Origin of the sequence: Pseudomonas shirazica (assembly GCF_015168335.1) — a bacterium.
In the GTDB taxonomy this organism is placed as follows: domain Bacteria; phylum Pseudomonadota; class Gammaproteobacteria; order Pseudomonadales; family Pseudomonadaceae; genus Aquipseudomonas; species Aquipseudomonas asiatica.
The window spans coordinates 2157388-2618760 of sequence record NZ_CP063456.1; the positions used below are offsets into that span (position 1 = coordinate 2157388).

The following is a 461373-nucleotide window of genomic DNA, read 5'->3' on the forward strand; positions in this document are numbered from 1 at the left end:
TTGCTGGATGGGGTGGAGAGACAGCAACTGGTTGGGCGGAAGACGGTACCGGGTGTCTGACGGGCGCTTGGGCTTTGTTGGACTCTAGCGGTAGCCGTGATTGACCTCGAGGGCCTCTTCGCGGGTGAACCTGCTCTCATACAACACGTGACTCATTGGTTCGGCGAGGTTCTGTAGGAGCAGCCTTGTGATCGCCGACAAGCCACACAAGGATTGCGCTAATTTTATGGAATATAACCCAGCCTTACCCCAATCCATACACTACTAGATGCCGTTCAGCCAATTCTATCGCGCGACTCGACCTCCTATCCTGATCAACTTGCCTCAGCCCAAGAGATGTACGGCTTCCGCGACCAGACCGGGCAATACAAGCCGACCCCGGCCAGTTCGTTCTCCACCACCGTCACCCAGGGTGCAGCAAGCATGCTGATCGGTTGGGCGCAGTGCGGGGGTGTTCAAGTTCATCGAGTTCAAGAAGCTGCTCGAGGCCGAGGTGGGGTACACCACTAACGAACCGGCGCAGCTGTGCGTGCTGTCGGCAATCGAGGCGTCAGCATGCAACCTGGTATTTTTGCTAGTGGTGGATTTAGTCTTGTTTGTGATATTCAAATAACGCACAAATTCAGCGGAATCCAATAATGGCACTCATTTCGGCAAACAGTTTTGACGGCCTTTCATCAGGTTCCGAAGTTCACTCAGTTGAGCGGAAGGCTCATAGGATTTACAGGTTCTACTGTAAAGAACGTATGGTTAATGAAGTGCAAGGCTTGTTGTATACTTCCCTCATGCAGAATGCGGATCAATTATTAGCTCAGCAGCAGCGTAAAGGTGATGCATGCGTTAACACATTGCTAGCAGTGGATCAGCATCGAACGGTGGTCAATACCGAACGTGTACGGCAGGCCTTGAACTATTCACCTTATGGATTTTGTTCGGAAATTCTGGTGGCGCTTGGCTTCAATGGTGAGCGACCAGATCAAATTACGCGAAATTATCCGTTGGGTAATGGCTATCGAGAGTTTAGTCCGGTTTTGATGCGTTTCAATACTCCTGATAGCATGAGTCCGTTTATGCTTGGTGGTTTAAATCCATATGCGTATTGCCTAGGGGACCCTATAAATTCGGAAGATTCAAGTGGGCATTTCTCAGTGCGAGGATTTTTTGGGAGGTTGTACGGGATATATGCGAGAAATGCCACAGGCGTTTATGGGTTTATGCAAAGGGGGCGAAAGGTGCTCGAAACGATCGTGCCTCTTGGGAGAGTATCCCGTAAGAATATACCAGAAGGTCATATGCTCGTAGGGTATCACGGCAGTAATGAAATCTATACCGGTAGCTTGGAGGCAGGAGTCACGAGTCAAATAGGGGGGCACGACAGGTGTGGGGTAGGATTTTACATCTCACAAAATTATAATGTCGCCTCAGGGTATGCGGAAATCCCCTCAAATCGTCGCCGCGGACATGTCTTTGGAGTGTATTCAAAAAATATAAACGAATTAAGAAAGGGCATTGATTTTGACTATATAGATTCCGGGGATGAAAGTATGGTAATTCGTCCGGGTGCATTTGATAAAATAGTTGTTCGTGCAGAGGTAAGAGGCCCGCTCGTTCGTAGGGATTCATATTATGAAAAAAGTCCGAATGCGCATTTTTATCGCTGAACTGGTTTTGGCGCCCAGAAACTGTTGATACGACTTTGATCATGGCTAACTCGCCACCGATATCTCGCTGCGGCGCACGAGCCCAGTACCGCGTCGACCAGGTGACCGTGAACCTGCGCGCGGTGGACGTGCGCACCGGGCAGGTGCTGGCCAACGTGATGACCAGCAAGACCATCTATTCGGTTGGGCGCAGTGCGGGGGTGTTCAAGTTCATCGAGTTCAAGAAGCTACTCGAGGCCGAGGTGGGGTACACCACCAACGAACCGGCGCAGCTGTGCGTGCTGTCGGCGATCGAGGCGGCGGTGGGGCACTTGCTGGCGCAAGGGATCGAACGGCGGCTGTGGCAGGTGGCGGGGGATGCGGGGGAAGGGCAGGCTACGGTGGACAAGTACCTGAGCCAGAATCAGCAGCCGTGATTGGCTACGAGGGCCTCTTCGCGGGTGAACCCGCTCTCATACAACACGTGACTCATTGGTTCGGCGAGGTTCTGTAGGAGCAGCCTTGTGCTGCGAAGAGGCCAGTACTGACAAAGCCTGTCTGTTGCTTGTACCGGCCTCTTCGCAGCACAAGGCTGCTCCTACAAAGGACGCGTCAGACGAGCGATATTTGTTCTTTGCAATTTCCCACATATACAGCGCCAACTCGAAGCCAGCGCAGTACCTGTCAAAGCGGGCGCGCCCGCGAAACAGACAACGCGTGCGCTGTTCAAATCGTGCAAGCCTGCGAAGAGGTCGATGCATGAAACCACGATCTTCAGGTCGTTCAGCCCTCTTTGGCATAAGGTCCCGAACAGGTAGATGAAACCTTGCACCCACAAGCAAGCTCTGCCGGCTCGAACACCAACGAAATACCGTTGAACAAGACACTACCGTCACCGCCAGAGACCAACGCAAATGTCCCTCCATGAAGCGCGCATGGCGCACGATCTCCGAGGACGCATTGCTGCCGCCCGTTGACAAGAACTCCGCTTCCTTCCCCCATCCGACCACCCCCGCTGTGGGGATCGCCTTTTCGAATCGCACCTTGTCGGGACATCGCTCAATCCTTTGCGCTGTTTTGCAAGATTGCTTCGTAAAGGCCGGCCGGCACGGCATCAGGATCGTGTTTGCAGGCGGCAGCCAGGAAGCGCATCAGCAGTTCATCCGGCTCGAAGCGCATGCCAGGCGGGCAGGTCAGGCTGGCGTAGGGTGTTTTCATCAATGGGTGGTCAATGGAAGGATTCGGCAGGCCCAGCGAACGGCGCAGGTTGAGAATGGCCAGGATCTCGGCGGGGTAGACGGCCTCGAAGGGGGAGCCGAATTCGAAATTGCCGGAGTCAATTTCGCGGGATGTCAGGGCGATGCGTTGGACATGGGTATCGCAGGCCGCCACCAGAATAGGCGCCAGTTTATCGGGATCAGGTTCGCGCCAATGGGCGACCAATTGACCCCAGGCAGGGTCGCGAGGCAGGGCGTGCTTGTCGAGGTCAAGCGGTTTGCCGAGCCAGTCGCCGATGATGGTCAGACCGAAGGCGGCGTAGCGAAGGGTGGTGCCTATCGGCAGGTTGTGGCCATCGCTGACACCGTAACCATTGGTAAAACCCGACAACACAGCACTGTGGCAAGGCGTTATTAGGGCAAATTGTCCGGTGGCCAGGGCACACAGCATTACGTGAGTGATGCCATCCAGATCATCAAGGCCAAACCGTGTGGTGCCCTTTAAATTTTCGACGATTACGCTGTTGGCTACGAGGAGTTTCAATATGCCTATGGCAATTGTACGAGGTGCTTCCAAGTAAGGGTTCTCAGAGGCTTGGAGCAGACTTTTTCCTATGTCATTTATGCCAAGTCTGAATATTTCGTCGGCGGCAATAGCGATGCTGTCGTTTCCGTTTATGTAATCAATGATTCTATGTTTTTCTAGCGAAGCATCAGCTGACGCCCAGTTTTTAATGCTTTTGAGGCTACGGGTTAGCCGAGAACTATTGGTAGATATCATGTCGTCACCACGTGTTTATCTGAATTCCGGTTGAGCTGCCTGCGAGCGTACTTAACTGTCCATCAGATGAAAAAACACTTGAGCGTGCAGGTGTGAGATCTTTCCACTACTCATTGCATTGCGCAGGTGTGCTGCTTTGGCGGCTATATCAGGGGTTACTGTTTTTAGGTCGTCGATATTCCAGCCGCCCTTTTTTCGCGCAATCAGTTTCTGTATTCGCTCGACATTCGCATTGCCGCCAGCCATTTGTGTCTTCAAAAAACCAGGCGTCTTGCTCTTCCCCAACGTCGTCTTCACTTCAATCACCAACAACGTCCCAGCCTCGAACTTCAACTCTTCCACGGGTGCCGTCCCTTTCAGCCCGTCGATGTGATGCCGCATTTCCAGCGTCGTCGGGTTACGCACCGTCATCGAGGGCGGTGGTGGCACGTACACCAGCATGTCGATCCCCTGGTCGCTCTTGTTTTTCAAACCGAACTGGCTGGGCCGGGAAGGGTGGGTGCTCAGGCCGAGGATGTTCTCCGGCTTGACCTTCCAGTGGCTGACCAGGGCCGCCGCCAGGGCTTCTTCGCCGGCATCGGCGACGACCCGGGTCAGGCTGCCGCCCATGCGCACCGGCCCGATGCTGTGCTGAATCATGGCCACCAGCCTGTCGCGCAGGGTGGTGGCCATGTAGGCATAGTCGGCCTTGCCGCCAGCCACATCGAGCGCGACCAGGCTGGCATTGCGCTCCACCGAGTGCAGTTCACGGGCAGTGACCGGCAGCTCACCCTCACGGGGGCGTCGCTGGATGCGGGTTTCCAGTACGGTGACTTCGCCGGCGCTGCGGTTGCCAAGGCGCCGGACTTCCTCTTGCGACAGCGCGGCGTTGTCGAGGCGTACGGTGGTCATGCTGCCGGGCTGCAACTTGTGCATCAGCCAACGGGCGCCGCCGATGGCGGCCGGCAGCAGCAGGGCCAGGTTGATGGCCATGAATACCTGCTTGCCACGTGCCTCGGCAGTGTCGGGATTGGCCAGGCGCGCCAGGTCGGTGAAGAACTGCTCGCCGATACTCAGGCCTTCGCCAGTGATCATGCGGCTGCTGCCGTCGACCATGGCATCGGCGGCCAGCGCGGCTTCCAGGGCGACGAAGGCATAGCGGCCGAGCGATACGGTGCCCTTGATGCCGCGCACCACCGGTATGAATGCCAGCACTCCGAGGGCGAATTCGCCCGCGCCAATGACGCCTTGCCAGAAGCGAGCCCGGGCCTTGGCTTCGGCGTAGTGCCGGGCCAGCTGTTCACAGGCCTGTTCGACCGGGTACAGGCCACTGGGCGTGTGCCAGGTGTAGGGCGGGCTGATACGCTGGGTGCCGTGCTCGTCGACGTACTCTTCCCGTTGCGCCTCGGCCCACTGCACATGGGTGAAGGTGGCGAAATAGATCTTGTGGTCGGTGAACAAGAAATTGCTGTGCAGGGCAAAGGCATAACCGTGCTGGCTGCGCTCGCCCATGTGGTCGAGTACGGGTGGGGGCAGTTCGTCGAGGCGGATCTCGTCGTCGATGCAAACCAACTGCAGCTTTTCGCTGGCGGCAAAGGCATGAAACTCAGCCAGCCAGGCATTGCCCAGCGTGTCGCCGGCATGCTCCAGCACCTGCTGGAGGAAGGTATCGCGGTGGTTGCGCGCCTGGTCGCGGATCCAGGGGTTGTTGCGAAACCAGGCAGGGCCGACGCCGTTCTGGGAGGGGATGCCCAGCAACTGGTCGCAACCGTCGCCGCCGTCGAGGGAGAACAGCGCGCCGGGAAGGGAGCAGGGTACGCAAATGTCGGGTGGAACAGGCAGCGCCCCGTTGAGTGCGGCTTGCCCCAGCGTTTGTAAAGCAGATGCTTCAACCATGCGGGCTCGGCTCCTTGAGTGCTTGTTGGTGGGCTGCCAATTGACTTGCCAACACCCGGCAGCGCTCTCGGGGAGAGTCGGTGGCTTCAAGCAACTTCACCCAAGGGGTGAACAATGGGTTGAGGTAAAAGTGTCGACCGAACGCGATCGCCAGGAGCACATGCATCAGCACTTGGCTGCGGGGCAACGGGGGCAGCTTGTACAGGTCATCGGACGGCTGAGGTAGCCGTTTTCCGTAATAGCGGTGGGCGAGGATCTCGTTCCCGTTCAGCTCCTTGTGAGTGATGGCGGGCAGCGCATAGCGGCGGCTGGCATCCGACTCATAGCAGCAGTAACAAGACTGCTGCGCGTCAGCCGGTATGCCGCGCAGGGTCATCAGTTGCTCCAGTGATCGCCACTGCCGGTCGTGGTCGCAATCGTCATCGGGCAAGCGCAAAATCTGCCGTGTAACGTCATGCATAAGGGTGAGTTGACCCTCCCACTGCATACGGTGGGCTACTGCCCGCACGGTCAGCATGTCGAGTCGCTCATCCTGGGTAAGGCCGGGAACCTGGTGGATTGACCACACCGATACGCTTGCGGGGTCGTTCCACCAGCCCAGACCCAGCAAGAAATGGCTCAGCACCAGCAAGCTGTATTCCTTGCCGCAGGTGTAGCCCCTGTTGCTGACCAGAGCCCCCGCATTGGCTACCAGCAGGGGAACATCCTCGGGACGGGTATGAAAGCGCGCAATCGAACCGTCCAACGTCCCCAGCAGGAAGCGGGACAGTCGACGGTTGGTGGTCCGTAGCGAGGCAGCTTGCAGCGCACCCAGATTCAGTTTCGGCAGGCTCATGCAGGGACCTCGTGGCGCAATGGCAGCCAGGCCAGGCAGCCTTCCCGTTCGATGCTGCTTTCTGTTTGCTCGAACAGCGGCTGTGCGCCAAGTGCAAGCCCGGTTCGTGAATCGTGAAAGTAGAGTCTGCGTATGCGTCCGTGATCGAACAGCCGGGCCAGGGTGTCTGGCTGGTGCGTCAGTGAGCCGACATAGAAGCTTAGCGACCGAGGATCACCAAGCCTCATGAAGTACCGACGTCGGCCTTCCTGGACTTTGCCAAAGCGGCGCAGGTGCCTCGCGAGGGCTTCGAGGGGCAGAGTGGTCTCGGCGACAGTACAGGCGAAGGCCCCGTCCAGGCCGCCAAGCCAGGCATCCAGTTCGCTGCCTGCTGTCAGCTGGAACAGTAATGGCGCATGCTTCTCCAGCCCGGTGTGATGGTCCAGGTGCCATAGGCATTGGTGTCGGGTGGAATGAAACTCGAGCCTGCCCAGCAGGCCCGGATTGGCCGACGCTTCGGCAAGCACGAACAGGCTTGCACTGACGACACCCGTGTACAGGCTGCCTTCGCTTAATTGCTGGTGCAGGCTCATGCGTCGTCCTTCCCGGCAAAGGGGCATTCTTCAATCAGCGGTGAGCCTTCTCGAATGGCGGCCTCGATGGCTTCGACCTGGGCCTGCACAGGTGTCTGGTAGGTGACATTGCCTTTGAAGTGGATGTTGGGAGCCTCGATAGTGATGCCGTTGGTATCGAGGATGATCTTGCCGCTCGGGCCACGGATGTGGATGCGTTCCGTGCCCTGAAGCATGTAATACCGGGTCAGCAGGCGTTGTGCAGTACGGGCTTCAATGGCGCGCGTACCTTCGATGACGAGCGACTGATTGCCGCCGATACTCAGGCTGTGGTCGGCGGCAATGGTGATGCGGCTTGTGTTGCCAATGGTGTGGATATCGTTGCGGTCGATGCTGGTGAATCGGTCCTGGTGAACATGATCGCGGCGATCACGTCCGGTATCGATAGTCTCGTCACGCGCAATGCTGGTGTTTTGGTCCCGGCCTGTCGCAGTGGCGCGATCATTGCCGACGTTCAGGGTCTGGTCGTGTTTGACCTTGGTATTCATGTTCCTTTCGGCATGCACGTACACTTCCTGCCGACCCAGTTCATCTTCGAAACGCAGTTCGTTGAAGCCATTACCCTTGTGGGTCTGACTCTTGATGGTCATGCGCGTCTTGTGTTCCGGCAGCTCGTAGGGCGGCAGTTGATCGCCGCAGTAGGTGCGCCCGGTGATCATTGGCTGGTCGGGGTCGGCGTTGACGTACTGGATGATCACGTCCTGGCCGATGCGTGGGATAGCCATCGAGCCCCAGCTGCCGCCTGCCCAACCTTGTGATACGCGCACCCAGCAGGAGCTGAACTCGTTGTTTCTGCTCTCGCGATCCCAGGGGAAGCTGACCTTGACCCGTCCCCATTCGTCACAATAGATCTCCTCGCCGGGTGGACCGACGACGGTGGCCATGTGCGGGCCATCGATGCGCGGTTTGTCCAGCGGCGCAGGTCGCCATTCGATCCGGCCGGGCACCAGCACGGCTTCCTGCGAGTAGCGCGTTCCCTGTTCGGCTCCGGCAGCTTCTTCTTGCAGGCTGGTGAATTGGCTCCCCTCGTGATGCACGCGCATCACGCGCCAGTGTGTGTTGAGGTCTTTGCGGGGGTGTTCGATGAGGGTGAAGCTCAGGCCTGGTTGCAGCCGCACATCGTCGCCCTCTACCTCGGCAATACGGGCGTCATGGCGCAGGGCCGTGAGTCGCGTGGCGGTGAAGGGGACGCCGACCACATCGCGCTTGTAACGGCCGGGGTAGTCGAAGCGCTCATAATCCCGGGACTGATGGGCGATGCCACTGTCATCTGCGCGGTGTTCCTGCCGGTACTGCGGGTTGGTGAAGGTGTAGTCCCGCTGTACCTGTCGTGCGGTGCGTACCTGCTCGCTGTAGCGCAGGCGGCGCAGGCAAGGCCTGGCCTGATCACCACCGCTGTTGGCGCGGTACAGCACCTGGTCGGGGCCGACGTCGTCCTCTTCAGGAAGCCCTTCATCGTCGTCTTCGGTCTTGATCGCGCCTCGGCTGATCTGCCCCAGCGCCAGCAGTCGGTCGGTGATGACCAGAAGGTGTTGTTTTGGCGTGTGCTCGAAGCGATAGATGAAACCCTCTTCACCCGCCAGGCGGGCGATGAAGTCGAGGTCTGTTTCACCGGCCTGTACGCAGAACTCGCGCACCTGATGGTCGCCAAAAGTGTGCAACTCGAAATGAAGGATGCACTGGCGCTTGAGCATGATTTCGAGAATCTGCGGCACGGTTTTCTGCTGGAAGATTCGCCAGTTCGAACGCAACCCGCCGCGGGCCAGGAGGGGTTCGACCAAGGCATGGTAACGGGTGCGATAAAAGCCCGTTTCACCTTGGCTGAAGCTGCTTGTCACGCCGTGCACGTAGCGCAGTGGGCGTTCGTGCTGCCAGATCGTGAACAGTACCGGCTTGTCGAGCAACTGACCGAAGTCGACTTCATCTTCGTGACTGATCAGCTCCAGCTTCAACTGGAATGGTGCGCTGATGGCTTCGTCGAGTTCGAATGAAATCACCTCGAATTGAATGTCGCCAGCCAAGGGTTGAAAGCTGAAGCGCAGATCAGATTGTCGGTACATGGCGTGTTTTCCCTTGTTAGGAATTGCTCCGGTATCAGCCGTAGGCCCGGTGAAGATTGGGCCTGGGGTAAGGTTGATGGCGAGGGCGGACTTGCAGGGTAGGCGGGCTGCGGCGGGATTTAAATAAACAGGGTGTTGTTGTTTTGGGTTATAAGTAGGGACTTTCTGAAACTTGTAACTTAGTGTTTTTTTCTTGGTTGTTGGGTTGGCTTTAAGTTGTCTTCGCGGCCATTAGTTGAGAACAAGTTGTGCGCTGTTTCTGCAGGAGCGGCTTTGTGCCCGGTTGTTTCGTTTTATGGTGGCTAAGCCAGCGCAGTACCTGTGGGATCTCAAGTGCGACGCCGTCCCTGTGGAAGTGGATTTACCCGCGAATGGGGCGGTGCCGGGTGACTGATGGGCGCCAGGGCTTCGTTGAAATCAAGCGGTAGCCGTGATTGAGCTTGAGGGCCTCTTCGCGGGTGAACCCGCTCCCACAGGTTCAGCGCCAACTCGAAGCCAGCGCAGTACCTGTGGGAGCGGGCGCGCCCGCGAAGCAGGCAACGCGGTGGATGGCACCGGCTTTGCCGGTGTTCGCGGGCATGCCCGCTCCCACAAGTACCGCGTGATCTCAAGTGCGACGCCGTCCCTGTGTGCGGGTTTACCCGCGAATGGGCCGGTGCCAGGTGTCTGGCGGGCACCTGGGCTTTGTTGAAATCAAGCGGCAGCCGTGATCGACCTCGAGGAACCCGCTCCCACAAAGCTTGCGCAAGCTTTCAGATCTTGAGCAAGGCGGTGCTCCTGCCTGTCCCTTTACGTAAACGTCACCATATGCCACCTTCTACCTCAGCCTGATGACGGCCAGGGATTTCTCCCGCACACTGCGGAAAATTCCCAAGCCCGTTCCCCGCCACCTTGCGGGGCACAGCCGGAGTAGAAAATGGCGCGACAACTAATAACAAACGCCCACGACCCGCTGCACGAATCCCGCCAGGCCCGCCTGAAGCTGGCCAGCGAAGGCGAGCTGCCACTGGGCATGCTGCGCGACGAGATCGATGCCTCCTGGCGGCGTAGCCTTGGCCATGGGCTGGACTGCCTGCAGGGCGAGCAGGTCGGCCTGGGCCTGGAGCAGGGCCACGACCTGCGCATGCTGCTGGAGCGCAACCGCCTGCTGGTTGACGCCGTTACCCCGGAACTGGACTATCTGGTCGCGCGTCAGGGCAAGGCCGGCATCGTCATCCTCGGCGACGCCCAGGCCAATGTGCTGGCCATCGAAGGGCAGAAGCACGTGCTGCAACGCGAGGGCCTGCGCGACCTGCACCCGGGCAGTTGCTGGAGCGAGTCGCTGCGTGGCACCAATGCGATCGGCACGGCAGTGGTGGAAGGCCGGCCGACGCTGATCAACTGCGGCGAACATTACCTCGACCGCCTCAGCCCGTTCTCCTGCACTTCGGTACCCCTGCGCGACCCGCGCGGCGAGGTGATCGGCGTGCTCGACATCACCCGTGAAGGGGTGATGGCGCAACCACAGGACAGCCTGTCGACGCTGATGCTGGCGGCTGGCAACATCGAAAGCCGCATGTTCGGCCTGTGCCACCCCGAGCAATTGGTGCTGGCCTTCCACAGCCGCCCGCAATACCTCAACAGCGCCTGGCATGGCCTGCTGGCGCTGAGCCTGGACGGTGAAGTGCTGGCTGCCAACGACAGTGCCTGCCAGCTGTTGCAGGTGCCGCGCCATGAGCTGTTGGGCCGGCGCAGCAGCGACCTGCTGGGTGAACGGTCACCGGCCTTCATCGCCCGCCTGTGGCAGGGCGGGGTGAGCAGTGTGCAAACGGCCAAGGGCGAGTTCTACTTCCGCGCCCTGCAGCTGCCGCGCCATGGCCGGGTCAACGGCAGCACGCCGGTGAGCAAGCCGGCGCCGGGCAAGCAGTCACCCGCCCTCGACGCCCTGGCCGGTGGCGACCTGCGCCTGGCGCGCAACCTGCGCATGGCCCGCCAGGGGCTGGGCAATGGCCTGCCGGTGCTGTTGCTGGGCGAGACCGGTACCGGCAAGGAAGTCGTCGCCCGGGCCCTGCACCAGGCCAGCCCGCGTGCCGACAAACCGTTCGTGGCCGTCAACTGCGCGGCCATCCCCGAAGGGCTGATCGAGTCCGAACTGTTCGGCTACCGTGAAGGCGCGTTCACCGGCTCGCGCCGGGGCGGCATGGTCGGCCGGCTGATGCAGGCCCACGGCGGCACGCTGTTCCTCGACGAAATCGGCGACATGCCGCTAGCGCTGCAGGCGCGCTTGTTGCGGGTACTGCAGGAACGGCGAGTGGCACCGCTGGGGGCGGGCGACGAGCAGGAGATCGACGTGGCATTGATCTGTGCCACGCACCGCGACCTCAAGCGCCTGGTGCAGGAGCAGCACTTCCGCGAAGACCTTTACTACCGGGTCAACGGCGTGTCGCTGCGCCTGCCGGCACTGCGCGAGCGTGATGACCTGGCGGCGATCATTCAGGGGCTGCTGGACAAGTCCGATGCCCGGGGCGTGACCTTGGACCCGGCCCTGATCGCGTTGCTCGAAGGCTTCGACTGGCCGGGCAACATCCGCCAGCTGGAAATGGTCGTGCGCACCGCGCTGGCGATGCGCGAGGACGGCGAGCAGGTGCTGACCCTGGACCACCTCACCGACTGCCTGCTGGACGAACTGGCCAGTGGCACGGCGCCTTCCGGCAGCCTCAAGGACAACGAGCTGGAGCTGATCCGTGGCGCCTTGGCGCGCCATCAGGGCAACGTGTCCGCGGCGGCCGAGGCGCTGGGTATCAGCCGGGCGACGCTGTACCGCAAGCTCAAACAGTTGCGCGGCTGACGTGGGCGGCCTGTTCGCCCGGCTGGTGGAGTCCAGCGACCCTGTGCTCATGCGCCAGGCGTTGGCCTGGCTGTATGGTTTCGTGCGCCCCCATCGACGCGCCATCGGCCTGTTGCTCGGCTTGTCGCTGGGTGCCTCATTGCTGGCGCTGGCGCAACCCTGGCTGGTCAAGACGCTGATCGACGAGGGGCTGCTGGCCAAGGACTATCAGACCCTCTGGCACATGGCCGCGATCATGATCGGCGCGGGCCTGCTGGGTACCGTGCTGGCCGGGGTCAACCGCTACCTGCACACGCGCTTGTCGGGGCGCATTCTGTTTGCCCTGCGCGATGACCTTTACCGCCACCTGCAGCAGCTGTCGCCGACGTTCTACGGGCGGCGGCGCATCGGCGACATCCTTTCGCGGCTGGATGGCGATGTGGCGGAAATCCAGCGTTTTGCCGTGGACTCGCTGTTTTCGGCGGTGTCGGCGGTGATCGGCCTGGTGGGCGCGGTGGTGTTGATGCTGATGCTGTCGTGGCAACTGTCGCTGCTGCTGGCGTTGCTGGTACCGATAGAAGTGCTGTGGCTGCGCTGGATGCGGCGCAAGGTGGAGCGCGAGGTACGCAACCTGCGCGAACGCTCGGCAGATGTGTCGTCGTTCCTGGTCGAAACCCTGCCGGCAATGAAGTTCATCCAGGCCGCCGGCCAGCAAGGCCGTGAGGCGGGGCGCCTGGACCAGCTGGGCCAGGGCTACATGCGCCAGCTGCTCAAGGTGCAGGTGACCGAATTCTTCACCCAGGCCATCCCCGGCACGCTGACCTCCTGGTGCCGCGCCTGCGCGTTCCTGGTCGGCGGTTGGTGGGTGATTCAGGGGACCTGGCAGTTGGGTGCGCTGATCGCCTTTTCCACCTACATGGGCATGGCGGTAGGGCCGGTGCAGAGCCTGCTGGGCCTGTACGTGGCGGTGCAGCGCATGGCGGTGAGCCTGGGGCGGGTGATGGAACTGAAGCAGGAGGCCGTGGCCGTGCGCCCGGCAGCCAACCCGCAGCCGGTGCCCGACGGGCCGGGCGAATTGCGCCTCGAGGGGGTGAGTTTTGCCCATGAAGGGCGCCAGGGCGCGGTGCTGAACGACGTGCAGGTGTGCGTGCCGGGTGGCCTGAAGGTCGCCATTAGCGGTGCATCGGGGGTGGGCAAGTCGACCTTGATCGACCTGCTGCAGCGCTTCTACGACCCGGACGCCGGGCGCATCCTGCTGGATGGCATCGACTTGCGCGAGCTGGACCTGGCCGCGCTGCGCCGGCGTATTGCGGTGGTCAGCCAGGATATCGTGCTGTTCCGCGGCACCCTTGCACAGAACCTGGCCTACGGCGTGCCCGAGGCCAGCCGTGAGGAACTGGAGCGGGTGGTGCGCCTGGCGCGGCTGGACAGCCTGGTCGACAGCCTGCCGCTGGGCCTGGACGGCCTGCTCGGTGAGCGTGGCCAGCAGTTGTCCGGCGGGCAGAAACAACGCATTGCCATCGCCCGCGCGGTGCTGCAGGCGCCGGCGATCCTGGTACTGGACGAGGCCACCTCGGCGGTGGACGAAGCCACCGAGCGCGAAGTGATAGCGGCCATCGACCAGCTGTTCGCCGGCCGCACGCGCATCCTGATCAGCCACCGTGCTTCGACCCTGGCCGATGCCGACCTGCACCTGCAGCTGCACGCTGGCCAGTTGCAGGTGCTGCCCGAGGAGGTGATCAAGCATGGGCACTGACGTGCGTGTTGGCGTGATCGACAGTGGTTGCACGCCAGAGCAGGCCAGCGCCTTGCTGGGCGCGCGCCGCTTCTGGCTGGAGGACGGCCAGTTGCGCGAAGGTGACATGCTGCCCGACCAGCTTGGGCACGGTAGCGCGGTGCTCGCCGGCTTGCAGCGGGAGGCCGGGCCGGTGCCCGTGCTGCTGGCCCAGGTTTTCGGCGCCCAGGCCAGCACCAGTGCCTTGCAGGTGGCGGCCGCGCTGCTGTGGCTGGTGGAGGCGGGGGTTACGCTGGTCAACCTCAGCCTTGGCCTGCAGCAGGACCGGCCTGTGCTGCACCAGGCTTGCGCCGAGGCTTTGGCCGCGGGTGTGCTGTTGTGCGCCTCCAGCCCGGCCCAGGGCGGGCCGGTGTATCCGGCCAGCTACCCCGGAGTGATCCGGGTTACCGGCGATGCCCGCTGTGCACCGGGCCAGTGGTCCTGGCTGGGTACCCGGCAGGCGGACTTCGGCGGTTATGTGGGCGCGGGCGGCAGGGCGGGCGCGAGCCTGGGCTGTGCGGCCCTGAGTGGCAGGATTGCTGCGTTGCTGCGTGATGAGCCGGGCATGGGCCACCAGCAGGTTCATGACTGGTTGCGCCACCACGCGGCGTTTACCGGCCCCGAGCGACGAGGTGCCGGCCATGGCTGAACCGCGCATTGTGGTGCTGGGGGCAGGCCCTGCGGGTGCGGCCACGGCCATTGGCTTGCGGCGGCTGGGTTATGCGGTGACGGTGGTGTCCGAGTGGCGCCGGTTCGCCGCGGTCGAAGGGGTTTCGCAGCGGGTGCTGGACGGTCTGCGCCACGCCGGCCTTGGCGGGGCGTTGCGCCAGGCGGCGATGCCGGCGACTCGGCAAGTGCACTGGAACGGCCAGCAGCTGCACCTGAACCAGGAGTTTCTGCTGGATCGGCAAAGGTTTGACCGGGCGCTGCGCGACGACCTTCAGCGTGCGGGTGTGAGCGTGGTCGAGGGGCGGGTGCGTGAGGTGGTTCGCGAAGTCGGTCATGGCATTCGCCTGGACGACGGGCAGGTACTGCAGGCCGATTTCCTGGTCGAAGCCCGAGGCCGCCAGGCCCCGCTGGCTGCCGACCGCCTGCGCGGGCCGGAAACGGTCAGCTTGCTCAATGTCTGGCAGGCCGCTCCCGGGGCGCCCGCGTCGGCGGTGGAGAGCCTGGCGGATGGCTGGGCGTGGATGGCGCGCCTGGAAGACGGCCGTTGCTACTGGCAAGTCACCCTGGACGCCGCAGGGCTGCCGGGCAAGGCCGGATTGGCGGATTACTGTGCGGCGCGGCGAGCTGGCAGCGTGCTGGTGGCCGAGCTGTTCGATGCCAGGGCATTGGCGCCGGCAGAGGTGCATGCGCGCAGCAGCACCGCGATTCTGGCCGGTGAGTGCGTCGGGCAGGACTGGATACGCGTGGGCGATGCCGCGATGGCCGTTGACCCACTGTCGGGCAACGGGATCTTCCAGTCGCTGTCTTCGGCGCTGCAGGCGCCGGTGGTGATCAATACCTTGCTGCGCAGGCCCGAGCGGGCCGGGTTGGCGCGGCAGTTTCACCAGCAGCGGATCGAACAGCTGTTTTTGCGTTTTGCCCGGATCGGGCGGGATTTCTATGGGCAAGAGCAGGGTCGGGTGGGGCAGCCATTCTGGACGCGGCGGCAGGGGTGGCCGGACATGCAGGCATTGCACGTGGCGGCGGACTGGAGCGCGGTGAGGGTCGAGCGGCGGCCAGTGTTGCGTGACGGGCTGGTGGATGAGGCCGAGGTGGTGGTGACGGCGGATCAGCCGTTGGGGGTGTGGCATTTGCAGGGGGTGGAGTTGGCGCCGGTGGTGCGTGGGCTGCGTAGCGGCCGACCTCTCGAGGCAGTGTTGTCAGGCCTGCCAGGGGAGCAGCAGAGGATGGTGCGGCGGTGGTTGTTGGAGCAGGGCTTGGCTTGAGATCGCCGGGGCCGCTTTGCGGCCCTTTCGCGACACAAGGCCGCTCCTACAGGTCCGGCACAGACCTTGAGGGCAGCGCGGTACCTGTAGGAGCGGCCTTGTGTCGCGATGGGCTGCGCAGCAGCCCCGGGATCTCGAATCAGAAGAAAGTCCCGACGATCAGCTGCATATAGGTCCCGGTATCCCGCCCACCCAGCTGCGTCCCGCCATTGGCCGCGCTGCGTTCCGGCTTGTAGAACCCTACCAGCGGGCTGATCAGCAGGTGGTCGTTGACCATCCATTCCACGTACAGGTCCAGCTCCCGTCCGCCCAGGTTGCCTTGGTCGGTGTCCAGCGTATCGAAGTCGAAGTACAGCGCGCCGACGGTCAGGTTGTCCCGTGGTTTGCCCTTCAGCGCCACGTGGTGCACCTGGCTGTTGCTGTTGAACGGCCCGGCATAGTTCGCCGCCACCTCACCCTGGAACCAGGTGCCATAGCCACGGCTCAGGCCATAGAACAGCGGGTCGAAGTCTTCGGAAAAGCGGCTGTAGCGGTAGGTGGCGGTGGGGGACCAGGGCAGTTCGGAAAAGGTCCAGTTGCCTTCCAGGTACCAGGCGTTCTCCCGCCCGCCGGTTTTGTCCTGGGTCACGTACTCGGCGGCCAGCTCCAGGTCTTTCACCCCCAGGTTGCCACGCCCGCGCAGGCTGGCGGTGTCCATGCCGTCGCGGTGTTCCAGGCCCATGATCTGCGCGTAGCGCTGGTCCACATCGAGGCCGTGGATCCAGCTCAGGCCCACGGTGCCGGCGTCGGCGACGTGTTCCAGGTTGGCCACCGCCAGCGAGGTGTCGGCCTGGTAGTGGTTGTCGGACTTCAGCCACATCAGGTCGCTGCGCCAGCCTTGCTTGCCGCCAAGGCGCAGCACGGCGGTGCTGTCGAAGGCCTTGCGTGCGGCCAGGTAGTAGGCGCCACCGCGGTCGAAGTTGGCGCCCAGGTCGACCTTGCCCAGGTTCACTGGGTCGCCCTGGATCAGGAAGCCGTCGCCCAGGGTCACCACCTGGCGGCCGCCGGAAATGTTCACGCCGTCTTCGCCCAGGGCCGGGAACAGGTTGGCCGAGCGCCAGCCCAGGTACAGGTCTTCGATGGCGGTGCGGCGCTCGTCCCCCAGGGTCAGGCCGGCGGCATCGCCGTCGCCCCAGGTGGCGGAGCTGAGCAGGTTGAAGGCACCGTAGAGCGCGCCGCTGTCGGCCAGGGCCTGGCTGCCGCTGAGGCCATACTTGACGTAGCCTTCCTGCCAGGCGGTACTACCAGGCTTGCGGTTGCCGGCGAGGTTGAAGCTTTCGTCGCTGTGGAAAGCGCCGAACAGGGCTTCGATGTCGGCGTTGAGGGTGGTGCCGTCGTGGTTGTACAGCTCGTAGGCCTGGGTGACCGGGGCGGCGAACAGCAGGGCCAATGTGCAGGCGAGTTTGTGCCTCATGGTGTGCTCCATGTTTTTGTTGTTGTTCTCGGGTTGCCTGTGCCGGCGTCTTCGCAGCACAAGGCTGCTCCTACAAGGACCGCGCTACCTTTGTAGGAGCAGCCTTGTGCTGCGAAGAGGCCGGTACAGGAAAATGATCAGAGCTTGATCAACACCGATTTCAGCTCGGTGTAGTGGTCGATGGCAGCCGCCCCCATCTCACGGCCGACGCCGGACATCTTGTAGCCGCCAAAGGGCAAGGCAGGGTCGAGGGCGCTGTGGCAGTTGACCCACACCGACCCCGACTTGATGCGTGGGATCATCCGGTGCACGGCGGCCAGGTCGTTGGACCAGATGCTCGCACCCAGGCCATAGGGGTTGTCGTTGGCCATGCCGATCACTTCGTCGATGTCATCGAACGGCATCGCCACCAGCACCGGGCCGAAGATTTCTTCCTGCACCAGGCGGTGGCGCTGGTCGACATCGACGATCACTGTCGGCTTTACGAAATAGCCCGGCCCGAAGCCTTCGCCACCGCAGGCAATGGTCGCGCCCAGCTCGCGGCCAAGCTCGATGTAGCCGGTGACGCGGTCCTGCTGCTTGGCCGAGATCAGCGGACCCATCTGCACTGCCGGGTCCAGACCGCTGCCCAGCTTCATGCCGTTGGCGATGCCGGCGATGTCGGCCACCACGTTGTCGAAGTGCTTGCGGTGCACGTACAGGCGGGACCCGGCACAGCACACCTGGCCCTGGTTGAAGAAGATCGCCGTGGCCGCGCCGGCCGCGGCTTCCTGCAGGTTGGCGTCGGGCATGACGATGGTCGGCGACTTGCCGCCGAGTTCCAGGGTGACACGGGTCATGTTGTCCATGGCTGCCTTGCCGATCAGCTTGCCGACCTCGGTGGAGCCAGTGAAGGTCAGCTTGTCCACGCCGGGGTGGCGGCTGAGTGCGGCGCCGGCGTTCAGGCCGGTGCCGGTGACCACGTTGAACACACCTGCCGGGTAGCCGGCTTCGTCCACCAGCTCAGCCAGCTTGAGCACGCTCAGCGGTGTTTCGTCCGCGGGCTTGAGCACGACGGTGCAACCGGTAGCCAGGGCCGGGCCGAGCTTCCAGCAGGCCAGCAGCAACGGGAAGTTCCAGGCGACGATGGCGCCGACCACGCCCACTGCCTCGCGCCGCACGAAACCATGGAACTGGTCGTTGGGCATCAACGGCATCGAGGCTTCGACGGTGCTACCCTCGATCTTGGTGGCCCAGCCGGCCATGTAGCGCAGGAAGTCGATGGCCAGTTGCACGTCCATCACCTGGGCAACGGCGGCGCTCTTGCCGTTGTTCAGGCATTCCAGTTCGGCCAGCTGGCGGGCGTCGCGCTCCATCAGGTCGGCCAGGCGCCACAGCAGGTTCTGCCGTTCGCGTGGGCGCAGGCGGCTCCACGGCGAATCATCGAAGGCCTGGCGAGCGGCGCGCACGGCGCGGTCGACATCTTCGGCCTCGGCGGCGGGCACTTCACCCAGTACCTCGCCAGTGGCCGGGTTGCGGAACGACAGGGTGCGACCGCTGGCGGCGTCCTGCCAGTCGGCGCCGATGCGCATCTTCAGCTTGCGTTCGAGAAAGGCGCGGGTGGCGGGCAGGATGGGCAGTTCGGAAAGCATGGGACGGTGCCTCTTGTCATTGGATGTGACAGGCATAGGCGCAATGGGCGTGCCAAGGTCGGTAGATGGCCGCAAGCCGTTGAACGGGTTGGGTTTTGTCCTGGTGCAAGGTTGGGATTGCAGGGTTGCGCTGTTGCACATTGAGACGGTGTGAGACGGTGGTGAAACAGTGGCTGTTCCGGCCTCTTCGCGGGCACGCCCGCTCCCACAGGGAATGCACAATGCCTGGAGCCGGTGCGATACCTGTAGGAGCGGGCATGCCCGCGAAGGCCTGCGCAGCAGGCCCTTGTCTCAGGATGAAACACCCTGTCGCGAAATGGCACGCTGCAATTGGCCATACCTGCTGCTGGCCAAGGCCGGAAAACCGGCTAAAAGGTTGAAAGAAAACACTTTTACATCACCTGGCACAGTTCCTGTATCACAACCGTCACATGCACACCTGCTGTACCAAAGCGTGCGAAAACGATAAGAACAACAACCGTGGAGGTCTGACCTTGAAGACGACTCGACTCCGGCGGCATGCGGGCAAACTGGCGCTGGTCGCCGCCGCGCTGCTGAGCACCCAGGCCATGGCGGCCGAGCAGGGCCCGAGCCTGTTGCAGAACAAGTGCATGGGGTGCCATATCCCCGAAGGCAACGACACCTACAGCCGCATCAGCCACCAGCGCAAGACGCCGGAAGGCTGGCTGATGAGCATCGCCCGCATGCAGGTGATGCACGGCCTGCAGATCAGCGACGACGACCGCCGCACCCTGGTCAAGTACCTGGCCGACAAGCAGGGCCTGGCGCCCAGCGAAACCGATGGCGTGCGGTATGCCATGGAGCGCCGGCTGAACACCGTCGAGCAGTTCGACACCCAGCTCAGCGAAACCTGTGGCCGTTGCCACTCCGGTGCCCGTGTCGCCTTGCAGCGGCGCCCGGCCAAGGAGTGGGAGCACCTGGTCAACTTCCATCTCGGCCAGTGGCCGTCCCTCGAATACCAGGCCCAGGCGCGTGACCGCGACTGGCTGCCGATCGCCCTGCAACAAGTGGTGCCGGACCTGGCCAAGCGCTACCCGCTGGAAAGCGCGGCGTGGGCCGAATGGCAGAAAGCCAGGCCCAAGGCCGATGCGCTGCCGGGCCAGTGGGCATTCAGCGGCCACATGCTGGCCAAGGGCGATGTGCGCGGGGTGATGAGCGTCACGCCTGACCAGGGTGACACCTTCAAGGTCGAGGTCAAGGGCGCTTATGCCGACGGCACGCCGTTCAATGGCAGCGGTTCGGCGATCCTCTACAACGGCTATGAATGGCGTGGCAACGTCAAGGTCGGCGATGCCAACCTGCGCCAGGTGTTCGCCGCGCTGGATGGCGAAATGAAGGGCCGCATGTTCGAGGCCGAGCACGATGAGCGTGGCCTGGACTTCACTGCAGTGAAGGAGGGCAAGGCGCGCCTGCTGGCGGTACAACCGGCATTCATCAAGGCCGGTGGCGAAAGCGAGATCACCCTGGTCGGCAGCGGCCTGGCCGGCAAACCGGACCTGGGCGCTGGCGTGGAAGTGACCGAGGTGCTGGAGCAGACCCCAACCCTGGTACGGGTGAAGGCCCGCGCCGCGGCCGATGCCAAGCCTGGCCAGCGCGAAGTCGCCGTAGGGGCGCTCAAGGGCGTCAACCTGGCGGTGTACGACAAGGTCGAGGAAGTGAAAGTGGTGCCGGCGTTCTCCATCGCCCGCATCGGCGAAAACGGCGCCTCGGTGCCCAAGGTGCAGGGCCGCTTCGAGGCCGAAGCCTGGGGCAAGGACGCCAATGGCCAGCCGCTGCGCATCGGCTACCTGCCGGCCAGCTGGAAGGTCGAGCCGTTCAACGAGCGTGCGGTCGAGGACGAAGACGTCAAGTTCGCCGGGAAGATGCAGGCCGATGGCGTGTTCGTGCCAGGCGGCGCTGGCCCCAACCCGGAGCGCAAGATGATGACCAACAACGCCGGCAACCTGAAGGTCATCGCCACCCTGGCCGACGGTGGCCAGACTGGCGAGGGGCACATGATCGTCACCGTACAGCGCTGGAACAACCCGCCGCTGCCGTAACGGCAGGGGGCTTACGGTTTTCCAACGGATCGATTATCGGGAGGTCGCCATGGGCGCGCTACTGAATCTGGTCGAACGCAACCTGCATGAAGTGCAGGTCGACGCCGACCGCATGCTGTTCCATATCCCCAGCAGTTCGCTGTTCACCGCCGACGCGGTGACCGGCGGCATCATCGACACCCTGCGCCAGCAAGGCTGCTCGGCCGAGGAGCTGATGCAGCGCCTTGGCCAGCGGTTTGCCGGCAGCGATATCCAGGACACCCTGCGCGAGCTGATCGCGCTGGAACTGGTCAGCGACGGCTCGCCGCTGACCCCGGAAATCGCCCTCAAGCAGGTCGAGCGCACGGCGCTGAACACCGTGGTGCTCAACGTCAACACCGGCTGCAACCTCAGCTGCACCTACTGCTACAAGGAAGACCTGGACAAACCGTCCGCGGGCAAGAAGATGAGTACTGCCACCGCCGAGGCTTCGGTGGAGATGCTGCTCAAGGAGTCGCCCGACGAGCAGCGCTACAGCGTGGTGTTCTTCGGTGGCGAGCCGCTGTCCAACCGGCCACTGATCGAGCACATGGTCGCCTACTGCGAGCGGCGCTTCGCCGAGGCGGGCAAGCAGGTGGAGTTCATCATGACCACCAATGCCACCTTGCTCAACGAAGAGATCGTCGACTGGCTCAATGCCCATCGCTTCGGCCTGTCGATCAGCATCGACGGCCCCAAGACCGTGCACGACCGCAACCGCATCACCGTGGGCGGGCAGGGCACCTATGACGTGGTGCGGCGCAAGGTCGACATGCTGCTGTCGCGCTACCACAGCCGCCCGGTGGGCGCGCGGGTCACGCTGACCCGTGGCATCACCGATGTCGAGACCATCTGGAACCACCTGTTCAACGAACTGGGCTTCGCTGAAGTCGGCTTTGCCCCGGTCACCTCCGGCGACATGGCCAACTTCAACCTCACGGGCGAAGAGCTGGTGCAGGTGTTCGCCAACATGAAGGCGCTGGGCCGGCGTTACCTGGAGGCTGCGCTGGAGCACCGCAACATCGGCTTCTCCAACCTGCACCAGCTGATCACCGACATCCACGAAGGCCACAAGAAGGCCCTGCCGTGCGGCGCCGGGCTGAAGATGCTGGCCGTGGACCATGAGGGCGAGTTGAACCTGTGCCACCGCTTCACCGGCTCCAGCCTGCCGACCTTCGGCAATGTGCACCAGGGCGTGAAGCAGGCGCAGCTCAACGACTTCCTGTCGCAGCGCCTGGACCGCAGCAACACCGGCTGCGACAGCTGCCGCATCCGCAACCTGTGCTCCGGCGGCTGCTACCACGAAAGCTATGCCCGCTATGGCGACCCGCAGCACCCGACCTACCACTATTGCGAACTGATGCGCGACTGGGTCGACTTCGGCATCGAAGTCTACAGCCGCATCATGGCCGCCAACCCGGCCTTCATCGATCGCTACATCACCCCGCGGAAGGCGCACTGACATGAAGCACTTGAAGCCCCTGAACAACAAGGCGCGCATCCTCGAGCAGGCCGCCGCCGAAGACCGCGTCGAAGAAGTCATGGCCATGAGCGCAGTGGCGGGCTGCACCGCCACCACCGACCCGGGCTGGGAAGTGGACGCCTTTGGTGGCGTGAGCTCGCTGTGCCAGCCGATGGAGGCCGACCTGTATGGCTGCTCCGACCCTTGCTGGTGGCCGGCCCAGGTGCCGGACATGATGAGCACCTACCAGGACTGGAACGCCCAGGCGAGCAACTCGGCGGAAGACTGGCGCAACCTCGGCACCGTGTTCCCGAAAGACAAGTGACCGGCCCAACAAGAATGACAAGGGGAAACCGCATGAAAGCTGGACGCTGCGCGTCACTCGCGCTCACCATCGCCGCCACGGCCTGTGCCGGGCTGGTACAGGCCGCCGACACCGGGCCGGCGCTGAAGGCTGGCCACGAATACATGATCGTGACCAACTACCCGAACAACCTGCACGTGGTCGATGTGGCCAGTGACACGGTGTACAAGAGCTGCGTGATGCCCGACAAGTTCGGCCCCGGCACCGCGATGATGGCGCCGGACAACCGCACCGCCTACGTGCTCAACAACCACTACGGCGACATCTACGGCATCGACCTGGACACCTGCAAGAACACCTTCCACGCCAACCTGTCCAGTGTGCCGGGTGAGGTGGGCCGGTCGATGTACTCGTTCGCCATCAGCCCGGACGGCAAGGAAGTGTACGCCACGGTCAACCCGACCCAGCGCCTGAACGACCACTACGTGGTCAAGCCACCGCGGCTGGAGGTGTTCAGCACCGCCGATGGCCTGGAGGCCAAGCCGGTGCGCACCTTCCCGATGCCGCGCCAGGTGTACCTGATGCGTGCGGCGGACGATGGCAGCCTGTACGTCGCCGGGCCGGACATCTACAAGATGGACGTGAAGACCGGCAAGTACACGGTGGCCTTGCCGCTACGCAACTGGAACCGCAAAGGCTACAGCGCCCCGGACGTGCTGTACTTCTGGCCGCACCAGAGCCCGCGCCACGAGTTTTCGATGCTGTACACCATTGCCAGGTTCAAGGATGACAAGCAGGACCCGGCCACCGCCGATCTGCTGTATGGCTACCTGAGCGTCGACCTGAAGACCGGCAAGACCCACACCCAGGAATTTGCCGACCTGACCGAGCTGTACTTCACCGGGCTGCGTTCGCCAAAAGACCCGAACCAGATCTACGGCGTGCTCAACCGCCTGGCCAAGTACGACCTCAAACAGCGCAAGCTGATCAAGGCGGCGAATCTGGACCACACTTACTACTGCGTGGCCTTCGACAAGAAAGGCGACAAGTTGTACCTGGGCGGCACCTTCAATGACCTGGCGGTGTTCAACCCGGATACGCTGGAGAAAGTGAAGAACATCAAGTTGCCGGGTGGGGACATGTCCACCACCACGCCGCAGGTGTTCATCCGTTAGCTCCAGGATGGCTTCACTGGCCTCTTCGCAGCACAAGGCTGCTCCTACAGGCTACTGCGCTCCAATGTAGGAGCAGCCTTGTGCTGCGAAGAGGCCCGCTCAATCAACACAAGAACAACAAGAGACCGCCCATGCCCCAGCCAAGCTACTCCCAGGGCAACCAGGACAAACCCCTGCTTACCCAGTGCATCGGCGACGCCTTCGACACCACCGTCGCCCGCTTCCCCGACCGTGACGCCCTGGTCGTCCGCCACCAGGCCCTGCGCTACACCTGGCAGCAGCTGGCCGACGCGGTCGACCAGCACGCCCGTGCGCTGATGGCCCTGGGCGTGCAGCCCGGTGACCGCCTCGGTATCTGGGCACCCAACTGCGCAGAGTGGTGCATCACCCAGTTCGCCAGCGCCAAGGTGGGCGCGATCCTGGTCAACATCAACCCGGCCTACCGCTCCAGCGAACTGGACTACGCCCTCGGCCAGTCCGGCTGCCGCTGGGTGATCTGCGCCGACGCGTTCAAGACATCCGACTACCACGCCATGTTGCTGGGCCTGGTTCCGGGCCTGGCCAGCAGCCAGCCGGGCGCCCTGATCTGCGAACGCTTCCCCGAACTGCGCGGTGTGGTCAGCCTGGCCGCTGCGCCACCGGCGGGCTTTCTCGCCTGGCACGACCTGCAGGCCCGTGCCGCGGCCGTCAGCCGCGAAGCCCTTGCCGAGCGCCAGGCGCAGCTGCGCTGCGACGACCCGATCAATATCCAGTACACCTCGGGCACCACCGGTTTCCCGAAAGGCGCCACCCTCAGCCACAGCAACATCCTCAACAACGGCTACATGGTCGGTGAAAGCCTGGGCCTGACCGAGCATGACCGGCTGGTGGTGCCGGTGCCGCTGTACCACTGCTTTGGCATGGTCATGGCCAACCTCGGCTGCATGACCCACGGCAGCACCCTGATCTACCCCAACGACGCCTTCGACCCATTGGCCACCCTGCGTGCGGTGGCGGAAGAAAAGGCCACTGCCTTGTACGGTGTGCCGACCATGTTCATTGCCGAACTGGACCACCCGCAGCGTGACGAGTTCGACCTGTCCAGCCTGCGCACCGGGATCATGGCCGGCGCCACCTGCCCGATCGAAGTGATGCGCCGGGTTATCGGCGAGATGCACATGGCCGAGGTGCAGATTGCCTACGGTATGACCGAAACCAGCCCGGTGTCGCTGCAGACCGGCGCCAGCGACGACCTGGAGCGCCGCGTGACCAGCGTCGGGCGCACCCAGCCAAGGCTGGAGAACAAGGTGATTGATGCCGATGGCAACACGCTGCCGCGGGGCGAGATCGGCGAATTGTGCACGCGGGGTTACAGCGTGATGCTGGGCTATTGGAACAACCCCAAGGCCACGGCCGAAAGCATCGATGAGGAAGGCTGGATGCACACCGGCGACCTGGCGGTGATGGACGAGCAGGGCTATGTGCGTATTGTCGGGCGCAGCAAGGACATGATCATTCGCGGCGGCGAGAACATCTACCCGCGCGAGCTGGAGGAGTTCTTCTTCACCCACCCGGCGGTGGCCGATGTGCAGGTGATTGGCGTGCCGTGCAGCAAGTACGGTGAAGAGATCGTGGCCTGGGTGCGGCTTCATCCGGGGCATACGGCCAGCGCGGAGGAACTGCGCGATTGGGCGAAGGCGCGGATCGCACACTTCAAGGTGCCCCGGTACTTCCGCTTTGTCGATGAGTTCCCGATGACGGTGACCGGCAAGGTGCAGAAGTTCCGCATGCGCGAGATCAGTGTCGAGGAGCTGTTTGCCGGGTAAATCACCCATTGAAAAGGAAGTGGGCCCCTGTAGGAGCGGCCTTGTGTCGCGAAAGGGCTGCAGAGCAGCCCCGGCAATTTGTGCATCTGCGCCGAAATCCCGGGGCCGCTTTGCGGCCCTTTCGCGACACAAGGCCGCTCCTACAAGGACCGCGCAGGCCTGATGGTCAGGCAGCAGATGACCTCAGCCCTGCAGCAACTCCGGGCTGTTGAAGTTGCTCAACCTGCGATCATCGTCGGCACATTCCAGCCCCTGCACCGCTTCACGCAGCAAGGCCTTCTGCAAACTCCGCTCGCCCGTCGCCCAGGCCTGCTCCAGCACCGGCAACACCCGGCGTGGCAGCACGCTGAACATCGGCTGCCAGTACCCACCCTGGCGCACCATGGCCGCACTGTCACCCGCCACCGCCAGGTGCAGCAGGTCCTCGATCAACCCCCGGTCAACCAGCGGTGCATCACAGGCCAGCAGCACCACCCATTCATGCCGCGCCACCTTGAGCCCGGCAATCACCCCCGCCAACGGCCCGGGGTAGTCCGCCTCGGCATCGCCGACCAACTGGTCGGCATACGCCCGGTAGGCCTGCTGGTTACGGTTGCAGGAAATCACCAGGTCATCGCTGAGCGGCCGTACCACGCGCTGCACATGCGCCACCAGCGGTTCGCCCTGCCAGTCGACTAGGCCCTTGTCGCGGCCGCCCATGCGCTGGCCGCGGCCACCGGCGAGAATGAGGATGGAGCAGGGGGGCAGGGCATCAGGCATGAAAAAGGGTTCCGGGCAGTCAATGCCGGGAACCCTCCCATTTCACGCGGGGCTTGTCCAGTCAGCTGTCGCTGGTCACGGCCTGCGTGTCGGCATTACCCGCCTGGCGTCGCCCGGCAAGGCGCATCACCACCACGAAGAACACCGGCACGAACACCACGGCCAGGGTGGCGCTGAGCATGCCGCCGATCACCCCGGTACCGATCGCCTTCTGGCTGGCCGAGCTGGCGCCGCTGGCAATGGCCAGTGGCACCACGCCCAGGATGAACGCCAGCGAGGTCATCACGATCGGGCGCAGGCGCAGGCGCGCGGCCTGCACGGCGGCGTCGGCAGCATCCACGCCCTGGTCGACCAGGCTCTTGGCAAACTCGATGATCAGGATGGCGTTCTTCGCCGACAGGCCGATCAGCGTGATCAGGCCGACCTTGAAGAACACGTCGTTGGGCATGCCGCGCAGGGTCACCGCCAGCACCGCACCGAGCACGCCCAGCGGTACTACCAGCAGAACTGCGGTGGGGATCGACCAGCTTTCGTACAGCGCTGCCAGGCACAGGAACACCACCAGCAACGACAGCGCCATCAGCATCGGTGCCTGGCTGCCGGACAGCCGCTCCTGCAGCGACAGGCCAGTCCATTCCAGGCCGGCACCGGCCGGCAGCTGGGCCACCAGGCGCTCGATCTCGGCCATGGCTTCGCCCGAACTGTAGCCGGCTGCCGGTTCGCCGGAAATCGACACCGCCGGGTAGCCGTTGTAGCGGGTCAGCTGCACCGGGCCGCTGACCCACCTGGCCTGGACGAAGGCGCCCAGTGGCACCATCTTGCCGCTGTCGTTGCGCACGTGGATCTTCAGCAGGTCTTCGACCTGGCTGCGCTGGTCGCCTTCGGCCTGCACCACCACCCGCTGCATGCGGCCCTGGTTGGGGAAGTCGTTGACGTAGCTGGAACCCACGGCCACGTCCAGCACCGAACCGATATCGGCAAACGATACGCCCAGGGCGTTGGCCTGGCGGCGGTCGATTTCCAGTTGTACCTGCGGGCTTTCCGCCAGCGAGGCTTCGCGCACGTTGGTCAGCACCTTGCTTTTGCCGGCATTTGCCAGCAGTTCGTCGCGGGCGGCCATCAGCTCGGCGTGGCCCATGCCGCCGCGGTCCTGCAGGCGGAACTCGAAGCCGGTCGACTCGCCAAGGCCGTCGATTGGCGGTGGCAGCACGGAATAGGCCACGGCGTCCTTGAGCTGGGTAAAGGCCATGGTCGCGCGGTCGGCGATCGACTGGGCGCTGTCGTCGGCACCGCGCTCGGACCAGTCCTTGAGCGTGGTGAAGGCCAGCGCTGCGTTCTGCCCGCTGCCCGAGAAGCTGAAACCCAGGATCAAGGTGGTGTTACCCACGCCGGGCTCTTCGGCGTTGTGCGCCTCGATCTGTGCCGCCACCTGCTCGGTGCGCATGCGGCTGGCGCCCGGCGGCAGCTGGATATCGGTGATGGTGTAGCCCTGGTCTTCGGTGGGCAGGAACGCCGTGGGCAGCTGGCTGAAGCCATAACCCAGCACCGCCAGCAGCAACGCGTATACCAGCAGGTAGCGGCCGCTGCGCTTGAGCGCCTGCACCACCCAGCGCTGGTAACCGTTGCTCATGCCCTCGAAGCGCCGGTTGAACCAGCCGAAGAAGCCCTTGCGTTCGTGGTGCTCGCCCTTGGCCACCGGCTTGAGCAGGGTGGCACACAGCGCCGGGGTCAGGCTGAGGGCGAGGAACGCCGAGAACAGGATCGACACTGCCATCGACAGCGAGAACTGCTGGTAGATCACCCCCACAGAGCCTTGCATGAAGGCCATCGGCAGGAACACCGCCACCAGCACCAGGGTAATGCCGACGATCGCGCCGCTGATCTGGCCCATCGCCTTGCGCGTAGCCTCCTTGGGCGGCAGGCCTTCCTCGGCCATGATCCGCTCGACGTTTTCCACCACCACGATGGCATCGTCGACCAGGATGCCGATGGCCAGCACCATGCCGAACAGGGTCAGCACGTTGACCGAGAAGCCCATGGCCAGCATCACGGCGAAGGTGCCCATCAGGGCCACCGGCACCACCAGGGTCGGGATCAGGGTGTAGCGCAGGTTCTGCAGGAACAGGAACATCACCGCGAACACCAGCAGCATGGCTTCGAACAGGGTGTTGATGACCTGCTCGATCGACACCTTGACGAATGGCGAGGTGTCGTAGGGGATGTCGTACTTGACGCCTTCCGGGAAGTAGCGCGCCAGGTCCTGCATCTTCGCCCGCACCAGGGTGGCGGTTTCCATGGCGTTGGCGCCCGGCGACAGCTGCACGCTGAAGGCGGTGGCCGGCTTGCCGTTCAGGCGCGTGCCGTACTGGTATTCCTGGGCACCGATCTCGACCCGGGCGACATCGCCGATGGTCACCGTGGAACCGTCCGGGTTGGCACGCAGGACAATCCCGGCGAACTCCTCGGGGGTGCTCAGCTGGCCCTTGACCACCACGTTGGCGGTGATTTCCTGAGTGCCACGGGTGGGCAGGTCACCAATGCTGCCGGGGGCCACCTGGGCGTTCTGCGCGGCGATGGCCTCGGCCACGTCGTTGGGCGTGAGGTTGAAGCCGATCAGCTTGCGTGGGTCGATCCAGATGCGCATGGCGCGTTCCGAACCGTACAGCTGGGCCTTGCCGACGCCCTTGAGGCGGCGGATCTCGTCCATCACGTTGCGCGCAAGGATATCCGACAGGGCGGTTTCGTCGAGCTTGCCGTCTTCGGAGGTGAGGGTGGCCAGCAGCAGGAAGCCGGTGGAGACCTTTTCCACCTGCAGGCCTTGCTGGGTCACCGGGCGCGGCAGGCGCGACTCGACCACCTTCAGGCGGTTCTGCACGTCGACCTGGGCCAGGTCCGGGTTGGTGCCCGGGGCGAAGGTGGCGGTGATGGTGGCGCTGCCCAGGCTGCTCTGCGACTCGAAGTACAGCAGGTTGTCGGCGCCGTTAAGCTCCTGCTCGATCAGGCTGACCACGCTCTCGTCCATGGTCGCCGCCGAGGCGCCCGGGTACACGGCGTAGATTTCCACCTGCGGCGGGGCCACGTTGGGGTACTGGGCCACCGGCAGCTGCGGGATGGCCAGGGCACCGGCCAGCAGGATGAACAGGGCGACCACCCAGGCGAATACCGGGCGGTCGATGAAGAATTGCGGCATGAATCAGGCCCTCACTGGCCAGTGTGCTGTGCGATGGGCGATGCCCCTGATGCATTGTCGACCTGCACCTGGTCACCGGCCTTGACGTGTTGCAGGCCCTCCACCACCACCCGTTCGCCGGGGGCCAGGCCTTCGCTGACGATCCAGCGGTCGCCCTGGGCGCTGCCCAGTACTACCTGGCGGTCGCTGACCCGGGCCTGCGGGTCGACCACCAGCACCTTGGGCACGCCAGCGCTGTCGCGCAGGATGGCGCGCTGCGGCACGCTCAGGCCCTTGGGCTGCACGGCCTGCTCCAGGCGCACGCGCACGTAGCTGCCGGGCAGCAGGTCGAGGTCCGGGTTGGGGAACTCGCTGCGCAGGGTGATCTGGTTGGTGCTGGGGTCGACGCTGATGTCGGAGAACAGCAGTTTGCCCGGCAGCGGGTAGGTGCTGCCATCGTCCTGGATCAGCGTGGCCCGGGCCTGGCCGTCGCCCACCTGCTGCAGCTCGCCGGCACGCATGGCGCGGCGCAGGGCGTTGAGCTCGCGGGTCGACTGGGTGACATCGGCGTGGATCGGGTCCAGCTGCTGGATGGTCGCCAGGGGCGTGGTCTCGTTCTGCCCGACCAGCGCACCTTCGGTGACCTGTGCGCGCCCGATACGGCCGGAAATCGGAGCCGTCACGGTGGCGTAGCCGAGGTTCAGGCGGGCGCGTTCCAGGGCGGCCCTGGCCTCGGCCACTGCGGCATCGGCCTGCAGGTAGCTGGCCTTGGCGTTGTCGTATTCCTGGCGGCTGACGGCCTTGTCGTCGACCAGTTCGCGGTAGCGCTGTTCCTGCAGGCGTGCCTGGTACAGGGTGGCCTCGGCCTTGGCCAGGGTGGCGCGGGCGCTGTCGTGGTCGGCCTTGAACGGTGCCGGGTCGATCAGGAACAGCACATCGCCCTGCTTGACGTCGCTGCCTTCGCGATACACCCGCTTGAGCACAACGCCCGCGACACGTGCTCGCACTTCGGCGGTGCGCGGCGCGAGGATGCGGCCGCTGAGCTCACTGCTGATGGCCAGTGGCTGCAGTTGCAGGGTTTCCACCCGCACTTGCGGGGTGGGAGCCTGTTCTTCCTGTTCGGGGCTGTCGTCGCAGCCGGCCAGGGACAGGCTCAGGAGCGCCAGAAGCGCCAACGGGCGCAAGCGTGGGGGGAGGGTAGTAGACATACGGATCTTCCGATGATGACCGCCGGTATGCTACGGCAGGCGTTCCTTGCGTGGCTGTTAATACCTGTAGGACGAGTGTGAAAAAGTGTGAAGAACAATCCTGTCTGCCTGTAGTGTTCTATATCCTGAGTATTCCTGTACCGGCCTCTTCGCGGGCTTGCCCGCTCCCACAGGGACTGCACAGCTTTCAAGTGCTGTTGGGTCCCTGTGGGAGCGGGCAAGCCCGCGAAGAGGCCGGTGAGGTCTTACCCCAACCCAGATTCCCAAGCGCCTATGCCGAATATTTTCCTGGTCGAAGACGACAGCGCCCTGTCCGAACTGATCGCCAGCTACCTGCAACGCAACGACTTCCATGTCCAGGTGATCGCCCGTGGCGATCATGTGCTTGACGAGTACCGCCGGCAAAAGCCCGACCTGGTCATCCTCGACCTGATGCTGCCGGGGATCGACGGCCTGCAGCTGTGTCGCCTGCTGCGCCAGGAGTCGCAGGGCCTGCCGATCCTGATGCTGACCGCCCGCGACGACAGCCACGACCAGGTCCTGGGCCTGGAAATGGGCGCCGACGACTACGTGACCAAACCCTGCGAGCCGCGTGTACTGCTGGCCCGCGTGCGTACCCTGCTGCGTCGCAGCAGCGTCAACGAGCCGCGCCTGGACAACGACCTGATCCTGATCGGTGGCCTGCGCATCGACCTGGCCGAGCGCACCGTGAGCTGGCGTGGCGAAGAGGTGGAGCTGTCCAGCGGCGAGTACAACCTGCTGGTGGTACTGGCGCGCAATGCCGGCGAAGTGCTGAACCGCGACCGCATCCTGCAGCAACTGCGGGGTATCGAGTTCAACGGCACCGACCGCTCGGTGGACGTGGCCATCTCCAAGCTGCGGCGCAAGTTCGACGATAACGCCGGCGAAGCGCGCAAGATCAAGACCGTGTGGGGCAAGGGCTATCTGTTCAGCCGTGTCGAGTGGGAGTGCTGACCGCCCATGCTGAAGATTCTGGTGCGGCTGTACCTGGTGATCATCGTTGCCTATGCCGGTGCACTGTTGTTCATCCCCGACACCATCGTCGGCCTGTTCCAGGACCGCTTCATGGCCTACAACCTGGACCAGGCCAAGGGCGTGCAGTCGCTGATCGTGCGCCAGTTCCGCCAGGCCCCGCGCGAGCAGTGGCCGGCGGTGGAGCAAGAGCTGGCCAGTGATTTCGCGCCGCTGGAACTGCAACTGCTGCGCATGGACCAGGCTGACCTGAGCGAGGACGAGCAGGCGCGCCTGGAGCACGGCCTGTACGCCGTGCGCATTGCCGAATGGGGCTACTACGAGACGGTGCTGGCGCCGCTGGACAAGGAATGGCTGGTGCGTCTGCACTCACCGCCAGACCCGCTGGATATCAACGTGCTGTCGTGGGGTGTGACCGTCCTGATCGGTGCAGCGATGCTCGGTTGCCTGTTGCTGTGGGTATGGCCGCACTGGCGCGACCTGGAGCGCCTCAAGGAAACCGCCCGGCGCCTGGGTCAGGGGCAGATGGCCGAGCGTACGCACATCTCGCCGCACTCCAACATCGGTGAACTGGCCGGGGTGTTCGACACCATGGCCAGTGACCTGGAACGCCACGTGAACCAGCAGCGCGAGCTGCTCAATGCGGTGTCGCACGAGTTGCGCACGCCGTTGACCCGGCTGGATTTCGGCCTGGTGCTGCTGTTCGACGAAGTGCCGCCGGCCAGCCGCAAGCGCCTGCTGGAGCTGGTGGGGCATGTGCGTGAGCTGGATGAGCTGGTGCTGGAGCTGTTGTCCTACAGCCGGCTGTACAACGCCGACCAGGCCCGCGAGCGGGTCGAGGTGTCGTTGCTGGAACTGGTCGACAGTGTACTCGGCGGCTTTGCCGAGGAACTCGATGGCCGGGGTATCCAGTGGGAGGTGCGGGCCGAGGGGGATCTGCCGCGTTTTGTGCTGGACCCACGGCTGACGGCACGGGCGGTGCAGAACCTGGTGCGCAATGCCATGCGTTACTGCGACGAGAGCCTGTTGCTGCGCTTGCGCCTGGAAGACGATGGCGCCTGCCTGGTGACGGTGGAGGATGACGGGATCGGTATTCCGGTGGAGGAGCGCGAGCGGATTTTCCAGCCGTTCTACCGCCTGGACCGTAGCCGTGACCGCAATACCGGCGGGTTTGGCCTGGGCTTGGCGATCAGCCGGCGGGCGATCGAGGGGCAAGGTGGCACCTTGACCGTGGCGCAGTCGGCGCTGGGTGGTGCACAGTTCCGGATTCGCCTGCCTGCCGGGTGATGGGCTGCCTGTACCGGCCCTTTCGCGGGCTTGCCCGCTCCCACAGGGCATTCACAGGGTTCGAAGCCGGTGCGGTCCCTGTGGGAGCGGGCGAGCCCGCGAAGAGGCCGGGCCTGCTAATCACTTTCTGCCAGCCGGGCAGACCACAGCACAAACCGGTCCTTGCCACTGTGCTTGGCCTCGTATAGCGCCTGGTCGGCGCGCACCAGCGCCGTGGTCAGGCTGTCGCCCTGGTCCACCCGGGCCAGGCCGATGCTGACAGTCACCGGATGCTCGCCAACGTCTTCGCGCACCCGTTGGCACAGCGCCGCCACCCGTTGCTCGGCGCCTTGCTGGTCCAGCCCCTGGAAAAAGATCGCGAACTCCTCGCCGCCCAGTCGGGCAAACTCGTAACCGGCCATGCTCGCCTTGATATGCAGGGCCACGCGCTTGAGCACTTCATCGCCCACGTCATGGCCGAAACGGTCATTCACCCGTTTGAAGTTGTCGATGTCGATCATCGCCAGGTACTGCTCGGCCGTGGCCAGGCGCAGCTGGCGGTCGGCCTGGGCCATGAACGAACGGCGGTTGGGGATTTCGGTCAGGGCATCGACATAGGCCTGGTCCAGCAGCACCTTGGACAGGTAGAAGTTGTGCAGCTTGGCCTTGCGCATCTGCAGGTAGCTGTAGATGACCAGGCCGCTGAGGAACACCGCGTAGCTGATCAGCATGGCGCCTTCGAGTTCGTCCGGCCCGATGCGGGTGTGGTAGAACGGGTTAAGCACCACCCAGGTGATGGCCATGGCGCAGAAGAACGACCAGCGCCGCACCGGTAGCACCGACACGGCATACAGCACGGTGGAGACCCCGAGCACCAGCCACACCGGGCGCAGGGCCACCGGGATGCCTTCAATCACCAGGCGCATGCCCAGGGTGATGGAGGCGATGAACAGCAGGTTGAGTACATCGAAGTGATGGCTGCGACGGGTGAACCGCAGTACCACGGTGAGGCTGCCGAGCAGGGTGATGAACAGATAGGACAGCCAGGTGAAACCCTGGCCGCCGAGGAAGCTGACGATCAGGTCGAAAACCAGCCAGATCAGAATGCTGACGCAGAATACCAGCAGGCAGAACGGGCGCATGAGCTCGAATTCGTGCTGGCGGAATTCGGCGCGCAGGGCGGCGGGGGCGACCTGTTTGCGAACGTGGGCTTCGATGGTCTTGAACATTCGGGCTCCTGAGAGTACTACCATGCCGGTCCCGGCCCTTTCGCAGCACAAGGCTGCTCCTACAGGTGACGCATTTCTCCTGTAGGAGCAGCCTTGTGCTGCGAAGAGGCCAGGCCTGGGGACTCAATTGGTGGGCAGAACACCCCGGGCCCATGGCCGGTAACGCAGGTCGAACACCGCCTCGGCATGGCACCCGGCGCCCAGCTTCGGCTGGGCAGGCTCAGCCCGAAACGCCTGGCCTGGCGCGCTCACCTGGCGGAACGCCTCGCGCACCACGCCAACCCGGCACGGCAAAGCCTGCTCGTAGCCCTGGCGCACCAACGCGGGCAAGCGCCCGGTCCCGGCGCCATCCTGCCACCACACAGTCAAGCCCAACCCGGCCAGTTGATCCAGCCATGCGGCATTGACTCGCGGTGAGAGTTTGCCGGCGCTGAAAGCACTGATGTGCAAAGGCTTGTCCAGTTGCCGGTTGAAGGCCTGCAACTGGCTGTGCAGGGCATCCCGGCGCTCGGCCCCGCGAAAGTGATGGTCGTCCAGCTCCATGGGCAGGTACCAGCCGTCCACCGGCAACTGCCACGCCTGGCGCAGTTGCCGGTACTGGCTGAGCGAGCGCCCCAGCTGCGCCTTCCAGTAACTGTTCAGGCCTTCACCGTCCAGTTCGTCGAGGCGCTGGTAATAGGCCGGGTCCATGTACAGCCCCAGCACCAGTTGCAGGCCCTGGGCACGCGCGCTGCGCAGGCTGTCGGCCAGCCAGCCCCGGGCACCGCCGAAATCGCTGTCGCCATAGGCGCTCCACTGCACGATCAGGGTTTTGCCGCCCTGGGCCACGGTGGCATGCCACAGTTGCTGCCACTGGGCGGGGGTGACATTGGCGTCGCGGTTGAGGGGTTGGTAGAACAGGCGCTGGTCGGCGCTGGCTGGCAGGCACAGGGCAACCAGGCAGAGGGCCAGGAACGTACGCATCAGAAGGTCATCTCCGCACCGACCAGCACGCCATTGGCGCGCTCGTATAGATTGCCGCCCAGCGATTGCTGGTATTCGGCACGCACTTTCAGCGAACCGCGGTAGGCATTGTAGCGGTCGTCATCGAACCACCATTGCCAGCGCACGCCCACCCCGGCCCGAGCGTCCTGGCGCCAGTCGTTGCTCGGGTCCTGGCTGGAAAACTCGACAAAACCATAGGGCATGATGGTTTGCGGTGAGCTGCCCGGCAGCTTCCAGGCGTGGCCTTGCTGGTAGCGCGACAGCCAGGCGTGGTCGCCGGCACGGGTCCACCAGGCGGCGTCGAGGTAGAGGAAGCGTTCGTTCCAGTCGTCTTCATCGACCCGCCAGTCGTTGCGCCAGTCGCCCTGGTCGAGGAAAGAAGCGGTGGCCCGCAACAGCAGGTCGTTGCTCGATTCGGCGTGGTGACGCAGGTCGCCCCAGTTGCCGCCGACCTTGGCGGGGCTAAGCAGTTGGCCCAGGCTCAGCCCGCGGTAGTGTTCCTCGTCGATCTGACGCTGGTGGTACAGCTCGGCATACAGGTTGAGGTTGGCCTGGCCGAATGGTTTGTAGCGCAGGCCGACACCGGTACCCATGCTTTGCGCGTAGTCGGTGCGGCTTTGCCCACCGAACAGCACGCGGCCATACACAGACAGGGTGCTGCCGTTGCGGCTGGGCTCTTCGCCCAGGGCGTGGTCCCACATGGCCAGTTGCACGTTCTGCGATTGCGCGCGGCGCGAAGTGCCGCTGCGCTGGCCATTGTCGAGGAACTTGTCGTTGGTCGAGGTGCCGGCCGGCGACCAGGTGCTGGCCAGGGTGATGGTGTCGCGCCGTGACAGGCTTTCGTGGGCGCGGCGCTGGCGGTACTTGCGCGCTTCCAGGCTGCCGTATTCGTCGTCGCCGTCGACCAGGTCCTGCTCCACATCGAGGCTGCGGCGCAGTTCGCGGCGCGCCGAAGCGCTGTCTTCGGCTTCGTCGTAGCGCAAGGCCAGCGTCTCGCCAAGGCGGTAGTCCTCGGGGAAGTCGTGGGTGGCGCGTTCCAGGTAGGGGATCGACTGGCGGCGCTGGGCCTTGTCCGTCGAGCCGGCCAGGCGCATGCCGTAGTCGGCGCGGTAGCGTGGCTGGTCGGGAGCCAGGCGCACGGCTTCTGCCAGCCAGGCGCTGCTCTGGGCACTGTCGCCAGCCAGTTGCGCGGTGCTGGAGGCCGCGTAGTAGTGGTCGGCCCGCGGGTTGTGTGCCAGGGCCTGGCGCTGGAAGCCCAGCGCCGCCTGGTAATCGCCTTGGCGCTGGGCGATGGCGGCACCCAGGGCCCAATCGTCGGCGCTATCGTGTGCGGCGGCGTCCCAATAGCGCCGGGCCGCTTGTGCGTCGCCGGCGTTCAACGCGCCGCGAGCGGCAGTGAGGCGGGCGTTGTCGGTCCAGGCGCTGTCCGGCTGGGTGCGCCAGATGGGCAGGGCCGCTTCGGAGTCGCCAGCGGCTTCCAGGGCATAGGCCAGGGGCAGGCGGCTCCCGCTGTCGCCCAGGCGCTCGGCGGCCTGGTAGTAGACCACCGCTTCGCCTGGCTGGTCGGGCATGGCGCAGCGGCCCAGGGCGCGGTACTGGCCAGGTTCGCTCGGGGTGGCCGGTACTGCCTGGCGCACGGCATCGCACTGGCCAGCCTCGGCAAGGCGGCCGAGCAACTGGGCCCGGGTACTGGCGTCGACCCGAGGGACCAGGCCGAGCATGCGGCGGGTGTCCAGCGGCCCGTCGTTACGTGCATACAGGTTGCCAAGGCGTTGCAGCAGCGACGGTGCAAGGCGGCCTTGGTGGCGGTCGTAGGCCTGCTCCAGCAATTGCCGGGCGTGTTCGTCATGGCCTTGCTGCATCAGCAGGAAGGTAGCTTGCTCCAGTGCGGCCATATCGCCGCTCTGCCGATAGCGTTGCTCCCACTCGGCGGCGGTACGTGGTTGCGGGGGCTGGGGCGGGTCGCCGTACAGGCGTTGCTTGAGCACGGCGTAGGCCTTTGGGTCAGTGCTGGCTGTGCAGCCCTTGAACTGCTCGCGCGCCAGCTGCGGGTCGCGGCGCGACAGCCAGTCGACGGTTTCCAGGCAGGGGCGTTGCAGTTCGTTGCTCAGGCGCTGCACCAGCGGCGCGTCGTCGCCTGCGCGGGCCAGCTCCCACAGTTGCTGGCGCTGCTCGGGCTGGTTCAACTGCTCGGCGGGCAGTGCCTGCAGCCAATGCCGGGCCTGCTGGTTCTGGCCGACGGCGATGGCGCGGTTGGCCATGGCCAGGCGGGCCTGGTTGGCTGCTTCGGGGGAAGGGGCGCTGGGCAACAGCGCGTTCAACCCTTTTTCATCCACCTGCTGGATATACGCATTGGCCAGGCGCTGCCAGTCCTGCGCAGGCAATTGGCCTTGCTCGGCCAGCGGCTGTAACTGCTCGATGGTTTCCTTCCAGTTGCGCAGTTGTTCGGCGAAGTTGGCTCGGGCCAGGCGCAGCACTTGGCCGTCGCCCTGTGGCGGCAGATGGTTGAGCCAGTCCAGCGCCCTGGCAGCACCCCCGAATCTGGCCAGGCTCAGGCTGTAGGCCTGCCACAGGCGAACCCGTTGAGCGCCGTCGCTGCTGGCCAGCCATTGTTCCACCTGGCTGGCCGGCGGTGGGTCCTGTTCGATCCAGGTCAAGCGTAGTTCCAGCAGGGCGTTGGCGTGTTCGGGGCTGTCACCCAGTTGTTCGGCAAGGGCTTCGGCCTCCTTGTAGCGGCGCTGATGAGCCAGTGCCTCCACCAGCAGTGCACGCGCTTCGTCGTTGTTCGGCACCCGGCCCAGCACGTGGCGGGTCAGGCGTTCGACCTCGGCCCAGTTGTCCTTCTTCGCTTCGCGGTAGCTGCGCTCCATGAACGGGTAACTGGTGAACCGCTGAAAGTCGGTCATCGGCGCCGAAGCGGCGCAGGGCAGGGCGGCGGAACACAGCAACAAGCCAGTGAAGGTGAGGGAAAAGCGCGGCTTCATGCCACCTCCCGGGTCAGGTCAAAGGCGGCCTGCTGTTCGCTGGCCTGTTCGATCAGCGCCTGCTGCAGCACCTGCTCGGTGATGATGCCGCGGGCGATCAGGTGCTCGCCGAGGCTCTGGTGTTCCGGGTCGAAGTCGATCAGCGCCTGGTTGAACAAAGTGACCGGGACCATGCCGCGCACCTGCAGCAGGGCGCCGAGCATTACCTGGTGATGGCTGACCTGTTCCAGCAGCACTTCGTCGTCCTGGTGGCGCTCGAGGATGGCCAGCATGTCGCGGGTTTCCGGCTTCTGCCAGGGGCTTGGGTAGTGGTAGCGCAGGCCCAGGGTCACCCGGCCCTGGGGCGCCAGGCGGGCGCTGACCGGGCGCTTCAGGTGGCGGCTGATTACCCCCAGCGACACCTGGCTGACCGGGCTTTCGCTGGCCAGTACCAGCGTGTCGCCGTCTTCGGCCACCGGCAGCACGCCATAGTGCGTCGCCAGCTTGCGCGGCAGTTTGGCGATCAGCTGCGGGTCGAGCTTGAACGGGTTGAGCGGTGCCCAGGGCAGCTCCATCTGCTCGGCCAGGGTGGCGACCAGCTGTTCGCTGTTCAGCCATCCGCGCAGCAGCAGCTCGCGGCCCAGGCGCCGGCGTACCGGGCTGGTGATCGCCTGTTGCAGCTGTTCGTCGCTGATCAGGCCCTTGGCTACCAGGCGCTGGCCCAGCGGCGTGCGGGCGGGGGCGGCGATGGCGGGGAATTCGTGAGTGGTCTTGTCCCAGGCCACGCGCCGCGAGTCACCCATTTCCATCACCTGGCGCAGGGCACGCAGGTTGGCGAAGAAGTTGACGAAGTTGCTCCACATCATCCGCGGTGCCGACAGCAGCCCTTCGCCGATGCCATAGAAGCGGGTGACGAACCAGGCGCGCTGGAACAAGCGGTTGAACAGCATCAGCCCGTTCAGCCACAGCAAGGTGGTCAGCAGCCAGCTGTCGCTGAGGATCGACATGAAGCGCCACGACTCCGGCGCAATCACCGTGACCAGCCACATGGCCAGCAACACCAGCAGCAACAGGTTGACCAGGAAACTCAGCAGGTAGGCGAACAGGCCGCGGCGGTCACGCCAGAGGAAGTAGTTGAGCGCGCCCTTGCGGCTCCAGCCTAGGTTGCTGGTGCCCTGGAACACGATGCCGACGATCCACCGCGACTTCTGCCGGATGGCATGCTGCCAGTCGCGCGGGAAGTGCTCGCGCACGCAGATCACCTGGGAAAATTCGCGGCTCATGCCCGGGCGCCATTCCTGCTTCAGGGTCAGCGCCGGGTCGGTGATGGAGTAGCGGGCGAAAATGCACTTCATGCCCTTCTGTTTCAGGCGGAAGCCGATGTCGTAGTCTTCGGTGAGGCTCTGCACGTCGAAGGCGATGCCGTCACCGTCCTCGAGCAGCGCGCTGATGGCGCGGCGGCTGAAGCAGGTGCCGACCCCGGCGCTGGGCACCTGGCCGGTCAGGGCCTCGCGCACGATCACGTCCTTGCCGTGGTTTTCGGCGAACTCGTCGACATAGTGGCCGGCGGTGAAGCCTTTCCATTCCGGTGCGTAGGGGTACACCGGGATCTGGATCATGTCCTTGTTCGGCAGCAGGTAGTTGAACAGGCGCAGCTCCATGGGCGAGATCACGTCCTCGGCGTCGTGCAGGATGAAACCGGCAAACTCGATGCCGGCGTCCTGCTGGAAGCGCAGCAGCGCGTCGATGATGTTGTTCAGGCAGTCGGCCTTGCTGGTGGGGCCGGGGCGGGCGCAGACCACCTTGTGCACGTTGGGGTAGTGCAGGCACACCGCGTCGACGTCCGCCTGGGTTTGCGGGTCGTTGGGGTAGGTGCCGACGAAGATCTGGTAGTTCTCGTAGTCGATGGTCGAGGCTGCCAGGCGCGCCATCTCGCCCACCACGCCCACTTCGTTCCAGGCCGGGACCATGATGGCCAGCGGTTTCTCCGGCACCTCGAACAGGCGTTTTTCGTCGGCTTTCTCGTACTTGTCGTAGATGCGAAAGCGCCGGATCAGCTTGCGGCCCCAGTAGCACAGGTCGATGAACAGATCATCCAGACCCAGCAGGAACATCAGCGAGGCCAGGATGATCGCGAGGATCTTCAGGCCGAACAGCACGTAGGTGAGGAAGTCGATGAATACCAGGCTCATTTGCCGGTCACCGACAGGAAGGGGTGGGCCATCGTCTTTATCCTCGTTCGATTCCCTGGACGAAGTTGTACGACTTGCTGCCGTTTGTACTGGATAGATACAAGCAGCCGAACGCGGGGTTGTCCAAGTTTCAGGCTTTTTCTTGTGGGCCACTTCTTGTAGTTTTACAGGTCGTTTACCCAGGGAGCTGAACATGCAAGGCAAGGCACGCAAGATCGTCCAGGCCATCCTTTACGAGGCCATCGCCGTCGCCTGCGTGGCGCCCGCGCTGGAGCTGGCGTTCGGTGCCGGCATGGCGCAGTCGACCGTGCTGTCGGTGCTGATGTCGGGCATCGCGATGAGCTGGAACATGGCCTACAACTGGGTGTTCGAACGCTGGGAAGCGCGCCAGCACCGGCGTGAGCGCACTTTCCTGCGGCGCCTGCTGCATGCGCTGGGCTTCGAGGGCGGGCTGGTGCTGATCCTGCTGCCGCTGGTGGCGTACTGGCTGGATGTCAGCCTGTGGGCGGCGTTGCTGACCAACCTGGCGTTGTTCGTGTTTTTCTTCGTTTATGCGTTTGTCTTCCAGTGGGGCTTCGACAAGGTATTCGATGTGCCGCTTTCGGCGCAGCAGGCCAAGTGTTGACTTTGTGCTGCGCTACCGGCTAAGTTCCTACCCCATGAAAACTTTCCAGCACGTCAACGCCATTATTATTACCGCCATTATCAGTTTGGCGGGCTAGCGCGTACGTGCACCGAACCCGCCCTGGAGGCGGGTTTCTTCTCTCTGACTCCTGGGCAACGTGAACACAGCCAAGGAGTCATCGATGACCAGCTTCGTCAGCCCTCGTTCTACCGTCACCCCCCAGCAACTGCTGTCGGAGCAGGTGCGGCGCATTCTTGCCGCCCCGGTGTACGACCTGGCCATCGAAACACCTTTGCAAGCTGCGCCTGCGTTGTCTGCCAGCCTGGGCAACCAGGTATTGCTGAAGCGGGAAGACCTGCAACCTACCTTTTCGTTCAAGATCCGCGGTGCTTATACCCGCCTGTCACGGCTGAGTACCGTGCAGCGCGAGCGCGGGGTGATCACCGCCTCTGCGGGCAACCATGCCCAGGGCGTGGCCCTGGCGGCATCGCACCTGGGCATGAAGGCCACCATCGTCATGCCTACCACCACGCCGTCGCTGAAGGTGGAAGGGGTACGTTCGCGAGGTGGCCATGTTGTGCTGCACGGCGAGAGCTTCCCCCATGCCTTGGCCCATGCGCTGAAACTGGCCGACAGCGAAGGCGCCACCTTCGTGCCACCGTTCGACGACCCGGATGTGATCGCCGGGCAGGGCACCGTGGCCATGGAAATCCTGCGCCAGCGCCCGGGTGCGCTGGACGCCATCTTCGTGCCAGTGGGCGGTGGTGGTCTGATCGCGGGTATTGCCGCTTATGTGAAGTACCTGCGCCCGGAGGTGAAGGTGATCGGCGTCGAGCCGGAGGACTCCAACTGCCTGCAGGCTGCCATGGCGGCCGGTGAGCGGGTGATCCTGCCGCAGGTCGGCACCTTCGCAGATGGCGTGGCGGTAGCGCAGATCGGCGCCCATTGCTTCGAGTTGTGCCGGCACTTCGTTGATGAAGTGGTGACCGTGAGCAGCGACGAGCTGTGCGCGGCGATCAAGGACATCTACGACGATACCCGCTCGATCACCGAGCCGTCAGGCGCCCTGGCCGTGGCGGGGATCAAGAAATATGTGGCGCGCGACGGCGTGCAGGGGCAGACCCTGGTGGCCATCGACTCCGGGGCCAACGTCAATTTCGACCGCCTGCGCCATGTGGCCGAGCGTGCCGAACTGGGCGAGCAGCGCGAGGCGATCATCGCTGTCACCATTCCGGAGCAGCCCGGCAGCTTCCGCGCCTTCTGCCAGGCCCTGGGCAAGCGGCAGATCACCGAGTTCAACTACCGCTATTACCCTGGCAAGGAGGCGCGGCTGTTCGTTGGGGTGCAGACACACCCACTGCACGACCCGCGTGAGCAGTTGCTGGCCAGCCTGCGTGAGCAGGGCTACAGCGTGCTGGACCTGACCGACAACGAACTGGCCAAGCTGCATGTGCGCCATACCGTTGGCGGCCATGCCGCGCCCGGGGCTGACGAGCGGGTGCTGCGCTTCGAATTCCCCGAGCGCCCGGGGGCCTTGCTGGGCTTTCTGGAGCGGCTTGGCAAGCGCTGGAATATCAGCCTGTTCCATTACCGCAACCATGGCGCGGCAGAAGCACGGGTATTTGCGGCGCTGGAAGTACCGGGGGATGAGTTGGCGGGGTTGCCGCTGGCGCTGGATGAGATGGGGTACCGGTACTGGGATGAGACCGACAACCCGGCGTACAAGCTGTTCCTGGGTTGATACGCAAACCTCATGCAGCCTGTATGGGCCTCTTCGCGGGCACGCCCGCTCCCACAGGGACGGCGCATGGCTTGAGGTTGGTGCGGTCCAGGTGGGAGCTGGCTTGCCGGCGATGGGCCGCGAAGCGGCCCCTGGGTTTCAGCACTAGTGCATGAATGGCAGGGGCTGCTTTGCAGCCCATCGCGACACAAGGCCGCTCCTACAAGGTTTTGTGTGTGCCGGTAGAGGGGGCTCAGCGCTCACGCATGAAGAAGCCGGCGACGAATTTGCGGAAGGTTTCCAGGCTCTTGAAATCGGCGTAGCGCTTGAAGTTCTCGGTATCCGGTTCGGGGCCGATTGGCTGCTCCAGCAACGATACCGACAACACCCGGTCCTGGTCCGAGGTCATTACCAGTTCGTCCATCACCTGGCCGCCGATCACCGGCCGGCGCATCTGCACTTTCACGCCTTTGCCGGCCATCCAGTCGACCAGCGACACCAGGGCCTTGAGCGGCTCGCGTTCTTCATCGCGGTAAACCGGGAACAGATGAGCACGCGATAGCACCGGCACGCTGGCCACATGGATCAGTTCGTAGTAATGGCTGCCGGCACTGGTCGGTGAATAGAGCATCAGCGCCAGCAATGGCCCGCTGGTGCGGTTGCCGCCCCAGTAGAGGTGGTGCCCCTGGAAGTCGAAGCCGTCTTCACTTCGGTTATTGAACAGCTTGCGTCCCTTGATCTGGTCCACGCAATCCAGCAGCAGGCCGTGGCGGCGGTGGTTGCCGAACACCGTGGCTTCACGCAGGCGGGACTTGAGCATCATCATGTGCTTCATGTCCAGGCGGGTTTCCAGGTAGTTGCTTGCGGGCACCCGTTCCAGCAGCGGATAGCGGCTGGCAACGCTGCGCAACTCGGCAAACTGCCCGGTCAGGTCCTTTTTCAGGTGCGTGGCATACAGGTTCAGGCCGCTGGTCTCGATCCAGGTCAGCAACAGTGACAGCAGGCGCTGTTGTTCACGCCGTTCGCTGCCGTCGCCACCACTGCTGGTGGTGCTGCTGCGGAAATCACCAATCAGGCGCAACGGTGTGTCGGGCGGTAGCCAGGCAGCAGGTGGCGCGGGGTCGTTCTCGCGCTCGGTCGCTTCGCGCTCGTCCTTGGTGAACGGGCAGCCAGGCGCGTGTTCGGCAGTTCCCGGGTTGTTCTTGAGAAACAGCGTACCGGTGCTGCCGTTGAGGGTGACATTCAGCACCGGCAAGGCATCGTTGCGGCAATCGCAGGCCAGCCACTGGTTGGCGTTGCGCACCTTCATCAGCAACTGGTTGGCCTGCAGCAGGCGCGGGCCGGTGAGGCTGCCGGTGGCAAAGCCGACCAGCAGCTCTTCTTCTGCAGGGGTCAGGCTACGGACCTGTGCGGCGGTTTTGTCGATGATTCGCATGAAGCAGCTCCCAGCTACGAGCCCCAAGCTTCAAGCAAAGTGGCGCCGCTTTCAACTTACTGCGCAGTGCCAGCGAACATCTTCGCAGCACGGGCGCGAATTTCATCGGGGGTCAGGTCCTCCTTGTGGGTGGAAACGAACCAGATGTTGCCGAAGGGGTCTTTCAGGGTGCCGCTGCGGTCGCCGTAGAACTGGTCCGTCACTGCACGCAGCTGGGTGGCGCCGGCCGTCAGGGCCTGGGCATAGACCTTGTCGCAGTCCTCGACATACAGGTGCAGGCCTACGCTGGCGCCGCTGAGCTTCTGGCTGGCGGTGAGGCCGCCTTCCATGTCGCAGGGGTCGCCCAGCATCAGCGACGAATCGCCGATTTTCAGCTCGGCATGGCCAACGCGGCCGCCAGGGGCATCGAGGCGGAACATTTCCACCGCGCCAAAGGCCTTCTTGTAGAACTCGATGGCCTGGGCGGCGTCGTTGATGGCCAGGTAGGGCGTAATGCTGTGCTGGCCTTCGGGAATGGGTTTGGCTGCCATGTTCGACTCTCCTTGGAAGTGGGCGCCGGTTGGCGCCCTTTTGCTTAGAGTCGTTTGCGCAGATGGAAAATCGACAGGGGTGATAGATCGATTCTCTATAAGCGTGGCGGTCAGAAGATGTAGTCGGTGGTCAGGAAGGTCGACTGCCGGTTGCGAATGATCTCGCTGATCAGTTCCTTGTTGGCCTCCTGGAAGCGCGTCGCGACCAGCGTGCGGATAGAGAACACTCGCAGGGCGTCGTGTACCGACAGGGTGCCTTCGGCGCTGTTCTTGCGGCCGTTGAACGGGTAGGTGTCGGGGCCGCGCTGACATTGCGCATTGATGTTGATGCGCCCGACCTGGTTGGCAAAGATGTCGACCAGGCTGCCGATGGTCGCCGGGTCATTGCCGAACAGGCTCAGTTGCTGGCCGTAGTCGGAGTCCAGCACATAGTCGATCACCGTCTGCAGGTCGCGGTAGGGCACTACCGGCACCAGCGGGCCGAACTGCTCCTCGTGGTACACGCGCATGTCGCTCTTCACCGGGTACAGCACGGCGGGGTAGAAGAACGAGCCACGGCTGTGCCCGCCGCGTTCGTTGAGCACGCGGGCGCCCTTGGCGGTGGCATCGGCGACCAGGCCATCGAGGTAGTCGACCTTGCCGGGCTCGGGCAGCGGTGTCAGCGCCACGCCAGGCTCCCAAGGCATGCCAGGCTTGAGCGCGGCCAGCTTGCGCTGGAACTTGTCGAGGAACGCATCGACCACATCCTCGTGCACGAACAGGATCTTCAGCGCCGTGCAGCGTTGGCCATTGAACGACAGCGCACCAGTGACGGCCTCTTCGACGGCGTTGTCGAGGTCCACCTGGGGCAGCACGATGCCCGGGTTCTTGGCATCCAGCCCCAGCGCGGCGCGCAACCGGTGCGGGCGCGGGTGCAGTTTCTTCAGGTCGCTGGCGGCCTTGTGCGTGCCGATGAAGGCGAACACATCGACCTTGCCGCTGGCCATCAGCGCGCTCACCGTTTCCCGGCCACGGCCGTAGATGACGTTGATCACCCCCGGCGGGAAGCTGTCGCGGAAGGCTTCGAGCAACGGCCGAATCAGCAGCACGCCGAACTTGGCCGGCTTGAACACCACGGTGTTGCCCATGATCAGCGCCGGGATCAGCGTGGTGAAGGTCTCGTTCAGCGGGTAGTTGTATGGGCCCATGCACAGGGCCACGCCCAGCGGTGCTCGGCGGATCTGGCCGAGCGTGCCCTGTTCCAGCTCGAAGCGGCTGGAACGGCGGTCGAGGTCCTTGAGGGCGTTGATGGTATCGACGATGTAGTCGCAGGTGCGGTCGAATTCCTTTTCCGAGTCCTTGAGGTTCTTGCCGATTTCCCACATCAGCAGCTTGACCACGGCCTGGCGCTGCTCGCGCATGCGCGCCAGGAAGGTTTCGACATGCTGGATTCGCTCGGCCACGCGCATGTTCGGCCAGGCGCCACGGCCTTTGTCGTACGCCTGCACGGCGGCATCGAGGGCGGTGAGCGCGGTGTCGGCATCGAGCAGTGGAGCGCTGCCCAACACCACCTGGTGCTCATCGTCGCCTTCCTTGAGCCAGACCGGGCTGCGCACTGTGGCCAGTGGGCCGTCCCACCGCCTGAGCTCACCGTTCACCAGGTAGTCGCGTTGTTCCAGGGGGGCTTCCAGGCGCCAGGTTTCTGGGATGTCCTCGGCGCTGGGGAAGAGTGAATCGAGCAGACGGTCCATGGGTACTGCACCTCACATTGCTGGGTGGGTTTCGAGCTGGGTGAAACGCTTCAGCAGCGAGCATGCACTGCTCGCCGGAAAAACACCAGTCTGGCCTAACATGACCACCCGCGCCTGCCTGTTGGACAGGCAGGCATCGGTATCCCTGTCAAAGCGGGAGGTTGAACAGGTCATAGGGTGGGTGCGTCAACCATTGCTGGCGCAGGGCCGGGTCTGCGTCGATCAGGGCCAGGCGCCGCCAGAACTCTGCACGGGCTTGCCGTGGGCGGGACACGAACGGTTCAAGTTCAAGCAAGGGCCTGAGGTCGCGCCGATACTGCAGCGGCAATCGCTGCCACAGGGCCATTTCGGCCGGGCCGGTCTGTTCGAAGAATTCCAGGTAGTCGCCTTCGCACACCAGCAGGTCCACTTGGTGCATCGCGTTGTAGGCCTCGATCTGCGCAAGCACTGGTGAACCCAGCCATTCGCTTTCCAGGCGCAGGGCGTTTGCGACAGGCCGTGGTACGTTGAAACCGTCAGGCAGCCGCAGCAGCTGGTTGTCGCCAATGTCCAGGATGATGGGCTCGATCATCTGGTCCAGGCCTTGCGGCAATTCGCTGAGCGCACAGTCGTTCAGGAACAGTGTCCTCAGGTAGCCCAGCCCGCGCAGGTCCGGGGCCTGCAGCAGTGGGTTGCCCGAAAGGTCCAGTACTACAAGCCCGGAGCAGCGGTTCAGTGCCTGCTGGGCTTGGCTACTCCAGGTAATGCGGTTGCCTTCCAGATCCAGCCAGGCGAGGTGCTCAGTGTTACCCAGGCGGGGCACGGTGTCGAACCGGCAGTCGGCCAGCAGCAGGCGATTGAGGTTGGGGAAGCGCTCGTAGAACCCGGTTGGCAACTGGTTGAGCGAACGATTGTAGCTGAGTGACAGGTGCTGCACATGGGTGAAGTCGTCTGGCAAGGCCAGGCTGGCCAAGTCCTGGTTGTCCAGCTCCAGGCCGGACAGGTCCAGGCTGTGCAGGCTGCCACCCCCTTCAAGCGCTACGGTCGACAGCCGCCGCCAGGCGTTGAGGATGGGTCGGATGGCCAGGTGCCGCTGGTGAGGGCGCTGCGGATCGGGCCGGGCCCATTCATGCAGGTCGCGGCGCAAAGTATCCAGACGCTGCTGCAGGTCATGCAGGCGCTGTGTGGTTGAGCGAATGTCATCGACGTACAGGTTGTCCTCGTCGTTGCCTAGCCAGTTTTCGAATTCCCAGTCGGTGGCGTCAGGGAACAAGCGGCGATAAGCCCCGGCCAGGGAGCTTGCCAGGCGCGGCTGAGGCGGTTCGGGGTCAAGCGGCCGACCGCCGCGCAAGCTGCCCATGGGCTTGCGCAACAGCGCGCGATGCCCCCAGAGCCGTTGGGCGAGTGCCTCCCTGTGCTGGTCGACCCAACCCAGTACGCGCTGGCGTAGCGAGCTGCCATCGGCCGTCGTGATGCCCAGCGTATCGCGATGCGGGCGCGGCAGTGCCTGCTCGATGGCGCGGCAGAGGTCTGGATCAAGCGGTGCAGGTGCAGGGCGCTCGCCCCGGTCGACCTCATAGCCTTCGACCGATTTGATCACGCGGCGCAGGGTGCCGGCCTGTTCGTGGCCGACATGCTCCAGCAAAGGGCCTATGGGGCTTGCACCGTGCAGCTCCAGGCGCAGGTCCGCGGGCCAGTCGGGCATGGCATCCAGGGCGCTGAACAGCAAGCGTTCGCTGTCGCTGCTGGCCCGGGCTGGCTGAAGCACACCTTCCAGTGCACGTACCAGCGGCAGCTCGCTGTGCACCTGCTCCAGCAACTGGCGAACCTGTGTGGGCAACTGACCGTGCTCTTGCCAGGCGAACGTTTCGGCCTCGCTCAGCGGCGCCAGCAAGCGTCTGGCCAAGGCTGGGGACAGCCGCGCATAGGCGTCGAGCAGCTTCTGCATTGCCGGGGTGGCGGGCGCGCTGCCATTGTAGAGCCGCTCGAACAGGCCTGGCGGGGCTTTGTCGGCCAACGCCTCTACCTCGGCCTGTGCCGTCATGCGTTGCAGGGTATCGAGCAACAGCGGGGGCGTTGGTTGGCCTTCCAGGTGCACCCGGCGCAAGCGCGCGGTGTCGATGCCGCAGAGGCGCCCTGCCTTGGCCAGCTGTTCTGGTGTGAACGCGGCATACGCCTCGCCAAGACGGCGCGCCAGCTTCGCGAATGGCCACTGGCCGGGTTGTTCATGCTGGCCGCGCCAGGCACCTTGGGCATTGTGCGCCAGCGGTGGCTGCCAGGCATCGGGCGTGTCGGGGTGAATGGCCCGCCATTGCTGCAGGTTGTGGTCAAAGCGTTGTTCGAAGAGCTGGCCGTCCATGCGGATGAAATACCGGCCCTGGTACAGGTACTGGCCAAGTGCATTGGGCTGCAGGGTTTGCGGCAGTGTCACGGCACTGCGGTAGGGGGTGAGGTCTTCATTCCAGAGCCGGTAGCGCCCGTCGCTGCCGCGTACCTGCTGCAGGCTTTCCATCAACGGGCTGTTGAACAGCTTGGGTACCACCTTGCCCGCCGCCACGAAGCCGCCGATCAGGGCCAGGTTCAGGCCAACCGCCTCCAGGTGGCGCAGCGCCAGGTGACGGTCGCCTTCATGCCAGGCCTGGTAGCCTTCGAAGGCCTCGCCGAGCAGTTGGCAGGCCGTGACGGCCAGCATCAGGGTGCCTGCACCTGGGATGAAGAACGCGGCAATATTCAGTGCATCCAGGCCAAGGTTTTCCCACTCATCCAGGCGCCTGGCCCGCGCGTTGGCATCGGCCATCGCGGTGGGGACCGCCAGCAGGCTGGCTTCGTGCTTGAGGCGGGCCAGGTGCAGGTCCTGGTAGTGGCCGAAAGGCTCGGCCGTGATGGCCACGCGTGTGGGACGCAGGTCCGCTTGCGCTGCGCGCTGCCAAGGGCGGTCATAGGCAGTATTGCCTGTGGCGTCGAGGTTCTGCTGCAACAGGTCGAGAAAGTGCGTGCGCTGGTCCTGCCTGATGTAGGCCGTGAAGGCTTGGCGGGCATCGGGCTCCAGCAGCAAGGTCGCCAGCGTGTCGTGTACCGCGTCCAGGTTGCTGCATTGGCGCAGGGCCGGGTCATGGCCGGGCAGATACAGCGCCAGCCCCGCACCGCCGGCATCGATCAGCATGACCTCGTGCAGGGGCGTGCCGAACAGCGCCAGTTGCCAGCACGGTACGGTGCCACCCTGCAACAGCCGTTCGATCTGGTCAAGGGTGCTGCCATCAAGCAGGTGCCGCATATAGGCAAGGTCGGCCGCCAGGCGCAGGCGGTCTTTCTGCACCCTGATGGCCAAGCCCCGTGTGGCGGGTTGGGCGAGGTGCTGTTCCAGGTGGGCCTGGTAAGCCTTGCCCAGGTCCAGGTCACGGCACAGGGTGGCGAAAGCGGCCGGTGCGAGTGGCAGCCGTTCCACCTGGTAGTGCTCCGACTGCAATGGAAAGTGGGCGATGGGCACTTGCATGCCAACGGGGACGGCGCCTTGTATCTGAATCGGCGTGACGTGAATGTTATCGCCCAGGGCAATGGCACTTTCAGCAGTGAACACCTCGTCGCTGGCGAAGTTCTGCAGCGCGGCCTGCAGCAGGTTGTCGCGTCGATGGCTTAATAGATAGCGCAGGGCGGCCCAGTGCCAGTTGCGCTCGACCCGCAATAGCTGGCTATTGCGCAGCTGCGCGTGAAAGCCGTGTTCGGCAAGACGCCGTTGCAGCAATGGCTCGGCGAATTCTGTGATTTGTTTCAGGCCTTTGAGTGAGTTGGCCAAGGCTGCTTGCGCCTGCATCAGGCGCGCCTGGCTGGCACACGCTGCTTCACGCAGGTCGGGGGCAGCATTGGCGAACCAGTCCTGCCTCTTCCACGGGGCGACCTGGGTTCGCTTCAACGCGGCCCACTGATTGGGCGTTACCTGGCGAGCCCAGTGCGGCAGCTGCGCCTGAAGCAGGGGTTGATGGGGATTGATGGCTGGCATGTCGACGCTCCTTTCAGGCAAAGGGGGCATCAAACGTCAATTCCAGACAGGCGAGTGGTAATGGGATAACGCGGCTTGGATATATCGATGGAAATTCGCTGTCTGAATCGGCCATTCATGCAGGAAATTTGACGTCATGAAACTTTACATGGCGTGAGGAAGCTTTAAGGAAATGCAATCAAAGTGCCACTTGATAAAGTGTTTGGGCGCACCTTAAATTGTTAATTGATATGGGGGTTTCTGGATAATTTCCGAATATCAACATGATACGTGCTTTTTACTGAATTGCTGTCCTTTTCCGATTGACCATGCTGTGTCTCAAAGGACGTCGAAGAAGAAATGAAAGCGACCTTGACGGCAGCGGCGAGGAAACTCGTCTCGCCCTCCATACGCTACGAAATCAGACACCTGGCCAGCAAGGTGTCTGAAGCGATGGCGCGTGCCTGTTTCTGGCGCTGGGAAATCGCCAGGTTCAGGTTGCAGCAGGAAAGCCCCTACGAAATCATCTATATCGGCCGGAAGCAGCAACGGGAAATGGCCAAGCTGCTGATTGCCGGCAAGGGTTCGGGCAATGCTGCAATTGTTGACAGCGCAAGCGCGACGGTAGCAGCCAACCACGTGGTGGTGGTCAGCGAAATGCCGACGTCGGGGGCATTGTCGGTACCGCATTACCTGAGCGCCGTGGTGCCGCTGGGGCGCTCGCTGGAGGATATCACCGCGCGCTACGACAGCGAGTTGCGGCGCAGCATCCGCAAGAACCGGCCGCTGTACCAGATGCGCCAGGCCCGGTCGGATGACGAGATCGCCATGGCCGACCGCTACCTGCTGCGCCCTTATGCCAGCGCCAGGCAAGGTATCCATGCCGCGCAGTTTCCCACTGAAGAAGTGTTCCGCATTGCCAGGGGCGTCGGTCGGCTCGACTTGATCACCTTGGGCGATGAAGTGATCGGCTGCCACCTGGGCTGTGAAGTGGTGCGTGGTGGCAAGCGTTATTGGAGCACCCTGCGTTTCGGCTATTGCGAGGCGGTGTTCACCGATGCACGGAAGTTGCGCGAGGTAAATTCGATCACCACCTTCATGGCCCTGGAGTGGGCACTGGAGCAGGGCTTCGACTATTACGATATCGGCCTTTGCCTGGCGCGCCCGGATGACGGTTTGTTGAAGTGGAAGCGCCGCCGCGGTGGCGATATCGACTCGCTGGGTAACCATGCCTACCTGTTTGTCCGCTTGCCCAGAACCGGCACGGCGAAGTTCCTCTGGGACACACCGATGTTCGCGGTCGAAGGCGACAAGCTCACGCTGCACCTGGGGTTGCCCGAGGGCGCGAGTGACGAGGAAGTTGCCAGCCGCTATCAGGAAATGGTGTTTGGCGGCCTGCACAAGATCTACTTCTATGGGGGCAACGGTACGGGCGAAACGTTCGTGGAAAGCCTGCGTCACCGTTACGCCAACCTGCGGTCACCACCCACCATGGAAAGGGTCACGTGCAGCTGAGCGGTTGCCAGGAGGCGTTGATCTGGCGCCTTGCGCCAGGCTTTTGACCTTGTCATCAAGGGAGGACGCTTCATGGGAAGCGACATCTCGAAGTTCAGTGCATCGCCTGCGGCCAGGCAGCACACCTGGACCCTGGCCGCCTACCGCTACATGGCGCGCAAACGGCTAGGCAGGAACAGCGGCATCGACCTCAAGAGCGTGGCGGACAAAAGTTGGGACATTGCCCCGGGGGAAGTCACGGTTTCGCCCCCGGCCGTTTTCCTGCCAGGCCAGCTGGAGCGAGTAACGGGGTGGGAAGGCAAGCGTTTCTATCCCTACGTGCACCCTGCGCGTACCATGGAAGGCGGCATCAGCACACTGCAAGGGCCAACCCGCGGCTACCTGATCAAGGACGTATGGCTGGTCGACGGGGCGTTGTACAAGGGCAAGGCCAGCCATTGGCTGTCGTTGAAGCCGGGCCCCTTTCCGAGCATCGTCGTGGAAAACGAAATCGACCGCGCGGCCATCTATTGCACGCAAAACGGCAACACGTGGTTCGGTACCTGGCTGATGGAGGATTGTCCGACCTATGCGCTGGCCTGTAACGAAGGCATACCGGTAACCACCGCGCCCTCGGCCAGATACCCGCTGTTTGCCCAGGCCCCGGCCTATGAAGACTGGCTGGAAATGAACCCGCTGCGCCTGCGCAGTGCGTTTTTCCGTAAGCTGGTGCTGTTCGATGACCAGGCCAACAACCGCAGCCGGCATGCCCGCTACCGGGCCATGGGCGACAAGTTGCTGTCGCATGTGCCGCATGCGCCACATCCGGGGGTGTTCCTGCTGCGTGGTGGCGATGGTGACCTGCGCCTGCTGCGCAATGAGCTGGCGCTGGCGGAGCATTTGCGCGCCACCCGCGGTTTTCGCATCGTTAACCCGCTGAAGTCCGATGTGCCGAGTATCGTCGCGGCCTGCGCCGGGGCGAGGGTGGTAATCGGTGTGGAAGGTAGCCAGTTGGTGCATGGGGTCAACGTACTGCAGGCCGGTGGTTGCCTGCTGACGTTGCAGCCGCCCAATCGGTTTGTCAGCTACTACAAGTACCTGACGGACCGAGACCACCAGCATTTCGGCTTTGTGGTCGGGATACCGGACGGCGATGGTTTCACGATCGATGTCGGCGAAGTTGAGCGGACGCTGGACCTGTTTCCGCGATAGGCGTGTAGTATTCAGGCGCATGGCAGCGGCGAGCGGGGTGAGGGATGATCGAGGTATCACGGTTCTGGCGCGACCCGGCGTTGCCCTTCGTCGAGGCCCGGCGGGTAGGGGACGGGCGCCAGGTGTGCTACGCCGCGCATTCCCATGAGAGCTTTTCCATCGGAGTGATAACGGGGGGGCGCAGCTCCTATCTGTACGGTGACCAGTGCATAGAGGTGGCTGCTGGTACCACGGTGCTGATGAACCCAGGTGTGGTGCATGCCTGCAACCCCATCGACGGGGAACACTGGTCCTACCTGATGATGTTCGTCGATATGCCTTGGTTGCAGGCACTGGGGTTCACCTTGCCGGCCCGGCCCTGGAGTAGCTCGCCGGTGTTGTACCGGAGCCTGTTGCAGGCCTTTGCCGACCTGTTCGACGCCGGCGTGCCAGACCGGGAAGGGCGCCTGGCGGCGCTGTTTGGCGCACTTCCAGGTTTGCTTGGCGGCGATGCCAGCGTCAACGACGAGGGCAACCCACGACTGGACACGGCGGCAGCGTTCATTCGCGCCCATCGTGGCGACCCGCTGAGCCTGGACGACATCTGCGCGGCGTGCGGCCTGTCGCGTTCCTACCTGATTCGCGCGTTCCGCCAACGCTTCGGCCTGACGCCGCATGGTTACCTGCTCGACCAGCGCGTGCAGCTGGCCAGGGCGCAATTGCGTCAGGGCCGGGCTATTGCCGAGGTTGCGCAGGAGGCCGGGTTTGCCGACCAGGCGCACCTGCAGCGGGCCTTCAAGCAGCACCTGGCGGCGACACCGGGGCATTACCGCAATGCATTCGGCTGAATTGCCATTTTTGGCGGTGGTGGCCCTATCGCCGGCAACCCAGCTCCCACAGGTACTGCGCAGGTCTTGAGGGCAGCGATAGGGTCGGTGCAGCCAGGCTCAAATGACCAGGTAGACCGCACTGCCCACGAGCAGCAGCGCCAAGCCCCGATTCAGCAGGCGCATGTGCCGTGGGTTGCCCAGATACTGGCGAACCACGCTCCCGGCCCACGCCCAGCTGGCCACTGAAATGAAGCAGATCGGCCCGTAGATCCAGGCAAACAGCCACAGCAGCTGCTGCTCACCGGCGGTATAGGCACCAACCCCGGCCACCGCTGCCAGCCATGCCTTGGGATTGAGCCATTGCATCGCCGCGCCGTGCCAGGCCGAGGGAGCCTGGGTGGGATGGGCACTGCCCAGTTGCCCATCGTCGCTGGCCAGCTTCCATGCCATGTACAGCAGGAACGCCACGCCGCCCCAGTGCAAAAGCAGGCCCAGCAAAGGCCAGCGCAGCAACAATTGATGCAGGCCCAGCCCGACCAGCACCAGCAGCAGGCAGAAGCCCAGCGTGGCGCCAGCCACATGTGCCAGGCTGGCACGCAGGCCATGGCGGGCACCGCTGCCCAGCGCAACGATGTTGACCGGGCCGGGGGAGATCGAGGCCGCCAGTGCGAAAGCGGCCATGGACAGGGACAGGCTCATGAGGGGGATCCGTTTGGTTGAGGTTGGCCTTCATGCTCGGGCATCGACAGCCTGCGGTATTGAAGAAAAGTACCCCACGCCCGGCCAGCGCATTTTTGTGTAGGAGCGGCCTTGTGTCGCGATCGGGCCGCAGAGCGGCCCGTTCGCGACACAAGGCCGCTCCTACAAGGTTGTTACAGGTTTTGTAATAGTTTTGCGCTATTACGGAAAGCTGCTGAGCTTGTAGGATCATTTTCCCAATTTGCTAACAAGGTCTATATGAGCACCTTCGCGGAGCCCCCCAGTCCCCGGTCTTCCCGGCCTTCTTTCTCCCGTCCTCGTGACGCTGCCCTCGTGAGTACCCGCTAATGGAATGGCTAGCCGACCCCACGGCCTGGCTGGGCCTGTTGACGCTTATCGTCCTCGAGCTGGTGCTGGGTATCGACAACCTGGTGTTCATCGCCATCCTCGCCGACAAACTGCCGCCGCATCAGCGCGACCGCGCACGGGTCATTGGCCTGAGCCTGGCGTTGATCATGCGCCTTGGCCTGTTGGCCAGTATCTCGTGGATGGTCACCCTGACCGCGCCGTTGTTCGAGTTGTTCGAAAAGAGCTTCTCGGGCCGCGACCTGATCATGCTGTTCGGTGGCGTGTTCCTGCTGTTCAAGGCCACCATGGAGCTGCACGAACGCCTGGAAGGCCACGTGGCCCAGGCCAGCGGCACGGTACGCCACGCTGCGTTCTGGCCGATCGTCGCGCAGATCGTGGTGCTTGATGCGGTGTTCTCGCTGGACGCGGTGATCACCGCGGTTGGCATGGTCGAGCAGTTGTCGGTGATGATGATCGCGGTGATCTTCTCGATCGGCATCATGATCGTTGCCAGCAAGCCGCTGACCCGCTTCGTCAACGCCCACCCCACGGTGATCATGCTGTGCCTGGGCTTCCTGATGATGATCGGCTTCAGCCTCACCGCTGAAGGCCTGGGCTTCCATATCCCCAAAGGCTACCTGTACGCGGCCATCGGCTTCTCGATTCTGATCGAGCTGTTCAACCAGCTGGCCCGTGCCCGCCGCAAGCGCAGCCTGCAGCAGCACCGGCCGCTGCGTGAGCGCACCGCGCATGCCGTGCTGCGCCTGCTGGGTGGCCGCCGGGTCGAGGCTGACGAGGTGGGCGAGGAAATCGCTGACCTGGTCGAAGGCGGTGAGGAGCAGGTGCTGTTCGACCGCCGTGAACGGGTGATGATCAGTGGCGTGCTGAACCTGGCCGAGCGGCCTATCCGCACGGTGATGACCGCCCGCGCCGAGGTCGATGTGATCGACCTGGCGCAGCCGGCCGACGCCATTGCCCAGGCCCTGGCCAATTCGCCGTACTCGCGCCTGCCGCTGATCCGCGATGGCCGCGTGGACGAGCCACTGGGCTTCGTGCACAAGAAGGAACTGCTCAAGGAGCTGCTGTCGGGCAACCAGCCCGATCTGGAAGGCATGGCCCGAGTACCGCTGAACCTGCTGGAGAGCTTCAGCATCCTCAATGCCCTGGAGCAGATGCGAGGCCAGTCGACGCACATTGCTTTCGTCGTCAACGAGTTCGGTGACTTTACCGGCCTGCTGACCATGACCGATATTCTGGAGTCGATTGCCGGCGAGTTGCCGGATGCCAGCGAGGTCGAAGGCCCGGGCATCGTTCAGGAAGGTGAAGGCTTTGTGGTCAGCGGCGCGTTGAACCTGGGCCAGGTGCAGGCACGTACCGGCTTCTGCGCCCGAGCCACCGAGGACTACCAGACCCTCGCGGGCCTGGTGATGAGCCTGCTCGACCGCCTGCCTATGGTTGGTGACCGCCTGGCCTGGAATGGCTGGACGCTGACCGTGGAGGCGGTCGAGGAGCGGCGGGTGCGTCAGGTTCGGCTTACACCGAACGGCGACGTTGACGCAGCAGGTGCTTGAAACCCTCGATCACCAGTACCAGCACCGCGGCCCAGATCGGAAGGTAGGTCAGCCACTGATCCGGGCCGATGGTTTCGCCCAGCAACAGCGCAACGCCTACCAGCAGCACTGGCTCGACGTAGCTGAGCAGGCCGAACAGGCTGAAAGGCAGCAGGCGGCTGGCCAGCACGTAGGCGATCAGGGCCGAGGCGCTGATCGCCCCGAGGATCGGGATCAACGCATACAGCCCAGGGTGTGCCTGCAGATCCGCAGGGGAAAGCGGGCCCTGGATCACGAAATACAGCGCCCAGGGCAACAGCAGGCACATGTCGCACCACAAACCTCCCAAATGGTCGGTGCGGCAGCGCTTGCGCAACACGAAATAGATCGGGTAGCCGATCGTCACCACCAGGGTTTCCCAGGCGAAACTGCCATGCTGATACAGCTCGTGGCCCACGCCCAGAGCAGCGCAGGCCACGGCCACCTTCTGCAGGCGTGACAGGCGCTCGCCATACACCAGCCGCCCGGTCAGGACCATGGCCAGCGGCAGCAGGAAATAGCCCATCGACACTTCCAGGCTGCGCCCGTGCAGGGGCGCCCAGAGGAACAGCCACAGCTGCACGCCCATCAGCCACGAGGTGCCGACCATGCCCAGCAACAGCAGCGGCGTGTGTTTTACCCGGGCGAGCAGTTCGCCCACCCGTTTCCAGTCTTTCGAGACAAGCATGAACAGGGTCAGGCAGGGCAGCGTCAACAGGGTGCGCCAGCCAAAGATCTCCTCGCCATCGAGCGGCGTGAGCAGAGAGGTATAGAAGTACATCACGGCGAACAGACAGGACGCCATGACCGACGAAAGAATGCCTTTTGACACGAATGCCTCGAATAGGGAATTGAGCAGGTGGATCAGCCGCGCATGATCTCAGGGGGCGCGGCTTGCGGCAACCGCGACGCAGCCGGGCGTGCGGCCAGCGCTTCGAGGAACTGGGCAGCCGGCATGGGCCTGGCGAACAGGTAGCCCTGCTGGAAGTCCACCTCATGACGGGCCAGGTAGTCGCGCTGGGCTTCTGTTTCCACGCCCTCGGCAACGATGCCCAGGCCCAGCTTGGCCGATAGCTCGATGATGGTCTCGAGGATGTGCACCGACAGCGCATCGCCACCGATCATGGCGACGAAGCTCTGGTCTATCTTCAGGTAATCGACCTTGAACTGGCGCAGGTAGTTGAGGCTTGACTGGCCGGTGCCGAAGTCGTCCAGGGCGATCTTCACACCCATGACGTCGAGCTTCTCGAACAGCTCCAGGGCCACCGGCGTGGGCTCGATCAGCTTGCGCTCGGTCAGCTCCAGGGTCAGCACCACCCGGCCTGGCGGGAAGTGCTGGAGGAAGGTCCGGCAATCGTCCAGCAGGCTGAAGTCGCGGCAGTGGTCGGCGGTGATGTTGATGCCGATATGGAAACCGTCCTCCAGCAGCCCGGCAAAGGGAGCCAGGCTCTGCGCGGTGTGCATCATCAGCGCACGGGTCATGGCGACGATCTGCCCGCTGTGTTCGGCGTAGGGGATGAACAGGTCGGGGCGCACCAGGCCTTCGCGCGGGTGGTTCCAGCGCATCAGCACTTCGGCGCCGGCCCAGCGGTAGTCGCCCTTGCGCACTACCGGCTGGAAGTACGGCAGGAACTCGTCGGCCTCCAGGGCCCGGCGCAGTTCGGCACGGGGCGAGGTGGCGCGGCGAACCTGCCAGCGGCACACCAGGCCGGCCACCGCGCCCAGTATCAGCAGCAGACCGAACAGGGCGGGATAGTGGCTGAGCCACAGCTGGCCCTGCTTGTCGGCGCCGTAGCCGCCATGCACGCTGAACGGGTAACGGGTCGAGCCCAGCTGCACATTCGCGCTGGCCGCGGCAGGGGGCACGCCCTTGTGCACGATGCCATCCTTGCCCAGCCAGGCATCGCCCACGCGGATCTGCAGCTCTTCATCGGGGCCGATCAGGCGCAGCGCCGTCAGCAGGTGTTCACCATCGACCGTACTGATCGCGCCGCGGTCGCCATCGCTGGCCCGATACACCAGCAGCGGGTGGCCAGGGGTGACCGAGTTGCCGTCCATCAGCCACAGCTTGCCGTCGATGTAGTCGCCGGGGTTGACCGGCTCGTCGAATGCGCCGAACAGCGAGGTGCAATAAAGGGCGTTGTGCCGGAACAGGTTGGTCGAGCGCACGAAGGCGTTGCGCGTGACCTGGGCGCGCAGCATGAGCTGGACCTCGTCGCACGGGCTGTCGACAAGCGGCAGCAGAGCATGGGCAGCGCTGGACAGATTGTCGAGAATGCGCTCGACGTGCTCCACCACCTGGCGGGTGGTAGCCTGGCTGCTGGCGTGCATTTCACGCTCGATCTGCCAGTTCATCACGGTTAGGCCGCATGCCACGGGCAGCACGCCGACGACCCAGGGCAACAGGGTGCGCCAGCCGAGGCCGGCGCGGCGTTTGACGGTAAGGGGCATGCTGACCCTGATCTGTATAAAGGATTACGAGAGGATAGCCGCTTGTCGGGACCGGTGAGCAACTAAAGGGCGACAAACCATTTTACGCAATGTAGAATCCATTTACGAATACAACAATAAGGTCCTTCGATGCCGAAGGATCAAGCCCGCCGAGAATGGGTCCATATGACATACCATGGGTTCAAGCTGATAATAGGTGATTTCCTCGCCCGCAGCGTGCGGGGTATCCCGTGCTCCCCGCCGTTTCCGTTCCACATCCCACGCAATCAATAATCTTTCGCTGCAGATGAGGACACGAACATGGCTGATATCTTCGACAATCCGATGGGCCTGATGGGCTTTGAATTCATCGAACTGGCTTCGCCGACCCCTGGCGTGCTCGAGCCGGTATTCCAGATGCTGGGCTTCACCAAGGTCGCTACCCACCGTTCCAAGGATGTGCACCTGTATCGCCAGGGTGACATCAACCTGATCCTGAACAACGAACCCAAGAGCATCGCCTCGTACTTCGCTGCCGAACACGGCCCGTCGGTATGCGGCATGGCGTTCCGCGTGCGCAATGCCCATGAGGCCTATGCCCGCGCCCTGGAACTGGGCGCCCAGCCGGTGGAAATCGAAACCGGCCCGATGGAACTGCGCCTGCCGGCGATCAAGGGCATCGGCGGTGCGCCGTTGTATCTGATCGACCGTTTCGAGGAAGGCAGCTCGATCTACGATATCGACTTCAAGTTCATCGAGGGTGTGGACCGCAACCCGGTGGGTGCCGGCCTGAAGATCATCGACCACCTCACCCACAACGTTTATCGCGGGCGCATGTCGTACTGGGCTGGCTTCTACGAGAAGCTGTTCAACTTCCGCGAAATCCGCTATTTCGACATCAAGGGTGAGTACACCGGCCTGACTTCGCGTGCCATGACTGCACCGGATGGCATGATCCGCATCCCGCTGAACGAAGAATCGTCCAAGGGCTCCGGGCAGATCGAAGAGTTCCTGATGCAGTTCAACGGCGAAGGCATCCAGCACGTCGCCTTCCTGACCGATGACCTGCTCAAGACCTGGGACGCCCTCAAGGGCTTCGGCATGCGCTTCATGACTGCACCGCCGCAAACCTACTACGAGATGCTCGAAGAGCGCCTGCCAGGTCACGGCGAGCCGGTCGACCAGTTGAAAGCACGCGGTATCCTCCTCGATGGTGCCTCCCAGCCTGACGACAAGCGCCTGCTGCTGCAGATCTTCTCCGAGACCCTGCTCGGCCCGGTGTTCTTCGAGTTCATCCAGCGCAAGGGGGATGACGGCTTTGGCGAAGGCAACTTCAAGGCACTGTTCGAATCCATCGAGCGCGACCAGGTACGTCGTGGTGTGCTGAGCACCGAGTAACCCCAGGGTACCGCCGTCACGATTCGATGGCGGCGGTATCAACCCTTCTCTTGCCCGAAATGGTCAGGCCCAGGTACATGATGAACATGCTGGCGACCCCGACCAGTACCAGCGAGGGCAGTACCTGATGCAGGGATAGGCGAAACTCCTGGGTGGCGTATCCTTTGGGGTAACCGCCGATCACCACGTAACCATATTTCTGGGAAACCGATCGCTCGGTGAATTCGACCTGGGAGGGCCGTTGTGCGTCGCGGCTGTCTCCCTCGCTCCAGATATACAGGTCGCTAAATTCCAGAAGCAATGTCAGGCCGTCCTGGAAAGCACGCAGTTCGTCACGCAGCTGCCGACCGTACGCTGTTGCGATTATCCCAGGGTCGCTGTTCGGTCTCTGGACTTTGATGATCGCCGCGTTAGGCGACGATGGAGCGTCGAATGCCAGCTCTGTCTGCCGTCCGGACAGGGCAAAAGCCGAGTTATACGCCAAAGGGTCCATGTCCGTCGCACAATACGCTTGTTGGTCGCGGGTGAGTATCAGTGAACGAAGGTGCGGGCTGTTGGCGACTCTCTGCTCCAGCGTACCAAGTACTTCGTCACAGGGCTTGCCTGCCAATGGCAGGATCAGGTCCAGATCGCCTTCCATGCGGCCCAGTGCCTGGTCGATGCTGAAAATCGCCTCTTGAACAGAAACCTTGGCATTCTCCTCAAGTTTTCTATCCAGTTGATAGTTCATCATCAGTAACCCGGACAGTACCGGTATTGCGCCGATGGACAATATCAATAGTAACTTCCGCCAGTTGATGCCGAGACTCGGTATTGCTGCCATAGGACCGCCGCTCCGTTGAACCTTGCTGTTCGGGTTGAACAGGTCAGCGCTGATCCTATGTGCTTGATGATGCTCCGGCTGTAGGCCAAAAGTGTTGCGGTTTTACAGAAAAGCAGAACTTCGTTGTCAGCCTCGCTTCAGCCTGGCGAGCACTTTTTCGGCCAACTGGGCCGTGGAGGCCGGGTTCTGCCCGGTGATCAGCCGATCATCGGCCACCACGAACGGCTGCCACGGGTCTTCATGCTTGCTGTAGGTACCACCGCGGGCACCCAGCTCGGTTTCCGTCAGGAAGGGGACCACCTTGTCCAGTTCGACGAGCTTCTCCTCGGTATTGGAGAAGCCGGTCACCTGACGGTCCTTGAGCAACAGGCTGTTGTCGCTGAGCTTGATGTTCAGCAGGCCGACAACGCCATGGCAAACCGCCGCGACAATGCCCTTGTGCTCGTACACCCGGCGGGCCAGCTCTTGCAGCGGCTGGTTGTCGGGAAAGTCATACATCACTCCGTGCCCGCCGGTGTAGTAGATGACGCTGTACTCTTCTGCCTTCACCTGGCCAGGGCTCAAGGTGTTGCCCAGGCGGGTCATGAAGCGCTTGTCGTCATACCACAGCCAGTCCAGGTCGGGGGCCATCTGCAGGCTATGCGGGTCGACAGGGACGTAGCCGCCCAGCGGGCTGACATAATCGACCTCGTAACCGGCTTTTTCGACTTTTTCGACAAAGTGCACCGCTTCCCCCAGCCACAAGCCGGTCGCCCGCTTGAGGGTCGGATACTTGGCTGTATTGGTCAGCACCACCAGCATTTTCTTGCTCATGACCACGCTCCCGTCGGCAACCTGAATGGGCCGTTGCTCCCCCGGCCCGAGGGAAAACCTAATGAGCATAGCTCTCAGGTGCCAGTACGCCATATTGGGTGGCGTGTGTTGTGCTAACGTGAACCACATTCACGCAGCGCCTGTACTTTTTCTGAATCATGCTGGAGTCACGACAGTGGTCACAAATGGTACGCCGCGCGAGCCTGCGTCGATGGTCATCCTGCAGCCGTCTGTGCTGGCACCGGTTGACCTCATGGGCGAACGGATTGCACGGTTCGACTGGGGGCGTACACCGCTCGGGCCGCTGCCGCGCTGGCCGGCTTCGTTGCGCATTGCCGTCGACATGATGCAATTGTCACCGTTTCCGTGTGCCGTGGTCTGGGGACCAGACCTCAGCGTGGTCCACAATGAAGGCTATCGGGCATTGCGGCGGGTTGCCCCGAATGCATTGGGCATGCCCTTCGACGCGCTGTGGAGCGATGAATGGCCGGCGATGGGGCCGTGGGTGTTCAAGGCGCTCGAGGGGCGCTCGAGCTTTGTCGAGGACCCACCACTGCATATTGGCCGCGGCCAAGGCGGGGAGCCGTTGTGGTGTGCGTTCGGCTACACACCGTTGCACGATGAACTGGGCAACGTGGCAGGGTTTCTGCACGCGGTGATCGAAACCACGGCCAGCGTCGAGGCGCATCGCCACTGGCGGGAGCAGGCGCAAGAATTCCAGCGGCAGGTCGAGCGACACCTGGTGGAGCGCGAGCAGTTCTGGCAGCTGTCGCGTGATGCGATGATGACGGTCACTCCCGAGATGAAGGTGTGTGCCGCCAACCCCGCCTGGTATCGCATCCTGGGCTGGTCCGAAGAGCAGGTACTGGGCACTCCGGTGCTGGACCTGGTACATCCGGCAGATCGCGCTGAGGTTGAGGTGGCCGTTTCCGGGTGCCTGCAGTACCGGGATACCGAGCAGATAGAGACGCGCCTGCGCCACCGCGATGGCCATTACCACTGTTTTCGCTGGAGTGCACGGTTCGATGGCAGCCTGCTGACTGCCGTTGGCCGGGATATCACCGGGGAACGTGAGGAGGCTGCTCGTCAATCCGAAGCGCTGATGCGCAACAACGAGCGTCTGGAGGTGGTCGGGCAGTTGGCCGGGGGCATGGGCCATGAACTGAACAACTTGTTGTCCGGCATCGGTGGCAGCCTCGAACTGCTTCAGCGGCGCCTGCAGGAAGGACGGCTGGAGCGGGTGGAGGCGTATGTCGAGGTCGCGCGAGATTCGGTGCAGCGTGCCATGGAGCTGACCCATCGCCTGCTGGCGTTTTCCCGTCATCAACCTTTGGCGCCCAGGCCGCTGGATTTCAACCGGCAATTGCGCTTGAGCGAACCACTGCTGCGGAGCACGCTGGGCGCCGAGATGCGCTTGCACTGGCAGCTGGATGTCACGCCGTGGGCGGTGAACCTTGATATTTCCCAGCTGGAAAATGCCTTGATCAATCTTTGCACCAACGCCCGCGAAGCGTGCCTTGATCGCGGCAATGTCACGCTGCGCAGCATCAACCAGCGGCTGACAAGGTGTTTCCCGGATGAGAGCGGCCTGCCACCAGGCGACTACGTTGCGTTGTATGTGGAGGATGATGGCCATGGCATGCCGGCCGTGGACATTGCCAGGGCCTTTGAACCGTTCTTCACCACCAAGCCGGTCGGGCGTGGCTCAGGCCTTGGTTTGTCGATGGTGTATGGGTTTGTCGGCCAGTCGGGGGGCTACGCCTGGATCGAGTCGGCGCCGAACCAGGGCACCAAGGTCTGCATGCTTTTTCCAAGGTGGCATGACCCGGTACCCGAGGCGCCTGCGGTTGTGCACCGGACGCAGCGCATGGCCGGGAGGCAGCGCCTGTTGCTGGTCGATGACGAGCTCGGTTTGCGTGCTGTGATGTGCGAGTACCTGACCGAACGTGGTTTCGAAGTCATTGATGTGGGCGACGCCAATAGCGCACTGGAGCGCTTCCGCCATGACGGCCCGTTCGACCTGGTGATCACCGACATCGGCTTGCCGGGTGGTTTCAGTGGCCGCCAGGTGGCCAAGGCCATGCGCATGCAGCTGCCGTTGCAGAAGATCCTGTTCATTACCGGCTATGCAGGTCAGCCGATCGAAGCGCAGTTGCTCGAGCAGCCGGGCACGGCATTGATGAACAAGCCGTTCCCGCTGGCGGACCTGGTGGATGAGGCGCTACGCATGCTCGAGGAATGAAGCGGTTCAGGGCTTGCCCAGTATCTGGGTCACCTGGGCCTGCAGCTGCTTCAGCTCGAAGGGCTTGCTGATCAGGTGCATCCCCGCCTCCAGGAAGCCCTCGCGGGCCATGGCGGTTTCTGCATAGCCGGTGATGAACAGTACTGGCAAGCGTGGGCGCAGGTTGCGGGCAATCTCGGCCAACTGGCGGCCATTCATGCCGGGCAAGCCGACATCGCTGATCAGCAGATCCACCGGTTGTGTCGAACGCAGTACCTTAAGGCCCTCATTGGCGTCGGCGGCACTGTGGCAGGCGAAGCCATCCTCGCGCAGGACCTGGCAGAGCAATTGGCGTACATGGGGGTCGTCCTCGACTACCAGCACGTGATGGCCCTGGTAACCTCGCACGGGTTGTACGGGTTTGACCGGTGCCTGGCCCTGGTCGACGTGGCGCGGCAGATAAAGGTCCACCCGGGTCCCTTGGCCGATCTGGCTGTGCAGGGTGACATGTCCTTGGGATTGCTTGCTGAAGCCGTAAACCATCGACAGGCCAAGGCCGATGCCCTGGCCGATCGCCTTGGTGCTGAAGAACGGCTCGAAGGCATGCTCCAGCGTGCTTTGCGCCATGCCCTGGCCGTCATCGATGACTCGCAGGCGTACATAGTCGCCGGCGCACAGGGCACCGCCAGCGAATTGCCCGGCGCCGATGTGCTGGTTACTTGCCTCGATGCGCAGCTGACCGCCATTGGGCATGGCTTCGCAGGCATTGATCAACAGGTTGTCGAGGGCCTCCTGCAACTGTTGGTCATCGGCTTCGACCGACCACAGGTTCTTGGCGATTTGCACCTGCAGGGTCACGGTCGGGGTCACGCAAGCCTTCAGGCGTTTTGCCTGGAGCAGGTCGTGCAGGTCGACCTGCTGGGTGTGCAGCGATTGCCGAGAAGAGAAGGCCAGCAGGCGGTGGGTCAGGCGCGCGGCGCGTGACACCGCCTCGCGGCCCATGCGCAGCACGTTGTCCAGGCCATCGCTGCGACCCTGGCGCAAGCGCCGGTCAATCAGCTCGAAGCTGCCACCAATGCTGGTGAGCAGGTTGTTGAAGTCGTGGGCGACCCCCCCGGCCAGTTGGCCGATGGCCTCCATCTTGCGCGTCTGGTGGCGTACGAACTCGCTGCGTTGCTGCTCTTCGCCGGGAGGTGCGGCCTTGGCGTCAAGGCGTTGCTGCAGGTCTTGCAACTGGTCGCGTGCCAGATACTGCCGACGCCGGTTGCGCAGGGCGGACTGGGTCATGCGCAGCAGCTGGGCGTTTTCGAATGGTGCGACCAGCAGGACCAGGTTGCCCACCGGGAGGTTGGTCGAGCCCTTGGCCGCTTGGCTCCCTTGACCGAGCAGCACGATGGGCAGGTCCGACCAGCACGGTTGCTGGTCGATGAATTCTTGCAGCAATGCACTTGGGCCCTGTTTGAACGCTTGCTCGGCAATGATCGCCAGGCCTGCGCCTTCGGCCAGGCAGGCTTGCAGGTTGGCCAGGTCGACCGCGCACAGGCTGTCGATGCCCGCAGAAGCGAGCAGGCGAGCAGTATCTGCGGCTATTGGCGGGGGCGCCAGGATCAATGCACGTTCGTCCAGCGCCAACGAACTGGCCAAAACGACTCTCCTGCAGGGTGGTCTGATATCCACTGGACCTTGGGCACAGCCCCAGGGTTCAACAAATTTTCGGACGTTGCCTACAGGCCCTGTTGCAGCACGGGGTCGTCCGGGTTCTGCCGCTCCAGTTCTGCCAGCAGTACCTGCACGTTCTGCAACTGGCCGGTTTCCTTCCAATACTTAATCAGCAACACCCGTGCCCGGCGATTGGCCGGCTGGCGGCTGAGCACGGTTTCCAGTTGCTTTTGTGCGGCGTCGAGTTGTTCCAGTTCATGCAGGGTGACTGCCAGTGTATAGCGGTAGTCGGCGTTGTCCGGGTCCAGCTCGACCGCGCGGGACAAGGCCAGCAAGGCGTATTCGCGCTGCTCGTGGCGGTTCAGCCAGAGCCCCAGTTCGTACTGTAGAAAGGCCGAATCGGGGCTTAGCGCCAGGGCTTTGCCCAGTATCTGACGCGAGGCGTCGTGATGGCCCTGGCGCTCCAGCAGGCGTACCTGGGTCGCCAGTGCGTCGAGGTTGCCTGGCGCTACCGCCAGGGCTCGCTGCAGGGCGGTGTCGGCCAGGGTGTAGTCGTTTTCGTGCAGGTAGAGGCGCGCCAGGTGGACCTGGGCGTCGGCGTCTTCGGGTTGTTGCTCGAGTGCCTGCTGGTATTGCTCCAGGGCGACCTGTAGCGGGCCGAAATAAAGGCCGATGTCATCCGGAGCAAGGCCGAGCAGGGCATCTACCGCGGCAAAGCGCACGCTTTGCTCGTCGTCGTCCAGCAGTGGGCCGAGTACCAGGCTGCGCTGCGCCGCCGGCAGCAGGCGGCGAATACCGGCAATGGCTGCACGGCGCACCTGCGGGTCGGCATGCTCGAGGTCCTGACGGGCGAGTTTCAATGCCTGGGGCGAAGGATAGTTTGGCAGTTCGGCATACAAGGCCGCACGGCGAATGGGCGGGAGGTCGGTGCGCTGCAGTTGCTGGTACAGCACCCGTGCTGCGCCGGGTTGGCCCTCATGGGCCTGGCGCAGGGCCTTGGTGTAGCTGTGCGCAGGCAGGGTAGGCGGGGCTGGCGGAGCGTCGCGCCACAGGTAGCCGAACAGGGCCGATACCAGGATCAACAGCAGCAGGGCGATCAGGTAGCGGTTGCGTCTGGGCATCGGACGATCCGGGGCGACGGGAAGGGCAGAGCTTGGGCTAGCCGGGGGGTAAATGCAACCGAGTGAGGGTTGCGTGGTGCCTGCCTCGGGTTCTGCGGTGGGGCATAAATCGAGCGCCGCCCGCGCGGCGCTTCGCAGCACAAGGCTGCTCCTACATCTGTCTCAGGCCAGTAACGCCTGCGCCAGCGCGCGCGACCGCCTTGTTTGTCCGACACGATATCGACGTGGACGCCAAGGGGCCGCGCGCCTCTACCTCAGGAATAACTGGCCCGAAACAGATGTAGGAGCAGCCTTGTGCTGCGAAGCGCCGCGCGGGCGGCGCTCGATCTCGACGACAACGATGATGTCGTGGCGAGCCCCCCAAAAACACCCCCAAAAAACATAAAAAAGCCCCGCGGACCAAGGCCTGCGGGGCAAACGGTTGGGGGAGGGGCCAACCAAAGGAGTCGTTGAAACGGGTGTATCAGCGCGCGCTGGCTACGGTCTCCGGTTGCCAACCGCCGCCCAGGGCCTTGTAGATGGAGACGATGCCCCGGTACAGCTCGACTTCACCCTGGGCCTGCGCATCTTCAGCGCTCAGCCGCTCACGCTCGGCATCGAGCAGCACCAGGTAGTCCACCGTACCCTCGCGATAACGAATCGAGGCCAGTTCCGCCGCCTTGCGGCTGGCGTCGCTCTGGCGCATCAGCGACAGCAGCCGCTGCTGGGTCTTGTCGTAGTCGCTGAAGGCGTTGGCCGATTCTTCCAGGGCCAGCAACACCTGCTGTTCATAGTTGGCCAGTGCCCCTTCGGCATCGGCCTTGGCACCGCGCAGTCGGGCGCGCACGCTGCCCAGGTCGAAGGCGGCCCACGTTATGCTCGGGCCCAGCGCCCAGGCATTGGCTGCCGAGGAGCCTATCTGCGAACCACGTGCAGCAGTAAAGCCGAGGAAGCCACTGAGGCTGACGCGTGGGAACAAATCGGCCGTGGCCACGCCAACGTTGGCGGTGGCAGCCGCCAGCTGGCGTTCGGCGCTGCGGATGTCCGGGCGGCGGCGCAGCAGTTCTCCCGGGTCACCCACCGGTAGCGCCTTGGCGATGGCCGGCAGGGCCTTGGGCGACAGGTCGACGCTGAGCGCCTCGGGGCGCTGACCGAGCAGGGTGGCGATGCGATGCCGGGCCCGTGCCTGTTCCGCCTGCAGTTGCGGCACGGTGGCTTCGACCCCGGCCAGGCGCGCGTCGGCCCGCACCACATCAAGGTCGTTGCCCACGCCGGCATCGCGCAGGGTTTCGGTGATGGCCCGCGATTCCTGCTGGGTCTTGAGGTTGGCCAGGGCGATCTTCTCGCGCAACTGCGCGCCACGCAGCTGGCCGTAAGCATCCACCAGTTCGGCGATCAGGCTGACCTGCAGCTGCTGCAGGTCGGCCGCGGCTACTGCTTCCTGGGCTTCGCTGGCTTCGATCTGGCGCTGGATGCGGCCGAACAGGTCAAGCTCCCAGGCCATGTCCAGGCCCAGGTCGTAGCGCTCACTGTTTACCCGCTGCGTGGTCTGGCCGGGGATCTGGCCCTTGCCGATGTCGCTGCTGGCGCGGCTGGTGACCACCGGAAACTGATCGTTTTCCGCGTCTTCACGGATCGAACGGGCCGACTTCAGGCGGGCGAAGGCCACGCGCAGGTCACGGTTGCCATCCAGCGAAGCCTGCACCAGCTGGTTCAGCACCGGGTCGTCGAACTGCTTCCACCACAGGCTTTCGAAACGGCTACGGTCGTAGGCCTTGGCCTGTATGTCGCTGGCCAGCTGCGCGGGCTCGGTGGCCGGTGCCTGGTAGTCCGGGCCTACTGCACAGGCCGCCAGGGCGAGCGCCAGCAAGCTCGGGGTCAAGGGTTTGAGCAGGTTCATGCATGGCTCTCCAGCGATTGGGCGCGTTCGGCCTTGCGGGCCTGGCGACGCTCGACGAAACGGCGAATCAGGAAGAAGAACACCGGGGTCAGGAACAGGCCGAACACGGTAACCCCGATCATTCCCGAGAACACCGCCACACCCATGGCATGGCGCATTTCAGAACCTGCACCGGAGCTGAACACCAGTGGAACCACACCCATGATGAAGGCGATCGAGGTCATCAGGATCGGCCGCAGGCGCAGGCGGCAGGCTTCCAGTACCGCAGCCAGCGGGTCGAGCCCCTTGGCCTGTTCGTCCTTGGCGAACTCGACGATCAGGATCGCGTTCTTGCACGCCAGGCCCACCAGTACGATCAGGCCGATCTGGGTGAAGATGTTGTTGTCACCCCCCGACACGATCACCCCGGTGATGGCCGACAACAGGGTCATCGGCACGATCAGGATCACTGCCAGCGGCAGGCTCCAGCTTTCGTACTGGGCGGCAAGCACCAGGAAGGCCAGCAGCACGCACAGCGGGAACACGAACAGCGCGGTATTGCCCGAAAGGATCTGCTGGTAGGTCAGGTCGGTCCACTCGAAGGTCATGCCGTTGGGCAGTTCCTCCTTCAGCAGCTTCTCGATGGCAGCTTCAGCCTGGCCGGAGCTGTAGCCCGGTGCCGCGGCGCCGTTGATCTCGGCGGTGATGAAACCGTTGTAGTGCATCACCCGGTCAGGCCCGGAGGTGTCGCTGACCTTGAGGAAGGTCGCCAGCGGGATCATCTCGCCGAGGTTGTTGCGCACCTTCAGCTGGCCGATCTGCTCGGCATCGAGGCGGAACTGCTGCTCGGCCTGGACGTTGACCTGATAGGTACGGCCAAAGCGGTTGAAGTCGTTGGTGTACAGCGAGCCCAGGTAGACCTGCAGGGTGTCGAAGATGTCGGTGATCGCCACGCCGTGGGTCTTGGCCTTTTCCCGGTCGATGGCGGCATCGACCTGCGGCACGTTGACCTGGTAGCTGGTGAACAGGCCCGCCAGTTCCGGAACGTTGTGGCTCTTGGCGATGATGTTCTGGGTTTCCTTGTACAGCGCCTCGTAGCCCAGGTTGCCACGGTCTTCGATCTGCAGACGGAAGCCGCCGATGGTGCCCAGGCCTTGTACCGGCGGTGGCGGGAAGATCGCGATGTAGGCGTCCTGGATGTCGGCGAACTGGGCATTCAGCGCAGCCGCGATGGCCGCCGCCGACTGGCTCGGGTCCTTGCGCTCGTCGAACGGCTTGAGCGGGGTGAACACGATGCCGCTGTTCGGGCTATTGGTGAAGCCGTTGATCGACAGGCCTGGGAAGGCTACCGAGTCGGCCACGCCTGGCTGCTTCAGGGCGATTTCGCTCATGCGCTTGATCACCGCTTCGGTGCGATCGAGGCTGGCCGCGTCAGGCAGCTGGGCGAACGCCACCAGGTACTGCTTGTCCTGGGCCGGCACGAAACCGGTCGGGGTGGACGAGAAGCCGAGGTAGGTCAGGCCCATAAGGCCGGCATAGACGAACAGGGCGATGCCGCTGGAGCGGATGACCCGACGCACGCCGCCGACGTAGCGGCTGGAAGCGCGGTCGAAGAAGCGGTTGAACGGGGCGAACAGCCAGCTGCCCAACAGTTTTTCCAGGAACCGCGAGAAACGGTCCTTGGGCGCATGGTGGTCCTTCAGCAGCACGGCAGCCAGGGCCGGCGACAGGGTCAGCGAGTTGAACGCCGAGATCACGGTCGAGATCGCGATGGTCAGGGCGAACTGCTTGTAGAACTGCCCGGTCAGGCCGGAAATGAACGCAGCAGGTACGAACACGGCGCACAGCACCAGGGCGGTGGCGATGATCGGCCCGGTCACTTCGCCCATGGCCTTTTGCGTGGCTTCCAGCGGTTTCAGGCCCAGGCCGATGTTGCGCTCGACGTTTTCCACCACGACGATGGCGTCGTCCACCACGATACCGATGGCCAGGACCAGGCCGAACAATGACAGCGCGTTGAGCGAGAAGCCGAACAGGTGCATCACGGCGAAGGTACCGATCAGCGATACCGGCACGGCCATCAGCGGGATGATCGAGGCACGCCAGGTCTGCAGGAACAGGATGACGACCAGCACCACCAGCACCAGCGCTTCGAAAAGGGTATGCACCACGGCCTCGATGGAGCCGCGAACGAACACGGTCGGGTCATAGACGATGCTGTAGTCCATGCCCTCGGGGAAGTCCTTCTTCAGCTCGGCCATCTTCGCCCGCACTTCGTCGGAGATCTCGATGGCGTTGGAGCCTGGGCGCTGGAAGATCGGGATGGCCACCGCCGGCTGGTTGTTCAGCAGCGAACGCAGGGCGTACTGGCTGGAGCCGAGTTCGACCCGGGCGATGTCCTTCAGGCGGGTGATTTCGCCATCGGCACCGGCGCGGATGATGATGTTCTCGAACTCTTCCTCATTGACCAGGCGACCCTGGGTGTTGATCGACAGCTGGAAGCTGGTCGAACCGGGGGCGGGTGGGGCGCCCAGCTGGCCGGCGGCCACCTGGCGGTTCTGCTCGCGGATTGCAGCCACCACATCACTGGCGGTGAGGTTGCGCGAAGCGGTCTTGTTCGGGTCCAGCCACACGCGCAGCGAGTAGTCGCCCATGCCGAACAGCTGCACATCGCCCACGCCGCCCAGGCGCGCCAGCTCGTCCTTGATGTTGAGGATGGCGTAGTTGGACAGGTAGAGCATGTCGTAGCGGTTGTCCGGCGAGGTCAGGTGCACGACCATGGTCAGGTCGGGCGAGGCCTTGTCGACCGTGATACCAATGCGGGTCACTTCCTCGGGCAGCTTGGGCTGGGTACGGGTGACGCGGTTCTGCACCTGCACCTGGGCGTTGTCCAGGTCGGTGCCCAGAGCGAAGGTGATGGTCAGCGTCAGCTTGCCGTCAGCGGTGGACTGGGAAGACATGTACAGCATGTTCTCCACGCCGGTAATCGCCTGCTCCAGTGGCGCGGCGACGGTTTCGCCGATGACCTTGGGGTTGGCGCCTGGGAAGTTGGCGCGCACCACCACGGTGGGCGGCACCACTTCGGGGTATTCGCTGATCGGCAGCTGGAACAGCGAGATCGAACCCGCGATCAGCAGCACCAGCGACAGCACCGCGGCGAAGATTGGCCGGGTAATGAAGAATTTCGAGAAGTTCATCGGTGTGGTCCCTTAACCGCGTGGCGCCTGGGCGCTGGCGACTTTCACGTTGTTGCCCGCCACCTTCGGCGCCGGGTTGCTGGCCTCCAGGGCCTGGCGCTGCTGGGCGAGGGCGGCGAGGGTCTGTTCGCTGGCCATCGGTGTCTCTTCCGGGGTGACCGGTGAGCCAGGGCGCACACGCTGCAGGCCCTTGACCACGATGCGGTCGTCCTTGCCCAGGCCGCTGCGCACGATGCGCAGGCCTTCCAGCTTCGGCCCCAGCTCCACGGCGCGGTAGGCGGCCTTGTTGTCCTTGTCCATGACCAGCACGAACTTCTTGCCAAGGTCGGTGCCCACGGCTTCGTCGTTGATCAGCACGGCCTGGTACTGGGCGCTGCCCACCAGCTTCAGGCGTGCATACAGGCCTGGGGTGAACTGGCCGTCGCTGTTGTCGAACACCGCACGGCCACGGATGGTGCCGGTGCGCGGGTTGACCTGGTTGTCGACGAAGTTCATCTGGCCCAGGTGCGGGTTGCCGGTTTCGTTGGTCAGGCCCAGGTACACCGGGGTGCTCTGGCCGCGCTGGCCTTCGCGGGCCAGCTGGGTGTACTTGAGGTACACGCGCTCGTCGGCGTCGAAGTAGGCGTAGACCTTGTCGGTGGAGACCACGCTGGTCAGCGGGGTGACATCGGCGGTGACGATGTTGCCGGCGGTGAACTGGGCGCGGCTGACACGGCCGCTGATGGGCGCGGTGACACGGGTGAAGCTGAGGTTCAGGCGTGCCAGGTCGAGCTGGGCCTGGATCGCGTCGACCCCGGCGCGGGCTTCGGCGGCGGCGCTGCTACGCGATTCGGCCAGTTCTGCGGAAATGGCGTTGCTGTCACGCAGGCGTTCGCCACGGCGGGCTTCGTTGGCGCTGCGAATGGCGGTGGCCTTGGCCTGCTGCAGTTGGGCTTCGAGGCGGCGGACCTCTGCCTGGAACGGGCGTGGGTCGATCTGGAACAGCAGGTCGCCTTTCTTGACCTGGGCGCCTTCGGTGAAGGCCACCAGGTCGATCTGGCCGGACACCCGTGGGCGTACCTCGACGGTTTCCGGGGCTTCGAGGCGGCCGGTGAACTCGTCCCATTCATTGATCGGTTGCTCGATCACCTTGGCCACGCTGACCTTCGGCGCGGTGGGAGCCTGCACTGCGTCTGGGGTTCGGCCACAAGCGCTGATCACCACCACTGCCAGGGCAGCGAGGGGGAAGCGCAAGGGTTTGAATGATTGTTCCATGGAGAACTCCGCCAATGTATTAGTAGTGGGCGGAGTGTGAGTGTCTTGCGCGTGAGGCACGAATCGAACGGGACGAAGGTTATTATCACGATGAATGATATGAGCAGATCATTCATCGATTGCAGACATGGCCAGCTCGGTCGTGGGCTTTCATCCTGGGCCTGAGATTTCAGTGAATGCTCGAGGCCAGTTCGAAGATCGGCATGTACATCAGGATCACGATCAGGCCGATCAGCAGGCCGATGAAGGTCATCAGCAGCGGTTCGAACAGCTTGACGAACCATTCCACCCAGCGGCCGATTTCCTGGTCATGGAAGTCGGCGCAGCGCTCCAGCATCTCGCCCAGGTTGCCGGACTGCTCGCCGGCGCGCAGCAGGCGCAACGATACCGGCGTCACCAGTTGCCCGGCCTCCAGTGCATCGGACAGCGGCAACCCTTCGGCGACCCGCTGGCTGGCGTGCTCCAGGCCCTCGGCCGCCGCGCTGCCGAGCAGGCCGCGGGCCATGCCCATGGCGGTGAGGATGGGGATACCGCCTTGCAGCAGGATTCCCAACGAGCGATAGAAGCGCGCCAGTTCGTACATCATCAGGCGTTGGTGAAGTGCCGGCAGGCGCCGCAGCTGGCAGGCTGCCCAGCGCCGTACCCATGGCTGGCGGCGCAGCAGCCACAGCGCAGTGGCCGCACCGAGGGCGCCCAATGCCAGCGGTAGTTGCTGGGCATGCAGGAACAGCCCGATCTGCATCAGCAGCCGAGACAGCCAGGGCAACTCGGTGCCCATGCCCTCGAACACCTGGCTGAAACGCGGCACCACGTAGCCAAGCAGGAACAGCACCACGCCACCGCCCACCAGCAATAGCAGCATCGGGTAGACCGAGGCACCCACCAGCTTCTGCCGGACCAGGTCCAGGCGCTGGCGGTAGCTTATGTAGCGGGCGAGGGCGTCGCCGAGCGCGCCGGTACGCTCGCTGGACTGCACCAGCGCCACGTATAACGGCGGGAACACCCGTGGCTGTTGGCCCAGGGCCTGGGACAGCGAGCGGCCTTCGTACAGTTGGCGGACCAGTTCGGCGAGCACTTTGCGCGCTGCGGCTGCGGGGGCCTTTTCCGCCAGGCTTTCCAGCGCGTCGATCAGCGGCAGGCCGGCGTTGAGCAGGGTCGAAAGTTCCTGGCTGAACAGCACCAGGTCAAAGCTTGCTTCGCGGCGCCAGGCCATGCCGCGCAAGGCGCTGCCGTGGCCACGCAGGCTGAGCACGCGCAAGCCCTGGTCCTCGACCTGGCGGCGGGCCTGGTCGGCGTCCTCGGCGTCGATCTGCAACTGCACCACACCCTGCCTGCCCAGGGCCTTGAGGCTGTAGCGCATGGCCGTTCTCCCTACTGCCAACTGGTGATTTCGGCGTTTTCCCCGTCGCCACCGGGCTGGCCGTCCTTGCCCATCGACAGCAGGTCGTACTCGCCGCCGTTCTCGCCGGGTTGCCGGTAGATGTATGCGCGGCCCCACGGGTCTTGCGGCACGGCCTTCTGCAGGTACGGGCCGGTCCAGCGCGCTTCGCCATTGGGGGCGACCACCAGGGCCTGCAGGCCCTGCTCACTGCTGGGGTAGTGGCCGACTTCCAGGCGGTACAGGTCCAGGGCCTTGCTCAGCCCCTCTATCTGCGCCCGGGCCACCTTGGCTTCGGAGCGGCCGAGCTGGCTGAAGTACTTGGGCGCGACGATACCGGCCAACAGGCCCAGCACCACCAGCACCACCAAAAGTTCGAGCAGGGTGAAGCCACGTTGAGGGTTGGATCTGCGCTGCATGGTGAAGCCCTCCGCTGCATGGGGACAAGCTTTTGCAGGCTCCATGCAACAGCCGTGCACGCCTGCGCTGGCGCCTTGCACCATGCGGCACGCGAAGCGGCACAGTGCTTGCGTCGTGGTCATCGACCCCGGGTTTTCCGGGGTATATCCCCCAACATCGGGGGAGACCACGAAGAGGCGACCGACATGCGTGGACTCATTCTCGGTTTGATCTGGCTGGTGGCAGGTGCTGCCCAGGCCGATGTGTACATTTCCATCGACGCCAAAGGCAGCTACATACTGACCAACGTCCATCGACCCGGGCGCCTCTATGAAACGGTGATCAGCGAGCCTAAGGCCCAGGCCGGCCCGGCCAACGCGCAGCTCATCACCGGCCGCCCCTACGCCAAGCTGGTCGCCGCCGCGGCGCGCACCCACGACGTACCCCCGGCGTTGCTGCATGCGGTGATCAAGGCCGAGTCCGGTTACAACCCCAAGGCGCGTTCGCCAGCGGGCGCGGTGGGGCTGATGCAATTGATGCCGGATACTGCCCGCGAGATGGGCGTGGAAAACCGCCTGGACCCGGAAGACAACGTGCAGGGAGGGGCCCGCTACCTCAAGCGCATGCTCAATTTGTTCGACAATGACATCACCCTGGCCGTGGCGGCGTACAACGCCGGCCCCGAAGCAGTGTTGCGCCGTGGTGCGGTACCGCCGTTCGCCGAGACCCGACGCTATGTGCCCAACGTACTGCGGGAGTACCGCCGCTTGCAGGGGTTGACGGGTGAATAGCCTTTGCAACTTTCATTGTGGGAGATTGCCCATCCCTTTTGGGCTGCGCTGTAGCGCAGAGAACAAATATCGCTCGTCTGACGCGTCCTTTGTAGGAGCAGCCTTGTGCTGCGAAGAGGCCGGTACAAGCAATAGACAGGCTTTGTCAGTACCGGCCTCTTCGCAGCACAAGGCTGCTCCTACAGAACCTCGCCGAACCAATGAGTCATGTATTGTTCTATGAGAGCCGGCATCTGCAGGCGCCCCTCGGCAAGGACAGAAACAATACCCTTCGGCGGATGCCACCAAGCTGACCCGATTGTTTCCCCAACTCTGGGCTATAACCTTCTGAAGGTGCCCAGTTGTGGAGTCCGCCATGGACATCGCCCCTTGTTCCGACGTTATTGAAGGACCCGCCGGTAACGAACTGGCCACCCGACGCAAGCCGTTCAATCTGCTGCGCTGGTACGCCTGGGTCAGCCTGGCCATCATCCTCTCGGTAGCGGTCGGGCTGGGGTTGATTTCCAGCCGCTTCATCGTCGACGAGAGCATCGAGCGCGATGCCTTGCTCACCGCGCAGTTCATCACCTCCATCGCCGATGCCGAAGTGCGCCATGTGTCGATCCCTAATGTGCGCACCATGGGTGAACTGCTTGACCCGCGCATCGACCGCGCCAACCTGCTCGATGTCGACCCGGACGCCCGGCGCAGGGCGCGTGGCGAGTTCCTGGACCACATTGCGCACCTGCCCGACATGCTGCTGGCCAACATCTATGCCCCGGACCGTACGGTGATCTGGTCCAGCAACCCGGCCCTGGTCGGCAAGCTGATCGAAGGCGACGAGGACCTGGAGCAGGCTTTCGAGTACAAGATGCGAGTCTCGGCCAGTTACCACAACTTCGACCAGGCCCGCGTCGAGCAGAAGTTCGTCATCCCACCCGAGCAGTTGTTCATCGAAAACTATATTCCGCTGTTCGATGCCGATGGCGAGCAGGTCACGGCGATGGTCGAGATCTACAAGGAGCCCCATGACCTGATCGTGCGCATCGAGCATGGGCTGATCCTGATCTGGCTGGCGATCACCATCGGTGCCGCGCTGGTCTACGTAGGCCTGTACGGCATCATGCACCGCGCCGCGCGCCTGCTGGCGGTGCAGCAGAAGCGGCTGATCAGCAACGAAACCTACGTGGCGCTGGGCGAGGTGTCCTCGGCGGTGGCCCATAGTCTGCGCAACCCGCTGGCCAGCATCCGTTCCAGTGCCGAGTTGGCCCAGGCGTTCGACGATGGCCCGGCGCAGCGCAACGTCAACGACATCATCAGCCAGGTCGACCGCATGTCGCAGTGGATCCGCCAGATGTTGCAGTCCTTGCGCCCGCTCAACGATGAGGCCGTGGCGGTGGATTTGCCGCTGGCATTGCAGGAAAGCCTGCAGACCTACGCAGTGCCGCTGGCGCGCGGCGGAGTGAGCCTTGACCTGCAACCGATACCGGCAGTGCAGGTGCTGGGGCATCCGGTGTTACTGCGGCAGATCTTCAGCAGCCTGATCGCCAACGCGCTGGAGTCGATGGAGCAGGGTGGGCGGTTGCGTGTCGAGGTGGTGCGTCATGACCGGCGTAACCTGACCCTGCGCCTGTCCGACAACGGCAAAGGCATGACCGAACAGCAGCAGCGCATGGCCTTCCGGCCTTTCTTCACCACCAAGCAGGGTGGGTTGGGCGTGGGCCTGGTGTTGGTGAAACGCATCATGGAACGCTTCGGGGGCAGTGTCCGCCTCAGCAGCAGTGAAGGCCATGGCACCCGGGTTTCGCTGAGTTTCCGACTGGTCAAGGGCTCCTGACTTACATTAATAAATGCTCGTATCTCATTGTTTATAAAGGATTTAAAGTTTTTTGGGTGAATACCCCCAAACGTGGGGGATAGACCTCCAAGTTAATTTAAGATGTGTATGCAAGCTATTGATAATCAAGGATAAATTTAATCGGCATGGTGGCTGGCTGGGTTCTTGCAATGTGACAGGCAGAGCGCAACACACGACAAATGGCGGCTGCGGCTGCACGGGTGGAGTGCTATCAATTGGCTACTATTTGTCGCCTTGATGCATTTCTGAATGGACGCCCTGGGCGGGAAGCACGCGATGCAGATGCTGGATAAAGAAGTTCCTGACAAGGCCAGTACTACCGCCAACGGTGTGGCCGTGCCATTGCGCGAATTCAACCTGCTGCGCTGGTTTTCGGTCATAAGCCTGCTGATCATCGCCTCGGTGGCGGGCGGGCTGGGTTATGTGTCGACGCGTTTCGTGGTGCGCGACAGCGTCGAGCGCGATGCCATGCTCACCGCCCAGTTCATCCAGGCCATGGCCCAGGCCGAAGTACGTCATTCGCAGTTGCCGCCGGGCACCACCATGGGCGAGTTGCTTGACCCGCGCCTGGACCAGCAGCACTTGCAGTTCAACCCGGAGCTGGCCGAATCGACCCGGGTCGAGTTCCTCGACCATGTGGAGCACCTGCCGGACACCTTGCTGGCCAACGTCTATGCCCGCGACCGCACCATTGTCTGGTCGACCAACCGGGAGCTGATCGGCAAGCGAATCGAGGCCGATGGTGACCTGGACCGCGCCTTCCGCTCGCGCAAGACGGTATCGGCCAGCTACCACCAGGCCGAGGATGACCGCGAAGAGCAGAAGTTCCAGCGTGAACCGCGCTTCCTGTTCATCGAGAACTACATCCCGCTGTTCGACAGCCAGGGCGAACAGGTGCTGGCCATGGTGGAAGTCTACAAGGAGCCGCAGGACCTGGTGTGGCGCATCCAGCGCGGTTATGTGCTGATCTGGGCTTCTACCCTGGTGGGCGGGGCGCTGGTCTACTTCGGCCTGTTCTGGATCGTGCGCCGCGCCGCGCAGCTGCTGCACCTGCAGCAGGACCGGCTGGTGGCCAGTGAAACCTATGTGGCCCTGGGCGAGATGTCCTCGGCCGTGGCGCATAGCTTGCGCAACCCGCTGGCCAACATTCGCTCCAGCGCCGAACTGGCTCAGGAAATCGCCAACCCCGCGGCGCAGAAGAACATCACCGACATCATCAGCCAGGTCGACCGCATGTCGCGCTGGGTGCGTGACCTGCTGGTGTCGCTGCGCCCGACCAGTGACGATGCCGAGGCCGTGGACCTGGTGACGGCCATCGAGGACACCCACCTGGCCTTCGCCCAGCAGATCGAACGCAACGGTGTGCACTTCTGCTACGAAGGCCCCCGGTCACAATGGGTGGCCAGCCAGCCGCTACAGCTAACGCAGATTCTCAACACCCTGTTCTCCAATGCCCTGGAAGCCATGCCTGAAGGTGGCATGCTGTGCGCCCAGGTCAATGTGCAGGATGGGCAGCGTGCAGAGTTCGTCCTTAGCGACACCGGCAAGGGCATGAGCCAACAGCAGGAACGGATGGTGTTCAAGCCGTTCTACACCACCAAGCAGGGCGGCCTGGGTGTAGGCCTGGCCCTGGTCAAACGCATCATGGAGCGTTTTGGCGGCTCGGTCAGCCTGAGCAGCCGCGAAGAGGAAGGAACCCGCGTCAGCCTCACATTCAATATCGCAGCGGGAGGGGACCATGGAGCACAGCATCCTGGTAGTCGAGGATGATGAAATTCTCGCCGACAATATTCGCACCTACCTCGGCCTCAAGGGCTTCGAGGTCACCGTGTGCCACAGCGCGGAGCTGGCGCTGGAGCAGATAAAACGGGGCCAGCCCGATGCGGTGCTGACCGATAACTCGCTGCCGGGCATGAGCGGGCACGACCTGCTGCGTACCTTGGTGGCGCAGGTGCCGGACCTGAAAGTGATCATGATGACCGGCTATGGCAACGTGGAAGATGCCGTGCAGGCAATGAAGGAGGGCGCCTTCCATTACCTGACCAAGCCCGTGGTGCTGGCCGAGCTCAAGCTGACCCTGGACAAGGCGCTGGCCGCCGAGCGCATGGAGCGAACGTTGTCGTTCTACCAGGAGCGCGAGGCGCAGAAGTCCGGGTTGCAGGCATTGATCGGCGAATCACCGGCGATGCTCACCCTCAAGCACACCCTGCGCCAAGTGCTGGATGCAGAACGGCGCATGGCCAGCGACGACCTGCCACCGGTGCTGATCGAAGGCGAGACCGGTACCGGCAAGGAGCTGGTGGCCCGCGCCCTGCATTTTGATGGTTCGCGCAGCAAGGGACCGTTCATCGAGTTCAACTGCGCCTCGATCCCGGCCAACCTGCTGGAGGCCGAGCTGTTTGGCCACGAGAAGGGCGCCTTTACCGATGCCAAGGAGCGCAGGGTGGGCCTGGTGGAGGCTGCCGATGGGGGCACCTTGTTCCTCGACGAGATTGGCGAGATGGACCTGGTGCTCCAGGCCAAGCTGCTGAAGTTGCTGGAAGACCGCAGTATCCGCCGGATCGGCGCGGTGAAGGAGCGCAAGGTCGACCTGCGGGTGATCAGCGCTACCAACTGCAACCTGGAGCAGATGGTGCAGCAGGGCAAGTTCCGCCGCGACCTGTTCTTCCGCCTGCGTATCATTGCCCTGAAGGTACCGCGCCTGTATGCCCGCGGGCAGGACGTGCTGCTGCTGGCGCGGCATTTCCTGGCCCATCATGGCCGGCGTTATGGCAAGCCGAACCTGCGCTTTTCCGCCGAGGCGGAAAGCCTGATGCTCGGTTACAGCTGGCCAGGCAACGTGCGCGAACTGCGCAACATGCTGGAGCAGACCGTGCTGCTGGCGCCGAACGAGGTGGTGCAGGCGCACCAGCTCAACCTGTGCATGACCTTGATCGACGAGCCGCTGGTGCAGCAGGCGGCGCCTGCGGTGTTCGAAATGCCTCGGCACGAACCGGAGCCCGGCACCAGCCTGCCGGACATGGAACGTGACCTGGTATGCAAGACCCTGGACCGCACCGACTGGAACGTGACCAAGTCGGCGCGCATGCTCGGGCTGTCGCGGGACATGCTGCGTTACCGGATCGAGAAGCTTGGGCTGACCAGGCCGGACAAGCGCCAGTGGTGAGCAAGGGGTTTGCGGGAGCGGTATTGCCTCGAGGTTGTCGCTGTACCTGTAGGAGCGGCCTTGTGTCGCGAAAGGGCTGCAAAGCAGCCCCAGCAATTTCAACTGTTGCGCATCAATCCTGGGGCCGCGTTGCGGCCCTTTCGCGACACAAGGCCGCTCCTACAGGGATTGCGGCAACTTTTGGAATTTGAGCAAAACAGTTGCATTCAGGGGCATTGATCAACGCTGATTATCGGCTGCTCCCTGCCGCCCGGTACCTTCCGAGCCACTGCCATCCATCCCTGGCAAATCCCGGTTGTCATTCTGTTCAGCAGGCGGGCTGTCCGGGTCGTTGCCCTTTATGCGTGGGTCTGTGTCCCGCGGCAAGGGCTTTTCGATCGGGTTGAGGGTGCTGTCCGCGCCCGGCTTGGGCGCCGGGTTGTGCGGGTCGTCGGGGTAGGTGGGGCCGGTGCCGGCAGCAATGGCCAACGGCGCGGCGAGCAGGGCAATCAGCAGGATGCTTGAGCGGGGCATGGCAGGCTCCTTTGCTTCTGGTAGGGCTGATACTTCCCTTCGGCCCTACCCGAAGCTTCAAGGTGCCATTACCCCGATCAACGGTTACACCACCAGCGACAGCAACATGATGAAGATGATGCCGACGATCGACAGGATGGTCTCCATCATGCTCCAGGTCTTGAAGGTTTCCGCCACGGTCATGTTGAAGTACTGCTTCACCAGCCAGAAGCCGGCGTCGTTGACGTGGGACAAGATCAACGAGCCAGCGCCGGTGGCCAGCACCAGCAGCTCACGGTTGACCCCCGGCACCAGGTCGATCACCGGTGCAACGATGCCCGCACCGGTAATGGTGGCGACCGTGGCGGAACCGGTGGCGATACGGATTACCGCTGCTACCAGCCAGGCCAGCATGATGGGCGAAATCTCCGCCTGTACGGCCATCTGCCCGATCACGTTGCCCACGCCGGTGTCTACCAGCATCTGCTTGAAGCCACCACCTGCACCCACGATCAGCACGATCGCCGCAGTCGGTGCCAGGCTCTGGTCGAGCATCTTCATGATCTGCTGGCGGTTGAAGCCACGGGCCGAGCCAAAGGTATAGAAGGCCAGCAGCAGGGCAGCGAGCAGGGCGGTGATGGGGTGGCCGATCAGGTCCATCCACTGGCGCACGATGTGCTCGGCAGGCAGCACCACGTCGGCGAAGGTCTTCAGCAGCATCAGCACCACCGGCAGCAGCACGGTGACCAGGGTGATGGTGAAGCTCGGCAGATTGCCCTGGTCGGACTCCTTGGCGATCTGGTCCATCAGCTCCTGGGACGGGGTGCCCGGGATGTAGCGGGAAATGAAATTACCGAACAGCGGGCCGGCGATGATGGCGGTAGGCAGCGCCACGATCAGGCCATAGAAAATGGTCTTGCCGATGTCGGCATGGAAGATGCCGATCGCCAGCAGCGGGCCCGGGTGCGGGGGCACCAGGCCGTGCACCACCGACAGGCCGGCCAGCAGCGGAATGCCGATCTTGATCAGCGATACACCGGAGCGCCGGGCAACGATGAACACCAGCGGGATCAGCAGCACGAAGCCGATCTCGAAGAACAGCGGGATACCCACCAGGAAGGCGGCGAACATCATCGCCCAGTGCACGTTCTTCTTGCCGAAGGCGCGGATGAGGGTTTGCGCGATCTGATCGGCCCCCCCGGAGTCGGCCATCAGCTTGCCAAGCATGGTGCCCAGGGCGAGCACGATGCCGACGAAGCCCAGAACACCGCCAAAACCGTCCTGGAACGATTTCATGACCTTGGCCACAGGCATGCCGGAGGTGAGGCCAAGGAAGCCGGCCGCGATGGTCAGTGCGACGAAGGGATGGACTTTGAAGTGGGTGATCAGCAGGATCAGCCCGACGATGGTAACCAGCGCGTCGAGCAGCAGGAAGGTATCAGTAGCCAGTCCGAACATGGTTTGAAGGCCTCGGTCTTATCGTTGTTTTGGCGTAGCTTTTTTGCAAATTTGCTTGCGCTTGAGGGGCAGGGTAGCGCTGTCTTGGGTGAGCCGGGAAAACCGCCAGGGTCAGGCGGTTTGTGCCAGGCCCGGCTCACTGCGGCCCTTTAGCCAGCTGTCCACCGCTTCGGCAAGCGCTTCGATGGGCTGGGTGGCGTCGAGCGCAAGGGTCAGGGGTTCGCCATGTGGCGGCTCCAGGGCAGCGAATTGGCTATCGATGAGGCTCGCCGGCATGAAATGCCCGGGGCGGGCCAGCACGCGTTTCTCCGCCTCGGCGGGTGACAGCTCGAGGAACACGAACACCAGCCCGGGCATGGCGTCGCGCAGGGAGTCGCGATAGCGGCGCTTGAGGGCCGAACAGGTCAGGATCGGACGTTCCCCGGCCTGGGTCGTGGCTTGCAGCTCCTGACCAAGACGCACCAGCCAACCGGCACGGTCGCTGTCGTCCAGGGGGATGCCAGCGCTCATCTTGCGGATGTTTTCGGCAGGGTGGAAAGCGTCACCTTCGATCAGGCGGCCGCCGCTTCTGGCAGCGATGGCTGCGCCGATGCAGCTTTTGCCGCAACCGGCCACGCCCATCACCACGATGGCGGACAGGGGAGAATTCATCAGTACCTCCTGCGGGTGAGATAGCGCTGTCTCGTTGTCGACGAACAGCCACCTCCCCGGTGTTATTGGTCTTGTCCCTACGCAGTATGGACGCTTGGCGGCGGGCGCGCGTTGGCCGCTACCAAAGATTACATTGCCTGCGTCCTGAGACAGCGCTACCTTAGTGGCCGTTCCCTTTCCTTGCAAGTAGTAAAATTACAACATCCATGTCCCGCACCGGCTCCCGTACCACAGGTCGTCCCACCCTGGCAGAAGTTGCCAGGCTTTCCGGGGTTTCCCCGATTACCGCGTCGCGCGCCCTGCGCGGGGTCAGCACGGTTGCGCCGGAGCTGGTGGAAAAGGTCGTTGCTGCCGCGGCGAGCCTCGGTTATGTCGCCAACCCGGCGGCCCGTGCCCTGGCATCGGCGCGCAGCCAGTCAGTGGTGGTGTTGATCCCGTCGCTGTCCAACCAGCTGTTCATCGACACGCTGGAAGCCATTCATGAGGTCATGCGCCCGCGCGGGCTCGAGGTGCTGATCGGCAACTATCACTACGATCTTGCCGAAGAGGAGAACCTCATCCGCAACTACCTGGCCTATCAGCCCTGCGGCATGCTGCTGACCGGTTTCGAGCGCAGCGAGGCATCGCGGCAGATGCTGGCGGCCAGTGGCGTGCCCTGTGTGCACATGATGGAACTGAATGGCGAGGCCGGGGCATTGTCGGTCGGCTTCTCGCAGCAGCAGGCCGGGCGCGCCGCGGCCCGCCACCTGATCGAGCGCGGGCGCAAGCGCCTGGGGTTCATTGCCGCACAGCTGGACCCACGAGTGATGCAGCGTGCCGAAGGGTTCCGCCAGGCGTTGGCCGAGGCCGGCTTACAGGCGGCCGAGTTGGAAGTGCTGACGCCGGAGCCTTCTTCCATTGCCTTGGGCAGCGAGTTGTTCAGCCAACTGATGCGGCAGGCGCCGGATGTCGACGGTATCTTCTTCTGCAACGACGACCTGGCCCAGGGCGCGGTGCTGCAGGCATTGCGCCAAGGGGTGGAGGTGCCGCGGCAGGTGGCGATGGTCGGTTTCAACGACCTGCCGGCTTCGGCGCACATGGTGCCGCGGCTGACCTCGATTCGCACGCCTCGCGCCGCCGTGGGGCGCGGTGCTGCGCAGGCGCTGCTGGCGCTGCTCGATGGCAAGCGGGTGCCGAATGCGCAGCAGGACCTGGGCTTCGAGTTGATGGTGCGGGAGAGTTCCTGAGTTTGTCTTGAGTGGTGTGGTGGGTTCGAGACCGAGCGCCGCCCGCGCGGCGCTTCGCAGCACAAGGCTGCTCCTACATCTGTTTCAGGCCAGTAACGCCTGTGCCAGAGCGTTCGCGCACAAACCTCACAGGAATAATTGGCCCGAAACAGATGTAGGAGCAGCCTTGTGCTGCGAAGCTCCGCGCGGGCGGCGCCGATCTCACAGGCGCCACAAAAGCCACGACCTACGCCAGGCGATCTATGCTCAGGACACCGCGCATACAGGAGCCCGGCGTCATGTTCGATTTCCACCGCAAGTCCGATCTGGTCGAAATCCAGCGCAGTCATCAGGCATTGGCCAGCTTGCAGGCCAAGCTGGCGGCGATCAGCCGCTCCATGGCAATGATCGAGTTCACCCCCGACGGCACGATCCTCGATGCCAATGAGCGCTTCTGCCAAGCCATGGGCTACAGCGCCGAGGAGTTGCGCGGCAAGCATCATCGGCTGTTCTGCGACCCTGGCTACGCGAAAAGCGCCGAATACCAGCAACTGTGGCGTGAACTGGGGCAGGGCAAGGCCATCAGCGGTACCTTCGAGCGCATCGACAAGGCCGGACGCGAAGTCTGGCTGGAAGCCAGCTACATGCCGGTACTGGACGAGCAGCGCCAGGTCACCAGCGTTATCAAGGTGGCATCCGACATCAGCCAGCGAGTGATGGAGGAGCACGAGAGCGAAAGCCTGCTCAAGGCCATCAGCCGCTCCATGGCGGTAATCGAATTCACCCCGCAAGGCCGGGTGATCAAGGCCAACCAGAACTTCCTCGACACCATGGGCTATCGCCTGGACGAGGTGGTCGGTCGCCATCACGGGCTGTTCTGCCTGGCGCACGAGCGCGAATCGGCCGAGTACCGCGAGTTCTGGGCATCGCTCAACCGCGGCGAGTACCACTCGCACCGTTTCGAGCGTGTCAACAAACATGGCCAGACGGTCTACCTGGAGGCCTCCTACAACCCGATTTTCGACAGCAAGGGCCGCTTGTACAAGGTGGTGAAGTTCGCCAGCGACATCACCCGCCAGGTCAGCACTCAGCAAAGCGCGGCCGATGCTGCCCATGCCAGTTCGGTACAGACCGATGCCTGCGCGCGCAAGGGCACCGAGGTAGTACAGCAGGCGGTACAGGTGATCGAGCAGATTTCCCATGAACTCAACGACGCGGCACGCAGTATCGATGCGGTGAGCAAGCAGTCGGATGTGATCGGGCAGATAGTGCTGACCATCCGTGGCATTGCCGACCAGACCAACTTGTTGGCTTTGAACGCAGCCATCGAGGCGGCCCGCGCCGGCGAGCACGGGCGCGGTTTTGCCGTGGTGGCCGACGAGGTGCGCAGCCTGGCGGCGCGCACCAGCAAGGCTACCCTGGAAATCGTCGACGTGGTGCGGCAGAACCACGACCTGTCGCTGTTGGCCGTGGCCAGCATGCAGTCGAGCCTGAAGCGTACCGGCCATGGTGTGGCGCTGGCCAACGAAGCCGGTACGGTGATCATGGAAATCCAGCAGGGTTCACGGCACGTGGTAAACGCTATCAGCCAGATCAGTTCGACGCTGCAATTGCACTGAGCACATCGCCCAGCTCGTCCAGCAGGGTCTCCAGGCTGGCCTGTAATTGCAGGCGAAGGTCAATCGTCGGCAGGCCTTGGTCGTGGGCCTGCTCGATGGCTTCGCAATCCTTGACCAGCGTGCGTACCTTGAGCATCTTCGCCCCACCTTTGATCCGGTGAGCCAAGGCGCGCAAAGTTTCGCCGGGGGCGTCTGCTGGCAACGCCCGCAAGGTGGCCAGGTCTTCGCTGACGCTTTGTGACAACTGCTGCAGCAAGTTCCGCGTCAGTTGTTCGTCGTCCTGGGTCAGGTGGCGCAGTTCGCCAAGGTTGAACCCGCTGGCGCGCCGTGCTGTCGGCTGCTGCCGGGGGTGGGCGTGGGGCAGGTGGGTCTTGAGCGTACGCAGGCCGATGGGTTTGAACAGGCATTCGTCCATGCCGCTGGCCAGGCAGCGGGCACGCTCCTCGGCCTGGGCGTTGGCGGTGACGCCGAGAATGCGGCATGCCGCCAGGCCGCGTTCGCCCTCGAGGCTGCGGATACGGCGGGTCAGTTCGTGGCCGTCCATGACCGGCATGCTGCAGTCGGTGATTACCAGGTCGAAGCGCGCAGCCTGCCAGCGTGCCAGCGCGATTTCCCCGTTTTCTGCCAGCGTGACCCGATGCCCCAGGGTATGCAGTTGCCGCTCCAGCAGCAGCAGGTTGGCGGGGTAGTCGTCGACCACCAGTATGTTCAAAGGGCCGCTGCTTGTTTCCAGCACAGGGTCGTGCTGGTCGGCCTGCACCGGTGCAGCGCAGGCGGGCAACTGCAGGCTGACCTGCACCTTGGTGCCAAGGCCTTCGACGCTCTGCAAGTTCAAGGTACCGCCCATCAACTCGGCCAGCGTGCGGCTGATGACCAGTCCCAGGCCGGCGCCCTGGCGTGCCCGGGGGCCGTCGGCCTGGACGAAGGTATTGAACAGCCGGGCCTGGTCGGCAGGGCTGATGCCGATGCCGGTGTCTCGCACACTCAGCTCTACTGCCAGGCTGTCAGTGTCGGTGGGCGGGGGCAGTAGCAGGCTGGCCTGGACTTCACCGCTGTCGGTGAACTTGATGGCGTTGCTGATAAGGTTGGACAAGACCTGCTTGAGGCGCAGTGGATCAGCCAGCACCCACACCGGCGCAGCGGGCAGTTCGCTGTGCAGGTGCAGGCCTTTGGCCCTTGCATTGCCTTCGAACACCCGCACGGTGGCGCGTACCAGTTCTACCAGGTTGGTGGGCACTGGCTGCAGGGTGACATGCCCGGATTCGATACGGGAAATGTCGAGAATATCGCCGATCAGCTCAAGCAGGCCAATGGCCGAATCGTGGGCGGTCTGCAGGGTCTGGGTGTCGCAGCGGCCGCCGCGGCTGTCTTCCAGGGCCAACTCCAGCAGGCCGATCACGGCATTCATCGGGGTACGGATTTCATGGCTCATGGTGGCCAGGAAGGTGCTTTTGGTCTGGCTGGCCTGTTCGGCGTCGTCCTTGGCCTGGCGCAGCTGTTCAAGCAGGCCGCGGCTAAGCGCCAGTTGCGCTTGCAGGGCATGCTGGGCCTCGGTGCGCTGGTTGATCAGCTTGCGCAGGTAGCTGTTCCAGAACACCACCCCGGCCAGCAGCAAGGCCGACAGCACCAGCACTTGCAAGGCCAGCGTGCGGTAGTCGCGCCAAGGGCTGTCACTGACCAGGGTGGTGGTGCGCCAGCGGTTGATCAGCTGGTCCAGCTCTTCGGGTGGAATGCTCAGCAGCGCCTTGTCGAGGATTGCCTGCAGCTGTGGCTGGTCCGCGGCCACGGCGAAGGCGGCGATGGCCGGGTCATCGTCGAGCACGCTGGCAATGCGCAGGCGGTCCTTGAACACATGGCTGATGTAGTAGGCGGCATTGATATGGCTGCTCAGGGCGACGTCGGCGGCACCGTTGACCACGGCCTCCATCAGGCCGAGCGGGTTGTCCACCTCGACCATCCTGGCCTGCGGATAGCGTTGTTGCAGCACGGCCCGTTGCGGCGAACCGCGTACCAGGGCGATGCGCATGCCATCCAGCGCCATGGCCTGCGGCGGTAATGCATTGTCGCCACGGGTGACCAGCACCCGTGGGCTGACCAGGTAGGGACGGGTATAACGCAGTTGTTTCGAACGGTCTGTGCTGTAACCCAATGCGCCGATCATCTGCGCATCCCCGCGCGCCAGGCGCTCGATCATTGCTTGCGCCGACGGGCTTTCGACCGGCTTGAAATGCAGCCCCGTGCGCAGCGAGATCTGCTTGAGCAGCTCGAGGGTGATGCCGCTGGGGCGATGCTTGGTGTCGTTGAAGGTCAGTGGCGCCAGCGAAGTGTTGACCAGCACGCTGACGTTGGGGTTGGCAGCTATCCAGGCTTCTTCTTCGGCGGTCAAGGCGGTGAGGTGGCGCTGCAGCAGCAGGCTGGTGTTGCCACTGCTCCAGCGGCGCAGGATATTCAGGCGTTCGCTTTCGCTGATACGCGCCAGCGCCTTGTTGACCAACTGTTGCAGGCGCGGGTTGTCACTGGCCATGGCAAAGGCAAACGCGCCAGGGGCAACCTGACAGAAGTGGTCGATCTTCAGTGTGCCCTGGTAACTCTTGCCAATCGCGAAGTCGGTACTGATGGCGTCGCCCAGGTAGGCGTCGGCCTCGCCCAGTTCGACGGCGGCCAACCCGGCCAGGGTGGAGCGATACAGGCTCAATTGCGCCTTGGGGTACAGGCGGCGGACGCTGCTGGCCGGCAGGTAATGATCGACCATGGCCAGGCGCAGGCCGGCGAGGTCGGGGGTGTTCTTCAGGCTGCGCCCCTCGCGTGTGACGATGACTGGCAGATCGTCGGCGTAGCTTGAACTGAGGCTGAGCTGGGCATCCGCTGCCTCGAAGGCGTTGGAGCTGCCCAGCAGGTCGATACGGCCGTCGCGCAGCGCAGCGATGGCTTCGTGGCGGCTGTCGAAGCGTCGTACTTCGATGGTTGTACCCAGCTGTTCTGCGATGATGCCAGCGTAATCGGCGCTGAGGCCTTCGTAGTCGTGCAGGCTGACATTGATCTCCAGCGGTGGGTAGTCGGGGCGCGAACTGCCAAGTACCAGGTGCTGGCGTTGCTGTAGCCAATGCCGCTCTTCGCTGGACAGCGCAAGCGGGGACGCGGCGCTGACCGAGCGTGCCAGCAACTGGCGAGGTTCGCTGTTTGCCAGCAGCGCGCCGGAACCGGCCAGGCCGATGACCAGTAGGGCGCTTGCCAGCAGGCGCTTCATTGTCATCGAGCGCTCAGTAGACGCTGTTGCGCTTGGCCAGGTCGACCATTTCAACCAGTGATTCGGTCTTGAGCTTTTCCATGATGCGGCCCCGGTAGGTGCTTATGGTCTTGGCGCTGAGGTTCATGCAGGTGCCGATATTCTTGTTGTTCTCGCCGCGCGCCAGGCGCCGCAGCACCTCCATTTCCCGGTTGGACAGGCTGGACAGGCGCACTGGCTCGCTTTCCAGCGAGTTGCTGTTGACCGACATCTGCGGGAAGGTCGAGTAGCCCTTGACCAGCGCTTTCAGGGCAAACAGCAACGCCTCGTGGTCTTCTTCCTTGGTGACAAAAGCGCCGATGCCAGCATCCAGGCAGCGCCGCACATACAGGTCGGTGGCCTGGCCGGTCAGCACCATGATCTTGGGCGCCGGCTCCAGGCATTGCAGGCGCTTTATCACTTCCATGCCATCCAGGCCGGGCAGGCCGATGTCGAGAATTACCACATCCGGTCGCAGGTCGCGGGCCACCTGCGCCACCTCGCTGCCATTGCCGACCTCGCCGACAACACGGAAGCGCTCGCGTTCGAGCAACATGCGCAAGGACAGCCGGACGATGGGGTGGTCGTCGACGATCAGCACGGTAGTCATGAAGAAAACTCCTGTCAGGATGTGGTCCGCTTCCTGGATCACTCAGGAATACGTCTGCAAGTGGGGTTATCGGAAGCGCTGCACGATACGACCATTCCCGAAATTTGGTAATGCCGAGTATAGAAGTGTTGAAAGTCCACGTGCTTGTTGTTGAAAAGTCCTACAAAAAGTGGGAAAGACATCACCCTGGCAAAGCGGCGATGCCTGTTTTTGTAGTCGTCATGCGCAGGCGGAGTGTGATTTGCTCACGCGCTGGGTTGAGGCGGGGTTGTTGGCCAGTGCCTGGCCGACCCGTGTCGGGCGTGCCACCAGCTGGCCGGTGCAGTTCGGGCAGCGGCCCTGGAAACGGGTTTCGGCGCAGGTGCGGCAGAAGGTGCATTCGAAGGAGCAGATCAGCGCATCGGGGCTGTCACCCGGCAGATCGGTATCGCAGCACTCGCAGTTTGGGCGTAGGTCCAGCATGGGCATGACTCCTGTTTGCAGGCGGGAAACCGGAGTCTGCTACGCCTGCGGCGAACCTGGCAATGCTCAGTCGCCAGGGCGATACAGGTGGGCGTGCCCGGCGCGATACAAGGCCGATTCGGCAAACGGTGTGTCGCCCAGCACGTGGCCCACAAGGATCAGCGCCGTGCGCCGGAAATCCTTGGCCGCGACGCGTTCCACGATATCGCCGAGGGTACCGCGCACCCAGTCCTGGTCCGGCCAGGTGGCACGATGCACCACCGCCACCGGGCAGTGCGTGCCGTAGTGCGGCAGCAGTTCTTCGACGATACGCGACAGGTGCTTGACCCCCAGGTGAATCGCCAGGGTGCTGCCATGGCGCGCCAGCTCGCCCAGCTGCTCGCCGGGCGGCATCGGCGAGCTGTCACCATAGCGGGTGAGGATAACGGTCTGCGCTACCTGGGGCAGGGTCAGTTCGCAGCCGAGCAGGGCGGCGCTGGCCGCTGTAGCGGTGACCCCGGGGATGATCTGGTAATCGATGCCCAGCGTTTGCAGATGGCGGATCTGCTCGCCGATGGCGCCGTACAGGCTGGGGTCGCCACTGTGTACCCGAGCCACATCCTGGCCTTGCTCATGCGCACTGCGCATGGCGGCGATGATCTGTTCCAAATGCAGTTCGGCACTGTTGATCACGGTCTCGGCCTGGTGGCCCTCGAGCACGGCGGCCGGCACCAGCGAGCCGGCATAGATGATCACCGGGCACTGGCGGATCAGCCGTTGGCCCTTGACCGTGATCAGTTCCGGGTCGCCGGGGCCGGCGCCGATGAAGTAGACCGTCATGGTAAGTCCTTGCAGGAAAGAGGGGTGAAACGTTCAACAGGCCAGGGCGAGAGTAGCCGGGCCCAGTACCTGGCGCGTCAGCAGCAACCTGGCCGTGCCGAGCCGCTGGCTGGCCAGGGCCAGTGCCGCACTCTCCGCCACGCCCCAGCAGCCACAGTGGGCATGGGCAGCGGCGGAGCGGTGGCTGAGCTGGAGTTCGTAGGGTTGCAACTGCGCGGTATCGTACAACACCAAAGGCAGGCCGAGGCGTTCGGACAGTTGCTGCAAGCCGGGCTCGTCGGCCTTCAGGCTGATGCTGGCGATGCCTTGCAGGTCGGCCAACGCCAGGCCCTGGGTGGCCAGGGCCTGGCGCAGCAAGATTTCCAGCGTATCCGCCGGGCAACCCCGACGACAGCCGAAGCCGGCGTAGAAGGCAGGCATCAGGCCTGGCTGGAGCGCCGGAACAGCCAGGCGCTGATCAGGCCCAGGGCCAGCCAGAATGCGGCGTTGGTCAGCCAGGAGGCCACTTTGAACTGGGTTTCCAAGGCGGCGGGGGCCAGGCTCTCGTGCACCTCGGGTTGCGGCGCACCGATCACATGGGGAATGACCAGCAGCACAGCGCCCAGCGCCTTCAGCAACCAGTGGCGAGCGAACACCAACAGGGCCAGGCCCAGCGCGGTGGCACTGGCGGTGCCGATCCACCAGGCCTGGCGTTGCCCCAGGTCGGCTGCGGCAGTACCTGGCAGTTCCGGCGGCAGGCCCAGGGTCGGGGCCAGGCAGAACACGGCGAAGCCGGCCAGGCCCCAGAGTGCGCCGGTGCCGGCTCGCTTGGGTTCACGCAGGCTGTACAGGGCGGTGAGAATCAGGGCGAAGCCGACCGCGACCACCAGGTTGCCGCCGGTGGTGGACAGCACTCGCTGCCAGCCGTCTTCAGGTGCCCAGGCCTCGGCGCTGTGTTCATGCGCTGCCACTTCGCCGGCATGCTCGTGCTCGGCGACGGGGGCCGAGGATTCGTAGGTTTCTGCCTCGAGAATCAGCGGGGCGACCCAAAAGCTCTGCAGCAAGGTCAGCAGCAAGGCCGCCAGCAACCCGCTGAAGCCCGCGGTGCGGGCAATGCGTGTGATCATCGGGTTGTACTCAGTGGCAGGGGAATGCGGCGCTGTGGCGGGTGTCGTGGGCGGCGTTGTGCACGGCCTCGATGTGCGAAAAGCCGGCGAAGTACACCAGGCACAGGCCCAGCAGGCTGGCGCCGATGGCGATGACGACACGCTGGCTGAGGGTGACGGGGGTGGTAATGCTGTGTTGCTTGGCGCTGGTGACGGGCATGACGCGTTCCTCTGCTTTTTGTGGGCAACGGGCAAGCGCGGCAGCCCCGAGCGTGGCAGCCCAGGGGAATGCAACAGCGCCCGCCCACCGCGGGGTGTTCATGAACGCCAGGCCGGTCTCCGGGCTTGCGAGGAGGAGCCAGGCTCCTGGAAAGCGTCACCTTCCCATGCCGGGGATCAGGCACAGTGGTACAGACGCTTCGCTCGCTTACCGTTGCGGGGGCAGCACCGGCCTTGTCCGGCCCTGCTGGAGGGCCTGTGACGCACCGGTTTCCCGTTTCACCCCCATCGGGGGCACCTGAACGCGAGGCATAAGGAGACCATGGGGCGGGGCTGGCGTCAATTGCCCTGATGATAGGGCTTTGGTTTTGCAGTGCCTGGGAGATCGAGCGCCGCCCGCGCGGCGCTTCGCGGCACAAGGCCGCTCCTACATCTGTTTCCGGCCAATTACTCCCGTGCCAGGTGGGTTGCAGCCTTGGTGCTTGGCTGAAGATTGATGAGGAGCAGTCGTGCGCCCCTCGATATCGAATGGAACAAACAAGACGGACAGAGGTGAACTCACAGGAGTAACTGGCCCGAAACAGATGTAGGAGCGGCCTTGTGCCGCGAAGCGCCGCGCGGGCGGCGCTCGATCTCCCAGGCGCTGAAAAGCTCAAGGCATGCGCACTCAAGCCCTCATGTAAGCCGGTTCGGCCTGTAGTGGTCTATGCCGTGAGCATCCACCCGGTCAGCCCCGGGCAAACGCCGCAAGCTTGTCCCCGTCCAGCCGGTAGCGCACCCACTCATCCTGCGCTTCGGCCCCCAGCTTCTGATAGAAGCCGATAGCCGGCTTGTTCCAGTCCAGAACGCTCCATTCCAGCCGTCCGCAATTCTTCGCCACCGCCTCGCGGGCGATGTGCCGCAGCAATTGCCGCCCGGCACCGTCGCCGCGCTGCTCGGGCGTTATGTACAGGTCTTCCAGGTAGATGCCGTTGCGCCCGAGCCAGGTCGAGTAGCTATAGAAATACACGGCAAAGCCGATTGCCCGGCCATCGCGCTCGCACATCAGGCTATGCACGGTGCTGCCCTCGCCAAAAAGGCTGTGCTCGATATCGGCAACGCTCGCGATCACCTCGTGGCGGGCGCGTTCGTACTCTGCCAGCTCGGTGATGAAGGCAAGTATCTGCTCGGCGTCGGCGCGAACGGCAGGACGGATGGTGAGGCTCATGGGACGGCTTCCTTGATCTGATGGTAGCGGTACAGCGATGTGTATCTACACAATTTCGTTAAACTGTACCGGTCGCAGAGGAGGGCGACTCCGTTAGTGTGACAGCACCCATAAAAAAAGTGGATTGCCTGCCATGCTTGCCTCTGCCGACCTGCTGACCGCCTTCGTGCTGTTCGCCTTCGTGTCTTCCATCACTCCCGGCCCCAACAACACCATGCTGCTTGCCTCCGGGGTGAATTTCGGTGTGCGTCGCTCGATCCCGCACGCCCTGGGCATCAGTGTCGGTTTCATGGTGATGGTGCTGGCTGTCGGCCTGGGCCTGGGCGAGGTGTTCAAGGCCTGGCCGGCGCTGTATACGGTATTGCGTTACACCGGTGCCGCCTACCTGCTGTACCTGGCCTGGAAGATCGCCACCTCCGGGCCGGTCGGCACAGCTTCGTCCAGTGCCCGCAAACCGCTGGGCTTCTGGGGAGCGGCGGCATTCCAGTGGGTCAACCCCAAGGCCTGGGTGATGGCAGTCGGGGCAATCACCACCTACACGCCGGCGCAGGGCTATGTGACCAACGTCATTGTCATTGCTGCCTTGTTCGCCCTGGTCAACCTGCCGAGCGTCGGGGTGTGGGTGATGTTCGGCAGCGCCCTGCGCAACTTGTTGCAGAACCCGCGCTGGCTGATGCTGTTCAATGTCCTGATGGCCTTGTTGCTGGTGATTTCACTGTACCCGCTGCTGTTTGTAGAATCAGCGTTTTCCTGACCCCGCGAGTACGGTAAGCCGATGCAGTTGATCCCCTGGTCTCACGAATGCGCCGAAGGCTTCACCCTGCGGGGCTGGCGAACCCCGGCCAGTGGCAAGCCGTTGCTGCATTTTCTGCACGGCAACGGCTTCTGCTGCCTGGCCTACCAGCCATTGCTGATGCGCCTGGGCGAACATTTCGACCTGTGGCTCAGCGATGTGCAGGGCCATGGTGACAGCGACCATGGCGGGGTGTTCCGTGGCTGGAACCGGACCGCTGCGCTGGCGGTGGAGACTTTTGCCGCCGGGCGAGGCGAGTATGGTGACGTACCGCGCTTTGCCGTCGGGCACAGTTTCGGTGGCGTGCTCACCGGCCTGATCCTGGCCAGTGAACCGCAACTGTTCACGCGTGCCGTGCTGCTCGACCCGGTACTGTTCAGCCGGCGCATGCTGGGTGTGATGGGGATGGCAGCCCTGGTCGGCTTGCACCAGCGCCATGCCCTGGCGCGCAAGGCTGCCAGCCGTCGCAGCCATTGGCCCGACCGCGAGGCAGCCCTGGCTTCGCTGCATGGGCGGGGTATCTTCAAGGGGTGGACCGATGCGGCGCTGCGGGCCTACGTGGAGCATGCCATTGGCGACTGTGGCGAAGCGGTGGTGCTCAAGTGCCGGCCCAGCCGCGAAGTGGAAATATTCAGTTCGTTCCCCAAGCGCATGTGGGCGAGCCTGGCGGCAATCCGTACGCCCACGCGGGTGCTGTACGGCGAGCACACCTACCCCTTCGTACCGCATTCGGTAAATCGCCTGGTGGCGCTCAACCCTAAGGTCAGCGGCAGGCAGGTTGCAGGTGGGCACTGCTTCATGCAGGAGCATCCTGAGGCGTGTGCCGAAGAAGTGCAGGCCTTCCTGCTTCAGGGACCGGCGGGATAGTTTTTCCAGGCAGCTGGCTGTGGATTGTCCTTTAAATGAGACGATGCATGCCATTTTAGCCGGCTATTGCCTGATTGGTCTCACTGGTAAGGTTATCTCAACCAAGAGAGGAGCCTTCTCATGAAAACGATTCTGGGTATTCACCGCAGCCCCCACGCCCACTGGGTAGGTGATGGTTTCCCGGTGCGCAGCCTGTTCACCTACGACAACCTGGCCAGCAAGATCAGCCCGTTCCTGCTGCTGGACTATGCCGGCCCTCATGACTTCACCCCGACCAGTGCGCGGCGTGGCGTTGGCCAGCACCCGCACCGCGGCTTCGAGACCGTGACCATCGTCTACCAGGGCGAACTGGAACACCGTGACTCCACCGGCGCTGGCGGCTTGATCGGCCCTGGCGACGTGCAGTGGATGACTGCTGCCAATGGCATCATCCACGAAGAGTTCCATTCCCCAGGTTTCGCCCGTTCTGGCGGTACGCTGGAGATGGTACAGCTGTGGGTCAACCTGCCGGCGCGGGACAAGCGCGCAGCGGCCGGCTACCAGACGCTGCTGGCCAAGGACATCCCGGTGGTGACGCTGGACGGCGAGGGCGGCAGCCTGCGAGTGATTGCCGGTGACTATCGTGGGCATTCGGGGCCGGCGCGGACCTTTACTGCGATGGATGTCTGGGACCTGCGCCTGAATGCCGGTGCAGCCTTGCAACTGCCGGTCGCCGCTGGGCGCAATGCGGCGCTGGTGGTGTTGCGCGGCAACGTGCGGATTAACGGCGAGCGAGAAGCCGGCCCATCCAGCCTGGTGCTGTTTGACCGGGGCGGCGAGGATGTCGCTATCGAAGCGCTGGAAGGTGCCAGCTTGCTGCTGCTAAGCGGTGAACCGATCGATGAGCCGATCGTGGGCTATGGCCCGTTCGTGATGAACAGCCAGGCGGAAATTGCCGAGTCGTTCGACGACTTCCATGCCGGGCGGTTCGGGCAGATGCAGGATGCACGGGACGGTGCGGCGCATTGATCCTGGTTGATTGAATGGCTTGTCCGGCCCTATCGCCGGCAAGCCAGCTCCCACAGGTACAGCGACAATCTCGAGAGCAACGCTGTACCTGTGGGAGCTGGCTTGCCGGCGATAGGGCCGGTACAGGTTTTACTTTTGCTGGCATGATGCAGCCATGCCAAAGCTCACCCCCCTGCACGCCGTACGCCGATCATTGCCCACCCCCGGCCACCACACCTTGTGGCTGCGCTACCGTGCTCCTTACCACTGGCCCTCGACCCTGGCCTTCCTCGCTGCCCGCTGCATCCCCGGCATCGAGACCTGCCTCGACGGCACCTACCGCCGCACCCTGGTAATTGCCGGCCGACACGCCGTCTTGCACGCCACACCTTCGGGCAGCCAGTACCTGCGGGTCCGCCTTGAAGGCGTCCCGGCCCACGCGCTACCCGGCCTGACCGCCAGACTGAGGCGATTTTTCGACCTCGACGCCGATCCCGTGCGCATCAATGCCGAACTGTCCCGCGATCCACTGATGGCGCGCCTGCTACGGGAGCGTCCAGGCTTGCGGGTGCCACAAGGCTGGGACGCCTGCGAACAGGCAATGCGCACTGTGCTGGGCCAGCAAGTCAGTGTGGCCGGGGCCATGACTTTGGCCGGCCGCCTGGTGCAACGCCACGGCGTGCCCTTGCGCTGGCCCGCACCCGGCCTGAGCCACGTATTCCCGGCGTTGCCGGTATTGGCAGCTGCGAAATTCGATGGCATGGGCATGCCGCGAGCGCGCGCCGCCACCCTGGGCACGCTGGCCAATGCATTGCTCGCCGAGCCCAGGTTGCTGCGCCGCGGGCAGGTGCTGGATGAACTGCTGCGCAACCTGTGCCAGCTCAAGGGTATCGGCCCCTGGAGTGCGCACTACCTGGCATTGCGCCAGGCCGGCGCGGCCGATGCCTTGCCGCTGGGCGATGTGGCGCTGATCAAGGCGTTGCGCCTGCTCGAAGGCGAGGATGCCCAACTTGCGCAACGAGCCCTGGCGTGGCGACCGTGGCGAGCCTATGCGGCACAGCATCTTTGGGCATCGCTGGGGCCTGCCGGGACCGCTCGTCGCTAAGTCTGCCATTGCGTTCGAACGCCCAGCCCGCGCAGGCAATCTTCCACTAAGGTGCTAGAGGATTCCCTGCATGATCATTGCCCAGGCGCATGAGCGCCTGCCCCGGCATGCGCAATATCAATTGGCACCTCGCCCGACAAAGGCGTACTCACACAACAGGCCATCCCAAAGAGAGGGTCGTACCATGTCGTTGATAGGAGTTTCGATGCTAGAAATGCGGCAGATGATCGAGCAGGCCTGCCTGCCCGACCGTTGCGAAGTCAGCTGCACGGATGGCGCCAACCTGACCATACGCCTGGGTCAGGGCCAGAGCCTTGACGAGGGCGTGACCCTGAGCGGGGTCCCCCTGCAAAGCCTCAACAGTTGCCGTGACCTGGTCAACCTGGTGGGGCAGCTGCACGCGCTGCGTGCCAGCCACCCGGCGACACTCAAGGCGATTGCCTGAGGCGCCTGCCGCGCCCCGGTCAGCCCACGCTGGCCGGGCGCACATATTCCGGCATCAGGCCGTTGAACCAGAACAGGATCATCGCCACCAGGATGGTGACCAGCAGCAGTAACCCCACCCCCCACACGCAGGTCGCGAACAGCATGGCCTGTTCCTTCTTCAGCCGCAGGAAGGTCTGCAATCCGCCATACAGCAACACGCTGGCATACGCCGAGGCAGCCAGCAGTGCCGCCAGCGCCAGCCAGCGGATCGGTAGCAGGCCGACCACCCCGGCAAAGAACCATGGTGTTGCGCAGTAGGCGGCAAAGCCGATGCACTGGTTGAGGCTGGGCTGTGCATCGAAACCGCGCGACATCCAGCGGATCATCGTGCCCATCAACATTACTCCGACGACCGTAGTGGCGTAGAGCAAGCCCGCCAGTTGGGCGGCGCTGGTCATGCTCAGGCGCACCCGTTCCTCGGCCGCCAGGCTCCAGCCGAAGGTGGTCGTGCCGACGAACAGGCACACAGCGGGGATCAGTGCCAGGGCCAACAGGCGCGGCAGATATTGCTGCGGGTGGTCTTCCTCGGCCCGGCGGATTTCCAGCCAGGCGTCGGCGGGGTGAGTGAAGAGCTTGAGCAACGGACTGTTCATTGACGTTCTCCGCGTTCTTCGGCAGGCATGGGCCCTTTTGCTATGGAGACGTGACGCGCCCGGTGGGTTCAGCCGGGTTGATCGCCGTTGATCGTCTTACAGCAGCTCCAGCAGCAGGTTCAGGCCGCCATCACCGCACTTGCCCTGGTCGCGGACCACTCCGTGGTAACTGCGCCCGTCCCAGACGAAGGCCACGCTGTGGGCGCGGTCGACCTTGTCGGGCAGGGGCGGGCAGATGTGCAGGCGCAGGCCGGGGCGGCCTTGCAGGTCGAGGGCGGCGAGTTGGCACTGGCACTCCACGCTTTGCGCCACCGGGCCGAACAGGGTGTCGCGTACGTAATCGAGCTGTAGTGAGGCATTGGGCGCGCGGCAGGGCATTTTCATGGGCGCGCGGCTCCGCTTTGAGAGGGCGGGGAACAGGGCTGGTAGGGCATGGCGGGCTCCAGGCTGAACAGGGCATGGCATATCGTTTGAAGCTTGCCAGGCCAAGATGTTCAACCTGTTTCATGCGCGTTTATCCTGTTTGCGCCGGTTACGGGCCGTTGGCCGCTTCAGCCACCGGCCTTGCGCAAGGTCAGGTTGATCCGCCGTTCACCCAGGCGCGGATGCACGCCGGGCTTGATCGGGAGCACGCCGTGAAAGCGCAGCCGGTCCTCGCCACCCCAGACCAGCACATCGCCATGGCTCAGCGGGATGCGCTGGGTCTTGTCGGTGCGCTGCAGGCCACCGAACAGGAACACCGCCGGCAAGCCCAGCGACACCGACACGATCGGCTGGCCGAAGTCCTGCTCGTCGCGGTCCTGGTGCAGGCTCAGGCGGGTGCCCGGCAGGTAATGGTTGACCAGGCAGGCATCCGGCACGAAACCGTCGAACCCGGCCATGGTCGCAGCGCGGGCGGCCAGTTCGAGCAACACGGGGGGCAGGGCGGGCCAAGGTTTGCCGCTGAGCGGGTCGCAGGGGGTGTAGCGGTAGCCGTGTTCGTCACTGACCCAACCCAGCGTGCCGCAGTTGGTCAGCCCTACCGCCATGCGCAGGCCGCCCGGGGTGTGCATGTGCCGGTACGGCGCGGCACGCAGCACCGGGCGCAGGGCATCGAGCAGGGCCTCGATCTCGGCCAGGGCGAAGCCGGGCAGCAGCACGGTATGGCTGGCCAGGCGTTGCGGCTGGGGGCCGAACAGGTCGAGGTCGGACTGGATCATGGGGCAGGCATCGGTTGGGGTGTGGACCATTGTAATGCGCTTGGCAGGCTTGGCCTATTCGCGGACATGCCCGGGAACAGGCCGGCAAGAAAAGAAGTTCTGACAGTAATAAAAAGGAACCGCGGCACCAGGGAGAGGAGCACCGCGGTTCAAGGGGGGAGCGATCTACTGCTGGGTCACAGTGGCCACGTTCGCACTGCCCAGTTGGCTGATGGTCGCGGTCTGCGTCACACCGCTCTGGTCGACATACGCCTTGTTGCCCTGGCCTCCCTGGGTCACGTAGGCAATGTTGTAGCTGTCAACCTGCTTGATGTTGGCTTCGTTGCCGCTACCGTACAGCTGGTTGGTGTAGCTCTGGTTGCTGTAGCCGGACTGGTCCAGGTTGATGACGTTGCCGTTGCCCTGGCTGTTGCCGTAGGCATAGTTGTCGGTGCCACGCTGGTCGGCGATCAGGATGTTGTCGGTGCCGTTCTGTTCGAAGTACAGCTCGTTGTTCATGTCGGCCTGCTTGGTCTCCATTTGGTTGCCGGTGCCTTTCTGGGTCAGCGTAGCCAGCTGGTTGTCACCGTTCTGGGTCAGGTTGACGCCGTTGCCATTGCCATTCTGGTTGATGGTGGCAGTCTGGTTGGTACCGAACTGGCCGCCCATCTTGGCGCCTTTCCAGTTGCTGGCGGTGACGCTGTTGCCAGTGCCCTTGGTGTTGATGGTCAGGTTGAGGTTTTCACCGTTCTGGTAGGTGAAATGCACGTTGTTGCTACCAGTCTGGGTGATGGTGGTGGTCGAGTTGCTGGTCTCGAACTGGTCCGACCAGCTGGCGTTGGCCGTGCCCTGTTGCGACAGGCTGACCTTGTTGTTCATGCCGAAGCTCTGGTCGATATAGCCTTCGTTCATCTGGCCGGACTGGGTCACTGATGCCTGGCTGGCGGTCTGGTTGTCCTGCCACACTTCCACCGAGTTGCCGCCACCGTACTGGCCAATGCCGATGGTGCCGCCGGTGCCGTCGCGCTGGTCGCCATACGCCCAGTTGCCCGTGCCATCCTGGTAGACCTGGATATCACCATCGACGTGGCTCAGGTGCTCGGCGGCGGCGTAGTTTTCCTGGCCGGTCTGGTTGATGCTGCTGCGGTTGTTGCTGCCACCAAAGATCTGCTCGATGAAAGCTTCGTTGCGCTGGCCGGATTGCCAGGAGGTGGCCTTGCTGCCTTCCTGGCTTTCCTGCCATACGGTCGAGGCGTTTTGCGCGCCTTGCTGGGTTTGCAGCGACTGGTTGTCCAAGCCCAGTGACTGGCTGGCGAAGGCATCGTTGTAGCTGCCGCTTGCGTGCTGGGTGACCTGGCTGCCGTTCTCGAACAGCTGGTCGGCGTAGCCTGCGTTGTATTGGCCGTTGGCGCTCTGCTGGATATCGCTGGTGCTATCCGATTGCACCGCCAGGTGGTTGTTGCCCTTGCCGGTCTGGGTCTGGGTAGCCGAAGCGAATGGCGCCAGGGACTGGCTGACTTCAGCGATGTTTTCCTTGCCATCCTGGGTCTGGGACGAGGTGCTGTCAGCAGCCATGGCCTGACCTGCGAGGGCCAGGACGATAGCGGCACTTAACGGAGCGAGCTTGTACATGGGGGTGCCTCCAGGTCTATCGGTATTGGGTTATCTGCACGTGCTGGCCATTGCCGGCCTGGGTCACGGAGCTGTTCAGGCCTGTGCCGGACTGCACGATGCTGGCGCTGTTGTCGTTGCCGATCTGCTCGATGGCCGCACTGTTGCTGCTGCCGGTCTGGCGGATCGACGCGCTGTTGCCATTCCCCTGTTGGCTGATGAGGGCCATCAGGTCACTGCCTTCCTGCAAGATGTACGCTTCCTGCGCGCCACCGGCCTGGACGATGCGGCCCAGCAGGGCCTGGCCGTTCTGGTCGAGGGCGGCGCGGTTGCCCGCGCCTTGCTGCTCGATCACCGCAGCCTGGCCGGCGCTGGCCGGCAGCAGGCGGATGATCACCGGTTCGCCGAGGTCGTTGCCGGGTGCGAGGTCGGCATTGTCCAGCAGGTCCTCGGCCCAGCAGGCCTGGCCCACCACGGCCAGGCCGAGCAGCAGGGAGTACAGGCGTCTCATTGCAACCTCCGGCCTTTACTGCACGGTTACGTTGACGGTGCGTGTGGTGCCCTGGCTGGTGGTGATCGTCGCCGTCGGTGCCGCAGTCGGGATGATCGTGGTGCTATTGCTCACCGCCAGGCGCCAGCGGCCGGTCAGCGCCACCGTGGCGGTGCCAAGGGTCTGCACGCCGGTAGTGGTGGTTACCCGCACGGTGACGGTATTGCCGGTGGTGACCGACGAGGTACCGCTGAGGTCCCAGTTGTAACGGTTGTTGGAGCGTGCCGTGACCGTGGCGGTCGTGACCGTGAAGGTTTCGGCGGCGGGCCGTGGCGATACGTTGACGGTGACGGTGCCGGCGTTGGACAGGGCCCCCAGCGAGTCACGAGCCTGGTAGGTGAAGGTAGTGGTGAAGGCCGTGGTCACCGTGGCCGGTGGGGTGTAGGTCACCGTGGTGCCGTCGGTACTGACGGTGCCCCGGCCGGCAGCCGGCTGGGTGACGGCAGCAACGCTCAGCGGTACGTTGCCTTCCGGATCGGTGTCGTTGGCCAGCACGTTGATGGTCAAAGGCACGCCCAGGGTGGCGACCGTTTCCGGGTTGGCGGTCGGGGCCTGGTTGGGCGCCACATTGATGGTGACCGTGGCCGGTTCCGACTTCAGGCCCTTGGCGTCCACTGCCCGGTAGCTGAAAGTGGCCACCACGGGTTGCGTGGCCCCGGCTGGCGGGGTGTAGGTGACCGAGGTGGTGCCGTTCATCACCACGCCGCCAAGACCGGTACCGGGCTGGGTGAGGTCGCTGATGGTAAGCGGTACGTTGCCATCCGGGTCGCTGTCGTTCTGCAGCAGGTTGAGGGTGATCGGGATGCCCACGCTGGTACTGCCGGTATCGGCCTGGGCCAGCGGCGGCTGGTTGGCCGCCTCGACCGGCGCGTTGCCGACCACGACTACCGGTTCGACATCGCTGCCGCCGCGTGCCGACTTCACCGTGATGGTGGCTGGTGGCTGCGGCACGTCGTTGACGGTCAGGCTCTGCAGCGTGCCCGCCTTGGACAGGCGACCGTAGCCTTGGGCGATCAGGTCCGGGACCGCCACTTCGTCACTGGAACTGGCCTCGATCAACAGGCGCTTGTTGGCCCAGTCGTAGCGTGCGGTGCCGACCTTGACCACGTCGGTGAGCTTGCTCGACAGCGCGGTTGGCTGGGTACCGCCGGCGCTGTCGCTGGCGGTGACCACCACCACTGCAGGCGGTGCTTCCTGGCCGAACTGCTGGTGGAAGAACAGCCCGTTGTTGTCGGCGGTGAGGGTGTACTGGCACGGCGAGGGCGGGGTGCCGACCAGGGCAATGCCATTGCGCATGCACAGGCTGGCTGCGCTGGGCGCCTTGGCGAACACTTCCGTACGAGTGCCGGTGGCATTGCGCGAATAGGTGGCGCGTTCCAGGCTGACCGGGGTCTGGGCCCGTTGGTCGAGTACCTTGCCTGAAACAGTGAAGGTGTTGGTCTGGATGGTGCCAGCGGGGCCTTGAATGCGCACGAAATTGGTATTGAAGGGGCTGCCGGTCACCGCCTCGGTGATATTGGGGTCGCCGATGTAGGTTTCGATGGCGCCGGTATCGGGGTTGACCTCGGTGTAAGGCCCGCCAACACCCTTCAGCCAAGGGCCGATCGCCCCCGCCAGCGCTCCCCGGAAGTTGCCTGGTGCGCCAATGCCAATGTCCCGGGTGATGTTGATCGCCCGACGCCCCGCCGTGGTGACGTTGACCGTCTCCACCCCGTAGGGATGGGTGATTGTGTAGGTACCGGTACTTGGGACCGAAGCACGGATGCGGATCCGCGCGAAGCTTTGCTGGTCACCATCGACAGGGTTTTCGGCGGCGAAGGCAGCCTCCACCCCGGCTACATAAACCTCCAGTTCATAGCCGCTGTTGCCGACCTGCGGAATGGCGGTTTCCGCCAGGAACCAGAACATCTCGGGCGGCCAGTTGTCCGGGAACACCAGCGGCAGGGCATCGTCATAGATGCCAGGCTCGGGCAACAAGGTACACATGTAGGCCGGTGCCCCCGGCGCGCCTGGCGCACGCGTACTGGTAGCACGGGACTGGCACAGCTCCAGGGACTGGTCGAGGCTGTCCTTGTACCACATCGGATAGCCACCGGTGGCGAAGGTGTAGGGCCCCGGGTCGACATCGGACAGCGCGGCAAACGCGGCGCTGGTAACGGTAAGGGAGAAACCGGCGGCCAACAGCGCACGGCGCGACCAAGTGTTCATGCTGCCTCCTTGAAGGCTGAGCCTTTGTCTGTTCATGGCACCAGCACCACGTCTTCGGTGTCGCTACCGCCGTTGGTACTGGTGACCTGCACCTTGGCCGGCGGGATCGGCGACAGGCTGGTGCTCAGCGTCTTCACGGCACCTGTGCCGCTCAGGTTGCCGATCAGCGCGCCGTTGCCGGTGTGTGCGGTGAGCACTGGCGGCGTGGTTTCGTCGCTGGTGCTGGCCACCAAGGTCAGCTCGCCGGTGGACAGACGGAACTGGGCCTGGGTGATAACGACCAGGTCGGTCAGCGGTACATTGGCGGTGGTCGGGCTGCTGGCAGGGATCGCCACGCTGTTGTCGGCGGTCAGCGTCAGGATCGTCCCGGCGGCCGGGTCGAGCACCGACTGGGCGTACCAGGCACCGGTACCGTTGGCCTCGGTGAGGTTCAGGTTGGGTGTCTGGCTGGTCAGGGTGACGCTGGCCGGTGGCGGCGGGGCCATCGCGAAGATGTCCTGCTGGGCGCGCAGGTCGCCGTTCTCGGTATGCCGCGAGTAGGTACTGCGTTGCGGCATCAGCGGGGTTGGCAGGGTCACTTCGGAAAGCTTGCCCGAAACCGCGAACAGCTCGGTGCGCAGGTCGATGCCGCCGGGGCCTTCGATGCGCACGTAGTTGGTATTGAAGGGGCTGCCGGTCACCCGTTCTTCCAGGTTCGGGTCGCCGATGAAGCGCTCGCTGCCTTCGGTGTAGGGGCCGTTGACACTGCGCAGGAACGGCCCGACATCGCCTTTCAGGGCGCCGGTGAAGTCGCCTGCGCCGGCAATGCCGATGTCGCGGGTCATGTTGATCGCCCGGCGCCCGGGCGCAGGTACGTCGAACACTTCGACGCCATAGGGGTGAGTGACCACGTAGGTGCCGGCGGTTGGCACGTCGACCCGGATACGCACCCGGGCGAAGCTGACCTGGTCGCCGTCGACCGGTTCTTCGGCGGCAAATGCCGCTTCGATCGCGGTGCCGTAGCTGAGGTCGATGCCGCGAGTGGCGTCTACGATGGCGGCGTCGGCGGTGAACCAGAACGCCTCGTCAGGGAAGTTGGTGGGGAAGACGATGGGTTGGGTATCGTCGAACACGCCGGGGGTGGGCAGCAGCGTGCACATGTACGAAGGTGCGCCGGGTGCGCCAGGCACACGCGAGCTGACCGCCTTCGTCAGGCACAGGTCGAGGGTACGACCGTGACTGTCCTGGTACCAGGCTGGGAAGCCACCGTTGGCGGGAACATAGGCGCCTGGATCGACAGCGTTCAAGGCAGCCTGCGCCGGGAGCTGGAGCATGCCGGCGAAAATCGCCACTGCCAGCGGGTGGGGTATCGGTCGGTGCATGAGTCATTTCCTCCTGCAAACGGGCCCATGGACTTGGGGCGTCTGGCAGGAGATCGGCAATAGGCGTGCCAAGCCGGAAAAAATGTGCTGCAGCCCTTGCAGGGCAAGGGATCCATTTCTCTTGCAAGGGCGATTGCAGGGGGTTGCCGTTGGGCACCGTGTCCCCAAGGTTGGGGACTGGGGCAGGTGGTACCGACCCATTCGTAGCATCAGCTACCCGGTCGGTGCACCTTCGATCTCGACGTACGTAATTTGCGTGGCTTTTTCTCTGAGCGCTTGCCGGGTTTGAGTTGCCAGCGATCGGCATTGGCGAGCAGGCGTTTCTGGATCTCTGGTGGGTAGTCGCTCAGCGCTGTCACCGCTGGGACGGGCTTACCGGGCATGCCAGCTTCGCGGATAACCTTCGGCCAGCGCGGTCGCCAGCACAACAGCAAGCTCAGCCAATGGCCGGTGCCGATAATGACGAAGGCGGGCCAAACCAAGAGCAGGACGACTTTGAACAGCCAACTGCTTTTCCGGTAGAAACGACCCAATCCTTCGAACTGGGCGCTGAATGCCTGGACGGGCGAGGGGAGTTGGGTGCTCAGACGGGGGCGGGGGACGGCATGTGGGCCATCTTCCATATAGCGGCGAATGAACTCCCACTCGTCCCGAAGTTCGCTACCACCTTGGCCTTGCTTGCCGAGTAGGGCCATTTCCATGTGAGGGAGGCCAGTGCGGCTGGGGTGCCAGACCAAGCACAGCCTCATGCCCGCGCTGAGGGAGTCGTCTTCAGGGTTGACGCCGGTGCTTCCGGTTGTTCTCCAGGGGAATGTTGCTATACCGCCGCAGTAGCTTGGTCTATGGAGGTGAACTTGCTGGGTTTTTCGATTGAAGCGAATGAGCAAATGGCGGCTGGTAAGCATTTCAAGTCGAGTAAAACGAAATCCGTATTTGGCATATAAGTAATAAATGGCTCCGCCAATTGATAGCATGTACGCGCTGAATAGGACCGAGAACGCAGAAAAGAAATCGGGTTGAGTCGCATTGATATAGATGGAGCCAAACGTTATGTGCAGCCATGCGTAAGTCATTGGGCCTAAACTGCCAAGCGTCATCATCGTGATGATGCCGCGTTTTTCTTCTGACCCGCCGCAGCGCATTTCCATATATGTATCGTTGAAAGAAAATATGGGGCCGCGTGCATTTGGTTTTTCGCTGACACTGTTGAAGTGTATGTCTTTATTCAAGTCATCTTCATGGAAATCCTTGTCAGCGCGCTCTACAGTCGAGCTCCTTTGCACGTCGAATTTCTTGCGCTTAGCCTCGGATTCAATCGCCATCTGCCACAGCCCCCGCTCGATAAGATACATTAAAGGACCTCGCTGAAAGCTGAATGCAGGGCTGCTAACTCTTCTCGTTCATCGTAAGGTTTAGAGTTCTTTTCCAAGCGAAAGCTGCTCCGCTTGCACCACTTTTCTAGCGCATCGTCCTCAAGCAAGAAAATAATGGCGGTTAGTAGCAGGCCTACCCAGAACGCTCCTAAAATTAATTTGGTTAACAGCAAACGAGCCGCCTGCGTACCCAGTCTGGTAGCCAGGCTACCTAATGATCGCCCTACAAGACGTATGAGTTTGCTCTGATTGTTGATCGTAAGGCGATCGAAGAAGGGCTTAGCTATTCCTATAGCAGTTCCCAATTCTCCGATAGATAAAGCAAGTGTAGCCAGTGCGCGCGTAAAGTAGGCCCCACTCAATGTCCAAGATTTCGTTGAGACATTATGTTGAGTGTGATTTTTTACCCCGTCGGCGAAGTCCCACCAAGCCAGTACGAACCCTCCCGTCCCCGCTAATCCGGCTCCCCAGAGTTTCAACCTCCCCAAGGTCGCAACCGCACCTCTGCCGGACACGCTATTTGCGCCGTAACGCGTCACCACCTGCTCCACATAGCTGGCCCCAATCTCGAAACCCGCCGCAGCCGTGGTCATGGCGGCTGCCATGAGTTCGGTCTTAATCCGTACATCACTGTCGGGCAGTTCGCGGGCCTTGAACGCCATCAGCATCCCTTCCAGCAGGCATACAAGACCGGAGACACGCACTTTGTAAAAGTCGCTCTTATTGGCTTGCATCAATCCTTCGGCCCAGGCCTGGTCCAAGTATCGTTTTGCCTGGCCAGCGCTGCGCTGCGGATTCAATGGCTGCCCGCTACGAGCCGCTTCACTCAGGCGAATGTCGACAGCTGTCTCATGTACCGAAGCAAACAGAGTCAGGCGCAGGCCATGGTGCAGGGCACGGTCCACACTGTTGGGGGCTCCGGTACGAAGCACTTGTCGGCCCAGCGCCACGTACCAGGCGTATAGGCCGATGCTGGCGTGGCTGTTTCTGTTCTGCAGTTCTTCATATAAAGCGTTGGCGCGCCCGAAAGCATTCGCCGCAATGTGCGCTTGTCGGACAAGTGACTCACGCAGCACGAACCATGATTCCGACGGAGGTTTGGCCATGGCCGCTTCCCGTAGCGCCGCGAGCGCATCACGAATGTCATCCTGGTTGTACGTGATACCCCGTATCGCCAGGTTGCTCCGATCTGCAAAGTTCGAGGGTTTCGGTGACCGAGTCCATGGCTGTGTACCTCAATTCTTGGCGCGCAGGCATCGCTGCACGTTGTCCATCAGGGATGTTTGCTGTTCGCGTGTTGCGACAATCGCGTCCTGCCAGGCTTGCGAGCTACTGAGTTGTTCGCCGTGGCGAGCTAGTATGAGCACATAGCTGATGAGGTCTTCCTCACGGTCCAAGCCTTGCTCGCGCGCCTGATCCAGGTAGTGTTGGATCAAACCAACCCTTGTTCCGTGGCAAGCAGTGGCCAAAGCCGCACAGGACGGCTCGTCCTTGATCAATTCGGCAAGTTGATAGCTCAGCGGGTCTCCCGCCAATTCAGCCCAACAGTCTTCGTTTAGCGTGATTTGTGGGAGGTGCAGGGGCGGAGGCTGATCAGCACCGGATACTTGTAGCCACAACCGCTTGTTCGGGTGCGCTACAGGCGACCACCAGTGATGGATGGGAGCTAGCCATTCGCTTATCCCTGGCAGCTCACGATATGTATCCAGCACTCGCAAAGCTGCAGCGTTGTGGAAACGCAGGAGGTACAAATGGCCGTCTGCTCCCGTCACGATGTTGGCGTGGCTAAGATGCCGGGCAAGTTGGGCAGTTGGTAACGCACTGACGATCCAGCCGCAAACCGCGCCCGAAGCAAGCTGTTCGAGTTGCCATTGAAAATCGTACTGGGCCGACACATCGGCGCCTAGCCGCGACCCGAACAGCCAAGGGCCTGCTGTTCGCAGATTGTGGAATTGGGTTTGTTGCAATAGTGGCCAGCAGCGATCCTCATAGTGCCGGGTCAACTTTTCCTGCACGCTGGGTGTCAGCTTGGCCATTTCCACGATCGCGCTCAGACGATAGCGGTCGGAGGTACGCAGCACCTCCACCATAGTTCTGATAAATGGGCTTGGCATCAGCTTGCTCCTTCCATGCGAATCATGTTGTGGCCATCCGCGATCGCTTTCAGCAAGCAGCTGAGGCAAATGGGCTCGCCGGGCTCTGGTACGCCGAAGGTCGATGTCATGTGCTGGCTGCATTTGGCCTGCTGACTCACAGGACCTTTGAAGGCCAGTGCCAGTCCGTCCAACGTGATACCGGCACGATCTATGCGCAGCAACCCGGCCGGACTCCTGATAGTCAGGCTTTCGCTGACCTGGATGTCATAGACCTTGGTTGTGTGGCGGATGGCTTCCCCGGTCTGCAAGGTGTTGTGACCGGCCACGCTCTGTTCCAGGTGACCGCCAATTTCTACCGTGTGATTGGCTGTGGTGACGTCCTGGCGGTGGTTGCCGACCTGTTCGATCCGGTCCAGGCCGGTGATGATGGTATAAGTCCGGCCAATGGTCAGGGTGTCGTCGTTGCCTATTTGGTGGGTCCGGTCCTGGCCGATATTGACGGACTCGTCCCGGGCAATCTCTTCCCGGCGGTCCTGGCCAATCGAAAGGGTCTCATCCCTTTCGACACGCTCGGTGCGGTCGTTCCCGACTTGCGTGGTTTCATCATGTTTGACGATGTTGTTCTGGTCTCTTTCTGCGTGGATGAAGACTTCCTGTCGTCCCAGTTCGTCCTCGAAGCGCAGCTCGTTGAAACCATCGCCTTTGTGGGTCTGGCTCTTGATGGTCATCCGGGTCTTGTGTTCGGGCAGGTCATACGGCGGCAGTTGGTCGCCGCAATAGGTACGCCCCGTGATCATCGGCTGGTCGGGGTCGGCGTTGACGTACTGGACGATCACGTCCTGGCCGATGCGCGGGATAGCCATCGAACCCCAGCTACCGCCGGCCCAGCCTTGCGACACGCGCACCCAGCAGGAGCTGAACTCGTTGTTCTCGCTCTCCCGGTCCCAGGGGAAGCTCACCTTGACCCGGCCCCACTCGTCACAGTAGATCTCTTCCCCGGGCGGCCCGACGACCGTGGCCATGTGCGGGCCGTCGATGCGGGGCTTGGGCAAAGGCGCCGGGCGCCATTCGATTCGGCCGGGCACCAGCACGGCTTCCTGCGAGTAGCGCGTTCCTTGTTCGGCCCCGGCAGCTTCTTCTTGCAGGCTGGTGAACTGGCTGCCCTCGTGATGTACACGCATCACACGCCAATGGGCGTTGAGGTCTTTGCGCGGGTGTTCGATGAGGGTAAAGCTCAGCCCCGGTTGCAGGCGTACATCGTCACCCTCGACTTCGGCAATACGGGCGTCATGGCGCAGGGCCGTCAAGCGCGTGGCGGTAAAGGGCACTCCGACCGCATCGCGCTTGTAGCGGCCGGGGTAGTCGAAGCGCTCATAGTCCCGGGACTGATGGGTGATGCCACTGTCACCTGCGCGGTGTTCCTGCCGGTACTGCGGGTTGGTGAAGGTGTAGTCCCGCTGCACCTGACGTGCAGTGCGTACCTGTTCGCTGTAACGCAGGCGGCGCAGGCAAGGCCTGGCCTGGTCGCCACCGCTGTTGGCACGGTACAGCACCTGGTCGGGGCCGATGTCGTCTTCGTCGAAGAAGTCTTCATCCTCGTCGTCGGCCTTGAGCGCGCTTCGGCTGATCTGCCCCAGCGCCAGCAGTCGGTCGGTGATGACCAGCTGATGGTGTTTCGGTGTGTGCTCGAAGCGATAGACGAAACCCTCTTCCCCCGCCAGGCGGGCGATGAAGTCGAGGTCCGTTTCACCGGCCTGTACGCAGAACTCGCGCACCTGATGCTCGCCCATGCTGTTGATTTCGAAACGGGCAATGCCCTGGCGCTTGAGCATCAATTCGAGAATCTGCGGCACGGTTTTCTGCTGGAAGATGCGCCAGTTCGAACGTAAGCCGGCACGGGCCAGCACGGGCTCGACCAATGCGCGGTAACGGGTGCGATAGAACCCCGTCTCACCCTGGCTGAAACTGCTGACCAGGCCGTGCACATAGCGCAGGGGGGCGCTCACCGCGCCAGATCGTGAACAGCACTGGTTGGTCGAGCAACTGGCCGAAGTCGACCTCGTCTTCAAAACTGATCAATTCCAGCTTCAGCTGGAACGGTGAGCTGATCATTTCGTCGAGTTCGAACGAAACCACCTCGAAGTCAATCTGGCCAGCGAGCGGCTGGAAGGTGAAGCGCAAGTCGGATTGGCTAGGCATGCGGATCCCCTTTGCTACTGCTGCAAAATGCCGTTGAGCGACTCCAGCACCTCGGCGGTGATCAAGCTCAGGCGGTAGCTGTAGTAGCAGTAGGCGCAGACCATGGCGATGGCGGAGATCACCAACGGGCTCCACCAGGGCCATTCCCGACGACGCATGCGGTGGGGGCGATGGACCACGTTGGTATAGGGGTCGCCCGGGAATTCCGGCGTGGGGCCGCGCAGTGCACGAATGACCTTGTGCATCCGCGAAATCAGGGCGTTGATGATTTCATCGCACTTCGGGTCCAGGGCGTACTTGCCCTTCAGGCCCAGGCAAAAGCAGAAGTACAGGAACTCCAGCACATCCTGGAACTCCTCCGGAGACTGCATCAACCGCTCCAGCAACACGAAGATCTTCTCGCCACCCTGGGTTTCGCCATGGAAGATGCTGAGCAGCGGTTCGTGGCTCCAGCACGAATTGTTCCCCCAGGGGCGACTCATCACGGCCTCGTCCAGGTAAAGGCACAAGGCATAGGAATAGGCTTCGAGGTGCACAGAGGAATAACCGTGCTGCTGTATTTCCTCGCGGATTGTGCTGACCTGAATCTGCAGGGTCTTGTGCACATGTTCGATGTTGGGCAGGTCATCCAGCGTACGCAGGCGTATGACCAGGCCGAACAGCGGGTTGGCCGCGTCGAGCATCAGGTTGGCGAAGCCGCCGCGTAGCTGGAAGTCCGGGTCGGCTGAGTAGCCAGGAAGATCCATGGCTTGCCCAGATTCGGTGCTGGAGCGAGGTAGCGGGTTCCCTTGGATATCCTCCAGCAGGACCGGCTTTTTCTTCCTGTGTAGTGTTTTCACAGTTACATCGGGCTCATCGGACATCCTTAATCCTCGTTTGTCGGCGCGCCATCGCTGCATGGTGGCATGGAGTATCCACGCGGCTAGTCGCAGGCATTTGGCTGAAGCCCGAACGTAAACCAGGAATCAATCTATCGGGAATCCCGAAACGTCCGATGCGATCGTAGGAAGATTCTTCCTTTGTGCATTTCAGAATCTGAAGATGCAGCTCAAAGCGTCCTTAGTGTGAAAAATACCCTTGGCTGGATGCATAGGCTTAGGAGCATCTTTCATGGCAGGCAAGCACGGCATGAAACCGGTTTCAAAACATTTCTGAACGCGCTAGATTATCCGGCTGTTTTCTTGATGGCCCATCAAGACCACCCCCCATATTGAAAATCAGATGGCGCTTTTCAAGGCCGCACACAGCCGATGAGGATTCGCAATGCCTGAGCATGCCCCCGACAACCCGCGCAGGGACTTTCTGCGCAAGACCTTGACCTTGATCCCCGTGGTCACCGTGGCCAGCACGGGGCTTGGCGTGGGTGCCAGTCAGCTGCTTGCGGCCCCGCAACACGAGCCCAAAGTGCCGGCCACGCCGCCAGCGGGCAACTACCAGCCGACGTTCTTCACTGCCGAGGAGTGGGCCTTCGTGCAGGCGGCCGTCTCGCGCATCATCCCGGCCGACGAGCTTGGTCCCGGTGCACTTGAAGCAGGCGCTGCCGAATTCATCGACCGGCAGATGAACACCCCCTACGCAACCGGCGCGCAGTGGTACATGCAGGGCCCGTTCAAGGCCGACGCCGCGCCCGAACTGGGTTACCAGCTGCAACTCAGCCCGCAACAGATCTACCGCCTGGGCATCGCCGCCGTGGACGGCTGGTGCAAGGCCAATTCAGGGCAAGTTTTTGCTGCGCAAGATAGCGCTACCCGAGACCGCATTCTCAGCAAGATCGAGGCTGGAGAGCTGGTTTTCGACGCCGTGCCAGCCAAGGTGTTCTTCAGCCTGCTGGTGCAGAACACCCGTGAAGGGTTCTTCTGCGACCCGATCCATGGCGGCAACAAAGGCATGGTCGGCTGGACCCAGATCGGCTTCCCCGGCGCCCGCGCCGATTTCATGGATTGGGTCGAGCGCAACGAGCCTTACCCGTTCCCCGCTGTTTCGATCCGTGGCGAGAGGGCCTGAGGCATGACGACCGTGATGAAAAAAGTGGACGCGGTGATCGTGGGCTTCGGCTGGGCCGGCGCGATCATGGCCAAGGAACTGACCGAGGCGGGGCTGCAAGTGCTGGCCCTGGAGCGGGGGCCGATGCAGGACACCTACCCGGAAGGCAGCTACCCGCAGGTGATCGACGAGCTGACCTACAGCGTGCGCAAGAAGCTGTTCGTCGATGTGTCGAAAGAGACCGTCACCATCCGCCACGGCATGAACGACGTGGCGCTGCCCAATCGCCAGCTCGGTGCCTTCCTGCCGGGCAAAGGTGTAGGTGGCGCAGGCCTGCACTGGTCTGGCGTGCACTTCCGGGTAGACCCGATGGAGCTGCGCATGCGCAGCCACTACGAAGAACGCTACGGGCGCAAGTTCATCCCCGAAGACATGACGATCCAGGACTTCGGGGTCAGCTACGAAGAACTGGAACCGCACTTCGACTTTGCCGAAAAGGTATTCGGTACCTCTGGCCAGGCCTGGACCGTCAACGGCCAGGTCGTTGGCGAAGGGAAGGGCGGCAACCCCTATGCGCCAGACCGTTCCAGCCCGTTCCCGCTGCCTTCGCAGAAAAACGTGGTGTCGGCCAGGCTGTTCGAAAAGGCGGCGGCCAGCCTGGGCTACAAGCCCTACAACCTGCCCTCGGCCAACACCTCTGGCTCGTACACCAACCCGTACGGGGCGCAGATGGGGCCATGCAACTTCTGCGGTTTCTGCAGCGGCTACGTGTGCTACATGTACTCCAAGGCCTCGCCCAACGTGAACATCCTGCCGGCGCTGCGCCAGGTGCCGAACTTCGAATTGCGGCCCAACGCCCATGTGCTGCGGGTGAACCTGGACGACAGCAAGCGCAAGGCCACCGGCGTCACCTACATCGACGCCCAGGGGCGGGAAGTGGAGCAGCCGGCGGACCTGGTGATCCTGGCGGCGTTCCAGTTCAACAACGTACGCCTGATGCTGCTGTCCGGCATCGGCAAACCGTACGACCCCATCAGGAACGAAGGCGTGGTCGGGCGTAACTTCGCCTACCAGAACATGGGCACGGTCAAGGCGTTCTTCGACAAGGACACCTACACCAACAACTTCATCGGCGCCGGTGGCAACGGCATCGCCATCGATGACTTCAACGCCGACAACTTCGACCATGGCCCGCACGGCTTCGTCGGTGGCTCGCCGATGTGGGTGAACCAGGCCGGCACACGGCCGATTGCCGGCGGCGCCACCCCGCCTGGCACACCGGCCTGGGGCAGCGCCTGGAAGAAGGCCACCGCCGATTACTACACCCACCAGGTGTCGATGGACGCCCACGGCGCCCACCAGTCCTACCGTGGCAACTACCTGGACCTCGACCCGACCTACCGCGACGCCTATGGCCAGCCGCTGCTGCGCATGACCTTCGACTGGCAGGAAAACGACATCAGGATGAACCAGTTCATGGTCGACAAGCTGAGCAAGATCGCCCAGGCGATGAACCCCAAGACCATTGCCGTGCTGGGCAAGAAGGTCAAGGACCACTTCAACACCGCCAGCTACCAGACCACCCATCTGAACGGCGGCGCGATCATGGGCACCGACCCGAAGACCAGTGCGTTGAACCGCTATCTGCAAAGCTGGGACGTGCACAACGTGTTCGTTCCAGGGGCTTCGGCGTTCCCCCAAGGGCTGGGCTACAACCCGACCGGGCTGGTGGCTGCGCTGACCTACTGGTCGGCCCGCGCCATCCGCGAGCAGTACCTGAAAAACCCTGGCCCGCTGGTTCAGGCTTGAGGAGCGATGCGCATGAAGACAATGTTGATCGCAACCCTGCTGGGTGCCAGCGTGGCCGCTCAGGCTGCGCCGAATGACGATTCGCAGGTGCGCCAGGGCGAGTACCTGGCCCGCGCCGGCGACTGCGTCGCCTGCCATACCGCCAAGGGCGGCAAGCCGTTCGCCGGTGGGCTGCCGATGGAGACACCGATCGGCACGGTGTACTCCACCAACATCACCCCGGCGGCCAGTGGTATCGGCCAGTACAGCTTCGAAGACTTCGACCGGGCGGTGCGCAAGGGTATCGGCAAGGACGGCAGCACCCTGTATCCCGCCATGCCATATCCGTCTTATGCACGCGTCAGCGAGCAGGACATGCAAGCGCTGTATGCCTACTTCATGAAGGGCGTGGAACCGGTCGAGCAGCCGAACAAGGCCACCGATATCCCTTGGCCGCTGAGCATGCGCTGGCCGCTGGCGGTCTGGCGTGGGTTGTTCGCGCCAGAGGCCAAGCCCTGGCAGGCATCGGCGGCAGCCGACCCGGTGGTCAACCGCGGTGCCTACCTGGTCGAGGGCCTGGGGCACTGTGGTGCGTGCCATACACCGCGGGCGCTGACCATGCAGGAAAAGGCACTGAGCCCACAGGATGGCGAGCAGTTCCTGGCCGGTAGTGCACCGCTGGAAGGCTGGATTGCCAAGAACCTGCGTGGCGACCACAAGGACGGCCTGGGTAGCTGGAGCGAAGAGCAGCTGGTGCAGTTTCTCAAGACTGGCCGTAGCGACCGCAGCGCCGTGTTCGGTGGCATGAGCGACGTGGTCGAGCACAGCATGCAACACATGAGCGACGCCGACCTGACCGCCATCGCCCGCTACCTGAAGACGCTGCCACCGAGCAACCCTGACGACCAGCCGCACGTGTACGACAAACAGGTGGCGGATGCGCTATGGAAGGGTGACGACAGCAAGCCCGGAGCGGCGGTGTACATCGACAATTGCGCGGCCTGCCACCGTACCGATGGCCAGGGCTATACCCGCGTGTTCCCGGCCCTGGCCGGCAACCCGGTGGTGCAGACGGCGGATGCCACATCGCTGATCCACGTGGTATTGGCGGGGGGCACGGTGCCGGCGACGCACGCGGCACCGTCGAACTTCACCATGCCGGCGTTCGGCTGGCGCCTGAGTGACCAGGAGGTTGCCGAGGTGGTGAACTTCATTCGCACCAGTTGGGGTAACCAGGGCAGTGCCGTCACTGCCAGTGACGTGAAATCCCTCCGTTAACTGCATCCCTCTGTCTGCACCCCCAATCCACTGTGGGAGCGGGTTTACCCGCGAATGCGTCGGCACATTCAAAATCGCATTCGCGGGTGAACCCGCTCCCACAGGGTTTTGCATTTACTTTTCTATATTTATCAGTTAGTTAAAGAGCATTCTTATTGCATTTACTATGCATGGATATCGCACTCCCGACCAACGGCATGTTGACGAGCGCGTGCGATTTTGCTGTATTGAAACCGGTTTCATCGCTATCACAACAATCATAAGGACAGCCCATGACCGACGCGCCTGCCCATGCCCGCGAACGGGTCACCATCAGCGAAGTAGCGCGTGTCGCTGGCGTTTCCAAGGCCACCGTCTCCCGTTACATCGGCGGTGACCGCCAGTTGCTCGCCGAAGCCACCGCCAAGCGCCTGGAAGAGGTCATCGAGCGCCTCGGTTACCGCCCCAACCAGATGGCCCGTGGCCTGAAGCGCGGCCAGACGCGCCTGATCGGCATGCTGGTGGCCGATATCCTCAACCCCTATTCAGTGGCCGTGATGCATGGCGTGGAAACTGCCTGCCGCCAGCACGGCTACAGCCTGGTGGTGTGCAACACCAACCGCGACGACGAGCAGGAGCGTCACCATCTTGTGGCCCTGCAGTCCTACAACGTCGAAGGGCTGATCGTGAACACGCTTGGCCATCACCCCGGCGAATTGCTCAACCTGCAGCGCGACATTCCCATGGTGCTGGTCGACCGCCAGTTGCCCGAACTGAATGTCGACCTGGTGGGCCTGGACAATGCCGATGCGGTCGAGCAGGCCCTCGACCACCTGCAAGCTCAAGGCTACCGCGATATCCTGGCGGTAACCGAACCCCTCGATGGCACCAGCTCGCGCCTGGAGCGAGTACAGGCGTTCGGATCCTCGGTCAGCCGTCGGCCCGGCATGCGCCAACAGGTGCTGGAGACCGGCACCGGGCTTGATGAGCAGTTGGCTGCGTTCCTCGCCGGCAACGGCCATGGCCCGCAGGCCATCTTCACCTTCAACGGTGTCGCCACCCTGGCCGTGACCCGGGCCCTGCACGAAGCAGGGCGCAATCTGTTCGTGGACGTCGGGCTGATCGCCCTCGACGACCTCGACTGGTACCCCTTGGTCGGCAGCGGCATCACTGCACTGGCCCAGCCCACCGAGCGAATCGGCGTGGCGGCATTCGAGAGCCTGCTTGGCCGCCTGCGCGGCGACAGCGGGGCAGCCCGGCGCATCGACTTCAAGGCCGAGCTGATCATCCGAGGTTCAACCCAGCCACAGTAATCACAGGCAGGCACCTGCGCGCCTGCTGTCATCAAAAAATGAAACCGGTTTCATAAGGACAAAAACAATGCACTCGAACCCCGTTTCCATCAGCCTCTCCAGCTACGGTGCCGACTTTGTCCGGCAACGTGGCCAGCAGCAGTTCCTTGACCTGCTGGCTGCCGCCGGCGTTACCCGCGTGGAGCTGCGCGAAGAACTGTTCACTCGTGCGCCGGACACTGCAGCGCTGGCTGCAGCCATTGCCGCGCTACGCCTGGAGTGCCTGTACTCCACACCCCTGGAACTGTGGACCGCACAAGGCGAACTTGACCCGCAATTGGCGCAAAAGCTGGAAACTGCCCGCGCCCTTGGCGCGGTCGCGCTCAAGGTTTCCCTGGGCCACTACCATGCGGGCTGTGACGTCGCGGCCTTGACGACGCTGTTGCCGGCGCACGGGCCATTGCTGCTGGTGGAGAACGACCAGACCGCGCAAGGTGGACGGATCGAACCCCTGCAGCAGTTTTTCCAGCGCGCCGACGAGCTCGGGCTGACCCTGGGCATGACCTTCGACATCGGTAACTGGCAGTGGCAGGGCGAGCCTGCCCGGCACGCCGCACGGCAGCTTGGCCGCTGGGTGCGCTATGTGCACTGCAAGGCCGTGCAGCGCCGGGCCGATGGCCGCCTGGTAGCCGTCCCGCCAGAGACTGCGGACCTGCAGGAGTGGGCCGAGCTGATGGCCGAGTTCACCCCCGGCGTGGTGCGTGCTGTCGAGTACCCGCTGGTGAGCGACGATCTGCTGGCGCTGACCCGTGCCCAGGTGCGCGACCTGGCGGCGCTGGGGCAGGGCGTATCGAGTGAGGAGCTGAGCCATGCATGAGCATGACGTGTTGTGTTTCGGCGAGACCATGGCCATGTTCGTCGCCGAGCAGGCCGGCGACCTGGCCAGTGTCGGCCAGTTCGGCAAGCGCATTGCCGGCGCCGACAGCAACGTGGCCATCGGCCTGGCGCGGCTGGGCTTCAAGGTCCGCTGGCTGAGCCGGGTGGGTGACGATTCGCTGGGCCGTTTCGTGCTCGACAGCCTGCGCCGCGAAGGGCTGGACTGCTCCGGCGTCGAGGTGGATGCCAGCTACCCCACCGGCTTCCAGCTCAAGGCCCGCTGCGATGACGGCAGCGATCCGGCGGTGGAGTACTTCCGCCGTGGTTCGGCAGCCAGCCGGCTGTCGCCGGCGCTGCTGCGCCCGGGTTCTCTGCAGGCCCGCCACTTGCACGCCACCGGCATCCCGCCGGCGCTGTCGGACGGCTGCCGGGCGCTGTCGCATGCGTTGATGGACGCCATGCGTGCCGCCGGGCGCAGCATCTCGTTCGACCCCAACCTGCGCCCCTCGCTGTGGCCTGACCAAAGCAGCATGGTGCGCGAAGTCAATGCCCTGGCGGCCAAGGCCGACTGGGTGCTGCCAGGCCTGGAAGAGGGCCGCCTGCTGACCGGGCAGCACACCCCGGCAGACATCGCCGCTTTCTACCTCGACCAAGGGGTGGAACTGGTGGTGATCAAGCTGGGCGACGCCGGTGCCTACTTCCGCAGCGCCAAGGGCGAAGGCCAGGTGGCGCCAGTGCCGGTCAGCCAGGTGGTAGACACCGTTGGCGCCGGCGATGCCTTTGCCGTCGGCGTGCTCAGTGCGCTGCTGGACGGCCACCCGGTAGCCGAGGCAGTGGCGCGTGGCAACTGGTGCGGCAGCCGCGCCGTGCAGTCGCGTGGCGACATGGAAGGGCTGCCGCTGCGCCATGAGCTGCAAGCCCACGACCTGCGCAGAAGCGCCTGAACACTTGACCCGAAACACCTGTTGCAACAAAAACAAAAAGCTCAGGAGAAACGAACCATGCAAAGCCAAAGCCTGGCACCTCGCCGCTGGTGGTACATCATCCCGATCGTGTTCTTCACCTATAGCCTGGCGTACCTGGACCGCGCCAACTACGGGTTCGCCGCCGCTTCCGGCATGGCTGAAGACCTGCATATCACCCCCGCACTGTCTTCGCTGCTGGGGGCACTGTTCTTCCTTGGTTACTTCTTCTTCCAGGTGCCCGGTGCCATCTATGCCGAAAAGCGCAGTGTGAAGAAGCTGATCTTTGTCTGCCTGATACTCTGGGGCGGCCTTGCCACGCTCACCGGCGTGGTCAGCAACGTCTACATGCTGATCGGCATCCGCTTCCTGCTCGGGGTGGTGGAGGCGGCGGTGATGCCGGCCATGCTGGTGTACCTGTGCCACTGGTTCACCCGCGCCGAGCGTTCGCGCGCCAATACCTTCCTGATCCTCGGCAACCCGGTGACCATCCTGTGGATGTCGGTGGTGTCGGGCTACCTGGTCAAGCATTACGACTGGCGCTGGATGTTCATCATCGAAGGCCTGCCCGCCGTCGTCTGGGCGTTCTTCTGGTGGCGCCTGGTGGATGACCGCCCGGCCCAGGTGAACTGGCTGAGCGCGCAGGAAAAGGCCGCCCTTGAGCAGGCGCTGGCTGCCGAGCAGCAAGGTATCAAGCCGGTGAAGAACTACCGCGAGGCGTTCCGCTCGCCGCAGGTGATCATCCTTTCGCTGCAGTACTTCTGCTGGAGCATCGGTGTGTATGGCTTCGTGCTGTGGTTGCCGTCGATCCTCAAGCAGGCGGCCAACCTCGACATCGTGCAGGCCGGCTGGCTGTCGTCGGTACCTTACCTGGCGGCGGTGCTGGGCATGGTGGGTGTGTCGTGGGCGTCCGACCGCTTGCAGAAGCGCAAGCGCTTCGTTTGGCCGCCACTGCTGATCGCCGCCGTTGCGTTCTATGGCTCGTACGCCCTGGGCAGCGAGCACTTCTGGCTGTCGTACGCGTTGCTGGTGGTCGCCGGCGCCTGCATGTACGCACCCTATGGCCCGTTCTTCGCAATCGTGCCCGAGATCCTGCCGGCCAACGTCGCCGGTGGTGCCATGGCACTGATCAACAGCATGGGCGCGCTGGGCTCGTTCGGTGGCTCGTGGCTGGTGGGTTACCTCAATGGCGTCACCGGCGGGCCTGGTGCCTCCTACCTGTTCATGTGCGGTGCGCTGCTGGCCGCAGTGGCGCTTACCGCCGCACTCAATACTTCCCAGACATCCGGCCGGGCCAAGCGCGGCAACTCGCGTCTGGCCATGAACCATTAGGAACCTGTGCAATGAAGAAGCGAATCGTCCTGTACAAACGCCTGTCCGACGACTTGATGGCACGCCTGCAAGAGCGCGTCGAGGTGACCTGGGTGGATACCTCCCAGCCCGATGGCCTGGCCCGTCTGCGCGATGCCTTGCCGGCTGCGCACGGGCTGCTGGGGGCCAGCCTGCGCCTGGACGCCAGCTTGCTCGACCTGGCGCCACAGCTTGAAGTGGTGTCCAGCGTTTCGGTCGGTGTCGACAACTACGACATCGCCGAACTCAGCCGGCGTGGCGTGATGTTGACCAACACGCCCGACGTGCTGACCGAAACCACCGCCGACACGGGCTTCGCCTTGATCCTGGCCACCGCCAGGCGGGTGGTGGAGCTGGCGAACTGGGTGCGAGACGGGAACTGGCAGGCCAACCTCGGCCCGGCGCATTTCGGCAGTGATGTGCACGGCAAGACGCTGGGCATCGTCGGCATGGGCCGCATCGGCGAGGCCCTGGCCCGGCGCGCCGCGGCCGGCTTTGGCATGCGTGTGCTGTATCACAGTCAGCGTGCAAAGCCAGAGGTGGAGGCGCGCCATGCTGCGCGTCAATGCAGCCTGGACGAGCTGTTGCAGCAGGCGGATTTCGTTTGCCTGACCGTGCCGCTGAGTGCCAGCACCGAAGGCCTGATCGGCGCGCGGGAGCTGGCGCTGATGAAGCCCCAGGCAATCCTGGTGAACATTTCCCGCGGGCGCGTGGTGGATGAGCAAGCGCTTATCGAAGCGTTGCGTGCCCGGCGCATACGCGGCGCCGGCCTGGACGTGTTCGTGCAGGAGCCGCTGTCGGCGCAGTCGCCGTTGTTGCAGCTGGACAACGTGGTGGCGACCCCGCATATCGGCTCGGCGACCGAGGAAACCCGCCAGGCCATGGCGCGCTGTGCGGTGGACAACCTGCTCAGTGCCCTGGCTGGTGAGCGCCCGGCCAACCTGGTGAATGGCTAAAGCCAGATCCACAAACCTGCGCGGCCCCTGTGGGAGCGGCCTTGTGTTGCGAAAGGGCTGCAAGGCAGCCCCGGAGTCAATGCGATTCTGAACGCTGCGCCTGCGCTGGCGCAGCACTCTCCACCGGCTCCAGCGGTGGGTGCTCCTGCGCCGCGTGCATCAGATCTTCGGTCACCCGCAGCTCGGCACCGGTCGGCGAGAAGGTGGTCGAAGCTGTAAACGGAGCCGGGTGTTCTGCCGCCGGGCGCTTGCCTCGGCGCCACATGAAGAAGCACACCATGGCCAGGTTGACCACGGCAAAGGCCCAGAACAATCCGGCCTCGCCAAACTCGGTCATCATCGGCGAAATCGCCACCGGCGCCATGGCCGAACCCAGCGAGTTGATCAGCAGCAGGCCCTGGATCATCGGCACCAGTGCATCCGATGGCGCGCGGTCGGCCGCATGGCTGACCGCCACCGGGTACAGGGTGAACACGCCACCACCCAGCAGGAACAGCATCGCCGGCAGCAGGATCGAGTCAGGCGGCAGGAACACCGTCACCAGCGACAGCAGCACGCACAGCCCGGCCAGGGCGATCAGCACATCCTGGCGGTCCTTGCGGTCAGACCAGCGCCCGACCGGGTATTGCAGCAGCATGGCACCCAGAATTACCCAGGCCATCATGTTGCCGACCTCGCCCACATCCAGGCCGATGCGCTGCAGGTACAGCGGCAGCAGGGCATAGATGCCGGCAATGGCCACACCCGAACCGAAGCAGCCGACCAGGCCCGACGGCGCAACGCCCAGCAACTGGCGCGGCTTGAGCGGTTCGACCTGGTCCAGCAGTGGCGACACCCGCGGCAGGATCACGATGGGCAGTACCGACAGGGCGGCGAGCACGCCGGCCAGCATGAACGGTGCGGTGTCACCCATCTGGGTGATTTCGCCAAGGCCGGCCTGGGCGATGACCCCGGCGCCGTAGAAGGCGATCATGTACAGCGCCAGCAGGCGGCCGCGGATCTTGGCGTCACCGGCCAGCAGCAGCCAGCTTTCGATCACCAGGAACACGCCCACTGCCGCCCAGCCGTTGATCAGGCGCAGCACCGACCACCAGGTGACGTCGTAGAACAGGCCTTGCAGCAGGATGGTTACGGCGATCAGCGAGGCGAAGCTGGTATAGGCGCGGATATGGCCGATGCGCAGGATCAGCCGGTCGTTGAAGATGGCACCCAGGGTCAGGCCGATGAAGTAGGTCGAGGAGACCACACCGATGGTGGTGGCTGATTCGCCGGCAGCGCCCAGGCGCAGGGTGGTAAGGGAAGACATGAAGCCGTTGCCCAGGGCAATGATGAACAGCCCGAGCAGGGGCGCCAGCGCCATGGCCAGCAAACGCGGAGACATAGGTACCTCTAGTTGGATGAGCGGAATGAGCGCCTTTTCGGACGCGCACACCGGCTCGACCCGAACGGGGCCGAGTGGCTGCACGGATGTGCCTGGGCTGGATGCGACGTTGCCGGTTGCCACCGTTCAAGGCGACGGGCGAAAAGGAAGCGCGATTCTACGGGCTTGCACGGTTTTGCCCAAGGGGCTTGGGTGTGCGACGAGACGCCGCAGTCTGTGGGCGACACGAATGCGTCTTGGGCGGACATCCCGGGGCCGCTTTGCGGCCCAATCGCCGGCAAGCCAGCTCCCACCTCGACTGCATCGCCCTCAAGCATTGTGCAGTACCTATGGGGGCCGGCTTGCCGGCGATGAGGCCAGAACAGGCAACACAAGACAGCTACTCCCGCATGGTGGTGATACCTCAAGGCTTGGCGCTGTACCTGTGGGAGCCGGCTTGCCGGCGATTGGGCTGCAAAGCAGCACCGGCAATCCCGAAGACTGCGGCATAATGCGGGGCCCACCCCCAAGGAAGGCCCCCATGTTCGCTTCGCTGTTCGCCGTCCTGGCCCCGGTTTTCATCGTCGCCGGCATCGGCTATGCCTGGGCCCGCAAGGGCCTGGACTACCCCACCGAATTCATCGCCCGGGTGGTGATGACCGTCGGCACCCCGTCGCTGGTGCTGTCCACGCTCAGCCGCACCGAGCTGGACCCGAACGCCTTCACCAGCATGGCCATGGCCTGCCTGCTGTGCACCTTGGGCATGGCCCTGGCCGGCTTGCTGGTGTGCCGCGCTTCGGGCATGCACTGGCGTGTGCTGTTGCCGGCGTTCATGTTCCCCAACACCGGCAACATGGGCCTGCCGATCAGCCTTTATGCCTTTGGCGAACACGGGCTGGCCCTGGCCGTGGCGTTCTTCCTGACCCTGTCGATCGTGCAGTTCACCCTCGGCATGGCCATTTCCGGTACTGCGGCTTCGTTCAAGGCACTGCTGCGCAACCCTATCGTGATCAGCCTGGCCGGCGCCATGCCGATCATCTTTCTCGATTTCGAGTTGCCGCGCTGGCTGGCCAATACCGCAGACCTGCTGGGCGGCATGACCATCCCGCTGATGTTGCTGACACTGGGCGTGTCGCTGGCCAGCATTCGCCTGCGCCATGTGGGCAGCGGCATGCTGCTGGGCGGCTTGCGCATTGGCCTGGGGGCTGCCGTGGGCTGGGCGGTAGGTGCGGCGCTGGGCATGGGCAACCTGGAGCGTGCGGTGCTGGTGGTGCAGTCGGCGATGCCGGTGGCGGTGTTCAATTACCTGATGGCGGTGCGCGCCAACCGCGAGCCGGAGCAGGTAGCGAACCTGGTGATGTGTTCCACGGTGCTGTCGTTTGCCTGGTTGCCGGTGGTGCTGGCCTGGTGGATGTAAGCCGCTTGTACCGGCCTCTTCGCGGGCATGCCCGCACACAGGTACAGCGCAGCTCTCAAAACCAGTGGTGCACCTGTGGGAGCGGGCGAGCCCGCGAAGAGGCCGGTAAAGCACACGGCTATTTCTCCTGCAACCGCCACCCCTGGCTGGTCAGCACCATCGCCCGGGTTTCCTTGAGCGGTGCGTCATTGCTGGCCACCGCCTTGCCCAGTTCGGCAATGCTGGCCTTGACCCCGTCATCCCCGGCCCAAGCCGGTAACCCGGTGATCTTGTAGGCATAGGTCACATTCGACATCTTCTGCCCAGTCACCTCGCTCGGCTCACTGAACTGCTCGATCGCGGTGACCTGAGCCTTGCCGAAGCACAGCCCGTTATCCGCCTTGTAATACTTGCGGCCTTCGTCGGTGAGGTCATAGGCGTAGTAGATGTCCGTGCGTGCCGCTTGCCACAGGCGGGCGGGCACCTCGGTGCGCGAGATCTCCTTTTCGCTGACCACACCTACCTGGGCCAGGGCATGCAACGCCTTGTTGGTGCCATGGAGGTCGAAGTCCTGGGTCTTGGTCGGGAATGAACTGATGACGAAGCAGTGTGGGTACTGGGTATCGAGGTAGGCCTGGGCGGCCTTCTGGAAACTGGCCTCGCTGGTTTCCTCGCTGTTCGAGCAACCGGCCAGCGTTGCCAACAGCGCCAGCGGCACGATCTTCCTGTACATGGTGACACTTCCTTGAGTGACAAAGGCAAACGGGTCGTTCGCGATTAGAACCTACGAGCTAGAGCGGCGCAATCATGGCAAGACGGCATCTCTGTGTGGGCTGCTGTGGCCCAATCGCCGGCAAGCCAGCTCTCATAGAACAACACATGACTCATTGGTTCGGCGAGGTTCTATAGGAGCAGCCTTGTGCTGCGAAGAGGCCGGTACTGACAAAGCCTGTCTATTGGCTGTACCGGCCTCTTCGCAGCACAAGGCTGCTCCTACAAAGGACGCGTCAGACGAGCGATATTGGTTCTGTGCGCGAAAGCGCAGCCCAAAGGGCTGGGCAATCTCCCACAGGTACACCACAGGCCTTGAGAGCTGCACCGTAACTGTGGGAGCTGGCTTGCCGGCGATTGGGCCGGTAAAGGCAACATCACTGTTCGCCACGGGTATCGATACTGACCACCACCGACATCCCCGGCCGCAAGCGCCGAGCCTCCGGCTGGTCGGCATCCACGGTAATCCGCACCGGTATGCGCTGGGCAATCTTGACGAAGTTGCCGGTGGCATTGTCCGCCTGCAGCAAGGCGAACTCCGAGCCAGTGGCCGGTGAGATCTGCTGCACATGCCCATGCAGCTTCAGATGGTTCAGCGCATCCACGGTGAAACTCACCGGCTGGCCAATGTGCACATTGGCCATCTGGGTTTCCTTCATGTTTGCGATCACCCACAAGGTGTCGGGCACCAGCGCCATCAACTGCGCTCCGGAATTGACATAGGCCCCCAGTCGCGTGCCGATCTGCCCCAGCTGGCCGTCGCGCGGGGCGGTGACGCGGGTGTTGTCGAGGTCGATGCGGGCCAGCTCCACGGCGGCCTTGGCGTTTTCCACCGAGGCCTCCAGCGCGGCCCGGTTGACCACCACCGTTTCGCGGTCCTGGCGGGCGATTTCCAGTGCTGCCTTTGACCTGGGCAAGGCTGGCGACCGCTGCAGCTTCGCTGGCTCGGGCCAGGTCCAGGTCGCGCCGCGACACCGAGCCATCGCTGACCAACGCCTGGTTGCGGCCGAGGTCGGCCCTGGCTTTGGTTGCCTGGGCGGCGGCATCGCCGATGGCGGCCTGGCGCTGGGCAATGGTGGCTTCGGCACTGTTACGTTGCTGCAGGTTGTTGGCCAGGGCCGCCTGTTGTTGCTGCAGCTGGGCGATGGCCTGGGCCAGGCGTTGCTTGTAGATGCGGTCGTCCAGTTGCACCAGCAGGTCGCCGGCCTTGACGAACTGGAAGTCATGCACCGGCACATCGACGATATAGCCGCTCAACTGCGGCCCGATGATGGTTACCTGGCCGCGCACCAGGGCGTTCTCGGTGCTTTCGATGGCGCTGCTGAATGGCGGCAGGCGCCAGGCATACAGCACCAGCAGAATGCCGGCCAGGGCCACACAGGCGAAGCTGATCGACGAGAGGATACGCACCCGCCGCGAACGCACCGGGCTGGTCGGCTCGCTGGGCGGCGTGGCGCCTTCCGGGGTTTCGGCGATGGCGGTGGTGGTCGTGGTGCGGGTGTTGTCGGTCATCGGGTGGGCGCGCCGGGGGTGGAGTCAGGGGAAAGGGCCCGGCGTTTGGTGTGCCAGAGCCAGGTGCTACGGATACAGATCCAGATCATGGTCAGGATAGCGATGCTGCCGATCAGCACGAACACATCGTTGTAGGCCATGATGTTCGCCTCGCGGGTGGCGGCACTGGCCAGCAGGCGCATGCCGGCTTCGCTGCGCAGGGCCGGGTCGGCAATGATGCCGCCGTAGCCGGCACCGCCACTTTGCACGCGGGCCGTAACCAACGGTTCCAGGTAGCTGAGGCGGTCCATCAGGTGGCTGGAATGGAATTTCTCCCGCCAGGTCTGGAAGGTTCCCAGCAGCGCCGCGCCAATCAGGCCGCCGAGGTTGTTGCAGATGCCGAACAGCACCGAGAAACTCACCAGGTTGCGCGGGTTGGCGCGCACATGGCTGATGCCAAGGGCCATGGATGGGCCGAGGAAGAAGGTGCTGCCGAATGCCAGCAGGAACTGGCTGAGGTACATCTGTGCCGGGCGGGTGAGGTTGCTCGAGCTGCTGTCCATGAAGGCGCCGGTGGCCATGGCCAGCAGCGAGATGAACAGCGGGATCACCAGGTGGTTGGGGTTGATGGTGAGGGCACTGCTGACCAGGCCTGCCACCGCGCCCAGCAGCATGACCGCGTATAGCGTGCGCATCTGCTCGCTGCCCAGGTTCAGCGCCTGCAGGAAGCCGACCGCCCCGGTGGACTGCTCCGAGGTGACCATGCGGATCAGCACCACGCACAGGGCCAGGCGAATGATTGCGCCGCTGCCCAGCCAGCGGGTCATCAGCAGCGGGTTCTGGCGGTTGTGCTCGATGGCCAGGCCGCTGAAGATCAGCGCGATCGAGGCCGCCAGGGCCATGCCGATCCAGGGAGCCTCCAGCCACCAGTCGATACGCCCGAGTGACAGTACGGCGCAAAGCAGGGCGGTGCCGCTGGCCATCAGCGAGAAGGTGAGAAAGTCCAGCGGCTCGAAGGTCTTGAAGCGGTCACCGGGGGGCAGCTTGAGCATCAGCACGCAGCCCAGCGCGGCCAGCGCCAGGCCCAGCTCGAACAGGTACAGGCCGCGCCATTCGGCGATCTGCAGCAGGTCTTCGGAAAATATCCGCGCCAGCGGCAACGCCAGCTGCGAGGCGCCCAGGCCCAGCACCATAGCCTTCAACCGCCATTGCGCCGGGAACGCCTGGATCATGTAGTACAGCCCCAGCGAGCTGAGCGCGGCACCGACCATGCCATGGGCCGCCCGCACGGCGATGGCCGAGTTGAGGTCGTTGACCAGCAGATGGGCGAAGGTGACCAAGGCATAGAGCACCAGGAACACCTCGGTGAACGCGCGCAGGCCGAACTGCTGGCGAAACTTCACCAGCAGCAGGTTGATGGACACGTTGGTCATTACGTAGGCGGCCGGCAGCCAGGCCATCTCCGCTGTGGTTGCTCCCAGCGCACCCTGCAGGAATACCAGGTTGGCGGTGACCAGCGCGTTGCCCAGGCCACCAGTGATCGCCACCAGCAGCCCGACCACGCCGTAGGCCAGGCGTTTGGCGGGTGTGTGCAGGGGCGTGGAGGGGGAGCCCGGCAGGCTGGGTTTTTCGTGGGGGAGCCACTGGCGTGGGGCGTATTTGTCCATGGGGCAGACTGTACTGGAGCGGTCGTTGCAAAAAAACAGTCTACAGCCTGCACCGGCCTCTTCGCGGGTAAACCCGCTCCCACAGGGTCACCACAGATCTTGCAAGCTGTGTAGTACCTGTAGGAGCGGGTTTACCCGCGAAGAGGCCGGTGCAGGCGCTACAAGGCCTTGGCCAGAAACGCCGCAGTGCGGCTTTCAGCACACCCGGCCACCACCTGTGGCGTGCCGCTGACCACCACCTGGCCCCCGGCATCCCCGGCCCCAGGCCCGATGTCGATCACCCAGTCGCTCTGCGCGACCACCCGCATGTCATGCTCGACCACCACCACGCTGTGCCCGCCATCGACCAGGCGGTTGAGCTGCACCAGCAGCCGGTCGATGTCCTGCGGGTGCAAACCGTTGGTAGGTTCGTCCAGTACATACAGCGTCGCCCCGCGGGCCATGCGCTGCAGCTCGGTGGCCAGCTTGATGCGCTGCGCCTCGCCGCCGGACAGTTCGGTGGCCGGCTGCCCCAGGCGCAAATAGCCCAGGCCGATGTCCTGCAGCACCTGCAGGCAGCGGCGCGCCGCTGGCTGCTCGGCGAACACTTGCAGGGCCTGGTCGACGGTCAATTGCAGCACCTGCGCGATGTTCATGCCTTGCCAGCTCACCGCCAGGGTTTCCGGGTTGTAGCGAGCGCCATGGCAGGTCGGGCAGGGCGCGTAGACGCTGGGCATGAACAGCAACTCGACACTGACGAAGCCTTCGCCCTCGCAGTTCTCGCAGCGCCCCTTGGCAACGTTGAAGGAGAAACGCCCGGCATCGAAGCCTTGTGCCTTGGCCTGTTCGGTGGCAGCGAACAGCTTGCGTACATGGTCGAACAGGCCGGTGTAGGTGGCCAGGTTGGAACGAGGCGTGCGGCCGATCGGTTTCTGGTCGACCTGCACCAGGCGCTTGATGCTGCCAAGGCCGGCGCTGACAAACCCGCCGCTGGCCTGTTCGGGTTCATCTTCCAGGCTCTGCTCCTCAGGCTCGCTGCGCAGGTCGGCATGGCCCAGGTGCGCCCCCACCAGCTCCAGCAGAGCCTGGCTGACCAGGCTCGACTTGCCCGAGCCGGAAATACCGGTGACGGCGGTAAAGCAACCCAGCGGGAATGCGGCACTGAGGTCGTGCAGGTTGTTGCGGCTGATGCCTTCGAGCTTCAGCCAGTCGCGGGCCTGGCGAGGTGTGCGCGTGGCCTGGGCCAATGTACTGAACAGGTAGGCCCGGGTGCATGACTGCTCGACCCGGGCCAGGCCGGCGGGCGGCCCGCTGTAGAGAATGGTGCCGCCATGCTCGCCAGCGGCAGGCCCTACATCCACCAGCCAGTCGGCACGACGCATGGTATCCAGGTCGTGCTCCACCACATATACCGAATTGCCAGCCTGCTTCAGGCGCTGCAGCGCTTCAAACAGGGCTTCGCTGTCGGCCGGGTGCAAGCCGGCCGACGGCTCGTCCAGCACGTAGATCACGCCGAACAATTGCGAGTTCAGCTGGGTGGCCAGGCGCAGGCGTTGCAGCTCCCCAGAGGACAGGGTAGGGGTGCTGCGTTCCAGGGCCAGGTAGCCCAGGCCCAGGTCGAGCAGGGGGCCGATGCGTTCGAGCAGTTCGTTGGCGATGCGTTGCGCGGCGAGGCGTTTTTCCAGGGTCAGGTTGCCGTCGTGCTGCTCCAGATAGCCTGGCGCAGCAACCTGACGGAACACCTCGGCCAGCGCCTGCAACGACAACCGCGACAGCTCGCCTATGTCGCAGCCGGCGAAGGTTACGTCCAGCGCCTCACGCTTGAGGCGCTTGCCCTGGCACTGCGGGCATGGGCTGGGGCGCATGTACTGCGACACACGCTTGCGCATCTGCGCGCTCTGCGAGTGCATGAAGGTGTGCAGCACGTAGCGCCGGGCACCGCTGAAGGTGCCCTGGTAACTCGGCTCGAGCTTGCGCTTGAGCGCAGCGCGGGTCTGCGCCGGGGTCAGGCCGGCATACACCGGCACCGTGGGTGTTTCTTCGGTGTAGAGAATCCAGTCGCGTTGCTGCTGGGGCAGGTCGCGCCAGGGGGTATCGACGTCATAGCCCAGCGTCACCAGAATGTCCCGCAGGTTCTGCCCCTGCCAGGCCATCGGCCAGGCCGCTACGGCCCGTTCGCGGATGGTCAGCGACGGGTCGGGGACCATGGTCGCTTCACTCACTTCATAGACCCGCCCCAGCCCATGGCACTCCGGGCAGGCACCTTGCGGGGTGTTGGGCGAGAAGTCCTCGGCATGCAACATCGGTTGCCCGGCCGGGTAGCTGCCGGCGCGGGAGTAGAGCATGCGGATCGAATTGGACAGTGTAGTCACGCTGCCCACCGAGGAACGTGCACTCGGCGTGCCGCGTTGCTGCTGCAGGGCCACGGCCGGCGGCAGGCCTTCGATGGCGTCGACGTCCGGCACGCCGACCTGATCGATCAGGCGCCGGGCATAGGGCGCCACCGATTCGAAGTAGCGGCGCTGGGCTTCGGCGTAGAGGGTGGAGAAGGCCAGCGAGGACTTGCCCGAGCCGGACACCCCCGTGAATACCACCAGCGCGTCGCGAGGGATATCCACATCGATGTTCTTCAGGTTGTGCTCGCGGGCGCCACGAACGCGAATGAAGCCGGTGGGGGCGGGTGAACGTGGCGGCATCTGAGCGGTCCTTGGCGGTTGAGAGCACTCACGTTAGCAGTATTTGTGGTGCCTGTACCGGCCTCTTCGCGGGTAGCCGATACAGCATCAGGATCTTGGCTCGCGGGTGCCCAGCACGTCGCGAATGTTGTCCACCACGTTGCTGTCCTTGATCACATCGCTCAGCCAGCCTTCCAGCGGCATGTTGCCCCACTTGATGGCGCGTTCGATCAGGTAAGGCACCGGGCTCTGCGGTTCGCTCTGCTTGAAGAACTGGGCGATACCCGCAAGCATGGTGAAGGCTTCGTCGCGGGTCAGGGGCGTCGTGCGCATCGGCGCAGGCGTGGTGGCCTGGACGGGTGTGTTCATCGGTTCACCTGCTTCGCTGGTGGGGGCAACAGTGGCTTCGGGTTCTGCCGCTGCCACAGTGGCGGGGTGCAGTTCGACACCGCGGTCCTTGAGCAGTTTTTCAGCCAGCTGGCTGGCGCGCGACAGCATGTCGGCAAGGCTGGCAAAGCTGGGCGCCTCATGGCCGAACAGGCGGTCGGCACTGGCTTGCAGGGCTTTGCAGGCCTCCAGGCTGGCGGCGATCTGCAGGGCCTTGGTGCGCAGGTGTTCGGTGTCGCTAAGCGCCACCGAGCGCTGGAAGATTTCGGCGTTGATCTTGCCTTCGTTCAGCGCGGTCTGCATTGCCTTGGGGTTCTGCAAGGCAAGGTTTTCTACGTAGCGTGATTCGTCATAGCGCAACACGCCAAAATTCTGCCCTTGGGTAATGGGCAAGCCACCGGCAATGTCGGTGAGCGTGGTCTTCAGCCAGGACAGCCGCGCAGCGCGTTCGTCCAGGCCATCTTCGAGTGTTGGGTACAGCGTGTCCCAGAATGCTTCCAGTACCTGTTCGGTCAGCCGAAGGCCAAAGGTGATGCCTTCGAAATGTTCACGCTGGGCCAACCCTTCGCTGAGCCAGGCTACCAGCATCAGGTCCTTGCTTTGCTGCGCCAGCCCTTGGGCCGACAGGTTGACCACCTGCTCCCAGTCGGCGGTCTTCAGGTCGGTTTGCCAGTCGCCCTGGGTCAGGTAGTCAGGGTCTGCCCGGCGCGCCTCCTTGATCTGGTCGAACAAGGCAGAGAAGCTCAAGTCTTCGCCACTGCCACCCTCGATGGGTGCGGTCAGCGTTGCCAGCGAAAGGTCATTGAGGATTTCAGGCATAAAACACTCTGGTCATGGCAGATGAACAGCGTGCCAGGTCACCTGGCACGCTGTGGGATGTGGGCCGCCGTAGCGGCCCCCGGGTACGCAGGTTATCAGGCAAACACTTTGTTCGCGGTGCGGTCCCAGCCGCCGACGATGTTGCCGCCAGCCTGGCCGTCGGTGCGGTTCTGCTGGGTGTAGGTAGTTTTGATGCGGGCGAAGTTGAAGCTGATTTCTTCGACCGGCAGGTCGCTCACAGCCTTGTCTTCACCGTTCTGGTTGCCACCGGCGATGAAGCGCACCGAGGAGACCACGACTTCTTCCATGTCGATGGTCAGGTAGGTGACCTTGTCACCACCGGCGCGGTTCACGTTCAGCTTCAGCTTGGCGATGTGCTTGCCGGTGCAGCAGTGTTCGAACAGCTTGGCCGAAGCCTTGTCGACCGCCTTGCGGATCTTGAAGTCGCTCAGGGCAACACGCTCGGACGACGCACCGCCCGAGGAGCTGGCGGTAGCCGAGGTGGCCTGGGTGGCGCCGTACTCGTAGCCCAGCACTTCGATCCAGTCCTTGTGCTTTGCATCCAGTACTTCGCCCGGGATGCCGTCGATTTGGATATACGCGTCAAATGCCATTGTGAAACTCTCCATTAACAACATTTAAAGGGTTGCTCATGCGCCCCTTGGTTTTGACCTCGCCGAACCTGTCGGCAGAGGTAGCTTTCCGCTACCCGGGCCTCCTCCTGTGAGGCCCGGGTAGCCGGTTCTTGCAGCGGGCTTCAGTTGAGCCCGCGTACTTCGATTTCCACCCGGCGGTTGGGCTCCAGGCACTTGATCAGTTGCGCCCGCGGTTGCTGCAGGTCGCAGTTGACCAGCGGCTTGCGGCTGCCTTCGCCCTGGGCGACCACCAGTTCGGCAGGTACGCCCTTGCCGACCAGGTAGGTGCGAATGGTCTGCGCCCGCTGTTTCGAAACCTGCAGGTTGCCTTGGCTGTCGCCGAGCTGGTCGGCGTGGCCGGAAATGATAATCTTGCCGATGTTGGGCGTGTTCAGCAGTTTGCTGGCGATCGCGCTCAGCTGGCTCTGGCCTTCGCTCTTCAGGCTCTGGAAGTCTGCGCGGCCGAAGGCGAACAGGGTGTCGGACTCCAGCGTGATGGTCTCGATCGAACGCAGCGACTGGGCGCGCAGGCTGTCGATGTAATTGCGCGAACTGGACATCAGGAAGGCGTTGTCGAGGATACGCGGCACATCCGGCTCACGAATCTGGTCGCTGTAGAAGGTGATCTGGCGGCTGGCGTACAGGTAGTCCTGGTTGCCGCCGGCCTCGCTGGCGGCCGCGGCCATGCTCTTGCCGGTATGGCGAGCGATGGCCGGGTACCAGTAGTCGGGCAGGTGCGCCTTGAGAAACGCCGGGTCGGCGTTTTCGCGTCGGGCCGGCGAGAGCATCACGTAGGTATCCAGCGCCGCCTTGCCGAAGTCGGCGATCGACTGCGCGCGGTTGTCATGTGGCAGCGCCTCGGCCTCGACGCTGTCCACGCCGCTCACAGGCTGCAGTTCGCGGGTGTTGCGCTGGTACACCTTGATCGTGGTCAGCAGGTACAGGGTGCGGGTCAGGTTGTCTGCCGTGGGCTTGAGCATCACGTTCTGCAGCGTGGCGAAGTAACGGCTGCGCAGCAGCGGCTCGACCTCATGGCCCTGGTACAGGCCTAGGCGCATGCCCAGCGGCACGCCCTGTTCGCGGTGCTGCTGATAGTAGTGCTCGGCCCAGAAGCGCAAGCGGTCAAGGCTATGCCAGGCGGCGTACTGGCCGCGGGCAGCCTGGTCGTCGGCCTTGGCCTGGGCCAGTTCGTCGGCGATGCTGGCCAGGGTGGCGCGGTTGTTCAGGTACGACCAGCCCCACAGGCTGCACAGCACCAGGGCTGCCAGGCCGGTGGCGGCAACCCAGCCCGCCTTGCGCCGGCGCTCCCGCGTGTTGCTGGTGTACAGCGCCACCAGGTGCTGGTCAGGGATGATCACCTTGCGGAACAGGCTGTTGATGAACAGCGGCGCCGGCTGGCTGACGGCAGTGGCGGTGCCTTCGGCATGTTCGAGGGCGAAGCGTTCGGCCACATGCTGGCCGTGGCTGCCCCACAGGGCTTCGTCGGCCTGCAGTGCGGCAGTGAAATAGAACCCGCGCAGCATTTCGGCATTCTGGTACGGGTTGGCACGCAACAGGCTGTCGACGAACTGCTGCAGGCGCGGCTTGAGCGCGGCCAGCTCCAGCGGGAAGCGGTAGGCAGCGTTGTTCTGCCGGGTGACCTGAATGTCCTGCTGCACCAGGTGCTGGCTCGCCACCTGCTGCCAGTAACCGGTCAGTTCGTCCATCGCCTTGCCGAAGCGCTGGCCCCAGTCGGCCTGCGCGTAACCCTTGTGCGAGAAGGTCTTGCCCATCACTTCACCACGCGCAGCGTCATCCAGCTGGCGGTAGAACGGGGTGAAGCCGGGGATCAGGTCACACTTGGTAAACACCAGGTAGATCGGCAGGCGCACTTCCAGCAGCGCGCAGCTTTCCTGGATCCGTTCACGCAGGCGCTTGGCCACGCGGTCCTGGTCCTCGGCCGAGCCATGCAGGATGTCGGCGATGCTGACGCTGACGATCAAGCCGTTGAGAGGGCGGCGTTGGCGATGCTGGCGCAACAGCTGCAGGAAGCCGCGCCACTTGCCGGCTTCTTCGGGGCTGTTCATGTAGCGCCCGGCGGTATCCAGCAGCACGGCTTCGGAGCTGAAGAACCAGTCGCAGTTGCGCGTGCCGCCAAGCCCCGCAACCCGTGCGCCTTCGCGTTCGGCATAGGGGAAGTTCAGGCCCGACTGCAGGATCATCGTGCTCTTGCCGGCGGCCGGCTGGCCGATCACCAGGTACCAGGGCAGGGCGTACAGCGCGTCCTTGGCCGAGGTGCCGCGAGGTGTGTTGCTGCGCAGGCGCTCGATGCTCTGCAGCAGGCGTTCGCGCAGCAGGCTTACTTCTTCGCGGTCGGCGGGGGTGGCGTTGAGTACCGCCTGGTCGGCATCGTCGCGCAGCAACCCTTCGAGGTTGTGGTGCTGGCCGGCGCCGCGGTACAGCAGCAGTACATAGCCCGCCGACAGCAGCAGAAACACGCCGATACCGGCCAGCAGGCTATGCAGCGAGGCGAAGCCCAGGGCGCAACCGATGGCCCAGACCAGGAAGATCGCCAGGAAGAACGCCACTCCCAGCAGGTAGGGTTGGTAGCGCAGGCAGTAGTACTTGATCTTGTTCATACAGGTGTCGCATCCAGCGCATCGACGAACTGGTCGATGACATGTTCAAGAGATCGGTCGTAATCGTGCAGCCGTGGCGGTACCGTCAGCGGGTCGAGCGGCTCCAGATGCTGACCTGCTTCGGCGCAACCACTGAGCAGGCGGTAGGCACAGTTGGCGTGGCGCGTCGGCAGGCAGTACAGCCGTGGTTTCATGAAGTCGTCGGCCAGCAGGCTCACCGCCGGCACGCCGGGCTGCCGGCTCATGCGGGTCAGCCAGGTCAGCCAGAGGTCGGCGGTAGGGTTTTTCAGGCCGCGTTCGGCCGGCAAGGGCAGCTCGATGCCACCGGCGAAATCGTTGTGCAGCACGGCTCGGCTTGCCTGCAGCAGCGCAAGCGCCTTGTCACTTTTGAAGTCCGGCCAGGAGCGCAGCAGGGCGCGGGCGACATCGGCCAAGCTGAAATCCTTGAGGAATTTGGCGTGCACCTGGCGAAACAGGTCGAGGTCCTGGGCCTGCAGCGGCCGCAGGGCCTTGATGCGTTCGAACAGGCTGGCGCAGTCAGCGCCCTGCACCGCCTGGTGCAGCATCGGCTTGATCTGCGCGCTGAACAGCTCGCCGAGGGTGAACGGGTTCACCAGCATCGTGGCTCCCTCGCCCTTGAGCAACTGGAAGATGAAGAACGGGTAGCGTCGCTGGCTGGCATCCCGCGAGCTGAGCAGGCCACCCAGCAGCCAGTTGCCGTTGCTCGCGCGGTAATTGAAGAAGCACATCGGCAGTGCGTCGAACAATGCCTGCCAGTCTTCGCGGTGGCGCATGGCCGCCAGCGCAGACTGCAGCCAGGCGTCGAACTCGCAGACTTCTTCCGCCGCGCCATGCAGGCTGACGAAGTCTGCGCTCGACGGCAGCTTGCCGAAGCAACCGATCATTGGGCGCCCCTGTCGTTGAGGGCGCTCAGCGCCTTGACATCACCCAGGTCGGTCAGTTTCACCCCACCGAAGTTGCGCACTACAAGGCTCACGCGGCCGCTGGCGGTGTTCCAGCTGAAGCGTTGCTGAATGCCGTCCAGGTCTTCGACCCGGGCGCTTTCGTTCATGCGCAGCAGGCCCCAGCGCCCGGGGAAGTCGAACACGGTGACCCGCGCGCCACTGAGGGTGACCACATCCAGGCGGGCACCCGGAGCGTTGCTGGTGCCCGGCCAGGCGAAGCGGTTCCAGCTACTGCGGCCGTTGCGGTAGTGCTGTTCCTGGCCATCGAGGGTGAACACGATGTCGGTGAAGTTGGCAGAAGGTTCCAGCATGATTTCGAAGCCGTTGTCACGGTCCGACAGGCTGGCGATCACCTGGCCCACGGAGCTGGCCTTGTCGATGCTGTTGAGCATGCCTGGGTTGACCAGCGCCGGTGCCTTGCCGTCGCCCACACCCAGGCCTTCACCCCCGGCCAGGTTGCCGATTTCGTTGCGCTTGAAGGCCGGCAGCAGGCCGCTGTCGGGGTCGACGAAGCGCTGCAGGTCCTTTACCGACGCCTCGTTGCGGCTGCTGCCGGCAATCGGGTAGCGGTGCGCCATGACCTGTTCCCAAGGCTTGGCGATCTGCTGCGCCCAGGCCTTGGCGATCTGCTGGCCGGCCGGGTCGCGCAGGGTCGCCCAGGCATACTGGATAGGCAGGCTGAACAGCCCCTGCAGCGAGCGCGACAGGCCGTCCTGGCTGGTGTCGACGCTGCTTTCCACATAGTTGCGCACGTTGGTGACTTCGCTCGGCTGGCCTTCCAGGGTCTCGCTGATCAGCTGCTTGCTGCTCTTGCCCACATCCTGCGAACGCTGGATGTTGTTCATGCGCACCTTGAGCTTGCGCAAGGCGGCCAGGTAGCGGTCCATGATGGTGCTGTCGGCGCCTTCGGCGTTGTTTTCGGCAAATACCCGCGCCACCGGTTCGAAGCGCTTGGCCAGGCTGCCGTCGTCCACCGCCGGCAGGGCCGGGGCGACGTTGGCGGGCAGGGCGTCCTTGGTGTCGAGCAGGCCGGAGACCTTGCTCCAGAAGCCGTCTTCGCGGGTACTACCGGGGGCCGGGATGGCGTGCTTGACCGGCAGGTCCCACTGGGTGTTGTCATTGACCGCCGCCAGCAGGTTCTTTACCGGCGAGTTCTGCACATCGCTGAGCAGCCCCAGCTGCTGGGTGGCCGAGGCCAGGTCGGCGAAGTGGCGTACCCCCACGCTGCTGACCATCTTGTACCAGGCCTGGGTGTAGTCGCGCTTGTAGCGGGTCATGAACTCGCGCACGAAGTTGGCCTTCTGCACGATGGCATCGCCGCCTTCACCGTCCAGCACCCAGTCAGACTCGTTGCGCAGGTTGCCCGACACCAGCTTGATCAGTTCGGGCTTGACGAAGGTGTCCCAGCCCTGGCGGGTATAGATTGCCGGTACGCCAGCAGAGCCATACAGCAACGCGCGGCCCGGTTGCGGCACCAGGTCGTTCAGGCTCAGGGCCGGGAACTGGCGGCTCGACTCGAGTTGCAGGCGCAGGTACTCGCGATCGACCAGCGAGCTGGAGATCATGAACGACTTGAGGTTTTGCCGGGTTTCGTTGATCAGCTGTTCGTTACGCGGCAACGACGGCGCCTGGCCTTGTTCCAGCAACTGTACGTAAAGCGGGGCATTTTCTGCGATCACGGCTGCGTCGGCCGGAGTGCCTTCGGTGGCGGCGCTGGCCCAGGCCTGGGGCAGGTTGGCAGCGACGAAGGCCGGGTCCGGATGGCCTTGGGGCTCGGTCAGCAACAGGTACAGCTTGAGGGTGTTGTAGGCATCGATGATCGAGGCCACCTGCTGTTCGTCGAGGCGCCCGAGCATTTCTTCGGACAGTGACAGGCCACCGGTGGTGGCAGACAGCTCGGCGGCATCGCTGGCGGTGGCCAGGTTGACCTTGGCGGCATAGGCACCGGCGCGGCTGTTGCCCAGCGCAGCCTGGGCCTTGGCTGCAATGGCCGGGGCCAGCGGCTTGCCATTGCGTTTTTTCGGTGTCGGGGCCGGGGTGAATTCCAGCTCCTGGTTGATACCGTTGGCGAAGGTGTTGAAGGCCCGCATCTGCACTTGCAGGCTGCGTGCGATCGGCTCCAGCGCCTGGCTGCGCAGTTGCGCCAGGTAGGCGGTGCGAGTCACCTGGTGGATGGCTTCGCCATGGTACAGGCCACCCCCCAACTGCAGTGGTACACCCTGCAGGCGATGGTTTTCGACGCGGGCCATCTGTTCGCGCAGCACTTCCAGGCCCTTGCCAGCGGCCAGCTGCTGCTCGCGGTCTTCTGCCTGTTCGATCTGCGCCAGCTGCCCGCGCAGGCTGTCCAGCCATTGGCGGTTATTGGTGAACGACAGTGCCTGCCAACCGATGAACAGCAACCCGGTGGCGGCGGCCAGGCCCAGCAGCAGCGGGCTGAACGCGGCCTGGCGGCCCAGGCGCGACTGGTACAGGGTCAGGTCGCGATCGGGGAAGATCACCTGGCGGAAGGTGTCGGTGATGAAGTAGCTGCGGTTGCCCGCGGCCTTGCCGACGTTCTCGGTGTGCTCATCGTAGGCGGCTTGCAGGGCGAATTCGTCGGCGATGACGTCTTCGTATACCTGCCCCAGCTGCTGCCCGGTCTGCAGGGCGCTGGTGAAGTACAGGCCGCGCAGCAGCAGCGGGGCACCGCCGCGATGGCCGCGGGTGAAGTGCTCCAGGAACTGCTCGAGGACACCGCTGAGTGCGGCGAAGTATTGCGGGAAGTTCAGCAGGGTGCTGTCGGCTTCGGCACCGAGGGCGATCACCTGCGCGTCGACATGCTGGCGAATGTGGTTCTGCAGGTTGCCCAGGCGCGTCTGCAGCACGGCGTGCAGGCCGTTGTTGCGGATTTCCGACAGGCCGAAGGTCATGCCCAGCGGTTGCTGGCGTTCATGCAGGTCAAGGCCGTCGAACGCCTGGCTGAAGCCCGGCAACTGGTCGGTCTTGCTCAGCATCAGGTAGACCGGCGGGTTGGCGTCGAGGCACTCGGCGTATTCTTCCACCCGCGCCACCAGCTGGGCCGCCAGGGCATTGCGTTCGTCGCTGTTGGCCGCCAGCAGCTCGGGCAGGCTGACCACCATTACCAGGCCATTGATCGCCGCCTTGCCGCGCTGCTTGCGCAGCATGCGCAGGAAGGCCGAGAACTCGCTGGCCGACTGGTCATCACGCAAATAGCGGCCGGCGGTGTCGATCATTACCGCGTCGGGGCTGAAGTACCAGTCGCAGTGCTGGGTGCCGCTTTCGCTGTCGTTGGCCGTGGCAATGCTGGCCGACAGGCCGGAATGGGTCAGCAGCGAGGTCTTGCCGGCTGCCGACATGCCAACCACCAGGTACCAGGGCAAGTCGGACAGTGCCGCCTTGCCACCGCCTCCAGCGGAGCGGTCGGTGCGCAACATGGCAATGGCATGCTTGAGGCGTTCGCGCAGCACCTGCTGGTCACGGAACTCGCCAGTGGCATTCCACGAGCGATCAACCTCGATCTGCAGCAGGTTCTCCAGGTTGTGCTCGGCGCGAATGCGCTGGTATTGGCGCAGCACGATCACCAGCAGGAAGCAGGCGCTGATGATTGCCAGTGCTTCGGGCAGGTGCTGTTGCAGCCATGGCAGCAACGGGGCGACCAACCAGCAGGTCAACAGGCTTGCCAGCCACAGCAGCAGCAGGAGAAACCAGAAATTCTTCAAAAGGCGCAGTAATGTTTTCATGTCTTCCTGACTCGGCTACCTGACGTTTGCTCAGGCACTGAACAGCTGGCGGATTTGTTCGGAAAGGGCGGCGACGTCCTTGTCCAGCAACCAGTCCAGCGTCAGGTACACGGCGACGCAGACCAGCGCGATCAGCGCCAGGTAAACCCACAGCGGCACCTCGTGGCGCAGCATCTGCGACACCTGGTCGGGCAGTGCCCAGTCCGGTGACAGTGCTTTGGGCGCCTTGCGGTAGCGGGCAATATCCTGGCCCAGGGTATTGGCCAGGTAGCGCAGCTGGTCTTTCTGGCCGAGGCTGAACTTGCCCTCGAAGCCCAAGGCCAGGCACAGGTGGTAGACCTCGAGCACATCGATGTTCTGCTTGACGTCGGCACGCAGCGCATCGACCTTCTCGAAGAAGCCTTCACCCGCCAGGTGCACGCCGAAGTAGCGGAACTGCAGCGGCTGCAGCTCGAAGTGCTGGCGCAGCTGGTTGTCGCTCGCGCGCAGCACGCTCTCGTCGAGGAAGGCACACAGCGCGTACTGGGTGTCCTTGACCTGTTCGGCGCTGTAGTTGGCAGCGCGGGCTTCGCGTTCCAGGTTGGCGAAGAAGCGTTCCACGCTGGCTTCGAAGGCCGGCACCGAGGTGACCTGACGACCACGCCGCACGATCAGGGCCATGCTGATGAAGTCCTGGACCAGGTCCTTGAGCGTCGGTTTGTCGTTGGCGGCCGCGACGGCGCCCTGTTGCAATACGGCTTCGGTCATTTGAGCACCGCCATCAGTTCAAGCTTGAGGTTGGTAAAGGCGCTGGGCGCGTAGAAGCAGATGGTCTGGGCATTCATCATTCGCTCGTAGACATGGCCATGCGGCTCGATGGCGAAGTACTGGTTGTCCAGGCGCACCGGTATTGCGTTGGGCAGCCGTGCGGCATGGTTGAGCGTGACGCCGGGCATCGCGCTGTTGACCACCACCTCGATGTCTTCCGGCGAGCCGACCTTGAATGCCCGCGGTACCAGCTCCAGCAGGCTGGCACCAGGCATGTCGGCATGGACCGAGATATAGAAGTCGGCCTCGGTCAGGCGTGGATCGTGCAACTGGCCCTGCCAGTACGACGGCTTGGTCTGGTTGAGGTTGATGACGATGCACTGGTTGGGCACCACGTTGTCGAGCATCACCCGGATCATCTCGTCGAGCTTGACCAGCGACGCGGCCGGGTCGTGATGGTCGTATTCGGGGATGTCGCTGAGCTGGGTGTCCAGGGTGAACGTCAGCAGGCCACCCGCCAGGTCGGCGAGGAACAGGTACAGGCGCTCGGGGTGCAGGCGCGGGTGCGCCAGCAGATGGGCCAGCTGCGGGTGGGCGCGGTTGACGGTGTTCAGCAGCCAGAACAGGGTTACGTCGCTGGAGCCGAACTCGGCGATCTGGTCGGCGCGTTCGCGGCGTCGGCCGGACAGAGCCTTGCTCTTGGCCTGCAGGGCGCCGAGCAGGCGCTTGCCGATGCCGGCCAGGGTCTCGTGGCTGCCCAGATGCAGAGTGGGGTGGACGAAATGCGGGTCGAGATTGAAACCGCCCATGCTGTTGCGGGTCAGCCTGGCCAGCGGGCAGTGGCTGTAGCCGTCCAGGCTGTCACCGTCCACCAGCAGCACCACGTTCAGGCGCAGGCTGGTGATTTCGTTTTCCAGCTCGCCTTCATTGAGGTCGGGCAGGGTATCGAACTGCTTGCGGAAACGCCGCGCGGCCTTGTGTTCCTGGCCGTCCTCGACATAGTTCAGGCCGAATGGCTCGGGCAGTTTCAAGGCAGCATGGACCTTGAGGTCGTTGGCCTTGAGCAGGTCCTTGAGGTCGCGGGCAGCCGGCAGCGGGTCATGCTGCGGCGCGTCGTACAGGCTGCCATCGGGGAACACCAGCTTGAGGCGCTTGAGCTGCAGCGAACCGTTGGCCAGGGCGTCCTCATCCACCTGCAGTACCTGCACACCCCAATGGAATGGGGTGGTGCGCAGGGTCGCCTCGGCCAGCTGGTGCTGGTGGAACTCATCCTGGTACTGGAAGTGCTGGGGCAGCAGGAACATGCCTTCCGACCACATCACCCGGCTCTGCTTGCTCATTTGACGCTATCCACTAAAGAGTTGAAGGTTGAATCCATGGTGTTCTGTGCCGATTTGCTGGCGGCATCGCTGGCCTTGTCGAGCACGGCGTCCTGCACCTTGTCGGTGAGCGTCGGTGCGTTGTCCCGGGCCTTCTGCGCGGCTGCCAGCTGGTCGGCAGTCGGCGGTTTGTTCAGTACGTCGACGCCACGCATGGCGCTGATTTCGGTGTTGTCCACCAGCACCCGCAGGCCGTCGGAAGAGAACCAGATACCGTCCTTGCGCAGCGAGTTGGCGTCGAAGGCGACCTTCCAGCGCGCGTCCTGTTCGTTGCGGAAGAAAGCTGCCACGCCGACGTAGCGAGCGCTTTTGGCCAGTGGCCATTGGTCGATCTGGCCGATGCCCGGCAGCAGGGTGATTTCGCGGGCTTCCACCAGGGTGTTGCCCAAGGCCTTTTCCGGGGTGTCCCACAGGGTCTCGGCATCGGTCGCGGCGAAGCGTTCGAGGTCGGTCAGCTGGTACACGCGCATCACCACCGACAGCGGCTTGCCCTCGGCATCGGGGTTGAGCTGGTTGCCGCCGTCGGAGGTCAGGATGACCTTTTCGCTGTCGGCCAGCATGTCGGCCGCCCAGCTGTCTTCCATGCGCTTGCCGATACGGTCGGTGACCCCGCAGCCGGCCAGCGCCACCAGCAAGGCAGCTGTGGTCAGGCGTTTGAGGGCGGTGTGCTTGTGTTGCATGACGGCAAAACCTCCGTGTACTGGTCAGGCCACGCGATAGGCGAAATCGCCATCGCTGCCCAGCTCGATCGCAAGACGCTGGATCGGCGTGTCCTGGGCCATGCGCTCGAGCACGCGCTGGGCGAGCTCGGGCATCAGGGTCTGGGACAGGATGTTGTCGATGTTGCGGGCACCGCTGTCGACCTCGGTGCAGCGCGCGGCGATGGCCTTGACCAACGCCTGGTCGTAGCTGAGCTCGGCCTGGTGGTTGCGGGCGAAGCGCTTGGCGATGCGTTCGAGCTTGAGGGCGACGATGCGCTCGAGGATCTGGTCCTGCACCGGGTAGAACGGCACGATGCTCAGGCGGCCGAGGAAGGCCGGCTTGAACACATGGTTGAGCTGGTCACGCAGGTCTTCGACGATCGCTGCGGGCGTCGGTAGCTCGGTGGCGTTCAGGCAGGTCTGCATGATGCGCTCGGTACCGGTATTGGAAGTGAGGATGATCACCGTGTTGCGGAAATTGATCTCGCGGCCTTCGCCATCGTCCAGCACGCCCTTGTCGAATACCTGGAAGAACAGTTCGAGCACGTCGGGGTGGGCTTTTTCCACCTCGTCGAGCAACACCACGCTGTACGGCTTGCGACGCACCGCCTCGGTCAGCACGCCGCCTTCGCCATAGCCGACATAGCCGGGAGGCGAGCCCTTGAGGCTCGAAACGGTGTGGGCTTCCTGGTACTCGGACATGTTGATGGTGATGAGGTTGCGTTCACCGCCGTACAGGGTATCGGCCAGGGCCAGCGCGGTTTCGGTCTTGCCGACGCCGCTGGGGCCAAGCAGCAGGAACACCCCGATCGGTTTGTTCGGGTCTTCCATGCGTGCGCGGGAAATCTTGATGCGCTTGCCGATTTCGTGCAGGGCGTGGTCCTGGCCCAGCACGCGCTCACCAAGCAGGGCCGGCAGGCGCTGCACGGTGTCGATCTCGTCACGCAGCATCTTGCCCAGCGGGATACCGGTCCAGCCGCTGATGACCTGGGCGATGGCGCCGCTGTCGACCAGAGCATGGACCAGGGGCTGGTCGCCTTGCACGCGGGCCAGTTCGGCACGCAGGGCGTTGAGCTGCTTGGCATCGGCCTCGCTGGCGGCGTCCAGCGCCTTGAGCTGTTCGACCAGTTCCAGCTCCTGTTGCCACTGCGTGTTCAACTGCTGCTCCCGCTGCTGCTCGGCCTGCAGGGCAGCCTGCAGCTCGCCCAGGCGGCGAGTGTGGTCGTGGCCTTTGCCGGCTTCGTGGCCGAGCACGGCGATTTCGGCCTGCAGGTTGTCGATCTGGCGGCGGCAGTCTTCCAGGGCGCCAGGTTGCGACGATTGCGCCAGGGCAATGCGCGCGCAGGCGGTGTCGAGCACGCTGACCGCCTTGTCGGGCAGCTGGCGGCCGGTGATGTAGCGGTTGGACAGGCGCACGGCCTGCACCAGCGCTTCGTCCATCACCGCTACCTTGTGGTGTTCGCGCATCTTGCCGAGCAGGCCGCGCAGCATGTGGATGGCTTTGTCTTCGTCGGGTTCTTCCACCTTGACCACCTGGAAGCGGCGGGCGAGGGCGGCGTCCTTCTCGAAGTACTTCTTGTATTCGGCCCAGGTAGTGGCGGCGATGGTGCGCAGCTCGCCACGGGCAAGGGCCGGCTTGAGCAGGTTGGCGGCATCGTTCTGCCCGGCCTGGCCACCGGAACCGATCAAAGTGTGGGCTTCGTCGATGAACAGGATGATCGGGTGCAGGCTGCGTTTGACCTCTTCGATCACTGCCTTGAGGCGGTTCTCGAACTCGCCCTTGACCCCGGCGCCGGCCTGCAGCAGGCCCAGGTCGAGGGTGTGCAGGGCCACATCCTTGAGCACCGCCGGCACGTCACCTTGGGCGATGCGCAGGGCCAGGCCTTCGACCACGGCGGTTTTGCCGACCCCGGCTTCGCCGGTGAGGATCGGGTTGTTCTGCCGACGGCGGGTAAGGATATCGACCATCTGCCTTACTTCGAACTCGCGGCCCAGCACCGGGTCGATGCGGCCTTCGCGGGCGCTCTGGGTGAGGTTGACCGTGTACTGGTCCAGCGCCGGGGTCTTGCCGCCTGCCTTGCTCGTACTGTTCACTGGCGCTGCCGGGCTGGCCAGCGGGCTGGCATGCCTGGACTCGGCGCTGCCTTCCACCAGCGCGGCAAGGTTCAGGCGCAGGTCATCGGCGTTGATTTTCTCCAGCTCCGGCGCCGAGGCGATCACCACGCGACGCAGTTCGGCATCATCGAGCAGGGCCTGCAGCAGGTGAGCGCTGCGCACCTGGCCGACGCCGTATTCGATCGATGCCAGCAACCAGGCCTGTTCGATCATGCGGGTGATGTGCGGCGACAGCGCCGGGGTGCGGGTATTACCTTTCTTGAAGGTGCCCAGGGCCGTGACCAGCTGCGCCTGCAGGCGCTCGGCGACTACTTCGTAGTGGCGCAGGATCGGCGCCAGGTCGCTGTCGATGTTGTCGAGCAACTGCAGCAGCAGGTGCTCCACCTCCACGTCGTAATGGTGCTCCGACAGGCACAGGGCCGCCGCGCTTTCCGTGGCCGTGCGGCTGGTTTCGTTGAGCTTGGCGAACAGAGACTTCAGGTTCACAAGGCGACCCCATCGTAAGGAATGTGGAAGACGGCGCAACGCGAAGGCTCCGCGTCACGACCAGGGCGTTTGAGCCAGCCCAGCCAGCCCAGGGCGACATTGCCACTGCGGCCCAGCTGGGCGCGTGGCACCGCCTCGCGCTTGAGGCGCGGGGCAATTTCGAAATCCAGTTCGGCGCCTATATAGAAGCGCACCAGCTCGACCAGCTTGCGGTAGCACGCGGTGCCCGGCTGGAAGCGCTGGTAATCGGCCAGGCTCAGCGGCCCCAGCTCGATGCGGATGCACGACTGGTAGTCCCAGACCCGGTTGCCGGCTACGGCGCTGTGGCCGAGCTGGGCATTGCGGCGGCCAAGCTGGGTGCATTGTTCGGGCTGCAGGTGCAGCCAGCGCCCGGCGAACTGGCGGACCTTGATCGGCAGCGAGAAATAGAAGCCGAGCATGCGTTCGAGGTTCAACGCGTTGCGCGGCTTCTGGCTGAGCAGGCCGGCAAAGTAGCTGAACAGCTCGCGGCGCAGCGCGGTTGGTTGCTGCTCGAACTTGAGTTGCTGCGCGCGCGGGCCGAGGCCGACCAGGTTGAGCAGGTAGCCATCGAAGCCCGAAGTGCCATTGCGCTCGTGCTCGATATGAAATTTGTACTTCTGCCAGGCCTCGTAGAACAGCGTGGTCATGCGGTGCGAGAAGATGTCGAGAAACGCGTGGGCGGCATCGTCGCGATACTGCACGTGGCGCTCCAGCAGCAGCTCGGTATACGGGCGCGGCAGTACGCCCGACGGCCCGACCAGGCCCATGAAGGTGACCTGCACTTCCGACAGCGGCAAGCCGGCCGGCGACACCTTGCCTTCGCGCTCGAAGTGCAGGTCGCTGACCTCGCTGGCCGGGAACGCCAGCGACAGCTGGGTACGAAAACGCAGCGGGTCTTCGTGCGGCCGGGTTGCCAGGTCCATGCGCCCGGTACGGCTGTAGTGCAGGCGGAGCAGGCGCACCAATTGAAAGAATTCGAATCGGTGCGGCTCGGCTCGGGCCTGATCGATCAGACCAGGGGCTGATCGCCGGTGCGTGCTGGCCATTGGACGACTCTCTTTTCTCGTTGTTGGGTGCGCAGGGTCAGTTGGGTGAAGCTGTTCATCGAGCAGTACTGGCCGAAGAAGTGGTCCAGCACCATGCCGAACAGGTACACGCCACTGCCGATGAACTGGCTTTCATCCAGGGTCAGCGTGATGCCGACGCCACGTACGAAGTTCGGCCGCGGGTGGCCGATGCGTGCGACCACCGGCTCGCTGCTGATCGCCTTGATGCCGTTGATCTGTTTGCGAATGGCGGAAACATTGCGGTAGTTGTACAGCGACAACAGCTCCAGCAGCACTTCGCGGCCCTGGCTGACCAGCGACATATGGTTCAGCGACAGGTGGGCGATCAACCGCCAGATCAGGCCCTTGCCCAGGGGCACACGCACCGTGGCGGTGGGCTTGCGCAGGCAGCGGATATCCTTGATCACCGAGTTGGCGGGAATGTTGAAGTCACCACGTTCGCCCCCGAACGGCAGCATCAGCGGTACATCGCGGTTGCTGCAGGTAAGGCCGATGCTGAGGGTGTCGCTGCTGGCGTCGATCAGCTCCAGGTCGCGGTCGACCACGCGGATGCTCATGGCGGTGGCGTCACCCTGGATGCGCCGGCGCGCCACCCAGAAGCTGCTGTGCGGGTCCTGCTCGCCACGGGGTTCGAAAAACGGGTGGCAGGTGGCGACCTGGTCGATGCCGCCGAGTTTGCGCACCCGCCGTACGCGGTCGATCGAGACGACTTCGGCAGCGTTGTGCAGCCGTGTATCGGGTGTGACCGGGTATTCGTGCTGGGTGTGGGTCAGCTTGATCGGCTCGGCTTGCTGGCGGAACAGGTTGATGATCGGTGTGCAGTTGAGCTTGAAGTTGTTGCGCCCGATGTTCTGGGTCAGCCGCGCCAGGCGCTCGCTGAGGTCGTAGTCGGAAAAATAGAAGTTGATCTCGACCTGCTCGATGGCCTTGCCCTGCAGAATGCGGGCAAAGCCGTTCAGGTCGAAGAACATGAACTTGTCGGGGAAGGTGAAGTACTCGTGCAGCAGGCGGTAGCCCAGGAACGAGCGCTCGGAGTAGTCCACCAGGCCTTCGTCACGGGCGTAGCCCACGGCTTTCAGGGCATCGGCCGGCAAGGCCACTTCGCGGCTGCGGCCCTGGTCCTGGAAGCTCAGGGTGGCCTTGGCCAGGTTGTTGAACAGCAGCTCGTACAGCTGCAGCATCAGGGTCGCCTCGCCGTCGAGGAAGAACCGCAGGCGGTCCAGTTCCATCTGCCCGAACAGGGCATCGCCGGTGGCTGCCAGGCGGATGCGCAGGCGTGCGACCAGGTCGGCGCTGTGGCCGTTGAAGGCCGAACGCTCCAGTTCGGCGAACGAGGCCTGCTGCACGGCAATCGGCCACAGCTCTACCGGGTAGCAGGTGCGGAACTTGCACACCACACCTTCCACGGCATTGGCATGCATCTCGGTATGGCGCGCCACCCGGTAGGCTTCGGTGACTTTCTCGTGCTTGCCCAGGCTTAGCTCGGCAATCGACATCGATGGGGTAGGGCGCAGGTAGTGTGGGTACAGCACCTCGAGGAAGGATTCGACGATTTCCGGAAACTCGTCATCGAGCTTCTTGTGCACCCGCGCAGACAGGAACGAGAACGCTTCGATCAAGCGCTCGGTGTGCGGGTCTTCGCAGTTGTCACCCTCGATCAACAGCCGCGAAGCGATTTTCGGGTACTGCGCGGCAAACTCCTGGCCGAGGAAGCGCAGGTGCGACAGTTCCTTTTCGTAGTAGGGCAGCAGTTCGTCGAGCATCAGTTGAGGTTCTGCACTTTGTATTCCTGGGTGTTGACCTGCAGCACGGCGTCGAATGACACTTGGCGGCTGATGTCCTGCAGACGCAACACGGCGTCCACGCGGAAGGTCAACATGCGGTGGCCGTTCTGCTGGGCCAGCAGCTGCACGCGGACACGGCGAAAGCGCCGGTCCCCTGTGCTGATCGCCCGCTCCAGTTGCTGCTGGATCAGGCGCCGATCATGCGGGTCGAGCACGCTGCGGCTGATGAAGTCGGGCATGCCGTATTCGAGGATGGAGCCACCGAGCTGGCTGTAGCCCTCCAGCTCTTCGGCGACCAGGCTCTGGCGAGTGTTCACCAGTACCTCCAGGTCACGGACGATGCTGGCCTTGTACTCGCTCAACGAGCAGGTGCGTTGCACGGCTGGCTCGGCCGACTGGTACGGACGGTCGTCCAGCAGTCGGTCGAGCAGCGAGGGCAGCAGGCGGGCCTGGTTACTCATGTGTCATCCCTGTACACACCGGCCTGTCAGCCGCGCGCGCCCTGTGGCAGCTCGGCAACCAGGCGCAGCGAAGCGGTCAGCTCATCCAGCTGGTAGTGCGGGCGCAGGTAGGTCACGGCCTTGTACACACCTGGCTTGCCCGGCACTTCGAACACTTCGGCGCGGGCTTCGCGCAGCGGGAACTTGGCCTTGGCTTCCTGGCTGGCGGTGTCGTCGAGCAGCACGTAGCTGGCCAGCCACTGGTTGAGGAAGCGCTCGACATCCATGCGCGAGGCGAAGCTACCGATCTTGTCGCGCATGATCGCCTTCATGTAGTGGGCGATGCGCGAAGTGGCGAAGATGTACTGCAGTTGGGCCGACAGGCGCGCGTTGGCGTTGGCGATGTCGGTGTTGTACTGCTTCTGCTTCTGCGCCGACTGGGTGCCGAAGAACGCGGCATAGTCGGTGCCCTTGCAGTGCACCAGGGGAATGAAGCCCAGGTCCGACAGCTCTTTTTCGCGGCGGTCGGTGATGGCGATTTCGGTCGGGCACTTGAGGGCGATTTCGCCGTCGTCGGTCTTGAAGGTGTGGGTTGGCAAACCTTCGACCAGGCCGCCACCTTCCACGCCGCGGATGGCCACGCACCAGCCGTAGCGGGCGAAGGCATCGGTAACGCGGGTGCCGAGGGCATAGGCAGCGTTCATCCACAGGTACTTGTTGTGGTCGCGGCCATCGACGCTTTCGACGAAGTTGAATTCCTCCACCGGGGTGGTGTCCGGGCCATACGGCAGGCGACCGAGCACGTGCGGCAGGGTAAGGCCGACGTAGCGCGAGTCTTCCGAAGCGCGGAACGACTTCCACTTGGCGTATTCCACGGTGTCGAAGATCTTCGCCAGGTCACGCGGGCCGGACATCTCGGTGAACGAGTCCCAGCCGAACAGCTCGGGGGAGGCGGCCGAAATGAACGGGGCATGGGCTGCTGCGGCGACGTGCGAGATCTCCTCCAGCAGGTACATGTCTTCGGGGTTGCGGTTGAACTCGTAATCACCGATCAGCATGCCGAAAGGCGCGCCGCCGAAGGTGCCGTACTCTTCTTCGTAGACCTTCTTGAACAGCGCGCTCTGGTCGAATTCGCTGGCGGCCTTCAGGTCGCGTACCAGGTCTTTCTTCGAGGCATTGAGCAGGTGGATCTTCAGCGTGGTGCTGGTCTCGGTCTGGTCTACCTGGTATTTCAGGCCGCGCCAGGAGGCTTCCAGCTGTTGAAACTCACGGGCGTGCATGATTTCGTTCATCTGCTCGGAAAGCATCGAATCGATCTCGGCGATACGCGAATCGAGCACGGCGATCAGGTCCTTGCTCGGGGTCATCTCGCCCTCGAGCACCTGGTTCACCAGTTCGCCAATCAGGTCGCGGGTGCGGTTGCGCTCGGTGTCGGAGCGGGCCACGCGGCTTTGCGAAATGATGCTGTCGAGCAACGATGCCTGTGGCGCGAAGTTTTCCACTTCGACCAGGTCGCCGGCCTGTTGCGGTGCGGTTTGCTTGTCGGTCATGTTCGGGCTCCTGCTCAGGCGCGATCGCTGCTGGATGGGTCTTTCACTTCGGCTTCACGGCCGAATTCCTTGCCCAGGGTCTTGAGCTTCTCGGTGTTCTGCAGCACGTCCATCAGCAGCTCTTCGAGCTTGTCGTTGCCGCCCATCTTGTTGCGCAGGTCGGCCAGCTTGTTGCGCACTTCCAGCAGCTTGCGCAGCGGCTCCACCTGCTTGACCACGTTCTGTGGCTCGAAGTCTTCGAGGCTGTTGAAGTTCAGCTCCACGCCCAGCTGGGTGCCGTTCTTGGCCAGGGTGTTGTCGACGCGGTAGGTCAGGCGTGGCTTGATGCCCTTGAGCACGCCGTTGAAGTTGTCGCGGTCGATGAACACGAACTTGCGGTCCTTGAGCTTGGGCAGGGGCTCCAGCGGGTTGCCGGAGAAGTCGCCCAGTACGCCGACGACGAAGGGCAGCTCCTTTTTCTCGATGGCATCGCCGATGTCCACGTCGTAGGTGATATGGACCCGAGGCGCGCGAACGCGGTCGAGTTTGTGCTGAGTGCTTTCCTTCTTCGCCATCGTGTTCTCCAGTGCGAGCAATTCGCTGCGAATCATTGCGCGGCCCGTTGCCGGGCGCTGCGCGTTACAGTCCTTCGATCGTCAGCAGCAGGCGCTGACGGATTTCGTCGTTCATTTCCAGGATGTTGTCGCGGCCCACCAGCTCTTCGAAGCTGGTGTTGCCGGCAATCTGCGTGCTGCTGCGGATGACCGAGTCGTCGGGCAGTTCAGAGCGCACCGGCGAGCTGATGACGCAGAACGGCAGGTCGCCAAAGCCCTTGAGGCGCTCGAAGCTCAGGCTGTAGCGCAGGCCCTCGAACAGCCGGCCAAGGCCAGGCGACTTGCTCAGGCAGTAGAACAGCACCAGGTAGTGCACCACGAAGCGGTACAGCTCGGCGCTGCTGCGGTTGGGGTCTTTGATGACGTTGCGAAACCGCGCCAGGTCGAAGGCTTGGAAGCCCACCACCCAGCGGGTCGGGCTGGTGATGCGGATGACCTGGCCGCTGTGTTCCAGGGCCTTGTCGTATTCCAGCGGGAACAGTTCGGGGGTGGTGCTGATCAGGTTCAGCGGTACTTCCAGCTCGGTGACCAGCTGGAACGGCGCGGCCGAGCCGATACGTTCGTAGAGTTCGACCAGGGCCTGGAAGTGGCCCTGGGTTTCGCGCCCGCTGCTGCGCTGGGCGCCTTGCAGGTATTCGCCAAACAGGGTTTGCGGACGGATCAGCGGTGCCACGGTGGCGAGGTAATCCGCCGCCTGCGCCTTCAGCGCATCGGAGATCGCCCGCGTCTGGCTACGCAGCTTGATCAGTGCTTCGACATCGAATGTCTGTGTCATCGGTGCATCGTCCATGTGCCTGCTTGATCGTCCTGAAACGCCAATGGCGTGGACCTGAAATTGCGCCTCTCGACGGCGGCAAACGTGAGTGCTGGCACATGAATATCGTGTTGCCAGCAATGCCGAGTAGGGCACCTCGCTGCGGAAGAAGTTCCCGCGAGGGGGGCGATTTTTTCCCTGTTTTGTGATGTGACGCAATGATGGCGCCATGCCATTGGTGAAGGGTTTCGAGTACGGGAAATGGGACTTTGGCCCCTAAAGTCAGGGGGCGGAAGTACTAAAAGGTCGGTAAAAATTGGCGTAAAAAGTTTTTTTCAAAAAGTGAAGCGGGTCTCATTTTTTGGCGTCGAGGTGATGGCATTCGACTGTCATCGCGACAAGTTTCAATGATGGCAATGCGACGGAATATGCCGCGCCAAAGCGGTTTGGCATGGGTTGCTACAGCGGCTTTGCAGCGGCCATGCGACCCTCGATTCCCCACTCCCACAACCACCCGAGCAAGGCGTGTAATTCATCGGTGGCCTCGATCAAAAGCGAGCCGTTTTCATACAGGACGGCATCGCTGAGCGTGCCCATGCCGTAGGGCATTTCGAAAACGCTCAAACGAACCTGCTCGGGGTCGCAGTGCACCCGTGAGTGGTAGCCTAGGAGCGTGTTGGCCCAGCTTGAGTAACCACCATCGCGCAGCAGCAAGGTTGCTGCTCGTGCCAGTACCGCCGAGATTTCGGTCAGATCCCAGGTGCAGGGGGCAGCCGTGCCTCGCTGGGTGCCAGGTTGCATCATCAAGAGGTGGTCCAGTTCGCGGCGGCGGCATCGGACGACCATGGGCAGTCCAGCCGATGGATCCTGTAGCCATGCCGTGTATCGGGCCTTGTCGATACAGTAATACTCTTCGTAATCGGCCAGTGCGTTGCTGACCGGGATCGACAGGTAGCACTGCTGTGAAGTCAGTTCTATCCCTAGCGAAAAGCGGTGCTCGCGGCTGGTGTAGGTGTCGTTGAATTTCATGCTGGGAAGCGCCTTCGAGGTAAGCAGCTAGCGGCCATCCACCTGGACGCAGATGTTCTGCTTGCCCACGATCTTGCATGGCCAGTTATCGTTGATGTAGCTGTCTGGCGTGAAGCACACGCGCTCATCGTTAACCCAGAACATTTGCCATCCAGAACCCGAGATGCGCAGCTTGGGGCACGACCAGTAGCCTTTGGCGGAGAGTGTGGCAGTGGTCAGCGCGATCATGACAGGCGCTACGACCATGAGTGCAACCGTCAATTGCATCGAGCGTAGTTGGAACGCGTAGAGCCAGGACTTTTTGGGCGGGTCGAATTTCTGACCGGTCCAGGCGGCGATCAAGCATCCCGCCACCATTATCGGCGTGAACGGCAATGCCGCGATCGAGAAGAATGACATCAGGGGCGTTTCCACGACCGGTGCATGCCTCCAGATACGACCGTAAAGCGGGACGATTTCAGTCCAGAGCACGTAGACGCCAAGTGCCCCTACGGCCAGTAGGCAAAGGGCCAGGCCAATGCCCGCCAGTTTGAAAAGGAACGGGGATCGTACATGGAGTTCGGCATGATTCTTCACGGTAGCCTCTGCGTTCCTTTCTGCATCGGTCTAGTCTCTGCTGCTGCCTGCACGGGGCGTTGTCAGTGAGCAACCGGTTCAGCAGAATGTTCGCATGGATGAGCGCAACCTACAGCAAGGAATGAGCATGATCGACCTGAGAAGCCCGGATGCAACCCTGAGCGAGTACGCCCGGCGTTATGTCGACCTGCTACCCGAGTGGTCGCCGCAGTTGCAGCAGCGCATGGACTACACGTTGGCGCCCGATGCCCCCAGGCTGCGGCGTATCAAGCCCGCCTGGTTGAGCGACAGGCCCTGCACGTTGTCACCGGAGCAAGCGTTGGACCGTGCGCAAGGCGCACTGTTGGGACTGGCGATTGGCGATGCGGTAGGCACCACTCTGGAGTTCCAGCGCCGCGATCAGGGGCAGGTCAGCGACATGGTCGGCGGCGGTCCTTTCCGCCTGGCGCCGGGTGAGTGGAGCGACGATACCAGCGGCTTTGAGGGCCCTGAAGGCACGTGAGGCAAAAAAGAACTGTCGATACACCTTCAGGGATGTAGAAGCTATTAGCGCCCTGCGCGCCGCTTCGTGGCTGGGCAGGCTTTTTGCTGTCAGAGCGAACGGCGAGTGAGGAGTATTAGCGCTGCGCTGATGGATTGAGAAAAGCACGAAGCCTGAATGCTTTTGGCGGTCCGCGTCCCCTCGGTAGTTATTTTTCTCCAGGCAGGCGAATCTTCAGGCCGTTGGCGGATTGCTCTGCAATGTAATAAACATGAAGCAATGCCTCGGCGAGGGCTTCGTCCGTGGGTTCAAATTCTTTAGCCGCGATAGCACCAATCGTCAGTCTGTGCAGCTTCGATTTATCCTTCTCCGTACCGTCGAACACGGCCCTGATGTACTTCAGCTGATCGATGACGGTGGCATAGATAGTAAAGCCAGGGGTGCGATTTTGGCGGTCAATGGCGAGTGCGAGCGCTTTGTCTACATACTCGAGTGGTGTAGTAGGTTTCATGTTAATCACCTGGGCTTACCAACTTGAATGTAGTGATCCGGCTTGAAGCACACCCGGTCATCATTGACCGCGTCCCGCAAGTGCCATTACGGCCGCGTTCGCGATGGCCATTTGCCGGAATTGGCCAGTGGCGAAAAATTTGAACCAATCCACGTTATGAAACATTTTTCTCCGCCAGTGGAGCTGATGCGTCAGGTAGCGAGACAGTTCGAGTTGGAGCTGTCAGGCATGGGCTCTGATCGACACCTCAAGGACCTTCTGCGACGGGCCGTTCGGCGATAGCCGGGGCGCTTCCGGGCGCCAGTGAGGAATATCAAAGATGGCGATATGACATTGCCTTGCAGGGCGGTATTGCCCGGTTTTCTAGGCCTGTAGTGAGTTGACAGGGCAGCTTTTGCCGGTGTTTCCTTTGGGCCTTTCTGCCTGCCTGGCATTCGGGAATGTGAACCATGTCGCATTAATTTCAATGCATGATGGCACTTTCCTTTCTGCAGGCAGTCGCATGATTCCGCAGAGCACGCGCGTTATGCGCGCATGCAGAATACGCCCGCAAGATCAGGGTTGCAGCTGAGCATCGCAAGCGCGTGCTGGCCGTGTTTTCAAGGAGATTTCGCATGATCATGGACCTGGCCTCCGCGCTGCTGTCGCCGCAGAACCGCCGCCTGTTCAAGTTTCACAACCTGGCCAACCCCGAGCAGGAACTGCTGCTGGAAACCTTCAAGGGCACCGAAGCCCTGTCGCGGGCGTTCAACTACGAACTGCTGCTGGTCTGCGAAGACTCCGGCGTGCCGCTCAAATCCATGATGGGCCAGCATGTCAGCATCGAGATCGAACTGGCCGAAGGCGGCCCGCGCTACATAACCGGCTACCTCACGCGCTTTGCCAGCATCGGCAGCGACGGCGGCATGGCGCGCTATACCGCAACCCTCAACCCGTGGTTCTCGATGCTGAAGAACCGCTTCGACACGCGGATCTTCCAGGGCAACACGGTCGAGGAAGTGGTTACCGAAGTGTTCGCCCTGTGCCCGGCGTTCTCTCGTCACGAGTTCCGCCTGACCCGTCCGCAGAAGCGCTACACCTACATCACCCAGTACCGTGAAACCGACTTCAACTTCGTCCAGCGCCTGCTGGAGGAAGAGGGGATGTTCTACTACTTCGAGCACACCGCCGAAGGCCACACCATGATCATCTGCGATGACTCCAGCACGCTGGTGGACATCCCCGAGCAACCGCAAATCCGCTTCCACAGCGCCTCGGTCACCGAGACTGCCGACTCCATCACCCAGTGGAGCGGCAACCGCCAGTTGCAGTCCGGCAAGATGGCCACGCAGACCTTCGACTACCGCCAGCCCAACAACCGCCTGCCGGTGGCGCTGAACAGCGTGAACAAGCAGGGCGATGTCGAGAACTTCGAGATCTACGACTTCCCCGGCCAGTACACCCACGGCACCTACGACGAGGGCGAAACCCTGCTGCGCCTGCGCATCGAGGCGCTGGAGCTGCGCGGCAAGAAGTTCGAAGGTGCCAGTAACTGTCGGGCCATGAAGCCGGGCTACACCTTCGAGCTGCTGCAGCACTACATCCACGACCAGGGCCCGGTAGAAGACCGCCAGTTCCTGCTGATGAGCGTGGAAAGCGAAGGCCACAACAACTACCTTACCGGCCAGCAGGCCAGCTACTTCAACACCTTCAGTTGCGTGCGCAAGAAGATCCCGTTCCGCCCGCAGCTGAGCACGCCCAAGCCGACCATCGCCGGCCCGCAGACCGCGATCATCGTCGGCCCACCGGGTGAGGAGATCTTCACCGACGAACTGGGCCGGGTGAAGATCCAGTTCCACTGGGACCGCAATGGCAAGTACAACGACCACAGCTCGTGCTGGGTACGCGTCGCCCAGTCCGGTGCCAGCGGTGGCTTCGGCAGCATCCAGATCCCACGTGTAGGCGACGAAGTGGTGGTGGTGTTCCTCGACGGCAACCCCGACCGCCCGCTGATCATGGGCAGCCTGTACAACAGCACCAACACCCCGCCATGGTCGCTGCCGGCAAACAAGACCCAGAGTGGCTTCCTGACCCGGTCGATGAAGGGCGACGGCGGTACCGCCAACTTCTTCCGCTTCGAGGACAAGGCCGGCGCCGAGCAGATCATCATGCATGCCGAGCGCAACATGGATACCGAGATCGAGCTGGATGAGACCCATGATGTGGGGAACAACCGCACGATTACGGTGGGTGGGGCGCACAAGGAAATTATCAAGAAAGATACGGTGGTGAATGTCACGGAAGGTAGTTACACGCTGAAGGTGGACAACAACCTCATTCAGGTCAGCGCCATGGAGAGCATTCTGCTCGAGGTCGGCACCAGCAAGATCACGATCAAGCCAAACAAAATCACCATCGAAGCAGACAGCATCGACATTCTTGGCAAGAACACCTTTGTCAAAGGTGACCGGGTCGATATCAACGAGTAGGGCGCACAGTGATGGTCAGAGCAAATATCTACGACAGGCTCTCGCAGAGGCGGGAGGCCGCTGAGGCGCTCGCCCGTCAGCAAGCGGACGAGGCACGCATCGCAGCGGAGTCTGCGATCGAGGTTTCGCAGCAGCCACCCGCGCTGTTTATGAATGCGGAAAACAATGCCCTGCGCATTGCGGGTTTGAATCTGCTCATGCCGCAAGGTTTCGCTTTTCGCGATATCGACACCACGCTGGAGTTTGCAGGTTGTCATGTGCAATTTGGCGCTCGCCGCCGGCGAGCCTCTGAAGGCCTTGAACTAGACAAGGCAGCAGAAATATTTACCAGGAAACTGCGCGAGAGCCATTCGGATATTGACCTGGTGCGCCAGGCATCTACGGTGCTGGCGGGCCACCCTGCCGTCAGCCTCGACTATCAGTTCAACGTTGGCCAGGAGCGCCGTCACGGCCGTTCCGTTTGCACGCTTATCGTTTCTGCGGACGGCAACGAACGGCAGTGGCTGACTGTGTTTACTGTGATCGACCCGAGTAAATCGCAATTGGCCGACTGGCTAATCGCATTCGACGCGATGCTCGCCGGCATGACAGCGCAGTAACGCTCAAATTTTTTCACGTTTTCATGGAATATACAGTCAATGGATTATCAACTGCAGGAAGGATCTATCACGTTGCCGGAAGGCTTCCAGGATCGCACAGTCAACATGTTCGTTCTGGGGAACAGCATTCCCGCACCACTGAATATCACACTTTCGCGCGACAACCTGCTCCCGGCAGAAGACATGACTGCGTATATCGATCGCCAGATCAAGTTGATTGCCGCCAAGCTTCGCGGCTACACCCTGTTGGGCAAAAAAACGGCACAACTTTCAGCCAGTAAGCCGCTGGCAGGTGTTCAGATCGATGCGTATTACCTGAACGATGGTCGGCCGCTGTATCAGCGCCAGGCTGCTTTCGAGATTGCCCCGGGGCGTATTCTGGTGTTTTCCACCACCAGCCAGGCCGACTTTAGCAGCAAGCAGGACGAGAGTTGGCTGCAGTTGTTGAACAGCTTTGAGCCGCGCCAGAGCACCGCGGAAACCTCCGAAAACGCCGATCAGGAATGATCTCATGTTCGAAGCTGCGCGTTGGGGTGATGAGATTGAACACACCGGTGCCCTGGCTGGGTTCCTTGCTGGTGCGGTGATCGGATTGGCGATAGCGGCCGCTGCCGCTTTCATGATCTGCACGGGTGGTTTGGGTGGTGTTCTGCTGGGTGCGGTCATCGGTTTGGGCGCAAGCATGATCCCGATGCTTGGCGAAAAGTTCGGGTCATCATTTAGTTCACCTGCGGGGCAGATTGAGCTCGCAGGGTGCTCTACGAATGTTTTCATCAACAACCGCAACGCAGCGCATGCCGAACTGAGTACCGCCAAATGTGACAAGCATCCTCCACCTGTTCGGGTCGCGGAAGGGTCGTCCAATGTATTCATCAACGGTGTTGCAGCTTCACGCAAAGGTGACAAGCTGACCTGCGGTGCCAAGATTTCCGGTGGGTCAAACAACGTCTTCATTGGTGGTGGCACAAGTCGCTACTTGCCCGTTGATGAGGAAGTGCCGGAATGGCTGCGAGTGACGGTTGACGTCTTGATGATTGTGGCGTCCATGGGGCGGTCGATAGCTTCGGTCTACCGTCTGGGCTTGCAGGCGGGTCTCAAGGCCGCCGGCCCGTGTGCATTGCGCGTAGGTGCGTCGATTGCAGGGAGCTATCTTGCCGGTCGATTCATTATCGGGCCCGCAATTGAACGTGCCATCGGAGGCTTCGTTGGTAACCCTGTTGATCTGACCAACGGGCGCAAGCTGCTCGGTGATGAAACAGACTTCGTTCTGCCAGGCCTGATGCCTATCGAATGGTCGCGTTTCTATGCCAGTGACCTCACCGTAGAGAGTGTTCTGGGGCAAGGCTGGATATTGCCTTGGGAGCAGAGCCTGCGCCGTAGTGGCGGCTTTGTCTATCACACCGACAATCAAGGCCGCAGCGTTCCGTTCATCGACCTGGAACCGGGCGAAAGCATCTACAACCCTCATGAGCACATACACCTCGTGCGCACCGAGGGCGGGCATTACATCCTGCAGACGCTCGACAACGTCTTTTTCTACTTTGGCGAAGTGCCGAATGACAATACGGGCGTGCCTTTGCAGCGCCTGGAAAACGCATTGGGCCACTATCTTCACTTCACCCGCAGTGCTGACGGTCGCCTGACGGACATCACTGCACCAGGGGCCGTTCGCGTTCACCTGCACTACGACAATCCGCTCGGTCGCCTTACCGACGTCAAGCGGGTGGTCGGTGAAAGCGCCGTCGAAACGCTGGTGCGTTACCGGTACGACGATAACGGCCAGCTTACTGAAGTAATCAACCGCAACGGCGATTCGGTACGCCATTTCGGCTATGCCGAAAACCTCATGACCCGCCACAGCAATGCCCTGGGCCTGATCTGCGAATACCGCTGGGAATCCGAAGGCGGTAAACCGCGCGTAGTCGAGCACTGGACCAGCGACGGCGAGCACTATCACTTCCGTTACGACTTCGCCCAGCGCACCAGTTGGGCAACTGACGTGCTGGGCCGTGAACTGGAGATCCAGTACAACGAGGACAATCGCGTCATCGCCAGCCGTGACTTTGGCGGTGAACGCTATGGCATGGACTTGGACGCCTCCGGCAATCTCGTTGGCATCAAGTTGCCCGACGGCAATCGCCTGGCGCTCAAATACGATGAATTCTCTCGGCTGGTCGAGGAAACCGACCCGCTGGGCCGCAAGATCAGCTACAAACATCACCTCGCCACGCCACTGGTCACCGAAACCCGATTCCCCGACGGCAGCGTGTGGCAGTCGCGCTACGACGACAAAGGCAACCTGATCACCGAGATCGACCCGCTGGGCAACAAGACTCAGTACCTCAACAGCGATGACGGCCTGCCGCACACGATCATCGATGCCAACTTCAAGTCCAAGTACCTGTGGTGGAACGCCTACGCCCAGGTCGAACGCTTCGAGGACTGCTCGGGCAAGAGCACCTGGTACCGCTACGACGAACGCCAGCACCTGATCGCGGTGACCGATGCGCTGAACCAGACCACTTCGCTGGAACGCAAACCCGACGGTGAAGTGCTGCGCATCCATCACCCGGATGGCACTGCCGAACGCTTCACCTACAACACCCTCGGCCAGGTGCTGACGCACACTGATGGCAAAGGCCAGACCACCTGCCTGCAGCGCACCTCGCGCGGCTTGCCGAGCAGCCGCCAGGACGCCAAGGGCGAGTGGGTCCGTTACGAGTACGACAAGGCCCTGCGCCTGACCGCACTGGTCAACGAGAACGGTGCAGCCTACCGCTTTGCCTACGACGCTTCGGACCGCCTGAGCGAAGAAGTGCGGGTGGATAACCTGACCCGGCGCTTCGGCTACGACGCTGGCGGCCATCTGGTGCGCATGGACGAGATTGGCTACGGCGACAACGGCGAGCGGCCAGAGCGCAACACGCTGTTCGAACGTGATGCCATTGGCCGGCTGATGGCCAAGGTCAACCGCGATGCCCGACAGGATTTCGAATACGACGATGCCGATCGGCTGCTGAGCATTCAGCGCCAGCCGAGCAGTGCGGGCAAGCAGTTGGGCATCACCGAAGAGACATTGAGCTACAGCTACGACCTGCTCGGACGACTGACGCAGGAGCTGACCCCGGGTGGTGCACTGAACTATGAATACGACCCGCTCAGCAACCTGACCACATTGACCCTGCCGGATGGTCGCAAGGTCAACCACCTGTACTACGGCAGCGGGCACCTGCACCAACTGAACCTGGACGGCCAGGTGATCAGCGACATGGAGCGTGATGACCTGCACCGCGAGGTGTACCGGACCCAGGGCAAGCTCACCAGTTGCTTTGGCTATGACGCCATGGGGCGCAAGGCTTGGCAGTTTGCCTCGAACTTGCCGGCCGACAAGCTCTCGCAGGTGCACAATACCGGTATCAATACCTCGTTGCTGGTCGAGCATGCCTACAACCCGATTCACCGCCGTTACCAGTACGACCCGGCGGGTGAGCTGGTGCGCACGCTGGACAAGCTGCGTGGCGAGATCAAGTACGAGTACGAAGCCAACGGGCAGTTGCGCAGCCGCGATACCGGTTCACTGGTGGGCAGCGAGGAATTCCGCTACGACGCGGCGGCCAACCGGCTGGACTTTAATGCGCGACAGTTCGCCAAGGTCAAGGACAACCGGATCAGGCAGTGGCGGGATCAGGAGTACCGTTACGACCCGTGGGGCAACCTGATCGAGAAGCGCTCGGGGCACAGCAAGGTGCAGCACTTTAGCTATGACTGCGAGAACCGGCTGGTGCGGGCGGAGACGCTGGTCAATGGCAAGCTGGAGAGTACCGGGCACTACCGTTACGACAGCCTGGGGCGACGGGTTGCCAAGCAAGCGGAAATCAACGGCGAAGTCGAACAGAAGCGCTTCCTCTGGCAAGGCTTGCGGATGCTGCGCGAAGAGACGCCGGGGCAGAGCATCCTGTACCTGTATGAGCCGGGTAGCTATGCGCCATTGGCGCGGGTCGATCAGACGGAAGGGGAAGAGCAGAAGGTCTATTACTTCCATACTGACCAGATCGGCACGCCGCTAGAACTGACGAACAGCGATGGCAAGATCGTTTGGCAGGCGACGTATCGCTCGTGGGGGGCGGTTGAGCATCTAACCGTTAATGAGGTCAAGCAGAATCTTCGTTTCCAAGGCCAATACTTTGATGACGAAACTGGACTTCATTACAACACATTTAGATTCTATGATTGTGAGATCGGGCGATTCCTCTCGCAGGATCCAATAGGACTAGCAGGCGGTATAAATATCTACTCGTACACTATTAATCCTGTTCAGGAAATTGACCCGCTGGGATGGTGTTCGACGAAACTGGGTAATAATATGGGGGCGAGGAAAGGAGATGGAATGGCGAACCATCATCTTATTCCAGAGGAGGTTCTTAGTAATCCACAATATGCTAGGATGTTTGACAGGCTTAAGTCTATGGGTTTCAATGGGGACGGGGCATCGAATGGGATCTTTTTGCCTGGTAGCAAAAATCTAACTCAGCGTATAGATCTTCCTGGTCATTGGTCAAACCATGGGCAGTATACCGCAGCGATTGAGTCTAAAGTTTCTAGATTGAATGATTTCTTTGAGGCCGGAGTTCTGTCCGATACTCAGTTGGCTCTAGGCATTGGGAAGATACAAAATTTTGCCAGAGAAGGGCTTGAAGCTAATAAGTTCGTTGTGGATGCGGTTACGGGGCGATTGCTATGAGTCTGAATGAAAAAAAATATTATGTAATGCACTATGACTCGTCAGATGACGGATGTCCAATTAGTTTGGCTGGCTTCTTTAATTGCGAAAGGTTTGAGTGGTCTCCGTACGAACTAGATCCTGAAAGGCTGGAGATAAGAAATAAATATCGCCTTAGCCTTTCAGGATTGGAAATGGACGTCGATTCATTGGATTTCGATTTCTATCAGGTCGGTGCGACGTATGTTTCACGCAAGTTTTTAGATGTTTGCGACTTGTTTGGTTCCAAGTATAGAGCCATTCCGCTTGAGATCTCGCTTGGCGATAAAATTAGAAAGGACGATTTTTTTATATTTCTTCCCGGGGAAAGTTTGCCGGCTCTCGATAAGTATTGCTCCGTATATGAATTGGCGAAGGATCTAGAGACAGGGGAAGTTGTCAATAGTCCATTGTTCCCGGGCGAGGTGAGTGTTAGCAGGATTGATTCATTTGTAATTTCCGCTGGTGTTAAAAGTGATGTTTTTCGCTGTCAGGAAACGCTGCAGCTGTTTTGTAGTGACCGATTTAAAGCAGCAGCGACCCTTCTTAAAGGGATCTCATTTGCTCCGGTGGATGAAACCTATAGGTATGATCCTTGGGCGGAATTTGATGACCTTTAGTAAGTTTGAGGGATAAGTAGGCTCCGATTGCTTACGGATTCCGGTGCTCAGCGACATGGAATGTGACGACCTGCACCGTGAGGTCTACCGCACCTAGGGCAAGCTCACCAGCTGCTTCGGTTATGACGCGATGGAGCGCAAGGCCTGGCAGTTTGCCTCGAATTTGCCGGCCGACAAGCTCTCGTAGGTGCACAACACCGGTATCAATACCTCGTTGCTGGTGAAGCATGCCTACAACCCGATTCACCGCCGTTACCAGTACGACCCGGCGGGTGAACTGATATCGCACACCAGCGCGCTGGGGGGCTTCCTGATCGGGGCCGCCCTGGGCATCGCGCTGGTGGCCACGGTGGCCATCGCCACCTTCACCTGTGGGTTCGGCGTGGCTTTGCTGGCCGGCCTCGCAGCCGGCATCGGGGGCAGCTTGCTGACCGCCGCCGGAGAGGCGATAGGCAGTATGTTCTCGTCCCCCTCAGGGACGATAACCACTGCCTCACCCAACGTTTTCATCAACAGCCGCAAGGCCGCCCGCGTCGAAAAAAGCATCGGTGCCTGCGACAAGCACCCAGGGCCGGTGCAGATTGCCGAAGGCTCGACCAACGTCTTCATCAACAGCGTCGCGGCTGCACGCAAGGGCGACAAGCTGACCTGCGGCGCGACCATTTCCGGTGGGTCGGACAACGTCATCATCGGCGGTGGCACCTACCGCTATCTGCCAGTGGATGACGAGATCCCGGAGTGGCTGCGCACCACCGTGGATGTGCTGATGGCCATTGCCGGTGCCGCTGGCGGTATTGCGCAGCTGATCAAGGCGGGTACCCAGGCCGGCATGAAAGCCGTCATGCCTCGCGCCTTGAAGTTCACCGCCGGCTTCGTCGCTGGCGAGGTAGCCAGCCGCTACGTGGTCGAACCCGTCGCCCGCAGGGCCATCGGCGGCCTGGTCGGCAACCCGGTCGACCTCACCACCGGCCGCAAACTGATCCCCGACGAAATCGACTTCAGCCTGCCTGGCCTGATGCCGATCGAGTGGTCACGCTTCTACGCCAGCGACCTGACTGTCGATAGCGTGCTCGGTCGCGGCTGGGTGCTGCCTTGGGAGCAGAGCCTGCGCCGCCAGGGCTCGTTCATCTACCTCACCGACAACCAGGGCCGCGAAATCCCGTTCGTGACCTTGCAACCGGGCCAGCGCATCTACAACCCGCACGAACAGGTGTACCTGGTATGCACCGAGGGCGGCCACTACATCCTGCAAACGCTGGACAACCTGTTTTTCTATTTCGGCGAAGTGCCAGACACCAACAGCGAAGTGCCGCTGCAACGCATCGAGAACGCCCTCGGCCACTTCCTGCATTTCACCCGCACGCCAGACGGCACGCTGACCGACATCAGCGCCACCGGCGGTACCCGCGTGCACCTGCACTACGACAACCCGCTGGGTCGCCTGACCGACATCAAGCGCGTGGTGAACAACGAAGCGGTGGAAACGCTCACCCAGTACCGCTACGACGAACACGGCCAACTGAGCGCGGTGATCAACCGCAACGGCGACACGGTGCGCAGCTTCAGCTACGCCGAAGGCCTGATGGTGACCCACAGCAACGCGCTGGGCCTGGGCTGCCACTACCGTTGGGAAACCCTCGGCGACAAGCCGCGCGTGGTCGAGCACTGGACCAGCGATGGCGAGCACTACCACTTCCGCTACGACCTAGACGCCCGCACCAGCTGGGCCACCGACGTGCTCGGCCGCGAGCTGGAAGTGCAGTACAACGCCGACCACCGCGTGGTCGCCAGCCATGACTACGGTGGCGAACGCTACGCCATCGAGCTGGACGAGCAGGGCAACATGGTTGGCCTGGATTTGCCGGACGGCAACCGGCTCGCCTTCAAGTACGATGAATACGCCCGCCTGCTGGAAGAAACCGACCCGCTGGGCCGCAAGACCACCTACGAATATCACCACCTGACCACGCTGGTGACCCAGGTCAGCTATCCGGACGGCAGCACCTGGCGAGCGCGCTACGACGACAAGGGCAACCTGCTCGCCGAATACGATGCCCTCGGCCAGATGACCGAGTACCTGAACAGCGATGACGGCCTGCCGCATACGATCATCGACGCGACCTACAAGTCCAAGTACCTGTGGTGGAACACCCTGGCCCAGGTCGAGCGTTATCAGGACTGCTCGGGCAAGAGCACCTGGTACCGCTACGACGAGCGTCAGCACCTGGTGGCGGTGACCGATGCGCTGAACCAGACCACCACGCTGGAGCGCAAGCCCGACGGTGAGGTGCTGCGCATCAGCCATCCGGACGGTACTGCGGAAACCTTCACCTACAACGTCTACGGCCAGGTGCTCAGCCACACCGACGGCAAGGGCCAGACCACACGCCTGATGCGTACGGCGCGTGGCCTGCCGAGCAGCCGCCAGGATGCCAAGGGCCAGCGGGTACGCTACGAGTACGACAAGGCCGTGCGCCTGATCGCGCTGGTCAATGAGAACAATGCCACGTACAGCTTTGCCTACGACGCTTCGGACCGGCTGACTGAAGAAGTGCGGGTGGATAACCTGACCCGGCGTTTCAGCTACAACGTCGGAGGCCATCTCACGCGACTGGATGAGATTGGCTACGGTGAAAACGCCGAACGCCCGGAACGTCATACGCTGTTCGAGCGCGATGCCATTGGCCGGTTGGTCGCCAAGATCAATCGCGATGCGAGCCAGACCTTTGCGTACGACGACGGCGACCGGTTGCTGAGCATCGAGCGGCAACCGACCGGGATCGGCAAGCAGCTTGGGATCACGGAAGAGAAGCTGGAGTACGCCTACGATCTGCTGGGGCGGCTGACCAAAGAAATCACCCCCGACGGCACGCTCGGCTACGAGTACGATCCGCTCGGCAACCTGACCACATTGACCCTGCCGGATGGTCGCAAGGTCAACCACCTGTACTACGGCAGCGGGCACCTGCACCAGCTGAACCTGGACGGTCAGGTGATCAGCGACATGGAGCGCGACGACCTGCACCGCGAGGTGTACCGGACTCAGGGCAAGCTCACCAGCTGCTTCGGTTATGACGCGATGGGGCGCAAGGCCTGGCAGTTTGCCTCGACCTTGCCGGCCGACAAGCTCTCGCAGGTGCACAACACCGGTATCAATACCTCGTTGCTGGTGGAGCATGCGTATAACCCGATCCACCGTCGCTATCAGTACGACCCGGCGGGTGAACTGGTGCGCACGCTGGACAAGCTACGGGGTGAGATCAAATACGAGTACGAAGCCAACGGGCAGTTGCGCAGCCGCGATACCGGCTCGCTGGTGGGCAGCGAGGAGTTCCGCTACGACGCGGCGGCCAACCGGCTGGACTTCAATGCGCGGCAGTTCGACAAGGTCAAGGACAACCGGATCAAACAGTGGCGGGATCAGGAGTACCGTTACGACCCGTGGGGCAACCTGATCGAGAAGCGCTCGGGGCACAGCAAGCTGCAGAGCTTTAGCTATGACAGCGAGAACCGGCTGGTGCGGGCGGAAACGTTGGTCAATGGCAAGCTGGAGAGTACCGGGCACTACCGTTACGACAGCCTGGGGCGGCGGGTTGCCAAGCAAGCGGAAATCAACGGCGAAGTCGAACAGAAGCGCTTCCTCTGGCAAGGGTTGAGAATGCTGCGGGAGGAGACGCCCGGGCAGAGCATCCTGTACCTGTATGAGCCGGGTAGCTATGCGCCGTTGGCGCGGGTCGATCAGGCGGAAGGAGAGGAGCAGAAGGTTTATTACTTCCATACTGACCAGATTGGTACGCCGCTGGAGCTGACGGACAGTGATGGCGAGATCGTTTGGCAGGCGACGTATCGTTCTTGGGGTGCAATAGATTCTGCCGGTCAAGGATGTCGAGCAAAACCTACGGTTCCAAGGTCAGTATTTTGATTGCGAAACGGCGCTGCATTACAATACTTTTAGGTACTATGACACAGAGAATGGTCGTTTCACTACTCAAGATCCAATAGGATTGTTAGGTGGTACAAATCTTTATCGTTATGCGCCAAATCCATGTGCCTGGATTGATCCATGGGGGTGGGCATATAAGGGGGTCGATTTTACAGGCTCACCTGACTTGTTTCCCGTAACTGGGAACCAGAAAAAAATTGTAACGATAACGATGCAAGGTTCCAGAGGTCGAGACTTCACTCAAGCTTTCAAAGAAGCTGGCATTAAAGCTACTGATCCTGCAGTAGATGACTATACATGGCACCATGTAGACGACTTTGATCCTAAAACTGGTAAATCAACTATGCAGCTCGTTAAGACCTCAGCGCATGAAGCGACTTTCCCTCACGGTGGTTCTGTTTCGCAATTTGAGAAACATTTTGGGTTGCGCTCGGGGGATTATGGTAAGGCAGAGGCAATTGCGATTTCTCATGACAAAGGTTGGCTTAAAGGTCGGGCACCAAAAAATCATCTGTAACATGCTAATTTAAGGAGTGGACTGTCGTGCTCATAAATCTATCAAGATCTGAACCTCAGATAAATAAAATGGATGTAGAATTTCTTGAAGGTCAGCTATCCGTTCAACTGCCTGATTTTTTCAAGCAGTTTTTCTTAAAAAATAATGGCGGAGTGCCAGACAAAGATTGGTGGGATAGTGGGGATGATTATGAGCCTATTAGAGTAAAAAGATTCAAGGCTATAGCCCGAGCTGCCGCTACGGATTCACTAGATACGAAGTATATTTGGTCGTGTTACCAAGCCATGACGGCGCGAAACGTCATTCCTGCGACAATTCTCCCGTTCGCTACTGATGATGGCGGAAATTTCTTCTGCCTTGACTTGGTGGAGGGCGGCGTATGTTATTTTGCGACAGACTCTTATGATGCTGATTTGACAGTTGCTGAAAATCATTTAAATTCGTATCGTTGGTTGGCTGGATCATTTGATGATTTCGTGTCTGGTCTCAAAGATGAGACGGAAATCGATTTGTGAAAGTTGTGCGGTGGTTTTATTTAGTATCAGTCATATTGTGTTAGTTCTTTGAGCTGATCTTTAAAAATTAATATGGAGGGCTGAGGCATCGGCCTCAGCCTACCGAGTATCTCAACAGCGATGACGGCCTGCCGCACACGATCATCGATGCCAACTTCAAGTCCAAGTATCTGTGGTGGAATGCCTATGCCCAGGTCGAACGTTTCCAGGACTGCTCCGGCAAAAGCACTTACTACCGTTATGACGAGCGTCAGCACCTCATTGCAGTGACCGATGCACTGAACCAGACCACCACGCTGGAACGTAAACCGGATGGCGAAGTGCTACGCATCGACCACCCAGACGGCACTGCGGAGACCTTTACTTACAATACCCTCGGCCAGGTGTTGACCCACACCGATGGCAAAGGCCAGACCACACGCCTGCAACGCACTTCACGTGGCCTGCCGAGCAGCCGTCAGGATGCCAAGGGCGAGTGGGTTCGCTATGAATACGACAAGGCGCTGCGTCTGACTGCACTGGTCAACGAGAACAGCGCGGCGTACCGCTTCGCCTACGACGCATCGGACCGCTTGAGCGAAGAAGTGAGGGTCGACAATTTGACCCGACGCTTCAGCTACGACGCGGGCGGGCATCTGGTCCGGCTGGACGAAATCGGCTACGGCGAAAGCGGTGAGCGCCCCGAGCGCAGCACGCTGTTCGAGCGCGACGCAATTGGCCGTTTACTGGCCAAGGTCAACCGCGATGCGCGGCAAGACTTCGCCTACGACGATGCTGACCGCTTGCTGAGCATTCAGCGCCAGCCGACAGCTACTGGCAAACAGTTGGGCATCACCGATGAAAAGCTCTGCTACAGCTATGACCTGCTGGGTCGACTGACACAGGAACTGAGTCCGAGCGGCGCACTGGACTACAAGTATGATGCTCTCAGCAACCTGACCACGCTGACCCTGCCGGATGGCCGCAAGCTCAACCACCTGTACTACGGCAGCGGCCACCTGCATCAGCTGAACCTGGATGGCCAGGTGATCAGCGACATGGAGCGTGACGACCTGCACCGCGAGGTGTACCGGACCCAGGGCAAGCTCACCAGCTGCTTTGGCTATGACGCCATGGGGCGCAAGGCCTGGCAGTTTGCCTCGAACTTGCCGGCCGACAAGCTCTCGCAGGTGCACAACACCGGGATCAATACCTCGTTGCTGGTGGAGCATGCGTATAACCCGATCCACCGTCGCTATCAGTACGACCCGGCGGGTGAACTGGTGCGCACGCTGGACAAGCTACGGGGTGAGATCAAATACGAGTACGAAGCCAACGGGCAGTTGCGCAGCCGCGATACCGGCTCGCTGGTGGGCAGCGAGGAGTTCCGCTACGACGCGGCGGCCAACCGGCTGGACTTCAATGCGCGGCAGTTCGCCAAGGTCAAGGACAACCGGATCAGGCAGTGGCGGGATCAGGAGTACCGTTACGATCCGTGGGGTAACCTGATCGAGAAGCGCTCGGGGCACAGCAAGGTGCAGAACTTTAGCTATGACTGCGAGAACCGGCTGGTGCGGGCTGAGACATTGGTCAATGGCAAGCTCGAGAGTACCGGGCACTACCGTTACGACAGCCGGGGGCGACGGGTTGCCAAGCAGTCGGAAATCAACGGCGAAGTCGAGCAGAAGCGCTTCCTCTGGCAAGGGTTGAGGATGCTACGGGAGGAGACGCCGAGGCAGAGCATTCTGTACCTGTATGAGCCGGGTAGCTATGCGCCGTTGGCGCGGGTCGATCAGGTGGAAGGGGAGGAGCAGAAGCTTTATTACTTCCATACTGACCAGATTGGTACGCCGCTGGAGCTGACAGACAGTGATGGCAAGATCGTTTGGCAGGCGACGTATCGTTCTTGGGGTGCGATAGATAGTCTGCCGGTCAAGAATGTCGAGCAAAACCTACGGTTCCAAGGTCAGTATTTTGATAGTGAGACGGGGCTGCACTACAACACCTTCAGATATTACGATCCCGAAGTCGGAAGATTTACTATTCAAGACCCAGTAGGCTTGAGTGGTGGTACTAATCTTTATGGCTATGTGCTGAATCCAACCAATTGGATAGACCCCGCTGGATTGACGCCTTGTATGGGGAAACCGTCTCAGCGTAGCGCTGGGGGCATTGGGGCTAAATACGACCCTGTAAATGGGCAAGGCCTTTACGTATCAACAGATAACGGAGTTATCAAGTATGTCGGGCGTGGTGATGCGACCGCCCGCTTAGGTGTGCATGCTGCGACTCCAGGGAAGTCTCACTTGCAGCAGCATGTAATTTTTGATAATAATTTGACCAAGGCTGAGGCCAAATTCTTAGAGCAAAAAATTATGAATCTTAATGGAGGCGCGTTGTCGACCAATGAGTTTACAAACTTATTGAATAGAATCAGGTCGTATAGCCCCTCCAATCCTAATGCTTCAATTTATGATGTGGCTGGACATAGCCCTAGTTGGGGGAGTGATGTATTATCTGATGCTTTGGCCAAGATGAAGGGGCTAGGCTTATGACAAGAGTGAAATGTATGCAAGCGGGTGACTATTTTTCCATTCCGATGGAAGATGGTAGATTTGCAATCAGCCAAATAATTTGGCTTGGATCAGAAAGCAAGGAACAAAAATTTAAAAAGGTATTTGCTTTCGCTGTGTTGTCTATCAGCAGTAACGAGGAGGTGTCTGAGGATACCAAGTATTTGGTGTTCAAAGATCACAGAGGAAGCTTTACGGTAATGTTTACGGCTGTGGATAAACTGAAGGCGGGTGAGTGGCCTATTCTACAGCGCGGTGTGGTTTCTGATGTGGCGCTGATAGATTTTGAATTTAATATGGCGGGCACTCTTTATCGACGAGGAAGTCCAGTTAGGGTTTTGGCTATTGAAGAATACCAAAATTATATATTGATGGGCGTTTCGGGATTTGCTTTAATCGAAAAATTCCTGCAGCAACATTGAGAATTGAATAGCGTGCTTACTGTTTTTGCTCTTTAAAAATATTATAATTAAGGGCGCAACTTTTGATGTTAGAGTTGCGCTTTTTATTTTTCCAATAAATCGTCGGTTTGCGCATGTGCTGAGGTGTTTTGGAAGTGACCTGGGCCATACGCTAAGATTGTGGACAATGAGACAGACTTCGTTCTGCCAGGCTTGATGCCTATCGAATGGTCGCGTTTCTATGCCAGTGACCTCACCGGAGAGAGTGCTCTGGGGCAGGGCTGGATATTGCCTTGGGAGCAGAGCCTGCGCCGTAGTGGCGGCTTTGTCTATCACACCGACAATCAAGGCCGCAGTGTTCCGTTCATCGACCTGGAACCGGGCGAAAGCATCTACAACCCTCATGAGCATATACACCTCGTGCGCACCGAGGGCGGGCATTATATCCTGCAGACGCTCGACAACGTCTTTTTCTACTTTGGCGAAGTGCCGAATGACAATACGGGCGTCCCTTTGCAGCGCCTGGAAAATGCATTGAGCCACTATCTTCACTTCACCCGCAGTGCTGACGGTCGCCTGACGGACATCACTGCACCAGGGGCCGTTCGCGTTCACCTGCACTACGACAATCCGCTCGGTCGCCTTACCGACGTCAAGCGGGTGGTCGGTGAAAGCGCCGTCGAAACGTTGGTGCGTTACCGGTACGACGATAACGGCCAGCTCACTGAAGTAATCAACCGCAACGGCGATTCGGTACGCCATTTCGGCTATGCCGAAAACCTCATGACCCGCCACAGCAATGCCCTGGGCCTGATCTGCGAATACCGCTGGGAATCCGAGGGCGGTAAACCGCGCGTAGTCGAGCACTGGACCAGCGACGGCGAGCACTATAACTTCCGTTACGACTTCGCCCAGCGAACCAGCTGGGCAACTGACGTGCTGGGCCGTGAACTGGAGATCCAGTACAACGAGGACAATCGCGTCATCGCCAGCCGTGACTTTGGCGGTGAACGCTATGGCATGGACTTGGACGCCTCCGGCAATCTCGTTGGCATCAAGTTGCCCGACGGCAATCGCCTGGCGCTCAAATACGATGAATTCTCTCGGCTGGTCGAGGAAACCGACCCGCTGGGCCGCAAGATCAGCTACAAACATCACCTCGCCACGCCACTGGTCACCGAAACCCGATTCCCCGACGGCAGCGTGTGGCAGTCGCGCTACGACGACAAAGGCAACCTGATCACCGAGATCGACCCGCTGGGCAACAAGACTCAGTACCTCAACAGCGATGACGGCCTGCCGCACACGATCATCGATGCCAACTTCAAGTCCAAGTACCTGTGGTGGAACGCCTACGCCCAGGTCGAGCGCTTCGAGGACTGCTCGGGCAAGAGCACCTGGTACCGCTACGACGAACGCCAGCACCTGATCGCGGTGACCGATGCGCTGAACCAGACCACTTCGCTGGAACGCAAACCCGACGGTGAAGTGCTGCGCATCCATCACCCGGATGGCACTGCCGAACGCTTCACCTACAACACCCTCGGCCAGGTGCTGACGCATACCGATGGCAAAGGCCAGACCACCTGCCTGCAGCGCACCTCGCGCGGCTTGCCGAGCAGCCGCCAGGACGCCAAGGGCGAGTGGGTCCGTTACGAGTACGACAAGGCCTTGCGCCTGACCGCACTGGTCAACGAGAACGGTGCAGCCTACCGCTTTGCCTACGACGCTTCGGACCGGCTGAGCGAAGAAGTGCGGGTGGATAACCTGACCCGGCGCTTTGGCTACGACGCTGGCGGCCATCTGGTGCGCATGGACGAGATTGGCTACGGCGACAACGGCGAGCGGCCAGAGCGCAACACGCTGTTCGAACGTGATGCCATTGGCCGGCTGATGGCCAAGGTCAACCGCGATGCCCGACAGGATTTCGAATACGACGATGCCGATCGGCTGCTGAGCATTCAGCGCCAGCCGAGCAGTGCGGGCAAGCAGTTGGGCATCACCGAAGAGACATTGAGCTACAGCTACGACCTGCTCGGACGACGGGTTGCCAAGCAGGCGGAGATCAACGGCGAAGTCGAACAGAAGCGCTTCCTCTGGCAAGGCTTGCGGATGCTGCGGGAGGAGACGCCGAGGCAGAGCATTCTGTACCTGTATGAGCCGGGTAGCTATGCGCCGTTGGCGCGGGTTGATCAGGCAGAAGGGGAAGAGCAGCAGGTCTACTACTTCCATACTGACCAGATTGGTACGCCGCTGGAGCTGACGGACAGTGATGGCACGATTGTTTGGCAGGCGACGTATCGCTCGTGGGGGACAATTGAAAGGCTGGTAATCGATCAGGTCGAGCAGAATCTGCGCTTCCAGGGGCAGTACTTCGATTCTGAAACAGGGCTGCACTACAATACGTTCCGTTTCTACGACGCAGAGGTAGCACGGTTCCTGTCGCAAGATCCGATAGGACTTGCAGGTGGAATTAATATTTATTTGTACGCTGCAAACCCTACCTTAGAAATTGATCCGCTGGGTTGGTGTTCTACTAAGCTAGGTCAAAATATGGGGCATAGAACAGGTGATGGGATGGCTAATCACCATCTCATACCTGAGCAATTGATGAATAAGCCTATATTTGGATCTATGTTTAAGCGTTTAAAGGGTTTGGGTTTTGATGGTGACGGCGCATCAAACGGAATTTTTTTGCCGGACAAGAAGAACGTTCAGTATATTGATTTGCCTGGGCATTGGACGAATCATGATGCGTATACAACGGCAGTGGGTAAAAAGCTACTTGAGCTTAACAAACTGGCTCCTCAATTGAGCGATACGCAACTAATTTTGGGTATAAAAAATATTCAGGATTGGGCAAGGTCAGGTCTTCAGAATGGTCTATTTAAAGTCGATCCTGTTTCGGGTAGGTTGTTGTGAGGTGTTATGAAAGATTTTTATATGATTAATGCTGATGAAGGTCATGGGGTTCCGCTTTTTTTTGATATTGAATGGACTCCTAAACTGCCGGAGTTTAATCAGGTTTTAGAGAATCCCAGTAGAGATATGTTTGGAGATGCATATCAAGCTAAAATTGATCTGGATGTATTTTATGGCGATGCATTCTTTGAACAATACATCGTGTCTTTAGATTTTGTGAATCTTTGTGATTTGTATAATTGCAAATATTTTAGTGTGCCTTTGGCGATTAAGTTGCGCAAAGGGCGTGAGGCAAGTAAGGGTTATAGTCTGTTTTTTGTCCAGAGCAGATGTTCAATTCTAGATGTGGAAAAATCCAAATTTGCTCTCATGGATGAGGGGCTGTTGAGGCCTGAGAGCGAGCGCCAAGGCATGCCTGTGGTTTATGATAGGATCGAGAAGTTCGTTATAAGGGGGGGTATTGATGAGGATCTTTTTTATTGTGAGGAGATAAAACAAATGGTCTGCTCTTCAGAATTCAAGCGCGGTTACTTGGAGAGAAATCTTGCAGGGCTAGAGTTCACGAAAATTGATGGCGATTTCATTTATGCCCCTTGGGGCTGATTCTTGGTTGGGTTGTATTTTGCTTCTTGCGGTTTTTAGTGCTTGGCCAAAAAACAATTCAATAGCATAAGGTTCTTTAACATTTCGGTTTGTGATGGCTGCCTGCTGTACCTCAGTCGTCTCATTTCCAATTGATCGAACTGGGCAATCGTAAGCAGCCGTCAGGATGCCAAGGGCGAGTGGAGCTGTACAAGAAGGGGAATATATCTGTTGATCCGGCGTTTCGTTCCGCCATGATGGATAAGGCCGCTAAATTGGAGCCGGAATTACAGCAATATATCAATGGTTTGCTTTTGGGGTATTGAGGTGATATGAAAATGGATTGGTCTGATTCATTAAAGCTGCGTATTGCAAGCGAGCTAAAGGGTTATGATGTGTATTTTTCAGCTGACGATGTTCCTCTTGAAGTCGACTTTCCCGAGCAGTGGCTTGGGTTTGGTTTTTTAGATAGTGGAAAAAATCATATTCCTGTGGAATGGGCTGATTTTTCTGAGTTTTTGCCTTGGGTAAGCGTGGCTCGACAAATGTGTGTTAGGAACTGTTTTGGCAGTGAGTGATAGGCCGTATCTCATGTATGTATATGGCGAGGGTGGTGATTTGTATTTCTATATGGGGGGGGCTCCGCTAGGCGTTGAAGGGTCAGATCTCGATGGTTATCCCAGCCTTCCTGCGAGCTTCAGGCAGTTCTATTCAAGATTGCATAATGGCTTTGGGTTTTATATTGGTTGTACTATGGGGCCATCAAGGTTGCAAGATTTTGTTCCAATCAAGGATTTGTGCGATGAAGATTATCCGGCGCTTCCTGATATGCTAGGAGTTTTTTCTAGCGGGGCTGGTGATTATTTGGCTTTGGGTGATGGCTCATTCAAAGGCGAGGCTTTTATCTGGTGGCATGAAAAGCCAGAAAGTCCCACAGAAGGAATCGATTTATGGAATGTGATGGACTCATGGATGTCAATTTTTTTGGAGAACTCTGACTCTAACGAGTATTGTCAGGTATGAATTTTTGCGAGAAGATTGAATACAGGCAGTGCATGCCGTAAGCCAGCGAGCCCAGGGGAAGTGGCTTTGCGCGAAGCTTTCAGGCTAGATGATGATTCGAAGACTATTTCTCGGCTAGCAATTTTCGGTCGATTTCGCTTTCGCGACCTGATCGCCATAGGGCATGAGGGCGAGACGATGAATGAGGTTGGTATGTTCTCTAAAGATGACTTATTGCAGTCCTTTGCTTGCGTGGATGAATACGCTGGTTGCTATTTTTTTCAGCACAAGCTTCCAAAAGTGGTTTATGAATATTGTTTGAAAAGTACAGATAGGAAAGATTTGCTGGTTATATCTGAGGGCGTAAGTGACAGGGCGTTTTCTGTGGAGGTTGTTGAGCGGGCGCCTGACTCTTTGAGCCAAGATAAGACTACAATATTCGATATTGCTCCGAATAAGTATGGCTTTACTCATGTGTTGGTTGTGCCCAATACTTATCACGGAAGCTTGAAAGGACGACTGGACGGTAAGCGAGAGAACTTGTATCTTTGTATTCCTATACATCGGTGTGAGTTTTCGGGAAGCGAATCTGAGGGTGAATTTAAAGAAATTATTCAGCGTATGATTCCTATCTTTCATTGGAGTAGGAGCGTTTGTCCTAAAATTAAAGTGTATTTTGATAATCCGGGGACTGAAGCCGGCACTGATGAGGCTGGCGTGTTGATGAAGTACCCTACACTCCTATCGGAGATAGAGAATCTCAATGGTGTAGTTAGTGGGTTTGTTGAGGTTACAAACTATAAGGGCCAGGTGGTAGAAGTCCTTTCTCCAAAAAAAGATGTGTTTACTCTAGTTCGCAACCGGAAAGATGAAGAAGTGCTCACGCATTCTAAATTGGTCGAGGCTTTGAATGGTTTTGTTCTTGCTGGATGATGGAGTTTACTAGGCAGAAGGTTCTGAGCTTGGCGGTCATTAAAATGAAAATTCTAGGTGACGACCGCTGGCTTTGAGGCGGTCGTATGTATTGCTTTCTATTTTGACACTGGCCCTGGCGAGATTGCCGATACGATTACGAAATACAGATCTTAGGCCAAAAGGCACCCGCTTGACATGCTAGGAAGAAAGATGAACTATTATTCAATGTGTCATGAAGTGGTGAAAGGTGGGTATACAGATGGAGATGTAGTGTTCTACCCAACCCTATCTGATTATTATCAGGTAGGGATGAGTCTCTCCTTGATTGGCGTGTCGGTTTCTGTGATTTTGGATAAAACGGTTCGTGCTCTTAAGTCTGATTTTTTCTTGACAACTTCCGGTGCTTTTTTTGTGTCCCAAGATTTTAAGGGTGTTCTTGGGGGTCTAAATACTAGCCTGCAATTTTCCCCTGCGGATGTAAAACACTTTAATGGAAGGTCTGCGGTCAAAAAGTATTATTTTATTCACGTTAATGACAGGTGCGCATGCTTTGACTACGGGCTTTCGGAGTACTCTGGTAAGTCTTTGGTTATGAGTAAGATTCAGGCCGGTGAGCTGACTGCTGATTACAAGGTCCGAGGCGTAAAGAAGATGTGTATTGATGAGGCAAAAACTGGTTCGCTGGACCTTTTCTTTGTGGCAGGTGTGATCTGGATCGACCCTATTGTCTCAGAGGTATTGGTGCGCAAGGTTGAAAGCAATAAATTGCTGGTCAGGTTCAGTTCTATTGGGTGATTGAAAGCTGATAGGTTACTTGTGCGTGATTTTTTATATGAGTCGTTTTTAGTTGGGTGGGATAACATACAACTCGGGGTGACTGAGTAGAAGCCGGAGTACGCCTGCGACCTGCTGGGGCGGCTGGCCAAGATCGTCTGGCAGGCGAGGTATCGCTCATGGGGCGATTCAGCCGGCTGCGCGGCTGCCAGGATGAAGGGGTATCGATTGAAGGACCTGATAACATTCACACATCTGATTTATGGCAAGGGTTTTTTTGAAACCCTTGCTGCGAGCGTCGAAAATTGGGAGGAGCTCCTCGATAGCCGAGAGCAACCATCTTTTGACAATGCTTGGATAAGCAATTTTAAAACGCTGCAAGGGATTAGCTATCAGGAACCAAATAACGAAGCTAATGTAACCGTGCTTAGAGAGTTTGCCTTCAAGGAGATGTTTCGTCTCACTGCGGATGCCGAAATTGCAGGTTACATCTCTGACGATATCGGCTTGCTTGCTGAGGCGCTGGCAAAAGGTCACCTGACGACATGGTGTGAAAAGTTGCTTGCCAGTTACCAATCTGGGCATTTCCCGTGCTAGCCGAGGTTTTCTGAAGCGATATTCGGCTTATCGAGTAGAGCTCAAGCGTGCGTGCTGAATGGTAAGTACCGTGGTGGATGGCACAGGCTTCGCCTGTGTTCGCGGGTAAACCCGCTCCTACAGGGATTGCCCATGCCTTGGGGGTTCAAAAGTGGCGCGGCGCTTCAGCTGGAACACTGGCGGCCTTCTCGTGCGTCTGGATGAGATGGTTACGGCCAGCAGGTAGGGCCGCCCAAGTGACTGCCTCCCCGGCAACCCACGTTTCGGTTCCACCGTGCGAAACCAGATTCGATTGTGCTTCATCGCTCCTCGCGCTTATCTGTCAGCCAAGCACGACCTGCCTCACCCGTCGTGACCTCAAGGCGAACAACAAGAACGGGAAACCACCCGCGCGAGGAGACTCTACATGTCCCGACATCAGCACATCCTGGCCTGGCTGAACGATGTGGCCAGCGACCTGCACGCAATCCGTCACGATATCCACGCTCACCCGGAACTGGGTTTCGAAGAAAGCCGCACTTCGGCGCTGGTCGCCCGTCTGCTCGAAGAATGGGGCTATGAAGTGCACACCGGTATCGGCAAGACCGGCGTGGTCGGCGTACTGCGCAATGGCAGCAGCCCACGCCGCCTGGGCCTGCGCGCCGACATGGACGCGTTGCCCATCCACGAGGCCACCGGCGCCGCGTACAGCAGCCAGCACCAGGGCTGCATGCACGCCTGCGGCCATGACGGGCATACCACCATGCTGCTTGGCGCCGCACGCTACCTGGCGGCGACCCGGCAGTTCGACGGGACGCTGACGCTGATCTTCCAGCCGGCCGAGGAGGGCCAGGGTGGCGCCGAGGCGATGCTTGCCGACGGCCTGCTGGAGCGCTTCCCTTGCGATGCACTGTTCGGCATGCACAACATGCCCGGGCTGCCGGCCGGGCACCTGGGCTTTCGCGAGGGGCCGATGATGGCCTCGCAAGACCTGCTCACGGTGACCCTCGACGGGGTTGGCGGCCATGGCTCGATGCCGCACCTGACCGTCGACCCGCTGGTGGCGGCGGCCAGTGTGGTGATGGCCCTGCAAACCGTGGTGGCGCGCAATATCGATGCACAGGAGGCGGCGGTGGTTACCGTCGGCGCCTTGCAGGCCGGCGAAGCGGCCAACGTGATCCCGCAGCAGGCACTGCTGCGCCTGAGCCTGCGCGCGCTGAACGCCGAGGTGCGGGCGCAGACCCTGGAGCGGGTGCGGGCGATAATTGTCAGCCAGGCCGAGAGCTTCGGCTGCCGCGCCACCATCGAACACCGCCCGGCCTACCCGGTGTTGGTCAACCACGCCGCGGAAAACGCCTTCGCCCGGCAGGTGGGGGTAGAACTGCTCGGTGCCGAGGCTGTGGATGGCAACACCCGCAAGCTGATGGGCAGCGAAGACTTCGCCTGGATGCTGCAACGCTGCCCGGGCGCCTACCTGTTCATCGGCAATGGCGTATCGCGGCCGATGGTGCACAACCCGGCCTACGACTTCAACGACGAGATCCTGCTGACCGGTGCCGCCTACTGGGGCGCGCTGGCAGAGCGCTGGCTCGCGCCCGCCTGACCTGTCCTTTTGACGACTGCCGCTGGAACCCGGGCGCGACCGCGCCTGGGCGTTCACCCAATCATTGTGTGGAGTGTTTCCTATGCAGACTTCGAGCACCGGCGTGTCGCGTACCCGGCAAGTGGTCGCCGCCGTCATCGGCAACGCCCTGGAGTGGTATGACTTTATCGTGTACGGCTTTCTGGCCAGCATCATCGCCCGGCAGTTCTTCCCCTCCGACGACGAATACGCCTCGCTGCTGATGGCCCTGGCCACCTTCGGCGTCGGCTTTTTCATGCGCCCGGTGGGCGGTGTGCTGCTGGGCATGTATTCCGACCGCAAGGGCCGCAAGGCGGCGATGCAGATGATCATCCGGTTGATGACCGTGTCCATTGCCATGATCGCCTTTGCCCCCGACTACCTGGCCATCGGCATGGCCGCGCCGATGCTGATCGTGGTGGCGCGCATGCTGCAGGGTTTTGCCACCGGCGGCGAGTACGCCAGCGCCACGGCCTTTCTGGTGGAGCGCGCGCCGGCCCACCGCAAGGGCCTGTATGGCTCGTGGCAGCTGGTGGGGCAGTGCCTGGCGGTGTTCTCCGGGGCGGCGATGGTGGCCTTGGTCACCCACCTGTGCACGCCAGCGGCGCTGGACAGCTGGGGCTGGCGTATCCCGTTCGTGCTTGGCCTGCTGATCGGCCCGGTGGGGCTGTGGATTCGCAAGCACATGGAAGAGCCCGAGGAATTCATCGAGGCGCGCCGCCAGGCCAAGGGCCAGTCTCCCAGCCTGTGGCAGGTGCTGCGTGAGCATCGGCGCAGCCTGTTGGTATCGATGGGCCTGGCCTGTGGCGCGATGGTGTCGTTCTACGTGGTGCTGGTGAACATGCCGACCTTCGCCCACAAGAACCTCGGCCTGCCGCTGGACCAGGTGCTGCTGGTGCAGATGCTTGCGGTTGGGCTGATGACCGTGGTGATCCCGCTGTCCGGGGCGTTGTCTGACCGGCTGGGGCGGCGCCCGGTGCTGATGGCCTTCACCCTGGCGTTCTTCGTCATGGTCTACCCGTTGTATGTGTGGGTGGCTGCCGCGCCGTCGCTGGAGCGCCTGCTGGTGATGCAACTGCTGCTGTGCACCGCCATCGGTGGCTTCTTCGGGCCGGCGCCCACGGCCCTGGCCGAGCAGTTCCCGGTCGAGGTGCGTTCTACCGGTGTGTCGGTGGCCTATAACGTGGCGGTGATGGTGTTCGGCGGCTTCGCCCCGTTGATCGTCACCTGGCTGAGCAAGGTGCTCGGTACCCCGGTGGCGCCGTCGTTCTACGTGCTGTTCGCCTGCCTGCTGACACTGCTGGGCACCTATTGCCTGAAAGAAGCCCCACGCGCGGGCAAGCCTGCCGCTTTCAACCTTGGAGTGAAACCGTGATGCCGCTAGCCATCGACCCCATTGTTGCCCTCGATGCCGAGGCATTGTCCCGGGCCATCCATGCCCGCCAGATGTCGTGCCGGGAGGTGATGCAGGCTTATCTGGCGCATATCGAACGCTTCAACCCGCAGGTCAATGCGCTGGTGTCGCTGCGCCCGGCCGAGGCACTGCTGGCCGAGGCCGATGAGCGTGACCGCGAGCTGGGCCGTGGCCATTCGCGCGGCTGGATGCATGGCATGCCCCAGGCGATCAAGGACCTGGCCGCCACAGCCGGGCTGCGCACCACCCTGGGCTCGCCGCTGTTCGCCGAGCAGGTGCCCGAGCAGGACGCGATCAGCGTGGCGCGGGTGCGAGCCAGTGGTGCGCTGATCGTGGGCAAGAGCAATGTGCCGGAATTCGGCCTTGGTTCGCAGACCTACAACACCCTGTTCGGCACCACCACCAACGCCTACGACCCGGGCAAGGTGGCCGGGGGCAGCAGCGGCGGGGCGGCGGCGGCGCTGGCCATGCGCCTGCTGCCGGTCGCCGACGGCAGCGACATGATGGGCTCGCTGCGCAACCCGGCGGCGTTCAACAACGTGTATGGCCTGCGCCCGTCGCAGGGCCGCGTACCCCACGGGCCGGCGCCGGAACTGTTCGTGCAGCAGCTGGCCACCGAGGGGCCGATGGGCCGCAGCGTGGTGGATGTGGCGCGGCTGTTGTCGACCCAGGCGGGCTTCGATGTGCGGGCGCCGTTGTCGCTGGGCGATGGCCGGCACGATTTTGCCGCCGGGTTGCAGCGCGATTTCCGCGGCGTGCGGGTCGGCTGGCTGGGCGACTACGACGGCTACCTGGCGATGGATGACGGGGTGCTGAGCCTGTGCGAAGCGGCCCTGGCAGACTTCGCCGAACTGGGCTGCCGGGTCGAGGCCTGCCAGCCGGCGTTCGACATGGCGCGTTTGTGGCAGTGCTGGCTGACCCATCGCCACTTCCTGGTGCACGGCAACCTCGCTGCGGCCTATGCCGACCCGGGCAAGCGCGCGCTGCTCAAGCCCGAGGCGCAGTGGGAGGTGGAGGGTGGCCTGCAACTGAGCGCGGCGGCGGTGTACCAGGCTTCGGTGGCCCGCAGCGACTGGTACCGCGTGCTGGGCAAGCTGTTCGAGCGTTACGATTACCTGCTGTTGCCATCGGCCCAGGTGTTCCCATTCGATGCACGGCAACCGTGGCCAACGGTGGTCGGAGGGCGGGCGATGGACACCTATCACCGCTGGATGGAAGTGGTGATTGGGCCGACCCTGGCCGGCTTGCCGAGCATCAGCGTACCGGTCGGTTTCAACGCTGCCGGGTTGCCCATGGGCCTGCAGATCATCGGCCCGGCCCAGGCCGACCATGCGGTGTTGCAGCTGGCCCATGCCCATGAACAGCTCACCCGTTGGGTAGCGCGGCGCCCACCCCGGGGCCTGCAAGCGCCATGAAACCGCTGGGCAGGCGCGGATCTTGCTGGCTATCCTGACCATCCAGTTACAGGGAGGTCACACTCATGGGCATCACGGCAGACAGTGGCGGCGTGCGTTCGGTGGAACGGGCGCTGGCCATCGTCGACCTGCTTGGCGAACACCAGGCGCTGGGCCTGGAAGAACTGCATTACCTGACGGCGCTGCCCAAGGCCACGGTATCGCGCATGCTCGCCACCTTGCAGGAGCAAGGCTGGGTTTACCGCGGCCTCAGCGACAGGCGTTACCGGCTGTGCGCGCGGCGCCTGTTCGGTGACCGCCAGCTGCGTTTCAAGCGGCGCCTGGTGGAACACGCCGCGCCCATGCTGCTGGAATTGAGCGAACGCACCGGGCTGGTGGCCGACCTGTCGTGTTTCGACGGCGAGCGGCTGGAGGTGATGGAAAGCGCTGTGCCCCAGGTATTGCGCAAGCGTTACCCGCACACCTGCCAGATCGTCGGCCATCATGCCAGCCTGTTTCACTCGGCGATGGGGCGGGCATGCCTGGGTGAGTTGGCGGTCGATGAAGTGCAGCGCCTGGCGGCCCATGAGCGGGTGGGCGACGAGACGGTGCTGCGCGACATCGAGGAGGAAGCGAACAAGGGGTTCGGCCAGCGCACCGAAGGGCACTGGGAGTACCCGGTGCGCTTGCCGTTCCTGATCCGCGCCATTGCCCTGCCGGTGCATGCCGAAGGGCGCCTGGCCGGGAGCATTGCCTTGCACTGGCCGCTGGACCAGGCGCCGGTGGAGCGGGTGTTGAACCTGCACCTGAACAGCCTGGCTACAACGGTGGGGGAGGTGCAGCGGGCCTTGGTGGTTTAGCGGGGACCTGTACTGGCCTCTTCGCGGGCTTGCCCGCTCCCACAGGTACCGAGCAGGTCTCAGGCAATGCACCATCCCTGTGGGAGCGGGCGAGCCCGCGAAGAGGCCAGTGCAGCAAACAACAAAAGAAGCTGTGTCCGCAGCCCTTCAACGTTCCAGGCTGTACATCCGGCACTCCGCCAGCAACGCCAGCAGGTTCGGCTCCCGCTCCCGCGCCTTGAGGAACACCACGCCAATATGCTGCTGCAAGCGATATTGCGGCTTCAGGGCAATCAGCCTGACCCGGTTTTCGTACACCGCTGCGATCCGCCCAGGCAGCAAGGCAAAGCCCACGCCCGAGCTGACCATGCTCAGCAGGGTGAAGATATCGTTCACCTGCATGGCCACCTTGGGTTCGAAGCCAGCCTGCTGGAACACCCGGGCACCATCGCGGTGGGTGGCAAAGCCCTGGGTCAGGGTGATGAAGGTGGAGTCGGCCAGGTCGGCCAGGTCCACCTCGGCCTGCTCGGCGAAGGGTGAATCGATGGGCACGGCAAGGAAGATGTCGTCGGAGAACAGCGGCAACTGCTCGCAGGCCGGGTCGCTGACGCTTTCGTCGAGCGACACGAGGATGGCCTCCAGCTCGTGGTTCTTCAGGCGCTGCAGCAGGTCGACGTTGGAGCCCAGGGTCAGGTCGATGTTGAGTTCGCTGCGGCGCAGCTTCAGGCCCATGACCAGCTTGGGCACGGTTTTCACCGTCAGCGAGTACAGCGCGCCCAGGCGGAAGCGCTCGGCGTAGAAGCCGGCGGCCTCGCGGGTAAGGCGGACCATCTGCTCGGCGTCCTGGATCAGCTGGCGGGCTTTCTTTTCCAGCACGTAGGCGCTTTCCAGCGGGATCAGCTGGCGGCCTTCGTGCTTGAACAGCGGGCAGCGCAGTGCGCTTTCCAGCGAGTGGATGGCGCGGTGCACGCTGACGGCACTGGTGGCCAGCTCCGCGGCGGCGCGGCCGAGGTTGCCAGTGCGCATGAAGGCGAGGAAGGTTTCCAGCTTCTTGAGGGTCAGTTCTTCGTCGATCAGCATGGGTTGACCTGGGTGTGCACAATGGCTGGGGCATGCATATTGCCTTGAAATTTTGGGGCCGCTTCGCAGCCCATCGCCGGCAAGCCAGCTCCCACAGGGACAGCGCACGGCTTGAGGCCGATGCGGTCGAGGTGGGAGCTGGCTTGCCGGCGATGGGGCGCGAAGCGGCCCCGTATGCTCATTGCATGGATCCGATCAAGGTCCACAACGCTGGGTCGTTGAAGTCACGGACAACCAGCTTCGCCCCCGCCGCCAGCAACCGCTCCGGCGTCTGCGTAGTGGCCACGCCCACGGTAAAGATCCCCGCGCCACTCGCGGCCGCCACCCCCGGCAGCGAATCCTCGAAGGCCAGTGCCTGCCCGGCCTCGGCACCCAGCCGCTGCAACCCGGTCAGGTAAGGCAGCGGGTCCGGCTTGGGCCGTGCCAGTTCCTCGGCCACCAGCACGTGCGCGAAGCGCTGGCCCAGGCCCATGGCGTTCAACATGTGTTCGGCGTTCAGCCGCGGTGCATTGGTCACCACGCACATGCCGATGTCACGAGCCTGGGCATGTTCCAGCAGGCGCACTAGGCCCGGCATCGGCTCAAGAGCCGGCGACATGTCGCGGAACAGCGCCTCCTTGCGGTCGGCCAGCACCTGGCACTGCTCGGCACTGGCGCCGGCAAACAGCTCGGCGAACAGCTCGCCGTTGGCGCGGCCGCTGACCTGGGCATCGAACTGCGCCTGGCTCAGCTCGCGGCCGTCATGCTCGCGCAACAGTTGGCGAAAGGCCTGCAGATGCAAGGTGTCAGTGTCGGTGAGGGTTCCGTCGAGGTCGAACAGCAGGGCAGTCAGCATTGGGTATCCAGGTGCAAAATCATGGGCGGGCCAGAAGGGAGATTCTTTGCCTTTGGAGTCACGTCAACTACGCGACTTCCTGAGTGTACTGGAGTACGGCAGCCTTGGCAGAGCTGTGCTCGAACGCGAGGTTGACGCCTGCGCGTCGAGTCAGCAACTGCCAAGGCTGGAAAGCCAACCCGAGAAACCGGCCGTTGGCACGCTCCGGCTTTCGAAGCTTTGTCATCAGTTCTGGTTGGCGGAGGTGGCTGGGCGCAGGTAGCTGATCTTCTGCACCTTGCCGTCGCTGTCACGGTAGGTGAGGGTGGCGGTGTCGGCGTGGTCGGTGGCGTGGCCCGAGGCCTCCACCGCGATCACTTGGGCGATGTCCAGGTTCATGCCGTACTGGTACGGGGAGGCGGTCTGGGCGAAGGCGCCGACGCTGCTGCCGAAGGTCAGGGTGGTGATGGCGATTGCTTTGATGAAGGTCATGATCATGCTCCGTTAGCTTGGGTAGTGGGATCAGCGACTGCTTGCTGTCTGGGCTGAATATTGCGCGATAATATTTAGTGCGCAAAATATATTTCCACTATCTGGTCTATTGGAGCGCTGCATCGCCGGAAAGATTGTGTGGGTCGCGGCGAGGGCTGATATGTTTCCCGCGTACCGGTTTGCATCTGATCGACGCTGACCTATCAAGGAAGAAAAACAATGAAAACAGTGCTCGGCTTGTTGTTTTTTATCTGTCTGGACATACCTGCATTCGCTGGCTACAAGACCATTGGCTTCAAGACCTCGACATTATCGGACAGGCAAACTGACCGTCCGCTGGAGCTGGTCGTCTGGTACCCGAGTACGACCACTGCGCCACCACAGTTGATCGCTGATACCCCGGTTTTCAGTGGTGACCTCGCTGTGCGCGATGCACCTCCAACTGCAGGCACATATCCATTGGTGGTGTTTTCCCACGGCTTTCGCGGCAATTGGGGAAACCAGTCGTGGCTGGCCAGTGCACTGGCTCACCAAGGCTACATCGTGGCGGCGGTCAACCACCCCGGCACTACTACCCGCGATCGCAACCCTGAAGCCGCGGCACAGTTGTGGCGGCGTCCCATTGACTTGCAGCGGGCCATCAATGCGGTCATGGCCCAGGCGGATCAGTTCGGGCGGGTGGCGAAGGGCCAAGTTGCAGTGGTCGGCCACTCACTGGGCGGCTGGACCGCGCTGGAAATTGCCGGCGCCCGCTTTGATCCCAAGCGTTTTGCCCAGGACTGTTCCATCCATCCGCAGCTGTCGAGTTGCAGCGTCTACAAGCAGATCAATGCCGACAGCGCCCCGGCATCGAAAGCTCGACTGGGTGGCGATTTGCGCGACAGTCGTGTCACCGCCATCGTTACCCTGGATCTTGGCCTGTCACGTGGCCTGACCGATGAAAGCCTTGCGGCTTTGCCAGTGCCGACGTTGGTGATTGCGGCCGGCGCGCCTTCTGAAGACCTTCCCGCGCAGCTGGAATCTGCTGACCTTGCCAAGCGTCTGCCTTCGGCGACGAGTCGTTATGTCGAGATCGAGGACGCCAGCCATTTCAGCTTCTTGTCGACGTGCAAACCAGGCGCGATGGCGTTGCTCGAAGACGATGCTCCAGGGGATGGTGTCATTTGCCGGGACGGCGATAACGCCCGGTCTCGGGGGGCGATCCAGTTGCAGATCGCCTCGCTGGTGACTGAGTTCCTGGAGCAGCATTTTGGTCGTTGGTCTATGTAACGACGCAGCGATGGGGCGGGAACGGTCTGCTGCGACTGGCTGTTACCGACCCACAGCGGGCATCTGTAACCGGGGCCGCTTCGCGCCCCATCGCCGGCAAGCGCGGCTCCCACAGTGTCCCTGCTGATTCAATTCGCCATGTGCAGTCAGGTTTGGGACCAGCCATATAGCCTTCAGCATCATTGCGGTAGTTTCGCGGATCGCAGCCGCCAAGCCGTCGACGAAGGGGGCTGTTCAGCGTGCTCCGAAAAGAGTACAAATGTGCTCCATGGACAATCTTACCCCAAAACGCCGCGCCATCTTCGAGTTCATCCGTGAGCGCATCGCCGACCACGGCCAGCCGCCGAGCCTGGCCGATATCGCCACGCGCTTCGGTTTTGCCTCGCGCAGCGTGGCGCGCAAGCACATCACCGCCCTGTGCCAGGCCGGCTACATCGACGTCACGCCGAACCAGGCGCGGGGCATACGCCTGGCCGAACGGCTGCGCCGCCCGGAAATCCTCGAAGTGCCGGTGCTGGGCCAGGTGGCGGCAGGCGCCCCCATCGGCCCGGACCTCGACATTCACGAGCAACTGCTGCTCGACCCCAGCCTGTTCCGCCGTACCCCCGACTACCTGCTGAAGGTGCGTGGCGATTCGATGATCGACGACGGCATTTTCGACGGCGACCTGGTCGGCATCCTCCAGCAGGCCGACGCCCGCGATGGCCAGATCGTGGTCGCGCGCCTGGACGGCGAGGTGACCATCAAGCGCCTGCAGCGCCAGGGTGGCAATTACCGGCTGTTGCCACGCAACCCGGCCTATGCGCCCATCGATGTGCGGCCTGAACAGGAGTTCTTCATCGAAGGCGTGTTCTGCGGCTTGCTGAGGCGTGACTGATGGGCGCGGTGGTCGACCTCGACAGGTTGCTCGACCAGCGCCGGGTATGGCGCGGCCGGCAGGCCCAGGCGCGGCCGCTCGGCCTGCAGCCCACGGGCCATGTCGCCCTTGACCAATGCCTGCCGGAAGGTGGCTGGCCGGCGGCTGCGCTCAGTGAACTGTTGCTGGCCAGCCCCGGCTGCGGCGAATTGCAGCTGCTGTGGCCGACCCTGGCCCGCTTGAGCGCTGAAGCCAGCCGAATCGTGCTGGTGGCTCCGCCATTCATTCCTTACGCCCCGGCCTGGCAGGCCGCGGGAGTGGACCTGCGCTGGCTGGTACAGGTGGACGCCGAACCTGCCGATGCCCTGTGGGCCGCCGAGCAGTGCCTGCGCTCCGGCAGTTGCGCGGCGGTGCTGTGCTGGCCGGAACGTGCCGATGACCGCGCCCTGCGGCGCTTGCAGGTGGCTGCCGAAACCGGCCAGGCGCTGGCCTTCGCCTGCCGGCCGCAACAGGCGGCGCACAACCCTTCGCCCGCAGCGCTGCGCATTGCCGTCGACACCCGCCCGGCACAATGGCGCGTGCTGAAAAGCCGTGGCGGCATGCCCCCGGCGCTGCCCATCGCCTGCCCGGGGCGGGGCTGATGCAACATGCTCTGGGCCTGCATCCTGCTTCCGCAGCTGGCGCTGGACACGGTCCTGCGTGAGCGTGACGACCCCGATACCCCCCTGGTGCTGCTTGGCGGGCCGACCCAGCGACGTGTGCTGCAGGCGGTCAACCCGGCGGCGGCGGCGCTCGGCCTGCGGGCCGGGCAAACCCTGACGGCGGCGCGTGCGCTGGCCGATGGCTTCAGCTGCGTCGAGGCCGACCCCAAGCGCATCGACCAGGTGCAGCAGTTGCTGGCAGCCTGGGCCTACCGCTTCAGTGCCCAGGTCAGCCTGCACTACCCACGGGCGCTGTTGCTGGAGGTCGGCTCCAGCCTGCAGCTGTTCGGCCCCTGGCCGCTGTTCGAGGCCCGCCTGCGCCAGGAGCTGGCGGAACTGGGCTTGCGCCAACGCATCGTCCTGGCCAGCAACCCGGTGGCGGCGCGCATGCTCGCCAATGCTCACGATGGCCTGGCCGTGATGGATGCAGATGCCACCCGTGCGGCGCTGCTGGGCATGCCCATCGAGCGTATCGGCCTGCCTGCGCAGGCTGCCGAGGCCTTTGCCCGCATGGGCCTGCGCCAGTTGAGCCAGGTGCTGGCCTTGCCCCGCGACAGCCTGGCCAGGCGCTTTCCGGCCCAGGTGCAGCTGCACCTTGATCAGCTGCTCGGCCTGCGCAACCTGGGGCTGGGCTTCTACCAGCCCCCGGACCGTTTCGAGACCCGGCTGGAGCTGAACTTCGACGTCGAATCGCACCAGGCCCTGCTGTTTCCGCTGCGGCGCATGCTCAACGACCTTGCCGCGTTCCTCGCCGGGCGTGACTGTGGCGTGCAGCGTTTCTGCCTGCACCTGGAGCATGCCGAAGGGCCGGATACCTTGCTGAAGGTAGGCCTGCTGGCCGCCGAACGCGATGCCGCGATGCTGTTCGAACTGGCGCGCGGGCGCCTGGAGCCGCTACGCATTCCCGCACCGGTGCGCAACCTGCGGCTGGTTGCCGAGGACCTGCCACCCTTCGTGCCGCAACACCAGGCATTGTTCGACCCGCGTGCGCAGCAGGCGCAACCTTGGGAACAATTGCGCGAACGGCTACGCGCCCGCCTGGGGGATGAGGCGGTCAAGGGCCTGAGCGCGGCAGCCGATCATCGCCCCGAATGCGCCTGGCAAGCGGTAGAGCAGGGTGCCCAGGGCAGCATGCCGGTCGTTCCTGGCAGCCGCCCTGGCTGGCTGCTGTCGGCCCCCATGGCGCTGGACGAAGGCGGCTATCGCCTGCAAGGCCATGCCGAGCGCATCGAATCGGGCTGGTGGGATGGCGGCGATGTGCGCCGCGACTATTACCGTATCGAAACCCGCGACGGCCTGCGCGGCTGGGCCTACCGCGACCTGGGCAAGGCCGGCCCGTTGTGGCTGCAGGGCTGGTTCGCATGAACACCCCGGGTTATGCCGAGCTGCACTGCCTGTCCAACTTCAGCTTCCAGCGCGGCGCGTCGAGCGCCGACGAACTGTTCCGGCGCGCGCGTGAACAGGGCTACCAGGCGCTGGCGATCACCGACGAATGCACCCTGGCCGGCATCGTCCGTGCCTGGCAGGCGGCCAAGGAACACCAGCTGCGGCTGATCGTGGGCAGTGAAGTGCAGTTGCAGGACGGCCCCAGGCTGGTGCTGCTGGTGCAGGACCTGGCCGGCTACCAGAACCTGTGCGCGCTGATCACCCGGGCCCGGCGGCGGGCGCAGAAGGGCGAGTACCAACTGTTTCGCGATGACCTGCAGCAGCACCATCAGGGCCTGCTGGCATTATGGGTAGCCGATGACAGCGGCGATGCCACCCCCGGGCAGTGGCTGCACGGCGTGTTCGGTGAGCGCCTGTGGCTGGCCGTGCACCTGCACCGCGGCAGTGACGATACCTTGCGCCTTGAACGCTTGCGCGGCCTGGCGGCCAGGGTCGGCATCCGCGCCGTGGCCTGTGGCGACGTGCACATGCACGTGCGCGGTCGCCGCGCCCTGCAAGATTGCATGACCGCCATTCGCCAGCATTGCCTGGTGGCCGAGGCCGGGCGCTTCCTGTTTGCCAATGGCGAGCGGCACCTGCGCAGCCAGGCGCAACTGGGCGAGCTCTATCCCGCCGACTTGCTGGCCGAGACCCTGGCCATCGCTGCGCGCTGCCAGTTCGAGCTGAGCGAATTGAAATACCAGTACCCACGCGAACTGGTGCCCCAGGGGCATAGCCCGGCGAGCTGGTTGCGCGAATTGTGCCAGCAGGGTTTGCCGTCGCGCTGGCCAAACGGGCCGAGCAGCAAAGTGAGGGATGTGCTGGCCAAGGAGCTGGCGCTGATCGAGGAGCTGGGCTACGAAAGCTACTTCCTGACTGTGCACGACATCGTCGCCTTCGCCCGCAGCCAGCGCATTCTGTGCCAGGGGCGGGGCTCGGCTGCCAACTCGGTGGTGTGCTTCGTGCTGGGCATCACCGAGCTCGACCCCATGCAACACCACCTGTTGTTCGAGCGCTTCCTGTCGCGCGAGCGCAACGAACCGCCGGACATCGACGTGGACTTCGAGCACGACCGGCGCGAGGAGGTGATCCAGTATGTTTTCCGTCGCTACGGCCGGCACCGGGCGGCGCTCACTGCGGTGGTCAACACCTACCATGCCGCCGGTGCGGTGCGGGATGTGGCGCGGGTGCTGGGGCTGCCCGCCGACCAGGTGGACGCCCTGGCCAAATGCTGTGGCCGCTGGAGCGATCGCATACCCGACGACCAGCGCCTGGCCGAGGCCGGCTTCGAGGCGGGCAGCCCTTCGCTGCGCCGGGTACTGGTGCTGGCCGGCGAACTGATCGGCTTCCCTCGGCACCTGTCACAGCACCCGGGCGGCTTCGTCATCTCGCAGCAACCCTTGGACGAACTGGTGCCGGTGGAGAATGCCGCGATGCCGGAGCGCACGGTGATCCAGTGGGACAAGGACGACCTGGACATGGTCGGCCTGCTCAAGGTCGACGTGCTGGCGCTGGGCATGCTCAGCGCCTTGCGCCGTTGCTTCGACCTGCTGCAACGCCACCGTGGCCGGCACCTGACCCTGGCGTCCATCCCCGCCGAAGACCCGGCCACCTACGCGATGATCAGCCGTGCCGAGACCATGGGCGTGTTCCAGATCGAATCGCGCGCGCAAATGGCCATGTTGCCGCGGCTTCGGCCGGAAAAGTTCTACGACCTGGTCATCGAGGTGGCCATCGTCCGCCCCGGGCCGATCCAGGGCGACATGGTCCACCCTTACCTGCGCCGGCGCCTGAAGCAGGAACCGGTGACCTATCCCTCGCCGCAACTGAAGGCAGTGTTCGAGCGCACCCTGGGTGTGCCGCTGTTCCAGGAGCAGGTGATGGAGCTGGCGATGGTCGCGGCCGACTACACCCCGGGCGAGGCCGACCAGTTGCGCCGCAGCATGGCCGCCTGGAAGCGTCACGGCGGCCTGGAACCGCACCGCGAGCGGCTGGTGCAGGGCATGTTGCGCAATGGTTATGACCTGGCGTTTGCCGAGCGCATCTTCGAGCAGATCAAGGGCTTTGGCAGCTATGGCTTTCCGGAATCGCACGCGGCCAGTTTTGCCTTGTTATGCTATGCCAGCAGCTGGCTCAAGTGCCATGAACCGGCGATTTTCACCTGCGCGCTGGTCAACAGCTGGCCCATGGGTTTCTACAGCCCCGACCAGTTGCTGCAAGAGGCCCGGCGCCAGGGGATCGAGGTCAGGCCGGTCGATGTATGCCACAGTGACTGGGACTGCACGCTCGAGCCTGAGCCTGGCGAGGTGCTGGCCATTCGCATGGGCTTGCGCCTGGTACGCGGCCTTGCCGAGGCTGATGCCAGGCGCCTGGAGCAGGCGAGGGCACAGCGGCCATGGCGCGATGTCGAAGACCTGTGCCTGCGTGCCGGGCTCGATTCGCGAGCCCGGGCCCAGTTGGCCGATGCCGGCGCGCTGCGCGCCTTGGCCAGGGACCGGCACCAGGCGCGCTGGCAGGTGGCGGCGGTGCAGCCGCAACTGCCTTTGTTCGCCGATATCGAAGCCTTGCCGGAACGTACCGTCGAACTGCCCGTCCCCAGTGTGGCAGAGGACCTGATGGCCGATTACCAGACCCTGGGTACCACGCTTGGGCCGCATCCCCTGACCTTGTTGCGCTCACGCCTGCGGGCCCTGGGCTGTCGCAGTTCGCGCGAGCTGCAAGATGTCGGGCATGGTGACAACATTGCCGTGGCAGGGCTGGTGGTGGGCCGCCAGCGGCCACAGACCGCCAGCGGCGTGACCTTCGTCACCCTGGAGGACGAGCACGGCATGGTCAATGTGGTGGTGTGGCGGGATCTTGCCGAGCGGCAGCGGCGGGCACTGGTGGGGGCGCAGTTGCTCAAGGTCAGCGGGCGGCTGGAGCAGGAGAATGGCGTGCGCCACCTGATAGCACGGCGGCTGGAGGATGTGAGCCCGCTGTTGCAAGGGCTGGATGTACGCAGCCGGGATTTCCATTGATCCCCGGCACCTCACGCAAAATCCTGATTTTTGCGCGGTCCCTGTGGGAGCGGCTTTAGCCGCGAACACCGGCGCAGCCGGTGCCATGCACCGCGCTGGATTCTTCGCGGCTAAAGCCGCTCCCACAGGGTACGAGGATTGCTTGCGAATTCAGTTATCTTCGTGCCAGTCGCTACACCATCGCCAACCGCTGCTTGCGCGTCGGTGCCGGCAACGCCCGGTCGATCGCCCGCAGGTCTTCGCCGGTCAGGGTCAGCGCACCCGCAGCGGCATTCAGCCGCACATGCTCGGGCGTCACGGCCTTGGGGATGGCTATCACCCCGTCATTGCGTGTCACCCACGCCAGGCTGACCTGGGCCACCGTGGCCCCATGGCGCTCGGCGATTTCCGCCAGCACCGGGTGCTGCAGCAGGCGCCCGGCCTGGGCCAGCGGGCAGTAGGCCATGGTCGGCAGCGCACGCTTTTCGCACCACGGCAACAGGTCGAACTCGATGCCACGCTGGGCCGGGTTGTACAGCACCTGGTTGGTGGCGCAATCGGGGTTGTGCAGTTCGCGCAGGTCGTCGACATCGAAATTGGAAACACCCCAGCGCTTGATCTTGCCTTGCTCGCGCAAGCGCTCGAACGCTTCGACGGTTTCCTCCAGTGGGTGCTGGCCGCGCCAGTGCAGCAGGTACAGGTCGATGCAGTCGGTGCCCAGGCGGGTGAGGCTGCGCTCGCAGGCGGCGGCCATGGCGCGCAGGCTGGCATTGTGCGGATACACCTTGCTGACCAGGAACACCTGGTCGCGGCGGCCGGCAATGGCCTGGCCAACCACTTCTTCCGCGCCACCTTCGGCATACATCTCGGCGGTATCGATCAGGCTCAGCCCAAGTTCGATACCCTGTTGCAGGGCCGCCACCTCGGCCGCCTTGCGAGCCGGATCTTCACCCATGTACCAGGTGCCTTGGCCGATGGCCGGAACGCTCGAACCTGCCAGTTTCACGTAACGCATGTCACCTCCGGGATGCGGGTATTGGAAAGCAGTACCTCGAGCAGCGCTTGCGCTGCCGTGGAAAGCTTGTGTTCGCTAAGAGCAATCACACCGATGCGGCGCTCGACCGTGGGCTCGACCAAGGGCACGCAGCGGGCGCCAAGCTCCTGCATCTGATTGATGCAAAGTGCCGGCACGGCACTGACCCCCAGCCCACTGGCGACCATGCGCCCGACGGTAGACAACTGATGGCTCTCGAAAGCCACCGCCAGTTTGCCGTGGCGGGCGGCCACGTTCTGCTCCATCAGCAGGCGCACCGCCGAAGGGCGTTGCAGGGCCACGAAGTCTTCGGCCAGCAATTGTGCCCAGCTGACCTGGGGCAGCTGCGCCAAGGGCGAATCGGCGGGCACCACGGCGACGAAACGGTCCATGTACAACGGGTGGAAATCCAGGCCATCGTTGTTGTCCGGTTCGAAGCCGATGCCCAGTTCGACGCGGCGATGGCGCACCAGTTCCTGCACCTGTTCGTTGATCACATCGTGCACCGTGACGTTGACCTTCGGGTAACGCTGGCGAAATACCTTCAGCGAGTGGGGCAGCAGGTTGCCGGCAAAGGCCGGCATGGCCGCCACCGAAACCCGGCCCAGTTGCAGGGTGAAACGCTGGCGCAGCATTTCTTCGGTGTCGTCCCAGTCGGCCAGCAGGCGCCGTGCCAGCGGCAGCAGCACCTCGCCCTCGGCAGTCAGGCTGACGCTGCGCGTGGTGCGGCTGAGCAGGGCGCCGCCAAGGTTTTCTTCCAGGGCCTTGATGGTCAGGCTCAGTGCCGGTTGCGAGACATGCAGGTGTTCACCGGCCTGGGCGAAGCTCTGGTATTTGGCCACAGCGACAAAGGCGCGCAGTTGCTTGACGTTCATGACAGGCCTGTTGGTTGTTTTGCAAAAGTTATCAATCGATGATGAAAACAAAATTAACAAATCAGTCGCTTGCGGTGAAGATGTCCCCACACGCTCACCGACAGCCTCGTCGGTTCAACAACTACAAAAGGCGGATCAGCATGGCCGGACTGGACAAGCGCGTTGCAACCTATGAACAGGCCCTCGAAGGCCTGACCGACAACATGACGCTACTGGCTGGTGGTTTCGGCCTGTGCGGTATCCCTGAAAACCTTATCAGCGAAATCAAGCGCCGTGGCGTCAAGGGCCTGACCGTGGTCTCCAACAACTGCGGTGTCGACGGCTTTGGCCTGGGCGTGCTGCTGGAAGACCGGCAGATCCGCAAGATGGTCGCTTCCTACGTGGGCGAGAACGCCGAGTTCGAACGCCAGCTGCTGAGCGGCGAGCTGGAAGTGGAACTGACCCCGCAAGGCACCCTCGCCGAGAAAATGCGCGCCGGTGGCGCCGGCATCCCGGCCTTCTACACGGCCACCGGCTACGGCACCCCGGTTGCCGACGGCAAGGAAGTGCGCGAATTCAACGGCCGCAAGTACATCCTCGAAGAATCCATCACCGGCGACTTCGCCATCGTCAAGGGCTGGAAGGCCGACCACTACGGCAACGTGGTGTACCGCAACACCGCGCAAAACTTCAACCCGCTGGCGGCCACCGCCGGCAAGATCACCGTGGTCGAAGTGGAAGAGATCGTCGAACCTGGCGTGCTGCTGCCCAGCGAGATCCACACCCCGGGCATCTACGTGGACCGCGTCATCGTCGGCACCTTCGAAAAGCGTATCGAAAAGCGCACCGTCAAGGCCTGAGCGCCATCCACCAGAACAACAAAGAGATCCTGACCATGGCACTGACCCGCGAACAGATGGCGCAACGCGTCGCCCGTGAACTGAAGGACGGCTACTACGTAAACCTGGGCATCGGCATTCCGACCCTGGTGGCCAACTACGTACCCGCCGACATGGATGTGATGCTGCAATCGGAAAACGGCCTGCTCGGCATGGGCGAATTCCCCACCGAAGGCACCATCGATGCCGACATGATCAACGCCGGCAAGCAGACCGTCACCGCCCGCCGCGGTGCCTCGATCTTCGATTCGGCGCAGTCGTTCGCCATGATCCGTGGCGGCCACGTCGACCTGACCGTGCTCGGCGCTTTCGAAGTGGATGTGCAAGGCAACATCGCTTCGTGGATGATCCCGGGCAAGCTGGTGAAGGGCATGGGCGGCGCCATGGACCTGGTGGCCGGTGCCGAGAACATCATCGTCACCATGACCCACGCTTCCAAGGACGGCGAGTCCAAGCTGCTGCCGCAGTGCAGCCTGCCATTGACCGGTGCTGGCTGCATTCGCAAGGTGCTGACCGACCTGGCCTACCTGGAAATCGAAGACGGCGCCTTCATCCTGCGCGAGACCGCGCCTGGGGTGAGCATCGAGGAAATCATCGAGAAAACCGCCGGCAAGCTGATCGTGCCGGATGATGTGAAGGAAATGACCTTCTAAGATCGCTAGCGTCACGCCCCTGTAGGAGCAGCCTTGTGCTGCGAAGCGGCCAGCGCAGGCATGCACGAGATGTGTTGTCTGTACTGGCCGCTTCGCAGCACAAGGCTGCTCCTACAGGGGTTTTGCGTTTTTGCTGATGTATCCGATAAAACCAATAAAAGGAATTGAACTGTGGCCGCTGAAATCCAAGACAGCCGTTCCGCGCGCTTTGCCTTGCGCTGCTCCAACTGGGCCGAACGCTGGTTCCCCGATTCCTGGGTGTTTGCCGCCCTGGCAGTACTGCTGGTGTGCATCGGCGCCCTGGCCATGGGCGCCAAGCCGACCGACACTGCCAAGGCCTTTGGCGATGGCTTCTGGAGCCTGATCCCCTTCACCATGCAGATGGCCTTCGTGGTCATCGGCGGCTATGTGGTGGCCAGCTCGCCGCCCGCCGCGCGCCTGATCGACCGCCTGGCGCGCATCCCCGGCAATGGCCGTTCGGCAGTGTGCTGGGTGGCGCTGATCTCGATGCTGGCATCGCTGCTCAACTGGGGCCTGTCGCTGGTGTTCGGCGGCCTGCTGGTGCGCGCCCTGGCGCGGCGCACCGAACTGAAGATGGACTACCGCGCCGCCGGTGCCGCCGCCTACCTGGGCCTGGGCGCCGTATGGGCGCTGGGCCTGTCTTCGTCGGCGGCGCAATTGCAGGCCAACCCGGCCAGCCTGCCACCGTCGATCCTGTCGATTACCGGGGTGATCCCGTTCACCGAAACCATCTTCCTTTGGCAGTCCGGCGTGATGCTGGCGGCATTGGTGGTGGTCTCGCTGGTGATCGCCTACGCCACGGCGCCGGGCCCGAACAGCGCGCGCAGCGCCCAGGACTGCGGGGTCGACCCCAGCTTCACCGCGCCACCGGCACCCCAGCGCACCCGCCCGGGCGAGTGGCTGGAACACAGCCCCATCCTGATCCTGTTGCTGGTGGCCCTGGCCGCCGGCTGGCTGTACCAGGAGTTCGCCACCAAACCGGCGATTACCGCCATTTCCGGGCTTAACACCTACAACCTGTTGTTCATCATGCTCGGTGCCTTGCTGCACTGGCGCCCGCGCAGCTTCCTCGATGCGGTGGCGCGCGCGGTGCCGACCACCACCGGGGTGCTGATCCAGTTCCCGCTGTATGGTTCGATCGCTGCCATTCTCACCCAGGTGAAGGGCGTCGACGAGCAGACTTTGGCCCACCACATTTCACTGTTCTTCACCCAGATCGCCACTCATGACACCTATGCCGTGCTGATGGGCGTGTATTCGGCGGTGCTGGGCTTCTTCATCCCATCGGGTGGTGGCAAGTGGATCATCGAGGCCCCGTACGTGATGCTGGTGGCCAATGACCTGCAGTACCACCTGGGCTGGGCAGTGCAGATCTACAACGCCGCAGAAGCCTTGCCGAACCTGATCAACCCGTTCTACATGCTGCCGCTGCTGGGGGTACTGGGGCTCAAGGCACGCGACCTGATCGGCTTCTCGTTCGTGCAGTTGCTGGTGCACGTGCCGCTGGTGCTGGTGTTGCTGTGGGCATTGGGTACGACGTTGCAGTACCTGCCGCCGGTGATGCCGTAACCCTGGGCCTGCGCTGGCTTTTTGTAGGAGCGGCCTTGTGTCGCGATAGGGCCGCAAAGCGGCCCCAGGGTTTCAGCAATAGTGCACAAATTGCCGGGGCTGCTCTGCAGCCCTATCGCGACACAAGGCCGCTCCTACAAGACTCAGCGCAGCAGCCCCAGCATTTCCTGAGCAGTCCACGTATCATTACCAGGCTGCCTTCGCCTGGGAAATCCGCGTCACATGTCTATCCGATTGAAACTGCTGCGAAAGAAACTGGGGATGACCCTGGAGCTGCTGGCTGACAAGACCGGCATGACCAAGAGCTACCTGTCCAAGGTCGAACGTGGCCTGAACACCCCCTCGATCGCCGCCGCGCTGAAGCTGGCGCGGGCACTGAATGTCAATGTCGAAGAACTGTTCGCCGAAGAGCAGACCGGCCAGAACCGCTACAGCCTGGTACGCCATGGCGAGCGCCAGGCATTGGTGGGTGACGGGGCAGGGCCGGGGTACTCGGCCCTCACCAGCCAGATCGGGCAGCGCAGCCTGCTGCCGTTCCTGATCCAGCCGCCGACCGAGTTCAGCGACCCTACGTTCAAGGAGCACCTGGGCGAAGAATTCCTGTTCGTCCACGCCGGCCAGGTGGAAGTGGACTTCATGAGCGAGCGGGTACTGCTGGAGCAAGGCGATGCCCTGCATTTCAATGCCCAGACACCACACCGGCTAAGGTCGGTCGGGCCGCTGCCGGCGCAGTTGCTGGTCGTGGTGCATCATGCAGACGAATAACATGCCAAACCGCCCCACGGCCTTGCCTTTCTCAGCGATGAAACTATGGCGCCACCCATGCAGCGCCCTATGCTCAATTTGCGCGTCGATATTTTGACTGTATTGTCCCGCGCCCATTGAATTTTATTATAGTGTCGAATCGTTGACGCAATGTCATTGTGTTCATAAGCTCATCTCAACGGTGAAACAACTCCCGAACACCTCGCCAACAAACAGTTGATTTTCCTCTTCAGGAGGGGCGTATGCGCACGGCTCTGATTATCAAATCGATGTCTTTGCTGGCGCTGTTAAGTGGCGCAGCGCGTGCGGCGGATATGTATATCAATCAGAACAGTATCGTCCCTGTTTCAACGGCAGGGTGGTTCTTTGCATTTGCTGTCGTTGGCTTTGTAGCTGTCGCCAACAGGAGAAAGATCTGAATCCGCCAGCCTGGGTTCTACCCTTGACGCCAGCGGCCCGGGGCCTCGCTTGTCAATTCCCCAGCCGTTGCTATATTGCCAGTAGCCCGTGCAGGTCCACGGTTGCAGGCAGCAAAGCCCAGGCTGCACAGCGTCAAGGCAAGGCCTCGTAAAGATCGAGGTCATCGCGGTTGGCGTATGCCGCGAAGCGGAGCGAGAGTTGGTGTGCTGTTCTCATTCAGTGCTCTTTGTCGGGCCTTTTCGGCCGGAGGGACCCTCATGGTGCGTTCAATGTTTGCCGCGTTCTGCATGCTGATGGTGTGGTCTGGTGCCGGTAAGGCCGACCCGAGCAGTGCTACCTACCTGCTCAGCCCCGGCGATGTGGTGATGGTTTCGGTGTGGCAGGAAGATAGCCTGCGCCAGGAAGCCACCGTACTTCCCGATGGCAGTATCACGTTCCCCCTGGCAGGTCGCATCGATGTTGCCGGGCTGGATGTGACGACCGTTGAAAAACAAGTGGCTGCCAAACTCGAGAAATTCCTCCCCGACCCGAACGTCAGCGTTGTCGTCAAGAGCATCGCCGGCAACCTGGTCTATGTACAAGGCAAAGTGATCAAGCCCGGGCCGGTACAGATGGCGGGCCCTACCGCAGTGTTGCAGGCCCTGAGCATGTCCGGCGGCCTGGACAAGTTTGCAGATGAAAGCGAAATCAAAGTGGTGCGCGGCACTGGCGCTTCCCAAAAAATCCTGCCCGTGCGATATAGAGACCTGGTGTCTGGCCGGGATATGTCCACCAACATCCAACTTCAGGCTGGCGATACGCTGGTCGTCCCTTGATCTTGCCTTTAATAAGAACACTTAATGCCTCTTCTCAGAACAACTAGTATTGCAACGGCAATCTTGGTGTTGCCGTTTACGAACACGGTCTTGGCAGCAAATTGGCAGTCTACGGTAGTGGTACCGACATCCGTCGAACATGACAGCAACCCCTTGCTGCTGTCGTCGGGTGAAAAGGGAATAACGCGCACGATCATCGCGCCGGATTACACCCTGATCGGTACCTTCGACCGTGACGAACTGAGGTTGGGGCTTGGCTTGAATGTATTGCGCTCGTCCGACACGGCGGTGGTCGACAACCGTGAGGACCCTGATGTGAGCCTGGGCTGGCAGCGTCAGACCGAGCGCGGGCGGTTTGGCCTGCTGGCGCGTTACAACGAAAGTTCGACGCTGTCGGGAACGGTGCTGGATACCGGTGTGGTCACCACCGATGGCACGCAAAAGCTGTATACGCTGACCGGCAACTGGAGCCAGGCGGTTACCGAGCGTAGCACCTTGAGCAACGAAACCACGTACAACCGTGCCCGTTATGACATCAGTACGCTGACGGGTTACGAAGAACTGGGCAACGTGTTCACCTGGACCTACGCCTGGAGCGAGCGGGCTGATCTGTACAGCCGCTTTGGTGCCCGGCGTTATGAGCCCGAGGAGGACCAGACGGCGACGGCGTCCAACAGCTACAGCCCCGCGGTCGGGGTCAAGTACCAGTTTTCCGAAAGCCTCAGCGCCGATGCGCATGTGGGTGTCACCGAGGTTTCCGGTGACGAAGGTGGCCGACGCGGGGAGGGTGGGGTTGCGCTGCTGTACACCGGTGCGCGCGCCGTCGCCAGCTTCACCGCCGAACGCAGCACGGTAGCCAGCGCCGAAGGCGGCTTCGCCGAGCTGGACCAGGTGCGCGGTGTGTGGAGTTACGCCGTCACCGAACTGACACGGGTGGGCGCGGACGCTGCCTGGCAAGACAGCAAAGGGCAGACCCCCAACACCCTGCAGACTTACAGCGTGTGGGCCAGCCGCGAGTTTTCGCCGTACTGGGACCTGCGCCTGTCGCTGATGTACAAGGAACGGCAGCAGGATAACGAAGCTGATGCGAACGCTACGATCGTGGGTTTGACGTTGACGTACAGGTACCCCGACATCTGAACTTCAGGCAGGTGGCCCCATGAAGTCTGACTACGAGCTCTCCCTCAGAGATTACATTGCCATAATCAAGGACAGGGCCCTGTTATTGGGGGTGAGCATCGTAGTCATCCTGGCCACGACCGTCGCAGTCGCGGTGATGGTGCCGCCGATCTACCAATCGACCGGCACCATCCTGGTGGAATCGCAGCAAATTTCCCCTGAGCTGGTGTCGACCAACAACACCAGCTTTGCCGATGAACGCATCGAAGTGATTCGCCAGCGGGTGATGACCCGCGAGAACCTGCTGCGCATCATCTACAAGTACAACCTGTTTCCCGACAAGCGTTTCAGCGATAGCGACAAGATCGACCACATGCGCAGCGCCATCGTCGTCGAAACCCTTACCACATACGTGCGCGGGCGGGGTGAAGCGACCGTGGCGTTCAATGTGTCCTTCGAGCACAAGCAGCCCGAGGTGGCCAAGGAAGTCGCCGACGAGTTGGTGACGCTGTTCCTCAACGAGAACCTCAAGCAGCGTACCGAGCGGGCCAACGAAACCACCGAGTTCCTCACCCAGGAGGCGAACAAGCTGGGTGCCGAGCTGGCCAACCTGGAAAACCAGCTGGCGGATTTCAAGCAGGCCCACGCCAACGCCTTGCCCGAGCACCAGACCTTGCGCATGAACATGCTGTCACGGTCGGAGCTGGAGTTCCGCGAGGTCGACCGTGATTACAAGGCCGCCCAGGAAGAACTGCGTTACCTTGAGCTGGAACTGTCCGCGGCCAATGCCGGGCTGGCAACCAAGGCCGGCGAAGGCCCCAGGGCGGCCGGTGCCGAGCAGCCCCAGGACCTGCCCAGCCTGAAGGCCGAATATGCCCGGCTGCTGAGCCGCTACAAGGAAGCCCACCCCGATGTGGTGGCGGTCAAGCGCAGGATCCAGGCGCTCGAAGCCAGTGGCAATCGCACGGCGGCGGCCTCCACGGTCGGCCTCGATGTCGCCCGCGTGCGCGCCAAGATGAGCGCGGCACAGGAACGCATTGCTTCGCTGGCCGAGCAGAAGCGCGAGTTGACCCGCAAGATGGAAGGCTACGAGGCCGAGATCCTCGAGGCGCCGCAGGTCGAGCGTGGCCTGGTGACCTTGATGCGTGACCACGACAACGCGCGCAAGAAGTACGAGGAAATCCGCGCCAAGGAAATGGGCGCGAAGATTACCGAAAGCCTGGAGCAGGAGAACAAGGCCGAGCGCTTTGTACTGCTTGAGCCACCACTGATGCCCGAGAAACCGATCAAGCCCAACCGCAAGAAGATCGCTGCGCTGGGCCTGGTGCTGGCACCGGCAGGTGGCGGTGCGCTGGTGATGCTGCTGGAGATGTTCAACCAGCGCATTCGCGGCGTCGGTGCACTGGAGAACCTGCTGGGCAGGCGGGTGCTGGTGGCGCTGCCATACATCGATACCAAGGCCGATGTGGCCAGGCGCAAGCGTTGGCGAAACTGGCTGATCGTGGCGGCACTGGCGCTGGCGGCTATCATGGTAGTGCTGGTGCACGTGTTCTACATGCCACTGGATGTGCTGTTGTTCAAAGTCATGTCTCGGTTTGCATAGGGAAGCAGTGATGGACAGGACCAAGCAGGCTGTTGGCAATAATCTTCACCAGGTTACCCCGGGTACCCCGCAGGCCTTGTCACCCGCCCCTGGTACGGCACTGGCGGAAGTGCCTGGCCAGTTCGATTACGTGAACACCAAGGTGGTGCCGCTGCGCGCGGAGCACCTGGAGCGTCACCGTATCGTCGCCTACAACAAGAACTCCAACATGAACGGGCCGATCGACCTGCTGCGCACGCAGGTGCTCAGGACCATGGACGAGAATGGCTGGCGAACCCTGGCCATCACCTCGCCAACCCCTGAAGCGGGCAAGACGGTACTGGCGATCAACCTGGCCATGAGCATCGCCCACCACACCACCAAGACCGCTTTGCTGGTGGACTTCGACCTGCGTCGACCCAAGGTCGGCAGCAGCCTGGGCCTGCCCATGGACCAGGCGTTGAACGAGTTTCTGACGGACAAGGCCGAGTTGCAGGACTGTCTGGTCAACCCGACCTTGCCTCGGTTCGTGGTGCTGCCCACGCGGGTGCCGGTGCCGTTGTCCACCGAAATGCTGTCGTCGCCCAAAGTGAGCAACCTGATCAGCGAACTACGCAACCGATACGAGTCGCGCATCTGCATTTTCGATTTGCCGCCATTGCTCAGTTCTGACGATGCGATCACCGTGATACCCAAGTTCGACTGTGTGCTGCTGGTGGTGGCCAACGGTATGAACAACAGGAAGGAGATCGAGGATTGCCTGCATCACCTGGCAAGGGTGAACCTGGTGGGAACGGTATTGAACAAAGCTGACGAGCAGCCTCGAACCTATTATTGAGTCTCGGTATTGTTGGGCTGCTTCGCAGCCCATCGCGACACAAGGCCGCTCCTACAGGTACAGCGCATTCCTTCAGCTGGTGGGGTCTCTGTGGGAGCGGGCATGCCCGCGAAGCAGGCGACGCGGTGGATGGCACCGGCTGCGCCGGTGTTCGCGGGCGCGCCCGCTCCCACAGGTATGGCGCACTCTTTTCAGCTTGTGGGGTAGCGAGCCCAGGGGTACTGCAACTCCCACTGCCACGCATGCCGCACAATCGACTCCAGCGTGGCAAACTCCGGCCGCCAGCCCAGCATGTGCATGGCCTTGCCAGCATCCGCCACCAATCGGGGCGGGTCGCCGGGGCGGCGGGGGGCGTCGAGGGTGCGGATCTGCCGGCCAGTCACCGCCCGGGCCGTATCGATCACCTGCTGCACCGAAAAGCCCAGCCCGTTGCCCAGGTTGAACGCAGTTCGCTCGCCACCCGCCAGCAGGTAATCCACCGCCAGTGCATGAGCCGCCGCCAGGTCGGCCACATGCACATAGTCGCGTATGCAGGTGCCATCCGGCGTGTCGTAGTCGCGGCCAAACACCGTTACTGCATCACGCCGGCCCGAAGCGGCCTGCAGGATCAGCGGGATCAGGTGGGTTTCGGGTTCATGACGCTCTCCCAGCTGGCCCTCCGGGTCTGCGCCCGCTGCGTTGAAGTAACGCAGGCATACCGACTTCAAGCCATAGGCCCGGTCGAAGTCCTCGAGAATCTGCTCGACCATCCATTTGCTCAACCCATACGGGTTGATCGGCCCCTTGGCATGCGCTTCGTCGATCGGCACGTACTGCGGGTTGCCGTAGACGGCTGCGCTGGAAGAAAACACCAGGTGCCTGATACCGGCATTCACCATGGCCTGCAGGAGGGAAAGGGTGGCCGCGACATTGTTCTGGTAGTACTTGCCGGGCACGCTGACCGACTCGCCCACCTGGATGAACGAGGCAAAGTGGAACACGGCATCGAAGCGGCAAACACCGAACAGCACATCCAGGGCGGGTTCGTCGGCGATGTCCAGTTTCGCCCACTGGACGCCGGGGCCGGGCGAGACGAGGTCCGCCACCACCACCTCATGGCCTGTACCGAGCAGGTGCTTGACCATGTGCGAGCCAATGTAGCCTGCGCCACCGACAACCAGAAACTTCATCCATGCCTCCTGGACTCTGCTGTTGTACAGCTGCGCTTTTCAGCTACAGGACTGTTGTGAGGGTAGATGGCCATATGCCCTATTTCAAGAACAGCCAGTTGTACATGTACTTGCCGTCGAACGTGATGCTGTAGCGTCCATCCTGGTAAGCCATCGGCAAGGGTTTCAACTGGGCCTGTGCATCCCGGGCGAACAGCTTCAGGCCAGCAGGCGCCTTGATGCTCAAGGTGCCGGCAAGCGGCTCTACGTTGAACGGTGTCTTGTCATCGGCCTTGGGCACGGCCCGGGTACCCAGCGACAGCAGCAGTTCGCGCGACTGGCCCAGGGGGTTGCCGTCCAGGCTTTGAACCACGACGCTGGCGTACGGCGTTCGTGCTTGCACCTGGATGGCGCCCAGGCTGATCAAGCGACCTCCCAGCCATCCGGTGGCGGCCTGGGTCAGCGGTGTATCGATGGTATAGATGCCCTGTTGCCAGTTGCGCTTGAGTTCGCCCGTATCGCTGACCGCTTCCGTGGCGTCGGCCGGTAGCAAGGACTGCTCCGGGTCCTGCAGTACCTGCGCACCGGCAGGGATGGCGGCGGGTTTCAGCCAGGGCAACTCCGGCGTCTGTGGCAGGGCGATCTGCAGTTGGCCCTTTTCCATGGCCGTGCGCAGCAGTGGCGAGTTGCGCGGAGTGATCTCCTGGTTGTACAGGGTGGCGGGCGTCGGCGCGAACACGTATCGGGTAGTGGCCGGCTTCACATCCGCACGGCGATAGAGCAGGGCGGCAGCGGGCAGGGTGGCGATCATCGCCGGGTCGTTGTACGCGTGCCAGTTATCCGCCGTGCGCCAGCCAGGGTTGAAGGCCTGCTGGCTGTAAGCGTACTGCATCATGGCGTCCCAGCCCTGGTGGGCAGCGGTGCCGGCCACGTACAGCGGCAGCGAGTGGCGGTCGGGCAGCGGGAAGGGTTCGGCGTTCCACTCGGTGACGGTCAGCGGCTTGCCGACTACCTGGGCGGCAGCGAGCCAGTCGATCACGCCGTCGCTGGTCAACGGGTTCTTCTCCAATTGGCCATTGGCACCGTAGCCATGGGCATCGATGACATCGCCTGTGGTCAGTGCCGGCAGCGCGCTCAGGCCATTGCCGCCCCAGGTACTGGTGGTGGCGATCGGCACTTTCACGCCGAGGCCGCGCAGGTGAGTGATCATGTCGGTGTTGAAGCGCTGTTCCAGGTCGTTGAGAAACAGCTTCGAAGGGCCATGCTCCCAGGCGCGCCAGGTGAGGTCGGTGGGCAGGTCATATTGTTTGGCGAAGGCTTTGGCCGCTTCCATGTAGCGCTCGCTATGGCGCGGCACGTCCTTGTTCGGCATCAGGGCGTTACCATAATGCTGGGTGAGGTCGTTCTCATTGGTGAGCAGCACGGCAGCGATGGCGGGGTCGTCCTTGTAAGCCAGGCCGGTGTATTCATTCACATGAGTCAGGTACTGCTCGGCAAAGCGTTTCATCGCCTGTTGGATGCTTCGGTTCACATAGGCGTAACCCTTCAGGTCGACCTGGCTCTCACCCTTGGCCAGTTCCTTGAAGTCATCGATATTGTCATTGGCAGTAAGCGCCCGCTGCACGTGCAGGTCCAGCCAGATATAGATGCCCTCGTCCTTGAGCGCCTTGATCCACAAATCGAGCTTGCGCAGCGATTCGGCACTGAGCTGCTGGGTATCGCGCACCAGGGTGCCGTCGCCGAACACGTTCGGGCTGACCCAGGGCGAGTCGTGGTGATGCAAACGCACCAGGTTGAACCCCAGTGCCGACAGGCGCTTGGCCTGTTGGCGGATTTCTTCGTCGGGGCTCTTGAACAGCGAATAGGCGGACAGGTTGGTGCCCCAGAAGCGCACTGGGGTGTTGTTTTCGAACATCAGCTGCTCGCCGACGGCCTTGACGAAGCCATGCTTGCCGGCAGGCTTTTCCGGGGCGTTGAGGAATGACAGGTCCACGGGCGAGGTGCGCCAGTCCAGTTGGTCGTCGGGCCAACCGGCGGGGTCGGCCAGGCCGAAGCGTTCGCTGGGCGTGGGACCCAGGTCGATGTCGCCGGTGATGTTCAGCACCGCCTTGATCTGCTGCCGACCAGCGTTGATCGGGTCGCTGTAAATGAACGCACGCAGTTCGGACGGGTTGCCGCGCTCGAAATACACCTTGGCCAGCGGCGGGTCGAAGCGCATTTCGATGCGTCGGCCCTGGTCAGCCTTGCCCCATGACCAGCCACGGTTGCCGGGCAGCAGCTGCGGTGCACCCATGCCCCCGGCAATTTGCCCAGGGTCGAACTCGAACACCATGCCACCGCCCATTACTCCGGCCTGGCGGCTGTGGGCCTCGAGGTCGAAGGCCCAGCCCAGGGTTTGCGCCTGCTCCTTGCGGATATCCGCCGCCAGATCGAAGTCCAGTTCCTTGTTCTTGCCCAGCAGCGTGTAGTGGCCGGGGCCAACTACCTTGAACGTGGTGGAAAAACCGGTCCAGCTCCAGTTGGCCGCCCAGAAGTCGAACTTGGCTTTCATCACTGGCCCACCACCGCGGGTCACCAAGGGCAGGCCGTTCTGTTCATCGACACTGACTTGCCACGCTGAGGCCCAGCCGGTGAGCGGCAGTGAGGTCAGGCCGGCGATGGCCGAAACCCGCAGCAGGGTTTGAAAACCCCAGCGGCGCAGGGGGAACAGGTTCATAGGCGTCACCTGGGTTGAAGGGCGGGGTCGGCCAGCGCGATGGCCTGGCTGTTGTGCAGCTTGCGAACCATCTGGACATAGGCCACGCCCAGTCCGGCGACAGTCCAGTACACCACCGGGATGAAGGTGATGCTGCTGACGGTGAAGATGATCACCAGGATGCCGATCAGTGTCGCCAGCAATGCCCGGCCGAGCTGGCGTCGCTCGTCGTCCTTGTCGGGGAAACTGCGCATGGCCTTGCGGATACCGTGCAGTACGGCAGCGAAGAACGCCACGAACAGGCCCAGCCCGACCAGCCCGACCCGCAGTGCCAGGTTTATATAGGTGTTGACGATGTCGATGATGCCGTCACCCTGGATCATCGATTGCATTTCCGGGGTGTTGCGGAAGTCGAACGAGCCGAACAACGGGTTGCGCTGGATGACGATCCACGAGTTGTCCATCAGCCGTTCGCGGTAAGTGATGTTCTCTTTCTCGAGGTTGCCGATGAACGGCAGCATGTCCAGTACCTTGTCGCCACCGGGCACGATGGTCAGCAAGGGCAGGGCCAGCATGCCGGCCGCAGCGAGCAGCGCCAGGCGCCTGACCGCACCTTTGCCCAGGGCGATGAACACCACCACGATGACCACGGCACCGATCCACGGGCCGCGTGACAGTGGCGCGAACAGCCCTGCGGCCAGCAGCAGGGCGCCCAGGGCCCGCTGCAGGGGGCGGCGCACGTAACCCTGGACGAAAAGGAACAGGCCGATGGCCACGCTCATCACATAACCCAGGGCAATCGCCTGCCCGGTGGTAACGCTGGCGCGCAGCGAACCGCCACGGCTCAGGTAGCCGGACATGCTCCACGGCACGCCCATGGCGTCGACCAGGGCACTGTACAGCAGCCAGTGGCGCACGTACTCGGCCACGCCGATCAGGGCCAGAACGAATGAGGCAAGCACGAAGGCCAGCAGGGTGTCCTTGAAGTCGCTGATCTGGCGCAGGCCACGGCTGGCCACGTAATACGGCAGTAACACGTCGACAAACAGGTACAGCGTCTGGCGCAGGGTGTCGGTCAGGGTGGTCTCGCGCAGGTACAGCACGCTCATCAGCAGCAGGCCGGCCGCCAACAACCTGTCGGGCCAGGTGCGGCCGAAGCGCAGGGTGTCGCCTTGCCGGCGCAGGGCCAGCGCCGCCGGCAACAGCACGCACAAGGCCAGCAGGCGGATATGGTTGAGGTCGACCAGGTAATTGACCACGCCAAACCCGGGCACCTGCACCGAAGCCGGCGGGATCAGGAACAGCAGCATGTAGAACAGCGCCATGGGGTTGTGTTCGCGGCGCCCGGCGATGTACAGGATGACGGCGCCAGCACCCAGGTACAGCCAGAAGCTGTGCGAGAAGAAGGCCAGCAGGGTAAGCAGGAACCACAGGTTGCGTCGGCGCTTGAAGTCGCTCAGCGGAATCAGGTCGGTGGCAGGCCGCCGCGCCAGCAGGAAGACCACGCTCGCCAGAAAAAGGATGACGATCAACGCACGAAAATGTTCAGGCATTGGCTATGTGCACCTTTGCATCGGTGGGCAACGGCTAGCGTCGTGGCTGATTGAAACTATAGTGACCTTTTAGCCAGTCAGTCAGAGATTGCTCTCATGCCGTCGATTGATGTGTCTGCCACCGCGAGCCTGCGCAAGCGGGCCCTGAGGGCCGGGTCATGGAACCTGGTTGCACAAGTGGCGTCACAGGTGATGCGCCTTGGCGGCAACCTGATCATGGCCCGCTTGCTGCTGCCGGAAATGTTCGGGGTGATGGTCATCGCCACCACCGTTTCGGTACTCCTGCATCTACTGTCCGATGTCGGCCTGCGGCAGAACATCATCCAGAGCCATCGCGGTGACGACCCGGATTTTCTCAATACTGCATGGACCGTGCAGATCATCCGCGGCTTCGTACTGTTCGCCCTGACCTTGCTGCTGGCCTTGGGGGCCTGGTTCGCCCAGCTCGCCGAGCTGTGGCCGGCGGACTCCACCTATGCCGCACCGGTGTTGCCGATGGTGCTGGCGGCAACCGGGCTGTCGGCGGTGATCTGGGGCTTCCAGTCCACCAAGATAGATGTCGCGGTACGGACTTTCCAACAGAAGCGCGTGGTGCTGGTGGACCTGGCCTCGCAGGCGGTCGGCCTGGTGGTGATGCTGGTGCTGGGCTACCTGACCCATTCGGTGTGGGCACTGGTGATCGCTGGCCTGGTGTCTGCCGTGGCCTGGACCCTGCTCGGTCACACCGCCCTGGAGGGGCATGACAACCGCCTGCAGTGGGACCGCAGCGCGCTGACCGAACTGATCGTGTTCGGCCGCTGGATCTTGCTGTCGTCGATGGTTGGCGTGTTGGCCATGTACGGTGACCGCATGTGGTTTGGCGCCAGCATGACGGCGGCACAACTGGGTGTGTATTCGATTGCCGTGTTGATCCTGGGTGCCGTGCAGACCGCGCTGATGAAGGTTTTCGGCGCGGTGGCGCTGCCCGCCTTCAGCGAAGCGGCACGGGCCGATGACAAGGAGCGCCTCAAGGCCCTGTATTACCGCTTCCGCCTGCTGGTCGACCTGCTGGTGCTGTTCATCTGTGGTGGCTTCCTGACCGCCAGCCCGTTGCTGATCGGTTGGCTGTACGACGATCGCTACCGTGAAGCTGGCCCGATGATGGCCATTCTTTCGCTGTCGTTCCTCACATTGCGCTATACCTTGGCTCATCAGGTGTGGATTGCCCTGGGCCTGACCAAGTACCAGGCCATGGATAACATCATCCGCCTGGTCTCGTTGTGGGGGTTGTTGCCACTGTTGCTGGCGATCGGTGGCGTTGACTGGGCGATCTGGGGGGTTGCCCTGCATACCGTGCCAACCCTTGTGTTGATCGTGTACGTGAATCGCAAGCTGGATATGTTCAGCCTGAGGCGTGAGCTGGTGGTACTGCCGATGCTGCTGGTCGGGGCGCTTTGCGGGGCGCTGCTGACAGCCTTTTTCAACTGGCTGTAATTCGGCTTGTCGGGTGAAACTTTCTAAGGTGCAGGTCATTGGATCATGGGGAAACTTACGTTTTGTACTGCGCAATTGGGTCGTAGGGGGTTTCTCCAAAGTTGTGTCTTGCTTGGTGTAGGTGGTGTGGTGTTCGCTGCTACGCCAGCCGTCGCCAGCCAACCTGCTGGCAGGCCTGGGTTCGTGGTGATCAACGGCTGGGTACTGCCGTCCCGTTACTTCCGGAACGAGCACGCATGATCAGGGACTATCAGCAGCAGAAGGCGCTGCGCGACAGTTACGATGTCTGCATCATCGGCGCCGGCCCGGCCGGTATCACCCTGGGCCTGCGCCTGGCCGCCGCCGGCTGGAGCGTCCTGCTTGCCGAAGGTGGCGGGCGCGAGTACTCGGCGAACTCGCAAGCCTTGTACGCCTGTGCATCCACTGGCCTGGAACTGTATGCCGGGGAAGCTCGCCTGCGTTACCTGGGCGGCACATCCAACCATTGGGCCGGCCGTTGCCGGCCGTTCAGCCCCTCGGACTTCGCAGTCCCTCCCATTGGCGACTTGCCTGGCTGGCCCATTCCTTATTCGGAGATCGCAGGCTACCTGCCTGCTGCCATGGATATCGTCGACCTGCCGCCAGGGGCGGACTTTCGCGCGTTGAATGATGGCCTCGACGGCGGTGACTTCGAACCGGACCGCTTTCTGCTCAGCCCGCCAACGCGCTTTGCGCAGAAGTACGCCACGGCCCTGGAGCAGACCCAGGGCCTGGACGTATTCATCAACTGCAATTGCGTGAACCTGGAGTTCGACCAGGCTTCCGGTCACTTGGCTGCAGTCGTGCTTTCCGATTACGAGTGCAATCGCCAGCGCCTGGTTGCAAGAAACTTCGTACTCGCTACAGGTGCCATCGAGAATGCCCGGCAACTGCTCAACAGCGAGTCGTTGGCGGCGGCGGGGATCGTGAGCAAGGACGGGCTGGTCGGCGGGTGCTTCATGGAGCATCTGAACATTGATCTTGGCACCTTTATCCTCAATTCGAGGCTGGCCCCTGAGCCGCGCGAGTACTACACCACCGATGCTTTCGTTGAGGAGTACAAGGCAGGCAAGGGCAACGTCAGGGCCGCCTTGCTGGCTGATGTGCAAACCTATGGTCGTACTGCCGAGGTGAAGCATTTTCTGGAGAACCTGGCCTGCGACATGGGAGTAGCCAGCAAGATCGCCTTCGTGGCCAAGTTCAACTGCCCCGGTGATGGCGTCATCAGCACCATGATCGAGCAGTTTCCCAACCTGCACAGCCGTATTTCGCTGCTGGAGGAGAAGGACGCACTGGGCGTGGCCAAGGTCAATGTCAACTGGGCCCTGACCGCTGATGACCGGCACACCATCAAGTGCATCGGAAGCGAGCTGGCCAAGCAGTGGGCTGCCATGGACCTGGGCTACATCAGGCTCAATGACTTCGTTTACGACACCTCGATACCGTTGAAGTTGTCGCCACATGCCCATCACATGGGTACCACGCGCATGGCGTCTTCGGCGCAGTTTGGTGTTGTCGATACCAACTGCAAGGTGTTCGGTACCGAAAATCTTTATGTCGCCGGCAGCAGCATCTTTGCCACGGGCGGCGCTTGCAATCCGACCATGCCGCTGCTGCAGTTTGCGGTACGCCTGGCCGACCACCTCGATGCCAGGCTGAGCGCGGCCAGCGACGCCGTGGGGTGATGCATGTTGTAAACGGGTTGAGTGCGCGACGGTCAGCACCCACAAGAACGAGACCGGATGCGCCTCAGGGACAGTCCAGATGGCTTTGATTGCGAGGCTGGCAGAATGAAGGGATGGATACGCAAGGCAGTGGCGCACTATGTCCATGCAACGGGGCGAGGAAGCTCCTTCTACAGGAGGTTCTGCAAGCCGTCAGGGCTTGAGTGGGGGGCCTACCTTGCCCGCTGGGGCAACTTCCACTCGGTAGGCAGCAACTTCTATGTCAATACAGGCTGCAAGTTCCTCGACCCTTCGCTGGTTCGCATCGGCAACAGTGTGGGGCTGTCCGATTGCACCCTGATCGGTCATGACGGGGTGGTATTGCTGATCGAACATCGCTTCGGCAAGCACCTGGATTCGGTCGGTTTCATCGACATCAAGGACAACTGCTTCATCGGCCACGGTGCAATCGTCATGCCCCGCGTCACCATCGGGCCTGAGTCGATCGTGGCCGCCGGTGCCGTGGTGACCAAGGATGTGCCGCCGGGCACGGTGTTCGGTGGCAACCCTGCAGAGTTCATATGCACCACCGAGGCGTTGATCAAGCGGGTTGAGGCACGTTGCGAGGCCTACCCATGGATCGACCTGGTCAAGCAGCGCAATGGTGCCTACGACCCGCAACTGGAGCCGCAGCTGATGGCGCAAAGGCGCCAGTATTTCTTCGGGGACGGCAACAATGGCTAGCAAACCTGTGGACGTCATGGTGGTCAACTTCAACACGGCCGGGCTGCTGCAGCCGATGTTCGATGCACTGCGTCGGGCCGACAGCGAACGGCTGGCCAGCTACCTGGTGGTGGACAATGCCTCCGCCGATGACTCGCTGCAGCGCATGGCCGAGGTATGCCCGCAGGCGCTGCTGCTGAGCAACAAGCAGAACGTGGGGTTCGGCCGGGCTAACAACCAGTTGCTGGCGCACCTGAAGGGCAAGTACGCCTTGCTGCTGAACACCGACGCCTTTGTCGCCACCGATTCACTGCAGAAAACCCTCGACTACATGGAAGCCCACCCGGAGTGCGGTGTGCTGGGGGTCCGCCTGGAGGGACGCGACGGCGCCCTGCAGCCCAGTTGCCGCTACTTCCCCACACCGTTCAACGTGTTCGTCGGGCGTACCGGGCTGGGGCGCTTTTTCCCGGGCTTGAAAATGGTCGACGAAATGGATTGGGACCACGCTTCGGTCCGCGAGTGCGACTGGCTGCCTGGCTGCTTCTACCTGGTGCGCCGCGAAGTGCTCGACCAGGTGGGCCTGTTCGACCCGCGCTACTTTCTTTATTACGAGGAGGTCGACCACTGCAAGCGGGTGAAGGCTGCAGGCTGGAAGGTGGTGTTCTACCCGCATACCACGGTGGTGCACATCGGAGGGGAAAGCTCCAGATCGGTGGCCGAACTGGAGGCGGCCAGCCGACAGATCTCGTCATACCAGATCGAAAGCGAGCTGCTGTACTTCCGCAAGCATCACGGGCTGGCGGGCCTTGCCCTGCACATGCTGCTGGTCACCTTGGGCGACCTGGTACTGGCACTCAAGGCGCTGTTGAAACGACGCGGTCTGGGCGCAATACAGGCCTGCTGGCGTCACTGCCGGGCGACCTGGTCTCTGTTGTTCAAGACCCGGTACGCCAGCCAACCGACAAGGTAGGTGGAGCCATGTTCGAGAATATACGTGCCGACCTGCGTGCCCATGGGGGCGACTGGGGCGCCCAGGGCTTCTGGGTATTGCTGGTGTACCGCTTCGGCCGCTGGCGCTATGGGGTGCGCCCGGCACTGCTGCGAAAACTGTTTTCGCTCATCTACAAGGTCCTGTTCAAGTTCGTGCAGATCATCACAGGTGTGGAGCTGCCGTGCGAGGTGGTGATCGGCCGCAACTTCGTCATCGACCATTTTGGCGGCATCGTAGTCAGCGGCTATGCCCGGTTTGGCGATGACTGCCGCATCCGCAACGGGGTAGTGGTGGGCCTGAAGAACGTCGATGAGCCGATTGCACCAGTGTTCGGCAACAACGTCGATATCGGCACCGGGGCCAAGGTGCTGGGTAGCATCCGTATCGGCAACGACGTGATCATCGGTGCCAACGCCGTGGTGCTGGTGGATGTGCCGGACAATTCGCTGGCGGTGGGGGTGCCGGCCATCATCAAGGCCAGGCAACCGGCCGCCACGGCGCCCGTCGAGTGAGGCCCATGGCGAGCGGCATCGGAGTGGTGGTGATTGGCCGCAACGAAGGCCTGCGCCTGGAGCGTTGCCTGCGTTCGCTGCTACAGGGTACGGACAAGATCATGTACGTCGACTCCGGCTCTACCGATGGTTCACCGCACCTGGCCCGCAGCCTGGGGGTAGAGGTATTGGCGCTGGACATGGACACCCCGTTCACTGCCGCACGCGCGCGCAACGAAGGCTTTTTCGCCTTGCAACGGCGGTTGCCGTCGCTGCAACGGGTGCAGTTCGTCGATGGCGATTGCGAGGTGGATGGCGGCTGGCTGGCCGCGGCGCAGGCGTTTCTCGACGACCACCCCGACGTGGCCGTGGTGTGTGGCCGCCGACGCGAGCGCTTCCCCCAGCGGTCGGTGTACAACCTGTTGTGTGACCTGGAGTGGGACACCCCCATTGGCGAGGCCAAGGCGTGTGGTGGCGATGCCCTGATGCGAGCAGATGCCTTTGCCGCCGTCGGCGGCTTTCGCCCCGAGCTGATTGCCGGAGAGGAGCCCGAGCTGTGCGTGCGCCTGCGGGCAAAGGGCTGGAAAGTCTGGCGCCTGGACGCCGAGATGACCCTGCACGACGCCGCCATGACCCGTTTCAGCCAGTGGTGGCGGCGTAGCCTGCGCGCTGGCCACGCCTATGCCGAAGGGGCTTACCTGCATGGTCAGCCACCCGAGCGGCACTGGTTGCGCGAATCGCGCCGGGCTTGGCTGTGGGGTCTGGGCATCCCCGTGGTAATCGTGCTGGCCTGCCTGCTGCTGGGCGGCTGGGGCCTGCTGTTGCTGGCGGTCTACCCGCTGCAGGCCGTACGCCTGGCACGCCGTGGTGGCAAGTCGGTGCGGGAGAACTGGCTACAGGCAGTGTTTCTGGTATTGGGCAAGTTCCCGGAAATGCTCGGGCAACTGAAGTTCCTGCGCCACCGCATCGCGGCCGGCAAATCGACGTTGATCGAGTACAAGTGAGAGAGGCCCATGATGCTCGGCACGATCGTCAAAAGCGTGTTTACCTTGCAACCGGGCTACTCGTTGCGGGCGCTGAACAACAAGTGCAGGTTGGCGCTGCAGATTGCCAGGCAATGGCCTGAACTGAACGCCTTCCTGCAGCGCATGACGGCGGCGCTGGGCCAGCAAGGCTTGCAGCGGCTAGGGGTGGATTGCATCGGTGTCGTGCAGTGGCCTTACCTCAGCAAATGCTGGGAAGCCCCGCAGCGCCTGGAGGTGGTGGCTTCGCACTTCGAAGTGCTGGCCGGGCAGTTTCCGGCGCTGTTGCTGCTGGGGCGGGACGAAAGCCTGACGCTGTGCGAGCTGTCCAGCCATTCGCCGGGTTGTCGTCTGGTTTTGGACCGGCCGATCTGGTTCAAGCGCGAAGGCGAGTTGGTATTGAACCTGTTTCAGAGCGACCTGCGCGTGGCATCCCTGGCATTCAGCCTGTGCCGCAGCCAGGGCGAACTGTGCCTGTTCATTGGTGCCGTGCAGGGCATCCACAAGGGTATCGACAGCGAAACCTCACTGGCCATCTACCGCGACCTGACCAAGGACTTCGAAGGGCTGCGCCCGCGCAGCCTGTTGCTCGAGGCATTGAAGTGCCTGGCCAGGACCCTTGGCGTGGCGCACCTGTATGCCGTCCGTGATGCCTGCCGCCACCATCGGCACGCGTATTTTGGCAGCGACAAAGGCCACGACCTGGCGGCCAATTATGATGTGATCTGGCTGGAACACGGTGCTACTGCATCGAGCCATGCTGACTTCTTCGCCCTTCCGCTGGCTGCGGTACAGCGGGCGGAACAGGATATTCCGGCGAAGAAACGGGCAATGTACCGCCGCCGCCAGGTGCTGCTCGACGATGTTTTCGCCCGCTTGCAGGCCGTGTTGCCAGGCAGCGGTCACAACCTTGGACTACAAGGGGAACAGGGGGATGTATCTGACGAGATGGCATCGGCGGGGCCCCGGCCGCCGGTAGTCGACAGCCTGAAGTAATCGCCAGCCCTGCCGCGGCAGGTCTGAATGTTCACTACGCGGGTCTTGATCTGGATTTCTATGCGCATTGCTTACTTCATAAACCAGTACCCGAAGGTCAGCCACAGTTTCATCCGCCGCGAGATCCTGGCGCTGGAGCGCCAGGGGGTAGAGGTGCAGCGTATTGCCCTGCGCGGGTGGGACGCCGAGTTGCAGGATGCCGACGACGCGAGCGAACGGGCCAAGACCCGCTATGTGCTGCAGCGTGGCATCAAGGGGTTGCTGGCACCGGCCTGGCAAGTGCTGCGGGCACAGCCGCGCCGGTTCTTCCGGGCACTGCAGTTGGCCATGCGCGTTGGCTTGCGGGCCGACCGCGCCTGGCCCTACCACCTGGTCTACCTGGCCGAGGCCTGCCAGGTACTGCAATGGTTGCAGGCTGGCGAGGCAAGACATGTGCATGCACATTTCGGCACCAATTCCACCGAGGTGGTGATGCTGGCCAATGTGCTGGGCGGGCCGGCCTACAGCTTTACCGTGCACGGGCCGGAGGAGTTCGACAAGCCGCAGTTTCTGCACATGGGCGAGAAGGTGCGGCGTGCCGCATTTGTTGCGGCGGTCAGCTCGTACGGGCGCAGCCAGTTGTTTCGCTGGGTGGCACACGAACACTGGGCCAAGGTGAAGGTGGTGCATTGCGGGCTCGAGCGCAGTTTCCATGAGGTGGCGCCAGTTGGCGTGCCCACGGCGCCGCGCCTGGTGTGCGTCGGCCGCCTGTGCGAACAGAAAGGCCAGCTGCTGCTGCTCGAGGCCGCGCGAGTACTGGCCGCCCGGTCGATCGCCTTCGAACTGGTGCTGGCCGGCGACGGTGAAATGCGTGGCCAGGTCGAGGCGTTGATCACCCGGCATGGCTTGCAGCAGCAGGTGCGCATCACCGGCTGGATCAGCAGCGCACAGGTGCGCGAGGAAATCCTGGCGGCGCGTGCGTTGGTGCTGCCCAGCTTTGCCGAGGGTTTGCCGGTGGTGATCATGGAGGCGATGGCCTTGCGCAGGCCAGTGCTGACCACCTATGTGGCAGGCATTCCCGAGCTGGTGCGGCCGGGCGAAAACGGCTGGTTGTTCCCTGCCGGCGCCGTGGACGAGCTGGCAGCGGCCATTGCCGATTGCCTGGCACAACCTGCCGAAGTGCTGCAGCGCATGGGCGACGCGGCACGCCAGCGTGTCCTGCAACGGCATGACATCGATACCGAGGCGGCCAGGCTGGCCAGCTATTTCAAGGCATCCGCATGATGAGTGTATTGGCTTGGCTACTGGGTATGCTGGCGGCCATCGTCCTGTTGCCGGTGCTGCTGCTGGTGGTGCAGGTGCTGATGGCCTGCCTGCCTGCACGCGCGCAGCCGATGGGCAACACCGCCCGTCCGCAGGTGGCAGTGCTGGTGCCAGCTCACGACGAGGCTTCGATAATTGGTGCCACGCTGGCGAGCATTGCTCCGCAGTTGCGGCCTGGCGACCGCTTGCTGGTGGTGGCGGACAACTGCACTGACGACACCGCGCAACTGGCGCGTGAGGCGGGTGCCGAAGTGGTGGAGCGCCACGATGCACGGTTGCGCGGCAAGGGCTACGCCTTGGACTTCGGCGTGCGCCACCTGACCAACCAGCCGCCCGAGGTGGTGATCGTGGTGGATGCCGACTGCCAGGTGGGCGAGGGGGCAATCGAGCGCCTGGCGCGGCGCTACCGAGAAGTCGCTCGCCCGGTGCAGGCGCTGTACCTGATGTACGCACCGGCAGGGGCTGGGCTGACAGTGCAGGTTGCCGAGTTCGCCTGGCGGGTCAAGAACCTGGTGCGCCCGCGTGGTTGGGCGCGGCTGGGCCTGCCATGCCAGTTGATGGGCGCCGGCATGGCATTCGGCTGGCGTGACCTGGCCTTGATCGACCTGGCCAACGGGCACCTGGTAGAGGATGTGAAGCTGGGCCTGGACCTGTGCCAGCAGGGCAAGCCGCCAGTGTTCTGCCCCGAGGCCGTGGTCAGCAGCCGGTTCCCTGCCAGCCAGCAAGGCCTGGGCAGCCAGCGCACCCGCTGGGAACATGGGCACCTGAGCCTGATGCTGGCCGATGTGCCCAAGCGTGCGCTGGCGGCAATCACCCAGCGTAACGGCAGCTTGCTGGCCATGACCCTGGACCTGCTGGTGCCGCCGCTGGCGTTGCTGGTGCTGGCCTTGCTCGGCCTTAACCTGGTGGCCTGGCTGGCGTACCTGCTGTTCGGCCTGGCGGCACCTGCGTGGATCGCCCTTTGCGCGCTGGCCTTGCTCGGCCTTGCTGTCGCAGTGGCCTGGGCGAGTTTCTGTCGCGAACTGATCCCGTTCTCCGTGCTGCTGTACGCGCCGTTCTACGCTGTAAGGAAGCTCCCCTTGTATCTGCGGTTCCTGATCAAGCGACAGGTTGAATGGGTACGTTCGAAACGGGATGAAGACTGATGGCTCATTGGCAGGAACGCTGGAACACCCTTGTCGGCAAGCTCGAAGTGGTGCCGGATGCCACTGCCGCGCAGCGCCTGCTGGACAGGCTCAGCGCCCCGAAAGCCGCGACCGTGCTGGGCTTCGTCAATGCCCATGCAATGAACCTGGTGGTTCGTGATGGCGCCTGCCACCAGGCATTGTCAGCGGCCGACGTACTGCTGCGCGACGGTTCCGGCCTGGCGATCCTGTATCGCCGGCTGGGGCTTGAGCCAGGGCTCAACATGAATGGCACCGACTTCATTCCAAGGCTTCTGGCTGCCTACCGTGGGCGGCGGGTTGCGTTCTGGGGCACCCGACAGCCGTACCTGGACCAGGCCGTGCAACGAAGCACAGCCACGTTCGGGGTGGTACCGGTGTCGGTCCACGATGGCTTTGCCAGCGTCGATACCTACCTGCAACTGGCCAGGGATTTGCAACCTGAGCTGATCGTGCTGGGCATGGGAATGCCCAGGCAGGAGATTGTGGCCGCAAGGCTGGCGGCAGCTGGGGGGCCGTGCCTGATCGTGTGTGGCGGCGCGATCCTGGATTTTCTCGGCGGCAAGGTCAGCCGGGCGCCCGAGTGGTTGCGGCGGTTGGGTGGGGAGTGGCTATACCGGCTGTTGCGCGAGCCGAAGCGTTTGTTCATTCGCTATGTTGTGGGCAACCCGTTGTTCCTCGTGCGTACCCTGCTGTTCCGCCGCGACGGTGGGCGGCCAGGCACACCGTATGAGCGTCAGAATCCGCACGAACGGTGATTCCGGGCACGCTGATGGCGGATGGCTGCTACAGTTTGATCAATGGCTTGCGGCTGCAGGATTTTGCTCCACGGGCTTTGCATGAGCCGTTGTCAAGCCTTGCTGGTTGGTGGAAGGCATTTGCTGCGCGCAAATTGATGAGGTCTGAAATGGTCTTAGAGCCGAGAAGCAGTCGTTCCTTACTGCAGAGAAGAAGCAGCGTAAGTAACGCCATTCAGGCCGGCCTCGATGGAATTGCAGTCATCGGTATTGCCTGGTACCTGATCTACGACCAGTTCGGCTACATCACTTCCGATTACGTGATCATGCTGCTGTTGCTGGTTGGCGCACTGGCAGTCATCTACGATCACTATGCGATCTACCGTACCAACGTCGGGCTTTCCATCAAGGCTTTCCGGCTGTTCAAGGCCTGGTCGGCAACCTTTTGCTTCCTGGTGGTCATGGCCTTCCTGGCCAAACAGAGCGAAACCTATTCGCGACTGCTGGTCGTGCAGTTGTTCATCATTGGCTACATCGCCCAGTTGTTCCTGCACTTTGCCGTGCGCGAATTGCAAAAGCGCTTTAGCGCCCATGCACGCCTGGACAACGCCCTGATCATTGGCGCCGGTGACTTGGCCAACTTCCTGTATCAGAAAATCAGCAACAACCCCTGGTTCGGCGAACGCGTGCTGGGTTGCGTGCTGATCGACAATGCCGATGAGTCGGGGCGCGAAAGTGCCGAAGGAAAGCAGCGCATGCCGGTGCTCGGGCTTATTGCCGACCTCGACGATATCGTGGCCCGCCATGGCATTCGCACGGTGTACCTGGTGACCCCGCTGGGCGGTTCCGAGGTCATCAACGATGTGTATCTCAAGTTGCTCGACAAGTGCATTGCGGTGAACTGGGTACCGGATATCTTCTCGTTGCGCCTGATCAATCACAGCGTGCGGGAAATTGCCGGCATACCTGTGCTGACCTTGTCGGAAACACCGCTGACGGGCATGAGCCTGTTCTTGAAGAACCTCGAGGACAGGGTGTTGGCGGCGCTGATCCTGCTGCTGGCATCGCCGGTGTTGCTGGCCGTTGCGCTGGCCATCAAGCTCGATAGCCGCGGCCCGGTGTTCTTCCGTCAGGAGCGCACCGGCTGGACGGGGGAAGCGTTCCGTATCTGGAAGTTCAGGAGCATGCATGTCCACCAGCCGGAAGATGGCGTGGTGAAGCAGGCGCAGAGGGATGACCCACGGCTGACCCGGGTCGGCGCCTTTATCCGCCGCACCAGCCTCGATGAACTGCCGCAGTTGTTCAATGTGCTGACCGGGGAGATGTCGCTGGTAGGGCCGCGGCCGCATGCGTTGCAGCATGACACGCTGTATTCGCAGGACATCGTCGACTACTTCGCTCGCCACAATATCAAGCCTGGCATGACCGGCCTGGCGCAGGTGCGTGGGTTCAGGGGCGAAACCAGGGATATCGAACAGATGATCCAGCGGGTGGACTCGGACATCGAGTACATCAACAACTGGTCGCTGTGGCTGGATTTCGTGATTCTGGTGCGCACACTTAGCGCCTTTACCGGCAAGCAGGCTTATTGAGACCTCCCCAGGTGTGGCTGCGCTGTCGCCGGAGAACAAATATCGCTCGCTTGGCGCGTCCTTTGTAGGAGCAGCCTTGTGCTGCGAAGAGGCCGATACAGTCAATAGACAGGCTTTGTCAGCCCCGGCCTCTTCGCAGCACAAGGCTGCTCCTACAGAACCCCGCCGAACCAATGAGTCATGTGTTGTTCTATGAGAGCGATTTCGTGCAGCCGCAATTGGTTGGCCTAGTCCTTGTTCAGCGGGTGCAACTCCCTGAAACCCCGCGCTTCCTCCACTAGCCAGTCATGCACCGCCCGCGCCCCCGGCTGGTTCAGCCCGCCCGGTGGGTAATGCACTACATAGCGCTTGTGATTGGCGATAGGCACCCCGAACGGCACGATCAGTGCGCCGCGCTCCAGTTCGTCGTTGAGCAGCGTGCGTCGGGCGATCGCCACGCCAATGCCGGCAATCGCCGCCTCGATGGTCAGGTGGTTGCGGTTGAAGGTATGCCCGCGCCGCACATCCAGGCCGGCGGCGCCGATGCCCTCCAGGTAGAACTCCCATTCGGCATATTCCGAACTGCCGCGCCAGGCCGTAATGTCGTGCAGCAGCGGGTAGTGCACAAGATCCGCCGGCCCGTGCAGCGGCGGGCGCCCGCGCAGCAAGGTGGGGGAGCATACGGGGAAGATCTGCTCGTCCAGCAGTGGTGTCGAGAGCATGCCGGGGTAGCTGCCATCGTTCAGGTCGATGGCCAGGTCGAAATCGCCCGGGGTCAACGCCTGGGCACTGTCTTCGGCCACCAGACGCAACTCGATGTCCGGGTAGCGTTGTTGAAAACGCGGAAGACGAGGCGTGAGCCATTTGGCCAGGAACGACGGGATCGAGCGCAGGCGCAAGGTGCCGCGGATCTCACCTGCATCCAGGCGCAGCAGTTCGGCTTCGATGCTGCCGTAGGCTTCGGTCACCGTCTGTGCCAAGCGTTGCCCTTCGGCGCTCAGTTCCACACCACGTGCCCGACGCAGGAACAGCTGGTAGCCCAGGCGTTCCTCCAACTGGCGCATCTGTTGGCTGACGGCGCCCGGGGTAATGTGCAGCTCTTCGGCACAGCGGGTGAAGGACAAGTGCCGGGCCGCACAGGCGAACACGTGTAGCCAGACGAACGTCTGGCCATTGAGTTGTCGTCGCATCGTTTAGTACCACTAAAGCCTTGCTTAGGAAGTTTCGTTGGTCATCCGTGAACCAGCGCGGCAGTATCGCGCAAAATCGCAATATCGCTCAATTTCTCCAGATAACCGCGCTGCGGCTTCATACCCGGGCACGGTCAGGCATTAGCATGGCTATCAGTGTTTTCGACCTTTTCAAAATCGGCATCGGGCCGTCCAGTTCCCACACCGTCGGCCCGATGCGGGCGGCGGCTACCTTTGCCCAGGCCCTGCGCGAACAGGGGCTGCTGGCCCGGGCAAGCCGTGTCGAGGTGCGGTTGTACGGGTCGCTGTCGGCCACCGGGGTTGGCCATGCCACCGATCGCGCCTGCCTGCTCGGCCTGATGGGCCAGTGGCCGGACCGCATCGATCCGGCCACCATCGAGTCGCGCATCGGCCAGGTGATGCAGGAGCACTGCCTGATGCTCGATGGCAGCCACCCACTGGCGTTCGAGTACAGCCGCGACATGCTGCTGCTTGACGAGAACCTGCCGTATCACCCCAATGCCATGAGCCTGGAAGCCATGGACGGGCAGGGCAGCCTGTTGCGCCAGACCTACTATTCGGTAGGCGGAGGCTTTATCGTCGAGCAAGCCGAGATCGATGCGCCAGCGGTCGAAGCGAACGCGGTGGTGCTGCCGTACGAGTTCGACAGCGCTGCGCAATTGCTGGCTTTGTGCAAGGGCCATGGCTTGAGTGTGGCGCAGCTGATGATGGCCAACGAATGCGCCTGGCGCTCGGAGGCCGAGGTACGCGAGGGCCTGCTGCGGATCTGGGGTGCCATGCGTGAATGCGTCGACAATGGCCTGCGCAATGAAGGCATCCTGCCGGGCGGGTTGCACGTCAAGCGCCGTGCGGCGCGGCTGCATCGCAGCCTGCAGGAGCTGGGCAAGCCCAACGTGATCGGCTCCACCCTCAGCGCCATGGAATGGGTCAACCTGTTCGCCCTTGCGGTGAATGAAGAGAATGCCGCCGGCGGGCGCATGGTCACAGCACCTACCAATGGTGCTGCCGGCATCATCCCGGCGGTGCTGCATTACTACATGAAGTTCAACCCGGGGGCGTGTGACGCGGACGTGGTGGACTTCCTGCTGGCGGCAGCGGCGGTTGGCATCCTGTGCAAGAAGAACGCATCGATTTCCGGGGCCGAGGTTGGTTGCCAGGGCGAGGTAGGTTCGGCCTGTTCGATGGCCGCTGCCGGCCTTGCCCAGGTGCTGGGCGCTACGCCGCCGCAATTGGAAAATGCCGCCGAGATTGCCCTGGAACACAACCTTGGGCTGACCTGCGACCCTGTCGGCGGCCTGGTGCAGGTGCCGTGTATCGAGCGCAACGCGATTGCTGCGGTGAAAGCGATCAACGCCGTGCAGATGGCGTTGCGAGGGGATGGCGAGCACTTCATCTCGCTCGACCGGGTGATCCGCACCATGCGTGATACCGGGGCGGACATGCATGCCAACTACAAGGAGACCTCGCGTGGCGGCCTTGCCGTTGCCTTCGTAGAGTGCTGACGCGGTCAACTGTAGGAGCGGCCTTGTGTCGCGAAAGGGCTGCGAAGCAGCCCCAGCGATTTCAGCTTGAATATGTGGATCTGGGGCCGCTCCGCGCCCCATCGCGACACAAGGCCGCTCCTACATGGACCAGTGAGGCTTTAGCGGGCTTTCTGCTTCGCTTCCAGGAAACTCGCACGCATGTCCTTGGCCCAGCCATCCAGCACCGGCTTGACGTCATTCAGGGTCAGCTGCGTGGTCTTGTTCTCCAGATCCTGCCCCGTGCCCTTGCGCACGACCTGGGCCAGCACTTTCTGACTGGCACCATCGAGGAACGCAGCTTCCACGCCGACATCCACCTCTTGGTCACGGCCGCCCATGGCGGTGTTCACACCGGCTGAAATCAGCGCGATAGGGATGACCTCATAGGGCTTGAGGCCCTCGTTGCTGGTGGACACCGCAGTGATGGCCGGGCGCACCACGATCACGCCCGGGCCGGGGCCCTTGGCCAGTGGTACCACGCTGCCCATTTCACGGCGCAGCGCTTCGTTGAAGTAGCGGGTGATTTCCTGCAGCGTCTGCGCCGAGATGACCGGCGTCGGCTGCGGCTTGGGGTAGAACTGGCTGGGCTCGATGAACACCTGGCTGTACTGGTTGACGTTGACCTTGGGGTCGATCCAGCGCATCACCGGGTCACCCGACGGGCTCTTGGTTTCCTGCAGACGGCTGTAATCCTTGAGGAAGCCGGAGTAGTCCTTTGGGTCCACGCGATTGCTGGAGCAGGCGGCCATGGTAAGCAGTGCGGCGCACAACAGGGTAATGCGGGGCAATGATTTCATGATGAAGATGCATCCATGATAGGTCGGCCAGAACAACGCTAGCAGGTGCGGGGCAGTTGGCCAGTGGGCTGGTTCAATCTGTAGTGGGAAGTGGCTACGGTCACGTTCCCAAGCGCGCAAATTCCAACGGTGTCTTGGGACTTCGCTGGCTTTTCAGTTTCTGCCGCCCTTGGAAAACTATGCCCGTTAAGGAGCAGAAGTGCTGCGATTCGCGGGCAAAGTCTTTCTGGGTTTGCTCTGCCGGGCGTTGCAGGCGGGTGGAGGTATGTTGTGAGCAGCAAACTGATTGAATCGTTACGCGAGGACCTTGTCGCCCTGCACGAGGCCGGAGCGATCGGCAAGGTCACGCTTCGGGATTACGAAGCGCTATGCCCTGCACCGGTACGAGATTTCAGCGCACTGGACATACGCCGTTTGCGTGAGGCACTCAACTTCAGCCAGCCGGTCTTTGCGATGCATTTGCACACGAGCGCATCGACAGTGCGCAAATGGGAGCAGGGCGAGACGCGTCCATCGGGACCGGCTTTGAAGCTGCTGAATATCATTAAAAACAAATGGTTACAGGCTCTTCTTTGAGTCCTTTATCTTTGTTCTTTGAAAGCCCTTTAAAATCAGTGAATTACGGAATTTTTTGAAAAATTTCCTTTAACTTCCGATTCGCAGGCAAGCCTGCTGCCACGTCAACCCAGCACCTCCCGCAGTCGATACCACAACATCCCCAGCGCCAGCAGCGGTGAGCGTAGTGCCTTGCCACCGGGGAAGGTCAGGTGCGGCACGGCGCTGAACACGTCCAGCCCCTGGCTGTGGCCGAGGGCGATGCTTTCGGCCAGCAGTTTCGCCGTCCAGTGCGTCACGTTCAGCCCATGCCCGGAATAGCCCTGGGCGTAGTAAACATTGGGGTGCTGGCTGAGGCGCCCGACTTGGGGGAAGCGGTTGGCGGTGATGCCGATCATGCCTCCCCACTGGTATTCGATACGCACGTTGGCCAGTTGCGGAAACACCTTCAGCACCTTGGGCCGCATGTAGGCGCCGATGTCCTTGGGGTCGCGGCCGGAATAGTGGCAGGCGCCGCCGAACAGCAGGCGCCGGTCTGCCGTGAGGCGGTAGTAGTCCAGGCCGACTTTCTGGTCGCACAGCGCCATGTTCTGCGGGATCAGGCTGTTGGCCAGCGCTTCGGGCAATGGCTCGGTGGCCACCACGTAGCTGCCGGCCGGCAGCACCTTGCCGCTCAGGCGTGGTTCCAGTTCATCGAGGTGGGCGTTGCAGCCCAGCACCAGGCTGCTTGCCCGCACCTTGCCACGGGCTGTGTGCAGTGTCACGCGGGGGCCGTGCTCGATGCGCAGCACCGGGCTCTGCTCGAAGATGCGTACGCCCAGGCCGTGGGCGGCGCGGGCTTCGCCCTGAACCAGGTCAAGCGGGTGCAGGTGGCCCGAGCCCATGTCTACCAGGCCGCCGGCGTATTGGTCGCTGGCGACGATTTCATGCAGTTGGTCGGCACTGACCAAGCGGGTTTCAGGGCGATAACCGAGTGCGGCCAGGTCGTCCTGTTCGTCCTTGAAGGCGGCGAACTGCGCAGGGGTGTTGGCCAGTTCGCAGAAGCCCCAGCGCAGGTCGCAGGCAATGCCGTACCGGGCGATACGGCTGGCCACCAGCGCTACCGAATCGATGCCGGCCTGTTTCAGGTAGTGCACACCGTCCTGGCCGACATGCCGGGCAAAGCCGCTGACGTCATGGCCGATGCCGCGAATCAGCTGGCCGCCATTGCGGCCGCTGGCACCCCAGCCGATGCGTCGGCCCTCCAGCAGCACCACCGAGAGGCCGCGCTCGGCCAGTTCCAGGGCGGTATTGACCCCGGTCAGCCCGCCGCCGACCACGCACACATCGGCGCTCAGCTCGCCGTCCAGGCTGGGGTAGGGCGCCGCATCGCGTGCCGTGGCGGCATAGTACGAAGCGGTGTGTTGGGTAGTGAAAGACATGGGCGTTCTCGGCTCAGCGGTTGGACTTGATCTTGCTCCAGGAGCGAGTCATGACACGCATGATTTTCGGGCTCGGCGTGCTGGAGATGTACAGCTTGTCCAGCACGTCCTGGGGTGGGTAGATCTCAGGGTTGTTTACCAGCGATGCGTCCATGTAGGCCTGGGCATCGGGGTTTGCATTGGCATATCCGACCGTGGCGCTGACCTTGGCGATCACCTTGGGGTCGAGCAGGTAGTTGATGAACGCCAAGGCTTGTTCGGGGTTGTTGGCGTCCTTGGGGATGGCCAGCAGGTCGAACCACAGGTTGCTGCCTTCCTTGGGAATGCTGTAGGCGATCTTTACCCCGTTCTTCGCTTCCACGGCGCGGTTGGCGGCCTGGAACACGTCGCCGGAGTAGCCGAAGGCCACGCAGACATCGCCATTGGCCAGGTCGGAAACGTACTTGGAGGAGTGGAAGTAGGTGATGTAGGGGCGCAGTTCGAGCAGGCGGGCTTCCGCCTTGGCGTAGTCGGCCGGTTTCTCGCTGCGCGGGTCCATGCCCAGGTAGTTGAGCACGGCCGGGAACAGTTCGTCGGGCGAGTCCATGAACGCCACGCCGCATTGCTTGAGCTTTTTCAGGTTCTCGGGCTCGAACAGCACCGCCCATGAATCGATATGGTCGACGCCCAGGGCCGCCTTGACCTTGTCGATGTTGTAGCCGATGCCGTTGGTACCCCACAGGTAGGGTACGGCGTACTGGTTGCCTGGGTCGTTCTGTTCAAGTTGCTTGAGCAGCTTGGGGTCCAGGTGCTGCCAGTTCGGCAGCTTGCTGCGGTCCAGCGGCAGGAAGGCACCCGCCTGTGCCTGGCGTGCGAGGAAGTGGTTGGATGGCACCACTACGTCATAGCCGGTGCGCCCGGCCAGCAGCTTGCCTTCCAGTGTTTCGTTGGAGTCGAACACGTCATAGACCACCTTGATCCCGCTGCTTGCCTGGAAGTCGGCCACGGTGGTGTCACCGATGTAGTCGGTCCAGTTGTACACGCTGACCGAGGGAGTGGCCTGGGTAGTGGTGGCGAACAGCAGGGTGAATGCGGCGGGGATCAGGGCTTGCAGATGACGCATTGGGACACCTCGTTGGTATTGTTCTTGGCGTTCGGTTTATGGCGGCCGCTCCCACAGGTGAGTCATCACCTTGTAGGAGCAGCCTTGTGCTGCGAACAGGCCGGTAGGGCAAAAGATCTGCTGTGGCGGTACTGGCCCCTTCGCAGCACAAGGCTGCTCCTACAGGTCCAGTGCATGCCCTGGAAGGTGATTACACGCTCAGCATCAGGAATTCACGCTCCCAGGAGCTGATCACGCGCTTGTAGTTCTCGTGCTCGGCACGCTTGACCGCCACGTAACCCTGGACGAATTGCTTGCCCAGGTACTGCTGCACGGTCTCGCAGTCTTCCATGTGCTGCAGCGCGTCCTCGATGGTGATCGGCAGGCGCAGGTTGCGCCGCTCGTAGGCACGGCCCTGCACAGGTGCGCTGGGCTCGATGCGCTCGACCATGCCCAGGTAGCCGCACAGAAGGCTGGCGGCGATGGCCAGGTACGGGTTGGCGTCGGCGCCCGGCAGGCGGTTTTCCACGCGCATTGCCTCGGGGCTTGAGGTGGGTACGCGCAGCCCGGCGGTACGGTTTTCCTCACCCCACTCGACGTTCACCGGTGCCGAGGTGTCCGGCAGGAAGCGGCGGAACGAGTTGACGTTGGGCGCGAACATCGGCAGCAGCTTGGGGATGTACTTCTGCAAACCGCCGATGTGGTACAGGAACAGCTGGCTCATGCTGCCGTCTTCATTGGCGAAGATCGGCTTGCCGGTGGCGATGTCGACCACGCTCTGGTGCAGGTGCATGGCACTGCCGGGCTCATCGGTGATCGGCTTGGCCATGAAGGTAGCGGCCACGTTGTGCTTGAGCGCGGCTTCACGCATGGTGCGCTTGAACACGGTGATCTGGTCGGCCAGGTCCAGGGCGTCGCCATGGCGGAAGTTGATCTCCATCTGCGCCGGGCCGTCTTCATGGATCAGCGTGTCCAGGTCCAGGCCCTGGATCTCGCACCAGTCGTAGACGTCTTCGAACAGCGGATCGAACTCGTTGGCGGCATCGATCGAGAACGACTGGCGGCCGCTTTCGGCACGGCCGGAACGCCCCAGCGGCACCTGCAGCGGCAAGTCCGGGTCTTCGCAGCGCTGGGTCAGGTAGAACTCCATCTCCGGTGCCACGATCGGCTGCCAGCCTTTGTCGGCATAAAGCTTGAGCACTTTCTTCAGCACGTTGCGCGGTGACAGTTCGATGGGGTTGCCTTGCTTGTCGAAGGTGTCGTGGATAACGATCGCGGTCGGCTCGATCGCCCACGGGATCTGGTACACGGCGCTCGGGTCTGGGCGGCAGACCATGTCGATGTCGGCGGCATCGAGCAGGTTGTAGTAGATGTCATCGTCGACATAGTCGCCGGTGACCGTCTGCAGCAACACGCTCTCGGGCAGGCGCATGCCACGCTCGTGGAGAAACTTGGCGGTGGGTGCGATCTTGCCGCGGGCGATGCCGGTCAGGTCGCTGATCACGCATTCGACTTCGGTGATACGGTGTTCTTTCAGCCAGGCGGACAGCTGATCGAAGGGGGCGTTCATACAGACCTCTTGGTTGGGTTTTGGTGTGGGAGCAAGCGTGCCAGCGTAAACCGTTCCAGGGTTTCGAAGGCGTCCCGCTTCCCAGGTGACGCGCTGGAGACTATCTTGGTCGCAGCCCGCAAGGCTGATCTATCCACTTTCTCCGGCAATGAATGCACCAAAAGAGTGCAACTAGGACCGAGCGTGACAACCGCCAATGCCCTGCAAGTCCAGGCTTACCACACCACCGACGTAACCGAACAAGTACGTGCCACCCCTGGCTGGCAGCAGCAGTACCGGCAGATGTCGCCCGGGCATTTCAGCGGTGAGCTGCGTTGCCTGGGGCTGGACGGGGTGGAGGTGTACGAGGAGCGGCTGAACACCCGGGTGGAGCAGTTTTTCCGCGCGCCGAGCGGTTCGCTGGCGTTCTGCTTCGACCGCAGCGAGAACAGCCTGTACCTGCTGAACGAGCAGAGCCGGAACATCTGGATCACGCCAGAGAACTACCAGGAAGTGGCGGTCGTGTTCGACCAGGCCTTCCTGGCGCGCCATGGGCTTGACCCGCAGCGCCTGGAAGGGTTGTTCATGGTGCCGCTGGGCAGCGGGCAGAATGCGCTGTTCGGCAGTTGGCTGAGTGCGACACTGACCCGCCTGGGCCAGGCGGATTGCCCTCTGCAGGGGCAGGCCCTGGCGGAGCAATTGCTGGAGGACTGCCTGTTCATCCTCGACAACGCCTGCCAACGCCTGCAGGGCGTGGCGTTGGGCCGGCGTGACGAGGAACGGGCGATCATGCGGCGGGTGAGCGAGTGGGCGGCCGACTGCCCGGAGGAAACGCTGAATCTGGTGGAGCTGGCGGATGTTGCCGGGGTTTCCTTGCGTCAGTTGCAGCAAGCCTTCAAGGCGTTTACCGGGATGCCGCCGGCGCACTGGTTGCGCCTGCGCCGGCTGAACGGTGCGCGGCGCGATCTGCTGCATGGCGGTGAAGTGACCGTGGCCGAGGTGGCGATGCGTTGGTCGTTCTGGCATTTGGGAAGGTTTTCAGAGAGTTACCGGCAGTTGTTCAAGGAGTTTCCCAGCGAGACCTTGAAGCGGGGCAGGGGCTGAGTTTGGTGGTGTAGCTTGGTGGTATAGCTGCTCTTACAGGATTACCTCAGTGCCAGGCATTGTGAGGTCCCTGTGGGAGCGGGTTCACCCGCGAAGAGGCCGGGCCAGGCAATACACAACCCAGCATTCCACAGCAAAAATTGCTATCGTGCCGCCCTGATTTCACCCGAGGTGCCGATGTTCTACCTGCCTTTGCCCAGCGACCAGGCCGACCGCCTCGCCAGCGAGCCCACCACCGACTTCTTCACCACCGCCAGCGTGCTCGCCGCCGCCGCCGTGCTGTTCGTGCAGAACCTGCCGCGCCAGCCCGCCACCGCCTCGGCGGATGCGCAGGAACGCCGCTTTGCCGAAATCGTGCGCATTGCCAACGAGGTCGAAAGCGCCGCACCGGGGCGCTTTCAGGGGCAGGTAGCACAGCACTTCGATCGCGAAGCCTTCGCCATGGGCCTGGGCATGCTGGGCGAAAACGGGATCGCGCTGCCGTCGACCGAGGTGGAGTACCTGGCCGACGAGCTGCTGGACGCCGAGGGCCAGTGGAATTTCCAGTTCGCCGACAGCTACCGCCAGCGGGCAACCCCGCTGCACCCGGTGTACCTGCCTTCCCTGGCCAGCGACCTGATGCTCAGCGACCAACAGAACCGCCTGCTGCGCGAATTCCTCAGTGGTATCGATGAGTCGGTGGCGGTGCAGGGCTTTGCCGGCACCGGCAAGACCTTCCTGATTCACCAGTTCGCCCGCCTGCTCGAGCCCCAGCGCACGCTGTTGCTGGCCTTGACCGAAGGCCAGCTGCGCGCCCTGCAGGCGCGGGTCAAGGACGCCGCCGCCTACACCGCGCTGACCTTCGGCCAGCTGGCCGACGAGCTGCTCAACCGCGACCTCACCAGCAATGGCTGGCGCCTGCGCGACCCGTATCGCACCAAGCTTTCGTGGCGCCCGCAGGATGCGCAGGTGGTACGTTGGCTGGCCATCCCCGACATCGGCCCGCTCGCCGCGCGCGATGTGGTTGCCTTGTGCATCCGCGCGGTACGCACGTTTTGCCACAGCGCCGACACCCAGCTGCAGTTGCACCACCTGCCCTGGGCCGGGCCGGGGACCACGCCACTGGACCAGGAAGTCTTGCTGGAAAAGGCACGCCTGTACTGGCAGGAGCTGATTCGCCCGTCGGCACGGGAAATCCAGTTGCCGGTGCGCGACTACCACCGGGTCAAACTGCTGTCGCTGACCGGTCATGTGATCGATAGCCGCTACACCCATGTCATCGTCGACGAGGCCCACGAGCTGTCGGCACCGATGCTTGCCGTGCTCGACCGCAGCCCGCAGTCGATCATTGCCCTGGGTGACGAGCTGCAGAACCTCAACGGCCTCAGCGCGCACCATGGCGGCTTTATCCGCCAGCGTTACATCGACCACTCGCTGCGGGCCGGGCCGGCGATGGACAACGTGCTCAACCCGCTGATCCAGGCCCACCCGGCGGCGATCCAGGCAGCCTTCAGCGGCAGCGCCGAGCATTACACCCGGGTCAGCTTCTTCGATGCGGTAACGGTGCCGGAACAGCCAACGGCGCTGATCGTCGACGATGAATGGGGCCTGTTTGGCTGGTTCCAGCGCCTGACCCACCAAGGCGTGCCGTTCGTGCTGCTGAAAAGCGCGCGCAAGGACTTCGAGCTGTTCGTCGAAGACTGCATCGAGTTGTATCGCCATGGCACCCGGCCGCGTCACCCGATGCTGTTCCGCTATGCCAGCTGGCAGGCGCTGGAGCAGGACAAGGGTGATGACAAGGCGTTCGTCGCCGTGGCCAACATGCTGCGCAAGGGCTACACGCCAGAGCACTTTGCCAGGGCCAAGAGCCGTTACCGTTGGGACAAGGCGCCCAAGCTGTTTCTGGGGCGGGTGCGCGATGTGAAGAACATGGAGTTCGCCCGGGTGATGGTGTCGCCGGAGCTGATGGTAGCGCCGCAGGTAGCGGGGAACCGCAATGAACGGGCGCGGATGCTGGCGGGGTTGTATACCGCCTGTTCGCGGGCGCGGCATGAACTGATCGTGCCGGGGGGGATGCTGGACTGGGTCAAGGACCAGGTTCGGGATTGAGATTGTTGGGGCTGCTTTGCAGCCCATCGCGACACAAGGCCGCTCCTACAAGGGACCGCGATACAGGCCGACCCCACAGGATCGCGCCGTGATCGTCTGTAGGAGCGGCCTTGTGTCGCGATGGGCCGCAAAGCGGCCCCTGTTACGCTGGATCAGTTACGGTCCAGCCACACAGTCTGGGCATTGGTGAACTCACGCACACCAAAGTGCGACAGTTCACGCCCGAAGCCGCTCTTCTTCACCCCGCCAAACGCTACGCGGGGGTCGGAAGCGCAATAGCCGTTGATGAACACGCCGCCGGTATCCAGCGCCGCGGTCATGCGTTCGGCCAGCGCGTAGTCGGCGGTGTAGATGGTCGAGGCCAGGCCGAATTCGCTGTCGTTGGCCAGCTCCACCGCATGCTCCGCATCACGTGCGCTGATGATCGCAGCCACCGGCCCGAACAGTTCCTGCTTGAACGCAGTCATCTGCGGGGTGACGTTGGCGAACACGGTCGGCGCGTAGAAGTTGGCCACGCCATCGACCTTGTGGCCGCCCAGCAGCAGGGTGGCGCCTTCGGCGATGGTCGCCTGGACCTGGCCATCCAGCTCGTCGCGCAGGTCGTAACGGGCCATCGGGCCGATGTAGGTACTTTCTTCCAGCGGGTTGCCGACCTTCAGCTCGCGAGTAGCCTCGACGAACTTGCGGGTGAATTGGTCAACGATGCTTTCCTCGACGATCAGGCGCTTGGCCGCAGCGCAGACCTGGCCGGTGTTCTGATAACGGCCGATCACGGCAGCTTTCACGGCGGCATCCAGGTCGGCGTCGGCCAGCACGATGAACGGGTCGGAACCGCCCAGCTCCAGCACGCACTTCTTCAGCGCAGCGCCGGCTTGTGCACCAATCGCCATGCCGGCACGCACGCTGCCGGTCAGGGTCACGGCGGCGATGCGCGGGTCGTTGATGGCGCGGGTGACGCCGTCCGGGGTCACGTTCAGCACTTCGAACACGCCTTCCGGCAGGCCGGCATCCTTGAACAGTTCGCCCAGCAGGTAGGCGCTGCCCATCACGTTCGGCGCGTGCTTGAGTACGTAGGTGTTGCCGGCCAGGATCGCCGGCACGGCGCCGCGCAGAACTTGCCAGACCGGGAAGTTCCATGGCATCACGGCCAGGATCGGGCCCAGCGGGCGGTATTCGATGCGGGCTTTCTCGACCTGGGTCGGCTCGGGGGCGAGCATGGCCGGGCCATGTTCGGCGTACCAGCGGCACAGGCCGACGCACTTGCTGACTTCACCACGGGCCTGGGCGACAGGCTTGCCGATTTCGCGGCTGATCATTTGCGCGAAGGCTTCGGCCTTGGTTTCGAGGGTGCTGGCCAGGGCAAGCAGGTACTCGCTGCGCTGACCCAGCGACACCTGGCGCCACTGGCGGTAGCCAACCTTGGCGCGTTGCAGCGCCGCTTCCAGTGCGGCGTCGGTGTCGAACGGGTAGGCGCCGATCTGCTCGCCGCTGTACGGGTCGAGGGAGATGGCGTGGGTCAGGCTGCTGATCGCGCTCATGGCGGGACACTCTCGTTGTTGTTGAACCGTGACGCCAGACTAGTGGGCTATGGCTTTAATGAAAACTGAATAATAATGAGCGAAACATTCACGTTTGGAGAATGGCTGTGGACCTGGTGCAACTCGAGATCTTCAAGGCCGTGGCTGAGCAGGGCAGCATCAGTGCCGCTGCGCAGCATATCCACCGGGTGCCGTCGAACCTGACCACGCGTATCAAGCAACTGGAGGAGGACCTGGGCGTGGAGCTTTTCATACGTGAAAAGAGCCGCCTGCGCCTTTCCCCCGCAGGCTGGAACTTCCTTGAGTACACCCGGCGCATCCTTGACCTGGTGCATGAGGCGCGGTTGACCGTGGCCGGTGAAGACCCGCAGGGCACCTTCGCCCTGGGGTCGCTGGAAAGCACGGCCGCGGTGCGCATCCCGGCCTTGCTGGCGGCCTACAACCAGCGCTACCCCAAGGTCGACCTGGACCTGTCCACCGGGCCGTCCGGGACCATGCTCGAAGGCGTGTTGTCTGGCCGCCTGGTGGCAGCGTTCGTCGACGGGCCGGTGCTGCACCCGACGCTGGAAGGCATGCCGGTGTTCGAGGAAGAAATGATGGTCATCGCGCCGCTCAACCACGCCCCGGTAACCCGCGCCCAGGACGTCAACGGCGAAAGCATATACGCCTTCCGCGCCAACTGTTCGTACCGCCACCACTTCGAGAACTGGTTCGTGCAGGACCAGGCGGTGCCGGGCAAGATCCACGAAATGGAGTCGTACCACGGCATGCTGGCCTGCGTCAGCGCCGGCGCCGGCCTGGCCATGATGCCGCGCAGCATGCTCGACAACATGCCCGGTTGCAGCACCGTCAGTGCCTGGCCGATGTCGGAGGATTTCCGTTACCTGAAGACCTGGCTGGTGTGGCGCCGGGGCACGGTATCGCGCAGTTTGAGCATGTTCGTGAAACTGCTTGAGGAGGGGCGCGCAACCTGATGTTCCAGCGCAATATTCACACCATCGATGCGAATTTCATCAAGACGACCATGCATCAGCACGAACGCCGTTACGCCCGAAGGATCAGATAATAGGTAAGCCATCCTCGAAAGGAGGGTCGTACCATGCGTAACCATCACTATGCCCTCGGCGCGGCGCTGCTGATCACCCTGGCGCTGCCATGGACCCTGGCGGCCGCCGCCGACCTCAATGCCCCCATCGACATGCAGGCCGTGCAACTGCAACAGCAGGAGCAGAACGGCGTCCGCTACCTGCAAGGCGGCATCGGCCAGGATGAAGCCAACGCCCTGCGCAAGACCCCGGGCTATGACCTGCACGTGGAACTCTCCACCGGCCCGGAAGGCAAGTTCCAGAGCGGTGCCACCGTCGACATCCAGAATGCACAGGGCCAGCCCGTGCTCAGTCTTACGGATGCCGGGCCGCTGCTGTATGTGCAGTTGCCTCCCGGTAAATACAAAGTGACTGGCAACGCCCAGGGTGAGACGGTGCAGCAATTGGTGACCGTGAATGGCAAGACCCCCACCACCGTGAACCTGAACTGGCGTTGATGGAAAAACGGGCAGGAGTACGGATGTGCTCCTGCCTGAAAGGAGCACATCGCCATGAGCCTGGATCTTCAGCTGGAGATGTTGGACGAGCGGGGCTATGTGTTGCTCCCCGGTGTGCTCGAGCCCTTGCGTATCGCCTTGCTGCGCTGCGCCATCGATGACCTGCAGCCCATCCACTGGGATTACCAGGGGCTGCTGGAACACTACAAGTGCGTATTCAACCGCAACCCGTTGTGGTTACCCTTTCTCGACCTGCCGCCGCTGATTGCCCTGGCCGAAGCGGCACTGGGCGCCGACTGCCATGTGATCGGCCAGACCGCCTGGCGCAGCCACCCGGGCTACCCCGGCATGGCCCTGCACCTGGACCATCTGCCCATGCAGTTGCCCGACTGGCTCAGCGAGCGTGGCGACTTCACCCAGCCCCCGCAAATCCTGACTGCGCAGCTGTACCTCAGCGATATCGACCATCACATCGGGCCGACCTGGATTGTGCCCGGCAGCCACCGCGCGGCACGGCCACCGCAGGCTGGCGAGCAACACTGGCAGGGCCGTGAGGCCCAGCCGGTGCTGTGCAATGCCGGGGACGCGCTGGTGTTTCGCAGCGATGTCTGGCATAGCGGCGGGGCCAACTGCACCCAATCAAGCCAGCGCGACATGCTGCAAGTGCACTATGGCCGGCGCATGGTCGCGCAGAAGTTTTCGCCGTACCTGAACTGGCGTTTCAACCCGCAGGTGCTGGAGGAAGCCACACCCAGGCAAAGGCGCCTGCTGGGCGAACACGAAGAGGCGGAATACGACTGACTGCTGCTGTTCGGCATGGCAGATGCTGGCGCAGGGTATTAGCCAATGGTGGCAATTCACTTTCAACTTTCTGTTTATCTGGTCGATAATCAGAAAACTATTACTTCGTGTGACCGGTCGGGATGCATCCGGTCACCACATAAGATCGAGGGGCCCAAGCCCCCACTTGTCGTATAGACCATCAGGAGAAGTCATTGATGAAAACCCGTCTAGCAGCTTCGCTGGCTGCTGCAGTGCTGGCCTTTGCCGGGGCGAATCTGGCCCAGGCAGCGCAGGTGAGCGGTGCCGTTGGCGCCACTGGCCAAGGTGACATGACCTACCGTATCGGCCTGTCGTTCGACTGGGACAAGAAATGGCTGGAAAGCAGCACCGGTCATCTGACCGGGTACTGGGATGCGGCCTACACCTATTGGGAAGGCGGTGAGGCCAGTGGCGCGCACTCGCTGTCGTTCAGCCCGGTGTTCACCTACGAGTTCAGCGGTTTCACCTATACCCCGTACATCGAGGCCGGCATTGGCCTGGCGGCGTTTTCCAAGACCGACGTGGGCGACCAGCGCCTGGGCTCGTCGGTCAACTTCGAAGACCGCATCGGCTTTGGTCTGAAACTGCCGGGGGAGCAGAAGGTGGGGATCCGCGCGATGCACTACTCCAACGCGGGGCTCAAGCAGCCTAACGACGGCATCGAGTCGTACTCGCTGTTCTATAGCAAAGGGTTCTGAGACCTGGGCCGCTATGCGGCCCATCGCGACACAAGGCCGCTCCTACAGGAGATCGCGGTTTCCTTGTAGGAGCGGCCTTGTGTCGCGATGGGCTGCAAAGCAGCCCCAGGAACTGTCAGAAGGTATACGAAACCCCAGCTTGCACTGTCCTTGGCGCACCCGGGTAGACGTAGTTGTTGAACGCGCCCTCGTCATAGCCCTTGTTGAACACGTTCTTCACATCCAGGTTCAACCGCACGTGTTCGTTGACCTTGTAGAAGCTCAGCAGGTCCACCACGCTGTAGCGCTCCATGGTGTAGGTCGTGGCTGCCGTCTGGCCGGCGCGATCATCCACGTACTTCACCCCAACCCCCAACCCCAGCCCCTTGGCCAGGCCATCCTGGAACTCGTAGGTGTTCAGCAGGCTGAAACTGTTGCGCGGGATGTTGGCCAGGCGCGTGCCCTTGGGCAGGGTCGTATCCTGGGTGACTTCGGCGTCCACGTAGGCATAGCCACCGATCACGCGCCACTCTGGCGTCAGGTTGCCGGCGATGTTGATGTCCAGGCCACGGCTGCGCACTTCGCCGGCCGCAATACTGTAGGTACCGGTTGAGTCGTTCGGGTCGCGCGCCAGGACGTTCTCTTTGACGATGTGATAGATCGCCGCGTCGATGCTCAGCTGGCGGTCGAGTGCCTCCCATTTCACACCCAGTTCGTAGGACTTGCCTTTCTCCGGGTCGAAGCCTCCGCCTCCGCTTGGCGTGCCGGTGTTGGGCTTGAACGAGCGCGCGGTGTTGGCATAGACCGCAACCGTATCGGTCAGGTCGTAGATCAGGCCGAAGCGTGGGGTGACGCCGTTTTCGCCCTTGCTGAAGTCGCGGTTGGTCGGCAGCTTGTCATCGTAATCGTGCTCGAAGCGCTCGAAGCGCACACCCGCCAGCGCCTTCAGTCGCTCGGTCAGGGCCACCTGGTCCTGGATGAATGCCGCCCAGGTCTTCAGGTTTTCCTTGTCATGGGTGGTGGTGCGGGTCAGGGCAGGGCGTGGCTGGCCCAGTACCGGGTCGAAGATGTCAATCGTGTACTTATCGGCACCGCTGGCCGAGCGCTGGATGATCGAGTTGTAGTCGTAGTCTTCGTACTCGATGCCCGTCAGCAGTGTATGAGCGTAGCCGCCGGTGTCGAAGTGGCCGGTGAGGTTGAGCTGGTAGTCGCGGTCGGTCCACTCCAGTTTGCGGTAGTTGAAGTTGCGCCCCAGCGTGCGACCGTCAGCCTGCAATGCGTTGGCTTCCACGGCATTGCCCTTGAGCGAGCCGTCGAGCCACTGCATGCCACCGCCCAGCGTCCAGTTGTCGTTGAGCAGGTGCTCGAAACGCAACTGGGCCATGTTGTTGTCGTTGTGCAGCAGGTTGTCGCTGCCTTTTTCCCAGATGTTGGTGTCGCGCGAAGCTGTGCCGAGCTGGCCGGGCAGGCGGGTCAGGCCACGGTCCAGCGGATGGTTGTTGCGCATGAAGTCGCCCTCGAAGACGATCTTCGTACTATCGTTGACCTGCCAGCTGAGCACCGGCGCCACGTCATAGCGCTCGCTTTCCACATCGTCACGGAAGCTTTCGCCGCCTTCACCCAGCAGGTTCAGGCGGTAGGCCAGCGAGCCGTCCTGGTTCAGCGGCCCGGTGGCGTCCAGGGTAGCGCGGTGCATGCCCTGGTCATCGAACTGGCTGCCCAGGGTGACTTTCGACTCTGGCAGCGGCTGCTTGCTGACCACGTTGAAGGTGCCGCCTGGGTCGCCACGGCCGTACAGGCTGCTGGCCGGGCCACGGATCACTTCCAGGCGTTCGACGGTGTTGGCGTCGGGGGCGTTGGGGTAGCCGCGGTTGATCGGGAAACCGTTGCGGTAGAACTCGCCGGTGGTGAAGCCACGCACGGTGAAGGTGGTCAGGCCCTGGCCGCCGAAGTTGTTGGCGCGGCCGACGCCGCCGGCGTAGTCCAGGCCGTCCTGCAGACGCGTGGCGCCGGTGTCTTCCAGTACATCCTTGGGCACCACGCTGACCGATTGCGGGGTTTCGTGCAGGGCAGTGTCGGTGCGAGTGGCGCTGGCCGAGCGGGTAGCCTTGTAACCCTCGACCGGGCCATCGGCACGTTCGCTGTCGGCGCTGCTGGTGATGTTCAGGGCCTGGAGTTCGATCTGGGTGGGTTCGCTGAGCGGTTCAGGCTCGGCAAAGGCCAGCGGAGAGACAGCATGAAGCACACAAAGCGAAACGAACGTGCGACGCATCGACGGTACGATCCTGGAGTGGGGCGCTGAGGGTAGGGTGGGCAAGCGCCGAGAAACTACTACGAATCATTATCAAATGCATTATTTTTATGTGGCACTGGTGTACCAGATGCCAAGGGTAGAATCCGTGTTGGCTTCTTCGCGGGTAAACCCACTCCCACAGGGGGTTCACCAAGCCTGAGGTCAGTGGAATTCCTGTGGGAGATTGCCCAGCCCTTTGGGCTGCGCTTTCGCGCAGAGAACCAATATCGCTCGTCTGACGCGTCCTTTGTAGGAGCAGCCTTGTGCTGCGAAGAGGCCGGTACAGCCAATAGACAGGCTTTGTCAGCCCCGGCCTCTTCGCAGCACAAGGCTGCTCCTACAGAACCTCGCCGAACCAATGAGTCATGTGTTGTTCTATGAGAGCGGGTTCACCCGCGAAGAGGCCGGTGCAGGTATACCAGCACTCACCGAACCGCCTTGATCGCCAACACATTGCACAGCGGATGCTCCAGCACATGCGCTGTCGTCCCGCCCAGGAACGTCTGCATGGCATCATGCCGGTGGCTGCCCATCACGATCACATCCGCCCGGCTGTGGCCGACGAACTGGGCAATCGCCTTGATCGCGGCCCCTTCCAGAAAGTGCCTGCGCTCCAGCGGGATCTGGTGGTGGTCGCCCAGCCGGTTGAACGCCGCCCGCTGCGCGGTGCGCACGCTGACATCGAAGCCGGGCATGGTCACCGTGCCAGCGCCGAAGTCGGCAATGTGTGTCTTGGCCGCGTCGCACACATGCAGCAGGTGCAACTCGGCATTGCACTGCAGGGCCAGGGCATGGGCGCAGCGGATCACCTGCTCATCCAGATGCTCGCCTGCGCCATGGCTGTTCAGGTCCACCGCGGCGGCAATCTGCCGGGGCAGGGGAAGGCGGATATCGCTGACCAGGTGCACGGCGACCGGGCTGTCCTTCAGCAACTGCCAGTCCAGTGGCGTTACCAGCAGGCGCTTGAGCACCGGTTCGTGCTGCACATCCTTGATCAGCAGGTCGCAACCCAGTCGCTCGACCCGTTCCAGCACACTGTTCAGCGGGTCGCGGGTCAGCAGCAGTTCGGTAGATACATCCAGGCCGGCGTTGGCCAGTTGCTCGGCTTCGTCCGCCAGCCATTGGCGGTTGTCACTGAGCAGCCGTTCCCGCTCGCGGCTATCGCTCATCAAACCGAAGGTGTCGACATCGTCGACGAACACGTTGATATCCAGCAAGGCACCGCTGGATTCCGCCAGCGCCGCAGCGCGTTGCAGCGCCGGCGTGTGGCGCATCTGCGGGCCGAGCATGACGAACAGACGCTTGAACTGGCTCATCTCACACCTCCACGTGTGGCAGCCCCCCGGTGATCTGGTCTTGTTCAGTCTAGACCGCGCAGGGCGCATGAGCAGCCTGGCGGAGGCTGGCGCGGAACGGCGTGTCGGGTATGATGCGGGCCCCATCATTTTCACGAGGCCCGCCCCATGTCCCTGAGTGCTGAACAGATCGGCGAATTCCGCGCCTTTGCCGAGCAGCTGGCCGATGCCGCTGCCGTGGCGATCAAGCCATACTTTCGCGCCAGCCTGGACGTCGAGGACAAGGGTGGGCGCCTGTACGACCCGGTGACCGTGGCCGACAAGGCAGCCGAGGACGCCATGCGCGAGCTGATCCAGGCCCGCTATCCCGACCACGGCATCCTCGGTGAAGAAGCCGGCGTGGCAGTCGGCAGCAGCCCGCTGACCTGGGTGCTCGACCCGATCGACGGCACCCGCGCCTTCATCACCGGCCTGCCGCTGTGGGGCACGCTGATTGCCCTGAACGACGGCACGCACCCGGTGGTCGGGGTGATGAACCAGCCGTTCACCGGCGAACGCTTTGTCGGAACGCCGGAAGGCGCCTGGCGCAGCGGTGCGCCGTTGAAGACCCGCGCCTGTGCCGACCTGGCCTCGGCCACGTTGATGTGCACCACGCCGGACATGTTCGATACCGCCGCGCGCAAGGCTGCGTTCGAGGCCGTTGCCGGCAAGGCGCGCCTGATGCGTTACGGTGGCGATTGCTATGCCTATTGCATGCTGGCTTCCGGGTTCGTCGACGTGATCGTCGAGGCGAGCCTGCAGCCATATGACGTGCAGGCGCTGATGCCGATCATCGAAGGGGCGGGCGGGGTGATCACGGCGTGGGATGGTAGCAGTGCGCAGAATGGCGGGTGCGTGGTGGCCTGTGGTGACCCGGCGCTGCATGCGCAGGTGGTGGAGATGTTGCGTCACGCCATGTAATTCATGTAATGCCTGCGCCGGCCTCTTCGCGGGTAAACCCGCTCCTACAGGTTCTGCGCAGTTTTCAAGATTTGTGGTGATCCTGTGGGCGCGGGTTTACCCGCGAAGCGGCCGGCACAGGTATGCAAAACCCCCGATCACCGCACTTTTTCCAATTTCCGGGCTCTATGCATGGCCAGGCCACACTGATCCACGGTGCGGCCGCCGAATATCGACCCGGTGCCGATGGTTGCAAGCAAGCCAAAATTCTTCCCCCGCCTGCTAATGGCAGGCGCCCTCACATGCCTGTGCGCCTGCACCCAGCAGCAGGGCCGCGACGTGCTCGACCAGTTCGGCAACGGCAAACCCAGCGAGCTGTTCCAGACCAGCGTCGATCGCCTGGCCACGCTGTCCATGCGCGATAACCTGCAGAGCTTGTACCTGCTGATGAACAAGCTGTACCTGCGCAACCCCAATCAGTGGAAGCTGTCCGGCTACGTGGATGCTGCAACTGCCGAGGGGCAGATCCGTATCGCCATCGAGCAACGCCAGCCCTTGCCACAACTAGGCAACCGTCGCGACCTGGCAGCCTTGAGCTACGCCCTGAGCCCCGAGTTTCGCGGTGACCGGGTCGGTGCGTTCATCTACGCCATCGGCAGCATGCTGATTACCGCGCACGGCGGCCGTACAGAGTTCTACATGACCGATACCATCGACCCGCTGTTCGTCAACAACGCGGCACGCAATATCGAGAAGGCCACCTGGATGTTGAGCCAGCGGCAGGATGCCAATGGTGTGCTGCTGTTGTTCTCCAACGAAATCTCGGAAGAGGGCAGCAACCTGAGTTTTGCCGTGGAGTTCGGCAAGATCGTGGCACGGCTGGATTTGCTGGCGGAGTTGCTGGATGAGCGGTATAGGAGGATTGGGTTGAATTATGCGCAAAGCCTGTTGTTGATGAACTTCCTGCCGGTGCAGTGAAGTGAGCGTTGCCGGGTTGCCTGAGCCGTTCGATAAACGAACACTGACCTGTCCTTACTGTTCGCTATCCGCCCATCCATTCCCAAGGTCGCATTGCCCAACCCCCGCCTTTTTGCTTAAGTGTGCCCATCCACCGGTTGTCGCCTGCCCCCGCGACCCGCAACCGGCTCGGTAGAATGACCGTGACGACCGCAACCACAGCCCGCCGGGCCGTAGGATGCGGCAACCAGAACAATAACGATCCGGGTAACCTTGCCTATGGAAAGCCGCCTGCTGAGCGAGCGCAGTAGCGTGTTTCATCACGCCGACCCTTATGCTGTGTCCGATTATGTCAACCAGCACGTAGGCCAGCATTGCATCGGTTTGTCTCGCACCACTCATCCGCAAGCCAGCCTCAGCCACCGCAAGTTCGCTGAGCTGGACCTTTGCCGCATCAGCTACGGCGGCAGCGTGCGCGTTACCTCGCCGGCACTGGAAACCATCTACCACCTGCAGGTGCTGCTCAATGGCAACTGCCTGTGGCGCGGGCACAAGCGCGAGCACCACCTGGTGCCGGGCGAACTATTGTTGATCAACCCCGACGACCCGGTTGACCTGACCTACTCGGAAGACTGCGAGAAGTTCATCCTCAAGGTGCCGACCCGGCTACTGGATTCGATCTGCGACGAACAGCGCTGGCACCGCCCTGATGGCGGGGTGCGGTTCTTGCGCAACCATTACCGGCTGGACGAGCTGGACGGGTTCGTCAACCTGCTGGGCATGGTCTGCCAGGAAGCAGAGGTGAGCGATTCGCTGCCCAGGGTGCAGGGCCACTACAGCCAGATCGTCGCCAGCAAGCTGCTGACCTTGATGAGCACCAATATCCGTCGCGAATGCCTGAGCGCACCGCAAGCGGGGCTTGAGCGCATTCTTGAGTACATTGAGCGCAACCTGAAGCTGGAGCTGTCGGCTGAAGTTCTGGCGGAGCAGGCATGCATGAGTTTACGTTCGTTGTATGCGCTGTTTGACCAGCATTTGGGTACCACACCCAAGCATTACGTACGCCAGCGCAAGCTGGAGCGGGTGCATGCGTGCCTGAGCGACTCGACTTGTGGGGTTCGCAGCGTGACAGAGCTTGCTCTGGATTACGGATTTCTGCATTTGGGGCGGTTTTCCGAGGTGTATCGGCAGCAGTTTGGTGAGCTGCCTTCGCAGACGTTCAAGCGACGAGGATGAGGCCAGCTAGCTCGGCCACCTGATATTTTTGCTAGTTGTTCGCATTTAATGCTCGACCCACCATTTGCTTTATTTCGGGTAAAAGGTGGCAACCATGTCGACGTTACAGAAGGATCTCTATTTCTATTCCCCCGAAGGCCTCGCGCTGGTCAAACATACCGGCGCAGGGGCTTCGGCTTTGCTGCGGGGCGCTGGCCGGGCACTGGCACAGCGCAATGGTGGGCAGGCGGCGTTCTACGCCATGGACGAGCATGGATCTATCTTGCAGTTTCCCCCTTGTTCGCTGCAGTACACAGTTTATGGATTTGATGGAAACGAGCAATGCGCAACTGTACTTCGCTACAGCGGGCAGAAAAAAGAGTCTGTAACAGGGCACTACTTGTTGGGGGAGGGATATCGTGCGCTCAACCCGGGTTTGATGCGGTTCAACAGCCCGGACAGCTTGAGCCCAATGGGTGCTGGAGGAATAAACTGTTACGCCTATTGTGGTGGTGATCCAGTTAATAATACTGACCCCAGCGGTCATATAGTTGTTCCAAAAGTAAAACTCCCAAGCATCCGGCCTAAGGCTGGAAGCACCAAAAGCGGGTATAGCATCAATCCAGATTTCAACGGAGGCAAGTCTGCCCCCCGTGTAGTAGGCCAGCATGTTGTAAAGGCGGTTGATGCACTGGGTCGTGGTTATGGGAATCAAATAGAACCAATCATGAACGCGGCTATATGGTCTGATGGGCAGAAGTTGCTGGTGGAGGGTAGCGTCTTAACGTTGTCAACTCGTATTGCGAAAAAAGGGTGGCTGATTGATAGAACGCCAGTTAACTGGAGCAGTGGCCGCAATTGGCTTATAGCGGAGCGGGAACAGAATCTTGAAGCATTCGTGGTTCTTGACGCGCTCCATAGTCGCATGAAAGCAGCTGAGGAGATACCTCAAGTAAACAGCTGGCTCCATGACCCCAAACGGCTGAGTCAACAAGTGCGAGACCCCGGCAAAGCTGGATAACACTCTGCACAATCCGGATAGTCCCCCGCCAGCCGTCTCCCTAACCTGACCAGGTCTAAACAATAACAAGGGAGACCCTGGCCATGTCCCTGGGATTCGACTACCTCAATGCCTTGCTCGAGGACGACCGTGAAAAGGGCATCTACCGCTGCAAGCGCGAGATGTTCACCGACCCACGCCTGTTCGACCTGGAGATGAAACACATCTTCGAGGGCAACTGGATCTACCTGGCCCATGAAAGCCAGATCCCCGAGAAAAACGACTTCCTCACCCTGACCATGGGGCGCCAGCCGATCTTCATCGCGCGCAACAAGGACGGTGAGCTCAACGCCTTCCTCAATGCCTGCAGCCACCGCGGCGCCATGCTCTGCCGGCACAAGCGCGGCAACCGCGCCAGCTACACCTGCCCGTTCCACGGCTGGACCTTCAACAACAGCGGCAAGCTGCTCAAGGTCAAAGACCCAAGCAACGCCGGCTACCCCGACAGCTTCAACTGCCACGGCTCCCACGACCTGACCAAGGTGGCACGCTTCGAGTCGTACCGTGGCTTCCTGTTCGGCAGCCTGAAGGCCGACGTCAAGCCGTTGGTCGAGCACCTGGGCGAGTCGGCCAAGATCATCGACATGATCGTCGACCAGTCGCCGGAAGGCCTGGAAGTGCTGCGTGGCGCCAGTTCGTACATCTACGAAGGCAACTGGAAGCTAACCGCCGAGAACGGCGCCGACGGCTACCACGTCAGCTCCGTGCACTGGAACTATGCCGCCACCCAGAACCAGCGCAAGCAGCGCGAGGCGGGTGACGAGATCAAGACCATGAGCGCCGGTGCCTGGGCCAAGCAGGGCGGTGGCTTCTACTCCTTCGACCACGGCCACCTGCTGCTGTGGACCCGCTGGGCCAACCCCGAGGACCGCCCGGCCTACGAGCGCCGCAACCAACTGGCCGCCGACTTCGGCCAGGCCCGTGCCGACTGGATGATCGAGAACTCGCGCAACCTGTGCCTGTACCCGAACGTGTACCTGATGGACCAGTTCAGCTCGCAGATCCGCATCGCCCGGCCGATTTCGGTGAACAAGACCGAAATCACCATCTACTGCATCGCGCCGAAAGGCGAGAGCGCCGATGCCCGCGCCAAGCGCATTCGCCAGTACGAAGACTTCTTCAACGTCAGCGGCATGGCCACCCCCGACGACCTGGAAGAGTTTCGCTCGTGCCAGACCGGCTACGGCGGCGGTACCGGCTGGAACGACATGTCCCGCGGCGCTGAACACTGGGTGGAAGGCGCCGACGAGGCGGCCCGGGAAATCGAGCTCAAGCCGCTGCTGTCGGGCGTACGCACCGAGGACGAAGGCCTGTTCGTGCTGCAGCACAAGTACTGGCAGGAAACCATGATCCAGGCCTTGAAGGATGAACAGCAACTGATCCCCGTGGAGGCCGTGCAATGAGCCTGTATGCAACCGTGCGCGACTTCCTTTTCCGCGAAGCGCGTTACCTGGATGACGCCCAGTGGGATCAGTGGCTGGAAATGTACGCCAGTGATTGCACCTTCTGGATGCCGAGCTGGGACGATGACGACACCCTTACCGAAGACCCACAAAGCGAAATCTCGCTGATCTGGTACGGCAACCGAGGCGGCCTGGAAGACCGGGTGTTCCGCATCAAGACCGAGCGCTCCAGTGCAACCGTGCCCGACACCCGCACCTCGCACAACATCAGCAACATCGAGATCGTCGAGCAGGGCGAGGGCAGCTGCCAGGTGCGCTTCAACTGGCACACCCTGAGCTTCCGCTACAAGACCACCGACAGTTACTTCGGCACCAGCTTCTACAACCTCGACCTGCGCGGCGAGCAGCCGCTGATCAAGGCCAAGAAGGTGGTGCTGAAGAACGACTACGTTCGCCAGGTCATCGACATCTACCACATCTGATCCAGGGTTTTTGCGAGCGCTGCCCGGAGCGTCCTGCGACGTGCCGTGGCCAGGCTCGCCCGCGAGGTGCAACATGAGCTACCAGATCGCACTGAATTTCGAAGACGGGGTTACCCGCTTCATCGAGGCCGCCGGCCATGAAACCGTGGCCGACGCCGCCTACCGCCAGGGCATCAACATCCCGCTGGACTGCCGCGACGGCGCCTGCGGTACCTGCAAGTGCAAGGCCGAGTCCGGCCGCTACGACCTGGGCGACAACTTCATCGAAGATGCCCTGAGCGAAGATGAAATCTCCGAAGGTTACGTACTGACCTGCCAGATGCGCGCCGAGAGCGACTGCGTCATCCGCATCCCGGCCTCGTCGCAGCTGTGCAAGACCGAACAGGCCAGTTTCGAGGCCGCCATCAGTGATGTCCGCCAATTGTCGGCCAGCACCATTGCCCTGTCGATCAAGGGTGAATCCCTCAGCCGCCTGGCCTTCCTGCCGGGGCAATATGTCAACCTCAAGGTGCCGGGCAGCGAGCAGAGCCGAGCCTATTCGTTCAGCTCGCTGCAGAAGGACGGCGAGGTCAGCTTCCTGATCCGCAACGTGCCGGGTGGGTTGATGAGCAGTTTCCTGACCAACCTGGCCAAGGCCGGCGACAGCATGACCCTGGCCGGGCCGCTGGGCAGCTTCTACCTGCGGCCGATCCAGCGCCCGCTGTTGCTGCTGGCCGGTGGTACGGGCCTGGCGCCGTTCACGGCGATGCTGGAGAAGATCGCCGAGCAGGGTAGCGAGCACCCGCTGCACCTGATCTACGGCGTGACCAACGACTTCGACCTGGTCGAACTCGACCGCCTGCAGGCGCTGGCGGCGCGCATCCCCAACTTCACCTTCAGTGCCTGCGTGGCCAACCCGGACAGCCAGTACCCGCAGAAGGGCTACGTGACCCAGCACATCGAACCGCGCCACCTCAACGATGGTGATGTGGATGTGTACCTGTGCGGCCCGCCACCGATGGTCGAGGCGGTCAGCCAGTACGTGCGCGAGCAGGGCATTACCCCGGCGAACTTCTACTACGAGAAGTTCGCGGCGGCGGCCTGATTCCTTTTATTCCAAGTAATACGCCGACCCTGTGGGAGCGGGCGTGCCCGCGAAGAGGCCAGCAGGTTCAACAACTTTGTCTGGTCGGACGCATTCGCGGGCATGCCCGCTCCCACAGGAACCGTGGCGAACCGGAGAGATGGATATGAACAACCGATTCCAAGGCAAGGTCGCCCTGGTCACCGGTGCCGCCCAGGGCATCGGCCGTGGCGTGTGCTGGCGGCTTAAGGCCGAAGGCGCGCAAGTGATAGCGGTAGACCGCTCCGAACTGGTTCACGAACTGGCCAGCGAGGGCATGCTCACCCTCACCGCCGACCTGGAACAATATGGTGACTGCGCCAGGGTAATGGCCAACGCGGTTGAAGCGTTCGGCCGCCTCGACATCCTGGTCAACAACGTTGGCGGCACCATCTGGGCCAAGCCCTTCGAACACTACGAAGTGGACCAGATCGAAGCCGAAGTACGCCGTTCGCTGTTCCCCACCCTGTGGTGCTGCCATGCCGCACTGCCATACATGCTCGAGCGTGGCAGCGGCGCCATCGTCAACGTCTCGTCCATCGCCACCCGTGGCGTCAACCGCGTGCCCTACGGCGCAGCCAAGGGTGGCGTCAACGCGCTGACTGCGTGCCTGGCCTTTGAAACCGCCGGCCGTGGCATCCGGGTCAACGCCACTGCTCCCGGCGGCACCGAAGCGCCACCCCGGCGCGTACCGCGCAACAGTGCCGAGCAGACCGAACAGGAAAAGCACTGGTACCAGCAGATCGTCGACCAGACCCTCGACAGCAGCCTGATGCACCGCTACGGCAGCATCGACGAGCAGGTCGGCGCGATCCTGTTCCTCGCTTCCGACGAAGCCTCGTACATCACCGGCGTGACCTTGCCGGTAGGGGGCGGCGACCTCGGCTGAGCGACACCCCTAGGCAAAAAGCTTTCTTTCACAACAAAAACAAGAGCGACAGATGCCATGCGAACCCTTGACGTACACCCGATCATCGATAATGCGCGCTTTACCCCCTTCCACTGGATGGTCATGGCCTGGTGCGGCCTGCTGCTGATCTTCGACGGCTATGACTTGTTCATCTACGGCGTGGTACTGCCGGTCATCATGAAAGAGTGGGGCCTGACCCCGTTGCAGGCCGGTGCACTGGGCAGCTATGCGCTGTTCGGCATGATGTTCGGCGCCCTGGCGTTCGGCAGCCTGGCCGATCGCATCGGGCGCAAGAAGGGCATCGCCATCTGTTTTGCCTTGTTCTCCGGGGCGACCATCCTCAACGGGTTTGCCAGCAGCCCGAGCGAGTTCGGCATCTACCGCTTCATTGCCGGCCTGGGCTGTGGCGGCCTGATGCCCAACGCCGTGGCACTGATGAACGAGTACGCGCCCAAGCGACTGCGCAGTACGTTGGTAGCGATCATGTTCAGTGGCTACTCGCTGGGCGGCATGCTCTCGGCGGGTGTCGGCATCTTCATGCTGCCGCGTTTCGGCTGGGAATCGATGTTCTTCGCCGCAGCGGTGCCACTGCTGTTGTTGCCGGTAATCCTGTACTACCTCCCTGAATCGATCGGTTTCCTGGTACGCCAGGGCCGTACCGACGAGGCCCGCAAGCTGCTCAAGCGGCTGGACCCGGATTGCGACGTGAAGGCGGACGATGCGCTGCAGGCGGCCGACCGCAAAGGCAGCGGGGCGTCGGTGCTGGAACTGTTTCGCAACGGCCTGGCCATTCGCACCCTGGCGCTGTGGCTGGCGTTCTTCTGCTGCCTGCTGATGGTCTACGCGCTCAGCTCCTGGCTGCCGAAGCTGATGGCCAACGCCGGCTACAGCCTGGGCTCGAGCCTGTCGTTCCTGCTGGCGCTGAACTTCGGTGGCATGGCCGGGGCGATTCTCGGTGGCTGGCTGGGCGACCGTTACAGCCTGGTCAAAGTCAAAGTGGCGTTCTTCATCGCCGCCGCGCTGTCGATCAGCCTGCTGGGCGTCAACAGCCCGATGCCGGTGCTGTACCTGCTGATCTTCATTGCCGGCGCCACCACCATCGGCACGCAGATCCTGCTGTATGCCGGCGCCGCTCAACTCTACGGGCTATCGGTGCGCTCCACCGGGCTGGGCTGGGCCTCGGGCATCGGCCGCAACGGTGCCATCGTCGGCCCGCTGCTGGGTGGTGCGCTGATGGGCATCAACCTGCCCCTGCAGCTCAATTTCATTGCTTTCGCCATCCCTGGCGCAATTGCCGCGCTGGCCATGGCCGTGCACCTGGCCAGCGGCCGTCGGCACGCCCAGGCGGTTGCGGCACAGGCGTAACTCCAGAAAAACAACATGAGGTAAACCACCATGACCGTGAAAATTTCCCACACTGCCGAGGTACAGCAGTTCTTCGAAGAGGCCGCAGGCTTTGGCAACGATGCCGGCAGCCCGCGCCTTAAGCGCATCGTGCAACGCGTGCTGCAGGACACCGCGCGGCTGATCGAAGACCTGGACATCAGCGAAGACGAGTTCTGGCATGCCGTCGACTACCTCAACCGCCTTGGTGGCCGCGGGGAGGCCGGGTTGCTGGTGGCTGGGTTGGGCATCGAGCACTTCCTCGACCTGCTGCAGGATGCCAAGGACCAGCAAGCAGGCCTTGTCGGCGGCACTCCACGCACCATCGAAGGCCCGCTGTACGTGGCCGGCGCGCCGATCGCCGAAGGTGAAGTACGCATGGATGACGGTAGCGAGGAGGGCGTGGCCACGCCGATGTACCTCGAGGGCCAGGTGCTCGACCCACAAGGGCGGCCGTTGCCTGGGGCCACGGTCGACCTGTGGCATGCCAATACCCGTGGCACCTATTCGTTCTTCGACCAGAGCCAGTCCGAGTACAACCTGCGCCGACGCATCATCACCGATGGCGAAGGCCGCTACCGCGCGCGCTCCATCGTGCCGTCCGGGTATGGCTGCGATCCACAGGGGCCGACCCAGGAGTGCCTGGACCTGCTCGGCCGTCACGGCCAGCGTCCGGCGCATGTGCACTTCTTTATCTCGGCACCGGGGTACCGACACCTGACCACGCAGATCAACCTGGCCGGAGACAAGTACCTGTGGGATGACTTTGCCTATGCCACGCGGGATGGGCTGGTGGGCGAGGTGGTGTTCGTCGAGGGCGAGGCGGGGCGACATGCCGAGTTGAAATTCGACTTCCAGTTGCAGCAGGCCCGGGGCGGTGCCAATGAGCAGCGCAGTGGGCGGCCGCGGGCTTTGCAAGAGGCCTGAGGCCTTATCGCCGGCAAGCCAGCTCCCACAGGATCACCACAGGGCTGAAACCAGTGGGATCCCTGTGGGAGCTGGCTTGCCGGCGATCAAGGGCGCAGCCCTTGCCATACATCACCGATGCGAGAGGTGCCATGAAAACCCTGATCAAGGACAGTTCACTGTCCGCCATCGTCGCCGGCTGCATCGCCACGATGATCTCCTACGCAGGCCCCTTGGTGATCATCTTCCACGCCGCAGAAGCTGCCGGCCTGTCCCATCGGCAACTGTCCTCCTGGGTCTGGGCAGTGTCCATGGGCAGTGCCGTACTCGGCGCGCTGCTCAGCCTGCGCTACCGGGTGCCGGTGGTGATCGCCTGGTCGATCCCTGGCTCGGCGCTGCTGGTCACCGCCTTGCCGCAACTGGGCCTGGAACAGGCCGTTGGCGCCTACCTGGTAGCCAACCTGTTCCTGCTGCTGATCGGCATCAGCGGGGCCTTCGACCGCATCATCGCGCGCCTGCCGGGCTCCATCGCCGCCGGCATGCAGGCCGGCATCCTGTTCAGCTTCGGCATCGAGGTGTTCCGCGCCTTGCCGGTGCAACCGCTGCTGGTACTGGCGATGTTCGTCACCTACGTGCTGATGCGCCGGGTGCAGCCGCGCTACGCCGTGGCGGCGGTGCTGTGCGTGGGCACGCTGGTGACCGTGGCCAGCGGTGCGTTTCGCAGCGAGGCATTGGTGCTGGAGCTGGCGTCGCCGCAGTGGGTCACCCCGCAGTTCAGCCTGGCAGCGGTATTCAGCCTGGCACTGCCGCTGGTGCTGGTGGCCCTTACCGGGCAGTTCATGCCGGGCATGGCAGTACTGCGCAACGCCGGCTACCCCACGCCGGCCAGCCCGATCATTAGTGCCAGCGCGCTGGCCGGTGCCGCGCTGGCGCCGTTCGGTTGCCACGGGCTGAACCTGGCGGCGGTCACTGCCAGCCTGTGCACTGGCCATGAAGCCCATGAAAACCCACGGCGGCGCTATGTCGCGGCGGTGGCTGGCAGTGCGCTGTACCTGCTGCTGGGGATCGCCGGGGCCACGCTGATGTCGCTGTTTGCAGCATTCCCCGCCGCCCTGATCGCCGCCCTGGCCGGGCTGGCCCTGTATGGCGCCATCAGCGAAGCCCTGGCCCGCAGCCTGGCGGAACCAACCGAGCGCGATGCCGGGCTGTTCACCTTCCTGGTCACCGCTTCGGGGGTGGCCTTCCTGGGCCTGTCGGCAGCGTTCTGGGGCTTGCTGTTCGGCCTGCTGAGCCATGGGTTGCTCAGGCTGCGCCAGCCACGTGCCCGGGAGGTGCTGCGCCGTACCCCATGAACCGCCGTGCTTCCAACGCTTTACCCATAAAAACAAGATCAAGAGAGCTTCGGAATGAACCACACCCCTTGCGTCGCCCTGGGCCTGACTTTGCTCAGCCAACCGTTGCTGGCCGCCGAAGGCGGCTTCTTCGAAGATTCGAAGGCCACCCTGAGTGCCCGTAACTACTACTTCAGCCGCGACTTCTCCGACATCGTCGGGGCAAACCGGCAATCCAAGGCCGAGGAGTGGGCCCAGGGCTTCATCCTCGACTTCAAGTCGGGCTACACCCCGGGCACGGTCGGCTTTGGCATTGATGCCCTGGGCCTGCTGGGCATCAAGCTCGACAGCAGCCCAGACCGCACCAATACCGGGTTGCTGCCGGTGCACGGCGACGGCCGCGCCGCCGACGAATACAGCCGCCTGGCGCCCACCTTCAAGGCCCGGCTGTCCAAAACCGAATTGCGCGTCGGCGAACTGCAACCCAACCTGCCGGTGCTGACCTTTAGCGACATCCGCCTGTTGCCACCGACCTACCAGGGCGCCAGCCTGAGCTCGGCGGAAATCGACGGCCTGACCGTGCAGGCCGGGCACCTGAAAAGCACCCACCTGCGCAACGAAGGCGGCGACGGCAAGATGAACGCCATGCTCGGCCATGTGCCGATCCGCCAGGTAGAAAGCGACGCCTTCAACTACCTGGGCGGTGACTATGCGTTCAATGCCAACCAGAGCAGCGTCAGCCTGTGGTATGGGCAGCTTGAGGACATTTACGAACAGGGCTTTGTCGGCCTCAAGCACAGCAAGCCCCTGGGCAACTGGGTGCTCAGTGCCAACCTGGGGTATTTCACCGCACGCGAGGACGGCGATGCGTTGCTCGGCAACATCGACAACCAGGCGTTCTTCTCGATGTTCACTGCCCGGCATGGCGGGCACAGCTTCCATGCCGGCTACCAGGGCATTTATGGCGACAGCCCGTTCCCACGGGTGTTCGCCAACATCTCGCCGCTGGGTAACGAAGTACCGACCTATGAGTTCGCCTACACCGACGAACGCTCGTACCAGGTGCGCTACGACTACAACTTCGCGGCTATGGGCGTGCCGGGGCTGACCGCGACCGTGCGCTACATAACCGGTAACAATGTCGATACCGGGCTGGGTTACGAAGGGCGCGACCGCGAGCGCGACCTGGACATCGGTTATGCGGTGCAGGGCGGTGTGCTGAAGGGGCTGGGGATCCGGGTGCGCAATGCCATGGCCCGGTCCAACTACCGCAGCGACATCGACGAGAACCGCTTGACGCTGGTGTACACCTGGCAGTTGTTCTGAATCATCCATAGAGGCATGTGCAAACCCGGTGGGAGCAGCTGTCTTATGTTGCCTGCACTGACCTCATCGCCGGCAAGCCAGCTCCCACAGGGATAGCGCATACCTTGAGCTCAACGCGGTCGGGGTGGGAGCTGGCTTGCCGGCGATGAGGCCAGTGCAGGCAGCCCGTTACAGATGCACCTTCAAGAGGAATTGCGCATTGGGCCCGGATGAAGTTAGCTTCCGGAAACCTCCCTTTCAGGAATGCCACCCTTGGACTCCATCACCCAGGCCGTACTCGGCGCGGCCTTGCAAGGTACCGTGCTCGGCCGCATCCAGGGCCGCCGCTCACTGTTGTATGGTGCGGCGCTGGGCACGCTTCCCGACCTGGACGTGATCATCCGCTACGCCGACCCGGTGTCGCAGATGACCTACCACCGCGGCTTTTCTCATTCCTTGTTCGTGCTCACCGGGCTGGCCTTGCTGCTGGCCTGGCTGGTCAACAAATGCTGGCCAGGCAAAGGCTATACCTTGCCCAGGCTGTTCCTGGCGTTCTGGCTGGTGCTGGTCACCCACCCGTTGCTCGACGCCTTCACGGTCTACGGCACGCAGTTGTTCTGGCCCTTGCAGGCCACCCCGGAAAGCTGGGCGGCGGTGTTCATCATCGACCCGGTCTACACCGTGCCGCTGCTGGCCGCGGTGATCTACGCAAGCATCAAGGGGCTGACAAGCAAGGCGGTGCAGATAATTACCTTGGCCTTGCTCTTCAGCGCAGCCTACCTGGGGTTCGGCCTGGCCGGACGCATGGCGGCCGAGCAGCGGTTCCAGGCTGCCCTCGACCGTCAAGGCATCGCCGTCAGCCAGGTGCGTGCCGTGCCGATAGCGTTCAACAGCCTGGTCTGGCGGGTGCTGGCCAAGACCCCGGATGGCGATTACTACGAGGGCATCAGCAGCGGGTTCGACCAGCACCCGCCAGAAATGCAACGTTTGCCGCGTAATCTTCAACTGGCGCAAGCGCTGGCCGGGCACCCGTTGCACCAGCGCCTGCGCTGGTTCACCGACGACTGGCTGCGCTACGACCAGATCGGCGATGCGCTGGTGGTCAGCGACCTGCGCATGGGTATCCCGGGTAACTACACGTTCCGCTTCAACATGGCCCACCGAGACAGCCAGGGGCACTGGATTGCCGATGTGCCGTCGCTGTGGGAGGGTGCCGGGCCAGGGGCGACGTTCAATGGCGACGACCTGGTGCTGATCTGGCGACGGATCGTCGAGCAGCAGCCACCTTTGCCGCTGGCCGCGTGGACCGATCGCTACCTGGGGCCTGCCACAGTCGAGCGCGGGCGCTGAGGCGTGCGTTCAGCCGGGCTGGACCTGGTCAAGTGGACGGCGATGCTGACCATGGTCGCCGACCACCTGCGTTTTCTGTGGCCTGATGCCGATGGCTTGTTCGTGGTTGGCCGGTTGGCGTTTCCACTGTTTTGCCTGGCGATTGCGGTGAATGTGGCGCGCACCAGGTGCGGTGCGCTCTATACCCGCGGCAACCTGCGTTATCTGGGGCTGATGCTGGTGTTCGCGGTGCTGTCGGAACCTGCGTACCGTTGGCTGGACAGTGGTTCGTCAACGTTCAGTGTGATGCCGACCCTGGTGTTGGGGTTGCTGGTTGCCTGGGGTGTGCATCATCCGTTGATTTCGGCGCGCGTGCTTGGCTTTGCCGGTCTGCTTGCAGGGTGGCTGTTCAGCGAACAGCTGATGTACGGGCTGCCGGGGGTGATGCTGCCGGGCGCCTGGTTGATGGCTCGGCGCAAGGAAGGGGCAGCCTGGTTGTTGCCCTGCCTGTTGGCCATGGGGGGGAACCTGACCAACAGCTGGTTGCAGGAGCATCTGTTGGCGCCGTTTACCGTGCTGACGCTGATGGCCGCGGCCTTGGCGATTCCGCTCGGGTGGTCGTTGCTGCGTCAGGAGGGTTGGCGGGTGCCTGCGGTGGGGCGTTGGGGTTACCTGTTCTATCCGGTGCATTTAGTGGTGATCAAGGTCTTCGCTTGATCGCTCTCGACAGTCCTGCTTGCATTTCACAAATCCATACCTATCTAAACCAGCCGCACCAGACTCAGGAACCACCCATGGAACCCAACCGCTTCGGCGACATCACCGCCTTCGTCAGCGCCGCGAAGGCTGGCAGTTTTACCGCCGCCGCCGCCACCTTGGGCCTGACGCGCTCGGCGGTGGGCAAGAGCATCGCTCGCCTGGAGGCGCGCATGGCCGTGCGCTTGCTCAACCGCACCACGCGCAAGCTGAGCCTGACCGACGAGGGCCTGGTGGCCTATGAACGCTGGCGGCAGATTCTGGATGACCTGGACGAGGTGGAAAGCACTATGGCCCAGCGCCGTGGCAAGCCCACCGGCACCCTGCGCCTGACAGCACCCCTGTCGTTCGGTCAGCGCCATGTGCTGCCGATTCTCGACCGCTACCTGAAGCAGTGGCCCGAGCTGCGCGCGGATATACGCTTCACCGACCGTTTCGTCGACCTGGTCGAGGAGGGTATCGACGTTGCGGTGCGTATCGGTGTGCCGAAGGAAGACTCGCAACTCTTGACCCGTACGGTGGCCTGGCAGCAGTTCGTCACCTGCGCCTCGCCCGCATACCTGGACGCACGCGGCGTACCACAGGTGCCCGGCGACCTCTACGGCCATGACAAGATCGCCTTCCTGGCCGGCGAAAAGGTCATGCCGTGGCGCTTTCATACCGAAGCGGGGCTGCACCTGTGCGAAGACCCCGGGCGGCTGAACATCGACAGCTCCGAGGCGATGCTCGCCGGCGCCCGGGCGGGTTTCGGGCTGATTCACCTGCCCACCTACATCACCGGCGACGACCTGCGCGCCGGCACCCTGGTGGAGGTGCTGCAAGCCTATCGGCCGCCAGCGGACCCGATTCGCATCGTCTACCCAAGCAAGCGCCACCTGTCGCCACGGGTACGCGGCTTCATCGACCTGCTGGTAGCCAGCTGGGAACCGGGCGTGCCCTGGGAGGACTGATTGGGGAATGGCAGGCCCCTATGCCGGGCCTGAAACCGGGTTTATCACTGGCTGCGCAGCAGGGAAACTGGCAGTCACTGATAATCCCTGTGGAGACCCCATGACTGCACTGTCCGTACTGGACCTGGTCATGATCGGCGAAGGCAAGACCTTCGCCGACGCGATCGAAGAGTCCCGCCAACTGGCGCGCCATGTCGAGCAACAGCACTACAGCCGCTACTGGATCGCCGAGCACCACGACATGCCGGGCATCGGCTCGGCCGCCACGTCACTGGTCATCAACGAAATCGCCAACGCCACCCGGCATATCCGCGTCGGCGCCGGTGGCATCATGCTGCCCAACCACGCGCCGCTGGTGGTGGCCGAGCAGTTCGGTACGCTCGACACCCTGCACCCTGGCCGCATCGATCTGGGCCTCGGCCGTGCGCCGGGCAGTTCCGGGCCTACCGTGCGCGCCTTGCGTGGTGCTGCGCCAGAGCGCGACTTCAGCCAGGACATCGCCGAGCTGCGTGACTACCTGGCCGACAACGGCCAGCGCCGCGTGCGCGGCGTGCCGGGCAAGCATGACATCCCGGTGTGGATCCTCGGCTCCAGCCTGTTCGGCGCCGACCTGGCAGCGAAACTGGGCCTGCCCTATGCCTTCGCCTCGCACTTTGCCCCGCGCTACCTGCTGCAGGCCATTGCCCATTACCGGGCCAACTTCCAGCCTTCGGCACAACTGGCCAAGCCGTATGTGATGGTGGGCATGAACCTGTTCGCCGCCGACAGCGATGCCGAGGCGGATTATCTGGCCAGCTCCCATCGCAAGTGGATGCTGGACTTGCACGTCGGGCGCGTCGGCCTGTTGCCCAAGCCGCAGGAGGGCTATGTCGAGAGCCTGCCGGACCATGAACGCGAGGTACTTGAGCAGGTGATGGCCTGCACCGTGGCCGGCGGGCCGGACCGGGTAAGGGAAGGGTTGCGCACGCTGATCGAGCAGACCGGTGCGGATGAACTGATGATCGACTGCCGCATCCACGACCCGCTGGCGCGGCAGCGTTCGCATGCCTATGCCGCGCAGGCCCTGGCGCAGCTGGGTTAAAGCTACCGGCCTCTTCGCGGGTGAACCCGCTCCCACAGCGGTTGCACAGGCCCTGGAGTCATGGGCAATCCTGTTGGAGCGGGTTTACCCGCGAAGAGGCCAGAACAGGAGAGCGATCAGCTACGGGCCAACCGCCCACTCACATAATGCGCCACATCATTGAACCCCGGCGTCGAGGCATGCCCCGGCGTGACCAGCGAATCAATGAACGCTTCATCCTCCGCGGTAATCTTCACCGCCAGCGCCCCGCCATAGGTATCCCACTGTTCTTCGGTCCGCGGCCCGACAATCGCCGAACTGACCAGCCGATTGTTCAGTACCCAGGCAATCGCGAATTCGACGATACCCACGCCCTTGGCTTGCACATAGGCCTGGATCTGCCGGGCAATGGCCAACGACTCCTGCCGCCATTCCACCTCCATGATGCGCTTGTCCTGGCGCCCGGCACGGCTACCGGCATCCGGTACCGCCCCCGGCGCATACTTGCCGCTGAGCACGCCCCGCGCGAGCGGGCTGAATGGCACCACGCCCAGACCATGGGCGGCCGCAGCGGTGAGCTGCTCCGGTTCGGCCTGGCGATTGACGATGTTGTACAGCGGCTGGCTCACCACCGGCCTGGGCACGCCCAGGCGCTCAGCAATGTGGCAGGCCTCGGCGATGCGCCAGCCGCGGAAGTTGGACACGCCCCAGTAGCGGATCTTGCCTTGGCGCAGCAGGTCGCCGATGGCCTGCACGGTTTCCTCCAGCGGCACCTTGTGGTCTTCGCGGTGCAGGTAGTAGATGTCCAGGTAGTCCATGTCCATGCGCGTCAGCGTGGCATCGAGGGCATTGAAGATGTGCTTGCGCGACAGGCCGCTGCGGTTGGGAAGGCCATCGGCCGGGCCAAAGCCGACCTTGCTGGCCACGATCCAGTCATGGCGATGACGGGCCACCGCTTCGCCGACGATTTCCTCCGCACGCCCGGCGTTGTAAACGTCTGCGGTGTCGATGAAGTTGATGCCCTGGTCCCAGGCCTTGTCGATGATGCGCAGGGCGTCTTCGGTGCTGGTTTGCTCGCCGAACATCATGCTGCCCAGGGTAAGGGCGGAAACCTGCAGGCCACTGTGGCCGAGGGGGCGGTAGATCATGCGCTTGGGTCCTTGTGCAGTCGGCAGATCTACCCGTTTTACACACAACCGGGGCGCAATGAAAGGCAGCTTCAGCCGATCAGCGCCAAGGCCTCCTGCAAGGTCAACGGGCGCTTCAGGCGTTGCGACAGCGTCGCCATGGCATCGGAATAGCCCTTGGCGATAACTGCCTCGACCCGCTCATCCACGCATTGCAAGGCAATGAAGTCGCCTTTTTCCGGCTCGCCGACGAACTCGATACGGTTCCAGTCCCGCGCGTGGCCCAGTACTTCGTAGGTGCGGCCGTGCTGGTAGGTCCAGAAGAACGGTACGTCGGCGTAGCGGCGCTGCTCGCCGAGCATGTTGGCCGCGGCGATCACCCCATGTTGCTGGGCCAGCCGCCAGTGTTCGATACGCACCGGGCGCCCGCTGAGGGGGAAGGTGGCGATATCCCCCGCGGCCCACAGGCCATCTGCAGCGCGCATTTCAGCGTCCACTTGCACCGACTTGTCCTCGGTCAGCAGCACGCCCTGAATGAACGCGGTCGCAGGTCTTACCCCGGTACCCAGCAGCACCAATGGCGTCTGTAGCCGCTCACCGTTGGCCAGCAGCACGGCCTCGACCTTGCCCTGGCCCTCGATCCGCACGACCTCGGTAGGGCCGTGGAAGGTGACCCCCTTGCGTTCGTGCAACTCGCGGATGCTACGGCCAATGCGCTCGCCCAGTTGCCGGGCCAGGGGGACCTCATGGCGGGTGATCAGGTGCACCTGCACGCCGTACTTGCGCAAGGCCGACGCGGCTTCCAGGCCGATGAAGCCATCGCCGACGATCACTGCCGGCTGGCCGGGCTCGGCAGCATCCAGCAGGTGCGCGGCATCCTCCCGTGAACGCAGGGTAAATACCCCAGGCAGGTCGACGCCCGGGATATCGGGCCGCAGCGCCTTGCCGCCGGTGGCCAGCAGGCAGGCGTCATAGTCGATCTGCTGGCCGTCGGCCAGGATGACCTGGCGTTTCTGGGTGTTCAGTGTGCGCACCTTGCCATGCTTGCGCTCCAGCTGGCCCTTGCGCAGGGCGTCGGGCTCGAGCAGGGCCGGCACTTCATCGGGCGGCATCTGCCCGGCGATCACGAATTTGCTCAGGGAAGTACGATCGTAGGCTGGTTGGCGCTCCTGATCGATCCAGACCAGGCGGCCGGCAAAGCCATGGGCCAACAGGGTGGACACTGCGGCACTGCCCGCGGCACCAGCGCCGACTACCACGAAACAGCGGGCGTCGCTGTGGCGGGGCGGCTCGGTTCTGGGCAGGGGTTGGTCGTCGACCCAGACCTCGTCGCCCTTGAGCCAGGTTTTGTAGCGACGCAGGTCGGCCAGGGCCGGCGGCTCGCAGACCGCGCCCTCGTCCACGGCGAACGCGGCCTTGTGCCAGGGGCACACCAGCAGGCCGCCGCACACCACGCCTTCATTGAGTGGCGCGCCTTCGTGGGGGCAGTTGCCCTGGTAGGCGTGCACCTGGTCGCCCTGGCGGATGAGGATGATCTCCTCGCTGCCGGCCTGGACGCGCAGGGGGCGGTGTTCGTCGAGTTGGGCCAGGCGAGCTACGGCGTGCTGGGTCATGGGGGTTCTCCAAAGGGACCTTTGGAACCATTTGACGCCTGGGCTGGGGAGGGGATGCGTTGAGCTGACGATCGGTGGAGGGTGTGGATTTTATGTGGCCTGGGCTGGCCTCTTCGCGGGCTTGCCCGCTCCCACAGGGATACCACAGCGTTCGAGCTTGTGGTGATCCTGTGGGAGCGGGCGAGCCCGCGAATGGGTTCAACTGGCGCTTGCAGTACTCAGCGCACCAGCCCGGGTAACCCGCAAGGCCACCAGGCTACCCAGCACGATCAACGCCGCCAGCGAATATAGCGCAGCATCGGTCGAGCCGGTCTGGTCCTTGATGAAACCGACCAGGTACGGGCTGAGGAAGCCGGCCATCTGGCCCACCGAGTTGATGATCGCCAGGCCCGCGACAGCCGCGCCGGCGCTGAGCAGCGCCGTGGGCATCGGCCAGAACATCGGCAGGCCGGTGAGCGCGCCCATGGTGGCGATCGACAGGCCGAGGATGGCGATGGCCGGGTTGCCGGCGAAGTTCACCGCGATCAGCAGGCCGATGGCGCCCATCAGCATCGGCACCACAAGATGCCAGCGGCGCTCGTTGCGCAGGTCGGCCGAACGCCCGCAGAGGATCATGAACACGCCGGCCAGCAGGTACGGGATGGCGCTGAGCCAGCCGATCAGCAGCGGGTTGTCGAAGCCCATGTTCTTGATGATCGACGGCAGCCAGAAGTTGATCGCATACACACCGCTCTGGATGCAGAAGTAGACAAAGCCGAAGGTCCAGATCAGCGGGTTGGTCAGCACGGCGAGCACGCCGTCGCCGGTGGTGCTCGGCTTGCTGGCGGCATCGGCGTCCAGGTCGGCGGCGATCAGCTGACGTTCGGCCGGGCTCAGCCAGGCGGCTTTCTGGTAGCCGTCACTGAGCAGGAACACCGCCAGTACACCCAGGGCAACAGTCGGCAGGCCCTGGATCAGGAACATCCATTGCCAGCCGGCCAGGCCGTGCTGGCCGGCGGCGAAGTGTTGGAGGATCCAGCCGGAGAACGGCCCGCCGAGCAGGCCCGATACCGGGATCGCCGACATGAACAGCGCCATGATGCGGCCGCGGCGGGCCGCCGGGAACCAGCGCGAAAGGTACAGCACCACGCCCGGGAAGAAGCCGGCTTCGGCGGCGCCGGTCAACAGGCGCAAGGCGTAGAACTCGGTGGGCGTGGTGACGAACAGCAGGCAGGTGGAGAGGCTGCCCCAGGCGATCATCATCAGCGCGATCCAGCGCCGCGGGCCGAAGCGGTTGAGCGCCAGGTTGCTCGGCAGGCCGCAGAGCACATAGCCGATGAAGAAGATGCCGGCACCAAGGCCGTACACCGTTTCGCTGAACTTCAGGGCGTCGAGCATCTGCAGCTTGGCAAAGCCGACGTTGACGCGGTCCAGGTAGTTGAACAGGTAGCAGATGAAAATGAACGGAATCAGCCGCAGGGTGATGCGCCGGTACAGCGCGTTGCGGGTGGTGTCCGTGCCTTGGTCAGGGGCGGGGCTGTATGCCATGATCGGGTTCTCTGTTGTTATGGTTGTCGCCGCGTCGCCTGTTCCGGCGCTCGCCCTGACGAGTCTCGGGGACTGCGGCGTGCCTGTCTTTGTGCTTTTGCACAGCACTTGCACCGGGCTGCTGTGCCCGAGCCCAAATCCCTGACACCCAAAGGACCGCTCAATGTTCGAACTCGACCATGACCTGGCGCAGGATATCGTTGACCGCGCGATGGCCATTCTGCCATGCAACGTCAATGTCATGGACAGCCAGGGGTTGATCCTCGGCAGTGGCGAACCTGAGCGTATCAACACCCGCCACGAGGGTGCGCAACTGGTGCTGGCCAACGGCCGCATCGTCGAACTGGATACGGACGCTGCCAAGTGCCTCAAGGGCGTGCAGCCTGGGGTGAACCTGCCGCTGATGCTGGATGGCCGATTGATGGGCGTACTCGGCTTGACCGGTGACCCGCAACAAGTGCGCACCTATGGCGAGCTGGTGCGCATGACCGCCGAAATGCTGCTGGCCCAGCGCCATTTGCAGGCCGACCAGCAATGGCGACGGCAGCGCTGTGACGATTTGCTGGCCCTGCTGCTGGGCGGCAGCGGCGATTCCCCCCGGTTGCTCGACGAGGCCCGGCAACTGGGCCTCAAGCCCCAGCTGCCGCGGGTACCGTGCCTGTTCGAGCTGGCCTCGGGGCCAGCCGCCGAAACCCTGGCGGCATGGTTGATGAGCCGCTACCCGGACAGTTGGTGCGTAAGCCCGGCCCGCCAGTCGTTGTTGTGGTGTCGCCCGGCAGGTGTGGCGCTGGACGAACCTCGCCTGCTGGAACGCCTGCAGCGCCATGGCTGGGACGTGGAGCGGCTGGCCCTGGGCAGTGTCGCGCAAAGCCTGGAGCAACTGCGCCGGGGTTATCGCCGGGTGCGCGATCTGTTGGCCTATGGGCGCGAGGTACTGCCCGGCGAGCGCTTGCTCAGCCTGCAGCGCTACCGGTTGCCGGCATTGTTGTGGCGGCATCGCAACGATGATGCGCTGGATGAATTGCTGGAGCCGTTGCAACGTATTCGCAGCAAGGACAGCAGCGGGCAATTGCTCACCACCCTGCGCGCCTGGTGTGCCCATGACGGCCAGAGCCAGGCCTGTGCCGATGCCCTGGGCATCCACCGCAACAGCTTGCGCTACCGCCTGGAGCGGATTGCCGAGCTGGGCGAGGTCGACCCGCTGCGCATGGAAGGGATGCTTAGCCTGTACCTGGGGTTGCAGCTGCTGCCTGCCGACTGAAGGGCCGCCTGCCCCGGCCCTATCGCCGGCAAGCCAGCTCCCACTGGATGCATGCTGCTCTCAGGCCTGTGTTGAACCTGTGGGAGCTGGCTTGCCGGCGATAGGGCCGGGGCAGGTGAAAGGCATCTGCCCAAACAACCCGCCCGGCATTTTGTGCATTTGACCGAGGCCACCTTTGCAGCCACCTGTCAGCATGCCGCTCATCAGGACAGGAGAAACCCCATGAAGATCGTCATTGCCCCCGACTCGTTCAAGGACAGCCTCGACGCCGCCGGTGTCGCTCGCGCCATCGCGGCGGGCCTGGCCGAGGCCTGGCCGGAGGCCGAGCTGGTCGAGTGCCCGATGGCCGACGGTGGCGAAGGCACCATGGATGCGATTCTTGCCGCCAGCCACGGCGAGCTGCGTCGTCAGACGGTACGCGGGCCGTTGGGGCAAAGCGTGGAGGCGGGCTGGGGCTGGCTGCCGCAAAGCCGCACGGCGATCATCGAAATGGCCCAGGCCAGTGGCCTGCAACTGGTGCCCACTGGCCGCCGCGATGCCTGCCGCAGCAGCACCTGGGGTACCGGCGAGCTGATTGCCGCCGCCCTGGCCGCGGGCGCGCAAAGGGTAGTGCTGGCTATCGGTGGCAGTGCCACCAACGACGCGGGTAGCGGCATGTTGCGGGCGCTGGGCCTGCGCCTGCTGGACGCCGACGGGCAAGCACTGGAACAGGGCGGCCTGGCCTTGGCCAAGCTGGCCCGCATCGATGCCAGCGGCCTCGACCCGCGCCTGGCCGAGGTGCAGTTCGAAGTCGCGGCAGACGTCGACAACCCGCTGTGTGGCGCCAACGGCGCATCGGCAATCTTCGGCCCGCAGAAGGGCGCCAACCCACAGCAGGTGCAGGCGCTGGACCAGGCCCTGGGGCATTTTGCCGACCATTGTGCGCAACTGCTGGGTGAGGATGTGCGGGACTACCCAGGCTGTGGCGCTGCTGGTGGCATGGGGTTCGCAGCCCGGGCCTTCATGGGCGCGCAGTTCCGCCCTGGGGTGGAAGTGGTGGCCGAACTGGCCGGCCTGGATGCCATGGTGCAAGGTGCAGACCTGGTAGTGACCGGCGAAGGGCGCTTCGACGCCCAGACCTTGCGTGGCAAGACGCCGATGGGGGTGGCTCGGGTTGCCAAGCGCCATGGGGTGCCGGTGGTGGTGCTGGCCGGCACCTTGGGTGAAGGCTACCAGCAGCTGTATGCCCATGGCGTCGACGCTGCCTTTGCCTTGGCCAGCGGGCCGATGAGCCTGGAGCAGGCTTGTGCCAATGCTGCTGAGCTGCTGCGGGCGCGGGCTTGTGATATCGGGCGGCTGTGGCGCTGCGCAACGCGAACTTGATCGACCGCTGCAGTCTGCCGCACCCCGCGCTTGGTCATTGATTTTTTTGTTGTTATCGTAGAAAGGAGAATCGAAGGTAGCCAGCAAATGCCCGTCACAGAGCCTTTCCACGATAACGTTGCGGTCTTTACCGATGCCGCACAGGGCCTGGGACTGGCCTGTTCCATGACGCTGGCGGAGGTGGGCGAGTTGCGCAACCGCCTCAAGGCATGCCGCTACGTGCCAGTCAACGTCGCCAGCACCCGCGCCGACCTGGGCGAAAGCCTGGTCTGGGATGAAGGCAGCGGCGCGTTGTACTTTGTCGATATCTCCGGCGGGCGAATCAACCGCCTGACGCCTGATGGCCAGGCCGAGTGCCTGTACGAATCCGCGGCACGCATTGGTGCGCTGGCGCTGACCGACCAGGGCAACCTGATTTTCACCGAAGACGCCAGCGTGGCCATCTTCGACGTGTCGCTGCGCAAGGTGCGCCGGCATTCGGTGTCGGTTCACCCGCGGTCGACCTACCGTTTCAACGACGGCGCCTGCGACCCGCAGGGCCGATTCGTGACCGGGCTGATGGACGATGCCCTGAGCGGCAACACCGGGGCACTGTTCCGCTTTGACGGGCAGTTGAATGATCAGGTGATCCACGACGACATGGCGTTGCCCACCGGCCTGGCCTGGTCGCGGGACGGCCATACGGTGTACTTCGTGGACTCGGCGGCGCGCTCGATCTACCGCGCCAGTTACCTGGCCGAAGGCCGGCTTGGCGCGGTCACTCTGTTTGCCGAAACCCCTGCCGAACTGGGGCGGCCGGACGGCCTTGCGCTGGACCGTGACGGCGGCCTGTGGGTGTGCCAGTACCATGGCAGTTGCCTGTTACGCTATGACCGCCATGGCCACCTCACCGACCAGGTGCTGATGCCAGTGCCGTGCCCCACCAGTTGCTGCTTCGGTGGGGAGGGGATGAATACCTTGTTCATCAGCACCGCGCGCTTGGGCATGAGTGCTGAAGACTTGCACCATTACCCCGACGCTGGTGACCTGTATGCCATCAACCCGGAAATTGGCGGCATCGCCCGTCACACCTTCAAGGAATAAGCTTTTGCGCCTGGCTGGCCGGTAGCACGGCCAGTTCGCCAAAGCGCTGCGCTGCGTCGATGTATCGCAACGCCGACTTTGCGTCTTTCCAGCCCACATAGCTCATCAGCGCCTTCAACTCCCAACCGTTGGCCGTGGCCCAGGTGGCAAAGCCACGGCGCAGCGAGTGGCCGGTATACAGCGCCGCCGGTACCCCGGCGCGCTCCAGCATGCGCCGCAGCAGGCCGACCAGGCTGTTGCTGTTGAGCGCGGTGTCGCCGAGGTTGCCCCAGCGGTCGAGCTTGCGGAACACCGGCCCATGGGCGATGCCGGCGACTTCCAGCCATTGCAGGTAGGCCGTGACCGGGCACAAGGCCTTGAGGGCCGGGGTGCGATGCTGTACGCCCAGGGCTTCGCGGTCGCCCTTGCTGCGTGGCAGGAACAGGGTGATGCCGACGCCGGCCTCGGCCTGGATGTGCTCCACGCGCAGGCGTGCCAGCTCATCACCCCGAAAACCGCGCCAGAAGCCCAGCAATAGCAGCGCAGCGTCGCGACGCGCCCGGCGCAGGGAGGCCAGGTCATGCTGTTCGCGGGCCTGACGGGCTTCTTCTTCGAAGCATTGCACTGCGCTTTGCAGGTGCTGCAGCAACAGCGGCGCCGCCTGCCTGGGCGGTGTCGGGTGCAAGGTGCGGATGCCGCGCAGCACCTGGCGCACCAGCGGCGCCTTGGTCGGGTCGGGGAAACCTTGGGCGACGTGCCATTGGCTGAGCGCCGCCAGGCGCTGGCGCAGGGTGCTGACGGCATGTTGGTCGGCGTGGTCGGCCAGGTAGCGGGCGATGCTCTCGGCCGTGGCCGGGAGAAAACCGCCCCAGTGGGTTTCGAAATGCTCGATGGCGGCCTGGTAGCTGCGCCGGGTGTTGTCACGGGTGGCGGCGCGGAGGTAGCGCTCGATGTCGGTCATGGTGCGGGTGCAAGTGGATGATGGGCACACGATAAACCGAAATGGGTTCCTAATACATGCTCGGTCCCTGTAGGAGCGGCCTTGTGTCGCGATCGGGCCGTGAAGCGGCCCCTCTGATTTTAGTGTTTACGCGAATACTGCTGGGGCCGCTTTGCGGCCCGATCGCGACACAAGGCCGCTCCTACAGACGTGGCGCGTCAGGTATGATCGATTCATCCTGGCGGATTCGCCAGGGCCTCCATTACACGCAGGCCTTGTCCTCGACACCGTTGAAGAGCGGGTAGTCACGCAGCTGCGCCGGTGACAGCGGCCGGCTGAAGTGGTAGCCCTGGGCGATATCGCAGCCGGCAAGCTTCAGGCACACCACTTGTTCGCGGGTTTCCACGCCTTCGGCCACCACTTCCAGGCCCAGGCGTTTGGCAAGGATGATGGTGGACGACACGATCGGGCTGTCGTCGTGGCTGTTGGACAGCGGCGCAATCAGCGAGCGGTCGATCTTCAGCTTGCTCAGCGGCAGCGAATGCAGGTGGGCAAAACCGGCGTAGCCGCGGCCGAAATCGTCCAGGCTGATGCCCAGGCCGGCGTCGCGAAGGGTGTGCAGGTGCGCCACCGCCGTGCCTTCGGGGTCGAGGATGGTGGTTTCGGTGATTTCCAGCTCCAGCCGCTGCGGGGCGATGGCGTACTGCTGCAGTTCGCTCAGTAGCCGTGCAGCGAAGTCTGCCTGGCGTAGCTGCAGCGCAGATACATTGACCGCCAGCCGCGTCTTCCGGCCTTGGGCGTCCCAACCCGACAGGGCCTCGCAGGCCAGGCGCAACACCTCCCAGCCCAGCTCGACAATGAAGCCGCTGCGCTCGGCAAGGTCAATGAACCGGTCCGGGTACAGCAGGCCGAACTCGGGGTGGTCCCAGCGCACCAGCGCTTCGTAGCCCAGCACCTGCTGGGTGTCGAGGCGGATCTGTGGCTGGTAGTGCAGCACGAACTGGCGCTCGGCCAGGGCGCTGCCGAAGGCCTGTTCGAGGGTGAAGGCGTGGATGTCGGCCAGGTTCAGCGACGGGTCGAAGAAACGGTACTGCGCGCGCCCGGCCTGCTTGGCCGAGTACATCGCGGCATCGGCACTGCGGATCAGGCTGTCGATGTCCTGGCCGTCGCGCGGGCAGATACTCACGCCCACGCTGGGGCTGGTGTTGACCTCCTGGCCGTCCAGCGCATAGGTGGCCGACAGCTTCTGCACCAGTACGCGGACCCAGGCATTGATCTGCTCCTCGCTGCGCTCGCCGGCCAGCAGCACCACGAACTCGTCGCCACCAAAGCGCGAAGCCTCGTCGCCGGGCTCCAGCAGGCGCTGGATACGCCCGGCAACGGCCTGCAGCAGTAGGTCGCCGATCTTGTGCCCGAGCGAGTCGTTGATCGACTTGAAGCGGTCCATGTCGATGAACAGGATCGCCATCAGCCGGCGCTTGCCGCGTTGCCGGGTCAGCACCTGGCCGGCCACCTCGACGAACTGGCGGCGGTTGTGCAGGCCGCTGAGGTGGTCGGTGGCCGCGGCATGGCTGCTGCGCCGATGTTCGTCCTCGAGGCGGTCGATCAACTGCTGGTTGACCTGCTGCGCCTGTTCCAGCGCGCTGAAGGCCTCCTGGCGCTTGCGCAACAGGCGCAAGGTCCACAGCAGGCTGGCGAGGATCATCAGGGTCATGCTCAGGTTCAACCAGAACTGCCGGGAATAGGCCAGCGTCGAAGGCGCGAGGATTTCGTCCTGGCGCTGGCTGACCACCACGCTGAAACCCCGCTCGGGCAGGCGCCGGTACAGGCTCTGGTAGGGGGCGCCGGCCGCGTACTGGGTCAGCATGCCTGCTTCACTGCCGCTGTCCGGCAGCCCGGGCAGCAGTGCGTCACCGGCCACCACGCCGCTGCTATCGATGCGCACCCGCTCCAGGCCGTCATCCTGCAGCAGGCGCACCAGCCCGCTGCCGCCCAGGTCGATGTGCTGCAGCAGCACCGCCAGGTAGCCGATGTCCAGCTGCACCACCAGGATATTGTCGATTTCGCGACCCGGCAGGTTGGTCAGCGGTAGCAGGAAGGGCAGGTGCCGGTTGGGCACGGTGGTCGCTTGCCCGGGGGGCTGCACGCTGGGCAGGAACGGTTTGAAACCGTAGCGGGCAACGTGCCGCTGCAGCTGGCGCAGCCAGTCTTCGGGTAGCTCGGCGGCCTCGTCGGCATGGCTGGCCGACAACAGCCGGCCTTGCCGGTCGTACAGGCTCATGCGCTTGAATACCGGGTCTTCGGCAAGCATGCGCGCCAGGCTGACGCTGCCCTGGCTCAGCATCTTCATGTCGTCCTGGGCGACCCGGCCCACGGCCTGGGCGCGATCCACCAACTGGCGCAGGCTTTCGCCAACGATACTGGCCAGGTTCAGGTGCTCGGCGGCCTTGGCCGACAGCGCGTCCTGGCGGGCGGCAACCTTCTGCGAAACATGCAGTCCCCAGACAAAGGCCAGGGTGGCTGCACAGAGCATCAGGATCAGCAGCCGCAGAAGGCTGGCGGATGAAAGCGAACGGCGAATCACTGCTGATAGTTCCCGACCCTGGGTGATGGTCGAAAAATACGACAGTAAGATGACAGCCTAATGACTGGTGGCCAATTGCCTTTAAGGATTTCCCTTATCGGCCAGCGGCGTCTGCAGGCGCGCAGTTTCTTCCTCCATGTAACTCATCAGCGCGCTGACTTCGGTATCGCCCAGGCGCATGTTGGGCATGGCCACGCGGTTGTATTGTTCGTACAGCAGCATGGCCAGGGGGTCTTTCTGGGCCAGCATCTGGTCGGGCTCCTTCAGCCAGCGGGTCAGCCAGTTGGCATCACGCTGGCGGGTCACGCCGAGCAGGTCGGGGCCGATGCCGGGTTGTCCTGGCTCGGCATTGCCCAGGGTGTGGCAGGACGAGCAGCGGGTACGGAAGAGTTGCTCGCCACTGCTGGGTGCGCGCACCTCGGGAGCCTGGGCGTAGTCATTGGCCATGGCACTGGCCTGTTTCCAGTTGTGCAGGCTGTTGCCCAGGCGGTCGGCGAGAATGTACGGGTTTTCGAAGGGCGAGGCCTTCATCCAGCGGCCGGTGGCCTGGTTGCCGATGATCAGGCTCAGGTTGTGGTCCTTGGAGCGGCCGTTTTCCAGGCCATCGATGTACAGGCCCAGGCTGCGGCGCAATTGTTCGATATCGGCCGGCTCGCCGGTGAGCAGCGTCCAGCCGGGGCCGATACCAAACTTTTCGGCGTAACGCTTGAGGGTGGCGGGGGTGTCGTTGTAGGGGTCGATGCTGATGGAGTAAAGGAAGATGTCCGTGCCGACCCGGTCACCAAGGATTTTCTGCACCTGGCGCAGGCGCGCGGTTTCCACCGGGCAGGAGTCGGAGCAGCCGGTGAAGATGAAGTTGATGGCGACCACCTTGTCCTTGATCAGGTCGTCGAAGAAATGCACCTTCTCACCGTCCTGGGTGAGCAGCGGGATGTTGGGGAAGTAATCGGCGCCCCAGGGAGTTTCAGCTTCCTCGGCCACGGGTTGCTGTGGTTGCAACGGCCAGAACGGGATACTGGCTGCGAACAGCGAGAGCACCAGCAGGAAACGCCATGAACCGGACATGATGCGGTCCTCGTTGATAACGGTATTGGGGCTGCCCTGCAGCCCTATCGCCGGCAAGCCAGCTCCCACAGGTACTGCACAAGGCTTGGAGCCGACGCGGTCGAGGTGGGAGCTGGCTTGCCAGCGATGGGCCGCACAGCGGCCCCCGCTTTTCGGTTACCTGATGCTGACCGGCGCCGTCACGCTCTGCCCCAGCGCCGATTTCACGGTCACGGTCGCCGGTGTGGCCGGGCCGCTGCCGGTGGTTGTGGTCGACAAGCGCCAACGGGCGCCGCTGGTAGTGGTACTCAGCGTGGCCGTACCCAGCAGTAGCGGGCCACTGGTGGTTGCCGCAGTCACGGTGATGCTGTTGCCGGTGGCCACCGTGGTGGTGCCCGAAATATCCCAGGTAAAGCGGTTGCCGCTGCGCACCTGCACCGTGGCACTGGTGACCTGGATCTGGTCGACCGCCGCTGCCGGGCTCACCGCAATGCTGACCGTGGCCGGGGCCACCGATTCGGCGCCCTTGGCGTCACGAGCCGTGTAGTTGAAGCTGGCGGTGAACGCTGTGGTTACCGTGGCCGGTGGGACGTAGGTGACCGTGCTGCCGTCGGTACTGGTAGTGCCCTGGCCGGAGTCCGGCTGGCTGAGGCCGACTACGGTCAACGGCAGGTTGTTTTCCGGGTCGGTGTCGTTGGCCAGCACGTTCAAGGTGATCTGCTTGCCGGCCGTGGTAGCCGCGCTGTCGTTGGCCGCAACCGGCGGTTTGTTGGTCGGGTCGTCGTTATCATGGCCTTCGGTGCGGAAGGTCGGCAGCCCAACCGAAGCCACGTACTCCACGCCATCCCAACCCGGTAGTGGGGTCGGCATCACCTGGAACTGGCCTGGGTGCTCCAGGTCCCAGCGCAGCAGCATCGACGAGTCTTCATGCTGGGTGTTGTGGCAATGTTCCATGTAGGTACCGGCAAACTCGCGGAAGCGCAGGGCTACCTCCACTTCTTCCGACGAATCGATATCCGGCCCGATGCGATACACGTCCTTGCGCGCCCATTTTTCCCATTCCGGCGGGGCCTTGCCGTCGCGACTGAGGATCACGCCTTCCTCGAAGTGCACATGCACCGGGTGGCTCCAGCCATTGCCGCCGTTGATGATCTTCCACACTTCCAATGTGCCGTCGCCGCTGAAACCGCCGTCGGTAGACTGCTGGGCCAACTGTGGCGCCGCGTTGATGCGACGTGGGTCCATGGAGTAGCCAAAGCCGCCATCGGTCTTGATGGTCCAGGGTTGGGTGTCGGTACCGTCCGAGCGGCCGAAGATGAACTCGCGATGGCGGGCATCCTTGAGCTTGGCCTGGTCGGTGGCCGAATTACGGTCTATCGGCAGCGGCAGCATTTTCAGGCCTTCGGCCTTGCCCGGTTTGGCCGGTTCATAGGCAACCGGGTCCATGCTCAGGTCCTGGCCGCTGTAGGGCTGAACCACGAACTGCATGAACTTGCCGATTGCCGGGTCGCCGTTGTCCCACTCAGGCCCGTTGCTGGTCTGCTTGATCACCGCCTTGTATTTTTCCGACAGCACATCGGCCAGGGCAATGGCACCCTCCGGGCCCTTGCCGCTCTGATGTTCCTCCAGGTTGACCAGGTACAGCTTGTCGCCGACCTTGATGCCGTGTTTGGCGAAGTTGATGATGATGTCGTAGCGCTCGGCGATGCCTTGCAGCGGCAGGATGCCGTTGTTGTCCTGCAGGTTGCCGTCACCGTTGAGGTCCAGGGTGCCGTCGAACGGCACGGTGTGTTCCATGATGTTGCCGTCGTTGGCGATCATGTGGAACGGTACCCGCGCATACGACAGGTTGGAGCCGGTGGGGCCTTTGAACTCGCCGCTGTTACCGGCAATTTCCCGGACCACTGCGAACTTGAAGTAGCGCGACACCGAGCCGTTGAGGATACGGAAGCGGTAGCTGCGCGCGCGTACCTTGAGCGTTGGCCGGTACTGCCAGTTGACCAGGATCTGGTCGCCGAGGAAGCCATCGGTGTTGAACGGGTTGAACCACAGCTGGCCGTTGGCATCCCAGGCCTTGTCGGCGATCACCAGGTTGACGTCGTAGTCGCGGTTACCCCACGGCATGCCCGAGCCACTGGGGAAACGCAGGTTGACGCCATCCTGCAGGGCCTCGTTGCCGCGGTCCAGGGCGCTGTAGTAGTTCATCATCACGGCGTTGCCCTTGTAGACGTTCTGCGCCGTGAAATCCATCATGTGGTCGTGGAACCAGTGGGTGCTCATGGTTTCGCGCCAGTCACCACGAATCTTGATGCTGCCGTTCTGGCAGGTTTTCAGGCCGGGGTTGGCATCGTTGACGAACAAGGTTTCGCCCGCCGAGCAAGGGAACGCAGCGCGTGGGTCTTCGGCACGGGTGTTGATGGTGTCATAGCCTGCCAGTTGCAGCGGCCAGCGGTAATCGTAGTACTGCCCCGGGAAGAAGTAGGCGTTTGCATAGCCATCGCTCTCGGCCGGGGAGTGGCCGTTGTGCTCATGGGTCGAAAGGGTGTGCAGGCCAAACCCGGCGTTGGCCGAGGGGTCGATCGGCAGCGCGTTGTAATGGCGCATCAGGATCGGTTGGCCATAGCGCACCATCAGCAGCTTGGGCGGGAAGGTGCCGTCGAAGGTCCATAGCGACTTGTGGTTCTGTAGTGGCATCTTCGGGTGGAAGCGGGTGTCGATGCCCTTGGTGGTGCCCAGTGTGTTCGGGATATCGGAAGTCTGGTAGTACAGGCCGCCCGGGGCGAACTCGCCAACTGCATAGTTGTGCAGTTGCTTGCGGTCACGCAGGCCGAGGTTGATGCGCGCACCGGCCTGGGCGGTCTTGAACCCCGCCTGCGGGTAGAACTCGTTCCAGCGCTGGTGCGACCAGCCTTTTCCTGGTGGCCGGCCTTCCGCAGGCGAACCGACCGGTTGGCGGTTGAGGAACATCTCGATCTGCGCCTTCCATGGGTTGCGGTCGAGCACGTTGGAATACTGGGTCGGGAAGGGGTACAGGCCCGGCTGTTTGAGGAAGGCTTCCAGGGCTGTACCGCTGGGGCCGCTGCGGGCCACCACGTTGGGGTCCTGCGCCGGTGCCGCGCCCAGGGTCGGCACCGGGAAGGTCAGAGTGGGCGGCGGCAACGTGGGGTCGAGCCTTTCCGTGCCGAATTCCTCGAACAGCAGTAATTGCTGGGTAAACGGCAACGCGCCGAACAGCGGGCTTGGCTTGCCGTTGGTGGGGTACTTTTTCCCGGTTTGCAGGGCCGGCGGTAGCACGTTGTTTGCGCTTACCGTGTTGCGGTCACCGTACACGCCATCGGTCAGTTCGAGTGAGCCCCGATTCGCCTCTGGCATGCTGTACAGGTCCAGCAACGCCTGGGTCGGGTCAGCCGGCTGATCAGTGTAGGCCGACGGGTCGGTCGGCGGGGGCATGCTGTTGTCGTCCATGGGCGCCGCTGTTGCCGTGACCAGCCCAAGGCCGAGCATCAGCGTAGCGACGGTGGACAGCTGGAATGCATGCCTGGCAGGGTGGATCACGGCAGGTGTTTTCATTGCCTTGCGCCTCGTTTGCGACATCATGGCTTTTTGCCCGTTTCCGGGGCTGGAGCAACGGGTGTGCCAACCCAAATACGAGGAATATGTTTCTAAATAAATCCTTGTGGCGCCTGATGCGCGCTAAATGCCATGGCGTCAAAAATGGGTGAGGGCCCCCACTAGTGGGTCACCCATTGCCCACAGATTGGGTGGTGACAGCTGCGGCGCCCTGGGGTATACCTGAGCGCCACCAAGGGGAGCCCGGCAACGGGCTGAGAAACCGCTGGATGCTGCAGCGCGGTGACCCTTCGAACCTGATCCGGATCATGCCGGCGAAGGGATGGGACTTTGAAACCTGCCTTTTTGCCGGCCTCACTGCGAGGCCCGTCCATGCCAACCACCGCGGTCTCGCTGTCACCCCCCATCAAGGACAGCAACATGACCGAACGCTTCAGCCAGTCCCTGCGCCGCCGCAGCGAGCCGACCTGGTCGGCGGCCGTTGGCCACCGCTTCGTCACCCAATTGTGCGACGGCAGCCTGCCGGACCCGATCATGGTCGACTACCTGGTGCAGGACCACCGCTTCCTCGACAGCTTCCTGACCCTGCTGGGCGCGGCCATCGCCACCGCCGACACCTTCGAGGCGCGCCTGCGCTTCGGGCGCTTTGCCGGGATGATCTCCAGTGACGAGAACACGTACTTCCTGCGCGCCTTCGAGGCCTTGGGGGTAAGCCCCGCACAACGCAGCGAACCAGCCGACACCGTCCCGACCGCAGGCTTCAAGGCGATCATGCGCGAAGCGGCGGCCACCCGGTCCTATGCGGCCGCGCTGGCGGTGCTCAATGTCGCCGAAGGCCTGTACCTGGACTGGGCGTTGAAGGCGCCAAAGCCGATGCCGGACAACTTCGTCCACGCTGAATGGATCACCCTGCACGACAACCCGGCATTCCAGGACTTCGTTGCCTTCCTGCAAGCCGAACTCGACCGCGTCGGCCCGCAGGACGCCGTGCTGGCGGGTGACTTCTACCAGCGCACCGTGGCGCTGGAGCTGGCCTTCTTCGATGCTGTCTACCCGGAGGACAAATGAGCATGGATATCTTCGACCGCCTCAAGGCTGCCGCCACGCCGCAGTGGAGCAGCTACGTCGACCACGAATTCGTGCGCCAGATGGGCGAGGGTACGTTGAGCGAAGCCGCCTTCCGCACCTACCTGGTACAGGATTACCTGTTCCTCATCCAGTTCGCCCGCGCCTGGGCACTGGCTGCCTACAAGAGCCGTCGACCGGCCGACATCCGCGCCGCGCAGGCCGGGCTGGCGGCGATTCTGGATGAAACCGAGCTGCACTTGCGCCTGTGCGCGCGCTGGGGCCTGACCCAGGCTGATATCGAGGCCGCGCCCGAACACCAGGCCACGGTTGCCTATACCCGCTATGTGCTGGACTGCGGTGCCGCGGGTGACCTGCTGGAGTTGCATGTGGCGCTGGCGCCTTGCGTGATCGGTTATGCCGAGATTGGCCGGGCGTTGTCCGAGCGGATTGGCGATCTGAGCAATCACCCGTACCGCGAGTGGATCGCCGAGTATGCCGGCGAGGGCTACCAGGGTGTCGCCACAGCGGCGCGCAAGCATCTGGACGAGCTGGCAGCGCGGAGCATGACCGAGCAACGGTTTGCCGAGCTGGTGGAGATCTTCGGCCAGGCGTCCAGCCTGGAGGCGGACTTCTGGCAGATGGGGTTGGACGGAGCCTGATTTGCTGCCTGCGCCGGCCCTATCGCCGGCAAGCCAGCTCCCACAGGTAAACCACAGCCCTGAAGTCTGTGCAGTACCTGTGGGAGCTGGCTTGCCGGCGATAGGGCCAGTAGCAAATACCACAAGGCTTGAGCCACTATGCTGGTAGGGCCACCCGCAAAGCCCAGGGAGAAGCATCATGAACATCATCAACGCACGCCTGCGCGGCAAGCCTGGCCTGTTCCGCATCGAAATCAGCGGCGAACGCATCGCCGCCATCGTGCCCCAGGCCGAAGGGGTGGCGGCGCGCGCTGCCGATGACCTGGATGCCGGGCAGAACCTGGTGGTGGCGCCCTTTATCGAACCGCACATCCACCTGGACGCCACGCTGACCGCCGGCGAACCGCAGTGGAACATGAGCGGGACCCTGTTCGAAGGCATCGAGCGCTGGGCCGAGCGCAAGGCAATCACCACCCACGACGACATCAAGAACCGCGCGAAGAAGACCATCGGCATGCTGGTGGATCATGGCATCCACCATGTGCGTACCCATGTCGATGTCACCGACCCCACCCTGACTGCGCTAAAGGCCATGGTCGAAGTGCGTGACGAAGTGCGCCACCTGCTCGACCTGCAGATCGTCGCCTTCCCCCAGGAGGGTATCGAGTCGTACGCCAACGGCCGGGCGCTGATGACCGAAGCGGTGGCCATCGGTGCCGACGTGGTCGGCGGCATTCCACACTTCGAGAACACCCGCGACCAGGGCGTGTCGTCGGTCAAGTTCCTGATGGACCTGGCCGAACGTACCGGCTGCCTGGTGGATGTGCATTGCGACGAGACCGACGACCCGCAGTCGCGCTTTCTCGAAGTGCTGGCCGAAGAGGCGCGGGTACGCGACATGGGCGCCCGGGTGACAGCCAGCCATACCGTGGCCATGGGCTCGTACGACAATGCCTACTGCTACAAGCTGTTCCGCCTGCTCAAGCAGTCGGGTATCAATTTTGTATCTTGCCCGACCGAGAGCATTCACCTGCAAGGGCGTTTCGACAACTACCCGAAACGCCGCGGCGTCACCCGCGTGGCCGAACTCGACCGGGCCGGGATGAACGTGTGCTTTGGCCAGGATTCCATCGTCGACCCTTGGTACCCGCTGGGCAATGGCAACATCCTGCGTATTCTCGAGGCCGGCCTGCACATCTGCCACATGCTTGGCTACGAAGACCTGCAGCGTTGCCTGGACCTGATCACCGACAACAGCGCCCGCACCCTGAACCTGGGCGAGCGTTACGGCATCGAAGTGGGGCGACCGGCCAACCTGTTGCTGCTGTCTGCGCCGGACGATTACGAAATGGTGCGCAGCCAGGGGCATGCGCTGGTGTCGGTACGCAACGGCAAGGTGCTCATGCGTAGAACACCTGCCAGGGTTGAACACTACAGCTGACGCTCCCTGCTTCAGCATTCTGCAGCGCCCCGCCGGCTTGAAGCCGAGCGGGGCGCTTTGCTGTCTGGCGTACTGTTTTATCCCCGCGCACAGCTCCCAAGAACCATTCACATGCGATAAGCCGTGATTATTCCACCATAGGAAATGTTTGCACGGGCAATGGCTTGTCTCCATAATCGGTATGTAATTACATGGTACATAACACGGTACAAAATCGTAGGAGCAAGCATGGCCCGGGGCGGTATAAACAAGGTTGTAGTGCAGCAGGCACGTCAGGCGCTGATTGCCCGGGGCGAGAACCCCAGCATCGATGCGATACGTATCGAGCTGGGCAACACCGGCTCCAAGACCACGATTCACCGCTACCTGAAAGAGTTGAACGGCCAGCAACCCGTGGCTTCCGAGGGCGGCATTGCGCTGAGTGACGTGCTGAGCCGAATGGTCGGGCAACTGGCAACCCAGCTGCAGGACGAGGCCGACCTGAAGATCGAGCAGGCCGAAAGCGCCTTCACTCGACAGCGCGAACAGCTGGAGGCACAACTGGCCATTGCCCAGCAGGCACTGGCTGCGGCGCACCAACAGCATCAGATCGATGTGGCCGCACTGGCCGCCGAATCGGAAAAACTGCTTTCCACCCAAAGCACCCTGCAGGCCGAACAGCTGCGCAGTGCCAGCCTTAACCAGTCGCTGGGCGAGCTGCAGGTGCGCCTGGCCGACAAGGAGGAGCAGGTAAAATCACTGGAAGACAAGCACCGTCATGCACGCGATGCGCTGGAACACTATCGCAACGCCAGCCGCGAACAGCGTGAACAGGAGCAGCGCCGCCACGAAGCGCAGCTGCAACAGTTGCAGGTGGAGGTGCGACAACTGCAGCAAGGCATGATCGTCAAGCAGGACGAGTTGACCCGCCTGCACCGCGACAACGAGCGCTTGCTGGGTGAGCATCGCCAGGCCGCCAGCGCCTGCAGGGCGCAGGACGAATTGCTGGAGCAGCGCGATGCGCAGATCCAGGGCTTGCGCACGATCCTGGCCCAGGCGCAGGGTGCAAGCGAGGAAATGCGTCGGCAGCTGGATGTGCAGGCACAGAACCTGGAGGCCAGGCGCGACTTGTGCACGGAACAGGCTCGCCAGTTGCGGCAGCTTGAAGAGCAACTCAAGGCACGAGACGAAGCGCTGCACCAGTGTCAGTCGCAGTTGTCTGCCGCCAACGCGGCGCAGTAACTGCGAAAAGGCCCTGTGGGAGCGGGCGTTTCGAGGCGTCGAACCGCCGCGCGTTGGGCCCTTCGCGGGCACGCCCGCTCCCACAGGGAATGTGACACGCTTTCGAACCTTGTTCCCTGTGCGACAAGGTTGGGCGGGAGGGCGCGCTCAGCCTTCGGCTTGTCTGGCTGCCTCCACACCTGCCGCCGATAGCTTGATGGGGTAGTTCACGCTGATCTGGTGGTCGCTGCTCACCGCCACGCTGCCATCCTGGATCAAACCGGCCTCCTGCAGCGTCTTGAGCATGCCGGCCACGGCTTTCTCGCCCCGGTAGTTGTCCAGCACTTCCTTGCCCAACCCTTGGGGGTGAGCGTGCAACAGGCGAGTCAGCACTTCGGCTTTCAATGCATCGTTACTCATGGCGGGCCTCACTTGCCGTGTTTGGCCTGAAGCGCCTTGGCATGCTCCAGATGCTGTTCGAGCTTGGGCAGGGTTTCGCTGGCAAAGGCCTTCAATTCAGCCTTGTCGGACGATGCAGCTTCCTTCTTGAACAACTCCACCGCCCTTTCGTGAGCGTCGACCTGGTTGTTGACGTAAGACTTGTCAAACGACTCCTCTCGCCATTCCAGGATCATTTTCTTGACCTTGTCGGTTATTGCCGCCTCATCGGGTACGGAGATGTCGAGCTTGCGAGCGATGTCGCCGAGTTTCTGATTGGCCTTCGTGTGGTCGCTGACCATCTGCTGGGCAAAGGTCTTGATTTCGGCATTCTGAGTTTTTTCCAGGGCCAGCTTGCCGGTGACCACTTCGGCAATACCGGCCTCGGTAGCCGCTTCGACGAAGTCATCGGAACTCGCCGCCATTGCCTGCACCGATGCCAAGCCTAATACCATGGAAAAACCGACACGCTTGATGAAGAGACTGCTCATGCTTCACTCCTTAAACCGTGGCGCGACCTCAGTGTCGCGTACGGTTGAGGGTGAATGGGGAGCAAAGGTTTAATCTTTTTCCTGGCCGGCTGCGCCCAGATGGTGCTGAACTATAGTGAAACGCGGCGAACGCGGTAAGGCTAGGGATTTCAATGTGCGCAGCCAGGAAGCAGGATGAGGACGGGCTCTTCGCGATAACCGGCGAGGGCCGGGCCGTGGCGCTGTTCCGCCTGGTACTCGCGTTCATGCTGGTGGTGATGCTCGCCTTTGTCGTGGTGGAAGGTTGGCGCATCTGGCGCGACTACCGGCACGCCTTCACCAATGCCGAGAACATGGTCTCCAACCTGGCCCGGGCCACGGCGCAGCATGCCGAAGATGCCATCCGCCAGGTCGACGCAATTACCGCGGCGCTGGCCGAGCGCCTGGAAGGCGACGGCTTCGAGCACATCGACCGGCCGCGCCTGCATACCTTGCTGGTCCAGCAGAAAAGCATCATGCCGCAGTTGCACGGGTTGTTCGTGTATGGCCCGGATGGTGGCTGGATCGTTACCGACCAGGCGGTAGTCCCGCCCAATGCCAACAATGCCGACCGCGACTACTTCATCTACCACCGCGAGCATACCGACCGCGGGGTTCACATTGGCTCGGTGGTGCGCAGCCGTTCTACTGGCGACCTGATCATCCCCATTTCACGGCGCCTGCAATACGCCGATGGCAGCTTCGCCGGGGTGTTGCTGGGCACCATCAAGGTGGACTGGTTCGTACGCTACTACGGCGACTTCAAGATCGACGAACGCGGTGCGCTGGTACTGGCCAAGCGCGACGGCACTATCCTGGTACGGCGGCCGTTCGCCGAACAGGTGATTGGCCGCAGCCTTAGCAGCAGCGAGATCTTCCGCAAGCACCTGCCGCATGCAAGCGAAGGGGTGGCTGAGGCGGTCGCCGTGGTGGACGGTACGCCACGGCTGTATGGCTATCGGGCGCTGGCCAGCTACCCGTTGGTGGTGGAGGCCGGCTTGTCGCGGGAATCGATCGTCGCGCCCTGGCGGCACGATGCGATCAAGTCGGTGGCAGTGTTGCTGCTGTTGCTGGTGGGGCTGGCAGCGTTTGGTGGTGTGGTGTTGCGCCAGTTACGCGAGCGTATTGTCATCGAGCGGGCGCTGCACCAGGCACACCAGACCCTCAAGGCCCTGGCACTGACCGACAGCCTGACCGGCCTGGGTAACCGCAGGCGGCTGGACGCAGTGTTCGAGCCGGAGCTGCGTCGGGCACGACGCCAGGGCTACTCGCTGGCGCTGGTGATGCTCGACCTGGATTACTTCAAGGCCTACAACGACCGTTACGGGCACCCAGCGGGCGACCAGTGCCTGCGGCGCTTTGCCGAGGTGCTGCAGCAGGCACTGAAGCGGCCGGCCGACCTGGCTGTGCGCTATGGGGGCGAGGAGTTCACACTGCTGCTGCCTGATACCGATGTTCGCGGGGCGGAGCTGCTGGTGCAGGAAGTGCAACAGCTGTTGCGGCGTCAGATGCTGGAGCATGCAGGTAGCCCACTGGGCCGGGTGTCGTGCAGTGCGGGGATTGCCGTGGGTGACCTGGCGCGGGAGGGGTGTACGGCCGAGCGCCTGATGGCGGCAGCGGATGCGGCGCTGTACCAGGCCAAGCGCCGGGGGCGGGACGGGTATTGCCTGGCAGAACGTGCAGTGGTGGGCGTAGATGAATAAACGCCCTTGGTTGCCTGTACCGGCCTCATCGCCGGCAAGCCAGCTCCCACGGGAACAGCGTTGATCTCTAGGCTGTCGCTGTACCTGTGGGAGCTGGCTTGCCGGCGATGGGCTGCAAAGCAGCCCCGGGGTCTAGTTATCCACGCCAAGGCGCATCGCACAGCGGCCCTCAAGCCCATGGGCAAGCTCATCGGCCAGAATCTGCTGCAAGCGTGCATCCAGCAGCCCCTCACCGATCACCTCGAACCCCAACTGCGCATAGAACGGCGCATTCCATGGCACATCGGCAAAGGTGGTCAAGGTCAGCTCCCGCGCCCCCGTATGGCGCGCCGCATCGACCACCTGCTGCAACAGCTTGCGCCCGACACCTTGCCCCTGGGCCTCCCGGCGCACCGAAATTTCATGAAGATGCAGCGCCTGATCCTCGAGCCGGGCACAGGCAAACCCCAGAATCCGTCCATCCAGGTCCTCGACCACCCAGCTACCGCCTGCGTCGACGAATTCCCGATGTGCCTCGCAATCCATCACATCCCCTTGCGCCAGCCATGCCAGCGCCGGCCGGGCGGCAAAAGCCTGGGCCGCCGAGCGCTCGACGTCCGGGAGCCATTGAATATCGCGCTCAAGGGTAGGGCGGATGCGCATCAATCAGTCCTTTTCAAGTTGTACGTCCTGGTCTGCCACCAGCACCTGCGGCTGCAATGGCAGCGCACCGAGCTTACACCTTTCGTCAACCGGTCACGCCTGCATGGAAAAAAACGCGGCCAATCGGTACCCTTGCGCCTTCCCTTGCCATCCCCCGGACCGTTCCATGCTGTTCAATCTCGCCGTACTGTTCGGCACCCTGGTGGCCATGGAGGGCGTTGGCACGCTGGCTCACAAGTACATCATGCATGGCTGGGGCTGGTGGCTGCACCGCTCGCACCATGAGCCGCAACTGGGCATGCTCGAAACCAATGACCTGTACCTGGTGGCCCTGGGGCTGATCGCCACGCTGCTGGTGGCCCTGGGCAAGGGTGGTTTTGCGCCCTTGCAGTGGGTGGGTGGCGGCGTGGCGGGGTACGGCGTGCTGTATGTCGTGGCCCACGACGGGTTCTTTCATCGGCATTGGCCACGCAAGCCACGGCCGGTCAACCGCTACCTCAAGCGCCTGCACCGCGCACACCGGTTGCATCATGCGGTGAAGGGGAGAACGGGGAGTGTGTCGTTCGGGTTCTTCTATGCACCGCCGTTGAAGGTGTTGAAGCAGCAGTTGCGGCACAAGCGCAGCCAGTTGTGACAGGGACTGGCGCCCGCTCCCACAGGGAACTTGCCTCAGTTCACTGTTTCACCCTTGGGCTGCGCCGCCACATGCCCGCGGCTCACCCACCAGCCAAACGCCGCCGCGGTGAAGAACATGATCAGGCTGTAAAGCGCCGCCGGCACTGCCATGGTGGCGTTGTTCAGCAGCGAAGGGCTCAATGCCAGGGCAATCGCCAAGGTGCCGTTATGGATGCCGATCTCCATGCCGATCGCAATCGCCTGGCGCTTGGGAATGTTCAGCAGGCGCGGTACCCAGTAGCCCACGCTCAGGCTCAGCAGGTTGAACAGCAGCGCGGCCAGGCCCACCACCGGCGCGTAGGCAACCACGGTCTGCCAGTCCTTGGCCAGCGCCAGGACGATGGTGAACGCCAGGAACAACGCAGCCACCAGCTTCATCGGCTTCTCCATGCGCGCGGCGAAGGCGGGTGCAAAGCGGCGAACCAGCATGCCCAGCGCCACCGGCAGCAGGACGATGGCAAACACCTGCATCACCTTGGCAAACTGCAGCGGTATGGCCTGGTCCGATGCCATGAACCAGCTCAGCGACAGGTTCACCAGCAGTGGCATGGTCAGGATCGCGATCAGCGAGTTGACTGCCGTCAGGGTGATATTCAATGCCACATCGCCATGGGCCAGGTGGCTGAACAGGTTGGCCGTGGTGCCGCCCGGCGAGGCGGCCAGCAACATCAGCCCCACCGCCAGCGCCGACTCCAGGCCAAACCCGTTGGCGATCAGGAAGCACACCAGCGGCAGCAGCAGGATCTGGCAAACCAGGCCTACCACCACCGGCTTGGGGTACTTCACTATGCGGGCAAAGTCGGCCAGGGTCAGCGATAACCCGAGACCGAGCATGATGATGCCCAGGGCCAGCGGCAGAAAAGCGGTGAGCAAAGGTGAGGCGGTCATGGGCGGTCTCTCGGGCGAAGGATCCGGTGGAGTGTAGGTCGGCCCTGATTGATAGCTAATCGCAAAACGCCAGCCCTTGGTAACCGTTTGTTACCGAGCGCAGCGCCCAGCGAGGCTGTATGCCGCGTTGCAGCAGGCCTGCAGGCGCAGTAGCATTCCCGTTTTTACCGAGGATTATCCTGTCATGCCGTTCCAGCAAGGTCTGCTTGCCACCCCGGTGCCGGCCCACGCCCGTCACCTGTTCTTCTCCCTGCAGTCGCCCGAGGCCCTGCCTGCCGCCCTGGATGCCTTGCTGCCGCAGGTCGATGGCGAACAGTTGATCCTGGGTGTCGGCGCCCCGCTGGCCAAGGCCCTGGGCCGTGACGTACCTGGCTTGCGCGCCTTCCCCCAGCTGGATGCTGCCGTGGAGAACCCCAGCACCCAACACGCACTGTGGCTGTGGCTGCGTGGCGACGAGCGCGGTGACCTGCTGCTGCGGGCCCAGGCCCTTGAGCTGGCATTGGCTCCGGCCCTGCGCCTGGCCGACAGCGTCGATGGCTTCCTGCACCGTGGCGGCCATGACCTGACCGGCTATGAGGACGGCACCGAAAACCCGGTGGACGAAGAGGCCGTGCAGGCGGCAATTGGCGCTGATGGCTCCAGCTTTGCCGCGTTCCAGCTGTGGAAGCACGACCTGGAGTACTTCAAGTCGCTGCCCCAGGCTGACCAGGACAACATCATCGGCCGGCGCCTTAGCGACAACGAAGAGCTCGACGACGCCCCCGAGTCCGCCCACGTCAAGCGCACGGCCCAGGAAAGCTTCGAACCAGAAGCGTTCATGGTCCGTCGTTCGGTGGCCTGGGCAGACCAACGGGGCGCTGGCCTGGCCTTCGTGGCCCTGGGCCACAGCTTCGATGCGTTCGAGGTGCAGCTGCGGCGCATGAGCGGTCTGGAGGACGGCATCATCGACGGCCTGTACCGCTTCAGCCGGCCACTGACCGGTGGATACTACTGGTGTCCGCCGATGTGCGAGACGGGTGTCGACCTGAGCCTGTTGCTGCAAGCCTGATCGCTAAACATCCAGATACAGAAACACCGGACGCAGCCGGGGGCAGCGGCTAGCCTTGAAAGTTTCCGCTTCATGACGGGAGCTTTTCCATGTACGCACGTCGTGATGTCCTACGTGCGGGTGCCACCTTGGGCTTGCTGGCCGCCAGCCCCTGGTTGCACGCCGCTGCCCCGGCGGGTTTGCTGACCCGCCAAGTGCCGAGCACCGGTGAAGCGCTGCCGGTGATCGGTGCTGGTACCTCCGGCAGTTTCGAAGTGCAAGCCGGTTCTGCCCAGTACCAGCAGCTGAAAGTTGTACTGCAGGCCTTCTTCGAAGGCGGTGGCCGGGTTATCGACACCTCGCCCAACTACGGCGGCGCCGACAGCATTCTCGGCCAGCTGCTGGAAGAGGGCGGCTGGCACCGGCAATGCTTCATTGCCACCAAGATCGCCGCCGACAGCCGGGCAGACGCCGAAGCGCAATGGGCCGGCAGCCTCGCGAGCCTGCGCACCGACAAGGTCGACTTGCTGCAGATCCACAACCTGCGCGACTGGCAGACCCAGCTGCCTTATGCCCGCGAATTGAAGCAGCAGGGCAAGACCCGCTATGTCGGCATCACCCATTACCTGAACAGTGGCCAGGACGAGGTAGCCCGCATCGTGCGCAGCGAGCCGCTGGATTTCATCCAGATCAACTACTCGGTCAATGCCCCCGACGCCGCCCGCGAACTGCTGCCGCTGTGCCAGGACAAGGGCGTCGCCGTGCTGGTCAACCGGGCGTTCGACGATGGCCGCCTGTTCGCCCGGGTGAAGGACCAGGCCTTGCCCGGCTGGGCCGCAGAGGCGGGTGTCGGCAGCTGGGCGCAGCTGTTTCTCAAGTTCGCCATCAGTCACCCGGCGGTGACCACGGTCATCCCCGCGACCAGCCGACCCGAGCGCCAACTCGACCAGCTCAAGGCCGGGCACGGGCCGTTGCTGACCCAGGCGCAGCAACAGGCGCTGATCAAGCAGTTTGCCTGACACCATGGCAGCCTGGCGGCGGCGCCTGGACCAGGGGCTGAACATCCAGCCCGGCGAAGGGCCAGCGGTGATCGCCGGTTTGCTGCTGTTCTACCTGTTGTTCACTGGCTATTTCATGCTGCGCCCGGTACGCGAAACCATGGGCGTCGCCGGTGGCGTGGACAACCTGCAATGGCTGTTCACCGGCACTTTCATCGCCACCCTGGCGTGCCTGCCGCTGTTTGGCTGGCTGGCCTCCAAGGTGCAGCGCCGACACATCCTGCCCTGGACCTACGGCTTTTTCGCCAGCAACCTGCTGCTGTTCGCCGTGCTGTTTGCCCGCAATCCGGAAGCTTCATGGGCGGCGCGGGCCTTTTACATCTGGCTGTCGGTGTTCAACCTGCTGAGCATATCGCTGGCCTGGAGCGTGCTCGCCGACCTGTTTTCCATCGCACAAGGCAAGCGCCTGTTCGGCCTGCTGGCGGCCGGGGCCAGCCTGGGTGGGCTCAGCGGCCCCATCCTGGGCACGCTGCTGGTAGCGCCGCTGGGCCATGCCGGCTTGCTGGTGCTGGCTGCAGCGCTTCTTCTGGGCAGCATTGGCGCTACGTTGTACTTGCAACGCTGGCGAAAGCTCAACCCTCTACCGGCGCAAGCCGAGCGGGCGGATTCCCGGCCAGTGGGCGGCAACCCGTTTGCCGGCGCCACTGCCGTACTGCGCTCGCCCTACCTGTTGGGCATTGCCCTGTTCGTGGTGTTGCTCGCCAGTGTCAGCACCTTCCTGTATTTCGAGCAGGCACGCATCGTCAGCGAAACCTTCACCGACCGTACCCGGCAAACCCAGGTGTTCGGGCTGATCGACAGCGTGGTACAGGCCCTGGCCATCCTCACCCAGGTGTTCCTCACCGGTCGCCTGGCCCGCCGGCTGGGGGTGGGTGTGCTGCTGGTGGCGGTGCCGCTGGTGATGGCTGCGGGCTTCCTGTGGCTGGCACTGGCCCCGGTGTTCGCCGTGTTCGTGGTGGTGATGGTGGTGCGCCGGGCCGGTGAGTACGCGCTGGTGCGGCCGGGGCGGGAGATGCTGTTCACCGTGCTGCCCGCCGAGGACAAGTACAAGGCCAAGAACTTCATCGACACCGTGGTCTACCGCGGCGGTGACGCGCTCAGTGGCTGGGTCAAGCGGGGGCTGGATGTGATGGGCGAGTACCCGCAACTGGCGATGTTGATCGGTACGCTGATGGCTTTGGGCTGGGCGATGACCGGAGGTTTGCTGGGAAAGCGACAGGCACGCCTGGATAGCACATCGCGCGACTGACAGGCGCGCCAAATATGCTGATGCCGCTTATTTAATGCCGCTGGTCAGAACGCTTCGCATTAAACCGAATCCACCGAAATGACCGAACTCCCAACAGGTGTACGGCGGGTAATGCCGTGCATTCCCAAGTCATACGAGGTTTAAGACCATGGCCAACAAAGAGAACAGCCGCACCGGCAACCAGCAAGGCAGCCAGGGTGGCAACAAGAACCCGGGCAACTTTGCCAATGACCGCGAAAAAGCCTCCGAAGCTGGGCGCAAGGGCGGCCAGCAATCCGGTGGTGGCCGTACCAGCGAATCGGACCGCAAGGGCGGCCGTTCGTAAGTGAGCCTGCGCAGTGCCCGGGTGATCGGGCACTGCGATTCTGCACATGAGGAGAACCCCATGCGATTGATCCCTCTGATAGCGCTGGTGGGCACGCTTGGCTTGCTGGGTGGTTGTTTCGACCGGGATGACGACCACCCGGCAAAGGATGCCGACCAAAGCAAACCTTCACTGCAGATGCAGCAACCCGGCGACAAACCCGCTACCCAGCCGGCGCCGGCCCCTGAACCGATGCCCGGGCAGAAACCCAGCCAATAAAACGCGGACAAGGACTACGGCATGACGGTAATGACCCGCAAGACCAGCGCGGTGATACCGGCTTCGGCAAATGGGCCAAGCCTGAAGGAGCGTTACCACAAGCTGCTCGTGAGCCACGACACCACGAGTACAGCCTGGCTGAGCGAACAATTGGCACGCGCGCAGCGTTTGCCGGATGACCTGCCTGCCGATCCTGCTCAGCTGGAAGCCTGGAGCGCTGGCCATGCAAGCCAGGTGGCCGAAGCCTATGCCAGTTACCTCGAACAACGCCGCCAAGGCGCACCTCGGCGCTACTTTGCCAACCGCGCCCAGGCGTTGTGGTTCCTGCAACAAGTGGCGCCCACGAAGGCAGTGGACGGGGCATGGCTGCACAGCACCTTGCGCCACTGGGGCGATCCGCGCTATCACGGCCTGATTCGCACCTACCTGGAAGAACTGGGTGGCGGTGATCCGCGCTGCAACCATGTGCTGATCTACCAACGGCTGTTGAGCCGGCTGGGTTGCCTGGGCCTGACTGAACTGGACGACCAGCGTTACCTGCAAGGTGCCTTGCAGTTGGCGTTGGGGCGCCATGGCGATGATTTTCTTCCCGAGCTGATCGGCTACAACCTGGGCTATGAACAACCACCGTTGCATTTGCTGATTACCACTTACGAACTGGCGGAAGTGGGCATCGATGGCCATTATTTCCAGCTTCATGTGACCATCGACAACGCGGCCAGCGGGCATGCGCATCTGTCCATCCAGGCGCTACGCCAACTCTGCCCGGTCGACGACGCTGGCCAGTTCTACCAGCGGGTGCGCAGCGGGTACCGCTTGAATGACCTGGGGCTTGATACACCCAGCCTGATCAGCAGCTTCGATCTTGAATCCGAGCTGCTGTCGGCACTGGAGCGCAAGCGCAATTTTGGCCAATTCATGCATTCCGACCATTGCCGCTTGCAAAAACGCACCGTCAACCAATGGCTGGCCGAGCCCGGTGCCATGCCCGCGTTTCTGCAAGCCTTGCAGGCACAGGGCTGGATCCGCCGTGGTGAAGCACCCGCCAACAGCCGCTGGTGGGGACTCATCGATGGCCCCTCGGCACCGATGTATGGCGTGTTCACGACGTATGAAAAACAGCTATGGCACGACTGGATCGCTGCAGGCTTGCAAGCCCGCGGGCGTCGCGTGCTGCCTGGCAGCTGGGAGGTGCAGGTGGAATCGGATGATACGCTCGCGACTCCTGCCCCGGACGCCGATATCCAGACGTTGATCGACACGATGTCCGGTAACCGTCATGCGACACCGGAAGGGTTGCTGGCCACCCGGCGCTACTTGCGTGCTACCGGCCTGAATCAGGAGGTAACCCGCTGATGCTGCTCGATCCACAACAAATCCAGGCTGATCAGGCAATGCTGCAATTGGGCAGGCGCCTGCGCGCCGACGGCTACCGCTTCACCTGCGTCACCCCGGCAACCCATGCTCGCGTGAATGCGCGCCCGCAAGCCGGGCAAGCCAGGACACTGCGCGATGTGTTCGGCTGGAACCGTCCGTTCCGTTCGTCATTGGTTTCTGCCGATGAGCTGGACCAGATGCGGCGGGCTCAGGTGCTCAAGCAGCACGGAGAACTGCTGATCAGCACCGTGCGCTGGTCCACGATCGACGACCTGCTGCTGCTGCACTCTGCTTACCCCACCGAGGAAACCGACGCAGTGTTTCTCGGCCCCGACAGTTACCGTTTCGCCCAAGTGATTCACGATCACCTGCAACGCACCCCCAAGCGCGTCGAGCATGCCGTGGATATCGGGTGCGGCACGGGTGTCGGCGCCTTGCTGATCGCCCGCGCGGCGCCCCATGCCCATGTCAGCGCCGTGGATATCAACCCGCTCGCGCTGCGTTACACCGCGATCAACGCGGCATTGGCGGGCTTGAGCAATGTTTCCGTGGAACCCAGTGACCTGCTCGACGGCATTACCGGGCTGTTCGACCTTATCGTTGCCAACCCGCCGTACATGCTGGATGCCTGCCAACGTACCTATCGGCATGGCGGAGGTTCGCTCGGCGCGCAGCTTTCGCTGCGTATCGTCGAGCAAGCTTGCGAGCGGCTCGGCTCAGGGGGCTCGCTACTGTTGTATACCGGCGTGGCGATAGTCGAAGGCCGTGATGCCTTGCTCGAAGCCATTCGCCTGCGCCTGGCGGGCCCGGAATGGTCCTGGGTATATCGGGAAATCGACCCGGACGTGTTTGGCGAGCAACTGAACGAACCCGGTTACGAGCAGGTCGAGCGCATCGCCGCGGTGGTGCTCACAGTCACCCGCAACAGCTGAGGCAGCATGGCCCGACCCTGCACGTTCGGCATCGAGGAAGAATACCTGCTGGTGAACCTGGACACGGGGCAGGTGCCAGCCACACCTTTGCCAGCTGTGCTCGGGCGTTGTCGCAAGGCGCTGGGCCAGCATTTTGCCCAGGAAATGTTCCGCAGCCAGATCGAGGTGGCCTCGCCGGTGTTCGCCAACCTGTTCGAGGCACGCGAGTTCTTCCAGCACAGCCGCCAGCGGCTGAACACAGCGCTGGCCGAAGAGGGCATGGGCCTGTACGGCGCGGCAAGCCACCCCAATGCCGCCTGGCTGCGTCAGAAACCTGCTACCCCTGCGCATTACCAGCAACTGTTCGCTGACTACCGGCATGTGGCGCGGCGTAGCCTGCTCAACGGCCTGCATGTTCACGTGGGCGTACCGCCAGGTTGCGACCGCATCCAATTGATCAACCGTGTACTGGGCTGGCTGCCTCTGTTGCTGGTGCTGAGCACGTCATCCCCGCTGTGGGCAGGCCAGTGCACCGGCTACATGAGCTACCGGCGGGTAATTTGCGGGGAGTGGCCGCACATGGGTTTGCCCGAGCCTTTGCCGGACTGGGCAGCCTACGAGCGCTACCGTGCATTGCTGCAACGCACAGGGTCGCTGGCCGCGGATGGCGACTTCTGGTGGGCGATCCGGCCTTCACGGCGCTTCCCGACGGTCGAACTGCGCATCTGCGATGGCTGCCCGCGGCTGGAGGACGCGCTGTGCATCGCCGCGCTATTTCGTCACCTGGTCGAGCACAGCATCGTGTACCGGCACGACTCGTCCGCCTGCAGCCGCGAGCAGCGCTGGATCACCCAGGAAAACTACTGGCGCGCCATGCGCCATGGGCGCCAGGGCGAGTTCATTGGCCTGCATGAGCAGCAGCCGGTCACGTCCGCAGGTTGGTTGGCCCAGTTGCAGGAACAGTTGCCGATCGACACTGTAGACGCCGAACGCGCCTTCCTGCATGCACAACGCCTGCTGCGCGATGGCACCCATGCCGACCAGCAGCTGCAATGCCTGGCCCAGGCCAGCGCTGCAGGCTTGGGCAGGGCGCAGGCATTACGAGCCGTGGTGGCCGCCGGGGCTTGCAATTAGCCGGGGTTGACCGAAAATGGCCGCGCCTTTCGCAGCCACCCGGAACCACCTGCGCCATGATGCTGATCAAGCAATTCCCCGACATCTCCCTGGACGACACGTTGTTTGTCTTCGCCCTCGAAGCCGAGGCCGGCGATGTATTCGCTGACGTCAATACCGTGTTCACCGGCATCGGCAAGGTCAATGCCGCCATCGCCCTGACCAAGGCCATTGCCGCGCGCCGGCCCAGGCTGATCGTCAACCTCGGCTCGGCCGGCAGCCAGCGCCATGGCAAGGGCGAGGTGGTGTGCTGCACCCGCTTCGTGCAGCGCGACATGGATGTGACCCCACTGGGCTTCGCCCGCTACCAGACGCCTCTGTCGGATATCCCGGTGGTGCTGGAACATGGGGCGCAAATCCCCGGCCTGGCCCTGGAAACCTGCGGCAGTGGCGACAGCTTCGAGATCAACCATGGCGATGCACCCTATGACGTGGTCGACATGGAAGCCTACGTGCTGGCGCTGATCGCACGCAGCGAAGGCATCCCGTTCGTGTGCCTGAAGTACATTTCCGATGATGCCGGCAGTGATGCGGCGCAGGACTGGGCGGTACAGGTGCACCTGGCTGCCGAGGCCTTCAGGCGGGTGCTGTTTAGCCCGGTGTGACCGCTGGTCGGTGTTTGGGCCAGTCGAAAAAAACCATCGATGAAGGCTCTCCTCGAAAACGGTAGGACGGCCTTCGCGGGCAAGCCCGCGAATGGGCCAACACCGGTACACCAGAGGAGAGGCCCCCATGCCTAACAAACCCCACGACCAGTTCAGCATGCAGAACCCGCTGACCCAGTACCCGCATCCACCATTCCCGGCCCAAGGCCAACCAGCACCGGGGCTGGATGCCAACATGCAGCCCGAGCCAGACCACGGCGAAACCACCTACAAGGGTTTTGGCCGCCTGGCAGGGCGCAAGGCGCTGATCACCGGTGCGGATTCGGGCATCGGCCGTGCAGTGGCCATCGCCTTTGCCCGTGAGGGTGCCGACATTGCCCTCAACTACATGCCCATCGAGCAACCCGATGCCCGCGAAGTCATCAAGCTGATTGAAGCCGAAGGCCGCAAGGCGTTGGCAATAGCCGGTGACCTGAAGGATGAGCAGTTCTGCAAGGAGCTGGTCGACCAGGCCCATGAGCAACTTGGCGGGCTGGACATCCTGGTCAACGTCGCCGGCAAGCAGGAGGCGCGCAAGGACATCAGCCAGATCAGCCACGAGCAGTTCGACCACACCCTGAAAACCAACGTCTACGCGCTGTTCTGGCTGTGCCAGGCGGCCGTGCCGCTGATGCCGGCGGGGGCGACCATCATCAATACCGCCTCGATCCAGTCCTACCAGCCTTCGGCCACCTTGCTCGACTATGCCACCACCAAGGCCGCGATCGTCGCCTTCACCAAGGCCTTGGCCAAGCAGGTGATCGAGCGCGGCATCAGGGTCAATGCCGTGGCCCCGGGGCCCATCTGGACCGTGTTGCAGCCCAGTGGCGGCCAACCGCCGGAGAAAATCCCCGACTTCGGCGCACAAACGCCGATGAAGCGACCGGGGCAACCCGCCGAGTGTGCGCCGGTGTATGTGTTGCTGGCCAGCCAGGAGTCCAGCTACATCACCGGTGAGGTGTTCGGCGTGACCGGCGGCAACCCGTTGCCGTAGGGCGGGGCGTTTAAACCTTCGCCGCCCGTTGCAGTCGATTCAGGTATTGGCAGGCAACCCTGGGAGCACCTTCAATGGCTAGGGCAATCTGGAAAGGCGCCATCAGTTTCGGCCTCGTGCATATCCCCGTGGCCCTCAATACCGCGGTGCGCACCGAGCGGGTCGATTTCGACTGGCTCGACAAGCGCAGCATGGAGCCGGTCGGCTACAAGCGGGTGAACAAGGTCACTGGCAAGGAAATCGACAAGGACAACATCGTCAAGGGCGTGGAGCTCGAGAAGGGCCGCTACGTGGTGATCAGCGAGGAGGAAATCCGCAAGGCCCGGCCCGAGGCGACCCAGACGATCGATATCTTTTCCTTCGTGGAGGCTGGCGAGATCCCGCTGCAGCACTTCGACACGCCGTATTACCTTACCCCCGACCGCCGTGGCGGCAAGGTATACGCCTTGCTGCGCGAAACCCTGGCGAAGACCGGCAAGGTGGCGCTGGCCACGGTAGTGCTGCACACCCGCCAGCACCTGGCGTTGTTGCGGCCGCTGGATGATGCGCTGGTGATGATCACCTTGCGCTGGCCCGAAGAAGTGCGCGGGCTGGAAACGCTGGAGCTGGACAGCAGCGTCACCGAGGCCAAGGTGGACAAGCGCGAACTGGACATGGCCAAGCGGTTGGTCGAAGACATGAGCGGGCAGTGGAAGCCTGCGGATTACCACGATGCCTTCCGCCAGACCATCATGGACCTGGTGGAAGAAAAGGCCAGCAAGGGCAAGATCGAGACTGTGGAGAAGGGCGAGGCGACGGAAGCAGGGAAAGGCGCGGACATCCTCGACCTCACCGAACTGCTCAAGCGCAGCCTCGGTGGCAAGAAGCCGGCGAAGAAGACACGCAAGGCGTCGTGATTCCGTTGCGCTTGCACTGGGTGGGAAATTGCCCAGCCCTTTGGGGCCGCGCTGTCGCGCGGAGAACAAATATCGCTCGTTTGAAGCGTCCTTTGTAGGAGCAGCCTTGTGCTGCGAAGAGGCCGGTACAAGCGATAGACAGGCTTTGTCAGTACCGGCCTCTTCGCAGCACAAGGCTGCTCCTACAGAAACTGCTGAACCAGGAGTCAAACACAAGCCTCATCAAACCAGTGTCTGCAACGCCGCCAGATAATCACCAAACCCTTCGCGGGCGCGGCTGTCGCGCCGGCTGCTGGTGGCCACGCTGTGCCTGGCGGTCCATACGATCTGCGCACCACTGGCCTGCAGGTCGCTGACCAGTTGCACATCCTCATGCGCCGCCAGTGGCTGGAAGCCGCCCACACGATCATAGGCGTCGGCACACACACCCAGATTGGCCCCATGCACATGCCGATGCCCCTCATGTGCCTGGTAACGGCTGTGGTACAGCTTGCGCAAGGCCGCTGTCTGCCAGGGTTGCCAGTACTCGACGTGCACCGTGCCGCAAACTACCTCGGCCCTGCAGGCCAGTTGCGACAGCAGCCAGTGCGCCGGCACCCGGCTGTCGGCATCGGTGCACGCCAGCCACTGCGCGCCGCGCTCGAGCATGTATGCCGCGCCCACCCGGCGGGCCATACCGACGTTGCCGGCATCCACGGTCAGCACCTGTACACCGAAACGCCTTGCCACGGCGGCGCTGCCATCGCTGCAGCGGTCCAGCACCACCAGCACCTCCACCTGGTGCCCCGCCTGCTGCGCCTGCAGGGCGGCAGCCAGTACTGCCCGCAGGCAGCGCCCAAGGCGCCGGGCCTCGTTGTGGGCCGGGATCACCACGGCAATCATGGGCAGGTCTCATCGAGGTCGACCACGCTGGGCTGAGAGGACCAGTACTCCAGCAAGAAGTCCGCCTCGTCATGCTGGAACTGCAGATACAGCGGAAGGTGCCGGGCCAGCATGCGGTGCACTTCACGCCCGTCCTGCGGGCAGCCGGCGATGGGATGCTTCCAGTGGCAGGCCAGCAGCCCGCCGTCGTAGGTCAGGCTGGCCACCGACTGTTCGATCACCTGCAACCAGTCGGTCGGGTCGAGGTAGTAACCCACCTCGCTCAGCACGATCAGGTCGAAACGCCCACCTGGCCAGTCCGCCGGCAGCCGCGCCAGTTCCACCGAGACATTGCGCAGCCCAGCCAGGCGTTCACCGGCCAGCGCTACCGCAGTAGGGTTCAGGTCCTGGCACACCAGGTTGGCACAACGCTCGGCCAGCAAGGCGCTGAGCTCGCCATTGGCGCAAGCGGGCTCGAACACGCGCTGGTAGCACTGGCGCGGCAGGCAGGCCATGACCAGCTCGCGCTTGCGCTTTTCGTACCAGCGGGTGCGAAAGGCCCAAGGGTCTTCACTGGTGGCGTACAGGTCGGCGAAATACTGTGGGTCGAGGCTCATGACAACTCCATTTACAGGAACACCAGTTCGAAAGGTTGCAGCAGACAATCCAGCAAGTTCGGCGGCAGTACGGGCGGGCGCTGGCCGTCCGGTTCGAGTTGGCTGACATGGGCGGCCAGGGCCTTGCGCTTGCGGGCCAGGCGGGCCTCGTCCAGCTGAATGCGGTGGGCACGCGGCCACGGCAGACGCGGGTCGTCCGGTCGTGCCCAGTGCCACGCCCACACGGGTACCTCAAGGCATTGCACCTTGCGCATCCGGGCCGCCTGCGCGGCAGCCCGGCCTACTGCTTCGTGGTCACAGTGGCCATCGCCGCTCCAGGTAGCCATCAGCAGGTCGTCAGGCCTGAGCAACTGGCTCAGGTGGTTGAGCAGAAACGCCTCGTCACGTGGCAACGCGCCGTCCTTGAGGTGGAGCCGCCGCCAGTCCAGGCGGCCGAGGTCGAGGTCAAGCTGTTGCAGGGCATGGCGGCTCTCCAGTGGCCTTTGCCGGCGCAGGCGGTGTTCGCTCCAGTGGGTAGAGCCGGGGTGACTGGCTTCACCATCGGTGGCGGAAATCAGCACCAGGTCGTCTTCCCGGCCGTGGAAGCCCGCCAGCAGCCCACCGGCCATGAGAATCTCGTCATCGGGGTGCGGTGCCAGCAGCACCAGGCGGCGGCCCGGCGGGCACAATTGCTGAGGGGTGATCCAGGTGGCCCTGGCCAGGTGCGCGGCCTGCTGCCAGTCCGCCCACGGTGTACCGCTGTTCGCCCGGATCAGGTTCTCGCTCATAGTTGCCAGACTCCCGCCGGCTGTTTTGCCAACTGTTCCCCGAGCGCCGCCAAGTCGCGCTCGGCATGGCTCTGGCGCAGGAACACCGGCAAGTCGGCACTCAGCCGGGCAAAGTGGTTGTCACGGCAGAAAGGAGTGGCGCCCAGCGCACGGCCAACGTGGTGGATCACCTGTTCAACGGCCTGTTCGACCTGGGCGCGGGTGCGGCGCACTTCGAAGCTGGCGTCTGCGCCTGGCTGGCGGTCGATCCATGCCGCGCATTCGCGCAGTGCCGCCCTGGCGCCGTACAAGGCGGCATCGACCGCGCCCAGGTGAGCATCGGCATGTGGGTCGGGGCGGGGGTTGCGGCAGTGTTCGCGCAGGTAATCGGCCAATGCCTCGGCGGCGCCGTACCAGCAGGCTGCAATGCCAGCACCGCCATGCCAGAAGCCGGGGCGTGACAGGTATTGCCCGGGGCGGCCGATGGCGATGCCAGGGGTGTGGTTGAACTCGACTTCGACACTGGCGGTGGTGGCCATGCCGATGGCCTGCCAGCGGTCTATGGCAAGGTCCTGGCTGGGATGGGACAGTTCGATGGCCACCAGCTGGGGCTGGCCGTGCTGGTCCCAGGCCGTGACCAGCGCCCGGTCGATCTGCAGTGCGCCCGAACACCAGGCCTTGCGACCCTCCAGGCGGACCTGGTCGCCATCACGGGCGACAATGCAGGCGCGGGCATCCGGCGGTTCGGCGGCCCACACGCCCCATATACCCTCGGCAGCGTGGTGTGCAGCCGCGCATTCGGCAAGGATCGCCAACGCGTCGGTGTGGCCCTCGTACAGCTTGGCCAAGGCCAGGTCACAGCCTGCCACCCGGGCCAGGGTTTGCCAGCGCCGTAGCGTATTGCCCTGGCCGGGCAGGGGCAGCAGGTCGAGGTGGTCGGCTTGCAGTGCCTGAATCAGCTGCGGCAACTGGGTATCGAGGTTGAGCGGTTGCTGCCGCTCGCCGAAGGCTCGCAACAGGCGATCGAGGTTGGTCAGGTCAAAATCCTGGACAATGCTCATGGGCTCGGCTCCTTGGTGAGGCATTGCGGGCGTAGCGCTGAAGGCAAGTCGTCATCAGGCCAGCCCCAGCTGCTTGCGCATGCCCACGGTGATCGATTGCCTGGTCTTGCCATAATCGGCCCAGGGGTCGTCCACGTCGGCCAGTCGTTCAAGCACGTTGCCGATGTTCCACTGGTTGGCGCCCTTGAGTTGCGGCAGTTCCTCGCGCCAGATCGGCACGGATACCGGCAGGCCTTCGCGGGCGCGCAGGGTATACGCGCAGGCGGTGGTAGCCCCCTTGCCGTTGCGCAGGTAGTCGATGAAGATGCGCCCGATGCGATTTTTGGGCCCGGACACGGCACTGAGCCTGTCGGGGAACAACCTGGCCAGGTAATCGACGATGCCGTGGCTGAATGCCTTGACCTCATCCCAGCTGGCACGCCGGGTCATGGGCACTACCAGGTGCATGCCTTTGCCGCCACTGGTCTTGAGAAACACCTTCAGGCCCAGTTCATCCAGCAAGGTGAGGGCCAGTTGGGTGGCTTCCAGCATGGCCTTCCACGGCAGCGCCGGGTCCGGGTCAAGGTCGAGGACGAAGCGGTCGGGCTTGTCGAAGTCCTTGTCGGTGGCGTTCCAGGTGTGCAGTTCGAGCATGTTCATCTGCACTGCGCCGATCAAGGTGTCGGCGCGATTGATGACCATCGCCGCCTGGCCGGCCTCGGCCTTGTCATAGCTGAGCACGTTGGGCAGATGCAACTGGCCGGCGTTCTTCTGGAAGAACAGCTCCCCGGCCAGCCCGTCCGGTGCACGTACCAGCGCCACCGGGCGATTCTTGAGCTGGGGCAGTATCCATTGGCTGACTGCGGCGTAGTACTCGGCGACCTCGCGCTTGGTAACGCCGCTGGTGGCGTCGACCACCCGCTCGGGGTGGGTCAGGCGCAGCTCGCCCAAAGCCTCGGGGGCCTTGGCCTGCTTGCGCTTGGGCAGGGTCTTGGCGGGCATGCTGCGCTCCAGGTCGATGGCGGTAGCCGGTTTGTCATCGCGCAGGCCGTGGAACACCGAGTGGCGCACGATGCCGTCACGGGTCATCTGGGCATAGGCGACTTCGGCCAGCAGTTGCGGTTTCAGCCAGTGCACGCCCCGGGCTTCGGCCCCGGTGGGCGGGTTGGGCAGGGCCGGCTTGGCGGTTTCCAATGGTTTGAGCCGGGCATGGATGCTGGCCAGCGTGGTTGCACTGAAGCCGGTGCCGACCTTGCCGGCATAGCGCAACTCGCCGCTGTCGTTGTCGTGCAAGGCCAGCAGCAGGGCACCAAAGCCGCTGCGGCTGCCTTTGGGGTCGGTGTAGCCGACGATCACGAACTCCTGGCGCTGCTTGCACTTGAGCTTGATCCAGTCGGGGCTGCGGCGGCCGCTGTAGGGGCTGTCGACGCGCTTGCCGATCAGGCCCTCGAGTTGCAGCCGGCAGGCGCTGTCGAGCAGGGATTCGACCGGCTGGTCAAAGTCGGCGGAGTACTTGAGTACGTCCGATTCGTTGTGTTCCAGCAAGCGCTGCAAGGTGTCGCGCCGGTCCTGCAGCGGTAATTGGCGCAGGTCCTGGCCGCCCAGGAAGGGCAAGTCGAACAGGTAATAGGTGATGTGCTCGTCATGCTCGGTGTCGAAAGCGTTCTGCAGCGCCTGGAAGTCCGCCGCGCCGTTTTCGCCAGCCACCACCACCTCGCCATCGAGCCAGGCCGAATCGAGGCCCAGCGCACGCAAAGCGGCAACCTGCCTGGGCATCTTGCCGCTCCAGTCATGGCCATTGCGGGTGAACAGGCGCACGTCATCACCGTCGATGCGGGCAAGGATGCGGTAACCGTCGAACTTGACCTCGTAGCGCCAGTCGCCACTGGGCGGGGAGTCGACCAAGGTCGCCAGTTGTGGCTGCAGCTGCGCCGGCAACGGCACCTTCCGGCCTTTGCTGGCGGCTTTGCGACGTGGCGCGGCGGCCTTTTTTGCTGTCGGCTTGCGCGGCACCAGCGTGCGGTCGCTGAGCACGCTGTCGGGCTGGGCGTCGACGATGCTGTAGTCGGCTTCGCTGCGCGCCAGGCCGTCGTGCGACTTGACCAGCATCCACTGCTCCTTCTTGCCGGCCAGGTGGGTGCGGAACAGGTTCCATACACCGCCGAGCTTTTCGCCTTGCAGGCGGAAACGCAGTTTGCCCTTGGCATAGGCCTCATGCGCATCACCTTCGGGCTCCCAGATGCCCCGGTCCCAGACGATCACGTCGCCCGCGCCGTAATGCCCTTCGGGGATATGGCCTTCGAAGTCGGCGTAGTCCAGCGGGTGGTCCTCCACGTGCACGGCCAGGCGGCGCACCTTGGGGTCCAGCGACGGCCCTTTGGGGATGGCCCAGCTTTTCAGCGTGCCATCGAGTTCCAGGCGGAAGTCGTAGTGCAGGTGGCTGGCATCGTGCTTCTGGATGCAGAACTGCAGCGCGTGAGCCCGTTTGCCACGGCTGCGCTTGCCGCTGGGCTCGGGCGTGGCATTGAAGTCGCGCTTGCGCGCATATTCCTGCAGGGGCTTGGCCATGGCGGGCTCCGGGCGGTTCGCAGTCTCTAATCTCGGAGGCAGCGGCCCGGGCGGTAGTTCAAAAAAACTCTGAATCTTCCAGCAGCAGGTGCAGTCGACCGAATGAAGCCACCTGACGGAGAACGCACATGGCCCGAACAGATGAACCGAAGCCCTATACCCCCACTGAAATCGACGATACCGAAGACCGCATGGGCAGCGTGCATGAACTGGACTTCGACGAGCGCCTGGACGAGCGCGAGGGGCGTGCGGGTGACGAGCGACCGGCCGCGGACGTGGCCCGCGAGTTCCCACCGCGGCGCGTTGCCGAAAGCGGCATGACTGGCGGCGAGGCGTTGAGCGACAGCCTGCACGAGGACAACGTCACCTACGACGACCTTAGCCCGGACACTTTGCTGGACGAGACCGGCGCCCGTGACCCGCACGAACCCGGTGGCAGCGGTGGCCCTGCAGACAAGACCCTTAGGCGGGTAGAGGCCAATGAGATTGGCGGCGGCATAGGCCTGGACGAAGCCGAACTGGCCCGCTCCGCACCGCTTGATGGCGAACCGTGGACCGATGATGTGATCGATGACGAGGAGAGCAAGCCATGAACGAGTTGCGTTGTGCCTGTGCAGATTGTTCCTGCACCGTGGATGCCAATGCCTTGCAGCTCGAAGGCAAGGTGTATTGCTGCGAGGCCTGTGCCAGCGGGCATCGCAATGGCGAACCGTGCCGGATGCCGGATTGCCACTGTGGGGGAAAAACCAAGGAAAGCGCCGTGGACAATGCGCTGGACGAGACTTTTCCGGCGAGTGACCCGATTTCGCCCTGAAACATCGCCGTCTCATAGGTTCTGCATAGGTCTATGGGGCGGTGATGATCCTGTAGGAGCGGCCTTGTGTCGCGAACGGGCCGCGAGGCGGCCCCAGAATTTCAGCTTCGCACGGAAAATTGCCGGGGCCGCTTTGCGGCCCTTTCGCGACACAAGGCCGCTCCTACAAAACACGCGCCAAGCCGGCAGAATCAGTGAGTCTGCCAGATACCATTGCTACGCTCGCAATCGGTGCGGGCCTGGCCCAGGCTGGGGGTGTCGTAGTAGTAGGTGATCACCCGTGCATCCTTGGGCAACGCCGGCTTGTCACCGCCAGTTGCCTTTGGGTTGGCCAATGCTTCCTGGGTCAACGGTGCGATGCAACTACCAACGCTGCCATCCGCACAGCGCGCGACCTTGTGCTTTTCGCTGTTGAGCATGTCCTTGCTCTCATTGCTGCACGACCAGTTGATCGCTTCGGCTGGCAGGTTGCTGTAGCTGTAGCAGCTGTGTCGCTCCACCGGCGTTACCGCCTCGCTGGAGGAACGGGTGAGCACGTTGCAGGCTTCGGCCAGGGCCTGGCCGCTGAGCAGGCTGGCCATCATCAGTATCAACATCGGCTTCAAGACAGCGCCACGCATTTGCCACCTCCCGGGCCAATGGCCCTTGTCAGGTCTGGGCAGGCTTGTCGCGCCGGCGCATGGCCTTGGCGCGTTTCTCGAGGATCAGGTAGACAAGCACCGCCAGCAACAGCGGCACCAGGTAGTACAACGTGCGGTAGCCCAGCAGGGCCGCCACCAGCGTGCCCTGGGCAAGCTGCCCATGCAGCAGGGCCAGGAACACCGTTTCCAGCACACCCAGCCCGGCCGGGATATGCGCAACCACACCAGCAACGCAGCTGATCAGCAGAATGCCAAGAATCGACGGGTAAAAGGCTTCGCCAGGCAGCAACCAGAAGATCAGCAGCGCCATCAGCGCCCAGTTGCTGGCACCCAGTACAACCTGGCACAGCGCCAGGCGCAGCGACGGCAGCGTTACCTCATGGTCGCGCCAGCGCCAGGTGCGCTTTTTGGCGAAGCCACAGGCCAGCAGGTAGCCAGCGGCAATCGCCAGCAACACCACGCCGATCAGTTGCAGGCCGCTGGCACCGACCGCCCAGTTGGCGGGCAGCTCGACCAGGCGCAAGGCGAACACGGTGCCAGCCAGCAGCATGTAGCCCATCCAGTTGGTCAGCAGGCCCAGGGTGAGGATGCGGGTGATGGTAGCCGTGTCCAGGCCCAGGCGGCTGTAAAGCCGGTAGCGCAAGGCAACCCCACCCACCCAGGTGGTGAAATTCAGGTTGAAGGCATAGCACACGAAGGCCACTGGCAAAACCTGACGTGCCGGCAGGTGGTGGCCGGTGTAGGCCCGAGCCAGCAGGTCGTAGCTGGCGAACGTCAGGTAGCTGCACCCGGCCAGCGCCAGGCCTATGGCCAGGGTGCCGGGCTTGTAGGCCAGCAACGACTGGCGCACCTCGTTCCAGTCCAGGTTGCGCGCCAGCAGGTACAACAGCGCAGGGATCAGGATCAGGAATGCCAGGGTGAACAGCCGCTTGCCCCAGGTTTGCCAGTGTTTACGCGCCATCAGGTTTGGCCCTCGTGGTAGTCACCCTGTGCCTCGGCCTCCGGCTGCACCGAGCGCAGGTGCTGGCGGTGCGCCGGGAACCAGCCGGCAATCCGCGGGAAATGGCGGATCACGTGGAAGCACACGAATATCAGCGGCGCCCGCCACCAGTAGCCGCGAACCATGCGTTCCAGGGTGACCGGCTTGCATTGTTCGCGGGCCAGCTGCTGCAGGTGCTGGTTGAGCTGCTGGTTGAAGGCGCGATCACGGATGAACAGGTTGGCTTCCAGGTTGAACGACAGGCTGAGCGGGTCCAGGTTGCTGGAGCCGACCGTGGCCCACTCATCGTCCACCAGCGCCACCTTGCCGTGCAGCGGCCGCTGGCAATACTCGTGAATGGCCACACCATCGCGCAGCAGGTAGTTGTACAACAGCCGCGACAGCGCCCGCACCCAGCGCATGTCTGGCTGGCCCTGCAGGATCAGCCGCACCTCCACGCCACGCCGGGACGCATTGCGCAGTTCACGCATCAACCGGTAGCCCGGGAAGAAATACGCGTTGGCCACCACGATGCGCTGCCGGGCGCTGCGAAACGCCTGCAGGTAGTGGGCCTCGATATCGGTGCTGCGCACCCCGTTGTCGCGCTCGACCAGCACGGCGCTGCAGGTACCGGCAGGCTCGGTCAGCGGGCGTACGGCGCTGGGCGGCTGCAGCACCGGCGACATCAGGCGCTTGCTGGCGGCATGCACCTGCGCCACCACCGGGCCGGCGACTTCCACGGCATAGTCCTGCTTGGCCATGGCACCAAAATCGCCTAGGTGGTCGGCGCTATAGTTGATGCCGCCAATGAAGGCCCGCTCGCCATCGACCACCACGATCTTGCGGTGCAGGCGCCGGAACAGGTTAGTGCGCATGCCCACCAGCCGCGGCTGCGGGTCGAAGGCATGGAAACTGACCCCGGCATCGGTCATGGCCGCAATGAAGGAGTCGGGCAGGTCGGCCGTGCCGTAGCCATCCACGGCCACTTCGACACGCACGCCGCGGTGGGCGGCATCGATCAGTACCTGCTGCAATTGCTGGCCAACCTTGTCATCGAAGATGATGAAGGTCTCCAGCAGGATTTCCTCCCGTGCCTGGGCCATGGCCTCGAACACGCGGGGGTAGTATTGCTCGCCATTGATCAGCAACTGCACGCTGTTGCCGTCTACCCAGGGTCGGTTCACAGTTTGATCTCCGCAGCCAGAGGGGCGTGGTCGGAAAGGTGCGACCACGGGTACTTCGACAGCACCTGGGCAGTGCCGGGCATGGCATTGCGCAGGTAGATGCGGTCCAGGCGCAACAGCGGCAGACGCGCCGGAAAACTGCGCGCCGGGGTGCCGAAATGCTCGCCGAAGGCCTCTACCAGGTGTTCGCACAGCACGGCATCGGCCTTCAGCCGCCAATCGTTGAAATCGCCGGCGATGATTACCGGCGCCTTGGGCGGCAGGCTGTCGAGCAGGTCCAGCAGCAGCTTTACCTGGCGTTGCCGGTGGGCCTCGCGCAGGCCGAGGTGCACGCACACCGCATGCACCTGGTCATGGCCCGGCACCTCCAGCTGGCAATGCAGCAGCCCGCGCTGCTCGTTGCCCTGCACCGAGACGTCCAGGTTGTCGAAGCGGCTGATGGGGAATTTCGACAGCAGCGCATTGCCGTGGTCCCCATGGGGGTACACCGCATTGCGGCCGTAGGCGAACTGCGGCCACATGCTGTCGGCCAGGAACTCGTACTGTGGCGTATCCGGCCAGGCCGGGTGGCGCAGGGCATGTTGCTGGTGGCTACCGTGCACTTCCTGCAGGAACACCAGGTCGGCGCCGGTGGCGCGCACGGCTTCGCGCAATTCGGGCAGGATGAAGCGCCGGTTGAAGAAGGTGAAGCCCTTGTGCACGTTCAACGTCAGTACATTCAGCCGACGCACGGCGGTGATCTTGTCGATGATGCCGTGCGGGGCAGGCAGGGTCCTGTTCACAGGGTCACCTCCGGCACCACGCCAGGCTCGGTCATCAGTTCATGGTCCAGCGACAGCTTCTGCAACAGGCGCCGGGCGTCATAAGGCGCATGGACTTTCTGGTCGTTGTCGAAATAGCAGTAGACGTCCCGGGCAGCGCGCCGTGGTGGCGGCCCAGGCACCACCAGCTGGGCATCGTCGGCCTGGCGGCCCTGGCTCCAGTGCTGGATGCGCTGCTTCCAGCGCCGCAGCGCCTGGGCGGTATAGCCACTGCTGTACAGCTCGACATCGCCATGCAGGCGCATGTACACGAAGTCGGCGGTAAGGTCCTCGACATAGGGCCATTTACCGGCACTGTCGGCCACTACCAGCGCTACCTGGTGCTTGCGCAGCAACTTGATGAAGGCTTCGCACAAAAAGCTTTCGTTGCGGATTTCCACCGCGTGGCGCAGCCGTGCGTTGCCCTTGATATCGGTGCTGCCGTTGTCCTTCAGGCGCTGCGCACACCCCTGTGCGCATTCGCGGGCCTCCTTGCGGCTGTGCGGTAGCAGTTCGAGAAAACGGGCGAAGCGGCCCTCGTCGAACTTCATGTTCGGCGGAAACTGCCACAGGAACGGGCCCAGCTTCTTGCCGAGCAGCAGCGGCCCGGATGCGAAGAAATTGGCCACGGCTTCTTCGATGTCCTTGAGCCGCCGTACATGGGTGATGTAGCGCGGGGCTTTTACCGCGAACACGAAGCCGGGCGGCGTCTGGTCATGCCAGCCCTGGTAGCGTTCGGGTGTTTGCAGGCTGTAGAACGAGCCGTTGATTTCAATGCTGTTGACCGCCCGCGAAGCGAACGCCAGTTCGTCGTCCTGGGGTAGGCCCTTCGGGTAGAAATCCTTGCGCCACGGGCCGTAGCGCCAACCGGAGATGCCGATGCGGATATCGCTCACGCTGCCTTCCTCATTGCCAGTCCTTGTTCGGTCACTCTGAAGGTGCGACTGGTGAACAGCGGCCAGGGTTCAGCACGGTTGACCAACGGAAAAGGCTGATGCCGCGTGGAACTTTGCGGCCCGCGGCGTTTCCACCGCATACCTGCTACGAGGAAGGGCGCCAGGATGAAATTCGACCGTTTCGCCCAATGGCTGGCCAATTGGGCCGGCCGCCCGCTGACTTTTGGCATCGCCTGCCTGCTGATCCTGATCTGGGCAGTGACCGGGCCGCTGTTCGGCTTCAACGACACCTGGCAACTGGTGATCAACACCTCGACCACCATCATCACCTTCCTCATGGTGTTCCTGATCCAGAACACCCAGAACCGCGACAACGACGAACTGCACATCAAGATCGATGAGCTGTTGCGCACCACCCAAAAGGCGCACAAGGCGCTGCTGGACCTTGAAGACATGGATCCGGCCGAGCTGCATGCCCTGCGCAAGCAATACCGGCAGATGGCCGGGCAGGGTGACGATGCGCATTCAACCAAGGAATGACCTGCCAACCCTGGAGGCAAGCATGGCCAGACATATCGTCCACTTCACCGGGCCTATCAATTCATCCACCTGCGGCAACCTGATCAACACCTGTTCGCGGGCGTTGCAGCAGGGCGCCGACGCCCTGCAACTGAACATCGCTACCATGGGCGGCGAGTGCAGCTACGGGTTTACCTTGTACAACTTTCTGCGGGCGTTACCGGTCGAGGTGCATACCCACAACCTGGGCACGGTGGAATCCATGGGCAACATCATCTTCCTGGCCGGGGAACGGCGCACGGCATGCAGTTACAGCAAGTTCCTGTTTCATCCTTTCCACTGGACCTTGCATGGCTCGGTCGACCACTCACGCATGGCTGAATATGCGATGAGCCTGGATTATGACCTGCGGTTATACGCGCAAATCGTTACCGAGCGGACCGAAGGGGCGGACGAGGTGCTGGATGTACCGCGGTATCTGATGGCCTACCCGCGGATACTCGGGCCCCGGGAGGCATTGGCGAACGGGATGATCCATGCCATAGACGAGATGCCGATCGAGGTGGAGGCTTGTCAGTGGAGTGTGCATGCCTAGCTGATACCTGTGCCGGCCTCGTCGCGGGCATGCCCGCTCCCACAGGTTCAGCACATGCTTCAGAAGCGGTGAAGTACTTGTGGGAGCGGGCAAGCCCGCGAAAGGGCCGGCACAGGAGAAAAAGGTCTACCTCACTGACGCTGCCATTGCCCGGTCACACGCCAGCAACGAGCGGATCAGCAGCTTGATCTCGTCCTTGAGCATGGGCACCTGGTCCAGGTGGGCGAACCGGCAATCAGCAATTTCACGCAGGGCCTTGGGATGTGGGGCGTCGGCGAACTCCGCTTCGAACACATAATGCATGCGCTCTGCCGCTTCATGACGCATCAACAAGGTCAGCGACTCTGCCTGCAACCCGGTTTCCTCAAGCAAATCACGCTCCGCTGCCTGCAACGGTCAGTAAGGCACCGAACCGCTGAGGGCCTCGATGGCCTCGACCAGCTCGTCATAGCCCACCGGTTTGTTCAGGTGCCGGTCAAAGCCGGACTGGCGTGACTTGTACTGGTCGGCGCTGGCGCCATAGCCGGTCAGGGCGATGGCCGGGGTATGGCGAAGGTGCACGTAGCCACGCAGGGCCTTGATCAGCGCATGGCCGTCCATCATCGGCATGCCGATATCGGACAGGATGATGTCGTATTCCTCACCCGCAGCGGCGTCCAGGGCCTCACGTGGCTTGCTGAAGGCATTGACAGTGGCGCTCTCCATTTCCAGCAGCTCCTGCATTACCGCCAGCACTTCTACGGAATCGTCCACCAGCAACACGCGAATTCCATTAAGGCGGCCCTCGCTCAGTGGCTCCGAGCCTTGCTCACGCTGCGGGAGTTGCGTATCGCAAAGTGGCAGGGTGACCTCAAAGGTGCAGCCCAGGCCCAGCCCCGGTGACTTGGCGCGTACGCTACCGCCATGGGCCTCGACCAGTTGCCGTACCAGCGACAGGCCGATGCCCAGGCCCTCGCGGCTGTGGCTGGCCTGTTGCGGCGTAGCCTGGCTGAACAGGTCGAAGATGTGCTCGAGGCTGTCGTGGCTCAGGCCTACGCCATGGTCGATCACCTGCAACCGCGCGTGGTTTTCGTCGTGGCTCAGCACCAGGCGTATCTCATTGCCCGCCGGGCTGAACTTCAGCGCGTTGTTGAGCAGGTTCCAGATGATCTGCTCCAGGCGGGTAACGTCACCTTCGATCATCACCGGCAGGGTGTCGGCGGGCAGCTCCAGGCGAACCGGGCAGGGGTGTTGCTCGCTCACCACCACATCATGGATGCCCTGCAGGAGGGCGAGCAGATCCACAGGTTGGGTCTTGAGCTTAAGCTTGCCGGTCCGAATGCGCGCCACATCCAGCAGGTCGTCGATGATCCGCGCCTGGCTGGTTACCGCGTCGCAAATGGTACCCACGGCCTTGCTCGCTGCACTGATGTTGCGCAGCGACGGCAGGCGGCGCAGGATTTCGGCATTGAGCTGGATCAGGTTCAGCGGGTGCTTGAGCTCATGGGACATGACGGCGAAGAACTCGTCCTTCATGTGGTTGGTACTCTGCGTCTCGGCCAACTGCTTGCTCAGGCGCTCTTCGCCCAGGCGCACGCGCTCTTCGGCGGCATGGCTGCTGCTGATGTCGATGAAGGTCAGCACCGTGCCGTCGATTTTCTGCTCGCTGGAGCGGTAGGGCAGCAGGCGCGCCAGGTACCAGTGATCGCTTTGGCCGCCGATTTCACGCTCGATGACGGCCTCGCCCTGGGCCACGGCGCGGGCATCGTCGGCCAGCGCCGGGTAATCCAGGCAGTGGGTGATGTCGAGCAGGGAACGGCCGGTATCGACTGGCAGGATATTGAAGAGGTCGGTGGCGCGGGGCGTGAACCAGCGAATATGCAGGTTGCGGTCGACGAACACCGTGGCGATCTCGGTGCAGGCGATCAGGTTGCTGAGGTAGTCGTTGACCTTGTCGGTTTCCTCGACCTTGTTCTTCAGCTCGTAGTTGACCGTGAGCAGTTCCTCGTTGATCGACTGCAGCTCTTCCTTGCTGGTTTCCAGTTCTTCGCTGGCCGACCGCAACTCCTCGTTGATGGCCTGCATCTCTTCGTTGGAAGCCGTCAGCTCCTCGCTGGAGACCTCTGACTGCTCGATGGTTTCCTGCAGTTGCAGGCGAGTGCGCTGCAGTTCGCGTTCGAGGTTGTGCAGCACCATGCTGTCGGTCTGGCGGATGACGCCGGGTAACGGCAGGGACGGGTCGGGCGCGCGTTCCTCGAACACCACCAGCAGGCAATCGCTGGCGCTGAGGTCGTCCTTGTACGGCTGCACGGTGATTTCCATCTGCAGCTTGCCCATGGTTTCCGCCAGGTCGACAGGGCGCGAGGTGACCGCCTCGGTCCCCTGGCGCGCCTGGAACAAGGTGCTGCGCAGGGCCAGGCGCAGGGGCGGCAGCACCAGGTTGAGCAAGCTGCGGCTCGGTTCGCCACCGGCCAGTTGCAGGAAACGCCCTACGCCTTCGCTCATGTGCAGGATATTGCCATCGATATCGACGATCAGGCTGGGCGGCATGCGACGCGCCAGGGCGCGGTAGTGAAGGTCGGCGAACGATGGCTTGCGCCCCGGCTTGGCCTTGGCCAGCGTTTCCAGTGGCATGCTGGCGGCAGATGTGCCGGCCAGCTGACGGCCGGAACGGCGGCCGGTATTGCTGGCATCGAGTGCGCGGAAAATGCGGTTGCGTTTGTCCACCGGGGCGAACAGTTCACTGGCCATGTCGGCCGACTCGGACGACCCGAGGAAAAGGTAGCCACCCGGGCGCAGAGCGAAGTGGAACATCTGCAGGATGTCACGCTGCACCTCGCGGTCCAGGTAGATCAGCAGGTTGCGGCAGACAATCAGGTCGATCTGCGAGAACGGTGGGTCCGACAGCAGGTTGTGCCGGGCGAACAGCACCTTTTCGCGAACCTCTTTGCGCACCCGGTAATGCTGGTCTTCCTTGAGGAAGAACTGGCGCAGCCGGCTGGGCGGCACGTCGGTGACAATCGCCTCGGGGTATGAGCCACTGCGGGCGATGCCGATGGCGCGTTCGTCCAGGTCGGTGGCGAACACCTGTACCTTGTGCGAGCGCTGCTCCAGTGCCAGCTGCTCGCAAACCAGCATGGCGAGGCTGTACGCCTCTTCGCCGGTGGAGCAGCCGGCCGACCACACGCGTATCTCGTCCGCGCCCTCGGCCGGGTCGCGTTCGCAGACCAGCTGTGGCAACACATGGCGCTCCAGGGCTTCGAACGCTTCGCGGTCGCGGAAGAAATTGGTCACGCCGATCAGCATGTCGGCCAGCAAGGCCCTGGATTCCGCGGGGTACTGTTCCAGGTAATGCAGGTAGGCCGCCAGGTCTGCCTGGCCGGTCACATGCAGGCGGCGCTCGATGCGTCGCAGTACCGTGGCGCGCTTGTAGTGCTGAAAGTCGTGGCCAGTATTGCTGCGCAACTGCAGCAGGATCTCTTCGAGCATCGGCTCGCTGGCCTGGGCATCGCCGACTCGGGTGCCCAAGGCCGGAGGCAGGGTATCGTCTTCGATTTCCGGGAGCCTGACCTGGCGGGCATTGCGCCACAGCTCCAGCAGCTTCTGCGGGATTTCTGCCGCCGGCAGCACCAGGTCGACCATGCCGGTCTCGATGGCGGCACGGGGCATGCTGTCGTACTGGGCGTCGTCCGGTGTCTGCGCCAGGGTCACACCGCCTTGCTCCTTGATCCGCGACAGGCCCACGGCGCCATCGGCACCGGTACCGGACAACACCACGCAGAAGGCGTGGTCCTTGTGCACATCAGCCAGGTCACGGAAGAACAGGTCGATGGCCACGTGATCGCCACGGCGCCGGTTGGCCGGGGTCACCCGCAGGTAGCCGTCGTTGGTGGACAGGCGATTGGCCGGTGAAATCACGTAGATATGGTTGCGCTCGATGGGCACCGGTTCGGTCACCTGGCGCACCGGCATTTGCGTGGTCTCCTGGATGATGCGGTCGGCGACGCTCTGGTGGTCGGGGGACAGGTGCAGGACCACGACGAAGGCCATGCCGCAATCGCTGGGCATTTGCCGGAACAGCGTACAGATCGCTTCCAGGCCGCCTGCCGATGCACCGATGCCCACCACCGGAAAATCCAGGTGACTGGGGCTGAGTGCCGGGTTCTGGGGCGAGGCAGGTTGCTTGGGGGACGACTTCATGGACGGAGCCTTGTGCAGACCGGAACGTTCCGCCCTTAGCAGCATCATCGGGCGTGTGTGTGGCGGGATTATAGGCCGTCGCCATGTTATTGAGACCTCTGCTTGCGAAGGAAAGTGCGACCCGCCTGCTTCCGTCACGCAAACCTTTTGCCGGCCCATGTTTGGTGCCACTGGTCAGTTGCCGGCAAAACCATTGAGCAGACTGTGTGATTGGCGGCTCGGAACCAAGGCATGGCAAACATCCATGCGAGCAGCCAATCCATCGCAAGGAGATACCACATGGCGCAGGATCAAGAACGAACCAGCCAGCGCGGCGGCACCAAGGAAACCAACCCTGGCAATTTTGCCAATGACCGGGAACGGGCCTCCCGTGCGGGGCACAAGGGTGGGCAGGCGTCTGGCGGCAACTTCGCCAACGACCGCCAACGCGCATCGGAGGCCGGTCGCAAGGGCGGCCAGAACAGCCACGGCGGGGGCCGCCAACAGTGAGTTGAATGCTTCTGGGCACCCGGTACCCGCAGTGCCGGGTGCCGGCCACCTCCTGTATACCGAGGCTGAAATGGCCTTTGGTACCTGTTGCTCGACATTTTTTTGAATCTTCTGGCCGTACCCCGATCAATCAGGGTGTCATCCATGGAGAAGAGGAGGCCCCTGCGATGCCTGGCCCACAGCTATACATCATCGACTACCAACTGCATGGCAAGCCGCGCAGTTTCATCATTCGTCTGGAGACGCTGGACAACGCCGAGGCCTGGCATTGGGCAAGTTGTGATGCGGGCATCGGCATCATTCCGAAGTTCGGGCGCGAAAAAATCAGGAAAGTCAGCAGGCCGATGGCCGAGCGCTACGGGATTACCGCGGTGAGCTGGCGGGTATCCGGCGGCAAGCCGAACCAGTCGTTGGGGGGGCCCGCGGCGACAATGTGATCCCTGGCCCAAAGCACTGTGTCACCTGCTTCGCGGGCATGCCCGCTCCCACAGGGACACCACCAGTTCAAGGAGTGCGCCATACCTGTGGGAGCGGGCGCAGCCGGTGCCATGCACCGCGTTGGATTCTTCGCGGCTAAAGCCGCTCCTACAGGTACGCGCAGGCCGTCTAGGCACCGGACTCGGGGTCGCTGGCCGGTAAGCCCGGGCGGTTTTCTTCGTCATCAGTCACATTGGGGTCGGCATCCGGGTCATCTGCCCGGTCATTGCGCCGGTCCGGCTCGAGCTCTGGCCAGTCATCCTGTGCGCTGCCGCCACCCATCGCAGTAAACTCTTTCATCTCGCAACCCTCGCTCTCGATGAAAAAAAGGCCCGCGATCAGGCGGGCCCAATACAGGAGTGAGAGGCGAAGCCATTGACCACCCCTCATTGAATGAGAGCGGCAACAGCCAGGGGCGGTCGGTTGGATGTCCACCACCCCTGACCAACGGTACTGTCAGGGCTTCTTCAGCACGAGGGTGAGAATGTCGTAGCTGGCGACCAGCTCACCCAGCTGGTTGGTCACCTCCACATCCCACGCCACCACGCCCTGGGGCTGGCCCAGCGGGCTGGTCTTGCCCTGGTCGATCTTGCGTTTGCAGGTCAGGCGTGCCTGGATGGTGTCGCCGATGCCCACCGGGTTGATGAAGCGCAGGGTATCCAGGCCGTAGTTGGCCAGTACCGGGCCTTCACCTGGCGAGACGAACAGCCCGGCCGCTGCCGACAACACGAAGTAGCCGTGGGCGATGCGCTTGCCGAACTGCGATTGCTTGGCGGCGATCTCGTCGAAGTGCATGTAGAAATGGTCGCCCGACAGGCAGCCGAAGTTGACCAGGTCGGCTTCGGTCACGGTGCGCCGGTGGGTGAGCAGCGACTCGCCGATGCGCAACTGCTCGAAATAGCGGCGGAACGGGTGTACTTCGGTTTCGATCACTTCGCCACCGCGCACGTATTCGCCGGTTACCGCCGTCAGCATGCTCGGCGAACCCTGTACTGCGGCACGCTGCAGGTAATGCTTGACGGCACGCAGGCCACCCAGCTCTTCACCACCACCAGCGCGGCCCGGGCCGCCGTGCTTGAGTTGCGGCAATGGCGAGCCATGCCCGGTGGATTCCTTGGCCGCCTCGCTGTCGAGTACCAGCAAGCGGCCGTGCCAGGCGGCAGCCACTGGAATGGCCTTGGCTGCCACGCTGCGGTCGGCGGTGACCAGGGTCGCCACCAGGCTGCCTTTGCCCCGCGCGGCCAGCGCCAGGGCTTCATCGAGGTCGTCATAGGCCATCAGCGTGCTTACCGGGCCGAACGCTTCGATATCGTGGGCACCGCCTTCGGCATGCGGGTCACGGGCCTGCAGCAAGGTCGGAGCAAAGAACGCGCCCTCGGCCACACCCTCGCCACGCGGCGCAAAGCCATCGCTGGCGCCGAACAGCTGGTCGCAGCTCTGCAGCAGGCTGCGCACGCGCTCGGCCACATCGTGCTGCTGGTCGTGGGAGGCCAGGGCGCCCATGCGCACACCTTCCAGCGACGGGTCACCGACAACCACCTTGGCCAGCCGCTCGCACAGGCGCGTGGCAACCGCGTCGATGTGCCTGGCCGGTACGATGGCGCGGCGGATGGCGGTGCATTTCTGGCCGGCCTTGGTGGTCATTTCGCGGACCACCTCCTTGATATACAGGTCGAACTCTTCGCTGTCCGGGGTCACGTCCGGGCCGAGGATGGCGCAGTTGAGCGAATCGGCTTCGGCGGTGAACGGCACCGAGTTGCGCACCAGGTTCGGCGTGACGCGCAACTTGGCGGCGGTGTCGGCGGAGCCGGTGAAGGTCACCACGTCCTGGCCTTGCAGGCGGTCGAGCAGGTCGCCGGTGCTGCCGATCACCAGTTGCAGGCTGCCTTCGGGCAACAGCCCGGATGCATTCATCAGCCGCACCACGGCCTCGGTCAGGTAGCTGGTCGAGGTCGCCGGCTTGACGATGCACGGCATACCGGCCAGGAAGGTCGGGGCGAACTTCTCCAGCATGCCCCAGATGGGGAAGTTGAAGGCGTTGATGTGCACCGCCACGCCGGCGCGCGGCACCAGGATGTGGCTGCCGGCGAAATGGCCTTGCTTGCCCAGCGGGATGGCCGGGCCTTCGTGCACCAGATTGCCCGACGGCAGCTCACGGCTGCCGATGCCCGCATAGGAGAACAGCGTGGCGTTGCCGCCTTCGATGTCGATCCAGCTGTCGGCACGGGTAGCACCGCTGTGGTGGGACAGGGCGTAAAGCTGCTCCTTGCGCTCGGCCAGGTACAGGGCCATTGCCTTCAGGCGGGCAGCGCGTTGCTGGAAGTCCATGGCCATCAGCGTGGCCAGGCCACGGGCGCGGGCAAAGTCCACGGCCTCGGCGAAATCCGGGCGCTCTTCGTGGCTGTAGGCCAAAACGTGGCCATCCAGGGCGCTACGCAGGGCCTGGGCGCCGTGCTGGCCAAGCCAGCGGCCGGCGATGAAGCTTTGCAGGGTAGGGGCGGCAGACATGCTGTTCTCCAATGTAGAGGGGCGCTGTTACCACAGCGCCACGGTGTAGCCGATGATCAGGCGGTTTTCGTCCACGGCGTTGGTCAGGCCATTGCCGGAACGGAAGGTGACGTTGCGCCAGCGCAGGCTGACGTCCTTGAACGGGCCGCTCTGGATGACATAGGTGATGTCGGTGTCGCGCTCACGCTCACGGCCGTTGCTGACAGTGGCGGTTTCGGCGTGGCGGCCATCGGTGTAGCGGGTCATGAAGCTCAGGCCGGGGATACCCATGGCGACGAAGTCGTAGTCGTAGCGCACCTGCCACGAGTCCAGCCCGGCGCGGGTGAAGGTGTTGTAGGTGACCAGGTTGACGGTGAACGGGTCGCCACCGTTCACGAACGGGAAGGCACTGTCACCGGACATCTGCTGCCAGGCGGCGGTGAACTTGTGGGCCCGTACGCCGAGGGTGAACATGGCGTTGAAGTTGCGGTTGTCGATGTTGCCGGCACGCTCGGCGCCGTCGTTGCGGCTGTCGAAGTAGCGCAGGTCGGTGCGCAGGCTCAGGCCTTCGCCCAGCGGGCGGGTATCGATCAGGCCGACGAACTGCTGGCGGTAGATGTCCTCGAGCTTGGCGTAGTAGTAACTGACGCTGGTTTGCGGGGTGATGGCGTAGCTGCCGCCGCCGAAGTCCAGGTGGTCGCTGCTGGCGGCGCCGTAGCCTATGTCGTCGCGGCCCGAGGAATCACGCAGGTTGGCCTTGGTCAGGCGGCCGGCGTTGAAGGTCAGGCCGGCCAGGTCCTGGCTGGTGAGCAGGCCACCCTGGAAGGTGGAGGCCAGCAGGCGGGTGTCGTTGTACACCACCACCGGCAGGATCGGTTGCAAGGTCCCCAGGCGCAGGGTGCTCTTGGCCACCCGCACCTTGCCGGTCAGGCCCAGTTCGCTGTAGTCGTCGACCGGTTCATGGCTGTTCGGGCCGAAAGGCAGCAGGCCGGTATTGCGCCGGTCGCGGCTGGAGTCGAGCTTGATGCCCAGTTGGCCCATGGCGTCGACACCAAAGCCGACCGGGCCTTCGGTGAAGCCCGACTCCAGCTTGGCGGTAAAGCCCTGGCCCCATTCCTCGGCCTTGGCCTGCGGTGCGTTGCTTTGGCGGAAGTCGCGGTTGAGGTAGTGGTTGCGCAGCTCCAGCCGGGCGTGGCTGTCGCCGATGAAGTCTGCCATCGCCGGCATCGGCAGGGCGAGGGTCGCCAGCCAGGCGGCCGAAATGAAGTGCGTACGGTTCATTGTTGTTGTTTTACCCGACATGGTTGTTCTTCCCTGAGAGTCAGTGCTTGCTGGCGCCGGCAGCGCCGATTCCGGTCATGGAACGGATGAACTGGGCCAGGTAGCGGCCACGTTCCTGGCTGGCGCGTTCTGAGCTGTCAGTGACCGAGAACACCCAGGCGCCGAGGAAGGCCAGGCTCATGGAGAACAGTGCCGGGTTGCTGTAGGGGAACAGCGCCTTCTCGTGATGCAGCACGTTGACCCACACCGCCGGGCCCAGCACCACCAGCAGCACCGCCGAAACCAGGCCGGCCATGCTGCCGCACACTGCGCCGCGGGTGGTCAGGCCTTTCCAGAACATCGAAAGCAGCAGCACCGGGAAGTTGACCGAGGCGGCCACGGCCAGCACCAGGCCAGAGAGGAAGGCGATGTTCTGCGACTCGAACATCAGGCCGAGGATTACCGCCAGCAGGCCGATCAGCAGCGTGGCGATACGCGACACGCGCATTTCCTCCTGCTCGCTAGCTTTGCCCTGGCGCACAACGCAGGCATACAGGTCGTGGGAAACCGCCGATGCACCGGACAGCGCCAGGCCCGCGACCACTGCCAGGATGGTGGCGAAGGCCACGGCGGAGATGAAGCCGAGGAACAGATTGCCACCTACGGCCTGGGCCAGGTGCACGGCGACCATGTTGCCGCCGCCGATAATGGCGCCGGTGGCATCACGGTAGGACGGCTCGGTGCCGACCATGACGATGGCACCAAAGCCGATGACGATCAGCAGCAGGTAGAAGTAGCCGATGAACCCGGTGGCATAGAACACGCTCTTGCGCGCTTCCTTGGCATCGCTGACGGTGAAGAAGCGCATCAGGATATGCGGCAGGCCGGCGGTACCGAACATCATGCCCAGGCCCAGGGAAATGGCGTCCACCGGGTTGGACAGCAAGCCGCCCGGGGCCATGATCGCCTGGCCCTTGGCATGCACGGCCACGGCGCTGGCGAACATCGCCTCGGTGCTGAAGCCGAAATGCTTGAGCACCATGAAGGCCATGAAGCTGGTGCCCGACAGCAGCATCACCGCCTTGATGATCTGCACCCAGGTGGTGGCGAGCATGCCGCCGAAGGTGACGTAGGCGACCATCAGCACACCGACCAGCATCACCGCGTACAGATAGCTGATGCCGAACAGCAGTTCGATCAGCTTGCCGGCACCGACCATCTGCGCCACCAGGTACATCAGCGCCACCACCAGGGTGCCGAAGGCCGAGGTCAGGCGCACCGGGGTTTGTGCCAGGCGGTAGCTGACCACGTCGGCGAAGGTGTACTTGCCCAGGTTGCGCAGGCGTTCGGCGATCAGGAACAGGATGATCGGCCAGCCGGCCAGTACGCCCAGGGCATACAGCAGGCCGTCATAGCCGTTCATGAACATCATTGCCGAAATGCCCAGGAACGAGGCGGCGCTGATCATGTCGCCGGCGATCGCCAAACCGTTCTGCATGCCGGTCAGGCCCCCGCCGGCGGTGTAGAAATCGCTGGCCGAGCGGGTGCGCATGGCAGCCCAGCGGGTGACCAGCAGGGTGAAGCAGACGAACACCATGAACATCGAGATGGCAGTCCAGTTCATTGTGCGCACTCCTGCTTGACCTTGTCGTTGAGCGGGTCGAGCACGTTGTTGGCGCGGTGCACGTAGATGCCTGTCAAGGCGAAGGACAGCAGTACCATCAGCACGCCCACCAGCATGCCAACGGTGGTCACGCCACCGCTGAGGGACTGGCCGAGGGTGCTGGGGGAAAACGCCACCAGCAGGACGAAGCCGTAGTAGATCACCAGCATGGCCAGGGTCAAGCTGCCGTTGAGGCGGCGTTTGCGCTGCACCAGGTGCTGGAAGTCGGGGTGGTTGGCGATGCTTTCGATGCGTTCGGGTGTCATGGGTTGCGATCTCTGGGTGTTGTAATTGTTTTGTTGAGGTCACGCGGGTGTTGCATTGCAATGCTGTTGGTGCGGCCTTTGTAGGAGCGGCCTTGTGTCGCGAAAGGGCTGCGCAGCAGCCCCGGCAATCCATGATCAGGGCCAGGATCCTGGGGCCGCGTTGCGACCCTTTCGCGACACAAGGCCGCTCCTACAGAGACCGCGTCAGTCCGAGAGGGGCTTGGGCCTACAGCTGGTCGAAATCGAGCACCACCTTGTCGCTCACCGGGTAGGTCTGGCACGACAGCACATACCCGGCCGCCACTTCGTAATCCTCCAGGGCATGGTTGCTGTCCATCTCCACTTCGCCCTCGATTACCCGGCACTTGCAGGTCGAGCACACGCCGGCCTTGCAGGAGTACGGCAGTTCGGCGCCGATGGCGTTGCCGGCGTCCAGCACGTTCTGGGTGTTGCGTGGCAGGTCGAAGGTAAGGGCGCGGCCGTCGCTGATCACGGTGATGTGGCTGAGCGCCGAGTCCACTTGGCGCGCCGCCTCGCGGGCTTCACGACGGGCTTCGCTGCCGGCGGCTGCGAACAGCTCGAAATGGATACGGTCCTTGGCCAGGCCATTGGCCTGCAGGCTGTCGCGCACCGTCTCGGTCATCGCCTGTGGGCCGCAGATGAACGCAGCGTCCAGATTGGCAACGTCCATCCAGCGCGAGAACAGCTCGCCGCACTTGTCGGCATCGATGCGGCCGTTGTACAGGTCGACATCCTGCTGCTCGCGGCTGAACACGAAAATCAGGTTCAGGCGGTCGAGGTAACGGTTCTTCAGGTCTTCCAGCTTGTCGCGGAACAGTGCGCCAGAGCTGGAGCGGTTGCCGTACAGCAGGGTGAAGCGGCTGTACGGCTCGCTGGCCAGGGTAGTGGCGATGATCGACAGGATCGGCGTGATGCCGCTGCCGGCAGCCACGCCCAGGTAGTTACCCTGGCGGGCCGGCTCCAGTGGCACGAAGAAGCTGCCCGACGGCGGCATCACTTCCAGTTGCTGGCCTGCCTTGAGCACGTCGTTGGCAAATGCCGAGAAGCGCCCGCCTGGCACGCGCTTCACCGCCACACGCAGTTCGCCATCCTGCACGGCGCTGCAGATGGAATAGGAACGGCGGACTTCTTCGTTATCCAGTTGGGTGCGCATGACCAGGTACTGGCCCTGGGTGAAACGGAACTGCGCCTGCAGGTGCTCGGGCACGTCGAAGGCAATCGACACCGCATCGCGGGTCTCGTTGCGCACTTGTTTGATGGTCAGGCTGTGAAACTGGCTCATGGCGTTCTCCACGGCTCAAATGCATTTGAAATAGTCGAACGGCTCCAGGCACTCGCGGCAGCGGTAAAGCGCCTTGCAAGCCGTGGAGCCGAACTGGCTGAGCAATTCGGTATGGGCGCTTCCGCACTGCGGGCAGCACACCTGCGGCGCCTCGCCGAGCAGGCTGCGTTTGCTGGCGCTGCCCTGTGGCGGGGCGATGCCGTAGGCGCGCAGGCGCTCGCGGCCCAGTTCGCTGATCCAGTCGGTGCTCCAGGCCGGGGTCAGCCGGCGCTCGAGCAGCGGCGCGGGGAAGCCGGCCTGCTCCAGCGCCTGGCGGATATCCCCTTCGATCACCTCGGTGGCAGGGCAGCCGGAGTAGGTCGGCGTGACGACCAGGTGCAGGTGCCCGGCGCGCCAGCCGAGGTCGCGCACGATGCCCAGGTCGACCACGCTGACCACGGGCACTTCCGGGTCCATGACCTCGGCCAGTACCGCCCAGGCCCGGGCCAGGTCATCGCCGCGTGGCGCGCGGGCGCCACGGTCGCCGGCAATCAGCTCACCAGGTTGCATCGGGGTACGCCCTTGGCAGGAACTGCATCTCGGCCAGCAGCAGGCCCAGGTGCTCGGTGTGCAGGCCTTTGCGGCCGTCCAGGTAGAAGTGGCTGGCGGCCTTGGGCAACGGCAGTTCGACCGAAGCGAAGGTCTCGCCAACCTGCTTGAGCCAGGCCGCGCCGACGGCAGCGGGGTCGGCGGCGATACCCGCTTGCGCCAGGTGCACTTCATTGTCGCTACCGGCGGCCAGTTCGACGGTGAAGCGCCACAGTGCCGGGATGGCCGCGAGCATGCGTTGGCGGCTTTCTTCGGTGCCACCGCCCAGGCGTTGCACCCACTCGCTGGAGCGGCGCAGGTGGTAGGTGACTTCCTTCAGGGCCTTGGCGGCGATACCGGCGATACGCTCGTCGTTCGAGCCGACCAGACCCTGAAGCACGGCGAAATGCCAGGCGTCATAGAAGAACTGCTTGGTCATGGTCACGGCGAAATCGCCGTTGGGCTGCTCGACCAGCAACAGGTTGCGATAGGCGCGCTCGTCACGGCGGAAGGCCAGGGCGTCGGCGTCACGGCCATCATCGAGCAGCTCGGCGGCGTATTCCAGCCAGTTGCGCGCCTGGCCTACCAGGTCGAGGCCGACGTTCATCAGGGCCAGTTCTTCTTCGATGGCCGGGGCGCGGCCACACCATTCGCAGAGGCGCTGGCCCTGCACCAGGGCACTGTCGCCGAGCAGCAGCAGGTAAGGGACAAGGGTTTCGTTGTGCATGGCCAACCTCACATGTGTCCGACTTCGTCGGGCAGTTCGTAGAAGCTGGCATGGCGGTAGACCTTGTCGTCCGCCGGGGCGAACAGCGGGTCTTTCTCGTCCGGGGAAGAGGCGGTGATCAGTGCCGAGGGCACCACCCACAGGCTGACGCCTTCGCTGCGGCGGGTGTACAGCTCGCGGGCGTTTTCGATGGCCATGGCGGCATCGGCGGCGTGCACGCTGCCGACATGCTTGTGGTTAAGGCCGTGCTTGCTGCGCACGAACACTTCGTAGAGGGTCCAGACAGACATTTTCGATCTCCGCATCAATCGCCGCTCAGGCGGCGTTCTTGTTCTGTTGCTTGCGCGCGTAGGCCACGGCGGCCTCGCGCACCCAGGCACCGTCCTCGATGGCCTTGCGTCGGGTGGCGACACGTTCCTGGTTGCATGGGCCATTGCCCTTGATCACTTCGTAGAACTCGTCCCACTGGATTTCGCCGAAGTCGTAATGGCCGCGCTCGGCATTCCACTTCAGCTCGGGGTCGGGGGCGGTGCAGCCGAGCAGCTCGAGCTGCGGCACGGTCTGGTCGATGAAGCGCTGGCGCAGTTCATCGTTGGTCTGGCGCTTGATCTTCCAGGCCATGGACTGGGCGCTGTTGGGGGAGTGCTCGTCGCTGGGGCCGAACATCATCAGTGCCGGCCACCACAGGCGGTTGATCGCGTCCTGGACCATGTCGCGCTGGGCCTGGGTACCGTGGCGCATCATGGTCAGAAGGATTTCGTAGCCTTGGCGCTGGTGGAAGCTCTCTTCTTTGCAGATGCGGATCATCGCGCGCGAATACGGGCCGTAGGAGGTGCGCTGCAGCACCACCTGGTTGACGATGGCGGCGCCGTCCACCAGCCAGCCCACTGCGCCCATGTCGGCCCAGCTGAGGGTGGGGTAGTTGAAGATGCTCGAGTACTTGGCCTTGCCGCTGTGCAGCTTGGCGATTTCTTCGTCACGGTCGGCGCCCAGGGTTTCCATGGCGCTGTACAGGTACAGACCGTGGCCGGCTTCGTCCTGGATCTTGGCCATCAGCTGCAGCTTGCGCTTGAGGCTGGGGGCACGGGTGACCCAGTTGCCTTCTGGCAGCATACCGACGATTTCCGAGTGGGCGTGCTGGGAGATCTGCCGGATCAGGGTCTGGCGGTAGGCCTCGGGCATCCAGTTCTTGGCTTCGATCTTGATTTCGGCGTCGATCTTTTCCTGGAAGTTGCGCTCCTCGGGCGACATCTCTTCCAGCGACTTGACGCGCTTGACTCCGGTTTCCACTAGCTGTGCGTACATGTGTTCCGACTCCTGCTAAGGCATGAGTCATTTGTAAGCGATACAAAACATAACGTCAAACGGTTTTATGTGTATCGAATAAGATTTGTGTATCACTTTGCGGGCCAAGAGGGCTGCTGTGCAGCCCTTTCGCCGGCAAGCCAGCTCCCAAAGGAGAGCGGTTGCCCTGGAGATGGACGCTGCCCCTGTGGGAACTGGCTTGCCGGCGAAAGGGGCGCAAAGCGCCCCCAGCAATCTCCCAGGCAAAAAAAAGCCCCGGACGATGCCGGGGCCGAAAAGGCAGCCGAATGAATCAGCTGGCCAACCGTTTGTCGAACACGTGGCAGGCCTTGCCCTCGGAACGCTTGAGCGTGCCGCAGGGCTGCAGGCGCACCTGGGTGCTGATGCCGATATAGGTCTTGATCTGCTTGGTCAGCTCCCCGGTCAACAGCTTGCGCTGGCCTTCATCAAGGTGCTGGCACTCCGCACGCAGTTCCACATGCACCTCGACACTGTCGAGATTGCCATTGCGATACAGATGAATCTCATAAAGCTCGGAAAGCTGTTTTATTTTTAGCACCTGTTCCTCGATCTGGGTCGGGAACACGTTGACCCCGCGAATGATCAGCATGTCATCGCTGCGGCCGGTGATCTTGCCGATCCGCCGCATGGGCCTGGCGGTACCGGGCAGCAGGCGAGTGAGGTCGCGGGTGCGGTAGCGCACCATGGGCAGCGCTTCCTTGCTCAGCGAGGTGAACACCAGTTCGCCCAGTTGGCCGTCCGGTAGCACCGCACCGGTGACCGGGTCGATGATCTCGGGGTAGAAATGGTCCTCCCAGATGGTCGGGCCATCCTTGGTTTCGAGGCACTCCATCGCCACACCAGGTCCCATGATTTCCGACAGGCCATAAATGTCGAGGGCATCGATGCCCAGCCTTTGCTCGATCGAGCGGCGCAGCTCGTCGGTCCACGGCTCGGCGCCGAATATGCCCAGGCGCAGCTTGAGGTCTTGCGGGTCGATGCCCTGGCGCTCGATCTCGTCGGCCAGGTTGAGCATGTAGGAGGGGGTGACCATGATGATGTCGGGCTGGAAGTCGCGAATCAGCTGCACCTGCTTCTCGGTCTGGCCACCGGACATGGGGATCACCGTGCAGCCCAGGCGCTCGGCACCGTAATGCGCGCCAAGCCCGCCGGTGAACAGGCCGTAGCCGTAGGAGACATGCACCTTGTCCCCCTTGCGCCCACCCGCGGCACGGATCGAGCGGGCGACCACATTGGCCCAGGTGTCGATGTCGTTCTGGGTGTAGCCCACCACCGTCGGCTTGCCGGTGGTGCCACTGGAGGCGTGCAGGCGCACCACCTCTTGCTGGGGCACGGCGAACATGCCGTAGGGGTAGTTGTCGCGCAGGTCGTTCTTGCCGGTGAAGGGGAACTTCGCCAGGTCTTCCAGGCACTTGAGGTCGTCGGGGTGGGCACCGCACTCGGCAAAGCGCTGGCGGTACAGCGGTACGTTGTCGTAGGCGTGCTGCAGGCTCCAGCGCAGGCGCTCCAGCTGGTGCTGGCGCAGGGCGTCGACACTGGCGGTTTCCATCGGGTCCAGCAGGGCACGATCGGCATCATGGTACATGTTCATGGCTTCACTCGAATTGTTCTTGTACGCCGCGCGGTACCGGTTGCAGGCCGCGTGGTGAGTGTCATGGAAGCAGCATATACGGCTGCGTTCGGTTCGGTAACAAGCCGATGGTCTGAGCCGCTCAGAGGCGTTCGATGACCATCGCGATGCCTTGGCCAACGCCGATGCACATGGTGCACAGGGCGTAGCGTCCGGCGGTTTCTTCCAGCTCGTGCAACGCGGTGGTGACCAGGCGTGCACCGCTCATGCCCAACGGGTGGCCAAGGGCGATGGCACCGCCGTTGCGGTTGACCCGCGCGTCGTCGTCGGCCAGGCCGAGCTCGCGCAGTACCGCGAGGCCCTGGGCGGCAAAGGCCTCGTTGAGCTCGATGACGTCCATGTCGGCCAGCGACAACCCGGTAAGCTCCAGCACCTTGCGGGTAGCCGGTACCGGGCCGATGCCCATCAGCCGTGGTTCGACCCCGGCCACCGCCATGCCGACGATGCGGCCGCGAGCCTTCAGGCCATGGCGGCGAGCGGCGGCGCTACTGGCGAGCAGCAGGGCGCAAGCGCCATCATTGACCCCGGAAGCATTGCCAGCGGTGACGCTACCGCCCTCACGGAACGGGGTACCCAGCCTGGCCAGTTGCTCGAGGGTGGTGTCGCCGCGGGGATGTTCGTCGTGCTCGACCACTTTGGCCGGGCCTTTGCGTTGCGGGATCTCGACCGGCACGATTTCCCGTGCCAGGCGCCCGCGTGCCTGGGCGGCAGCGGCCTTGTGCTGGCTACGCAGGGCAAAGGCGTCCTGGTCGGCGCGGGAAATAGCAAACTGCTGCGCAACGTTCTCGGCCGTTTCCGGCATCGAGTCGGTGCCGAAGGCCGCCTTCATCAGTGGGTTGACGAAACGCCAGCCGATGGTGGTGTCGAACAGTTCGGCCGCACGGCCGAACGCCTGCTCCGCCTTGCCCATGACGAACGGCGCGCGTGACATCGACTCCACGCCGCCGGCCAGCATCAGCCCGGCTTCGCCGCAGCGCAGGGCGCGGGCCGCATTGCCGATGGCGTCCAGGCCGGAGCCACACAGGCGGTTGATGGTGGTGCCCGGCACTTCGATCGGCAGCCCGGCCAGCAAGCTGGCCATGTGCGCGACGTTGCGGTTGTCCTCGCCAGCCTGGTTAGCGCAGCCGAGGATGACGTCGTCGATGGCTTTCCAGTCCAGTTCGGGGTGGCGCTGGATCAGGGCCTTGAGCGGGATGGCAGCCAGGTCATCGGCGCGCACGCCGCTCAAGGCGCCGGCATATCGGCCGATGGGGGTGCGCACGGCGTCGATGATCAAGGCATCGGCTTGAGTGTGTTCAGTCATCTTGCGTCTCCTGCGCCAGCACGGTGCCGCGCACTTTGTAGGATTTGCCATGGAACATCGCCACCAGCTCACCGCGCTGGTTCTCGATGCGGACGTGGTACAGGCCGGTGCGGCCCTTGCGGCTGACCTCGCTGGCGCGAGCGGTAAGCACGTCATCGCGCAGCGCCGGGGCCAGATAGTCGATGCTGCAGCCCAGAGCGACGGTGGCCTGGTCGTGACTGTTGCAGGCGAAGGCAAACGCCGAATCGGCCAGGGCGAACAGGAAACCGCCATGGCAAGTGCCATGCCCCTGGATCATGTCAGCGCGTACCGGCATGCGCAGGCATGCCTGGCCAGGGCCGGCTTCCAGCAAGCGGATGCCCAGGCCCTGGGTGGCCTGGTCGCGGGCGTACATGGCCTGGGCACAGGCTTGTGCCAGTTCGACTTCAGTCATGCAGGGTGCCTCCTTTGGCTTCGCAGCGGCGTAACAGCAGGGAAGGGCGGTAGCGGCTCTCGCCGTAGCTGCGCTGCAGGTTGTCGAGCACGCGCAGGGTGTGGGGGATGCCGAGGTTCGCGGCCCAGGCCAGCGGGCCGCAGGGGTAGTTGACGCCGGCGCGCATGGCCAGATCGATGTCGGCGGCGCTGCCGACACCTTGCAGCACGGCATCGGCGGCCTCGTTGGCGAGCATCGCCACGGTACGCAGCACCACCAGGCCGGGCAGGTCGGCGACCGCCGTTACCTTCAGACCGGCACGCCGCAGCAAGGCCACCGCCTGGTCGCGAGCGTTGTCGCTGGTGTCGGCCGACCAGCTGATGGCGAGGCGGGTGGCGGTGGTGTAGTCCAGGGCCAGGTCGACCAGTACCAGGTTGCGCAGGCCGTCTTCCCGGGCGCGCTGGCTGGCCAGGCGGCCATCGGACAGCGCCAGGGTGGCATCGCCCACCTGGATCAGACCGCTGCCGGCGCGTTGGGTCACGGCGACGCCGCTTTGGCGCAGGCGTTCGGCCAGAGGCTGCATCACCCCCAGGTCGCCTTCGACGACGCAGGCATCGACTATGGCGGGGCTATGCAGTTCGGCTGGCTGCGGGCGTTCGGCGCCTTCGGCATAGCTATAGAAGCCTTGGCCGGTCTTGCGCCCGAGGCGGCCCGCGTCCACCAGTTCTTTTTGCACCAGCGAAGGCTGGAAGCGGAAGTCGCCATAGAACGCATCGAAGACCGAACAGGTAACGGCGTAATTGACATCGTGGCCGATCAGGTCGGTGAGTTCGAATGCGCCCATGCGGAAACCACCGGCATCACGCAGCAGCGCATCGAGGCTGGCGCAATCGGCTGCGCCTTCCTGCAGCAGGCGCAGGCTTTCGGCGTAGAACGGCCGCGCCACGCGGTTGACGATGAAGCCCGGCGTGGAGCGCGTGTGCACCGGCTGCTTGCCCCAGGCCTGGGCGGTGGCATGAATGCACGCGGCAACAGCCGGGGCGGTGGCCAGGCCCGAGACCACTTCGACCAGGGCCATCAGCGGCGCCGGGTTGAAGAAGTGCATGCCAACCACCTGGTGCGGGCGTTGCAGCCCGGCGGCGAGGCTGGTGATGGACAGCGACGAAGTGTTGCTGGCGAGGATGCAGTCGGTGGCGCACAAGGCTTCCAGCTGGCTGAACAGCGCCTGCTTGACCTGCAGGTTCTCGACAATGGCCTCGATCACCAGGCGAGCATCGGCCAGGGCTTCGAGGGCGTCTACCGGGCACAGCCGGGCGCTTATGGCTTCCCGTTCGGTAGCCTGCATCTTGCCTTTTTCCACCAGGCGGGCAAGTTGCCGGTCTATGCCGGCCACCGCCTGGGCGGCAGCGCCCGGGCGGTTGTCGTAGAGCTTTACCGGGTGGCCGGCCTGGGCCGCAACCTGGGCGATGCCTGCGCCCATGGCGCCTGCACCTATCACCGCCACCTGGGTATTGCTTGCGAGTACGCTCATGATCAACGCCCCTTGAATGCCGGCGTGCGCTTGTTCATGAAGGCACTCACGCCTTCGCGATAGTCCTCGCTGCGCCCGGCCAGGCGCTGCAGGTCGCGCTCCAGCTCCAGCTGTTCATCGAAACCGTTGTCGAAGCTGGCGTTCAGGCTGCGCTTGATCAGGGCCAGGCCGTAAGTGGGCTGGGTGGCGAGCTGGCGGGCGAGGGTGAGGGCTTCGTCGCGCAGCGCGGCATCGTCCACCACGCGGTGGATCAGCCCCCATTGCTGAGCCTGTTCGGCGCCCAGGCGCTCGCCCAGCATGGCCAGAGCCTTGGCCCGTGCCATGCCGACCAGGCGCGGCAGCAGCCAGGTGCCGCCGGAGTCGGGTACCAGGCCGATCTTGCAGAAGGCCTGGATGAAACTGGCCGAGCGGCTGGCCAGCACCAGGTCGCAGGCCAGCGGGATGTTGGCACCGGCGCCTGCAGCCACGCCGTTCACCGCACAGATCACCGGCAGCGGCAGGTCGCGCAGGGTGCGCACCAGCGGGTTGTAGAACTTGTCGATCGATTCGCCCAGGTCCGGCATCTCGGCGCCCGGGGCGACGTTGCGATCGGACAGGTCCTGGCCGGCGCAGAAACCCCGGCCTTCGGCAGTCAGCAACAACACCCGGGCTTCGCTGCTCTGGCGTACTTGCTTGAGCGCCTCGCGCACTTCCAGGTGCATGGCGGTATTGAAGCTGTTCAGCTGCTCGGGGCGATTCAACGAGAGGAGGGCGACGCCGTCCTCGATGGAAAACAGGATGTGCTGGAAAGTCATGACAGGCTCGCTCCGTCAGTCGAGGGAAAGATGATCAGCGGCCCTGGAAGCGGGCCTGGCGTTTTTCCTGGAAGGCACGGATACCTTCGTCGCGGTCGGCGGTGCCGGCCAGCAAGGTGAAGGCATGGCGTTCGAAACGCAGGCCGCTGGCCAGGTCGGTATCGCCGGCTTTGAGCAATGCTTCCTTGGCCAGACGCACTGCCAGCGGGGCCTTGGCGGCGATGCTGCGGGCGATGTGCAGGGCGCGTTCTACGGTGAGTTCCGGCTGGGTGATTTCGCTGACCAATCCGGCCTGCAAGGCATGACGGGCGGTGATGGCTTCGCCCGTCAGCACCATTTGCATGGCCAGCGGCTTGCCTACTGCCCGTAGCAGGCGCTGGGTGCCACCGGCACCGGGGATGATGCCGAGGTTGATTTCCGGCTGGCCGAAACGGGCGTCGCTGCCGGCGATGACGATGTCGGCACACATCACCAGTTCGCAGCCGCCACCCAGGGCGTAGCCGTTGACGGCGGCGATCAGTGGCTTGGCGAAGGCGGCGATGCTTTGCCAGTGGGCCACCCGGGGGTCGTTGAGGATGCCGACCAGGTCGCGCTCGGCCATCTCGCGGATATCGGCGCCTGCGGCGAATGCCTTGCGGCTGCCGGTGATGACCACCGCGCGGGTCTGTTCGTCTTGCCCGGCCGCTTCCAGCGCTGCGGCCAGCTCTGCCAGTAGCTCGGTGCACAGGGCGTTGAGCGCCTCGGGCCGTTGCAGGGTAATGAGCTGGACGCCGTGTTCAGGCGCCTGCACATCGAGATATCGCGGCATGTCGGGTTCCTCTGGCTGCACGCACGGCACATCGTGGGGCCGGCATTTCTTGGAATTGTTTGCAGAGGCGTGATGCGGGGATCACGTCCAGGTGGAACCAGTATATGCATTATGCGATACAACAATGCAACATCAAAAATTGTTTCATGTATCTCTTTTTGTGGGGGTGACACCTGCCTCAGCAAAGGGTTTTATGATGTTGAATCGCTTCATCACCTTATAATTAACGATTAACGCTGAATTTAATGGAGCTCAATGACCCCAGCAAAAGTGATACACGACCATGGCGATTGACGCATCACAAGATTGTGATACAAGATCAAGGCGCATTTGAAATCATTTCAGGAGCTTTGCCATGCCTTGCTATCGACTGGACGGCCTGACGCCCGTGGTTCATCCGACAGCCTACGTGCACCCCAGCGCCGTGCTGATTGGTGATGTCATCGTCGGCCCTCGTTGCTACGTCGGCCCACTGGCGTCACTAAGGGGGGATTTCGGCCGTATCGTGCTGGAGGAGGGTGCCAACCTGCAGGACACCTGCGTGATGCATGGTTTCCCGGGTGGCGATACGGTGGTCGAACGCAACGGGCATGTCGGGCATGGCGCCATGCTGCACGGCTGTCGCGTGGGCGAAGACGCCCTGATCGGCATGAACGCGGTGGTGATGGATGGTGCCCATGTGGCACCGCGCTGCATCGTTGGGGCCACGGCATTCGTCAAGGCGGGTTTCGAATGTGCGGCACAAAGCCTGGTGATGGGCTCGCCAGCTCAGGTCAAGCGCCCACTGACCGAACAGGAACTGGCCTGGAAGCAACGTGGCACGGCGGAGTATCAGCACCTGGCGCAACGCTGCATGAACAGCATGGTCGAATGCCCACCACTGACCGAGGTCGAGCCCGAGCGCCCACGCATGGAAGACACTGGCGTCAGGCCCAAAGGCCAGGCATCGGCATGAGCCTGGCAGCGTCACGCAATGGTCAGGCGGCCCGCCGCGCAGGTATAGTCGGTGCTTTAACCGCGCACAGTTCGCCCATGAGCAATCTCGCCCCACTGAACAACCTGATCACCCGCTTCCAGGAACAGACGCCGATCCGCGCCAGTTCCCTGATCATCACTTTGTACGGCGACGCCATCGAGCCCCACGGCGGAACCGTCTGGCTGGGTAGCCTGATCAACCTGCTGGAGCCGATCGGCATCAACGAGCGCCTGATCCGCACATCGATCTTCCGCCTTACCAAGGAAGGCTGGCTCACTGCCGAAAAGGTTGGCCGCCGCAGCTACTACAGCCTGACAGGTACCGGCCGCCGGCGTTTCGAGAAGGCCTTCAAGCGGGTCTACAGCCCCAGCCAGCCAGCCTGGGACGGTGCCTGGACACTGGTTTTGCTCTCGCAACTGGAGGCCGGCAAGCGCAAGGCTTTGCGTGAAGAATTGGAGTGGCAGGGCTTCGGGACCATGGCGCCGAACCTGCTGGGCTGCCCACGGGCAGACCGCGCCGACCTGGCCGCCACCTTGCGTGACCTGGAGGCGAGCGACGACAGCATCGTCTTCGAAACCCACACCCAGGAAGTGCTGGCATCCAAGGCCATGCGTGCCCAGGTGCGGGAAAGCTGGCGTATCGACGAACTGGGGCAGCAGTACAGCGAGTTCATCCAGCTGTTCAGGCCGCTATGGCAAGGTTTGAAAGAGCAGCAACAACTTGATGCGCAGGATTGCTTCCTGGCGCGTACGCTGCTGATTCACGAATACCGCCGGCTGCTGCTGCGCGACCCGCAACTGCCGGACGAGCTGCTGCCTGGGGATTGGGAGGGAAGGGCCGCGCGACAGTTGTGCCGTAACCTCTATCGGCTGGTGTTTGCCAAGGCGGAAGAATGGCTGAACGCAGCGCTGGAGACGGCTGATGGGCCTTTGCCGGATGTGAATGAAGGCTTTTACAGGCGTTTTGGCGGGCTGATTTGAAAAAAAATAATGTCAACCATAGTGAGCCTTCCTCTCAGGAGAGGACCTGGATATGGCCTGTGATGCGACCAGTTCGGTGCGGATGCTCAGGTAGGTGGGTGCTTTAATATAACTACTCTAAATGAATATTTAGCATAGTTATAATTTATTTGCATATTAGCCGCAAACGTAGTGTTCCGCAGGGTGCTGTCCCGGTATCGTCAGTAGTCGCATGCCAGTCAGTCCGCGGCTGAAACCGCTCCCATAGTTATCGTGTGAACCTGAAGCTTGCGTTGTACTTTTGGGAGGGCTCACCGTGAAGAAGCCGGCGCGGCGCCGCTCCCACAGGTACCGCGTTAACCTCAAGCTTGCGTTCTACATGCAGGTGCAGGGCTTTCCCGCGAAGAAGCCAACAGACGGTCGCTACTTCATGATCAAGGCAAACTTTGGCCTGCAGCAGGCCGGCGTTATCTGATGAACAACGTGAACGGTTGGTGCGCGACTGGATTCAGGGAGCTGAACGATAAGGCCGATCATGTGAACTGATCGCCGTAGCCTGCAATCCATACACGAGGCATGGAATGAGGATGCGCACGCGTTGCGTTCCAAATGGCAGCGGATGGAAATGGGATGGGCAAGGCTGAACAGTAAGTGCGGTGATGCCGAAAGCTCCTGGCCTGCGCGCAAATCTGAAAGCACATGGCTGGCCTGACGCTTGAGGTGCGAAGGTCTGATTTCGTTTTTGCATCGCAGGCACCACGGACAGAGGTACCGGATTGACGACCGCGCTGGTGGGCCAGCGATCGATCAGAGCGGGAAGATCAAATCGACCAGGAAGCTTTCCCTGGTCCCAAAGTGCCTCACTCGTGGTCTGGTGACCAAATATAGACTAGCGCATAATGAGTATTATGTTAAATGACGTGTTTGGAAGTGCCCGTCCGTATTCTGTCCCCATCTGAGGCTATCGCTATTTGTTCTCAAAAGGTTGAAACTTCCGATTACTGTCATAACTGGAAGTCTATTGTCTTCAAAATTCTGGCTGGTATTCCATGGCGCGCGCACCCACACCCTGTTCGAAACCTACGATAACTTCATCGAGCAAGACTTTAGTTTGCTGGGCTCATCACTCGCCTGCGTCGCTTCCTTTTTGAATGAGTGTCAAGCGGCTTTGGAAGCTGATCGTGGCTACGCTGCGGTGCGTGCATTCCTGCGCGCATTTTCCGACAACGCGCAGACGTTCAACTCGTACCGCAGTCATACGGAGCGCTTGTTGCTGTGGGCACTGCTGGTCCAAAGGAAACCGCTGAACCAGCTCAAGCGCCAGGATGCGCAAGATTATCTGGATTTCTGTCGAAACCCGCCGGCTGACTGGGTGGGTCCGGTGACCCGCAGCCGCTTCCTGAATAACCCGGCAGCGATGGATGCTCGTGATGGCTGGATCCCTAATCCGAAATGGCATCCTTTCAACATTAAGTCTCGCAAGGCGACGGCCACAGAATCTCGCAGTGCCCAGCACTATCAAGCGGCGAATGGCACGTTAAACCAAGTGTTTACCGTCTGCAGCCGGTTCTATGAATTTCTCATTGAAGACGGCTTCGCCCAAACGAATCCGTTTCGCCTCCTCAAGAAAGGCAACCGATTTTCTACGCAAGAACTTGAAGTTGCTTCTTCGCGGGCACTCACGCCCCTGCAATGGGACTTTGTCCTGGATACTGTTGAGGAGATGGCGAACACCTAGCCGGAACGGCATGAACGAACCTTGTTTATTGTTGCCACGCTGTTCGCCATGTACCTGCGGGTTTCAGATCTCGCCGGCCGAAAGAATTGGAAACCCACCATGGGTGACTTTCGCTTAGATGATGAAGGCAACTGGTGGTACTTCGCGGTGGGTAAAGGCAACAAGGCGGCCAAGATTGCCGTGCGGGATATATACGTAGAGCGTTATTTAAAACGCTATCGGCGATTCCTGGGGCTCCCCGACTTACCTCATCCAGGAGATAGTACGCCGCTGATCAAAACGCTCAAGGGTCGAGCAGGCTTGTCTGATCGGCAAATCCGCGCCCTCCTCCAAGCTGTGTTTGATAAAGCCGTGGACAAGATGCGCAGCGAAGGTCGTGCTCACACCGCGTTTCTCCGCGCAGGCGCCCCGCCAACTGTTCCCACCATTGGTCGAGTAACGCACCGACCCGCGCCGGGCTACCGCGCCCCAACTCCAAGCGTACCCGTTCCACCGTCGGCCGCTCACCGCGGGCCAGGACCGTGTCCGCGGCGGCAAACACGTCGTTTTCTGGTACGCCTACTGCCATGCCCTACCCTCCACCCATTTAGATCTGATAACTAAATCTTATCCGACCTTATTGGCTGAGAAATTGTTTTATAATACGTTCAACGTACTAAATTATACATATCTGGTGGTTATGGCGACGAAAGTCACCGAATCCATCGGAAGCCTTTGCCCCACGGAAGCCTTTCGCCCGAATAGGCGTGCGTTTGTGCCACTCCTGCAGCTCAATTAGGAGAGCACCCTCGCCTTTTGATTTGCCGTCTCGATTCTGTTGTAGGCGGATCATTAAATGCCGTGCGCTGGTGTCAACGGTTGCTGGGTGGTTCATAGTCGTCCGCTTGGCGTGCACGAGGATGGGATGCCGGTTGGAGTCTTCTGACGGCGACGGGTTGCTGCGGACTCTGGCGTACAGCACGCTTAGTCAATACCCGGCTGACTGGGCCAAGTTGCACGCGATCGACGGCTCGGGTGGCCATGAGGATTAGAGGGCGATGAAGCGATTCGCCCCGGGTCGATTGCTGTCAGTAGAAGGCATGTGAGCGTAGGATGGAGGCTCCCCCATCAGGCCGCTCCTTATGTATAAATTCTTACGGACAACCGCCCGTGCGCCAGCTATTGGGGACTCCACTTCATGCTTCTTGCTCGCTGAATTTAATCCCCAACGGCCCTTTGTATCTCCATAATCTATCAGTTCCGCCCCGCCCCATATGAATCTTAAAGAACTCAAATGATGTATTTTTGATTCGGTTGCCGCACAATGGTCAGATTCAGGTAATCGAGAATCTTCCATGCACCTTTCAGCCACCGACGAACGTCTGCTCAAGGCACTCGCCGCAGCAATTGTTATCCACCCCAGAGCCACGCTGAAAGAGTTGGCGGAAACGGCCGGTGTCAGCAAGGCGACCCTGCATCGCTTCTGCGGTACTAGAGACAATCTGGTCAGCTTGCTGGAAGGTTACGGCGAGCAAGTTCTGCGTCAAGTGATCGCCGATGCCGATCTGAAAAGCAGTGAACCGCTTGCGGCATTGCGACGTTTGATCACCGAGCATTTCAAGCACCGCGAAATGATGGTGTTCCTGCTCTTCCAATACCGCCCGGACACCTTTGACGGCAGTGAGGCCAACCAGGGTTGGCGAGCCTACGCCGACGCGCTGGACGACTATTTCCTACGTGGTCAGCAAGCCGGTTTTTTCCGCATCGATATCAGCGCTGCAGTATTTACCGAGATGTTTCTTAGCCTGGTCTACGGAATTGTCGATGCCGAACGCCGCGGTCGCGCGGCCAGTGCAACATCTGCGTTGACGCTCGAGAATCTTTTCCTCAATGGCGCCGTGGCGGCATCTCGCTAGTTTATGCCCGGATAAAAAAATGCCCCTGATCGCTCAGGGGCAAAAGCGGTTGGCCAGACCAACCAAAGGATCGATGGGCTATCCCCGCGCAGGCCAGCCACCACCGAGGGCGCGGAACAGGTCGACAAGCGATTTTTGCCGCTCGATACTCGCCTCGATAGCGGCCGCTTCGTTCAGGTAGGTGTTGCGCTGCGCATCCAGGTACCGCAGATGGCTGTCCACGCCACCCTCGTAGCGAGCCTTCGCCAGTGCCAGGCTCGCCCGGCTGGTGTCGGCCAACGCTTTGCGTGCGATCTCCTCACGCCGCAAGGTATCACTGGCGGCCAGTGCATCGGCCACTTCCCGGAAGGCGGTCTGGATCGTGCCTTCGTAAGCTGCAACCGCCGAGTCCTTGCGCGCCTCGGCCAGGCTCAGGGCAGCCTTGTTACGCCCGGCGTCGAACAGCGGCAATGTCAGTTGCGGCATGAAGCCCCAACTGCGCGAGCCACCCTCGAATAGCCCGGACATCTGCGCGCTGGAGGTACCGAAGCTGCCGGTCAGGCTGATCCGCGGAAAGAACGCCGCCCGTGCCGCGCCGATATCAGCGTTACGCGCCCGCAGCCGGTGCTCGGCGGCAAGAATGTCCGGACGCCGCTCGATCAGTGCCGACGGTGCACCCGGGGCGATGTCCTGCAACACCATCGGCGCCTTAGGCCGTTGGGCAGGGATTACCTTGGCCGCGCTGGCGTTACCGAGCAGCAGCACCAGAGCGTTGTAAGCCTGCTGCTGTTCGCGCAGGATGGACTCCAGCTCTGCCCGCGACTGCTCGACCAGCCCCAGTGCCTCCTGATGGTCCAGCGCCGTCGCGGTGCCTACGGTGCGGCGCTGGCCGACCAGGGCGAGGGAGTCTTCGCGGCTGCCAAGGGTCTTCCGGGTCAGCGCCAGGCGTCGCTCGGCGCCATCGAGGGTCAGATAGGCCTGGCTGACCTCGGCGATCAGGGCAATATGTGCAGCCCGGCTGACTTCCTCGGTTGCCAGATACTGCTCAAGCGCTGCGTCGCTCAGGCTTTTCACGCGGCCGAACAAGTCGATTTCGTACTCCGGCAGCGACAGCCCTACCTGATAAGTGCTGTTGACGCCTTCACGGCCATCGCTGGAAAGGTCCGACGGTAAATGCTGGCGATTGCCCGAAGCGCCGGCGTTCAGCCCTGGCATGCGGTCGGCACGCCGAATGCCATATAGCGCACGGGCCTGCTCGATATCGAGCAAGGCCTGGCGCAGGGAACGGTTGTTGCCCAGTGCGCTGCCGACCAGCTGGCGCAGCGTAGGGTCAACAATGAACGCCTGCCAGTCCAACTGCGCCACGGCCTGGCCCTGCTGCCCGGTGGCATTGCCCCATTGCGCCGGCACCGGTGCCTCGGGGCGCTGGTAGGTCGGGGCCAGCGAGCAGCCGACCAGGGCACAGGCCAGCGCGAATGGAATTGCAAGATTACCCATGACCATTACTTCACCACCTCGACAGCGTGTTGCATGTGGGCCGGCTTGCGCTTGAGCAGCTTGAGCACCCAGACGAAACAGATCGGCACGAACACCACGCCCAGCAAGGTTGCGCTGAGCATGCCACCAATCACTCCGGTACCAATGGCGCGCTGGCTGGCCGCGCCAGCGCCGGTGGCGATGGCCAGCGGCACCACGCCGAGGATGAAGGCCATGGAGGTCATCACGATCGGGCGGAAGCGCAGGCGCGCGGCCTCGATGGCGGCGTCGCTCAAGCTGTAGCCCTTCTCCCATAGTTCCTTGGCGAACTCGACGATCAGGATCGCGTTCTTCGCCGCCAGGCCGATGATGGTGATCAGGCCAACCTTGAAATACACGTCGTTGGGCAGACCGGTGAGCAGTACCGCCCACACCGCGCCCAGCGCACCAATCGGCACGATCAGCATCACCGTCAGCGGGATCGCCCAGCTCTCGTAGAGCGCTACCAGCAGCAGGAACACCACCAGGATGGCCAAGGCGAACAGGCCGGCGGCCTGGCCGCTGGACACCTTCTCCTGGTACGACAGGCCGGTCCAGGCGTAGCCGATCCCCGGCGGCAGCTCACTGACCAGGCGCTCCATCTCGGCCATGGCCTGGCCGGTACTGTGGCCCGGCGACGCGTCGCCAGCGATGCGGATCGACGGGTAGCCGTTGTAGCGCACCAGTTGCACCGGCCCTTCTTCCCACCGGGTGGTGACGAAGGCACTGAACGGCACTTGCTCGCCTTGGGCGTTCGGCGCATACAGGTGCAGCACGCTCTCCGGGGTCATGCGTGCGCCCTGCTCGGCCTGCACCACCACGCGCTGCTGGCGCCCGGCGTTGCTGAAGTCGTTGATCACCGCAGAACCAAAGGCGGTGGCCAGGGTGTTGTTGATCGACTCGAAGTTCACGCCCAGGGCGCGGGCCTTCTCGCGGTCGATCTGCACGCGCAACTGCGGCGCCTCGGCCAGGCCTTCCATCATTGCGTAGAGGATCACCGGGTTGTCATTGGCGCGGGCCAGCAGTTGATCGCGGGCGGCCAGCAATGCCTCGCGCCCAAGGCCGCCACGGTCCATCAGGCGCAGGGCGAAACCACCGGAGTTGCCCAGGCCGTCGATTGGCGGCGGCATGACCGCGGTGATGGCACCGTCGCCGTTGGCAACGAACTGCTCATTGACCACGGCAGTTTCAGCTGCTGCGGATTGCTCCTCGCCACGTAACGACCAGTCTTTGTAGGTCGGGAAAGCCAGCGCGGCATTCTCGCCCTGGCCCGAGAAGCTGAAACCAGTCACGACAATAGTGTTGGCGACAGCCTCTCGGGACATCAGGAAAGCTTCCAGTGTCTCGGCAGTGTGATCAGTACGCACCCGGCTGGCGCCCGGCGGCAACTGCACGTCGACGATGCCGTAGCCCAGATCCTCGGCGGGGACAAAAGCCTCAGGTACTCGTACATAGGAGTAACCGAGGACCACCAGGATGCCCACGTAGGCCAGCATCCAACGCCCGGCACTCGCCACCAGGGCACTGTTCATTACCGAGTAACGTTCTGTCATGCGGGCGAATGTGCGGTTGAAAGCACCAAAGAAACCGCCCTTTTCATGATGCCCATGTGCTACCGGCTTGAGCAGCGTGGCGCACAACGCGGGGGTGAAGGTCAGGGCCAGGAAGCCAGAGAACAGGATCGATACCGCCAGCGACACCGAGAACTGCTGATAGATCACCCCCACCGAGCCGGACATGAACGCCAGCGGCAGAAACACCGCTGCCAGCACCATGGTGATACCGATGATCGCTCCGGACACCTGCCCCATCGCCTTGATGGTTGCGTCTACCGGCGACAACCCTTCCTCGGCCATCAGGCGCTCTACGTTCTCCACAACCACGATGGCGTCGTCCACCAGGATGCCGATAGCCAGCACCATGCCGAACATGGTCATCATGTTCACCGAGAAACCGAGCAGTTTCATGATCATCAGCGTGCCGAGCAGGCACACCGGCACCACGATCGACGGGATCAGGGTATAGCGCACGTTCTGCAGGAACAGGAACATCACAAGGAACACCAGCACCATGGCTTCGATCAAGGTGTGGATCACCTTCTCGATGGCCACGTCGACGAAGCGCGAGGTGTCGTAGGGCACCGAATACTCGACGCCCTCGGGGAAGAACTGCGCAAGTTCCGCCAGGCGTTCCTTGACCAGCGTCGCGGTCTGGATGGCGTTGGCCCCAGGGGCCAGTTGCACTGCAGCTACCACTGCGGGTTTACCATCCAGGCGCGCTGACAGGTTGTAGTTCTCGCTACCGATGGCCATGCGTGCGACATCACCCAGGCGCACGCTGGAACCGTCCGGGTTGGCACGCAGAACGATACCGGCGAACGCTTCGGGGGTTTCCAGGGTGCCTTGCACGGCCAAGGTCGCGGTCAGTTCCTGCTCGCTGGCGCCCGGCGTGCTGCCGAAGCTGCCAGCAGGTACCTGGACGTTCTGACCTCGGATGGCATTGCTGATGTCGTCGATGGAAAGGCCGTAGCCCACCAGTTTCTGCGGGTCGACCCAGACGCGCATGGCCGCTTCGGAGGCGAAGAACTGCAGCTTGCCCACGCCGGGTACGCGCAGCAGTTCGTTATTGATGTTACGCGCCGCATAGTCTGCCAACGCCGTTACGTTGTCGCGCCCACCTGTCGCACTGGTCAGGGCATACATCAGCAGGAAGCCCGAACTTGCCTGCTCCACCTTCAGCCCCTGGGTCAGCACAGCCTGGGGCATACGCGCCTCGGCCTTCTTCAGGCGGTTCTGCACATCGACCTGGGCCATGTCCGGCAGCGTACCGGGTTCAAAAGTCACCATCACCTCGGCGACACCGTTGGAGTTGTTGGTGGACTCGTAGTACAGCAGGCCCTTCGCGCCGTTGAGCGACTCCTCGATGATGCTGGTCACCGATTCCACTAGCACCTTGGCGGAAGCCCCCGGGTAGGTGGCGGTGATGGAAATCTGTGGCGGCGCAACGCTGGGATACTGGGCCACCGGCAGCGCCGGGATCACCAGCAGGCCGGCCAGGGAAATGAACAGCGCCACGACCCAGGCAAAATTCGGCCGATTGATGAAGAACTTGGACATCTCGCTAACCTCGTCTTAGTGCGCCGCGGCCTGTTGCGCCTGAGCCGGCGCCACGGGCATGCCAGGGGCCAATCCGGCCGGGCTGCCGACAATGACCTGGTCACCGGCACGCAGGCCTTCGCTGATTTGCCAGCGCGAGCCTTGCATCACGCCGGTACGCACGCTGCGCACCTCGGCCAGGTTGTCGGATCCCACCACCATCACCCGTGCCATGCCGTCGCTGCCACGCTGCACCGCCCGTTGCGGCACCAGGATGGCCTGCTGGTCGGTGCCCTGTGGGGTGCGCACACGCACATACATGCCTGGCAGGAGGATTCCGTCGCGGTTGTCGAAGCGCCCGCGCAAGGTGACCTGGCCCGTGCCGCGGTCAACCGCGACATCAGTGAACATCAGTGCGCCTTCGCGCTGGTAGCCGGTGCCTTCGACCTGGGCGCTCAGGACCTTATCTTCGCCGCCTGTCAGGGCACCTTCCGTGAGCGCCTGACGCAGACGCAGGGCATCGGCGGCAGACTGTGTGAAGTCGACGTAGATCGGATCGAGCTGCTGGATGCGTGCCATCAACGTGGCGTCGCCCTGCCCGACCAGCGCACCTTCGGTGGTCAGGGCACGCCCGATGCGGCCGGAAATGGGCGCGGTTACCGTGGCGTAGCCAAGGTTCAGGCGTGCGGACTGCACGTCGGCCTGTGCCGTACGCACAGCGGCCTGGGCACTGCGCAGTTCGGCGGTGGCACTATCGAAATCTTGCTGACTGACAGCTTCGATCTTGACTAGGGGCTCGTAGCGCTTGACCCGCGCCTGAGCCTCTTGCTGTACCGCCTGAGCACGCGCCAGGTCGCCTTCGGCGCGCGCCAGGGCCACCTTGAATGGCTCAGGGTCGATCTGGAACAGCACGTCGCCGGCCTTGACATCGGCACCTTCTTCAAAACGCTTGTGCAAGACGATACCGGCCACACGGGCACGCACCTCGGCTACGCGCATCGGCTCGACCCGGCCAGGCAGCGTCGAGGCGAGCGCCAACTGTTCGGTCGTCACCGTCACGGTCTCCACGGGCATAACCGCTGCAGAGGCGGCCTGTGGCTCCTCACCCGCTCCGCAACCGGCCAACGCCACCGCAACAGCTAGCAGCCCACCCATCCCTATCGTATGTATCTTGCCCATCATTCACCACAGCCTTGATTGAAAACGACCCGGATGATATCTTCGAATCACTAATGAGTCAATTATGTCTCATTAGAATCAAAAAAGAACATGCATCATCTGATCGCGGCCGTGCCACGTTGCACCGCCTCTCGGCATTGGTCGCGAGTTGATCACCGGCTTTCCTCCAAGGCGCAGCGAGCCGCCTACAGAGCACTGCAAACACAACAGAGGTATTGGATGAAAAACCTGTTTAGAGGCGATGTCGTCACCATCAAAAGCGGTGGCCCGCGGATGACCATCACGAACATCAGGCAACAGCGTTCCATCTCCGGCTTTCCCGCAACGGCATTTGCGCTATGTCAGTGGTTCGAAAATGACGCCTTCATGGAGAAATGGTTTGACACCATCGTTCTGCAAGCCGCCAAAGAAGCACCAGGTGGCACCACGCGATAAAGCGACGCGGAACTGGCAACGGCCCGTAGAAAACGATAACCAAGGTTGAACCTTGGTTATCGATGTTATCGGCGCCGGTATCTTCGGGTCTGGATGCCAGCTCGTTCAAATGGCCATTTCGCCGACCCTAGTTGTGCTCTTGCGACACCTCTGGATGTTCCGCGTGTCGAGGTTGAACATTTCGATGTTCCCATTGCAGCAAAAGCGACAAGGCACTGGGTAGAACGGTCAACGTAATGATCGTGGCAACGGCAAGCCCGCCGATGACCGAAAAAGCCATGGGCCCCCAGAAAATCTGAGGCGCGATTGGAATCATCCCAAGAATTGCCGCACACGCCGTCAACACAATGGGGCGCGCCCGGTGAATGGCGGCATGCGTGATAGCCTCACGCGGCGACTGGCCGGTACTGATGTTGATATCCACTTCTTCGATCAGGATAACGGCATTGCGGACGATCATACCGACAAGTGCAATTACACCAAGCTGTGCGACGAACCCCATAGGTGTCCCGGTCGGCAACATCGCCATGACCACACCGATCAAGCCGAACGGCGCCATCGCCAGCGCCAGGAACATCCGCGAGAAACTACGCAACTGCACCATCAACAGCACGCACATCACCAACGCCGTAATAGGCAGAACAGCAGCCAGTGACGCACTGCCTTTGGCAGCCTCCTCGACTGCTCCGCCTGTCGCGATGTTGTAGCCCTTGGGTAGCAGCGCAGCAAAATCCGCTACCGCTGGCGCCAGTGCCTGCACAACTGTTGCAGCCTCGAGCCCTTCGCGAACATCCCCTTGAACAGTGATCAAAGGAAGACGCTGCCTTCTCCAGATGATCGGGTCTTCGACGCCATAGCTGAGGACAGCAATCTGGCTCAAGGGAATGGTATGGCCTTGAGGTGTACGTATCTGCAGGTTCGCAAGGGTCGCAAGGTCGGTCCGTTCACCGCTTTGCGCCCGTACGATCACGTCCACAAGACGGTCCTTGTCACGCACACTGGTCACCGCAGAACCAGAGAAAATCGTCGCCAAGGCACTGGCAACGTCCTCTGAAGACAGGCCCAATGCTCGTGCCTGGGTCTGGTCAACCTTGACCAGGACACTTCTTTGCGGCTCGCCTGATAGAAGGTGGACCTCACGGGTGTCGGAGTTGGCAGATAAAATGTTGGCCAGGCGCGACGCCAAATCACGGACCGTGGCCTGATCCGGGCCGGTGACACGGTACTTCAACGGCCAGCCCACCGGCGGGCCCAACTCAAGCGGAGTCGCGCGCGCGATGAGGCCGGAAAACTCTGTTTTGAAACTCTCAGCCAGGCGTGCCTGCAGGGCATCCCGTTCTTTGACCCCTTTGGCGATCACGACAGTTTGAGTGATGTTCTCGTTCTGCAGCAAAACTTCCATGGGCAGATAGAAACGGATAGCCCCAGAGCCGATATAGGTTGAAAAACGCTCGACAGCAGGGTCAGCTTTAAGCAACTTCTCGAGCTTTGCCGCTTCGCGCTCCGTCGCATCCAGGGAAGCATTTTGCGGCAGCGTCAGGCTTACCAGCAGCTCTGGCCTGTCCGAGGGCGGAAAGAACTGCTGCTCAAGATAAGATGCAGCGCCGAGGGAGGCGACAAAAGCCGTGACTGCAGCGCCGAGCGTTATTGCGCGATGCTGCAGAACCCAGCCCAAGGTCCGCCGGTAGGCGCCCATGAGTTTACCTCCGCCATGCTCATGGTGCGGCAGAGCCTTAGGTAGAATCAGGGTGCCAAGCAAGGGTGAAAACAGAACCGCTACCACCCAGGATGCTGATAATGAAATCAATACCACCATGAACATCGAGTAGCAGTATTCGCCGGCACTTGAAGCCGCGAAGCCAACTGGAATGAATCCGGCAATCATGACGAGCGTGCCCGTCAACATTGGAAACGCTGTTGACTCGTAGGCAAAGCTCGCCGCCCGCGACAGGTTCCAGCCTTCTTCCAGTTTCCCGACCATGGCCTCGACGGTGATCATCGCGTCATCGACAAGCAGCCCCAACGCAATAATCAACGCGCCCAAAGAGATTCGCTGAAGACCGATACCCATGATCTCCATCCCGATGAACGTCAGCGCCAACACGAACGGGATCGAAATACTCACAACCAGGCCGGCACGCACACCGAGTGACAGAAACGACACTGCCAGGACGATCGCAACTGCCTCAGCCAACACCGTCAAAAACCCGCTAACCGCCTGCTTCACGACAGTAGACTGGTCGGCTACCAGCGCCATTTCGATACCGTAGGGAAGGGTCGCTCCGACCTCATTCATACGGGCCCGCACCGCCTCTCCAAACTCCAGGAGATTGCCGCCTGCGGCCATCGAAACGGCAAGGCCGAGCGCTTTTTCGCCGTTCACCCGGAACAATGGCGCTGGCGGGTCGGCCGGGATTCTCCGGATATCGACAAGCTCGGTCAGTGGCACAAACCGGTTGTCAGCTCGCAACGTCAAACTGCGCAAACTTTCCTCGGAGGCAAACCCTCCGCTCACTCGCAGAGCGATCTTGTCATCAGGCAACCGTACCGTTCCGGAAGGAATGACAGCGTTTTGCGCCTTCAGCGCGTGCAGGATCGCCTCTTCGTCCAAGCCAAAAGCCGCAAGCCTGGCAGGCGAAAACTCCACGACGATCTGCTCCTCTTGCACACCGAGCAGTTGCACCTTGCCAATGCTGGGAAGGCGCAGTAGCTCCGCACGCACTCCCTCAAGGTAGTCACGCAGCTCCCGATCGGAAAAGCCTTCGCCGGTAAAGCCGAAAATCTGGCCATAGGTATCGCCAAACTCGTCGTCAAAAAATGGCCCTTGAACACCCGCCGGAAGCGTTGCGCCGATATCTGCCATTTTCTTGCGAACCTGGTACCACGCGTCAGGTACGATCCGCGACGGAGCATCATCACGCAGGTTGACCATGATGACGGTTTCGCCGGGACGCGTGTAGCTATCGAGTCGGTCGAGATAGGGTATCTCTTCCAGCTTCTTTTCCAGCCGATCAGTCAGCAGGTTCGTCGTGTCTTCAATGTTCGCGCCTGGCCAGCGCGCAGCCACCACCATGGTTTTGATGGTGAATGCAGGATCTTCGTTTCGGCTCAGGTTTTCATAGCTGCTCATTCCGCCCACGAGCGTAATGAGCATCAGGAAAAACATTAGAGGCTTTTGACCGATCGACCACGCCGAGAGGTTGAAGCCTGACTGCTCTTTATCGAGTTTTGGCTTCGATCTCATTTCGTCACCTGCTCTGCGTCATACGAGACTTTTTGCCCAAGTCTGAGTTTGCTCACCCCAGCGGTTACGACCGCCTCACCTTCCGTTAGCCCGGATTCGATGATCGTCTGGCCAGCCGTGTAGCGCGCAACTACGACTGGTTTGCGCACAAGTTCATGCGTGGTGGGCTGGACGACATATACAGCAGGCGTACCACCGTCACTGGTCAATGCAGAGGCTGGCAGGATGACCAGAGGCTTGCCACTCAAAACAAGGCGCCCGGTCACGGTAGCCCCAAGCGTCATAACAGGAGGCGCATCCGGTAAAGCAACACGAACCCGGTAAGTACGTGTTGCCACATCAGCAGTAGGGCTTGCATCGCGAATTGAGCCGATGACTTTGATCGACGGGTCAGATACGAGTGCCACTTCCACTTTCACATCGGACGGAACCGATGTGTAAAGCTGCTCGGACACGTTGAAGACTGCAACGCGGTCGTTTGTCGAGGACAGCTTGATCGCCAATTGCCCCGCATCGACGACTTGTCCTGCGTTCACAGCGACAGCGCTGACGATGGCTGCGTTTGGCGCACGCAGCTCCGTGTAGGAAAGCTTGTCGCGTGTCGTAAACAATCTGGTTTTCGCAACATTCAGTCTTGCGTTCGCGGCTCGCCAGTTTGCCTCGGCCTCTTCAACACGTACACGCGCGACGAACTGTTTGTCAAACAGCGTGCGTTGTTGGCTCAACTGAGACCTGGCAAGCTGCTCGGTCGCTTCGGCACTTGTCAATTCGGCTTCCGCGGCCCGCAGTTCATTTTGCACATCATTAGGTTCGAGCGTCGCCAGAACCTGCCCCTTGGCAACGCTCATTCCGACTTCCGCGGTTCGAGTGGCTACGCGCCCGCCGATGCGAAAGCCGAGATCGGTCACGACCTGAGCTTGTACCTCTCCCGTCTGGGCAACCTCCTCACCGATGGTGGCGGCCTTTACGATCTGGGTCCGAACGGCGCGTAGCGGTTCCTCTGAACGAACCTCCTCACGACACCCGACAAGCGCAAGGCCCAGACTGCCCAATAAACCGCATGCCAGTACCGACTTGAGCAGCGTCATGTCAAATGCCCTCTTCATGAAATGGTTCCGCACGGCTGGTGCCCCAGGGCGCACTCGCAGCCGGTTTCTCGATACATTCCCTGCTCCTGCAGGGGGCTTGCCACAAGCGCAAAGCAAAACAGCGTTCTGCTCGTCACTACCTCCTTGTCCAGGCTCAGCAGGAGCTGTCACAGCATGGGCGAGGTACACAATCCAAAGGCCGTGACTGAACGCAAGGCAATTACCGCTGTTCAACCGTTGCCTCAGCACGACCCAAGCATTAGCATATCACTCGTTATTGTAAGTGCAGCCTATCCACGTGCATAGAGGGCAAGCGCCTGTGCGCCCTGTGCTAGGACTTCAGGCAGTTCAACAAAGCGGCTGCCAGAGCGGGACAAGCCAAGCTGAATACGTATCCACAAATCAGTACTGAAGGATTGCCACCATGCTGCGCAAACTCTCACTGGCGATAGCCGTGTCTTGTGCGTCCAACGGAGTGGTCTGGGCAGCTGACGTGCCCCAAACAGTGAAGACCGACCTGGTCAGCGTCTACCAGGAAGCGGTCGACAATAATGCTGACCTGGCTGCAGCCCGCGCCGATTACGGCGCCCGCCGCGAAGTGGTGCCGCAGGCCCGTGCCGGGTTGCTGCCCAATCTTTCGGCCGGTGCCGAGATGCAGAACACCCGCACCAAGTTCGACGAGCCGTCGGCCACCAGCAACCGCAGCGGCAATACCTGGAGCGCGACCCTGGCGCAACCGATCTTTCGCGCTGACCGCTGGTTCCAGTTGCAGGCGGCCGAGGCGGTCAACGAACAGGCGGCACTGGAGCTGTCGGCGACCGAGCAGAACCTGATCCTGCAAACCGCGCAAAACTACTTCGCCGTGCTCCGCGCCCAGGACAACCTGGCCGCGACCAAGGCTGAGGAAGCTGCCTTCAAGCGCCAGCTGGACCAGTCCAACGAACGGTTCGACGTCGGCCTTTCCGACAAGACCGACGTACTGCAATCCCAAGCTAGCTATGACACGGCACGGGCCAACCGGATCATTGCCGAGCGCCAGGTACAGGATGCCTTCGAGGCACTGGTTACCCTGACCAACCGCGAGTACTCCTCGATCCAGGGCGTGGTGCATACCCTACCGGTACAGGTGCCAACGCCCAACGACGCCATGGCCTGGGTTGAAACCGCCGGGCGCCAGAACCTCAACCTGCTGGCCACCAACCACGCGGTCACCGCTGCCGAGGAAACCCTGCGCCAGCGCAAGGCCGGCCATGCGCCGACGCTGGATGCGGTTGCCAAGTACCAGAAAGGGGACAACGACAATCTTGGCTTCACCAACTCGGCCGCCCAGCCAAACGTGCACTACGGTGGCGACGTGGAGCAGACCAGCATCGGCCTGCAGTTGAACATTCCTATCTACAGCGGCGGCCTGACCAGCTCGCAGGTGCGCGAGGCCTACCAGCGCCTGAGCCAGAGCGAGCAGCAGCGCGAAAGCCTGCGCCGCCAGGTGGTGGAGAACACCCGCAACCTGCACCGCGCAGTGAACACCGACGTGGAACAGGTGCAGGCGCGCAAGCAGTCGATCATCTCCAACCAGAGCGCGCTGGAAGCCACCGAGATCGGCTATCAGGTGGGTACCCGCAACATCGTCGACGTGCTCGATGCCCAGCGTCAGCTGTACACCTCGGTGCGCGACTACAACAACAGCCGCTATGACTACATCCTCGACAACCTGAGCCTGAAGCAGGCGGCCGGCACCTTGAGCCCGCAGGACCTGCAGGACCTCAAGCGATACCTGAAGCCGGACTACAACCCGGACAAGGACTTCCTGCCGCCGGACTTGGCGGCAGCTGCGAAGAAGAATCTCGAGCGCAGCCGCTGAGGCGTCTTGCTTGCGTATCGGGGCAGTGATAAATTCGACTCTAATGAGTCTTTATTGGCTCATTTAAGCCATTAAAGTCCATTTCTAGGTATCTCGCTACACGTGAGGGGCTCACTTGGAAAAGGTAATCACGAAGGACTTCGCCCCTCACGAAACTACCGAAAGCCAGTACAGCTGTTTTCCCAGGACTTACTTCGCGAAAAATCGATCAGACGCTGACGACAGCACTGTTCAAATAATGCGCCGCCCTCCCCGGGCAATTGCCAAGGAATAGAAATGCTTTTAAGAACCACCGCTATGCTACTTGCATTTTGCAGCCTGCCATTGTTGGCTGCCGAGCACGAGCTTCCCTCCGGCAAGGACGTCATGCGACAGAACCAGGCACAGATACAGAACAACCTGGATGATGCCGACTACAAACGCAAAATCGTGGTTAAAAACAACATGGGCCTGGAGGGTCAGGAAAACGAAAAATTCTGGCCGATCTATAACACCTACCGGGCAGAGGCCCTGAAAATCAACAAGAACATCCTGGAAACCATGATCGACTACGGCCAGGCCTATAACAAAGGCTATGTGACCGATGAGCTGGCCACAGAGTTGCTCGATCGGATTTACACCCTCCAGGAAGACCACATAGAACTCCGTGAGAAGTACACACGGCGCATCGCTAGTGCTGTTTCCCCTAAACGCGCCATGCGTTTCCTGCAGATTGAAACACAGCTGGATGCGCTACTCGAACTTGATATCAGCCGGAAAACTCCATTAGCGGAGTAGGTCAGCATAGTGATGCCCGTCCTGGACGAGATGCGTAGCAACTTCGCAAGCCAGGCGCGAGCGCTATAACAATATCCCTTATCTAAAAACAACATCTTGAGAGCATGACCATGAAAAGCGCCTTGGTATCGATATTTTCCGTCTGTGTGTCACTCACCTCCCTGGCCCATGCGGCACAACCCCCAGAGAGCGTGTTCAATCGCAGTTGCCAGATGTGCCATAACGGCCAGCTACCGATGGCGCCGAAAAAAGGTGACGCCGAAGCCTGGAAGCCGCGGCTCGCTCAAGGCAAGGATGTGCTGGTCAAGCATGTCACGGAAGGTTTCAACGCCATGCCTGCCCGCGGCTTGTGCATGGACTGCACAGCAGAGGACTATGCAGCGGTGATCGACTGGATGTCCAAGCCTTGAGCTGATTGTTCTCAGAAACACATATTCACATAACTGTTGTTGTCATATATGTGACTGCTTGCTAGCCTCCTGGATACCTACAAAAAAACGGTCCGGGAGGACGCTCATGCAAGACTCGATAAGCAGGGCTTTTCATGAAGATGGCGCCGTGTTGGTCAAGGGGCTTCTGAACCAGGAGCAACTGGCGCGCTGTCGTGAAGCGTATGACTGGGCCGTGGAAAACCATGGCCCCCATGCAACCCGAATGTTCGCTGGCACTACGCAGCAGTCGCATGTCGACAATGCCAACCCGGTGGCCAAACAGCGCCTCGAAGCGCTTGTCGAAACCCTGCCGCTGGGCAACCTCTTTGCCCGGATCTGGGGTTCGCGGAATGTCTGGTATTTTGCTGAAGAGGTCTTCCTGAAAGCCGGCGGGCAAGGCTCCCGGACCCTCTGGCACCAGGACACCTCCTACCTGCCCTGGGCCGGCGAGCATTGGGGCAATGCCTGGATCAGCTTCGAATCCATCCCGCAACGCAACGCCCTGGAGATCATCCGTGGTTCGCATCGTGGGCCACGCTACGATGGCACCACGTTCGCCGACCCTGATGATCCGACGCAACCGCTGCACGACAACGGCGCCCTTCCCCGCCTGCCCGACATCGAAGCCGAGCGCAAACTGAACCCACACGCTTACGATGTGCTGTCGTGGGCCACCGAACCCGGTGACGTGATCCTGCTGCATCCGGCGTCCTTGCACGGCGGCGCTCCAGTCGACAGCGACTTCCCCAGCCGCCACACCTTCGTTTTCCGCTTCTTCGGTGACGACGCCACCTTCAAGCCGCTACCGAAGGAAAGCAAAGCGGGATACCCACCGCAAGGCGTGCTGTTCACCGAAGAGCTCAAGCAGCTCACGGCCGGTGCCGCGTTTCGCCATCCCACCTTCCGCCAGGTTGTCTGAACAGGAGGCACCATGAATACCACCCCCTTGAAACGGCTAGCGATCAATCCACCGCCAACCCAGCTGTTCTACGATCAGTTTCACTATTCCCAGGCAACCCGCGTTGGCGACCTCATCTGGGTATCGGGGCAGGTCGGCATCGACAGCGAAATGAAACCTGAAAGCGACGTGGCAGCCCAGATACACCTGGCATTCCAGTCGCTGGCCAAGGTGCTGCAAGCGGCTGGTGCAGGCCTGGAGGATGTGGTCGAACTGACCACTTTTCACACCCGGCTACGGGCTGACATGCCAGTATTCGCCAGTATCAAGGATGAATACTTCCCCTCACAGTATCCTTCCTGGACTGCGGTCGGTATCACAGAGCTAGCCCTGCCAGAGCTGGTAGTGGAGATTCGCGCGGTAGCTGTAGCAGGAAGCGGTAGCGCCTGACTCGGCGGTGATTGGCAAAGGCCCGGCTGCCGCTTCAATCGGCGTGGAGAATCATTCCTGTCTTCAGGCAGGTGTAATCCACGCTCGATTTCTCTATGCTGAGCCAACCGTGGAAGCCAGCCACCTGATCCAGAAACGTTTTCGTCCTGAAATCCTGAGACCCCATGCCTGATTCCAAGTCACCTTCCAGAACAGCCACCACTTCCGCCGGTACGAGTGCACCTCGCAGTTCAACACGCCGGGGACGGCCCGTGGGCGACCGCGACGCCAAGCGTGCAGAATTGCTGGAGGCGGCCATTACCGTGATCGCGCGGGATGGCTACGCCGGGGCTTCGATGCGCAATGTCGCAAAACACGCAGGCTGCACCACAGGCGCGGTGACCTATTACTTCGCCAACAAGGAAGAGATGATCACTGAGGTCGCCCAGAGCCTGTTCGACCAGGTCGACACGATGTTGGCAGCGAATCAGGCGGAGATGAACATTCCCGCGTTACTCCGACAGTGGATGGAGTGGGTCAACGATGGCGAGTCGACGCTCTGGCTTTCCTGGTTGCAATTGCTGACCCATGCACGGCACGAGCCGGCGTTCGCACATGTCATCAAGCAGCGCTATGCCAGATTCCGCCAGGTGTTTACCGTGGTGATCGAGGAAGAGCAGCGCCAAGGCAAAGTCCGCGACGACCTACCGCCGGATGTACTGGCTGACCAGATCAGCACCATCTGCGACGGCTGGCTGATGATGATGCCGATCGAGCCCGAGCGCTTCAGCGCCGAGCGCGGGAATACCCTGCTCGATGCGCTCATCACGCTGATAGCGCCCCCTGCCAAGCACAGGCGCTCGCGCAAAGCCTGATCGAAGCAGAACCATAAGGCGTAGGCCGGACGGGAATTCGTCCGGCCCTGGCTAATCTCGCCCCGCCTTTGGGCGGTGAAGCCTCCTACTTGGACGCGTTCTTATACACGCTCAGTGCCCTGTTGGCTGCGGCCAGGCACCCTTTCCCATCGCCCTTTTCCCGAGCTTCCTTGGCCTGCGCAATCAGTTTTCGAATATCCGTGGCCACTCCACCGTGTTGGCCGGCGCCCTCGGAACGCTCGATAGCGTCGAGCTGGTCGATCTTGGCAGTACAGTTGTCGGCTTCGGTCTTGTCCGCGGCATAGACCACTGGCGCGCTGATGATCGATGCAACGGCTATCACTTTCAACATGTTCATGGGTAGCTCCTCGGGTTGTGTGCAGCAAATTTGGATAACGCCGACTATTTAATATAGGTCGCGTAGGGATCGACGCCCGATTTTCGGGGCTGAAACGATGACTGGACGCTCGCTCCCTCTTTGCACGACGATCGCGCTGCGCTATTTTACATAACTACGGTTATTTAAATACAACAATAGCGTGCCGAGGCAAAAAAATGAACACTGAAGACACGTCTTCGCCGGCATGCCGCCGGCGTCTGCTTCTGCAGGCGCTCGCTGGCGTGGCGTTGGCAGGTGGTACGGGGCTCGCCGGGCGAGCGCTGGCCCAGACGGTAGAGGCAGCCCCGTCAGATGTACTGGACGTGGTTGTCATCGGCGCCGGGCTTGCCGGCCTCACCGCAGCCAGAGATCTGCATCGCGCTGGCTGCACCTCCTTCGCCGTACTGGAGGCTCGGGATCGAGTAGGGGGACGAACCGTCAACCATCAGCTCGGCGGCGGTGTGATCGCGGAGGCCGGAGGGCAATGGGCAGGCCCCGGACAGACGGCCATCTTCGACTTGGCACGCGAACTGGAAGTAGAGACCTTCCCGAGCTATTACCAGGGTCGCAATGTCTATCTGGCGGGCGACGCCCGATACGAGGAAGATCTCAGCGCCGCCCATGGCAACCCTGTCACTGCGAAGCTCAACCAACTATCGCGGAAGGTTCCGAGCAAGGAGCCGTGGACCGCAGCCGATGCGGCCGAAATCGACAAGCTGTCGGTAGCCCAATGGCTGACGAGTCAAGGCATCGACAATGCCAGCCGTTTCAGCTTTGACACCTCAATAGGCCTGACCACCGGTACTCCGCCAGCCAGCCTGGCCCTGCTCCACTACCTCTCACTTATCAACTCGGCCGACTGCAGCATGGAAAAGCTGGAGGGCTTCCATGGCGGCGCCCAGGAGACCCGCTTCGTGGGCGGTTCCCATGTATTGAGCACGCGCATGGCAGAGGCGTTGGGCGACCGCATGAGGCTGTCCAGCCCGGTACGCAAGATCGCCAACTGGGACAGGGACATCGTCGAAATCTACACAGACCAGGGGCTGGTCCGCGCCCGCCAGGTGATCGTTGCACTGCATCCCGCACTGTGCCACCAGATTGTCTTCGAGCCGGCTTTGCCCGAGGGGCGCGCGCAACTGCAACGGCTGTGGCCTGCCCATGCACCGATGCGCAAGACGGTGCATGTCTACGACCGGCCATTCTGGCGAGACAAAGGGCTCAATGGGCAGATCAGCCAGGCCGATGGCCCCCTGATCTTTTCCTGCGACAACTCGCCCGCCGATGGCAGCGTCGGCATCCTTTCGGCGTTCGTGCGCAGCGCCCAGCTAACACATGAAGCCGAACGGGCGAGCCAGACGCTGGCCGGCATTTTTGCCCAGGCATTGGGTGATGAAGCCTTGCAGTTCAGGCAGTACCACGATCACGACTGGGCCAAGGTCGACCCCTGGACCTTGACCTGCGTCGGCGCCATCCCTCCCGGTTTTCTCACCCGTTGGGGCCGCTACCTGAAACCTGCCGTCGGTCGACTGATCTGGTCGGGCACCGAAACCGCTGACATCTGGGCCAGCAGCATGGATGGCGCAGTGCGCTCCGGCCACCGAGCTGCCCTGGAAGCGTTGCAGGCGCTGGTTGCCAATCGGAGGAACGCATGATGAAACGCGCTTTGCTGATAGGTGTTGCGATCGGCGTTACCGGGCTTGTGCTGGCGGCAGTCATTGCCGGCCCGCAAATGCTAGCAGGCTATCGATTCATGAGTGCACTGGACAGCCATTACGCCCGCTACGACGCCGATGTCGGAACCTGGCCGCAACCCCAGGATACCTGCAACGCATGCCATGGTGCCTCCGGGCAGTCACAGAACGAGCAGTACCCATCCCTCGCCGGGCAGCAGGCCAGCTACCTCCAGACACAACTCAAGGAATTTGCCGAGGGCAAACGGCAAAGTGCGCAAATGGAGCCACTGGCCGCAACATTGACCGACGACCAGATCGCGTCGCTGGCGCAGTATTTTGCCCGGCAGGCGCCGCTGCGCACAGACACCCCGGCGGCGGATGAGCGGTTGTCGGCCGAGGGCCAGGCGAGCGCCGCAGCGCGTGGCTGTAGCGCCTGTCATGGCAGCGATTTCATGGGCGGGGCAGCTGGGCCGCGCCTCGCCGGGCAGGGACAAGCTTATCTGCTCAGCCAGCTCCTGGCGTTCAAGCAGGGCACGCGGACAGACCCGAGTGGGGCCATGAACGCGACTGCCGGTCTACTTTCGCCAGCCGAGGCACAAGCGCTGGCGCACTACCTCGCAGGCCTTGCCGCCGCCAGCCGCTGACCTGTCAAAGGGCGGATGCTCAGCCTCCGCCCCTGTTCCACGGCGCTATCACGCGAGCTTGGTGCGGCGGGAAAAAAACGTTTCGAACTTAAACATAACAGTCGTTGCGTTAAAGTCGAGAGCGGATTACAGTGCAGTCAAACAACAACAATCAACGGAGCGCATCGTATGCACGACTCCATTGCCCCACCCGCTGCCGGCCACCCTCCTCCGGGCCTCAGCACTGCCGTCTCGCGGCTGCCGAACGACTACCGCGTGATCGCGTGCGCGCTGATACCCACCTTTCAATCAATGACCCGGTCAAATTCCGAAGGCGCGGAGACTCCATGAGCAACCTTCATTTCGATACCTTGATCATCGGTGCAGGCCTGTCCGGCATCGGCACGGCGTGCCATCTGATGGACGAGTTTCCCAACCGCAATCTCGCCATTCTGGAACGGCGTGAATGCATGGGCGGAACCTGGGACTTGTTCCGCTATCCAGGCATCCGCTCCGACTCGGACATGCTGAGTTACGGCTACAAGTTCCGCCTGTGGGACAGCCCCAAGGTGCTGGCTGACGGAGCCTCGATCCGGCGCTACATCCAGGACACGGCAAAGCAGTACGGCCTTGCCGACAAGATCCATTACGGCCTCAGGACCCTCAGTGCGAACTGGTGCAGCCAGCAGCGCCTGTGGCAATTGACGGTGCTGCACGAAGCCAGCGGGGATATCCGGCATTACACCTGCCGATTCCTGCTCTGCTGCACCGGCTACTACAACCATGACGAGGGTTTTCTGCCCGCCTTTCCAGGGGAGAACGACTTCAAAGGTGTGCGGATCCATCCCCAGCATTGGCCCGAGGACCTGGACTATCGCGACAAGAATGTCGTGGTCATTGGCAGCGGCGCAACCGCTGCCACGCTGATTCCGGCGATGGCCGACAAGACCCGCCATATCACGATGCTGCAACGCTCCCCCTCGTACATCTACTCGTTGCCTTCGACCGATAAGCTCACGGGCGTGCTCTCCCGCATCATGCCCGCAAGCTGGGCGCTCGGCCTGGCACGCAAACGCAACATCATGCTGTACCGCGCCGTTTACATTGCCTGCCGGCAATGGCCACGCCTGATGCGCAGGATCATCCTGGCACACGTGCGCCGCCAGGTAGGCCCGAATGCCGACATGCGCCACTTCACCCCGACTTACATGCCTTGGGACGAGCGCCTGTGCGCCGTACCCGACGGCGACCTGTTCAAGTCCATTCGCAACGGCCAGGCGTCGGTGGAAACGGACCATATCGAGCGTTTCACCGAGCATGGCATTCGACTCAAGTCGGGCAAGGAGCTGCCTGCCGACATCATCATCACTGCCACCGGGCTGCGTTTGCAGTTGCTCGGCGGCATGACCGTCTCGGTCGACGGCACGCCGTACCCGATCGGCGAGCAGATGACCTACAAGGGTGTGCTGCTGGAAAACCTGCCGAACATGGCCTGGATCTTCGGCTACACCAACGTTTCGTGGACGCTGAAGGTCGGCCTGGCCGCCACTTACCTGTGCCGCCTGTTCCGCTACATGGAACAACGCAACCTGGATGTCGTGACGCCTTACGACAACGCCAACAACGCGTTGAGCGACGGGATCCTGAATTCGATGAAGTCCGGCTACATCCAGCGTGACCAGCACTTCCTGCCGCGTCAGGGCCGGTCGCACCCCTGGTTCGTATTCATGCACTACGGGCGCGACAAGAAGATGTTGCTCAAGGACCCGATCGAAGACCACCACCTGGAGTTCCAGCGCGCCCAGCAACAAGCACTCACCCCGCGGCCCGCCAAGGTCACCGGTTGAACCACGACGCCCACGGCCTCGCCGCCAGTGCGTGAAAAACAAGAAAGGTAAAAGGCTGAATATCATGCTAGGTCAAATGATGACGCTCCCGCTGACCATTCCTTCACTGCTGGAGCATGCGCAGCGGTATCACGGCGATACGGAAATCGTTTCCTGCCTCCCTGACGGCGCCCTGCACCGCTACACCTATGCCGACGCTCACCAGCGTGCCAGGCAAGCCGCCAACGCCCTGACCCGCCTGGGCGTCAAACCTGGCGACCGGGTGGGTACCCTGGCCTGGAATGGCTACCGTCATTTCGAGCTCTACTATGCGATTTCGGGCATGGGGGCGATCACCCACACCATCAACCCGCGACTGTTCCCGGAGCAGGTCGCGTGGATCATCGGGCATGCCGAAGACGAGGTGGTCTGCTTTGACGAGAGCTTCGCTCCGCTGGTCGCCGACATCGCGGCGCAGTGCCCGAGCGTGAAGCACTGGATCGCCTTGTCGGATGCTGCGCAGATGCCGACTGCGGGCGAGACCCGCCTGCTGTGCTACGAGGAGCTGCTGGCTGCCGAGCCCGCGACGTTCGTCTGGCCGACCCTCGATGAGCATGCGGCGGCGGCGCTGTGCTACACCTCCGGAACCACCGGCAACCCCAAGGGCGTGCTCTACTCCCATCGCGCCACGCTGCTGCACGCGCTGTCCAGTGCCCTGCCCGACTCGCTCTCGCTGTCGGCCCGCGAGGTCGTGGCACCGATCGTGCCAATGTTCCATGTCAATGCCTGGGGGCTGCCGTACTCCGCGGCCTTGGTGGGCGCCAAGCTAGTGCTGCCCGGTGCCGGCCTTGATGGTCAGAGCGTCTTCAAGCTGTTCGAACAGGAAGGTGTCACCTTCTCGGCCGGCGTGCCCACCGTGTGGCTGAGCCTTCAGCAGTACATGCAGCAGACCGGAAAGCGCCTGCCCAGCCTGCAGCGTCTGGTGGTCGGTGGTGCCGCCTGTCCGCCTGCACTGATGCGCAGCTTCGAACAGGAGTTCGGTATCCGGATCCAGCACGCCTGGGGCATGACCGAAATGTCACCGACGGGCACCGTCAATACCTTGAAAGCGTCGCACCTGCCCCTGGACGAAGAAGCGCGCTTTGCCATCAGCATCAAGCAAGGTCGACCACTGTTCGGCATCGAGCTGAAAACCGTTGACGATGATGGCAACGAGGTAGTGCGTGACGGCAAGACCTCGGGAGCCCTGGTTGTACGTGGCCATTGGGTGGTCGATCGCTACTACCGCAGTGATGAAACGCCGCTGGTGAACGGCTGGTTCCCGACCGGCGACGTCGCCAGTCTCGACCAGGACGGGTTCATGCAGATCACCGACCGGGCCAAGGATGTGATCAAGTCGGGCGGTGAGTGGATCAGTTCAATCGAGCTGGAGAACATCGCCATGGGCCACCCTGCCGTCGCTGAAGCTGCCGCGCTGGGCATCGCCCATCCGAAATGGGACGAACGCCCGCTGCTGGTAGTTGTCGCCAAGCCTGGAGAGGCGCCGACCCGTGAGGCGATCCTCGCGCTCTATACCGGCAAAGTGGCACGCTTCTGCATCCCTGACGACGTGGTGTTCGTCGAGGCACTGCCGCACACTGCCACCGGCAAGGTCAGCAAGATCCAGTTGCGCCAGGCGTTGCGTGACTACCAATGGCCGGGCTCACCAGCGCGCGAGGTGGCGTCATGAACGCCCCTGCGAGAAGCCGGGCCGATACCCGTTTCATCGACCCGAGCGAAGGTCGCTGGAAGCGCAGGCTGCTCAACCTGCTATTGCGCCTGTCGGTCAAGTCCCGCCACGGCATGGGTATCGATATCCAGCGCCTGCGCAAGCAGTTCGCGCAGCTGGATCGCCAAGGCCAAGCGCTACCAACGGACGTGCTTCGGACGAGAGTCTCGTGCAACGGTACCCCTGCACATTGGCTGTCGCCGGCCAGTTGCAGGCAGGAGCGCGTGCTGCTGTACATCCACGGTGGTGCGTTCGTCGCCTACACCCCGCAGATTTATGCCGCAATGGTGGCGAACTGGTGCAGACCGCTCAAGGCCAGGGCGCTGATGGTGGACTACAGCCTCGCGCCCGAGTGCCCCTTCCCCACGGCGCTTGATCAGGCTCATGCCACCTACCGATGGCTGCTCGAACAGGGGACCAGGCCCGAACACATCGTGATCGCTGGCGACTCCGCCGGCGGCAACCTTGCGCTGGCGCTGATGCAGCGGCTCAGGGACGAGGGAGCACAACTGCCAAGCTGCGCAGTGCTGTTGTCACCGTTCCTCGATTTCACCCTCAGTGGTGCGAGCGCGCTGGGCAATGCCCGTCACGACCCGATCTTCACCCTGCCTTTCGCGATCGCTATCCGCGGTTTCTACGCATCGGCCGAAAAACACGCGTCGCCTGAAGTGTCGCCCTTGTTCGGCTCCTTCGCCGGCTTGCCACCACTGTTATTGCAAGTAGGCAGCACCGAAATGCTGCTGGACGACTCGGTCCGCGCGGCGGCCAGCGCGGCGGCGGCCGGAGTGCCGGTTCGCCTGGAAATCTGGCAACAGATGCCGCACGTGTTCCAGATGATTGCGGCGCTTCCGCAAGCCCTCCAGGCACAGCGCCATATCCTGGACTTCGTCAACGACCACACGAACTGGGATGGCTAGCGAACCTGTTCCTGTCCTGCCCAGACCTCCCAATGATTCCCCCGAGAACAACAACATGGAATTCGATTATCTGATCGTGGGTGCCGGCTCTGCCGGCTGTGTCCTTGCCAATCGCCTCAGTGCCGATCCCAGTGTCACCGTCTGCCTGCTCGAGGCAGGGCCGGAGGATCGATCACCACTTATCCATACTCCCTTGGGCCTGGCTGCCATCCTGCCAACGCGCCACGTCAACTGGGCATTCAAGACCACCCCTCAGCCTGGTCTGGGCGGGCGGGTAGGCTACCAGCCCCGAGGCAAGGTGCTCGGAGGCAGCAGCTCGATCAACGGTATGATCTACATCCGCGGCCATCAGGACGACTTCAATGACTGGCAGGCGCTGGGCAACGAAGGCTGGGGCTTCGACGATGTTCTGCCGTACTTTCGCAAGAGCGAAATGCACCACGGCGGCAGTAGCGAGTATCACGGAGGCGACGGCGAGCTCTACGTCAGCCCGGCCAATCGCCACGCTGCCAGCGAAGCCTTCGTGGAGTCCGCGCTGCGTGCCGGGCACAGCTATAACCCCGACTTCAACGGCGCCACTCAGGAAGGCGCTGGCTACTACGATGTGACGATTCGCGACGGCCGCCGCTGGAGCACCGCGACGGCATTCCTCAAGCCGGTCCGCCATCGCAGCAACCTTACCGTGCTCACTCATACCCATGTCGAAAGTATCGTCCTGCTGGGCAAGCAGGCGACCGGGGTACAGGCGCTGATCAAGGGCTCGCGCGTGCACCTGAGGGCGCGCAAGGAGGTCATACTGTCAGCAGGCGCCTTTGGCAGCCCGCACTTGCTGATGCTCTCCGGCATTGGTTCGGCAGCCGAACTCGAGCCCCAGGGCATCGCCCCGCGCCATGAGCTCCCGGGCGTTGGCCAGAACCTGCAGGACCACGCCGACGTGGTGCTGTGCTACAAGAGCAACGACACTTCGCTGCTGGGCTTTTCCCTGAGCGGTGGCGTGAAGATGGGCAAGGCCATGTTCGACTACGCTCGTCATCGCAATGGCCCGGTTGCGAGCAACTGCGCCGAGGCCGGCGCGTTTCTCAAGACCGATCCAGGGCTGGAGCGCCCGGATATCCAGTTGCATTCGGTGATTGGCACGGTGGATGACCATAATCGCAAACTGCACTGGGGCCATGGCTTCAGTTGCCACGTGTGCGTGCTTCGCCCCAAGAGCATCGGCAGTGTCGGCCTGGCCTCGCCAGACCCGCGCAAGGCGCCGCGTATCGACCCCAACTTCCTTGCCCACGACGACGATGTCGCAACACTGCTCAAAGGCTACCGCATCACCCGTGACATCATTGCCCAGACGCCCATGGCCAGCTTCGGACTCAGGGATATGTACAGCGCCGGCCTGCACAATGATGAACAGTTGATCGAGCTGCTGCGCAAACGCACCGACACCATCTACCACCCAATCGGCACCTGCAAGATGGGGCAGGACGAGATGGCCGTGGTGGATAGCCAGTTGCGTGTTCATGGTATCGAGGGGCTGCGCGTCGTCGATGCCTCGATCATGCCGACACTGGTCGGAGGCAATACCAACGCGGCCGCGATCATGATCGCCGAACGCGCCGCTGAGTGGATTGCCCACGGCTGACACCCTCGCCCGGACTTAAACCGCCCTGCACCATGCCAGGCATGGGCGGTTTCCACCTACCCGATCTCCCCTCCTCCCGCCCCCAAGCCTGCACGCCATCTGAACTGTGCGGGCAAGCCCGCGAACACCGTCAAAGTCGGTGCCATGCACTGCACTGCCTGCTTCGAGGGCGCGCCCGCTGCCACAGATGGCGCTGCTCGAAGGGCTTGGCGGTTTCCGACCTTTCACATCAACATAAAAAAAGCGCCCCGAAGGGCGCTAAAAAGGGCATGACGATCGTAGCGTCAACTCGATGTAGCCTCGTCAGCCCTACCCAGCAAACGCTTTTCAACGCAACATCAGGCGCATCAGGGCTTGGGTCAGGCGCCCATAGGGCGGTTTGAGCAGGAAACTGCCATTGAACTTCGCCTGGTAGAACACCGGCCGCATCTTGCTGAACGTCTGGAACCCTTCCTCGGCGTGATAGTGCCCGAGCCCTGAATTGCCCACGCCACCGAACGGCAGGTTTTCCTGCAGCACATGCAGCATCACGCTGTTGACCGAAACACCTCCGGACAATGTCTGGCGCAGCACCGTCTCGACCCGGCCGGCGTCTTCGTCGAACAGGTAGAGCGCCAAGGGCCGTTCATGGGCGTTGATGTAGCCGATTGCGTCCTCGAGCTTGCGATAAGCCAGTACCGGCAACACGGGCCCGAAGATCTCCTCCTGCATGATCAGCATGTCGTCGCGCACATCGAATACCAGGTGCGGTGTCAGCTTGCCCGCCCGACGCGCGCCATCCACATCCGCCAGCGCCACCACGCGCGCGCCTTTGTCCCGGGCGTCCGTCAGCAGCGCTTCGACACGTGCCAACTGGCGCGCATTGATCATGCAGCTGTAGTCGGGGTTGTCAGCCAACGGTTGCGGGTAATTTCGAGCCACCGCCGCCCTGGCATGCGCGAGGAATTCTTCCTCGCTGCCGGCAGGCAGGAACAGGTAGTCAGGCGCGACGCAGGTCTGCCCGGCATTCAGGCATTTGCCCCAAAGAACGGTCTCGGCGGCCTGTCTCAACGAGTAACCCGGGGCGACGATGGTAGGCGACTTGCCGCCGAGTTCCAGCGTTACCGGGGTAAGATTTTCGCTGCAATTGCGCATGATCTGCCGGCCGACCGCCGGTGAGCCGGTGAAGATCAGGTGATCGAAGGGCAGCCGCGAGAAACCGTCGTTGATACCTGCACCTGGCTGTATCACCGCCACCAGGTCCTGGTCGAACCGCTTGCCCAGCAACTCGGCGAGCAAGCGACCATAGTGGCTGGAGTCGCTGGCCACTTTGATCATGGCCCGGTTACCGGCAGCCAGGGCGCCGCATAGCGGACCCAACGTCAAGTAAAGCGGGTAGTTCCACGGCGCAGCAATCCCGATAACCCCGAGCGGCTGGGCCAGCACCGCAGCGCGCGCGGGCTTGAACCAGATCCCGACACCGCGCTTGCGCGGTTTCATCCAGCGTTTCAGGCAGCGGACCGCATGGTTGATTTCGCTGACCAGGCCGAAGATATCGAGCATCTTGGTCTCGTGCTCCGAGCGGTGGCCGAAATCTTTGGATATGGCGGCGGCGATCCGCTCGGCGTTCTCCAGCACCAGCGCCTTGAGCGCCAGCAGGTTGGCCCGCCGGGTCTGATAGGACGGGTAGCGTTCCTCGGCGAATGCGTGGCGCTGAAGCGCGAAAACTTCACGCATCCGCTCGACTTCCGGCGCGACTTGCTCGATCGACATTGTGTAAGTACTCCTGGTGGATCTCTTGGATCGCTGCGACTGCAAACTGCGGCCGCGCGGGCGGCCCCAGCATGGAAACCAAGGTGTGTCAGCGCGCTGGCACCGCTTGATGCTTTGCCCGCACCAGGGCGAAGTACGCGTAGTACAGCTGGATCATCATGAAAGACCAGCTGGCCAGCGCTATCGACATGAATACGGCCTTCGTGTCGTCCCCGGGTATTGGGTAGAAGTCATAGATGCAGGCCACCAGTAGCCCCAGCATCGCCGCCACCGTGACTCCGAAGGCGTGCAGGTACTCGCCGACCATCGCCAGGCGGCTGATGAAGTACGCCAGGTAGACCGTGTAGCCAGCCCACATGATGACGTAGAAGTAGGGAAGCGGCTTGATCATAAAATCAGCCTTGATCATCACGAACGTGCAGGCAAAAGTGATAGCGAAAATCAAAGCGTCCTTGCCCGCCGAAGGCCGGAAGCCATGGGTGACGGCCATCAGGCCAAGCACCGTGACGATCGGGATGCCAAAGCCGCGGGAAAACGCATCGCAGAAATACGAAATACCGTAGGAGAATTGCGACTGGGTCAGCAGGTAGATCAGGAAGTTGGTGCCGGAAAATGCCACGATCAACCATTCCAGGCCCAGCAGGAAGTTGGCTCTGCGCAGGAATTTGATGCCGTAGGTGCTCCCGGAAACCACCAGGAGGACGCAAGTGAGCAACGCAAGAACATCTTTGGTTTCCATAGCTCAGGTCTCTTTCTTGTAGGTATGAAGGCTTTACTTCGGGGTGGCCGCCAAGGCGGCAAGGTAATGCGCCAGCGCCTTGCGGTCTTGTGCCGAGAGGGTCTGGGTAACCGCCTTCATCGAACCGGTTGGATCGACCCGGCTGCCTTGGGCAAAGGCGTCCAGCTGTACCAGCAGGTAGTCGGCACCTTGGCCAGCCAGACGCGGGAATGCGCCTTGGCCCATCAGCTTCTCGCCATGGCAGGCAGCACAGGCACCCGCCTTGACCAGTTTCTCACCTTGCTGGCGCAGGCCAGGATCAGGCTGGAACGTGTGGTTATCCATGGGCGTCTGGCGAGCGTAGTAGTTGGCCAGCTTGTCGATTTCAGCGTCACCCAGGCTGATCGCCAGTGGCTGCATGTTCGGGAAATGACGGGTGCCATTGGCAAAGCCGTGCAACTGCGCCTTGAGGTAATCGGCAGGCTGCCCTGCCAGGCTGGGGTAACGCTGGTGCTGCGAGCTTCCGCGCATCCCATGGCAGCCGTAGCAGGCATCGGCCGTCTGGGGCCAGGGCCCGTCCGCTTCATAGGCCTGGGTAGTGCTGTCGATGTAGGTAACGAGGTGGTAGAAGCCCAGCATGTCACGGCCGAACAATGCCAGCAGGGCGACCAGCAACACTGCCGTACCCCACAACAATTTCTTTTTCATCGCTGTCCCCTATGCCCGACGTAGCGAGGCAAGCGCCTGCAGTGCACTTTGATGACCTGAACGCACGGCGCCATCCATATACCCGGCCCATATATCGGCAGTTTCAGTACCCGACCAGATGAGGTTGCCGCACGGCGGACGCAACGATTCGCCATGCTCGCTCCAGAAACCTGGCGGAATCGCCGACACGCAGGTGAGGCTCCAGGGATCTGTCAGTCCCCAGTCATGATCGTGGTAGGCGACTGGCTGCAAGGCTTCCTCACCCAATGAGCGGGCGTAGATTTCCGTCAGCACCTGCTGCGCGGCCTGGTGGTCGGAGGGCAGCATGGCATTGACGACGAAGGCGTTGATCACGCCGATTTCGCCGTTGGGTGGGGAGTTGTCCCAAGCCCATAGCAGTGGCCCCTTGACCTGCATGGTGTGGCCGTTCAGGCCCTTCTCGCGCCAGAACGGCCGCTTGTAGACCATCGCTGTCTTGCGCGCAGGGCTGTGTGCCGGCCAGGCACGCTGCAGCGCCGCGCGCCCTTCCGGCAGCGCGGGCTCGAAGCGTACCTGGTTGCACAGCGCCGGATGGATCGCGACGATGACCCGCCGGGCGCGTATCAACCCTTGGTCAGTGTGCAGCGTGACGACGTCGCGGTCCCACTCGCTGATCGCGCGCACCGGGCAGGCCAGGCGCAGCCGGTCGCCCAACTGCTCGGCCATGCGCGTGCACAGTATCTGCGAGCCACCAACGAAGCGGGTGCCCTGGGCGCTGTCCTTGATCGAGTCCAGCTTCATGTAGTCGCAGCTTGCCGAATTGATCATCGACAGGAAGTGCAGCAGGCTCATTTTGGCCGGCGCGACGCCACAGGTGAGCATGAAGCTGGTATCCCAGCCAGACCTGTCCTCAGGCTTGATATCTTGTTGCGCCAGCCAATCACCCGCCGAGAGCTTGTCCAACTCGCTGACCTTGGAAGAAGCCCATGGTTTACCGGACGGTACCAACCTGGAGAGCTCGCTGAGCTTGGCGCCGATACGTTCATCGGTGCCAAAGGTGCCTTGCAAGTCGATCTCCAGTCGCCCTTCCCCCCCAAGAACCACAGTCTTCCCCTGGTAGTAGGTGGGGAACGTGTCCACTTGAAGCTCACGGGCAAGGTCGGCGACGGCCGTCTGGCCGGGCCCGATCCACTGCCCACCGACCTCGGAGATGTAGCCCGAGCCCAGGTCGTAATTGAGCACCCGACCGCCGACCCGCTCACGGGCTTCCAGCACCTGGAATGAGCGGCACCCGGCGTTCAGCAGATCGCGGGCCGCCGTGAGCCCGGCCATGCCGGCGCCGATGATGGCGACATCCAGGATGCCCGCATCGTCGCCATGCGCAGCCGCCACAGGTTCAGCGGCGCTGGCCAGGCCGACATGCAGGCCGAGGCCGCCAACGGCCGCGGTAGCGCCAGCGAACTTCAGCAACTGCCGGCGCTTGAGATCCAATGAATTGGAGGTAGGCTTTTCAGCCATAAAGGGAGCCTCACGCTATTGTTGTTCGATTGTGCTGCGCCACTGCGTGGCGCTTCAGGTCCAGCAAGCAAGGGATGAAGCGTTAAAATGTTCAGGCGCCCAGCGGCAGGCGCAGTGCCCGGCGTCGCAACTGCAACCCGAACAACACCAGCCAGAACGGGAAGATCAGTACCACGAGCACCAGCAGGGCATTGGTCAGCGGATCAAGGGCAGCAAAGAAGCCGGAAACGAAGTACAGCCCGAAGCACCAGCCCACCACCTTCAGCGGCAGCAGGATCGAGCTGCCCCAACCGGCATTCTTCAAATGGCGCCCCACGACGATGCCCCAGAACAGGACAACAGGGCCTTCGCACCACCAGAGCCCGCGCTGGCTACCCACTGCAATGGTCGTCCATGCTGCCTCGGCGCCAGCTCGCACGGCCTCGCTGCCCGTCAGGTGCAATTGCGCCAGTGGGTTGAGCACCGAAAGCTGCAGGCCCGCACCGGTTACGCCAAGCACCACATAGGTGACGATGGACAACAGGGCCATGTCCCCGAGCGCACCTGCCTCATCGCGAAACTCGCGCCAGAAATAAGCCCCCACAGCCAGCACTGGCAGGTAGAAACCCAGGATGTCGGCGAACATCGACAGCCTGAAGTACTGCCTGACTTCAGCCGGAAGGGTCAGCATGGTCGTTCCCTGCAACGTCACGGCCATGTCACCCTGAGTGACCATGAGCATGAAACCGACATTGAGGTAGGCGAACAGTCCGCCGATGATCGAAGCCCATGCCGTGAAACGCATGGCCTCATTCGAATAATTGTTCATTGCATCTCCGGGGTGATGGATCGGCAAGGCGCCGCGCCGCGATCGGCCAGCGCCTGATCGCAGTTACGACGCTCGTGCCCGTCGATTGAGGGCGTTGTCGAGCAGGTTTACACCCGCCAGGGCGGCCTTCACCGCGCACCACTGCAAAGGTTCAGGAAGCGTCGAGGGGGTCTTGTGGCGCAGCGCCGTGAGCAAGGGCTGCTCGATGCCGCCGATACGTTCCGCCAGCAGGAAGCCGATCAGCGATTGGGTGCCAACGCCATGTCCCGAGCAACCAGCCGTGTAGTAGATATTGCTGTGCGGCCCGGTTTCACCAACCACCGGCAAGGCGTCGTAAGCAAGGCTTATATAGCCGCTCCAGCACTTGTCGATCGCCACGTCGCGCAATGACGGGAAACGGTCGTCCAGGGCTTGCCGCAACGCGGCGTACGCCGCCCGGTCCGGCTCGTTCGGGGTCTGCGAGCCGTAGGCGTACCCCAGTTGCTTGGTGGTTATCAGGAGGGTGTTGCGTGCGGTCAGGCGGTGGCTCTCCATGGTCCAGTGGGGGGTCACGATGCCCTCCCGGCCCTGCCAACCCAAGGACTGCAGTTGCGCAGCGGACAGCGGCTGTGTCTCGATGGCCGAGACCCGTAGCGGCGTGACCTTGTCGCGCAGCAAACCCAGTTGCGGCGTGTAAGCATTGGTGGCCAGGACCATGACCGGCGCGTTTGCCGAACCTTTCCTGGTTCGGCAGGTAATGGTTGGGCCGTCACTGTAGGACAGCAGCCTGGTCTGTTCGAACAAGCGAACACCAGCCTGCAATGCCGCGCGGCGCAAGCCCATCACGTACTTGCCGGGATCGAGCGTGCCACCGTGCTGAATGCAACCGAAAAGGAACGCAGGCGGAATACCGCGAGCGCGCATTTCATCGCGATCCACAAATCGAGTGACCGAGCCCAGCTCCTGTCCCAGCGCCATGCTGTGGCGCAGTCTCTTTTCCTGCGAGGGATGGATGACGGCACGGATGACACCGCTGGGCAGGTAATCGCAATCGATGGCCAGCTCACCCAGCCGTCGTTCCACGTAGGCCACGCCTTCATCGTAGAAGGACACGACCTTGCTGGCCTGTTCCACGCCGAGCCGCTTGTGGAACAGTTCGAACTCGACGCCCATGCTGCCGGCAAGGTAGCCGGCATTGCGACCGCTGGCGCCGAAGCCTGCAAATGCCTGTTCGAGGACCACCACGCTGGCACCAAGCGCGGTGAGCTCCAGGGCAGTAGACAGCCCGGCGAAGCCCGCGCCGACGATGATCACATCGGCATTGATGTCATCCCCAAGCTCCGGCTGCAGATCGTCTGGCTGTTCGACCCATCCGCCGAGAAGGCGGAACTTGTCAACGTTGCTGCTGAGCTCGGACATGGTTTGCCTCCGAAAAATTTGTTGTTGTTTCGCCAGACTCTACTGCTGCGCCCTATTTAACGCAACAGTTGTTATGTTGTTTTTTACACGTATTCGTCATCACATATGGAACGCTATTCGCCGGCATGAATAAGCCCGGCCGCACCGCTTGAGGACGGTCCGACCGAGCGGGGTCAGCGAGGGTTTCGACCTGAAGGCGTTTCGCTCACGCCATGGCGGGAAAACAGTAACGGCTGGCCGTCACCCAGCATGAGTGCTGCAGTAAGCGAGACGCCGTCGCCGCTAAGCGTCTCGTCGAAGCTGGCGCCGCCGTCCTGGCTGTTAACCAGCAGGCCGTCAAGACCTGCCACCAGTACGTGCGTGCCCTCTGCCTGTATGGCGGTAATCGAGCTACGACTGTTCAGAGGTATGCGCTGCCACGCACTTGCGTCCGGCGTGCCGCGCAACAAGGTACCGCGTTGCCCGCCTACCAGCAGACGGCCATCCGGCAGCACGGCACCACTCCACAGCGAGCCCTGGTAGCCGGTGTCCAGGTAACGCCAGGTCTTGCCCCGGTCATCCGAGCGCAGCAACTTGCCATGCTCGGCGGTGGCATAGACTGCCCCCTGCCCATCGCCGAACAGGCTCAACAGGTTCAGGTCGGCGCGACTGGCACCAGGCTGCGGTTGCAAGGTGCGTTCGGTCCAGGTTACCCCGCCGTCGTCGGTTGTCAGTATCAACGACCACAGCCCTACCGCCACGCCCTGCTGGCGATCGAAGAAGTGCACGGCGAACAGCGGGCGGTCGACATCGCTGTCGATGCGCTGCACCGCCCAGGTTTCTCCGCCATCACTACTGGCCAGGATCGCGCCCCAGTGGCCAACGGCCCAGCCGTTGCTGGTATCGACGAAGCTGACACTGGTCAACGTGCTCGACAAGGGTACGCCGTGGGCCTGCCGGTAGCTGCGCCCATGGTCGTCGGAAAGCAGCACGATGCCATGGTCACCGACGGCCACCACCCGCTCCCCCGCTTTGCCCGCACCCAGCATCATGGCCTGCGGTGCGTTGCTGGCAGGTGCCACCGGCACCGCTTTCAGCCCCGCGGCCCAGGGCGCGACCATTGGCATGGCCGCTAGCAAGGCGATGCCCACGACCCGTTTCAGGTAATGCATGTCATTCTCCTCAATGGGTCAGCGCGCCGACCATGCGTACCGGGCGCTTGCGTGGGAACACCCGTTCCAGCCAGACGGCGAACGCTGGCAGCACCGTCATGGCCATGACCATGTTGACCATGAACATGAAGGCCAGCAGCTTGCCCATGTCAGCCTGGAACTTGAGCTCGGAAAACGACCAGGTAGCCACGCCGACCGCGAGCGTGAGCGCAGTGAAGATGGTCGCGATCCCGACTTCGCGCAGGGCGTAGGCCACCGCGGTGGCGATGGGCTGGCCATGGGCCTGGTGCAGTTGGATGCGGTTGTAGATGTAGAACGCGTAGTCGACACCGATGCCCACCGCAAGGACCATCACCGGCAGGGTGGCGATGGTCAGGCCGATCTGCAGCTCCTTCATGAACCAGTAACCGATGAAGGTGCCGAGGGTCAGCGGCAAACAGCACACCAGCACCGCCCTGAGGTCGCGGTAGACGATCAACACCAACAAGGCGATCGCGGCATAGACATAGAGCAGCATCGGCGTCTCACTCTTCTCGACTTCCTCGTTGATCGCCGCGATCACCCCGGCGTTGCCTGACGCCAGGCGCACGACGATGCCGTCCTGTGGGTAGGCCGTGCGGAAAGTCTTCACTGCATCGATCACGCGGGAGATGGTGGTGGCCTTGTGGTCAGCCAGGTACAGGTGCACCGCGGTCATGCTGCAATCGGTGCGCATCAGGCCAGGCAAGCGCCCCACCTCGGCGGCCAGAGACGAATAGTTCATCGGGTCGATGGGCACCGCGCTCATCTTCGGGTTGCCCTCGTTGTAGCCCTCGTTGAACTGGCGCATCGCTGATGAGAACGACGCCACCGAGAGCACTCCGGGCACCCCTTCCATGGTCCAGACGAAGCGGTCCTGATATTGCCCCAGCGCGGTATCCTCGCAAGCATTGGCGCTGCCATCCGGCCCTGACCGGACCTCGAAGACCACGCTCAGCCAATCGAGGCCGATGTCATAATTGCTGGCGATGGCCACTGCATCGCGATTGAAGCGTGAATCCTCCCGCAGCTCCGGTGCCCCAGCCTGAAGCGAGCCGACCACACGGTCGTGGCTTTGCCACACAGCCATGACGAATACGGCCACGGCAACCACTAGCACCCAGCGGGCGTTGCGCCAGTCCGCCAGCCTCGCCAGGCCCTCCAGCCAGCGCGACCGCCGTTGGCGCGACACTTCCTCGGCAGCGGCATAGCGTGCATCGACCTTCAGCATCGAAGCCACCAACGGCAGCATCACCAGGTTGGTGACGATTTTGTAGGCGACGCCGAGAGACGCCGTAATCGCCAGTTCGCGGACCATGGGGATCGGGATCAGCAGCAGGGTGATGAAGGACACCAAAGCGGTAACCAACGCCAAGGTGCCGGGTATCAGCAGCCCGCGGAAGCTGGAGCGGGCAGCCTGCGCGACTGGCTTGCCATCGGCGATTTCGCGGACGATGTAGTTGATCTGCTGGACACCGTGGGAAACACCAATGGCGAAGACCAGGAACGGCACCAGCACCGCCAGCGGATCGAGGCCATAGCCCAACAGGCGCAAGCTACCGAATTGCCAGACCAGCGAGGTCAACGAGCAACCCAGCGCGAGCAGCGTGAAGCGCACTGAGTGGCAGTACCAGTACACCGCCGCCGCCGTCAGTAGCAAGGCCAGCAAGCAGAACTCCAGCACCGCTGCCGCGCCATCGGCGATATCACCAATCTGCTTGGCGAAACCGATCAGCTGGATCTCGAAGTCGGCATCCTCGAACGGCTCTCGTAATTGCTGCTCCAGCACACGGTTGTAGGCCACATAGTCCAGGCGCTGCCCATTGACATCGTATTCGTTGAGCTCGGCAGTGATCATCGCACTGGTCTGGTCCCTGGAAACCAGGGTACCGATATACCCGCCCTGAGCGGTGGAGTCAGCGATGCGCCCGATGATGGTGGCATCCAGCCGCTCGGGGGTCACAGTTCCCGGCACCAACGGATCGGCACGAAAGCCCTCCTCCGTGATTTCGTTGACGAAGGCGTTCGGCGTCCAGAGGGAGCGCACACTGCTGCGCGAAACGCTGGGCAGGAACGTGACTGCCTGAGTAACATCAGCCAACCGCCGCAAGCCCGCTTCGCTCCATATGCTGCCGTTGCGTGCCTTGACCACGATGGTCAAACGGTTCGCGCCAAGCAGGTCGCCGCGGTATTGCTTGAATGTCTCGACGTACTCATGGCCAATCGGCAACTGCTTCTCGAACCCGGCGTCCATGCGCAGTTGCACGGCGAACCAGGCCATACCCAGGGTGAACAGCGCGAGTATCGCCAGCACCCAGCCGCGGTGCCCGAACAACCAGGCCTCGGTGCACGCCAACGGGCCGCGCGATTGTGTTTCCTTGATCTGAATAGACATGTTCACAGCAGGCCTCACAGGGTGCGCGAAACGACGACACCTACGTAATCGCGATCACGGAACAACTGGTCATAGGGGGTGTCGCCGCCCATGAACTTGGCGTAGTTGAACGACACCTGCCAACTGGCCGGGTTACGCACGAAGTTGAGGTAAAGGTTCATGCTGCTGGCGTCTTCGGTGAAGGTCGCCGAGAGGTTGGGAGTCCGCCCCCCGAGGGAACGCGAATAGAAGATCCCTGGCGTCACCTGCCAGCCTGGAACCAAGGTGCCGTCGTAGGTGAGGCTGAAGTCCAGGTTGATCCCGGATGAGGTCTTGTCACCGCGAGCCTTCGGCGCCGTCGCAGGGTCCAGCTGCCAGGTATTGCCACCGGCGGCGATGATTTCGCCGTCATAGCTGCGGTGCAGCCCCGGGTATTTGATGACCACCAACTCGGTCAGCAACGTGCCTGTGCTGGCGCCGGTGAAATCGAGCAGCGTGGGCGAGTTGGACGGCGTCATGCTGTAAAGCCCGGTGAGGTGCCACTGGAACTTCTTCTCGTCCTTCCAGCACTTGCCGCCATTGTTGCTGCACAAATCCAGCACCGGGTTGAGCGGCACTGCGTCCTTGGGCCGGTAGGACAGCTCGGTACCCACCGCCCAATCGCCGATCGGCATGTTCGCGCTGATGCCGTAGAGCATGCGGTCTTCCGGATACTCCCACTTCTGCGCCACGGCGAAGGTGTCCGGGTCCAGCAGACGCATCGTCAGCGATGGCAGCTTGTCGTGGTAGCGCAATACGTACAAGCCGACGTTCAGGTCGCTGTCCTGGGGCTGCCAGCGTAGCGAAAGGCCCCATTGCCCGCTGTCGCGGGCGTCCTTGTCATCGAACCCGTAGGTCTTCATCCCGCTGCCTAGCGCTGAGGTGTAGGACCAGTAGCTGCCAACCGGTGGCACCTCGCTCTTGTTCCAGGCGAACTGGTAATAGGCCTCGATGTTGACCCCGCTACCGAGGCCCGATGCCAGGCTCAGCATCGGTGCCGGGAGCACCGCTTCCTTCAATTGCACGCCAGGGCGCGACAGCGCCTGGATGTCGTAGGCGTTGGTGTTGTTGATACCGCCGAGCACGAACAGGCTCTCGCCCCAGTTGATCACCTGGTTACCCAGGCGGGCGCGAACCCGCTGCTCACCGACATCGAAGCCCTTGCTCACCCAAAGGTCGAGCAGGCGCGCCTTGAATTCCAGGTCATCGCGGGCGGCACTGGTCAGCCCGTCCTTGCCGACGCCATCAGGGGTGTAGAACGACAAAGCGCCGCTGGTATCGGTGGCTGCAAAATCCCGGATCCAGCTGCCGCGTGCCATGAAAGTAAAGTCTTCCGGCATCTTCAGCAGCAGTTCATGGGTGCCTTTGAGGTAATGGGTAAACAAGTCACCCTTGTCGTAGTTGAGGTCGCCCTGGTCGCCGATACCGGAGGTCTGTGCCAGGCACCCGCTGGGCGGATGATGCCCGCTGGTGCCCTGGTTGATCAGATTGCAACCCTGGGACTCGGTGCGGATACCCATACCGTAGGAAATCGTCGAATCGAACGAGCCCCTGATGGTCTCGGTCTCGAAAGTGAACCCCATTGCCAGGGGAGTCATGCACGCAATAGCAAGGCCTGAAGCTTTTGTGATTGTTGTTTTCATGTCGGCGCTCGAAGTGGGGAAGTTCAACGTTCGCTGATGGCACGCAGGTTGTCCGAGGTGTAGAAGTCACGCTTCAGACGTGGGTTGCCGGCATCCTCGGTGAGCCAGCGATGGTCTTTCTTGCCGACGCCGATGGAGGTCATGTCATAGAGGTAGCGACCGTCGACCAGGTTGTACTGGACCTGGGCTTCCATATCGCAGGTGCCAGTCTCGTAGACGGGGATGGGGTAGCCCTCGCGGACTTTCCAGATCTGCCCCTGCTTGTCGTAGTCGACCGCCACCAGGCCGTTCCAGCTGTCCTCGTCGATATAGAACATACGCTTGGGCGCCTGGTGGCGCATGCCTTGGCGTACGGTCGCCTCGACCACCCAGACCCGGTGCAGCTCATAGCGGCGATACTGCGGCGCAAAGGCGTTCTGCTGCGCGACATCCTCGATACGGGCGGAGGCGTCATAAGCACCGAACGAGTTGTAAGGCACCAGAAGCTCCTGCTTGCCGACCAGCTTCCAGTCGAAGCGGTCCATCGGGCCGAAGAAGATGTTCGACTCGTCGATGGTGTACTGGTTATCCAGGCCGATCTGCGGCGAGTCATAGGAATAGGACGGCATGCGACGCACCCGGCGCTGGCCGGGGAAGTAGTAGAAGGTGCTCGCCTGCTCGCCGGCCTTGGTCGTGACCACCCCGGCCTGGCCAGCCAGTGCAGCCGGCTCGTTGTAGGAGAAGTAAGTGGCAACCTCGAGCCGGTCGAACGAGGAGAACAGCGCACTGCCCTTCTGCCCCCACGGCGTGTACATGAACCAGTCGGTCGAGGTCTGCAACCAGCTCCCGCCACCGGGACGCGGTGAAATGCCGGACACCGTCTTGGCCATGTCGAAGCCTACGCCGCGGTAGCGCATCTTCATGTTCCACATGACCTCGGCGCCCGTGGTCGGCATGGGGAATGGAATGCCGGGAACATGAGCGTCCTGCAACGCAACCCCGTCGGCGTCGAGCGTGGCGAAGCCGACATTCTTGCGCGTATTGTCGACGACGAAGTCCGGTGCACCACAGGTGCGTCGGGTCGGGTAGACATCCATGCGGTAATCGGGAATTTTCTTGAACAGCTCCAGCTGCCCGGGAGAAAGCTGCTTGGCGTACTGCGCGACGTTGGCCGCGGTGATGCTATAGAGCGGCTTGTCGTCCTTGAACTTCCAGGATTGCCCACGCACCTGCCCATAACTCCAGCCTGTATCCTGCTTGCCAGGCGTCGCCCAGGCAGGAATTACGCCATCGGCGCTGGCGGCAACCTCAGCGCCCAAGGGGGTCAGTTTTGTTCCCAATTGCGAAGCATCGTTCTGCGCAGCCTGCACTGCGCCGCAAGCGGCCAGCGCCGCAAGCGCCAGGGCCAATGACCGCCCTCTGCAACCAATGGAAGGTCCAACATCAAGGCGCTGAATCACATCTTTCATGCGAAGTTCCTCACGAGCTCTTGGCGACCGTTCGGCGTGCCTCGTTCGAGGCAGCACTGACGGCTGGGTTTGTTTCGAAAGCATGGTCAGATGACGACCACGCAATGGTAAAAAGCAATTTACTTGCCAATATTTTTTTACTTTTGTTTTCAATTACTTATATTTTTTATAACGACTGATATGTGCTACCTGGCGACTCAGATGCCCTCCTCTGCAGCACGCAGGACGGCGATATGTGCAATTACGGAACACTTGTTACTTTAAATCAATGGGAGAGGACTCCGCCCGCTGCCCCAGGGCGAGTCCGAGCCGGGGCAGGCAGGCGTTATCGAGGAAAGAAGAAAGGCGGATGCCCGCAATGGACGCTGAAGTACGTAGACAGGCTGTGGTCAAGGCAATGTTGAATGAAGCTGTTGCCCTAATGGCGAAAGACATCGCCGATGCCGGCAACGGGATGAATGTGAGGGGTAATGCCTGGGCTTGCATTGGCGCGCACAGTCGACAGGTAAACACTGCCTGCACCCAGCACAACGAACACAATGACGATAAGCATTCGAGTCATGACGATCTCCGTAATCGGCGCTTCGCCGCAGCAGAGTTTGTTTTTGTTGGTGCGTCCTCTCCGAGTCTGACGGTCAGCTTGCTCGAGTGCTTCACATATCGCGCCACTAAACAGGCTTTTCATGACAGCCTGGAAAGCCATGTTCCAGGGTGCAGGACAGCTGTTACGATGACTCATCACTACCCCGGGCACTGCATGCGCACTGCCAGACCAGAACCTTCGATATGACTTCTTTCGTCCTCGACATCGCCCTGCTCGGTTTCGACGAGTTTTCGACACGCCAGGGCCTGGATGCCCGCACACTGCTTGAAGAGGCAGGCGTGATGGAAGGCCGGACCGACCTGCCGCTGAGCGGCGAGCGCTTTGCCGCCCTCCTGGAGCTGGCGTCGCGCAAGTCCGGCAATGCGCTGTTCGGCCTGCAGCTTGGCTTGCAGCAAGGGCTTTCAGCGCTGGGCACGCTGCACTATGTGATAAGCAGCGCTCATACGGTCGGCGATGCGTTGCAGGCTTTGATCCGCTATTTCCCTACCCACAGCAACGGCGCAGAGCTAAGACTTGAGCAACGGGGTAACCAGGCCTGGCTGCTCTATGATGTGATAGACGCAAACGTGTCAGTTACCCGGCAGACCGTCGAGCTTGCCATGGCGCTCGGCACCAAGATCATGGAGAGCCTCCTGGGGCGGGCCTGGAAACCCCAGGAGCTTCTGCTTCGCCACGCTGCCGGCGCCCGTCTGAACACATACCGAGCCTTGCTGGACATTACTCCGCGCTTCGACAGTGCGGTCAATGCCTGGGTATTCGATCGCGCCCTGCTGACCCATGCGCTCGGTGAGCGTGATGCTGGCCTGCAGGTGTTGATGAAAAACCATTATGACGAGCTTGCGTACCTCACCCTGCGCGAGCTACCCGCCCACGTACAACGGCTAATGCGGCACGGCCTTTGCGATGGCCAAGCCAGCGTTGAACACATAGCCGGGCAGCTTGCGCTCAGCCCGCGGACTCTGCAGCGTTACCTGCAAGCCGAGGGCACCCACTTCCAGGCATTGCTGGACGACACCCGGCAGGCCATGGCCAAGCGTTATCTCTGTGATTCCACCGTGAACCTGACACAGCTTTCCGCGCTGCTTGGCTATACCAGCCTGGGGGCATTTTCCCGCGCGTTTACACGCTGGAACGGCATCAGCCCGCAGAAATGGCGGCAACATCATCGCACAGGGCAACTGCCTGCACCGGAAACCCACGAGGTGTCGCCGCCATGAAAGCGGTATCCGCCGCGGCCAGCGAGCGTAGCACGACCACTGGCTCGTTCATCCGTGCGCTGGCGCTCAGCAAATTTACCGAATTCGCCAGCAATGAAGGGCTCAGGCCAACGGCAATGCTCCGGCTGGTGGCTTTGCCTGTGGACGTGGAACAATTCCCCCAGCAGATACTTGCCTACCAACGCTACTGCGGGTTGCTGGATCTGTGCGCACAACATGCCGAGCAGCCGCTGTTCGGTTTGCGGTTCGGGATGCACCAAGGGCTAGCAGTATTCGGTGACATGCTATATCTAGTCGGCAGCACCCGATCGGTAGGCGAAGCACTGCTGGAGCTCAAGGACAACTATGCAGTCTTCAATGGTGCGGTCAGCATGCAGCTCATACCTACACGCGATCAGGTCTGCCTTGAGTTTACAACGCCTCGGCAGTACGGCCCCGGGCAGTTCCAGGCCGCAGAGCTGATGTGTGCCGTGGCCCTGAAACTGTTGCGTGCGATGATCGGTGACGAATGGCAACCTGATCATGTGGCCTTTACCCACGCGCCACTTGGCAACGAGCTGGACTACAGGAGCATCCTTGGCTCACCTCCGATGTTTTCCTCGGCGTTTACAGGCCTGGTCTTTCCACGGGATGTCCTGTCGTTGCCACTGAACGCCAAGGACACAACATTGCACCAGCTGCTGGAAACGCACATAGGCCGGATGGAGCGGTTGTCCAGCGCGGCACTCCCTGGATCCATCAAGCAACTGCTTCGCCACCTGCTTCCCAGCGGCCGTGCAACAGTGGACAAAGCCGCCAGCTGGATGGTCGTGAATCCACGGTCGTTGCAACGCCAACTCTTCGCCGAGGGCACGTCATTCCAGCAGCTTCTGGACGAAGTGCGCCAGGAATCAGCCCAGCACTACCTGCAGGATACTGCCATCAGCATGAGCAGGCTGGCGAAGCTTCTGGGATATGCAGACTCGAGCGGCTTCAGCCGCGCCTTTCATCGCTGGTTTGGCCTCACCCCGCTCCAATGGCAACGAAGAACCGGGCTGACCAGGCAACCCCGCTTGCTCCGAGGGCGAAAAAACTACAACGGCCCTGCCGAGTGAAGACGGCCTGGCAACATTGTTGCCAGGCGCATGGCTCAAAACTGCGAACTGTCCAGCAAATACAGCGATTCACTCCCGGCTTTCACCGAGGCTATCAATGAATGGATCCGAGGTAGGAGACGGGCGAAGTAGAAGCGCGCGGTACCCAGCTTGCTGGCGTAGAAGTCGTCTTGACCTGCTTTGGGCAGCGCCGCATGAGCCATTCGCGCCCACATATAGGCGTAGACGGTGTATCCGAAGACATGCAGATACTCGACCGAGGCAGCACCCACTTCGTTGGGATCGCCCTTGGCGCGGTCCAGGATCCAGGCCGTCAATTCCTCAAGATTGAGGACCGCAGCTTTCAATGGTGCGGTAAATTCGGCCAGTGTTGCTGGCGCCGAATGGATGAAACCCAGCACCTCGTCGATCAAGGTTTTCGCGGAGGCGCCACCCGTTCCCAGGACCTTGCGGCCGAGCAGATCCAGCGCCTGAATACCATTGGTACCCTCATAGATCTGGGTGATACGGCAGTCACGCACCAATTGTTCCTGGCCCCATTCGCGAATATAACCATGCCCGCCAAACACCTGTTGCCCGTGTAACGTGGCTTCCAACCCCATATCGGTCAGGAACGCCTTGGCGACTGGCGTCAGCAATGCGACAAGTTCTTCTGCGCGCTTGCGCACCTCGGCGTCTTCGCTGTACCTGGACGTGTCCAGTTGCATGGCGACATAGCTGGAGAATGCACGCCCGCCTTCGTTCAAGGCTTTCATGGTGAGCAGCATGCGACGTACATCGGCGTGGACGATAATCGGATCGGCAATCTGCTGCCCATCGGCAGGTCCACTCGATGCCCGTCCCTGGACGCGGTCACGGGCATAGCTGATCGCACTCTGATAAGAACGCTCGCCGGTAGCCAACCCTTGCACGCCCACTCCCAGCCGTTCGTAGTTCATCATGGTGAACATCGCAGCCAGGCCTTTGTTCGGCTCGCCGACCAACCACCCCACGGCACCATCGAAGTTCATCACACAGGTCGCTGACGCCTTTATGCCCATCTTGTGTTCAAGGGATCCGCAGCTCAGGCTGTTCTTCTCGGCCAATGTGCCGTCGTCATTGCTCAACACCTTGGGTACCAGGAACAGCGAGATACCCTTGGGACCGGCAGGGGCGTCAGGCAGCCGAGCCAATACCAGGTGCACGATATTTTCGGTCAGGTCGTGCTCACCGCCGGTGATGAAGATCTTGGTGCCGCTTATAGCGTAGCTGCCATCCGCTTGCGGCTCGGCACGAGTACGGATGATGCCCAGGTCAGTCCCGGCATGCGGTTCGGTCAGGCACATGGTGCCTGTCCACTCACCGCTGTACATCCTCGATAGATACTGGCCCTTTAGCGTTTCGCTCGCATGCGCATTGATTGCCATACAGGCGCCAGCGGTGAGCATGGGGTACAGACCAAATGACAGGTTGGCCGCATTGACGATTTCATCGACCAGTGTCGAGAGCATCTTCGGCATCCCCATCCCGCCATGGCTGGCATCGCCGGCAACCCCGCCCCATCCGCCCTCGGAAAAAGCCTTGTAGGCCTCCACAAACCCTTGAGGTGTCGTTACCCGCCCGTCTTGCCACTGACAACCTTGCTCATCACCGGGACGATTCAGCGGTGCCAGTACCTCGGCTGCGAGCTTGCCTGCCTCGTTCAGGATCGCATCGGCTGTTTCCGAGTCGATAAAGTCGTGCAGAGCAGGAAACTGACCCCAAAGTTTACTGGCCTCGAATACTTCATTGAGGATGAATTGCATATCCCGCAGGGGGGCTTGGTAATCAGACATGGCATTTCTCGAAAATGAGTTGGGTGATGCGCATCCCGGGATGCGAAGTGCACACAGGGCAAGCGGATTACTGCTATTGCTGGTACGGGCACCAATTAAAACAACCATCGTTATGCTAATTCGTGAAATTGCTCGTTGGCAATGCCCTTTCGGCTGTGCTGTGGCTGCCCCCATTGGTATGCCGGCTTACCGCACTGGCGAGTAGAAACCCGCTGGCGCTTGGCTGAGAACGGCAATGCGTGCCCAGATTCAGGTTCGCATCACCCAGAAAATCGATAACAAGAAAGCCCCAAGGTGCTTGAACACCTTGAGCGTACATTCATGAATTGCACATTTTCTGGCGCGATCTGTTAAGTCTCTGATGCTCGGAGTCTTTAGACTTCCAATCACCTACAACAAAAACCGGCAACCAGCCAATCGCTGGACTCGGAGAGATTCATGCGCCGAATTGCGTTCATCGGCACGGTCACGCTTTTGCTCACAGGCACGTTGTATGCGGCAGAGCAAATCGTGCAGACCAGCCCCCTTTACCCTTGGCCTGTCTACCTGATGTCCAGCTTCGCGGACATCCTCAAGCCCCTGCGCGATGCATTGGCAATCTAATGCTGATTTGCCCACATCCTTCATCCGACAAGCACGATTTCCAATCGTCGAAGCCCAGTACTTTGAGTTCGGTAATGCATTGGCGCATGAACCCTGCTCGCATCCAAGCCCCTTCAACGCAATACGCCCCCGCGTCCTATCGAGGAATACAGCATGCACTTTGAATACAGCCCTAAAGTTCGAGACCTTCTCGGGCGGCTTGAGCGTTTCATGGAAGATCACGTATACCCGGCCGAGCACGAGTACCACGACTTCATCGAGCACTCCGACAACCGTTGGGTGATTCCTCCGGTGATGCAGCAACTCAAGGCGCGTGCGCGGAGCGAAGGCCTGTGGAACCTGTTTCTGGCGAAGTTCGACGACTACGGCTCGGGCCTGACCAACCTGGAATATGCGCCGCTGGCCGAGGTCATGGGCCGCTCGTTCATCGGCCCGGAAGTGTTCAACTGCAATGCGCCGGATACTGGCAACATGGAACTGCTGGCACGCTATGGCAGCGAAGCGCAGAAACAACAGTGGCTGCTGCCGCTGCTCAACGGTGAAATCCGCTCAGCGTTCGCCATGACGGAACCCGCGGTCGCTTCCTCCGATGCCACCAATATCGAATGCCGCATCGAACGGGACGGTGACGACTACGTGATCAACGGGCACAAATGGTGGACCACCGGCGCACCCGATCCGCGTTGCGCGTTCCTGATCGTGATGGGCAAGACCGATCCCGCTGCCCCACCTCATCACCAGCAGACGCAGGTGATCGTGCCGATGGATACCCCCGGCCTCAAGCTACTTCGCCCCCTGCGCGTGTTCGGTGACGATGATGCCCCGCACGGGCATGCCGAGATCCTGTTCGAGAATGTGCGCGTTCCGGTTGGCAACCGGATCGGCGACGAAGGGCAAGGTTTCGAAATTGCGCAAAGCCGGCTGGGTCCAGGCCGGATTCATCATTGCATGCGCCTGATCGGATCCGCTCAACGTGCATTGGAATTGATGTGCGCCCGAGTCGAGCACCGGGTAGCGTTCGGCAGGAAGCTCTCCGAGCAAGGTTCGATACGCGAAGACATCGCGCGCTCGCTGTGCGAAATCGAGCAGGCACGCCTGTTGACCTTGAAGGCTGCCGACAAGATGGACCGCACCAGCTACAAGGACGCGCGGGACCTTATCGCGATGATCAAGATCGTTGCCCCGACCATGGCGCAGCAGGTCATTGACCGCGCCATCCAGGCCCACGGTGCGCTGGGCCTGTGCCAGGACAGCTTCCTGCCGCGCGCCTTTGCCAATGCTCGGGCCATTCGCCTGGCCGATGGCCCCGATCAGGTGCACATGGCCTCCCTGGGCAAAGCGGTGATCAAACGCTACACAGCTTGAGGAACGACCACATGACCCACATTGAAAACCTCGACAGCGAGCGCCTTGGCGCCTACCTGGAAGCCGTTCTGCCCGGTTTCAACGGACCTGTAGCGTTGGAGAAGTTCGCTGGCGGGCAGTCGAACCCGACATACCGGCTACGCGCCGGCGGGGCCGATTACGTGTTACGCAGCAAACCACGGGGCGCACTGCTGAAGTCCGCTCACGCGATCGACCGTGAGTTTCGCGTCATGCAAGCCCTGCGCAACACCGAGGTTCCGGTAGCCCACCCGTATCACCTCTGCGAGGATGCCAGCATCATCGGCAGTGACTTCTACCTCATGTCCTTCGTGGAGGGGCGGATTTTCTGGGACCCTGCACTGCCCGAGATACAGCAAGCCCACCGCGCTGCCTATTACGACGAAATGAACCGCGTACTCGCAGCTATGCACCGCCTGGACGTCGAAGCCATCGGCCTCGGCGATTATGGTCGAGCGGGTAACTATTTCGAGCGGCAACTCGTGCGCTGGACCCAGCAATACCAGGCCAGCGAAACCGATATCAACCCTGCGATGAACCAGCTCATCGAGCGGCTACCGGGGCTGCTGCCACCAGACGACGGACGCGTCAGCCTGGTCCATGGCGACTATCGCCTGGACAACTTCCTGTTCCACCCTACCGAACCGCGCATCCTCGCGGTAGTCGACTGGGAACTGTCCACTCTAGGCCATCCCTTCGCCGACCTGGCCTATCAATGCATGCAGTGGCGCATGCCGAATGACGGCCTGATCCGAGGGTTGGGCGGCCTCGACCGCCACGCATTGGGCATACCAGACGAAGATACCTATGTCGCCGACTATTGCGCGCGCATGGGACTGGAAAAGATCGAAAACTGGAACTTCTACCTGGCATTCAGTTTTTTCCGGCTTGCGGCGATCGCCCAAGGTGTAAAAAAACGCGCCCTAGAAGGCAACGCTTCCAATACGCGGGCGCACGAAACGGGTGAGCTGGCCCGGCCGCTCTCGCAAATGGGGTTGGACCTCATTGCCCCTGGGAACTGAAATTTCAGTTGTTTGGAGAAGCTACGATGGTTAATGAACGTTTTTCGCTGGCCGGCAAAGTTGCTCTCGTCACCGGGGCTTCGAGCGGTATCGGTTATTGTCTTGCCCGCGGCCTGGCGCAGGCTGGCGCCACGATCGTGGCTTCGGCTCGCCGGCTCGACCGGATCGAGGCGCTGGTGCACGACATCCTCAACAGTGGTGGCAAGGCCATCGCTGTCGCCATGGATGTGACCTCCAGTGACAGCGTACGTGCCGCGTTCGACGCTGCGGCGGCCCAGGTCGGCTTGTGCGACATCATTATCAACAATGCCGGTATCGCGGCCCCTGCCCCCTTCCTGGAGACCGACGAAATCTCGATGGATGCGGTGCTGGACACCAACTTCAAGGGGATCTGGCGTGTGTCCCAGGAGGCCGCACGTCGGCTTGCCGAGGCAAAGCGCCCGGGAGCGATCATCAACATCGCCTCGATACTCGGCCTTGGGGTACAGCCCGGTTACAGTGTTTATGCAGCGTCCAAGGGCGCAGTAGTCCAGTTGACCCGGGCACTTGCCAATGACTTGATGCGCTATGGAATCCGGGTCAATGCCATTGCCCCTGGCTGGTTTGAAACGGAAATGAGCCAGGCATTTTTCGCTAGCGAAAAGGGGCAGGCAGCCCTACGCTCAATGCCATCACGACGTTTGGGCCAGCTCGACGAACTGGTTGGACCGGTGATCATGCTCGCTAGCGAGGCGGGCTCCTTCGTCAACGGCGTGGTGCTGCCAGTAGACGGAGCCCATCATACCCGCCTGGCATAACGGTATTGCTGCAAAGCAGGACACAGTGTAGCCAACACTCTGTGTCCACCGGCCGGCCTTCAGAAACTCCGAAAACATTAAGGCGCGATGCCCTGCGGAAATCCGGTAATGGGCATCAAGGCGACCTTCGAGATTCTGCCGTCAGACGCTACGCAGTGAACCTGCCATCCCTCATTTTCAGGCCGGCGAGGTTGGCAGGGTTTCTGGGTAACGGTTGATTCTGCGCACTACCCTACCAATCCAAACTCCACCGCCGGTATATAAATAGAACGAACGCACGCCGGCGGTGCTCAACCGCCAATACGCTTTTTTTGTGCCAAGGATGAATAAACACACAAAATCTGCCGTTCAGCCACGTCGACCATCACATCGGTCTAATCGCGCTTCCTAGGGCTCTGCGAGTGTCTGCGATGGGCCGGGAGCAGCCCTTCGCGAGTGACCCCTATCGACCCAAAGCTGCCATTGCGCAAGTACTGCTATTGCTCATTTTTCGAGGCCGGCGCAAACCCTGTGGGAGCGGGTTTACCCGCGAAGCAGGCAACGCGGAGGATGGTACGGGCTTCGCCCGTGTTCGCGGGTAAACCCGCTCCCACCAAGATCACCTCAGATACGAATGTCCGCTATGGGTCGATTCTGTTGAAAAAGTCGGTGTCGACCTGAGCCACTTGCGCGAAGCTGAAAAAATGCCTGTTTGATGCGTTGCTACGCGAAATCTGAGGCAATCCAGTACCTGCATTGGCTCAGATTTCAACGTAGGCCGCCTACTTTCGCAGGCAGAAATCGCCGAGAGACTTTTTCAACAGAATCGGCCAAAAGCGGACCTTAGCTCCTCGCCGCGAGCCTCGCATCGAAGCGTATTCCCCATTGCCAATCACGGGAGTGCTCGACCAGGTGATCAACGAATGCGCGTGTTTTGGCTGGTAACAGCTTCTGGCTGGCGAAGTAGAGCGAGATGGGGCCGGCATCGACATACCAGTCCGGTAAGACACGTTGCAGCGCACCGCTTTGCAGATGCGACAGTACATCCGGTACGGCCAGCAGAGCCAGCCCCAGCCCGAGCAATGTGCTCTGGCACAGCGCTTGCGGATCGTTTACTAACATGCGCGGACGTAACTCCAGCGGGATTCGCTCGCCCTTGGAATTCTGGAGCATCCAGCTGCGCACCTTGCCGCTCTGAACCGACCGCATGCCCAAGTGATCGAACTCCGCTAGCTGTTCTGGCCGACGTGGCGCTGATCGCCCGGCCAAATATTCCGGCGACGCCACCAGTACCAGATGCGCTGGCGCCAATTCGCGTGCGACCACACCGGCTGATAATTCGATACCGCCGCCAATAGCGGCATCGAAACCGTCAGTGATCAGCTCCACCTGGCGATTGTCGAAATGCCATTCCGGCATTACTGCCGGGTAGCGGGCGAGAAAATCAGGCATCAGCGGTAGCAGATAGTCGCGCCCAAAGGCCGGTGCCGCCGAGACACGCAGCAGGCCGGCCGGTGCACCGGCGCTGCTGGTGAGATCGGCAATCGCTGCCTGGATGCTTTCCAGCCCACCGCCGACATTCCCGAGGAAGCGCTCGCCGGCTTCGGTCAGGGTCAGACGCCGGGTGCTGCGCTGGAACAGGCGTACGCCGAGATTGGTTTCCAGCTGAGCAACATTGCGACTGATGGCCGCCGGCGTCAGGCCCAGACGACGTGCGGCTGCGGAGAAGCTACCGCACTCGGCGCTGCGTACGAAGGATTCCAAATTTGCCAAGGTTTCCATAGCTCAACCTTCAATCGTTAGTTGAAGGTGATTCTAGTCATTACCCGCTACTGCGTGGAAAGCGAAAGGCATTTCATGAGCACACCTACCACCCACACGAGGTCTGCATCATGAACAACGCCAACCTTCCCCTGAACGGCCAGGTCGCACTGGTTACCGGCGGATCGCGTAGCATCGGCGCCGCCATCGCCAAACGCCTGGCGGCCGACGGAGCCAGTGTCGCGATCACATACAACGCATCGCCGGACAAGGCCGACGCGCTGGTCAGCGAGATAGTTGCCGCCGGTGGCAGGGCGGTGGCGATTGCCGCCGATGCCGGCGACCCGCAAGCGGTACGCAGCGCTGTGCGACAGGTCGCCAGCACCTTCGGACGGTTGGATATCCTGGTCAACAATGCCGGCATCAGCGTGCTCGGCGCACCGGAGGAGATCGCTTTCGAGGACTTCCAGCGCATCCTCGCGGTGAATGTCACCGGCGTGTTCGTCGCCACCCAGGAGGCGCTCAAGCACATGGGCCGCGGTGGGCGCATCATCCACATCGGCAGCTCCATGGTGCAGTACGCCGCTTTCGCCACCGCCTCGGCCTACACCCTGACCAAGGGTGCCCTGGCCGGCTTCAGCCGTGGCCTGGTGCGCGACCTCGGCCCGCGCGGCATCACGGTCAACACCGTGCATCCCGGCCCGACTGACAGCGACATGAACCCAGCGGATGGCCCTGTGGCCGATTTCGTCCGCCCCAATATTGCTGTCGGCCGCTACGGCGAGGGCCGCGACATCGCCGCAGCCGTTGCCTGGCTGGCCAGTCCGGAGGCGGCCTTCGTCAGCGGCGCCGAGCTGCTGGTAGATGGCGGTTTCACGGCCTGAGGAGAGACAGACATGAAGATTGGAATCATCGGCGCTGGTGCCATAGGCAGTGCCATCGCACGCGCCCTGAGTAAGGCGGGTATCGAGGTCGAAATTGCCAACAGCCGTGGGCCGGAGAGCTTGCAGAGTCTGGCTGACGAACTGGGGCCGAAGGTCAGACCGGTAAGCCGGGAGCGGGCCGCCCAGGCGGACATCGTCTTTCTCGCGGTGAATTGGTCGAAAATTCCCGCCGCGCTAGAGAACCTGCCTCCCTGGAACGGACGCATCGTGGTCGACACCAACAATCCCATCGAGGCGCCGACCTTCCGTCCCTTCGATCTGGGCGGCCAGAGTTCGAGCGAAGTGGTTGAACGGATGCTACCTGGAGCGCGTTTGGTCAAAGCCGTTAACCACCTCGCACCGACGCTGCTGAGCGGCGATCCGCAGGCCGAAGGCGGTCGGCGCGTTCTGTTCTATTCCGGTGAGGATGTCGAGGCCAAGGCCACTGTGGGGGCGTTAATTGAGCGACTGGGCTTCGCTGGCATCGATCTGGGAGGCCTAAGCGAAGGGCGTCTGGCGCAGTTCCCTGGAGGGCCATTACCGGCACTTAACCTGGTTAAGCACGGCTAATCCCCAATCAGCGGGCGCTCCAAGCGTCCGCTTTTGGCCGATTCTGTTGAAAAAGTAACTGCCGCCCCATGCCCCCGGCAAAATCACGCGCTCAGTGAGCGTGGGGGCAGGCAGCATGATGGGGCAGTTACCGGGAGGACAGGCGCGCCTGTTCTACTCGTTCAATCTGGAAGAGCACGTCCCGCCCCAACACCTCCTGCGCAGCATCGATCAGTGCCTGGATCTCAGCGACCTGCGTGCTCACTTAGCCGACTTCTACAGCCCCATCGGGCGACCATCGATTGATCCGGAGTTGATGGTGCGCATGCTGGTGGTCGGCTACTGCTACGGCATCCGTTCCGAGCGGCGGTTGTGTGAAGAGGTGCACCTGAACCTGGCCTACCGCTGGTTCTGCCGCCTGGGCCTGGAAGACGAAGTGCCCAATCACTCGACCTTCTCGAAGAATCGCCACGGCCGCTTCCGTGACAGCGGCCTGTTCCGCTGGTTGTTCAATGAGGTGCTGCGGCGCTGCATGGCCGCTGGGCTGGTCAAGGGCGAAGGCTTCGCCGTCGACGCCAGCATCATCAAGGCGGATGCCAGCCGGCAACGTGGGGTGGCGGGCGATGAAGTCGACTGGCGCGATCCGGCGCTCAGCAGCCGCGCCGTGCGCGAGTACCTCGAAGCCCTTGATGAAGAGGCGCTGGCCGAAGCCCTGCCCAAGAAAATTTCACTCACCGATCCGCAGGCGCGGTGGACCGCCGCGCCAGGTGGTCCGGCCTTCTTTGCCTACGCTACCAACTACCTGATCGACACCGAGCACGGCGTGATCCTGGATGTGGAAGCCACCCCGGCGCATCGGACTGCCGAAGTCGAGTCGACCAAAACGATGGTCGAGCGCGTCGAAGCGCAGTTCGACCTCACACCGGAACGCCTGATCGGCGATACCGCCTATGGCACGGCCCCGATGCTGGCCTGGATGGTCGAGGAGAAGGACATCGAGCCGCATGTGCCGGTGTGGGACAAGACCGAGCGCAAGGACGACAGTCTCTCCAGCAACGACTTTCACTGGAATCAGGAGGCCAAGGAATACTGCTGCCCAGCCGGCAAACCGCTACGCAGTGAATGGCGCGCCTTCACCCAACAGAGAACGCGGGTGACCAAGGCCAACACCATCATCTACCGCTCCAGCCAAGCCGACTGCGCCACCTGCCTGCTGAAAGCCAAGTGCTGTCCCAATACGCCGAATCGGAAGATCGTCCGCAGTATCCATGAGGCTGCTCGCGACATAGCGCGACGCATCGCCAAGACACCGGAGTACCTCGTCTCTCGCTGCGAGCGCAAGAAGGTGGAGATGCTGTTCGCCCACCTCAAACGGATCATGAAACTCGACCGTTTACGGCTGCGTGGCCTGACAGGCGCCACCGACGAATTCACCTTGGCCGCGACGGTGCAAAACCTGCGACGCATGGCCAAGCTCATGCCTCACGGCCCACCGATCACGGGATAGGTACGCCTACTGCGAGCAGAAACCCTCGAATTAACCAGCAAACCTGAGCCCGGTGGCTCAGTGAAACGCCGAAAGGCAACTTGAAGTGGCTTGCAGCCACTTCGAAAGCTGGCGCACCTGGCCGACTGGCTGCCGCAGAACCGCCTTTTTCAACACAATCGGTCGGAAGCAGCCGCTCACCAGAGGCCGGTTTCGACCCAAAGCTACCCTTCACTCCTGACAGCTAACGGCCAAAAGCGGACAGTGATAAAGCGCTAACGGTGACTTGCCCGGACGCTTATGCTCCGCCGGAGCTGGCGCTCATCCGCTACAGGAGATAGGCGCCACCATGTTTTTGTATCCCGATGACGCCTGTCATACAGGGAACCGGAAAGAAGCTCCGTATGCAGTCGCTGGCAAGCGGCTGGATCCGTCAGTTCTCAATCTGGATCGCAAGCTCCCGCTCTGAGAACTGGTTCGGTAGAGCCCTCTTTTTTGCAGCGCTGGCACCACCCATTCTACGAAGTCCTCCAGGGTTCCAGGGCTCGTCAAGGGGTTGAGCATGTAGCCGCTCGTACCTGAGATCCGTGCATGCTCTTCGATTCGGTCTGCGACCTGCTCCGGAGTGCCCACCAGGATGAGATCGGTACCCCGTGTGACATTGGCGAAGCGCTTTCTGACGTCCCCGGCGGTTAAAGGCTTACCGCTTCCGTCGGGTCGCATCATGTAGGAAGTAAGACCCTCGGTATGTGTCGACAACGCATCGCTATCCGCGTAGCGGCTTAGGTCGATGCCTGTGTCGCCGGCATAGCTGACGAGTTGTGCTTCCAAGTGATAGTTGCTCTGGAGCTCGTCGTACTTGCGCTGGGCTTCTATTTCAGTTTTCGCCGTCACGATGCGCAGCACTGTCAGCGACTGTACGTCATCCCGAGCACGACCACGCGCCTCAGCCATCGTCCAGATTTCTTCCAACCCTTGACGGATTTCATGTGGATTCGACTTGGCTATGAAGATCAGTTCGGCATGTTTGGCTGCGAACTCGCGGCCTCTTCCAGACCAACCCGCCTGAATCAGGAGTGGCGTTCGCTGTGGCGACGGAGCGGACAGATGAGGCCCTGCCACTCGATAGCGTTCTCCTACATGGTCGATCGACTTGACCCGGTCGCCTTGGGCGTACACTTGGCGGGCTTTGTCGGCCACTACTGCGTCGTCTGCCCAACTGCCCTCCCAAAGTTTGTAGACCACATCCATGAACTCCTCGGCGCGCTCGTATCGATCCCCATGCTTGAGCATTTCCTCCAGGCCGAAGTTGCGCGCAGCACTGGAAAGATAGGAGGTGACGATGTTCCAACCGATCCGGCCGTTGGTCATGTGATCGAGCGTGCTGAAGCGACGGGCATGGGCAAAAGGATGCTCGTAGGTCGTGGACACGGTAGCGCCGAACGCCAGATTCTTCGTAATCGCAGCCAATCCCGGGATGATCATCAGCGGGTCATTTGCAGGGGCCTCGACAGCCCACTTCACGGCGGCCTGCGCATGACCGCCGAATACATCATAGAAGCCCAACACATCTGCGAAGAACAGCATGTCGAGGTTGGCCTGGTCAGCGATGCGCGCCTGGTTGGCCCAGAATTCGAAGGTGTTGGCGGCCAGACGTTCATCAGCCGGATGTGTCCACAAGCTCGGCGCGCCACCGCAACCGACGCTGGCTTGTTCGTAGAGGGCAAACAATAGGGGTTTAGGGTCGGACATCACTGTTCCTGTAATCATTGATATCAGCGCTCAACTTATCGCTGATCCTGAAAGCCTTTGCCGTAATAGCGCTCGAGGCGGTGTTGGATAAGCTCCAGCCCAATGGACAGAAGCCAATAGATGAGTGCGGCGGTGGCCAGCATCTCGATGTAGCGGTAAGAAGAGCGGCCGTAGGACTGCGCCAGGAACATCACTTCCCATACCCCCATCACCGAAATCAACGATGAGTCTTTGAGCATGGAGATGAACTGGCTGGTTATCGGAGGGATGATCGTCCGCATCGCCTGGGGCAGGATGATGTGAAAGAACGTCGCGGGCGGAGTCATTAACGCCTGCACTGATTGCGCCGGGCACTACGCCGAGCTGTGGCAGCCCCAGGTAAATAAGCAGAATCTGAATCAGCAAAGGCGTGCCACGGAAGAAGGAGGCGTAGAAGCTCGCCACTCCAAAGGCCACAGCGCTTCGAGAAAGCCGTGCTAGCGCTGTTACGAACCCCAGTACCAGCGAAAGCCAGATCGAGCAAAAGCACAGGAACAACGTCAGTGCTGCGCCCTGCAGGAACCCATTGGGCCCCAGTTTGAGTCCAACCAGGTTTGGCAGCTTATCGAGAATAATCGAGAACTTGAGGTCGAAGCTCAGGAAGAAAAGCACGCAGGCGCCGAGTAACGCTACCCAGGTCAGATACAAACGGGTTTTGAACCCGAATATTCGTCGAATTCGATCCTTCTGTGTCTTGGACGGCAGCGCGGTTTTGGCCGGATGTGGATTGAGGGCTGTCATTTGGTGATATCAGCGCCAATCCACTTTTCGGAGATCTTGGCCAGCGTCCCATCCGCTTGGAGTTCAGTCACAACCTGGGCAACTTTCTCACTCCACTGGGGATCGTTTTTCTCAACGGCGACTACGTTGGGCTCGGCATACAGGGTATCGCCAGCAATCCTGAAGCGAGGATCTTGGGCGATACGCTCTTTGGCTGTAATCAGATTGGTGACCATGGCGTCCAGTCGTACTCCGGTGCCTAGGGCCAAATCCTGGAACGCTACGGTTTCGTTGTCATAGGGTGCAATCTGGACGCTGTCAAACGGGTACGTCAGGGGTTTGTCCTCTGCCCCCTCGATGACGAGATCCTTGTTCAGATAGGCTTCATAGGTGGACGCACTGATCACGCCAACCTTCTTCCCTGACAGGTCTTTACCGGAGCTGATGCCACTGTCTCTAGCATTGACCACGATCACCGCAGGGGATTGGTAATACTCGACAGGGAAATCAAATACCTCTGCCCGCGCCTTGCTTGGCGTCATGGAGCAAACACAAATGTCGTAGCGCCCACTCCAGCGCCCAGCGGCGATGACATCCCACGAAGGTGTTTCGAGCTTGAGCTTGACCCCTAGCCGTTTAGCCACTGCCTTGGCGACGTCCACGTCGAACCCGTCGAGCTGGTTCTGTTCATTCAGGAACGAGAACGGCGGGTAGTTTTCCATCAGTACGCCGGTGAGCTCGCCTTTGTTTTCTACGCGTTCAAGGGTCGAGCCAGCGAAGGCAGAGGAACAGGCAACAAGGAGCGCCAGGCCAGCAGGGAGGAGAGATATGGCTTTCAACGACAGGTACTCAGTTAGCAAAGGATTTAAATATTAAAAAGCAATATAAAATCCTTTCGTACTAACATTATGGAATATCAATGGATTGCCCAGCTATATCCCTGCTGTTCCAGGAATGCAGCGAATGGGTTCGCGGTTGAATAGCTCCGGAGTATCTAAATCAAACGAACGGGTGCTTTTGGCCGATTGCGGTCAGTCGTGACCGGCAGCTTTCGACCTGTAGCGGCCATTCAACTGCTGACGCCATTTATTATTTTTTTGCCCTCGCCGTTCCCTGGTGGAATGCCATTTGTCAATCGCCTCCCACCTGGCGCCATATTGAGCTTCTCCAGGATTCGCTGCTGCCGCTCGGACTGAGGACAGTGCATCGATAGGTGTTCAGCACCACTTTTTCGGACAGGATGCGTATCTGAAAATCGTTGATTTGACGCTGGACAAAGTCCTGTTCCAGCAAGGCGTCTATGAGCTGTGTTCGGTTCGAAACGGCACTATTCGCGCCAAATTCCACAAAATCTGGAGCCAGCAAGCTTTTCAGTATGTCGCGCGATCAAGGCGAGACTCGCGTTCAAGAAGACGTACTTCCAGCGCGTGAATGGCTGACTCCAGCCATTCCTTCGAAACACTCATGTGGTTGACCGCCCTGTGCGAAGCGTTAAACCCCCGATAGCCATGGCTGGATGGAACCAGGCCGTTACTGTTGGTCTGAGAACACCACCGAAACAGTTTGTGTGGTTGGGAAGCAGGAAAAATTTGCTGATGCCGCCATAAGCGCCAGTTGATCGTAACTCGCCAACTGGCATGGCGCATGCAAAAGTCTACGCATTACCCTTTTAGATCTGATCGCATGGATAGCATCAGCTTGTTACCCAAGCTCCTTGTTCGCAAGCCTGTCAGTGATGATGCCGCTGCCATTGCCATCCTTCACATCCGCAGTTGGCAAAGCGCCTACGAAGGGCTGTTGTCAAAACGATACCTGAGTTCCTGGGACACCAGTGTGGAACGCCGTGTGGTGTTCCTGAAGAAGGCAATCGAGTCTGACAGCCCGTCAATTCGCGTTGCCGAATTGGATGGGCAAGTGGTTGGCTGGGTTTCGTTCGGCCCTAGCCGTGACCAGGATGCTCCCACCGGCACTGCTGAACTGATGGCAATCTACCTCGACCCGGCATTCTGGGCGTGTGGTATTGGTACGGCTCTCTGGGCAGAGGCCCGGCAGGCATTGATGGGTCATGGCTATCAACAGGTTTGTGCGTGGGTGCTCGATGGCAACGAGCGAGCCACACGCTTTTACTGCAAGCATGGTTTTTCAGCGCAGGCAGGAAGCCAACGCATCTTTGAAAAAAGCGGTGAATCACTCCCGCTTACCCGCTATGGCTTGATGCTCGATTCATGACGAAACAGATCGCTCTGCAAGCATTCGCCACCTGACTGCTGTCAAACAGAAGGGTGGCAGCTGTACGTAGGTTGACAGACCGGCGGAATAAGCAAGTTCCGGCGCACGCAAGCGTGCCCCACGCACAGCCACCATAAAGGGAAAGCCGAATGCTTAAACCGTTACGGCCTGTCAAAGCCGTGTCACTGATGAGCAGCGACAGGCCCAGACTAGAGCCCTGCCAGGGCACCCGCAACGGAAAATAGGCGGCAACAGTATCTTTGGGAAATGCCCTACAAGAAAGCGAAAAAATCTGATTTTTCGAGGCTAGTTGTAATCAATGAACAACGAACGATTCATCATCACATCAGGCAATAGAATTCCCTAACCTCTGCCACAATCTCTCCCTTCGCATCATAAAGCCTCGCCTCTGGCGTAATGGCCATGGAGCGGGCCTCGAGCACGTAGCGCTGTCCAGCCTTGAAATGCTCATAGTCGATGGTCAGGTAGCATTGCCTTACCGTGGTACCTCCCATCAGGCTGATGCCACCGCCACCATTTACTTCGTAGTCGAACCTGACGACCAATTCATGGCTGCCGGGGCTGACCTCAAAGAAGCGCCCATCACGCAGGCGTTGTTTATCCAGGCGTTCGGCCAACAGCACACGGTCATTCGGGAATGGCGTCGAGAGATCGACCCAAGCCATCTGTGGGTTGGCAGTTGGCATCGGCGCCTGGCAACCTGCAAATGCAGCGATCGCCAACAACAGTGTCAACTTGCGCATGAGTAATTCCCCAAAGACTCTCGGCTCAACAGACAGGATAACGCCGACAAGTGTTGAGTGTGCATGAAGGGACGACCGAAGCCCCCTCCTTCGCCTTCATGCTGATACTTGGTTCACGCGGCCCCTTCTCGTATGATCGTCGCAATCTGATCTGGAACGGATTTCGTGAAGTCGTTACCTGGAAATGTCCCAATTAGCCCGGCTACCCCCAAGGACGTGAAATGGAACGTGGGCGAGGCTGCCAACCAGCTCTCATGGGACGACCTTCGGATCATCAAAACGCTCAGTGAGTGTGGCAATCGCGCTGCCACAGCCAAGAAGCTCGGCATCAACGTGTCCACCGTCTCCCGCAGGGTCTCCCAGGTTGAAAAAACACTTGGCGTAGCCTTGTTCGATCACCGCAAATCAGGCTATCTGCTCACCATCGAGGGCGCGGAATTACGTGCCCTCGCCGAGCGCGTGGAGCTGGACATTGTCAGCGTGACGCGGCGTGTCTCACGTGCCGGCCAGGGGCCACTCGGAAAGCTTCGTATCACCACCAGCGACTCACTGCTTCTTTACTTCCTCACCCCCATCATCGCGGACTTCAAGGCCCTCAATGAAGGCATCACGATTGAGGTGCTGGTGGGCAACGAATCACTGAGCCTTGCGCGAGACGAATCGGATATAGCGGTTCGGGCGACCAGGAAACCCGCCGAAAGCCTGGTGGGCCGCAAACTGGCCACAATCGCCTGGGCTCCCTACGGCAGCAGCAACCAAACATCGCCTACTCCTCTGTTCACTGAAGGCCAGGCATGGGTTTCCTATTCCGCAGCGCTACGCGGGCTCAAGGCAACGAGCTATGTCGAAGACAGGGTCGCAGCCGAGTGCATCTCGTACCGCACCGATTCGGTTGCGGCGGCAAGTGCTGCAATCGCGGCAGGCCTGGGGGTGGGTTTTTTGCCCTGCATGTTGGGTGATATCACGCCTGGGCTAGAACGCGTCGGCCCGGTGGTGCCGGAGCTGCAGGATGAGCTGTGGCTGCTGACGCACCAGGACATCCGCAAATCGTGGCGGGTCAAAGCATTCATGACGTTCTGTGCAGCTGCCGTTGCCAACCAGAAGCCGTTGATCGAGGGCCAACTGGTACTCCCGGTCACGTAGAGCGAAACCGGGAGTGCGGGTCACTCAGCGTGTGAGCCAAGTACCGCTTTGCAGGCGATTTCGATCAGCTGTGGGCGCTGGGCAAGCCTCGATACGCCGATGATGTTGCTGGCGCATTGAGGCCGTTCCGTGCCGTAGGCGGCCTTGCGCACCTTGCCGACCACGGCAAAGGCCGCGTCCATGTCCAGTACGTAGAGCGTCTCTTCCACGACATCTTCAAGCGTCGCCCCGTATAGCGCGAGCAGCTTGGCAATATTGTCGTAGGCGGCGCGCATCTGATCCCCCATCGAAGAGAAATCACAGGGCCTGCCGTCACGATCCAAGGGTGCTGGCGCGACCAGGTTCCCTTCTTCGTCATGATTGAACTGGCCCGATACGTAGATCTCGTCCCCTACCCGCCGTGCCTGCGGATACCCGTAGGAATTCTCCCACGGAACGCCCCAATAGGCGGTTTGTTTGTTGAGTGGTTGTGAAGCTGCCATCGCTTTCTCCTGGCGTAAACCGGATCAGGTAGATCCGCGTTTGCGTGCGAATACTAGCAACAGGATGAACAAACGAAGGGCGCATTAGTGCGCCTTTGAGAGCGCAAAAGTGCGCCACCGCTTCGCTCTGCGATTGGCTATCTTGTGCTCGGACTCAAGCAACGGGCATCACTGAGGACGTCATCCAGTGCCTCAGCACAGCCTGCGAAAAGCAGGCGCCGTGACTTGTGCGATGACCATCATCCAGCTGACAGGGAACACAAATGAACAATCCGAAAACTGAAGTACTGACCCCGTTCAACAGCCAGCTGATCTTCATCGATCAGCAGCCACAGATGGCCTTCGGCGTCCAGAGCATCGACCGCCAGACGCTGAAGAACAACACCGTGGGCCTGGCCAAGGCAGCCAGGATTTTCAATGTGCCCACCACCATCACGACGGTCGAGACTGAAAGCTTCTCTGGGCACACCTACCCCGAGCTGCTCGCCGTCTTCCCCGACGCTCCGCTGCTGGAGCGAACCTCCATGAACTCCTGGGATGACCAGAAGGTGCGTGACGCGCTGAAGAAAAACGGGCGCAACAAGATCATCGTTTCCGGCCTGTGGACGGAGGTGTGCAACACCACCTTCGCGCTGTCGGCGATGAACGATGCCGGCTATGAAATCTACATGGTTGCCGACGCCTCCGGTGGCACCACCAAGGAAGCCCACGATTACGCCATGCAGCGCATGATTCAGGCAGGCGTGGTTCCGGTGACCTGGCAACAGGTGCTGCTGGAGTGGCAACGCGACTGGAAAAACCGCGACACCTACAATGCCGTCATGGCACTGGTGAAAGAACACTCCGGCGCCTACGGCATGGGTGTCGACTATGCCTACACCATGGTGCACAAAGCACCAGAGCGCGTTCAGCACGGCCCAACCCTGGCCCCGGTTGCTGCCGCTGTCTGACCATTGCCAGCCCCTGCATCCAGGGGCTGTTCATTGACCCGCTGATGGGTACGCCGGCTGGCTGAGCCAGGCCATCGAATCGAGCGTTATCGTCTGTAGCCCGCCCGAGGCTGCAGTGGCCTGCCCTGCCCACTCGAAACTTGCGTGCCCACTTCATTGATTAATGGATTTGTATGAACAGCGATCACTGCACTGTGCTGGCGACTGTCGCTCTGAAAACGACCGGGCTCCTCAAGCCCTGGCAGGTCACGACTGCCAAGAGGTTAATGCTGGAGAACCTGGACACCGGCATAACGGTTACGGAGCTCGCCCAAGCCTGCTCGCTGTCGCGTAGCCATTTCACACGAATGTTCAGGGATACCATGCACGTGCCCCCGCAGCAGTGGATGCGTGAACAACGCTTGCGCAAAAGCAAGGAACTACTGGGGGGCTCGGGAATGATGCTCGCTGAGATCGCACTGGAGTGCGGTTTCTGCGATCAGTCCCACTTTTGCCGCACATTCGTGAAGGCCGAGGGAATGTCGCCGCAGGCTTGGCAGCGACAAGCGTCCATTCAAACTGAGCCTTTGCTCAATCAAGGAGCACATCTGTACTCTTTCGACACTACGGCAGCAATCTACCTTTGAATAAATGCTGAGTATCACGAGCGGTTCAAGGTACCGCGCTAGCTTTGTCAGGCATCGACAGCCTGCTGCAGCCCTCCTCCCAGCGGCAATTCATACGATTTCTTCACCGTACGCACCACCAGCGTCGAGGAATAAGTGCGAATCGGAATATCCCGGTAAGTGTCGAGAAACCGGTAGATATAGTCGGTGTACTCGGTGGCATCGCGAAACTTGGCAACCATCACGAAATCGAACTCGCCCGTCATCAGGTAACAGTCCTGAATCTCCGGGTGGCTGGCCAGGATGTGCTGCATCTTGCGGTCAATGTCGTTGCTGTCGCGGTCCAGCTTCACCAGAAAGAAGGCAGTCACCTGAATGCCAAGCTTGCGCTCGTCCAGTATCGCGACCTTGGCCTTGATGATGCCTGCGCTCTCCAGGCGCCTGATACGCCGGTAGCAACTGGTGGAAGACAGCCCAACGCTGTCGCTGAGCAACTCCAGATTCTGGCTGCAATCCTTTTGCAGCTTTCCCAGAATCTTCAGATCCATGGCGTCTGTCATTTTTCACGTGTCTTCCCTGAAAAACTGCAATGAATCCGCCGCAAGGACGCGCCAATTTGCACGATTCCCTACGCGCCAGCTCTTTACCATCAACTGAGCTTAGCAGCCCGGCCGAATATGGCCTGCGGGGCGCATGAGAGGGACCTTATGATCATCGCGAAACCGACATGGACCGCGGACATCCACGGCCTTTTTACCGCTCCCTACTGGATTCCCGCTGCGCAGCGCGCGGCCGTGGCAGCCTCCTGGACCGGGTGCATGAACGCCTATTTCGTCTACCTGGACGACCCGGAGTCGGTCAAAACCTGGTCAGAAACCATCTACCAGCACCTGGCCTCGCGCAACATGCCGCTGACCCTCGACCAGCAACAGTTCTGGCCGATCGATGCGCTGGAAACCTTCAGGTTGTGGGTCAACCAGGGCTGGCGCCTGGACGCCGATTCTCCCTTCGATCTGGCCGAACGCATCCCGCCACCAGACCTGCCCCAATCGGTCAGGCGGGTGAGAAAGGACATCCGCGCCCTGACCTTTGAGGAGCTGAACCTGTACCGCGCCCGCCTGGACGATGTGATGCAGGTGGGCGACCCCGACAGTGGTTCGCCCTGGCAACGTTACGCCTACATCCACACCAACTGGTGCCTGCATTATCAGGAGGCGTTTGCCCTCTGGCACCGGGCCTACCTGTTGTACCTGGAACAACTGATCGACTGTGCCATTCCCTATTGGGACTGGATGGCCGAAGACGCCAGCGTCGACGGCAGCCCACAGGCCGGCCTGCCCCAGGCTTTTCTCGATGAAACCTATGTGCACCCCCACACCGGCGAAACCCGGCCCAACCCCCTGCGCTACGCGGCCGCCAAGGATGGTTGTTCGAAAGTGTGCGCCAGCGGTGCGGTCAAAGGGGTGGACTGCCGGTATGTGCAACGCGACCGGTTGTTCTACACCCACGGTGACGACTCGCGTTCGGAGCGCACCCGTTTGTTCGGCATGAGCCGGATTTTCCAGCAACAGGTGGTAGATGCCCTGAAGTTCACCACCTTCAGCCAACCACAGGGTGTGCCCGGTTATCCGTGGGCCAACATCCCGGTGTTCGACCCGCCCCAGAAGGACAGCCTGTACCCCAATCGTGCCCTCAACTTCGACGGCCTGTACGAGCAACCCCACGACAACTATCACGGCTGGATCGGCGGTGACATGGCCGACAACGCCTACACCGCCTTCGACCCAGTGTTCTGCTCCTACCACGCCAATATCGACCGCATGCTCGAGGTATGGATCAGGGCCAACCCCGGGGCGCAATTCACCACGCAGTGCCTGCTCCAGCCGTTCTCCGGCCACGACGCCACGCAGCTCACCTTCACCAGCGCCGACGCCTGGCGCTACACCACCATCGGCGACATGGCCCAGGACAGCCGGCACATCGGCTACGACTACGGCGTGCCGGTGGCCCCACAATTCGGCGCGCCCAAGGCGGCCACAGGCGCCTGCTGCAAGCACAGCGCAAAAGCCGGGCCTGCCGCGGGCAACGCCGCAGGGCCCGGGCCGTGGGTGGTGTTCGATCATGTGCGCTGCACCCATGACACCTATCTGATCGATGTCTTTCTCGACCAGCCCGAGGCTGCCACGCAGGACGTAAGCGTCGACAACCCCCATTACGTGGGGCGCTTCAGCCGTATCGGCATGGGGCTGGTGGACGACAAGGGCCGGTGCATCACCCACGGCGTGTCCCGTGCACTGAATGCGGCCCGCAACGCTGCTGCGCTGGGCCTTGGCCGCGGCGACGCGGTGCAGTTGTCGCTGGTGGTGACCCACCTCGACAGCGGCCGCGTGCTGACGCCTGACGAATACATGACCTTGCCCGGTTTCATCGCCCAACTGGTGTGGGACGACCCGCGCCAGCCCCTCGCCGGCCCGCCCCCGGTCGCCGGCTGCTGCTCTGCTTCCACCTCACGCACATCAGGAGAACCGACATGAGCACGCCCTTCAAGCAGTTCACCTCTCCCGCCGGCCAAGCCCCCAAGGACTACAACAAGCTGGGCCTGGAAGACCAGTTGCCGCAGTTTGAAACCGACTGGAACAACAACCTCACCGGCTGGACCGAATCGTCGATCATCGGCAACCCCTGGTCGGGCCTGAACGACGCCCCCCGCTCGGGTTACTACAACCCGCTGGTGGAAGGTTTCGGCGACGTGACCGCCCCGGCGATCACCTGGGCGCCCTTCCCCAACCGGCTATGGACGTTCTTCTACAACAACGGTGCGGCGGTCATTCCCCAGCTGGGTGGCAAGGCCATGACCCTGGACCAGGTGATGGAGTTGACCGACCACGGCCAGATCACCCTCGACAACACCCTCTACATGCTCTACGACCCCAACAAACAAGGTACCGTGCTGCAACTGCCGGCCAAGCGCTGCCCGAGCATCGACTGGAACGGCAAATACACGGCGTTCTCGCCTTCCGGGCCTCGGGGCTGGCTCGACGAGTACTGCGAGTGGTCGATCGTACGCGATGCCAACGGCAACATGCGCAAGATCACCTTCACCTGCGAAAACCCCGCGTACTTCCTGACCATGTGGCGCATCGACCCGAACGCAGTACTGGGGCTGTACCGCGACTACATCGACCCGAACGTGCAACTCGAAGACCTGTACCTGCGCTACACCGTCGACTGCCCGACCGGCAAAGCCGGCGACCCGGTCATCGACCCCACCACCGGCAAGCCGGCCTATGACACCGTCAACAAATGGAACGCCGGAACGGCCTGTGTGCCCGGCCAGTACGGCGGTGCAATGCACCTGACCTCCGGCCCCAATACCCTCAGCGCCGAGGTGTACCTGGCCGCCGCCGCCACCATCCTGCGCCCGGTGAGCAGCAGCCAGAACGCCCAGTCGTTGATCTGCTGCGCGCAGTACGGGCAAAACTATCGCAACTCTGATCCGCACATCGGTTTCATGGCCAATACCACGGCGGTGAACAACCGACTGTCGCTGACCAACCCCATTGGCCTGTACTTGCAACAGCCCACCGATTTCAGCGCCTGGAAGGGCCCACAAGGCCAGGACGTGAGCCAGTACTGGCGCATCACGCGCGGTACGGCCAAGTCGGCTGCCAACGGTTCCGACCAGATCCTGCAGGCGGTGTTCGAGGTGCCGGAAAGCGCTGGTTTCTCGATCAATGACATCACCATCAACAACCAGAAGGTCAACTATGTGTGGGTCATCGCCCAACAACTGTTGGTCGGCCTGAGCGTCACCGTCAAGCCGCTCAGCGCCACGCCCCAAGCATTCCCATGCGTGCAGGACCGGGTAGCCGGCCTGCAACCCTGGCCAGTGCAACTGCTGCCGCTGGACCTGTTCTACGGGCAATCCCCCACCGACCTGCCCGCCTGGCTTGCACCGGGTAGCAGCAACCAGTTCGTGCTGGTGGTGCAAGGTGCCGACCCGACTACCACGGCGCAGAATGCCAGGGTGCAATTCTCCAACCCCGGGGTGACGGCGCAGGTCACCCAGTACCTGCCCGACGCGTCGGCCATTCCCGGCCAGACCAACTCGGGCGGCACCCAGGCCTACATCCTGACCATCACGGTCAGCCCCTCCGCAGCACCCGGCCTGGTGGCATTGCGTGCCCTCAACCCGGGTGAAGACGTTAACGTGAGCGCGACAGACCACCCTTGGGAGTCTGGCCTGGCGCTGGTGCCTGGCGCCTGAGCCACGCCACTTACGCCCTTCTACCGCCGCACCTTCGGGTGCGGCTTCACAGCTTGCAAGGAGCGCAATGATGTCCAGGTCACGCTTGAGTCTTCTGTCGCTGCTGTGCGGCATTCTACTGTGCCTGTCGACCCCGCAACCCGCCACGGCGGCCACGCTGTCGGACGCCGATACCTGTGTACAGCAGCAATTGGTGTTCAACCCGGCCAGCGGGGGATTCCTGCCGGTCAACAACTTCAATGCCACCAGCCAGGCGTTCATGAACTGCTTTGGCTGGCAGTTGTTCATTGCCTTGAACTGGCCGGTGAACCCCGGTTGGCCGGCCACCGCCAGCCTGGCGGGCGAACCCGACATGCAAAGCACGCTGGCGCAGTTCGGGGTCCCCTCCACACCGGGTCAACCCATGAGCGTGGCCCCGGTATGGGCCAGCTACAAGGACGCCAACGACATCTTCCTGCCCGGCGCCCCCACGCCCACCGGCTGGGGCGTGCAAACCCTGGTACCGTCCGACTGCAGCACCCAAGGTAGCCTCAAGACACTCAAGGTGGGCGCGCGCAAGTTCATGAACGCCACCTCCGAAGGCGCGATCAATGCCTTGCACGGTTTCCACCTGTCGACCGGGACACTTGCCTCCATTCCCGACCCGGTCATGGAAGCGTCCGGCGGCTGGCTGACGGACCAGGCGGGCAAACTGGTGTTTTTTGAACGCAAGGTGGGCAAGGCCGAGTTCGACTACATCGTCGACAAGGGGCTCTACGACGCCGCCAACCAATTGAAGGTCGCGCGAAACCTCGACGGCCAGACACCGGAGGGTCTGTCACTGCCCATCGGCGAACCGATGCGCTCACTGCCTACCTCCCCAGTGCCACAGGAGCAACTGGGCGCGATCGAGCTCAAGGCCGCCTGGCGGGTACTGACCGGCAAACCCGAGCTGTTCGGGCGCTACCTGACTACCGTGGCCTGGCTCAAACGCCCCGACACGCTGGAGTGCACCCAGGAGGTGGTGGGGCTGGTGGGCCTGCATATCATCAACAAGACCCAGGCTTCGCCCAACTTCATCTGGACCACCTTCGAGCAGGTGGACAACGTGCCCGAACCGGCCCAGGTTCCGCCGCAACAAACCCCGCCAAACGGGTTTGCCTTCAACAACCCTGACTGTGGCAACGGCCCCGAGTGCACACCAAACCAAGCCCGTATCCAGTGCAAGCAAACGCATCCCGACAAGGACTGCACCGATCTCTTCCCGCGCGACCAGCCGGTACAGACCACCCGCGAACACCCCGTGCCCGGCGACCTGCAAGCCCTCAACAGCGCGGTACAAGCCAACTTCGCGCAGCACAGCCAAGGCAAGTCGGTGTTTCAGTACTACAAGCTGGTCAACGTACTCTGGACCCTCGCTCCCAATCCGCCCAGCCCGGAACCGGGCGCCAACGCGCAAGTGCCGCTGTCGTACGGGCCGTTCATCAGCCAGGGGAACGTGCCGGTGGCCAACACCACCATGGAGACCTACGTACAGGGTGATAACTGCAATCAGTGCCATCAGTACGCGACGATTGCCGGCAGCCCGTCATTGGCCTCGGATTTCTCTTTCCTGTTCAACAGTGCCGGCTCCGCCAGCAACAAAAGCCTGATCAAAAGCGTCAAAGCCTTCGAAACCCTCAAGGACCGCCCCTGAACCGCAAAAGGGGCGATCTCCGATCGCCCCGAACAGGGTTTCGCAGATGGCGCTGCCCTTCAGGCACCTTCCTGCCCACACACCAAAATCTCGTACCCCTGAAATTCATGCGTTTAGTCAGCTAGCCAAATATTCCTTGAATACCGCGCGAACGGGCCTCGGTCATAACAGTACACACAGACCTTCCTGTGTTTGACCCGAGGTAAGCGATCATGGCAAACAATCAAGACAAAGGTGGCAACCAGGGCAATGCCGACACCGGCATGGGCAACAATACTGCCGGAGCTGGCCAGCAAGGCGGCCAAGGTTCGGGGGGGCGGATGCCCGGTCAGCAGCAAGGTGGCAGCCAATCCGGCCAAAAACCTGAGGACAAGATGAACAAGGACTGGGAACGTTCCCGTGATACGGGTAGCCAGGGCGGCCAGGGCGGCCAGGGTACGACCGACAAGCAGAGCCAGAACCTGCAAGACAAGGACCGCATGGGTGGTCAGCAAAACCAGGCAGATGATCAGCAGCAGTGGGATAAAGAGCGCTGATAATCAGCAGCGGGCATCAGGGTGATTGCTGCCCTGATGCCACCTCCATGGTACGGGAGGGGCATGATGAACAACGCCAGAGAACGACACTCGACGGTCATTTGCCTGCAAGCAGGACGCATCCTTTTCGTGCGCAAGCAAGGCGCTGAATGGGCGTTGCCAGGCGGGAAGATTGACCCAGGCGAGCATCACCTGGATACAGCGCAGCGCGAGCTGATGGAGGAAACTTGCCTACCCTTCAATGGTGCTCGATTCCTCAACCATTACGTGCTCGCAGGTGAGGAGCACTACCTCTATCAGCTGCCTGTTGAAGCGGGAGCAAAGCCTGCTGCAGATCACGAGATAGTCGAGTGCCGCTGGTTCACCGCCCCAGAGCTTCACGAAGTTCGGGTGAAGCCGTCCAACATCGAGTTGCTTGAACGAGAGCACCTGCTTCCTGTGTAGTGGATCAGAGCCAGAAAGCGCACATCCATCGGGCTGGGTCCGTTGTCATTCAACCAATATGACCCGCCGGGCATCTCTTCGCACGGCTTGAGGCGGGACACCAAAACCACGAATGAACACCTCCCGCATGTGCCGACGGTCCCTGAACCCGGTTTCCTTCGCCACCACATCCAGGCTGTGGCGACTCTGCTCGATCATCAGGCGGGCAGCCTCAAGACGCAGGCTTTCCACAGCCTTGGCAGGTGATTGACCTGTCTCGGCAGTGAATACGCGGGTAAATTGTCGGGGGCTCAAATGCACGGACTCGGCGAGCTCTTCGACACTCAATGGACGGCTCAAATGCTTGCGTGCGTAATCCAGGGCGTTTTGTATCCGATCAGACTTCGGCGAAAGCGCCAGCAACTCGGAATGCTGCGATTGCCCACCGGAGCGGCGCTGATGCATCACCAGCTTGCGTGCCACTGACCTGGCCATCTCGGTTCCCAGGTCTTTTTCCACCATACCCAGTGCCATGTCCAGGGCGGCGGTCATCCCGGCGGACGTCCAGATCTGCCCGTCCACAATGAAGATTCGGTCTTCTTCCACTTCGATCTTCGGGTGCAGTTCACGCAACTTTTTCGCATAGGCCCAATGAGTCGTGGCCCGCCGGTTGTCCAGCACGCCTGCCTGGGCCAACACGAAACAGCCGGTGCACAGACCGGCAGTGCGTCGAGCGCCATCGACAAAGCCTCTGACGCTGGCCAGCACTTCCTCGCCTGGCGGAGTCAGCGGCGTCAGGGTTCCCGTGATCATCCAGGTATCAGCCAGACCAGGAGCGCCCAACGGCAGCGTGTCCATGTACATGCCCAGAGAAGAACGCACCGTGCCGCCGCCGATGGAAAAATTCTGGATCTTGTAAACCGTTTCGCCCGCGACAATGTTCGCGAACTCGAACACGGCCTGCGTCGCCAGCGACATGATCTGGAAACCTTCGGTGATGAGATAGCCGACCCGGTGCATGGTTGGAGCTCCAGACTAGATGTCCTGAAAACCTACCATATGTGTCGTTTAAGACAAAGGCGACCTTCTGCATCATGGGCTCCACATCCAACAACGGAGCATGACCATGAAGCAGCAATTCAAAGGCACTGCCCTCATCACTGGCGCCTCTACCGGCATCGGCGCGATCTACGCAGAACGCTTGGCGCGTCGGGGTTACGACCTGGTGCTGGTGGCTCGCAACCGGGAGCGCCTCAATACGTTGGCCAGCCGGCTGACTACAGAAACCCGGCAGAACGTGGAGGTGTTTCCGGCAGACCTGGCAAACACAGATGACCTGGCCAAGGTAGAACGCAAATTGCGCGAGGACGCCAGTATCAGCCTGCTGGTGAACAACGCAGGCATAGGCACCCACACCAGCCTGCTGGAAAGTGATGTCGAGCGCATGGCTGAAATGATCACCCTCAACGTCACCGCCCTCACCCGCCTCACCTACGCGGCCATCCCCGGATTTGTCGCCCGTGCGCAAGGCGCCGTGATCAACATCTCGTCCGTTGTCAGCCTGGCGCCGGAGCTGCTCAATGGTGTGTACGGTGGCAGCAAGGCGTATGTCACCGCCTTTACCCAGTCCCTGCACAAGGAGCTTGCGGACAAAGGCATAAGGATCCAGGCAGTGCTGCCAGGAGCCACCGCCACCGACTTCTGGCAGATCGGCGGCTTGCCGGTCGAAAACCTCGATCCGGGCATCGTGATGTCGGCCCAGGACCTGGTGGACGGTGCCCTGCAGGACTTTGACGACGAGGTACTGATCTCTATCCCCTCGATGCATGACCTGAAGTCCTTCGAACGCTACGAGGCCAGCCGGCAAGCCCTGTTCGGCCAGCTGTCCAGCAATCAGCTTGCCCCTCGCTACAACGCCAACTGAACAATGCAAGGAGACGGATCATGAAACTTAGCGCAAACACCATTTTCATTACCGGCGGTACCTCAGGCATCGGCCGCGCCCTGGCCGAGGCATTCCACCAACGTGGCAATAAAGTGATCGTTGCGGGGCGCCGTCAGGCACTGTTGGATGAAATCGCCCAGGCCAACCCGGGCATCGATACAGTGCGCCTGGACATCAATGATCCGCAGCAGATAAAGGAGGTGGCCCAGGATGTGATCCGCCGCCATCCTGCATTGAACGTGATCATCAACAATGCCGGCGTCATGCCGTTCGACAATCCGGCTTCCGGGGACTTCGACGACGAACAAGCAGTGAGCCTGCTGCAGACCAACCTGCTCGGCCCGGTGCGCGTCAGCGCGGCCTTCGTCGAGCACCTCAAGCGCCAACCGGATGCTTGCATCATCAACAACAGTTCGGTTCTGGCCTACCTGCCGCTAGCGGCCACCGCGTTGTATTCGGCGACCAAGGCCGCCATCCACTCCTACTCACTGTCGCAGCGGTTCAGCCTGCGTGACACCAGCGTCAAGGTACTGGAAATTGCGCCACCTTGGGTGGACACCGACCTGATTCACAAGAGCGGTGATGAGCGCGCCATGCCGCTGGATGATTTTATTCAGGAAACCTTGGTCAAGCTCGAATCCGCAACCACGGAAGTCCTGGTGGATCGTGTCGTCCCGCTGCGAGCCAACCAGGGCCTGAACGAACACGAACTGATTCACCAGTTCAACCTGGCGCTGATTGAGAACCCGATCCCTGTTGCCTGAACCCAATTCCCGAATCCCGACAACGTTGCGCAGTCTGTTGGCAACGTTCCACCACAAGGCAGCTAGCCGATTTTCAGCGAAATGCGGAAAGTGTTCCGGCAATTGCCCGGTTTTTCAGGGAGGGCGACACGATTAGCCTGTTACCACTGTTTACCTGAAAGGTCACATCCCAATGAAAGCAATCGTCTACGACACCCCCGGCCTCCCGATCCAGGATTCCCGATCGTTGTACGAGCACGAACTGCCCAAACCCACGCCCGGCGCCAGGGACCTGTTGGTGGAAGTCAAAGCTATCGCAGTAAACCCGGTCGATACCAAGGTCAGAGCCAGCCGCGGCGGCGCCCATCCCCAGGTGTTGGGATGGGATGCCGTGGGCGTCGTTCGCGAGGTCGGCGCCGAGGTGTCGTTGTTCCAGCCTGGCGACGAAGTGTTCTACGCCGGCGCGATCGACCGCCCGGGCACTTACAGCGAGTTTCACCTGGTCGACGAACGCATCGTCGGGCACAAGCCTCGTACTCTGGACAATGCCAGTGCCGCAGCCTTGCCGCTGACGTCCATCACCGCCTGGGAGCTGCTGTTCGACCGCCTGGGTGTTGAGGAAAATGGCGGCGCTGGCAAGAGCCTGCTGATCATCGGTGCCGGCGGCGGGGTTGGTTCGATCCTGGTACAGCTTGCACGCAAGCGTACCCAGCTCAAGGTGATCGGTACCGCGTCACGGCCTGAAACCCAGGCCTGGGTCAGCGAACTCGGGGCACATCACGTCATCGACCATTCGGCATCCTTTGCCCTGCAACTGGAGCAACTCCAGCTCAACCCAGTGGATTACGTGATCAGCCTGACTCACACCGATGCGTACCTTGCGCAGATCGTCGAAGTCCTGCGCCCACAGGGCAAGCTCGCGCTGATCGATGACCCTGAGCATCTTGATGTCGTGCCGTTCAAGCGCAAATCGCTGTCGGTGCACTGGGAGCTGATGTTCACACGCTCGCTGTACCAGACCGAGGACATGATCAAGCAGCACCATCTGCTGGAAAAAGTCTCGGCGCTGGTCGACGAAGGGGTCATCAAGACCACCGTTGGCGAGCACTTCGGCAGCATCAATGCCAGCAACCTCAAACGCGCCCATGCCCTGATCGAAAGCGGCAAGGCAAAAGGCAAGATTGTCCTGGAAGGCTTCTGAGCATTCATCCAGTCAAGGTAACCAAGGCGGGGCCATGAGCCCCGTCAGCTTATCCATCAGCAGCGATGAGCTGCTCGAATCGCTCCGCCAGAAACGCTCTGAGCACCTGCACAGCAGGTGTGAGCGAGGTTCGATGAGCGCACACCAGTTGCAACGGCGCAGGTTGGCCGTAATCCCAAGGAAACAACTCGACCAGCCGCCCAGCGCGTATGTCCGCCAGAACGTCCAGCCTGGATTTGTAAACGATCCCCAATCCTTCAACACCCCAGCGCCGAACGACATCGGCGTCATCGCTCAAGCGGTCGCCTGTAACCTGGACGGTCTTGATTCCATCGGGCAAATGGAAACTCCATCGCTCGTAGGTCTGCTCGCCCATCACATAGCGCAGGCAATTATGCCTGCCCAGGTCTTCCAGAGCGTCTGGCGCCCCATGTCGTGCCAAGTATCGAGGTGAGGCGCAGACCGTTCTGCGATTCCCTGGGGCGAGCATCAGTGAAACGAGGCTGGAGTCTGCCAGTTGCCCATACCTGATACTCGCATCCAGTTGCTGGCCGACAAGGTCGGCCACCTGATCGCTGACCCGCAGTTGCAGCGTCACCTTGGGGTTCAACCGCTGGAAATCGTCGAGCCAGGGCAGCAACAGATTCCTGCCAATATCCGAAGGGATGGACAGGCGAAGTGTACCCGCGATCTCATCTCGCCCTTCGGTCAGCGCCACCTCACCGGCGTCCAGTGCGTCCAAGGCCTGACGGGCATGGGGCAGATATCGCTCACCATCATCCGAGAGCCGCAAACGCCTCGTGGAGCGCACGAACAACCTGGCACCCAGGCTGCTTTCCAGTCGCTGGACAGCCCCGCTGGCCAAGGCCGGTGAAATATCCAACAACCTGGCCGCTGCCGAGAAGCTGCCGGCAAAGGCTGTTGTGACGAAGACCTGAAGATCATCAAACCGAACTGTTTTCTTCACTGTGGCGAATTCTTGACCTGGCGCGTAGGCCAAAGCGTAGCGACATTGCGCAGCCATTCCCAGCCTGGGCCTACAACATTCGTGATGAGCCGCCAGCCCTCTGCGCAGGCAGAGGGGCCGGCGACGCACATCCCACGGGATCAGGAATTGAAGCCCAACCCTGAGGAAAGGTCGGAGTTTCCGGGCTTGCGCTCTGCCTGTGTAGACGCTTTACCACCCACCTGATCGAACGACTCTTCGACCGACGCCTTCACCTCGCGGCCCTTGGCCTTGAGTGTGTCGGTCAAACGATCACTGCTGGCGCCCATCAGCTGGTCTTCCTTGCGGGTAGTGGGTAATGCGGCCCCCAATGCCGCACCCAGTGCTATGCCCAAAGCGGCCAATACCAGAGGTTGCTCCTGAAGCAGGTGATCGAACTGGCCCTTCAGTGCCGTGGCCTGATCTGCGGCCTTGTGTGCCGAATGGCGCAGGGTATCCGCGGAAGCCCCCACGGAGTCGCGGGCGCCGCTGCCAAGGTCGCTGGCCCGATCGCGCATGTCATGGGCTTTCATGCGCACCTTCTGGCTGGCGTCGTGCACTGCCTCCCCCGCCTGCGCGAAAGCGCCCTTCACCGTGTCCACCGCGTCGCCGAGCTTTTCGCCCAACCCAGGCCCATGGTGCGCAGGCCCGGGGTTGAAGGGGCGGTTCTGGTTCAGGCCCAGCCAGGCCAGGCCCAATACCGTCAGGGTTGCGGGTACGGGGTTGTTCTTGAGGGTGGTGCCAAGGTTCTCGAAGAACTCGCCGCCATTGCCCTTGGCATAGGCCAGGACCCGGTCGACCATCTGGCCCGGGCTCAGGCGCTGTTCGAGGGCGTCCACCAGATCGCTGATGTGCTCGCGCTTGGCGTTGATTTCCTGCTCGAGCAAGTCCGGGTCCTTGTGCGCTTCATGTTCGAAGGAAGTGGTCATGGCAGTTTCCTCTTCAGCGTGTCCTTGTCCTGCTGCATGGCATGCAAGGTGCGGTCAGGGGCCAGATGCGTGGGTTCGAACCGTTTCTTGCCCGACTGCAACATGATGAACCCGATTACCAAGGTGACCGCGCCCACGATCAGGGCTGCCAGCCAGGGTTCGAGCACCATCGCCAAGGCGTAGACTGCCGCCAGCAACAGGATGACGAAGCCCGCCAGCATCACGATCGCACCCGCTGCCACCGCAGCCGTGCCGGCCTTGAGGGTGGCGAGGTTCTGCTGCAGCTCTGCCTTGGCCAGCGCCAGCTCCTTGGTGAACAGGTCCGGTACTTCCCGCATCAGCTGGCGCAACAAACCGCCAACACCGACGGCGTCGTCTTCCGCCGTGTGCAAGCTCGGGGTGGTATGCAAGGGTTCTTTGTTCATCATTCACCTCCTTTGAGTGGATCGCGTTCGAACGGGCTGCCACTGACCGGCGTGCCTGCACCAGGGCCGACTGGGTCGACTGGGGTGAAAGGTTCACGGGTGGATACGTCGCTACCACGATCAGGCACTGGCTGCGCGGGGCGGGACTGTTGCCAATAACCGGACGACGTAGGGGTGGTGGACTCATGGCTGGTGCTGGCTCGCATGAAACGCGATACGGCAAACCCGATGGCGACGCTACCGGCCAGGAATAGCGCCGGGTTGCTCCTGGCCAACTGAGCACCACGCTGCAGCAGGCTTTCGGCACTTTCATGGCGTACCTGTTCGGCAAACTCACCCACGCACTCTGCTGCCTGGTTCAGGTACTGCGACAGCCCGAGACTGTCCTTGCCTTGCAGTGCAGCTGCCGCCGAACGCGCACCTTCCTCGAGCGAATCAAGCTGATCGGCTGCGTTATCGCGGTAATGTTCGAACTGCTCGCTGCCTTTGTGCCTGGCCTCGCCAAGCAGCGCACCGGCGTCATCGATAAAGGCATGCTCCTGGGTGCTACCGGGTGGAGATGTCGAACTTTGATTGGTCTTGTCCATCGTTTCGCCCTCGAAGCTGAATGTTGGGTGAGTGCCACTTTTATTGGGGCATTCATTCGAGGGACGCAGGTAAGGCGGCAGGAGTTCAGCGTTTGTGATCTATGACATTTGTCCGGAGGACCAAAGAAAATAGCGCAATCAATCTTGGTTGCTGGTACCGGAGCAAAGGCTTTGCATGTGGCGGTAATCAGCGTTGACAACGATCGCAGCACCGCCTTGTAACGGGGTGCGGCTGTGCTGCTCACGCCAGCTGGATGAAGACCGCGTAGATACCGAGAACCATCCAGAAGACCAGGAATATCCAAGGCGTACGCAGCGAAAACAACAACGACTTGCGGTGCCCGGCCTCTGAAATTTCCGCCTCACTGAACAATGGCGATTCGTCATACGCCAGCCCCATCAATGGCTCGCTGCGCAGCAGGTGGCTCTGTTTCACTTGCCAATGCTCGATGATCTTGTAGGCCGCGCGAATACCCGGCCAGGCATTGAGTGAACTCAATACGCCCAGCAAGGCAAGAAACGGCGGAACCACCAGCGTGAACATCTCCCCCCAGCTCTGGTTGAGGTTACCCATCGACGATACGAAGGCGATCACCAGAAACGACTGCGCGGCAAGATAGGCGTCTGTGCGGTTGGCGAGGATGCTGGTCTCGTACTGGATTTCACAGCGGTAGAAATCCAGGCGCTCTTTCGGCGAACCGAACATGCGGGCGTTCTGCTCACTGATTTCGTGTTCAGGGGTGGCGGGAGTGATGATTCGCGGCACGTGCTGGCTCCTGAAAGAAAGTGAGGATGATCGTGTCTCGAAACTTGAGAAGCGAACCCATGAGCGCAAGCCTGCCTGAAGATTTCAGGCAGGGCTTGCGCACAACAAGCTTCAGGTATTGCCGGTACCGCTATTGGAGAACTTCTTTACATCAATGGTCGGTGCGACGAACTCCGGCCCGTCGCCCGATACCCGCCAGCGCACATTGTTGATGCCGTAGCGCTCAGCCATCGGCCGGCTGACCTTCTTGATCTTGTGCTGGCCGAACCGTGGAATGATACCCACGCCGGCATCGCAACTTGCCCAGTGCCAGGCTTCGGCGTTGTCCATACGCTCGAGCCGGATGATGAAGGTGCGAAATTCCCCATGAAGCTCGTACTCGATCACATACAACTGCTGTCCAGCCATTGCACTCTCCTTCACCAATTCAGACTAATGGAGCGAGCAACGTGTAAAAAGATTCATTAATTTTGACTGGTTGGTCATCGCTCTTTTCCATCGCCATGCTTCCATCACTTCCTCAGCGCAAATGCCGCTCCAGAGCCAGTGCATTGGCTGTCGCAGCACCGGAGGCGGTGTTGTCGAAAATGCACCAGGTGGGCACTCCGGCGGCAAGGCTGTACCGCAAGTGTTCAGCCAGACGCTGCAGATATTCGTCGGGATACTCGCTGTGGTAGATCCTCGGTTCACCATGCAGGCGCCAGTAGACCAGCCCCGGCCAACCTCCCGGTTGCGCATCGGTAACGAAGCGCGACGGGCTCGCGGCAACCTGGGCGATACGCAAATCGACCAGCATCGGCTGCGCCGATTGCCAGCTGGCGTGCCTGGGCTCCAGCGCTACCGGCCCGTCATACCGTTGCCGCAGGCTTTCGAAGAAACGTCGCGCATGCTGGGGGTCATGGCCAAGCGATGGCGGCAGTTGTACCAGCAGGCAACCCAGGCGGTCGCCCAACTGACCGCATTGAGCAAGAAACCTGTCCAGCGCCTCCTCGCACCCGCAGAGCCGCTGCTCATGGCTGATGGCCTTGGGCACCTTCACCGCAAAGCGGAAATGCTCTGGTACGGACGCAGCCCAACGGGCGTAGGTTTCGGGGCGATGGGGTCGGTAGAAGGAACTGTTGATTTCCACCGCATTGAAGCGGCTGGCGTAGCGTTGCAGGTGGCTGCCGGGCTGCGCAAATGCCTCCGCGTAACGGCTCGACAGGCTCCAGCCAGCGCAACCGAGATAAATCATCAGCTACCTGCCGGTTCGCCACGCAACGCCTCGCCCTCACCCGCGACGCGTCGGGCATATCCCACACCCCACAGCAACGCACGCCTCATGGTTTCCCCCGCGCGTTGGTCGTAGATCCGTTCGCACAGCACCGAACCGTCGGTGCGATAGACACCAATGAACAACTGCGTGGCGCCTGTGCGTGACAAGCGCGTCTGCACTTCCAGGCAAGTGCCGGTTCCGAGCGTTTCCTCATGGGTTTGATGGTGCAGGATCGGGTCGCACCACTTTCTATAGGTTTCACCTCTTCTTTTCATCTGCCAGCCCTCACCTTTTCATGGTTGCTGATAATGCCCCGGTGACGTGCCTGGCTCATGGTCGTGCTCCAGACGTTGCACCTGCACGTCAGTGAAAGATGACGCTTCGTTGCGGTGCAGGCCTTGGAGGTAATCGCGCGCTGCTTCGCGGCTCAGGTCCTCCTGGTCGCTGCGCAATTCGCAGGTGCCGGGTTGGTTGTCGAGGATGTAGCTGATCAGGTACAGGTACTGGGCCATCGCTGTAACTCCTGCTGGCTGAATGAAATCGGGCGACTCAGCTCGATTGATCCTGGCTTGAGTGCAGCCGTTCAGCAGCGACGACGACCGGCTCAGGTCATCGTGCAGACGGCCAGGCAGGTTCTCGGTTCGGTATTGCCGGGCAAGAAATGAGAGGTGGGCGGCACTGGCAGCACCCAGCCCCGCCGGCACCCGGCCAACTACACTCAGTCGACACACGTCTGTGCAGAGACAGCAATCATGCCTACGCAAACCGCAATCGTGTTCGCTGGCGGCGGCAGTCTGGGTGCGGTCCAGGTGGGGATGCTGCGGGCCCTGGTCGAAGCCGAAGTCCAGTTCGACATGGTGGTTGGCGCCTCGGTAGGCGCCATCAACGGTGCCTACTTTGCAGCAAGGCCCAACGCTCAGGGTGTCGAGACTCTCGCCGAATTCTGGCGAGGCCTGAGCAGAACCGACATCTTTCCGTTGTCCTGGCTCGATACCTGCCGAGGCCTGCTCAAACGGCGTGGTTTCCTGCTGCAACCAGCGGCCTTGCACCGATTGCTTGGCAAGGCGCTGCCGATCCATCGCATCGAGGATGCGAAACTGCCCCTGCATATCGTCACCACCGACCTGCTCAGTGGTGCCGAGACAGTGCTGTGCAATGGCGAACTCGAGCAGGCGCTACTGGCCAGCGCCGCGATACCGCTGGTGTTCCCTTGCGTGCAGATCGGCGGCCAGTTCCTGGTGGATGGCGGTGTGGCAAGCAACACGCCTATTTCGACTGCCGTAGCGCTGGGCGCCAGCAATGTCGTGGTAATTCCCACCGGGCTCAGCTGCGCCTTGACTCAACCGCCCCGCGGCCTTGTCGCCTTGGCCCTGCACACTGTCAACCTGATGAGCATGCGCCAGCTTGTGAGTGACATCGAACACTTCCGCACGCTCACCAGCCTGCATATCGTTCCGCCCTTGTGCCCGGTCGATGTCTCGGTATTCAACTTCGACCAGACCGAGTCGTTGCTGGAGCGGGCCTATGAGCAGACGCTTCGGTGGCTGGACCACGGCGGGCTCGAACGGACCAGGGTGCCGGGTGCCCTGACCGTTCACTCGCATGCCCATGAGCATTGAATGATGTGGACAGTTCGAGGCCTTACGCCTGACTGCGCAGGTATGCCAGCCGCTAGCAGCCAGCCCAGCAAAAAAGGTTTCTTGTGCAGCATCGGGGTCCGTATGGAATGGCTGGGGGTCGAACTCCGAGGCGAAACTCAGGATCCGCTCCTGGGTCATTTCATACGAGCCGCTCATGAAGGACTCACCTACTTGCAAGTCCTCGAAAAAGAGCCTTTCAGGTGCAGAAGCCATGAGTTACCTCCTGGGTATGCAGGCAGCGACGGCAAAGCGAAACGTCTGGAACTGGCGCCAGTTTAGCCCTTCCCTACCTGCCTCCAGAAGACACGTTGTCCTAGTGGCGTGAGGCGCAACACATGAACCTTTGATTTAGCAGGGTCCAGTAGGAGCAGCCTTGTGCTGCGAAGAGGCCGGTATAGGCAACAGATATGCAATGCCAGTACGGGCCTCTTCGCAGAACAAGGCTGCTCCTACAAAGAACGCGTCAAGCGAGCGATATTTGTTTTCTGCGTGATAGCGCATCCCAAAGGGCTAAGCTATCTCCCACATGAACTGTGTATGCCTTCAGAGCTTACAAACAGCCAACATGCTCGCAGCATCGCTGCACTCGAACTTGCCGGGTGCTTCGACCGCGATGTGCCTTACCACCAGATCGTCGACCAGCATGGCATAGCGTTGCGAGCGCCGGCCCATGCCGCGCGCCGAGAGGTCCTGGATCAGGCCCAGCGCCTCGCTGAATTCACCATTGCCATCGCCGATCATCATGACCTCATCGCCCACCTGCAGGCTTACACCCCAGGCATTCATGACGAACGCATCATTGACCGAAACACAGAGAATTTCGGCAACCCCGACAGCGAACAGGTCCTGGGCCGCGGCCACGTAGCCCGGTACGTGCCGCTGCGAACAGGTAGGCGTGAAGGCACCAGGCAAGCCGAAGATAACCACTTTTTTCTGCTTGCAGCGCGCGTGCAGGGAAAACGCGTTCGGGCCGATTGCACAGCCGCCCTCGCCGTTGCTGTACTGGTAAAGCGTTACGTCGGGCAGTGTATCGCCGGTCTTGATCATCGTTTTCTCCGTGGGGCGGTAAATGGCCAGGCATGATGCAGCATCCACCAAGGTGCGTACATACAGCGGCCTGCTCTGGAAAGCTGGATGTCAGCTACCACGACGCGCCTCAAGCCACTGGAACAACCCCATGCCAACCAGCATCGCAGCGACGAACAGCCAGGCCTGCCAGTACCCTGCAGGCAGCAGCACCAGGGCCGGCCCCGGGCAGATGCCCGAAAGCCCCCAGCCAATGCCGAATACCAGGCTGCCGCCGATAAGGCGGCGGTCCACATCACGTCGGCCAGGCAATTGCATCGCCCCACCCAGCAGGGCCGTTGGATGACCGCTCGCCCAGCGCATCGGTATCCATGCTGCGGCAATCGCCCCGATCATCACCAGCGCCAGCGAAGGGTCCCATTGCCCTGCGATGTCGAGAAAGCCGAGCACCTTGGCGGGGTCGGCCATGCCTGCCAGCAACAACCCCGCGCCGAACAGCAGCCCGGCGATGAAACCACTGAACACCGGCATTTCAGGCCCCTTGTACGAGATGGCGGACCACATACACCGTGGCAAAACCGGTAGCCATGAAGCACAGCGTTGCCACCGCCGAACGGGGTGACAGGCGCGACAGGCCACAGACGCCGTGGCCGCTGGTACAACCGCTGCCGTAGCGCGTCCCCAACCCTACCAGAAGGCCCGCCGCGATGAGTGTCCAGGATGCCGTGGTGAAACGGGCTGACGGCAGCGTGGCAAATATCCCCCAAAGCAACGGGGCTGCCAGCAGCCCCAAAAGAAAGGCAAGCTTTTCTCTGCGCCCTTCCCCGCCTCGCTGCAGCATCGAACCGAGCAAACCACTGATTCCTGCAATACGGCCATTCACCACCGCGAACAGCCCAGCCCCCAGCCCGATCAACACACCACCGGCCAGCGCGGACCATGGTGTAAAGGCCAGCCAATCAATTGCCATCGTATTTCTCCCGGAACAGGAACAAGAGAACAATTAACGGTTCAGTAAGAAAGTTGAAGAATACCACGACCCCTATGCCGACAATTTCAATGAGATTAGCCAGCCTATTCAAAGTGCATGAAGCTGCACTTGTTTGATGCAGGTCAAATTCGCGACCAGATGGCCGCCTAGACTGCAATCATCCAGGCATACCAAGGCCTTGAGGCACGTCGTATATATCCATAAAAGTGGAGTTCGCCATGCAAACGCAATTGAAGTTGGTTCTTGCTGTTGTTCTGGCCGGTAGTGCATTCATGGCGCATGCCGAAGACAAAAATCAGGCTGGCGACGCCTCCACCAGCGCCCCAGCCGCCAGTACAACTTCCGGGTCGTCCATGCACAAGGCGATGAGCGAGCAAATGCACAAGATGCAGGTTGCTCATGACAAAGCCGCAACCGCGAAGACCCCTGCCGAGCGCCAGGCCGCCATGCGCGAGGGCATGAAGACAATGAAGGAGAGCATGGCCATGCTGCACCAGCAACATGCTGCGGGCTGCATGGGTTCGGGCATGGGAATGTCGGGAGCCAAGGGTGGCATGGGTATGGGCGACGGAATGATGGACATGATGATGAAGATGATGGATCAGCAGTCGTCGATGATGGATATGCCCATGAAGCAGTAACCAGTACTTGCTGTTGTTTCAGCACTGATCGCACTGCGGTCGATGACGTGGTCGAAGCACGCCATCGATCTCGGCCACTATCTGCCGCGTTGCATCCTCGATGGCCCCTTCATTACGGCACAATACCCAGCCGTGTTCCGCAACCGCACGCTCGAACGCCTCGGTACAGGCAACCTGCTCGTCCAGGCTATGGATCACCGTACTGCCCAGCCCGCGCGTCCGTGCCGCGGCTCTTGCCCATGAAGTACCGGGGGCCGTGACAACGCCGACATGCAAATCGGGCACCTGTACATTTCGTTCGAGGTTCAGGCGCAGAATCTCGTCGAACGCCACGCTGCGGCGAAATGCGGCATCAGACGGGTACCAGCGATCGATCAGGATGATGCTGCCCGCTGGCTGCCTGGGCAGCACGTGTCGGGAAATCCAGGCACGGCTTTCGGCGAAGCGCTCGCATACCCTCAACTCCAGGTCCCGGGAGGGGTTTCTGACCAGTTGATTGACAAGGGCCATGGTTTCCCCCCGGTAGGGGTCGCTTTTTTTCTCGCAAAGCCGGATCACTTTCTTGTTGTCAGCCCGCAAGGCCTTGGTAACCGCCTCCAGAAGCGTGGTCTTGCCAGTGCCCTTGGGCCCATCGATGGAAACAAACAGCGGGCGGGTCATTTTTAATTACCAGTCGAATTTGAAGATGCAGCGCAGGCCTGAGTGCCACAGTGTTCACCACAAGCCAGTGGAGCCATGCAGCTAGCCTGAATCAACCCAGCTGGGCCTGAAGAAACAGCGAAAAAAGCTCCGACTGCGATTTGATACCCAACTTGCTGTACATATGCTTGCGGTGCACTTTCACTGTCTCCACCGAGATTTCAAGCTTGCGCGCGATCTCTTTGCTGGAACACCCGCTGAGCATCAGCCGGCCCACCTCCAGCTCACGCCCGGTCAGCGGCGACTCCATCTGCTCGACCCTGTCCTCCATGCGGCTTTGCCAGTGCGGCGCAGGCTTGGTGGCCTCTTCCAGCAACTCCCGCTCGAACGTCATCCGCTGGCGCATCAGCGCAGTGACCCACGGCCGCAACAGTTCCAGCAGGGTGACCTGTTCGATGCTGAACCGGCGCTTGCTACCCAACGACAGGCACAGCGTGCGCTGCGCATCCAGCTGCACGTTGAACTGAATTTCATCGGCAACCACGTTAAGCCGGAAATAGCGCTGGTAGTAGTCCGTCTGCTCGAAACACTCAGGGGCCACATCCGCCAGGCGCACCAGGCCGGACACCGCAGCCTCTCGGCTGGCCACGTAGAAAGGGTCCAGCAGGTACAAGCCCTTCAGGTAATCCTGGAACAGCGGGTCAGGGTTGCCGTCTGCACTGGGGCATTCGGCGAACACCTGCGGGCGCCCTGCGGAAAACAGCAGCGCAACCCAGCTGTCGCAGGCAACGTACTCGTTCAGTAACCGCACCAAGGCTGTCCAGAAGTGGTCCTTGTCGAGGGTTTCGATCAATTGGCCTACCGATCGGTGCCAGGCGATGTCGTGCAGCGTAAAATTCATCCTCTACCCCTGTTGGGTTACCACGTGGGCGTAATACCCCCCGCCATGATGACCACCCCATAATCCGGGCTAGCTTACGCTGAGCGAACCTGTACCGGGATCGTTTTTTACACCCCATGTCGCCACGGCGTGGCGGTCGAAGCTGTTAGTCGAGGATTGGAAATGAAGGTAGAGCTTGTCCAACTGGCCGGTCGCGATGGCGATACCGCGTACAACCTGCAGCGCACCATCAAGGCGATCGGCAACTGCGGCGCCGATACCGATCTGCTGGTCTTTCCGGAAACCCAGCTGATGGGCTTCCCAACCGAAGAAAACATCGGCCGCATCGCCGAGCCACTGGATGGCCCGAGCATCACGGCAGTCCAACAGGCAGCACAAGCGCAGAATGTTGCCGTGGTCGTCGGGATGGCCGAAGCCGCAAACGACGGCCGTTTCTACAACACCACTGTGCTGGTCACGCCTGAAGGCGTAGCGCTCACCTACCGCAAGACCCACCTTTGGGCATCGGACTGCGGGGTTTTCACCCCAGGCGACCGTTTTGCGACAGCCCTGTTCAAAGGCATCCGTGTCGGCCTGCTGATCTGCTTTGACATCGAATTCCCCGAAACCGCCCGTGCCCTGGGGCAGCTGGGAGCAGAACTGATCATCGTCACCAACGGCAACATGGACCCGTACGGGCCCACCCACAGAACCGCCATCACCGCGCGCGCCATGGAAAACCAGGCCTTTGCAGTCATGGTCAACCGCGTGGGCGATGGTGATGGCGGCCTGGTCTTCGCTGGCGGCAGTGCCGTCGTCGACCCGTACGGCCAATTGCTGTGCGAAGCCGGCCGTGGCGAGTGCCGCATGACCGTCGAGCTGGCCATGGAGCAACTGCAGCGGTCACGGCGCGACTACAGCTACATTGCCCAGCGCCGCATCCATCTGCCGGGTGAACAGGTCGAGCACGCCAACGGCCTTCGCGAACTGATCATCGCCTCCTGAACATTCCACCCTTCCAGGCTCTATTACTGGAATGCAATGCCGCCAGGGACGGCAGCGTGTTCGACTCTGAATAACAATCACAAGCTGGAGCAAGCAGTAATGGCCACACTCAAGCGAACGCTTTCGCTGGGCTCGGTGGTGCTTTTCGGCATCGCCTACATGACCCCCATCATTGTCCTGGGCACATTCGGTATCCTGGCCGAGACCACGGGAGGGAGGGTACCCGCAGCCTACCTCGCTGCAGCCATCGCCATGCTCTTTACCGCCTTGAGCTACGGCCACATGGCGCGCGCCTTCCCGGTCGCCGGGTCCGCCTATACCTACGTGCGCAAATCGATCAGCCCGCAGCTGGGCTTCATCACCGGTTGGGCGGTGTTGCTCGACTACCTGTTCCTGCCCATGGCGATCTGGCTCATTGGCGCGGCCTATCTGCACTCGGCGTTCCCGGGCGTGCCACAAGCCATTTGGGTGTTGGCATTCATCGGCATCACCACAACGATCAATGTGATCGGCCTGCGGTTGGCCAAGACCGTCAATGGCCTGTTGATGTTCATCCAGCTGCTGGTGCTGGCGGCGTTCGTTGTGCTCGCGGTGCACTATGTCTGGGGCGACCCGACGGTACCGCTGTGGACGCTAGAGCCGTTCTACAAGGAAGGTACCCAGTTGCCGCTGATCATGAGCGGTGCGGCGATTGCCTGCTATTCATTCCTGGGCTTCGACGCGGTCAGTACCCTGACTGAAGAAACCAGAGAACCACGCAAGAACATCCCGAAAGCCATCCTGCTGATCACCCTGATTGGCGGCGCGCTGTTCATCGCCTGCAGCTACTTCGTCCAGCTCGCTCACCCGTCCACCGACTTTGCCAACGCCGACGCGGCGGCTTATGAAATAGCCCAGAACATCGGTGGCGACATCTTCGTCAGCATCTTCCTGCTGGGCCTGATCGTCGGCCAGTTCACTTCTGGCCTGTCGGCGCAGGCCAGCGCCTCCCGGCTGCTGTATGCGATGGGGCGTGACGGAGTGCTGCCCAGGTCATTCTTTGGAAGGTTGAGCGAACGCTTCAGCACGCCGGTGCCCAGCATCATCCTGTGCGGGGTGGTCGCCCTGCTTGCCTTGCGCATGGACGTGACGACCTCCACCTCGTTCATCAACTTCGGTGCATTTCTCGCCTTCAGCCTGGTCAACCTGGCGGTGATCTTCCACTACTGGGTCGCCATGCAGCAGCGTGGTGCGAACGCGCTACTGATGTACCTCGCATTCCCCCTGGTGGGCTTCGCCTCCACGTTGTGGCTGATGGCAAGCCTGGATCACCTGGCGATCTACCTGGGGGCAGGCTGGCTCTGCCTCGGCGTGCTCTACCTGACGGTGATTACCCGTGGTTTCAAGCGCAAGCCCCCGGAGATGCACTTCGAGGAAGCCTGAGCTGTCCACTCAGGTCGATACGGCGCTTTGAGCGATGCTCTGGATGGCACCGGCGGCGCCGGTGTTTGCGGTGGCGGATTCTGAGGCAGGTAGCTAGCCGTGTAGTAGCGGCCTAGCGTCGCGATGGGCTGCATGGCAGCCCCGGCGATTGTTGCGTTGATGCTGAAATCCGGGGGGCCGCTTTGCGGCCCATCGCGACACAAGGCCGCTCCTACACAGGTTCGGCGCCAGCCTTGAGGTGGCGCCGATCCTGTCAGGCCTTACACGGCGAGCGCGCGCTCACGCAGCTCGCTGTTGAGGATGCGGTCGTTCTCGCTGTAATCGACCGGGCAGTCGATCACGTGCACGCCCGGGGTCTTGATGCAGTGCTCCAGCAGCGGCAGCAGGCCTTCGGCGCTTTCCACGCGGTGGCCGTTGGCACCGTAGGCTTCGGCGTACTTGACGAAGTCCGGGTTGCCATAGTCCAGGCCGAAATCGGTGAAGCCCATGTTCGCCTGCTTCCAGCGGATCATGCCGTAGCCGTCGTCACGCAGGATCACCACGGTGATGTGCATGCCCAGGCGTACCGCAGTTTCCAGCTCCTGGCTGTTCATCATGAAGCCGCCGTCGCCACAAACCGAGATTACCGGGCGGTCCGGGTGCACCAGGTGCGCGGCCATGGCCGATGGCAGGCCCGCGCCCATGGTCGCCAGGGCGTTGTCCAGCAGTACGGTGTTCGGCTTGTGCGCCTTGTAGTTGCGGGCGAACCAGATCTTGTAGATGCCGTTGTCCAGGGCAACGATGCCTTCGGACGGGAGCACGCGACGGATGTCGGCGACCATGCGCTGCGGGTAGACCGGGAAGCGGTTGTCGTCGGCACCTTCGGCGATCTGTGCTTCGTTGGCTTCACGGATCGCCATCAGGCGGGTGAAGTCCCAGTGCGACGTGTCGTTCAGCGCTTCGCTGATCTGCCATACGGCGTTGGCGATGTCGCCGATCACTTCCACCTGCGGGAAGTACACGGCATCGACCTCGGCGGAGCGGAAGTTGATGTGGATGACTTCGGTGCCGCCACGGACCATGAAGAACGGCGGCTTCTCGATCACGTCGTGGCCGATGTTGACGATCAGGTCGGCGGCTTCGACGGCGCGGTGCACGAAGTCACCCGACGACAGCGCGGCGTTGCCCAGGAAGCGTGGATGGCGCTCGTCGACCACACCTTTGCCCATCTGGGTGGTGATGAACGGGATACCGGTCTTGTCGATCAGCTGCTTGAGGACCTTGGCGGTCATCTTGCGGTTGGCGCCGGCGCCGATCACCAGGATCGGGTTGCGGGCGTTCAGCAGCTTTTGTACGGCTGCGTCGATCGCCACGTGCTCGGCCAACGGGCGGCGGTGCAGGCTTGGCGGGATCGGCAGTGCGTCGGTCTGCTCGGCGGCGATGTCTTCCGGCAGCTCCAGGTGCACGGCACCCGGCTTTTCTTCTTCAGCCAGGCGGAAGGCTTCACGCATGCGCGAAGGGATGTTGTCGGCGGAAGCGAACTGGTGGGTGTACTTGGTGATGGGGTCCATCATGCCGCACACGTCGATGATCTGGAAACGGCCCTGCTTGGACTTCTTGATCGGCTTCTGGCCGGTGATCATCATCATCGGCATGCCGCCCAGGTAGGCGTAGGCGCTGGCGGTGACCAGGTTGGTGGCGCCAGGGCCGAGGGTCGACAGGCTGACGCCGGTCTTGCCGGTCAGGCGACCATAGGTGGCAGCCATGAAACCTGCGGACTGCTCGTGACGGGTAAGTACCAGCTTGATCTTCGACTTGCGCAGGGATTCGAGCAGGTCGAGGTTTTCCTCACCAGGAATGCCGAACACATACTCGACACCTTCGTTTTCCAGGCATTGCACAACGACATCGGCGGCCTTGGCCATTTGGGGTACTACCTCAAAATCTTTGTGGGATTGCAGATTTATTAAGCTGCGTGACTGAGATGTTGCAGGATGTCTCAGTGGCGCGCATCGTAGGCCCTCTGGTTAATAATAATAAATATATTGTTATGATGCTTGGCATCACAGTTTGTTATGAACGGTAACCCCCCTCAATGAACCTCAAGGCATTGCGCTGCTGCGTCGAGATCGTGCGCCAAGGCAGCTTCACCAAAGCCGCGCAGCACCTGCATATCGCCCAGCCGGCACTTAGCATGGCCGTTACCCGCCTGGAAGAAGAACTGGGCGTCACCCTGTTCAACCGCACCACGCGCAAAGTCATCCTGACAGCCGAGGGCGAACGCTTCCTGCCACGTATCGCAGCGGCCCTGCGCGAAATGGATGTGGCGCGGCAAGAACTGCGTGACATGGCCGACCTTAAGCGCGGCGAAGTGCGCCTGGGAATCCCGCCGATGTTCGGCCTGCACTATGTACCCGGCCTGATGAACGCCTTCCGCCAGCTGTACCCGGGTATTGCCATGACCGTGTTCGAAGGCAGTGCCGAGGACATTGGACATCGCCTGGAACAACGGGAGATCGACCTGGCGCTGCTGGAGTCCCGGCGCGTGCCGCCCGACAAGGAATCGATCCTCTTGGGCAGCGATGAGATGCTGGCGTGCATGCACCCTGACCATCCCTATGCTGGCAAGGCCTTCCTCACAGCCGAGGACCTGCGCAATACCGACATGGTGGTGTTCGACCGCACCTTCGTGCAGCGCCACCTGCTGGATGCGTTCTTCGCCGAACATGGCATCACGTACCAGGTAGCGCTGCAGAGCAACTTCGTATCGCTGGTGGTACAAGCCGCGCTGGACAACATGGGCGTGGCGACCCTGCTGCGCTCGGTGCAACAGCGCACACCGGGCATCGTCGGCGTACCGTTCCAGCCAGCGCAGCAGATGAGCTTCCGCTTGTGCTGGCGCTCGGGGGAATACCTGTCGCTGGCCAGCAAGCGCTTCATCGATTTTGCCGCGCAGACCCATTACCTGGAACGTTGATTCCACCCTGCTCGACGTCACTATCGCGAGTTGACTATGATCCCACCTTGAACGTTTCAGCATGTTTCACAAGGATCCAGATGTCAGTTCAGGAATTACCCCCTCTCTCTAGCAAAAGTACCGTCGCGAAGATGGAAGCTGCCATGGCACTGGGCAGCTTTGCCATTGGCACCGGCGAGTTCGCCATCATGGGGCTGATGCCCGATATCGCCAGCAATCTGCAATTGAGCGAGCCCCAGGTGGGCCATGCCATCAGCGCCTATGCGCTGGGGGTGATGGTTGGCGCCCCGACACTGGCGATCATCGGTGCCAGGCTGTTGCGCAAGCACATGCTGCTGTTGTTGATGGCGCTGTATGCCCTTGGCAACCTGGCTACCGCCTTCGCCCCCTCGTTCGGTGGCCTGGTCGCCTTCCGCTTCATCAGCGGCCTGCCCCACGGTGCCTACTTCGGCATCGCGGCGGTAGTGGCATCGAGCATGGTGGCCAAGGACCAGCGGGCGGGGGCCGTGGCCCGGGTGATGATGGGGTTGACCGTGGCCATGTTGCTCGGCAACCCGGTTGCCACCTTGCTGGGCCAGTACTTCGGCTGGCGCTCGGCGTTCGTGCTGGTCGGCGTGATCGCCCTGTGCACCATCGCCCTGGTTTGGCGCTTCGTGCCCCAGCGCCACGATGAAGTGCGCAGCGACCCGCGCAAGGAACTGCAAGCCTTCACCCTGCCGCAAGTGTGGATGGCGCTGGGCATCGCCTCGATCGGCTTTGCCGGCATGTTCTGTGTGTTCAGCTACCTGGCGCCGACCATGTTGCAGGTGACCCAGGTGTCGCCGCAGTGGATTCCATTCGGCCTGGCGGCATTCGGCGTCGGCGGCATCGTCGGCAACATCGCCGGTGGCAAGCTGTTCGACCGCCTGCAGTTCCGCGCCGTCGGGCTGGTGCTGGTGTGGTCGATTGCCGTGCTGCTGTTCTTCAGCTTTGCCGCCCAGGCGCTGTGGAGCCTGCTGCTGGGCATTGGCCTGGTCGGCACCATGATTGCCCTGGCGGCGCCGTTGCAGATCCGCCTGATGGACATTGCCCATGAAGCGCCAAGCCTGGCGGCGGCGTCCAACCATGCGGCGTTCAACCTGGCCAATGCGCTGGGGCCGTGGCTGGGTGGCATGGCGATTACCGCAGGTATGGGCTGGACCAGCACCGGGTACATTGGCGCGGCTACGGCGCTGGTCGGGCTGGGGATCTACCTGGTGGCACGGCGGATGAAGGGTGGGCACTAAGGTTGAGGCCTGACAGATAGCGTGAACGGGGCTGCCATGCAGCCCATCGCCGGCAAGCCAGCTCCCACAGAGACCGCACAATGCCTGAAATTTTCATGGGCAGCGACGACCCGCGCCGCCCACTGGTGTGGATCAGCGAGCTGGCCAGCCCCAGGGAAATGATTACAATGCATGCCCCAACCTGAAATATGTTTTTCCCATGAAATCACTGCTTTACGCCGTATCCTTACTGTTTTCCTTCACCCTCCCTGCCCTGGCCAGCCCGCCGGCGACCTTCACCGAGGCCAAGGTGGTGGCCAAGCAGAAGGTGTACATGGACCAGGCCAGCAGTGCCATGGGCGACCTGTACTGCGGTTGCAAATGGGCCTGGGTGGGCAAGTCTGGCGGGCGTATCGATGCCGCCTCGTGCGGCTACCAGACCCGCAAGCAGCAGAACCGCGCCGAACGCACCGAATGGGAACACATCGTGCCGGCCTACACCTTCGGCAACCAGCGCCAGTGCTGGAAGAATGGCGGCCGCGAACATTGCGTGGATGACGACCCGGTGTTCCGCGCCATGGAGGCCGACCTGTTCAACCTGTACCCGGCAGTGGGCGAGGTAAACGGTGATCGCAGCAATTTCAACTACGGCATGGTTGCTGGCAATGCAGGGCAATACGGGCAGTGCACCACCAAGGTGGACTTCGTGCAGCGTGCTGCCGAACCACGCGACGAAGTGAAAGGCCTGGTCGCCCGTACCACCTTCTACATGTACGACCGTTACAAGCTGAGCATGTCGCGCCAACAGCAGCAGTTGCTGATGGCCTGGGACAAACAGCACCCGGTATCGGCCTGGGAGAAAGAGCGTGACCGGCGCATTGCCGCGATCATGGGGCATGCCAACCCCTTCGTGACCGGGGAACGCAAATGGACCGCCAACTACAAGCCAGTCGGCAGTGGCGTGGTGCAAGCGGTGCCGGCGAAGGCTGCCAAGCCAGAGGCAAAGCCGAGCCTGGCCAGTGCCGGGTCGGTGGGGGCGGTGCTTGGCAACCGCAACAGCCATGTCTATCACCTTTCCGTCGGCTGCCCAGGCTATACCCAGGTTACCGCGAAGAACCAGGTCACCTTCGCCACAGAGGGTGAGGCGCAGGCGGCGGGTTATCGCAAGGCGGGCAACTGCCGCTGATCGCCTTCCTCGGGGCCTGCGCGGCCCCCTTGCAATCGAGCGGGCTGCACAGCAGCCCGCAACAATGACCATCCGTCGCCCAGACGGCACCCCACTCCCCGCCCCCAGCCCAACGAATGACAGATCATCCGTAAAGGAGAGGTTCCATGATCCGCATTCGCCCACTTTCACTGTGCCTTGCCCTCGCCCTGGTCAGCGTCACTGGCACCAGCTTCGCCGCCACCGACACAGACACCGACAGCCGCCCGCAAACCGACCAGTACGGTGGCAAGACCGCCGGTGAAGACAGCAGCGTCAACAGCCCAGGCAGCAGCGAAACCAATGACAGCAGCGACACCGGCAGCAACAGCGATGCCGCCGACGGCGCCGCTGGCGGCTCCAACAGCACCGGCGAAGCAACCGGCTCCGGCGCCGGGCACACCGGTGGCACCGCCGAGGACCAGGACAGCCATTGAGGCCGGCCTGGGCTACACTGCGCCGGAACGCCCTGCCAAGGATTCACCATGAACCTCAAACCCTGGCTGCTCGCCGCCCTGCTGCCGTGCAGCGCCTTGGCCGTCGCTGGCAGCCAGGGCGCGCTGTCGATCAGCTCATCGTCGTTCACCGATGGCGGCGTGATCGCCTTGCAGCAGGTTGGCCCGGACCCGGCCTGTGGTGCTGGCGAAGAGCGCACCCCGCAACTGAGCTGGGACAACCTCCCCGCAGGCACTCAGTCCCTGGCACTGATCATGTTCGATCCGGACGGCGGCAAGGGTATTGGCGTGGTCCACTGGATCGCCTACAACATCGACCCGGCCCAGGATGGGCTGAAGGAAGGCGTCGCCGGGCTGACCGGGCAAGGCGTGACCGTAGGGCGCAACTCTCGGGGCACGCTCAGCTACCGCGGCCCCTGCCCACCCGCCGGCGACAACCCGCACCACTACGCGCTGACGCTGATCGCCACCGACCTGCCACTGGGTACCCTGCCCGAAGGCCTGGACCGCAGCGGCCTGCTGCAACTGCTGCAAGGCCACGCGCTGGGGGCGCAGAGCCTGGTCGGGCGCTATGGCCACTGAGCCTGGCCGTACCGGAACAATTAAACACCCCCATAGCATTTATCCATTGAATGGCCCAGCCGAACTGAAGTAAGCTCGGGCTCATTCACTGGAGAGCAACATGCCGAAACACACCCGCAACCACGCCAACCACACCGGCCGCACCCTGCGCCCTGTGCTGGCCGTTGCCGGCTGCGTGGCACCTGCCAGCTATTACTTTGGGTATTGGTTTAGCCATTAGGCGCCGATACCCACACGGCGCCCACCTTCGAGGGGCCGCCGAACATGAGAATACTCAAACCCCCGGTCGGCTCCCCGACCGGGGGTTTTGCTTTTCAGGCCTTTGAACAACACCGATTCACATTGAGGACAGATTCATGAACTACGCCACTTATTACTACGCAAACACCTACGCCTGGCGATTTAGCCAATCCCGTTCGGGCCAGCCTGCCGCCTCCGTTCGGTCTTCCACAGGTGGCAATGCAGCAGCCAATACGAATTCAACGATTTGTCGAACACCTCGATAGGGCCGACGACGCGGGCCAGAACCCGCCGTCCGCCCAGGGAAAAAACGCCATGCACGCCTCCAGCCTCGCCCTGACCCAGCCGCAAGCAGCCAACACCACCGTCAGCCAGCGCCTGCCCAGCCCGCACCTGCTCAAGCAGCAAATGCCGCTGTCCAGCGAACTTACCCAGCAAGTCCATGCCCACCGCCAGGCCATTCGCGACATCCTCGAAGGCCGCGACCAGCGCCTGCTGGTGATCGTTGGCCCGTGCTCGATCCACGACCCGCGCTCGGCCCTGGAATACGCCGACCGCCTGGCAGCCCTCAGCCGCGAAGTCGACGACAAGCTGCTGCTGGTGATGCGCGCCTACGTCGAAAAACCCCGCACCACGGTCGGCTGGAAAGGCCTGGCCTACGACCCGCACCTCGATGGCAGCGACGACATGCACGCCGGCATCGCGCTGTCCCGCGGGCTGATGCTGAACATGATCGAACGCGGCCTGCCGGTCGCCACCGAACTGCTGCAGCCAATGGCCGCCGGCTACTTCGATGACCTTCTGGCCTGGGCCGCGATTGGCGCGCGCACCACCGAGTCGCAGATCCACCGCGAAATGGTCAGTGGCTTGGAGCTGCCGGTCGGCTTCAAGAACGGCACCGACGGCGGCATCGCCATCGCCAGCGACGCCATGCGCAGTGCCGCCCACCCGCACCGCCACTTCGGCATGGATGCGCAGGGCTACCCGGCCATCATCGAGACCTTGGGCAACCCGGACACCCACCTGGTGCTGCGCGGCGGCCACAAGGGCCCGAACTTCGACGCCAACAGCATCGCCATGGCCCGCCAGGCGCTGGCCAAGGCCGGGCTGCAGGCGCGGATCATGGTCGATTGCAGCCATGCCAACAGCGGCAAGGACCCGGCGCGTCAGCCGGCGGTTTTCAACGATGTGCTGGCGCAGCGCCTGGCCGGCGACCGCTCGATCGTCGGCGTGATGATCGAAGGGCACCTGTTCGACGGCTGCCAGGCGCTGGGCAAGGGCGCGCTGAAATACGGCGTGTCGATCACCGACGGTTGCCTGGGTTGGGCCTCGACCGAAACCCTGTTGCGCGAGGCGGCACAAAAACTCCAGGCAGCGGGACGCAAGCCTGGCGAGACATACCCTGGACAAGTACGCTAGGCTTGCCTTTTTTACCCCAAGGAGCAGTACCCATGGCCCGTGCAACCGCCCGCCACATCCTGGTCAGCAGCATCGATAAATGCAACGAACTGAAAGCCCAGATCGAAGCAGGCGCCGACTTCGCTGAAATCGCCAAAGCCAACTCCACCTGCCCGTCCAGCCGCCAGGGCGGTGACCTGGGCTCGTTCGGCCCGGGCCAGATGGTCAAGGAGTTCGACACCGTGGTGTTCAGCGCCCCGATCAATACCGTGCAAGGCCCGGTGAAGACCCAGTTCGGCTACCACCTGCTGGAAGTGACCAGCCGCCAGGACTGATTCACCTGTTCAGGTGATGAGATCCCCTGTGGGAGCGGGCGTGCCCGCGAATGCGTCCGAGCATGCAGCCTCGTTGCCTGAGCTGACGCATTCGCGGGCACGCCCGCTCCTACAGAGATTGTGGTGCCTGTTCCTGCTTTGCCTGGCTTTCAACGCCCACGCCGGCTCCACCCACGCCCTCACCGTCTACGGCGAAGCCCCGCGCTACAACGCCAGCTTCCAGCATTTCGACTACGTCAACCCCGACGCCCCCAAAGGCGGCATCCTGCGCCGCTCGGCCATCGAGATCGGCCAGTTCGACCATATCCTGCCGTACATCGACAAAGGCATCGGTGTCAGCGAGGTCGATGGCCTGCTGTACGCGCCACTGGCCGTGCGCTCGTTCGATGAACCCTACACCGTCTACGGCCTGATCGCCCGGCGCATGGAGCGCGGCCCGGAGGATGCCTGGCTGCGTTTCGAGATCGACCCGCGCGCCACCTTCGCCGATGGCAAGCCGGTGCGCGCCGAAGACGTACGCTTTACCTTCGAGCTGCTGATGAGCAAGGGCAGCCTGAGGTATCGCACCCAGTTCGCCGATGTTGCCGCCGTCGTGGTGGAAAGCCCACACAGCGTGCGCTTCGACTTCAAGCCTGACCACGGCCGCACCCTGCCACTCGACCTCGCCAGCTTGCCGGTACTACCCGAACACGACTGGCAGCAGCGCGATTTTGCCAACGGCGCCGGCTTCGACAAGCCGGTCGGCAGCGGGCCGTACCGTATCGGGAGCATCGACAACGGCCGCAGCATCACCTTCCAGCGCGACGCCAACTGGTGGGCGCGCGATCTGCCGGTCAGCCGTGGCCGCTACAATTTCGACAAGCTGCGCATCGAGTACTTCGGTGATACCGAAGTGGCGCGGCAGGTGCTCAAAGGCGGCGGCTACGACTACAACCGCGAGTTCTCCGCCACCGCCTACACCCTGGGCTACAACGGCGCGCAACTGGACGACGGCCGCCTGCAGCGCGCCCACCTGGGCCCGGCCAAACCGCAGGTGGCCCAAGGCTTCGTGTTCAACCTCGACCGGCCGCCGTTCAAGGACCGTCGCGTGCGCCAGGCGCTGGGCATGCTGTGGGACTACGAGTGGAGCAACCGGCAGATGATGCGCAACATGTACATCCGCCAGCAGAGCGTGTTCTCCAATACCCCGCTGGCCGCCCGCCAACTGCCGGATGCCGGCGAGTTGAAACTGCTCGAACCGTTGCGCGGCAAGGTGCCGGACGAAGTCTTCAGCACCGTGTTCACCGCCCCGGTCACCGATGGTTCGGGGATCATCCGCAAGCAGCAGCTGCAGGCACTGGCGCTGCTCGAACAAGCCGGCTGGCGCCCCGAAGGCGACCGCCTGGTGAACAGCCAGGGCACGCCGCTGACGTTTACCTTCCTCAACGGCCAGGCAGGCATGGAGCGCCTGCTGCTGCCGTGGAAGCGCAACCTGGCCCAGATTGGCGTGACCCTGGACATCCGCAACGTCGATTCGGCCCAGTACGTCAACCGCCTGATGGCACGTGACTACGACATGATCGTTACCGGCTACCCGGTCACCCTGTCGCCTGGCGCCGAGCTGTACAACTATTTCGGCTCGGCAGCAGCCCGCGATCCTGGGTCGAACAACCTGATGGTGCTGCAGGACCCTGCCGTGGACCGCCTGATCGACGGCCTGGTGCGCGCCGACACCCAGGCCGACATGCTGTACCACGCCCATGCCCTGGACCGGGTGCTGCAATGGAACTACTACTGGATCCCCAACTACTACCCACCGGGCAGCTCCACTGTCTGGTGGAACCGCTTCGGCCTGCCCAAGGTCCAGGCTGCCTATGACGAAGGCCTGGACACCTGGTGGGAAGTCAGCCCTGCCGCGCTGACCAACGCGCAAATGGCCGAACGCCGGAAATCCTCGCCATGACCACTTACCTACTGCGCCGTCTGCTGCTGATCGTCCCGACCCTGCTGGCGATCCTGTTGGTCAACTTCCTGATCGTCCAGGCCGCACCGGGAGGCCCGGTGGAGCAGGCGGTGGCACGCCTGCAAGGTATCGGCGGTGGCGCTCCCGGTGCCCGGGCCGAGGTGGTGCACGGCGAGTCACGTGCCACCCGTGGCCTGGACCCGAAACTGATCGAGGAGATCAAACGTCAGTACGGCTTCGACAAGTCCGCCCCCGAGCGCCTGTGGCTGATGCTGGGCCAGTACGCCCGGCTGGACTTCGGCAACAGCTTCTTCCGCGGCGCCAAGGTCACCGACCTGATCCTCGACAAGTTGCCGGTAACCCTGTCGCTGGGCTTCTGGGCCACGCTGATCACCTACCTGGTGTCGATCCCGCTGGGCATCCGCAAGGCGGTGCGCCATGGCAGCCGCTTCGATGCCTGGAGCAGTGCACTGATCGTGGTCGGCTATGCCCTGCCCTCGTTCCTGTTCGCCCTGTTGCTGATCGTGCTGTTCGCCGGCGGCACCTCGCTGAGCTGGTTCCCGGTGCGTGGCCTGGTCTCGGACAACTTCGACGAGCTCAGCCTGCTTGGCAAGGTCGCCGACTACTTCTGGCACCTGGTGCTGCCGGTCGGCGCCCTGGTGATCGGCGGCTTCGCCACCCTGACGCTGCTGACCAAGAACGCCTTCCTCGACGAGATTTCCCGGCAATACGTGGTTACCGCCCGCGCCAAGGGCCTGAGCGAACGCCGGGTGCTGTATGGCCACGTGCTGCGCAATGCCATGCTGTTGGTGGTGGCGGGGTTGCCGCAGGCGTTGATCACGGTGTTCTTCGCCGGCTCGTTGCTGATCGAGGTGATCTTCTCGCTCGATGGCCTTGGCCGCATGAGTTACGAAGCGGCCGTGTCGCGCGATTACCCGGTGGTGTTCGGCACGCTGTTCATCTTCACCCTGGCGGGCCTGCTGATCCGCCTGATCGGTGACCTGTCTTACACCCTGCTCGACCCGCGTATCGACTTCGACGCGAGGGCATACTGATGCTTTCGCCGATCTCGCGTCGTCGCCTGCAACGCTTTCGCCGCAACCGCCTCGGCTGGGTTTCGCTGTGGCTGTTCACCGCACTTCTGCTGCTGAGCCTGTGCGCCGAGCTGGTGGCCAACGACAAACCGCTGCTGCTGGGCTACAAGGGCGACCTGTACGTGCCGGCGCTCAAGCGTTACACCGAGCAGCAGTTCGGCGGCCAGCTGCCGTTCCAGCCAGACTACCGCAGCGCCTATGTACGCCAGTTGATCGAGCAGCAAGGTGGCTGGATGCTGTTCGCCCCCATCCCGTTCAGCGCCGATACCCCCAACTACGACCTGCAGGTGCCCACCCCCAGCCCGCCGAGCGCAAGCAACTGGCTGGGTACCGACGACCAGGGCCGCGACGTGCTGGCCCGGGTGCTATATGGCACGCGGGTATCCTTGCTGTTCGCCTTCGCCCTGACCGTGGTCAGCGTGCTGATCGGGGTGGCGGCCGGAGCCCTGCAGGGCTACCACGGTGGTTGGATCGACCTGGTCGGCCAGCGCCTGCTGGAGGTGTGGTCGGGGTTGCCGGTGCTGTACCTGCTGATTATCCTCAGCGGGTTCGTCGAGCCGGACTTCTGGTGGCTGCTGGGGATCATGGCGCTGTTCTCCTGGCTGACGCTGGTCGACGTGGTGCGCGCAGAGTTCCTGCGCGGTCGCAACCTGGAGTACGTCAAGGCCGCAAGGGCGCTGGGGTTACCAGACAGCCAGGTGATGCTGCGGCACATCCTGCCCAATGCCATGAACGCGACGCTGACCTATGTGCCGTTCATGCTGACCGGGGCGATCACCACCCTGACTGCACTGGATTTTCTCGGGTTCGGCATGCCGGCCGGGAGCGCTTCGCTGGGAGAGCTGGTGACCCAGGGCAAACAGCACCTGGAGGCGCCGTGGCTGGGCTTTACCGCGTTCTTTGCCCTGGCGGTGATTCTGTCGCTGCTGGTTTTTATTGGGGATGCCTTGCGGGAGGCCTTTGACCCCCGGACCTGATCAACGCCTGACTGGCACTTACAGCTTGTGCCAAAGGAATAAGGTCTTGATCCGGCCCAGCCCCCACAAATGCTGTTAGGAAGGCCTTTCGATCCTCCAGCAGACTAATTTGATGTGCATACGAAAATTTTCTTTGCTGCCAATAAAACGGCTCAACACCAATATCCGTAATGATGCCACGATAATCAGAGCCACGCCATGAGATGCCAAAGGCAGTCGAACCGAGCGCTAATACTTCATTTGAGAGTTCATTAAAAGCACGGCGATCCTCACTGAGTTTTCGAAGCGATGCTTTTTGCTGCTCTGAGCCACCCACCAGCGCTTTCGTAACAGCCGCGACGCCCTTGCTCACTTGACGATCGCTGACTCGCACACGTTTTCTGAATGGCCACCTGAAGAGATTAGAAAATTTTAGCCGGCCAATCCTGAACTGTCCGGACGGGTCCACATAGTTTAAAGGGTCGCCTTGGCAATAAGTGTAAGCGTTAATACCTCCGGCCCCAAAGGGGCTTAATGCGTCTGGCGATTCGAAACCCATGCGTTGTGGCTTGAATACGCGATGACCATTCCCTAACAGATACCCACCTGAAGCTGAACACAACCATTCTCCATTATATCCAGGCCTCAACGGATGGATAAGCGCCTGGGCAGAATACCCGAAGGGTAAATACGTATGAATATCAAGCGTGCGATTACACAGAAACGCCAATCCCGTGTGCTTCGCATCACTAACTACCATCGTACACTTCTTGCCGGACAACGTTGCCAAGCATGCAGCCTTCACCTGAAATAGCGAGACTGATTCTCCCGCTACTAAAAGGGTAATCATTTTATCAATTTTGTAAAATCGGCGAGTATGCATTTCCTTCACTTGATATCTGGCCGCACTACCCCAACATATATTTTTTACGCGCCAATTAAAACTGGCAGTTTTACTAGTGCCACGCACCATTCTAATGACAAGGGGAACAAGGCATACTCCCTTGTTACTCAAAGGGGAGCCCCATGCACGACAGCGACAGCCTCAAGGATTACCCCCAGGTACGACAACTGGCGATCCGCTCGCTGTTCGAAATCATCGAACAGTCCAGCGAAGGCACGGTAATCGTCGACCGCCAGGCGCGCATCGTCTGGATGAACGAACGCTACGCCCGGCGTTTTGGCCTGGCCGACGCGGCAAGCGCTATTGGCCAACCCTGCGAGGCGGTGATCCCGGGCAGCCTGATGCGCGAGGTGGTGAATAATGGCCGGCCAATCCTGCTGGACATGCTCGACACCCCGAACGAGCCGCTGGTGGTTATGCGCCTGCCCATCCACGACGACCAGGGCGCGCTAATCGGTGCCATCGGCTTTGCCCTGTTCGACGAGTTGCGCAGCCTGTCGCCGCTGCTCAAACGCTATTCCAGCATGCAGCAGGAACTGGCCTCGACCCGCTCGCAGTTGCGCGCTCGCCAGGCCAAGTACAGCTTCGCCCAGTTCGTCGGCAGCAGCGCCGCCAGCCTGGAGGCCAAGCGCCGCGCCCGGCGTGGCGCAAGCAGTGATTCGCCGGTGTTGCTGCTGGGCGAAACCGGCACCGGCAAGGAACTGCTGGCCCATGCCATCCATGCGGCGTCGGCGCGGGCGCACAAGGCGTTTGTCAGCATCAACAGTGCGGCGATCCCCGAGACGCTGCTGGAAGCCGAATTCTTCGGTACCGCCCCCGGCGCCTTTACCGGCGCCGACCGCAAGGGCCGCAGCGGCAAGCTGCAACTGGCCGAAGGCGGCACGCTGTTCCTCGACGAGATCGGCGACATGCCGCTGGCCCTGCAGAGCAAGCTGCTGCGGGTGTTGCAGGAGAAGGAGTACGAGCCGGTAGGCTCGAACCAGATGCTGCGCAGTGATGTGCGCATCATTGCCGCCACTTCCATCGACCTGCAGGCCGCCATCGCCCGCGGGGCATTCCGCGCCGATCTGTATTACCGGCTGAATGTGCTGCCGATCGAGGTGCCACCACTGCGGCAACGGCTGGAGGACCTGCCGGCGCTGTGCGAGGCCATCCTGGGCGAACTGGGCAGCCAGTATGAGCTCGAGGCCGAAGCGCAGCAGCTACTGGCGCGGCATGCATGGCCGGGGAACATTCGCGAGCTGCGCAATGTGCTGGAGCGGGCCACGCTGCTGGCGGATCAGCCGCGGCTGGGGGTGGCGGATCTTCGGGCGGCATTGGGGCCGTTGAGCCCGGTGGCGGGTGAACCTATGCGGCAGACTTACCGTGAGGCCTGTGAGGCATTTGAGCGCGAGCTGATTGTCGGGGCACTGGCCGAACATGGGGGAAATGTGCCGGAAGCTGCGTCGGCGTTAGGACTGGGGCGGTCAACGCTGTATAAGAAGATGGTAGCGCTCGGTCTCTGACTGGAGACTTTTGTTTCCATTTCGAGACTGTCGCGAGGGCTTTGCCCTCGATCGCGACACAAGGCCGCTCCTACAGGAGATTGCGGTGCACATGTAGGAGCGGCCTTGTGTCGCGATGGGCCGCAAAGCGGCCCCAAAATCTCAAGACAGAGACAAAAATTCAGAAGAAAACAAAATACCCATATAAATCAATGAGTTAAAAACTGGCACGATTCCCGCTATCTCCTGCTCACCGATAAAAACAAGACTCACCCAGGAGACCCACCCCGATGACCGTGCTCATCGCCCTCGCCGCTCTGGCCTTGCTGATGCTGGCTGCCTACCGCGGCTACAGCGTAATCCTCTTCGCCCCCATCGCCGCCCTCGGTGCGGTACTGCTCACCGACCCGTCCGCCGTGGCCCCCGCATTCACCGGGGTATTCATGGAGAAAATGGTCGGCTTCATCAAGCTCTACTTCCCGGTGTTCCTGCTGGGCGCCGTGTTCGGCAAGCTGATCGAGCTGTCCGGTTTCTCGCGCTCGATCGTCGCCGCCGCCATCCGCGTGCTCGGCACCCGCCAGGCGATGCTGGTGATCGTGCTGGTCTGCGCGCTGCTCACCTATGGCGGCGTTTCGCTGTTCGTGGTGGTGTTCGCGGTGTACCCGTTCGCCGCCGAGATGTTCCGCCAGAGCAATATCCCCAAGCGCCTGATCCCGGCAACCATCGCCCTGGGCGCGTTCTCGTTCACCATGGATGCCCTGCCCGGCACCCCGCAGATCCAGAACATCATCCCCAGCACCTTCTTCAACACCACCGCCTGGGCAGCGCCATGGCTGGGCCTGATCGGCACATTGTTCGTGTTCTGCGCCGGCATGGCCTACCTGCAGCGCCAGCGCAACAAGGCCCAGCGCGCCGGTGAAGGCTATGGCAGCGACTTGCGCAACGAACCGGAGACCGCTGCCGACCTGGCACTGCCCAACCCCTGGCTGGCTCTGTCACCGCTGCTGCTGGTGGGGGTGATGAACCTGCTGTTCACCCACTGGATCCCGCAGTGGTACGGCCCCAGTCACAGCCTGCAACTGCCCGGCATGAGCGCACCGGTGCAAAGCGATGTGGCCAAGCTCACTGCCATCTGGGCGGTGCAGGCAGCGTTGCTGGTGGGCATCCTGATGGTGCTGGTGTGTGCCTTCGGCGCCATCCGTGCCCGCCTGGCCGAAGGCACCAAAAGCGCCGTGGGCGGTGCCTTGCTGGCGGCCATGAACACCGCCTCGGAATACGGCTTTGGCGCGGTGATCGCCTCGCTGCCGGGCTTCCTGGTATTGGCCGACGCCCTGCGCGGTATCCCCAACCCACTGGTCAACGAAGCGATTACCGTGACCTTGCTGGCCGGCATCACCGGCTCTGCCTCGGGCGGCATGAGCATCGCCCTGGCGGCCATGGGCGACGCCTTCATCGCCGCCGCCAATGCCGCCAACATCCCGCTCGAAGTACTGCACCGCGTGGCCGCCATGGCCAGCGGTGGCATGGACACCCTGCCGCACAACGGTGCGGTCATCACCCTGCTGGCCGTGACCGGGCTGACCCACCGCGAGGCCTACAAGGACATTTTCGGTATTACCCTGATCAAGACCCTGGCGGTGTTCGTGGTCATCGCCACGTTCTACGCCACCGGCATCGTCTAAGGAGCTTTGCATGACCCTCAAAGGCAAGACCGCACTCGTCACCGGTTCCACCAGCGGCATCGGCCTGGGCATTGCCCAGGTGCTGGCCCGCGCAGGCGCCAACATCGTGCTCAACGGCTTCGGCGACCCTGCCCCGGCGCTGGCCGAGATCGCCCGGCACGGGGTGAAGGCAGTCCATCACCCGGCCGACCTCTCGGACGTGGCCCAGATCGAAGCGCTGTTCGCCGTGGCCGCGCGCGAGTTCGGCGACGTCGACATCCTGGTCAACAACGCCGGTATCCAGCACGTGGCGCCAGTGGAACAGTTCCCGCTGGAAAGCTGGGACAAGATCATCGCCCTCAACCTGTCGGCCGTGTTCCACGCTACGCGACTGGCCCTGCCTGGCATGCGCACGCGCAATTGGGGGCGCATCATCAACATCGCTTCTGTGCACGGCCTGGTCGGCTCTACCGGCAAGGCGGCCTATGTGGCGGCCAAGCACGGCGTGGTCGGCCTGACCAAGGTGGTGGGCCTGGAAACCGCCACCAGTAACGTCACCTGCAATGCCATCTGCCCTGGCTGGGTGTTAACCCCGCTGGTGCAGAAGCAGATCGACGATCGTGCTGCCAACGGTGTCGATCCGCTGCAAGCGCAGCACGATCTGCTGGCAGAAAAACAACCGTCGCTGGCCTTCGTCACCCCCGAGCACCTGGGTGAGCTGGTACTATTCCTGTGCAGCGAGGCCGGTAGCCAGGTTCGCGGTGCCGCCTGGAACGTCGATGGTGGCTGGTTGGCCCAGTGACGGGCGGCCTGGGCCTGGCGGCGGTCTTGCATTCGTTTATCTGCAAGGAGGCCCTATGCGCCCAACCCCGATGACCGCGATTCTGGCCCTGACCCTGGCTGCCGTCGCACCCGCGATGGCAGCCAGCCTGAAGGACGTCGCGCCCTACCCCGAGGCGGAAAAAGGCTTTACCCGGCAGGTCATCCACCTGCCGGCCCAGGCTGATGAGTCGGCCTATCAACTGGAAATCCTCGCCGGCAAGACCCTGAAGGTGGACTGCAATCGCCAGCGCCTGGGCGGCAGCCTGGAGGAACGTACCCTGGAAGGCTGGGGCTACAGCTACTACCGCCTGGACAAGGTCAGCGGCCCGGCCAGCACGCTGATGGCCTGCCCCGATGGCAAGAAGACCGAGGCCTTCGTGCCTGTGGTCGGTGAAGGCTTCATGCTGCGCTACAACAGCAAGCTGCCGGTGGTGGTGTATGTGCCCAAGGACGTCGAAGTGCGCTACCGCGTGTGGACCGCGTCGCAGGACGTGCAAAAGGCTAAAGTAGAGTAAAACGCAAGCCTTTGGCCTTGATGGTGCCTTCATCGCCGGCAAGCCGGCTCCCACAGGTTGGTCACTGCACTCAAGACCTGTGAGGTTCCTGTGGGAGCTGGCTTGCCGGCGATGGGGCCCTTGCAGGCAACAGGAGGTTCGGCATGAACGATGTGCTCTGGCGCCCCTCCACGGCGCAGATCGAGGCCAGCCGGATGGATGCCTTCCGCCGCCGGGTCAACCTGCGTTACAACCTGCAACTCGACGACTACCACGCGCTGCACCGCTGGAGCATCGAGCAGCGCCCTGCCTTCTGGCAAACCGTTGCCGACTACTTCCACGTTCACTGGCATACCCCGCCAAGCCAGGTGCTCAGCGAAGGGCCGCAGATGCCCGATGCCCAGTGGTTCGCCAACGCCACCCTCAACTTCGCCGAACACCTGCTGCGCCGCCGTGACGACCGCCCGGCCCTGGTCGCCGTGCGCGAAGACGGCCAGCGTCAGCTGTTCACCCATGCCCAGCTGGCCGCCCAGGTGGCCGGCCTGCAAACAGCCTTGAAGGCCACCGGCATCGCCCCCGGCGACCGCGTAGCCGCCATCATGCCCAATACCTGGCAGACCCTTGTCGCCATGCTTGCCTGCACAAGCCTCGGTGCGGTCTGGTCCAGCTCCTCGCCCGAGTTTGGCGTGCACGGCATCATCGACCGCTTCGGCCAGATCGAGCCCAAGCTGCTGATCGCCTGCGCCGGGTACCAGTACGCCGGCAAAGCCATCGACCAGGTGGACAAGGTCAACCAGGTGTGCGCGCAGCTGCCCGGGCTGGAACAGTTGATCGTGGTACCCCACACCCGCAGCGGAACGCGTGTCGACGAATTCCAGGCCGCCAATGTCAGCCTGTGGGACGAGTTCTATCAGCCCGGCGGCGAGCCCCGCTTCACCCCGCTGCCCTTCGATCACCCGCTGTACATCCTGTATTCCAGCGGCACCACCGGCGTACCCAAGTGCATCGTCCACCGCGCCGGCGGCGTGTTGTTGCAGCACCTGAAGGAACATGGCCTGCACAATGACCTGAAAGCCGATGACGTACTGTTCTACTACACCACCTGCGGCTGGATGATGTGGAACTGGCTGGTCAGCGGCCTGGCGGTGGGCGCCACGCTGGTGCTGTATGACGGCTCGCCCTTCCATCCCGGCCCCGAGCGGCTGCTAGACCTGATCGACGCCGAGGATATCCAGGCCTTCGGTACCAGCGCCAAGTACCTGGCGGCACTGGAGCAGGCGGGCCTGGAGCCTGCGGCAAGCCACCGCCTGGCGCGCTTGCGCCTGCTACTGTCCACCGGCTCGCCACTGTCGCCACACAGCTACGACTACGTGTACCGCAAGATCAAGGCCGACCTGTGCCTGGCGTCGATGTCCGGCGGTACCGATATCGTCTCCTGCTTCGTGCTGGGCAACCCGACCCTTCCAGTGCGCCGTGGCGAGATCCAGTGCAAGGGCTTGGGCATGGCGGTGGAAGTATGGAACGAGCATGGCCAGCCGGTGCTGGGCGAAAAAGGCGAGCTGGTGTGCACGCGCAACTTCCCGTCCATGCCGCTGGGGTTCTGGAAGGACACGGACGGCAGCCGCTATCACGACGCCTACTTCAGCCAGTTCCCGGGGGTGTGGGCCCAGGGCGACTACGCCGAACAGCGTGCCGACGGCGGGCTGGTGATTCATGGCCGCTCCGATGCCGTGCTCAACCCCGGTGGCGTGCGCATTGGCACGGCGGAGATCTACCGCCAGGTGGAAAAGGTCGAGCAGGTGCTGGAAAGCGTGGCCATCGGCCAGGACTGGCAAGGCGACGTGCGGGTGGTGCTGTTCGTTCGCCTGCGTGACGGCCTGCAGCTGGATGAGGCCCTGCGCCAGCACATCCGCCAGGTGATCCGCCAGTACACCACGCCCCGCCATGTACCGGCGGTGATCGCCCAGGTCGATGACATCCCGCGTACCATCAGCGGCAAGCTGGTGGAGTTGGCGATTCGCAATGTGGTGCATGGCTTGCCGGTGAAGAACACCGACGCCCTGGCCAACCCCGAGGCACTGGAGCAGTTCCGGGATCGCGAGGAGTTGCAAACCTGACCCTTGTCACCGTCCCTGTAGGAGCGGCCTTGTGTCGCGATGGGGCGCGAAGCGGCCCCAGGTTTTCAGCTTCGCAGCACAGGTTGCCGGGGCCGCTTCGCGCCCCATCGCGACACAAGGCCGCTCCTACAAGGGACGCGTAATCGCCTCAGCACAAAACTATGAGGCATAATGCCCACTTTTTCCGCCCCAGAAGCACAGGTACCCCATGAAAGCCCAAGCCCGCCACATCCTGGTCAAGACCGCTGACGAAGCCGAAAAGCTCAAGCAGCGCATCGCCAATGGCGAGGCTTTCGACGTGCTCGCAAAAAAGTTCTCCACCTGCCCTTCGGGCAAACGTGGCGGCGACCTGGGTGAAATCCGCCCCGGGCAGATGGTCGGCGCCATCGACCAGGTGATCTTCAAGAAACCCCTGCGCGTGGTGCACGGGCCGATCAAGAGCAAGTTCGGCTATCACCTGGTGCAGACGTTCTACCGCGATTAAGCGCGCCGCGCAGCCAGCAGCCCGAGACCCGCGCAGCCCAGCAATGAGGCGCTGACCCGGTTGAACAGCCGGCGTGGGCCGGGCTGGCTGAACCAGCGTTGCATGTACGCCCCCAGGCCGGCGTAGATGGCGATGGCGGCCCATTCCAACAACAGGAACAACGCACCCAACCAAAGGAACTGCTCGCTCACCGGAGTGGTACTGCCGACCGAAACGAACTGCGGCAGGAACGCGGTGAAGATCAGGATAGCCTTCGGATTACCAGCAGCCATCCAGAACTCCTGGCGTATCAGACGCCAAGTGCCGTGCGGCTGATCACCTGCAACCGCGGCCTCGCCCACCGGTGCCCGCCACAGTTGCCAGGCGATATAGAACAGGTAGGCCGCCCCCGCCAACTTGATGGCCAGGAACAGGTATTCGCTGGTGTGCAGCACCACTGCCAGGCCCATCGCCGCCAGGGCGATCATGCCGCTGAAGGCGACGATGCGCCCGCCACCGGCCACGCAGGCCGTACGCAGGCCGTAACGGCTGGCATTGTGCAGCGACAGCAGGTTGTTCGGCCCCGGCGCCATGTTCAGGGCGAAACAGGCGGGGATGAAAAGCAGCAGGCTTGAAAGGTCCATTATCGTTTTCCTTTGGCAACAGGCGCCTATTTCGGCGCGTAGCTGGCCTGGTGGTCAAGTTACAGCCAGTGGAAAAAACTGTATGGGTGCGCAGCGCCTGATAAGCTGCCTGGCATATCGAGGACCCTGTGATGCCCCGTTCCCATGCCGCGCTGTGGCGCGACCCGGCCCTGCCGCATGTCGAAAGCCGCCGCGCCTGTCATAGCCGCGCCTGCTACAAGGCCCACAGCCACCCAACGTTTTCCATCGGTGTGGTGGATGCCGGCCACAGTCATTTCACCGGTGCCGGCAACGGCCAGCAACGCCTGACGCCTGGCACTCTGGTGCTGGTCCCGGCCCGCCGGGTACATGCCTGCAACCCCGAACCCGGGCAAGCGTGGAGCTACCAGATGCTGCATGTGGATGCCGACTGGCTGGCACAGCTGCACCTGGAGTCCGGGCTGGATGGTGCCGGGCCCGGCGAGCCGGCACGTATCTGCCAGGAGCCGGAGGTATATCGGCAGTTCTGCGAACTGAACAGTTTGCTGTTTTCCAGCGCCAGCAACGGAGAGAAAGATGCGGCGCTGATTGCCTTTCTGGGTGATCTCGACTTTGCCAGGCACGCGCCGCTGGCGCCGGCGCCGGCTTTGGGGAAGAGCGAAATGAGTGGGCTGATCGCGCACATCGAAGGCAAGGACCCGTCGCAGTTGAGCCTGGCGTTACTGGCCCGGCAGGCCGGGCTTGGGCGCTACCAGCTGATTCGCGCATTTCGCGCGGCCACCGGGTTTACGCCGCATGCCTACCTGCTAAATGCCCGGGTCAACCGTGGGCGGCAATTGTTGGGTGAAGGGCAGGCCCTGGCGGAGGTGGCCTATCGGCTCGGTTTTGCCGACCAAAGCCATTTCCAGCGGGTGTTCAAGGCCCATGTGGGGGTGACACCAGGGCAGTATCGGGGAGACTGAAGGCCCGCGCGGTCTCTGTAGGAGCGGCCTTGTGTCGCGATGGGGCGCGAAGCGGCCCCAGGTTTTCAGCTCCGCCGCACAGATTGCCGGGGCTGCTGCGCAGCCCTTTCGCGACACAAGGCCGCTCCTACAGGGGCCTGCAATATTGTTCAATACGGCATTTGCGCTGAGGGGCAGAGTCAGGCTTTTCCGCCAGAGCAGCCACACCCCAATGCAACAGTTCCTGATCATCGCCCTCGCCCACTTCCTTGCCCTGCTCTCTCCCGGCCCGGACTTCTTCCTGGTCGCACGCACTTCGGTCAACGCCGGCTGGCGCGTCGCGAGCGGCGCCTGCCTGGGTATCGCCCTGGCCAATGGCGTGTTCATCGCCATGGCTTTCACCGGTTTGTCGGTGCTGCAGGAAGGCAGCCTGCTGTTCACCGCCCTGCAACTGGCCGGCGCCGGCTACCTGCTGTACATCGGCACCCTGTTCCTGCGCCATGCCGGGCAAACCAGCCTGAGCACAGTCGCTGGCAAACAGACCGCCCAAGGGTGGTGGCGTGGATTGGGCATGGGGTTCCTGTCCGGCATCCTCAACCCCAAGAATGCGCTGTTCTATGCCAGCCTGGTAAGCATGGTCGCCAGCGCCAGCTTTGCCTGGAAGGCAACCTGTGCCCTGTGGATGTTCAGCATCGTGCTGCTGTGGGACTTGCTGGTTGCCGTGGCCATCGGCAACCCGCTGGTGCTGCGGCGCTTCGCCCGCAGCCTGCCCTGGCTGGAACGGGCCTCCGGGGCCATGCTGGTGCTATTGGCTACGGCACTGTTGTTTCACCTGGCCTGGGGCTGACCAGTTGCAGGGTCCGCATGTCCATCAAGGTGAAATGGCCACTGGCCCAGCCCCCGGTGTCCAGGTGCCAGACGTTGCCCAGCAGCTTGGCTTCCAGTACCGGCGTGTGGCCCACCAACAAGGCACGCAGGCCCTGCACGGGCTCGGTATCACCTACCTTCAACCGCCGCCGCGACCATTGGCACACTTCCCGTACTTGCGGGTCGTCATCCAGTTCCAGCCAGGTCCTCAACACCGTCCAGTCGGCATATGGGCTGTCGGCATGCAGCAGCCCTACCAAGCCCGCCGCACTTTCAACCTCTATCGCAATCGGCAGCTGCTCGAATCGCTCCACGAAACGCAACTGCCGAGCCTTCGGCAGGTCCAGAAACCAGCCACCCCCGGCGGCGCGGTACATGTCCAGATCGAGCCGCCCGCCGCGTACGCGGGTGATTGCCAGGGCCTCGTGATTACCCTGCACGGCATGGAACCAGGGCTGCGCCAGCCATTCCAGCGCCGCCTCGCTGTCCGGGCCACGGTCGACCAGGTCCCCCACGCTGAACAGGCGGTCCACGGCCGGATCGAACCCCACCCCATCCAGGCATTGCTGCAGGCGCTGGAAGTGACCATGGATATCGCCCACGGCCAGGTCACGCCCCCGCAGGTTGGCAATCAGACGCCGAAACCGTGCCATTACAATCTTCCTCTGCTGGCGCCGCCATGCCAGGGGTAAAATGGACGCACACGCAGTCTGCCCCGGAGGTGCATCATGCGTACCGCCCTCGTGTGTGCCGTGCTCATGGCGCTGTCACTGGACAGCATGGCACAAGGCGCCCCGGCCGCGCAGGTCGAGGTACGTTTCGACCATCCGGAAAAATTCCGCGATGCCAGCCTCGACAGCCACGGGTACGAGCGTGGTGCCGACGCCTATGTGATGAAAACCTTGACCCAGTACCTTCAGAAGCTTGGCCAGCGCTACCTGCAACCTGGCCAGCAACTGGTCATCGACATCCGCGACATCGACCTGGCCGGGCGTTTCGAGCCCTGGCACAGCCAGGCCTACGATGTACGCTTCATGCGCGAAATCACCTGGCCGACCATCGACCTCAGCTACACCCTCAGCCAACCGGGCAAACCCGACCAGCAGGCGCAGGAACGGGTCAGCGACAAGATGTACCTCAGCCGCCCGGGCCGGGTCACGAGCAGCAGCGACCGCCTGTATGCCGAAAAGGCCATGCTCGACGACTGGTTCCGCCAGCGTTTCGCCGTCCACCCGGCATCCTGAAAATCCCTTCACTGGTACAGGCGTTGGTGCCGGTAGTATGCTCGGCCCTTCAACCTGTACCAGGGAAGGGTTTTTCATGAAGTTGTGCGCCGTGCAACTGGCATCGCTCAAGGGCGATGTGCAAGCCAACCTCGAACGCCACCTGGCCTGCATCGAACAGGCCGCGGCCCTTGGTGCCGAACTGGTGGTATTTCCCGAACTGTCGCTGACCGGCTATGAGCCAACCCTCGCGCGCCAGGCCGCCCTGCCAGTCAGTTCGGCACGGCTGGACCCGCTGCAGGCAGCCTGCGACCGGTTTGGTATCACTGTCGCAGCGGGCCTGCCACTGCCGACCCCTGATGGCATTCGTATCGGCATGCCAATCCTCAGCCCCGGTGTGGCGCGCCAGGCCTATGCCAAGCGGCGCCTGCATGATGATGAACTGCCCTGGTTCACCCCAGGCGATCAAGCCTTGCTGCTGCAGGTGGGCGCGCACCGGGTAGCGCCTGCGATCTGCTACGAATCGATGTTCATGGCGCATGCGGCAGCCGCGCGGGAACACGGCGCCGACCTGTACCTGGTCAGTGTGGCTAAAACTGCCAAAGGCATTCGCGAGGGTTACCTGCACTACTCCGAGGTGGCTCTAGAGCTGGGCATGGCAGTGTTGCTGGCCAACTGCGTGGGGCCGGCCGACACCTTCATCGGCGCTGGCGGCTCGGCGGCCTGGGACAGCCAGGGGCGCTTGCTGGCCAGCCTGGACGACCACAGCGAAGGTCTGATCGTGCTGGACACCGCCAACGCCAGTGCCATGGCAGTGCCCCTGAACCCACACCCGGCATGATCTATCTGTTTCTGGCGTTGCTGAGCTATGCCTGTACCTACTACCTGACGGGTCTGCTCATCCAGGGGCAACTGGCCGATGTGGCCGAGGGTTTGCGCCACCGGCCCGACGCGCCGACACCTGGCGAGTACCTGCGCGCAGTCAAGCCCCATGCGCGCCGGGCCCATCGGCAGTACACCCTGATGGCCGGCTCGGCGTTGGCCGTGCTGGTCTGCCTGGTCGCCAGCTGGTTCTACTGACGCCTTACAGGTCCAGTGCCAGGCTTTGCCGGCCCTCCAGCGCCAGCAGGTACTGCTTGGCCGCCAGGCCACCGGCAAAGCCGGTGAGGCTGCCCGAAGCACCGATCACCCGATGACACGGGGCGATGATCGAGATCGGGTTGCGGCCATTGGCGGCGCCTACCGCACGCACCGCGCTGGGGTTGCCGATCTGCCGGGCGATGTCGCTGTAGCTGCGGGTTTCACCGAACGGTATCGCCAACAGCGCGGCCCACACCTGTCGCTGGAATTCGGTGCCGGCAAAATCCAGCGCCAGTTCGAAGCGCTGGCGTTTGCCGGCAAAGTACTCGCCGAGCTGGCGTGCGGTTTCCAGCAGTACCGGGCACTGGTCATCGCGGTGCAGGGCGCCAAGGCGCACGCGGTTTTCCCGCTCCTCTTCCCAGAGTACGGCTGCCAGGCACTCGCCACGGGCTACCAGGGTCAAGGTGCCGACGGGCGACTGCATGAAGGTGAATGCGCTGGACATAAGCAGGCTCCTGCCAGGTTGCGATCAACCTACTGTACGCATCCCCAGTTCTGCCTGCATCCGCTTTCTTGCTCAGGCAATCACGCAAGCGGAACATCGGCGTCGGCATATTGCCCGGACCAGAGTGCCCTCCACCGCGTCGCCTGCTTCGCGGGCATGCCCGCTCCCACAGGGCCCCCATCAGCCGGGCCCTGCCTGCATTCAGAGAAATGCCTGGCGGATCCGCTTCTTGTCGATTTTGCCAACGCTGGTCTTTGGGATCTCGTCCACGCAACGCAACTGCCGCGGTATCGCCCATTTGTTCAGGTGCCCGCTGTCGACAAACGGCTGCAGATGCCCTGCCAATGCCGCCTGGTCGAATTGCATGCCGTCACAACGGACCACCAAGGCCAAGGGTTGCTCACCCCACTGCGGGTCCGGGATGCCGATCACCGCCACCGAAGCGACAGCCGGGTGCTGGCTGATCAGGTTTTCCAGCGCCACCGAGCTGACCCACTCGCCTCCGGTCTTGATCACATCCTTGATCCGGTCACGAATACGCACCACACCCGCAGGGTCGATGCAGGCCAGGTCGCCAGTATGCATCCAGCCCCCCAGCCACAACGCGGCACCCTGCTCCGGTTCATGCAGATAGCCCTGGGTCAGCCACGGGGCACGCACCACGATTTCACCCAGGCTCTCGCCGTCGCGGGGCACATCAATGCCTTCAGCGTCGACGATGCGCAGGTCCACCAGGGCAATCGGCACGCCGGCATCGATACGCAGCGGCAGCTGTTGCGCCATGGGCAGTGCCAGCAGCTCGGCGCTCAGGTGGGTGATGCTGAGCAGCGGGCAGCTTTCCGACATGCCGTAGCCACAATGCACGCTGATGCCGCGCTCGCTGGCACGCTGCGCCAGGCCCAGGGTAAGGGCGCTGCCGCCCAGCAGCATCTTCCAGCCGCTCAGGTCGGCGCGGCGCCCTTCCTCGCTGTTGAGCATCATCTGCAGCACCGTGGGCACGCAATGGGAGAACGTCACGCCCTCGTCGCGGTACAAGCGCACCAGGCGGTTGGGCTCGTAGCGCCCCGGGTAGACCTGCTTGATGCCCAGTGCCGTGGCCACATAGGGCACGCCCCAGGCGTGCACATGGAACATCGGCGTAATGGGCATGTACACGTCGCCGCTGCGCAGCAGCGGTACCTCGCCGCAGGCAGCCAGGGTGCCCTGCTCGACCAGGGTATGCAGCACCAGTTGCCGGTGGCTGAAGTACACGCCCTTGGGGTTGCCGGTGGTACCGCTGGTATAGAACAGCGTGGCCAGCGAGTGCTCGTCGAAATCGGCGAAGTCGAACTGTGGCTCGGCAGCCGCCAGCAGCGCTTCGTACTCACCCAACAACGGCACATCTTGCGTTGCCGGGCCGCCTTCGCCGAGGCGAATGAAACCCTCGACCGTCGGCAAGTCATCGCGCAGTTGCGCCATCAACGGCAGGAAGTCGTCATGCACCAGCACCAGGCGGTCCTCGGCATGGTTCATGGTGTAGCGCACCTGCTCGGTGGACAGCCGTACGTTTACCGTGTGCAGCACCGCACCCAGCATCGGCACGGCGAAGAAGCATTCAAGGGCCCGATGGCTGTCCCAGTCGAGCAAGGCCACGGTGTCGCCAGGCTTGACCCCCGCGGCGGTCAGCACATTGGCCAGCCGCTGGATGCGTTCAAGCAGCGTAGTGTAGGTGTAGCGCAGCTTGTCGGCGTAGACGATTTCCTGGTTGGGCTGGTAGCGCACGCCCGACAGCAGCAGGCGCTTGATCAGCAGCGGATAGGCGTAGGCCTGCTCGGCCGCAGGCATGATGCGAGTGGTGATCATGTCGGCGGCCTTCACAGTTGCCCGGCCTCGAGCAGGTACAGGCTGTCGCTACCGGCCCTGACGCTGGCGCTCAGCGAATGAATACGTGGCAGCAGGCGGGCAAAGTAGAAACGCGCGGTGCCCAGCTTGCTCAGGTGAAACGGCTCGGGAGCTGCATGACACTGGCAAACCACGGCCATGCGTGCCCACAGGTAGGCGTAGAAGGTGTAGCCAAACACCTGCAGGTACTCCACCGCCGCCGCGCCCAGCTCACGCGGGTTGCCCTGGGCCCGATCGAGCAACCAGGCGGTCAGCTCGTCGAGGTTGCGCACGGCAGCCAGCAGCGGCGCGCCGAACTCCGCGCACGCCGCGGGCAGCGTCTCGACAAAGGCAGTAATTTCGTCGGACACGCTGCGATAGGCCTGGCCGCCATCGGCAAACAGTTTACGCCCCACCAGGTCGAGGGCCTGGATGCCATTGGTGCCTTCGTAGATCTGGGTGATGCGGCAGTCGCGGATCAACTGCTCCTGGCCCCATTCGCGGATATAGCCATGACCGCCCAGCACCTGCTGGCCGTGCACGGTGGTTTCCAGCCCCATGTCGGTGAGGAAGGCCTTGGCCACTGGCGTGAGCATTGCCACCTTGGCCTCGGCCTGGGCGCGTGCGACCGGAGCCTCGCTGTATTTGGCCAGGTCCAGCTGCAGTGCCACATAGGTGGAGAAGGCCCGCCCGCCTTCGTTCAGCGCTTTCATGGTCAGCAGCATGCGCCGCACATCCGGGTGGACGACGATCGGGTCAGCGGCTTGCCCCGGCGCTTCGGCACCCCTCGGCGCACGGCCCTGCTGGCGATCACGGGCATAGGCAATGGCGCCCTGGTAGGAGCGTTCGCCCAGGGCCAGGCCCTGGATTCCTACACCAAGGCGCTCGTAGTTCATCATGGTGAACATCGCGTTGAGGCCCTTGTTCGGCTCGCCGACCAGATAGCCGACTGCGCCGTCGAAGTTCATCACACAGGTGGCTGAGGCCTTGATGCCCATCTTGTGCTCGATCGAGCCGCAACTCACCGCATTGGCCTCGCCCAGCACGCCGTCGGCGTCAACCAGCACCTTGGGCACCAGGAACAGCGAGATGCCCTTGGGCCCGGCGGGCGCATCCGGCAGCCGCGCCAGCACCAGGTGGATGATGTTCTCGGTCAGGTCCTGCTCACCGCCAGTGATGAAGATCTTGGTCCCGCTGATGCGGTAGCGGCCATCGGCAACCGGCTCGGCGCGGGTGCGAATCAGGCCCAGGTCGGTGCCAGCGTGCGGCTCGGTCAGGCACATCGAACCGGTCCAGCGCCCTTGGTACATGGGCGGCAGGTACAGCGCCTTCAACGGCTCGCTGGCATGGTTGAGCAGCGCCAGGCAGGCCCCGGCGGTGAGCATCGGGTACAGGCCGAACGACAGGTTGGCGGCATTGAGCATTTCTTCGAGCTGGGCACCGATCACTTTCGGCATGCCCATGCCCCCATATTCCGGGGCACCGGCCACACCCACCCAGCCATCCGCGGCAAATGCCCGGTAGGCATCTGCGAAGCCATCGGGGGTGTGTACCTGGCCCGCCTCCCAGCGGCAACCCTGCTCGTCGCCACTGCGGTTGAGCGGCGCTACCACCTCGGCAATCAGCCTGCCGGCCTGTTCGAGCACGGCCCGGGCTGTGTCGCCATCGACCTGCTCGGCCAGCGCGGGCGTTTGCGCCCACCAGGCCGGGATGTCGAACACTTCGTTGAACAGAAAATCCATGTCGCGCAGTGGCGGAAGGTAATCAGACATGAGGCGAACACTCGGTTTCTTGGGTTTGCGGAAGCGACGTGGCCGGGGCCTCGGCAGGCGCCGGGGCGGCCTGGCCACGCAGGAGGAAATGCGACAACGCGGGGATCAACACCAGCGCACCGAGCATGTTCCACAGGAACATGAAGGTCAGCAGCAGGCCCATGTCGGCCTGGAACTTGATCGGCGACCAGGCCCAGCCGACCACACCGGCCGCCAGGGTAATGCCGACCAGCCCGACCACCCGGCCGGTGAAGGCCACGGCTTTCTGGTAGGCCTGGGCCAGGCTCAACCCGGCGCGCTGGTAGTGCAGTTGCACGCTGAGCAGGTACAGCGCGTAGTCCACGCCAATACCTACGCCCAGGGCGATCACCGGCAAGGTGGCGACCTTGACGCCAATGCCCATGGCTACCATCAGCGCTTCGCACAGCACCGAGGTGAGCATCAGCGGCAGGATCGCCACCAGCGTCGCGCGCCAGCTACGGAAGGTGAACAGGCAGAACAGCGTGACCGCCAGGTACACCAGCAACAGCATGTGGTGGTTGGCCTCGCGGACCACCACGTTGGTGGCAGCCTCGATGCCGGCGCTGCCGGCGGCCAGCAGGAACTGCTGTTCGGCGCTGCTGTTGGCCTGGGCAAAACGCTCGGCCACGGCGGCAACCTGGGCCAAGGTATCGGCACGATGGTCCTTGAGGTAGGCGATTACCGGCATCAGCGAGCAGTCGTTGTTGAACAACTCGGGGGCGTTGACCGAGGCCTGCTGGGCGGCGTAGTTGAGCACGTCCTGGTTGCGCTGCAGGCTGTTCAGGCGCGGGTTGCCTTCATAGGTGCCAGCGGTGATCTGGCGCACGGCATTGGCCAGCGACACGGTGGTCTGCACACCCGGCAATTGCTGCAGCTCCCAGGCCAGGCGATCGGCAAGCACCAGCGTCTGGTATTGCAGGCAGCCTTCCGGCGCGGTCTTGACCATGACCGCGAAGGTGTCGCTGGACAGCGCGTAGTGCTGGGTGATGTAGGCGTTGTCGAGGTTGTAGCGGGAGTCGGCGCGCAGTTCGGGGGCACCGCTGTCGAGGTCGCCGATTTTCAGTTGCAGGCTGCCCCAGATGCCAAGGACGCCCAGGGCCAGCGCCACCAGCACTGCGACGCTGGCCCATTTGCGTTCGGTGAAGCGGTCGAGCAGGTCCCACAGCCGGCCGAAACCTCGGTGCTGGGCTGCGCGGGCGTCGATATGCAGGGCCCGCTCGGCAGCCTTGCGGCCAACACCAACATAAGACAGCGCCACCGGCATCAGCAGCAGCGAGGTGAAGATAAGCACCGCCACGCCGATGCTGGCGGTGATGGCCAGGTCCTGGATCACCGGGATGTCGATCAGCATCAGCACGGCAAAGCCCACCGCATCGGCCAGCAATGCAGTCACCCCGGCCACGAACAGGCGGCGGAAGGTATAGCGCGCTGCCACCTGGCGGTGAGTGCCACGGCCGATGTCCTGAAGGATGCCGTTCATCTTCTGCGCCGCGTGGGATACGCCGATGGCAAAGATCAGGAATGGCACCAGGATCGAATACGGATCGATGGCGTAGCCCAGCCAGGCGACGATGCCCAGCTGCCACACCACCGCAGTCAGCGAACACAGCACCACCAGCAGGGTGCTGCGCACGCAACGGGTGTAGCAGTAGATGATCAGCAGGCTGGTCAGCACCGCCAGGGCGAAGAACGCCATCACCTGGATCAGCCCGTCGATCAGGTCGCCCATCAGCTTGGCGAAGCCGATCACATGGATGCGGTACTGGCCGCTGGCCTGGTACTGGCTGCGCAGTTGTTCGAGCTTCTGCGAGAAGGCGTGGTAGTCGAGGCCTTTGCCGGTAGCCGAATCCTGGTCGAGCAGCGGCACGACCAGCATGCTCGACTTGAAGTCGCGCGCCACCAGGCTGCCGACGATGTTGGCGCGCTCGATGTTCTGCCGCAGCTGCTCGATGTCACCCGCAGCGCCCTGGTAGCCGTCGGGCATTACCGGGCCACCCTGGAAGCCCTCCTCGGTCACCTCGGTCCAGCGCACCGCCGGGCTCCACAGCGATTTCACCCAGGCCCGGTCCACGCCCTGGCTGAGGAACAGCTCGTCGTTGATGTGGCGCAGGGTCTGCAGGTAGCCCGGGTCGAAGATGTCGCCCTGGGTGTTCTCCACCACCACCCGCACCGCGTTGCCCAGGCCACGCAGTGATGGGCGGTTTTCCAGGTAGTTCTGGATGTAGGGGTGGCTCTGCGGCAGCATCTTGTCGAAACTGGGGCGCAGCTCCAGGCGGGTCAGCGCCATGTAGCCCAGCACCAGGGTCGCCAATAGCATGCACAGCAGGAACGGCAGGCGATGGTTGAACACCAGGCGCTCCAGGCAATTGCCCGAGCGTGGGTCGAAATCGTCGAGGTTGCGGATTACCGGCAGGGTGTCTTGGCGGGTAGCGGCCATCAGGGTCTTCTCTTGTTATGGGTGCAGCGTGGGGTTACCGGGCTGGTTGCGCACGCCCCGCTCGCCCACCAGTACCAGGCCGTTGCCGGTATCGGTGGCGAGCGCGGTCACCGGGCCACGGGCGCTTTGCGGCACCGGGCTGAAGCTGGCGCCATCATCCCGGCTGAGCAGCAGGTCGCCAGCCTGGCTGGCCAGCCATAGCTGGCCGTCACGGTCGACACCGGCGGCGGTGAGGCTGGTGTTCACACCCGTGCTGACCGGTTGCCACTGCCGGCCGCCATCGGTGCTGCGGTAGGCATGCCCACGCAGGCCGTAGACCAGCAGTACGCCAGGCTTGCCGACAGCACCGAACAGTGTGCCGGCGTAGGGTGTCTCGACACGGCTGAAGCGCTCACCGTCCTGCTTCAGCAGCAGGCCTTGCTCGCCGGTGATGTACAGCTCGTCACCCACCGCGGCCAGGCTGGTCAGGTGCAGGCCTTGCGGGTTGTCGCTGTGGTCGAGCCAGGGCTGCCAGTGCTCGCCGCCATCAACGGTGCGCAACAGCAGGTTGAACACGCCAACCGCATAGCCATTGCGGGCATCGCTGAACCACACGTCGAGCAAGGCATTGTCGCTACCCGTGCCCGGCAGTTGTTCGGCCAGCGCCCGGCCATCCAGCTGCTTCTGCCAGTGCGCGCCGCCATCGCGGCTGTGCAGCACCACGCCATCGTGGCCAACCGCCCAGCCCAGCTCGGGCGTGGCGAAGCTCACGGCATTAAGGTCGGCGCTGACCGGTACCTGGGCCTGCTGCCAGTGCGCGCCGTGATCGTCGGAGTACAGGATGTGCCCTCGCGGGCCCACCGCGACCAGGCGCTGGCCGGTCAGGATGACATCGCGCAAGGCGCTGCTGGCGACCAGGGCGCTGGGCCTGGCGGGCAGGTCCAGCACATCGGTGAAGGGCGCAGCCTGGGCCGCGCCCTGCAGCGCGGCCAAAGCCAGAACTACCACGCTGCATCGTTTGAAGACAGACATTGCCACCTCTGCTCCGTGCGTTCAGCGAATGCCGTTGCCGGCCAGCGACTCGGGCGACCACTGGGTTTTCGACAGTGGGTCGATATAGCGGATGCCGCCGTAGGCACCGACCACGCCATTGAGGTTGTAGGTGCCGCCGATCAGGTCGTAGATCATGAACGGCGTGGCGTCCGGGGTCTGCTTGTCATAGCTCTGGGTAAGGAAGGCGAACGAGCCGCGGTACAGCTGGCCACGGGCGTCGTACTGGTCCGAGGCCAGGGCGATCCAGCTGTCTTCGTCGAGGTAGAAGCGGCGCTTGTGGTAGATATGGCGCGCACCGTCCTTGAGCTTGCCTTCCACCACCCACACCCGGTGCTTCTCCCAACGCACGAACTGCGGCGCCAGGTGGTTGGGGGTGATCACCTGCTTGACGTCGGTGTTGTAGGTCAGCTGGTAGGTGTTGTACGGCACGTACATTTCCTGCTTGCCGACCAAGGTCCAGTCGTAGCGGTCCAGCGCACCGTTGAAGACGAACACGTCATCGTAGGTACCCGAACCCGAAGTGCCCGGGTTGGGCGTGTCGTAGGCGAGGTTCGGTGCCAGCTTGACCCGGCGCTGGCCCGGCAGGTACTGCCAGGCGCTGCGTGGCTGCACCAGCGGGTTGGCGGCATCACGCAGCATCATCGCTTCGCCGGCACGGCGTGCGGGCCCGGTGTACACCAGTTTCATCTGGTAGTAGGTGTCCTTGGCACCGATCGGCTTGGTCATGTCCTCGTAGATCGGGTAGCTGATATTGGCCTGGCCGGTGGTCGACAGCGATGGCTTGCCGGCAGCGTCGACGTTCCACGAGTCGTACTTGGCAGTCATGCTCACGCCCTGATAGCGCAGCAGGAAGTTCCACATGGCCTCGGCGCCGTTCTGCGGAATGGGGAACGGGATACCCGGCAGCACGTTGTCCACCGCCGTACCGCCCTCCTTGCTGTTGGCGGCAGTGGCGTTCTTGCGGGTGTTGTCCAGTACCGCTTGCGGCAGCGCCACGCTACGGTGGGTCGGGTATACATCGACGCGGTAGCTGGGGTAGCGCTTGAGCAGTTCCAGGGTGGTGGCAGTCAGCTGGCCCTTGTACTGCTCGGCGTTCTTGCCATCGATGACCAGCAGCGGCTTGTCGCTGGCGAACGGGTCGGGGCGCATGCTGGCGCCGCTCTGGTAGCTGGCTGGCGGCGTCAGCAGGCCGCCCTGGTAGGCCGGGATGGAGCCATCGGCATTGCCGGCCTTTTCCGCGCCGATGGCGGTCAGGCTGGAGCCCAGGCGCGCGGCCTGGTCAGTGGAAACGGCGGCCTGGGCAGCGTTCAGGGCGGCCAGCGACAGGCACGAGGCCAGCAGGGTACGTACGAAATTCATGATGGTTGTCTTCCTGTGTAGGCTGTAGGAAACATGACTCAGAAGGTCGTCTTGACGGTCAGGTACAGGGCGCCACGGTCCTCGGTGGTGGCACCACCGCCGGAGAAGGAGGCGTAGCCGCCGCCGTAGCAGGTGTAATCCTGTTCGCCGTCCAGGGCGTTGGGGGTGCTGCCGTCGGTCTGGCCGTCCTTGCAGGCCTTGGTCTCACCGAAACTGTCGACGTACTTGAGGTCGACGAAGTACTGGTTGTAGATCGCGGCGCTTACGCCCACCGCATAGTTGCCAGTGTTCTCGGCGCCGCCGCCCTGCACCGGCGACACGCCGTCGAGGCCGACGTTGACCGACAGCGGCATGCTCAGGTCCATGCCCGGCAGCACCTGGTACCAGGTAGGGGTGAAGTTGACGGCGATGCCCCAGTTGTCGCGGGTGGCCTTGTCGATGCCGCGGTAGCTGCTCTTGCCCTTGTACAAGGCCTCGTTGTGGCTATCGAGTTTGAGCAGGTTGCTGTAGAACAGCTCGCCAAGCAGGGTTGCCGAATCGAACAGCGGCGTATCGCCAATGGTCATCAGACCGTTCAAGGTCCAGTGCAAGGTGTCGCCGGTGGCGCTCAGGCCGTCGCCATCCTTGGGTACGTCGTAGATCACCCCGCTGCTGGGCAGGCGTGTCGGAAGCAGGCCGAAGCCGCCGCCCAGGCCACCCTGGCCGGGGGCACTGACGATTGCCGGGATGCTCGCCAGCGGCATGTTGTGGCGGATGTTCAGGTCGCTGCCGACACTGATGCCACCCACATCCTTGGACAGGCTCAGGCCATAGATGTCGATGTCGTCGGAATAGGCGAACTGGTAGGTAGTGCTTTGCAGCGAGTTGTACAGGTTGCCGACTGCACCTTGGCGGCTGCCCGGCGGGTTGCCGAACGGGCCGTTGGCGACGGTCATGCCGCGCGCGTCGAGCCAGGCCTGCGGGAGGATCTCGGAGGTCTTGCGGTAGTAGAAACCGAGGGTGCCGCCCAGCCACTCCGGCGACCACTTGGCCATGATGCCCCAGTCGCCGCTCTTGCCCGGTTTGAGGTCATGGCCACGGCGGATGGTGGTCAGCGCGCCGCGCACCGGGATCAGCCCCGGGGTGCCGGTGTGGCCGAGCAGGAAGCTTTGGGCGCCCTCGCCTACCACATCCGAGCCGCCATAGTAGGTACCGGCTTCGGGCAGGCGGGCGGCGTCCCAGTCGAAGAAGTACTGGGCCCCCAGGGTCAGTTCGGAGTTGACCAGGAACGAGGTCGACAGCTGGTTGCGCGGCACGAACAGCTCCTTGGCCTCGGTGCCCGGCGAGGCGGCCAGCTTGGCCAGGTCGAGGCCCGACTGGCCGTAGCTCAACGAGTGCACCGGGTTGAGCAGGGTTTCACCCCAGAACAGGTTGTGCTGGCCCAGCTTGGCGCTGACCTGCGAGGCCTCGCCAACTTCACGGCTGAAGAACACGAAGGCATCCAGCACTTCACCGGACGGGCCGCTGTAGTAACGCTGGGCGTAGTTGCTCAGGTGCGGGCTGCCCAGCGGCACACCAGTGCCAGGCAGGCCATTGAGGCTGGGGTTGATGCCGGACTGGTCACCGTTGCCGTTGACGAACGGGTTGCTGTTGGAGCCGGTGTTGTCATAGGCCTTGTCGTACCAGCTGGCGGTGCTGACGCGGAAGCCGGTGTTGCCTTGGTAGACCACATCCAGTTCGGTCAGCAGGTCGACCCGGTTGGTGATGTTGGTGCCGGCCTTGCGGAAGTTGTAGTCACCGTCGTTGCTGTTGGGCGTGCCCAGCATGCGCTTGTCGGCGCTTTCGGTGCGTACGCCGTAGTTGTACTTGACGGTGTTGTCGAAGCGCACGGCCCAGTTTTCATTACCGGTATCGACTTCGAACGCCTGGGCGGCGGGCAGCGTGAGCAGGCCGATGGCGCAGGCAAGCAGGCAGCGCTGTGGTTTCACAGCGCGGTAAATGCGGTGTTCTGGCATTACGATGGCTCCACGTATTGTTATTGTTTTTTCGCCGCCCGTCTTTTGCGAGCGTGGCTGGGGCGTCCATGCGCTATTGCAGGTTGGGCTGGTCCAGTCGCTGGATGAAGGCCTCGGCCTGCGGCCAGGGGCCGAAGCCGGAGGCCGGGTTGAGGTGGCCGACGGCCCCCAGTGCGACCAGTTCGCTACCCCAGCCATGGGCCAGGGCGCTGGCTGCGGCAAAGCTGGCCAGGTGGTCGTTGCTGCTGGCCGCGACAATGCTGGGGAACGGCAGCAACTGCTGGGGCAATGGCGACCAGCCATGCTCGGCCAGGCTGGCCGGGCTCGGGTAGTGGGCCGGCCATTGCGCGTTCAGGTCGGGCGGCGCCGCCAGCAATGCACCCTTGATCGGCCGCCGGTAGCGCGCCGCCCAGTGGGCGACCATCAGCACGCCAGCGCTGTGCGCCACCAGAATCACTTCACCATGGATCTGGTCCAGCTCGCGCTGGATCGCCTCGACCCGGGCTGTGCAGCTCAGGCCGTCGACCTGCAGCGGCGGCACGCTGCGCACCTTGGCCAGGCGGCCTGCGAGCAGGGTCTGCCAGTGTTCGGCAACATGGTCGCGCAGGCCGGGGACGATCAGCACGGTGGCGGTGGTTTGCAGTTTTTCCACGGTGAACCTCGTGTGCGGTGTAGCTCTTGAGGTTCACAGTAAACAGCCCACCCACCGGGTGCTTCACATTGGGCGTCAGGGGCTTTTCATTTGATGACAATGGCCATGACGGGGCTTTGCTTTTCAATTCATGACACGCAGGCTATAAAACCAATCAGCCGCTCACTTTTTGTAGGAGCAGCCTTGTGCTGCGAAGAGGCCGGTACGACGAACATCACTGTTATGGCCTTTACGGCCTCTTCGCAGCACAAGGCTGCTCCTACAAAAAAGCAGCAGTTAGCCTGGAAAACATGGATAACAACAAAAAATGCCTGCCCTAGTCCGTGCCGCCAGCTTGACCAATTACCTTGAGGTGTCCCGCCACCTGGGCCTCAATCCCCATGCGCTGTTGGCACAGGTTGGCCTCAGCGCCGCGTTGCTCGAAGACCCCAATCGGCGTATTCCGGTTGCCAGCGTCATCGCTTTGCTGGAAGCATCCGCCAGCGCCACCCGCTGCGAAAGCTTCGGCCTGCGCATGGCCGAGTTGCGGCAATTGTCGGACTTCGGCGAGATAAGCCTGTTGCTCAGCCACCAACGCACCCTGCGTGATGCACTGCAGGTGATCGTGCAGTACCGTCACCTGCTCAATGACGCCCTGGCCATTCATATCGAGGAAGCCGGCAAGACCGTGGTCATCCGTGAGGAGGTGATCAACGAACGCGCGCCCTGCAGCCGCCAGGCCACCGAGCTGGCCATCGGCGTGATGATGCGCCTGTGCGCCGCGCTGCTGGGTGCGCACTGGCACCCGATCAGCGCCAACTTCACCCACGCGCCTCCCGCCGACCTGGCCACCCACCGGCGCATTTTCGGCTGCACGCTGGTGTTCGGCAGCGAATTCAACGGTATTGTCTGCCCGGCCGCCGACCTCGACAGCGCCAGCCCGCAGGCCAACGAGGCCATGGCGCGCCTGGCGCAGCGCTATCTGGACAGCCTGCCGGCGGGCGGCACGCCGTCCCTGGAGCTGGAGTTGCGCAAGACCATCTACCTGCTGCTGCCCATGGGCCGCGCCACCATCGAACAGGTGGCACAGACCCAGGGCATGAACGTACGCACCCTGCAGCGTCGCCTGGAGGAAAGCGGGTTGACCTTCAAGGACCTGATCAACAGCGTGCGCCGTGACCTGGTGATGCGCTACCTGGAGAACCCCGGCTATTCGCTGGGGCGTATCGCCGACATGCTGGGTTATTCGATGCCCAGTTCGTTCACCCGCTGGTTTATCGCCCAGTTCGGCATGCCGCCGGCCAGTTGGCGGGCACAGCGGGCTGGCCCATTGGGGCTGCCATGCAGCCCATCGCCGGCAAGCCAGCTCCCACCTCGACCGTATTGACCTCACGCCATGCGCTATCCCTGTGGGAGCTGGCTTGCCGGCGATGAGGCCAGAACAGGTATGGTACAAACCCTCGACCCAGCGCGGGCCCTGTGGGAGCGGGCCTGCCCGCGAAGCAGGCGCCGCGGAGTGTTGTCACCCACGGTCACTTTCTAAAGGCCCCAGTGCATCAACGCCAGCACCAAAAGCACAAGAAACACGCTCTCCCCCACCATCAGCGCAATGGGTTTCACCCCGACCGAGGCCAGCGCCTTGAGTTGGGTTTTCATGCCCAGGGCACTGATCGCCACCACCAGGCAGCCGCGCGACAGGTCGTTGATACCGCCCTGCACCGCGGCGGGTACCCAGCCTGTGCTGTTGACGCACGCCAGCAGCAGGAAGCCGACCGCGAACCAAGGCAGCAAGGGCGGCCGCTGGCCACCGGCCTCGAGGCCCTGGCGCCGGGTGATCATGGCCGCGCAGACAATGACCGGCAACAGCATGGCCACTCGCATAAGCTTGACCACGGTGGCAATGTCGCCGGTCTCGGTAGACATGCTGTAGCCCGCGCCCACCACCTGCGCCACGTCGTGGATGGTCGCACCGAGGAACACCCCGGCCTGCGCTGGGGACAGGTGCAGCCACTGGGCAATCATTGGGTACAGGATCATCGCCAGGGTCGACAGCGCCGACACGCCGATCACGGTGAACAGCGTTGCATGCTCCTTGCGCGGGTGCTGGGGCAAGGCAGCTGCCAGCGCCAGCGCCGCCGAGGCACCGCAAATGGCCGTGGCACCGCCGGTGAGCATGCCGAACAGCCGTGAAAACCCCAGCGCCTTGGCCACCACCACCGAAACCAGGATGGTCACCACCACCAGGGTCACGACCAGGGCCACGGGCTTCCAGCCCAGGCTGGCAATCTGGTCCAGGGTGATGCGCATGCCAAGTAACGCCACGCCCAGGCGCAGTACCGTGCGGGCGGTAAATTCGATACCGGCTTTGCAGGGGCCATCGACCGCGAGAAAGTTCAGCGCCATCCCCAGTAACAAGGCAAACAGCATGACCGGCGCTGCGTAATGCTCACTGAGGAAACTGGCGGCCGCACCGACGATAAGGCTGACCACCACCCCAGGGGCGAGGGTGCGGATACGCTGATGGGTAGCGCCAAGTGCCAGTGTATTCATTGCCCCGCTTCCTCACAGTCAAACACGATGTAAACCTGCCCGCCCTGCTGCTCGACCGGGTAGCTGGCAACCTTCAAGGCCCTGGAATTGACCAGGTAGCCGCTGGCCAGGTCAAAGCGCAGGCCATGCGCGCAGCACTGGATGACACGGCCTTCCAGCCGGCCGCCACACAACGACGCGCCCTGGTGCGGGCAGCTGTCTTCGATGGCATAGAGCGAGTCGGCAACATTGAACAGTGCCACGCTGCGCCCTTCACAGGCCAACAGCACACGGCCGTCACGTTCCGGCACCTGATGGGGGGCCAATGCGATGCGCCGGGTCATGCCCTTTCAACCTCTTGCAGCGCTTCGGTCATGGCCGCATACAGCACCTCGGCAGGCTGCGCACCCGCAACGAGCGGCCCGTGATTGAAACGGAAACGCGGCACGGCACTGCCAGCGCGCCCGGCCCCATCGAGGAAGGGGCTGCCGTCGTCACGCAGGCAGTCGACCACCTGCGCGGCATCCAGCCCGCAACATTGGGCGATGTCGAGCAAGGTGCGACTATCCCCCAGGTCGCGGCCCTGGTGGAAATAGGCGATGAACAGCTGTGCCAGCAAGGCTTCCAGCTGCGTTGCCTGGAGCAACTGAGCAGCCCGTTGCAGCAACCGATGGGCATTGCCGGTGTTGGGCATGCGGCGAATACGCGAGAAGTCGATGTCCTCGCCCACCACGCGGGCAGCGGCGCGCACCTGGGCCTGGCGCTCGCGTACCGCCTCCTCGCTGCCCAGGCGTTGCAGATAAAAGGCATGGAACGGCACGCCACTGGCTGGCAAGCCAGGCAACAACTGCACACCTCGCCATTGCAGTTGTACCTGCACTTGCGGTTGTTCACGCTGCAAGTGCAAGAGCGCGGCCTGCAGGTGTCGCTGGCCAATCAGGCACCAGGGGCAGACGAAATCGAAGAACACTTCGACGGACAACAGCTGTTTCACGGTTTCAACTCCCGGGGTGCGGCAGCGTCGCCTGCCGGTGCATGCAGACGCTCCATGTCGCGGTGGTAATGACGTTTGGCAAGGAAAAACACTGCCGCCGCGCCGATGCTCATCAGCGGTACCAGCTGGAAGGCGGCATGCAAGCCGATCAGGTCGGAAACGCGCCCGGTGATCAGCGGCCCGGTCGCCAGGCCCAACAGGTTGTTGGCCAGGGTCAGGGTGGCAAACGCTGTGCCGTGCACCGAGGCGTGGGTGAGGTTGGCGACCATGGCACTGGACGGGCCGTTGGTGCCGGCGGCGATCATCATGCCCAGGCAGATCAGTACCAGTTGGGCGGTGCCGGCCGGTAGTGCGAAGGCGATGGACAACAGCGCGCAACTGCCCAGGCAGTAGGCGATGGCAAGGCTGATCTTGCGGTCCGGGCGCTGCCGCCCGAGGCGGTCGCAGAGCATGGCGCAGAGGATCATGCCGATGCCGCTGCACAGCACGATAACTGCGGCAATTGCCCCGGCGCGGTCGGTGCCCATGGCGTAATAGCGGTTCAGGTAGCTGGGCATCCAGACGATCACGGTGCCGCCGACGAACAGCTGCAGCCCGCTGCCGACGTAGGCCGCGATGACCGAACGGCTGCTGTACAGAGTGCGCAGCGGACGAACGGCCCTGCCTTGCGACTGCTGCGCGCACCGAGGCGCAATACGTGCCTCCTTGACGATCAGCGGGTACAGCATCGCCAGCACCAGGCCGAACAGCGCCATGCCGGCGAATGCCCAGCGCCAGCCCAGGTGCTGGGCCAGTACACCGCCCAGGGCCATGCCCAGCACCGAGCCGAACATGCCACCGGCCATGAACGCCCCGGCCAGGGTCGAGCGCATGTCGCGGGGGAACACGGCGACCACCACGGCGATGCCGACACTGCCGTAGGCAGCCTCGCCTACCCCGACCAGAAACCGCGCGATGAACATTTGCGGGTAGTTTTCCGCCAGGGCGCAGCCGAGGGTGGCCAGGCTCCACAGTACTGCCATCAGCACCAGGCTGCGCACCCGGCCGAAGCGGTCGGCCAGCAGCGACAGCGGGAAGGTCAGCAGGCCGACCATCAGCGCGACGATACCGCTGAGCAGGCCGAGCTGGCTGTCGCTCAATGCCCATTCGCCCTTGAGCAGCGGGAAAACCGCATTGAGCACCTGGCGCGACATGTAGTCGGAGATCAACAGGCCAAAGGTCAGGGCGAAGACCACCCAGGCATAGCGCCGGGGGACGCTGTGGGCGGTGTCGGTGCCGGAATCTTCGGCACTGGCGAGATAGGTGGCCATGTTGCCTCCTTGGGGTGATGAGGGTTTTTCTTGTTCTTATGTATTGGCACGCCCCCTGTAGGAGCGGCCTTGTGTCGCGATGGGCCGCAAAGCGGCCCCCGATTGAAGCGTCAACTCAACTATTGCCGGGGCTGCTGTGCAGCCCTGTCGCGACACAAGGCCGCTCCTACAAAGGCCGGCGCAGGCCAGTGAAGTCAGCGCTGCGGCACGCCCTTCACACCCGGCTGGCGATTCGGCGCCATGCCGTTGGCCTCGAGGGTCTGCTCGATGCTGTCGTACTGCTGCCCGATGCGGTAGATGGCGCGTGCTTCCTTGCCGCTGGCAATCTCGCGGCCCAGCTCATGGGCCACACGCACGGTCTGCTGGATCTGCTGCACCGAGGTGAAGCGCTTGCCATGCTGGTCGATGATGGTGTCTTCGTTACCGCAGCGTGGGTGCAAGCCCATGGCCAGGGCCATGGTGTTGAACGGCAGCACGTTCTTCAGCAACGATTCGGCGGTCAGGGTGCAGCCGTCCGGCGCGCGGTGGATGAAGTTGAAGAAGTTGAACGGGTTGGGGCCGTCGAAACCGCCGCCAATGCCGATCCAGGTCAGGTTCAGCGGGCCCATGTAGTCACCACGGCGGACGATGCGCTCGAGCGTCTCCAGGGCATGCATGCCGGTCAGCTGGAAATGCGGCTGGATGTTGCTGGCCTGCAGGCGGCGCAGGTGCTCGCGGACCCAGGCCGGGCCGGCCGGCACGGTCATTTCGCTGTAGGCGGCATGAATCGCCGGGCTGGCCAGCGAGGTGCCTTCCAGGTACTCGGGGTACAGCAACTCCATGATGTTCATCTGCGTGGTGTTGATGGCCACGGTCACCTGGTCGGGGCGCGGCGTCAGCTCGGCGAGCATGTGCCGGGTGTCGTCCGACAGCCACTTGGCCGCCTCGCCCTCGCTTTCCGGGGCGAAGGAAATCGATCCGCCAACCTGGATGATCATGTCCGGCACCGCTTCGCGCACCCCGGCGATCAGCTCGTTGAACTTGGACAGGCGCTTGGAGCCTTTGCCGTCCAGCTCGCGCACGTGCAGGTGCAGTACTGTGGCACCTGCCTCGTAGCAGTCGACAGCCTTCTGCACCTGCTCGTCCATGGTCAGGGGAATGTCTTCAGGGAAGTCTTCGGGCATCCACTCCGGCCCATAGGGGGCCACGGTGATCACCACCTTTTCCATGTTTTCCGGGTGCAACGAATCGTCGAAGAATTGCATGCTGTAGTCCTCGCTATTGTTATTGTGCGGTTGCCGCCAGCGACGGCGACGAACTCAGAACGTGGGGCTGCCCTTGATCCCGGCGCGCTCCATCTTGCGATGGCACGGCGGGTAGTCCATGACGGCGTAATGCTGTGTGCTGCGGTTGTCCCAGATCGCCACGCTGTTGGGCTTCCAGCGCCAGCGCACCTGGTACTCCGGCAGGTAGGCCTGGCTGATGAGGTAGCGCAGCAGGTCGCTGGCGCCGGGGTTGGCGTCCTGGCCGAAGCGCACCCGCTGCGGGGTGTGGTAGTTGCTGAAATGGGTGGTGAAGGCGTTGACGAACAGCACCTGCTCGCCGGTTTCCGGGTGGGTGCGCACAACCGGGTGCTCGGCATCGGGGAACTGCGCCTTCAGCGCCAGGCGCTTTTCCAGCGGCATGGCGGCGCCAAAGCTCGCCTCGATGCTGTGGCGGGCGCGCAGGCCTTCGATCTTGGCCTTCACATCGCCTGGCAGGTTTTCATAGGCCAGCACCATGTTCGCCCACATCGTGTCGCCGCCCACGGGCGGGCATTCGATGCAGCGCAGCACACAGCCCATCGGCGGGGCCTCGCGCCAGGTGGCGTCGGTGTGCCAGGCATTTTCATAGCGGTCGTTGGGCTGGTCCGGGCGCTTGTAGATCTGTACCAGGCCCGGATGCTCCGGGTCGCTGCCGGCCACCGGGTGGTCCTCCAGGTCGCCGAAGCGGCGGGCGAACGCCACGTGTTCGGCGCGGCTGAAGTGCTGGTCGCGCAGGAACAGCACACGGTGCCGGAGCAACTGCGCGCGAAGCTGGGCGAACAGGTCGTCGTCGTGGATCGCGTCGGCCAGGTTGACCCCACTTACCTCGGCACCGATCGCGCAGGTCAGTTGTTCGATGTGCATGCTGTTGCCCTCTTCAGATGACGAAGATCGACGAGCCGGTGGTCTTGCGCGCTTCCAGGTCACGGTGGGCCTGGACGGCATCCTGCAGTGCGTAGTGCTGATTGATCTCGATACGGATGCGCCCGCTGCCGACGTGATCGAACAGCTCACCGGCCAGGTCGGCCTTTTCCGCCGGGTCGGCGATGAAGTCGGCCAGTGCCGGGCGGGTGAGCTGCAGCGAGCCCTTGATCGCCAGCAACTGCGGGTCGAACGGCGGGATGGTGCCTGACGCCGTGCCGACGCACACCATCAGGCCGCGGCGCTTGAGCGAATCGAGCGAGCCCATGAAGGTGTTCTTGCCAACGCTGTCGAACACCACGTTCACCCCTACCCCGTCGGTCAGCTCACGCACGCGCGTGGCAACGTCCTCGACGCTGTAGTTGATGACGTGGTTGCAGCCATGGGCGCGCGCCACTTCGGCCTTGGCCTCGGTGGACACCGTGCCGATCACGTTAAGCCCCAGCAGCTGCGCCCACTGCGCGACGATCAGGCCGACCCCGCCAGCAGCGGCATGCAGCAGCACGCTGTCGCCGGGTTTGAAGTCATGCAGCCGACGCAGCAGATAGGCCGAGGTCAGGCCGCGCATGGTCATCGCGGCGGCGGTTTCGAAGGCGATGGTATCCGGCAGCTTGATCAGCGCGGCAGCAGGGATCAGGCGCTCGGTGCAATAGGCGCCCAGGGTGTTGAGGAAGCCGGTGTAGGTGACCCGGTCACCGACTGCCACCTGGGTCACGCCCTCGCCCACCGCCTCGACCACGCCGGCCGCTTCCACGCCAATGCCGTTGGGCAGCGGGATCGGGTAGGTGCCGTTGCGGAAATAGGTATCGGCGTAGTTCAGGCCCACCGCCACCTGGCGCAAGCGCACCTGCCCCGGGCCGGGCTCGCCGACCTCGGCGTCCTCGTAGCGCAGCACCTCGGGGCCACCGGTCTGATGGAAACGTACGACTTTGGACATGCTTGTCTCTCCAATCATCGATCTGGACGCATGGCGTCAGTTCTGGGTGATTGGACTGTATGCCCTTGATGTGCGGGGTGCTTCGCATCGGACGACAGCGGGTTTTCATTTGATGACAGGACGGGCGTCGACCTGCCGTTCAACAAAACGAGGTTTTATTCATGAGTATCCTTGATGGTTATCCATGGCCAGACTAATACTTAAGTCTCTGCCTGGGGAGGCACGAAAAATGCAACCAAGATTCGTTATCGTTCCCGCTGTGCCGATCGAAAAGGAGTCGTTCCGCGTGGGTAGCCGCTATTACGCCGCTACCGTTTGTGGGGGGTTCGACATTTACGACAACCAAGCGAAGGAGCGGCTCAAGCCCAGCTATCCAAGCAGGTCGGATGCGCAGGTGCAGTGCGAGCAGCTGAACAAGCGCGGTGATGTAGGCTGATCGCGAGCGCAACTGTCTTACCCAGAATCCAGACGCCTGTGCGATCCCTGTAGGAGCGGCCTTGTGTCGCGATGGGCTGCGCAGCAGCCCCCGGATCTTGCGTTGATGCACAGATTGCCGGGGCTGCTACGCAGCCCATCGCGACACAAGGCCGCTCCTACAGGGGTCACGTGTTCGTGGCCTCGCCCTGCTGCCAACCGGCAATCAGGCGCTGGGCATTCTCCTCGCAATCCATCCCCTGCGGCTTGTCTTCCATGCCTGCAATAACCGCCAGCAACTGCGCGCGGTTGTGCGCCAGCCGCTGCTGCATCGCTTCGATCTCCGCCACCTTGCGCTTGAGGCTGCCCAGCAATAAATCATGCCCACCCGCCGCAGCCCCGGAGGCATCGGTGAGTTTGCGCATTTCTTCCAGGCTGAACCCGGCCTGCTGGCCGCAGGTGATGATCTCCAGCGCCCGCACCACCTGCTCCGGGTAATCGCGGTAACCATTGCCCAGGCGCCGCGCAGCAATCAGTCCGCTGGCTTCGTAAAAGCGGATACGCGATGCACTAAGCCCCGTGCGTCGCGCCAGTTCACCAATTTTCATTGCGGCAGCATTCCCCTCTTGACCTTAAAGCTGACTTTAACCTTAGCCTTTTCCCGAACCTAGCCCACGTGCGCAAAAACCGATGCGTGGCAACCCTTTCCGGAGATCGCCATGACGCCGTTCCAGCCCCTGCACCTGCCCAATGGCAGTGTCATCCCCAACCGCATCGCCAAGGCGGCGATGGAGGAAAACCTGGCCAACCCGGAC

385 protein-coding genes, 18 pseudogenes and 2 riboswitches (2 of these 405 cut by a window edge) are annotated in these 461373 nt (G+C 62.7%); of the genes and pseudogenes, 208 read left to right on the forward strand and 195 right to left on the reverse strand.

All coding sequences use genetic code 11. The features are described from left to right. The 4 genes and pseudogenes from IMX18_RS28270 to IMX18_RS09925 form a co-directional block, all read left to right on the forward strand. Positions 1-60, forward strand: a pseudogene (locus IMX18_RS28270) (hypothetical protein); it begins 178 nt to the left of the window's first position. Positions 61-252: 192 nt separating this feature from the next. Then, positions 253-568, forward strand: a pseudogene (locus tag IMX18_RS09915) (CsgG/HfaB family protein); the annotation flags it as partial. A gap of 70 nt (positions 569-638) precedes the next feature. Next, the gene (locus IMX18_RS09920; protein ID WP_080604883.1) at positions 639-1661 is read left to right on the forward strand and encodes an RHS repeat-associated core domain-containing protein; all 1023 of its coding nucleotides are present in this window, start codon (positions 639-641) and stop codon (positions 1659-1661) included. An 83-nt stretch (positions 1662-1744) separates the two neighbouring features. Next, positions 1745-2077, forward strand: a pseudogene (locus IMX18_RS09925) (CsgG/HfaB family protein); the annotation flags it as partial. Positions 2078-2423: 346 nt separating this feature from the next. Here the strand turns inward: IMX18_RS09925 and IMX18_RS09930 are convergent. Genes IMX18_RS09930 through IMX18_RS09955 form a run of 6 tightly spaced genes read right to left on the reverse strand, consistent with a single transcriptional unit; the run spans position 2424 to position 9019 of the window. Then, entirely contained in the window at positions 2424-2696 is a 273-nt protein-coding gene (locus tag IMX18_RS09930) for a PAAR domain-containing protein (protein WP_080604882.1), read from the reverse strand. 3 nt (positions 2697-2699) lie between these two features. Further along, the gene (locus tag IMX18_RS27995; RefSeq protein WP_224765913.1) at positions 2700-3638 is read right to left on the reverse strand and encodes a hypothetical protein; all 939 of its coding nucleotides are present in this window, start codon (positions 3636-3638) and stop codon (positions 2700-2702) included. A gap of 51 nt (positions 3639-3689) precedes the next feature. Then, positions 3690-5513 carry a hypothetical protein gene (locus IMX18_RS09940; RefSeq protein ID WP_217190115.1) on the reverse strand — a complete coding sequence of 608 codons (1824 nt, stop codon included), beginning with the start codon at positions 5511-5513 and terminating at the stop codon, positions 3690-3692. Next, on the reverse strand, positions 5506-6348 hold the full coding sequence (locus tag IMX18_RS09945; RefSeq protein WP_054572750.1) for a hypothetical protein: 843 nt from the start codon (positions 6346-6348) through the stop codon (positions 5506-5508). The genes IMX18_RS09940 and IMX18_RS09945 overlap by 8 nt, the downstream gene beginning before the upstream one ends. Then, complete coding sequence (locus IMX18_RS09950) at positions 6345-6920, reverse strand: DUF4123 domain-containing protein (protein WP_015270578.1); 576 nt, start codon at positions 6918-6920, stop codon at positions 6345-6347. The genes IMX18_RS09945 and IMX18_RS09950 overlap by 4 nt, the downstream gene beginning before the upstream one ends. Further along, on the reverse strand, positions 6917-9019 hold the full coding sequence (locus IMX18_RS09955; protein WP_054572749.1) for a type VI secretion system Vgr family protein: 2103 nt from the start codon (positions 9017-9019) through the stop codon (positions 6917-6919). Before IMX18_RS09955 ends, IMX18_RS09950 begins: the two co-directional genes overlap by 4 nt. 916 nt (positions 9020-9935) lie before the next feature. Here IMX18_RS09955 and IMX18_RS09960 point away from each other — a divergent pair. Genes IMX18_RS09960 through qhpG form a run of 4 tightly spaced genes read left to right on the forward strand, consistent with a single transcriptional unit; the run spans position 9936 to position 15533 of the window. Further along, a complete protein-coding gene (locus tag IMX18_RS09960) occupies positions 9936-11846 on the forward strand; it encodes a sigma-54-dependent Fis family transcriptional regulator (RefSeq protein ID WP_100413873.1) in 1911 nt (636 codons plus the stop codon). 1 nt (position 11847) lies between these two features. Then, a complete protein-coding gene (locus IMX18_RS09965; RefSeq protein WP_054572747.1) occupies positions 11848-13581 on the forward strand; it encodes an ABC transporter ATP-binding protein in 1734 nt (577 codons plus the stop codon). Then, positions 13571-14248, forward strand: a complete 678-nt coding sequence (qhpE, locus tag IMX18_RS09970) for a subtilisin-like serine protease QhpE (RefSeq protein WP_015270573.1) — start codon at positions 13571-13573, stop codon at positions 14246-14248. The genes IMX18_RS09965 and qhpE overlap by 11 nt, the downstream gene beginning before the upstream one ends. Continuing rightward, positions 14241-15533, forward strand: coding sequence for a flavin-dependent monooxygenase QhpG (gene qhpG, locus IMX18_RS09975; RefSeq protein ID WP_217190114.1), 1293 nt, complete (start codon positions 14241-14243; stop codon positions 15531-15533). Before qhpE ends, qhpG begins: the two co-directional genes overlap by 8 nt. A gap of 139 nt (positions 15534-15672) precedes the next feature. On the opposite strand, the gene IMX18_RS09980 is transcribed toward qhpG, so the two are convergent. Beyond that, entirely contained in the window at positions 15673-16986 is a 1314-nt protein-coding gene (locus IMX18_RS09980) for an alginate export family protein (protein ID WP_217190113.1), read from the reverse strand. A gap of 137 nt (positions 16987-17123) precedes the next feature. After that, positions 17124-18617: an aldehyde dehydrogenase family protein gene (locus IMX18_RS09985; RefSeq protein WP_015270570.1), complete on the reverse strand. Its 1494-nt coding sequence runs from the start codon at positions 18615-18617 to the stop codon at positions 17124-17126. A 494-nt stretch (positions 18618-19111) separates the two neighbouring features. On the opposite strand from IMX18_RS09985, the gene peaA reads away from it, so the two are divergent. From peaA to IMX18_RS10010, 5 genes are all read left to right on the forward strand, one after another. Beyond that, the gene (peaA, locus tag IMX18_RS09990; RefSeq protein WP_047934355.1) at positions 19112-20677 is read left to right on the forward strand and encodes a quinohemoprotein amine dehydrogenase subunit alpha; all 1566 of its coding nucleotides are present in this window, start codon (positions 19112-19114) and stop codon (positions 20675-20677) included. 49 nt (positions 20678-20726) lie between these two features. Next, on the forward strand, positions 20727-22157 hold the full coding sequence (peaB, locus tag IMX18_RS09995; RefSeq protein WP_015270568.1) for a quinohemoprotein amine dehydrogenase maturation protein: 1431 nt from the start codon (positions 20727-20729) through the stop codon (positions 22155-22157). A gap of 1 nt (position 22158) precedes the next feature. Beyond that, a complete protein-coding gene (qhpC, locus tag IMX18_RS10000) occupies positions 22159-22482 on the forward strand; it encodes a quinohemoprotein amine dehydrogenase subunit gamma (protein ID WP_004375838.1) in 324 nt (107 codons plus the stop codon). A gap of 32 nt (positions 22483-22514) precedes the next feature. Next, the gene (peaD, locus tag IMX18_RS10005; RefSeq protein WP_015270567.1) at positions 22515-23636 is read left to right on the forward strand and encodes a quinohemoprotein amine dehydrogenase subunit beta; all 1122 of its coding nucleotides are present in this window, start codon (positions 22515-22517) and stop codon (positions 23634-23636) included. Between the two features lie 131 nt (positions 23637-23767). Further along, a complete protein-coding gene (locus IMX18_RS10010) occupies positions 23768-25441 on the forward strand; it encodes a fatty acid CoA ligase family protein (RefSeq protein WP_015270566.1) in 1674 nt (557 codons plus the stop codon). A gap of 183 nt (positions 25442-25624) precedes the next feature. Here IMX18_RS10010 and mobA read toward each other — a convergent pair whose 3' ends face one another. From mobA to IMX18_RS10025, 3 genes are all read right to left on the reverse strand, one after another. Beyond that, the gene (gene mobA, locus IMX18_RS10015) at positions 25625-26200 is read right to left on the reverse strand and encodes a molybdenum cofactor guanylyltransferase MobA (RefSeq protein ID WP_015270565.1); all 576 of its coding nucleotides are present in this window, start codon (positions 26198-26200) and stop codon (positions 25625-25627) included. A 61-nt stretch (positions 26201-26261) separates the two neighbouring features. Further along, positions 26262-29390 (reverse strand): efflux RND transporter permease subunit, encoded by a 3129-nt coding sequence (locus tag IMX18_RS10020; RefSeq protein ID WP_015270564.1) that lies wholly within the window; start codon positions 29388-29390, stop codon positions 26262-26264. A gap of 11 nt (positions 29391-29401) precedes the next feature. Continuing rightward, positions 29402-30577, reverse strand: coding sequence for an efflux RND transporter periplasmic adaptor subunit (locus tag IMX18_RS10025; protein ID WP_061304561.1), 1176 nt, complete (start codon positions 30575-30577; stop codon positions 29402-29404). Between the two features lie 273 nt (positions 30578-30850). Between IMX18_RS10025 and IMX18_RS10030 the strand changes: the two genes are divergently transcribed. After that, entirely contained in the window at positions 30851-31552 is a 702-nt protein-coding gene (locus IMX18_RS10030; RefSeq protein ID WP_003259958.1) for a response regulator, read from the forward strand. 6 nt (positions 31553-31558) lie between these two features. Then, positions 31559-32857: an ATP-binding protein gene (locus IMX18_RS10035; protein WP_013972839.1), complete on the forward strand. Its 1299-nt coding sequence runs from the start codon at positions 31559-31561 to the stop codon at positions 32855-32857. Between the two features lie 116 nt (positions 32858-32973). On the opposite strand, the gene IMX18_RS10040 is transcribed toward IMX18_RS10035, so the two are convergent. The 4 genes from IMX18_RS10040 to nfrB all read right to left on the reverse strand — a co-directional run bounded on the left by IMX18_RS10040 (position 32974) and on the right by nfrB (position 40204). Then, positions 32974-34065, reverse strand: a complete 1092-nt coding sequence (locus IMX18_RS10040) for a GGDEF domain-containing protein (protein WP_217190111.1) — start codon at positions 34063-34065, stop codon at positions 32974-32976. Between the two features lie 123 nt (positions 34066-34188). Then, positions 34189-35028, reverse strand: a complete 840-nt coding sequence (locus IMX18_RS10045) for a DUF4434 family protein (RefSeq protein ID WP_217190110.1) — start codon at positions 35026-35028, stop codon at positions 34189-34191. Further along, on the reverse strand, positions 35028-38033 hold the full coding sequence (locus IMX18_RS10050) for a phage receptor (RefSeq protein WP_217190109.1): 3006 nt from the start codon (positions 38031-38033) through the stop codon (positions 35028-35030). Before IMX18_RS10050 ends, IMX18_RS10045 begins: the two co-directional genes overlap by 1 nt. Beyond that, positions 38030-40204, reverse strand: coding sequence for a cyclic di-3',5'-guanylate-activated glycosyltransferase NfrB (gene nfrB, locus IMX18_RS10055; RefSeq protein WP_217190108.1), 2175 nt, complete (start codon positions 40202-40204; stop codon positions 38030-38032). The genes IMX18_RS10050 and nfrB overlap by 4 nt, the downstream gene beginning before the upstream one ends. Before the next feature lie 193 nt (positions 40205-40397). Here nfrB and IMX18_RS10060 point away from each other — a divergent pair, with 193 nt between their 5' ends. Then, on the forward strand, positions 40398-40829 hold the full coding sequence (locus tag IMX18_RS10060; protein WP_003259966.1) for a PACE efflux transporter: 432 nt from the start codon (positions 40398-40400) through the stop codon (positions 40827-40829). Between the two features lie 181 nt (positions 40830-41010). Further along, on the forward strand, positions 41011-42570 hold the full coding sequence (ilvA, locus tag IMX18_RS10065; RefSeq protein ID WP_015270558.1) for a threonine ammonia-lyase, biosynthetic: 1560 nt from the start codon (positions 41011-41013) through the stop codon (positions 42568-42570). 232 nt (positions 42571-42802) lie between these two features. On the opposite strand, the gene IMX18_RS10070 is transcribed toward ilvA, so the two are convergent. The 4 genes from IMX18_RS10070 to IMX18_RS10085 all read right to left on the reverse strand — a co-directional run bounded on the left by IMX18_RS10070 (position 42803) and on the right by IMX18_RS10085 (position 50220). Further along, positions 42803-43984, reverse strand: coding sequence for a hypothetical protein (locus tag IMX18_RS10070; protein ID WP_039614693.1), 1182 nt, complete (start codon positions 43982-43984; stop codon positions 42803-42805). Positions 43985-44040: 56 nt separating this feature from the next. Beyond that, a complete protein-coding gene (locus IMX18_RS10075) occupies positions 44041-44514 on the reverse strand; it encodes a VOC family protein (protein WP_015270556.1) in 474 nt (157 codons plus the stop codon). Between the two features lie 110 nt (positions 44515-44624). Further along, positions 44625-46244, reverse strand: coding sequence for an NADP-dependent glyceraldehyde-3-phosphate dehydrogenase (locus tag IMX18_RS10080; RefSeq protein WP_024087207.1), 1620 nt, complete (start codon positions 46242-46244; stop codon positions 44625-44627). A gap of 148 nt (positions 46245-46392) precedes the next feature. Next, positions 46393-50220 carry a leucine-rich repeat domain-containing protein gene (locus IMX18_RS10085; RefSeq protein WP_217190107.1) on the reverse strand — a complete coding sequence of 1276 codons (3828 nt, stop codon included), beginning with the start codon at positions 50218-50220 and terminating at the stop codon, positions 46393-46395. A gap of 339 nt (positions 50221-50559) precedes the next feature. Here IMX18_RS10085 and IMX18_RS10090 point away from each other — a divergent pair, with 339 nt between their 5' ends. The 3 genes from IMX18_RS10090 (at position 50560) to IMX18_RS10100 (ending at position 53732) form a co-directional block, all read left to right on the forward strand. Further along, complete coding sequence (locus IMX18_RS10090; protein ID WP_054572562.1) at positions 50560-51714, forward strand: GNAT family protein; 1155 nt, start codon at positions 50560-50562, stop codon at positions 51712-51714. 72 nt (positions 51715-51786) lie between these two features. Beyond that, complete coding sequence (locus IMX18_RS10095) at positions 51787-52905, forward strand: glycosyltransferase family 61 protein (protein WP_217190106.1); 1119 nt, start codon at positions 51787-51789, stop codon at positions 52903-52905. 44 nt (positions 52906-52949) lie between these two features. Then, entirely contained in the window at positions 52950-53732 is a 783-nt protein-coding gene (locus IMX18_RS10100; RefSeq protein ID WP_013972825.1) for an AraC family transcriptional regulator, read from the forward strand. Positions 53733-53831: 99 nt separating this feature from the next. On the opposite strand, the gene IMX18_RS10105 is transcribed toward IMX18_RS10100, so the two are convergent. Continuing rightward, entirely contained in the window at positions 53832-54413 is a 582-nt protein-coding gene (locus IMX18_RS10105; RefSeq protein WP_015270551.1) for a LysE family translocator, read from the reverse strand. 347 nt (positions 54414-54760) lie between these two features. On the opposite strand from IMX18_RS10105, the gene IMX18_RS10110 reads away from it, so the two are divergent. Beyond that, entirely contained in the window at positions 54761-56332 is a 1572-nt protein-coding gene (locus tag IMX18_RS10110; protein WP_191472643.1) for a TerC family protein, read from the forward strand. On the opposite strand, the gene rarD is transcribed toward IMX18_RS10110, so the two are convergent. Beyond that, positions 56295-57182 (reverse strand): EamA family transporter RarD, encoded by an 888-nt coding sequence (gene rarD / locus IMX18_RS10115; RefSeq protein ID WP_015270549.1) that lies wholly within the window; start codon positions 57180-57182, stop codon positions 56295-56297. The two genes, IMX18_RS10110 and rarD, sit on opposite strands and share 38 nt — an antisense overlap. Positions 57183-57214: 32 nt before the next feature. Next, positions 57215-58801, reverse strand: coding sequence for an EAL domain-containing protein (locus IMX18_RS10120; protein WP_217190105.1), 1587 nt, complete (start codon positions 58799-58801; stop codon positions 57215-57217). 300 nt (positions 58802-59101) lie between these two features. Between IMX18_RS10120 and hppD the strand changes: the two genes are divergently transcribed. Then, complete coding sequence (gene hppD, locus IMX18_RS10125; RefSeq protein WP_013972820.1) at positions 59102-60178, forward strand: 4-hydroxyphenylpyruvate dioxygenase; 1077 nt, start codon at positions 59102-59104, stop codon at positions 60176-60178. A 16-nt stretch (positions 60179-60194) separates the two neighbouring features. Here hppD and IMX18_RS10130 read toward each other — a convergent pair whose 3' ends face one another. Next, positions 60195-61001 carry a CSS-motif domain-containing protein gene (locus tag IMX18_RS10130; RefSeq protein ID WP_015270547.1) on the reverse strand — a complete coding sequence of 269 codons (807 nt, stop codon included), beginning with the start codon at positions 60999-61001 and terminating at the stop codon, positions 60195-60197. 126 nt (positions 61002-61127) lie between these two features. Continuing rightward, entirely contained in the window at positions 61128-61814 is a 687-nt protein-coding gene (locus IMX18_RS10135) for a type 1 glutamine amidotransferase domain-containing protein (RefSeq protein ID WP_015270546.1), read from the reverse strand. Positions 61815-62025: 211 nt separating this feature from the next. Between IMX18_RS10135 and IMX18_RS10140 the strand changes: the two genes are divergently transcribed. Further along, a complete protein-coding gene (locus IMX18_RS10140; RefSeq protein WP_081013951.1) occupies positions 62026-64056 on the forward strand; it encodes a hybrid sensor histidine kinase/response regulator in 2031 nt (676 codons plus the stop codon). A 6-nt stretch (positions 64057-64062) separates the two neighbouring features. Here IMX18_RS10140 and IMX18_RS10145 read toward each other — a convergent pair whose 3' ends face one another. The 7 genes from IMX18_RS10145 to gspG all read right to left on the reverse strand — a co-directional run bounded on the left by IMX18_RS10145 (position 64063) and on the right by gspG (position 74921). Next, the gene (locus tag IMX18_RS10145) at positions 64063-65679 is read right to left on the reverse strand and encodes a response regulator (RefSeq protein ID WP_217190104.1); all 1617 of its coding nucleotides are present in this window, start codon (positions 65677-65679) and stop codon (positions 64063-64065) included. Between the two features lie 80 nt (positions 65680-65759). After that, positions 65760-66815, reverse strand: a complete 1056-nt coding sequence (locus tag IMX18_RS10150) for a tetratricopeptide repeat protein (protein WP_100413859.1) — start codon at positions 66813-66815, stop codon at positions 65760-65762. A gap of 463 nt (positions 66816-67278) precedes the next feature. Next, a complete protein-coding gene (locus tag IMX18_RS10155; RefSeq protein ID WP_015270542.1) occupies positions 67279-68694 on the reverse strand; it encodes an efflux transporter outer membrane subunit in 1416 nt (471 codons plus the stop codon). Beyond that, positions 68691-71870 (reverse strand): efflux RND transporter permease subunit, encoded by a 3180-nt coding sequence (locus IMX18_RS10160; protein WP_039614707.1) that lies wholly within the window; start codon positions 71868-71870, stop codon positions 68691-68693. Before IMX18_RS10160 ends, IMX18_RS10155 begins: the two co-directional genes overlap by 4 nt. A gap of 12 nt (positions 71871-71882) precedes the next feature. Beyond that, positions 71883-73124 carry a multidrug efflux RND transporter periplasmic adaptor subunit MexE gene (mexE, locus tag IMX18_RS10165; protein WP_015270540.1) on the reverse strand — a complete coding sequence of 414 codons (1242 nt, stop codon included), beginning with the start codon at positions 73122-73124 and terminating at the stop codon, positions 71883-71885. 169 nt (positions 73125-73293) lie between these two features. Then, on the reverse strand, positions 73294-74484 hold the full coding sequence (locus IMX18_RS10170) for a type II secretion system F family protein (RefSeq protein WP_015270539.1): 1191 nt from the start codon (positions 74482-74484) through the stop codon (positions 73294-73296). 11 nt (positions 74485-74495) lie between these two features. Beyond that, positions 74496-74921, reverse strand: coding sequence for a type II secretion system major pseudopilin GspG (gene gspG, locus IMX18_RS10175; protein ID WP_015270538.1), 426 nt, complete (start codon positions 74919-74921; stop codon positions 74496-74498). A gap of 186 nt (positions 74922-75107) precedes the next feature. Here gspG and IMX18_RS10180 point away from each other — a divergent pair, with 186 nt between their 5' ends. The 4 genes from IMX18_RS10180 to IMX18_RS10195 all read left to right on the forward strand — a co-directional run bounded on the left by IMX18_RS10180 (position 75108) and on the right by IMX18_RS10195 (position 80695). After that, complete coding sequence (locus tag IMX18_RS10180) at positions 75108-75692, forward strand: lytic transglycosylase domain-containing protein (RefSeq protein WP_015270537.1); 585 nt, start codon at positions 75108-75110, stop codon at positions 75690-75692. Positions 75693-76047: 355 nt separating this feature from the next. Further along, entirely contained in the window at positions 76048-77508 is a 1461-nt protein-coding gene (locus IMX18_RS10185; RefSeq protein WP_015270536.1) for a sensor histidine kinase, read from the forward strand. 297 nt (positions 77509-77805) lie between these two features. Further along, complete coding sequence (locus IMX18_RS10190; RefSeq protein WP_015270535.1) at positions 77806-79299, forward strand: sensor histidine kinase; 1494 nt, start codon at positions 77806-77808, stop codon at positions 79297-79299. Then, positions 79268-80695, forward strand: coding sequence for a sigma-54-dependent transcriptional regulator (locus IMX18_RS10195; RefSeq protein WP_015270534.1), 1428 nt, complete (start codon positions 79268-79270; stop codon positions 80693-80695). Before IMX18_RS10190 ends, IMX18_RS10195 begins: the two co-directional genes overlap by 32 nt. 219 nt (positions 80696-80914) lie before the next feature. Here the strand turns inward: IMX18_RS10195 and IMX18_RS10200 are convergent, their stop codons facing one another. The 3 genes from IMX18_RS10200 to IMX18_RS10210 form a co-directional block, all read right to left on the reverse strand. Continuing rightward, positions 80915-81208, reverse strand: a complete 294-nt coding sequence (locus tag IMX18_RS10200) for a hypothetical protein (RefSeq protein ID WP_015270533.1) — start codon at positions 81206-81208, stop codon at positions 80915-80917. 84 nt (positions 81209-81292) lie between these two features. After that, positions 81293-82645: a GntP family permease gene (locus IMX18_RS10205; RefSeq protein ID WP_015270532.1), complete on the reverse strand. Its 1353-nt coding sequence runs from the start codon at positions 82643-82645 to the stop codon at positions 81293-81295. A 111-nt stretch (positions 82646-82756) separates the two neighbouring features. Beyond that, positions 82757-83296 (reverse strand): gluconokinase, encoded by a 540-nt coding sequence (locus tag IMX18_RS10210; protein WP_015270531.1) that lies wholly within the window; start codon positions 83294-83296, stop codon positions 82757-82759. A gap of 206 nt (positions 83297-83502) precedes the next feature. On the opposite strand from IMX18_RS10210, the gene gntR reads away from it, so the two are divergent. The 3 genes and pseudogenes from gntR to IMX18_RS28480 all read left to right on the forward strand — a co-directional run. Beyond that, complete coding sequence (gene gntR, locus IMX18_RS10215; RefSeq protein WP_085720342.1) at positions 83503-84522, forward strand: HTH-type transcriptional regulator GntR; 1020 nt, start codon at positions 83503-83505, stop codon at positions 84520-84522. Positions 84523-84905: 383 nt separating this feature from the next. Continuing rightward, positions 84906-85535 (forward strand): annotated as a pseudogene (locus IMX18_RS28475) (PAS domain-containing protein); the annotation flags it as partial. 159 nt (positions 85536-85694) lie between these two features. Further along, positions 85695-86120: pseudogene (locus IMX18_RS28480) on the forward strand (methyl-accepting chemotaxis protein); the annotation flags it as partial. Here the strand turns inward: IMX18_RS28480 and IMX18_RS10225 are convergent. The 8 genes from IMX18_RS10225 to IMX18_RS10260 form a co-directional block, all read right to left on the reverse strand. Continuing rightward, on the reverse strand, positions 86095-89367 hold the full coding sequence (locus IMX18_RS10225) for a transporter substrate-binding domain-containing protein (RefSeq protein WP_217190112.1): 3273 nt from the start codon (positions 89365-89367) through the stop codon (positions 86095-86097). The pseudogene IMX18_RS28480 and the gene IMX18_RS10225 overlap by 26 nt on opposite strands. A 13-nt stretch (positions 89368-89380) precedes the next feature. After that, the gene (locus IMX18_RS10230; RefSeq protein ID WP_015270527.1) at positions 89381-89995 is read right to left on the reverse strand and encodes a response regulator transcription factor; all 615 of its coding nucleotides are present in this window, start codon (positions 89993-89995) and stop codon (positions 89381-89383) included. A 219-nt stretch (positions 89996-90214) separates the two neighbouring features. Next, a complete protein-coding gene (locus tag IMX18_RS10235; RefSeq protein ID WP_013972792.1) occupies positions 90215-90457 on the reverse strand; it encodes a DUF1272 domain-containing protein in 243 nt (80 codons plus the stop codon). A 66-nt stretch (positions 90458-90523) separates the two neighbouring features. Continuing rightward, positions 90524-91276: a precorrin-4 C(11)-methyltransferase gene (cobM, locus tag IMX18_RS10240; RefSeq protein WP_015270526.1), complete on the reverse strand. Its 753-nt coding sequence runs from the start codon at positions 91274-91276 to the stop codon at positions 90524-90526. Positions 91277-91309: 33 nt separating this feature from the next. Continuing rightward, a complete protein-coding gene (locus IMX18_RS10245; RefSeq protein ID WP_015270525.1) occupies positions 91310-91696 on the reverse strand; it encodes a cobalamin biosynthesis protein in 387 nt (128 codons plus the stop codon). Next, positions 91696-92382, reverse strand: coding sequence for a CbtA family protein (locus IMX18_RS10250; protein ID WP_015270524.1), 687 nt, complete (start codon positions 92380-92382; stop codon positions 91696-91698). Before IMX18_RS10250 ends, IMX18_RS10245 begins: the two co-directional genes overlap by 1 nt. A gap of 10 nt (positions 92383-92392) precedes the next feature. Next, positions 92393-92581, reverse strand: coding sequence for a CbtB domain-containing protein (locus tag IMX18_RS10255; RefSeq protein WP_003258255.1), 189 nt, complete (start codon positions 92579-92581; stop codon positions 92393-92395). A 93-nt stretch (positions 92582-92674) separates the two neighbouring features. Further along, positions 92675-92897, reverse strand: a riboswitch (cobalamin riboswitch). Positions 92898-93307: 410 nt separating this feature from the next. Further along, on the reverse strand, positions 93308-93787 hold the full coding sequence (locus tag IMX18_RS10260; RefSeq protein WP_137137524.1) for a GNAT family N-acetyltransferase: 480 nt from the start codon (positions 93785-93787) through the stop codon (positions 93308-93310). A 133-nt stretch (positions 93788-93920) separates the two neighbouring features. Here IMX18_RS10260 and IMX18_RS10265 point away from each other — a divergent pair, with 133 nt between their 5' ends. The 5 genes from IMX18_RS10265 to IMX18_RS10285 all read left to right on the forward strand — a co-directional run bounded on the left by IMX18_RS10265 (position 93921) and on the right by IMX18_RS10285 (position 97984). After that, entirely contained in the window at positions 93921-94541 is a 621-nt protein-coding gene (locus tag IMX18_RS10265) for a LysE family translocator (protein WP_015270522.1), read from the forward strand. A 21-nt stretch (positions 94542-94562) separates the two neighbouring features. After that, the gene (locus IMX18_RS10270; protein ID WP_100414068.1) at positions 94563-95447 is read left to right on the forward strand and encodes an alpha/beta fold hydrolase; all 885 of its coding nucleotides are present in this window, start codon (positions 94563-94565) and stop codon (positions 95445-95447) included. A 120-nt stretch (positions 95448-95567) separates the two neighbouring features. Beyond that, positions 95568-96455: a pirin family protein gene (locus tag IMX18_RS10275; protein WP_015270520.1), complete on the forward strand. Its 888-nt coding sequence runs from the start codon at positions 95568-95570 to the stop codon at positions 96453-96455. Between the two features lie 154 nt (positions 96456-96609). Next, positions 96610-97539, forward strand: coding sequence for a DNA-3-methyladenine glycosylase family protein (locus IMX18_RS10280; protein ID WP_100414067.1), 930 nt, complete (start codon positions 96610-96612; stop codon positions 97537-97539). Positions 97540-97723: 184 nt separating this feature from the next. After that, a complete protein-coding gene (locus IMX18_RS10285) occupies positions 97724-97984 on the forward strand; it encodes a DUF1652 domain-containing protein (protein WP_043935665.1) in 261 nt (86 codons plus the stop codon). A 19-nt stretch (positions 97985-98003) separates the two neighbouring features. Here IMX18_RS10285 and IMX18_RS10290 read toward each other — a convergent pair whose 3' ends face one another. The 12 genes and pseudogenes from IMX18_RS10290 to icmH (IMX18_RS10345) form a co-directional block, all read right to left on the reverse strand. Next, entirely contained in the window at positions 98004-98618 is a 615-nt protein-coding gene (locus IMX18_RS10290) for a Yip1 family protein (protein WP_015270517.1), read from the reverse strand. 96 nt (positions 98619-98714) lie between these two features. Continuing rightward, positions 98715-99002 (reverse strand): hypothetical protein, encoded by a 288-nt coding sequence (locus IMX18_RS10295; protein WP_013972780.1) that lies wholly within the window; start codon positions 99000-99002, stop codon positions 98715-98717. 167 nt (positions 99003-99169) lie between these two features. Beyond that, positions 99170-99817 carry a DNA oxidative demethylase AlkB gene (alkB, locus tag IMX18_RS10300; RefSeq protein WP_043936173.1) on the reverse strand — a complete coding sequence of 216 codons (648 nt, stop codon included), beginning with the start codon at positions 99815-99817 and terminating at the stop codon, positions 99170-99172. A gap of 165 nt (positions 99818-99982) precedes the next feature. Continuing rightward, a complete protein-coding gene (locus IMX18_RS10305; RefSeq protein ID WP_015270515.1) occupies positions 99983-101428 on the reverse strand; it encodes a curlin-associated protein in 1446 nt (481 codons plus the stop codon). Between the two features lie 16 nt (positions 101429-101444). Beyond that, positions 101445-101918 carry a curlin-associated protein gene (locus tag IMX18_RS10310; RefSeq protein WP_015270514.1) on the reverse strand — a complete coding sequence of 158 codons (474 nt, stop codon included), beginning with the start codon at positions 101916-101918 and terminating at the stop codon, positions 101445-101447. A 15-nt stretch (positions 101919-101933) separates the two neighbouring features. Then, a complete protein-coding gene (locus IMX18_RS10315; RefSeq protein ID WP_015270513.1) occupies positions 101934-104165 on the reverse strand; it encodes an Ig-like domain-containing protein in 2232 nt (743 codons plus the stop codon). Between the two features lie 32 nt (positions 104166-104197). Then, positions 104198-105526: a hypothetical protein gene (locus tag IMX18_RS10320; protein WP_191472651.1), complete on the reverse strand. Its 1329-nt coding sequence runs from the start codon at positions 105524-105526 to the stop codon at positions 104198-104200. Between the two features lie 209 nt (positions 105527-105735). Then, positions 105736-106878, reverse strand: a complete 1143-nt coding sequence (locus IMX18_RS10325) for a DUF6708 domain-containing protein (RefSeq protein ID WP_061304524.1) — start codon at positions 106876-106878, stop codon at positions 105736-105738. Then, a pseudogene (locus IMX18_RS10330) lies at positions 106878-108101 on the reverse strand (T6SS effector BTH_I2691 family protein); the annotation flags it as partial. The gene IMX18_RS10325 and the pseudogene IMX18_RS10330, both read right to left, overlap by 1 nt. Before the next feature lie 33 nt (positions 108102-108134). Then, entirely contained in the window at positions 108135-109013 is an 879-nt protein-coding gene (locus IMX18_RS10335; protein ID WP_054572879.1) for a DUF4123 domain-containing protein, read from the reverse strand. Beyond that, positions 109013-111194, reverse strand: a pseudogene (locus tag IMX18_RS10340) (type VI secretion system Vgr family protein). Before IMX18_RS10340 ends, IMX18_RS10335 begins: the two are co-directional and overlap by 1 nt. Positions 111195-111208: 14 nt before the next feature. Further along, entirely contained in the window at positions 111209-112057 is an 849-nt protein-coding gene (gene icmH / locus IMX18_RS10345) for a type IVB secretion system protein IcmH/DotU (RefSeq protein ID WP_137109016.1), read from the reverse strand. A gap of 400 nt (positions 112058-112457) precedes the next feature. Here icmH (IMX18_RS10345) and IMX18_RS10350 point away from each other — a divergent pair, with 400 nt between their 5' ends. The 8 genes from IMX18_RS10350 (at position 112458) to IMX18_RS10385 (ending at position 121658) form a co-directional block, all read left to right on the forward strand. Beyond that, positions 112458-113198: a gluconate 2-dehydrogenase subunit 3 family protein gene (locus IMX18_RS10350; RefSeq protein ID WP_047933478.1), complete on the forward strand. Its 741-nt coding sequence runs from the start codon at positions 112458-112460 to the stop codon at positions 113196-113198. A gap of 3 nt (positions 113199-113201) precedes the next feature. Then, a complete protein-coding gene (locus IMX18_RS10355) occupies positions 113202-114986 on the forward strand; it encodes a GMC family oxidoreductase (RefSeq protein WP_015270510.1) in 1785 nt (594 codons plus the stop codon). 21 nt (positions 114987-115007) lie between these two features. Beyond that, on the forward strand, positions 115008-116243 hold the full coding sequence (locus tag IMX18_RS10360) for a c-type cytochrome (RefSeq protein WP_371857147.1): 1236 nt from the start codon (positions 115008-115010) through the stop codon (positions 116241-116243). Between the two features lie 272 nt (positions 116244-116515). Further along, positions 116516-117535, forward strand: coding sequence for a transcriptional regulator PtxS (gene ptxS, locus IMX18_RS10365; RefSeq protein WP_013972769.1), 1020 nt, complete (start codon positions 116516-116518; stop codon positions 117533-117535). 67 nt (positions 117536-117602) lie between these two features. Continuing rightward, positions 117603-118391 carry a TIM barrel protein gene (locus IMX18_RS10370; RefSeq protein WP_015270508.1) on the forward strand — a complete coding sequence of 263 codons (789 nt, stop codon included), beginning with the start codon at positions 117603-117605 and terminating at the stop codon, positions 118389-118391. Next, positions 118384-119334 carry a sugar kinase gene (locus tag IMX18_RS10375; RefSeq protein ID WP_015270507.1) on the forward strand — a complete coding sequence of 317 codons (951 nt, stop codon included), beginning with the start codon at positions 118384-118386 and terminating at the stop codon, positions 119332-119334. Before IMX18_RS10370 ends, IMX18_RS10375 begins: the two co-directional genes overlap by 8 nt. Before the next feature lie 57 nt (positions 119335-119391). Further along, a complete protein-coding gene (locus IMX18_RS10380) occupies positions 119392-120684 on the forward strand; it encodes an MFS transporter (protein ID WP_015270506.1) in 1293 nt (430 codons plus the stop codon). Between the two features lie 11 nt (positions 120685-120695). Continuing rightward, positions 120696-121658: a 2-hydroxyacid dehydrogenase gene (locus tag IMX18_RS10385; RefSeq protein WP_217191356.1), complete on the forward strand. Its 963-nt coding sequence runs from the start codon at positions 120696-120698 to the stop codon at positions 121656-121658. A 76-nt stretch (positions 121659-121734) separates the two neighbouring features. On the opposite strand, the gene IMX18_RS10390 is transcribed toward IMX18_RS10385, so the two are convergent. Further along, entirely contained in the window at positions 121735-123039 is a 1305-nt protein-coding gene (locus tag IMX18_RS10390; protein ID WP_015270504.1) for an MFS transporter, read from the reverse strand. A gap of 520 nt (positions 123040-123559) precedes the next feature. On the opposite strand from IMX18_RS10390, the gene IMX18_RS10395 reads away from it, so the two are divergent. Further along, entirely contained in the window at positions 123560-124435 is an 876-nt protein-coding gene (locus IMX18_RS10395; protein WP_013972763.1) for an AEC family transporter, read from the forward strand. 118 nt (positions 124436-124553) lie between these two features. Here the strand turns inward: IMX18_RS10395 and IMX18_RS10400 are convergent, their stop codons facing one another. From IMX18_RS10400 to IMX18_RS10500, 21 genes and pseudogenes are all read right to left on the reverse strand, one after another. Beyond that, positions 124554-125147, reverse strand: a complete 594-nt coding sequence (locus IMX18_RS10400; RefSeq protein ID WP_015270503.1) for a hypothetical protein — start codon at positions 125145-125147, stop codon at positions 124554-124556. Between the two features lie 415 nt (positions 125148-125562). After that, positions 125563-126697 (reverse strand): annotated as a pseudogene (locus tag IMX18_RS10405) (HlyD family secretion protein). Further along, the gene (locus IMX18_RS10410; protein ID WP_015270501.1) at positions 126694-128343 is read right to left on the reverse strand and encodes an MFS transporter; all 1650 of its coding nucleotides are present in this window, start codon (positions 128341-128343) and stop codon (positions 126694-126696) included. The pseudogene IMX18_RS10405 and the gene IMX18_RS10410 overlap by 4 nt, the downstream one beginning before the upstream one ends. Positions 128344-128501: 158 nt before the next feature. After that, complete coding sequence (gene uvrA, locus IMX18_RS10415; protein ID WP_217191354.1) at positions 128502-131018, reverse strand: excinuclease ABC subunit UvrA; 2517 nt, start codon at positions 131016-131018, stop codon at positions 128502-128504. Positions 131019-131105: 87 nt separating this feature from the next. Then, positions 131106-132203: a type VI secretion system protein TssA gene (tssA, locus tag IMX18_RS10420; protein ID WP_003260519.1), complete on the reverse strand. Its 1098-nt coding sequence runs from the start codon at positions 132201-132203 to the stop codon at positions 131106-131108. A 95-nt stretch (positions 132204-132298) separates the two neighbouring features. Beyond that, positions 132299-132817, reverse strand: a complete 519-nt coding sequence (locus tag IMX18_RS10425) for an Hcp family type VI secretion system effector (protein WP_013972759.1) — start codon at positions 132815-132817, stop codon at positions 132299-132301. 143 nt (positions 132818-132960) lie between these two features. Beyond that, the gene (gene tssM, locus IMX18_RS10430; RefSeq protein WP_085720313.1) at positions 132961-135456 is read right to left on the reverse strand and encodes a type VI secretion system membrane subunit TssM; all 2496 of its coding nucleotides are present in this window, start codon (positions 135454-135456) and stop codon (positions 132961-132963) included. Beyond that, positions 135453-136361, reverse strand: coding sequence for a type VI secretion system-associated protein TagF (gene tagF / locus IMX18_RS10435; protein WP_217191352.1), 909 nt, complete (start codon positions 136359-136361; stop codon positions 135453-135455). The genes tssM and tagF overlap by 4 nt, the downstream gene beginning before the upstream one ends. Next, on the reverse strand, positions 136358-140161 hold the full coding sequence (locus tag IMX18_RS10440) for a type VI secretion protein IcmF/TssM N-terminal domain-containing protein (protein ID WP_191472661.1): 3804 nt from the start codon (positions 140159-140161) through the stop codon (positions 136358-136360). Before IMX18_RS10440 ends, tagF begins: the two co-directional genes overlap by 4 nt. Before the next feature lie 30 nt (positions 140162-140191). Beyond that, positions 140192-140908, reverse strand: a complete 717-nt coding sequence (icmH, locus tag IMX18_RS10445) for a type IVB secretion system protein IcmH/DotU (RefSeq protein ID WP_013972755.1) — start codon at positions 140906-140908, stop codon at positions 140192-140194. Beyond that, complete coding sequence (tssK, locus tag IMX18_RS10450; protein ID WP_013972754.1) at positions 140905-142248, reverse strand: type VI secretion system baseplate subunit TssK; 1344 nt, start codon at positions 142246-142248, stop codon at positions 140905-140907. Before tssK ends, icmH (IMX18_RS10445) begins: the two co-directional genes overlap by 4 nt. Then, a complete protein-coding gene (gene tssJ, locus IMX18_RS10455) occupies positions 142245-142967 on the reverse strand; it encodes a type VI secretion system lipoprotein TssJ (RefSeq protein WP_015270495.1) in 723 nt (240 codons plus the stop codon). The genes tssK and tssJ overlap by 4 nt, the downstream gene beginning before the upstream one ends. Before the next feature lie 24 nt (positions 142968-142991). Continuing rightward, positions 142992-145589 (reverse strand): type VI secretion system ATPase TssH, encoded by a 2598-nt coding sequence (tssH, locus tag IMX18_RS10460; RefSeq protein ID WP_217191349.1) that lies wholly within the window; start codon positions 145587-145589, stop codon positions 142992-142994. After that, entirely contained in the window at positions 145586-146656 is a 1071-nt protein-coding gene (tssG, locus tag IMX18_RS10465) for a type VI secretion system baseplate subunit TssG (protein ID WP_015270493.1), read from the reverse strand. The genes tssH and tssG overlap by 4 nt, the downstream gene beginning before the upstream one ends. Further along, a complete protein-coding gene (tssF, locus tag IMX18_RS10470) occupies positions 146620-148440 on the reverse strand; it encodes a type VI secretion system baseplate subunit TssF (RefSeq protein ID WP_013972750.1) in 1821 nt (606 codons plus the stop codon). The genes tssG and tssF overlap by 37 nt, the downstream gene beginning before the upstream one ends. Then, positions 148440-148922, reverse strand: a complete 483-nt coding sequence (tssE, locus tag IMX18_RS10475; RefSeq protein ID WP_013972749.1) for a type VI secretion system baseplate subunit TssE — start codon at positions 148920-148922, stop codon at positions 148440-148442. The genes tssF and tssE overlap by 1 nt, the downstream gene beginning before the upstream one ends. 26 nt (positions 148923-148948) lie before the next feature. Next, entirely contained in the window at positions 148949-150451 is a 1503-nt protein-coding gene (tssC, locus tag IMX18_RS10480) for a type VI secretion system contractile sheath large subunit (RefSeq protein ID WP_015270492.1), read from the reverse strand. A 14-nt stretch (positions 150452-150465) separates the two neighbouring features. Beyond that, a complete protein-coding gene (gene tssB / locus IMX18_RS10485) occupies positions 150466-151005 on the reverse strand; it encodes a type VI secretion system contractile sheath small subunit (RefSeq protein ID WP_012272397.1) in 540 nt (179 codons plus the stop codon). A 64-nt stretch (positions 151006-151069) separates the two neighbouring features. After that, a complete protein-coding gene (locus IMX18_RS10490) occupies positions 151070-151819 on the reverse strand; it encodes a hypothetical protein (RefSeq protein ID WP_217191347.1) in 750 nt (249 codons plus the stop codon). A gap of 438 nt (positions 151820-152257) precedes the next feature. Next, on the reverse strand, positions 152258-152827 hold the full coding sequence (locus tag IMX18_RS10495) for a hypothetical protein (RefSeq protein WP_217191345.1): 570 nt from the start codon (positions 152825-152827) through the stop codon (positions 152258-152260). Positions 152828-152854: 27 nt separating this feature from the next. Then, on the reverse strand, positions 152855-153403 hold the full coding sequence (locus IMX18_RS10500; RefSeq protein ID WP_054573238.1) for a hypothetical protein: 549 nt from the start codon (positions 153401-153403) through the stop codon (positions 152855-152857). Between the two features lie 127 nt (positions 153404-153530). On the opposite strand from IMX18_RS10500, the pseudogene IMX18_RS10505 reads away from it, so the two are divergent. After that, positions 153531-153878: pseudogene (locus tag IMX18_RS10505) on the forward strand (ADP-ribosylglycohydrolase family protein); the annotation flags it as partial. Positions 153879-154092: 214 nt separating this feature from the next. On the opposite strand, the gene IMX18_RS10510 reads toward IMX18_RS10505, so the two are convergent. After that, positions 154093-154395, reverse strand: coding sequence for an immunity protein Tsi6 family protein (locus IMX18_RS10510; protein WP_191472670.1), 303 nt, complete (start codon positions 154393-154395; stop codon positions 154093-154095). Positions 154396-155009: 614 nt separating this feature from the next. On the opposite strand from IMX18_RS10510, the gene IMX18_RS10515 reads away from it, so the two are divergent. The 21 genes and pseudogenes from IMX18_RS10515 to IMX18_RS10615 all read left to right on the forward strand — a co-directional run bounded on the left by IMX18_RS10515 (position 155010) and on the right by IMX18_RS10615 (position 182829). After that, positions 155010-156863: a type VI secretion system Vgr family protein gene (locus IMX18_RS10515; protein WP_191472672.1), complete on the forward strand. Its 1854-nt coding sequence runs from the start codon at positions 155010-155012 to the stop codon at positions 156861-156863. An 11-nt stretch (positions 156864-156874) separates the two neighbouring features. Continuing rightward, entirely contained in the window at positions 156875-157462 is a 588-nt protein-coding gene (locus IMX18_RS10520; protein WP_191472674.1) for a hypothetical protein, read from the forward strand. 39 nt (positions 157463-157501) lie between these two features. Beyond that, positions 157502-157969, forward strand: a complete 468-nt coding sequence (locus tag IMX18_RS10525; RefSeq protein WP_191472676.1) for a DcrB-related protein — start codon at positions 157502-157504, stop codon at positions 157967-157969. 4 nt (positions 157970-157973) lie between these two features. After that, positions 157974-162203, forward strand: coding sequence for an RHS repeat-associated core domain-containing protein (locus tag IMX18_RS10530; RefSeq protein WP_191472677.1), 4230 nt, complete (start codon positions 157974-157976; stop codon positions 162201-162203). After that, positions 162200-162841, forward strand: coding sequence for a hypothetical protein (locus tag IMX18_RS10535; protein ID WP_039613659.1), 642 nt, complete (start codon positions 162200-162202; stop codon positions 162839-162841). Before IMX18_RS10530 ends, IMX18_RS10535 begins: the two co-directional genes overlap by 4 nt. A gap of 241 nt (positions 162842-163082) precedes the next feature. Then, positions 163083-166914 (forward strand): annotated as a pseudogene (locus IMX18_RS28010) (RHS repeat-associated core domain-containing protein); the annotation flags it as partial. 36 nt (positions 166915-166950) lie between these two features. Beyond that, on the forward strand, positions 166951-167301 hold the full coding sequence (locus IMX18_RS28175; protein WP_241865837.1) for an HNH endonuclease: 351 nt from the start codon (positions 166951-166953) through the stop codon (positions 167299-167301). A gap of 26 nt (positions 167302-167327) precedes the next feature. Then, on the forward strand, positions 167328-167816 hold the full coding sequence (locus IMX18_RS10555) for an SMI1/KNR4 family protein (protein WP_224765917.1): 489 nt from the start codon (positions 167328-167330) through the stop codon (positions 167814-167816). A 95-nt stretch (positions 167817-167911) separates the two neighbouring features. Further along, positions 167912-169933, forward strand: a pseudogene (locus tag IMX18_RS10560) (RHS repeat-associated core domain-containing protein); the annotation flags it as partial. 431 nt (positions 169934-170364) lie between these two features. Beyond that, positions 170365-170790 carry an Imm26 family immunity protein gene (locus IMX18_RS10565; RefSeq protein WP_137137506.1) on the forward strand — a complete coding sequence of 142 codons (426 nt, stop codon included), beginning with the start codon at positions 170365-170367 and terminating at the stop codon, positions 170788-170790. Positions 170791-170943: 153 nt separating this feature from the next. After that, positions 170944-173691: pseudogene (locus tag IMX18_RS10570) on the forward strand (RHS repeat-associated core domain-containing protein); the annotation flags it as partial. Positions 173692-173697: 6 nt separating this feature from the next. Continuing rightward, entirely contained in the window at positions 173698-174294 is a 597-nt protein-coding gene (locus tag IMX18_RS10575) for a hypothetical protein (RefSeq protein ID WP_224765919.1), read from the forward strand. A gap of 311 nt (positions 174295-174605) precedes the next feature. Further along, positions 174606-174851, forward strand: a complete 246-nt coding sequence (locus IMX18_RS28015) for a hypothetical protein (protein ID WP_217190343.1) — start codon at positions 174606-174608, stop codon at positions 174849-174851. Next, positions 174844-175296 carry an SMI1/KNR4 family protein gene (locus IMX18_RS10580; RefSeq protein ID WP_325169211.1) on the forward strand — a complete coding sequence of 151 codons (453 nt, stop codon included), beginning with the start codon at positions 174844-174846 and terminating at the stop codon, positions 175294-175296. The genes IMX18_RS28015 and IMX18_RS10580 overlap by 8 nt, the downstream gene beginning before the upstream one ends. A 66-nt stretch (positions 175297-175362) precedes the next feature. Then, positions 175363-176208, forward strand: coding sequence for a hypothetical protein (locus IMX18_RS10585; protein ID WP_054573241.1), 846 nt, complete (start codon positions 175363-175365; stop codon positions 176206-176208). A gap of 192 nt (positions 176209-176400) precedes the next feature. Continuing rightward, a complete protein-coding gene (locus IMX18_RS10590; protein WP_191472681.1) occupies positions 176401-176985 on the forward strand; it encodes an imm11 family protein in 585 nt (194 codons plus the stop codon). 207 nt (positions 176986-177192) lie between these two features. After that, positions 177193-177561 (forward strand): hypothetical protein, encoded by a 369-nt coding sequence (locus IMX18_RS10595; RefSeq protein ID WP_224765920.1) that lies wholly within the window; start codon positions 177193-177195, stop codon positions 177559-177561. A gap of 406 nt (positions 177562-177967) precedes the next feature. Further along, positions 177968-179143 carry a M20 aminoacylase family protein gene (locus IMX18_RS10600; RefSeq protein ID WP_015270479.1) on the forward strand — a complete coding sequence of 392 codons (1176 nt, stop codon included), beginning with the start codon at positions 177968-177970 and terminating at the stop codon, positions 179141-179143. A gap of 82 nt (positions 179144-179225) precedes the next feature. Beyond that, positions 179226-180536 carry a citrate-proton symporter gene (locus IMX18_RS10605; RefSeq protein WP_217190344.1) on the forward strand — a complete coding sequence of 437 codons (1311 nt, stop codon included), beginning with the start codon at positions 179226-179228 and terminating at the stop codon, positions 180534-180536. Continuing rightward, positions 180536-181990: an amidase gene (locus tag IMX18_RS10610; RefSeq protein WP_217190463.1), complete on the forward strand. Its 1455-nt coding sequence runs from the start codon at positions 180536-180538 to the stop codon at positions 181988-181990. Before IMX18_RS10605 ends, IMX18_RS10610 begins: the two co-directional genes overlap by 1 nt. Positions 181991-182055: 65 nt before the next feature. Beyond that, complete coding sequence (locus IMX18_RS10615; protein ID WP_015270476.1) at positions 182056-182829, forward strand: IclR family transcriptional regulator; 774 nt, start codon at positions 182056-182058, stop codon at positions 182827-182829. 147 nt (positions 182830-182976) lie between these two features. Here IMX18_RS10615 and IMX18_RS10620 read toward each other — a convergent pair whose 3' ends face one another. From IMX18_RS10620 to IMX18_RS10630, 3 genes are all read right to left on the reverse strand, one after another. Continuing rightward, positions 182977-183888: a LysR family transcriptional regulator gene (locus IMX18_RS10620; protein WP_003260483.1), complete on the reverse strand. Its 912-nt coding sequence runs from the start codon at positions 183886-183888 to the stop codon at positions 182977-182979. A 178-nt stretch (positions 183889-184066) separates the two neighbouring features. Continuing rightward, complete coding sequence (locus tag IMX18_RS10625; protein ID WP_024087169.1) at positions 184067-184723, reverse strand: HAD family hydrolase; 657 nt, start codon at positions 184721-184723, stop codon at positions 184067-184069. Between the two features lie 225 nt (positions 184724-184948). After that, positions 184949-185194: a DUF2790 domain-containing protein gene (locus IMX18_RS10630; RefSeq protein WP_015270475.1), complete on the reverse strand. Its 246-nt coding sequence runs from the start codon at positions 185192-185194 to the stop codon at positions 184949-184951. Positions 185195-185413: 219 nt separating this feature from the next. On the opposite strand from IMX18_RS10630, the gene IMX18_RS10635 reads away from it, so the two are divergent. The 5 genes from IMX18_RS10635 to IMX18_RS10655 all read left to right on the forward strand — a co-directional run bounded on the left by IMX18_RS10635 (position 185414) and on the right by IMX18_RS10655 (position 192462). Beyond that, positions 185414-186463: an alpha/beta hydrolase family protein gene (locus IMX18_RS10635; RefSeq protein ID WP_015270474.1), complete on the forward strand. Its 1050-nt coding sequence runs from the start codon at positions 185414-185416 to the stop codon at positions 186461-186463. Positions 186464-186731: 268 nt separating this feature from the next. Further along, on the forward strand, positions 186732-187340 hold the full coding sequence (lexA, locus tag IMX18_RS10640) for a transcriptional repressor LexA (protein WP_013972727.1): 609 nt from the start codon (positions 186732-186734) through the stop codon (positions 187338-187340). Further along, positions 187340-187960 (forward strand): translesion DNA synthesis-associated protein ImuA, encoded by a 621-nt coding sequence (gene imuA / locus IMX18_RS10645; protein ID WP_015270425.1) that lies wholly within the window; start codon positions 187340-187342, stop codon positions 187958-187960. Before lexA ends, imuA begins: the two co-directional genes overlap by 1 nt. A 6-nt stretch (positions 187961-187966) precedes the next feature. Then, complete coding sequence (locus IMX18_RS10650; protein WP_054573245.1) at positions 187967-189385, forward strand: Y-family DNA polymerase; 1419 nt, start codon at positions 187967-187969, stop codon at positions 189383-189385. Continuing rightward, complete coding sequence (locus IMX18_RS10655; protein ID WP_217190345.1) at positions 189382-192462, forward strand: error-prone DNA polymerase; 3081 nt, start codon at positions 189382-189384, stop codon at positions 192460-192462. Before IMX18_RS10650 ends, IMX18_RS10655 begins: the two co-directional genes overlap by 4 nt. Positions 192463-192634: 172 nt before the next feature. Here the strand turns inward: IMX18_RS10655 and IMX18_RS10660 are convergent, their stop codons facing one another. Both IMX18_RS10660 and IMX18_RS10665 read right to left on the reverse strand, forming a co-directional pair. Continuing rightward, entirely contained in the window at positions 192635-193456 is an 822-nt protein-coding gene (locus IMX18_RS10660; protein ID WP_015270422.1) for an aldo/keto reductase, read from the reverse strand. Further along, a complete protein-coding gene (locus IMX18_RS10665) occupies positions 193444-194349 on the reverse strand; it encodes a LysR family transcriptional regulator (protein WP_013972722.1) in 906 nt (301 codons plus the stop codon). Before IMX18_RS10665 ends, IMX18_RS10660 begins: the two co-directional genes overlap by 13 nt. 140 nt (positions 194350-194489) lie before the next feature. Between IMX18_RS10665 and IMX18_RS10670 the strand changes: the two genes are divergently transcribed. The 9 genes from IMX18_RS10670 to IMX18_RS10710 all read left to right on the forward strand — a co-directional run bounded on the left by IMX18_RS10670 (position 194490) and on the right by IMX18_RS10710 (position 203009). Beyond that, positions 194490-195188: a CoA transferase subunit A gene (locus IMX18_RS10670; RefSeq protein WP_217190347.1), complete on the forward strand. Its 699-nt coding sequence runs from the start codon at positions 194490-194492 to the stop codon at positions 195186-195188. Between the two features lie 35 nt (positions 195189-195223). Next, a complete protein-coding gene (locus tag IMX18_RS10675; protein WP_003260585.1) occupies positions 195224-195880 on the forward strand; it encodes a CoA transferase subunit B in 657 nt (218 codons plus the stop codon). A 171-nt stretch (positions 195881-196051) separates the two neighbouring features. Further along, positions 196052-197470 carry a short-chain fatty acid transporter gene (locus tag IMX18_RS10680; protein WP_013972720.1) on the forward strand — a complete coding sequence of 473 codons (1419 nt, stop codon included), beginning with the start codon at positions 196052-196054 and terminating at the stop codon, positions 197468-197470. 222 nt (positions 197471-197692) lie between these two features. Continuing rightward, on the forward strand, positions 197693-198235 hold the full coding sequence (locus IMX18_RS10685) for a helix-turn-helix domain-containing protein (RefSeq protein WP_100413664.1): 543 nt from the start codon (positions 197693-197695) through the stop codon (positions 198233-198235). Positions 198236-198477: 242 nt separating this feature from the next. Then, on the forward strand, positions 198478-198654 hold the full coding sequence (gene eppA / locus IMX18_RS10690) for an EPS-associated small membrane protein EppA (protein ID WP_013972718.1): 177 nt from the start codon (positions 198478-198480) through the stop codon (positions 198652-198654). A gap of 258 nt (positions 198655-198912) precedes the next feature. Next, positions 198913-199470, forward strand: a complete 558-nt coding sequence (locus IMX18_RS10695; protein ID WP_015270418.1) for a polysaccharide biosynthesis/export family protein — start codon at positions 198913-198915, stop codon at positions 199468-199470. A gap of 24 nt (positions 199471-199494) precedes the next feature. Beyond that, complete coding sequence (locus tag IMX18_RS10700) at positions 199495-200610, forward strand: hypothetical protein (RefSeq protein ID WP_217190348.1); 1116 nt, start codon at positions 199495-199497, stop codon at positions 200608-200610. Between the two features lie 19 nt (positions 200611-200629). Beyond that, complete coding sequence (locus IMX18_RS10705; RefSeq protein WP_217190350.1) at positions 200630-202192, forward strand: GumC family protein; 1563 nt, start codon at positions 200630-200632, stop codon at positions 202190-202192. A gap of 10 nt (positions 202193-202202) precedes the next feature. Then, complete coding sequence (locus IMX18_RS10710; protein WP_013972714.1) at positions 202203-203009, forward strand: CpsD/CapB family tyrosine-protein kinase; 807 nt, start codon at positions 202203-202205, stop codon at positions 203007-203009. A 191-nt stretch (positions 203010-203200) separates the two neighbouring features. On the opposite strand, the gene galE is transcribed toward IMX18_RS10710, so the two are convergent. From galE to IMX18_RS10725, 3 genes are all read right to left on the reverse strand, one after another. Beyond that, on the reverse strand, positions 203201-204178 hold the full coding sequence (gene galE, locus IMX18_RS10715; protein ID WP_015270414.1) for a UDP-glucose 4-epimerase GalE: 978 nt from the start codon (positions 204176-204178) through the stop codon (positions 203201-203203). Positions 204179-204257: 79 nt separating this feature from the next. Further along, on the reverse strand, positions 204258-206873 hold the full coding sequence (locus tag IMX18_RS10720; RefSeq protein ID WP_217190352.1) for a cellulase family glycosylhydrolase: 2616 nt from the start codon (positions 206871-206873) through the stop codon (positions 204258-204260). 5 nt (positions 206874-206878) lie between these two features. Then, on the reverse strand, positions 206879-208405 hold the full coding sequence (locus tag IMX18_RS10725; RefSeq protein ID WP_015270412.1) for an O-antigen ligase family protein: 1527 nt from the start codon (positions 208403-208405) through the stop codon (positions 206879-206881). Between the two features lie 96 nt (positions 208406-208501). Here IMX18_RS10725 and IMX18_RS10730 point away from each other — a divergent pair, with 96 nt between their 5' ends. The 11 genes from IMX18_RS10730 (at position 208502) to IMX18_RS10780 (ending at position 220577) form a co-directional block, all read left to right on the forward strand. Further along, positions 208502-209878 (forward strand): oligosaccharide flippase family protein, encoded by a 1377-nt coding sequence (locus tag IMX18_RS10730; protein ID WP_015270411.1) that lies wholly within the window; start codon positions 208502-208504, stop codon positions 209876-209878. A 236-nt stretch (positions 209879-210114) separates the two neighbouring features. Next, the gene (locus IMX18_RS10735) at positions 210115-211581 is read left to right on the forward strand and encodes an FAD-dependent oxidoreductase (RefSeq protein ID WP_015270410.1); all 1467 of its coding nucleotides are present in this window, start codon (positions 210115-210117) and stop codon (positions 211579-211581) included. A gap of 105 nt (positions 211582-211686) precedes the next feature. Further along, a complete protein-coding gene (locus IMX18_RS10740) occupies positions 211687-212304 on the forward strand; it encodes an acyltransferase (RefSeq protein ID WP_024087161.1) in 618 nt (205 codons plus the stop codon). After that, complete coding sequence (locus IMX18_RS10745) at positions 212297-213253, forward strand: glycosyltransferase family 2 protein (RefSeq protein WP_015270408.1); 957 nt, start codon at positions 212297-212299, stop codon at positions 213251-213253. Before IMX18_RS10740 ends, IMX18_RS10745 begins: the two co-directional genes overlap by 8 nt. Before the next feature lie 8 nt (positions 213254-213261). After that, positions 213262-213786, forward strand: coding sequence for a serine O-acetyltransferase (locus tag IMX18_RS10750; RefSeq protein WP_013972705.1), 525 nt, complete (start codon positions 213262-213264; stop codon positions 213784-213786). Between the two features lie 5 nt (positions 213787-213791). Continuing rightward, on the forward strand, positions 213792-214769 hold the full coding sequence (locus tag IMX18_RS10755; RefSeq protein WP_015270407.1) for a glycosyltransferase family 2 protein: 978 nt from the start codon (positions 213792-213794) through the stop codon (positions 214767-214769). 9 nt (positions 214770-214778) lie between these two features. Continuing rightward, the gene (locus IMX18_RS10760; protein WP_043935637.1) at positions 214779-215783 is read left to right on the forward strand and encodes a VirK/YbjX family protein; all 1005 of its coding nucleotides are present in this window, start codon (positions 214779-214781) and stop codon (positions 215781-215783) included. 60 nt (positions 215784-215843) lie between these two features. Beyond that, positions 215844-217046, forward strand: coding sequence for a glycosyltransferase family 4 protein (locus tag IMX18_RS10765; RefSeq protein ID WP_100413661.1), 1203 nt, complete (start codon positions 215844-215846; stop codon positions 217044-217046). Further along, positions 217043-218230, forward strand: a complete 1188-nt coding sequence (locus tag IMX18_RS10770; protein ID WP_054573253.1) for a glycosyltransferase family 2 protein — start codon at positions 217043-217045, stop codon at positions 218228-218230. The genes IMX18_RS10765 and IMX18_RS10770 overlap by 4 nt, the downstream gene beginning before the upstream one ends. Further along, complete coding sequence (locus tag IMX18_RS10775; RefSeq protein WP_015270403.1) at positions 218230-219006, forward strand: WecB/TagA/CpsF family glycosyltransferase; 777 nt, start codon at positions 218230-218232, stop codon at positions 219004-219006. The genes IMX18_RS10770 and IMX18_RS10775 overlap by 1 nt, the downstream gene beginning before the upstream one ends. Positions 219007-219155: 149 nt before the next feature. Further along, positions 219156-220577: an undecaprenyl-phosphate glucose phosphotransferase gene (locus IMX18_RS10780; RefSeq protein WP_015270402.1), complete on the forward strand. Its 1422-nt coding sequence runs from the start codon at positions 219156-219158 to the stop codon at positions 220575-220577. A 227-nt stretch (positions 220578-220804) separates the two neighbouring features. On the opposite strand, the gene IMX18_RS10785 is transcribed toward IMX18_RS10780, so the two are convergent. Next, entirely contained in the window at positions 220805-221746 is a 942-nt protein-coding gene (locus IMX18_RS10785) for a LysR substrate-binding domain-containing protein (RefSeq protein WP_013972698.1), read from the reverse strand. Positions 221747-221892: 146 nt separating this feature from the next. Between IMX18_RS10785 and IMX18_RS10790 the strand changes: the two genes are divergently transcribed. Further along, positions 221893-223269, forward strand: coding sequence for an L-serine ammonia-lyase (locus IMX18_RS10790; protein ID WP_015270401.1), 1377 nt, complete (start codon positions 221893-221895; stop codon positions 223267-223269). A 140-nt stretch (positions 223270-223409) separates the two neighbouring features. Here IMX18_RS10790 and IMX18_RS10795 read toward each other — a convergent pair whose 3' ends face one another. Then, complete coding sequence (locus tag IMX18_RS10795; RefSeq protein ID WP_039613626.1) at positions 223410-224087, reverse strand: DUF3313 domain-containing protein; 678 nt, start codon at positions 224085-224087, stop codon at positions 223410-223412. Positions 224088-224357: 270 nt separating this feature from the next. Here IMX18_RS10795 and IMX18_RS10800 point away from each other — a divergent pair, with 270 nt between their 5' ends. Beyond that, complete coding sequence (locus tag IMX18_RS10800; protein WP_015270399.1) at positions 224358-224663, forward strand: helix-turn-helix domain-containing protein; 306 nt, start codon at positions 224358-224360, stop codon at positions 224661-224663. A gap of 104 nt (positions 224664-224767) precedes the next feature. On the opposite strand, the gene IMX18_RS10805 is transcribed toward IMX18_RS10800, so the two are convergent. The 3 genes from IMX18_RS10805 to IMX18_RS10815 form a co-directional block, all read right to left on the reverse strand. Continuing rightward, entirely contained in the window at positions 224768-226063 is a 1296-nt protein-coding gene (locus tag IMX18_RS10805; protein WP_015270398.1) for an NAD(P)/FAD-dependent oxidoreductase, read from the reverse strand. A gap of 13 nt (positions 226064-226076) precedes the next feature. Further along, on the reverse strand, positions 226077-227165 hold the full coding sequence (locus IMX18_RS10810; RefSeq protein WP_217190354.1) for a polyamine ABC transporter substrate-binding protein: 1089 nt from the start codon (positions 227163-227165) through the stop codon (positions 226077-226079). Between the two features lie 190 nt (positions 227166-227355). Next, positions 227356-228714 (reverse strand): glutamine synthetase family protein, encoded by a 1359-nt coding sequence (locus IMX18_RS10815; protein WP_013972693.1) that lies wholly within the window; start codon positions 228712-228714, stop codon positions 227356-227358. 183 nt (positions 228715-228897) lie between these two features. On the opposite strand from IMX18_RS10815, the gene IMX18_RS10820 reads away from it, so the two are divergent. Together IMX18_RS10820 and IMX18_RS10825 are read left to right on the forward strand one after the other, a co-directional pair. Continuing rightward, on the forward strand, positions 228898-229797 hold the full coding sequence (locus tag IMX18_RS10820) for a helix-turn-helix domain-containing protein (protein ID WP_015270396.1): 900 nt from the start codon (positions 228898-228900) through the stop codon (positions 229795-229797). Positions 229798-229974: 177 nt separating this feature from the next. Continuing rightward, positions 229975-231885 (forward strand): DEAD/DEAH box helicase, encoded by a 1911-nt coding sequence (locus tag IMX18_RS10825; protein ID WP_217190356.1) that lies wholly within the window; start codon positions 229975-229977, stop codon positions 231883-231885. A gap of 152 nt (positions 231886-232037) precedes the next feature. Here the strand turns inward: IMX18_RS10825 and IMX18_RS10830 are convergent, their stop codons facing one another. Then, a complete protein-coding gene (locus IMX18_RS10830; RefSeq protein WP_100413659.1) occupies positions 232038-233423 on the reverse strand; it encodes an aldehyde dehydrogenase family protein in 1386 nt (461 codons plus the stop codon). Between the two features lie 107 nt (positions 233424-233530). Between IMX18_RS10830 and ptrR the strand changes: the two genes are divergently transcribed. The 4 genes from ptrR to IMX18_RS10850 all read left to right on the forward strand — a co-directional run bounded on the left by ptrR (position 233531) and on the right by IMX18_RS10850 (position 236486). Next, a complete protein-coding gene (ptrR, locus tag IMX18_RS10835) occupies positions 233531-234397 on the forward strand; it encodes a putrescine utilization regulator PtrR (protein ID WP_013972688.1) in 867 nt (288 codons plus the stop codon). A gap of 125 nt (positions 234398-234522) precedes the next feature. Beyond that, positions 234523-234966, forward strand: a complete 444-nt coding sequence (locus IMX18_RS10840; RefSeq protein WP_061304461.1) for a hypothetical protein — start codon at positions 234523-234525, stop codon at positions 234964-234966. A 54-nt stretch (positions 234967-235020) separates the two neighbouring features. Then, on the forward strand, positions 235021-235767 hold the full coding sequence (locus tag IMX18_RS10845) for a phytanoyl-CoA dioxygenase family protein (RefSeq protein ID WP_015270392.1): 747 nt from the start codon (positions 235021-235023) through the stop codon (positions 235765-235767). Positions 235768-235964: 197 nt separating this feature from the next. Next, the gene (locus IMX18_RS10850) at positions 235965-236486 is read left to right on the forward strand and encodes an acyloxyacyl hydrolase (protein WP_015270391.1); all 522 of its coding nucleotides are present in this window, start codon (positions 235965-235967) and stop codon (positions 236484-236486) included. Positions 236487-236601: 115 nt separating this feature from the next. Here the strand turns inward: IMX18_RS10850 and IMX18_RS10855 are convergent, their stop codons facing one another. Further along, a complete protein-coding gene (locus IMX18_RS10855; RefSeq protein WP_217190357.1) occupies positions 236602-238737 on the reverse strand; it encodes a TonB-dependent siderophore receptor in 2136 nt (711 codons plus the stop codon). A gap of 446 nt (positions 238738-239183) precedes the next feature. Beyond that, the gene (locus tag IMX18_RS10860; protein ID WP_015270389.1) at positions 239184-240074 is read right to left on the reverse strand and encodes a universal stress protein; all 891 of its coding nucleotides are present in this window, start codon (positions 240072-240074) and stop codon (positions 239184-239186) included. A 147-nt stretch (positions 240075-240221) separates the two neighbouring features. On the opposite strand from IMX18_RS10860, the gene hisN reads away from it, so the two are divergent. From hisN to IMX18_RS10940, 16 genes are all read left to right on the forward strand, one after another. Next, entirely contained in the window at positions 240222-241013 is a 792-nt protein-coding gene (hisN, locus tag IMX18_RS10865) for a histidinol-phosphatase (RefSeq protein WP_015270388.1), read from the forward strand. A 225-nt stretch (positions 241014-241238) separates the two neighbouring features. Then, positions 241239-241970 carry a hypothetical protein gene (locus IMX18_RS10870; RefSeq protein ID WP_043936158.1) on the forward strand — a complete coding sequence of 244 codons (732 nt, stop codon included), beginning with the start codon at positions 241239-241241 and terminating at the stop codon, positions 241968-241970. Positions 241971-242228: 258 nt separating this feature from the next. Then, positions 242229-243185, forward strand: coding sequence for a benABC operon transcriptional activator BenR (gene benR, locus IMX18_RS10875; protein ID WP_015270386.1), 957 nt, complete (start codon positions 242229-242231; stop codon positions 243183-243185). A gap of 94 nt (positions 243186-243279) precedes the next feature. Next, positions 243280-244185: an RHS repeat-associated core domain-containing protein gene (locus IMX18_RS10880; RefSeq protein WP_015270385.1), complete on the forward strand. Its 906-nt coding sequence runs from the start codon at positions 243280-243282 to the stop codon at positions 244183-244185. Positions 244186-244268: 83 nt separating this feature from the next. Further along, positions 244269-245627, forward strand: a complete 1359-nt coding sequence (benA, locus tag IMX18_RS10885; protein WP_100413644.1) for a benzoate 1,2-dioxygenase large subunit — start codon at positions 244269-244271, stop codon at positions 245625-245627. Continuing rightward, positions 245624-246109, forward strand: a complete 486-nt coding sequence (gene benB, locus IMX18_RS10890) for a benzoate 1,2-dioxygenase small subunit (RefSeq protein ID WP_015270383.1) — start codon at positions 245624-245626, stop codon at positions 246107-246109. Before benA ends, benB begins: the two co-directional genes overlap by 4 nt. 73 nt (positions 246110-246182) lie before the next feature. Then, entirely contained in the window at positions 246183-247193 is a 1011-nt protein-coding gene (benC, locus tag IMX18_RS10895) for a benzoate 1,2-dioxygenase electron transfer component BenC (RefSeq protein ID WP_139657707.1), read from the forward strand. A gap of 145 nt (positions 247194-247338) precedes the next feature. Beyond that, complete coding sequence (locus IMX18_RS10900; protein WP_013972676.1) at positions 247339-248100, forward strand: 1,6-dihydroxycyclohexa-2,4-diene-1-carboxylate dehydrogenase; 762 nt, start codon at positions 247339-247341, stop codon at positions 248098-248100. 57 nt (positions 248101-248157) lie between these two features. Continuing rightward, the gene (locus IMX18_RS10905) at positions 248158-249486 is read left to right on the forward strand and encodes an MFS transporter (protein ID WP_054573261.1); all 1329 of its coding nucleotides are present in this window, start codon (positions 248158-248160) and stop codon (positions 249484-249486) included. Between the two features lie 30 nt (positions 249487-249516). Next, positions 249517-250431 carry a catechol 1,2-dioxygenase gene (catA, locus tag IMX18_RS10910; RefSeq protein ID WP_054573262.1) on the forward strand — a complete coding sequence of 305 codons (915 nt, stop codon included), beginning with the start codon at positions 249517-249519 and terminating at the stop codon, positions 250429-250431. 131 nt (positions 250432-250562) lie between these two features. Further along, a complete protein-coding gene (locus IMX18_RS10915) occupies positions 250563-251762 on the forward strand; it encodes a benzoate/H(+) symporter BenE family transporter (RefSeq protein ID WP_015270379.1) in 1200 nt (399 codons plus the stop codon). 54 nt (positions 251763-251816) lie between these two features. Then, positions 251817-253067: an OprD family porin gene (locus IMX18_RS10920; RefSeq protein ID WP_054573264.1), complete on the forward strand. Its 1251-nt coding sequence runs from the start codon at positions 251817-251819 to the stop codon at positions 253065-253067. Between the two features lie 252 nt (positions 253068-253319). Further along, positions 253320-254396 carry a metal-dependent hydrolase gene (locus tag IMX18_RS10925; protein WP_137137487.1) on the forward strand — a complete coding sequence of 359 codons (1077 nt, stop codon included), beginning with the start codon at positions 253320-253322 and terminating at the stop codon, positions 254394-254396. A 3-nt stretch (positions 254397-254399) separates the two neighbouring features. Next, the gene (locus tag IMX18_RS10930; protein WP_080604873.1) at positions 254400-255092 is read left to right on the forward strand and encodes a TraX family protein; all 693 of its coding nucleotides are present in this window, start codon (positions 254400-254402) and stop codon (positions 255090-255092) included. Between the two features lie 77 nt (positions 255093-255169). After that, positions 255170-256081 carry a LysR family transcriptional regulator gene (locus IMX18_RS10935; protein ID WP_015270375.1) on the forward strand — a complete coding sequence of 304 codons (912 nt, stop codon included), beginning with the start codon at positions 255170-255172 and terminating at the stop codon, positions 256079-256081. Between the two features lie 100 nt (positions 256082-256181). After that, a complete protein-coding gene (locus IMX18_RS10940; protein WP_015270374.1) occupies positions 256182-257162 on the forward strand; it encodes an LLM class flavin-dependent oxidoreductase in 981 nt (326 codons plus the stop codon). A 116-nt stretch (positions 257163-257278) separates the two neighbouring features. On the opposite strand, the gene IMX18_RS10945 is transcribed toward IMX18_RS10940, so the two are convergent. The 3 genes from IMX18_RS10945 to IMX18_RS10955 all read right to left on the reverse strand — a co-directional run bounded on the left by IMX18_RS10945 (position 257279) and on the right by IMX18_RS10955 (position 261408). Then, positions 257279-258289, reverse strand: a complete 1011-nt coding sequence (locus tag IMX18_RS10945; RefSeq protein WP_015270373.1) for an aldo/keto reductase — start codon at positions 258287-258289, stop codon at positions 257279-257281. 71 nt (positions 258290-258360) lie between these two features. Beyond that, on the reverse strand, positions 258361-259881 hold the full coding sequence (locus IMX18_RS10950) for an FAD-dependent oxidoreductase (RefSeq protein WP_217190358.1): 1521 nt from the start codon (positions 259879-259881) through the stop codon (positions 258361-258363). Between the two features lie 198 nt (positions 259882-260079). Then, positions 260080-261408, reverse strand: a complete 1329-nt coding sequence (locus tag IMX18_RS10955) for an MFS transporter (protein WP_217190360.1) — start codon at positions 261406-261408, stop codon at positions 260080-260082. Positions 261409-261571: 163 nt separating this feature from the next. Between IMX18_RS10955 and IMX18_RS10960 the strand changes: the two genes are divergently transcribed. The 3 genes from IMX18_RS10960 (at position 261572) to IMX18_RS10970 (ending at position 265114) form a co-directional block, all read left to right on the forward strand. Then, on the forward strand, positions 261572-262669 hold the full coding sequence (locus IMX18_RS10960; RefSeq protein WP_015270370.1) for a sugar diacid recognition domain-containing protein: 1098 nt from the start codon (positions 261572-261574) through the stop codon (positions 262667-262669). 222 nt (positions 262670-262891) lie between these two features. Next, complete coding sequence (locus IMX18_RS10965; protein ID WP_015270369.1) at positions 262892-264031, forward strand: glycerate kinase; 1140 nt, start codon at positions 262892-262894, stop codon at positions 264029-264031. Between the two features lie 165 nt (positions 264032-264196). Then, positions 264197-265114, forward strand: a complete 918-nt coding sequence (locus IMX18_RS10970; protein WP_224765931.1) for an SMP-30/gluconolactonase/LRE family protein — start codon at positions 264197-264199, stop codon at positions 265112-265114. Here the strand turns inward: IMX18_RS10970 and IMX18_RS10975 are convergent. The 4 genes from IMX18_RS10975 to IMX18_RS10990 all read right to left on the reverse strand — a co-directional run bounded on the left by IMX18_RS10975 (position 265104) and on the right by IMX18_RS10990 (position 273231). Then, on the reverse strand, positions 265104-266054 hold the full coding sequence (locus tag IMX18_RS10975; protein WP_015270367.1) for a site-specific integrase: 951 nt from the start codon (positions 266052-266054) through the stop codon (positions 265104-265106). The genes IMX18_RS10970 and IMX18_RS10975 overlap by 11 nt on opposite strands. A gap of 241 nt (positions 266055-266295) precedes the next feature. Beyond that, a complete protein-coding gene (locus tag IMX18_RS10980; RefSeq protein ID WP_015270366.1) occupies positions 266296-268617 on the reverse strand; it encodes a putative bifunctional diguanylate cyclase/phosphodiesterase in 2322 nt (773 codons plus the stop codon). An 81-nt stretch (positions 268618-268698) separates the two neighbouring features. Beyond that, a complete protein-coding gene (locus IMX18_RS10985; RefSeq protein WP_100413645.1) occupies positions 268699-269682 on the reverse strand; it encodes an SCO family protein in 984 nt (327 codons plus the stop codon). A gap of 156 nt (positions 269683-269838) precedes the next feature. Further along, positions 269839-273231: an Ig-like domain-containing protein gene (locus IMX18_RS10990; protein WP_217190361.1), complete on the reverse strand. Its 3393-nt coding sequence runs from the start codon at positions 273229-273231 to the stop codon at positions 269839-269841. 225 nt (positions 273232-273456) lie between these two features. Continuing rightward, positions 273457-273571: riboswitch (TPP riboswitch) on the forward strand. A gap of 80 nt (positions 273572-273651) precedes the next feature. Here IMX18_RS10990 and IMX18_RS10995 point away from each other — a divergent pair. The 4 genes from IMX18_RS10995 (at position 273652) to IMX18_RS11010 (ending at position 277599) form a co-directional block, all read left to right on the forward strand. Then, positions 273652-274299: a TenA family protein gene (locus tag IMX18_RS10995; RefSeq protein ID WP_024087147.1), complete on the forward strand. Its 648-nt coding sequence runs from the start codon at positions 273652-273654 to the stop codon at positions 274297-274299. Further along, complete coding sequence (gene tenA, locus IMX18_RS11000) at positions 274296-274958, forward strand: thiaminase II (RefSeq protein WP_100413638.1); 663 nt, start codon at positions 274296-274298, stop codon at positions 274956-274958. The genes IMX18_RS10995 and tenA overlap by 4 nt, the downstream gene beginning before the upstream one ends. A gap of 178 nt (positions 274959-275136) precedes the next feature. Beyond that, entirely contained in the window at positions 275137-276378 is a 1242-nt protein-coding gene (gene codA / locus IMX18_RS11005) for a cytosine deaminase (protein WP_102083976.1), read from the forward strand. Between the two features lie 228 nt (positions 276379-276606). Then, the gene (locus IMX18_RS11010; RefSeq protein ID WP_217190362.1) at positions 276607-277599 is read left to right on the forward strand and encodes a DNA-binding protein; all 993 of its coding nucleotides are present in this window, start codon (positions 276607-276609) and stop codon (positions 277597-277599) included. Positions 277600-277746: 147 nt separating this feature from the next. On the opposite strand, the gene IMX18_RS11015 is transcribed toward IMX18_RS11010, so the two are convergent. Both IMX18_RS11015 and IMX18_RS11020 read right to left on the reverse strand, forming a co-directional pair. Further along, positions 277747-277998 carry a hypothetical protein gene (locus IMX18_RS11015; RefSeq protein WP_015270359.1) on the reverse strand — a complete coding sequence of 84 codons (252 nt, stop codon included), beginning with the start codon at positions 277996-277998 and terminating at the stop codon, positions 277747-277749. An 8-nt stretch (positions 277999-278006) separates the two neighbouring features. After that, positions 278007-278507: a DUF4142 domain-containing protein gene (locus IMX18_RS11020; RefSeq protein WP_217190363.1), complete on the reverse strand. Its 501-nt coding sequence runs from the start codon at positions 278505-278507 to the stop codon at positions 278007-278009. 152 nt (positions 278508-278659) lie between these two features. Between IMX18_RS11020 and IMX18_RS11025 the strand changes: the two genes are divergently transcribed. Further along, positions 278660-280228 carry a sensor domain-containing diguanylate cyclase gene (locus IMX18_RS11025; RefSeq protein ID WP_217190364.1) on the forward strand — a complete coding sequence of 523 codons (1569 nt, stop codon included), beginning with the start codon at positions 278660-278662 and terminating at the stop codon, positions 280226-280228. Positions 280229-280360: 132 nt separating this feature from the next. On the opposite strand, the gene IMX18_RS11030 is transcribed toward IMX18_RS11025, so the two are convergent. Continuing rightward, positions 280361-280870, reverse strand: a complete 510-nt coding sequence (locus IMX18_RS11030; protein ID WP_054573279.1) for a GNAT family N-acetyltransferase — start codon at positions 280868-280870, stop codon at positions 280361-280363. A 166-nt stretch (positions 280871-281036) separates the two neighbouring features. Here IMX18_RS11030 and IMX18_RS11035 point away from each other — a divergent pair, with 166 nt between their 5' ends. Continuing rightward, positions 281037-281504, forward strand: coding sequence for a sterol desaturase family protein (locus IMX18_RS11035; protein ID WP_015270356.1), 468 nt, complete (start codon positions 281037-281039; stop codon positions 281502-281504). A gap of 35 nt (positions 281505-281539) precedes the next feature. Here the strand turns inward: IMX18_RS11035 and IMX18_RS11040 are convergent, their stop codons facing one another. Next, the gene (locus tag IMX18_RS11040; protein ID WP_054573280.1) at positions 281540-282433 is read right to left on the reverse strand and encodes a bile acid:sodium symporter family protein; all 894 of its coding nucleotides are present in this window, start codon (positions 282431-282433) and stop codon (positions 281540-281542) included. 184 nt (positions 282434-282617) lie between these two features. Here IMX18_RS11040 and IMX18_RS11045 point away from each other — a divergent pair, with 184 nt between their 5' ends. From IMX18_RS11045 to ku, 11 genes and pseudogenes are all read left to right on the forward strand, one after another. Next, on the forward strand, positions 282618-283481 hold the full coding sequence (locus tag IMX18_RS11045; protein ID WP_217190366.1) for a Dyp-type peroxidase: 864 nt from the start codon (positions 282618-282620) through the stop codon (positions 283479-283481). An 89-nt stretch (positions 283482-283570) separates the two neighbouring features. Further along, complete coding sequence (locus tag IMX18_RS11050; protein ID WP_054573281.1) at positions 283571-284479, forward strand: aldo/keto reductase; 909 nt, start codon at positions 283571-283573, stop codon at positions 284477-284479. Between the two features lie 4 nt (positions 284480-284483). Beyond that, positions 284484-285767 carry an NTP/NDP exchange transporter gene (locus tag IMX18_RS11055; protein ID WP_217190465.1) on the forward strand — a complete coding sequence of 428 codons (1284 nt, stop codon included), beginning with the start codon at positions 284484-284486 and terminating at the stop codon, positions 285765-285767. 205 nt (positions 285768-285972) lie between these two features. Then, positions 285973-286092: pseudogene (locus IMX18_RS11060) on the forward strand (con-10 family general stress protein); the annotation flags it as partial. A 60-nt stretch (positions 286093-286152) separates the two neighbouring features. Beyond that, entirely contained in the window at positions 286153-286350 is a 198-nt protein-coding gene (locus tag IMX18_RS11065; protein WP_061302263.1) for a hypothetical protein, read from the forward strand. A 21-nt stretch (positions 286351-286371) separates the two neighbouring features. Further along, entirely contained in the window at positions 286372-287706 is a 1335-nt protein-coding gene (locus IMX18_RS11070) for an iron-containing redox enzyme family protein (protein WP_217190368.1), read from the forward strand. Further along, the gene (locus IMX18_RS11075) at positions 287706-288659 is read left to right on the forward strand and encodes a methyltransferase (protein ID WP_100413630.1); all 954 of its coding nucleotides are present in this window, start codon (positions 287706-287708) and stop codon (positions 288657-288659) included. The genes IMX18_RS11070 and IMX18_RS11075 overlap by 1 nt, the downstream gene beginning before the upstream one ends. Positions 288660-288665: 6 nt before the next feature. After that, the gene (locus IMX18_RS11080) at positions 288666-289772 is read left to right on the forward strand and encodes a carboxylate-amine ligase (RefSeq protein ID WP_100413629.1); all 1107 of its coding nucleotides are present in this window, start codon (positions 288666-288668) and stop codon (positions 289770-289772) included. A 56-nt stretch (positions 289773-289828) separates the two neighbouring features. Beyond that, entirely contained in the window at positions 289829-290416 is a 588-nt protein-coding gene (locus IMX18_RS11085) for a 5'-methylthioadenosine/S-adenosylhomocysteine nucleosidase family protein (protein WP_015270348.1), read from the forward strand. A gap of 127 nt (positions 290417-290543) precedes the next feature. Further along, positions 290544-291449: an SDR family oxidoreductase gene (locus IMX18_RS11090; protein ID WP_217190370.1), complete on the forward strand. Its 906-nt coding sequence runs from the start codon at positions 290544-290546 to the stop codon at positions 291447-291449. 74 nt (positions 291450-291523) lie between these two features. Continuing rightward, a complete protein-coding gene (ku, locus tag IMX18_RS11095; RefSeq protein WP_100413627.1) occupies positions 291524-292345 on the forward strand; it encodes a non-homologous end joining protein Ku in 822 nt (273 codons plus the stop codon). Between the two features lie 222 nt (positions 292346-292567). Here ku and IMX18_RS11100 read toward each other — a convergent pair whose 3' ends face one another. From IMX18_RS11100 to ligD, 5 genes are read right to left on the reverse strand one after another with little or no spacing between them, the layout of a single operon-like run. Then, the gene (locus IMX18_RS11100) at positions 292568-293227 is read right to left on the reverse strand and encodes a glycosyltransferase family 2 protein (RefSeq protein WP_217190371.1); all 660 of its coding nucleotides are present in this window, start codon (positions 293225-293227) and stop codon (positions 292568-292570) included. Beyond that, positions 293224-293823 carry a class I SAM-dependent methyltransferase gene (locus tag IMX18_RS11105; protein ID WP_100413624.1) on the reverse strand — a complete coding sequence of 200 codons (600 nt, stop codon included), beginning with the start codon at positions 293821-293823 and terminating at the stop codon, positions 293224-293226. Before IMX18_RS11105 ends, IMX18_RS11100 begins: the two co-directional genes overlap by 4 nt. An 11-nt stretch (positions 293824-293834) precedes the next feature. Continuing rightward, positions 293835-294590 (reverse strand): PIG-L deacetylase family protein, encoded by a 756-nt coding sequence (locus tag IMX18_RS11110; protein ID WP_100413623.1) that lies wholly within the window; start codon positions 294588-294590, stop codon positions 293835-293837. Next, positions 294587-295630 (reverse strand): acyl-CoA dehydrogenase family protein, encoded by a 1044-nt coding sequence (locus tag IMX18_RS11115; RefSeq protein ID WP_137137481.1) that lies wholly within the window; start codon positions 295628-295630, stop codon positions 294587-294589. The genes IMX18_RS11110 and IMX18_RS11115 overlap by 4 nt, the downstream gene beginning before the upstream one ends. 54 nt (positions 295631-295684) lie before the next feature. Next, a complete protein-coding gene (gene ligD, locus IMX18_RS11120; protein WP_054573291.1) occupies positions 295685-298177 on the reverse strand; it encodes a DNA ligase D in 2493 nt (830 codons plus the stop codon). A 128-nt stretch (positions 298178-298305) separates the two neighbouring features. Between ligD and IMX18_RS11125 the strand changes: the two genes are divergently transcribed. Together IMX18_RS11125 and IMX18_RS11130 are read left to right on the forward strand one after the other, a co-directional pair. Continuing rightward, positions 298306-298770 carry a hypothetical protein gene (locus tag IMX18_RS11125; protein ID WP_054573292.1) on the forward strand — a complete coding sequence of 155 codons (465 nt, stop codon included), beginning with the start codon at positions 298306-298308 and terminating at the stop codon, positions 298768-298770. Next, on the forward strand, positions 298767-298991 hold the full coding sequence (locus tag IMX18_RS11130) for a metallothionein (protein ID WP_054573293.1): 225 nt from the start codon (positions 298767-298769) through the stop codon (positions 298989-298991). Before IMX18_RS11125 ends, IMX18_RS11130 begins: the two co-directional genes overlap by 4 nt. A gap of 191 nt (positions 298992-299182) precedes the next feature. On the opposite strand, the gene IMX18_RS11135 is transcribed toward IMX18_RS11130, so the two are convergent. The 5 genes from IMX18_RS11135 to IMX18_RS11155 are packed head-to-tail and all read right to left on the reverse strand — an operon-like array spanning position 299183 to position 303491. Further along, complete coding sequence (locus tag IMX18_RS11135; RefSeq protein WP_054573294.1) at positions 299183-299611, reverse strand: hypothetical protein; 429 nt, start codon at positions 299609-299611, stop codon at positions 299183-299185. Between the two features lie 28 nt (positions 299612-299639). Next, the gene (locus IMX18_RS11140; protein ID WP_100413620.1) at positions 299640-300593 is read right to left on the reverse strand and encodes a lysylphosphatidylglycerol synthase domain-containing protein; all 954 of its coding nucleotides are present in this window, start codon (positions 300591-300593) and stop codon (positions 299640-299642) included. Beyond that, positions 300593-301795, reverse strand: coding sequence for a cardiolipin synthase ClsB (gene clsB / locus IMX18_RS11145; protein WP_054573296.1), 1203 nt, complete (start codon positions 301793-301795; stop codon positions 300593-300595). Before clsB ends, IMX18_RS11140 begins: the two co-directional genes overlap by 1 nt. After that, a complete protein-coding gene (locus IMX18_RS11150; RefSeq protein WP_013972626.1) occupies positions 301792-302577 on the reverse strand; it encodes an endonuclease/exonuclease/phosphatase family protein in 786 nt (261 codons plus the stop codon). Before IMX18_RS11150 ends, clsB begins: the two co-directional genes overlap by 4 nt. Then, on the reverse strand, positions 302574-303491 hold the full coding sequence (locus tag IMX18_RS11155; protein ID WP_217190374.1) for a DUF72 domain-containing protein: 918 nt from the start codon (positions 303489-303491) through the stop codon (positions 302574-302576). Before IMX18_RS11155 ends, IMX18_RS11150 begins: the two co-directional genes overlap by 4 nt. Positions 303492-303656: 165 nt before the next feature. Between IMX18_RS11155 and IMX18_RS11160 the strand changes: the two genes are divergently transcribed. Both IMX18_RS11160 and IMX18_RS11165 read left to right on the forward strand, forming a co-directional pair. After that, entirely contained in the window at positions 303657-304031 is a 375-nt protein-coding gene (locus IMX18_RS11160) for a low affinity iron permease family protein (RefSeq protein WP_003259456.1), read from the forward strand. Positions 304032-304053: 22 nt separating this feature from the next. Beyond that, complete coding sequence (locus tag IMX18_RS11165) at positions 304054-304605, forward strand: ATP-dependent Clp protease proteolytic subunit (protein WP_217190376.1); 552 nt, start codon at positions 304054-304056, stop codon at positions 304603-304605. 126 nt (positions 304606-304731) lie between these two features. Here IMX18_RS11165 and IMX18_RS11170 read toward each other — a convergent pair. Then, positions 304732-305001: pseudogene (locus IMX18_RS11170) on the reverse strand (NUDIX domain-containing protein); the annotation flags it as partial. Further along, positions 305002-308784, reverse strand: a complete 3783-nt coding sequence (locus IMX18_RS11175) for a CheR family methyltransferase (protein ID WP_217190378.1) — start codon at positions 308782-308784, stop codon at positions 305002-305004. Positions 308785-309063: 279 nt separating this feature from the next. On the opposite strand from IMX18_RS11175, the gene IMX18_RS11180 reads away from it, so the two are divergent. Then, a complete protein-coding gene (locus IMX18_RS11180; RefSeq protein WP_003259459.1) occupies positions 309064-309273 on the forward strand; it encodes a con-10 family general stress protein in 210 nt (69 codons plus the stop codon). A gap of 167 nt (positions 309274-309440) precedes the next feature. Continuing rightward, entirely contained in the window at positions 309441-309710 is a 270-nt protein-coding gene (locus tag IMX18_RS11185) for a DUF6555 family protein (RefSeq protein ID WP_061302273.1), read from the forward strand. A 169-nt stretch (positions 309711-309879) separates the two neighbouring features. On the opposite strand, the gene IMX18_RS11190 is transcribed toward IMX18_RS11185, so the two are convergent. The 16 genes and pseudogenes from IMX18_RS11190 to paaF form a co-directional block, all read right to left on the reverse strand. Continuing rightward, a complete protein-coding gene (locus IMX18_RS11190; protein ID WP_217190475.1) occupies positions 309880-310050 on the reverse strand; it encodes a hypothetical protein in 171 nt (56 codons plus the stop codon). 156 nt (positions 310051-310206) lie between these two features. Then, positions 310207-312258 (reverse strand): phenylacetic acid degradation bifunctional protein PaaZ, encoded by a 2052-nt coding sequence (paaZ, locus tag IMX18_RS11195; protein WP_217190380.1) that lies wholly within the window; start codon positions 312256-312258, stop codon positions 310207-310209. 27 nt (positions 312259-312285) lie between these two features. Continuing rightward, positions 312286-313518: an OprD family porin gene (locus IMX18_RS11200; RefSeq protein ID WP_031324467.1), complete on the reverse strand. Its 1233-nt coding sequence runs from the start codon at positions 313516-313518 to the stop codon at positions 312286-312288. 40 nt (positions 313519-313558) lie between these two features. Continuing rightward, positions 313559-315127: pseudogene (locus IMX18_RS11205) on the reverse strand (cation acetate symporter); the annotation flags it as partial. Next, on the reverse strand, positions 315118-315426 hold the full coding sequence (locus IMX18_RS11210; RefSeq protein ID WP_004376242.1) for a DUF485 domain-containing protein: 309 nt from the start codon (positions 315424-315426) through the stop codon (positions 315118-315120). The gene IMX18_RS11210 and the pseudogene IMX18_RS11205, both read right to left, overlap by 10 nt. A gap of 226 nt (positions 315427-315652) precedes the next feature. Beyond that, positions 315653-316729 carry a 1,2-phenylacetyl-CoA epoxidase subunit PaaE gene (gene paaE / locus IMX18_RS11215; protein WP_217190382.1) on the reverse strand — a complete coding sequence of 359 codons (1077 nt, stop codon included), beginning with the start codon at positions 316727-316729 and terminating at the stop codon, positions 315653-315655. A 15-nt stretch (positions 316730-316744) separates the two neighbouring features. Continuing rightward, complete coding sequence (gene paaD / locus IMX18_RS11220; RefSeq protein ID WP_054573567.1) at positions 316745-317278, reverse strand: 1,2-phenylacetyl-CoA epoxidase subunit PaaD; 534 nt, start codon at positions 317276-317278, stop codon at positions 316745-316747. After that, positions 317265-318023 carry a 1,2-phenylacetyl-CoA epoxidase subunit PaaC gene (paaC, locus tag IMX18_RS11225; protein ID WP_054573568.1) on the reverse strand — a complete coding sequence of 253 codons (759 nt, stop codon included), beginning with the start codon at positions 318021-318023 and terminating at the stop codon, positions 317265-317267. The genes paaD and paaC overlap by 14 nt, the downstream gene beginning before the upstream one ends. An 8-nt stretch (positions 318024-318031) precedes the next feature. Continuing rightward, positions 318032-318313: a 1,2-phenylacetyl-CoA epoxidase subunit PaaB gene (gene paaB / locus IMX18_RS11230; protein ID WP_013972614.1), complete on the reverse strand. Its 282-nt coding sequence runs from the start codon at positions 318311-318313 to the stop codon at positions 318032-318034. A gap of 25 nt (positions 318314-318338) precedes the next feature. Then, positions 318339-319328, reverse strand: coding sequence for a 1,2-phenylacetyl-CoA epoxidase subunit PaaA (paaA, locus tag IMX18_RS11235; RefSeq protein WP_015270325.1), 990 nt, complete (start codon positions 319326-319328; stop codon positions 318339-318341). A gap of 292 nt (positions 319329-319620) precedes the next feature. After that, the gene (gene paaK, locus IMX18_RS11240; protein WP_054573569.1) at positions 319621-320940 is read right to left on the reverse strand and encodes a phenylacetate--CoA ligase PaaK; all 1320 of its coding nucleotides are present in this window, start codon (positions 320938-320940) and stop codon (positions 319621-319623) included. 121 nt (positions 320941-321061) lie between these two features. Next, entirely contained in the window at positions 321062-322282 is a 1221-nt protein-coding gene (pcaF, locus tag IMX18_RS11245) for a 3-oxoadipyl-CoA thiolase (RefSeq protein ID WP_217190384.1), read from the reverse strand. Next, positions 322275-322715, reverse strand: a complete 441-nt coding sequence (paaI, locus tag IMX18_RS11250; RefSeq protein WP_054573571.1) for a hydroxyphenylacetyl-CoA thioesterase PaaI — start codon at positions 322713-322715, stop codon at positions 322275-322277. Before paaI ends, pcaF begins: the two co-directional genes overlap by 8 nt. Next, positions 322708-324225, reverse strand: a complete 1518-nt coding sequence (gene paaH / locus IMX18_RS11255; RefSeq protein ID WP_217190386.1) for a 3-hydroxyacyl-CoA dehydrogenase PaaH — start codon at positions 324223-324225, stop codon at positions 322708-322710. Before paaH ends, paaI begins: the two co-directional genes overlap by 8 nt. Positions 324226-324227: 2 nt before the next feature. Then, on the reverse strand, positions 324228-325019 hold the full coding sequence (gene paaG, locus IMX18_RS11260; protein WP_217190388.1) for a 2-(1,2-epoxy-1,2-dihydrophenyl)acetyl-CoA isomerase PaaG: 792 nt from the start codon (positions 325017-325019) through the stop codon (positions 324228-324230). A 34-nt stretch (positions 325020-325053) separates the two neighbouring features. Continuing rightward, entirely contained in the window at positions 325054-325827 is a 774-nt protein-coding gene (gene paaF, locus IMX18_RS11265) for a 2,3-dehydroadipyl-CoA hydratase PaaF (RefSeq protein ID WP_061551210.1), read from the reverse strand. A gap of 355 nt (positions 325828-326182) precedes the next feature. On the opposite strand from paaF, the gene paaY reads away from it, so the two are divergent. From paaY to IMX18_RS11285, 4 genes are all read left to right on the forward strand, one after another. Continuing rightward, a complete protein-coding gene (gene paaY, locus IMX18_RS11270; protein ID WP_191472727.1) occupies positions 326183-326782 on the forward strand; it encodes a phenylacetic acid degradation protein PaaY in 600 nt (199 codons plus the stop codon). 77 nt (positions 326783-326859) lie between these two features. Next, positions 326860-327783 (forward strand): phenylacetic acid degradation operon negative regulatory protein PaaX, encoded by a 924-nt coding sequence (paaX, locus tag IMX18_RS11275; RefSeq protein WP_174823994.1) that lies wholly within the window; start codon positions 326860-326862, stop codon positions 327781-327783. 295 nt (positions 327784-328078) lie between these two features. After that, positions 328079-328237, forward strand: coding sequence for a hypothetical protein (locus IMX18_RS11280; RefSeq protein ID WP_158239715.1), 159 nt, complete (start codon positions 328079-328081; stop codon positions 328235-328237). A gap of 546 nt (positions 328238-328783) precedes the next feature. Then, positions 328784-329500 carry a hypothetical protein gene (locus IMX18_RS11285; RefSeq protein ID WP_061302280.1) on the forward strand — a complete coding sequence of 239 codons (717 nt, stop codon included), beginning with the start codon at positions 328784-328786 and terminating at the stop codon, positions 329498-329500. Positions 329501-329885: 385 nt separating this feature from the next. Here the strand turns inward: IMX18_RS11285 and IMX18_RS11290 are convergent. Continuing rightward, positions 329886-330068: pseudogene (locus IMX18_RS11290) on the reverse strand (DNA-binding protein); the annotation flags it as partial. A gap of 766 nt (positions 330069-330834) precedes the next feature. On the opposite strand from IMX18_RS11290, the gene IMX18_RS11295 reads away from it, so the two are divergent. Next, positions 330835-331395, forward strand: coding sequence for a TetR/AcrR family transcriptional regulator (locus IMX18_RS11295; RefSeq protein ID WP_217190389.1), 561 nt, complete (start codon positions 330835-330837; stop codon positions 331393-331395). A gap of 78 nt (positions 331396-331473) precedes the next feature. Here the strand turns inward: IMX18_RS11295 and IMX18_RS11300 are convergent, their stop codons facing one another. From IMX18_RS11300 to IMX18_RS11310, 3 genes are read right to left on the reverse strand one after another with little or no spacing between them, the layout of a single operon-like run. Continuing rightward, on the reverse strand, positions 331474-332877 hold the full coding sequence (locus tag IMX18_RS11300; protein WP_217190392.1) for an efflux transporter outer membrane subunit: 1404 nt from the start codon (positions 332875-332877) through the stop codon (positions 331474-331476). Continuing rightward, the gene (locus tag IMX18_RS11305) at positions 332877-336005 is read right to left on the reverse strand and encodes an efflux RND transporter permease subunit (RefSeq protein WP_217190394.1); all 3129 of its coding nucleotides are present in this window, start codon (positions 336003-336005) and stop codon (positions 332877-332879) included. Before IMX18_RS11305 ends, IMX18_RS11300 begins: the two co-directional genes overlap by 1 nt. A 15-nt stretch (positions 336006-336020) precedes the next feature. Continuing rightward, complete coding sequence (locus tag IMX18_RS11310) at positions 336021-337163, reverse strand: MexC family multidrug efflux RND transporter periplasmic adaptor subunit (protein ID WP_217190467.1); 1143 nt, start codon at positions 337161-337163, stop codon at positions 336021-336023. Between the two features lie 219 nt (positions 337164-337382). On the opposite strand from IMX18_RS11310, the gene IMX18_RS11315 reads away from it, so the two are divergent. Next, entirely contained in the window at positions 337383-337598 is a 216-nt protein-coding gene (locus IMX18_RS11315) for a YodC family protein (RefSeq protein ID WP_061302283.1), read from the forward strand. Positions 337599-337725: 127 nt separating this feature from the next. On the opposite strand, the gene IMX18_RS11320 is transcribed toward IMX18_RS11315, so the two are convergent. Both IMX18_RS11320 and IMX18_RS11325 read right to left on the reverse strand, forming a co-directional pair. Beyond that, a complete protein-coding gene (locus IMX18_RS11320; protein ID WP_217190396.1) occupies positions 337726-340842 on the reverse strand; it encodes an efflux RND transporter permease subunit in 3117 nt (1038 codons plus the stop codon). Next, entirely contained in the window at positions 340839-341930 is a 1092-nt protein-coding gene (locus IMX18_RS11325; protein ID WP_225903932.1) for an efflux RND transporter periplasmic adaptor subunit, read from the reverse strand. Before IMX18_RS11325 ends, IMX18_RS11320 begins: the two co-directional genes overlap by 4 nt. 424 nt (positions 341931-342354) lie before the next feature. Between IMX18_RS11325 and IMX18_RS11330 the strand changes: the two genes are divergently transcribed. The 6 genes from IMX18_RS11330 to IMX18_RS11355 all read left to right on the forward strand — a co-directional run bounded on the left by IMX18_RS11330 (position 342355) and on the right by IMX18_RS11355 (position 347201). Continuing rightward, positions 342355-343791 carry a TolC family outer membrane protein gene (locus IMX18_RS11330; protein ID WP_217190399.1) on the forward strand — a complete coding sequence of 479 codons (1437 nt, stop codon included), beginning with the start codon at positions 342355-342357 and terminating at the stop codon, positions 343789-343791. 276 nt (positions 343792-344067) lie between these two features. Continuing rightward, entirely contained in the window at positions 344068-344568 is a 501-nt protein-coding gene (locus IMX18_RS11335; RefSeq protein ID WP_061302286.1) for a hypothetical protein, read from the forward strand. A 110-nt stretch (positions 344569-344678) separates the two neighbouring features. Then, positions 344679-344978 carry a c-type cytochrome gene (locus IMX18_RS11340; protein ID WP_061302287.1) on the forward strand — a complete coding sequence of 100 codons (300 nt, stop codon included), beginning with the start codon at positions 344679-344681 and terminating at the stop codon, positions 344976-344978. 106 nt (positions 344979-345084) lie between these two features. Continuing rightward, positions 345085-345918 (forward strand): phytanoyl-CoA dioxygenase family protein, encoded by an 834-nt coding sequence (locus IMX18_RS11345; RefSeq protein WP_061302288.1) that lies wholly within the window; start codon positions 345085-345087, stop codon positions 345916-345918. Between the two features lie 12 nt (positions 345919-345930). Then, positions 345931-346347, forward strand: a complete 417-nt coding sequence (locus IMX18_RS11350; RefSeq protein ID WP_217190400.1) for a RidA family protein — start codon at positions 345931-345933, stop codon at positions 346345-346347. Between the two features lie 251 nt (positions 346348-346598). Further along, positions 346599-347201 carry a TetR/AcrR family transcriptional regulator gene (locus IMX18_RS11355; protein ID WP_143110123.1) on the forward strand — a complete coding sequence of 201 codons (603 nt, stop codon included), beginning with the start codon at positions 346599-346601 and terminating at the stop codon, positions 347199-347201. Between the two features lie 85 nt (positions 347202-347286). Here IMX18_RS11355 and IMX18_RS11360 read toward each other — a convergent pair whose 3' ends face one another. After that, positions 347287-347559 (reverse strand): hypothetical protein, encoded by a 273-nt coding sequence (locus IMX18_RS11360; protein ID WP_217190401.1) that lies wholly within the window; start codon positions 347557-347559, stop codon positions 347287-347289. Between the two features lie 197 nt (positions 347560-347756). On the opposite strand from IMX18_RS11360, the gene IMX18_RS11365 reads away from it, so the two are divergent. The 6 genes from IMX18_RS11365 (at position 347757) to IMX18_RS11390 (ending at position 356023) form a co-directional block, all read left to right on the forward strand. Beyond that, the gene (locus IMX18_RS11365) at positions 347757-349232 is read left to right on the forward strand and encodes a flavin monoamine oxidase family protein (RefSeq protein ID WP_217190402.1); all 1476 of its coding nucleotides are present in this window, start codon (positions 347757-347759) and stop codon (positions 349230-349232) included. Next, positions 349229-349897: a c-type cytochrome gene (locus tag IMX18_RS11370; protein ID WP_325169209.1), complete on the forward strand. Its 669-nt coding sequence runs from the start codon at positions 349229-349231 to the stop codon at positions 349895-349897. Before IMX18_RS11365 ends, IMX18_RS11370 begins: the two co-directional genes overlap by 4 nt. Before the next feature lie 326 nt (positions 349898-350223). Next, entirely contained in the window at positions 350224-351723 is a 1500-nt protein-coding gene (locus IMX18_RS11375) for a flavin-containing monooxygenase (protein WP_217190403.1), read from the forward strand. A 76-nt stretch (positions 351724-351799) separates the two neighbouring features. Further along, positions 351800-353431: a 3-(methylthio)propionyl-CoA ligase gene (locus IMX18_RS11380; RefSeq protein ID WP_281069129.1), complete on the forward strand. Its 1632-nt coding sequence runs from the start codon at positions 351800-351802 to the stop codon at positions 353429-353431. Then, positions 353428-354387: an alpha/beta hydrolase gene (locus IMX18_RS11385; RefSeq protein WP_225903933.1), complete on the forward strand. Its 960-nt coding sequence runs from the start codon at positions 353428-353430 to the stop codon at positions 354385-354387. Before IMX18_RS11380 ends, IMX18_RS11385 begins: the two co-directional genes overlap by 4 nt. A gap of 55 nt (positions 354388-354442) precedes the next feature. Next, positions 354443-356023: a GMC family oxidoreductase gene (locus IMX18_RS11390; RefSeq protein ID WP_061302296.1), complete on the forward strand. Its 1581-nt coding sequence runs from the start codon at positions 354443-354445 to the stop codon at positions 356021-356023. Between the two features lie 327 nt (positions 356024-356350). Here the strand turns inward: IMX18_RS11390 and IMX18_RS11395 are convergent, their stop codons facing one another. The 11 genes from IMX18_RS11395 to IMX18_RS28020 all read right to left on the reverse strand — a co-directional run bounded on the left by IMX18_RS11395 (position 356351) and on the right by IMX18_RS28020 (position 370316). After that, the gene (locus IMX18_RS11395; protein WP_217190408.1) at positions 356351-357775 is read right to left on the reverse strand and encodes a coniferyl aldehyde dehydrogenase; all 1425 of its coding nucleotides are present in this window, start codon (positions 357773-357775) and stop codon (positions 356351-356353) included. Between the two features lie 88 nt (positions 357776-357863). Continuing rightward, on the reverse strand, positions 357864-358514 hold the full coding sequence (locus tag IMX18_RS11400) for a hypothetical protein (protein ID WP_217190410.1): 651 nt from the start codon (positions 358512-358514) through the stop codon (positions 357864-357866). A gap of 33 nt (positions 358515-358547) precedes the next feature. Next, positions 358548-359201, reverse strand: a complete 654-nt coding sequence (locus tag IMX18_RS11405; protein ID WP_061302298.1) for a c-type cytochrome — start codon at positions 359199-359201, stop codon at positions 358548-358550. A gap of 9 nt (positions 359202-359210) precedes the next feature. Further along, complete coding sequence (locus tag IMX18_RS11410; protein ID WP_061302299.1) at positions 359211-360698, reverse strand: flavin monoamine oxidase family protein; 1488 nt, start codon at positions 360696-360698, stop codon at positions 359211-359213. Between the two features lie 91 nt (positions 360699-360789). Continuing rightward, positions 360790-361506: a hypothetical protein gene (locus IMX18_RS11415; RefSeq protein WP_061302300.1), complete on the reverse strand. Its 717-nt coding sequence runs from the start codon at positions 361504-361506 to the stop codon at positions 360790-360792. A gap of 63 nt (positions 361507-361569) precedes the next feature. Continuing rightward, complete coding sequence (locus IMX18_RS11420) at positions 361570-362904, reverse strand: NAD(P)/FAD-dependent oxidoreductase (RefSeq protein WP_217190412.1); 1335 nt, start codon at positions 362902-362904, stop codon at positions 361570-361572. Between the two features lie 173 nt (positions 362905-363077). After that, the gene (locus tag IMX18_RS11425) at positions 363078-364055 is read right to left on the reverse strand and encodes a WD40/YVTN/BNR-like repeat-containing protein (RefSeq protein WP_217190413.1); all 978 of its coding nucleotides are present in this window, start codon (positions 364053-364055) and stop codon (positions 363078-363080) included. Positions 364056-364065: 10 nt separating this feature from the next. Then, on the reverse strand, positions 364066-366468 hold the full coding sequence (locus IMX18_RS11430) for an efflux RND transporter permease subunit (RefSeq protein WP_233467801.1): 2403 nt from the start codon (positions 366466-366468) through the stop codon (positions 364066-364068). A 14-nt stretch (positions 366469-366482) separates the two neighbouring features. After that, positions 366483-368069 (reverse strand): DUF1302 domain-containing protein, encoded by a 1587-nt coding sequence (locus tag IMX18_RS11435; protein WP_061302303.1) that lies wholly within the window; start codon positions 368067-368069, stop codon positions 366483-366485. 83 nt (positions 368070-368152) lie between these two features. Next, the gene (locus IMX18_RS11440; RefSeq protein WP_217190417.1) at positions 368153-369577 is read right to left on the reverse strand and encodes a DUF1329 domain-containing protein; all 1425 of its coding nucleotides are present in this window, start codon (positions 369575-369577) and stop codon (positions 368153-368155) included. A 418-nt stretch (positions 369578-369995) separates the two neighbouring features. Then, positions 369996-370316 (reverse strand): hypothetical protein, encoded by a 321-nt coding sequence (locus IMX18_RS28020; protein ID WP_217190419.1) that lies wholly within the window; start codon positions 370314-370316, stop codon positions 369996-369998. Between the two features lie 47 nt (positions 370317-370363). Here IMX18_RS28020 and IMX18_RS11450 point away from each other — a divergent pair, with 47 nt between their 5' ends. Both IMX18_RS11450 and IMX18_RS11455 read left to right on the forward strand, forming a co-directional pair. Further along, a complete protein-coding gene (locus IMX18_RS11450; protein ID WP_217190421.1) occupies positions 370364-371398 on the forward strand; it encodes an AraC family transcriptional regulator in 1035 nt (344 codons plus the stop codon). After that, positions 371395-372492, forward strand: a complete 1098-nt coding sequence (locus IMX18_RS11455) for an AraC family transcriptional regulator (protein WP_061302307.1) — start codon at positions 371395-371397, stop codon at positions 372490-372492. The genes IMX18_RS11450 and IMX18_RS11455 overlap by 4 nt, the downstream gene beginning before the upstream one ends. Before the next feature lie 35 nt (positions 372493-372527). On the opposite strand, the gene IMX18_RS11460 is transcribed toward IMX18_RS11455, so the two are convergent. After that, the gene (locus IMX18_RS11460) at positions 372528-374306 is read right to left on the reverse strand and encodes an acyl-CoA dehydrogenase C-terminal domain-containing protein (RefSeq protein WP_061302308.1); all 1779 of its coding nucleotides are present in this window, start codon (positions 374304-374306) and stop codon (positions 372528-372530) included. A gap of 438 nt (positions 374307-374744) precedes the next feature. Here IMX18_RS11460 and IMX18_RS11465 point away from each other — a divergent pair, with 438 nt between their 5' ends. From IMX18_RS11465 to IMX18_RS11480, 4 genes are all read left to right on the forward strand, one after another. Beyond that, positions 374745-374909 (forward strand): hypothetical protein, encoded by a 165-nt coding sequence (locus IMX18_RS11465; protein WP_190288806.1) that lies wholly within the window; start codon positions 374745-374747, stop codon positions 374907-374909. A gap of 153 nt (positions 374910-375062) precedes the next feature. Continuing rightward, positions 375063-376274 (forward strand): acyl-CoA dehydrogenase family protein, encoded by a 1212-nt coding sequence (locus tag IMX18_RS11470; protein ID WP_217190423.1) that lies wholly within the window; start codon positions 375063-375065, stop codon positions 376272-376274. Between the two features lie 11 nt (positions 376275-376285). Further along, the gene (locus tag IMX18_RS11475) at positions 376286-377314 is read left to right on the forward strand and encodes a phosphotransferase (protein WP_217190425.1); all 1029 of its coding nucleotides are present in this window, start codon (positions 376286-376288) and stop codon (positions 377312-377314) included. A 26-nt stretch (positions 377315-377340) separates the two neighbouring features. Continuing rightward, positions 377341-378111, forward strand: a complete 771-nt coding sequence (locus IMX18_RS11480) for an SDR family NAD(P)-dependent oxidoreductase (protein ID WP_217190427.1) — start codon at positions 377341-377343, stop codon at positions 378109-378111. An 822-nt stretch (positions 378112-378933) separates the two neighbouring features. Here IMX18_RS11480 and IMX18_RS11485 read toward each other — a convergent pair. Continuing rightward, positions 378934-379872, reverse strand: coding sequence for a LysR family transcriptional regulator (locus IMX18_RS11485; protein WP_061302312.1), 939 nt, complete (start codon positions 379870-379872; stop codon positions 378934-378936). Between the two features lie 110 nt (positions 379873-379982). Between IMX18_RS11485 and IMX18_RS11490 the strand changes: the two genes are divergently transcribed. The 3 genes from IMX18_RS11490 to IMX18_RS11500 all read left to right on the forward strand — a co-directional run bounded on the left by IMX18_RS11490 (position 379983) and on the right by IMX18_RS11500 (position 382830). Further along, positions 379983-380735, forward strand: coding sequence for a 3-oxoacyl-ACP reductase family protein (locus tag IMX18_RS11490; protein WP_061302313.1), 753 nt, complete (start codon positions 379983-379985; stop codon positions 380733-380735). A 12-nt stretch (positions 380736-380747) separates the two neighbouring features. Next, positions 380748-381344: an NADPH-dependent F420 reductase gene (locus IMX18_RS11495; protein ID WP_217190429.1), complete on the forward strand. Its 597-nt coding sequence runs from the start codon at positions 380748-380750 to the stop codon at positions 381342-381344. A 115-nt stretch (positions 381345-381459) separates the two neighbouring features. Beyond that, positions 381460-382830: a transposase gene (locus IMX18_RS11500; RefSeq protein ID WP_217190430.1), complete on the forward strand. Its 1371-nt coding sequence runs from the start codon at positions 381460-381462 to the stop codon at positions 382828-382830. Between the two features lie 354 nt (positions 382831-383184). Here the strand turns inward: IMX18_RS11500 and IMX18_RS11505 are convergent, their stop codons facing one another. The 4 genes and pseudogenes from IMX18_RS11505 to IMX18_RS28485 all read right to left on the reverse strand — a co-directional run bounded on the left by IMX18_RS11505 (position 383185) and on the right by IMX18_RS28485 (position 386667). Continuing rightward, entirely contained in the window at positions 383185-384561 is a 1377-nt protein-coding gene (locus tag IMX18_RS11505) for an LLM class flavin-dependent oxidoreductase (RefSeq protein ID WP_061302316.1), read from the reverse strand. A gap of 35 nt (positions 384562-384596) precedes the next feature. Next, positions 384597-385341, reverse strand: a pseudogene (locus tag IMX18_RS11510) (amino acid ABC transporter permease). Further along, complete coding sequence (locus IMX18_RS11515; protein WP_217190433.1) at positions 385338-386159, reverse strand: ABC transporter substrate-binding protein; 822 nt, start codon at positions 386157-386159, stop codon at positions 385338-385340. The pseudogene IMX18_RS11510 and the gene IMX18_RS11515 overlap by 4 nt, the downstream one beginning before the upstream one ends. Before the next feature lie 292 nt (positions 386160-386451). Then, the gene (locus tag IMX18_RS28485; RefSeq protein ID WP_411959616.1) at positions 386452-386667 is read right to left on the reverse strand and encodes a hypothetical protein; all 216 of its coding nucleotides are present in this window, start codon (positions 386665-386667) and stop codon (positions 386452-386454) included. Positions 386668-387003: 336 nt separating this feature from the next. Between IMX18_RS28485 and IMX18_RS11525 the strand changes: the two genes are divergently transcribed. Further along, positions 387004-387549, forward strand: a complete 546-nt coding sequence (locus IMX18_RS11525; protein ID WP_158239723.1) for a GNAT family N-acetyltransferase — start codon at positions 387004-387006, stop codon at positions 387547-387549. Between the two features lie 341 nt (positions 387550-387890). Here IMX18_RS11525 and IMX18_RS11530 read toward each other — a convergent pair whose 3' ends face one another. After that, positions 387891-388313 (reverse strand): PA0061/PA0062 family lipoprotein, encoded by a 423-nt coding sequence (locus IMX18_RS11530; RefSeq protein ID WP_100413914.1) that lies wholly within the window; start codon positions 388311-388313, stop codon positions 387891-387893. A gap of 216 nt (positions 388314-388529) precedes the next feature. Here IMX18_RS11530 and IMX18_RS11535 point away from each other — a divergent pair, with 216 nt between their 5' ends. Continuing rightward, positions 388530-389456 carry a LysR family transcriptional regulator gene (locus tag IMX18_RS11535; protein WP_217190471.1) on the forward strand — a complete coding sequence of 309 codons (927 nt, stop codon included), beginning with the start codon at positions 388530-388532 and terminating at the stop codon, positions 389454-389456. A 20-nt stretch (positions 389457-389476) separates the two neighbouring features. Here the strand turns inward: IMX18_RS11535 and IMX18_RS11540 are convergent, their stop codons facing one another. Continuing rightward, the gene (locus tag IMX18_RS11540) at positions 389477-389938 is read right to left on the reverse strand and encodes a Rid family hydrolase (RefSeq protein ID WP_015270292.1); all 462 of its coding nucleotides are present in this window, start codon (positions 389936-389938) and stop codon (positions 389477-389479) included. A 263-nt stretch (positions 389939-390201) separates the two neighbouring features. Between IMX18_RS11540 and IMX18_RS11545 the strand changes: the two genes are divergently transcribed. Next, positions 390202-390888, forward strand: coding sequence for a hydrolase (locus IMX18_RS11545; RefSeq protein WP_217190435.1), 687 nt, complete (start codon positions 390202-390204; stop codon positions 390886-390888). A 173-nt stretch (positions 390889-391061) separates the two neighbouring features. Beyond that, the gene (locus IMX18_RS11550) at positions 391062-391514 is read left to right on the forward strand and encodes a helix-turn-helix domain-containing protein (RefSeq protein ID WP_054573578.1); all 453 of its coding nucleotides are present in this window, start codon (positions 391062-391064) and stop codon (positions 391512-391514) included. A gap of 47 nt (positions 391515-391561) precedes the next feature. On the opposite strand, the gene IMX18_RS11555 is transcribed toward IMX18_RS11550, so the two are convergent. Next, positions 391562-392041, reverse strand: coding sequence for an Lrp/AsnC family transcriptional regulator (locus IMX18_RS11555; RefSeq protein ID WP_003258733.1), 480 nt, complete (start codon positions 392039-392041; stop codon positions 391562-391564). A 159-nt stretch (positions 392042-392200) separates the two neighbouring features. Between IMX18_RS11555 and IMX18_RS11560 the strand changes: the two genes are divergently transcribed. The 5 genes from IMX18_RS11560 to IMX18_RS11580 all read left to right on the forward strand — a co-directional run bounded on the left by IMX18_RS11560 (position 392201) and on the right by IMX18_RS11580 (position 398415). Beyond that, entirely contained in the window at positions 392201-394027 is a 1827-nt protein-coding gene (locus tag IMX18_RS11560) for a tyrosinase family protein (RefSeq protein ID WP_170976248.1), read from the forward strand. Beyond that, positions 394024-395760, forward strand: a complete 1737-nt coding sequence (locus tag IMX18_RS11565; RefSeq protein WP_054571939.1) for a hypothetical protein — start codon at positions 394024-394026, stop codon at positions 395758-395760. The genes IMX18_RS11560 and IMX18_RS11565 overlap by 4 nt, the downstream gene beginning before the upstream one ends. Before the next feature lie 70 nt (positions 395761-395830). Next, a complete protein-coding gene (locus IMX18_RS11570; protein WP_102083948.1) occupies positions 395831-397435 on the forward strand; it encodes a hypothetical protein in 1605 nt (534 codons plus the stop codon). A gap of 212 nt (positions 397436-397647) precedes the next feature. After that, on the forward strand, positions 397648-397971 hold the full coding sequence (locus IMX18_RS11575; RefSeq protein WP_054571941.1) for a hypothetical protein: 324 nt from the start codon (positions 397648-397650) through the stop codon (positions 397969-397971). 66 nt (positions 397972-398037) lie between these two features. Then, a complete protein-coding gene (locus IMX18_RS11580; RefSeq protein ID WP_024087115.1) occupies positions 398038-398415 on the forward strand; it encodes an NUDIX domain-containing protein in 378 nt (125 codons plus the stop codon). A gap of 45 nt (positions 398416-398460) precedes the next feature. Here IMX18_RS11580 and IMX18_RS11585 read toward each other — a convergent pair whose 3' ends face one another. Continuing rightward, positions 398461-399414 carry a GlxA family transcriptional regulator gene (locus tag IMX18_RS11585; protein ID WP_054571942.1) on the reverse strand — a complete coding sequence of 318 codons (954 nt, stop codon included), beginning with the start codon at positions 399412-399414 and terminating at the stop codon, positions 398461-398463. Positions 399415-399520: 106 nt separating this feature from the next. Here IMX18_RS11585 and IMX18_RS11590 point away from each other — a divergent pair, with 106 nt between their 5' ends. The 3 genes from IMX18_RS11590 to IMX18_RS11600 all read left to right on the forward strand — a co-directional run bounded on the left by IMX18_RS11590 (position 399521) and on the right by IMX18_RS11600 (position 402283). Further along, positions 399521-400318, forward strand: a complete 798-nt coding sequence (locus IMX18_RS11590; protein WP_061302325.1) for an SDR family NAD(P)-dependent oxidoreductase — start codon at positions 399521-399523, stop codon at positions 400316-400318. Between the two features lie 20 nt (positions 400319-400338). Continuing rightward, a complete protein-coding gene (locus tag IMX18_RS11595) occupies positions 400339-401103 on the forward strand; it encodes an SDR family oxidoreductase (protein WP_191472746.1) in 765 nt (254 codons plus the stop codon). Between the two features lie 172 nt (positions 401104-401275). Then, positions 401276-402283, forward strand: coding sequence for a zinc-binding alcohol dehydrogenase family protein (locus IMX18_RS11600; RefSeq protein WP_061551485.1), 1008 nt, complete (start codon positions 401276-401278; stop codon positions 402281-402283). A gap of 49 nt (positions 402284-402332) precedes the next feature. On the opposite strand, the gene IMX18_RS11605 is transcribed toward IMX18_RS11600, so the two are convergent. The 9 genes from IMX18_RS11605 to IMX18_RS11645 all read right to left on the reverse strand — a co-directional run bounded on the left by IMX18_RS11605 (position 402333) and on the right by IMX18_RS11645 (position 407742). Next, the gene (locus tag IMX18_RS11605; protein ID WP_082810573.1) at positions 402333-403307 is read right to left on the reverse strand and encodes a LysR family transcriptional regulator; all 975 of its coding nucleotides are present in this window, start codon (positions 403305-403307) and stop codon (positions 402333-402335) included. Positions 403308-403390: 83 nt separating this feature from the next. Next, complete coding sequence (locus IMX18_RS11610; RefSeq protein ID WP_023663296.1) at positions 403391-404197, reverse strand: DUF3618 domain-containing protein; 807 nt, start codon at positions 404195-404197, stop codon at positions 403391-403393. Beyond that, positions 404194-404622 (reverse strand): phage holin family protein, encoded by a 429-nt coding sequence (locus tag IMX18_RS11615; protein WP_003258743.1) that lies wholly within the window; start codon positions 404620-404622, stop codon positions 404194-404196. Before IMX18_RS11615 ends, IMX18_RS11610 begins: the two co-directional genes overlap by 4 nt. Next, on the reverse strand, positions 404622-405209 hold the full coding sequence (locus IMX18_RS11620; RefSeq protein ID WP_217190438.1) for a hypothetical protein: 588 nt from the start codon (positions 405207-405209) through the stop codon (positions 404622-404624). The genes IMX18_RS11615 and IMX18_RS11620 overlap by 1 nt, the downstream gene beginning before the upstream one ends. A 241-nt stretch (positions 405210-405450) precedes the next feature. Next, positions 405451-405975, reverse strand: coding sequence for a hypothetical protein (locus IMX18_RS11625; protein ID WP_061551483.1), 525 nt, complete (start codon positions 405973-405975; stop codon positions 405451-405453). 111 nt (positions 405976-406086) lie between these two features. Then, positions 406087-406383, reverse strand: a complete 297-nt coding sequence (locus IMX18_RS11630) for a DUF6555 family protein (protein WP_024087113.1) — start codon at positions 406381-406383, stop codon at positions 406087-406089. A 112-nt stretch (positions 406384-406495) separates the two neighbouring features. After that, on the reverse strand, positions 406496-407209 hold the full coding sequence (locus IMX18_RS11635; RefSeq protein ID WP_217190440.1) for a DUF72 domain-containing protein: 714 nt from the start codon (positions 407207-407209) through the stop codon (positions 406496-406498). After that, positions 407209-407505, reverse strand: coding sequence for a hypothetical protein (locus IMX18_RS11640; protein ID WP_013972584.1), 297 nt, complete (start codon positions 407503-407505; stop codon positions 407209-407211). The genes IMX18_RS11635 and IMX18_RS11640 overlap by 1 nt, the downstream gene beginning before the upstream one ends. A gap of 18 nt (positions 407506-407523) precedes the next feature. Beyond that, the gene (locus IMX18_RS11645; RefSeq protein ID WP_013972583.1) at positions 407524-407742 is read right to left on the reverse strand and encodes a hypothetical protein; all 219 of its coding nucleotides are present in this window, start codon (positions 407740-407742) and stop codon (positions 407524-407526) included. A 240-nt stretch (positions 407743-407982) separates the two neighbouring features. Here IMX18_RS11645 and IMX18_RS11650 point away from each other — a divergent pair, with 240 nt between their 5' ends. Continuing rightward, positions 407983-408849, forward strand: a complete 867-nt coding sequence (locus IMX18_RS11650; RefSeq protein WP_217190442.1) for a patatin-like phospholipase family protein — start codon at positions 407983-407985, stop codon at positions 408847-408849. Between the two features lie 78 nt (positions 408850-408927). Here IMX18_RS11650 and IMX18_RS28275 read toward each other — a convergent pair. From IMX18_RS28275 to IMX18_RS11670, 4 genes and pseudogenes are all read right to left on the reverse strand, one after another. Next, positions 408928-409083 (reverse strand): annotated as a pseudogene (locus tag IMX18_RS28275) (dehydratase); the annotation flags it as partial. A gap of 330 nt (positions 409084-409413) precedes the next feature. Then, on the reverse strand, positions 409414-409917 hold the full coding sequence (locus tag IMX18_RS11660) for a peroxiredoxin (RefSeq protein WP_015270272.1): 504 nt from the start codon (positions 409915-409917) through the stop codon (positions 409414-409416). Positions 409918-410007: 90 nt separating this feature from the next. Next, positions 410008-410427, reverse strand: coding sequence for a DUF6691 family protein (locus tag IMX18_RS11665; RefSeq protein WP_217190443.1), 420 nt, complete (start codon positions 410425-410427; stop codon positions 410008-410010). Position 410428: 1 nt separating this feature from the next. Beyond that, a complete protein-coding gene (locus IMX18_RS11670; RefSeq protein WP_003258763.1) occupies positions 410429-410866 on the reverse strand; it encodes a YeeE/YedE family protein in 438 nt (145 codons plus the stop codon). 239 nt (positions 410867-411105) lie between these two features. Between IMX18_RS11670 and IMX18_RS11675 the strand changes: the two genes are divergently transcribed. After that, positions 411106-411528, forward strand: coding sequence for a hypothetical protein (locus tag IMX18_RS11675; protein WP_180355386.1), 423 nt, complete (start codon positions 411106-411108; stop codon positions 411526-411528). Positions 411529-411546: 18 nt separating this feature from the next. Here the strand turns inward: IMX18_RS11675 and IMX18_RS11680 are convergent, their stop codons facing one another. Then, positions 411547-412188, reverse strand: a complete 642-nt coding sequence (locus tag IMX18_RS11680) for a dTMP kinase (protein WP_015270269.1) — start codon at positions 412186-412188, stop codon at positions 411547-411549. 91 nt (positions 412189-412279) lie between these two features. Further along, positions 412280-413068, reverse strand: coding sequence for a helix-turn-helix transcriptional regulator (locus tag IMX18_RS11685; RefSeq protein WP_013972570.1), 789 nt, complete (start codon positions 413066-413068; stop codon positions 412280-412282). Positions 413069-413230: 162 nt separating this feature from the next. Between IMX18_RS11685 and IMX18_RS11690 the strand changes: the two genes are divergently transcribed. Next, positions 413231-414052: a carbon-nitrogen hydrolase family protein gene (locus tag IMX18_RS11690; protein WP_100413927.1), complete on the forward strand. Its 822-nt coding sequence runs from the start codon at positions 413231-413233 to the stop codon at positions 414050-414052. A gap of 99 nt (positions 414053-414151) precedes the next feature. Then, positions 414152-415474 (forward strand): APC family permease, encoded by a 1323-nt coding sequence (locus IMX18_RS11695; protein WP_054571951.1) that lies wholly within the window; start codon positions 414152-414154, stop codon positions 415472-415474. A 260-nt stretch (positions 415475-415734) separates the two neighbouring features. Here the strand turns inward: IMX18_RS11695 and IMX18_RS11700 are convergent, their stop codons facing one another. Then, complete coding sequence (locus tag IMX18_RS11700) at positions 415735-417378, reverse strand: acetolactate synthase large subunit (RefSeq protein WP_013972567.1); 1644 nt, start codon at positions 417376-417378, stop codon at positions 415735-415737. Positions 417379-417548: 170 nt separating this feature from the next. Between IMX18_RS11700 and IMX18_RS11705 the strand changes: the two genes are divergently transcribed. The 10 genes from IMX18_RS11705 to IMX18_RS11750 all read left to right on the forward strand — a co-directional run bounded on the left by IMX18_RS11705 (position 417549) and on the right by IMX18_RS11750 (position 427901). Continuing rightward, positions 417549-418430 (forward strand): LysR family transcriptional regulator, encoded by an 882-nt coding sequence (locus tag IMX18_RS11705; RefSeq protein ID WP_061302335.1) that lies wholly within the window; start codon positions 417549-417551, stop codon positions 418428-418430. An 80-nt stretch (positions 418431-418510) separates the two neighbouring features. Beyond that, a complete protein-coding gene (locus tag IMX18_RS11710) occupies positions 418511-419695 on the forward strand; it encodes an MFS transporter (RefSeq protein ID WP_043935602.1) in 1185 nt (394 codons plus the stop codon). 199 nt (positions 419696-419894) lie between these two features. Next, positions 419895-420860 carry an endonuclease gene (locus IMX18_RS11715; RefSeq protein ID WP_015270262.1) on the forward strand — a complete coding sequence of 322 codons (966 nt, stop codon included), beginning with the start codon at positions 419895-419897 and terminating at the stop codon, positions 420858-420860. 146 nt (positions 420861-421006) lie between these two features. Further along, positions 421007-421315: a hypothetical protein gene (locus tag IMX18_RS11720; RefSeq protein WP_015270261.1), complete on the forward strand. Its 309-nt coding sequence runs from the start codon at positions 421007-421009 to the stop codon at positions 421313-421315. A gap of 48 nt (positions 421316-421363) precedes the next feature. Continuing rightward, positions 421364-421915: a YbhB/YbcL family Raf kinase inhibitor-like protein gene (locus IMX18_RS11725; RefSeq protein ID WP_013972562.1), complete on the forward strand. Its 552-nt coding sequence runs from the start codon at positions 421364-421366 to the stop codon at positions 421913-421915. Between the two features lie 555 nt (positions 421916-422470). After that, positions 422471-423574, forward strand: a complete 1104-nt coding sequence (locus IMX18_RS11730) for a 3-deoxy-7-phosphoheptulonate synthase (protein ID WP_054571953.1) — start codon at positions 422471-422473, stop codon at positions 423572-423574. A 32-nt stretch (positions 423575-423606) separates the two neighbouring features. After that, the gene (locus tag IMX18_RS11735) at positions 423607-423888 is read left to right on the forward strand and encodes a peptidylprolyl isomerase (RefSeq protein WP_015270259.1); all 282 of its coding nucleotides are present in this window, start codon (positions 423607-423609) and stop codon (positions 423886-423888) included. Positions 423889-423901: 13 nt separating this feature from the next. After that, positions 423902-425830, forward strand: a complete 1929-nt coding sequence (locus tag IMX18_RS11740) for an extracellular solute-binding protein (protein WP_217190446.1) — start codon at positions 423902-423904, stop codon at positions 425828-425830. Then, positions 425827-426885, forward strand: coding sequence for a microcin C ABC transporter permease YejB (locus tag IMX18_RS11745; protein ID WP_100413742.1), 1059 nt, complete (start codon positions 425827-425829; stop codon positions 426883-426885). The genes IMX18_RS11740 and IMX18_RS11745 overlap by 4 nt, the downstream gene beginning before the upstream one ends. Then, positions 426885-427901, forward strand: coding sequence for an ABC transporter permease (locus tag IMX18_RS11750; protein WP_015270256.1), 1017 nt, complete (start codon positions 426885-426887; stop codon positions 427899-427901). Before IMX18_RS11745 ends, IMX18_RS11750 begins: the two co-directional genes overlap by 1 nt. On the opposite strand, the gene IMX18_RS11755 is transcribed toward IMX18_RS11750, so the two are convergent. After that, on the reverse strand, positions 427858-428763 hold the full coding sequence (locus IMX18_RS11755) for an RHS repeat-associated core domain-containing protein (protein WP_085986362.1): 906 nt from the start codon (positions 428761-428763) through the stop codon (positions 427858-427860). The two genes, IMX18_RS11750 and IMX18_RS11755, sit on opposite strands and share 44 nt — an antisense overlap. 143 nt (positions 428764-428906) lie before the next feature. Between IMX18_RS11755 and IMX18_RS11760 the strand changes: the two genes are divergently transcribed. The 6 genes from IMX18_RS11760 (at position 428907) to IMX18_RS11785 (ending at position 435846) form a co-directional block, all read left to right on the forward strand. Next, positions 428907-430289, forward strand: a complete 1383-nt coding sequence (locus IMX18_RS11760; protein ID WP_015270254.1) for a sigma-54 interaction domain-containing protein — start codon at positions 428907-428909, stop codon at positions 430287-430289. 269 nt (positions 430290-430558) lie between these two features. Next, positions 430559-431950 carry a GntP family permease gene (locus tag IMX18_RS11765; RefSeq protein WP_217190448.1) on the forward strand — a complete coding sequence of 464 codons (1392 nt, stop codon included), beginning with the start codon at positions 430559-430561 and terminating at the stop codon, positions 431948-431950. A 10-nt stretch (positions 431951-431960) separates the two neighbouring features. Then, a complete protein-coding gene (gene hbdH / locus IMX18_RS11770; RefSeq protein WP_015270252.1) occupies positions 431961-432731 on the forward strand; it encodes a 3-hydroxybutyrate dehydrogenase in 771 nt (256 codons plus the stop codon). A gap of 55 nt (positions 432732-432786) precedes the next feature. After that, a complete protein-coding gene (gene eco / locus IMX18_RS11775) occupies positions 432787-433266 on the forward strand; it encodes a serine protease inhibitor ecotin (protein WP_054571957.1) in 480 nt (159 codons plus the stop codon). 143 nt (positions 433267-433409) lie between these two features. Continuing rightward, complete coding sequence (locus IMX18_RS11780) at positions 433410-435362, forward strand: acetoacetate--CoA ligase (RefSeq protein WP_100413739.1); 1953 nt, start codon at positions 433410-433412, stop codon at positions 435360-435362. 208 nt (positions 435363-435570) lie between these two features. Next, positions 435571-435846, forward strand: coding sequence for a peptidylprolyl isomerase (locus IMX18_RS11785; RefSeq protein WP_013972552.1), 276 nt, complete (start codon positions 435571-435573; stop codon positions 435844-435846). Here the strand turns inward: IMX18_RS11785 and IMX18_RS11790 are convergent. Then, on the reverse strand, positions 435843-436469 hold the full coding sequence (locus IMX18_RS11790) for a LysE family translocator (RefSeq protein ID WP_054571959.1): 627 nt from the start codon (positions 436467-436469) through the stop codon (positions 435843-435845). The genes IMX18_RS11785 and IMX18_RS11790 overlap by 4 nt on opposite strands. A gap of 131 nt (positions 436470-436600) precedes the next feature. Here IMX18_RS11790 and IMX18_RS11795 point away from each other — a divergent pair, with 131 nt between their 5' ends. Together IMX18_RS11795 and IMX18_RS11800 are read left to right on the forward strand one after the other, a co-directional pair. Beyond that, positions 436601-437410 (forward strand): helix-turn-helix transcriptional regulator, encoded by an 810-nt coding sequence (locus IMX18_RS11795; RefSeq protein ID WP_100413737.1) that lies wholly within the window; start codon positions 436601-436603, stop codon positions 437408-437410. 211 nt (positions 437411-437621) lie between these two features. Further along, entirely contained in the window at positions 437622-438236 is a 615-nt protein-coding gene (locus IMX18_RS11800; RefSeq protein WP_100413736.1) for a LysE family translocator, read from the forward strand. On the opposite strand, the gene IMX18_RS11805 is transcribed toward IMX18_RS11800, so the two are convergent. Further along, the gene (locus tag IMX18_RS11805) at positions 438202-438909 is read right to left on the reverse strand and encodes a metallophosphoesterase (RefSeq protein ID WP_015270246.1); all 708 of its coding nucleotides are present in this window, start codon (positions 438907-438909) and stop codon (positions 438202-438204) included. The two genes, IMX18_RS11800 and IMX18_RS11805, sit on opposite strands and share 35 nt — an antisense overlap. A 75-nt stretch (positions 438910-438984) precedes the next feature. Here IMX18_RS11805 and IMX18_RS11810 point away from each other — a divergent pair, with 75 nt between their 5' ends. From IMX18_RS11810 to IMX18_RS11820, 3 genes are all read left to right on the forward strand, one after another. Then, positions 438985-439500, forward strand: coding sequence for a DUF3016 domain-containing protein (locus IMX18_RS11810; RefSeq protein WP_015270245.1), 516 nt, complete (start codon positions 438985-438987; stop codon positions 439498-439500). Positions 439501-439576: 76 nt separating this feature from the next. After that, on the forward strand, positions 439577-440320 hold the full coding sequence (locus tag IMX18_RS11815) for a carbon-nitrogen hydrolase family protein (RefSeq protein WP_054571962.1): 744 nt from the start codon (positions 439577-439579) through the stop codon (positions 440318-440320). After that, on the forward strand, positions 440317-440559 hold the full coding sequence (locus tag IMX18_RS11820; RefSeq protein WP_015270243.1) for a hypothetical protein: 243 nt from the start codon (positions 440317-440319) through the stop codon (positions 440557-440559). Before IMX18_RS11815 ends, IMX18_RS11820 begins: the two co-directional genes overlap by 4 nt. A 4-nt stretch (positions 440560-440563) precedes the next feature. Here IMX18_RS11820 and IMX18_RS11825 read toward each other — a convergent pair whose 3' ends face one another. From IMX18_RS11825 to IMX18_RS11860, 8 genes are all read right to left on the reverse strand, one after another. Then, positions 440564-441064, reverse strand: coding sequence for a methylated-DNA--[protein]-cysteine S-methyltransferase (locus IMX18_RS11825; RefSeq protein WP_025339247.1), 501 nt, complete (start codon positions 441062-441064; stop codon positions 440564-440566). 201 nt (positions 441065-441265) lie between these two features. Further along, complete coding sequence (locus IMX18_RS11830; RefSeq protein ID WP_100413747.1) at positions 441266-442906, reverse strand: fatty acid--CoA ligase; 1641 nt, start codon at positions 442904-442906, stop codon at positions 441266-441268. An 11-nt stretch (positions 442907-442917) separates the two neighbouring features. After that, positions 442918-444696 carry an acyl-CoA dehydrogenase C-terminal domain-containing protein gene (locus IMX18_RS11835; protein WP_217190450.1) on the reverse strand — a complete coding sequence of 593 codons (1779 nt, stop codon included), beginning with the start codon at positions 444694-444696 and terminating at the stop codon, positions 442918-442920. Continuing rightward, a complete protein-coding gene (locus IMX18_RS11840; protein ID WP_217190452.1) occupies positions 444689-447154 on the reverse strand; it encodes an efflux RND transporter permease subunit in 2466 nt (821 codons plus the stop codon). Before IMX18_RS11840 ends, IMX18_RS11835 begins: the two co-directional genes overlap by 8 nt. A 15-nt stretch (positions 447155-447169) precedes the next feature. Continuing rightward, positions 447170-448165 (reverse strand): WD40/YVTN/BNR-like repeat-containing protein, encoded by a 996-nt coding sequence (locus IMX18_RS11845; RefSeq protein WP_217190454.1) that lies wholly within the window; start codon positions 448163-448165, stop codon positions 447170-447172. A gap of 21 nt (positions 448166-448186) precedes the next feature. After that, complete coding sequence (locus IMX18_RS11850; protein ID WP_015270237.1) at positions 448187-449545, reverse strand: DUF1329 domain-containing protein; 1359 nt, start codon at positions 449543-449545, stop codon at positions 448187-448189. 38 nt (positions 449546-449583) lie between these two features. Continuing rightward, entirely contained in the window at positions 449584-451539 is a 1956-nt protein-coding gene (locus IMX18_RS11855) for a DUF1302 domain-containing protein (protein ID WP_054571969.1), read from the reverse strand. Between the two features lie 73 nt (positions 451540-451612). After that, a complete protein-coding gene (locus IMX18_RS11860) occupies positions 451613-452191 on the reverse strand; it encodes an RBBP9/YdeN family alpha/beta hydrolase (RefSeq protein WP_015270235.1) in 579 nt (192 codons plus the stop codon). Between the two features lie 307 nt (positions 452192-452498). On the opposite strand from IMX18_RS11860, the gene IMX18_RS11865 reads away from it, so the two are divergent. Then, positions 452499-453557 (forward strand): AraC family transcriptional regulator, encoded by a 1059-nt coding sequence (locus IMX18_RS11865; protein WP_015270234.1) that lies wholly within the window; start codon positions 452499-452501, stop codon positions 453555-453557. Positions 453558-453709: 152 nt separating this feature from the next. Here the strand turns inward: IMX18_RS11865 and IMX18_RS11870 are convergent, their stop codons facing one another. The 7 genes from IMX18_RS11870 to IMX18_RS11900 form a co-directional block, all read right to left on the reverse strand. Continuing rightward, positions 453710-454720, reverse strand: coding sequence for a YeiH family protein (locus tag IMX18_RS11870; protein ID WP_023660908.1), 1011 nt, complete (start codon positions 454718-454720; stop codon positions 453710-453712). Next, positions 454717-455043 carry a Rieske (2Fe-2S) protein gene (locus IMX18_RS11875; RefSeq protein ID WP_054571970.1) on the reverse strand — a complete coding sequence of 109 codons (327 nt, stop codon included), beginning with the start codon at positions 455041-455043 and terminating at the stop codon, positions 454717-454719. The genes IMX18_RS11870 and IMX18_RS11875 overlap by 4 nt, the downstream gene beginning before the upstream one ends. Further along, a complete protein-coding gene (locus IMX18_RS11880) occupies positions 455040-455693 on the reverse strand; it encodes a DsbA family oxidoreductase (RefSeq protein WP_054571971.1) in 654 nt (217 codons plus the stop codon). The genes IMX18_RS11875 and IMX18_RS11880 overlap by 4 nt, the downstream gene beginning before the upstream one ends. After that, a complete protein-coding gene (locus IMX18_RS11885; RefSeq protein ID WP_139657679.1) occupies positions 455690-457003 on the reverse strand; it encodes an MFS transporter in 1314 nt (437 codons plus the stop codon). Before IMX18_RS11885 ends, IMX18_RS11880 begins: the two co-directional genes overlap by 4 nt. Positions 457004-457197: 194 nt before the next feature. Then, on the reverse strand, positions 457198-458247 hold the full coding sequence (locus IMX18_RS11890) for a beta-keto acid cleavage family enzyme (RefSeq protein ID WP_015270229.1): 1050 nt from the start codon (positions 458245-458247) through the stop codon (positions 457198-457200). Positions 458248-458301: 54 nt separating this feature from the next. Continuing rightward, positions 458302-459150, reverse strand: a complete 849-nt coding sequence (locus tag IMX18_RS11895) for a TauD/TfdA dioxygenase family protein (RefSeq protein ID WP_013972530.1) — start codon at positions 459148-459150, stop codon at positions 458302-458304. Positions 459151-459163: 13 nt separating this feature from the next. Next, a complete protein-coding gene (locus IMX18_RS11900; protein ID WP_015270228.1) occupies positions 459164-460144 on the reverse strand; it encodes a quinone oxidoreductase family protein in 981 nt (326 codons plus the stop codon). A 229-nt stretch (positions 460145-460373) separates the two neighbouring features. On the opposite strand from IMX18_RS11900, the gene IMX18_RS11905 reads away from it, so the two are divergent. Beyond that, positions 460374-460580 (forward strand): hypothetical protein, encoded by a 207-nt coding sequence (locus tag IMX18_RS11905; protein ID WP_015270227.1) that lies wholly within the window; start codon positions 460374-460376, stop codon positions 460578-460580. A gap of 166 nt (positions 460581-460746) precedes the next feature. On the opposite strand, the gene IMX18_RS11910 is transcribed toward IMX18_RS11905, so the two are convergent. Then, positions 460747-461166 (reverse strand): MerR family transcriptional regulator, encoded by a 420-nt coding sequence (locus IMX18_RS11910; RefSeq protein WP_015270226.1) that lies wholly within the window; start codon positions 461164-461166, stop codon positions 460747-460749. Between the two features lie 111 nt (positions 461167-461277). Between IMX18_RS11910 and IMX18_RS11915 the strand changes: the two genes are divergently transcribed. Further along, a protein-coding gene (locus IMX18_RS11915) for an NADH:flavin oxidoreductase/NADH oxidase family protein (protein WP_015270225.1) crosses the window boundary here: on the forward strand, positions 461278-461373 show its 5' portion. The gene runs 1140 nt beyond the window's last position; 96 of the gene's 1236 nt are visible here — the first part of the coding sequence; its start codon is at positions 461278-461280; the stop codon falls past the right edge of the window.

Coding starts and splice junctions, on each gene's coding strand:
- IMX18_RS09920 (WP_080604883.1), top strand. CDS start 639: ATGGCACTCATTTCGGCAAACAGTTTTGACGGCCTTTCATCAGGTTCC.
- IMX18_RS09930 (WP_080604882.1), bottom strand. CDS start 2,696: ATGTCCCGACAAGGTGCGATTCGAAAAGGCGATCCCCACAGCGGGGGT.
- IMX18_RS27995 (WP_224765913.1), bottom strand. CDS start 3,638: ATGATATCTACCAATAGTTCTCGGCTAACCCGTAGCCTCAAAAGCATT.
- IMX18_RS09940 (WP_217190115.1), bottom strand. CDS start 5,513: ATGGTTGAAGCATCTGCTTTACAAACGCTGGGGCAAGCCGCACTCAAC.
- IMX18_RS09945 (WP_054572750.1), bottom strand. CDS start 6,348: ATGAGCCTGCCGAAACTGAATCTGGGTGCGCTGCAAGCTGCCTCGCTA.
- IMX18_RS09950 (WP_015270578.1), bottom strand. CDS start 6,920: ATGAGCCTGCACCAGCAATTAAGCGAAGGCAGCCTGTACACGGGTGTC.
- IMX18_RS09955 (WP_054572749.1), bottom strand. CDS start 9,019: ATGTACCGACAATCTGATCTGCGCTTCAGCTTTCAACCCTTGGCTGGC.
- IMX18_RS09960 (WP_100413873.1), top strand. CDS start 9,936: ATGGCGCGACAACTAATAACAAACGCCCACGACCCGCTGCACGAATCC.
- qhpE (WP_015270573.1), top strand. CDS start 13,571: ATGGGCACTGACGTGCGTGTTGGCGTGATCGACAGTGGTTGCACGCCA.
- qhpG (WP_217190114.1), top strand. CDS start 14,241: ATGGCTGAACCGCGCATTGTGGTGCTGGGGGCAGGCCCTGCGGGTGCG.
- IMX18_RS09980 (WP_217190113.1), bottom strand. CDS start 16,986: ATGAGGCACAAACTCGCCTGCACATTGGCCCTGCTGTTCGCCGCCCCG.
- IMX18_RS09985 (WP_015270570.1), bottom strand. CDS start 18,617: ATGCTTTCCGAACTGCCCATCCTGCCCGCCACCCGCGCCTTTCTCGAA.
- peaB (WP_015270568.1), top strand. CDS start 20,727: ATGGGCGCGCTACTGAATCTGGTCGAACGCAACCTGCATGAAGTGCAG.
- qhpC (WP_004375838.1), top strand. CDS start 22,159: ATGAAGCACTTGAAGCCCCTGAACAACAAGGCGCGCATCCTCGAGCAG.
- peaD (WP_015270567.1), top strand. CDS start 22,515: ATGAAAGCTGGACGCTGCGCGTCACTCGCGCTCACCATCGCCGCCACG.
- IMX18_RS10010 (WP_015270566.1), top strand. CDS start 23,768: ATGCCCCAGCCAAGCTACTCCCAGGGCAACCAGGACAAACCCCTGCTT.
- mobA (WP_015270565.1), bottom strand. CDS start 26,200: ATGCCTGATGCCCTGCCCCCCTGCTCCATCCTCATTCTCGCCGGTGGC.
- IMX18_RS10020 (WP_015270564.1), bottom strand. CDS start 29,390: ATGCCGCAATTCTTCATCGACCGCCCGGTATTCGCCTGGGTGGTCGCC.
- IMX18_RS10025 (WP_061304561.1), bottom strand. CDS start 30,577: ATGTCTACTACCCTCCCCCCACGCTTGCGCCCGTTGGCGCTTCTGGCG.
- IMX18_RS10030 (WP_003259958.1), top strand. CDS start 30,851: ATGCCGAATATTTTCCTGGTCGAAGACGACAGCGCCCTGTCCGAACTG.
- IMX18_RS10035 (WP_013972839.1), top strand. CDS start 31,559: ATGCTGAAGATTCTGGTGCGGCTGTACCTGGTGATCATCGTTGCCTAT.
- IMX18_RS10040 (WP_217190111.1), bottom strand. CDS start 34,065: ATGTTCAAGACCATCGAAGCCCACGTTCGCAAACAGGTCGCCCCCGCC.
- IMX18_RS10045 (WP_217190110.1), bottom strand. CDS start 35,028: ATGCGTACGTTCCTGGCCCTCTGCCTGGTTGCCCTGTGCCTGCCAGCC.
- IMX18_RS10050 (WP_217190109.1), bottom strand. CDS start 38,033: ATGAAGCCGCGCTTTTCCCTCACCTTCACTGGCTTGTTGCTGTGTTCC.
- nfrB (WP_217190108.1), bottom strand. CDS start 40,204: ATGAGCCTGGTATTCATCGACTTCCTCACCTACGTGCTGTTCGGCCTG.
- IMX18_RS10060 (WP_003259966.1), top strand. CDS start 40,398: ATGCAAGGCAAGGCACGCAAGATCGTCCAGGCCATCCTTTACGAGGCC.
- ilvA (WP_015270558.1), top strand. CDS start 41,011: ATGACCAGCTTCGTCAGCCCTCGTTCTACCGTCACCCCCCAGCAACTG.
- IMX18_RS10070 (WP_039614693.1), bottom strand. CDS start 43,984: ATGCGAATCATCGACAAAACCGCCGCACAGGTCCGTAGCCTGACCCCT.
- IMX18_RS10075 (WP_015270556.1), bottom strand. CDS start 44,514: ATGGCAGCCAAACCCATTCCCGAAGGCCAGCACAGCATTACGCCCTAC.
- IMX18_RS10080 (WP_024087207.1), bottom strand. CDS start 46,244: ATGGACCGTCTGCTCGATTCACTCTTCCCCAGCGCCGAGGACATCCCA.
- IMX18_RS10085 (WP_217190107.1), bottom strand. CDS start 50,220: ATGCCAGCCATCAATCCCCATCAACCCCTGCTTCAGGCGCAGCTGCCG.
- IMX18_RS10090 (WP_054572562.1), top strand. CDS start 50,560: ATGAAAGCGACCTTGACGGCAGCGGCGAGGAAACTCGTCTCGCCCTCC.
- IMX18_RS10095 (WP_217190106.1), top strand. CDS start 51,787: ATGGGAAGCGACATCTCGAAGTTCAGTGCATCGCCTGCGGCCAGGCAG.
- IMX18_RS10100 (WP_013972825.1), top strand. CDS start 52,950: ATGATCGAGGTATCACGGTTCTGGCGCGACCCGGCGTTGCCCTTCGTC.
- IMX18_RS10105 (WP_015270551.1), bottom strand. CDS start 54,413: ATGAGCCTGTCCCTGTCCATGGCCGCTTTCGCACTGGCGGCCTCGATC.
- IMX18_RS10110 (WP_191472643.1), top strand. CDS start 54,761: ATGGAATGGCTAGCCGACCCCACGGCCTGGCTGGGCCTGTTGACGCTT.
- IMX18_RS10120 (WP_217190105.1), bottom strand. CDS start 58,801: ATGCCCCTTACCGTCAAACGCCGCGCCGGCCTCGGCTGGCGCACCCTG.
- hppD (WP_013972820.1), top strand. CDS start 59,102: ATGGCTGATATCTTCGACAATCCGATGGGCCTGATGGGCTTTGAATTC.
- IMX18_RS10130 (WP_015270547.1), bottom strand. CDS start 61,001: ATGGCAGCAATACCGAGTCTCGGCATCAACTGGCGGAAGTTACTATTG.
- IMX18_RS10135 (WP_015270546.1), bottom strand. CDS start 61,814: ATGAGCAAGAAAATGCTGGTGGTGCTGACCAATACAGCCAAGTATCCG.
- IMX18_RS10140 (WP_081013951.1), top strand. CDS start 62,026: ATGGTCATCCTGCAGCCGTCTGTGCTGGCACCGGTTGACCTCATGGGC.
- IMX18_RS10150 (WP_100413859.1), bottom strand. CDS start 66,815: ATGCCCAGACGCAACCGCTACCTGATCGCCCTGCTGCTGTTGATCCTG.
- IMX18_RS10155 (WP_015270542.1), bottom strand. CDS start 68,694: ATGAACCTGCTCAAACCCTTGACCCCGAGCTTGCTGGCGCTCGCCCTG.
- IMX18_RS10160 (WP_039614707.1), bottom strand. CDS start 71,870: ATGAACTTCTCGAAATTCTTCATTACCCGGCCAATCTTCGCCGCGGTG.
- mexE (WP_015270540.1), bottom strand. CDS start 73,124: ATGGAACAATCATTCAAACCCTTGCGCTTCCCCCTCGCTGCCCTGGCA.
- IMX18_RS10170 (WP_015270539.1), bottom strand. CDS start 74,484: ATGCGCTACAGCCTCAAGGCCCTGGGCAGGCAGGGTGTGGTGCAGTTG.
- gspG (WP_015270538.1), bottom strand. CDS start 74,921: ATGCAGCGCAGATCCAACCCTCAACGTGGCTTCACCCTGCTCGAACTT.
- IMX18_RS10180 (WP_015270537.1), top strand. CDS start 75,108: ATGCGTGGACTCATTCTCGGTTTGATCTGGCTGGTGGCAGGTGCTGCC.
- IMX18_RS10185 (WP_015270536.1), top strand. CDS start 76,048: ATGGACATCGCCCCTTGTTCCGACGTTATTGAAGGACCCGCCGGTAAC.
- IMX18_RS10190 (WP_015270535.1), top strand. CDS start 77,806: ATGCAGATGCTGGATAAAGAAGTTCCTGACAAGGCCAGTACTACCGCC.
- IMX18_RS10195 (WP_015270534.1), top strand. CDS start 79,268: ATGGAGCACAGCATCCTGGTAGTCGAGGATGATGAAATTCTCGCCGAC.
- IMX18_RS10200 (WP_015270533.1), bottom strand. CDS start 81,208: ATGCCCCGCTCAAGCATCCTGCTGATTGCCCTGCTCGCCGCGCCGTTG.
- IMX18_RS10205 (WP_015270532.1), bottom strand. CDS start 82,645: ATGTTCGGACTGGCTACTGATACCTTCCTGCTGCTCGACGCGCTGGTT.
- IMX18_RS10210 (WP_015270531.1), bottom strand. CDS start 83,296: ATGAATTCTCCCCTGTCCGCCATCGTGGTGATGGGCGTGGCCGGTTGC.
- gntR (WP_085720342.1), top strand. CDS start 83,503: ATGTCCCGCACCGGCTCCCGTACCACAGGTCGTCCCACCCTGGCAGAA.
- IMX18_RS10225 (WP_217190112.1), bottom strand. CDS start 89,367: ATGAAGCGCCTGCTGGCAAGCGCCCTACTGGTCATCGGCCTGGCCGGT.
- IMX18_RS10230 (WP_015270527.1), bottom strand. CDS start 89,995: ATGACTACCGTGCTGATCGTCGACGACCACCCCATCGTCCGGCTGTCC.
- IMX18_RS10235 (WP_013972792.1), bottom strand. CDS start 90,457: ATGCTGGACCTACGCCCAAACTGCGAGTGCTGCGATACCGATCTGCCG.
- cobM (WP_015270526.1), bottom strand. CDS start 91,276: ATGACGGTCTACTTCATCGGCGCCGGCCCCGGCGACCCGGAACTGATC.
- IMX18_RS10245 (WP_015270525.1), bottom strand. CDS start 91,696: ATGCCTGCCTTCTACGCCGGCTTCGGCTGTCGTCGGGGTTGCCCGGCG.
- IMX18_RS10250 (WP_015270524.1), bottom strand. CDS start 92,382: ATGATCACACGCATTGCCCGCACCGCGGGCTTCAGCGGGTTGCTGGCG.
- IMX18_RS10255 (WP_003258255.1), bottom strand. CDS start 92,581: ATGCCCGTCACCAGCGCCAAGCAACACAGCATTACCACCCCCGTCACC.
- IMX18_RS10260 (WP_137137524.1), bottom strand. CDS start 93,787: ATGAGCCTCACCATCCGTCCTGCCGTTCGCGCCGACGCCGAGCAGATA.
- IMX18_RS10265 (WP_015270522.1), top strand. CDS start 93,921: ATGCTTGCCTCTGCCGACCTGCTGACCGCCTTCGTGCTGTTCGCCTTC.
- IMX18_RS10270 (WP_100414068.1), top strand. CDS start 94,563: ATGCAGTTGATCCCCTGGTCTCACGAATGCGCCGAAGGCTTCACCCTG.
- IMX18_RS10275 (WP_015270520.1), top strand. CDS start 95,568: ATGAAAACGATTCTGGGTATTCACCGCAGCCCCCACGCCCACTGGGTA.
- IMX18_RS10280 (WP_100414067.1), top strand. CDS start 96,610: ATGCCAAAGCTCACCCCCCTGCACGCCGTACGCCGATCATTGCCCACC.
- IMX18_RS10285 (WP_043935665.1), top strand. CDS start 97,724: ATGTCGTTGATAGGAGTTTCGATGCTAGAAATGCGGCAGATGATCGAG.
- IMX18_RS10290 (WP_015270517.1), bottom strand. CDS start 98,618: ATGAACAGTCCGTTGCTCAAGCTCTTCACTCACCCCGCCGACGCCTGG.
- IMX18_RS10295 (WP_013972780.1), bottom strand. CDS start 99,002: ATGAAAATGCCCTGCCGCGCGCCCAATGCCTCACTACAGCTCGATTAC.
- alkB (WP_043936173.1), bottom strand. CDS start 99,817: ATGATCCAGTCCGACCTCGACCTGTTCGGCCCCCAGCCGCAACGCCTG.
- IMX18_RS10305 (WP_015270515.1), bottom strand. CDS start 101,428: ATGTACAAGCTCGCTCCGTTAAGTGCCGCTATCGTCCTGGCCCTCGCA.
- IMX18_RS10310 (WP_015270514.1), bottom strand. CDS start 101,918: ATGAGACGCCTGTACTCCCTGCTGCTCGGCCTGGCCGTGGTGGGCCAG.
- IMX18_RS10315 (WP_015270513.1), bottom strand. CDS start 104,165: ATGAACACTTGGTCGCGCCGTGCGCTGTTGGCCGCCGGTTTCTCCCTT.
- IMX18_RS10320 (WP_191472651.1), bottom strand. CDS start 105,526: ATGCACCGACCGATACCCCACCCGCTGGCAGTGGCGATTTTCGCCGGC.
- IMX18_RS10325 (WP_061304524.1), bottom strand. CDS start 106,878: ATGTATCTTATCGAGCGGGGGCTGTGGCAGATGGCGATTGAATCCGAG.
- IMX18_RS10335 (WP_054572879.1), bottom strand. CDS start 109,013: ATGCCAAGCCCATTTATCAGAACTATGGTGGAGGTGCTGCGTACCTCC.
- icmH (WP_137109016.1), bottom strand. CDS start 112,057: ATGTCCGATGAGCCCGATGTAACTGTGAAAACACTACACAGGAAGAAA.
- IMX18_RS10350 (WP_047933478.1), top strand. CDS start 112,458: ATGCCTGAGCATGCCCCCGACAACCCGCGCAGGGACTTTCTGCGCAAG.
- IMX18_RS10355 (WP_015270510.1), top strand. CDS start 113,202: ATGACGACCGTGATGAAAAAAGTGGACGCGGTGATCGTGGGCTTCGGC.
- IMX18_RS10360 (WP_371857147.1), top strand. CDS start 115,008: ATGTTGATCGCAACCCTGCTGGGTGCCAGCGTGGCCGCTCAGGCTGCG.
- ptxS (WP_013972769.1), top strand. CDS start 116,516: ATGACCGACGCGCCTGCCCATGCCCGCGAACGGGTCACCATCAGCGAA.
- IMX18_RS10370 (WP_015270508.1), top strand. CDS start 117,603: ATGCACTCGAACCCCGTTTCCATCAGCCTCTCCAGCTACGGTGCCGAC.
- IMX18_RS10375 (WP_015270507.1), top strand. CDS start 118,384: ATGCATGAGCATGACGTGTTGTGTTTCGGCGAGACCATGGCCATGTTC.
- IMX18_RS10380 (WP_015270506.1), top strand. CDS start 119,392: ATGCAAAGCCAAAGCCTGGCACCTCGCCGCTGGTGGTACATCATCCCG.
- IMX18_RS10385 (WP_217191356.1), top strand. CDS start 120,696: ATGAAGAAGCGAATCGTCCTGTACAAACGCCTGTCCGACGACTTGATG.
- IMX18_RS10390 (WP_015270504.1), bottom strand. CDS start 123,039: ATGTCTCCGCGTTTGCTGGCCATGGCGCTGGCGCCCCTGCTCGGGCTG.
- IMX18_RS10395 (WP_013972763.1), top strand. CDS start 123,560: ATGTTCGCTTCGCTGTTCGCCGTCCTGGCCCCGGTTTTCATCGTCGCC.
- IMX18_RS10400 (WP_015270503.1), bottom strand. CDS start 125,147: ATGTACAGGAAGATCGTGCCGCTGGCGCTGTTGGCAACGCTGGCCGGT.
- IMX18_RS10410 (WP_015270501.1), bottom strand. CDS start 128,343: ATGGACAAATACGCCCCACGCCAGTGGCTCCCCCACGAAAAACCCAGC.
- uvrA (WP_217191354.1), bottom strand. CDS start 131,018: ATGCCGCCACGTTCACCCGCCCCCACCGGCTTCATTCGCGTTCGTGGC.
- tssA (WP_003260519.1), bottom strand. CDS start 132,203: ATGCCTGAAATCCTCAATGACCTTTCGCTGGCAACGCTGACCGCACCC.
- IMX18_RS10425 (WP_013972759.1), bottom strand. CDS start 132,817: ATGGCATTTGACGCGTATATCCAAATCGACGGCATCCCGGGCGAAGTA.
- tssM (WP_085720313.1), bottom strand. CDS start 135,456: ATGAACAAGATCAAGTACTACTGCCTGCGCTACCAACCCTACCTGCTG.
- tagF (WP_217191352.1), bottom strand. CDS start 136,361: ATGATCGGTTGCTTCGGCAAGCTGCCGTCGAGCGCAGACTTCGTCAGC.
- IMX18_RS10440 (WP_191472661.1), bottom strand. CDS start 140,161: ATGAAAACATTACTGCGCCTTTTGAAGAATTTCTGGTTTCTCCTGCTG.
- icmH (WP_013972755.1), bottom strand. CDS start 140,908: ATGACCGAAGCCGTATTGCAACAGGGCGCCGTCGCGGCCGCCAACGAC.
- tssK (WP_013972754.1), bottom strand. CDS start 142,248: ATGAGCAAGCAGAGCCGGGTGATGTGGTCGGAAGGCATGTTCCTGCTG.
- tssJ (WP_015270495.1), bottom strand. CDS start 142,967: ATGCAACACAAGCACACCGCCCTCAAACGCCTGACCACAGCTGCCTTG.
- tssG (WP_015270493.1), bottom strand. CDS start 146,656: ATGGCCAGCACGCACCGGCGATCAGCCCCTGGTCTGATCGATCAGGCC.
- tssF (WP_013972750.1), bottom strand. CDS start 148,440: ATGCTCGACGAACTGCTGCCCTACTACGAAAAGGAACTGTCGCACCTG.
- tssE (WP_013972749.1), bottom strand. CDS start 148,922: ATGAGTAACCAGGCCCGCCTGCTGCCCTCGCTGCTCGACCGACTGCTG.
- tssC (WP_015270492.1), bottom strand. CDS start 150,451: ATGACCGACAAGCAAACCGCACCGCAACAGGCCGGCGACCTGGTCGAA.
- tssB (WP_012272397.1), bottom strand. CDS start 151,005: ATGGCGAAGAAGGAAAGCACTCAGCACAAACTCGACCGCGTTCGCGCG.
- IMX18_RS10490 (WP_217191347.1), bottom strand. CDS start 151,819: ATGACACAGACATTCGATGTCGAAGCACTGATCAAGCTGCGTAGCCAG.
- IMX18_RS10495 (WP_217191345.1), bottom strand. CDS start 152,827: ATGAAATTCAACGACACCTACACCAGCCGCGAGCACCGCTTTTCGCTA.
- IMX18_RS10510 (WP_191472670.1), bottom strand. CDS start 154,395: ATGAAACCTACTACACCACTCGAGTATGTAGACAAAGCGCTCGCACTC.
- IMX18_RS10515 (WP_191472672.1), top strand. CDS start 155,010: ATGATCATGGACCTGGCCTCCGCGCTGCTGTCGCCGCAGAACCGCCGC.
- IMX18_RS10520 (WP_191472674.1), top strand. CDS start 156,875: ATGGTCAGAGCAAATATCTACGACAGGCTCTCGCAGAGGCGGGAGGCC.
- IMX18_RS10525 (WP_191472676.1), top strand. CDS start 157,502: ATGGATTATCAACTGCAGGAAGGATCTATCACGTTGCCGGAAGGCTTC.
- IMX18_RS10530 (WP_191472677.1), top strand. CDS start 157,974: ATGTTCGAAGCTGCGCGTTGGGGTGATGAGATTGAACACACCGGTGCC.
- IMX18_RS10535 (WP_039613659.1), top strand. CDS start 162,200: ATGAGTCTGAATGAAAAAAAATATTATGTAATGCACTATGACTCGTCA.
- IMX18_RS10565 (WP_137137506.1), top strand. CDS start 170,365: ATGCAAGCGGGTGACTATTTTTCCATTCCGATGGAAGATGGTAGATTT.
- IMX18_RS10575 (WP_224765919.1), top strand. CDS start 173,698: ATGAAAGATTTTTATATGATTAATGCTGATGAAGGTCATGGGGTTCCG.
- IMX18_RS28015 (WP_217190343.1), top strand. CDS start 174,606: ATGAAAATGGATTGGTCTGATTCATTAAAGCTGCGTATTGCAAGCGAG.
- IMX18_RS10590 (WP_191472681.1), top strand. CDS start 176,401: ATGAACTATTATTCAATGTGTCATGAAGTGGTGAAAGGTGGGTATACA.
- IMX18_RS10600 (WP_015270479.1), top strand. CDS start 177,968: ATGTCCCGACATCAGCACATCCTGGCCTGGCTGAACGATGTGGCCAGC.
- IMX18_RS10605 (WP_217190344.1), top strand. CDS start 179,226: ATGCAGACTTCGAGCACCGGCGTGTCGCGTACCCGGCAAGTGGTCGCC.
- IMX18_RS10610 (WP_217190463.1), top strand. CDS start 180,536: ATGCCGCTAGCCATCGACCCCATTGTTGCCCTCGATGCCGAGGCATTG.
- IMX18_RS10615 (WP_015270476.1), top strand. CDS start 182,056: ATGGGCATCACGGCAGACAGTGGCGGCGTGCGTTCGGTGGAACGGGCG.
- IMX18_RS10620 (WP_003260483.1), bottom strand. CDS start 183,888: ATGCTGATCGACGAAGAACTGACCCTCAAGAAGCTGGAAACCTTCCTC.
- IMX18_RS10625 (WP_024087169.1), bottom strand. CDS start 184,723: ATGCTGACTGCCCTGCTGTTCGACCTCGACGGAACCCTCACCGACACT.
- IMX18_RS10630 (WP_015270475.1), bottom strand. CDS start 185,194: ATGACCTTCATCAAAGCAATCGCCATCACCACCCTGACCTTCGGCAGC.
- IMX18_RS10635 (WP_015270474.1), top strand. CDS start 185,414: ATGAAAACAGTGCTCGGCTTGTTGTTTTTTATCTGTCTGGACATACCT.
- lexA (WP_013972727.1), top strand. CDS start 186,732: ATGGACAATCTTACCCCAAAACGCCGCGCCATCTTCGAGTTCATCCGT.
- imuA (WP_015270425.1), top strand. CDS start 187,340: ATGGGCGCGGTGGTCGACCTCGACAGGTTGCTCGACCAGCGCCGGGTA.
- IMX18_RS10650 (WP_054573245.1), top strand. CDS start 187,967: ATGCTCTGGGCCTGCATCCTGCTTCCGCAGCTGGCGCTGGACACGGTC.
- IMX18_RS10655 (WP_217190345.1), top strand. CDS start 189,382: ATGAACACCCCGGGTTATGCCGAGCTGCACTGCCTGTCCAACTTCAGC.
- IMX18_RS10660 (WP_015270422.1), bottom strand. CDS start 193,456: ATGCGTTACGTGAAACTGGCAGGTTCGAGCGTTCCGGCCATCGGCCAA.
- IMX18_RS10665 (WP_013972722.1), bottom strand. CDS start 194,349: ATGAACGTCAAGCAACTGCGCGCCTTTGTCGCTGTGGCCAAATACCAG.
- IMX18_RS10670 (WP_217190347.1), top strand. CDS start 194,490: ATGGCCGGACTGGACAAGCGCGTTGCAACCTATGAACAGGCCCTCGAA.
- IMX18_RS10675 (WP_003260585.1), top strand. CDS start 195,224: ATGGCACTGACCCGCGAACAGATGGCGCAACGCGTCGCCCGTGAACTG.
- IMX18_RS10685 (WP_100413664.1), top strand. CDS start 197,693: ATGTCTATCCGATTGAAACTGCTGCGAAAGAAACTGGGGATGACCCTG.
- eppA (WP_013972718.1), top strand. CDS start 198,478: ATGCGCACGGCTCTGATTATCAAATCGATGTCTTTGCTGGCGCTGTTA.
- IMX18_RS10695 (WP_015270418.1), top strand. CDS start 198,913: ATGGTGCGTTCAATGTTTGCCGCGTTCTGCATGCTGATGGTGTGGTCT.
- IMX18_RS10700 (WP_217190348.1), top strand. CDS start 199,495: ATGCCTCTTCTCAGAACAACTAGTATTGCAACGGCAATCTTGGTGTTG.
- IMX18_RS10705 (WP_217190350.1), top strand. CDS start 200,630: ATGAAGTCTGACTACGAGCTCTCCCTCAGAGATTACATTGCCATAATC.
- IMX18_RS10710 (WP_013972714.1), top strand. CDS start 202,203: ATGGACAGGACCAAGCAGGCTGTTGGCAATAATCTTCACCAGGTTACC.
- galE (WP_015270414.1), bottom strand. CDS start 204,178: ATGAAGTTTCTGGTTGTCGGTGGCGCAGGCTACATTGGCTCGCACATG.
- IMX18_RS10720 (WP_217190352.1), bottom strand. CDS start 206,873: ATGAACCTGTTCCCCCTGCGCCGCTGGGGTTTTCAAACCCTGCTGCGG.
- IMX18_RS10725 (WP_015270412.1), bottom strand. CDS start 208,405: ATGCCTGAACATTTTCGTGCGTTGATCGTCATCCTTTTTCTGGCGAGC.
- IMX18_RS10730 (WP_015270411.1), top strand. CDS start 208,502: ATGCCGTCGATTGATGTGTCTGCCACCGCGAGCCTGCGCAAGCGGGCC.
- IMX18_RS10735 (WP_015270410.1), top strand. CDS start 210,115: ATGATCAGGGACTATCAGCAGCAGAAGGCGCTGCGCGACAGTTACGAT.
- IMX18_RS10740 (WP_024087161.1), top strand. CDS start 211,687: ATGAAGGGATGGATACGCAAGGCAGTGGCGCACTATGTCCATGCAACG.
- IMX18_RS10745 (WP_015270408.1), top strand. CDS start 212,297: ATGGCTAGCAAACCTGTGGACGTCATGGTGGTCAACTTCAACACGGCC.
- IMX18_RS10750 (WP_013972705.1), top strand. CDS start 213,262: ATGTTCGAGAATATACGTGCCGACCTGCGTGCCCATGGGGGCGACTGG.
- IMX18_RS10755 (WP_015270407.1), top strand. CDS start 213,792: ATGGCGAGCGGCATCGGAGTGGTGGTGATTGGCCGCAACGAAGGCCTG.
- IMX18_RS10760 (WP_043935637.1), top strand. CDS start 214,779: ATGATGCTCGGCACGATCGTCAAAAGCGTGTTTACCTTGCAACCGGGC.
- IMX18_RS10765 (WP_100413661.1), top strand. CDS start 215,844: ATGCGCATTGCTTACTTCATAAACCAGTACCCGAAGGTCAGCCACAGT.
- IMX18_RS10770 (WP_054573253.1), top strand. CDS start 217,043: ATGATGAGTGTATTGGCTTGGCTACTGGGTATGCTGGCGGCCATCGTC.
- IMX18_RS10775 (WP_015270403.1), top strand. CDS start 218,230: ATGGCTCATTGGCAGGAACGCTGGAACACCCTTGTCGGCAAGCTCGAA.
- IMX18_RS10780 (WP_015270402.1), top strand. CDS start 219,156: ATGGTCTTAGAGCCGAGAAGCAGTCGTTCCTTACTGCAGAGAAGAAGC.
- IMX18_RS10785 (WP_013972698.1), bottom strand. CDS start 221,746: ATGCGACGACAACTCAATGGCCAGACGTTCGTCTGGCTACACGTGTTC.
- IMX18_RS10790 (WP_015270401.1), top strand. CDS start 221,893: ATGGCTATCAGTGTTTTCGACCTTTTCAAAATCGGCATCGGGCCGTCC.
- IMX18_RS10795 (WP_039613626.1), bottom strand. CDS start 224,087: ATGAAATCATTGCCCCGCATTACCCTGTTGTGCGCCGCACTGCTTACC.
- IMX18_RS10805 (WP_015270398.1), bottom strand. CDS start 226,063: ATGTCTTTCACTACCCAACACACCGCTTCGTACTATGCCGCCACGGCA.
- IMX18_RS10810 (WP_217190354.1), bottom strand. CDS start 227,165: ATGCGTCATCTGCAAGCCCTGATCCCCGCCGCATTCACCCTGCTGTTC.
- IMX18_RS10815 (WP_013972693.1), bottom strand. CDS start 228,714: ATGAACGCCCCCTTCGATCAGCTGTCCGCCTGGCTGAAAGAACACCGT.
- IMX18_RS10825 (WP_217190356.1), top strand. CDS start 229,975: ATGTTCTACCTGCCTTTGCCCAGCGACCAGGCCGACCGCCTCGCCAGC.
- IMX18_RS10830 (WP_100413659.1), bottom strand. CDS start 233,423: ATGAGCGCGATCAGCAGCCTGACCCACGCCATCTCCCTCGACCCGTAC.
- IMX18_RS10840 (WP_061304461.1), top strand. CDS start 234,523: ATGCGTAACCATCACTATGCCCTCGGCGCGGCGCTGCTGATCACCCTG.
- IMX18_RS10845 (WP_015270392.1), top strand. CDS start 235,021: ATGAGCCTGGATCTTCAGCTGGAGATGTTGGACGAGCGGGGCTATGTG.
- IMX18_RS10850 (WP_015270391.1), top strand. CDS start 235,965: ATGAAAACCCGTCTAGCAGCTTCGCTGGCTGCTGCAGTGCTGGCCTTT.
- IMX18_RS10855 (WP_217190357.1), bottom strand. CDS start 238,737: ATGCGTCGCACGTTCGTTTCGCTTTGTGTGCTTCATGCTGTCTCTCCG.
- IMX18_RS10860 (WP_015270389.1), bottom strand. CDS start 240,074: ATGAGCCAGTTCAAGCGTCTGTTCGTCATGCTCGGCCCGCAGATGCGC.
- hisN (WP_015270388.1), top strand. CDS start 240,222: ATGTCCCTGAGTGCTGAACAGATCGGCGAATTCCGCGCCTTTGCCGAG.
- IMX18_RS10870 (WP_043936158.1), top strand. CDS start 241,239: ATGGTTGCAAGCAAGCCAAAATTCTTCCCCCGCCTGCTAATGGCAGGC.
- benR (WP_015270386.1), top strand. CDS start 242,229: ATGGAAAGCCGCCTGCTGAGCGAGCGCAGTAGCGTGTTTCATCACGCC.
- IMX18_RS10880 (WP_015270385.1), top strand. CDS start 243,280: ATGTCGACGTTACAGAAGGATCTCTATTTCTATTCCCCCGAAGGCCTC.
- benA (WP_100413644.1), top strand. CDS start 244,269: ATGTCCCTGGGATTCGACTACCTCAATGCCTTGCTCGAGGACGACCGT.
- benB (WP_015270383.1), top strand. CDS start 245,624: ATGAGCCTGTATGCAACCGTGCGCGACTTCCTTTTCCGCGAAGCGCGT.
- benC (WP_139657707.1), top strand. CDS start 246,183: ATGAGCTACCAGATCGCACTGAATTTCGAAGACGGGGTTACCCGCTTC.
- IMX18_RS10900 (WP_013972676.1), top strand. CDS start 247,339: ATGAACAACCGATTCCAAGGCAAGGTCGCCCTGGTCACCGGTGCCGCC.
- IMX18_RS10905 (WP_054573261.1), top strand. CDS start 248,158: ATGCGAACCCTTGACGTACACCCGATCATCGATAATGCGCGCTTTACC.
- catA (WP_054573262.1), top strand. CDS start 249,517: ATGACCGTGAAAATTTCCCACACTGCCGAGGTACAGCAGTTCTTCGAA.
- IMX18_RS10915 (WP_015270379.1), top strand. CDS start 250,563: ATGAAAACCCTGATCAAGGACAGTTCACTGTCCGCCATCGTCGCCGGC.
- IMX18_RS10920 (WP_054573264.1), top strand. CDS start 251,817: ATGAACCACACCCCTTGCGTCGCCCTGGGCCTGACTTTGCTCAGCCAA.
- IMX18_RS10935 (WP_015270375.1), top strand. CDS start 255,170: ATGGAACCCAACCGCTTCGGCGACATCACCGCCTTCGTCAGCGCCGCG.
- IMX18_RS10940 (WP_015270374.1), top strand. CDS start 256,182: ATGACTGCACTGTCCGTACTGGACCTGGTCATGATCGGCGAAGGCAAG.
- IMX18_RS10945 (WP_015270373.1), bottom strand. CDS start 258,289: ATGATCTACCGCCCCCTCGGCCACAGTGGCCTGCAGGTTTCCGCCCTT.
- IMX18_RS10950 (WP_217190358.1), bottom strand. CDS start 259,881: ATGACCCAGCACGCCGTAGCTCGCCTGGCCCAACTCGACGAACACCGC.
- IMX18_RS10955 (WP_217190360.1), bottom strand. CDS start 261,408: ATGGCATACAGCCCCGCCCCTGACCAAGGCACGGACACCACCCGCAAC.
- IMX18_RS10960 (WP_015270370.1), top strand. CDS start 261,572: ATGTTCGAACTCGACCATGACCTGGCGCAGGATATCGTTGACCGCGCG.
- IMX18_RS10965 (WP_015270369.1), top strand. CDS start 262,892: ATGAAGATCGTCATTGCCCCCGACTCGTTCAAGGACAGCCTCGACGCC.
- IMX18_RS10970 (WP_224765931.1), top strand. CDS start 264,197: ATGACGCTGGCGGAGGTGGGCGAGTTGCGCAACCGCCTCAAGGCATGC.
- IMX18_RS10975 (WP_015270367.1), bottom strand. CDS start 266,054: ATGACCGACATCGAGCGCTACCTCCGCGCCGCCACCCGTGACAACACC.
- IMX18_RS10985 (WP_100413645.1), bottom strand. CDS start 269,682: ATGTCCGGTTCATGGCGTTTCCTGCTGGTGCTCTCGCTGTTCGCAGCC.
- IMX18_RS10990 (WP_217190361.1), bottom strand. CDS start 273,231: ATGAAAACACCTGCCGTGATCCACCCTGCCAGGCATGCATTCCAGCTG.
- IMX18_RS10995 (WP_024087147.1), top strand. CDS start 273,652: ATGACCGAACGCTTCAGCCAGTCCCTGCGCCGCCGCAGCGAGCCGACC.
- tenA (WP_100413638.1), top strand. CDS start 274,296: ATGAGCATGGATATCTTCGACCGCCTCAAGGCTGCCGCCACGCCGCAG.
- codA (WP_102083976.1), top strand. CDS start 275,137: ATGAACATCATCAACGCACGCCTGCGCGGCAAGCCTGGCCTGTTCCGC.
- IMX18_RS11010 (WP_217190362.1), top strand. CDS start 276,607: ATGGCCCGGGGCGGTATAAACAAGGTTGTAGTGCAGCAGGCACGTCAG.
- IMX18_RS11015 (WP_015270359.1), bottom strand. CDS start 277,998: ATGAGTAACGATGCATTGAAAGCCGAAGTGCTGACTCGCCTGTTGCAC.
- IMX18_RS11020 (WP_217190363.1), bottom strand. CDS start 278,507: ATGAGCAGTCTCTTCATCAAGCGTGTCGGTTTTTCCATGGTATTAGGC.
- IMX18_RS11025 (WP_217190364.1), top strand. CDS start 278,660: ATGTGCGCAGCCAGGAAGCAGGATGAGGACGGGCTCTTCGCGATAACC.
- IMX18_RS11030 (WP_054573279.1), bottom strand. CDS start 280,870: ATGCGCATCCGCCCTACCCTTGAGCGCGATATTCAATGGCTCCCGGAC.
- IMX18_RS11035 (WP_015270356.1), top strand. CDS start 281,037: ATGCTGTTCAATCTCGCCGTACTGTTCGGCACCCTGGTGGCCATGGAG.
- IMX18_RS11040 (WP_054573280.1), bottom strand. CDS start 282,433: ATGACCGCCTCACCTTTGCTCACCGCTTTTCTGCCGCTGGCCCTGGGC.
- IMX18_RS11045 (WP_217190366.1), top strand. CDS start 282,618: ATGCCGTTCCAGCAAGGTCTGCTTGCCACCCCGGTGCCGGCCCACGCC.
- IMX18_RS11050 (WP_054573281.1), top strand. CDS start 283,571: ATGTACGCACGTCGTGATGTCCTACGTGCGGGTGCCACCTTGGGCTTG.
- IMX18_RS11055 (WP_217190465.1), top strand. CDS start 284,484: ATGGCAGCCTGGCGGCGGCGCCTGGACCAGGGGCTGAACATCCAGCCC.
- IMX18_RS11065 (WP_061302263.1), top strand. CDS start 286,153: ATGCGATTGATCCCTCTGATAGCGCTGGTGGGCACGCTTGGCTTGCTG.
- IMX18_RS11070 (WP_217190368.1), top strand. CDS start 286,372: ATGACGGTAATGACCCGCAAGACCAGCGCGGTGATACCGGCTTCGGCA.
- IMX18_RS11075 (WP_100413630.1), top strand. CDS start 287,706: ATGCTGCTCGATCCACAACAAATCCAGGCTGATCAGGCAATGCTGCAA.
- IMX18_RS11080 (WP_100413629.1), top strand. CDS start 288,666: ATGGCCCGACCCTGCACGTTCGGCATCGAGGAAGAATACCTGCTGGTG.
- IMX18_RS11085 (WP_015270348.1), top strand. CDS start 289,829: ATGATGCTGATCAAGCAATTCCCCGACATCTCCCTGGACGACACGTTG.
- IMX18_RS11090 (WP_217190370.1), top strand. CDS start 290,544: ATGCCTAACAAACCCCACGACCAGTTCAGCATGCAGAACCCGCTGACC.
- ku (WP_100413627.1), top strand. CDS start 291,524: ATGGCTAGGGCAATCTGGAAAGGCGCCATCAGTTTCGGCCTCGTGCAT.
- IMX18_RS11100 (WP_217190371.1), bottom strand. CDS start 293,227: ATGATTGCCGTGGTGATCCCGGCCCACAACGAGGCCCGGCGCCTTGGG.
- IMX18_RS11105 (WP_100413624.1), bottom strand. CDS start 293,823: ATGAGCCTCGACCCACAGTATTTCGCCGACCTGTACGCCACCAGTGAA.
- IMX18_RS11110 (WP_100413623.1), bottom strand. CDS start 294,590: ATGAGCGAGAACCTGATCCGGGCGAACAGCGGTACACCGTGGGCGGAC.
- IMX18_RS11115 (WP_137137481.1), bottom strand. CDS start 295,630: ATGAGCATTGTCCAGGATTTTGACCTGACCAACCTCGATCGCCTGTTG.
- ligD (WP_054573291.1), bottom strand. CDS start 298,177: ATGGCCAAGCCCCTGCAGGAATATGCGCGCAAGCGCGACTTCAATGCC.
- IMX18_RS11125 (WP_054573292.1), top strand. CDS start 298,306: ATGGCCCGAACAGATGAACCGAAGCCCTATACCCCCACTGAAATCGAC.
- IMX18_RS11130 (WP_054573293.1), top strand. CDS start 298,767: ATGAACGAGTTGCGTTGTGCCTGTGCAGATTGTTCCTGCACCGTGGAT.
- IMX18_RS11135 (WP_054573294.1), bottom strand. CDS start 299,611: ATGCGTGGCGCTGTCTTGAAGCCGATGTTGATACTGATGATGGCCAGC.
- IMX18_RS11140 (WP_100413620.1), bottom strand. CDS start 300,593: ATGGCGCGTAAACACTGGCAAACCTGGGGCAAGCGGCTGTTCACCCTG.
- IMX18_RS11160 (WP_003259456.1), top strand. CDS start 303,657: ATGAAATTCGACCGTTTCGCCCAATGGCTGGCCAATTGGGCCGGCCGC.
- IMX18_RS11165 (WP_217190376.1), top strand. CDS start 304,054: ATGGCCAGACATATCGTCCACTTCACCGGGCCTATCAATTCATCCACC.
- IMX18_RS11175 (WP_217190378.1), bottom strand. CDS start 308,784: ATGAAGTCGTCCCCCAAGCAACCTGCCTCGCCCCAGAACCCGGCACTC.
- IMX18_RS11180 (WP_003259459.1), top strand. CDS start 309,064: ATGGCGCAGGATCAAGAACGAACCAGCCAGCGCGGCGGCACCAAGGAA.
- IMX18_RS11185 (WP_061302273.1), top strand. CDS start 309,441: ATGCCTGGCCCACAGCTATACATCATCGACTACCAACTGCATGGCAAG.
- IMX18_RS11190 (WP_217190475.1), bottom strand. CDS start 310,050: ATGAAAGAGTTTACTGCGATGGGTGGCGGCAGCGCACAGGATGACTGG.
- paaZ (WP_217190380.1), bottom strand. CDS start 312,258: ATGTCTGCCGCCCCTACCCTGCAAAGCTTCATCGCCGGCCGCTGGCTT.
- IMX18_RS11200 (WP_031324467.1), bottom strand. CDS start 313,518: ATGAACCGTACGCACTTCATTTCGGCCGCCTGGCTGGCGACCCTCGCC.
- IMX18_RS11210 (WP_004376242.1), bottom strand. CDS start 315,426: ATGACACCCGAACGCATCGAAAGCATCGCCAACCACCCCGACTTCCAG.
- paaE (WP_217190382.1), bottom strand. CDS start 316,729: ATGAGCCAGTTTCACAGCCTGACCATCAAACAAGTGCGCAACGAGACC.
- paaD (WP_054573567.1), bottom strand. CDS start 317,278: ATGCAACCTGGTGAGCTGATTGCCGGCGACCGTGGCGCCCGCGCGCCA.
- paaC (WP_054573568.1), bottom strand. CDS start 318,023: ATGCACAACGAAACCCTTGTCCCTTACCTGCTGCTGCTCGGCGACAGT.
- paaB (WP_013972614.1), bottom strand. CDS start 318,313: ATGTCTGTCTGGACCCTCTACGAAGTGTTCGTGCGCAGCAAGCACGGC.
- paaA (WP_015270325.1), bottom strand. CDS start 319,328: ATGTACGCACAGCTAGTGGAAACCGGAGTCAAGCGCGTCAAGTCGCTG.
- paaK (WP_054573569.1), bottom strand. CDS start 320,940: ATGAACATGTACCATGATGCCGATCGTGCCCTGCTGGACCCGATGGAA.
- pcaF (WP_217190384.1), bottom strand. CDS start 322,282: ATGACTGAACACACTCAAGCCGATGCCTTGATCATCGACGCCGTGCGC.
- paaI (WP_054573571.1), bottom strand. CDS start 322,715: ATGACTGAAGTCGAACTGGCACAAGCCTGTGCCCAGGCCATGTACGCC.
- paaH (WP_217190386.1), bottom strand. CDS start 324,225: ATGAGCGTACTCGCAAGCAATACCCAGGTGGCGGTGATAGGTGCAGGC.
- paaG (WP_217190388.1), bottom strand. CDS start 325,019: ATGACTTTCCAGCACATCCTGTTTTCCATCGAGGACGGCGTCGCCCTC.
- paaF (WP_061551210.1), bottom strand. CDS start 325,827: ATGCCGCGATATCTCGATGTGCAGGCGCCTGAACACGGCGTCCAGCTC.
- paaY (WP_191472727.1), top strand. CDS start 326,183: ATGCCTTGCTATCGACTGGACGGCCTGACGCCCGTGGTTCATCCGACA.
- paaX (WP_174823994.1), top strand. CDS start 326,860: ATGAGCAATCTCGCCCCACTGAACAACCTGATCACCCGCTTCCAGGAA.
- IMX18_RS11295 (WP_217190389.1), top strand. CDS start 330,835: ATGCACCTTTCAGCCACCGACGAACGTCTGCTCAAGGCACTCGCCGCA.
- IMX18_RS11300 (WP_217190392.1), bottom strand. CDS start 332,877: ATGGTCATGGGTAATCTTGCAATTCCATTCGCGCTGGCCTGTGCCCTG.
- IMX18_RS11305 (WP_217190394.1), bottom strand. CDS start 336,005: ATGTCCAAGTTCTTCATCAATCGGCCGAATTTTGCCTGGGTCGTGGCG.
- IMX18_RS11310 (WP_217190467.1), bottom strand. CDS start 337,163: ATGGGCAAGATACATACGATAGGGATGGGTGGGCTGCTAGCTGTTGCG.
- IMX18_RS11315 (WP_061302283.1), top strand. CDS start 337,383: ATGAAAAACCTGTTTAGAGGCGATGTCGTCACCATCAAAAGCGGTGGC.
- IMX18_RS11320 (WP_217190396.1), bottom strand. CDS start 340,842: ATGAGATCGAAGCCAAAACTCGATAAAGAGCAGTCAGGCTTCAACCTC.
- IMX18_RS11325 (WP_225903932.1), bottom strand. CDS start 341,930: ATGACGCTGCTCAAGTCGGTACTGGCATGCGGTTTATTGGGCAGTCTG.
- IMX18_RS11330 (WP_217190399.1), top strand. CDS start 342,355: ATGCTGCGCAAACTCTCACTGGCGATAGCCGTGTCTTGTGCGTCCAAC.
- IMX18_RS11335 (WP_061302286.1), top strand. CDS start 344,068: ATGCTTTTAAGAACCACCGCTATGCTACTTGCATTTTGCAGCCTGCCA.
- IMX18_RS11340 (WP_061302287.1), top strand. CDS start 344,679: ATGAAAAGCGCCTTGGTATCGATATTTTCCGTCTGTGTGTCACTCACC.
- IMX18_RS11345 (WP_061302288.1), top strand. CDS start 345,085: ATGCAAGACTCGATAAGCAGGGCTTTTCATGAAGATGGCGCCGTGTTG.
- IMX18_RS11350 (WP_217190400.1), top strand. CDS start 345,931: ATGAATACCACCCCCTTGAAACGGCTAGCGATCAATCCACCGCCAACC.
- IMX18_RS11360 (WP_217190401.1), bottom strand. CDS start 347,559: ATGAACATGTTGAAAGTGATAGCCGTTGCATCGATCATCAGCGCGCCA.
- IMX18_RS11365 (WP_217190402.1), top strand. CDS start 347,757: ATGAACACTGAAGACACGTCTTCGCCGGCATGCCGCCGGCGTCTGCTT.
- IMX18_RS11370 (WP_325169209.1), top strand. CDS start 349,229: ATGATGAAACGCGCTTTGCTGATAGGTGTTGCGATCGGCGTTACCGGG.
- IMX18_RS11375 (WP_217190403.1), top strand. CDS start 350,224: ATGAGCAACCTTCATTTCGATACCTTGATCATCGGTGCAGGCCTGTCC.
- IMX18_RS11380 (WP_281069129.1), top strand. CDS start 351,800: ATGATGACGCTCCCGCTGACCATTCCTTCACTGCTGGAGCATGCGCAG.
- IMX18_RS11385 (WP_225903933.1), top strand. CDS start 353,428: ATGAACGCCCCTGCGAGAAGCCGGGCCGATACCCGTTTCATCGACCCG.
- IMX18_RS11390 (WP_061302296.1), top strand. CDS start 354,443: ATGGAATTCGATTATCTGATCGTGGGTGCCGGCTCTGCCGGCTGTGTC.
- IMX18_RS11395 (WP_217190408.1), bottom strand. CDS start 357,775: ATGTCGATCGAGCAAGTCGCGCCGGAAGTCGAGCGGATGCGTGAAGTT.
- IMX18_RS11400 (WP_217190410.1), bottom strand. CDS start 358,514: ATGGAAACCAAAGATGTTCTTGCGTTGCTCACTTGCGTCCTCCTGGTG.
- IMX18_RS11405 (WP_061302298.1), bottom strand. CDS start 359,201: ATGAAAAAGAAATTGTTGTGGGGTACGGCAGTGTTGCTGGTCGCCCTG.
- IMX18_RS11410 (WP_061302299.1), bottom strand. CDS start 360,698: ATGGCTGAAAAGCCTACCTCCAATTCATTGGATCTCAAGCGCCGGCAG.
- IMX18_RS11415 (WP_061302300.1), bottom strand. CDS start 361,506: ATGAACAATTATTCGAATGAGGCCATGCGTTTCACGGCATGGGCTTCG.
- IMX18_RS11420 (WP_217190412.1), bottom strand. CDS start 362,904: ATGTCCGAGCTCAGCAGCAACGTTGACAAGTTCCGCCTTCTCGGCGGA.
- IMX18_RS11425 (WP_217190413.1), bottom strand. CDS start 364,055: ATGCATTACCTGAAACGGGTCGTGGGCATCGCCTTGCTAGCGGCCATG.
- IMX18_RS11430 (WP_233467801.1), bottom strand. CDS start 366,468: ATGTCTATTCAGATCAAGGAAACACAATCGCGCGGCCCGTTGGCGTGC.
- IMX18_RS11435 (WP_061302303.1), bottom strand. CDS start 368,069: ATGGGGTTCACTTTCGAGACCGAGACCATCAGGGGCTCGTTCGATTCG.
- IMX18_RS11440 (WP_217190417.1), bottom strand. CDS start 369,577: ATGAAAGATGTGATTCAGCGCCTTGATGTTGGACCTTCCATTGGTTGC.
- IMX18_RS28020 (WP_217190419.1), bottom strand. CDS start 370,316: ATGAGTCATCGTAACAGCTGTCCTGCACCCTGGAACATGGCTTTCCAG.
- IMX18_RS11450 (WP_217190421.1), top strand. CDS start 370,364: ATGACTTCTTTCGTCCTCGACATCGCCCTGCTCGGTTTCGACGAGTTT.
- IMX18_RS11455 (WP_061302307.1), top strand. CDS start 371,395: ATGAAAGCGGTATCCGCCGCGGCCAGCGAGCGTAGCACGACCACTGGC.
- IMX18_RS11460 (WP_061302308.1), bottom strand. CDS start 374,306: ATGTCTGATTACCAAGCCCCCCTGCGGGATATGCAATTCATCCTCAAT.
- IMX18_RS11465 (WP_190288806.1), top strand. CDS start 374,745: ATGCGCCGAATTGCGTTCATCGGCACGGTCACGCTTTTGCTCACAGGC.
- IMX18_RS11470 (WP_217190423.1), top strand. CDS start 375,063: ATGCACTTTGAATACAGCCCTAAAGTTCGAGACCTTCTCGGGCGGCTT.
- IMX18_RS11475 (WP_217190425.1), top strand. CDS start 376,286: ATGACCCACATTGAAAACCTCGACAGCGAGCGCCTTGGCGCCTACCTG.
- IMX18_RS11480 (WP_217190427.1), top strand. CDS start 377,341: ATGGTTAATGAACGTTTTTCGCTGGCCGGCAAAGTTGCTCTCGTCACC.
- IMX18_RS11485 (WP_061302312.1), bottom strand. CDS start 379,872: ATGGAAACCTTGGCAAATTTGGAATCCTTCGTACGCAGCGCCGAGTGC.
- IMX18_RS11490 (WP_061302313.1), top strand. CDS start 379,983: ATGAACAACGCCAACCTTCCCCTGAACGGCCAGGTCGCACTGGTTACC.
- IMX18_RS11495 (WP_217190429.1), top strand. CDS start 380,748: ATGAAGATTGGAATCATCGGCGCTGGTGCCATAGGCAGTGCCATCGCA.
- IMX18_RS11500 (WP_217190430.1), top strand. CDS start 381,460: ATGATGGGGCAGTTACCGGGAGGACAGGCGCGCCTGTTCTACTCGTTC.
- IMX18_RS11505 (WP_061302316.1), bottom strand. CDS start 384,561: ATGTCCGACCCTAAACCCCTATTGTTTGCCCTCTACGAACAAGCCAGC.
- IMX18_RS11525 (WP_158239723.1), top strand. CDS start 387,004: ATGGATAGCATCAGCTTGTTACCCAAGCTCCTTGTTCGCAAGCCTGTC.
- IMX18_RS11530 (WP_100413914.1), bottom strand. CDS start 388,313: ATGCGCAAGTTGACACTGTTGTTGGCGATCGCTGCATTTGCAGGTTGC.
- IMX18_RS11540 (WP_015270292.1), bottom strand. CDS start 389,938: ATGGCAGCTTCACAACCACTCAACAAACAAACCGCCTATTGGGGCGTT.
- IMX18_RS11545 (WP_217190435.1), top strand. CDS start 390,202: ATGAACAATCCGAAAACTGAAGTACTGACCCCGTTCAACAGCCAGCTG.
- IMX18_RS11550 (WP_054573578.1), top strand. CDS start 391,062: ATGAACAGCGATCACTGCACTGTGCTGGCGACTGTCGCTCTGAAAACG.
- IMX18_RS11555 (WP_003258733.1), bottom strand. CDS start 392,041: ATGGATCTGAAGATTCTGGGAAAGCTGCAAAAGGATTGCAGCCAGAAT.
- IMX18_RS11560 (WP_170976248.1), top strand. CDS start 392,201: ATGATCATCGCGAAACCGACATGGACCGCGGACATCCACGGCCTTTTT.
- IMX18_RS11565 (WP_054571939.1), top strand. CDS start 394,024: ATGAGCACGCCCTTCAAGCAGTTCACCTCTCCCGCCGGCCAAGCCCCC.
- IMX18_RS11570 (WP_102083948.1), top strand. CDS start 395,831: ATGTCCAGGTCACGCTTGAGTCTTCTGTCGCTGCTGTGCGGCATTCTA.
- IMX18_RS11575 (WP_054571941.1), top strand. CDS start 397,648: ATGGCAAACAATCAAGACAAAGGTGGCAACCAGGGCAATGCCGACACC.
- IMX18_RS11580 (WP_024087115.1), top strand. CDS start 398,038: ATGAACAACGCCAGAGAACGACACTCGACGGTCATTTGCCTGCAAGCA.
- IMX18_RS11585 (WP_054571942.1), bottom strand. CDS start 399,414: ATGCACCGGGTCGGCTATCTCATCACCGAAGGTTTCCAGATCATGTCG.
- IMX18_RS11590 (WP_061302325.1), top strand. CDS start 399,521: ATGAAGCAGCAATTCAAAGGCACTGCCCTCATCACTGGCGCCTCTACC.
- IMX18_RS11595 (WP_191472746.1), top strand. CDS start 400,339: ATGAAACTTAGCGCAAACACCATTTTCATTACCGGCGGTACCTCAGGC.
- IMX18_RS11600 (WP_061551485.1), top strand. CDS start 401,276: ATGAAAGCAATCGTCTACGACACCCCCGGCCTCCCGATCCAGGATTCC.
- IMX18_RS11605 (WP_082810573.1), bottom strand. CDS start 403,307: ATGGCTGCGCAATGTCGCTACGCTTTGGCCTACGCGCCAGGTCAAGAA.
- IMX18_RS11610 (WP_023663296.1), bottom strand. CDS start 404,197: ATGACCACTTCCTTCGAACATGAAGCGCACAAGGACCCGGACTTGCTC.
- IMX18_RS11615 (WP_003258743.1), bottom strand. CDS start 404,622: ATGAACAAAGAACCCTTGCATACCACCCCGAGCTTGCACACGGCGGAA.
- IMX18_RS11620 (WP_217190438.1), bottom strand. CDS start 405,209: ATGGACAAGACCAATCAAAGTTCGACATCTCCACCCGGTAGCACCCAG.
- IMX18_RS11630 (WP_024087113.1), bottom strand. CDS start 406,383: ATGGCTGGACAGCAGTTGTATGTGATCGAGTACGAGCTTCATGGGGAA.
- IMX18_RS11635 (WP_217190440.1), bottom strand. CDS start 407,209: ATGATTTATCTCGGTTGCGCTGGCTGGAGCCTGTCGAGCCGTTACGCG.
- IMX18_RS11640 (WP_013972584.1), bottom strand. CDS start 407,505: ATGAAAAGAAGAGGTGAAACCTATAGAAAGTGGTGCGACCCGATCCTG.
- IMX18_RS11645 (WP_013972583.1), bottom strand. CDS start 407,742: ATGGCCCAGTACCTGTACCTGATCAGCTACATCCTCGACAACCAACCC.
- IMX18_RS11650 (WP_217190442.1), top strand. CDS start 407,983: ATGCCTACGCAAACCGCAATCGTGTTCGCTGGCGGCGGCAGTCTGGGT.
- IMX18_RS11660 (WP_015270272.1), bottom strand. CDS start 409,917: ATGATCAAGACCGGCGATACACTGCCCGACGTAACGCTTTACCAGTAC.
- IMX18_RS11665 (WP_217190443.1), bottom strand. CDS start 410,427: ATGCCGGTGTTCAGTGGTTTCATCGCCGGGCTGCTGTTCGGCGCGGGG.
- IMX18_RS11670 (WP_003258763.1), bottom strand. CDS start 410,866: ATGGCAATTGATTGGCTGGCCTTTACACCATGGTCCGCGCTGGCCGGT.
- IMX18_RS11675 (WP_180355386.1), top strand. CDS start 411,106: ATGCAAACGCAATTGAAGTTGGTTCTTGCTGTTGTTCTGGCCGGTAGT.
- IMX18_RS11680 (WP_015270269.1), bottom strand. CDS start 412,188: ATGACCCGCCCGCTGTTTGTTTCCATCGATGGGCCCAAGGGCACTGGC.
- IMX18_RS11685 (WP_013972570.1), bottom strand. CDS start 413,068: ATGAATTTTACGCTGCACGACATCGCCTGGCACCGATCGGTAGGCCAA.
- IMX18_RS11690 (WP_100413927.1), top strand. CDS start 413,231: ATGAAGGTAGAGCTTGTCCAACTGGCCGGTCGCGATGGCGATACCGCG.
- IMX18_RS11695 (WP_054571951.1), top strand. CDS start 414,152: ATGGCCACACTCAAGCGAACGCTTTCGCTGGGCTCGGTGGTGCTTTTC.
- IMX18_RS11700 (WP_013972567.1), bottom strand. CDS start 417,378: ATGGCCAAGGCCGCCGATGTCGTTGTGCAATGCCTGGAAAACGAAGGT.
- IMX18_RS11705 (WP_061302335.1), top strand. CDS start 417,549: ATGAACCTCAAGGCATTGCGCTGCTGCGTCGAGATCGTGCGCCAAGGC.
- IMX18_RS11710 (WP_043935602.1), top strand. CDS start 418,511: ATGTCAGTTCAGGAATTACCCCCTCTCTCTAGCAAAAGTACCGTCGCG.
- IMX18_RS11715 (WP_015270262.1), top strand. CDS start 419,895: ATGAAATCACTGCTTTACGCCGTATCCTTACTGTTTTCCTTCACCCTC.
- IMX18_RS11720 (WP_015270261.1), top strand. CDS start 421,007: ATGATCCGCATTCGCCCACTTTCACTGTGCCTTGCCCTCGCCCTGGTC.
- IMX18_RS11725 (WP_013972562.1), top strand. CDS start 421,364: ATGAACCTCAAACCCTGGCTGCTCGCCGCCCTGCTGCCGTGCAGCGCC.
- IMX18_RS11730 (WP_054571953.1), top strand. CDS start 422,471: ATGCACGCCTCCAGCCTCGCCCTGACCCAGCCGCAAGCAGCCAACACC.
- IMX18_RS11735 (WP_015270259.1), top strand. CDS start 423,607: ATGGCCCGTGCAACCGCCCGCCACATCCTGGTCAGCAGCATCGATAAA.
- IMX18_RS11745 (WP_100413742.1), top strand. CDS start 425,827: ATGACCACTTACCTACTGCGCCGTCTGCTGCTGATCGTCCCGACCCTG.
- IMX18_RS11750 (WP_015270256.1), top strand. CDS start 426,885: ATGCTTTCGCCGATCTCGCGTCGTCGCCTGCAACGCTTTCGCCGCAAC.
- IMX18_RS11755 (WP_085986362.1), bottom strand. CDS start 428,763: ATGCATACTCGCCGATTTTACAAAATTGATAAAATGATTACCCTTTTA.
- IMX18_RS11760 (WP_015270254.1), top strand. CDS start 428,907: ATGCACGACAGCGACAGCCTCAAGGATTACCCCCAGGTACGACAACTG.
- IMX18_RS11765 (WP_217190448.1), top strand. CDS start 430,559: ATGACCGTGCTCATCGCCCTCGCCGCTCTGGCCTTGCTGATGCTGGCT.
- hbdH (WP_015270252.1), top strand. CDS start 431,961: ATGACCCTCAAAGGCAAGACCGCACTCGTCACCGGTTCCACCAGCGGC.
- eco (WP_054571957.1), top strand. CDS start 432,787: ATGCGCCCAACCCCGATGACCGCGATTCTGGCCCTGACCCTGGCTGCC.
- IMX18_RS11780 (WP_100413739.1), top strand. CDS start 433,410: ATGAACGATGTGCTCTGGCGCCCCTCCACGGCGCAGATCGAGGCCAGC.
- IMX18_RS11785 (WP_013972552.1), top strand. CDS start 435,571: ATGAAAGCCCAAGCCCGCCACATCCTGGTCAAGACCGCTGACGAAGCC.
- IMX18_RS11790 (WP_054571959.1), bottom strand. CDS start 436,469: ATGGACCTTTCAAGCCTGCTGCTTTTCATCCCCGCCTGTTTCGCCCTG.
- IMX18_RS11795 (WP_100413737.1), top strand. CDS start 436,601: ATGCCCCGTTCCCATGCCGCGCTGTGGCGCGACCCGGCCCTGCCGCAT.
- IMX18_RS11800 (WP_100413736.1), top strand. CDS start 437,622: ATGCAACAGTTCCTGATCATCGCCCTCGCCCACTTCCTTGCCCTGCTC.
- IMX18_RS11805 (WP_015270246.1), bottom strand. CDS start 438,909: ATGGCACGGTTTCGGCGTCTGATTGCCAACCTGCGGGGGCGTGACCTG.
- IMX18_RS11810 (WP_015270245.1), top strand. CDS start 438,985: ATGCGTACCGCCCTCGTGTGTGCCGTGCTCATGGCGCTGTCACTGGAC.
- IMX18_RS11815 (WP_054571962.1), top strand. CDS start 439,577: ATGAAGTTGTGCGCCGTGCAACTGGCATCGCTCAAGGGCGATGTGCAA.
- IMX18_RS11820 (WP_015270243.1), top strand. CDS start 440,317: ATGATCTATCTGTTTCTGGCGTTGCTGAGCTATGCCTGTACCTACTAC.
- IMX18_RS11825 (WP_025339247.1), bottom strand. CDS start 441,064: ATGTCCAGCGCATTCACCTTCATGCAGTCGCCCGTCGGCACCTTGACC.
- IMX18_RS11830 (WP_100413747.1), bottom strand. CDS start 442,906: ATGATCACCACTCGCATCATGCCTGCGGCCGAGCAGGCCTACGCCTAT.
- IMX18_RS11835 (WP_217190450.1), bottom strand. CDS start 444,696: ATGTCTGATTACCTTCCGCCACTGCGCGACATGGATTTTCTGTTCAAC.
- IMX18_RS11840 (WP_217190452.1), bottom strand. CDS start 447,154: ATGGCCGCTACCCGCCAAGACACCCTGCCGGTAATCCGCAACCTCGAC.
- IMX18_RS11845 (WP_217190454.1), bottom strand. CDS start 448,165: ATGTCTGTCTTCAAACGATGCAGCGTGGTAGTTCTGGCTTTGGCCGCG.
- IMX18_RS11850 (WP_015270237.1), bottom strand. CDS start 449,545: ATGAATTTCGTACGTACCCTGCTGGCCTCGTGCCTGTCGCTGGCCGCC.
- IMX18_RS11855 (WP_054571969.1), bottom strand. CDS start 451,539: ATGCCAGAACACCGCATTTACCGCGCTGTGAAACCACAGCGCTGCCTG.
- IMX18_RS11865 (WP_015270234.1), top strand. CDS start 452,499: ATGCCTGCCCTAGTCCGTGCCGCCAGCTTGACCAATTACCTTGAGGTG.
- IMX18_RS11870 (WP_023660908.1), bottom strand. CDS start 454,720: ATGAATACACTGGCACTTGGCGCTACCCATCAGCGTATCCGCACCCTC.
- IMX18_RS11875 (WP_054571970.1), bottom strand. CDS start 455,043: ATGACCCGGCGCATCGCATTGGCCCCCCATCAGGTGCCGGAACGTGAC.
- IMX18_RS11885 (WP_139657679.1), bottom strand. CDS start 457,003: ATGGCCACCTATCTCGCCAGTGCCGAAGATTCCGGCACCGACACCGCC.
- IMX18_RS11890 (WP_015270229.1), bottom strand. CDS start 458,247: ATGCAATTCTTCGACGATTCGTTGCACCCGGAAAACATGGAAAAGGTG.
- IMX18_RS11895 (WP_013972530.1), bottom strand. CDS start 459,150: ATGCACATCGAACAACTGACCTGCGCGATCGGTGCCGAGGTAAGTGGG.
- IMX18_RS11900 (WP_015270228.1), bottom strand. CDS start 460,144: ATGTCCAAAGTCGTACGTTTCCATCAGACCGGTGGCCCCGAGGTGCTG.
- IMX18_RS11905 (WP_015270227.1), top strand. CDS start 460,374: ATGCAACCAAGATTCGTTATCGTTCCCGCTGTGCCGATCGAAAAGGAG.
- IMX18_RS11910 (WP_015270226.1), bottom strand. CDS start 461,166: ATGAAAATTGGTGAACTGGCGCGACGCACGGGGCTTAGTGCATCGCGT.